The 341,151-nt window shown below is 40.8% G+C and carries 247 protein-coding genes, 2 tRNA genes and 2 pseudogenes (1 of these 251 cut by a window edge); 125 read left to right on the top strand and 126 right to left on the bottom strand.

What is annotated here, in order from left to right:
• The first annotated feature begins 567 nt into the window (after positions 1 to 567).
• Positions 568 to 924 carry a hypothetical protein gene (locus QZ574_RS01660; protein WP_297086096.1) on the top strand — a complete coding sequence of 119 codons (357 nt, stop codon included), beginning with the start codon at positions 568 to 570 and terminating at the stop codon, positions 922 to 924.
• Between the two features lie 502 nt (positions 925 to 1,426).
• Here QZ574_RS01660 and QZ574_RS01655 read toward each other — a convergent pair.
• The 4 genes from QZ574_RS01655 to QZ574_RS01640 form a co-directional block, all read right to left on the bottom strand.
• Entirely contained in the window at positions 1,427 to 2,389 is a 963-nt protein-coding gene (locus QZ574_RS01655) for an HNH endonuclease (protein WP_297086094.1), read from the bottom strand.
• 9 nt (positions 2,390 to 2,398) lie between these two features.
• The gene (locus QZ574_RS01650; RefSeq protein WP_297086093.1) at positions 2,399 to 5,539 is read right to left on the bottom strand and encodes a DEAD/DEAH box helicase; all 3,141 of its coding nucleotides are present in this window, start codon (positions 5,537 to 5,539) and stop codon (positions 2,399 to 2,401) included.
• Positions 5,540 to 5,604: 65 nt separating this feature from the next.
• Positions 5,605 to 5,898, bottom strand: a complete 294-nt coding sequence (locus QZ574_RS01645) for a hypothetical protein (RefSeq protein ID WP_297086092.1) — start codon at positions 5,896 to 5,898, stop codon at positions 5,605 to 5,607.
• A 457-nt stretch (positions 5,899 to 6,355) separates the two neighbouring features.
• Positions 6,356 to 7,090, bottom strand: coding sequence for an NAD(P)-binding oxidoreductase (locus QZ574_RS01640; RefSeq protein WP_297086090.1), 735 nt, complete (start codon positions 7,088 to 7,090; stop codon positions 6,356 to 6,358).
• 496 nt (positions 7,091 to 7,586) lie between these two features.
• On the opposite strand from QZ574_RS01640, the gene QZ574_RS01635 reads away from it, so the two are divergent.
• Complete coding sequence (locus tag QZ574_RS01635; protein ID WP_297086088.1) at positions 7,587 to 8,519, top strand: prenyltransferase; 933 nt, start codon at positions 7,587 to 7,589, stop codon at positions 8,517 to 8,519.
• A gap of 82 nt (positions 8,520 to 8,601) precedes the next feature.
• On the opposite strand, the gene QZ574_RS01630 is transcribed toward QZ574_RS01635, so the two are convergent.
• The 23 genes from QZ574_RS01630 to QZ574_RS01520 form a co-directional block, all read right to left on the bottom strand.
• Positions 8,602 to 9,969, bottom strand: a complete 1,368-nt coding sequence (locus tag QZ574_RS01630; RefSeq protein WP_297086087.1) for a DUF92 domain-containing protein — start codon at positions 9,967 to 9,969, stop codon at positions 8,602 to 8,604.
• Between the two features lie 47 nt (positions 9,970 to 10,016).
• The gene (locus QZ574_RS01625) at positions 10,017 to 10,991 is read right to left on the bottom strand and encodes a tocopherol cyclase family protein (RefSeq protein WP_297086084.1); all 975 of its coding nucleotides are present in this window, start codon (positions 10,989 to 10,991) and stop codon (positions 10,017 to 10,019) included.
• 151 nt (positions 10,992 to 11,142) lie between these two features.
• Positions 11,143 to 13,257 carry a tetratricopeptide repeat-containing sensor histidine kinase gene (locus QZ574_RS01620; RefSeq protein ID WP_297086078.1) on the bottom strand — a complete coding sequence of 705 codons (2,115 nt, stop codon included), beginning with the start codon at positions 13,255 to 13,257 and terminating at the stop codon, positions 11,143 to 11,145.
• A 482-nt stretch (positions 13,258 to 13,739) separates the two neighbouring features.
• Positions 13,740 to 14,495 (bottom strand): N-formylglutamate amidohydrolase, encoded by a 756-nt coding sequence (locus QZ574_RS01615; RefSeq protein WP_297086076.1) that lies wholly within the window; start codon positions 14,493 to 14,495, stop codon positions 13,740 to 13,742.
• A gap of 51 nt (positions 14,496 to 14,546) precedes the next feature.
• Positions 14,547 to 14,885: a hypothetical protein gene (locus QZ574_RS01610; RefSeq protein ID WP_297086072.1), complete on the bottom strand. Its 339-nt coding sequence runs from the start codon at positions 14,883 to 14,885 to the stop codon at positions 14,547 to 14,549.
• Positions 14,886 to 15,304: 419 nt separating this feature from the next.
• Complete coding sequence (locus tag QZ574_RS01605) at positions 15,305 to 16,594, bottom strand: PQQ-binding-like beta-propeller repeat protein (RefSeq protein WP_297086070.1); 1,290 nt, start codon at positions 16,592 to 16,594, stop codon at positions 15,305 to 15,307.
• A 134-nt stretch (positions 16,595 to 16,728) separates the two neighbouring features.
• Positions 16,729 to 17,841 (bottom strand): acyltransferase family protein, encoded by a 1,113-nt coding sequence (locus tag QZ574_RS01600; RefSeq protein ID WP_297086068.1) that lies wholly within the window; start codon positions 17,839 to 17,841, stop codon positions 16,729 to 16,731.
• Positions 17,842 to 18,054: 213 nt separating this feature from the next.
• Entirely contained in the window at positions 18,055 to 18,444 is a 390-nt protein-coding gene (locus tag QZ574_RS01595) for a YrdB family protein (protein WP_297086066.1), read from the bottom strand.
• 33 nt (positions 18,445 to 18,477) lie between these two features.
• Positions 18,478 to 19,665 carry a hypothetical protein gene (locus tag QZ574_RS01590; RefSeq protein WP_297086063.1) on the bottom strand — a complete coding sequence of 396 codons (1,188 nt, stop codon included), beginning with the start codon at positions 19,663 to 19,665 and terminating at the stop codon, positions 18,478 to 18,480.
• A gap of 63 nt (positions 19,666 to 19,728) precedes the next feature.
• Positions 19,729 to 20,514 (bottom strand): MBL fold metallo-hydrolase, encoded by a 786-nt coding sequence (locus QZ574_RS01585; RefSeq protein ID WP_297086061.1) that lies wholly within the window; start codon positions 20,512 to 20,514, stop codon positions 19,729 to 19,731.
• Between the two features lie 179 nt (positions 20,515 to 20,693).
• Positions 20,694 to 22,424: a hypothetical protein gene (locus tag QZ574_RS01580; protein ID WP_297086060.1), complete on the bottom strand. Its 1,731-nt coding sequence runs from the start codon at positions 22,422 to 22,424 to the stop codon at positions 20,694 to 20,696.
• A gap of 18 nt (positions 22,425 to 22,442) precedes the next feature.
• Positions 22,443 to 23,405: a hypothetical protein gene (locus QZ574_RS01575; RefSeq protein WP_297086059.1), complete on the bottom strand. Its 963-nt coding sequence runs from the start codon at positions 23,403 to 23,405 to the stop codon at positions 22,443 to 22,445.
• A gap of 248 nt (positions 23,406 to 23,653) precedes the next feature.
• The gene (locus QZ574_RS01570) at positions 23,654 to 24,181 is read right to left on the bottom strand and encodes a CIA30 family protein (RefSeq protein ID WP_297086056.1); all 528 of its coding nucleotides are present in this window, start codon (positions 24,179 to 24,181) and stop codon (positions 23,654 to 23,656) included.
• A 17-nt stretch (positions 24,182 to 24,198) separates the two neighbouring features.
• On the bottom strand, positions 24,199 to 24,660 hold the full coding sequence (locus QZ574_RS01565) for an SRPBCC family protein (RefSeq protein ID WP_297086054.1): 462 nt from the start codon (positions 24,658 to 24,660) through the stop codon (positions 24,199 to 24,201).
• Between the two features lie 57 nt (positions 24,661 to 24,717).
• Entirely contained in the window at positions 24,718 to 25,494 is a 777-nt protein-coding gene (locus tag QZ574_RS01560; protein WP_297086052.1) for a DUF1295 domain-containing protein, read from the bottom strand.
• A gap of 22 nt (positions 25,495 to 25,516) precedes the next feature.
• A complete protein-coding gene (locus QZ574_RS01555; protein ID WP_297086050.1) occupies positions 25,517 to 25,924 on the bottom strand; it encodes a DUF2177 family protein in 408 nt (135 codons plus the stop codon).
• Positions 25,921 to 26,496: a lipocalin family protein gene (locus QZ574_RS01550; RefSeq protein WP_297086048.1), complete on the bottom strand. Its 576-nt coding sequence runs from the start codon at positions 26,494 to 26,496 to the stop codon at positions 25,921 to 25,923. The genes QZ574_RS01555 and QZ574_RS01550 overlap by 4 nt, the downstream gene beginning before the upstream one ends.
• Positions 26,497 to 26,564: 68 nt before the next feature.
• Positions 26,565 to 27,578: an adenosine deaminase gene (locus QZ574_RS01545; RefSeq protein WP_297086046.1), complete on the bottom strand. Its 1,014-nt coding sequence runs from the start codon at positions 27,576 to 27,578 to the stop codon at positions 26,565 to 26,567.
• Positions 27,579 to 27,690: 112 nt separating this feature from the next.
• Complete coding sequence (locus QZ574_RS01540; RefSeq protein ID WP_297086044.1) at positions 27,691 to 29,004, bottom strand: Gfo/Idh/MocA family oxidoreductase; 1,314 nt, start codon at positions 29,002 to 29,004, stop codon at positions 27,691 to 27,693.
• Between the two features lie 132 nt (positions 29,005 to 29,136).
• Entirely contained in the window at positions 29,137 to 29,547 is a 411-nt protein-coding gene (locus QZ574_RS01535) for a hotdog fold thioesterase (protein WP_297086042.1), read from the bottom strand.
• A 60-nt stretch (positions 29,548 to 29,607) separates the two neighbouring features.
• The gene (locus tag QZ574_RS01530; RefSeq protein ID WP_297086040.1) at positions 29,608 to 30,603 is read right to left on the bottom strand and encodes a sugar phosphate isomerase/epimerase family protein; all 996 of its coding nucleotides are present in this window, start codon (positions 30,601 to 30,603) and stop codon (positions 29,608 to 29,610) included.
• 75 nt (positions 30,604 to 30,678) lie between these two features.
• Positions 30,679 to 31,851, bottom strand: a complete 1,173-nt coding sequence (locus QZ574_RS01525) for a Gfo/Idh/MocA family oxidoreductase (protein ID WP_297086039.1) — start codon at positions 31,849 to 31,851, stop codon at positions 30,679 to 30,681.
• A gap of 156 nt (positions 31,852 to 32,007) precedes the next feature.
• Positions 32,008 to 34,389, bottom strand: a complete 2,382-nt coding sequence (locus tag QZ574_RS01520; protein ID WP_297086037.1) for a TonB-dependent receptor — start codon at positions 34,387 to 34,389, stop codon at positions 32,008 to 32,010.
• 105 nt (positions 34,390 to 34,494) lie between these two features.
• Here QZ574_RS01520 and dtd point away from each other — a divergent pair, with 105 nt between their 5' ends.
• From dtd to QZ574_RS19405, 7 genes are all read left to right on the top strand, one after another.
• A complete protein-coding gene (gene dtd / locus QZ574_RS01515) occupies positions 34,495 to 34,950 on the top strand; it encodes a D-aminoacyl-tRNA deacylase (protein WP_297086035.1) in 456 nt (151 codons plus the stop codon).
• A 50-nt stretch (positions 34,951 to 35,000) separates the two neighbouring features.
• Positions 35,001 to 35,342, top strand: coding sequence for a nucleotide pyrophosphohydrolase (locus tag QZ574_RS01510; RefSeq protein WP_297086033.1), 342 nt, complete (start codon positions 35,001 to 35,003; stop codon positions 35,340 to 35,342).
• Between the two features lie 218 nt (positions 35,343 to 35,560).
• Positions 35,561 to 36,580: a branched-chain amino acid aminotransferase gene (locus tag QZ574_RS01505; RefSeq protein WP_297086031.1), complete on the top strand. Its 1,020-nt coding sequence runs from the start codon at positions 35,561 to 35,563 to the stop codon at positions 36,578 to 36,580.
• Positions 36,581 to 36,695: 115 nt separating this feature from the next.
• Positions 36,696 to 37,181 carry an RNA polymerase sigma factor gene (locus tag QZ574_RS01500; protein WP_297086029.1) on the top strand — a complete coding sequence of 162 codons (486 nt, stop codon included), beginning with the start codon at positions 36,696 to 36,698 and terminating at the stop codon, positions 37,179 to 37,181.
• A gap of 9 nt (positions 37,182 to 37,190) precedes the next feature.
• Positions 37,191 to 38,240, top strand: coding sequence for a hypothetical protein (locus QZ574_RS01495; RefSeq protein ID WP_297086027.1), 1,050 nt, complete (start codon positions 37,191 to 37,193; stop codon positions 38,238 to 38,240).
• A gap of 68 nt (positions 38,241 to 38,308) precedes the next feature.
• Positions 38,309 to 39,244, top strand: coding sequence for an outer membrane beta-barrel protein (locus QZ574_RS01490; protein WP_297086026.1), 936 nt, complete (start codon positions 38,309 to 38,311; stop codon positions 39,242 to 39,244).
• An 82-nt stretch (positions 39,245 to 39,326) separates the two neighbouring features.
• Positions 39,327 to 39,923, top strand: a complete 597-nt coding sequence (locus QZ574_RS19405) for a methyltransferase (protein WP_363313238.1) — start codon at positions 39,327 to 39,329, stop codon at positions 39,921 to 39,923.
• On the opposite strand, the gene QZ574_RS01485 is transcribed toward QZ574_RS19405, so the two are convergent.
• Both QZ574_RS01485 and QZ574_RS01480 read right to left on the bottom strand, forming a co-directional pair.
• Positions 39,920 to 41,029 carry an ATP-binding protein gene (locus QZ574_RS01485; protein WP_297086024.1) on the bottom strand — a complete coding sequence of 370 codons (1,110 nt, stop codon included), beginning with the start codon at positions 41,027 to 41,029 and terminating at the stop codon, positions 39,920 to 39,922. The two genes, QZ574_RS19405 and QZ574_RS01485, sit on opposite strands and share 4 nt — an antisense overlap.
• A gap of 651 nt (positions 41,030 to 41,680) precedes the next feature.
• On the bottom strand, positions 41,681 to 43,315 hold the full coding sequence (locus QZ574_RS01480; protein WP_297086022.1) for an amidohydrolase: 1,635 nt from the start codon (positions 43,313 to 43,315) through the stop codon (positions 41,681 to 41,683).
• A 122-nt stretch (positions 43,316 to 43,437) separates the two neighbouring features.
• On the opposite strand from QZ574_RS01480, the gene QZ574_RS01475 reads away from it, so the two are divergent.
• From QZ574_RS01475 to QZ574_RS01445, 7 genes are all read left to right on the top strand, one after another.
• On the top strand, positions 43,438 to 43,791 hold the full coding sequence (locus tag QZ574_RS01475; RefSeq protein WP_297086021.1) for a hypothetical protein: 354 nt from the start codon (positions 43,438 to 43,440) through the stop codon (positions 43,789 to 43,791).
• Between the two features lie 100 nt (positions 43,792 to 43,891).
• Complete coding sequence (locus QZ574_RS01470; protein ID WP_297086018.1) at positions 43,892 to 45,991, top strand: TonB-dependent receptor; 2,100 nt, start codon at positions 43,892 to 43,894, stop codon at positions 45,989 to 45,991.
• 57 nt (positions 45,992 to 46,048) lie between these two features.
• Complete coding sequence (locus QZ574_RS01465; RefSeq protein WP_297086017.1) at positions 46,049 to 47,287, top strand: MFS transporter; 1,239 nt, start codon at positions 46,049 to 46,051, stop codon at positions 47,285 to 47,287.
• Positions 47,288 to 47,292: 5 nt separating this feature from the next.
• A complete protein-coding gene (gene hemN, locus QZ574_RS01460; protein WP_297086015.1) occupies positions 47,293 to 48,669 on the top strand; it encodes an oxygen-independent coproporphyrinogen III oxidase in 1,377 nt (458 codons plus the stop codon).
• Positions 48,670 to 48,673: 4 nt separating this feature from the next.
• Positions 48,674 to 50,032 (top strand): protoporphyrinogen oxidase, encoded by a 1,359-nt coding sequence (gene hemG, locus QZ574_RS01455; protein WP_297086013.1) that lies wholly within the window; start codon positions 48,674 to 48,676, stop codon positions 50,030 to 50,032.
• The gene (hemH, locus tag QZ574_RS01450; RefSeq protein ID WP_297086011.1) at positions 50,029 to 51,045 is read left to right on the top strand and encodes a ferrochelatase; all 1,017 of its coding nucleotides are present in this window, start codon (positions 50,029 to 50,031) and stop codon (positions 51,043 to 51,045) included. The genes hemG and hemH overlap by 4 nt, the downstream gene beginning before the upstream one ends.
• Positions 51,046 to 51,051: 6 nt before the next feature.
• Positions 51,052 to 51,321: a hypothetical protein gene (locus tag QZ574_RS01445; RefSeq protein ID WP_297086010.1), complete on the top strand. Its 270-nt coding sequence runs from the start codon at positions 51,052 to 51,054 to the stop codon at positions 51,319 to 51,321.
• A gap of 3 nt (positions 51,322 to 51,324) precedes the next feature.
• Here the strand turns inward: QZ574_RS01445 and QZ574_RS01440 are convergent, their stop codons facing one another.
• Both QZ574_RS01440 and QZ574_RS01435 read right to left on the bottom strand, forming a co-directional pair.
• The gene (locus tag QZ574_RS01440) at positions 51,325 to 52,689 is read right to left on the bottom strand and encodes an NAD-dependent succinate-semialdehyde dehydrogenase (protein ID WP_297086008.1); all 1,365 of its coding nucleotides are present in this window, start codon (positions 52,687 to 52,689) and stop codon (positions 51,325 to 51,327) included.
• A gap of 410 nt (positions 52,690 to 53,099) precedes the next feature.
• Positions 53,100 to 53,516: an OsmC family protein gene (locus QZ574_RS01435; protein WP_297086006.1), complete on the bottom strand. Its 417-nt coding sequence runs from the start codon at positions 53,514 to 53,516 to the stop codon at positions 53,100 to 53,102.
• A 159-nt stretch (positions 53,517 to 53,675) separates the two neighbouring features.
• On the opposite strand from QZ574_RS01435, the gene QZ574_RS01430 reads away from it, so the two are divergent.
• From QZ574_RS01430 to QZ574_RS01420, 3 genes are all read left to right on the top strand, one after another.
• On the top strand, positions 53,676 to 54,377 hold the full coding sequence (locus tag QZ574_RS01430) for a Crp/Fnr family transcriptional regulator (RefSeq protein ID WP_297086003.1): 702 nt from the start codon (positions 53,676 to 53,678) through the stop codon (positions 54,375 to 54,377).
• An 89-nt stretch (positions 54,378 to 54,466) separates the two neighbouring features.
• Entirely contained in the window at positions 54,467 to 55,297 is an 831-nt protein-coding gene (locus QZ574_RS01425; RefSeq protein WP_297086001.1) for a GNAT family N-acetyltransferase, read from the top strand.
• A gap of 3 nt (positions 55,298 to 55,300) precedes the next feature.
• Positions 55,301 to 55,645, top strand: coding sequence for a hypothetical protein (locus QZ574_RS01420; protein WP_297085999.1), 345 nt, complete (start codon positions 55,301 to 55,303; stop codon positions 55,643 to 55,645).
• Between the two features lie 36 nt (positions 55,646 to 55,681).
• Here the strand turns inward: QZ574_RS01420 and QZ574_RS01415 are convergent, their stop codons facing one another.
• The 5 genes from QZ574_RS01415 to hemW form a co-directional block, all read right to left on the bottom strand.
• Positions 55,682 to 56,884: a peptidoglycan DD-metalloendopeptidase family protein gene (locus QZ574_RS01415; protein ID WP_297085997.1), complete on the bottom strand. Its 1,203-nt coding sequence runs from the start codon at positions 56,882 to 56,884 to the stop codon at positions 55,682 to 55,684.
• A 25-nt stretch (positions 56,885 to 56,909) separates the two neighbouring features.
• Entirely contained in the window at positions 56,910 to 57,785 is an 876-nt protein-coding gene (locus QZ574_RS01410; protein ID WP_297085995.1) for a DUF4292 domain-containing protein, read from the bottom strand.
• 2 nt (positions 57,786 to 57,787) lie between these two features.
• A complete protein-coding gene (locus QZ574_RS01405) occupies positions 57,788 to 59,551 on the bottom strand; it encodes a tetratricopeptide repeat protein (RefSeq protein ID WP_297085993.1) in 1,764 nt (587 codons plus the stop codon).
• Position 59,552: 1 nt separating this feature from the next.
• Positions 59,553 to 59,987: a dUTP diphosphatase gene (gene dut, locus QZ574_RS01400; protein ID WP_297085990.1), complete on the bottom strand. Its 435-nt coding sequence runs from the start codon at positions 59,985 to 59,987 to the stop codon at positions 59,553 to 59,555.
• A gap of 108 nt (positions 59,988 to 60,095) precedes the next feature.
• Positions 60,096 to 61,241 (bottom strand): radical SAM family heme chaperone HemW, encoded by a 1,146-nt coding sequence (hemW, locus tag QZ574_RS01395; RefSeq protein WP_297085989.1) that lies wholly within the window; start codon positions 61,239 to 61,241, stop codon positions 60,096 to 60,098.
• Positions 61,242 to 61,264: 23 nt separating this feature from the next.
• On the opposite strand from hemW, the gene QZ574_RS01390 reads away from it, so the two are divergent.
• A complete protein-coding gene (locus tag QZ574_RS01390; protein ID WP_297085988.1) occupies positions 61,265 to 61,642 on the top strand; it encodes a VanZ family protein in 378 nt (125 codons plus the stop codon).
• A gap of 20 nt (positions 61,643 to 61,662) precedes the next feature.
• Here the strand turns inward: QZ574_RS01390 and QZ574_RS01385 are convergent, their stop codons facing one another.
• The 4 genes from QZ574_RS01385 to QZ574_RS01370 form a co-directional block, all read right to left on the bottom strand.
• Complete coding sequence (locus tag QZ574_RS01385) at positions 61,663 to 62,106, bottom strand: Rrf2 family transcriptional regulator (protein ID WP_297085986.1); 444 nt, start codon at positions 62,104 to 62,106, stop codon at positions 61,663 to 61,665.
• 5 nt (positions 62,107 to 62,111) lie between these two features.
• Positions 62,112 to 63,479: an LUD domain-containing protein gene (locus tag QZ574_RS01380; protein WP_297085984.1), complete on the bottom strand. Its 1,368-nt coding sequence runs from the start codon at positions 63,477 to 63,479 to the stop codon at positions 62,112 to 62,114.
• Entirely contained in the window at positions 63,480 to 63,932 is a 453-nt protein-coding gene (rpiB, locus tag QZ574_RS01375) for a ribose 5-phosphate isomerase B (RefSeq protein WP_297085983.1), read from the bottom strand.
• A gap of 99 nt (positions 63,933 to 64,031) precedes the next feature.
• Positions 64,032 to 65,516 (bottom strand): polysaccharide biosynthesis C-terminal domain-containing protein, encoded by a 1,485-nt coding sequence (locus tag QZ574_RS01370; protein WP_297085981.1) that lies wholly within the window; start codon positions 65,514 to 65,516, stop codon positions 64,032 to 64,034.
• Between the two features lie 103 nt (positions 65,517 to 65,619).
• Between QZ574_RS01370 and QZ574_RS01365 the strand changes: the two genes are divergently transcribed.
• A complete protein-coding gene (locus tag QZ574_RS01365) occupies positions 65,620 to 66,696 on the top strand; it encodes a glutaminyl-peptide cyclotransferase (RefSeq protein ID WP_297085979.1) in 1,077 nt (358 codons plus the stop codon).
• Positions 66,697 to 66,747: 51 nt separating this feature from the next.
• Here the strand turns inward: QZ574_RS01365 and ruvB are convergent, their stop codons facing one another.
• Both ruvB and QZ574_RS01355 read right to left on the bottom strand, forming a co-directional pair.
• Positions 66,748 to 67,770 carry a Holliday junction branch migration DNA helicase RuvB gene (gene ruvB, locus QZ574_RS01360; RefSeq protein ID WP_297085975.1) on the bottom strand — a complete coding sequence of 341 codons (1,023 nt, stop codon included), beginning with the start codon at positions 67,768 to 67,770 and terminating at the stop codon, positions 66,748 to 66,750.
• Positions 67,771 to 67,779: 9 nt separating this feature from the next.
• The gene (locus QZ574_RS01355) at positions 67,780 to 68,154 is read right to left on the bottom strand and encodes a response regulator (RefSeq protein ID WP_297085971.1); all 375 of its coding nucleotides are present in this window, start codon (positions 68,152 to 68,154) and stop codon (positions 67,780 to 67,782) included.
• Between the two features lie 438 nt (positions 68,155 to 68,592).
• Here QZ574_RS01355 and QZ574_RS01350 point away from each other — a divergent pair, with 438 nt between their 5' ends.
• From QZ574_RS01350 to mnmA, 7 genes are read left to right on the top strand one after another with little or no spacing between them, the layout of a single operon-like run.
• A complete protein-coding gene (locus tag QZ574_RS01350) occupies positions 68,593 to 71,880 on the top strand; it encodes a DUF4175 family protein (RefSeq protein WP_297085969.1) in 3,288 nt (1,095 codons plus the stop codon).
• Positions 71,870 to 72,280 carry an ATP-binding protein gene (locus QZ574_RS01345; RefSeq protein WP_297085967.1) on the top strand — a complete coding sequence of 137 codons (411 nt, stop codon included), beginning with the start codon at positions 71,870 to 71,872 and terminating at the stop codon, positions 72,278 to 72,280. The genes QZ574_RS01350 and QZ574_RS01345 overlap by 11 nt, the downstream gene beginning before the upstream one ends.
• Positions 72,277 to 72,714 (top strand): rRNA maturation RNase YbeY, encoded by a 438-nt coding sequence (gene ybeY, locus QZ574_RS01340; RefSeq protein ID WP_297085965.1) that lies wholly within the window; start codon positions 72,277 to 72,279, stop codon positions 72,712 to 72,714. Before QZ574_RS01345 ends, ybeY begins: the two co-directional genes overlap by 4 nt.
• Complete coding sequence (mnmG, locus tag QZ574_RS01335; RefSeq protein WP_297085963.1) at positions 72,711 to 74,591, top strand: tRNA uridine-5-carboxymethylaminomethyl(34) synthesis enzyme MnmG; 1,881 nt, start codon at positions 72,711 to 72,713, stop codon at positions 74,589 to 74,591. The genes ybeY and mnmG overlap by 4 nt, the downstream gene beginning before the upstream one ends.
• A gap of 26 nt (positions 74,592 to 74,617) precedes the next feature.
• Positions 74,618 to 75,136, top strand: coding sequence for an adenine phosphoribosyltransferase (locus tag QZ574_RS01330; RefSeq protein ID WP_297085961.1), 519 nt, complete (start codon positions 74,618 to 74,620; stop codon positions 75,134 to 75,136).
• 3 nt (positions 75,137 to 75,139) lie between these two features.
• Positions 75,140 to 76,963 carry an excinuclease ABC subunit UvrC gene (gene uvrC / locus QZ574_RS01325; RefSeq protein WP_297085958.1) on the top strand — a complete coding sequence of 608 codons (1,824 nt, stop codon included), beginning with the start codon at positions 75,140 to 75,142 and terminating at the stop codon, positions 76,961 to 76,963.
• Positions 76,960 to 78,009, top strand: a complete 1,050-nt coding sequence (mnmA, locus tag QZ574_RS01320; protein ID WP_297085957.1) for a tRNA 2-thiouridine(34) synthase MnmA — start codon at positions 76,960 to 76,962, stop codon at positions 78,007 to 78,009. The genes uvrC and mnmA overlap by 4 nt, the downstream gene beginning before the upstream one ends.
• A 111-nt stretch (positions 78,010 to 78,120) precedes the next feature.
• On the opposite strand, the gene rsgA is transcribed toward mnmA, so the two are convergent.
• The 9 genes and pseudogenes from rsgA to QZ574_RS01280 form a co-directional block, all read right to left on the bottom strand.
• Positions 78,121 to 79,071 carry a ribosome small subunit-dependent GTPase A gene (rsgA, locus tag QZ574_RS01315; RefSeq protein WP_297085955.1) on the bottom strand — a complete coding sequence of 317 codons (951 nt, stop codon included), beginning with the start codon at positions 79,069 to 79,071 and terminating at the stop codon, positions 78,121 to 78,123.
• A gap of 155 nt (positions 79,072 to 79,226) precedes the next feature.
• The gene (gene tdh / locus QZ574_RS01310; protein ID WP_297085953.1) at positions 79,227 to 80,255 is read right to left on the bottom strand and encodes an L-threonine 3-dehydrogenase; all 1,029 of its coding nucleotides are present in this window, start codon (positions 80,253 to 80,255) and stop codon (positions 79,227 to 79,229) included.
• Between the two features lie 94 nt (positions 80,256 to 80,349).
• Complete coding sequence (locus QZ574_RS01305) at positions 80,350 to 81,498, bottom strand: FtsX-like permease family protein (protein ID WP_297085951.1); 1,149 nt, start codon at positions 81,496 to 81,498, stop codon at positions 80,350 to 80,352.
• A 122-nt stretch (positions 81,499 to 81,620) separates the two neighbouring features.
• Positions 81,621 to 81,965: a 30S ribosome-binding factor RbfA gene (gene rbfA / locus QZ574_RS01300; RefSeq protein WP_297085949.1), complete on the bottom strand. Its 345-nt coding sequence runs from the start codon at positions 81,963 to 81,965 to the stop codon at positions 81,621 to 81,623.
• A 953-nt stretch (positions 81,966 to 82,918) separates the two neighbouring features.
• Positions 82,919 to 83,017: a hypothetical protein gene (locus tag QZ574_RS19400; protein WP_363313255.1), complete on the bottom strand. Its 99-nt coding sequence runs from the start codon at positions 83,015 to 83,017 to the stop codon at positions 82,919 to 82,921.
• Positions 82,998 to 83,540: pseudogene (locus tag QZ574_RS19395) on the bottom strand (STN and carboxypeptidase regulatory-like domain-containing protein); the annotation flags it as partial. The pseudogene QZ574_RS19395 and the gene QZ574_RS19400, both read right to left, overlap by 20 nt.
• On the bottom strand, positions 83,540 to 85,108 hold the full coding sequence (locus QZ574_RS01290) for an aspartyl protease family protein (RefSeq protein ID WP_297085946.1): 1,569 nt from the start codon (positions 85,106 to 85,108) through the stop codon (positions 83,540 to 83,542). The pseudogene QZ574_RS19395 and the gene QZ574_RS01290, both read right to left, overlap by 1 nt.
• 12 nt (positions 85,109 to 85,120) lie before the next feature.
• Positions 85,121 to 86,164: a FecR domain-containing protein gene (locus QZ574_RS01285; protein WP_297085945.1), complete on the bottom strand. Its 1,044-nt coding sequence runs from the start codon at positions 86,162 to 86,164 to the stop codon at positions 85,121 to 85,123.
• A 43-nt stretch (positions 86,165 to 86,207) separates the two neighbouring features.
• On the bottom strand, positions 86,208 to 86,789 hold the full coding sequence (locus QZ574_RS01280; RefSeq protein ID WP_297085943.1) for an RNA polymerase sigma-70 factor: 582 nt from the start codon (positions 86,787 to 86,789) through the stop codon (positions 86,208 to 86,210).
• Between the two features lie 141 nt (positions 86,790 to 86,930).
• On the opposite strand from QZ574_RS01280, the gene QZ574_RS01275 reads away from it, so the two are divergent.
• From QZ574_RS01275 to QZ574_RS01245, 7 genes are all read left to right on the top strand, one after another.
• Positions 86,931 to 88,313 carry an MFS transporter gene (locus tag QZ574_RS01275; RefSeq protein ID WP_297085941.1) on the top strand — a complete coding sequence of 461 codons (1,383 nt, stop codon included), beginning with the start codon at positions 86,931 to 86,933 and terminating at the stop codon, positions 88,311 to 88,313.
• A gap of 147 nt (positions 88,314 to 88,460) precedes the next feature.
• Positions 88,461 to 88,544: transfer RNA gene (locus QZ574_RS01270), tRNA-Leu, on the top strand.
• A 731-nt stretch (positions 88,545 to 89,275) separates the two neighbouring features.
• Positions 89,276 to 90,580 (top strand): ATP-binding protein, encoded by a 1,305-nt coding sequence (locus QZ574_RS01265; protein WP_297085939.1) that lies wholly within the window; start codon positions 89,276 to 89,278, stop codon positions 90,578 to 90,580.
• A 475-nt stretch (positions 90,581 to 91,055) separates the two neighbouring features.
• Entirely contained in the window at positions 91,056 to 91,274 is a 219-nt protein-coding gene (locus QZ574_RS01260; RefSeq protein ID WP_297085937.1) for a hypothetical protein, read from the top strand.
• A gap of 203 nt (positions 91,275 to 91,477) precedes the next feature.
• Positions 91,478 to 92,629 (top strand): NEW3 domain-containing protein, encoded by a 1,152-nt coding sequence (locus QZ574_RS01255; protein WP_297085936.1) that lies wholly within the window; start codon positions 91,478 to 91,480, stop codon positions 92,627 to 92,629.
• 3 nt (positions 92,630 to 92,632) lie between these two features.
• A complete protein-coding gene (locus tag QZ574_RS01250; protein WP_297085934.1) occupies positions 92,633 to 93,607 on the top strand; it encodes an ABC transporter ATP-binding protein in 975 nt (324 codons plus the stop codon).
• Complete coding sequence (locus tag QZ574_RS01245; RefSeq protein ID WP_297085932.1) at positions 93,600 to 94,568, top strand: ABC transporter permease subunit; 969 nt, start codon at positions 93,600 to 93,602, stop codon at positions 94,566 to 94,568. Before QZ574_RS01250 ends, QZ574_RS01245 begins: the two co-directional genes overlap by 8 nt.
• A 125-nt stretch (positions 94,569 to 94,693) precedes the next feature.
• On the opposite strand, the gene QZ574_RS01240 is transcribed toward QZ574_RS01245, so the two are convergent.
• Complete coding sequence (locus QZ574_RS01240) at positions 94,694 to 96,307, bottom strand: glycoside hydrolase family 43 protein (protein ID WP_297085930.1); 1,614 nt, start codon at positions 96,305 to 96,307, stop codon at positions 94,694 to 94,696.
• A gap of 193 nt (positions 96,308 to 96,500) precedes the next feature.
• On the bottom strand, positions 96,501 to 98,039 hold the full coding sequence (locus QZ574_RS01235; RefSeq protein WP_297085928.1) for an alpha-L-arabinofuranosidase C-terminal domain-containing protein: 1,539 nt from the start codon (positions 98,037 to 98,039) through the stop codon (positions 96,501 to 96,503).
• 276 nt (positions 98,040 to 98,315) lie between these two features.
• Between QZ574_RS01235 and QZ574_RS01230 the strand changes: the two genes are divergently transcribed.
• Positions 98,316 to 98,741, top strand: coding sequence for a DoxX family protein (locus QZ574_RS01230; RefSeq protein WP_297085925.1), 426 nt, complete (start codon positions 98,316 to 98,318; stop codon positions 98,739 to 98,741).
• A gap of 17 nt (positions 98,742 to 98,758) precedes the next feature.
• Here the strand turns inward: QZ574_RS01230 and QZ574_RS01225 are convergent, their stop codons facing one another.
• Together QZ574_RS01225 and QZ574_RS01220 are read right to left on the bottom strand one after the other, a co-directional pair.
• Positions 98,759 to 100,111: an ATP-binding protein gene (locus QZ574_RS01225; RefSeq protein ID WP_297085923.1), complete on the bottom strand. Its 1,353-nt coding sequence runs from the start codon at positions 100,109 to 100,111 to the stop codon at positions 98,759 to 98,761.
• Positions 100,108 to 101,472 (bottom strand): sigma-54 dependent transcriptional regulator, encoded by a 1,365-nt coding sequence (locus QZ574_RS01220; protein ID WP_297085921.1) that lies wholly within the window; start codon positions 101,470 to 101,472, stop codon positions 100,108 to 100,110. Before QZ574_RS01220 ends, QZ574_RS01225 begins: the two co-directional genes overlap by 4 nt.
• Positions 101,473 to 101,867: 395 nt before the next feature.
• Here QZ574_RS01220 and QZ574_RS01215 point away from each other — a divergent pair, with 395 nt between their 5' ends.
• The 17 genes from QZ574_RS01215 (at position 101,868) to QZ574_RS01135 (ending at position 133,553) form a co-directional block, all read left to right on the top strand.
• Positions 101,868 to 103,223, top strand: a complete 1,356-nt coding sequence (locus QZ574_RS01215) for a TolC family protein (RefSeq protein ID WP_297085918.1) — start codon at positions 101,868 to 101,870, stop codon at positions 103,221 to 103,223.
• Positions 103,224 to 103,273: 50 nt separating this feature from the next.
• Positions 103,274 to 104,530, top strand: a complete 1,257-nt coding sequence (locus QZ574_RS01210; protein ID WP_297085916.1) for an efflux RND transporter periplasmic adaptor subunit — start codon at positions 103,274 to 103,276, stop codon at positions 104,528 to 104,530.
• Between the two features lie 87 nt (positions 104,531 to 104,617).
• Positions 104,618 to 105,001 (top strand): four helix bundle protein, encoded by a 384-nt coding sequence (locus tag QZ574_RS01205; protein ID WP_297085914.1) that lies wholly within the window; start codon positions 104,618 to 104,620, stop codon positions 104,999 to 105,001.
• A 114-nt stretch (positions 105,002 to 105,115) separates the two neighbouring features.
• Positions 105,116 to 105,814 (top strand): ABC transporter ATP-binding protein, encoded by a 699-nt coding sequence (locus QZ574_RS01200; protein WP_297085911.1) that lies wholly within the window; start codon positions 105,116 to 105,118, stop codon positions 105,812 to 105,814.
• Positions 105,815 to 105,899: 85 nt separating this feature from the next.
• Positions 105,900 to 108,248: an ABC transporter permease gene (locus QZ574_RS01195; RefSeq protein WP_297085909.1), complete on the top strand. Its 2,349-nt coding sequence runs from the start codon at positions 105,900 to 105,902 to the stop codon at positions 108,246 to 108,248.
• 86 nt (positions 108,249 to 108,334) lie between these two features.
• Positions 108,335 to 110,665 carry an ABC transporter permease gene (locus QZ574_RS01190; RefSeq protein WP_297085907.1) on the top strand — a complete coding sequence of 777 codons (2,331 nt, stop codon included), beginning with the start codon at positions 108,335 to 108,337 and terminating at the stop codon, positions 110,663 to 110,665.
• 148 nt (positions 110,666 to 110,813) lie between these two features.
• Complete coding sequence (locus QZ574_RS01185) at positions 110,814 to 113,108, top strand: ABC transporter permease (protein ID WP_297085904.1); 2,295 nt, start codon at positions 110,814 to 110,816, stop codon at positions 113,106 to 113,108.
• 228 nt (positions 113,109 to 113,336) lie between these two features.
• The gene (locus QZ574_RS01180) at positions 113,337 to 115,688 is read left to right on the top strand and encodes an ABC transporter permease (RefSeq protein WP_297085901.1); all 2,352 of its coding nucleotides are present in this window, start codon (positions 113,337 to 113,339) and stop codon (positions 115,686 to 115,688) included.
• A 70-nt stretch (positions 115,689 to 115,758) separates the two neighbouring features.
• Complete coding sequence (locus QZ574_RS01175; protein WP_297085894.1) at positions 115,759 to 118,155, top strand: ABC transporter permease; 2,397 nt, start codon at positions 115,759 to 115,761, stop codon at positions 118,153 to 118,155.
• 55 nt (positions 118,156 to 118,210) lie between these two features.
• The gene (locus QZ574_RS01170; protein WP_297085893.1) at positions 118,211 to 120,586 is read left to right on the top strand and encodes an ABC transporter permease; all 2,376 of its coding nucleotides are present in this window, start codon (positions 118,211 to 118,213) and stop codon (positions 120,584 to 120,586) included.
• Positions 120,587 to 120,632: 46 nt separating this feature from the next.
• The gene (locus tag QZ574_RS01165; RefSeq protein ID WP_297085890.1) at positions 120,633 to 121,451 is read left to right on the top strand and encodes an alpha/beta hydrolase; all 819 of its coding nucleotides are present in this window, start codon (positions 120,633 to 120,635) and stop codon (positions 121,449 to 121,451) included.
• A gap of 374 nt (positions 121,452 to 121,825) precedes the next feature.
• Positions 121,826 to 124,174 (top strand): ABC transporter permease, encoded by a 2,349-nt coding sequence (locus QZ574_RS01160; protein WP_297085888.1) that lies wholly within the window; start codon positions 121,826 to 121,828, stop codon positions 124,172 to 124,174.
• 155 nt (positions 124,175 to 124,329) lie between these two features.
• Positions 124,330 to 125,334, top strand: coding sequence for a DUF4097 family beta strand repeat-containing protein (locus QZ574_RS01155; RefSeq protein WP_297085887.1), 1,005 nt, complete (start codon positions 124,330 to 124,332; stop codon positions 125,332 to 125,334).
• 225 nt (positions 125,335 to 125,559) lie between these two features.
• Complete coding sequence (locus tag QZ574_RS01150; RefSeq protein ID WP_297085884.1) at positions 125,560 to 127,935, top strand: ABC transporter permease; 2,376 nt, start codon at positions 125,560 to 125,562, stop codon at positions 127,933 to 127,935.
• A 20-nt stretch (positions 127,936 to 127,955) separates the two neighbouring features.
• The gene (locus tag QZ574_RS01145; protein WP_297085882.1) at positions 127,956 to 130,298 is read left to right on the top strand and encodes an ABC transporter permease; all 2,343 of its coding nucleotides are present in this window, start codon (positions 127,956 to 127,958) and stop codon (positions 130,296 to 130,298) included.
• A gap of 91 nt (positions 130,299 to 130,389) precedes the next feature.
• Positions 130,390 to 131,055, top strand: coding sequence for an ABC transporter ATP-binding protein (locus QZ574_RS01140; RefSeq protein ID WP_297085879.1), 666 nt, complete (start codon positions 130,390 to 130,392; stop codon positions 131,053 to 131,055).
• Between the two features lie 86 nt (positions 131,056 to 131,141).
• Positions 131,142 to 133,553, top strand: coding sequence for an ABC transporter permease (locus tag QZ574_RS01135; protein ID WP_297085875.1), 2,412 nt, complete (start codon positions 131,142 to 131,144; stop codon positions 133,551 to 133,553).
• A 133-nt stretch (positions 133,554 to 133,686) separates the two neighbouring features.
• Here the strand turns inward: QZ574_RS01135 and QZ574_RS01130 are convergent, their stop codons facing one another.
• The 3 genes from QZ574_RS01130 to QZ574_RS01120 all read right to left on the bottom strand — a co-directional run bounded on the left by QZ574_RS01130 (position 133,687) and on the right by QZ574_RS01120 (position 136,963).
• Positions 133,687 to 134,583, bottom strand: coding sequence for a hypothetical protein (locus tag QZ574_RS01130; RefSeq protein WP_297085873.1), 897 nt, complete (start codon positions 134,581 to 134,583; stop codon positions 133,687 to 133,689).
• Between the two features lie 195 nt (positions 134,584 to 134,778).
• Entirely contained in the window at positions 134,779 to 136,257 is a 1,479-nt protein-coding gene (locus tag QZ574_RS01125) for a HAMP domain-containing sensor histidine kinase (RefSeq protein ID WP_297085871.1), read from the bottom strand.
• Between the two features lie 4 nt (positions 136,258 to 136,261).
• Complete coding sequence (locus QZ574_RS01120) at positions 136,262 to 136,963, bottom strand: response regulator transcription factor (RefSeq protein WP_297085869.1); 702 nt, start codon at positions 136,961 to 136,963, stop codon at positions 136,262 to 136,264.
• A 217-nt stretch (positions 136,964 to 137,180) separates the two neighbouring features.
• Between QZ574_RS01120 and QZ574_RS01115 the strand changes: the two genes are divergently transcribed.
• From QZ574_RS01115 to QZ574_RS01095, 5 genes are all read left to right on the top strand, one after another.
• On the top strand, positions 137,181 to 137,741 hold the full coding sequence (locus tag QZ574_RS01115) for a zinc ribbon domain-containing protein (RefSeq protein ID WP_297085867.1): 561 nt from the start codon (positions 137,181 to 137,183) through the stop codon (positions 137,739 to 137,741).
• Positions 137,742 to 137,770: 29 nt separating this feature from the next.
• Positions 137,771 to 140,428 carry a zinc ribbon domain-containing protein gene (locus QZ574_RS01110; RefSeq protein WP_297085865.1) on the top strand — a complete coding sequence of 886 codons (2,658 nt, stop codon included), beginning with the start codon at positions 137,771 to 137,773 and terminating at the stop codon, positions 140,426 to 140,428.
• Between the two features lie 17 nt (positions 140,429 to 140,445).
• Positions 140,446 to 141,237, top strand: a complete 792-nt coding sequence (locus QZ574_RS01105; protein ID WP_297085863.1) for an AIM24 family protein — start codon at positions 140,446 to 140,448, stop codon at positions 141,235 to 141,237.
• Positions 141,238 to 141,403: 166 nt separating this feature from the next.
• Positions 141,404 to 141,997, top strand: coding sequence for a zinc ribbon domain-containing protein (locus tag QZ574_RS01100; protein ID WP_297085861.1), 594 nt, complete (start codon positions 141,404 to 141,406; stop codon positions 141,995 to 141,997).
• A gap of 1 nt (position 141,998) precedes the next feature.
• Complete coding sequence (locus tag QZ574_RS01095) at positions 141,999 to 142,697, top strand: tetratricopeptide repeat protein (RefSeq protein WP_297085859.1); 699 nt, start codon at positions 141,999 to 142,001, stop codon at positions 142,695 to 142,697.
• A 149-nt stretch (positions 142,698 to 142,846) separates the two neighbouring features.
• Here QZ574_RS01095 and QZ574_RS01090 read toward each other — a convergent pair whose 3' ends face one another.
• The 8 genes from QZ574_RS01090 to QZ574_RS01055 all read right to left on the bottom strand — a co-directional run bounded on the left by QZ574_RS01090 (position 142,847) and on the right by QZ574_RS01055 (position 154,880).
• The gene (locus QZ574_RS01090) at positions 142,847 to 143,263 is read right to left on the bottom strand and encodes a hypothetical protein (protein WP_297085857.1); all 417 of its coding nucleotides are present in this window, start codon (positions 143,261 to 143,263) and stop codon (positions 142,847 to 142,849) included.
• Positions 143,264 to 143,325: 62 nt separating this feature from the next.
• Positions 143,326 to 144,480 carry a helix-turn-helix transcriptional regulator gene (locus QZ574_RS01085; RefSeq protein ID WP_297085855.1) on the bottom strand — a complete coding sequence of 385 codons (1,155 nt, stop codon included), beginning with the start codon at positions 144,478 to 144,480 and terminating at the stop codon, positions 143,326 to 143,328.
• Positions 144,481 to 144,743: 263 nt separating this feature from the next.
• Complete coding sequence (locus QZ574_RS01080) at positions 144,744 to 145,667, bottom strand: TIM barrel protein (RefSeq protein ID WP_297085853.1); 924 nt, start codon at positions 145,665 to 145,667, stop codon at positions 144,744 to 144,746.
• Positions 145,668 to 145,789: 122 nt separating this feature from the next.
• Positions 145,790 to 147,373 carry a sulfatase gene (locus QZ574_RS01075; RefSeq protein WP_297085851.1) on the bottom strand — a complete coding sequence of 528 codons (1,584 nt, stop codon included), beginning with the start codon at positions 147,371 to 147,373 and terminating at the stop codon, positions 145,790 to 145,792.
• Between the two features lie 17 nt (positions 147,374 to 147,390).
• Positions 147,391 to 148,509: a glycoside hydrolase family 88 protein gene (locus tag QZ574_RS01070; RefSeq protein WP_297085850.1), complete on the bottom strand. Its 1,119-nt coding sequence runs from the start codon at positions 148,507 to 148,509 to the stop codon at positions 147,391 to 147,393.
• A 152-nt stretch (positions 148,510 to 148,661) separates the two neighbouring features.
• Entirely contained in the window at positions 148,662 to 150,092 is a 1,431-nt protein-coding gene (locus tag QZ574_RS01065; protein ID WP_297085847.1) for an arylsulfatase, read from the bottom strand.
• Between the two features lie 73 nt (positions 150,093 to 150,165).
• Positions 150,166 to 152,598, bottom strand: a complete 2,433-nt coding sequence (gene galB, locus QZ574_RS01060; RefSeq protein ID WP_297085844.1) for a beta-galactosidase GalB — start codon at positions 152,596 to 152,598, stop codon at positions 150,166 to 150,168.
• 200 nt (positions 152,599 to 152,798) lie between these two features.
• Positions 152,799 to 154,880, bottom strand: coding sequence for an ATP-binding protein (locus tag QZ574_RS01055; protein ID WP_297085842.1), 2,082 nt, complete (start codon positions 154,878 to 154,880; stop codon positions 152,799 to 152,801).
• Between the two features lie 214 nt (positions 154,881 to 155,094).
• On the opposite strand from QZ574_RS01055, the gene QZ574_RS01050 reads away from it, so the two are divergent.
• Positions 155,095 to 156,531 carry a transporter substrate-binding domain-containing protein gene (locus QZ574_RS01050; protein ID WP_297085840.1) on the top strand — a complete coding sequence of 479 codons (1,437 nt, stop codon included), beginning with the start codon at positions 155,095 to 155,097 and terminating at the stop codon, positions 156,529 to 156,531.
• A 57-nt stretch (positions 156,532 to 156,588) separates the two neighbouring features.
• Here the strand turns inward: QZ574_RS01050 and fbaA are convergent, their stop codons facing one another.
• On the bottom strand, positions 156,589 to 157,665 hold the full coding sequence (gene fbaA / locus QZ574_RS01045) for a class II fructose-bisphosphate aldolase (protein ID WP_297085838.1): 1,077 nt from the start codon (positions 157,663 to 157,665) through the stop codon (positions 156,589 to 156,591).
• 248 nt (positions 157,666 to 157,913) lie between these two features.
• On the opposite strand from fbaA, the gene QZ574_RS01040 reads away from it, so the two are divergent.
• Positions 157,914 to 158,909 carry a class II fructose-bisphosphate aldolase gene (locus tag QZ574_RS01040; RefSeq protein WP_297085835.1) on the top strand — a complete coding sequence of 332 codons (996 nt, stop codon included), beginning with the start codon at positions 157,914 to 157,916 and terminating at the stop codon, positions 158,907 to 158,909.
• 287 nt (positions 158,910 to 159,196) lie between these two features.
• Here the strand turns inward: QZ574_RS01040 and QZ574_RS01035 are convergent, their stop codons facing one another.
• Positions 159,197 to 159,976: a hypothetical protein gene (locus QZ574_RS01035; RefSeq protein ID WP_297085833.1), complete on the bottom strand. Its 780-nt coding sequence runs from the start codon at positions 159,974 to 159,976 to the stop codon at positions 159,197 to 159,199.
• Between the two features lie 298 nt (positions 159,977 to 160,274).
• Between QZ574_RS01035 and QZ574_RS01030 the strand changes: the two genes are divergently transcribed.
• Positions 160,275 to 163,538 (top strand): sensor histidine kinase, encoded by a 3,264-nt coding sequence (locus QZ574_RS01030; RefSeq protein WP_297085831.1) that lies wholly within the window; start codon positions 160,275 to 160,277, stop codon positions 163,536 to 163,538.
• Between the two features lie 66 nt (positions 163,539 to 163,604).
• Here QZ574_RS01030 and hcp read toward each other — a convergent pair whose 3' ends face one another.
• Together hcp and QZ574_RS01020 are read right to left on the bottom strand one after the other, a co-directional pair.
• Complete coding sequence (hcp, locus tag QZ574_RS01025) at positions 163,605 to 165,251, bottom strand: hydroxylamine reductase (protein WP_297085830.1); 1,647 nt, start codon at positions 165,249 to 165,251, stop codon at positions 163,605 to 163,607.
• Between the two features lie 92 nt (positions 165,252 to 165,343).
• Positions 165,344 to 166,225 (bottom strand): 4Fe-4S binding protein, encoded by an 882-nt coding sequence (locus tag QZ574_RS01020; protein ID WP_297085828.1) that lies wholly within the window; start codon positions 166,223 to 166,225, stop codon positions 165,344 to 165,346.
• 78 nt (positions 166,226 to 166,303) lie between these two features.
• Between QZ574_RS01020 and QZ574_RS01015 the strand changes: the two genes are divergently transcribed.
• The 9 genes from QZ574_RS01015 (at position 166,304) to efp (ending at position 177,628) form a co-directional block, all read left to right on the top strand.
• The gene (locus tag QZ574_RS01015; RefSeq protein ID WP_297085826.1) at positions 166,304 to 166,981 is read left to right on the top strand and encodes a Crp/Fnr family transcriptional regulator; all 678 of its coding nucleotides are present in this window, start codon (positions 166,304 to 166,306) and stop codon (positions 166,979 to 166,981) included.
• On the top strand, positions 166,974 to 167,705 hold the full coding sequence (gene pgeF / locus QZ574_RS01010) for a peptidoglycan editing factor PgeF (RefSeq protein WP_297085825.1): 732 nt from the start codon (positions 166,974 to 166,976) through the stop codon (positions 167,703 to 167,705). Before QZ574_RS01015 ends, pgeF begins: the two co-directional genes overlap by 8 nt.
• Positions 167,706 to 168,355: 650 nt before the next feature.
• Positions 168,356 to 171,439, top strand: a complete 3,084-nt coding sequence (locus QZ574_RS01005; protein ID WP_297085824.1) for a DUF2723 domain-containing protein — start codon at positions 168,356 to 168,358, stop codon at positions 171,437 to 171,439.
• Between the two features lie 39 nt (positions 171,440 to 171,478).
• Positions 171,479 to 172,747, top strand: coding sequence for a phosphoribosylamine--glycine ligase (purD, locus tag QZ574_RS01000; RefSeq protein WP_297085821.1), 1,269 nt, complete (start codon positions 171,479 to 171,481; stop codon positions 172,745 to 172,747).
• Between the two features lie 98 nt (positions 172,748 to 172,845).
• Positions 172,846 to 173,847, top strand: a complete 1,002-nt coding sequence (locus QZ574_RS00995) for a DUF6427 family protein (protein WP_297085820.1) — start codon at positions 172,846 to 172,848, stop codon at positions 173,845 to 173,847.
• The gene (locus tag QZ574_RS00990) at positions 173,840 to 175,489 is read left to right on the top strand and encodes a carbamoyltransferase C-terminal domain-containing protein (protein WP_297085818.1); all 1,650 of its coding nucleotides are present in this window, start codon (positions 173,840 to 173,842) and stop codon (positions 175,487 to 175,489) included. The genes QZ574_RS00995 and QZ574_RS00990 overlap by 8 nt, the downstream gene beginning before the upstream one ends.
• Before the next feature lie 32 nt (positions 175,490 to 175,521).
• Entirely contained in the window at positions 175,522 to 176,235 is a 714-nt protein-coding gene (gene tsaB, locus QZ574_RS00985; RefSeq protein WP_297085815.1) for a tRNA (adenosine(37)-N6)-threonylcarbamoyltransferase complex dimerization subunit type 1 TsaB, read from the top strand.
• Entirely contained in the window at positions 176,232 to 176,966 is a 735-nt protein-coding gene (locus tag QZ574_RS00980) for a DUF3108 domain-containing protein (protein WP_297085813.1), read from the top strand. Before tsaB ends, QZ574_RS00980 begins: the two co-directional genes overlap by 4 nt.
• 92 nt (positions 176,967 to 177,058) lie before the next feature.
• On the top strand, positions 177,059 to 177,628 hold the full coding sequence (efp, locus tag QZ574_RS00975) for an elongation factor P (protein WP_297085811.1): 570 nt from the start codon (positions 177,059 to 177,061) through the stop codon (positions 177,626 to 177,628).
• A gap of 58 nt (positions 177,629 to 177,686) precedes the next feature.
• Here the strand turns inward: efp and QZ574_RS00970 are convergent, their stop codons facing one another.
• The 6 genes from QZ574_RS00970 to QZ574_RS00945 form a co-directional block, all read right to left on the bottom strand.
• The gene (locus tag QZ574_RS00970; RefSeq protein WP_297085809.1) at positions 177,687 to 178,343 is read right to left on the bottom strand and encodes a porin family protein; all 657 of its coding nucleotides are present in this window, start codon (positions 178,341 to 178,343) and stop codon (positions 177,687 to 177,689) included.
• A 350-nt stretch (positions 178,344 to 178,693) separates the two neighbouring features.
• A complete protein-coding gene (locus QZ574_RS00965) occupies positions 178,694 to 179,623 on the bottom strand; it encodes a hypothetical protein (RefSeq protein WP_297085807.1) in 930 nt (309 codons plus the stop codon).
• Between the two features lie 173 nt (positions 179,624 to 179,796).
• Complete coding sequence (locus QZ574_RS00960; protein ID WP_297085806.1) at positions 179,797 to 180,252, bottom strand: hypothetical protein; 456 nt, start codon at positions 180,250 to 180,252, stop codon at positions 179,797 to 179,799.
• Positions 180,253 to 180,410: 158 nt separating this feature from the next.
• Complete coding sequence (locus tag QZ574_RS00955) at positions 180,411 to 182,930, bottom strand: TonB-dependent receptor (RefSeq protein ID WP_297085804.1); 2,520 nt, start codon at positions 182,928 to 182,930, stop codon at positions 180,411 to 180,413.
• Positions 182,931 to 182,933: 3 nt separating this feature from the next.
• Positions 182,934 to 183,764, bottom strand: a complete 831-nt coding sequence (locus QZ574_RS00950; protein WP_297085802.1) for a FecR family protein — start codon at positions 183,762 to 183,764, stop codon at positions 182,934 to 182,936.
• Between the two features lie 17 nt (positions 183,765 to 183,781).
• Positions 183,782 to 184,279 (bottom strand): sigma-70 family RNA polymerase sigma factor, encoded by a 498-nt coding sequence (locus QZ574_RS00945; RefSeq protein ID WP_297085800.1) that lies wholly within the window; start codon positions 184,277 to 184,279, stop codon positions 183,782 to 183,784.
• A 467-nt stretch (positions 184,280 to 184,746) separates the two neighbouring features.
• Between QZ574_RS00945 and QZ574_RS00940 the strand changes: the two genes are divergently transcribed.
• Complete coding sequence (locus tag QZ574_RS00940) at positions 184,747 to 186,138, top strand: site-specific integrase (protein ID WP_297085798.1); 1,392 nt, start codon at positions 184,747 to 184,749, stop codon at positions 186,136 to 186,138.
• Positions 186,139 to 186,280: 142 nt separating this feature from the next.
• Here the strand turns inward: QZ574_RS00940 and QZ574_RS00935 are convergent, their stop codons facing one another.
• The 6 genes from QZ574_RS00935 to QZ574_RS00910 form a co-directional block, all read right to left on the bottom strand.
• Entirely contained in the window at positions 186,281 to 187,924 is a 1,644-nt protein-coding gene (locus QZ574_RS00935) for an ATP-binding protein (RefSeq protein WP_297085794.1), read from the bottom strand.
• A 184-nt stretch (positions 187,925 to 188,108) separates the two neighbouring features.
• Positions 188,109 to 190,061: a DUF262 domain-containing protein gene (locus QZ574_RS00930; RefSeq protein WP_297085792.1), complete on the bottom strand. Its 1,953-nt coding sequence runs from the start codon at positions 190,059 to 190,061 to the stop codon at positions 188,109 to 188,111.
• 17 nt (positions 190,062 to 190,078) lie between these two features.
• Positions 190,079 to 191,110 (bottom strand): PD-(D/E)XK nuclease family protein, encoded by a 1,032-nt coding sequence (locus tag QZ574_RS00925; RefSeq protein WP_297085789.1) that lies wholly within the window; start codon positions 191,108 to 191,110, stop codon positions 190,079 to 190,081.
• 20 nt (positions 191,111 to 191,130) lie between these two features.
• Entirely contained in the window at positions 191,131 to 192,021 is an 891-nt protein-coding gene (locus QZ574_RS00920; protein ID WP_297085787.1) for a hypothetical protein, read from the bottom strand.
• 32 nt (positions 192,022 to 192,053) lie between these two features.
• A complete protein-coding gene (locus tag QZ574_RS00915) occupies positions 192,054 to 195,566 on the bottom strand; it encodes an N-6 DNA methylase (protein ID WP_297085786.1) in 3,513 nt (1,170 codons plus the stop codon).
• Positions 195,563 to 198,835, bottom strand: coding sequence for a helicase-related protein (locus QZ574_RS00910; protein WP_297085784.1), 3,273 nt, complete (start codon positions 198,833 to 198,835; stop codon positions 195,563 to 195,565). The genes QZ574_RS00915 and QZ574_RS00910 overlap by 4 nt, the downstream gene beginning before the upstream one ends.
• 173 nt (positions 198,836 to 199,008) lie before the next feature.
• On the opposite strand from QZ574_RS00910, the gene QZ574_RS00905 reads away from it, so the two are divergent.
• Both QZ574_RS00905 and QZ574_RS00900 read left to right on the top strand, forming a co-directional pair.
• Entirely contained in the window at positions 199,009 to 199,293 is a 285-nt protein-coding gene (locus tag QZ574_RS00905; protein WP_297085782.1) for a helix-turn-helix domain-containing protein, read from the top strand.
• Positions 199,290 to 200,699: a hypothetical protein gene (locus QZ574_RS00900; protein WP_297085779.1), complete on the top strand. Its 1,410-nt coding sequence runs from the start codon at positions 199,290 to 199,292 to the stop codon at positions 200,697 to 200,699. The genes QZ574_RS00905 and QZ574_RS00900 overlap by 4 nt, the downstream gene beginning before the upstream one ends.
• A 55-nt stretch (positions 200,700 to 200,754) precedes the next feature.
• Here the strand turns inward: QZ574_RS00900 and QZ574_RS00895 are convergent, their stop codons facing one another.
• The 3 genes from QZ574_RS00895 to QZ574_RS00885 form a co-directional block, all read right to left on the bottom strand.
• A complete protein-coding gene (locus QZ574_RS00895; RefSeq protein WP_297085777.1) occupies positions 200,755 to 200,967 on the bottom strand; it encodes a hypothetical protein in 213 nt (70 codons plus the stop codon).
• A gap of 731 nt (positions 200,968 to 201,698) precedes the next feature.
• Positions 201,699 to 202,202: a hypothetical protein gene (locus QZ574_RS00890; protein ID WP_297085775.1), complete on the bottom strand. Its 504-nt coding sequence runs from the start codon at positions 202,200 to 202,202 to the stop codon at positions 201,699 to 201,701.
• A gap of 103 nt (positions 202,203 to 202,305) precedes the next feature.
• A complete protein-coding gene (locus QZ574_RS00885) occupies positions 202,306 to 202,461 on the bottom strand; it encodes a hypothetical protein (RefSeq protein ID WP_297085773.1) in 156 nt (51 codons plus the stop codon).
• A gap of 155 nt (positions 202,462 to 202,616) precedes the next feature.
• On the opposite strand from QZ574_RS00885, the gene QZ574_RS00880 reads away from it, so the two are divergent.
• On the top strand, positions 202,617 to 202,838 hold the full coding sequence (locus QZ574_RS00880) for a helix-turn-helix transcriptional regulator (RefSeq protein WP_297085771.1): 222 nt from the start codon (positions 202,617 to 202,619) through the stop codon (positions 202,836 to 202,838).
• Between the two features lie 95 nt (positions 202,839 to 202,933).
• Here the strand turns inward: QZ574_RS00880 and QZ574_RS00875 are convergent.
• The 4 genes from QZ574_RS00875 to gldA form a co-directional block, all read right to left on the bottom strand.
• Positions 202,934 to 203,006, bottom strand: a tRNA-Met gene (locus tag QZ574_RS00875).
• Between the two features lie 153 nt (positions 203,007 to 203,159).
• Complete coding sequence (metK, locus tag QZ574_RS00870; protein ID WP_297085770.1) at positions 203,160 to 204,413, bottom strand: methionine adenosyltransferase; 1,254 nt, start codon at positions 204,411 to 204,413, stop codon at positions 203,160 to 203,162.
• 246 nt (positions 204,414 to 204,659) lie between these two features.
• Positions 204,660 to 205,667, bottom strand: coding sequence for a glycosyltransferase family 2 protein (locus QZ574_RS00865; RefSeq protein ID WP_297085768.1), 1,008 nt, complete (start codon positions 205,665 to 205,667; stop codon positions 204,660 to 204,662).
• A gap of 11 nt (positions 205,668 to 205,678) precedes the next feature.
• Positions 205,679 to 206,593 (bottom strand): gliding motility-associated ABC transporter ATP-binding subunit GldA, encoded by a 915-nt coding sequence (gene gldA / locus QZ574_RS00860; protein WP_297085766.1) that lies wholly within the window; start codon positions 206,591 to 206,593, stop codon positions 205,679 to 205,681.
• 87 nt (positions 206,594 to 206,680) lie between these two features.
• Between gldA and ispG the strand changes: the two genes are divergently transcribed.
• The 4 genes from ispG (at position 206,681) to QZ574_RS00840 (ending at position 212,372) form a co-directional block, all read left to right on the top strand.
• Positions 206,681 to 208,540 (top strand): (E)-4-hydroxy-3-methylbut-2-enyl-diphosphate synthase, encoded by a 1,860-nt coding sequence (gene ispG / locus QZ574_RS00855; protein WP_297085764.1) that lies wholly within the window; start codon positions 206,681 to 206,683, stop codon positions 208,538 to 208,540.
• Positions 208,541 to 208,766: 226 nt separating this feature from the next.
• A complete protein-coding gene (locus QZ574_RS00850) occupies positions 208,767 to 209,348 on the top strand; it encodes a flavin reductase family protein (RefSeq protein WP_297085762.1) in 582 nt (193 codons plus the stop codon).
• A 215-nt stretch (positions 209,349 to 209,563) separates the two neighbouring features.
• Positions 209,564 to 211,678, top strand: coding sequence for a M3 family metallopeptidase (locus QZ574_RS00845; protein WP_297085759.1), 2,115 nt, complete (start codon positions 209,564 to 209,566; stop codon positions 211,676 to 211,678).
• Positions 211,679 to 211,847: 169 nt separating this feature from the next.
• Positions 211,848 to 212,372 carry a nitroreductase family protein gene (locus tag QZ574_RS00840; protein ID WP_297085756.1) on the top strand — a complete coding sequence of 175 codons (525 nt, stop codon included), beginning with the start codon at positions 211,848 to 211,850 and terminating at the stop codon, positions 212,370 to 212,372.
• A 62-nt stretch (positions 212,373 to 212,434) separates the two neighbouring features.
• Here the strand turns inward: QZ574_RS00840 and QZ574_RS00835 are convergent, their stop codons facing one another.
• On the bottom strand, positions 212,435 to 214,813 hold the full coding sequence (locus QZ574_RS00835; protein WP_297085754.1) for a transglycosylase domain-containing protein: 2,379 nt from the start codon (positions 214,811 to 214,813) through the stop codon (positions 212,435 to 212,437).
• Between the two features lie 215 nt (positions 214,814 to 215,028).
• On the opposite strand from QZ574_RS00835, the gene topA reads away from it, so the two are divergent.
• The 8 genes from topA (at position 215,029) to QZ574_RS00795 (ending at position 225,964) form a co-directional block, all read left to right on the top strand.
• Entirely contained in the window at positions 215,029 to 217,362 is a 2,334-nt protein-coding gene (gene topA / locus QZ574_RS00830) for a type I DNA topoisomerase (protein ID WP_297085752.1), read from the top strand.
• Between the two features lie 51 nt (positions 217,363 to 217,413).
• Positions 217,414 to 218,565, top strand: a complete 1,152-nt coding sequence (locus QZ574_RS00825) for an arginase family protein (RefSeq protein ID WP_297085750.1) — start codon at positions 217,414 to 217,416, stop codon at positions 218,563 to 218,565.
• A gap of 117 nt (positions 218,566 to 218,682) precedes the next feature.
• Positions 218,683 to 219,624, top strand: coding sequence for a type IX secretion system membrane protein PorP/SprF (locus tag QZ574_RS00820; RefSeq protein ID WP_297085746.1), 942 nt, complete (start codon positions 218,683 to 218,685; stop codon positions 219,622 to 219,624).
• Between the two features lie 110 nt (positions 219,625 to 219,734).
• Positions 219,735 to 221,081, top strand: a complete 1,347-nt coding sequence (locus QZ574_RS00815) for an SUMF1/EgtB/PvdO family nonheme iron enzyme (RefSeq protein WP_297085744.1) — start codon at positions 219,735 to 219,737, stop codon at positions 221,079 to 221,081.
• A 30-nt stretch (positions 221,082 to 221,111) separates the two neighbouring features.
• Complete coding sequence (gene gldL, locus QZ574_RS00810) at positions 221,112 to 222,017, top strand: gliding motility protein GldL (protein WP_297085741.1); 906 nt, start codon at positions 221,112 to 221,114, stop codon at positions 222,015 to 222,017.
• A gap of 12 nt (positions 222,018 to 222,029) precedes the next feature.
• On the top strand, positions 222,030 to 223,640 hold the full coding sequence (gldM, locus tag QZ574_RS00805; protein ID WP_297085739.1) for a gliding motility protein GldM: 1,611 nt from the start codon (positions 222,030 to 222,032) through the stop codon (positions 223,638 to 223,640).
• Positions 223,641 to 223,646: 6 nt separating this feature from the next.
• Positions 223,647 to 224,498: a gliding motility protein GldN gene (gldN, locus tag QZ574_RS00800; protein ID WP_297085737.1), complete on the top strand. Its 852-nt coding sequence runs from the start codon at positions 223,647 to 223,649 to the stop codon at positions 224,496 to 224,498.
• A gap of 107 nt (positions 224,499 to 224,605) precedes the next feature.
• On the top strand, positions 224,606 to 225,964 hold the full coding sequence (locus tag QZ574_RS00795) for an SUMF1/EgtB/PvdO family nonheme iron enzyme (protein ID WP_297085734.1): 1,359 nt from the start codon (positions 224,606 to 224,608) through the stop codon (positions 225,962 to 225,964).
• 17 nt (positions 225,965 to 225,981) lie between these two features.
• Here QZ574_RS00795 and QZ574_RS00790 read toward each other — a convergent pair whose 3' ends face one another.
• Entirely contained in the window at positions 225,982 to 227,820 is a 1,839-nt protein-coding gene (locus QZ574_RS00790) for a TonB-dependent receptor (protein WP_297085732.1), read from the bottom strand.
• Between the two features lie 59 nt (positions 227,821 to 227,879).
• On the bottom strand, positions 227,880 to 228,281 hold the full coding sequence (gene nikR / locus QZ574_RS00785) for a nickel-responsive transcriptional regulator NikR (protein ID WP_297085729.1): 402 nt from the start codon (positions 228,279 to 228,281) through the stop codon (positions 227,880 to 227,882).
• 161 nt (positions 228,282 to 228,442) lie between these two features.
• On the opposite strand from nikR, the gene QZ574_RS00780 reads away from it, so the two are divergent.
• The gene (locus QZ574_RS00780; RefSeq protein WP_297085727.1) at positions 228,443 to 228,847 is read left to right on the top strand and encodes an OsmC family protein; all 405 of its coding nucleotides are present in this window, start codon (positions 228,443 to 228,445) and stop codon (positions 228,845 to 228,847) included.
• A gap of 2 nt (positions 228,848 to 228,849) precedes the next feature.
• Here the strand turns inward: QZ574_RS00780 and QZ574_RS00775 are convergent, their stop codons facing one another.
• Positions 228,850 to 230,727: a M1 family aminopeptidase gene (locus QZ574_RS00775; protein WP_297085726.1), complete on the bottom strand. Its 1,878-nt coding sequence runs from the start codon at positions 230,725 to 230,727 to the stop codon at positions 228,850 to 228,852.
• A gap of 144 nt (positions 230,728 to 230,871) precedes the next feature.
• On the bottom strand, positions 230,872 to 231,849 hold the full coding sequence (locus QZ574_RS00770; protein ID WP_297085725.1) for an ROK family protein: 978 nt from the start codon (positions 231,847 to 231,849) through the stop codon (positions 230,872 to 230,874).
• A gap of 209 nt (positions 231,850 to 232,058) precedes the next feature.
• On the opposite strand from QZ574_RS00770, the gene yidD reads away from it, so the two are divergent.
• The 4 genes from yidD to QZ574_RS00750 all read left to right on the top strand — a co-directional run bounded on the left by yidD (position 232,059) and on the right by QZ574_RS00750 (position 234,835).
• Positions 232,059 to 232,328: a membrane protein insertion efficiency factor YidD gene (gene yidD, locus QZ574_RS00765; protein ID WP_297085723.1), complete on the top strand. Its 270-nt coding sequence runs from the start codon at positions 232,059 to 232,061 to the stop codon at positions 232,326 to 232,328.
• Between the two features lie 80 nt (positions 232,329 to 232,408).
• Positions 232,409 to 233,281 (top strand): zinc ABC transporter substrate-binding protein, encoded by an 873-nt coding sequence (locus QZ574_RS00760; protein WP_297085721.1) that lies wholly within the window; start codon positions 232,409 to 232,411, stop codon positions 233,279 to 233,281.
• Positions 233,281 to 234,024, top strand: coding sequence for a metal ABC transporter ATP-binding protein (locus tag QZ574_RS00755; protein ID WP_297085719.1), 744 nt, complete (start codon positions 233,281 to 233,283; stop codon positions 234,022 to 234,024). The genes QZ574_RS00760 and QZ574_RS00755 overlap by 1 nt, the downstream gene beginning before the upstream one ends.
• Position 234,025: 1 nt before the next feature.
• A complete protein-coding gene (locus QZ574_RS00750) occupies positions 234,026 to 234,835 on the top strand; it encodes a metal ABC transporter permease (protein ID WP_297085716.1) in 810 nt (269 codons plus the stop codon).
• A 378-nt stretch (positions 234,836 to 235,213) separates the two neighbouring features.
• Here QZ574_RS00750 and nagB read toward each other — a convergent pair whose 3' ends face one another.
• The 3 genes from nagB to QZ574_RS00735 all read right to left on the bottom strand — a co-directional run bounded on the left by nagB (position 235,214) and on the right by QZ574_RS00735 (position 239,686).
• Entirely contained in the window at positions 235,214 to 235,993 is a 780-nt protein-coding gene (gene nagB / locus QZ574_RS00745; RefSeq protein ID WP_297085714.1) for a glucosamine-6-phosphate deaminase, read from the bottom strand.
• 80 nt (positions 235,994 to 236,073) lie between these two features.
• The gene (locus QZ574_RS00740; RefSeq protein ID WP_297085712.1) at positions 236,074 to 238,380 is read right to left on the bottom strand and encodes a glucosamine-6-phosphate isomerase; all 2,307 of its coding nucleotides are present in this window, start codon (positions 238,378 to 238,380) and stop codon (positions 236,074 to 236,076) included.
• A gap of 85 nt (positions 238,381 to 238,465) precedes the next feature.
• Entirely contained in the window at positions 238,466 to 239,686 is a 1,221-nt protein-coding gene (locus QZ574_RS00735) for an ROK family protein (RefSeq protein WP_297085710.1), read from the bottom strand.
• A gap of 194 nt (positions 239,687 to 239,880) precedes the next feature.
• Here QZ574_RS00735 and QZ574_RS00730 point away from each other — a divergent pair, with 194 nt between their 5' ends.
• The 4 genes from QZ574_RS00730 to QZ574_RS00715 all read left to right on the top strand — a co-directional run bounded on the left by QZ574_RS00730 (position 239,881) and on the right by QZ574_RS00715 (position 243,196).
• Positions 239,881 to 240,981: an Sb-PDE family phosphodiesterase gene (locus QZ574_RS00730; protein WP_297085708.1), complete on the top strand. Its 1,101-nt coding sequence runs from the start codon at positions 239,881 to 239,883 to the stop codon at positions 240,979 to 240,981.
• A gap of 43 nt (positions 240,982 to 241,024) precedes the next feature.
• Positions 241,025 to 241,693: an FAD-dependent oxidoreductase gene (locus QZ574_RS00725; RefSeq protein ID WP_297085705.1), complete on the top strand. Its 669-nt coding sequence runs from the start codon at positions 241,025 to 241,027 to the stop codon at positions 241,691 to 241,693.
• An 82-nt stretch (positions 241,694 to 241,775) separates the two neighbouring features.
• Complete coding sequence (locus tag QZ574_RS00720; protein ID WP_297085703.1) at positions 241,776 to 242,486, top strand: hypothetical protein; 711 nt, start codon at positions 241,776 to 241,778, stop codon at positions 242,484 to 242,486.
• Between the two features lie 197 nt (positions 242,487 to 242,683).
• Positions 242,684 to 243,196: an OmpH family outer membrane protein gene (locus QZ574_RS00715; protein WP_297085702.1), complete on the top strand. Its 513-nt coding sequence runs from the start codon at positions 242,684 to 242,686 to the stop codon at positions 243,194 to 243,196.
• Positions 243,197 to 243,242: 46 nt separating this feature from the next.
• Here QZ574_RS00715 and QZ574_RS00710 read toward each other — a convergent pair whose 3' ends face one another.
• Both QZ574_RS00710 and QZ574_RS00705 read right to left on the bottom strand, forming a co-directional pair.
• Complete coding sequence (locus QZ574_RS00710; RefSeq protein WP_297085700.1) at positions 243,243 to 244,211, bottom strand: glycoside hydrolase family 130 protein; 969 nt, start codon at positions 244,209 to 244,211, stop codon at positions 243,243 to 243,245.
• Positions 244,212 to 244,222: 11 nt separating this feature from the next.
• Positions 244,223 to 245,509, bottom strand: coding sequence for an MFS transporter (locus tag QZ574_RS00705; protein ID WP_297085698.1), 1,287 nt, complete (start codon positions 245,507 to 245,509; stop codon positions 244,223 to 244,225).
• 154 nt (positions 245,510 to 245,663) lie between these two features.
• Between QZ574_RS00705 and QZ574_RS00700 the strand changes: the two genes are divergently transcribed.
• Positions 245,664 to 246,842, top strand: a complete 1,179-nt coding sequence (locus QZ574_RS00700) for a glycoside hydrolase family 18 protein (protein WP_297085696.1) — start codon at positions 245,664 to 245,666, stop codon at positions 246,840 to 246,842.
• A gap of 49 nt (positions 246,843 to 246,891) precedes the next feature.
• On the opposite strand, the gene QZ574_RS00695 is transcribed toward QZ574_RS00700, so the two are convergent.
• The gene (locus QZ574_RS00695) at positions 246,892 to 247,329 is read right to left on the bottom strand and encodes a DUF4395 domain-containing protein (RefSeq protein WP_297085693.1); all 438 of its coding nucleotides are present in this window, start codon (positions 247,327 to 247,329) and stop codon (positions 246,892 to 246,894) included.
• 228 nt (positions 247,330 to 247,557) lie between these two features.
• On the opposite strand from QZ574_RS00695, the gene QZ574_RS00690 reads away from it, so the two are divergent.
• A complete protein-coding gene (locus tag QZ574_RS00690) occupies positions 247,558 to 249,408 on the top strand; it encodes a Xaa-Pro dipeptidyl-peptidase (RefSeq protein ID WP_297085691.1) in 1,851 nt (616 codons plus the stop codon).
• A gap of 71 nt (positions 249,409 to 249,479) precedes the next feature.
• Here the strand turns inward: QZ574_RS00690 and QZ574_RS00685 are convergent, their stop codons facing one another.
• Both QZ574_RS00685 and QZ574_RS00680 read right to left on the bottom strand, forming a co-directional pair.
• Positions 249,480 to 250,100, bottom strand: coding sequence for a hypothetical protein (locus QZ574_RS00685; protein WP_297085689.1), 621 nt, complete (start codon positions 250,098 to 250,100; stop codon positions 249,480 to 249,482).
• Between the two features lie 51 nt (positions 250,101 to 250,151).
• Positions 250,152 to 252,395: a GH92 family glycosyl hydrolase gene (locus tag QZ574_RS00680; RefSeq protein ID WP_297085687.1), complete on the bottom strand. Its 2,244-nt coding sequence runs from the start codon at positions 252,393 to 252,395 to the stop codon at positions 250,152 to 250,154.
• Between the two features lie 187 nt (positions 252,396 to 252,582).
• Here QZ574_RS00680 and QZ574_RS00675 point away from each other — a divergent pair, with 187 nt between their 5' ends.
• From QZ574_RS00675 to pulA, 3 genes are all read left to right on the top strand, one after another.
• Positions 252,583 to 253,953 carry an aminopeptidase P family protein gene (locus QZ574_RS00675; RefSeq protein WP_297085685.1) on the top strand — a complete coding sequence of 457 codons (1,371 nt, stop codon included), beginning with the start codon at positions 252,583 to 252,585 and terminating at the stop codon, positions 253,951 to 253,953.
• A gap of 112 nt (positions 253,954 to 254,065) precedes the next feature.
• Complete coding sequence (locus tag QZ574_RS00670) at positions 254,066 to 254,617, top strand: hypothetical protein (RefSeq protein WP_297085683.1); 552 nt, start codon at positions 254,066 to 254,068, stop codon at positions 254,615 to 254,617.
• Complete coding sequence (gene pulA / locus QZ574_RS00665) at positions 254,617 to 256,563, top strand: type I pullulanase (protein ID WP_297085681.1); 1,947 nt, start codon at positions 254,617 to 254,619, stop codon at positions 256,561 to 256,563. The genes QZ574_RS00670 and pulA overlap by 1 nt, the downstream gene beginning before the upstream one ends.
• Here the strand turns inward: pulA and QZ574_RS00660 are convergent.
• From QZ574_RS00660 to tsaE, 4 genes are all read right to left on the bottom strand, one after another.
• Complete coding sequence (locus QZ574_RS00660) at positions 256,545 to 257,057, bottom strand: hypothetical protein (protein WP_297085679.1); 513 nt, start codon at positions 257,055 to 257,057, stop codon at positions 256,545 to 256,547. The two genes, pulA and QZ574_RS00660, sit on opposite strands and share 19 nt — an antisense overlap.
• A 280-nt stretch (positions 257,058 to 257,337) precedes the next feature.
• Positions 257,338 to 258,186: a LytTR family DNA-binding domain-containing protein gene (locus QZ574_RS00655; RefSeq protein WP_297085677.1), complete on the bottom strand. Its 849-nt coding sequence runs from the start codon at positions 258,184 to 258,186 to the stop codon at positions 257,338 to 257,340.
• 21 nt (positions 258,187 to 258,207) lie between these two features.
• Positions 258,208 to 259,419, bottom strand: coding sequence for an alanine dehydrogenase (locus tag QZ574_RS00650; RefSeq protein ID WP_297085675.1), 1,212 nt, complete (start codon positions 259,417 to 259,419; stop codon positions 258,208 to 258,210).
• 117 nt (positions 259,420 to 259,536) lie between these two features.
• The gene (gene tsaE, locus QZ574_RS00645) at positions 259,537 to 259,959 is read right to left on the bottom strand and encodes a tRNA (adenosine(37)-N6)-threonylcarbamoyltransferase complex ATPase subunit type 1 TsaE (protein ID WP_297085671.1); all 423 of its coding nucleotides are present in this window, start codon (positions 259,957 to 259,959) and stop codon (positions 259,537 to 259,539) included.
• Between the two features lie 245 nt (positions 259,960 to 260,204).
• On the opposite strand from tsaE, the gene gcvH reads away from it, so the two are divergent.
• Positions 260,205 to 260,585, top strand: a complete 381-nt coding sequence (gene gcvH / locus QZ574_RS00640) for a glycine cleavage system protein GcvH (protein ID WP_297085669.1) — start codon at positions 260,205 to 260,207, stop codon at positions 260,583 to 260,585.
• 224 nt (positions 260,586 to 260,809) lie between these two features.
• Positions 260,810 to 261,343: a LytTR family DNA-binding domain-containing protein gene (locus QZ574_RS00635; RefSeq protein ID WP_297085666.1), complete on the top strand. Its 534-nt coding sequence runs from the start codon at positions 260,810 to 260,812 to the stop codon at positions 261,341 to 261,343.
• 58 nt (positions 261,344 to 261,401) lie between these two features.
• Here the strand turns inward: QZ574_RS00635 and QZ574_RS00630 are convergent, their stop codons facing one another.
• The 6 genes from QZ574_RS00630 to QZ574_RS00605 all read right to left on the bottom strand — a co-directional run bounded on the left by QZ574_RS00630 (position 261,402) and on the right by QZ574_RS00605 (position 272,142).
• On the bottom strand, positions 261,402 to 263,954 hold the full coding sequence (locus QZ574_RS00630) for an adenosylcobalamin-dependent ribonucleoside-diphosphate reductase (RefSeq protein WP_297085663.1): 2,553 nt from the start codon (positions 263,952 to 263,954) through the stop codon (positions 261,402 to 261,404).
• A 317-nt stretch (positions 263,955 to 264,271) separates the two neighbouring features.
• A complete protein-coding gene (locus tag QZ574_RS00625; RefSeq protein WP_297085661.1) occupies positions 264,272 to 265,513 on the bottom strand; it encodes a glycosyltransferase N-terminal domain-containing protein in 1,242 nt (413 codons plus the stop codon).
• Between the two features lie 7 nt (positions 265,514 to 265,520).
• The gene (locus QZ574_RS00620; protein WP_297085659.1) at positions 265,521 to 266,210 is read right to left on the bottom strand and encodes a lycopene cyclase domain-containing protein; all 690 of its coding nucleotides are present in this window, start codon (positions 266,208 to 266,210) and stop codon (positions 265,521 to 265,523) included.
• Positions 266,211 to 266,274: 64 nt separating this feature from the next.
• The gene (locus QZ574_RS00615) at positions 266,275 to 267,300 is read right to left on the bottom strand and encodes a hypothetical protein (RefSeq protein WP_297085657.1); all 1,026 of its coding nucleotides are present in this window, start codon (positions 267,298 to 267,300) and stop codon (positions 266,275 to 266,277) included.
• Between the two features lie 168 nt (positions 267,301 to 267,468).
• Positions 267,469 to 270,666, bottom strand: coding sequence for a glycoside hydrolase family 2 TIM barrel-domain containing protein (locus QZ574_RS00610; RefSeq protein WP_297085654.1), 3,198 nt, complete (start codon positions 270,664 to 270,666; stop codon positions 267,469 to 267,471).
• Positions 270,667 to 270,849: 183 nt separating this feature from the next.
• On the bottom strand, positions 270,850 to 272,142 hold the full coding sequence (locus QZ574_RS00605) for a cysteate synthase (RefSeq protein WP_297085652.1): 1,293 nt from the start codon (positions 272,140 to 272,142) through the stop codon (positions 270,850 to 270,852).
• 235 nt (positions 272,143 to 272,377) lie between these two features.
• Here QZ574_RS00605 and QZ574_RS00600 point away from each other — a divergent pair, with 235 nt between their 5' ends.
• Positions 272,378 to 273,883, top strand: a complete 1,506-nt coding sequence (locus QZ574_RS00600; protein ID WP_297085650.1) for a DoxX family protein — start codon at positions 272,378 to 272,380, stop codon at positions 273,881 to 273,883.
• 7 nt (positions 273,884 to 273,890) lie between these two features.
• Here the strand turns inward: QZ574_RS00600 and QZ574_RS00595 are convergent, their stop codons facing one another.
• From QZ574_RS00595 to QZ574_RS00570, 6 genes are all read right to left on the bottom strand, one after another.
• The gene (locus QZ574_RS00595) at positions 273,891 to 276,260 is read right to left on the bottom strand and encodes a GAF domain-containing protein (protein WP_297085648.1); all 2,370 of its coding nucleotides are present in this window, start codon (positions 276,258 to 276,260) and stop codon (positions 273,891 to 273,893) included.
• Between the two features lie 207 nt (positions 276,261 to 276,467).
• The gene (locus tag QZ574_RS00590; protein ID WP_297085645.1) at positions 276,468 to 278,393 is read right to left on the bottom strand and encodes a peptide-N-glycosidase F-related protein; all 1,926 of its coding nucleotides are present in this window, start codon (positions 278,391 to 278,393) and stop codon (positions 276,468 to 276,470) included.
• Between the two features lie 7 nt (positions 278,394 to 278,400).
• Positions 278,401 to 279,684, bottom strand: a complete 1,284-nt coding sequence (locus QZ574_RS00585; RefSeq protein ID WP_297085643.1) for a transglutaminase-like domain-containing protein — start codon at positions 279,682 to 279,684, stop codon at positions 278,401 to 278,403.
• A 186-nt stretch (positions 279,685 to 279,870) separates the two neighbouring features.
• Entirely contained in the window at positions 279,871 to 280,539 is a 669-nt protein-coding gene (locus tag QZ574_RS00580; RefSeq protein ID WP_297085639.1) for an NAD-dependent epimerase/dehydratase family protein, read from the bottom strand.
• A complete protein-coding gene (locus QZ574_RS00575) occupies positions 280,536 to 281,648 on the bottom strand; it encodes a metallophosphoesterase (protein WP_297085637.1) in 1,113 nt (370 codons plus the stop codon). Before QZ574_RS00575 ends, QZ574_RS00580 begins: the two co-directional genes overlap by 4 nt.
• Positions 281,649 to 281,651: 3 nt before the next feature.
• Positions 281,652 to 282,431, bottom strand: a complete 780-nt coding sequence (locus tag QZ574_RS00570; protein WP_297085635.1) for an SDR family oxidoreductase — start codon at positions 282,429 to 282,431, stop codon at positions 281,652 to 281,654.
• 178 nt (positions 282,432 to 282,609) lie between these two features.
• Here QZ574_RS00570 and QZ574_RS00565 point away from each other — a divergent pair, with 178 nt between their 5' ends.
• Positions 282,610 to 284,016 (top strand): PQQ-dependent sugar dehydrogenase, encoded by a 1,407-nt coding sequence (locus QZ574_RS00565; RefSeq protein WP_297085632.1) that lies wholly within the window; start codon positions 282,610 to 282,612, stop codon positions 284,014 to 284,016.
• 15 nt (positions 284,017 to 284,031) lie between these two features.
• Here QZ574_RS00565 and QZ574_RS00560 read toward each other — a convergent pair whose 3' ends face one another.
• From QZ574_RS00560 to QZ574_RS00545, 4 genes are all read right to left on the bottom strand, one after another.
• Entirely contained in the window at positions 284,032 to 284,460 is a 429-nt protein-coding gene (locus QZ574_RS00560; RefSeq protein WP_297085629.1) for an Rrf2 family transcriptional regulator, read from the bottom strand.
• 12 nt (positions 284,461 to 284,472) lie between these two features.
• Entirely contained in the window at positions 284,473 to 285,054 is a 582-nt protein-coding gene (locus QZ574_RS00555) for a YceI family protein (protein ID WP_297085627.1), read from the bottom strand.
• Between the two features lie 63 nt (positions 285,055 to 285,117).
• The gene (locus QZ574_RS00550; protein WP_297085625.1) at positions 285,118 to 286,281 is read right to left on the bottom strand and encodes a hypothetical protein; all 1,164 of its coding nucleotides are present in this window, start codon (positions 286,279 to 286,281) and stop codon (positions 285,118 to 285,120) included.
• A 44-nt stretch (positions 286,282 to 286,325) separates the two neighbouring features.
• Entirely contained in the window at positions 286,326 to 286,919 is a 594-nt protein-coding gene (locus tag QZ574_RS00545) for a YceI family protein (protein WP_297085623.1), read from the bottom strand.
• Positions 286,920 to 287,139: 220 nt separating this feature from the next.
• On the opposite strand from QZ574_RS00545, the gene QZ574_RS00540 reads away from it, so the two are divergent.
• Genes QZ574_RS00540 through QZ574_RS00530 form a run of 3 tightly spaced genes read left to right on the top strand, consistent with a single transcriptional unit; the run spans position 287,140 to position 289,832 of the window.
• The gene (locus QZ574_RS00540) at positions 287,140 to 287,841 is read left to right on the top strand and encodes a protein-L-isoaspartate(D-aspartate) O-methyltransferase (RefSeq protein ID WP_297085621.1); all 702 of its coding nucleotides are present in this window, start codon (positions 287,140 to 287,142) and stop codon (positions 287,839 to 287,841) included.
• Positions 287,842 to 287,887: 46 nt separating this feature from the next.
• Positions 287,888 to 288,895, top strand: a complete 1,008-nt coding sequence (locus QZ574_RS00535; protein WP_297085618.1) for a hypothetical protein — start codon at positions 287,888 to 287,890, stop codon at positions 288,893 to 288,895.
• Between the two features lies 1 nt (position 288,896).
• Positions 288,897 to 289,832 carry a HEAT repeat domain-containing protein gene (locus tag QZ574_RS00530; RefSeq protein WP_297085615.1) on the top strand — a complete coding sequence of 312 codons (936 nt, stop codon included), beginning with the start codon at positions 288,897 to 288,899 and terminating at the stop codon, positions 289,830 to 289,832.
• On the opposite strand, the gene QZ574_RS00525 is transcribed toward QZ574_RS00530, so the two are convergent.
• Positions 289,812 to 290,993: a hypothetical protein gene (locus QZ574_RS00525; RefSeq protein WP_297085614.1), complete on the bottom strand. Its 1,182-nt coding sequence runs from the start codon at positions 290,991 to 290,993 to the stop codon at positions 289,812 to 289,814. The two genes, QZ574_RS00530 and QZ574_RS00525, sit on opposite strands and share 21 nt — an antisense overlap.
• Before the next feature lie 242 nt (positions 290,994 to 291,235).
• Between QZ574_RS00525 and QZ574_RS00520 the strand changes: the two genes are divergently transcribed.
• From QZ574_RS00520 to rlmN, 8 genes and pseudogenes are all read left to right on the top strand, one after another.
• A complete protein-coding gene (locus tag QZ574_RS00520; RefSeq protein ID WP_297085613.1) occupies positions 291,236 to 293,638 on the top strand; it encodes an efflux RND transporter permease subunit in 2,403 nt (800 codons plus the stop codon).
• Complete coding sequence (locus QZ574_RS00515; protein WP_297085609.1) at positions 293,638 to 294,621, top strand: polyprenyl synthetase family protein; 984 nt, start codon at positions 293,638 to 293,640, stop codon at positions 294,619 to 294,621. Before QZ574_RS00520 ends, QZ574_RS00515 begins: the two co-directional genes overlap by 1 nt.
• Positions 294,622 to 294,756: 135 nt before the next feature.
• On the top strand, positions 294,757 to 296,262 hold the full coding sequence (atpD, locus tag QZ574_RS00510; RefSeq protein ID WP_297085607.1) for a F0F1 ATP synthase subunit beta: 1,506 nt from the start codon (positions 294,757 to 294,759) through the stop codon (positions 296,260 to 296,262).
• A 16-nt stretch (positions 296,263 to 296,278) separates the two neighbouring features.
• The gene (gene atpC, locus QZ574_RS00505; RefSeq protein WP_297085605.1) at positions 296,279 to 296,521 is read left to right on the top strand and encodes an ATP synthase F1 subunit epsilon; all 243 of its coding nucleotides are present in this window, start codon (positions 296,279 to 296,281) and stop codon (positions 296,519 to 296,521) included.
• A gap of 102 nt (positions 296,522 to 296,623) precedes the next feature.
• Positions 296,624 to 297,607 carry a glycosyltransferase family 9 protein gene (locus tag QZ574_RS00500; protein ID WP_297085603.1) on the top strand — a complete coding sequence of 328 codons (984 nt, stop codon included), beginning with the start codon at positions 296,624 to 296,626 and terminating at the stop codon, positions 297,605 to 297,607.
• A gap of 85 nt (positions 297,608 to 297,692) precedes the next feature.
• A pseudogene (locus QZ574_RS19390) lies at positions 297,693 to 299,293 on the top strand (amidase).
• 70 nt (positions 299,294 to 299,363) lie between these two features.
• Positions 299,364 to 301,619: a fatty acid desaturase gene (locus tag QZ574_RS00485; RefSeq protein ID WP_297085598.1), complete on the top strand. Its 2,256-nt coding sequence runs from the start codon at positions 299,364 to 299,366 to the stop codon at positions 301,617 to 301,619.
• Positions 301,620 to 301,678: 59 nt separating this feature from the next.
• Positions 301,679 to 302,698, top strand: coding sequence for a 23S rRNA (adenine(2503)-C(2))-methyltransferase RlmN (rlmN, locus tag QZ574_RS00480; RefSeq protein ID WP_297085596.1), 1,020 nt, complete (start codon positions 301,679 to 301,681; stop codon positions 302,696 to 302,698).
• A gap of 425 nt (positions 302,699 to 303,123) precedes the next feature.
• Here the strand turns inward: rlmN and QZ574_RS00475 are convergent, their stop codons facing one another.
• The 3 genes from QZ574_RS00475 to QZ574_RS00465 all read right to left on the bottom strand — a co-directional run bounded on the left by QZ574_RS00475 (position 303,124) and on the right by QZ574_RS00465 (position 306,712).
• The gene (locus QZ574_RS00475) at positions 303,124 to 304,614 is read right to left on the bottom strand and encodes an ASKHA domain-containing protein (protein WP_297085594.1); all 1,491 of its coding nucleotides are present in this window, start codon (positions 304,612 to 304,614) and stop codon (positions 303,124 to 303,126) included.
• A 64-nt stretch (positions 304,615 to 304,678) separates the two neighbouring features.
• Entirely contained in the window at positions 304,679 to 305,515 is an 837-nt protein-coding gene (locus tag QZ574_RS00470; RefSeq protein ID WP_297085592.1) for an MBL fold metallo-hydrolase, read from the bottom strand.
• Between the two features lie 84 nt (positions 305,516 to 305,599).
• Positions 305,600 to 306,712: a DUF3810 domain-containing protein gene (locus QZ574_RS00465; RefSeq protein WP_297085590.1), complete on the bottom strand. Its 1,113-nt coding sequence runs from the start codon at positions 306,710 to 306,712 to the stop codon at positions 305,600 to 305,602.
• A 246-nt stretch (positions 306,713 to 306,958) separates the two neighbouring features.
• Between QZ574_RS00465 and QZ574_RS00460 the strand changes: the two genes are divergently transcribed.
• The 10 genes from QZ574_RS00460 to QZ574_RS00415 all read left to right on the top strand — a co-directional run.
• Positions 306,959 to 308,179, top strand: a complete 1,221-nt coding sequence (locus QZ574_RS00460) for a dipeptidase (RefSeq protein ID WP_297085588.1) — start codon at positions 306,959 to 306,961, stop codon at positions 308,177 to 308,179.
• Positions 308,180 to 308,439: 260 nt separating this feature from the next.
• Positions 308,440 to 309,417, top strand: coding sequence for a type IX secretion system membrane protein PorP/SprF (locus tag QZ574_RS00455; protein ID WP_363313253.1), 978 nt, complete (start codon positions 308,440 to 308,442; stop codon positions 309,415 to 309,417).
• A 103-nt stretch (positions 309,418 to 309,520) separates the two neighbouring features.
• The gene (locus QZ574_RS00450) at positions 309,521 to 324,286 is read left to right on the top strand and encodes an HYR domain-containing protein (RefSeq protein WP_297085586.1); all 14,766 of its coding nucleotides are present in this window, start codon (positions 309,521 to 309,523) and stop codon (positions 324,284 to 324,286) included.
• Between the two features lie 4 nt (positions 324,287 to 324,290).
• A complete protein-coding gene (locus QZ574_RS00445; RefSeq protein WP_297085583.1) occupies positions 324,291 to 325,274 on the top strand; it encodes a hypothetical protein in 984 nt (327 codons plus the stop codon).
• A 608-nt stretch (positions 325,275 to 325,882) separates the two neighbouring features.
• Positions 325,883 to 327,391: a hypothetical protein gene (locus tag QZ574_RS00440; RefSeq protein WP_297085582.1), complete on the top strand. Its 1,509-nt coding sequence runs from the start codon at positions 325,883 to 325,885 to the stop codon at positions 327,389 to 327,391.
• A gap of 298 nt (positions 327,392 to 327,689) precedes the next feature.
• Positions 327,690 to 328,124: a hypothetical protein gene (locus tag QZ574_RS00435; RefSeq protein WP_297085580.1), complete on the top strand. Its 435-nt coding sequence runs from the start codon at positions 327,690 to 327,692 to the stop codon at positions 328,122 to 328,124.
• 99 nt (positions 328,125 to 328,223) lie between these two features.
• Positions 328,224 to 329,111 carry a KilA-N domain-containing protein gene (locus QZ574_RS00430; protein WP_297085578.1) on the top strand — a complete coding sequence of 296 codons (888 nt, stop codon included), beginning with the start codon at positions 328,224 to 328,226 and terminating at the stop codon, positions 329,109 to 329,111.
• 332 nt (positions 329,112 to 329,443) lie between these two features.
• Complete coding sequence (locus tag QZ574_RS00425; RefSeq protein WP_297085576.1) at positions 329,444 to 330,154, top strand: hypothetical protein; 711 nt, start codon at positions 329,444 to 329,446, stop codon at positions 330,152 to 330,154.
• A gap of 219 nt (positions 330,155 to 330,373) precedes the next feature.
• Positions 330,374 to 330,568 carry a GxxExxY protein gene (locus QZ574_RS00420; RefSeq protein WP_297085574.1) on the top strand — a complete coding sequence of 65 codons (195 nt, stop codon included), beginning with the start codon at positions 330,374 to 330,376 and terminating at the stop codon, positions 330,566 to 330,568.
• Positions 330,569 to 330,776: 208 nt separating this feature from the next.
• Positions 330,777 to 341,151, top strand: partial view of an Ig-like domain-containing protein gene (locus tag QZ574_RS00415; RefSeq protein ID WP_297085572.1) — the 5' portion only. Its footprint extends 863 nt past the window's final position; the window shows 10,375 of its 11,238 coding nt (coding positions 1-10,375); it begins with the start codon at positions 330,777 to 330,779; its stop codon lies beyond the right edge, outside the window.

Raw genomic sequence — 341,151 nt, 5'->3', positions numbered from 1 at the left:
TGCCTTACCCTGACATTTCCCCCAAATGGGGGAAACAATATGGAATATCTGATTTTATGGAGGGGAAATGTTCGTGCTGCAGGCTTATCCTCACCTGCCCCTCGTTTGCAACGAGGGGCTAACTTTTTGTCGTTTGTAACGACGTCCTAAACAGTTGTTAACCGATAGTTACCATGATTTTTTATTTGTCGATACAATCGACTGAACGCCTGACCCCTCGTTGCAAACGAGGGGTAGAGTAAGGGGAAGAGTCAGGGAGCCTGTCCCGATGAAACAACCTGAAGTCGGGAGGGAGGTGGTCGTCCTTCCCTGCTACATAACATATTGATAACCAAATGTATTTTCCATAATTTTATAGTGGTTAAAAACCAAAAACACGGTTAACCCAGAACCCTCTGAATTTACCGTAACGTTTTAACATCGACCCTATTTGTTCACATGTGCCTGTTTGTGGTACATGTACACGCCCAGGTATAATGGCGTGCATACCAAAAAGGCCACCTGCGCCGGCAAGCAAACAGGTGGCCCGAATTAATAACTATTCCATAATTATTAAATCATTTAAATATGGCAAATTTAACTGAGAGTAAGAAGCGTGATTTTGTGCAGCAGTTAATTGTGATCCTGCAGCAGAATACAAGCCTTCTTTCCGACAAGGGTTTCGACCCTACAGCAAAGATCACACAGTTACAAACAGAATTAACGACTGCCGACGACGCGGAAGGTAAACAAATTGAAGCGGCAGCTGCAGCCAAAGATGCTACCAAACTGGCCAACGAAACGCTCGACACTGCGTATACCGATGGCTCAGCTACGGTAGACCTAATCTCCGGTCTGTTGGGAAAGAAACACAACCTGGTACTGGAGATAAAAAAACTCCGTAATACCGGGCGAACTACAAAAAAAGATCCGGAAAAGGATTAACCTCTTACGTGATAAAACCGGAGGAGCTTGCCGGCTCCGGTTTTTCACACTATTAAAATTGTTTGTTTTTAGCGGTATAGTGTGTAACTCGCATCTATTTTTATCATCTCCCTGGGTTTACATATTTTACATGCTCGTTTCTCGCCATCCCCTTTTCATTTCTCCTTACCTCTTGTATTTTTCAGTTTTTTACTTCGGATTTTTAACATTTACCCTTGGTAATAAGGCCGCTCCCCTTGGGTATAATAGTTTTTACCTAAGTAATTACTTCTATCCCACAGGGAATAGCTATTATCCTTTAGGGAATTATCGTTCTAGCCCAGGTAATAATGGTTTTACCCCTGGGTAGCATAGCTATTACCTAAGGAATTGCTCCTTTACCCAAGGGAATAGCTATTATACCCTTGGTAATTGTCCTTCTACCCTTGGGTAAAAGGCCTGTACCCAAAGCGTGAAAATCGCTGAAAGGCTTGTGGATAAAGGGATAGGAAATGTTTTTGCCTTAAAATCCAAATTTTAAACGGTGCTCCCGAAGGAGTTTTCCCGAAGGATGAAATTGGCTGTTGGTTGGGAGAAAGATATCTCTATTATTGAATTGTTTGATACCTGTTTCCGGGTTAAAATCTTTCATAGTAGGATGCACCAATATTTTGTACTTATCAGAAATTGCAATCAAACCGCGATCAAAAGCACGGTGAAAAGTTGGCGAAAGTACCAGTCCGTTTCGGATTGAATCGTTATAAGTTTCGGCAAATGGGGTAATGTGACAGGCATCAACCAATGAACGATTTTTAGCATCGGCAACTTTTAACCCGCTTATTGCACACTGATTATCGTAAACTTCCAAAATGGCTTTACGGAAAACAGCACTACGGGCAGCCACAAATTCATCACGAACTTCTTTAGGTTGTTGGTTTAGGGTTTGTTTTACTGTTCGGGCATAGTTTTTTTCAGGATCGTAAAGCATTTGTGCTTTCACTTTTGCCGAATAAACTTCTGCCGACGCATACTCCGAAACCTGCTTTATACCAAAGTATTTACTTAGCAATGTAGCCTTTATTTCCCTGCGTTTTATCGGATCAATGAATGCCAAATACAGTTCTTCTGAAAGCTGCGCTGCCAAAACTGTGGCATCAAGAGCCCTTAAACTTTTTATTGAATTGCTTCTTGTGGTTGGAATCTCTTTTCCGGGATAGGTAATAAGTTTCCAAAACTCACCTTTTTCGTTTTTAAGATGAAAAAAGGGCAAAGCAAAGGTGGGTGTATGGTGTGTTTTTACCACAACATTCCAAATATCAAGAAAGCGCTGCACCAAGGCATCGGTAATCTCAATCCAATTCTCCACAATCTCACCACTTTCAAAACTCTCTATCACCGCCAATAAAAGCACTGGCTTATGGGGAGCCTTGCCGTATTTGGTTACGCCTTGGTTTAGGTGGGTGATATGTTGGAGAATGTTGCTCATAATTGATAATTAACCTACCGCCATTTTTGCCGATTGTTTCCATAAATATGGAGGCATCGGTTCTTCTAATGCCCATTTTATGTTCATAGGTTTTGCCCCTGAATACTCAGTTATTTTTCCTTCACCTAAGAATACATATCCCATTGTATTTCCAAATTCATCGTTCTTTCTTTCCCTGACAAACAATAAAATTATTTTCCCAGTTTCAAGGTGACGAATATAGCCTAATCCTTTTCCCCTATCTGGTCTTGAAGCATTTTGAGACTGCCAATGAAAAAGTGTTTCACTAATGGCATAATCTTCATATAATGTCGATGGAGAAAAGTCTTTTTCTGACTTAATTAAGTCAATGAATAAAACATCAGTATTCAATTTCTTGTTATCAGCATTTCCCTCTCGATTAGTTGATTTTTTTTCAAATGTACTATGTCCGAACGCTGTCAGAATCTGTTCACGGGTATATCGGCTATGAAGTTTTAATGGTTGCGAATATGGAAGTTTGATATCACTTTCTAAGAAATCGATTTTGTCAATTAATAATTCTATAATCTCAATAATTTCTTCGACTAATACTTCATTCTTTCCTATTGCTCGGATGCTTTCCTCTAATGAAGAAAAACCACCAGCAGTCTGCCAAACATCATAATGCAACATCAAACACATCAACTTTTGTTCTTCATTAAGAGCATTCAAATCAACTTTGAATCCTTTTTTCGCCAAAGTCAAAATAAATTGAAAGTAAGAGTTTGAGTTACATGAAAGCCATTTTTTGTTAATTGCTCTACAAATTTCTTTTTCATTTTCATCAGAATAATTTTCGATCTGGCCTGCTTCTGCGCACAACCTTTTCCAATTGTCTCTTTTGTAGATTAATTGTAAGGGAATATGGTACAGGTTTGTAAAATTCTTAAGAGTTAATGGTAAAGAAGTTTGATGCTGATAATTACGGATTTTTGCAAGTAGCTTATTTCTATTAATTGAAGTCGCATTAATAATATTTTGGAGGATAAAGTCTTTCGCTTGTTTTTCCAAAACGATTGAGCAACCAAGAGGTAAATGAGGGAAATCGTCTCCAATTTCTTTTTTTATGGAAGTATTAGTTTTCCCTACCAAAGCTCTGAATTTTCCTTCATAATCATATTCTGGCCTCGAGTTGCCAACAAAATCAAGAACAGTTAAACAATCTTTATTATCAGCTAAGCGTAAACCTCTTCCTAACTGCTGAAGAAAAACAGTTAAGCTTTCTGTCGGGCGTAAAAATAACACAGTATCAATTTCCGGGATATCTACGCCTTCATTAAATATATCTACTACAAATAAATAATTGATTTTCTTTTCCAGTAATTTTATTCTTAATTCTTCCCGATCCGCATTTCTTGAACTAACTAAGTAATCGGCTTTCAGACCGGCTAAAGTAAATTTTTCGGCCATATACTGTGCATGTGCCTGAGTTACACAGAACCCAAGCGCCCTTACATCGTTTATATCAGTTATGTATTTTTCAAGATTTGAAAGTATTTCTCCAACTCGTTTATCATTTTGAGTATATAGCTTTGTTAATTCACTTGGCAAATATCTCCCATTTTGCCACGAAACATTTGACAAATCAATACTATCAGTAATTCCAAAATACTGAAAAGGGCAAAGTAATTTACGATTTAAAGCTTGTGGTAATCTAATTTCCGCAGCAATAACATCTGAAAAATCTTTTAAGATATCTTCATTGTCCATTCTTTCTGGAGTTGCTGTTAATCCTAAAAGAATTTTAGGATTGAAGTGTTTAAGAATAGAACGATAGCTGGATGCTGCGATATGATGAACTTCATCAATTATTATATAATCGTAATAATTTGATGAAAGTTGAAGGGAGTCCATTCTGTTATTCAATGTTTGGACGGAAGCAAATAGAAAATCATATTTTTCTGGTTCAAGGCCATCAACCCATAATTCCCCAAAATTATTATCTCTTAAAACTCCTTGAAATGTTGCTTGTGCTTGCTGAAGTATCTCTTTCCGGTGAGCTACAAATAATAATTTTGAATTTGAATTCTGTCGCTTAAATTTCTTGTAATCAAAAGCTGAAATAACTGTTTTACCAGTTCCGGTTGCTGCTACCACTAGGTTTTTAAAACGATTATGCACCAATCGTTCAGCTTCAAGCTTTTCTAAAATTTCTTCTTGATACGGGAATGGCTTTATATCAAAATGGGCAGAAATGCTATTATTCGTTCCTCTTCTTTCTCTTCTCAAAGCTACTCTTAACTTCTCTTTATGCCCAGAATTATCAAAAGATTCAAACTCTTTGTCTTGCCAGTAAGTGTCAAATGTCTTTTGGAATTTATCAATGATATGACCTACTTCTTTTGTGGTAACTTTCATGTTCCATTCTAACCCGTTTGTTAATGCAGAACGCGATATATTAGAAGAACCGATGTAACCTGTATGAAATCCTGTATTTCGATAAAACAAATATGCTTTTGCATGCAAACGCTCATTATCCGTATTATACGAAACCTTTATTTCTGTATTTTTTAATCCCGATAAAAACTCAACTGCTTTTAAGTCGGTAGCTCCCATGTACGAGGTCGTTATTATCTTTAATTCTCCGCCTCTTTCGGTAAATTCAAGGAGTTCTTTTTCAAATATCCTTATACCTGTCCACTTTATAAACGAAACAAGGAAACTTACTCTATCAGAAGAAAGTATTTCCTTCTTAATTTCACTTTCAAGTGAAACACCTGCATTATTTCCAGTAAATAATTCGCTTTGAGAAAGCCTAGTGTAAGGTGTAATTTCTTTTAGATATTTATCAAAGTTCGAGAAACGCGGATCAATTTTTGAGAAAATTGCCGTAAGAATTTTTGCTTCTGTTAAAATCAAATCATTATCAAATTCTTCATTATTAAGCTCTGTTCTTAGAAGCCTGATAATCTTATTTGAAATTTCAATTTGCTTCTCAATACTATCATCTCCTGAAATTAAACTCAAAGCAAACTGTATTCTTTCAATTAAATAATGTGATAAAACTTTGGATGCTTCACTCTTATCAACTTTTGTCTCTTTAATGTGAAATTCATTTTTATCAAGCTCATTCAATTTGGAATCAATCAGCTTGTTTATGAGTTGTTCGTAGAGGCCAAGACTAGTCATGGTGTTTTTTCAAATTAATTATCCAAATTTAATCGATTATGTTCAAATCAAAAATATTTTTAAAACTAATGAACCCTAGAATTTGAGCATCTAAAAATAAGTTCAGCCAGCATATCTGCCTCGATTTTACTTTTCACATCAGCCACACATTTTAAACCACCTTCAATTTGGTGCAAATAGACACCCCAAAAGGACTCTTTCTCTTCATAAATTATCTCGCAAACACCACTTTCAATTTCAACAATAGGATGAATTTCAATTTTGTCCCATGGCGTAAGAGCTTCGTTGAGATAAAATTCGGGTAAATCGAAACTTTCTATTTCCTCTTCTACGAATTCGATTGATACATAAATTTTCATAGAAGTAAAGATATCGGTGATTATCATTTAAGTCAACGGACTATGAGTAACAATGGCCACCTTGGGCCAGATATCCTCCCCCTTAATGCAACTCATATTATACGAGCGGGTTATTTTGTTGTGTACATCCATTTTAAAAGATTAAGGATGATCGATTAAGGATTAAAGTTAGGAAGAAAGCCGGAAGACAGATGCCTGCGGCATCAAATGTTTACAGAAATATCCCTTAAACAGAACTATCCGACTCTTCTCTGCCCCTTGTTTGTATGGAGGGGTGAACTTTTTGTCGTTTTTAACGCCGTCCTAAAGAGTTGGAAACAGTTATTTTCCATGATTCCTATTTGTCGATACACTCGACTGAACGCCTGCCCCCCTCGTTGCAAACGAGGGGTAGTAAGGTTAAACCACGCGAAAGGATTCGCGCGGTAGCGATGAAAAAGGCAAACGAAAAACCGGGCTACTTTTCTGCTGTTTCGCGGTTGTAGATAAGCGGCATTTGTCCTTTCCAGCGTTTCCAGGTGTCGTTGTTGCATATTAGTTCGGCCATAAAGCGGGCTACGTTTATGCGGCTTACTTTTCCGGGATTTAAAACAGCACTTCGTATGGGCGAAGGATGAATCTCGTAGGGGCTCACACTGTCCTCATCGATCAGGCTGTCGGGGCGTACTGCTGCCCATTCAATTAAGGAATGGTGCTGCCCGATTTGCGTGCGGAGGTATTCTGCTGCCTCTATATTATCGGTAAAAGGAGGCACCAGTATTTGTAGCAGAGCAATCGCGATTTTTTCAGCCGAAACAAGGGGCTCGTTCAGATCGCGGTTCTGGTTGCCGGAGGTATTCATCAATATAAACTTCACCGGTTTTTGTGGTTTATTCACCCCGATGGCTGCACACAACCGGCGAGTTGCATCTGTTACCAGGCGGCGCGGCTTTCCGTACATACCTTTAAAGCTCATGTTGTGCCCCAGACATGAAACTACAGCATCGCAGTCGCGAACCAATTCGGCCATTGTGTTATCGCTAAGCTCCAGCACCGGGGCTTCAACTACTTTAAGGTTCGTAGCGTGCAGTAGCGTGTTCAGTTTTTCTGTTGACCGCACAACGGCTGTTACTTTTTCTCCGCGATCCAATAAATCTTTTACCAGCAAGCGGCCTGTTGCTCCGCTTGCCCCAACTATTAAAATGTTCATCATTTCTTCTTTGCTTTGTAAGGTAGAACATTTTGAGTTGGATCGACAAATAAATACGACCTACACGAGCAGCTGATCGACGAAAGGGGGGTATGGGAAGGTTGCTTTGGTATTGCGGTACCCCCTCCTGGCCCCCTTTGTCGGCCAGCGCCAGTGCCTTACCCTGACATTTCCCCCTAATGGGGGAAACAATATGGAATATCTGATTTTATGGAGGGGAAATGTTCGTGCTGCAGGCTTCATTTGGTATCCCGGAAATTGAATTGGAATTCAAACATTTCTCCTCCTGCCAGGAGGAGTAACGCTGATGGAGTGCAACGCAATCAGTGGGGAGGTGGTGTAGCTATACCCCACCGCTCTGCCCCTTGTTGCAAACGAGGGGTAGTAAGAGAAATCCAGGTGGCTTGCAATGACAAGCATTGAATCTTCGGCATTTGCCAATTTTCTTTGTAATTTACAGCACATTGAACGTAACTTTAGCGAACCTAAAACAAAAAACATGAACGATAATCCCGGTATTTTAAAAATGATTCGTGCGCCATTTCTGAGTAGTATTATTGCCCCCATTGTAATTGGAACTTTGTGGAGTGCCGGCGTAAAAGAAAGTTTTGATGTGTTGAATTTTATTGTTGTATTGCTTATTGGGGTGGGTTTGCACGTGGCCACCAATGTGTATAACGATATTTACGATACGCTGCAGGGCACCGACAAAGTGAATGAACACCGCAACGAATCGAGTGGTGGTTCGGGCGTATTGCTCGACCATCCGGAGCTGATGGGGAAGATGTATTTTTTGGCACGCACCGGCCTGGTTGTTGCTTTTGGGGGAACCATTGCTCTCACTTTTCTGATCAATAAGGAATTGCGAGTACTGCTGTGGGTGCTGTTTCTTGTTTCGGCATTTTTTAGCAAATATTATACGGCACCGCCTGCCAAACTTGCTTACCGCGGCTGGGGTGAGGTGTCGGTGTGGCTGGCTTTTGGCCCCATGGCGATTCTTATAGCGGCAGTAAGTCAGAACATGGTCTTTCATTCGCAGCTGCCCTGGTTGCTGCCCACCACCGGTCTCAGCACTTCATCAATTTTACTGGTGGGACAAATGATTGACCTGGAGGCTGACCGGAAAGGAGGAAAACACGGTGTTGCCTCGCGCAGGGGAACTCGGTTTACATCGGTTTTGTATGTTGTGGTGCAGCTGGCGCTGGCTATAAATATCCTTTTGCTGTTTACGCAATATCCGGGCAATACATGGCCCCTGCTACTGTCGTTGCTTCCGTATATTTTGCTGTTTCCCAAAGCTGCGGGAATCATCTGGAAACACCACGCTGATCCGGATCAGCTAAAAGCCGGTGCCAAATTAACGGTGTTGATCCACCTTGTTTTTTCGGTGACAATGATTATTGGGTTTGTACTCTATAACTTTCTGAATTGATGCAGTACGGAATGGAAGGATAACAAAGTCTGTTTTTATCATACGTATACGGTAAAATGTTAAGCTGCTTCTTTTAACACATTTACGATACAAGAACATACAGCACAAGGTAAAACACCCAGGCTGTAAACGATCCGGCCAGGTTAACCAAATCGTTGGGCGCAAATGAATCCTGTTTTTGCTGCTTTCTGAAAAACGCGGATTGCCGGAGTTTCTCCTCAACAAAAGCCCCTAAAAAGGTATCGGCAATACAGGCCAGAAATGCCGCCAGGGTAAGTATTCCGATGTCTGTTGGGTTCCAGGTGTGAAAAAACAAATAATACGCTCCGGCGGAAACGAGGAAAGCCCCTGCCAGTGCTGCCAATGTTCCGCCAAAAGAAATACCGCCTGTTGTTCCTGCCCGGTACATTTTCCAGTCGGCTACCGAAAAACTTTGTTTATTAAAAAGCGGACCGGCCTCGCTTGCCCATGTGTCGGCTGTAACGGCTGCAACACTGGCAATAAAAAAGAAAATAAACCGCTCATTGGTTGTAGCAAGGAACAACATTGAACTCAGGAGTGCCCATAAAATATTGGCCAGTACCTGCCAACTATTTCGTCTGCCCGATGGTTTTTTCTTCATGCTGCGCATTGGATTTATTCGGGTAAACACCACCGAACTCACAAAGAAAAACACCACCGGCAACAACCAGTTCCATCCGGCAACAAGCGCTAAATAAAAGCCCAGTGCTCCGGCTGCCAGGCTTCCGCTGCGGGTGAGCAGTTTTAATTTATTCAGCAGGTAAGTACCTGCAATTACAACCATCAGTACCCCGCAAACAAATAGGAAATCGGGCTGCTGGGTGTGCTGAAAAATAAAGAAGAGCGCCAGTCCGACGGGAATCGACAAATTATCGGAACCGCGCCACGAAACAAGCTCAAAACAGGCCGCAAGCAACAATACAGCAAGCACAAAAAACACATCGGCAAACAGTGCCTGCGGCAGAAAAACCGCCAACACTATCAAATTAGAGAGGGAGTAAGCCATGAATCCGAAGAGGCTTTTTTTATCGCTTCCTGGTCGGAATGTGATGTTCCCGGTATTGATTTTTCCGCTTAGGTTGGCCAACGGATCGGAAAGCGTTAACACCATAAGTGCGGTTTGAAAATAATACAGGGGCAAATCAAGCAAAAGTAAAAACGAGAGGAGGATCCCCAGCGGATAAAACAGGGTACCGAGGCTCTTACTTTCGGTTTTATGAACAAGTTGCCAGCTTTTAAAACGAAAGGTGACAAACGCAATGATGGAACCGGCAATGATCAGTACCAGCAAAACATCGCGTTCAATAAAGTAGCTTAGAAGCAAAAGAAGCAGTCCGGTTACCAGGTGCACCAGTTTTCTGACCGTTAAAGCCAATGTCCTGTCTGAGGGATAGGTGGTGTTATTTATTTCATTTACTTCGGCTTCCAATGTTTTTGTTTTATGCTGTTGTTAGCGGTTTTACTTCATGTAGTTTTTTATCCTTCAAGCGTAATTTCTTCAATTTTCCCCGCCACTTCGAGGGCAGCATTACGGCCGGTGTCGCTAAAAAGGACGTTGCCGCTTTTTTTATCGCTGAGCGTAATTTCAATTGCTGAAGTCATGCTTTCGCTGATACGGCCGTCCATTATTCCGGAAAGCGGTGAGGCCAGTTCGGTAGCCTGATCGCGGTGTGCCACTACTTCGAGGCGGTATTTTTTGTTTTCCATCAGCAATTTCACCTGCTTTTTATCGGCCATTGACCGTAACAGTTGTGTGCCGTTGTAGGTGGTAAATTCGAATAAACTGCCCTTAACATACAATCCGGCAATAAAGCCCACAAACGAACTCCGCAGCCAGGGAATTTTGGCCACCGATACTTTAAAGGAAATGCCGGGGTGCGCAAAGTGGTTCGACTGCATCCAGAAATACGCCGATGGAAAAGAGTGCCCCCAGTCTTTTTCGATGTAACCGCGTCCGCCGCTAAAATCGATGGATCTGCCCCGAATTTTTAAGGTCCCTTCCAGCGCATGATCCATACTTACAATACCGTGGTAGCACTCCATAAAAGGAACAAAAGTATAAGGCCCCATAATTCCGGGCGAATACCACCTGTTGGGCCAGGGAACCGTATTTTTAAACTGCAGCGTTCCGGAATAATCGTTGAGGGCCAGCTTTATGCTGTTGCCCGTAAATTTGCTATCGCCAATACGGATTTGAAAAGAAGCGGATGCGGCAGAAAAAATATTGGCCGGAAAGGAAATGTATTCAGCTGTTTGCGCCTTTCCATCGAGCACCTGAATAAAAGCATGTTGTTCGCCCTGCTCATCCATAGCTATTCCGGGAATAAAAGCAAAAGCCTCCTTCCCGCCGGCCGAAACGGCTTTGTAGTACCAGCCTTCGAAATACCGTTTGCTGCGCCGCCAGCCGTGGTAACGCTCGGGACGAAATAATGCTTGTAATTGTTTTATCATGCGCATGCTGCTTAAAGGTAGCAAGAAAATCTTTTGATCGCGATTTGTAACTTATTTACTTCCGTAGCAACTTTCTATAAAGCTTCTTGCATACAGACAAAGCCCTTTGGACATGCTGAATCCCTCTTGTGCAAGGCTGAGGGGGAAGCGATTAATTTAGATTTTCGGCACCGGAGCAGGGCAGCGTAAACGAAAAAGTACTGCCTTTACCGGGCTGGCTTTCGAGGTGGAGCGTGCCGCCCTGTCTTTCAACAAACTCTTTACACAACTGCAGGCCCAGCCCTGTTCCTTTTTCGTTGCGGGTACCGGGCACCGATTTAACACCATCGGGTTTAAAAAGCTGTTTTTGGGCTTCAGGGCTTATCCCTATTCCCGTGTCCTGCACTGAAATACTCAGCAGCTCTTTTTCGGGCACCGGCTGCCAGCTTACCCAAATTTCACCCTGGTCGGGGGTAAATTTTATGGCATTCGATAACAGGTTGCGTAAAATAATTTTCAGCATTTCGCGGTCGGCAAGCACCTGGTAATCGGTATCCGACTGTTGGTGTACACTAATATTTTTATCTTTTGCTGCCAGCAATAGCAACGATATACTATCGTTTACCATACTTTTAACCGATAACAGCCCGGGCGAAAAACGAATACGCTGCGTTTGTGTTGCTGCCCAAATCAAGAGGTTATCGAGCATATTATAGGCATTTTCGGCGGCGTTAAGCAGGTTTTCGGTAATTTGTTTTTGCTCTTGCTTATCGGTCTTGTCCTCTTCTTCGTGCAACATTCTTGAAAGGCCCAGTATGGCATTAAAAGGGCTTCGCAGGTCGTGGCTGATAATGGAGAACAGCTTGTCTTTGGTGTTGATACTGGCTTTCAATTCCATTTCTGATTTTTCGAGCTCGTGCAAAGCCTGCTCTTTTTGTTTAACCTCGGCAACCATGTTACTGTTGCTTTGCCGGAGTTGTTCGTTTAGTTGCCGTGTTGAATACGACAGCCAGATAAATGCCAGCAACAGAAGCAGGACTAATACCAGAATAACCACATACGATTTATGCAGTTTTTTATCATTAAGCGCTGCCTGTTCCATTTCTTTAAGTGCCTGCAGCGTTTCAAAATGTTGATTTTCGTTGATAATGGTCTCTTTCTGCAGCTGATCGTACAGCTGATTGTAGCGCTCGAAAAGTTGGTTATAGGTGGCAGCCGAGTACTCGTTAAAACCAGTGGAGGCATATAATTCGGTATAGGCCTGTCCGATGTTGAAAATTTCTTTTGGCAGCTGTAGCCGGCCAGCCAGCTCAAGGGCCTTCTGCAATTCTATTTCGCCCAGTTGCGGGAAACCTGTTTTAGCATAAATCAGGGCTTTATTTGTGTACATCCCTATAAGCAGCAGGTTATCGTTTTCGGCCATAGCCAGCTCCATAGCCCGGTTTAATACGCTTAAAGCTTCGGTATAATTTTGTTGCTGGTAGTGCACTTCGCCCATGCCTTTTAAAGCTTGTGCAATGTATTTTTTATTTTTTTCTTTTTCTGAAATGGTTAATTGTTCGTGAAAATAGCTAAGCGCCGAATCGGGCTGTTGCTGAAGGATGTAATTTTCGCCCATACAATAGAGTATGGCTGCCGTGCCGGATTGGTTATTGTTTTTCAGGTGAATCGCCCTGGCGCGAAGAAAATAGTCCATGGCATCTTTATACTCTTTACGCGCCTGATGAACGAGGCCAAGATTGGTATAAATGTAGGCCAGCCCTTGTTCGTCGTTGAGGCGGGCAAACAATTCTTCGGCAATTTTTTCGTGGGTATAGGCATTGTTTTCGTCGCCGTGAATAAGGTAGAGGTAGCCCATATTGTCGTGCGCAAAACCCATTTGTATACTGTCTTGTGCTTTAATGCTGTGGTCAAGTGCATCGCGAAAATAATGCCAGGCCTGTTTGGTATCGTAGCGGAAATACAGCATATTAACACCCAGGTAGTTGCTAATGCGGGCTACCTGCGCCTGCATGTTCAGGCTGTCGGCCAGGTGCAGGGCGTATTGCCCGTAAAGTATGGCGTTTTCGTTTTCCTGACCGCGCAGGGTCCAGCATAAATTGGCCAGGTAATCAATTTTTTCGGTGTCGTTTAAGGTAGCGAGGTGTTTTACTGTTTGCGGGGGTAAATTCCGGGGTTTTCCTGCCAGCTGAAAAACAACTAACAAAAAGCTTACAAAAAACCATTTCTTCCCCAATATCTCACAACTTACCATAGGCTTATCACTTCTTAAAACAAGCGTATCCATTCGGAATACCTTTTAAAAATAGGTAAAAAATAATCGATTCCTAATCTTATTGTTAACAAGCAAACCTCAAGGAGAGCGGGACATAGCTCATCTGCCCCTGGTTTGCATGGTGGAGCTATAAAGATTACTTCGGTCACTGCACTCTCCCTCCGCCCCTCGTTGCAAACGTGGGACAGATAAGAGTTAATGATTTGAGGCAATTGTTCCAATTCACCACCCCACCGCTGTAAACGCGGTACCCCCCTCCTGCCCCCCTTTGTCGGCCAGCGCCAGTGCCTTACCCTGACATTTCCCCCAAATGGGGGAAACAATATGGAATATCTGATTTTATGGAGGGGAAATGTTCGTGCACTGGCTTATCTGTTATTATAATGGATAAAATTGGGATGTATTAATTTCTCCTCCTGCCAGGAGGAGTACCGCTGATGCAGTGCAACGGAATCAGTGGGGAGGTGGTGTAGCTATACCACCCCGTCAACGAATTATTCCTGGTAGCAGTTGCCATTTCTTAAATGGTCAAGAAATTGCTGCACCACCGCCTGCACCTTTTTATAATTACTGTTTCTTTTGTTCGTTCCGGATTGAAGGTAAAGACGGCGGTTTACTTCCAGCATTAGCGAGTACACACGTTTGTCGGCATGATACCATTGCAAGGGTACCAGTGTTCCGGCATACGGACGATTAATTTCAACGCTAAAACCCCGTTCCGTAAAAAACTGCCTGGCAAGGTGTGCAAGTTGGGATGGGGTATGAAATGAATCAGTGCCAAGGTTAAAATCGGGGCGCCGGGTATTTTGGTCAAGGTCGCGTTTAAGCGGAATATCAGGAAACGAATGGCAGTCGATAAGCAAAGCACTGTTGTATCTGGCCAGTTGCTTTTCAACAGTTTCAGTTAATCGTTGGTGGTGCAGGTTGTAATACTTTTCCACTACCTCGTAGCGTAAACCGGCACTCACCTGTCGCATTGGCTTTCCCTCATCGGTTTTTTCATACAATACTCCCATTCCGGATTTCGCCATGGGTTCAAGCAAATCATCGGTAAACCGTTCCACATCGCAAAACACCCGTGAGAATGGCGCTATCACCGCCTCATCCAGTTTGTTGCTAAACAGCTCGTCGGTGTACCAGTCGGTTAGTTTTTGAATTTCTGCCTGTAAAGCTTCACTATTTATTAAGTAGCCTGTGAAGTCGGGGATATAAGTGGAAGCGTGGGGAATATGGAGAATAAGTTGTTTCATTTTTGTTTTGTTATTGGATTGTAAGGGATTGATTTGTTCTTTTTAATTCCGCTAATTAGCTATCCAATGAATTCGTTTATCCCGCAGAGCATCTTTTTGATAAATAGCTAAGGCAATAACATTGCCACTCAGAAATTTTATCAAAACAGCAAAGTATTGTCCCTGTGCAAGCCTTATGTTTTTTGGAAAAGTATCGAACATGGTTTGAACGAACAATGGCAATCTGTTTTCTTCGCCAAGAAGAAATTCCTTTAAGCTAACGTTATCCACTTTTTCCCAGGTTCTGATATTAAGTGGATATGCTTCAGAATTCAAAAGTTTAAATCTCATCTTAAATAACTGGTCGTGTTTTTCAAGTTTGTTGATCCAGTTAGAATTACTCTCTTTCATAAGGCACAAATTTTATATAGTTAAACCTTGTGCATCATGTATTGTCGGAAAAATGTCTGAATGGCAATTGTTTTTGACAGACTGTCCGCATACTCGTGTGATTACATACCTGAAATGACGGTTAAGTTGAAGTAGTTTTGTTTTTTAACAAGGCAAAAATCAGCGCATAGCAGCGTTCTGCAAACGATTTTTTAACGATGATAAAAAGCAAAAGAACAGAACCTGGGCCGTCAAGAGCAGGTGTGTTATAACACTCAACCACCGTGGCTATGCTTGCTCGGTTGGTATCCCGATAAAATCGGGATTCATGATACATTGCAAATATGTTCAATAAAACTGGAAGCACCAAAACTTGCTGTCGGTGGCTGCAAACACGGGGGAATAGAGAAGATGCCGCTGGATTTTATTGTGGTTATAAACTAGCTTTCCTTCAACTCCACACAAACCAGTTTTTCGTTGTCGCGGGCCAGCAGTTTACCGTTGGCAAAAGCCATTGGTGACCAGGCCTGTGATTTTTCAGCGGTAAAAAACGAGGCTTTACCCACTTCTTTATAGCCTTCGGGTGTTGGCTCAATCAGGTGCAGGTCGCCGTTTTTACCATTTTGATTGATGAGCATTCCGTCAACCATAACAATAGAACCCAACTCGAAACCCGGTGTTGATTTTTCGGGCCAGCAGCGTTCGCCCTGCCAGTTTAAACACACCATTTCGTTTACCCGGCGGTTGTTATTCAGGTAGATATGCTGGCCAATCACTAAGGGAGGATGCATTTTGCAGCCCGCTTCTTCGTTGCGGAACAGCTCGTTAAAACGATAAATTTCACCATCGTTATTTACTTCCAGCAGAATGGTAACCGGGTCGTACCGATCTTTGTAGGCACAGGAGGTGAGCAGCAGGTGTTTATCGTCAACTGCTACCGGAGGAGCGATACAGGCAAAAGAGTCAAAACCTTTGTAGCTCCACAGTTCTTTTCCGGTTTTTACTTCAAAGGCCACCACTTCGTCGGTAGTAAAACCATCGCCTTTTACACACGAGCTGGTCATTATAACCTGCTCTACACCGCCGTAGTTGCCCAACACCGGCGACACATGAAAACGGTAACCGCTAAGGCGGCGACTTTCCCAAACTACTTCGCCACTGGTTTTGTTGTAGGCCACCACCCCGGCAGTTTCGCCCTGTGGCGATACAATTACCAGATTGCCGCTTACAATTGGCGATACGGAAAAGCCCCAGGTATTTAGTTCGCCTCCGTAATCGCTTAGTAGGTTTTGCATCCAAACGGCCTGCTGTGTTTTTTTATCGATACAGTGAAAATGACCATGCGGGCCAACACACCACACATAATTTTCGTCGACAACAGGTACGGCCCGCGAACCCGGATAAGGCAATTCGCCTTTGGCTTCGTAGCTGTAGTTCCATTTCTCGGCACCTGTTTCGAGATCGATGCAGCGTAACACATCGCTTTCGCCTTTAATACGGTCGAGAACAAACACTTCGCCGTCGAAAACAGCTGCTCCTCCATACCCCGGTCCGAGCGGAAATTCCCATACTTTTGCCGGGCCGCTTTCGGGCCATTGGCGCAAAATACCGGCATCGCTTATGGTGGCATTTCTGTCGGGGCCAAGGTATTGTGGCCAGTTATTTTCTTTTTGCTGCGAACAGCTGAATACAACAAGGGTAAGTAAGGCTAGAACCAGTCGATTTAACATGATGAGATTTTTTATGGTTTTTTTCAAAAATAGTAAAAAAGTAACGCTACAACACCCGAACAGAGGTTAATGCATTGTTAATCACACCACAGCAGTAATAGCAGTTCTCTTCCGTTTGTATGTATAATGCAATACTAAATTACTTTTTTTATACCCGGAATTTGTTTTATCAGCCACGCAAACACAAAACAAACCAACAGGGCAAGCGGAGCCACCACCATAAATTTCAGCAACTGATTTATGTTTTGCCAACTCACAAAAAGGGCGCTAACGCCTACAATTATCGGCGCATGAAAAATAAAAACACCATAGGCACTACCTGACAATTGCCGCGCTACATTCCCTTGTTTATTCCAGTAGCGTTTTGCCAATCCTAACAGCCCTATTATCATGGCAACGCCAACCAGCTGTTCCCAAATTGCCCAGGCAAAACTCTGCCAGCTGCCACTCCCCATAAATGTTTCAACACCTCCGTTTTTCCCTCCAACATATAGAATAACGGGCAATACCAGCCAAATCATTAACTGAGCAAAAACAAACCATCGCAATGCATTTTTAAAACTTATGGCATCCAGCCAATTGTTATTATAGGCCAGAACACCCGTAACCAGCATTACAATGTATTGCACAAAAAACGGAAACTGAAATCCGGTGTAAGGCATACTCCACCCAACAGGCAACCAAATGCGAATAAGGTATTGTGCCAGGCCCATTCCCAGGGCGGCCAAAACCAGTTTTCCCGTTCCGGGCCAGGCCATTTTAATTTTCCATTTCATCTTACTTATGGGCAAGTAGAGCATTGTAAACAGCAACAGTGTTTCAACAAACCACAGTGGGCCAAAACCGCGTGCACGCTGATTTCCTAAAAATTCGAGAAATGTTACCGCTTCGTGTTTGATAAGGTTGTAATGAATAAAATTGGTTAACGGATTCAGTAAAAAATAGAAGACGAGCAAGGGAATACCCAAACGAACCAGGCGGTCTTTTAAAAACCGGCCGCTTGTTTTACGTTGTATGGACGCAGCGGTAAAATAGGCCGAAATAAAAAAGAACAGGCCCATAAAAAAAGCCTGGTTGGTCATGTTAAACATGGTTTGTACAATTATTTCGGGAAAACCGGCTTCCGACTCGTTGTAGTACCAGTCGCCGGGGGCACCATAGGTAATATTCAGGTGAAGCAGCACCAACAGACTTATTAAAAAAATACGCAGGTTATCGATATAAAAAAGGCGCGATGTTGATGACATAGGACATGTTGTTTTTAGTTTTTATGGCTTATTGACTCAAAAAATGATTTTCAGTTTTTCTTTACAGTCAACAAAATTTACCCGGATCATTAAGAACACAAAATTATTTCGATAAGTAGTTGAAATAAAAGGACAAACAATAGACCAAGCAGAGATTAATCGGGTAAATACACCCTTGAAACAGCTGTGAATAGCGCGCAGCGGTTCCGCAAATCAACTCCTGTTTTGCCCGGCTTTTTGCCTGAGAAGCCAGCGCACACGCTGGTAAGAAAGCAGGTAATGTACCAGCGTGGCTATTGCCAGTATTGCTGCCGCCAAAATATATTCCATTTGAAACAGTACTGCACCTGCCAGGGCAAAAAACAGCAGCTCGATAAGCAAACGTACTGCCCCACTAACCGGCACTGGTGCTTTTCCCGAGCGGCTGGGATCGTTGGGTACTGCAAACACTCCCCAAATAAGAGCAGCCAACAACGGCACTGCCAACGCCAAGAGGTATTTGTGCCAGGTGTTGGTAAGCTGCCAGCCCCATTTTCCCATGGCAACAAGTGCTGCAATTTCAAGAAAAAAACGAAGTGCAAGATTTACCGGATGTTTATGCATAGGCTGTGAAAATTTTATGGCCTTTTCGCCCAGCTAATAGCTGAAATTAATACGCAGGCCCGCCAGGAAATGTTCACCCACTTCGGGCAGGTACGACTGCAACCACTGCGCGTTGGGTGTTACAAACACCCACTTGTTTAGCTGGGTGCTAAAGTAAAATTCGGCCAGTTTTTCAGGATTATCGGCTTGCCAGGCCCATGTTTCGGCATAGGCCAAACCAATTTTAAACTCGCGCTGCAGCACGGTTTTCTGAAAACCAATACCCCCACTCCATGCTTTTTTTATGCCCTGCCACCCGGCCAGTTCGTTGCTGTTTTCGCCATAACGGGCAAAAATGCTAAAGTTATTGGCAATCAGCTGATCAAACGACAAGCCATAGCCGCGGGTGTGATTGGCAAGTGGCTGCTCGTGCCCAAACACACGTAAATTCGCTTCCCAGCCCGACCCGCGAAAAACTTTTAGCCCTGTTTCCAAAAGCTTCAGGTGGTTTTTCATTATATCGGGCGAATCGGGATCGGCCATAAAATGCCCGTATTGAATGTAAAAACGTTTTAAAAAAGTGGTTCGAAAGTGTATGCCCGGACTGTTTAAACCCACTGGCAGAACCGGATTATTCACAAAAACCCCACTGATAAACTGCGAGGTTTCGTCGTTGGCATGCAGGTTATTATCGAAATAGTTGGTGGGATCTATTTTACCAAAAGTTACGGTAAATATTTCCTGAAACATTTTAAACTCGGTCCATGCTTCCAGTACGGTAAGGTTTTGCCCTTTGCCATCGCCTCCGCCGGCATCGGCATTCAGCCCTGAGATATTAGGGATTAGCGCATCAGGCCCCTGGCCTCCTCCGGCTTCCAAATCAAAAAACAACAAAGCGTTGGCACCAAAACTTACGTAGGCAAAAATATCAAACGAGCCCACGCCTTTCCAGGTAGGATCGTTTACCAGCGGCACCTGCAACGAAGTGGTGGCCACCCCGCTAAACTGTAATTTCCCGGGTTCTTCAAGAATGGCTTTTAACAGCTCATCAACCTGTTGTTTGCGCGAGCGTTTCATCTCGGGTATGTCGCCGGCGTCGGCTTCTTCAAACAAACCAAGAAACTTTTCAACCAGGCTGGTATCGGCTGCAATGGTATCAGTTTGTTGCGCCTGTACTACCTCGCTTTCAAAAAGCAGAAGTAAAAACAAGCTACAAAATCCATACAGAAAAATCTGCTTCATACTGGTACTATTTGTGCTTGTCAAATTAAGTAAATGGCAGCACAAATCAAAGTTGATTACTTTTTATTGCACGGCCCTGTTTGCAGATATATTGGCATTATGCTTTTTTTCTTCGCCAATGGTTGTCGACCGGCCATGTCCGGGATAAACGATGGTTTCGTCGGGCAAGAGGCTGTATAGTTTTCTTATGGATTTTACCTGTGTTTGAAAGGAAGCCACCGGCGAAGAGGTAGTGCCCCCCACGGCATGGTAGATAAGTTCGTCGCCCGAAAACAGAAAATTATCTACGTAATAAGAAACACTTCCGCGTGCATGTCCGGGTGTTTTTATGGCTGTAATTTCAGCTTTTCCCAGCGGAAGTTTTTGCTGATCTTCTACATAAATATCCGGTTTTCCGATGCGCTGGTAATCCATGGTAAAAAGTTTTAAAAATTCGGGGCTTTTCTGTATTTCTTCCGAAACGGCATCGGGATAGGCCTCTTTCCATTTGGCCACAATTTTAAACATGTCTTCACACTCTTCAACCGAATAAACCACTTTGGCTTGTGGGAATTTTTCGCGCAGGTTTATGGTTGAAAATCCAAAAATATGATCGGGGTGACAATGGGTAATCAGGATATAACGGAGTTGCAGCTTTTCCTTTTTTATATGTTGTAACAGGGCCGGAATGGTATCGCCCGGATCGATTAATGCCGCCTCTTTGCTGGCTTCGTCATACAAAAGGTAAGAATTGGTGGCAATAACCCCGGTTTTCTGACTTAGCACCTGAACAGGAGCGTTGTGTTTTGATCCGCAGGCCATTAAAAAAACAAGCAGAAAGCCTGCGAAGAAAGTGTTGATTTTTGACATGACAGTTTATTTAAATCGTTTAGCACCATAAAATTACAGATGTTTTTACGGGAAATCAAGTTAGAGGTTTGGGTTACAACAAAATAAGCAAGCTACAATAACTTTGTTAAGGCTGAAAGCAAAAAAAAATCCGGTTGCTTTCAGAACCGGATTTTTCAAACTATTTTTTTACTCCTGAATTATTCGAGCGGCAAACTAAAAATTTCAAGCGCCCATTTATTCATTTCCAGGGTGCGGTCTACATTTTTAAGTGCATACAACTCGGTGCCTGCTAAATTGGTGAAAAGGAAATGCACATCCATATCGGGGTTATTCTGGTTATTCAGGTAGCCGGGATAAGTGCTAACTTTAAACGATTTTACTGCTGAATAGCTTACGGCATCCACCTGGTAAATGGTTTCGGCAGCATCCGGTGCCCACCAATAATCTGAGCCCACCACAAAATAGGTTTCCAGCTTTTGGTTGTAATCCAGACTTTGAATGGAGTTGCGTGGAATTTCGATAGTTCCTAGGCGCGAAAGCTCCTGCCCGTGCACCGACTGGGTAGTATAAGCCGGTGTACGAAAGACGACTTTATTGGCGCCAATCAAAGCATTCAGGTCGGGCGTAAACCAAAAATCCTTGCCAATACTTTCGTGCCACGAAGGAATGGTATCGTTGGCCGCACCTTTTTCAATATTTGCAATTAACAGGCCTGTGGGCGACAATTGCGGACGTGTAATATAAATCAGTGGTTTACCCGGGATTTTTCGCAGCACCGATTTTTCGTAAAGCGCTACCGACGAGGTGGAGCGGAAAGTTACCCCAGTTTCCAGGTTCAGGCTGTAAAGATGCACATGCTGATCTTCGTCGGGTGCCAGGTAGCACCAACCGTTTTCTCCCAAGGCCACATCGTAGGGTACACAATCGGTTTCAATCAGCTTTTCGCGCTGTAGTGTTTCGGCATTCCACACATCAACATAAGCCTGGTTGTAGCCAATTACAAGCATTTTACCATCTTCGCTTACATCAATACAGTAAGGTACCCGTTCCAGATCGTAGGCATTAAATTCGGTACTGCCGGTAGTTTTTACCAATAGCTTATTGGGCGAGCGGGTTAAAAGGTAAAGCACATCGGTGGTTTTATGGTAATACGCGTCTTTCAATTCCCCATCAAACCAGGTTAACGATTTCGAGTTTACCGGATCATCGCTTGCGGCAACGGTCATGTTTATTCGGACACCGTGCGACAGTTGTGGGTTGTTGGATTCGATATTAATAATTTGCGAATAATCGCCCGGCGTCATTTCGCCACGATTTACGGTGCAGTAAATATCTTTTGTTTCGCCACCATACAATGTTCCGGATGCAGGAGACAGCTCGAGCCACTCCGGTATATTCTCAATATACCAGTATTTATCAACCGATCCGTAATTGGCAATAGAGAAGCTCCGGTTGTCTTCTGTTCCAAAGTCAATTTCGGCAGTGCTGCAATACAATGGTTCCTGACCTTCAACCGGCGGCTGTTCGGCAGTGGTTTTTCCGTAGCTTACTGTAATCCGGAATACCCCGGCATCGCCAAGTTTCACAAACAAATATCCCTCTGCTCTTCCGTCAACCATAAAGTCGTTTACGTTTTTAAAATCAAAAGGAATAGTACAGTTGCCATTAGATAAATTCCCTTCAAACGTTTTTATCCCGAGCCATTGCGGATACACCACTACACGAAATTTTCCATTATCCGACCCCGACAGGTTGAACTGAATAACTCCGCTTGTAGTTCCGGTGTCAAAATGGTTTTGCACATCGGTGGTAAAAACCTGTTCCTGGTTCTCTTCCGGAAAATTAAAATTACAAGCTACCAATACGTTTATTGCTAATAGCCAAACGATTGCTAAACAACTTTTATAAAATCCTGTATTTTTTTTCATGTTTTTTTGTTTAGGGTATTACCAATAAAAAACCAATCCTACTGAAAAATCAAGACGGCTCAGGTTTTCGTAATTGTCCTTGTCGAGCGCTACTTCCTGCGTACCGTTTAAGGTTTCGATGTTGAGCTTTTTTACATTAGCCAAAAATAATCCGGCTTCGCTTGTCAGGCTCAGCTTGGGTTTTATGTAATATTCAAAACCCAGCGTGGTGTGCATTCCAAAGGTGGTACTTTTTATCAGCACCTGCTCGTTAAGCATCTCGGCCTCATCGCGATAAAATGCCGGTCCGAGGGTAAGTGAAGAATTCAATCCGATTTTTTGCTGTTTTCCGTAACGTCCTTCCGAATAAAACGAAAGACCTGCAAAATTTACAAAATAGTGTTCGCTTAGTTCGCCATAATACATGTTTACCTCATCCATTTGCATTGAAGTGGTAACTGATGCCTGGCTGTAAAAACCATTGTAAACAGCTCCCAGCCAATAGTCTTTTAGCAGGTAAAAGTACAGGGAGGCTTTGAGTTGCATGCCCATTTTTAGCTGCTTATAGTAATCGTCGGCCAGCTGTTTGCTAACACCCATCGATTGTAAATTCTCTACGGCCGGTTTGGTATCGCCAAGCAAATACCCCATTCCGCCGGTAAACGATGCGCGCATTTTATTTATGGGGCCCGGTTTTATACTATCGTCTGCATATACTCCGGATTCTATTTCCGTATTGATAGCCGACAGCACCATATCGCCTTGCTCAGTACGGTTGTCGGGCTGAACGTACGACCACTCACGCACTTCCGCTTTTGGGATCTTTCCTTTGGTAAGCACTCCTTTCACATCTTGCTGAATAAAAAGGTAGTTTTTGGTTTCCTTACTGATGTTACATTTGATCGTATCGCCACTGTTTAATACGATTCGGTTTTGAGAAAAAGCGACATTACTGATAAGCATACTTAGGAGTAAGGTCGTGGCACAGATTAATCGGTTCATACGGTTAATAATCTTTATTAGTTATCAATAAATATTTGGGTTAGCCAGACCTGCTTTGAACGACAAATCTAAGAGATTATTTGAAATAAGAGCATTTGTAAGGCCTTCATTCGGTTATCATAAAATCAATTTTGACTGAATATAAATAACAAGAGATACCGATTAAAAAAAGGCAGCTACCTGCACTTGCCATGGGCAGCAAGTGGCAATAAAATTTATTGTAAACTACAATAACCGGATTGTATTTTCTAATCCAGCCAGGCCTTTTTTAATTCGAGCCGGAAAGATTCTGCCTTTTTGTTGGCAATTAAAAAGGTTATTTCCACCATCGAATCGCCCGAATAATTGGGAAGCGCTAATTTTCTCCCCCTGAAAGACGGAAACATGGTATTCAGGGGCACTTCAATTTTCTCCCAATCTCCTGTTGTTTGAAAGGTGCTGATATACGAAAAGTAGTCGCTTTCTTTCTCACGAATTCGCAGCTGGTATTTTTTGCCATCGCCCTTTAAATGCACTACAACTTTGCTGTAGCCCTGAGTGTTTACCGAATTTAAATTGTAGCGCAGTGAAGAAAATCCCCCATAATTTTCGAGCGAAACCCTGCCCTGAAAAACCGCGCTGCCTGCATCGGTTAAAAAAAACGAAGCTTCTGATTTTCCTCCCATAACATCATCGTTTACCACCTGCCAGCCGGTGGCATCGCTTGTTTCTGAAAAATTAAAAAGCATGGTTTGGTTTAGCGCTGAAAATAAAAGAAGTCCTATGATTGTTGCCATGTTTATACTTGATTAATTTATCCTGTAAAAATTTCATCAAAAGCTTTTGTGCGATAATCGAATATTTCGTTTAGTTTTTGGCGGATTACCAGGGTATTGGCTATGCGCCCCAACGCACCCACTGGCGGACTGTAACTTACAATGTCGGTCATAAGCACACCATCGTCTTTAGGTTTTATGTGGTGTTCGTGGTGCCATAGTTTGTAGGGGCCAACGCGTTGCTCGTCTACAAAATATTGTTGCGGAACCACGTGTGTTATTTCGGTTACCCAGGTGGTGGGTATACCGAAAAGCGGGCGCACGGTGTAGGCAATTATCATTCCCGGGTAAACGGCATCGGGCAAATCGGGTGTTTTAATATCAAAACCCATATAAGCGGGTGTAATACGTTTTAGGTTTTGTGGCATTGAAATAAAATCCCACACCCTACTGATGTTACTTTTTATGTGCTGTTCGCGTTTAAATTGATAGAATGCCATAATTTCATTTTTTTTCGTTTTAAAAAAGTTGTTTTAAAAAAAGCTCAGCCGGTAACTTTACTTTTTCGGAAACCAAGGTATAAAAGCACTGGTTTTTTCCATGTATTCGCGGTACCCGGGTTTGGTGCTAACCAGTGTTTTTTCGAGCAAAGCCACCCCCGAAATTTTTAGCAGCAGCCAGGTCATTATTACTGCTCCCACTATTGGCCAGTAGGCATCAGCCGCTAAGCTAAAAAAAGCAAAGCCCCACCAAACGGCAGCATCGCCAAAGTAATTCGGATGTCGGGTGTACCGCCAAAAGCCGGTAGTTAGCAGTTTTCCTTTGTTTTTCGGTTTTCTTTTAAACATTGCCAGTTGCAAATCGCCGCCACTTTCAAAAACAAAACCAAGCAACCAGAAAGCAATACCGAGGTAATCAAACCCATTTAATTGCGAATTTGCCGTATTGTATTGTGCCGCCAAAAGCGGTAAGGAAATAAGCATAACCAAGGCCCCCTGCAACAAAAAGGTTTGAAAAAAACTAATCCACCAATAGCGTTGTTCTCCATATTTTCTTCTGAATTCGCGGTAACGAAAGTCCTCGCCTTTTCCCCAGTTTCGCCAGGCAAGGTGCAGGCTTAGCCGAATGCCCCACAAGCTTACCAATACCAGCAAAACAATGTTACGCAGATGCCATTCGCTTAGCTGAAAAAAATAAGAGGAGTTGACCAGCACATAAGCAAAGCCCCAAAAAATATCGATAATACTAACATTTACCAGAAAGATGCTGATGAGCCACAACAGGCTAACAAAAGCCAGAATAATAAGCGCTGCATTTGCAAAAAAAGTCATCATGTTTATTCCTCCAGTTCGTTTATCAGCTAATCCACCGGCTTAAGTAATATCCGCAAAAAGCTACCGATGCCGAAAGCACAGTGCCCCAGGTAATATCAATAATAACAATAGGCAAAGGCCATCCTTTAAGGGTTGCCAGGTTGGTAAGATCGTAAGTGGCATAGGTAAAAAACCCAAACAGTGCCCCCATTATCAGGGCATGCTGAACAGATTGTTTGTTTAGTGCCGGAACCACCGCAAAAATGAGAATACCGGCTACAAAAAGCAGGTAAAAAATAATGGCAGCTGTCCAGTTTACCTGTTCGCTTAAAAAACTGCCAAGGTATTTGTGGTAAAGATTTTTGGCCACAATACCCAGCCACAGCAAATCGATGGCTAAAAATGCAACAAGGGTAAGCAAATAACTGAATAGTACTGTTTTTACATTCATGATGCTGTATTTTTTTGTTCCACTTCTATCAGTTTCGAAGTGTCGTATCCCCGCTGCTCAATCCGCTGAAGAAGTTCGTTGTAAACTGCTTCCTCAAGCTGAGGCGATCGACTTAATATCCAAAGGTATTTATCGGAACTACTGCCAATTACTGCCCATTCATAATCGTCATCCAGCTCCAGCACATAGTAATCGGCGTAAAATATCCAGAAAAAGGAGACCTTTAACTTAGCCGGTTCATTTGCCGGATCCGGAATTTTAGCTTTTCCTATGGCTTCTGTGTATTCACCATCAAGTGCCTGTTTATATCCGCTGTTTACCACCTTTATTTTTCCATCAGGACGTATGGCATAATTAGCAGTTACACCCACCAGGCCACGTTCAAAACGATGATCGAAACGGGCTATTTCGTACCAGGTACCCAGGTATTTAGCAAGGTCAAGCTTATCAACCACCGACTTATCAACTGTTTGCTTTTGCCCTGCACAACCCGAAAATAACCCGCTTGTTAGCAGGCTAATAAGAAAAGCAGAAAGCAGCCAGCGTTTTGAAATCAATTTTTGTTTAAACATTTCGTTTTGTTTAATTTAAACAACAAATTAGTTAAACAAAATGTTTTGGTGACTTCCTTATTATTGGTTTAGAATTTTAGATGAGATATTTTATTTAACCAAAGTTGTATTTTTTCTTCCGGAAGAAAACTTGCCTTAAACGAGTTGGCTGCCAGCGTAATAATGTCATCACAACTCAAGTTCAGGGCTGTGGTAACTGCCTGAAAGTTGGCATTTAAATACCCGCCAAAATAGGCCGGATCGTCGGAATTTACGGTAGCCACAATGTTGTTATCGAGCAGTTGTTTTAGCGGATGCTCGGCCATATCGTCTACCACTTTTAACTTCAGGTTGGATAGTGGGCAAACGGTAAGCGGCATTTTTTTCCTGGCCAGTTCTTCAAGCAATTTGGGGTCGTCAATCGAGCGTACCCCATGGTCGATACGCGAAACCTGTAATAACTGCATGGCATCCCACACATTTTGGGCCGGTCCTTCTTCTCCGGCATGAGCAACGGTTTTAAAGCCTTCGGCACGTACCATATCAAACACTTTTTTAAACTTTACAGGAGGGTGGCCCACCTCACTCGAGTCGAGTCCGAAAGCGGTAAAAAGCTCACCAAATTTTAATGCTTCATTAAAGGTTTTAATGGCTTCCTCTTCACTCAGGTGGCGTAAAAAATTTGGAATAAGTCGGTAGCTTATTCCCCACTGGTTACGTGCATCGATACAGGCCTGCAGTATACCGTTAACAATCAGCTCCAACGGAACACCGCGGTCGGTATGTGTTTGCGGGTCGAAAAAGATTTCGGTATGTACCACTTTTTCCTCGTGGCACTTTTTCAGGTAAGCCATGGTAAGGTCGTAAAAATCCTGCTCGTGTAAAAGCACAAATGCTCCGGCATAATAAATATCCAGAAATTCCTGCAGGTTATTAAAATTATAGGCTGCCCGCAGATCTTCAACCGAATTGTATTTTAAACGAATAGCATTTCTTTCGGCAATTGAAAACATCAGTTCTGGCTCAAAAGTCCCTTCAATGTGTACATGAAGCTCGGCCTTGGGAATGGTATTTATCAATTCAAATTGCTTGCTGAATTCCATTTTGTTCTGTTTTTTTCAAAGATAGGTATACCGCCAGTTACCATACAAATGATTGGGTAAAAAAAGCAGACCCGAAATGAGCCTGCTTCTTCAATTATATAAAGATGTCTATTTATACTTTTGGTAATTCCCAGGGTGCCCGGTAGGTAGGAACCAGTAAGGCGTTCGCTGCATCGTTATCAATAAAGCGGCTGTTTTCGGCATCCCAATACAAGCGTTGCCCGGTTTTTAATGCCATATTTCCCAGATGAGCTACTCTTGCCGTATTGGCTGCAATACCCACATTACAATTGGTATTCTGGTCGTCTTTTTTAATACACTTAATAAAATCGGCCATGTGGTTGTTTAATCCCTGTCCATCTCCTTTTTTCAACTCCACACGTTCCATTTTCGGATTTTTTCCACCTTCGGGTATTACTTCCCACCCCTGGCGGTCAACCACCAGCGTGCCGTTGTTGCCAACAAAACCCACGCCGTGACTGCGTCCGTAGTAACCGCCGTCAATTCCCAGACCATGATCCCAAAGCAAGGTATAATCGTCAAATTCGTACAAGGCCTGCATACTGTCGGGTGTTTCGCAGGCATCGTCGGGGTAGGCAAATTTACCACCCATTGCCATTACTGATTTTGGTGCTTTTGCTTTCATTCCATATAGACCATAATCGATAATGTGTACGCCCCAATCGGTCATTAAACCGCCGGCATAATCCCAAAACCACCTGAAGTTAAAATGGAAACGGTTAGGGTTGAAAGGCCTTGCTTTTGCCGGCCCCAGCCACATATCGTAATCCACTCCTTCGGGTACAGCAGAGTCGGGCATAACCGGAATCGATTTCATCCATCCCTGATACGACCAGCAACGAACGGTACGAATTTTTCCGAGAGCTCCGGAGTACACAAAGTCAACAGCATCTTTCCAGTGCTTATCGCTGCGCTGCCACTGCCCCACCTGTGCTATGGTACCGTAACGTTGCCAGGCACGCTCCATAATATTAATCTCTTCAATGTAGTTGGCCAGCGGTTTTTCGCAGTAAACATGCTTACCTTCCTGCGCCGCATAAACAAATGGTAAACAATGCCAATGGTCGGGGGTACCAATAATTATTACGTCAATACCGGGCTCTTCAAGCAGTTTCCTGAAATCTTTAAAACCCTTTGGTTTGGTTCCCTGAATTTTTTCTACGTCGGCAATACGTTTGTTTAAAATGTTTTCGTCCACATCGCAAATAGCTGCGCACTCGGTATTCTTCTGGTTTAAAAAAGCTTTTAAATCACTAAAGCCCATTCCTTTTGCTCCGATTACCCCACAAACCAGTTTGTCGTTTGCACCAGAGCATGATTCCATTGCTAATGGCATACTGGTTGCCAAACCTACACCGGCGGTTGCCATAGCTGATGTTTTAATGAAATTTCTTCTATTTGTCATTACAATTTAGTTGGTATAAGAAAATAATTTTAAGCTGATTGTTGCTTCGAAAAACTTCGTTAACAAAATCGACCTTAAAGTTGTAGAATAATTTTTAGTATTCCTTTTTAACCCTGGTTTTTCTTTTTCAGATTAACTCTCTTCAAATAAAACCTGGTCTTTTTTACGGTAAACCGTACCCTTAAAATGAGCAATGGGTTCCTTTGCCTCGTTAGTAATTTCAACCAAATAAGTTCCAAGTTTACCGTTTAGCGCTATTTCTGTGGCTGTGGCTGTTAATGTGCCTTTTGTGGTGGCTTTAAAAAACGATATCTCGGCATCAATTGCCAGGGCCACCCTTCCATGCGAATTAGAAGCAACAGCAAAGGCAAAATCGGCAAGGGTAAATAAGGCACCACCATGTACAATGCCCACCGAATTGTAATGGGTACTGCTAACTTCCATTTGTGCTTGAGCATAACCGGGAGCAGCTTCTACCAGCTCTATTCCGTTATTTTTTGCAAAAACATCCTGCTCAAACGTTTTTTTATAGTTTAATGCCATGGGTATAAAAAATACAAAGCCGGAAGTACTGTTAACTTCCGGCTTGTTATTGTGGTGTTGTTAATCTTTTTGCATTGCATCATCAAAAGCCACATTCGAAGGCGCAAAGTCAACCTTTTTTACAAAGGCACAGGCTTCAGTTGCACCGGCTTCCCGATCCATGCCACTGTCTTCCCATTCAACAGAAAGCGGTCCGTTATAGCCAATATCGTTTAGCGCACGAATAATGTTTTCGAAGTTAATTTTTCCACGACCCAGGCTCCGGAAATTCCAGTAACGACGGTTGTCACCAAAATCCATGTGTCCGCCAAAAACACCAACAGCTGTTGGTACATCGCTCCAATAAGCATCTTTCATGTGCACATGAAAAATACGATCGGCAAATTCATAAATAAACCGCACATAATCTACATGCTGGTAGCCAAAGTGACTGGGATCGTAATTAAACCCGAAAGCAGGATGGTTATCCAGGGCCTGCAGAGCTTTGTGTGCCGAATGAATATCAAAAGCAATCTCGGTTGGATGCACTTCAAGCGCAAATTTTACCCCCAAACTCTGATACTCATCTAAAATAGGTTTCCAGCGACGGGCAAAATCAGCATAACCTTCTTCAATCATTTCGGGTGGTACTGGTGGAAAAGAATACAGAAGATGCCAAATGGGGCTTCCTGTAAATCCGTTTACCACGCTTAAGCCTAAACGCTTGGCAGCTTCAGCGGTTTTTACCATCTCTTCAGCAGCGCGCTGGCGTACCCCTTCCGGATCGCCGTCGCCCCAGACATGAGGGCTGGCAATGCTTTTGTGTCGCTGATCGATAGGGTCGCAAACACACTGTCCGTCCAGGTGGGTAGAAATGGAAAACAATTGCAGCCCGTATTTATCGAGTAATGCTTTTCTGTCATCGCAGTAAGCCTGGTCGGCTTTTGCAATTTCCATGTGGTTGCCCCAGGTACAAAGCTCAACGCCATCGTAGCCAAAATCTTTTGCCTTTTGGCAGATGGTTTCAATGGGTAGGTCGGCCCATTGTCCGGTAAAAAGTGTTACTGGTCTAGCCATATTTAAAAGTTTTTGAATTTAAAGTTTATTGTTCAAAGCAGAGCCTTTTGCTTCGGGCTCGCCACTTCAAACTTTTTAATCGATCATCTCGCCAAATTTCACCCACTTTACCTCGTCGTTATAGCCGGCGCTAACTACAGTATCAATAAACTGCATACCGCGGATACCATCTTCAACACCCGGAAAATCGAGCATTTCGGCTGTAAGTTCATCACCATTTGCCTTGGCCCGAACGGTAAGTGCAAAATTCCGGTAAATATTGGCAAATGCCTCAAGGTAGCCCTCGGGGTGTCCACCCGGCGTACGCGTGTTGTGCGCAGCAATAGCTGTATCCATACTTGTTCCAACGCGCATAACCTGCATGGGTTGGTCTACCCATTTTAACAGTAAAGTGTTAGGCTCGTGTTGCAACCACTCAAAACCACCTTTTTCGCCATAGGCACGAATTTTCACTCCGTTTTCTTCGCCGGCAGCAATTTGGGTAGCCATTAAAACGCCCTGTGCTCCGTTATCAAAACGAAGGAAAGCCGCGCCATCGTCGTCAAGCAAACGGTTGGGAACAAACACATTTAAATCGGCACAAAGCTCGGTTACTTTTAGGCCGGTAATGTATTCGGCCAAATGATGGGCGTGTGTACCAATATCGCCCATACAGCCGGCTTTACCCGAACGTTTTGGATCGGTACGCCAGCTGGCCTGTGCATTACCGGTATCTTCCAGTTTTGATGACAGCCAGCCTTGCGGATATTCCACAAATATCTTTCTGATTTTTCCAAAACGGCCTTCGGTAACCATTTGTTTGGCTTGTTTAACCGCCGGATATCCTGAGTAAGTATGTGTTAAGGCAAAAGTTAAACCGGTTTCATCCAGCTTTTCTTTTAGCCGCAAAGCTTCATCGAGGGTAAAAGTAATGGGTTTGTCGAGCACTACATTAAACCCCTTGTCCAAAGCTTTCATAGCCGGATCGAAATGCACAAAATTTGGTGTAACGATCGATACAAAATCCATTCGTTCACCTTCCGGAAGTTGTGCTTCTTTTTCAAACATCTCGTCGTAGCTTTCGTAAACGCGGTTTTCAGGCAAAAAATATTGTTTACCCGATTCTTTTGAAATTTCGGGATTTACGCTGAAGCAGCCACAAACCAGTTCAATCTGGTTATCCATTAAAGCTGCCAGGCGGTGAATTGCTCCAATAAATGCATCGGTTCCTCCACCAACCATTCCCATTCGAAGTTTTCGATTCATCATGATTTATTACGTTTTAGTTGATTTAATCTAAAAATTTGTTGCCGTTAAAATTAGCAACTCTTTTTTTAGGAAGCAACAAAAACCTGTTTGGAGTTCTGATATGTTCTATTCTGTTTACACCGAGTTTACAAAGTGATAAAACGCAAAATTAAAAGCTTAGAATTCAATAATTATTCCGATGGTTGGCAATACTGTTCCTGATTTACTCTCGATTTGGTTAAGAACGTAGCGTGTTCCGTTATCAACGGTAATAAAATTTCCATTGGCGTCTTCAGCTCTCACAATAATATCGTTTTCCTGTGCCTGAAAATTGTACAGGTTTTGAATATCGAGATAAAACTTAGCGGTAATTTTGTTGAGGTAATACGATTTATCCACGCGTAAATCCAATTGATGAAAGGGATCAAACCTTTTGGCATTTAACTGGCTGTAATCATAATACGGGCCGCCTTGCAAGTCCCAGGCTTCAACCAAGGCCGATTTTTCCAGATCCCACGGCGTATATGGTAGTCCTCCCACAAATCGCCAGCGCGCTCCAATACGCCAGTTGCGCTTCAAATCTTTTGTGGTGGTTAAAGTAATCAGGTGTTCCGAGTCCCAGCTTGAAGGAATATAGGTATCGCTGGCATCTTTAAACTCACTACGCACCAGCGTATACGAGAGGTTAAAATTAAATCCTTTTGTAGCGTTTATTCGGGTTTGAAACTCGGCACCATAAGCCCTTCCTTCCGAAATTGAAAGCACTTCTTCATCGCCCACCACACCAAAATCAGCTCCTTTATTGGCTAAACTAATCTGATCGTTAACAGAAAACGGATAATCGGAATATCCCTTCCAAAAAGCCTCGGCCGAGAACAGTACAGCCGATTGAGGCCTGAATTCTATCCCACCAATTAAGTGGTTAACAGCGATGTATTTCAAATTATTTGATTTATTTACCAATTCGTCGTTTTCCTTGTATCCAAGCGAAGTGTAGGCCGGCAACTGGTAGTAGCGCCCGGTATTAAAATTAAGGCTCCACTTATCGGTAAGGCTGTAGGCGGCAGAAAATCGGGGCGAAAACTGGTCGAGCAAATTATTCATGCTTGATGAGTAGTTATTGGCATCGGCACGAACACCAATCGACAGCGCCAGACGCTCGTTAAAAACAGACCTGCTAAGTTGCGCAAACAGCCCGTATTTTACCAGGTTTAAATCGGTGTTGTAGCTGATATCCACCGGCTGACCGCCCAAAAAACGCCGTGTTTGCGTGTTGTTGGTATAAGTAACAAAATCGAGGTTGGCACCAAAATTAAGCTTAAAACCATCCATGCGCGAGGTATTTTCGAAACGCAATTTGTTTTCCACCTCTTCCGAATTGTAATCCAGAATTTTGTTCTCCTCCGAACTTTCGTCGTTTTCAAGGTATTTGTAGGCTCCATTGTTTAAATGGCTACGACTTACCACAAATGTTTGGTAGCTATTATCGCGGTAATGTTTATACACTGCTCCCAGGGTGTAAGTCCACTGTTCGTTTACCGGAATCTGGCTCAGAATGTATTTTTGCTCATCGTCCGGGTTCTCAATGTCTTCGTTGAGTTCAAACAAATCATTGGCCCCCAAACCAATAATGGTTAACTCATTTCTTTTATCAAAACGGGTACGCAACTTAAATTGCATATCGGTAAAGGTGGGTAAAAAGGGCAGCTCAAGTGCACTAAATAAAAATTGCAGGTAGGATTGCCGCACCGAAAAAACAAAATTTGTTTTTTCGCCAATTGGTCCGTCCAGTGTTGCAGCAATTTCAGAGGCACCCAGGGTTCCGCGAAAATTAATTTTGTCTTCGTTCCCATCAATCTGGTTAAACTCCATCACGCCACTCAAAGCGTTTCCGCGGTTGGCCGGAAAAGCACCGGAATAATAATTTACTTCGCGAATAAAATCGGCATTAAGTATACCCACCGGCCCTCCGGATGCCCCCTGGGTGGCAAAATGGTTGATGAAAGGAACTTCAACCCCATCAAGGTAAAACCGACTTTCCGACGGGCCACCACCACGGATAATAATGTCATTTCGATAGGCCGGAGTAGATTGTACACCGGGAAACGACTGAATAACTTTTGAGATATCACGATTAGCGCCGGGGCTTTTTTCAATTTCGCCAATGCCAATTGTTCGCAACGATACCGGACTTTCCACTGTTTTTCTGAAAGGCGAAGCTTTAACCGTTACCTCATCCAGCTCCGACACTGATTTATCCATTAAAATTTCGATAAAATGTGTACTGGCATTGTTTACCTCCACTTCGGCCGAAATGGCTTTTTTGTAGCCCACAAAACTGGCTTCAATACGAATAAATCCCGGGGTTAAATTCCGAAACTCAAAATGACCGTTCTCATCGCTTACCGTACCATTATTTGTGCCCGAAACCAAAATGTTTACAAAGGGCAAAGGTTCGTTGCTTACCGCGTCAACCACCTTACCGGTTAACGAGGCATTTTGTGCTACAAGAACCGATGACAGTTTTAATATTAGTAATAGTATTATTAATCTCTTCATTTCCTGTTCTGTTTAACTTTTGTTTTACAAAGCTAAACAATAACCGGCACTATATGTTGAAAATTATTTTCATTTTTTTATATTCGTCATAGAAAGTATCTAAGTATGCGCATAGTTATTCAAAAAGTTAAGGAAGCATCAGTTACGGTTGAAAAAGAAAAAATAGCTGCAATAAAATACGGCTTACTGATTTTGGTCGGAATTGAAAATGAAGATAATGCTGATGACATTGATTACCTGGTAAAAAAAGCCACCCAGCTACGCATTTTTGATGATGAAAACGGGGTAATGAACAGCTCGGTAAAAGATGTAAACGGCGAAGTAATTGTAGTTAGCCAGTTTACGCTTCAGGCCTCTACCAAAAAGGGAAACCGCCCTTCATACATTCGTGCTGCCAAACCTGATTTTTCAGTACCGATGTACGAAAAATTTGTTGCCGCAATTGAAAATGCGCTTGGTAAAAAAGTGGGCACCGGAAAATTTGGCGCAATGATGCAAGTAGCCTTAATAAACGATGGACCGGTTACCATTGTCATCGACTCGAAACAAAAAGAATTTTAAAAACCGGCACAACAAAGTTGCCGTAATAAAGTACAACCAATAAATACCAAATGACAAACGAGCTTAGCTTACCCGAAATACAGAAACAGGTTGATGAGTGGATAAAAACAATTGGTGTGCGCTATTTTAGCGAATTAACCAACATGGCTATTTTAACTGAAGAGGTTGGCGAACTGGCGCGGATAATGGCACGAAAATTTGGCGACCAGTCGTTTAAAAAATCAGACGAAGAATATCAGCTTGCTGATGAAATGGCCGATGTGCTATGGGTATTGGTTTGTTTAGCCAACCAAACCGGTGTTGACCTTAATGAGGCGTTTATAAAAAATATCGAAAAAAAAACGCACCGCGACCAGGATCGGCATAAAAACAACGAAAAACTTCAATCTTAAACTTTACGGCTTCTTTACTTAATAAACTCGTAAAAATCCAAAGCACTTCATTTCAAAATCTTACTATTCTCAAATATTAAGCAGTTATAAAACATTTAAGCATAGTGTTTTTCATTGACGAATATCGTGTTCCTAAACCAGAAAATTTCCTTATTTTGCTTTTTGAAAGGCAGACAGCAGCTTTTCGAGCTTTAAAAACCAAAATATAAAAGCAAGAAATGGAAAATCTCGATTGGAAAAACCTGGGGTTTGGATACCGCGACACAGACTATAACGTACGTTGCTATTACCGCAACGGCAAGTGGGGAGAACTGGAAGTAAGCTCATCGAATGTCATTAATATTCACATGTCGGCAACGGCATTACACTACGGACAAGAAGCTTTTGAAGGGCTAAAAGCATTTAAAGGTAAAGATGGCAAAGTAAGAGTATTTCGAATGGAAGATAATGCCAAACGTATGCAGGACTCTGCCGATGGTATTCTGATGCAGCAACCGCCGGTTGAAAAATTTCAGGAAGCGGTGCGCATGGCTGTTAAAATGAATGAACGTTTTATTCCGCCATACGAATCGGGAGCTGCGCTTTACATACGTCCGTTGTTAATTGGTACCGGGCCTCAAATTGGTGTTGCTCCTGCCGAAGAGTACCTGTTTATGGTATTTGTTATGCCCGTTGGCCCATATTTCCCGGAAGGTTTTAAACCAACCAACCTGGTTATTTACCGCGAGTTCGACCGCGCAGCACCACAAGGAACCGGAAAATACAAAGTGGGCGGAAATTACGCAGCCAGCATGAAAGAAGGAAAAAAAGCCAAGAAAAATGGTTTCTCTGCCGTTCTTTACCTCGATAGTAAAGAAAAAAAATACATTGACGAATGCGGACCGGCTAACTTTTTCGGCATAAAAAACAACACCTATATTACTCCGGAATCGGCCTCGATTTTACCATCGATTACCAATAAAAGCCTGATTGTTTTAGCCGAAGATATGGGTTTAAAAGTTGAACGTCGCAAAGTACCATACGAAGAACTGGCTGAATTTGAGGAAGTAGGCGCCTGCGGTACAGCTGCTGTAATTTCACCCATTAAGGGAGTGTATGATGCTGATAACGACAAATGGTTTAAATACGGCGACCAGCAGGAAGCCGGCCAGTGGTCGACAAAATTGTACAACAAGCTGCGAGCCATTCAGTACGGCGACGAACCCGATACTCATGGCTGGGTAGAGATTATTGAATAATCAAAATAATATTCAGATAAATGAAAGCTTCGAAAAAATTCGGAGCTTTTTTTATTTCTGCTGTAACTATCCCAAAACTTATCCGTCGTATCATACGAACGAGGTTCAGAAACAAATGACGATAAACGAATATAACCTTGCTGTAGATAATTACGCCGACCGATTGTATCGCTTTGTGCTAAAAAGCTGTAAAGATGTGCACATGGCAGAAGACATTGTTCAGGATAGTTATGAAAAACTGTGGAAAAACCACAAAAATGTAGATGGTGCCAAAGCAAAATCGTACCTGTTTACTACCGCTTACCACACCATGATTGACCGCATACGCAAGGAAAAACGATCGTCGTTGGCTGATGACATGAGTTTGCAGGAAGAAGGCTATGAAAACAATTATACCGATTTAAAAGAAATTTTAAACGAAGCACTAAACAAACTACCCGAAATACAACGGATGGTTGTGTTGCTGCGCGATTACGAGGGATACAATTACAAGGAAATTGGCGAGCTTACCAATTTGAGCGAATCGCAGGTGAAAGTATACATTTACAGGGCGCGTATTTTTCTGAAAAAATACATTGGTAGCATTGAAGCTGTAGCCTAAAGGAGGTGGATGATGAAGGAGATTAACAAAACAAATTACGAAGCTTATTTTATTGATTACCTGGAGGGCAATCTCGATAAAGGTATGATTGACAGCTTTCTTGAATTCCTAAAACAGCATCCGGAACTGAAAAAAGAACTGGAACTTTACGAGCCCATTTCAATTGCTACTGAAAACGTATCTTTTAAGCAGAAAACAGCACTTTATAAAAATAAATTTGATGCCGCAGAAACATTTGACAATGCTGCCATAGCTTTGCTGGAGAATGATATTTCAGAAAGCGAAAAGAAAGCCTTTGAAAACTATCTGGCCACTCATCCCGAGAAGAAACAGCAAGCCGCAGCCTTCCGAAAAACCAAGTTAATAGCTGATGATAGTGTTGTTTTTACTCCGAAAAAACGTTTGTATAAAAAAGCTCCGGGTAGGATAGTTTTACTATGGGCTGGCCGTGTTGCTGCCGTGCTTATTTTAGCACTGGCACTTTTTAACCTGCAAAAACGCAACGAAAAACCTGAAATTGTAGCAAAAAAACAAGTTGCAGTAATTGAAAAACAGCCCGTTGAAAAAGGAAATCACCCAACAGAAACAGCACCGGGTACTGAAAAGCAAAGTGCCATTGCGCACACTACTCAGACAATGGCAGCCAAACAAGTTGAAAAAATTGGCTACATAAAACCTGTGCAAAAACCAGTAATTGAAAGAAAAGAAACACAGGCAGGTGATTCAGAACTTCTGGCCATTCGGGCAACACTGTTTGTGCCCAACAAACTAAACACCATTAATGCTTCTGTTTCAACAAATAAACCCGAAGCCACGCTGGCAACCATGTACCTCTCCTACCCAACTGAAAACCCCAATGATGAATGGCTTCTGGCCGATCGGGTAAAAAATAAATTCAACTTAGGAAATATTTCAAAAGCAGGTCTTAATCTTATTTCAAGCATCTCTGACGACCGCTTTGAATACGAAACGAACGATAACGGAAAAGTTGTGAATTACACCTACGAATCGCGCCTGCTTGCCTTTTCAATTCCGAATAAAAAAGTAAATTCCCAATAATTTATTACCGCTGTAACTTTTTGCAAAGGCACACCGTCATAGCTGCAGAAACATTTAAACAAACAACAATGAAACATTTAGTAATTCTGATTTTATGCTGCGCACTCACCACAAATCTTATCGCGCAAACCGATACCACCGAAGTAAAAGTTCTGAAAAAAAACGTTGTAACAGTTATTGAAGACGACGATAAAGTACAGGTTGCCGTTGGCGAAGGCGTTGAAGTTATTACCGACGACTGGGGCGATACAACACATATTCGCGTAGGGCGACGAACCTTTAAAGTAATTGAGGGCAACACCGGAACCTATGTTAAGGTTGAAAAAGATGTCAATCGCCAGAAATGGTCAGGCCGGTTTAATCCGCACTGGGCCGGCCTGGAAGTAGGCGTAAACATTATGACAAAAACCGATTATTCAATTTATAACGGAGAATTTGATGATTACGGTGATTTTCTCGACCTGAACCCGGGTAAATCCTTAACCTGGAATTTAAATATTATGGAATATGCCTTTACCAACGAGCGCAAAACTTTTGGCGTGGTTACCGGGCTTGGCTTTAGCTTTAACGACTATGCCTTTAACGACCCCGTAACCGTTGAAAAACAGGATGGTTATGGCATTATGGTACCGCGTTACCTGCCTAACGACAGCGAAGGCCGTGGCATAAAAAAATCAAAACTTCATGTAAACTACATTACTGCCCCCTTAATGCTCGAGGTAAAAACCCCGCTTCGTATGGGCAGTTCGCGTTTATACCTTGCCGGTGGCGTAATTGGTAGTTTGTACCTGGGTTCGCACACCAAATATAAATACTACAAAGGGGGTAAAGAAAAATCGAAAAGCGGTAACCACATCAACCAATGGAAATACGAATTAACCGGACGAATTGGATTTGGCGATTTCTGTGTTTTTGCCAATTACAGCATGACACCGTTATTTAAAGACAGCAAAGGCCCCGAAGGCTATCCGCTAATGATAGGTATCTCTTTCCCGAATATTTAAAGACAAACAAAATAAATAGTTTCCCCGGTAAAAATACCGGGGATTTTTTTGCATTAATTGTAGCTTAAGGTATTTTTATTTTATGAAATTTTTTGGCGTTTTATGGTTCACCGGATTTCTCCTTTTTTGTTTACAACTAACCATTCGGATAGTTTGGTTGAAACGTAAAGGTGTAATCTTAAGTACAAAAAACAAAAGCCTGAAATCTGTTTTAACCACAGGTGCCATTGCCATTTTTTTTCTCTTGTATTTTTCGGAAGGACTTTTTCACGCTAGTTTACTATCCTTTTCTATTCTACCGGGTTTCATGCATCAGTTACTTGCAATACCTGCTGCTCTGCATTATTTTGGCGCAGTGTTCATTCTTGTTGCTAATGTTATTTTGTTCTTTAGTCTTCTCGCATTCAGGCATTCTTTGCGTTTTGGCCTTCAGCCTAATAATTTGGGGAAATTAGTTACCACCGGCATTTTTTCGAAATCACGCAATCCTTTCTTTCTTTCAATCAACCTACTGTTTATAGGAAATTGCCTGCTGTTTCCATCTGCATTTTTTATTGCAGTTGCCGTGCTAACGCTTGTTGTTGTGCACCTGTTTATATTAAAAGAAGAACGATTTATGCGGCAACACTATGGCCTGGAATACCAAAAATTTTGTAATCAGGTTAGACGATATTTTTAGCCTGCAAATTGATGAAACGGTATTACCTGAATGGTTTTATTGTCTCTGATAAAAGTATCAGTTTGATTAAGCGTAACCACCGTACCTTCCTGAAATTCAAAATAATCCATCGCTTCAGTCAATCCTTTTACTTCCTGCTCCAGCTTATCTTGTTCCAAATGGGCACAAACCTGTATAGCCTCCTGAGGTTTGTCCTTCCCAAAAGCAATAAAATCGCAAGTATTGCCCTCCTCTGCGAAATAATATACTTCGTTATTTTGTCGTTTTAAATGCAAATAAACCAGGTTTTCAAGTAATTGATCCAACTTATCTGCTACGGAAAAAATTGCTGCACTTACAAAACCGGTATCGGCAATGTATACTTTTCGTGGATTTATGGCCTGCTTCCGCAAGGAGTAGCTAAATTTTGGCACATAATGCATTAAAAATCCGGCCTCCAGGTAGTTTAAATAATCAACTACTGTTGTTGTGGTTTTAATACCCAGTTTACCTTTTAACTGGTTGGCGGTAATCAATTCGCCCACATTTCGCAGCAAATACAAACTTAGCCGTTTAAGCGACTTTAAATCTCGTACCCCTCTGTTTATGCCAATCTCGCGTACAACAATATCATCAAACAATTGGCTTAAATACTCATCATTCTGCTTGCATTTTTCCGGATAGCCGCCATCTTCAATGTATTTTACAGTGGTGTTTTCATTCTTTTCTTCAGTATAAAAATTGCAATATTCGGTAAAAGATAACGGCATTAGCTCCCGGCGAATGTATCGTCCGGTTAACCCGGCCCCTTCTTCTAAATTTAAAACTTGTGTATTTGATGTAGTTAGCACAATTTTAAAGCCTTCATCCATTTTTTGTTTGATGTAGAACGACCAACCTTTAATGGCAGTTATACAGTCAAAAAGTAGAATCTTCACATTTTTTTGCTCAATTATTTCATCAAGCTTAAAAAAATCATTTCGGTCGAACTCGTATAAGCCGGGGTGCTCAAAATTAAGGTACAATACATCATTTTCAAACTTGTTGGCATACTGAAAAAGCACGCTTGTTTTTCCTGTACGTTTTAATCCCGTAAGTAGAATTAACTCACTTTTTTCAGCCTGCAATTCCTCTACAAGTTCTCTTGAATTTATGAAACTATAAGCTTTTAAACGCTGATCAAAAGAATTAATTAATAGTTTAAGCTCTGATTTTAAAATTATTACATTTTTTAACTACAAATATATACTTTTATTTTTTCTTAATATATAAATATATTCATTATCAATATATATTATTAAAATGTACGATTTTATAATCCAGGCAACAATTAATGAGGTGTTGTTAATCAAAAAGCGGTTACTAAAAAAGTGTTAACAAAAAGAGAAACTTAACACAAAGGCAAAAACTCCAACTAAACCACTATGCACTGGAAGTACATAGGTTTAGGAATGAATGAAATTCAACCTAGTGAAGAGAAGAATATGAGTATAAAGCTGGGAGTAGAGAGAGAAGAAAAAACACGATAGGTTTTTTCAATACTCAAATCTTTGTACTCAAATCAACATTAACTAAAATAGAAATTTATAGAAACTAAAAGTAGCTGCAATGGAATTGCAGAGCCTGCTCCGAATACAATTCGGAGGTTTTAACCGTTAACTAGAAAACAAAGCGAACACCTTTGAAACGACAAATAATTTACCCGAAAAAGCCTGTTTATATTCAATAACAAGATTTAACAAAGGGCTTAACAGCTGCAAGGATATTTAGTAGAAAAACTATAAACCAAACACTTTTTCGCCGGCACTCCAGGTTCCAATTACTTTAGCGTTCAGTACTTCCTGTGAATTTGCTTTCATTAAATCGGTATCCAGCATAATAAAATCAGCGTATTTACCTGTTTCAATACTTCCTTTTTGTTGTTCTTCAAACGAGGATTTTGCAGCCCAGATAGTCATTGATTTTAACGCTTGTTCGCGTGTTAAGCCTTCATGTTTATGCCAACCGCCTTCCGGCCAGTTGTTGTGGTCGGTTCTAAAAACGGATGAGTAAAAAGTGTACAAGGGCTCAATATTTTCCACCGGAAAATCGGTTCCGTTGGGTAGCCACCCGTTTTGCTGCAACAGCGTTTGATAGGCGTAGGCTCCTTTAATCCGCTCGGGGCCGAGTCGATCTTCGGCCCAGGGCATATCGCTGGTGCAGTGTGTTGCCTGAATGCTTGGGACAATGGAGTATTTTCCAAACTTCTGAAAATCATCCGGATGAATAATCTGTGAATGCTCAATCCGCCAACGCCTGTCGTTTTTGCCTTTCAAAAAATTGCCGTAAGTATCTAACATTAAACGGTTGGCGCCATCGCCAATGGCGTGTGTGGCTACAACAAAATTATTTTCATAAGCCAATTGGCAAATCCGTTCGTAATATTCTTTTGTTTCAATTTGCAAGCCCTGGTTGCCTGGGTCGTCAGCATAATCGGCCATTAACAGTGCTCCCCTCGATCCCAGCGCCCCATCGGCATATACTTTTATGGTATTTACCAATAACCGTTCGGTTTTATAGGCTTTGCCTTTTTTTACAAAAAACTCAAAATTTTCGTCGCTGGGATTTAGCATGGCATTTACCCGCATTTTTAATGCCCCGGCCTGTTGCATTTCATCCATTAACAACACCGTATTTTTGCTTAAGCCACAATCGGTAACCGATGTTAGCCCAACAGCAAAGCAGTTTTTTTGTGCTTCAAGCAATCCTTTTTTCTGTTGCTCCACCGAAATTTCAGGAATATGTCTCATCACCAGGCTTTCGGCATTATCAATCAGCACCCCTGATGGTTCACCATCTTTAAGCAAAATTTCGCCCCCATTAACTTTGGTAGCAGGGGTAATTCCGGCAATTTCAAGTGCTTTTGAATTGCACCACCCTGCATGTCCGTCAACACGAATAAGGTAAACCGGAATGTCGGGAAAAAGCTCATCAAGTTTGGTTTTATCGGGAAACGCCTTGTTTTCCCAGTCGTTTTGGTCCCAGCTGCGCCCCAAAATCCAATCGCCACCGTATTTTTTATAATGCGTTTGTAAACGTTCATAAATTTCATCGGGGCTGGTGGTTCCTCTTAAATCAGCATATTGCATCAGGTTTACAGCATATCCGTTAAAATGGCAATGGGCATCGTTAAACCCGGGATAAATGTATTTTCCCCCGGCATCGGTTAAATTATCGGTTTCATAATTTTTCAAAATCTCTTCGGAGCTTCCTGTTGCAATAATTTTCCCGTTAGTAACAGCCATGGCTTCTACAACACTAAATTTCTCGTCTACGGTATAAACTGTTGCATTGCTAATAATCAGGTCTGCCTTTTGTTTTGGTACACATCCAGTCATCACAAAAAATAGTATTAATGCTTCAAACAATCTCATAGTTCAAATGTTGCTTAATCACAAATGTAGTTTTTTCGGGTATATTTTAAAACAGATTAACAGAGCGGCATGGCCTTAAATATATTTATATCTTTGCCGGTGTAAAAAAGTAATTAAAACAAATGTTTACATTCGGCATATTTACAACGCACCTACCCTACCTGGCTTTTATTGCGTTTTATGCCTATTTTTTGCTTTTTGGAATTGAACGAACACAGGAAGGCACACTTCAGGTATCCGAAAAATCAATTCAAATTGAATACCATGTTCAACAGTTTGAGGCCAATAGTGTTATTACATCGGCTTTTTACTGCTTTTCCGATATCGATTTGATGCATCTGAAAAAATTCAGCAATCTAACCATTAAGCAAAAGTGGAAAATCCATCAGTCGCCCCATCACTATGCCCAGGAATTTACACTTGAATCTCAGTTTTGCAGGCCGCCTCCTTCCCCTTCAGTATTTGCTAAAGCATAACTCATTCTCTATCGTAGAGAGGAGACCTGTTCAAATTCAAATATCGTTAACAAAATTGCTGTGTGCCTTTTGTTAACATCATTACATACTGTAAACAAAAATGAAGAGATTCTTTTACCTGCTTGTGTTACCAATCCTTTTCACAGGCATCGCAAACGCCCAGAATATCAGGGTAATAACCGACACCACCCAAACAAACGATGTGCTAATCGACGAGATTACTGTTAAATCTGTTAAAGAAGTTCCGAGAGTAAAAGATGTGCCGGCTTCTATTTCGCTGATATCAGCAAGAATGATTGAAAACGATGAAATTACCAGTATTGCTGATATTTCGTCGCGTGTGCCCAACTTTTTTATGATGGATTACGGGTCAAAATTACAATCACCTGTTTTTATCCGGGGCATTGGTTCGCGTCTGGGTACACCATCGGTTGGACTTTATGTTGACAATGTTCCCTTTTTTGAAAAAACAACCTTTGGTTTCGACTTTTTCGACATCGACCGGATTGAAGTACTGCGTGGCCCACAAGGAACGCTTTACGGAAGAAATACCATGGGGGGCATTATTAACGTGTACAGCAAATCGCCTTTATACACCGATGAAACCAGCATTAACCTTGCTGCCGGCAGCCACGGTTACTACAATGCAAATGTAAACCACTACAACAAACTCAACAACAAGCTTGGTTTTTCAATAAGCGCGAATTACATGGCACACGACGGCTATTTTACCAATGCCTATAACGGCGAACCGGCAGACGACCAGTACTCGGCAAGTGGCCGTGCTCGTTTTGTATGGCAAGCCACCGAAAAACTTACCCTTGAAAACATTACATCCTACGAAAAAAGCGAACAGTTTGGCTTTCCGTATGCGGTTTACAATAAGGAAACCAACACCAGTAACGATATTAGCATCAACGAAGAGAATGGTTACGAACGCGATTTGTTTTCCAATGGATTAGTGGCAAAATTCCGAAATGAGAAGTATGAAATACTGTCAACCACAAGCTATTCGTACTACGATGGTTTAATGGTTGCCGACCAGGATTATACTGCCGCAAAAATTTACTTGTTTAATACAGGCGACATTCAAAATATGCTTTCGCAGGAACTGGTATTTAAATCGCTTGGCGAAAAAAAATACAACTGGTTATTTGGGGCTTATGGTTTTTACCAAACCATGGATCAGCATACAACCGGCGACATTTTTACTGCCAACATGAAACAAGATATTCGCAGTAAATTCGACATTTCGGGCTATGCCCTTTTTCACCAGTCTACCTTTAACGATTTTCTGTTTGAGAACCTCACCTTAACAGCAGGTATCAGGCTTGATGTTGAAAAGGACGAACTGGATTACCTGTTTTTAATGTCGGTGAATGGATCGCCAATGAGCACAGTTTCGGAAGAAGATTACAGCGAAACATTTACTGAAGTATTACCAAAACTGGCATTGAAATACGAAATCAACAAATCATTAAACACCTATGCAACCGTATCAAAAGGCTATAAATCAGGTGGTTTCAATACCAACTCGGCAGTAGTGTTAGAAAACCGGTCGTATGATGCCGAGCAAAGCTGGAACTACGAACTTGGCTTTAAATCTTCTACTTTAAACCACCGCCTGTATTTTGATGCTGCCTTGTTTTACATCGATTGGCAGGAACAACAAATTGATGTGCCTGTGCCGGGAGGCCGTGGAAATATGAAAACAAACGCCGGCGAATCGGTAAGCAAGGGTGTTGAATTATTTGCCAGGGCTCGTTTGGTAAAAAATCTGGAAGCTTCGTTGGGATACGGTTACACACACGCTACTTTTTCTGATTATGTGGTGGACGAAGAAACAAACTACAACGAAAATTTTATTCCTTACGTTCCGCGCTCAACAATAAATGCCAGTTTGAACAAAACCGTTGAGCTCAAAAACAGCTTTCTGGATAAAATTGTAGCCAATCTTTCGTATCGGGGTGTTGGAAAACACTACTGGGATTTAAACAACTCGGTATACCAGGATTATTACGGTTTAATGGATGCCAAACTTTCATTTACATCGGGTAAATTCCAGTTCGATATTTGGGGCAAAAATATTTTTGATACCTCGTACAACTCGTATTATTTTGAAATTTCATCGTTGCAAAACTCTTACGCTCAAAAGGGAAGACCGGCAACGATGGGGGTAAACCTAAAAATTACCTTGTAACATAAACCAAAAAGCAGGACTTGTAACTATGAATCCTGCTTTTTACTTTCTTAAAAAATGAAACACCAGGAAATAAAAAAATATTACACGCTGCTGAGCCTTTACCTGGCACAATCTATTCCCATGAGTTTTTTCTCTACCGTAATTCCGGTAATCATGCGTATGGAAAACTACTCGCTCGAATCGATTGGTTACATTCAGCTCATTAAACTCCCCTGGATTTTAAAACTATTGTGGGCACCGTTGGTCGATCGTACCAGCAAAAACACAAGGCAGTACCGGCGTTGGATTATTTCGTCAGAGGTGTTTTATGCACTGATAATTATGTGTATCGGCTATTTAAACCTGCAAACCGATTTTACCACCATAATTATTCTGATGGTGATTGCTTTTACGGCTTCGGCAACACAGGATATTGCCACCGATGCTTTTGCCATTTTAATTCTAAACAAAAAAGAACGCAGCCTTGGCAACAGCATGCAATCGGCCGGTAGTTTTATCGGAACAATGATGGGTAGCGGCGTTTTGCTAATTATTTACCACTACTGGGGCTGGTTGTGGCTTTTACGCTCGCTGGGTTTATTTGTGCTTTTTGCGCTTATTCCGGTGGCCTTGTACAACGCCCGCAATGGCAAAGAGCCCGGTCATTCGTCAAAAAATGTATCGCCACTGGAATTTATTTACTTTTTCAGGCAGAAAAAAATTGGCGGCCACCTGTTGCTGCTATTCCTATTTTACTCCGGAATAATTGGTATTTTAACCATGATTAAACCGTACTTTGTTGACCTTGGCTACGACATCAAAGAAATTGGTGTCATTTCAGGTATTTTCGGTACAGCCTGCGGTGTGGCAATGACCATTCCTGCAGGAATGTTTTTACGCAAAAAGGGTATTTTAAAAGCCGTTTGGATATTTCCAGTAATAAATGTTTTGGTAGCCACATACTTTTTTGGTTTAACGTTTACCAACCATGCCGTTTACCTCGTATACATTGGGGTGGCCCTGCTTTGGGGCGCTTATGCCATGTCGTCGGTATTTGTGTATACCATGAGCATGCAGGTGGTTCGGAAAGGCCGCGAAGGAACCGACTTTACCATACAAATTGTACTTACCCACCTAAGCAGCCTGATTGTGGCAATACTTAGCGGAAAAGTAGCTGATTCCATTACCTATCGTGGACTGTTTGCCATCGAAATAGGATTGGGAATACTTATTCTTGCCCTACTGCCGTTTATTTTTAAAAAATCATTTTATCTGCGCTTTGAAACAGAAAACGAACAAGCTGCTGTAAATTAGTACCTATGAATATTCCACAAAACCTGATAGAAAAATACAACACCCCGGTTCCGCGGTATACAAGTTATCCTCCGGCCAACTTTTTTTCAGCTGATTTTAGCCCCGAAGAATATGTGAAAGTGCTGGAGGAGTCGAACCGGGAAAATCCGCAAAATATTTCCATTTATATCCATATTCCTTTTTGTCCGAAAATCTGTCATTTTTGTGGCTGTAACACGCACCTCACGCGCGATAAAAACAAAATGCAGGTTTATGTTGATGCGCTAAAAAAGGAAATTCGAATGGTGCGGGCTTTGCTCGATTCAAAGCGAAAAGTTTCGCAGGTGCACTGGGGAGGTGGCACGCCAAACTCCTTGCCTATTGCAATGATTGAGGATATTATGAACCTGATTCACGAGCTTTTCGAATATATTCCAAATCCGGAAATTGCCATGGAGTGCCACCCGGCCATGCTTAACCAGGATTACATCAACCGGCTGGTGGCCTTAAAATTCAACCGCTTTAGTCTGGGTATTCAGGATTTTAACCAGCAGGTTTTATACAATGTAAACCGCGATGCTTCGGTTATTCCCGAAGAAGAACTGGTAGCCTTGATACGCAGCCACAAAAATACCAGTGTAAACTTCGATTTTATTTATGGTCTTCCGTTCCAGGATGAAGACTCGTTTGCAGAAACCATTAAGAGGGCCATCAGCTTGTCGCCCGACCGCCTGGTTACTTTTTCGTATGCCCATGTTCCGTGGGTAAAAAAGGCACAAAAAATATTGGATGCCCGGGGTTTGCCATCGGCCACAAAAAAGCTGGCCATGTTTGAGGTTGGATATCGTTTACTGACTGAAAATGGTTACGATGCCATTGGTCTCGACCATTTTGCCCGCCCCGATGACGAACTTAACCTGGCCTTTAAAAACAAAACCTTACACCGTAATTTTCAGGGCTATTGTACCCGCGAAACCACCGGCCAGGTGTATGCCTTTGGAGCAACCGGAATTAGCCAGCTGGAAAGTGCCTATGCACAAAATGCCAAAGATACCAACGTGTATGTCGACCAGATTAACAAAGGAAAATTTACCATTGAAAAGGGTTATCGGCTTAATCCAGACGAAAAAATTATCAGGCATGTAATTAACGAGGTAATGTGTAACTATTACTTCTCGTGGCACGAAGCCGAACAAGTACTAAAAACAACTACTGAACACATCAAACAAAGTATTGCATACAACGAATCCCATCTCATGGATTTTGTAAACGAAGGACTGTTAAGCGTTACAAATGAATCCATTTCGGTGAGCGAAAAAGGCAGGTTCTTTGTTCGGAACATCGCTGCCAGCCTCGATCCGAATATGAGAAATGCTACGCAGAAATTTTCTAAAGCCTTGTAAAATCATGCAAAAAAAGGAACTAAATATTGCTGTTATTGGGGCAGGTTTAACCGGATTAACCACTGCTTACTATCTTCAAAAATTTGGTTTTCAGGTGCAGGTTTTCGAGAAAGACAACAGGGCCGGCGGTGTAATTAAAACCCACCAAAAAAATGGTTTTGTGTACGAATCGGGACCCAATACCGGCTCCATGTCGCAGGAGGAGGCGGCCGAACTGTTTGAAGACCTGGCTGCCGATTGTACCCTGGAATACGCCAACCAGGCTGCTAAAGCGCGTTGGATTTGGTTGGGCAACAAATGGCACGAAATGCACATGGGTGGCTTTAAAAGCCTAACAACACCGCTATTTAGCTGGCACGATAAATTAAGGATGCTGGGCGAACCCTGGCGAAAAAAAGGAAACAATCCGAACGAGACTGTTGCCGATATGGTTCGCCGGCGAATGGGTAAAACATTTCTGCGAAATGCTGTCGACCCTTTCCTGTCGGGGGTATATGCCGGAGACCCCGAGCAGCTGGTTACCCGCTTTGCTTTGCCTAAATTGTATGCACTTGAGCAAAACTATGGCAGCTTTATACGCGGAGGTATACAAAAACATCGCGAGCGAAAAAACGGCAAACCAACCAAAGCCAACCGACAGGTTTTTTCGGTTGAAAACGGACTGGAAAATTTAATAAACGCCCTGGTAAAAAATATTGGTAGCGAAAACATCAGGCTTGCATGTAAAAACCTGGAGGTAAAACAAAGCAACGAATTTCATTTTTCCGTTAATTCAGAATCATTTACACATGTTATTTCTACGGTGGGATCGCATGCATTACGCAGTTTATTTCCATTTTTACCCAAAGCAAAACTGGGAGCAATTGAAAAAATGAATTACGCCAAAATTACGCAGGTGATTCTTGGTTTTAACAACTGGGAAGGCATACCCATACAATCGTTTGGCGGGCTTGTACCTTCGGCTGAAAACCGCGATGTGCTGGGCATTTTACTGCCCGGCTCGTTTTTAAAAAACAGGGCACCAAAAAACGGGGCTTTGCTTTCAGTGTTTCTGGGAGGAGTAAAAAAGCCCGAATTTTTTGAGTACAGCAAGCAAGAAATTGAGCAAATTGTAAAAAAAGAAGTTGGCGAAATGATGGGACTTAAACAGTTTAAACCAGATTTATTGGAACTGTTCAGGTACAAATACGCCATACCTCAGTACAGTTTTGAAAGCGAACAAAAACTACAGGCTATTTCTGATTTAGAGACAGAATTTAAAGGACTTACGCTTGCCGGAAATATGCGCGACGGTATTGGAATGGCCGATAGAATTAAACAAGGAAGAATTATTGCTAACAACTTTTTTACCACTTACTCATGAATAAAAAAACAGCTGTTTTATTAATAAACGTTGGAAGCCCCGATTCGCCAACTGTTCCTGCCGTAAAAAAATACCTTACGCAATTTTTAAACGACAAACGGGTAATTGATATCCCGTGGCTGCTACGAAAAATTCTGGTAAACCTGATTATTATTCCGTTTCGTGTAAAAAAATCAACCAAACTTTACCTGCGCTTATGGACAAAAAAAGGTTCGCCGCTGATATATATTTCTGAAGAACTGACCCAAAAACTACAAAACGAACTGGGTACCGATTACGAAGTTTTTCTGGGAATGCGCTACGGAATTCCGGGCTATAAAGCTGCCCTTCAACAAATTAACAACAAAGGGTTTAGCAAAATTATTTTGCTTCCGTTGTTTCCACAACATGCTATGTCTACCACCGAAACAGCGCTTGTTGCTGCCAAAAACGAAATAAAAAAGCTGGGAATAAAAGCCCGAATATTTGAGGTAGACCAGTTTTATAACAAGCCACAATTTATTGATGCTTTTGTTGAGCGGATTCGGGAACACGACCTGAAGCAATTCGATCATATTATTTTTTCGTACCACGGATTACCCAACCGCCAGGTGGAAAAATGTCATCCGGGTATTCGGGTTGAAAACTGTTCGTGCACAAAAGCATTACCGGCACATGGAACATTTTGTTACCGGGCAACAGTATATGAAACAACCCGCTTAATTGCAAACAAATTACAACTAGCAGCCACTGATTATTCGCTGGGGTTTCAGTCGCGCCTGTCAAAAAACTGGCTTACACCATTTACCGATGAATTGTTGGCCGAAAAGCTCTCAGAAGGCAAAAAACGTATTTTGGTGGTTGCTCCCTCGTTTGTAACCGATTGCCTGGAAACAACGCTTGAAATTGCTTATGAATATGCCGAGGAATTTCTAGAAAAAGGTGGCGAAAAACTGCAATTGGTAGAAAGTTTAAACACCCATGAAAGCTGGGTAAAAACGCTTGTTCACCTCGTAAAGTCAGCAAACCAGTAAAACATCTTGTACAACCCGGATTGGAATATTATTTACACCTGCCTGGCCACTATTCTTGTTAATTTACCTTTTGGCTATTGGCGAAGTGCTTATCGCAAGTTTTCATTCTGGTGGTTTGTGGCCATTTATTTTCCCGTTCCGTTGGTGGTAATTATCCGGAAATCTTTCGATTTACAGCTAAGTTTTACCTTAGCTCCACTTTTATTTGGCAGCTTTTTTATTGGCCAGTTTGCGGGTAAAAAATTGTATGCGTTTGTACCCTGGAAAAAGCCTTAAACCTTACTTTATCACCACTGTTTTTACATTCATAAATTCTTTTATACCATGCACGGAAAGCTCGCGGCCAAAGCCACTGCTTTTTATGCCGCCAAAAGGCAGTCGCGGATCTGATTTTACAAAATCATTAACAAAACAGGCTCCGGCTTCCAGTTCAATTTCTGCCAGGTGCTCGCCTTTTTTAAGGTTGTTGGTAAACACTGCGGCACCCAGTCCAAATTCGGTATCGTTAGCTACGCGTATGGCTTCTTTTTCATCTTTAACTTTAATTACCGAAGCTACCGGTCCGAAAAGTTCTTCATGGTAAGCCGGCATTCCGGGTTTTACATTTTCAAGTATAGTAGGCGGATAAAAGGCTCCTTTCCGGTGTGGAATTTCGCCACCCAAAATTACCTCTGCCCCTTTGTTTACCGAAGCCACCACCTGCTGGTGCAGCTCATCGCGTAAATCTTCGCGTGCCATTGGCCCCATTGTACTTTCTTCATCAAATGGGTCGCCAAAGTGAGCTGCATTCATTTCGTGGGTAAACAGCTCCAGAAAATGCGCATATACTTCTTCTTCCACAATAAATCGTTTGGCGCCAATGCAACTTTGTCCGGCATTTAAAAGCCGGCCGGCAGCACATTGTTTGGCAGCTGTTTCGAGCCTGGCATCTTTTAAAATCAGATACGGATCGCTGCCACCAAGCTCCAAAACACATTTTTTTAGTTCGCTTCCGGCCAAAGCAGCAACGCTTCTTCCGGCTGCTTCGCTTCCGGTAAAACTCACACCTTTAACGGCCTTGTGTTTTATCACCTTTTCCACCAATGGACTTCCAATCAATAAGGTGCGAAATACATTTTCAGGGAAACCGGCTTCGCGAAAAATTTCTTCGATAGCCAAGGCGCAAGCCGGTACATTACTGGCATGTTTTAAAACCGCCGTATTGCCTGCCATTAAAGTTGGAGCTGCAAAACGAAATACCTGCCAAAACGGAAAATTCCAGGGCATAACAGCCAAAATAGTCCCAAGCGGTTGATACGTAACATACGATTTTGTTGCCTGTGTTGCAATGTTTTCATTCTCAAGAAAGCTTTCAGCATTGCCTGCATAATATTCACAAACCCAGGCACATTTTTCAATTTCGGCAATGCCTTCACTTTTTACCTTTCCCATTTCAATGGCCATCAGTAAAGCCAGCTCTTCTTTTCGGCTGCGCAAAATACTGGCTGCGTTTTGCATTAACTGCCCCCTGTGATGAAAGGAAGTACTTCGCCAGTGGTGCCAGACTTTATCTACTGAATTGATTATTTTTTCAACGCCTTCGTCAGAATGTTTTTGATACGTTTTTACTGTTTCGCCAGTAAGCGGATTTATTGATTTTAACATAGTGAGATTCTTTAATAACCAATAAAATTATAAAAGTTTCACTAGATAAATGTTTGCAGACATTTTTAATTTTAGGAAATTCAATAATACAGGTCAGGATCATTCAAGTAATAATTCTGTCTGTCAATGTGCTTTTATGACGATCCTACGAATTGGATAACCTCGACAACTTTTATCATAAATAATGTCTTTTATCGAAGTCGGATCTTAGGGCAAGCCTTGTGCGGGCTCGTCAAAAATCCGTCAGTCGGGCTAATCTGTCACATTGAAAAACGCAAAGGTTATTTTTTGATCCCGATAAATCGGGAGTTCCTTTTCATCGATTGGAAAAGGAACTGCCCGTCTGGCATAAAGACAAAAAGCAACCCTGTAAAAAGATTGCTTTCAGTATTTTTTCAGTGTACTTAAAATTATTCCACTACTCTGATCTCGGTTTTCATATCCATGGCTTCGCGATAAACAGCACTTACCCCGCAATATTTTTCTTCTGAGAGTTTTACAGCTTTTTCCAGCTTTGCCAGCGGCAAATCCTTGCCTTTAAACTGGTAAACAATAGTCATTTTATTGTAATATTTCGGATGTTCTTCCGTAAGTTCACCTTCAACAATTACGTTCAGGGCTTCAAAATCCACCTTCATTTTTTTTAAAATCATCACCACATCAATACCTGTACAACCGGCAAGAGCGGTAAGCATTAATTTTTTGGGGCGTGGTCCCAAATCGCTACCTCCAACTTCTTCCGAGGCATCAATAATTACTTCATGACCATCCATATCGGCTTTAAATGCGAGTTTGTCGGTCCAGGCCATATCTACAATATGCTTCATAACATCCTTGGTTTAAATTGCTTTAATTTTATTTGTAACACAAATATACAACCAACTATCTATATAAATAGTTTTTCGGATAAAGTAGATAATTGTATTTTTAAGGCAGAATTAAATAAAGCTTATTTCAATATTAATATCGAATAATCAGAACAGGAAATGAGAAGTGCAATAAAAAGGCCGTCGGAAGAAGAAGCAAATTTGAATGGTTTTCAGCTGTTTAAAAAGTTAACAGAAGATGAATTTACCCGCTTGAATTATGAAAAAACATGTTCGTTGTACAAAAAAGGCACCATTATTTATCGTGAAGGCAGCCGCTTAACAGGTTTTTTCTGTGTTACCAGGGGTATTGTAAAAATTTTTAAAACCGGTATTGACGGCAAAGAACAGATTATTCGATTTGCAAAAAAAGGAGAAATTATTGCCTATCGTTCGTTGCTTAGCCAGGAGCTGGCCTGCACCACAGCCAAAGTAATTGATGATGCTGCACTTTGCCATGTTCCGTACCAAACTTTACTGTTTCTTATTCAGAATAACTGGCAGTTTTCGCATCATATGCTACAGATTGTTTGTCGCGAATTACGCGAGGCCAACGATTACATTACCGATATTGCGCAAAAAACCGTGCGCGAACGACTGGCCGAAGTACTTTTACTGTTAAAAGAAAATTTTGAACTTGACAACCAGAATACGCTTCAAATATCGTTAACTCGCGAAGAACTGGCCAATATGGTGGGTACCGCTACCGAGTCGGTAATTCGTTTATTATCGGAATTTAAAAACGACAAATTAATTGAATTACAGGGCCGTAAGATTAAATTTTTAGATATCCCTACGCTTACCCGTGTTGCTAATTTATAATCAAACAGCATAACTATTTAAACCGGCTATTAGCCGGTTTTTTTATTTATACTTTATATTGTTTTCTACCGTTATAAAAACTAAAAAGAATGCAATTTCGCACACTTGAAAATCTGCTGCCTGAAACCTTAAGCAGCCTTTTTAATGCTGCGTTTGCCGATTATTTTGTAAGCATACAGCTCACACCTGAAGCCTTGCAACAAAAAATGTATTCAGAGGCTATTAGCCTGAAACATTCGGTTGGCGTTTTTGCCAATGATAAACCTGTTGGTTTTATTTTTCATGCTATTCGCGGTAACAAAACAAAAAGAGCCTACAACGCAGGAACCGGTGTTATACCCGAATTCAGAGGAAAACACGCCACTGCCCGCATGTATAAATTTATTCTTCCCCGTTTACAAAAAGCCGGGGTTGAAGAGCTGGAACTGGAGGTGATGAAACAGAACGAAGCTGCTATAAAATCATACACATCGGTGGGTTTTTGCATCGAAAACGAGTTGCATTGTTTTAAAGGTTTTCCAACTAATTCGGTTCAGAAAAACAACTTTTTGGTGGAAGAATACCAGGGAGCTTTTCAAACACCTGAAACATTTTGGGACTGGCAACCCACCTGGCAACATACAACGCAAACTATTGAAAAGCTCAGTACCTACAAAACATGGGTAATTCACCATCAAAATAAATTAGTCGGCTATCTTTCCGCCAATCCCGGAAGTGGCCGAATTGCCCAATTTTCGGTTGACAAGACCCATCGACGAAGTGGCATTGGAACAGCACTTTTTAGCCATTTTTCTGGTGTTTGTAAAAACGAACCTGCCGTTATAAACGTTGCCGATTCAAGCGGAGCCACCCAGCAATTTTTGCAAGCACTTGGCCTGCACCATTTTTTAACACAGTATAAAATGAAATTAAAACTTTAAAACATGAAAATATTTGGTATTCAGCTCAATAAACGCACTTTTATCCGATGGAAAATTTACATCGACCGTGCCCGAATGTACATTGGTTACATTAGTTTTGTTATGATTGCCTTTATGTTTTTAAACGATTTTAAAGACGAAACCATTCGTAGTTTTCTGGATGAAAACAAACTGATTACCTACCCGGTAATGATGGTTCTGTTTTTATTGTTTTCGCTAATTCTTGGGCGTTTAGATACCAAACTTGGCTTGCGAAAGGAGGAAATGCGCAACAGTGCCACCGAAAATCCGGTGACCATGGAAATTTTATCGGACCTGAAAGAAATTAAAAACAAGCTGGAATCGTAAAATCCGGAAAAGGGAATTTCAAATAGGGCGTTCAGCTTATCTGCCAATCCAGTCTTCCGGATTAAGCTTGGTACTTTCTTTCCAGATTTGAAATTTGAGTATGGATTTATTGTTGTCTTTGAAATCGGTAAATACGGTGCCAATGACTTGTTTGGTGCTCACTTTATCGCCTTTTTTAACTACTACCTCCCTGAGGTTTGAATAAACACTTAAATAAGCTCCGTGCCTGATAATAACGGCTGTGTTACCACCTGAAATAGCAAAAACCCGACTCACCTCTCCATTAAATACCGCACGTACTTTTGCTCCGGTTTCGGTGGCAATGTTTACGCCATTATTTTGCACCTGTACATTGCTTAAAACCGGGTGACGGTGTACGCCAAAATGCTCAACAATTACACCACGTTCAACCGGCCAGGGCAGGCGTTTTCTATTCTGTTCGAAGTTATTACCAATAAGTTTCTGCTCGGGTGTTAAGGCAAATGCTGCACCGCCTTCCGACTGATTTTTACGCGCTTCTTCCTCAATAATTCGCTGGATTTCGCGCTCTAACTCTTGTTCTATTTTTTGTTGCTGCCGCAATTTTCGCTGTAAGTTATTTCGCTGCAGTTTTAGCTGTTCAAGGGTGCTGTTTTGCTCTTGCTGTTCATTGTTTAATAATACTTTCTCCGATTCCGTTTTGGCTATTAACCGCAGTTTTTCGTTTTTTTGTTGCTCCATTTTCTGTCGGCTCACATCAAGTTCCTTTTGAACGGCATTAATGGTTGTGGCCTGGCTTTCGCGAAAGGTTTTATACCGCCTGAAATATAAAAAGCGACGATAAGCCTGATTTACATTTTCGGATGCCAATAAAAAAAGTAACTCATCATAGGCATTCAAATTTTTATAGGCCATTCTAATCATTTCAGCATATTCTTCTTTGAGCTGCTGAACATCGTTTTTAAGCAGTTCTATAGCCAAAGTATTGTTTGCAATACATTGGTCAAAAATTTCTATTTCGTGGCCAATATTCGAGATTAGCGTGTTTCTGGAGTTTATTTTAGAAGATATCAGTCGCAACTTGCTTAAGGATGATTTTTCGTTTTGCTGGGTTTCGTTTAACAAACGTGTGGTATATTCAATTTCTTTTTCGGCTTCGGCTTTTTTCTTTTGCAAATCTTCAACCGATTGCGCCCGCGCCAAAAAACCTGTGCATACCGCAAAAACAACAAGTAGCGTTATTTTTATTGGCAAAATCATGTTTGCGAATGTATTGATTTCGCTTTTAGTTTACACGAATCTCTTCGTATTTTTCAGGAATTTTTATATTGAATGAGCTAACTTTTTCCGTAGAAAAGCCACTCATTTTTATTTTCATATTTATTTCCTCTTCAGGCGAATAAAAATTCATTTCAATACTTCCGGGATATTCTTTGTTTTCAACTTTTGTAAAATCGTCAAAATCAAGTTTCATATTCCGGCTATTTGTTTTGTCGTTAATGGTTAGGCGGTTCAATGTAAAATTATCGGGCCTGAAAAACATTTTCTGAACAATAAGCGCCTGGTCATCAAGTCGTTTTAACCTTCGCTCTGCTTTGTTTTCTTTCTCTTCAAGTTTCGTAAGTTTTCGTGATTTTTCCGATTGAAGTACATACAAATTATCTTCTATAAACGAATCGAAAGTGCGGTAATCCCTGTTTTTCGAATCGTTTCGGTACGAAAAAGCATTGTTGGCAACAATGCTTTGTATGGTGGCAAAATCCAAATCGATGTGCAGAAAACTGCTGAGGTAGGTATAATCGTCAACAAAAAAGTTACGATCGATATAGTTCACATATTTCACGCTATCGGGGGTAAGTAAAACACGGCCTACCGGGATGTTTAATTTGCTGATTGACACCAGAATTTTTTCATCCCTTTTTGCTTTCAGATTAATTTTAAAGGTTGCTTTCGACTGGCTGCTGCTGTAATTGCAGTTAATACGTTTTATGCTCAGAAACTGGTAATCAAAAGCATTTTGTTCCACCTTTTTTAAGAGCTTATTGGTGCTTATCGGGCGCGCCTCTACACGGGGTAATTCTGATGGGGTTTTACACGAAGAAACAGCAAATAAAGTTACTGCTGCAAACAGAGAAACTCTAAAATATTTTCGAACGTTCATCGCTACTCTTCAATATATGTTTGATTCTCTATTTTGCGTTTTAACAATTCTGAATCACCACCATATTCAGCGGCTTTTTTCCAGTATTTTAACGCTTCTTCCTTTTTCCCCGACTTGTACAAAATATCGCCATAATGTTCCAGCAGGGTGTCATTATCTTCGCCGCCGTTTTTAATGGCCGAATCCATATAGAACTTCGCCAGTGTGTATTCGCCTTTCTTAAAAAGTACCCAGGCATGCGTATCCAAATAGGTTGAATTATCCGGGAATCGTTCAACCACTTTTCCACTCATTCGTTCCGCCTTATCCAAATCAATTCCATCAAGCGACAAGTAGTATGCGTAATTATTTAGCGTAAGGTAATTTTCAGGATCAATTTCAACAGCATTGTCAAATATTTTGTAGGCTTCTGTTTTGTTGCCATTTTTATAAACAGCTTCTCCTTTTAACATTAAAAAATTGGCTTCAAGCTGTGGGTTCTCCACCACGTAATCCAGTCCTTCTTCGCTTAATTCAATGGTTTCTTCAAATTTTTCGAGCTGCACACAGGCAATCGCTTTAAAAAAGTAACCTTGTGGCTGGTTAGGAAACAGCTCAATAATTTGTCCGGTATGTTCGTACAATTTATCCCATTGTTGTAAATCATTATCGATATACATTATTCGTTCCCAAACCATATAATCGTTAGGATTTATGGCAATCGCTTTCAGTAATGCTTCACGACCTTCTTCCAGTTTATTTTCTTTTAAGAGCGCTTCGGCATGAATGGTATGCACCAAAGATTCTTTGGGGTGGTTTTCAAGCAAAATTGCAATGAGCTCGTTTCGTTGAGTAGTGTTAAGTTGCGATTGCGCCGGGTTTGCCGTTAACATCATGTATAACTGCAATTTTGTTTGCATATCAACGGCACTACTGTTAAAACCTGCTTTTGTTTCCTCAAACGACTTTTCAGTTTCACCGTTTTCAAGGTAATAATTGGCCAACGAAAAATGAACAAACCCGTTTTCCGGGTCCATTTCCTGAATTTTTTTATAATTTTTCAGGGCATTTTCGGCATCCCCCTGGCTTTGGTACAAATCGGCCAGTAAACCGTAATATTTTGCTTCGCCCGGATTATTTTCAATCAGTATATTAATCTCCTCAAAAGCCTTGTCTATTTTTCCGGTTGAAACATATATTTGCTGCCTTGCCACCGAAATTTGCTCACTTATACCGGTCTTTTTTTCCATACGGTTATAAGCTGTAATCGCTTCATCAAAACGCTGGGCACTGGCCAGTAACGCGGCATTCATGTATAAGTACTCGAGATTCTCGGGTTCTTCTTTTAACAACACAGTGTAAATGTCAGCTGCTTCAGAAAACTTTCTTGTTTGCTGGTAAATCTGTGCCAGCAGCAACCTGTACCATTTATTTTCGGGGTTGATGCTGATAGCCTTTTCGAGCAAGAGCGATGCACTGGTAAAATCGTTGTTAGCTGCATGAATATTGGCCAATTCGAACATTGCTGCCGATGAATTAGGGTCAATTTCCAAACAACTTGACAATAACTGAACAGCTTTTTGCCCGTTGCCAAACATTTTTTGTTTTAATGCTTCAACAAAAAGGTATTCAAATTCTTTTTGCTTTTGCTCCACCAGCTCGGTGGTAGTTCCGCTAACTGCAGCCTGCGCAACTTCTTGTTCGGTGACCTTTTGGGGCCCCGAACAGGAAATAACAGCCACTGAAAAAACGGCTATACTTAATCCTGTTCTAAAAATTTTCTTCATCTTAATGTTTTCCGGTGTGGCCAAAGCCACCTGCTCCTCTTTCTGTTTCTTCCAACACCTCTACCAAATCCCATTCCACAGTTTCGTGGGCAGCTATTACCATTTGGCAAATACGTTCTCCGTTTTCAATAACAAAATCTTCTTGCGACAGGTTGATGAGAATTACCCCAATTTCGCCCCTGTAATCGGCATCAATGGTTCCGGGTGTATTTAATACGGTTATTCCCTTTTTTAAAGCCAGTCCGCTACGTGGTCGCACCTGGGCTTCGTAGCCCTGCGGCAGTTCAATAAACAAACCGGTGGGTATTAACTTTCGTTCAAGTGGTTTTAAAATTACGGGAGTATCAAGATTTGCACGTAAATCCATTCCGGCTGAAAATAGGGTGCTGTAAGCCGGTAATTCGTTCTTTGATTTATTTACAATTTTAACCTGCATCAATCTGTTTTTTTAAAAGAACCGCTAAGATAGACAAATAATGCATCTGTCGCGTAGGTTTAACAATATTTATAGCTGATTTGAAGAATTCAACTAATTGTATAACAATTAAATAATTATCAAGTCTGCCATTATTTCATCCGAGATAAAAAGCCCCTTTCGGGTAAGGGTAATTTTTTGCCTGTTTGCCTTAAAAACTTGGGCATGTTTATACTTTGCTATTTGTTGAGCAAAGTGCTGTGCTTTTTCAGCGCCAAATAATTGTTGAATTTCGGTTTGACTTATTCCCCATTTGGTGCGGATTCGTGTTAAAATATACTCGTTGTACTTATCGTTCTCGCTAAGTTTTTCTTCCTCAAAATAGTTTTCGTTATTTTTTAATGCCTTTATGTAGGTTTCAACATGCGAAACATTCCAGCGCCTCGAGGCGCCATTAAACGAATGGGCGGATGGCCCCAGTCCAAGATAACTGGTTCCCATCCAATAAGCTGTATTGTGCCTGGAGTATAATTTATCTTTTGCCAGGTTTGAAATTTCATAATGCTCGAAATTGTTGGCTATAGCCATGTCGAGCAGCAAATTAAACTGGGCCACACTATCGTTTTCCTTTAATTCTTTTAGGGTACCTTTTTTTAACCAGGTGTAAAAAGCAGTTCCTTCGTGATAGGTTAAATGATAAGCCGAAAGGTGTTTTACGGGCAGTTGAAAAACCTGTTTAAGGCTTTCTTTCCATTCTGTTTCCGATAAAGCGGGTAAACCATAAATTAAATCAGCACTCAGGTTACTTATTCCGGCGTTAAAAGCATTTATTATGGCGTCAACCGCCTGTCCGGCCGAATGGCGGCGATTCATTTGTTGAAGATGCCTGTTTTGAAAGGCCTGAATACCAATGCTTAATCGATTAAAACCAACTGATTTAAGGGCTGCAAGGTATGCCGGAGTAAGGTCGTCAGGATTGGCTTCAAGTGTAATTTCGGCTCCGGAGCTAACTTTAAATTCATGGTTTATTACCTGCAGAATATCCGCCAGTTCAGCGGCTGTAAGCACCGATGGTGTGCCACCTCCAAAATATATTGTTTCAACAGTTTCATTGTTCAGGTAGTTTTTGCGTATTTTAGCCTCGTTTTTTAAGGCTTCAATAAAATTTTGTTGCAGCGAAATATTTACCGTTTTATAAAAATCGCAGTAGTAACATTTCTGGCGACAAAATGGAATATGAATGTAAATACCTGCCATAACAGAAGCCGAAAACACAGTTCGGATTTAAAATTTATTTTATGAAAATAGCACCTTATTGGAGACTTGCAATTTGGTTAATTATAATGAGTTACCTGCTTTTTTTACCCGCCGGTCAACTGCCTTCAAAACCATTTATCCAGATTCCTCATTTTGATAAACTGGCACATTTTGGCATGTTCTTTATTTTATGCCTGCTTACTTTTAGGCCGGCAAAAGTATTTACCCCAAATTATTATTTCTGGACTCCCTTGCTTACGCTTGTAGCAGCTGTTTTTCTCGAATATATCCAACATAAAATTTCGCCCAGCCGCCATAGCGATATCTACGATTTATGGGCCAATGCCGCGGGATTATCAGCCGCTACAATGTTTTATGCCCTGTTTGTAAATAAAAAATGGCTTGAGAAAGTTTTTTAAATCCAAGGCATTTCAGGTCATCAGAGTTTTACCAAATCTTCGTATTTTTCAATGTCTTTCCCAACCGTTTCAAGCGAAGTTTGTTTGTAAAATGCACAAATATCCTGACGTAATTTTTCGTACTGTGCATGTACCGGACAAAGCGGTTTTGACGGATCGTGTGTTTTGCAAGGTTCCAAACTAATTAAACAATTGGTGAAAAATTCTTCGCCATCAACTTTTGTTACAATATCCCACAGCGAAATTTCGGCGGCATCGCGCGAAAGTGAAAAACCACCGTTAGGTCCTTTGGTTGATACCAACAACTTTTGCTTTACCAGATTTTGTAAAATCTTTCCTAAAAATGGCGATGATAATTTCAAATCTTCAGAGATTTGCTTTATACCTATTCGCTTGTCTTCTTTCGAGAATTTTCCGAGATAGATAAGAGCCCTAAGTGCGTATTTACAAGTATTTGATAACATGATAACTATTTTAAATTTAAAACTGTTTTACTGTATGATTGTTCTGCAAATGCAGGAAATTTCTTCTGTTTTCCCAAAACGCTTTTATTGCTTTTCACCAATCTGTTTTTGTTTTTTCCTTTTAGCAAATCAAGGTTTTTCCGCTTTTTAAAAGCCCATTCATAAGCTTTCATTCCCATATTCCAGGTAAATCCGCCCAGATTTTCGTCAATGGCAATTTTTCGGTTAAGCAACAACAAATCGTGTAAAGGAATTTTTACCGGACAAACATTGGTACAGGCCCCGCAAACTGTGCAGGCGAAACTCAGGTGATTGTATTTATCAAAACCTCTCATAAAAGGTGTTATAACCGAGCCGATGGGGCCGCTGTAGGTAGTATTGTAAGTGTAACCACCCACATTTTTATAAATAGGGCAGGTGTTTAAACAAGCTCCGCAACGTATACATTTTAAGGCATCGTTATGCTTTGGCTGGCTGGCTATTTTACTTCGTTCGTTATCCAATAAAACCACCACCATTTTTTCGGGTCCGTTGGTTTCATTTTTACGTTTCGGACCGCTTAGCAAGGAATTATAAACCGTAAGCTGCTGACCAGTTCCTAAGGCTGCAAGCAACGGAAACATCAGCGATAAATCGTTTACGGATGGTATAATTTTCTCAATTCCTGAAATAACAATATGAACTTTGGGAAAAGCCACCGACATAAAACCGTTTCCTTCGTTTTCGGTAAGCGCTACACCTCCAATATCGGCGACTAAAAAATTAGCTCCTGTTACACCTATTTCGGCACTGGTAAATTTTTTTCGCAAAACCTTTCTAACAAATTGGGTTAATTCGGTAGGTGAGGCATTTTCGGGTGTTTTAAATTTTTGGTGAAACAGCTCGGCAACATCTTCTTTTGATTTATGCATTGCCGGTGTTAAAATATGATAAGGTTTTTCGCCTGCTACCTGTACAATAAATTCTCCCAAATCGGTTTCAACAGGTTCAAATCCAGCTTTTTCAAGGTTTTCATTCAATTCTATTTCTTCCGAAATCATCGACTTGCTTTTAACCAACAGCCGGGTTTCATTTTCTTTTAAAATCCGAATGATTTCATCAACGGCTTCTTTACCATTTCTGGCCCAAAGCACATCTATACCATTTTGCCGGGCATTCTGTTCAAAAGTTTCGAGATAAAAAGGAAGGTTGGCCACCACCTTTTTTTTCAGATAGGAAGCACGATGCTTGGCTAAATCCATATTTCGGTAACGAAGTTTACCTTTTTTTACGGCTTCATCGTATTTTGAAATATTAAAATTCAGCGTTTTTCGATGTGCTTTATCAAACGCAATTTTGGAATCGTTCAGAAATATTTTTTTTGTATCCGTCATTTACTTCTCCACTGGTATCAGGTCTACCCGGCGAGCATGTCTTCCGCCTTCAAAATCGGCACTCAGAAATGCTTTTACAATAGCAACAGCTTCTTCATCCGAAACAAACCTACCAGGAACCGCACAAACATTGGCATTATTGTGCTGACGAGCCAATGCTGCAATTTCAGTATTCCAACAAACACCTGAACGTACCCCCTGGTGCTTATTTGCGGCAATACTAATTCCTTGTCCGCTACCGCAAAAGGTAATGCCTATTTCATATTTTCCACTTTCAATGGCATCACCCATTTTATGCGCATAAACCGGATAATCAACACTTTCATCGGTATAACATCCTAAATCTTCGAAAGCAATGCCATTATCACTTAAAAATTTTTTTATTACTTGCTTTTTTGCAAATCCTGCATGATCGCTGGCCAAGGCAATTACTTTTCCTTCTAAATTCTTCATATGTGCAAAATTAATACTTTTTGATATTTATTTCATCTATTCTTAAATTTTGTTTATCAATTCTTTTAACAAATGAATAAATAACTGTTATACATTTAGTTATGGTCTTTTTTTTCGTTTTATTAAAGTTCTTAATTCACTCTTTTCAAATTTAAATACCGTTAATAAAAACAAAATTACAAATACACAGTGCAGGAAGTATTTTAAAATTGGTATGTAATTTCGAGTAAAAAACGAAACACTAAAAAGAATTAAAGCTACTATAAAATAACTCACAATTCGTTTTGTATTGTAGGGTATGGGGTAATGTTTTTGCCCCAATAAATAAGAAATAACCAGCATTACCAAAAAACACACAAATACCGCAATTGCAGACCCCATATAGCCCATAAGCGGAAGAAGTAAAATATTTAACCCGAGTGTTATTGCAGCACCTGTTAGGGCCATGTAGGCGCCAAAACGTGTTTTATCGGTAAGTTTATACCACAACGAAAGGGTAAAGTACATGCCGTAAAAAAGATTAGCCATTAAAATTATCGGAACAACTTTTAAACCCTGATGATACTGACTGTCTACAATTACTTTTATGACATCAATAAACAAAGTCATTCCGAGAAAAATAAGTAAACCAAAAACTACAAAATATTTAAGTATTGCGGCATAAACTTTCGGGTCGTCTTTCGAGCCTTCACGTGCAAAGAAAAAGGGTTCAAAAGCATACCGAAAAGCCTGGATAAACATATTCATTAAAACGGCCAGTTTATAGTTTGCTCCATAAATTCCGAGCTGAAACATCGGATCCTGTTCAGCCGGCACAAGAAAAGGAATTAATACTTTATCAATGTTTTGGTTAACCATACCTGTAAGTCCTACAATTAGTATCGGAAAACCATAACTAAGCATTTGCTGCAACACTTTTTTATCAAAACTTAAACTGATTCTAAAAATTTCAGGTAGCAATAAAATCAATGTTACAAGCGAAGCTAACAAATTGGAAATAAAAACATAGCCAACGCCAATGTCAGGCGAATAAATTAAGGAGACCACCGATTCGGGATTCTGGCTTATAAGACGCGGACATAAGGAGATAAAAAACAAATTGAAACCGATATTAAAACCAATATTAACCAGCTTAATAACCGCAAATTTTACAGGCCTGTTGTTCAAACGAAGTCGCGCAAATGGTATGGCTGTAAATGCATCAATTCCTAAAATAATTGCAAACCACAAAATGTATTCAGGGTGATTGGGGTATTGAATAAGCCCGGCCAATTCACTCCGAAAGACAGCAGCCAACAATACAAACGAAAAGGTGGTAAAAAACAAGGATATCATCGATGTAGAATACACTTTTTCAGGCTGCTGGCTTTTTGAAGCAAAACGAAAATAGGAAGTTTCCATCCCATAGGTAAGCAGTACCAGTAAAAAAGCCACATAGGCATACATATTGGTTACCACGCCATACTCTTCGGGCAGAAACATAAACGAATAGTAAGGAACGAGCCACCAGTTTAAAAACCTGCCAACTATACTGCTTACACCGTAAATAGCTGTATCGCTTAATAATTTTTTAAACGGATTCAATTGTTGAAATTTTAGGCAAAGATAAAATCATTTGCTTTGATGCTTTTCGGTAAAACAATCTTTTACAATATGTTTTATCTTTGAGTGCTAAAATAACACGATAATGAAGCGAAACCTTTTTCCTGTTGTACTGATATTTTGTCTTTTGATAAGTTTTTTTTCGTGCTCGAATAAATCAAACAAACGTCCCCGTAAACCGGTAAGTACAATTACCGTTAAGCCGGGAAAAGAGAATTATACTTTTGGCGACCAGGTAACGGTAAACGTAAAAACACGTTTACGCGATGGCGAACTAAAATCAGTAAAAGTTTATTACCAAAACCAGTTATTACAAGAAAGTAAGCAAACTGAATTTACGATTGCCGATGTTGAACTTAACCACCTGGGAAATACAAGCTTTAGAGTGAATGCCGAAAAAACTGACGGCTTAAAAAATGTGCGTACCAAAGCGGTACATGTTTTATCTGATATTAGTCCGAAACAACTTACTTACCAGGTAATAAACAAATACCCGCACTTAAAAACATCGTACACTCAAGGACTGGAGTTTTACAAAGGACACCTGTACGAAGGAACCGGAGAAAATGGCCATTCAAAACTAATGAAAGTTGCCATTAATAGTGGAAAACCTCTACAAAGTTTTGATTTGGAGGACCAGTATTTTGGTGAAGGAATAAGTATCTTAAACAATAAAATTTACCAGCTAACTTACCGGGCTCAAAAAGGTTTTGTTTACGATCTGGAAACCTTGGCATTGGTGGATAGTTTCACCTATAAATCGGAGCAGGGTTGGGGTTTGACAAACGATGGTACTAACCTGATAATGAGCGATGGAACAAATGTATTAACCTGGATTAATCCAAGCGATTTTTCGGTGGTAAAAAAGCTTCAGGTTGCTAACAACCGCGGAAACATGAATGTTTTAAACGAACTGGAATATATTAACGGAATTATTTATGCCAACATTTACACCACCAATTACATTGTAAAAATAGATGTGCAAACCGGTAAAGTTTTGGAAGAAATTAACCTTGATGGTTTAATTGACATGTACCACCAATCCGGTGATCGTATAGATGTTTTAAACGGGATTGCCTACGATGCTAAAAACGACCGCATGTTTGTAACCGGAAAATTGTGGCCAATGTTGTTTGAAGTAAAGTTTATTGAAAAGAACTAGTAGTTAAACGCCAAAATAAGTTAAGTACTTATAATTTCAGTCTATCAGTTATTAAAAAAGGCTGGGGGAGTCGCCGTATTTAACCCGACCTAAATGTTTGTAAGCCAATTCTGTGGTTTCTCTGCCTCGAGGTGTGCGTTTTATAAAACCTTCTTTAATCAGAAAGGGCTCATACACTTCCTCAATAGTACCGGCATCTTCGCCAACAGCAGTTGCAATGGTTGTAATTCCAACGGGGCCACCTTTAAATTTATCTATTATAGCCGATAAAATTCGGTTATCCATTTCGTCCAAACCATATTTATCAATGTTTAAAGCTGCCAAGGCATGGCGGGTAATTTGCATATCAATGGTTCCATCTCCTTTTACCTGTGCAAAATCGCGAACACGACGTAAAAGCGAATTAACAATACGAGGAGTGCCACGGCTTCTGAAAGCTATCTCATAAGCCGCCTCGTCGCTTATCACCACATCCAGAATACCTGCCGACCTTTTTACAATTCGCGTTAAAATTTCGGCATCATAATACTCCAGGTGCGAATTTATTCCAAACCGAGCTCGTAAAGGTGAAGTTAGCAATCCGGATCGGGTAGTGGCTCCAATAAGTGTAAATGAATTGAGTTCGATTTGTACCGAACGGGCACTTGGCCCTTTATCAATCATTATATCAATGCGAAAATCCTCCATTGCTGAATACAGGTATTCTTCAACCACCGGCGATAAACGATGAATTTCATCAATAAAAAGCACATCATTCTCCTCCAGGTTGGTTAATAAACCGGCTAAATCTCCGGGTTTATCCAATACCGGACCCGAAGTAATTTTAATCCCTACACCCAATTCATTAGCAATTATATTCGACAGGGTTGTTTTTCCAAGTCCCGGCGGTCCGTGAAGCAATACATGATCCAGCGCTTCACCTCTCATTAAAGCTGCTTTTACAAATATTTCAAGGTTCTCAACAATTTGTTTTTGTCCGCTAAAATCATCAAACTGCAGGGGGCGTAATCGTTTATCCAGCTCCCGTTCTGTATCCGAATATGAGTTTCCTCTAATATCTAATCCCTCTTCCATTCGCTTTACTTATTCGGGAATAAAGATGCGTATTTTTTCAATAAGCTGGGCGGCAGTAAAGGGTTTTGATAAATATTCATTCATTCCAACTTTAAAACATTTTTCGCGGTCATTATCCAGTGTGTTGGCAGTTATAGCAATAATTGGTACCGGATTTTCTATACCATTTGCCTCTTCGTATTTACGAATAGCTTCGGTAATTTCGTAGCCATTCATTTCGGGTAGCATAATATCCATTAACACCAAATCAAAGGTTTGTTGCTTTATTTTTTCCAAAGCATCAGTTCCATTTGTTACGGCGATAACATTATAGCTGTATTTTTTTAAATTAAATACAACTACTTTTTGATTTAACAGGTTGTCTTCAACTAATAAGATGTCCAAACTTCTTTTATTATTATTTATAATTAAACAAATTTAAAAAATTAATACTATTAATTATATCCTGTTGATACTTGTTAATTTCTATTTTCAATTTTTTTTAAAGATGAAGTAAACAACTTTCTCAGTTACTTTTTAACAACTAATTACAAGGTTAATTTGTTCTGAAATAAGAAAATAACTTTTGTTTTTAACAGGTGTTAATAGCTCAGGTAAAACTACAAATTGCTTTTTTAACAAGTGAATTCGATGTGAATAAGATGCCATCAAAAAAGGCGTAAATAAACTGCAGTTTTTAAATTACCTGTTTATATGAAGAAAATTATGAAGAATACAAAAATTAGTATAAAAGATTACTTTTGTTTTTTTTACAGTTTTAAGCACAATTATTAACAACACGAGCCATAAACAATTAATTGAAATATAAGAACTTTGAAAATAATGACAGAAAATTTCAACATACTTGTTAATAAACTAAATGCATTCAGACTAAGATACAATTTATACCGCTTGTTACGAGGGTCAATAGTGGTATTGATTCTGTTAATTAGTTTATACACAGTGTTTTCGGTTGTTGAATACTATATTTATTTACCTGTACAGGTAAGAAAAATTGTATTTTTTGGTTACTTAATTTTTGCCTGTCTCTTAAGTATTCAGTTTATATTTTTACCTCTCTTTCGTTTAATACATATTTTTAAACCTATCGATCTTAAATCTTCAGGTGAATTAATACAACAGCATTTTGTAGAAATTAAAGACAAGCTTTTAAATATACTTGAGCTCTCTGATTTAAACGATAACCAGTATTCAAACGATTTATTACTGGCAAGTATTGATCAGAAAATTAGAGAATTAAAGGTTTTTAATTTTAACGAGGCGGTACAGTATAAAAATGCACGAAATATATTTATATACTTGATAATGAGTGTGTTGGTGGTTCTTTCGATACTTGCATTTAATAAGAATATATTAACTGAATCTACTGAAAGACTGGTACATTACAACCAGGAATTTGTTAAACCGGCCCCATTTACTTTTTCACTACTAAATACTTCGTTGCAGGTTAAAAAAGGAGATCCGTTTATTTTACAAATAAGCACTGAAGGAAAAGAAATTCCACAGATTGTTTATGTAAATATTGAGGGTAATAATTATCTGATGAAAACGCTGGATCCTGGAAAGTACGAGTTTGAAATGGCATCTGTTATTCATCCTGTACAATTTTATTTTACCGATTTGAATTATAAATCAGATAGTTATCACCTGCAAGTTTTGCCAAAACCCGGAATAAATTCGTTTACAGTAGAAGTTATACCACCAAAATATACATTAAATGAAAATTTAAGCCTCCAGAATATTGGAGATGTGCAGGTTCCATGTGGAACAATGGTTAAGTGGCAGTTTCAAGGTATTGATGTTGACTCGCTTAGCCTGGTATTAAACGATTCGGTTAATGTAGCAGCGATAAAAAGCGATACTGGTTTTGAACTCAGTAAAAGGTTTTATAAGTCAACAGATTATAACGTTTTTATACAAAATAAAATTACCGAACCCGAATTGGCTTTATCGTATCATATTGAGGTAATACTTGATATTTATCCGGATATAGAGGTGGTACGCCTCGAAGATTCAACACGCTTAACACGTTTCTTTTTTAAAGGCTTAATAGGCGACGATTATGGATTCTCTTCTTTAAACTTTCATTATAATGTTGATAACAGAGATACAGCAATTGCACTTCCGGTAAATAAAAATTTAAGCGATCAGGAATTTTATTATTCATTTGATTTTAATGAAATAAATAGCAAAGAACCGGTATCGTATTATTTTTCGGTTACCGATAACGATGCAGTAAACGGTTTTAAAACAACAACTTCCAACAGTTATTCCTTTATTTTTCCAGATAGGGATGAACTGTTCGCCAACGAAAAAGAGCAATTTAAAAATCTTGAACACATGCTTACTGAAAGTCAGCAACTTGCCAGAGATATTCAGAAAGATTTAAAAAATCTGCAAATAAAAAATATGGATACAAATGTATCTGAATGGGAAAAATCGCAAATGGTTAATGATATTGTTCAAAAACAAAATCAACTGGAAAAATTATACGATAAGATAAAGCAAGACAACGAAAAGCTAAATAATTACCTGAATTCTTTCAATAACAATTCAGAAGATATAATCGACAAGCAAAAGCAAATAGAACAATTGTTGGAAGAAGTATTTACAGACGAGTTACGCGAACTAATGGAAGAATTTAATAAGCTTGCTGAAGAGTTTGACAGCAAAAAGCTTAACCAGTTATCGCGTAATATGGATGTTACAATGGATGATCTTCAAAAGCAATTGGATCGAAATCTTGAAATGCTAAAGAAATTTAAGGTAGAGCAAAAGTTGCAGGAGTTGGTTGATGAAATGAATAAAATGGCCAGCGAAGAAGAAAATATGGCCAAAGAAATAGAGGAGAATAAAAATTTCGAAGAAATAAACGAAAGAGTAGGGGAGCATCAAAAAAATATTAACGAGCTCGAGAAACGTTTAAGCGAGACCCTGGAAATGAATAAGGAATTAGAAAAACCAGTAGGTTTTGATGATTTTAAAGAAGAGTTTGATGAGTTGGAAAAAAGCACAGAAGAAAGTAAAGAAAATCTGGGAAAAAAGAATCGCAAAAAGTCAGGTTCGAGTTTGCAAAAAACATCGGAGCAGATGAAAAATATGGCATTTGCCATGCAGCAAATGCTCGATATGAATAACATGCAACAGAACCAGGAGAACATTCAAAATCTCCGCCAAATTTTGAGCAATCTAATACTGTTATCGTTTAATCAGGAAGATGTTTTAAGCGGATTGGGTGGTATAAGTGCAAAAGATCCAAGGTTAAACGAACTTAATCAACAACAAAAACGAATTGCCGATCAAAGTAAAATTGTACGCGATTCGTTGTATGCACTGGCCATGCGAACCCCACAAATTACAAGTACAATCAATAACGAGCTGGTTACATTGGAAATAAATTTGACAAAAGCCGGCGATCAGTTGGAAGAGGCACTTTTTCCACAGGCCAGGAGCAGTCAACAATTTGTAATAACAGCAACCAATAACCTGGCACTTTTGCTAAACGAATCGTTAGAGCAATTAGAAAAACAGCAGGCCAACGCCAAACCAGGCGATCAGCAATGCGAAAATCCAGGACAAGGCGGCAACGGGATGAATAATCTTAAGGAGTCATCAGAAAGTATAAAACAACAGTTGCAAAAGATGATTGAGCAAATGAAAAATGGGAATTCGCAAGGCTTAAGCAAACAAATGGGGCAGAGTTTAATGCAGCACGAAATGATGCAACAAATGCTGCGGGAACTGATGAATAATGGCACTGTTGGCAGCGAAGCAAAAGAAACATTCAAAAAAATTGATGATTTGTTGGAGCAAAACAGAAAAGAAATTATGAATCGTTCAATAAATGCCCAAACTATTGCCCGTCAAAACCTCATTACAACTCGTTTACTTGAAGCCGAAAAGGCTGAAATGGAAAGAGAGTTTGAAGATAAAAGAGAATCGGAAAGTGCCGAGGATTTCTACAGTAACCCTGTGAAATTTTTTGAGTATAAAGAAAAGGAAAACTTTTCAATTGAATACTTGAATAAGAATTCGCATTCTTTAACAAATTTCTATAACAAGAAATACAAGAAATATATAAATAAAATACAAAATCAGAGTGAATTGTAATCCGCCTAACATATTAATAATAAGGTCGGTAAAAACTGAAATATATAAGGTCGAAAAATTCATTAAAGATATTTTCTCTTATCATAACTTTACCGATAAATGTTTTAATACTGTTTTCCTTTGTATCTCCGAAGCAACCACAAATTCAATCGTGCATGGTAATAAGGAAGATCATAAAAAAAAGGTTGAATTAAATGTAGATTGCAAACGAAACTTAATAAAAGTATGCATTACTGATGAAGGTGATGGTTTTGATACGGACAGTATTCCTGATCCTACAGAACAAAAAAATCTTTTGAAAGAAACCGGTCGTGGTATTCATATTATAAAAACCATCGCACAAAATGTTTGTTATAACGATAAAGGTAACAGTATTAGTTTCGAAATCTTCTGTAAATGAAATCAATAACTTTTTATTTTGAGGATATTAAACCTTTAGATTTGAAAGAAAAATCAATATTAAAAGGTTTGAAATTAATTATTGAGGATAAAAATTGTGAAGCAGGTGAAATAAGTGTGATTTTTTGTTCTGACGACTATTTACTTGAAATGAATAAGACCTATCTTAATCATGATTATTACACTGATATCATCACTTTTGATTATGTAGATAAAAATGTAATTTCGGGCGATTTATTTATAAGTACAGACAGGGTAAAGGAAAATGCTGAAGGAATTGGTTCAACTTTTACCAAGGAATTGTATCGTGTTGTTTTTCATGGTGTTTTACACCTTGTTGGATACAAAGATAAAACGGATGAAGAACAAAAGGAAATGACAAAAATGGAAGATTATTACCTGTCGAAAATAGATTTTAATGGTGTAGAGGTATGATGGAAAAATACGATGTTATAGTTGTTGGGGGAGGACACGCCGGATGCGAAGCAGCTACAGCTGCCGCTAATTTAGGATCGAAAACCTTGCTAATTACGATGGATATGACCAAATATGGTCAGATGTCATGTAATCCTGCCATGGGAGGTATTGCAAAGGGGCAGATTGTACGCGAAATTGATGCCTTAGGTGGCTTTTCCGGTATTATCGCTGATAAAACGACCATACAGTTCCGAATGCTTAATAAATCGAAAGGACCGGCAATGTGGAGTCCTCGTGCACAAAATGATCGGTTTCGTTTTGTTGAAGAATGGAGAAATATACTTGAAAATACTTCCAATCTCGATTTGTGGCAAGATGCTGTAGTACAGTTAATTATTGAAAAGGATAAAGTAACAGGTGTTAAAACAAAGATAGGAATTAGCTTTAGCTCGAAAACGGTAATTTTAACAAATGGGACCTTTTTAAACGGTTTAATGCATATTGGGCAAGAGAAACTAAAAGGTGGCCGTATAGGTGAAGCTGCTTCTTATAATATTTCAGAACAATTGCTGGAAGCTGGTTTTAAAACCGGTAGAATGAAAACGGGCACCCCTGTTAGAATAGACGGTAGAACGATTAATTTCGAAAAATTAACGGAGCAAAAAGGTGAAGAAGGGCATTACAAATTCTCTTATTTAACAGGAACTAAAAGCACCTTAAAACAACGATCATGTTGGATTACTCACACTAGTATGGATGTACATGATGAATTGTCAAAAGGGTTTGAAGATTCGCCAATGTTTGATGGTACCATTCAAAGCACCGGACCCAGGTATTGCCCGAGTATAGAATCAAAACTTGTCACCTTTGCTGAAAAAGAAAAACATCAGTTATTTTTAGAGCCGGAAGGTGAGAATACTATTGAATACTATTTGAATGGTTTTTCATCGTCTTTGCCGTGGCAGGTACAACTAACAGCACTGCACAAAATAGAAGGATTAGAAAATGCCAAAATTTTCCGGCCGGGTTATGCCATTGAGTACGATTATTTCGATCCTACCCAACTTAACCATACCCTGGAAACTAAAATACTTAAAAACCTTTATTTTGCTGGCCAAATAAACGGAACCACCGGTTATGAAGAAGCAGGAGCACAGGGTATTATGGCCGGAATTAATGCCCATTTAAATTGTGCAGGTAATAACGAGCCTTTTATTTTAAAACGTAACGAGGCTTATATTGGTGTTTTAATTGATGATTTGGTTACGAAAGGCGTAGATGAACCATATAGGATGTTTACGAGCCGGGCTGAATTTAGAATTCTGCTGCGTCAGGATAATGCTGATATTCGTTTAACTGAAAAAGCGTATAAATTAGGTCTTGCTACTCTGGATCGTTTAAATTTATTACAACAAAAAACTGCATTAATTAAGCAAATTATCGATTTCACAAAAGATTTTTCGGTTAAGCCAAGGTTTGTAAATCAGTTACTTACGCAAAAAGGAACCAGCGAATTGAAACAAGGCGTAAAATTATTCGACCTTGTTTTACGTCCTCAGATTTCAATATTTGATTTAATTGAAGTCATTACCCCGTTTCAACGATTTCTGGAGTGTATACCCGAGGAACGAAAGATTGAAATTATTGAAGGTGCTGAAATATCTATAAAATATGAAGGTTATATAAACCGCGAAAAGTTGTTTGCAGAAAAACTCAACAAATTTGAAGATATTAATATCGAAAATAAATTTAATTATAGTGAATTAAAATCAATATCAACAGAAGCCCGCCAAAAGTTGGAAAAAATAAATCCAAAAACTATTGGTCAGGCTAAACGCATTTCGGGGGTTTCTCCAGCCGATATAAATGTACTTCTGGTTTTATTGGGGCGTTAATGTTTCACGTGGAACAAATTAGTAAAATGGATTTAAAAAAAGAAATAAGAGAAATTCCTGATTATCCAAAAAAAGGAATAAGTTTTAAAGATGTAACAACCTTGTTTAAGAATAAAAATGCAATGCGGTATGTTACGGATGTAATTAGTGATAATTTTAAAACAAAAGGAATTACAAAAGTTGTTGGGCTCGAGGCACGGGGTTTTGTTTTTGGCGGAGCAATAGCCAATAGATTAGATGCCGGTTTTGTTCCGGTGCGTAAAAAAGGAAAGCTTCCGGGTGATGTTGTAAACGAATCATATGAGCTGGAGTATGGTGTTGATAGTGTTGAAATGCATGCCGATGCCCTTGACGGTAGTGATGTGGTTTTAATACATGATGACTTGTTGGCTACAGGGGGAACTGCCGTTGCAGCGCTGAATTTGGTCAAAAAATGTGGTGTGAAAAATGTGTATTTTAGTTTTATTTGCGACCTAGAATTTATCGAAACGCCCAATAAAATTTTATTAAAAGAATACGAAACCCAGGTATTGGTAAAATATTAGTACTTGAAATATAAAACGGTAAATAAAAATATTGATTATTTAAAATCGCTTATATCGGTTTTGCCGAATAGGCCTGGTATTTACCAGTATCTCGATCAGTCGAATACTATAATTTATATCGGTAAAGCAAAGGACCTGCGAAAGCGGGTTTCTTCGTATTTTACAAAAAATCATGAGCACCGAAAAACAGCACTGCTGGTGAGAAATATTACCGATATAAAACATATGGTGGTTCAGAGCGAACAAGATGCGCTGCTTCTGGAAAATAACTTGATTAAAAAGTATCAGCCACGCTACAATATTCGGCTGAAAGACGATAAAAGTTATCCTTGGATATGTATAAAAAACGAGGCATTCCCACGCGTTTTCAAAACAAGGAATCTTGTTCGCGACGGATCTAGGTATTTTGGTCCGTACACTTCAATTTATACGGTTAGAACCTTGCTCGAACTGTTTAAATCGGAGTATAAATTGCGTACCTGTAATTATAATTTATCGAAAGAAAATATCGAATCAGGAAAATATAAGGTTTGTTTAGAGTATCATATAGGTAATTGCAAGGGGCCGTGCGAAGGGCATATTTCTGAACAAGAATACCAGAAGGGGATAGAAGATATTACTGACATTTTAAAAGGAAATATATCAGGTGTAATTAAGCACCTGGAAGATATGATGGCAGAAATGTCGGCTAATCTGAATTTTGAGGAAGCTATGCTGCTCAAAGAAAAATATGATTCGCTAAAACGCTATCAAAGCCGATCTACAGTGGTGTCGCCGGTTATAACCGATGTGGATGTTTATTCTATTGAAGAGGATGAAAAATTTGCATTTATTAATTACCTGAAAATCATTAAAGGAGCTATTATTCAAACTTTTACATTGGAAATTAAGAAAGGTTTAGATGAAACAACTGAAGAATTATTGTTGGCAGGTATTATTGAAATCAGGCAAAAGATATTTAGTAATGCCCGTGAGATTTTGGTTCCGTTTAAGCTCGACAATGTAATAGAAAATGTAGTGTTCCGGGTACCAAAAAGAGGTGATAAAAAGGAATTACTGGATTTATCAAAACGAAATGCCAAGTATTTTCGACTTGAAAAAGATAAGCAGGCCGTGCTTAAAAATCCTAATATTCGAACTGATCGGATATTAAATACCATTAAAAAAGATTTACAGTTAAAAGAATTGCCTGAGCGTATTGAGTGTTTTGATAATAGTAATTTGCAGGGAACTAACCCTGTGGCTGCGTGTGTAGTTTTTAAAAATGCAAAACCTGCAAAAAAAGAATACCGGCATTTTAATATTAAAACTGTTGAAGGACCAAATGATTTTGCTTCGATGGAGGAAGTTGTTTTCCGACGTTACAAGCGATTAACGGAAGAAAATAAACCCTTACCACACCTGATAGTGGTTGATGGTGGTAAAGGTCAGTTATCAGCCACCATGAAAGCCATTGATAAACTTAATTTACGTGGTAAAATATCGGTTATTGGCATTGCAAAAAGGTTGGAAGAAATCTACTTTCCGGGTGATTCGGTGCCCATTTACATCAATAAAAATTCGGAAACTTTAAAAGTTATTCAACATTTAAGAGACGAGGCGCATCGCTTCGGTATAACTTTTCATCGCGATAAACGATCGAAAGCTTTCATTTCATCAGAGTTAAACAGTATTGATGGAGTAGGGGAGAAGACAACAGAAAAATTATTAAAGGATTTTAAATCGGTTAAGCAGGTAAAACAGCAAAAGTTAGAGGCACTTGAAAGCTCTATTGGAAAAGCAAAAGCCCGGAACGTTTTCGATTATTTTCAAAAAAGCCAAAAATGAATAAGCGAGTCTTGTTGGGTATGAGCGGTGGCATTGATAGTTCTGTTGCAGCAATGTTATTACAGGAGCAGGGTTATACCATAATTGGGATTACATTTATCTTTAGTGGTACCGATACGGATAATCACCATTTTTTAAATGATGCGCGAACGCTTGCAAAGCACCTTAACATTGAACATTTAACTATTGATTTAAGAGCAGAATTTGAAGAAATTGTTGTTCGGTATTTTATAAACGAGTATACCAGGGGAAATACACCTTTTCCGTGTGCCTATTGTAACCCTGTTTTAAAATTCCACTATTTAAATAAGTATGCAGTTGAGTATAAATGTAACTACATTGCAACCGGACATTACGTTCGAACTGGCTACTTCAACAAAAAAAAATATTTATACCAGGGGTCGGATCCGGATAAAGATCAGGCATTTTTTCTTTGGGGTTTAAAACGTGAAATTGTTGATAAACTTATTTTTCCTCTTGGCGAATTTAAAAAAACGCAAATCAGAACTATTGCAAAGGAAAAAAGCTTTTATGCTTTATCAGAAAAAAAGGATAGTCTTGGAATCTGTTTTATTGAAGGAAATGACTATCGAACATTTTTAGAAAAAAGAGGAGTAAAGTCAAAACCAGGAAATTTTGTCGACCCCGAAGGTAAGGTTTTGGGTAAACATCAGGGAATTTTTAACTACACCATTGGTCAACGGCGCGGTTTGGGTTTAAATTACAATTTTCCGCTTTTTGTGGCAGAAATTCGTCTAGATGACAATGAAATTGTGTTGGCAAAATACGAAGAATTATACCGAACAAAAATACTGATTGAAAACTATTATATAATTGATAAAGAGATAGTTAAACAAGGTGTCACCTTGCATGTAAAAGTACGTTATCGATTGCAGTTAACCGCCTGTAAATTGAATATTTTAAGCGATACTGAGGCTGAGGTCGAATTATTGGAGCCAGAAGCGATGATAGCACCAGGGCAAACAGCTGTTTTGTTCCACGACGAACGTTTAATAGGTGGTGGGTTTATAAAATCATCGAAATAGATATGAACTATTAAAAAGTAAAAATGTTAGATAGTATCAATTATAGACAATATCTAAAAAAATAGTAAAAATATAGAATTTGTAAATAATAGATTAAATCAATAAAAAAATTTAGAATGCGGGCCTGTGTTTATCATCCGGTTCCAATAAACCCAGATAGCTTCTGAAACGCGATGGTGCAATTCTATATTCTTCCACTGCCTTTTTTACTGCGCAGCCGGGTTCATGCGTATGCGAGCAATTATTATATTGGCAAAGCTCTGAAATTTTAAAAATTTCGATAAAATAGTGCGATATCTCCCAGGGTTCCATTTCCAAAACACCAAATGCCTTTATTCCGGGGGTATCAATGATGTAACCACCAAAATTCAGTTTAAACAGCTCGGAATAAGTGGTGGTGTGTTTACCTGTTTTGTGTGAATCAGAAATTTCTTTGGTTTTTAAATTCAGGCCAGGTTGTATTAGGTTAATCAGTGTGGATTTACCTACCCCGCTATGGCCGTTTATTACATTTGTTTTGCCTTTTAAAGCCGCTTTAAACTCATCAATACCCGCACCACTTGTAGCTGATGTTTTAAGGCATCTATAGCCAATATTGCCGTAGATTTGCATGAGTAAGTCCATTTCTTCCGTTTCATCCTCGTTATAACGGTCGGTTTTATTAAAAACAATAAGAACCGGAATACGATACGCCTCGGCTGAAGCCAGGTAACGGTCGATAAATGTAGTAGTGGTAACGGGGTACTGCATAGTTACCACTAGAATAGCCTGATCGATATTAGCCGCAATTATATGAGCTTGTTTTGAAAGGTTGATGGAACGGCGAATGATGTAATTTTTTCGTTCGTGTATTTTTGTTATTAGTCCTATTTGCGCGTCATTTTCGTTGGCAGAGACGTTCTGCAGCTTAAATTCAACACGATCTCCCACGGTAACAGGATTTGTATTCTTAATGCCCTTAATGCGAAATTTACCCTTTATTTTACATTCATAGGTATTCCCTTTTTCATCTTCAACGGTATACCAGCTACCGGTAGATTTTATAACTAAGCCTTCTTTCAATCTATATAATTTTTTGCAAAGGTAGTTTTTCTACTGTTTTTCAGGAAATTTACAGACTCACGAGTCATTTTTTCACGTGGAACAACACGAATAATTTAAAAAGCTACTGTTGTAATAGATATCAACAGTAGCTCTTTAAATAAAAACGATCTGGATTATTCCCAGTCCAGGATAATTTTTCCGCAGTTACCGGCTTCCATTATTTCAAATGCTTTTTGATAGTCGTCGGCTTTAAAACGGTGGGTAATTATTGGCGAAATATCAAGTCCTGTGGTCAGCATCATTTCCATGTGGTACCAGGTTTCGTACATTTCGCGGCCATAAATTCCTTTTAGCGTAAGGCCTTTAAAAATAAGTTTGCTCCAATTAATTTGGGTACTCTGTGGTAAAAGCCCCAGTAAACTTATTTTTCCACCGTTATACATGTGGTTAACCATGTCGTTAAAGGCCACGGGCGAACCTGAGCATTCCAATCCAATATCAAAACCACTTACCATATGATGCACTTGCATGGCCTCTTTTATGCTTTCTTTTGTAGGATCGATTACACGTGTTGCACCCATTTTTCGGGCTAAATCGCGCCGGTATTTGCTTAGGTCGGTGCCAATAATGTTGCGTGCGCCTGCAAATTTGCAGATTGCAGCGGCCATTGCTCCAATCGGTCCGCCAATGCCGGTAATCAATACATCTTCGCCTAAAAGAGGAAAAGATAAGGCAGTATGAGTTGCATTACCCAGTGGATCCATTATGGCCATCATTTCATCTGAAATGCGTTCATCAACGTGTAACACATTTTTTGCCGGAACAGAAATATATTCGGCAAAACCTCCGTTTCGGTTTACTCCAATGCCAATAGTATTGTCGCAAATGTGTTGCCGCCCACGCCTGCAGTTTCGGCAAAACCCGCACGAGATATGACCTTCAACAGTAACGCGTTCGCCAACTTTTACACGGTCAACTTCCGAGCCAACTTCAACAACCGTTCCCATGTATTCGTGGCCGATAGTAACCGGTGTTTTTATAGTTTGCTGCGCCCATTCGTCCCATTTGTAAATATGCAAATCGGTGCCACAAACTGCCGATTTTTTTACTTTAAGCAAAATATCGTTTGGTCCAACTTTGGGCATTGGCACATCTTCCATCCAAATGCCTTTTTCTGGTTTACTTTTTACAATTGCTTTCATTCAAAATTAGTTTGCAAGTTGTTTTCGAGTGCAAGTTAAAATAAAATGAGGGGCAAAAATCTAATGAAAATCAGTTTTTAAACAAGCGGTAGAATTAGTTGATATTTGCTGTTGAAAGCTGTTTTTGCGACATAAATTTAACCGGGTACCACGAGGCTAAAAAGCCAATAATAAAAACGGCAAAAAACGCCAGAACAATGTCGGAAAAAATAATGTGAACCGGGTACGCCGAGATAACAAACGAACCGCCTGCTCCCGGAAGTTTTACCAATTCAAAGGTAATTTGTAACCAGCATACCAACACGCCCAAAAGCGTACCGATTAGTCCGCCGGTAAGCGATATTAACCAGCCTTCGTATAGAAAAATACGATTGATTTGCTGAACGGGCAATCCCATACTTTTTAAAATCGATATGTCTTCTTTTTTATCAATGTAAAGCATGGTAAGGTTTCCAATCATGTTTCCGGAGGCCAGCAATAAAATAAAAACCAGGATAAAATAAACAGCCCATTTTTCTGATTTCATTGTTTTAAAAACCAAATCGTGCTGTTGTTGTTTGTTTTTCACGTGGAACCCTTTTCCGAGCAGTTCTTGAACTTTTCTCTGAATACTTTTAACATCAGCCTCAGGGCTTAATGCCAGTTCTATTGCTGAAATTGAATTTTTACTTTCAAAAATTTCAGCGGCAAATTGTTTGGATACCAAAATGTACTTCGCATCTACATCTTCGAGCACTGCAAAAACCGCTGATGGATAAAGGTAATTGTGGTTAAATGAGCGGGACGGATTTAACGAAACTTGTTTTCCTTTTTTGGGCACGTACACATGCAATGGGTCGAGAAAAGAAATACCTACACCCAGATTATTGGCTACTCCCCTGCCTACCACAGCATAGTTAATTCCATCTTTTTCCAGGTAATAATCGCCTTCAATCAGTAATTTATCAATATTAGTATAGCTGGTATAATTGTCGGGTACACCTTTAATGGTAGCCGGGTATTGCCTTTTACCGTAACGCAACATGGCAATTTCTTCAATAACACCGGCATACGAAATTACCCCCGGAATTGATTTAAGCTGTTCGGTATCAATAGTATTTGGGTCGAACATTTTGCCTTCAACCGAAGTAATTTTTATATCCGGATCAAAATCACTGTAAAACATACCTATCAAATCGGTAAACCCGTTTAATACCGAAACGATAATAATAATTGCCATGGTGCCTACCACGATTCCAGCCATAGAAATCCACGATATTATGTTAATAATATTTTGTTTTTTTTTCGAAAACAGGTATCGTTTTGCTATGAAAAATGGTAAGTTCAAACCTTGGTATTTTGTTTGAAAACGTAAAATTCGGAAAACTATTTTTTCAGCAGCTTATCTATATTGTCGATATAATCAAGGCTATCATCAATATAAAAATCGAGTTCAGGAATAACACGCAGGCTTTTTCCGGTTTTCCGGCCAAGTTCGCCACGTAATTGCTTGCTTGAAAGTTTTATTTCCTGCAAAATTTCGGCTGCAAATTCCGAAGGGAAAATACTCAGATGAATGCGTGCGATTCCAAGATCTTTTGTAATCCGTACATTTGTTACACTAATGAGTTTGCCCGCGAAGCGTTCTTTATTCACTTTTAAAAGAATATCAGCCATTTCACGCTGAATGAGCCTTGCTATTTTATTCTGTCTTGTGCTGTATTGTTCCATTATTGCTTGTTATTGGCTTCAAAATTACTAAAAACCTTGAAACAGAACCACAAATCAGTTAAACAGCGACATTTTAAATGCGTTTCGCAAACTTTCGTCGGGTTTTATAATGTTGTAATTTTCCCAGAATTTTTCGTCGTACTCGCCCAAAACCTCCACAAAAATGTCGTCACGGTTAAAGCGTTCGTCTTTGTTAAATCGTTTTAATTCAGTTGGCCGAATATTTGTAATTAGTAAATCCGACACACTATGAAATTCAGAATTAATCCGATCTCGCTTACTGCGCACTTTAAATTTAACTGATGCTTTTGCCGATGCCAGGTGCCATTTGCCCTGATATTGTTGATAGTTTATTTCATAATGAACATATGATGGTTTGGCTTTTACTTTTCGAGGTTTCTTCTTTATCATAATTTCCTCGGCTTCTTTTAGTCCAATTTTGCTGATGCGATATTTTGCATGAACCAATGCAAATGTTTCGCGATGTACATACATTTCGCCCTCAAAAGGAGGATAAAATCCACCGGTTTCCGGATGAAATTTTACCACATAAACCGGATGATTGTTAAATCGGATTACATCGGTAATTTGGTAGGAATAGTAGCCTTCGTACATGGCATTCAGAAAGGTTTCGTTGGTTTTTACCGCATCCAGTTCGGTGATGGTGAACGGGCCTCCCATTAATTTAAAATTCAGCCATTTAAATGGTTGAACATCACTACTTTTTCTACCTTTAATCAGGCGCACTAAATCGCCGCGGGTGGTTTTAATATATGGGGCTTTTAATATCTCGGTTACTGCTTCCGAAACACTTATATAATTTTTATCTTGTTTAACAGTTTCCCGATAAAAAGCTGTCATTAATTTGGTATGCGGGGTATAGTTTTTTTCGTAATTGGCGCGCATTTGTCGCAACAGGTTACCAGGCGTGGTTGAGGTAACTTTAATTTCTTTTATTCGTATGGAAACAGGTTCAAGTATAAACAAATCTTCATCGAGCAACTGAGATGCGGGCAGCAATTTTTGCCGGTAACCCATGCACGAAATAACAACAGTATCCTGAATGAGAGAGGGGTGAATTTTTAACAGAAACTCGCCATCGCTATTGCTTATGGTGCCAATGGGTTTATCGAGCATTGAAACGGAAGCAAAAGGAATGGCTCGTCCTTTACGGTTTTCGATTAGCCTTCCTGAAAGGAAAAAATATTTAACAGGAATGGTATCAACTACCGGAACCAAGTTCTTTTTTGGTGTCTTTCGGGTAATAATTATCTGGTTTTGTAATTCGTTAAACTCATAATGTGTTGTGTCGAGCAGGTTGTTGAGCACATTATACAGTGATTTGTCTTCAACCGAAAGGCTTACCTTTTTATTGGTATCAATTATTGTAGCATCGTACGAGAAAAAGACATTGGCTTGCCAGCTTATTTGTTCTAAAATAAAATCGAGCGACTGGTTGTTTTGGTAAAGGCTGATGCGTCGCTCGAAAATAGAGCCATCCTGTTGCTGGCCTTTCAAATTAAAGGAAAGCAACAGGATGGTAAATACTATGGCAGGCCGTAGGTATGATTTCATTAAAACATCTTTTTTAACTCAAAAGAAGTTTTAAATTCCTCTCCGTTTCGCAGCACTTTTAGTTTAATTTTTTTGTTTTCCTTGCTTTGAAGCAACAGGTTAATATCGTTTAACTCGAGCGTGCGATGACTACTGCTGTTAATCGACAAAATCTGATCGTTTTTTTGCAGACCGGCCAGGTGAGCCGGCGAGTTCTCGCGAATATCGGCAATGGTAAAAATTGGCAATCCAGGCATTGGGTTGGTCACCTCCATTCCGCTCATGTTGTAATTAAAGTCTTCTTTTATTTTATGGTTGGGTCGCAAAGTTAGCCGGCTGTTACGGTAATCAACAGTAACATAAAAGCGGCGTAAAATTTCGGCGCCTATTGTTCCGTTCCGGTCGTTTTGCGAGATTAAACTATCAATCAGATCGGAGTTGGGAAATGCTACAATTGGTTTGGTTAACAACAAGGGACCTACCCAAATGGCATCAATGCGGCCTTTTGTTCCGTAGAGGTCGCCACTTAATCCACGGCCTAAAAATGTTTCAACGTGTTTTGATGGTAAACCAATACGTTCGTCTGAACTTTCTGATAGCCAGAGAGCATCGCTGGCACCGGTGTCAACCAACAATTTTACCGGAACTTCTTTCATATCGTCGGTAACAATTGTAGTACGAACAAAAGGTTTATTGCCATCAAAATGCAGAGGCATGATAATGTCTTTCTTCCTGTCGCGATATTTATAATATTCTGGTTTAATAAGCGTCAATTTCTCGTTCAGGTAGTCAACTTTAACCACATAATCTTTAAACAGGTTAAAGCCAATTAAACCATGTACAGGAATCCCCAACATGTGTGAAATCTGGAAGTTTTCGTCGATTATCATCTGAACCTCCTGGTTTCGGGCGGTTAAGCCGTCAATTTGCATCATGTTATTACCCGAGCGATAAGCGGTAAGCGATTCGCCATCACCAAGACCCTTTACTTCAATCGGCATCATGTAGTTCAAATTCAATTTATTAATAAAGGGCAACTCTGTAATTATCGGGAACCTTACGCCTGTGTCAAGAATAAAATTCAGCGTATCAGAATTATTGATGGTAACCGGGATAATGATAAGGTTACTGGCCGATTTAAATTTAATGGTTATGTTTTTATCGCGGGGATCATCAAAGAGAAAACCACGATTATTGGATGCAAATTGTTGGGTGGTGTTTTCAAACTCCATACTTTTATCAATAGGCACATAATCGCGCACTACCAACAGGTTGTCTTCAATTTCAAACAGCAAATAAAAATCTTTCATCAATTTATCCAGCACATATTTAATGGGTTTATTAGATATGTTTAAACTGATTTTTTTGTCTTCAACAATGGCTGCGTTGTACGAGTAATCAAGGTTGAGGTACTTACAGATTTTTTCAATTACATCTGAAAGAGGTTCATCTTCAGCATATATACTGATGTTTTGATCGAGCGCCTGGCTCTTTTTATCCTGGGCAAAACTGGTGTTAGGTAGCACTAACAATGCCAGCAATGCCATTAGAACGATAACTTTTAATTTATTCCAATTTATTGGTTTCATGACTTTAAAGCTTTACTGATTGTTTGTACGGCTCGTTAAGGTATAATGTTTGCCTTCAACCGATAACTCAAGGTCAAATGTGAGCCGAATAACATTTAACACAAAATCAATCGGTTTCTGATCGAAATGACCTTCATACAAGAGGTCGTTTAGTTCTGGTTCCATCAAATTAATTTCAATGTGGTAAGCTTTTTCAAGGCATTCAACCACTTCATGTAACGGAACGGTGTTAAAAATAAGGTCGTGTGTTTTCCAGGCCAGAAAATTAGGATTGCTGTTTACTGTTTTCGTTAAATCATTGTTTGAAATAAGCAGCGTGCCCTTTTCTCCGGGTGTTAAAAACACTTCTTCTTTTGGTTTATCAGCATTAGTTGTTTTGCTAACAACCTGAACTTTACCTGTTTGTACAACTACCTCAACGGTTTCTGCCCCAGGGTATGCACTAACGTTAAAAGAGGTACCTAAAACTTTAACTTGTGCATTTCCGGCATTTATAACGAAAGGTTGATCAGGATTGCGCTGAACATCAAAAAATGCTTCACCAATAATGGTAACTTCGCGGGTGTTGCCTGTAAACTTTTTCGGAAACAGCAGTTTCGAATTGGTGTTTAAAGTAACCAGCGAACCATCGGGTAAAACATATTCGTTCAACACCTGATTTTCGGCCGAAATAACCTCGCCATAAATTGCCTTGTCCGGATTTCGGAAACCAAGGTAATATGCAACTGAACCCAATAAAAGTGCGACTACAACTATTGCAGCATATTTGTAAAACTGTGCAATAACCTCCTTTCGTGTTTTTTGTTGCTGAATAGGTCGAACTTTTTCAGGGGAAATTTGCGTACGTACTGCTTTCCAGGCTTGGTTTTCATCGAATTTTTTTGCCTGGTAAAAGGAATCTACTTTTTCGAGCATGGCTTTGTAATGCTCCAATTCTTCCCGGTTTTTATCGGATTGACTTAACCAGGTCTCCACCTCTTCTTTTTCTTGTAAACTGTTTTCGCCATTTAAATATTTGGCAAGCAGTTCACAATCAAAATTTCCTATGTTCTCCATTTTTTCCATCTCGTTTTAATGACAGTACACAACTAATTTACCCCTAAGCTTTTTTAATTTTTGCAAACAAAAAATAGAATAAGAAGGTGTTATATTTTTTTAATTTATCGCGTAATGATTTGATTGCCAGTCCCATTTGCGCTTCAACTGTTTTTACAGACAAGTTTAATTTTTCAGCAATTTCACGGTATTTTAGGCCCTCCTCGCGGCTGAGCCGGAAAATTTCGCGGCGTTTTTCGGGCAGCTCTTCAATACTTTTTGCAATATCATCAGCCAGATGTACTTCTACGTAGCTATTGTTAAAAGGCTGCATTTCAGTTTCAGCAAGTACAGTTTTGGCATGTTGTAATTTAATGTTGTTGTGTTTTATGTGGTTTAAACACAAATTTTTAACCGAACGAAACAAGTAGTTTTTCAACGAAGTTTCAATGCTTAAATCGCTTCGGCGCTCCCAAAATTTCACAAAAAATTCCTGTACAATTTCTTCTGCCGAATCGGGGTTGTTTAAAATTTTGGTAGCAAAACTACACAGGTAACCGTAATACGTTTTAAAGAGTTTTTCAAAAGCTTTTACGTCTCCCTGCTGTATGCTTACAAAAAGATTTTTTTCGTCAAATGTGTTCATCTACAAATTGTTCTATCGGTAGATGCTAAGGTATAAAAAAGAAATTCTTTGTAAAAGATTGAAATTATGTTTAAGAAATTTATATCATTTTGTGAAACCATTTAAGCTGTTATTTTTGTGGCCTTTAAATCGTTGAAAATTATGAGCAAAGAAAGAAAAGAAACCTGGAATTTTCCACGCGCATTTTGGGTTGCCAACACAGTGGAATTGTTTGAACGCGCAGCCTACTACGGAGTGTTTATTGTAATAACACTTTACCTGTCGCGAATTATCGGATTTGGCGATATCGAAGCTGCCTCTATTGCAGGTACTTTCTCTGCTATTTTATATTTACTGCCTACATTTGCCGGTGCTTATGCCGATAAAATAGGTTTTCGCAAATCGTTAATGCTGGCCTTTGGTTTGCTTACGCTAGGTTATGCCGGAATGGGTATTTTACCCACTATGTTTGAATCGGCCGGGTTGGTAGAGTATGGCGATAAAACAGTGTTTAACGGATTAGATACATCGTCAGCACGTTGGGCGGTTGTTCCGGCAATGGCACTGATAATTATTGGGGGCTCGTTTATAAAATCGGTAATAACAGGTACAGTTGCCAAAGAAACCACTGAAGCTAACCGGGCCCGGGGCTACAGTATTTTTTATGCCATGGTAAATATTGGTGCTTTCTCAGGTAAAACAGTTGTAAAACCACTGCGCGAAGCTATGGGTAACGAAGGTTTAATTTGGATTAGCTACTTCTCTGCAATTATGACTTTATTAGGGTTAGTTGTGGTTTTTTTACTGTATAAAAGTAAAGAGGAAGATGGCCAGGGAAAAAGCATCTCTGAACTATGGGACGGCTTTATTCGCGTACTCACCAATACCCGATTAATTGTGCTAATTCTTATAATTACCGGCTTTTGGATGGTACAGCACCAGATGTATGCCACCATGCCAAAATACGTATTACGTTTAGCCGGCGAGGGCGCATCACCATCGTGGTATGCCAACGTTAACCCCTTAATTGTATTTACCACTGTTGGCTTGGTAACGCATTTTATGCGCAAACGAACCGCGCTATTCAGTATGACAGTAGGTATGTTTATTATGCCCGTTTCGGCCTTGTTTATGGCTGCCGGAAACATGATGCCCGAAGGAAATATTTTAGGAATGCACCCCGTTGCGTTTATGATGGTGGTGGGTATTGCTTTTCAGGGGTTTGCTGAAACCTTTATTTCACCACGTTTTCTTGAATATTTTTCGTTGCAGGCTCCCAAAGGCGAAGAAGGCTTGTACCTTGGTTTTAGTCATTTACATTCGTTCCTGTCGTCTATTTTAGGTTTTGTTATGTCGGGGGTGTTGTTAGATAAATATTGCCCTGACCCGCGTTTGTTCGATACGCACGAAGAATGGGCTTCAGCAGCAAGCAATGCCCATTATATTTGGTTTTTCTTTGTAGGCATTGCAATGGTTTCGGCAGTGGCATTAATCATTTACGGGCAGGTGGTTCGTAAACTGGATAGAAACAAGAAACCAGCTTAAAAATGGTTGTTTATTAAAATAGAAAATACCTCTTTGTAGTCAGGCAAAGGGGTATTTTTTTGTTGAAACGAAATCTTTTTTGGCAGATCTTTGGGAATTCGCTTGAAATAGTTACTTTTGCGAACCAATTTTCCACAAAGGAAGTTTGCCCGGGTGGCGGAATTGGTAGACGCGCTGGATTCAAAATCCAGTTCTGGCAACGGAGTGCGGGTTCGATTCCCGCCCCGGGTACTTGGTGAAATGCCAAAAAACATTAAAAGCGCTTAAAATCAATGTTTTAAGCGCTTTTTTATTTAGCATAAATATCAAAAAAAGTGCTTTAAAAGCATCTAAAATGCGACAAAATCGAGACCTATGGTTAAATAGATCCGATAGGTCTCGCTAAACGCTATAACTCGCTGATTCATTTCATTTTAATTGGTTTAATTTGGTTCGTTTTACTGTTTTAAAAGTGGCATTTATAATGTATTTTTAGACAGTGAGCGAGACCTAAATTGTTAAAATTTATGGATTATGAGGATAAGTGGAAACGCCAGTCAGATTGACCACCCCTGGCCAATTTAAATTGACCATCGACGCCGGAGCAAATTGACAAGAGTTTTGGAATTGTTTGTATTCTTTGATGCCAATACACCTTTCTCATACTTCGAAAGGAGACTTGGCATCAAAGCATTGGAAAAACACTTGCCAATTTACTGTCCTCCAGCGCATTCTTTCAGCCCATTTATTCCGCCTTCTTTTGCCTAATGCCTGAATTGGAAAGGGCCGGTGTTTACGATTTGGGATTAAGGATAGCATTGGGAAATGGATGAAGATGGAAGTATTTTTCTTTTCATTGGTACAAAAGTCATTGGAAAAAGTGTGTTGACTCTCAAAAAGTCGTTCGAAAAAGTGTGGCGAATCGCAAAAAGTCGTTCGAAAAAGCGTATTTTTGTATTGAAGAAGATACAAAATAAATTACTATGGAAAGGACAGCAATAGCATATCTTTATGATTGGAAGAATAAAGAGAATAGAAAACCACTTATAATACGAGGTGCCCGTCAGGTGGGTAAAACCTGGCTTATGAAAGAATTTGGAAAGAAAGAATATGCTCAAACTGCTTATGTGAATTTTGAAAGTTCCAGAATTCTAAAGGATTTATTTTCTGAAGATTATAATATAACCCGAATAATTAATGCTATTCAGATCGAAACGGGAGTACAAATCAATACTAAAGATACCTTAATCATATTGGATGAAATTCAGGAAGCAGAGGGAGGAATAACTTCATTAAAATATTTTTATGAAAATACACCGGAGTATCATGTAATAGCTGCCGGATCTTTATTGGGAGTATCACTTCATCAACATACTTCTTTCCCTGTTGGAAAGGTCGATTTTCTGGATTTGTATCCGTTAAACTTTCCAGAATTCTTGATGGCACTAAATCAAGAGTCTTTATTAAAACTTATTGAGTCCAAAGACTGGAGCCTGATTCGTAATTTTAAACCAAAATTAATTGAGTATTTAAGGCAGTATTATTATACAGGAGGAATGCCGGAGGTGGTTTTATCTTTTATTCAGAACAATGATTATAGTGAAGTTCGACAAATTCAAAATAATATCCTGTTGGCCTATGAACAAGACTTTTCAAAACATGCTCCAGTAGAGATTGTTCCCCGGATAAGAATGCTTTGGAATTCTACCCTTGCACAATTAGCAAAAGAAAACAAAAAGTTCATTTACAGTGCTGTTAAAAAAGGAGCGAGAGCAAAAGATTTCGAACTTTCTTTATCCTGGTTAATTGATAGTGGCTTGATTTATAAAGTCAATAGAATAAATAAAGCTGGTATTCCACTGAAAGCTTATGAAGATATGGATGCTTTTAAACTGTTTATTGTTGATGTAGGTTTATTAGCTGCCATGGGCAATCTCGATGTAAAAACGTTACTTGACGGAAACACAATTTTTGAAGAGTTTAAAGGAGCGCTGACAGAGCAATATGCATTACAGCAATTAAAAACGATACCTGATATTCCTATTTATTATTGGTCAGCAGATAAAGCTAATGCTGAAATCGATTTCGTTATTCAACACCTGAGAAATGTTGTACCAATTGAAGTAAAAGCAGCTGAAAATTTACAAGCGAAAAGCTTAAAGTCGTTTAAAGGACGATATCCGGATTCAATTGCAGTTCGGACATCGATGTCAGATTACAGAGAAGAAGATTGGTTGCTTAATGTTCCTTTGTATGCAATAAATTATTTACCAGAAATAGTTGATTAGAAAAAATTCAGGTGTACTTGAAAAAAATCTATTTAGCAGCAAAATTTCAAATACGGTTGAAAAATGAATGGCATATATTCATATCCTGTTATAGGTTTGAATAAGAACACAAAATTTTGTATTTTTAAGCTATAAAATATTGAAAATGAACCAGTGAGAGACAAAAACGAGACCTCACCATTGGCATTAAAATAACACATTGATTATAAGCGTGTTACGGGCGTGGTTCAATTCCCGCCCCGATACTAAAACGCCTGATTATCAATCGATAATTAAGCGTTTTAGTTTTCTGGGATACAAATAGGATACAAAAAATCAAAAAATTACCTTTTTCTTGTTTATATAATTCACCAGGCATCATTTTTTAAAAAATGTAAAGCAGTTTTAAATTTTGTTAAATGGCAATTTTGTCGATTTTTTGAAAAAAAAGATTTTTTAAATTCGTTCCCCGAAAAAATCATATAGCGTATTAACTATGGATATCATTATTGATGGTGTAAAGCAAGATTATGACCGTCAGAATGCGGTCGGTAAGTTAAATTACTTGCACGAAACAAGTAAAAACCTGGGTTTTAACGATTTTCAATGTTCGAAGCCAAACCAAAATCGACATTCCGGTTCGTGGGCCCGGCATAACCTAAAACGTTGTTTATTTTCATCAGTTAAAAACCTGCGGTTTAATGTAAAAACCTAACGGCTGCCATACTATAGTCTGTAGTTTTCAGATGAATTTTTATCAAACCTTAGTTTCGAGATAAGCGGATGACACTACCCGCTGCTACTGAAAAGCTACAATTCAAACAATACTTTTTACCCCCTTTTATGACGTTGTAGAAGCAATAGAAAAATTGTTGAACTGTTAAATAAAAATTATTAGCTAAAAATGGAGGATCATTTATGAAAAGAGTGAACTTTTACTTCCGATTATTATTATCCATTGTTTGTGGGTTAATAATCCATGTTAACCTTTTTGCAAATAATACTGATAGCCTTGAGCTATATACTCCTTACACCAAAATATCGGTTTCACCCGGTAAATCAGTAAGTTATTCCATCGAAGTAATTAATAAGGGAACAACTACCCGAAATGAAGCTATTTCTGTTGCAGGCATGCCCTACAAATGGGATTACACTTTAACAGCAGGTGGGTACAATATCAGTAGGTTGGCGGTGTTGCCCGGCGAAAAGAAAAAAGTAGATTTAAAAATTGAGGTACCCTATCAGGTGCGAAAGGGAAACTATGCTTTTTCAGTAAAAACCGGCGAAAATGTAAGTTTGCCCTTAACCATCAGGGTTTCTTCGGCAGGCTCCAGCGAATCAGAGTTAAGTTGCGATCAGAAAAACATGGAAGGCACTACCAAATCAAATTTTTCGTTTAAGGCCGTATTAAAAAATAAAACGGCAAGCAAACAACAGTATGCTTTAATGGCACAAGCCCCACGTGGCTGGACAGTGGCTATAAAACCAAACTATAAACAGGCCACTTCAACCGAGGTTGAGGCCAATGGAACAAAAGACATTACTTACGAGATAAAACCATCGAAAACCGCTAAAGCCGGAAGCTATAAAATTCCTGTTAAAGCGGTTGCCGGCTCCACTTCGGCAGAGCTGGAACTGGAGGTTGTAATTACCGGAACTTACGAGCTGAATTTCAGCACGCCAACGGGGCTGTTAAGTGCTAAGGCGACGGCTGGCGAAGAAAAAAAAGTTGAATTGCTGGTCAATAATGCAGGCTCGTCAAATCTCGAAAATATTGTGCTATCAGCATCGAAACCAAGGAGTTGGGAAGCCACTTTTGAACCCGATACTATTTCATCGCTGGAGCCCGGGCAAACTAAAACAGTTTTTGCCACCATTAAAGCCGATAAAAAAGCAATACCCGGCGACTATGTTACAAAAATAACTGCACGCAACCCCGAGGTAAACGAAACTCTTTCTTTTCGGGTAATGGTAAAAACTCCCATGCTTATGGGGTGGATTGGGGTTTTTATTATTGTGGCAGCCATTGCAGTAGTAATTTATTTGTTTAAAAAGTACGGAAGGAGGTAAGCCGTGACAGATCCAATTATTCAACTTACCGGGGTAAGTAAAAAATACGGTGATTTTACGGCTGTTGATAATTTAAACCTTTCAGTTGCAAAAGGTGAAATATTTGGCTTGCTGGGCCCCAACGGAGCCGGAAAATCAACCAGTATTTTAATGATGCTTGGCCTTACCGAACCAAGTGCAGGCGAGGTAATGCTTGGAGGCATAAATGCAACAACAAACCCAATTGAGGTGAAAAAAAAGGTGGGCTACCTACCTGAAGATGTGGGGTTTTATACCGACCGAACAGGATTGGAGAATCTGGTGTTTACCGCGCGCTTAAACGGAATAAAAACGGATGAAGCCAGGGCTAAAGCCAAAAGCCTGATGGAAAGAGTAGGCCTGAGTGATGAAATGAACAAGAAAACAGGCAAATATTCAAAAGGGATGCGGCAACGTCTGGGATTGGCTGATGTACTGATTAAAAATCCCGAAGTTATTATTCTTGATGAACCAACTTCCGGTATCGATCCCAAAGGCGTTCAGGATTTTTTGAACCTGATTGTGGAATTACGCAACGAGCACCGGATAAGCGTATTGTTTTCGTCGCACAACCTGCACCAGGTACAACAGGTTTGCGACCGGGTGGGAATATTTGTTGACGGAAAGTTGCTGGCTGAAGGAAACATGGATGCACTCTCGAAAAAGCTATTTACCCACGGAATGTACCTTATTGAGCTGGGTATTGACAGGCAATCGGTTCCTGAAGAAACAGTTGCTGATGCAGCCTGGCTTTCTTCGGTGCTTAAACCGCTGAAAGGGGTACAAAACATCAGGCAGCAAAACGAGGTGTTTTTAATAGAGTGCGACAGCGACCTTTCGCCTGCAATTGCAAAAACAGTTGTGGCGAATAAGCTCGGATTAAATTTTCTGAACAGAAAAGAATATGGACTGGACGCTATTTATAACCGCTATTTTGAAGGAGGATTAAATAATGATTAGGACAACACATCGATCAGCAAATGCTTTTTGGGTACTGGTAAATAAAGAAATTGCCGACATTATCAGAAGTTGGAAATTTATAATTATGCTGGCGCTGGTGGTGTTAACCTGTATGGGCTCGTTGTATGCCGCATTAAGCGATTTTTCAGAAGTGGTAAAAGCCGGTAAAAGCGATGATGCTTTTTTCTTTCTGAAACTGTTTACTCACTCTGATGGCACCTTGCCCTCTTTTACGGTATTTGTGAGCTTTTTAGGCCCATTGTTAGGCATAAGTATGGGTTTCGACAGTATAAACCAGGAACAGAGCCGCGGAACGCTGAGCAGAATACTGGCACAACCTGTTTTTCGCGATTATGTTTTAAACGCCAAGTTTACAGCTGCATTGGTAGTATTAAGTATACTTTTTGCAGTACTTGGTTTACTGGTTCTTGGATTTGGACTTATTTTTATAGGTATCCCGCCAACTGCCGAAGAGTTTTTACGCATCGTGATTTTTTCCATGGTTACTACTTTGTATGTTGCTTTTTGGCTGAATCTGGCCATGCTATTTTCGGTAAAATTTAGCCAGGCAGCCACTTCGGCATTGGCGGGTATTTCCATCTGGTTATTTTTCACCATTTTTTACCCCATTGTAGTTAATCTTATTGCCAAAGGCATTTCGCCCGAACGTTTTATTAACGAGAGCCATGTGGTTTATTTTCAGCGAATTATTCAGAATATAATGCGTTTAAATCCGGGGCAGCTATTTAACGATGCCACCACATCGTTGTTAATGCCCAGCGTGCGAAGTCTTGGCCCGCTCACGATGGAGCAAATGAGTGGAGCCATTCCGGGGCCCTTGCCATTGGGGCAAAGCCTGCTGTTGGTTTGGCCCCAGGTAACAGCTTTAATTGCCGGAACGGTAACTTTTTTTGCCATAGCTTATACCTTGTTTATGCGGCGCGAAGTGCGCTCGAGATAATTAAATGAGTTAGACACTTAAAACAAATGGCATCCTGTTTATAAATAAAGGATGCCATTTTTATTTTTTTATTCAGACTTCAAGCGTATTGGGTTCGAAGTGCAACGATTTTGTTTTTCGCTTATTTAGTCCCCAATGTATTCTACCCAATCGTAATCGGCTTTTGCTGTTGCAACTTTACCGTTTCCTGTGGCATACAACCCGAAATAAACCCCGGTAAATCCGCCAACTGTTTCTGTACTCAGGTAGCGGCTGTCTACTTTTTCAATTTCCCGGTAATCGTTGTCACCCTGTGCATATAAAAAAGCATAAGTACTGGTTTCGCCTTTTATCCGAAGCTTTACAGGGCCGGGTTTTAGTGCCGTTTTTTCCGATTTATAGGTTATCGAGCCAAATTTTAATTGAACCTGCAGGTAACGTTGTTCGGCTTCTCCGCTTACCATAAGGTTGAAATGCGTACCATTGTTTAGCAGAACTATCCCTGCTTCTTCGTTGGTGGAATTGGGATTAAATTCAAGTTGTGTGCTTACCGTAAAATTTAAGTCGGTAAGCCTTTTCCCGATAAACGTTGAGGAGTGTTGCGTTGAAATTATTTGCGCATCGCCCTTTAAGCGCAAGTAACCCGGCCGTTCGGTAAGCGAGTAATTCGTTGAGTTTGGTAGCTGAATATAGTTCCACTCCAGGTCAAGTGTTTCGGTGTCAAAATTAATTTTTGAAGGCTTTTCGGCTTTTGTTTGCAGAGGCAGAGTGGGGCAGGTCATTTTTTCGGTAGCAGTGCCGTTGCCGTTAACCACAGGCCATCCGTTTTTTGGCCAGGTAACGGGAGCCAGACAGGTTTCGCGACCCAGTAAATGATGCACCGGATAAGAAATACTTCGGTATCCATGAAACAGAAGCCAAAACGATCCATCGTGTGCCTGCACCATATCGGCGTGGCCAACCCCCTGAATGGGATTGCCTTGTGCAGCAGCATTGGCATGTGCCAAAATAGGATTGGCAGGGTTAGTAATGTACGGGCCCCAAATGCTGTTGCTGCGAGCAATGGTAACGTGGTGCGCTTCTTCTGTTCCGCCTTCTGAAGCCATCAGGTAGTAATAGCCATCTTTTTTATAAATGTGCGGTCCTTCGGGGTAACGGCCACCGGTTCCGTGCCACACCTTTTTTCCTTCGTTTAGTATCTTGCCTGTTTTCAGGTCAATTTCATACAGTTTAAATTCACTTGAAATAATGTAGCTTCTCCCATCTTCATCCCAAAACAAATCGGGATCAATTCCGCCAACTTCAATAAACACCGGATCGCTCCAGGGGCCGGCCGGATTGGTTGCGGTTACATAAAAATTACCTCGTGGTTCGCCAAACGATGTGGTTATCATGTAAAAAGTTCCTTCGTGGTAACGAATGGTAGCTGCAAAAATATTCAGGCTTTTTTTCAGCTGCTCTTTGCGGTGAATACAGTGCCCGATTTGTTCCCAGTTTACCAAATCGTTGCTGTGAAATACGGGCACTCCCGGATAATACTCAAAAGTGCTGGTGATGAGGTAATAATCGTTGCCAACCCGGCAAACACTGGGGTCGGAGTAAAAGCCCGGAATAACAGGATTGTGATAGGTTACCCTTGCATCGGGTTCGTTTTGAGCCACAAAGGGGTTGGCTAAATCCTGGGCAAACAAAGGTAAACTATTCAATAGTACCGCAAGAAAAAATGAATGTTTTAACAGCTTAGTTGGTATCCATCTCATGAGTTAAAATTTTAGTTATTAAGTTGGTTAAATGTTACAAAATAAACGATCTGATTAATCCTGAATCAACCGTTCTGTTTTGTTCTGCAAATATAGTACAAATGACAATAAGCAACCTGAAAAACAACCACATCTTTTACCAACAAAAAAAGGAAGCATTGGCTTCCTCTTCGATTTTTATTCGGGTTATTGTTTATTGCAACTGCACTAAAACCACCGATTTAGAAGGTAGTTCGACAGAGAGTTTGCCGTTTTTGGGTTTGGCAACATTAAATTTTTTAATAGAAACCAGCTCGTCTTTGCCAAAATCATTATAATCTGATATGTTTTCAGCAGTAATTATTTGGGCACCGGCTAATTTTAAATCTGTATCTAAAACGCAATCTACTTTTAATGCTTTATTCGGATTTGCATTGGTTAATGTAATGCTTGTTATACCATCTTTTTTTGAAGCAGATGCTGTTAAGGCAGGAATTGCCTGACCGTTGAATTCATATTCTTCGCTCTCTATTTCAAGAGGAATAAGTGTGGCATCCTGATGCACATTGTACATTTTAAACACATGATAGGTAGGTGTTTTAACCATTTGAGCACCTTTGGTAAGTATAACCGATTGTAAAACATTCACAATCTGGGCAATGTTTGCCATGCTGATTCTGTCGGCATGATTGTTAAAAATATTCAGGTTTATGCCGGCAACCAAGGCATCGCGTAAGGTATTTTGCTGCTGCAGAAAACCATCTTTTGTGCCTGGTAGTTTATCGTACCAGGTTCCCCATTCATCAACGATTAGTTTCACTTTTCCTTCCGGATCGTATTGATCCATAATCTCCAGGTGGTCGTTAATATAGTCTTTAATAAACAGGGTGTTGTAAAGCGTTTTAAAATACATTTCTTCACCAAAATCAATGGAAGAACCTTTGCTGCCCGACCAACTTCCGGTGGGAAGGGTGTAGTAATGTAACGACACGCCCTGGGTTAAATGCATTTTTCCCTTTAATCCGGCCATGATTTTTTCAGTCCAGTTTTTATCCCCTCCCGATGGGCCACAGATTACGCGTTGTAAATCGTTTCCTTTAACGTAGCATGCAAAATTACGGTAAACATTGGCATAATATTCGGGGGTCATTTCGCCACCACAGCCCCAGTTTTCGTTTCCAATACCCCAAAATTTTACATCCCAGGGGTCTTCGCGGCCATTTTCTTTTCGTAATTCTGTCATGGGGCTTTCGTTGCTCGATGTAACGTATTCCACCCATTCGGCTGCTTCCTGCACGGTACCCGAGCCAACATTTATGCTTAGGTAGGGCTCGGTATCAATTAATTCACAAAAATCTAAAAATTCATGGGTGCCAAAGCTGTTGTCTTCAGTAACTCCACCCCAGTGAACATTAACAATCGAAGGACGCTCTTCCTTTGGCCCAATGCCGTCTTTCCAGTGGTAGGTGTCGGCAAAGCAACCCCCTGGCCAGCGCAAAACCGGAACTTTTAGTTCTTTAAATGCTTCTACTACGTCAATTCGGTAGCCATCAATATTTGGAATATCCGAATCTTCGCCAACATAAATTCCTTCGTAGATACAGGTACCCAGGTGCTCGGAGAAATGACCATAAATTTCTTTGTTGATTTTAGTTTTTGCCTGGCTGGAATGAAGAACCAGTGTGTTTTGTGCAAATGAAAATGATACAGTCAAAAGCAGAAAAGCAGAAAAAGTGATTTTAACTTTAAGCATGATTTAGTTGTTTTAGTTTGTATTTTTTATTCAGGTTTAGTGTTTAAACCTCTCACTGCTAAAGTAGTTTTTATGGTGAAAATACCCAAAAAAACAAGTGCGTAAATGCTTGCAGCGCAGCATTTAACTTGCTGCTGATAAAACAGGAGAAGCGGGATGTTTGAAAGCTAGTGCCATTGTTTTATAAACAGGTAAGTTGGCGTTAAAAGTTGTATCTTTTCTCCAAGCATTCAGATCAATTCATCTTTTTTGCTAACATTGTCTTATTAATGTTTTATGAAATTAACTGCCACGAAAAAATTGTTTCAAACAAAACTAAATAATACACGGGTAGATTTGTCGCTACTGATTTTGCGCCTGGCTTCCGGAGGCTTTATGCTTACCCATGGATGGCCAAAGTTGCAGCGCCTGTTAGCTGGCGAAATGAAATTTGGCGATCCGTTGGGATTAGGCCCCGAGTTATCGCTTATACTGGCTGTTTTTGCAGAGGTTTTTTGTGCCATTCTGGTAGTGCTGGGTTTGGGCACCCGCCTGGCAGTAATTCCTTTAATTGTAACCATGGCAGTTGCAGCGTTTATTACACATGGTGCCGATTCGTTTGCACGCAAAGAGCTGGCCTTGTTTTACCTGGTAAGCTATGTTATTTTACTGCTGATGGGTAGCGGAAAAATATCGGTCGACCGTTTGATTGCCAGGAGATAAGGCTAAAACCAATGAGTTTAAAAAACCAGAACAGCCGAAGTATATTTTCCTGAAACGGAATGCATTTTTAAGCTGCCACCATGCATTTGCATAATTTGTCGCGAAATGCTTAAGCCAATGCCCGAGCCATTTTCTTTTGTGGTAAAAAAGGGAACAAAAATTTTGTCCATCAGCTCATCCGAAATTCCCGGGCCATTGTCGGTAATGGTTATTGTTGGTCGTCCTTTTTCGTTAAGCTTTGTACTAATTTTTACTTTGGCGTCGCCATTGTTTTCGTTGGCCTGAAAAGCATTTTTTACCAGGTTAATCAGTACCTGCGAAATCTGTTTTTCATCGGCAAGAAGCTCCAGTTCGTCAGGAATAATTTCGCAAGACAAGCTAATGTGATCCGCATGATCAAAAGAGCCCGATAATACGCGCATATTTTCCATCAGGTTTTTTACCCGGAATACTTTCTTTTCGGGTGCCGGAATTCGTGTAATTTTTCGGTACGACTCCACAAAATTAATCAGCCCTTTGCCCTGTTCGCGTATAACTTCTAAACCGCGAATGGTGGTGTCAATCGTTTTCTGATCGATATTTTCGGGCGATTTTACGGCACCGTTATGGTAAAAATAGCCGGCCAAACTTTCTGATAATGAGGTAACCGGTGTTATCGAATTCATAATTTCATGCATCATTACCCGAATTAGTTTGCGCCACGACTCCAGTTCTTTTTCATCCAGCTGGTTTTTTATGTCATGCACCGAAATCAGCATTAGCTCATCGTTGCCCGAAATAAACGAATTGGATTTTATCAGCAATTGAATCGTACCGTTGGCCAGGTGCAGTGTAATGAGACGTTGCTCGGAGGGTTTTATGTCTTTAATGGTTTGAAAAAGTTTTTTGTCTATTCGCTTTAGTTGGTTAATGTGAGTAAGTACATCCACCTCGAAAAGTTGTTTGGCCAGGTTGTTCGAGTGCAGAATAAACCCTTTTTTATTAAAGGTAAACATGCCTGTTGCAGCATGCTCGAGCAAGGCTTGGAAATATTGTTCCTGGCGTTGGTTGTTTAGGTAAATCTGTTGAATTTGCTTGTTCACCTTATCAAGGCTTTGGTTGAGGTCGTTTAATATTTTGTTATGCGTATCATACGGAAAGCGTAAAGTAGAATCTTCGTTTTTTATGGCATCAAAAAAATAAAAAATACGGCGGTTTGTACGGTTCAGAAAATAAATAAGATTTAGGGTAGAACCAAGTAAAATTGCAAAAGCGATAACCGTTAAAACATTGATTTGACCTGCAAATACAGACCAGGCCAAAAGTAGAGCGGCGAGCAGTAAAATCAGTACCCTTAAGAGTATATTTATGTACAGGTTTTTACTTATCATAGCCCATATTTTTTAATTTTATTGTACAACGTTTGGCGTGTTATGCCAAGCTTTTCAGCGGCCAGGCTCATATTTCCGGCCGCGTTATCAATGGCTGATAAAATCATTCTTTTTTCCATCTCTTCAATGGTCAGGTCTTCATCGTCAAATTTAGATGACAAAACCTGTTTAAAGAAAAAATCTTCGGGTTTAAGCACCTGTGCATCGCTTAAAATTACTGCTTTCTCAATAGTGTGCTGTAGCTCGCGAATATTTCCGGGCCAGTTGTATTTTAACAGTTTTTCCTGTGCGGCCTGGTTTATTTTTAACCCGGGCTTTTCGTATTTTGCTGTAAATTTTTTCAGAAAAAAATCGGCTAAAATAATGACGTCATTCCCGCGGTTGCGAAGCGGAGGAACCTCAATCTGAATGGTATTTATTCGATAAAGTAAATCCTCGCGAAACAAGCCTTCGGTAACCATGTTTTCCAGGTTTTTGTTGGTGGCGCAAACCAGGCGGATATCAACCGGAATGGGTTTGTCTGATCCCAATCGCATAAACTCGCGGTTTTGAATTGCTGCCAGTAGTTTAGCCTGCAAATGAAACGACAGGTTACCAATTTCATCAAGAAAAAGTGTGCCTTTATGAGCGGTTTCAAATTTTCCGGCGCGGTTTTCGCGGGCATCGGTAAAAGCTCCTTTAACATGCCCAAACAGCTCGCTTTCAAAAAGCGTTTCGCTTATGGCGCCCATGTCAACGCTTACCATAACCTCGTGGCAGCGCTGCGAAAGGCGATGAATTTCGCGGGCAATCAGCTCTTTGCCCGTTCCGTTTTCTCCTGTTATCAGTATGTTTGCATTGGTTTTTGCTACTTTGCGCACCATGTTCATCACCTGCATAAGCAAAGGAGATGAACCAATAATATATTTCTTATCGCGGTTAAGCTCCTGCTTCAGTCCGGCTTGTTTTTGTTTAAGTTGGCCCACTTCGGTTTTGGAGTAATTGAGTTGTACAGCCGCCTTAACGGTAGCTAGCAGTTTACTGTTTTCCCAGGGTTTAGGAACAAAATCAGAAGCACCCTGCTTTAATGCTTTTACGGCCAGTTCCACCTCGCTGTACGCTGTAATTAGCACCACCGAGAGATCGGGATAGTCTTTTTTAATTTGGCTAAGCCAGTATAGTCCTTCGTTTCCGGTGTTAATCCCGGCCTGAAAATTCATATCCAGAATAACTACGTTGTAGCTGCCTGTGCGTAATTCTTCGGGTATGCGGTTGGGATTAGTGATTCCTTTTACGGCATCAAACTCGGGACCCAGCAATATCTCCAGCGTGCTGATAATGCTTTTATTGTCGTCTACAATTAAGATGTTTCCTTTTGGCATGTGTTTTTTAAATTGCCCTTTCAGGGCGCTGTTCGAATTATCGTATCATATTTCCCAACGCGTTGCATTGGGCTGAATTAAGTTGCCACTTTGTGGCGTTTTATCATCAAATGTTCTTCGGGCTGAAAGCCCAATTTAATTCAGCCCGGAGGCAACGCCTCGTGATGTTAATTTGCAGAACATAAAAGCGGACTGAAAGCCCAGCTTAATGCTTCTGTTTCTCCTATCCAAAATTAGATGAAGACCAAACCAATTCCAACCAGCTGTAAAAATATTTTACAATATTCTGTAAATAATTTTAACGCCAGGGATGGCGTGCTTGGTGTAAAAAACACAATATCAGGCACTTGGGTTTGTGGCATTATTGTGGCATATAAAGCTGCAAATAACTTGCAATGATGATAAAAACACATATAGTTCTTTTCGTATTTATTAGTTTGATTATGGGAAATGTGGTTCAGGCACAAAAGGATTGGAGCCTGAACCAATGCATTTCCTATGCCATTGAGAATAACATTAATTTGCGGGATTACGAGCTACAGGAGAAATTGTCGATCGAGAATGTGCAGCAATCAAAACGTAATATGTTGCCGGCAATTAACGCATCAACCAGTGTTGGATTAAATTTTGGGCGCTCGGTTGACCCCAATACAAATACCTACATCGATACGGAGTTTTTTAATAACTCCTACAATTTGTCCTCATCTATTGCCGTGTTTGACGGCTTTCGTTTGCAAAATCAAATTAAATACCAGCAATTCAGAAAACAAATGTCAGCATACAACCGAATAAATGCATCCGATGATTTGGCCTTTAGCGTAATGGTTGCATTTTTTGATGTTGTTTATTACAAAGGAATGCTCGAAATAGCCAACGAGCAGGTTGAAGCCTCGAAGCTAAGTTTGAAAACAACAGAAAAGAAGGTGGAAGTCGGCCTTCAAGCCAAAACCGACTTATTGGATATGCGCGCCAACCTGGAGCGCGAGGAGCTGAACAAAATTCAGATTGAAAATGCAGTTGAAACAGCAACATTAAAATTGAAACAGCTCATGAATTTTATTTCACCTGAAGAAATGATTTTGGTAGATGAATCGTCGATGGTTTTTAGTGAAAAAGTAGATCAGCCCGCTTTACTTTTTGAGCAATTTACTACTTGGTCGCCCTATTACCAAAGCATTGTGGCCAGTGTAAAAGCTACAGAGAAAGGCCTGGCATTAAGTCGCTCAGCATTATTCCCGTCAGTTTATGCAAGCGGATCAATAAGTACCGGATATTACGAAACAAATACCGATGACGATGGCAACACGGTAGCCTTTAACAACCAATGGAAGAACAATAAAAACCAATATGTTGGAGCCACGCTAAGAATTCCGGTTTTTAATAAATGGGCCAACCGCTCGGAGCTTACAAAAGCCAAACTGGAACTGGAACGCGCAAAGAATAGTCTTGATGATGAGAGTCAGAAATTGTTCTTTGAAATGGTAAATAACCTTACAGAACTTGAAGCATTGTACAAAGAATACAGTCAGTATGAAAAACGTACGGAGGTTGACGAGCTGGCTTTTCAGGCTGCTGAAAAGAAATTTGACCAGGGACTCATTGATATTAATGATTACTACATTGCTAAGAACCGATTGGCAAACACACAAAGCCAGGTGTTACGATCGCGTACGCAGTGGGAGATAAAAATGAAAGTTCTGCAGTTTTACAAAGGACAACGGTTTTGGGAAATGGACGAAAATGCTCAGTAATCAGTTGAGAAAGCAGAAAAATTAATTGAAAAAAGTAAAAGACCATAGACATGGGAATGGATAAAAAAATTGAAAAGAAAAAAGGCTTAAAAGCCAAACACATTATTTGGATTGTTGGCGGATTGGCGTTTGCCTTTTTGTTGTATAAGGTGGTATTGGGAAGTAGCGGCTCGGTATTTCGGGCCGAGAGAGATAAGCTAACAATTAGTTCGGTTACCGATGGCGAGTTTAACGACTACATCACGGTAATTGGCCAGGTAGAACCCATAACAACCATTTTTTTGGATGTGGAAGAAGGCGGGAAAGTAGAGGAGATTTACATTGAAGAAGGCGAAATGGTTAAAGAAGGTGATGTAATTCTGAAATTGAAAAACAACGACCTGAATACAACCATTATGAACAGTGAATCGAATATGGCTTACCACTCCAACGAACTTCGTAACACACAAATAATTATTGAACAGCAGCAAATTAGCAACCAACGTGCAAAGCTTGAAATAGACCTACAGGTAACGCAGGCCGAGCGCAAATTTAAACAATTCGAGGCCTTGTTTAACGACGATTTAATTGCCAGGGAAGAGTACCTGCAAGCCAAAGAAGACTACGAACTGGCCTTAAAAGAGAAAGAGCTGACTTATTTAAAATTTGAACAGGATTCGATTTTTCGTACCAATCAAAAACAAAATATGGATGAAAGTCTGGCCAACATGCGCGAAAACCTGAAAATGGCCCGTTTGCGCCTCGATAATCTGAATGTAAAAGCACCGGCTGATGGACAATTAGGACTTCTGAATGCTGAAATTGGCGAGTCAATCGCCCGTGGTCAGCGCATTGGGATGGTAAACATTCTTACCGATTTTAAAATAAATGCACTTATCGATGAGCATTACATCGACCGTGTACGTCGTGGATTGAATTCATCGTTTGAGCGTGGTGGCGAAAATTACGACCTTACCGTTAAAAAGGTCTACCCCGAAGTGCGTGAAGGGCAGTTTGAAATTGATATGATTTTTGAAGGGGCAAAGCCGGATAACATTCGTACCGGGCAAACTTACCATACAAAATTGCAGTTGGGACAGCCCGAAAAAGCGGTGCTCATTCCTAAAGGTGGTTTTTTTCAGAGCACCGGCGGCCAATGGGTGTATGTGCTTAATGATAATGAAACGGAAGCCGAAAAACGCAGCATCCGTATCGGGAAACAAAATCCGCAGTATTATGAAGTATTGGAAGGATTAACACCGGGAGAAAAGGTGATTACTTCCAGCTATGATTTGTTTGGCGACAATGATCGGATTGTGTTTAAGTAAGCGCAGAGGGCTGAGAGGAAAGCGCAAAGCGTTTTGGAGTATAATCAACTGAGGATATTCAATCGATTTAATAAAAACTATTTCTATATGGCACATTTTAGGTTTATGGATTTAGACATCTGGAAAGAAGCTATTGGTTTAAACGATGAGCTTTACGATTTGGCAGAAATTCTGGAGCAGGCAAAGCATTTTCGGGCTGCCGAACAATTAAGGGCAGCATCATTAAGTATTTCTAACAACATCGCTGAAGGTGCCGGTTCTTTTTCTGATAAGGATTTTGCTAATTTTCTGAAGTTTGCCAGACGTTCAGTTTTTGAAACAGTTAATATTGTTTACGTCACTTATCGCAGAAAATTTATTACCGAAGATGAACTCAATAAAAAGCTTGATGATATGGATAAACTAAGCAGAAAAATAACAAATTTCAGAAAGAAAATATTAGGCCCAGAGTGCAAAGTGCCCAGTGCATAGCAAAAGAAGCAAGATGGATTTAAGAGTGTCTTATAGTTACAGACTTTTTCTTTTTCGCCTTGCGCCATGCCCTCTGCACTTTGCAAATTGATTAAATAACAAAACAAAAATATCATGATAAAAACAACAGACTTAACAAAAGTATTCCGCACCGAAGAAATTGAAACCAGTGCGTTAAATGAAGTGAATTTACATGTTAAAAAAGGCGAATTTGTTGCCATTATGGGCCCTTCAGGATGCGGAAAATCTACCCTGCTAAATATTATTGGTTTGCTTGATAACCCAAGTGGCGGCCAATATTTTTTTGACGGGGAAGAAGTTGGCCAGCTGAAAGAACGTAACCGCACCATGTTACGAAAAGGAAACATTGGTTTTGTATTTCAGAGCTTTAACCTGATTGACGAACTAAATGTGTACGAAAACGTGGAGTTGCCATTAATTTATCTGAAGCTGAAAGCCCGCGAGCGCAAAGAGATGGTTGAGAAAGTATTGGAACGTATGAAAATTGCTCACCGGGCAAAACACTTCCCACAACAATTGTCGGGTGGTCAGCAGCAGCGTGTGGCTATTGCCCGTGCGGTAGTTGCCAATCCAAAACTAATTCTTGCTGATGAGCCTACCGGTAACCTCGATTCGAAAAACGGCCAGGAGGTAATGAACCTTCTAACCGAACTCAACCGCGAAGGCACCACCATTGTAATGGTAACGCACTCGCTACACGACTCGGAATTTGCCCATCGCGTAATTAACCTGTTTGATGGTATGATTATTACCGAGGAGGTGAAAAAGGAAATGGGGGAGATTCTGTTATAGAAAACAGCAGGGTGCAAAGGGCCTCGAGCAGGGGATGAGTTAACCCTAAGCGCTCTGCGTTGCACCTCTTTCAAAAAAGAAAGCCATGAAAGATTTACGATTTATATTCAGAATGTTTCGGCGAAATCCCTTGTTGGTTTTTGTTAACCTTCCCGGATTAGCTATTGGATTAAGTGCTGTTTTGCTCCTGTCGGTTTACCTGAAACACGAGCTAAGTTACGACCAGCATTTTCAAACGAAAAACAATGTTTTACGACTTTATAACGCAGTTAGCGAAGAGGGCAGCATTACAAATTATGGCATCTGTTTGCGAAGGGCATATACGGAAATTCCATCTCGAGTTCCGGAAATAAGATCAGCTACTCAAATTTACAGGGGGTGGGAGACAACCGTCAAATACGAGCAACAAAAATTTCCCAACTTGCAATTACTGTTTGCTGATGAGGATTTCTTCGATGTATTTGGATTGAAGTTAATTCTGGGAAACAGCAGCAATGCTTTGGTGGGTGAAAACAACGTGGTTATTACCCGGTCAACGGCACTAAAAGTATTTAATTCCGTGGATTGTGTTGGCAAGGTTCTAAATGTTTCTGAGGAGCCGGCTACAGTAACGGGTGTAATAAATGATTTACCCAATAACACACACTTCAATTTCGATTTGTTGGTGTCGATGCAGACGGTTCATCCCGAAAAATGGGGAGGATTGGAGCTATACACTTATTTTAGGATTGACGAAAATACCAATTTAGCTGAGGTTGGCGAAAAAATAGCCGCTGCAAATAACGAGATTATGAAACCATGGGGTGATCCGTTTAACGCGACTGTAGAAAGCGGGACTGAACTGCTGGCAGATTTACATTTACACACCGTTGTTGATTTCGATCTTTCGCCAAAAGCTAATTTAGCACACATTATTATTATTGCAGGCATTGCCTTTTTGGTATTGCTAATTGCATTGGTAAATTACATCAATTTGTATGTTTTACATGGTGAAAAGCGGATTGCCGAAGTTGCCTCACGAAAATCCTTGGGAGCAACCCAAAGCACCTTGTCGCGTTTGTTTTTCACCGAAACATCGGTCATCAGCCTTTTGTCGTTTGTGTTGGCTTTGGGACTAACAGCCCTTGTTCAACCTGCTTTTGCAAGGCTAATGAAAAGCCAGATCGAGCTTTCAGACATGTTTTCCTTTTCCGGCATTTTGCTGGTTTTGGCAATTCTTGCAGTTATAATATTGGTTTCGGGTGCATATCCAAGTTATTATTTGTCGAAATTAAACCTGGTAAATGCACTTAAAGGAAAGTCCTCCAGGGTAAAACGAAAAAGCACACTGTCGCGTATTGCAGTTATTTCGCAGTTTTCCATATCTGTTTTTCTTATTAGTGCGCTGGTAATTGTTTTTGCACAAGTGAACTATTTAAAAGAAGTGCCACTTGGTTTTAATCCCGAGAATGTAATTGGTATTACCAACCTAGATAACGAGGTGCGAAAAAGTGCGTTGTCTATTGCTGATGATTTAAAAAAACTGGCATTTGTTGAAGATGTAGCTTTTTCTGATCATGGGATGGGACGAGGCTCAAGCGGACAGGGAATAAAAAAATATGGCAATCCTGGAAATTTGAATAGTGTAAATGCATATCGGGTACATCCCGGATTTGCAAAAACCATGCAACTGGAGCTGGTCGATGGTCGGTATTTTAATCAATCGGAAACGGATAAAAATGCGGTAATTCTTAACGAAGCAGCTGCAAAAATGTTGGGTCCTGATGTAAAAGTTGGGAGCTTGGTACAAATGTTCAAAGATCCACTAACAGTAATCGCCATTGCAAAAGATTTTTACTATATCGATCATCCCGGAGCTCCTATCGAACCTCTGGTTATAACCAATAAACGCAACAATGTTAACAACATTTATGTGCGGACAAATACCGCAGCCACTTCCGCCCAGCAGGCACAAATTGATGAAGTGATTAAAAGTTATTCGCCCGAACTCATCATTAGCAAGTTTCAGTTAACCGATGTTTACGCTAATAAGTACACAAACGAAGAGCGTATGATTAAACTGGTTTCTACCGGCGCAGGACTGGCGATCATTATCAGCTTTATTGGGTTAATGGCCCTTTCGGTTATGAATGTAAACCGACGGAAAAAGGAGATTGGAATAAGAAAAGTAATTGGAAGCACCGAGACACAGGTTGTTCGTGATCTGTTAAAAGAAACATTTATCCTGGTTCTTATCGCTATTGCTATCGCCTTTGTTGGCAGCTATTTTACCATGCAACAGTGGCTGCAAAATTTTGTAAACCGCGTTTCCATCAGTCCTGTATATTTTTTGGTTAGCGCTGCTTTTGCACTGTTTGTTGCTTTTATGGCCGTTAGCTGGCAAAGTTGGCGGGCGGCTACGCGGAATCCGGTTGAGGCTCTTAGGTGCGAATGAGAATGTTTGCCGGGATTGGGAAATCAATGACGCAACGTGTTTATTCGTCTTCTATCAATGCTATTAAAACATGAAAAACAATTACGATGATACTGTTTAAACTAAAATTAGCTATTCGGAACCTATTAAAAGATAAGGTAAACAGTACACTTATTATTGGCGGATTTGCCATTGGTTTTACCGCCTTTATTCTTATTGGTCTGTTTTACGTGTCGGAGCACCGGGTGAATAAGGTGTTTACTAATTCTGAAAATATTTATCGTATTTACGATGCTAAACAAGAAACGGTTAACCTCGACTACGATTTGTTCCCAGCACTATTGGAGCAATATCCAGAAATTGTAAATGCCTGCCCGATGGAATATGCAGGTGGTTTTCCGCTTGTAATAAAAGACTCGGAGTTGGATGCAAATTTTAGGGTTAATCAAATGATGGCAACCACCGAAAACTTCTTTGATATTTTTGAAATTGAAATTGTTGAAAGTATTTCGGACAAAGCTTTTGCTTTCGATAAATCGATGGTAATTACCCAATCGGTTGCAAAACAAATGTATGGTTCTGTAAGCCCACTTGGGCGAACGTTAACTTCCGATTGGTTTGAGGGAACCATAACCGCTGTTATTAAAGATATTCCGCGAGCGGCGACATTCGATGCTGAACTGATTATTAATTCGGGGTCTGAAGATTTTCGCATGTCGCAATCGTGTAATGATGGAAGATGTTGGTTTACAACGCCGCATTTTGTCGTTTTCAACAATTCTGTTAATCCTGTACAGTTTGCCGAAAAAGTTAATCTTACAATAAAAGATGTAAGTGTAAATGTTGACAGTTTGGCTTTTCAAAATATTGAAGATATCTATTTGACAACCATGCAGGTAAAAGATTCTCAGAAAAGAGGGAATTCAAAAGTTCTCAGTATTTTCCTGGTTATAGGTATTCTAATTTTACTTTTATCGAGTATCAATTACATCAATTTTACGGTTTCGAAACAGTTTAGTAAGCAGAAAGAGTTTGGTATTAAAAAGACCAACGGAGCTAACCTTGCAAATCTGTTTACCGGCTCGTTGGTTGAAGTTTCGCTTGGAATTCTTCTTTCGGTTGGCTTGGCTTTGCTTATTACCTTGGCAGTGCTTCCGTATACCGAAATCATTTTTGGGAAACGTATATTATTTTTCGATGCAAATACCAGAGCGTCATTACTTGTTTTCTTTGGAATTGTTGTTTTTGTAATCTTGCTAAATAGCTTAGCCCCGGTTTATGTGCTTACCAAATTTAATATAACCGATTTTCTGGCCGGAAGCAGCAAACGCACCGGGAAACAGATCGGGCGACAGGCCATGTTAACCTTTCAATTAGTTGCTTCAATTGTTTTAATTGCTGCAGTGCTAACTATTTTTAAACAACTGCAGTATGTAAAACATTACGACCTTGGATTTAACGAGGAACATCTTGTCCGCTTCGAGCTCCCATACTTTTATGAAACACCGTCAACCCTAAAAGAAGAAATTGGTAAACTGCCCTTTGTTGCCGGAAGTACTTTGAGTGACGGTCATCCTGGTCATGTAAAATTAAGAATGGGGAGTGGTGATTCTGAAAATAATTTTACCGTTCACTGCATTACTATTTCCGACGATTACCTTGAAACCATGGGCATGAACCTGTTGGAGGGGCGAGAATTTCATTTGGGTGATGAGGGACGAACTTGTTTATTTAACGAAGAAGCCATAAAAAGATACGGCTGGGACAATATTAAAGATAAGACCTACAAACAAGGAGGAAAAGGCGGTTATAAAGTGTTGGGAGTTGTAGAAAATTTTAATACCACCTCGCTACATTCGGCAGTAGTTCCACTTGCTTTGTTGTACCGCCCGGAAGAAAAGTTTGGAGCCTTATCGGTTCGTTTAACACCCGGAAATATTTCACAACAATTAAACGATATTGAAAAAGTGTGGACAGGGATTTTACCCAACGAGCCCATGTATTTTACTTTCTACGACCAGCAATTTCAGGCTCTGTACGAAAAAGAAGTGCGCCTGGCCAAGTCTGTTTCTTTCTTTTCGTTAATAGCCATTGTGCTTACTTGTATGGGTATTTTGGGACAAATACTGCTAATAAGTTTTACCCGAACAAAAGAAATCAGCATCCGCAAAGTAAACGGCGCCAAAGTTTCAGAAATCCTATCAATGCTAAATAAAGACTTTATAAAATGGGTAGCCATAGCCTTTGTAATAGCCTGCCCAATTGCATACTATGCCATGAACAAATGGCTCGAAAACTTCGCCTACAAAACCACTTTAAGCTGGTGGATTTTTGCACTGGCCGGAGTACTGGCTTTGGGAATTGCGTTGTTAACGGTAAGCTGGCAGAGTTGGCGGGCGGCTACCCGGAATCCTGTCGAAGTACTTCGATACGAATAGTGAGAAGTGCGAAGATCCTTGATAGCGAAGCGTATCGGGATGGAGGCGCTGAGGTACGAATAGAGGCTATCCGAAATTCTCGATAGCAGAGCGTATCGGGATTGAAGTATTACGTTATGAATAATCAAGTAACAGAAAGATAATAGACATGTACACCTATTTAAAACAACAGTTTCGTTCAATCGTAAAACATCGGATAATCTCATTTATTTCAATTGGGGGATTCGCATTGGCAAGTGCAATTGTAATTTTGCTGGTGGCCTTTATTTCTTCCGAAAGAGCTTACGATAAAGACATTCCTGAAATTGAAAACATTTACAGGGTGTTGGCAAATGACGATATTTCTGATATTCCCGAAGAGGTTGCAGAAACTCTTGTGGAACAGTTTCCCGAGGTACAAGAGGCTTCAAACTACTATATCAATAGAAAACCTGTGACTTACCGAGATAAAAGTTATCCCTCGAAATTGGTTTGTACCGATGATGCATTGTTTCGAATATTTGAGACTGAGGTAATTGCCGGAACCCTCGATAGTTTTCATAAAATTGAAAATCAGGTTGTATTGACAAAATCATTTGCTAAAAAGATATTTAAGGATGAAAATCCAATTGGACAACTTGTAACCCTTTCGCATAAAAATGAAGTTGTAGTTGTCGCTGTTATCGAGGATTTTCCCGAAAAACGGTCGTTTAATGGTCAGGTATTTTGCAGTACAAAGTTAAAGGTTACCTATTCAAGCAGGGGATGGAACAATAAAAAAACCTATTTTGATAAACTATTAGTTAAACTCCATAAAAATGCCTCGGTAAAAGATGTAGAAAACCGCATTAAACCCATTGCCAACGCCCAGTATCATGGATATGCAGACAAAGATTACAGCTATGTTCTTTCTCCCTATAAACATGCGTATTTCAATGCGGTTAAATACGATGGATTAAAACACGCTAATGTTAAACTCATTAAGCTATTATCGTGGCTGGCCCTCTGTATTTTTGTCTTTGCCATAATTAATTATGTGAACTTCTCTGTTGCCAAAATCTCAACCGACTTAAAAAATGTTGGAATGCATCAGGTTTTGGGTGCGTCTAAATTGGGATTGTTTAAGCGCTTAATTTCCGAAGCTTTTTTTCAATTGGTAGTATCCGGTGTAATCTCTATTTTTTTAACATGGATGTTAAAGCCATTAGTTGAGGGAATTTTAGGACAGGAAATTCTTTTCGACACCTTACTAAGTAGTATTCCGTACCTGGTTTCTATGGGATTGGCCATCGTAATTATCGCTGTTCTTGCGGGTAGCTACCCGGCTTATGTTGCCATGAAAGCAAAGCCTGGCTTAATGCTAAAAAATAAAATTGCCGACCTGCAAAAACAAAGAGATATACGAATGCCGCTAAATATCATTCAGTTTGCAGCAAGTATTGTAGCCTTTGTTGCTTTAATAACTATACACGAGCAAATTGAATTTGCAAAAAATAAGGAACTGGGATTCGATACGGAGCAACTGGTTCGCATAAATGTGCATTATAAAATTAAAGACCGTGTGCCGGTTCTTATTGAAAAAATAGGAGGCTTGGCCGGGGTTAAGAACATTTGCCCAACACACGGAACTCCATGGGCAATATACAGTAATTCTTCAAACAACGAGTTTGGTAGATTTTCCCAAATTGCTTCAAATCATTTATTTCTAAAAACCTTTAATGTTGAATTACTTGACGGTCGTAACTTTTTCGATGGCGAAAAAAACGCAACTGCACTGATTAATAAAAAGGGCTTGGAGCAAGCTGGTTGGGAATCGTTTGAGGGGAAGAAAATATTCGGCACTGAAGTAGTTGGGGTTATTGACGATTTTCATTTCGAGAATTTACACAACGAGGTGGGGGCTTTGTTAATACGGAATGAAGACGGTTTGTCGCACCTAAATGTTAGGATGCATCCGGGAGATATTGCCGGAACGATGAAACTTGTAGAAGAAGAGTTTAACAAAATTGCCGGTGAATTTAATTTTGAGTATCAGTTTTACGACGAATGGATGGATACCATGTATCGAAAAGAAGAAAATCAGGCCAAGGCAATACAGTTAATTTCAATTCTTGCCATGTTGTTGGCTTCTTTAGGTATGCTTGGTTTAGCAATTTATTCAATGAAACGCCGCATAAAAGAAATTGGCATAAGAAAAGTAAACGGCGCCAAAGTAACAGAAATACTAACCCTGCTCAACCGCGACTTTATAAAATGGGTAGCTATAGCCTTTGTTATAGCCTGCCCAATTGCCTGGTACGCCATGAATAAATGGCTTGAAAACTTCGCCTACAAAACCAGTTTAAGTTGGTGGATTTTTGCCCTGGCCGGGGTGTTGGCATTGGGAATTGCTTTGTTAACGGTTAGTTGGCAAAGTTGGAAGGCGGCTACACGGAATCCTGTCGAAGCACTTCGATACGAATAGTGAGAAGTGCGAAGATCCTCGATAGCGAAGCGTATCGGGATGGAGGCGCTGAGGTACGAATAAGATTGATTTCACCCCAAACGCCTAAAGGGGTTTTAAGGCACGAGCCAAGAAGTAAGGTTAGAGAAGCAAATGAGGATAAAAACAAGATAAATAATAGGACAATCGAAGATAAGAACAAGTCCCCATTAGGGGATATAGGAGTAAATGAAACAAAAACATAGAACCATGTTTAAACACTATATCAAATACATAATCAGGTTGTTAATTCACAATAAACTATCAACAACAATTAACCTTGTGGGCATTGTTCTTGGTTTATTGGTAAGCATATTGTTACTTTTTTTGGTGAAGAGCCAATTTGAAACCGACCTCTTTCATAAAAATGCTGACCATATTTACAAGTTTGAAAACAGGGATGGAGAGCACATGTCGGTTCCTAAAATTAACCTCGTTAAGAAATATGTTCCCGAGGTAGAACATATCACTTACTTTCATCAAAGCTGGTCGAAGTCTGATTTTTTGAACTATAAAAACAACCGTTACCAGATTAATGATATGATTTGTGCAGACTCTGCCTTTTTTAATGTCTTCAATTTTGAGTCTGTCTTTGGAGATCTTAGCCAATGTCTCGCTCGACCCAACAGTTTGGTGCTAACCAGTTCAGAAGCTGAAAAGATTTTTGAAAATCAAAATCCCGTTGGAGAACTGGTTGAGGTATATTCTTCTGAATTTGAAAAGAAAATGTATACGGTTACTGCTGTTATTAAAGATATTCCACCCACTTCGTCAATGCAGTTTAAATCGGTTATTTCAATGGGATCGAGGATGGAAATAAAATGGTATCGCGAAAATGCCAACCATTGGGGAACACATAATTATTTGGCGTATGCCTTGCTTAACGAAAACTGCAACCCGAAGGAGGTTGGCAAACGGATTGACCAGCTAATAATTGAAAACGGGCCTGAGTGGACACGTAGTGCAACACCTGTTAAATTATTGCCGTTTAACGGATTGTATTTAGATAAAAATCCAGTTCAAAAATCAATGATTTTGGTATTGGGAAGCATTGGTATTCTTATTCTTATAATAGCATGTATTAATTATTTTAATCTTTCGGCAACCCAGTTAATGGGCAGTATTAAAAACGAAGGTATTATCCAAACACTGGGCGATTCCAGGCATGCTGTTATCACGCGATTTTTTATACAAACCTCTTTATTATTCTGCTTGGGAATAGCAATTGTTCTGTTTCTTTTAAAATTGGTATTGCCCTATTTCAATTCATTAAGCAATTCAAGTTTCCAGTATTCCGATTTATTCCGGGGCAGCAACAGTATTTTACTTTTAGGAGTTGTATTAGGAAGCATTGGCATATTCAGCATTTTCCCGCCTTTAATCATAAGCCGTTTCAAAACAATTCAATTACTATCGAAAAATATTTCGAATAAAAAGAGCAAATTGAGTTTTAATAAAGGCTTGCTTGTTTTTCAATTTCTAATTTCGATAATATTAATCACGTCTACATTTTTCATGTATAAGCAGAACCGTTTTATGCTGAATTCCGATTACGGTTTTACTACTGAAAACATTATGGCTATTCATATGAATCCTGAATCCTGGAACAATGAAGTTGCACTTAATCATCAATATAAAAGCCTTTCGGAAATCGATAAAATTGCCTATAGCAGCAACTTATTAACCGAGGTAAGTTCCGATTGGGGCCGAACCATGTTCCATAAAGATTCGTCGTTTCATGTAAGTTTTGTTAACCTTTTTGTAGATGAAAACTTTCTTGACCTTTTCGATATTCCTCTGGTTCGGGGAAATGGATTTAAAGAAAATCCAACCAAGCGTAATAACCTGATTGTAAACAAGCAGTTTATTGAACATTATGGAATAACCGATATAGCAAGTGCATCTTTAACCCGCGATAGAACAGAAGGAGTTTTACGAGGCGTTTGCGAAAATTTCAATTTTAAGACTTTTCATACTGTTATTCAGCCTTTTGGGTTGCTTCAGGCCAAGGAGGAATGCTCGGAAATGCTTGTTAAATTTAATTGTACCAACACGGCTGATATTAGCAATATGCTGAATGAAATGGAAACTATTTGGAACGCGCATAGCCCGAGCTATCCGTTTGAATATGTTTTTTACGACCAGCAACTTCAGTATGTGTATCAAGGCGAAATAAGGCTTTTTAAAACATTTATGATTGCGTCGGTTATTTCGCTATTGGTTGCCGGGCTGGGATTATTCGGAATTAGCTTGTACCTGATAAATAATAAAATTAAAGAAATTGGCATTCGAAAAGTTAACGGAGCTAAAGTAACAGAAATACTAACCCTGCTAAACCGCGACTTTATTAAATGGGTAGCTATTGCCTTTGTAATAGCCTGCCCAATTGCATACTATGCCATGGATAAGTGGTTGGAAAACTTCGCCTACAAAACCAATTTAAGCTGGTGGATTTTTGCTCTGGCCGGTGTGTTGGCTTTGGGCATTGCTTTGTTAACAGTTAGTTGGCAGAGCTGGAGAGCTGCAAGCAGAAACCCGGTAGAAGCATTAAGATATGAGTAGTGGGTCAGGCAAAACATTTGAAAGAGTATAAGTAGGATAGAACAGAGACATCAAACTAAAGAACAAAACCATGAATTTTCAGGATTTAAAAATTGCTTTTCGAAATGCAAAAAAACATTCGGTAATGACTTTTGCCAAACTATTTGGTCTTACATTATCGTTTGCTGTAATTGTTTTTGCGGCAGTTTATGCTTATTACGAAACCAGTTTCGATAACATGTATCCCGATAAGGACCGAATTTACCGCGTAATTATGTACGGTAAACTCGATGGTAGAGAAGCCGACATGGCAGTAACTACTGCCGCCATGGGAAAATCAATGGTAGATGCTTTTCCTGAGTTGGAAGACAGGAACCGGATAAGAATGCAGGGCAACGGTATTTTTGTTAAAGACGATCATTCTTTTCGCGGAGAAGGTTATTTTTTAGCCGACACCAATTTTTTTGCTTTTTGGGGAGTTCCTATCCTTACTAACCGCACAAATGCCTTAGGAGCACGTGAGAATGTAACCATTGCCCGAAGCCTTGCCGAACGACATTTTAATTCGGTAGAACAAGCCCTGGAGAAACCCATTAAATTCAACGGGAACGACTGTATAATTACCGGTGTTTTTGAGGACTTCCCTCCGAACAGTCATTTGCAGGGTGAGGTTATAAGAAGCATAAATGTAGCCAATCATCCCGAAGACGACTGGGGCTCGGAGAATTTGTATACTTATTTTAAAACGTACCAACCAATTGCCAACCTGGATGATTTTACGTTTAAAACCACACAAATGGTTTACCACCACCGACAAGCAACCTTCGATCCGGATGAAGCAACTACATTGGATGATTTGAAATACGGTGACGAAACCTATTTGTTTTATCGCCCTGAACCATTAAAGAAAATTCATTTTGGACAACACCGCTTCGACAATGCAAAAACATCGAACAAAATATATGTGTACGGTGCCATTGTACTGGCTTTACTGGTATTGGTTATCTCATCGGTGAATTACATCAATTTAAGTATTGCCAATATTGTAACACGCCACAAAGAAATTGCGGTTCGAAAAACAAATGGAGCCTTTCAAAACCAGTTAATCAAGCAGTTTATAACCGAAGCGCTTTTGTATTGGTTTGTAAGCTTGCTTATCGCTTTGATCCTGTATTTTCTATGTTCGCAATATTTGCTTTCTTATCTCGGGCTTCGTTTGGAGATAGAAGGTTGGGAAGCTATTCGTATTGTTGGAGTCATCATTTCCGGCTTGTTGGTTTTTAATTTGTTGATTAATATTTGGCCGGTTCTTTCCGCTTCGCGAACGGGGGCTGCCACCTTATTAGGCTCAGAGCAGGTAAGACGAAAAAAACTGGTTTTTAGCAATGTGTTTGTGATAGTTCAGTTTGCTATTTCCGCACTTATTATCATTAGTGCCATATTGGTGAACCGGCAGATTGATTTTATGGTGAACAAGGATAGAGGATATGATCCGGAGAATGTAATGATGATTACCCTTTGGGATTTGGAAAGAAGTAAACGCGAATCGTTGGTAGAGGAATTAAGAAATGATCCGAATATAAAAGCAGTAACCACATCCGATCTTTATTTTGGTGAAGATCCTTCCATGAATTCCTGTTTTTTTGATGTCGTAGAAGAGGAAAACTATTTCCACACCAGTCACATGATTACTGATCCTGATTTTATGAAAACATTTGACGTGGAAATGGTGGAAGGGCGGTTTTTCTCCAATGACCTATCCAATGAACTGGATAAAATAGTGGTTAATGAAACGGTTGCAGCCGAATATGGAAAAGACAAATCGATTCTGGGAAAAACCATAGTTTATGGTGGCGGTGATCCCTACGAAGTGATTGGAGTCATTAAAGATTTTAATTTTCGCTCCTTGCATCATAAATTGGCTCCTTTGGTAATTCGTCGTAGAGATTATATGGGGAATATTTTTATAAAAATCAATCAGGACAAAGCCAGTTATGCAGTTGATCTTTTAAAAGCAAAATGGAGCGAGTTTAATATTAGCCGAAACTTTTATTACACCTTTCACAACCAGGTTTTGGTAGCGCAATATGAAAAGGATCGTCAAGCCAGAAAAATGATGACCTTTCTTTCTATCATTTCCATTATTATAGCCTGTACCGGATTATATGCCATTAGCAACTATACCATTCAACAAAAAACAAAAGAAGTAGCTATTCGAAAAATAAATGGAGCAACCGTATTGTCCATTGCCAATAAAATGTCAAAACGTTTTCTCGCACTTGTGGTCTTATCTTTTGTTTTGGTGCTGCCTTTGAGTATTTATTTATCGCAAAAATGGTTGGAGAATTTTGCTTACCAAACCAGTATGAATGGCTGGATTTTTATGGCTTCACTGGGAATCTTGATTTTGGTATCACTGTTGGCCATTTCTATTCATGTAATAAGAGCAGCCACCCGAAATCCTGTTGAAGCTTTGCGATATGAATAAAATTTCAGTCTAAACATTTTGATGGAGCTAAATAAAATTCAAAAAACAATCTAAAATGAGTATGCTAAATAGTATAAATCAAAAAATAATTTTTAGAAACTTATTGCGAAATAAGCTGCATTCGAGCATTAATATTATGGGGTTTGCTGTAGGTATAGCTGTTTTTATGATGATTGTGAGGTACGTTAATCATCAGTTTAGTTACGACCGCTTTCATCAGCAACAAGAAAGTATTTACAAAATTCATTTGGGCGACAGCAAATCACTACCTCCTGCAATAGCTCCGTTTGTATGCGATAATATTTCGGCAATTGAAAATTTTGTGCGTATAGACGAATGGTACGCAGGAGGAAGCTTGGGCTACTTGAAAAGTAATAACGAAACTTTTAGAACATCCGATTTATTATTTGTTGACGATAGCTTTTTCGATTTTTTTGATTTTGAGTTGTTATATGGAGATGCTGAAAGTGCGCTAAGTTCTCCAAATTCCATTATTCTTTCTGAAAGTTTGGCAACAACGATTTTTGGCAACGAAAATCCAACCGGTAAACAAATTGAGTATCTCAGCGACTTCCCCAGCGCTACCTACAATTTTACGGTAGCGGGTGTTATAGCCAATGCGCCAACCAATTCGTCTATTCAATACAACGGTCTTATTTCAATGTCAACTATTCAGTACCACAAAATACGCAATGGAAATATTAACGAAGATTGGGGAAATTGGGGATTTGCCACGTATGTAAAAATTGCATCTCCCAAAGTTGCCGAACAAATTAATAGCTCAACACCCGAATTCTGGGACAATTTTGTTTCCGAAAGATGGCAGGCAGATAAAAACAGTCCTCGCGCTGAACGTTATAAATTAAATATGGTTCCGTTAAAAGAGGTTCATTTTGCAAGTGGACAGAAACGCTCTTCTGTATATCTCATTTTCTTTATAGGCTTGGTAATCTTGTTAATTGCCATATTTAATTATATCAACTTGTCGTTGGCAATTTCTACCACTCGTATTAAAGAAATAGGAATACGAAAAGTAATCGGCTCGGCTAAAAATGCGCTATTTGTACAGTTTATAAAAGAGTCGATAATGATAACTTTTATTGCGGCAGTTTTGGCAGGTGTTCTTATACTTTTGTTACATCCCTATTTAAAAGACTTTACAGGTTTTGATACCATTATTGCGCCCGGACATTTCATACAAACGCTACTGTTTTTTATTGCCGGAGTTATGGTAATCGGGCTTTTATCCGGATTATATCCGGCGTGGTTTCTCACCAAAATTGCTCCAATTCGTAGCCTTAAAAACGAAATTAATCGTGGTAAAAAGGGAAACAAAATTAAACAAGTGCTGCTTCTATCGCAATTTGTAGTTTCAATAATTTTATTGGTAGTTGTAATTTCAATAAGCAAACAGGTAAATTTTATTAGAAACAAAGAGCTTGGTTTCGATAAAGACCATATCATCTATCTTTCGGGTAGTTCTAATATCGATAAGTCTTACGATACCTTCCGCGAAACATTACTTCAAAATCCGGAAATTCAAAATGTGGCAAGGTCGAATGGCAGATTTGTTGCTGGTCTGAATCTTGGTTTGAAACACAAAGTTAATGGCGAATATAAAACATTCAGGGGCACAACCATCGATCCCGACTTTGTAGAAACTTTTGGCTTGGAAATTATAGAAGGTAGAAATTTCAGAAAAGGCGAAAACGATTTGTACAACACCGCTTTGGTAAACGAACAGTTTGTAAAAAAAATGGAATTGGAATCACCAATAGGTTCGGTCGTTTCTTCCCTAAACAACGATGTTACCATTATAGGAGTAGTAAAAGATTTTCATATCTATTCTTTACGTACTACGATTGATGCTTGTATGTTGTGTTACTATCCTTGGAATTCTTGCGTGAACATAAAGATTTCGGGGCACGATATTGAAAACAGCATTGCTATTGTAGAAAAAACATGGAATGAACTTATACCCGGTGTTCCATTCGAGTATCATTTTTTAGATGATGATTTTGAAAAACTGTACAAAACCGAAACTGAATTTAGCAGCATAATAAAATTATTTACGGCTTTGGCAGTTTTTATTGCCAGTTTAGGCTTGTTCGGGTTAATTTCATTTTCGGCTGTACAACGCAGAAAAGAGATTGGGATTCGGAAAATTAATGGAGCAAACATATATGAAATCCTAACCAAACTTAACGCAGAAGTTTTACTGTGGGTTGCCATAGCCTTTGTAATAGCCTGCCCAATTGCCTGGTATGCCATGAATAAATGGCTGGAAAACTTTGCCTACAAAACCGAACTAAGTTGGTGGATATTTGCGCTGGCCGGGGTGTTGGCATTGGGAATTGCTTTGTTAACGGTTAGTTGGCAAAGTTGGAAGGCGGCTACTCGTAATCCGGTTGAGGCCTTAAGGTATGAATAGAGCTAAACGACAATAAAAGAACAAACATTTTACAATACATATAACGATGAGAAATAAACAACTAATTTTTGCTTTTTTATTCTCTACTTTATCATTTGGAGTACAGGCACAACATGAAGTGATAAAAATTTGGCCAAAACTGGCACCGGGCTCTGAGAATATTGAGAACAAAGAACAATTGAAATCGAACAAATCAGTGACAAATGTTTATCAACCCGATCTAACTGTTTTTGTAACTAAACATCAATCTGAACTCACACCCGCAATAATAATCTGTCCTGGTGGAGGTTATAATCAGGTAGTAATGGCAAAGGAGGGCTATAAAATTGCAAAATGGTTTAATGAGAATGGCATTACTGCTTTTGTCTTGAAATATCGATTAAATCGTGAAACAGCTCTAAGAGATGCTCAAAGAGCGATGAGTCTGATTCGTTCAGATGCGGCAAAATATAACATCGATAAAAATAAAATTGGTGTTATCGGTTTTTCATCAGGTGCCCACCTGGCAGGTAATTTATCAAGTAATTACCTTCATAAAGATAATTACGATTCGATCGATAATGAATCATCAAGACCCGATTTTATGATAGGAATATATAGTAGCTATCAGGGAATTAAGGCTCACGAGAATTTCCCTCCAACATTTTTGGTTCATGCGATAAATGATCCAAAAGCTCCGGTGGAGGGATGTGTTGAACTATTTAAAAACCTGAATAAAAATATGGTTCCGGTAGAGATGCATATTTACGAACATGGAGGTCATGGTTTTGCTCTGGAAACAGATAAAGGAGAGGCTACAACAAGTACGGTCAAGGATTGGTCGAGTCGCTGTATTGAATGGATGAAATTGAAAGGCATTTTATAAATGCAAGCTAATTATAATATGTACTCGACATTTTGAATAATAATATCCGTTGGGTTCTTCGCAACATTGTAAAAAATATGCAGCACAAAAGTAATGGAAGCAATTCCAACGTTAAATCGTGACTTTGTAACGGTTAGCTGGCAAAGCTGGCGGGCGACAACTCGTAATCTAGTAGAAGCGTTGAGGTATGAATAAGAACCGCCCCTCGTTTGCAACGAGGGATAAGTTGTGTGTCGATTGTATCGACAGTTAATTGAGCAAATTAATGCATGAAAATAGAATTACAAATTTAAGAACCATTACACCCTCGCTGCAAATAAGGGAGTGAGGAGTGATTTCGCTTTTTGAAATGATAACAGAAAATCTAAAAATCGATGATTAAGCATTTTATTGACATAGCTCTGCGAAATATTAAAAGAAACGGACTTTTGTCGTTTATTCATATTGTTGGTTTATCACTGGGGATTACAGCATTTATTCTTATTGCTCTTTACACTCAATACGAAAAAAGCTGGGATACTTTCAATACCAATTACGATAGAATCTTCAGGGTGCAAGGCTATAAAAAAGGAGATAGGCAGGATGTTAAAATCCAAACATCGTTTCCGGTGGCCAATTATTTAAAAAATAACTTTCCCGAAGTACAAGATGCCATCTCAATTGATACCGAAAAAAACAGGATTTTCTCATCGACACCGGAATTAACCTTTGTCGAGAATTATGGAGCATTGGCACCGAGCGATATCTTCAATATTTTTTCTTTTAAACTACTTCAGGGAAACAAAGCCAATGTGCTTGATCAACCAAATTCCATTGTTTTATCGCAAACAATGGCTCAAAAATTCTTTCCCGGCAAAAATCCGCTTGGAGAAATAATTTACGACAAAGAAAAAAAAGAACTAATTGTAACCGGCGTAATGGAAGACATTCCTGCAAATTCTCATATTAGTGCCGCTTATATTCGATCCATAACAAATACAAGCAATAAACATTTTAACGAATGGGACAACGCGGCATGCATGACGTATGCTTTGCTGCAATCCGGCACCTCGGCTTCAACCCTTAACCACCAAATTAAAAATATTTACGATAAGCATCTTTCGTTAAACAAATCCTGCTTGTATCTCCATCCATTACAAAAGCTTCACCTTGATCCCGATGAATCAGGAAATTCACAAGGCATCGTATTTTTCTATTCAATGATTGGTATTCTGATATTGCTGTTGGCCAATGTTAATTTTATGAACCTTTCCACTTCCATGTCAACAAAACGTTCAAAAGAAATTGGCATTCGAAAAACAAATGGAAGCAGTAAAGGAAAAATTCGATGGCAATTTTTATCCGAATCGATTATTGTGGCAGTATTCGCATTTTTTACAGCCCTTGTGCTGTCGTTTATTTTCATGCCTTTGTTCAGAACTGTGGTAAATCGAGAAATTACACTCTCGTTTACCAATGACGCTGGATTGCTTCTTATTGTATTTATAATTGTTATTGCAACCGGTTTTTTAGCCGGAATTTACCCCGCTTATGTCGCCTCAGGTTACAAGCCCATACAAATACTAAAAGGGGAAACGCAGTTTGCCGGCATGAAAAGAAAGTCTTCGGCAATGATGGTTATGGTATATGTTCAGTTTATACTTTCAACCCTATTATTTGCCACGAGTATTTGGGCCTATAAACAAGTTAATTTCCTCGAAAATAAAGACCTTGGTTTTAATAAAGAATATCTTTTACACACCCGGATACCAGCCAACAGCAGTCATGTTTCTTACCATTTTTTTCGTAACCAATTCCTTAGCAATCCTGATATAAAAAATTTAAGCCTGTCGGGAAATACACCTTTGCATCATAATTGGAATACGAGTGTTTTTTACGAAGGAGGTTCCGCCGATGAGGCAACCCCTGTTCATTATAACAAAGCTTGCTACGATTTTATCAATACCTATAACTTTTCCATAATTGAAGGGCGCAATTTTTCGCGCCAATATGCAACTGATGTGAACAAATGTATGGTAAACGAAACAGCTGTTAAAAAATTTGGCTGGAAAAACGCTATTGGCAAATGGATAGAAGAAGGAGATAAAAAGTACGAAGTAATTGGTGTTTTAAAAGATTTTAACCAGGCTAATTTACATAATGCTATAGAGCCATACCTTTTAATATTGCATAACGGCAACCTTGAGGAAACTTGTTGTTTTACCTTTTTAGTGAACGCTGAAAAAATTGATCAATCAAAAATAGCTATCAAAAATGAGCTGGTTAGTATTTTTCCAAATTCGATTTTTACTATTTATGAATTTGATGAAGACAGGAACCGGAAAGTTCTTGACATTTGGGCCAATGTAAGAAACACATCCGGATTCTTCACATTTTTAGCTATCATAATAGCCTTGGTTGGCATATTTGGATTGGTGGTTTTTTCCACGCAGCAAAAGATAAAAGAAATAGGCATTCGGAAAGTGCATGGCGCAAAAACTACTCAAATGTTTTTCTTATCCATTAACAAGTTAATTGTTCTTCTTTTACTTGCGGTTGTAAACGTTGTGCCTGTTTTTCCGCTATTGCAAACCTATACTCCGGGGGCTTATAAATACCGGGCTACTGTTTGGGATGTTGTTATGGTAGCAGTAGTATCTATCCTTATTATTATTCTCTCAAGTGGATTCCAGGCTTTAAAAGCTGCCACGCGAAACCCTGTCGAAGCACTTCGATACGAGTAGTGAGAAGAGGGGAGATCCTCGATAGAGCATCTGTCTCGTACCTATTGGTCGGGGACGTATCGGGATAGAAGCATTGCGGTGCAGATAAAAAAAGTAACTATTCCAGAAAAAAGTCGTCATATAGGTAATTATCAGAAAAACAACTAAATAATCTTATGATGAAAACCCGGAAAAATTTAAAACTTTACGTAATGATGGCTATGCTAACGGCAGTGCTTTCATTAAACGGATGGGCAAAAGATGGCCAGCCCACTATTACCAAAACCTTTGATTTAAACGAGCCCGGAATGCTTAAAGCTGCTTCTTCAGGAGGAGGGGTAAGCGTAAAAACCCATAATCGGACACAGGTTGAAATACAGGCATTTGTGCGAAAAAACGGACGGCTTTTATCTCCTTCCGACAGGGATTTGGATGAAGTGCTGGAAGATTTTGATATCGATTTTTCGAAAAGCGGATCAACAATAACAGCAGTGGTTAAACGCAAATCGCGAATGAGTTTCTGGAGAAACAATGTAGGTATTTCTTTAACCATAATTGTGCCCGAAAAAATGTCGTGCGATGTGTCGTCGAGTGGTGGCGGTGTAAAAATATCAGGCGTACAGGGCACGCATAATTTCGCCAGTAGCGGAGGCAGTGTAAAACTCGAGAACACAAGCGGAACAACAAAGGCTAGCTCATCAGGCGGAGGGGTTAAAGCTACCAAACACATTGGCGATATTCGTTTGAGTTCAAGTGGCGGCGGCGTTACTGTTGAAGATGCCCGGGGAAGTGTTTATGCACGAAGCTCGGGTGGTGGTGTTAGCCTCGAAAATATTAAAGGTGATGCAGATGCATCAAGTAGTGGCGGTGGTGTGCGTGTTTCCGGCGAGCTTAGTGCTGTTAAAGCTACATCAAGCGGAGGTTCGGTTCGTGTAAACACCAGTAAGCTTACAGATAAACTACACCTGCAATCCAGTGGTGGCGGCGTTTCTGCAGTTATCCATGGGGGCAATAAACTTGGTCTTGATTTGGATTTGCGCGCAGGAAAAGTATCTGTCGAGCTAAACAATTTTAATGGAACATCAGAAAAAAACAGGGTTAAAGGTGCCATGAATGGTGGCGGAATTCCGGTATATGCTCATGCTTCAGGTGGTAATGTTACCATAAGCTGGGAAGACTAAAACAGAGAACTTAGTCGTCAAAAATAAAATGAGGATTTCGTATAAATCGAAGTCCTCATTTTTTTGTGGTAAAGAATTATACAGTTGTTGTAAAAAAAATTGACACATTTATTGGTTTGGGTTTTCATAAAGTGTTATATTTCAGGCGTTAACGATTGGGGCACGAGAGTTGGTTTAACCAAGAACAAACGATTAGGGCCAAAGGCCGAAGTAAAACGCAATTAAATGTACAACCTTAAAATATCCTTGCGCCGTTTGCTAAACGATAAAGTTTACACCGGTTTAAACCTGTTCGGACTGGTTATTGGAATTGCCTCTTTTCTGGTATTGTTTATTCACGTTTCAAACGAAAAAAGTTTTGATAAGCACATTGCAGGGCACGAAAATATTTACCGTGTAACTTCGGTTCCCGGAGGCCGGGCCAATGCCAATTGGGCACGCAGTTTGGGGATTGTTCATGCTGTTTCATCCGAAATTCCGGAGGTAGAACTGGCAACCCAATTTTCTAATTGCGACCTTGGTACCATAAAAGTTAGTGAAAATTCCATTCAGCAAAAAAATATAATGGCGGTTGACCAAGCTTTTTGCCAAATGTTTGAGGTAAAAGCAAAGCTCGGGAATTTATCTGAAATCAATGAGCCAAATACCGTTTTTGTGTCCGAGGATTTTGCACGTAAACACTTTGGCAGTTTAAATCCTATCGGGCAGCTCATTACAGTTGAAGCCCTTCAATATGTGCGTAATGTTGGCGATTACGAAATTCGGGGCGTTGTAAAAAACACGCATCCTAAAACACATTTTAAATACGAATTGCTTCTTTCGCAAAAAGGCGGTTTGCAAGAACGTTTTGAAAGCCTGCCAGACAGAAAAATACAATGGACCTATAATTATTACCAACTGCAGAATGGTGCGTCGCCCGAAATGGTTGCCGAGAAAATAAAGGCTTTTTGGGATAAAAGCGCCGCCAAACAAACACGCGGCCCTCAAGAATACGATTTTTCTTTGTTCCCCATGGATGATATTCACTTAAAATCGGATTACCGTTTTGAGTTGCGTGAAAGTTCAAGTAAAATAAATATCTCGCTGTTTGTGGTCGTGTCGGTTGTTATTCTTTTAGTTTCGTTGCTAAATTTTACCAATCTTGCTGTGGCTAAGCTCATTAAACGTTCAAAAGAGCTGGGGCTCAAAAAGTCCATCGGAGCCAACCAGTCGCAAATTATCCAGCAGGTTTTAGCCGAGGTGCTAATTATTTGCCTGCTTGCCATTGGTATTTCGTTGTTGTTTATTCAAAGTTCTGAAGCGCTTATTAACCGTTTGTTTGATATTGAATTTCAGCTCTTTTTTAACGAGCCCGTGCTTTACTGGAGTATTTTGGCGGTTATTGGGATATGCCTAAGTTTAACAGCACTGTTTGTGACTGTATTTTTGCTGGGGCGAAACACTACAATTGATATTCTTGCCGAGCGTAATAATTTTTCGGGGAGCTATGTGTTAAAATCTCTTTTGGTGGGGCAGGTGGCCATTGTTATTGTATTAATCACGGGTACTTTTTTGGTCAATAAACAAATCAGTTTTGTATTAAATAAGCCTCTTGGTTTCAATAAAGAAAATGTGGTGGTTTTATACCTGAAAGATCTTTCAAAAGATGCCGCAGTTTTTAATAACGAACTAAAAAAACAGAGTCAGGTGGTTTCGGTGGGAATGACAGCGCAGCACTTTGGTTACCCATCGCAGGGTTTGCCCCTTGATGGTTTTGGTATTGATGGAACTGCTGAGTTTGTGTTTGCCAATTACGACTACCTAAAAACTATGAATATTAAATTGATAGAAAACTGGATTGAACCTGATGCCGAAAAGGTAAGCGGAATGGTGATAAACAATCATTTATACAAACGTTTAATGGAAAAACACGGAAGTATGGATGCCCTGCGTGCCTATCTAGAGGCGCAACCGTTAGAGCCCGGTCAAACCCGAATAAACTATATTGGTGTTACCGAAGACTTTAACTACAGTTCGGCACACGAAAGTATTGGCGACTTTGCCTTTTGGCTTGATGAGGGCGGTAACCGTGCCCGTTTTACACACGTGCGTATAAATAATTTGCATGCCGGAATGGATGCCATAAAAAGGGTTTGGAGCGATTATTACCCCAACCAGGAGATAAATTACTTTTTTATGGATGAGAAAATAGCGCAGCAGTATAAATCAGAAACCATTTTAAGCCGCATACTTTTGGTATTTTCATGCATCGGATTTTTAATCAGTATTATCGGAATAAGTGCGCTGGCGCTGTTTATTTCGCAGCAGCGCACCAAAGAAATTGGTATTCGTAAGGTTAACGGAGCCAAGGTGAGTGAGATACTAACCCTGCTCAACCGCGACTTTATTAAATTGGTGGCAATTGCCTTTGTAATAGCTTGTCCGGCAGCTTGGTATGCCATGCACAAATGGCTCGAAAATTTTGCCTACAAAACCACCTTGAGCTGGTGGATATTTGCTTTGTCAGGCGCATTGGCCCTGACAATTGCCTTGTTAACAGTTTCGTGGCAATCGTGGAAAGCTGCTACACGAAACCCGGCCGAAAGTTTAAGGTACGAGTAGCAAACAGAAAACAAAAAACCATGATTAAACATTTTTTAATAATAGCCTGGCGAAATATTTTCAGAAGGAAAACCCTTTCTGCGATTCAAATTCTTTGCCTTTCGGTAGGCTTGGCAGCATTTACGCTGGTTGCCCGTTACATTCAATACGAAAAAGATTACGATAAATTCAACCAGAATTTCGAAAGGATATACCGACTTCATACCTACAAAATCAAAGATCGTACTGACGATAGCAATCAAACCGTTGTTCCGATGGCAAAATACCTACGCAACAATATTGCCGAGGTTGAAGACGCAATAATAATTAGCGAAGTGTGGGGAGAATACCTTTCGGCCGATGCCGAAAATGTTTTTAATGAAGAATTAGGGTTTGTGGCGCCCTCTGGGGTCTTCGAAATGTTTTCTTTCGAGCTGATACGAGGCGATAAAAATACGCTTTTAGACGACCCAAATGCCATTGTTTTGAGTGAAACACTGGCCGCAAAATATTTTCCCGGGCAAGACCCGATGGGGAAAATAATATTCGACGAAAAAAAGAGAGAATTGCGGGTAACCGGTGTTATGAAAGACATTCCGGAGCAGTCAACAATTCAGGCCAGCTATTTTAAGTCGAATACCGAGCTGTTAAAAAGTAGAGAACATAACTGGGATAATTCATCGTACCGGTGTATGGTTTTGTTAAAACCTAATGTAAACCCGGAGACTATAAACAGTAAAATTGTTAATGTAATTAACAAATTCGATGAAGACGCTAAGAATGTGGCCTATCTTCGTCCGCTGGCACTTTTACACCTAAACGAAGGCCCGCGCGACGACCGTGGCTCTGTTATTTTCTTCTTCTCGTTTATTGGTATTCTTACCTTGCTTTTGGCATGTGTAAGTTTTATGAATTTAACTACTTCGTTTTCTACCTTGCGTTCGGTGGAAATTGGAGTTCGAAAAGTTTCAGGAAGCAGTAGCAATTACATTCGTCTTCAGTTTTTGACCGAAGCCATTGTTTTAGCATTTGTCTCATTGGTTGGTGCTATTGCTCTTGCCTATCTTTTGCTTCCGCTTTTTAATGCAGTGGTAAACCGAAATATCGAAATTAATTTAATTCAGAACCCACAGTTCATACTGTTTCTTCTTATTTCGGTGCTGGTAACAGGTTTTGTTGGTGGAAGTTATCCGGCCCTGGTTACTTCGTCGTATAAACCGGTGGCTGTTTTAAAAAGTAAATTGCCCTTAAAAAAAGGACGAATAACAGGATTGCAGGCCATGGTTTACGTGCAATTTATTCTTTCGGTGGTGCTAATAACCTCGAGTATTTGGATGTACCGCCAGGTAAACTACATGAAAAATAAAGATTTGGGTTTCAATAAAGAAAACCTATTGTACTGCAAACTTCCATCAATGGATGCTGATATTACTTACCAACAATTCAGGCAACGAATATTGGAATATCCCGGGATTGAAGATTTGTCTTTTTCAATTAACTCACCACTTCATGATAACTGGGGAACCCGTGTTCGCTTCGAGGATGGATCTGTTGAAGATCACACCTTTGTACGCTGGAATCAGGCTTGCGAAAATTATTTGCCCACCATGAACATGACTTTGATTGAAGGCCGAAATTTCTCGAGTGAATTTTCTGCCGAAGCAAAATCCTGTCTTATCAACCAAACCGCAGTTAAAACATTTGGATGGACAAATCCCATCGGAAAATGGATTGATATTAAAGGAGACAGAAAACTGGTGGTTGGCGTAATTAAGGATTTTAACATTGAAGATGTTCACAATCCGATTTTACCGTATGTTTTATTGTATCGCGACTTTGCTTTTGGCTACTCAAACGACATTACCTTTAAAGTAAATCCGGAAACCACACAAGCGAGCCTGGCTCATATCAACAAGGTTTTACAAGACATTCTTCCGAACATTTTATTTGAAGTAAACGGGTATGATTTTGGATCCTATAGAATGGCTTTAAAAATATGGACAAATGTAAAAGATACTTTCGCGTTTTTTACAGTAATGGCCGTGGTAATTGCGGCGATGGGTTTGTTTGGCCTTGTGGTGTTTTCATCGCAACGCAGAGTAAAAGAAATTGGAATACGAAAAGTTCAGGGAGCCAAAACCGAGCAAATTATGCCGCTGATTACCAAACAATTTGTAATATTTGTTATTGCTGCCAATGTGGTTTCATACCCACTTGCCATTGGGCTTGAAAATGTAACACCGGGGCATTTTAAATACAGCTTTACTGTAATCGATGTGGTCATTGTTCTTGCCATTTCGTTGGTAGTTACTCTTATTGCAAGTGGTTTTCAGGCTTTTAAAGCTGCGCGCTTAAATCCTGTTGAAGCCCTCAGGTACGAATAGCAAATAGTTCAAGTAAATAATAGAATAAACGGAGTTTGCTTGTTTTTCAATTATTCAGCTTAACATAAAAATGACAGATAACAAAAATAAAATGATACAACTTAAAAACATCGACAAGTACTACGATGCAAAATTCCAACGAACTTTTGTGTTGAAAAGAGTGAATTTAACCATTAATCAAGGCGAGTTTGTTTCAATAATGGGGCCTAGTGGAGCCGGTAAATCAACCTTGTTAAACATTATCGGATTTCTTGATGAACCCAACGAAGGCGAATATTTGTTCCTCGATCAACCGGCCAACCAGCTAAAGGAAAAACAGAAGGTACAGTATCACCGCAGTCACATCGGTTTTATTTTCCAGGCTTTTCACCTCATCGAGGAGATGAATGTATACGAAAACATTGAAACGCCGCTGGTGTACCGCGGAATAAAAGGCAAAGAACGCAAAGCAATGGTGGCCGATATGCTCGATCGGTTTAATATTGTGGCTAAAAAAGATTTGTTTCCAAGCCAACTTTCGGGTGGGCAACAGCAATTGGTAGCCATTGCACGAGCCATTGTGGGCAGCCCAAAACTTTTACTGGCCGACGAACCCACCGGAAACCTGCACAGCGAACAGGGGAAAACGATTATGGATTTACTTAAACAACTGAACAACGAGGGAATGACCATTATTCAGGTTACCCATTCGGAGGAAAATGCAAAATACGGCAACCGGATTATTCGTTTAAAAGATGGCTACGTGAATGAAGATTAAATTTTTTAAACCTTCGTAATTTCTTTTTCAAGCTCCGGGTATTTACTGCAAAGACCCGGAGCTGCTTAAACCAAAAAATTGTTTTTATGAATTTGAAAGTGGTACTTAGAAACCTGCTTAAACGCCCCTTTTTAAACCTGGTAAAAATTATCGGGCTTAGTCTGGCTTTAATCGGTATAATTTTTATTTCACTATTTATAAAAAATGAACTGAGCTACGACAATAACCACCAACGAGCCGATAGAACCTACCGGTTTACAATTACAGATCCGGAGTTTTTGGGCGGAAAACATTTTGCAAGGGTGGTTAATCCGGGTTACTTGAAAGAGCTAAGCAGCCAGTTCCCAGAAATAGAAGAACTGGTTCGTTTACGTCCAGTAAGGGGTGGATTAATGAAATACGAACAGCGGTTTTACAACATTAACCAGGGATTTGAGTGCGATAGCACCTTTTTTAAGGTATTTGAGGCAGCGTTAATTGTTGGCGATAAAACTTCGGTTCTTGAACGTCCGGCATCAATGGTAATTAGCCAAAGTTTTGCCCAACGTATTTTCGGAAATAGAAATCCGGTAGGAGAAGTTTTAATTTTGCCTACCGGACAATTTTACGGTGCAGAACAACATTTTACCATAGCCGGCGTAATGAAAGATTTCCCTGCCAACAGCCATTTTCACCCCGATTTTATAACCACCCCGGTAAACGATAGGTTTGAATACGGTTGGGCATGGTCGTACTTGGTTTTGGCAGAAAATGCATTACCCGAAAATGTTGAGCAGGCCATAAGCAATTATATGCGCGAAAATATGGAAAGCGAACCCGAAAATTTTAATACAGAAGTTCATTTGCAAAGGCTTACCGATATTCATTTGCACTCGAATAAATTGCGCGAAATTGAAGCCAACGGAAATATGCGAAATATTTTTGTGCTGGCCATTGCTGCTCTAATTCTTTTGGTTATTTCGGTAAGTAACTACGCCAACCTCAACATTGGCATGGCGGGCTTTAGTGCCAAATACCTTTTTATCAATAAAATTCAGGGCGCATCCAAACGTTCGGTAGTGCAGTTCTTTTTTCTTGAAGGACTTGTTGTGCTGCTACTTACACTGGCATTAACCTTTTTGCTGGCCCTGCCCTTAAACGCTTTAATTTTGCGCAACTTTAGTTTAAATCTATTGCACGGAAATACGATTTTTCTGTTTGTATTACTACTTTGTTTTAGTGCTTTTAGCCTTGTGTTCGGACTGCTCCCGGCTGTAAAAACCATGTTTGGTTCTTTGCTTATCAATAAAAAAATAAATACTGCAGTTTTACCTGGTCGCGGGGGTATCAATCGCGGGCTGGTTGTTTTTCAGTATGCTTTTTCCATTGCATTGATAGTGGCCGTAATTGTTATTTCGCGTCAAACAAATTTTGCCCTGAAAAATGGCATGGGGGTGCAAGAAGCCAACATTGTTGTTTTTGAATCGGTGCATGCCAGCATTCAGCAAAAATTCGAAGTGTTTAAGCAAGAATTGCTGCAATACAACAGTATCCAGTCGGTTTCGGCAATGATGGAGCCTCCCGGTGGAGAAGCCAACGATATGTTTGAGTTTGAACTGGAGGATTATGTACCGGATGAAAGTGGTGAACAGTACGAGCGGATTGGCGTTTTCCCGTGCGATTATTCTTTTGCCTCCCTTTTTAATTTGCAGTTTTTGGCCGGAACCAATTTTTCTGAAAAGAATAAAGACAATGAAGGTGCTGCTGAATACATTATTAACCAGGCTGCTTTGAAGCGTTTGAACTATACTGCTGCTGATGCCATTATTGGAAAGGGTTTTAAGCTTAACTTTCAGGAACTCGAAGAAAATGGTATTGCACTTCCTCGTGGAAAAATTGTTGGGGTGGTAAAAGATTTTCATCTGTCGAGCCTGAAAAAAGAGGTCGAGCCTTTGGTGCTGTTTAAGCGCGAAGATTTATGGCTGATAAACTTTGCTGTCTCTTTTCAGCCCGGTATGCAGGAACAGGCTTTGGACGATATGGAAACCGTTTGGACTGCCTTATTTCCGGAATATCCGTTTAATTGCGAGCATGTGGGCAGTATGTACCAAAAAGTATATAAAGCAGAACTGCTTCAGGCCCGGCTGCTTTCGGTATTTACCATTATTGCCTTGTTTATTTGCTCGATGGGTTTGTTTGGTTTGGCCCTGATAACAACACAAAACCGTATAAAAGAAATTGGTGTGCGAAAGGTTAACGGGGCTTGTTCTTCCGAAATACTCAGCCTGTTAAACCGCGATTTTATAAAGTGGATTGTACTTGCCTTTGTGTTGGCTTGTCCGGTTGCCTGGTTGGCCATGAATAAATGGCTCGAGAATTTTGCCTACAAAACTACCCTAAGCTGGTGGATATTTGTTGCAGCTGGTGCACTGGCACTTGCCATTGCCTTGTTAACAGTTTCGTTTCAGAGCTGGAAAGCGGCAAGCCGAAATCCGGTGGAGGCACTAAGGTACGAGTAGGCTTTTTTCATCCGAGATTTAAGGTGAGGAATAAAAGTCGTTTGGCAATAATTATAAGCAAAAGGATACAATAGTTACACGTAAAAAGAGCGGAAAGAAATCCTTCCGCTCTGCATAAACTACCCTTCGTTGTTTATTTTTTTGCCATTCCGGTGGGGAATGAGGCCTGGTTTAATTCCATCATGTAAGTAAAGTGGTCCATTGCGTCTTCCGGAATCATTCCTGCCAGTGGTTTTAGTGCAAATGGCTCAGGGCCGTTGTCGGGGTATGGTTCAACTGATATTACGGCAATGCCGCCTGCCAGGTCTGTCGGGAATGATAATCCCGATGGCGCATTCATCAGGTAATCTTCTCCCGGAAACGGAGGTCCCGGATTCTCCTGGCTGCTAAACCCGTCGAAAAGATCAGTAACCCCAGCTGTTTGCATGAACTTGCCCGATGTAACAGGAACACCGTTAATTACTGTCCAGCCCTCGTAAATCCATCCGTCAGGCAAGCTTGGCAAGGTTAAACCTTCCATGGGGCTACCCGATTCGAGGCTTAAAAACCAAATTCCGCTGTTTTCGTAGGTGCCGGGGCCATTGGTTGGCGTGGCTAAAATGTATTTACCCATGGCTTCGCTAAAATCAGAGCCCAGTGCTGCCGGATGCGCAATGCTAAGTTCTGCCATTCCATTTGTGAATACACCACCTAAAATTTTGGTATCGCTTGGTGCGGGATCGTTGTCGGGTTGTGGTTCAATACTTAAAACAAACATTACTGCATTATCCACAACATCTTTTTTTACATTAAAAACCCTTGGCGACATCTGACCCGATGGTGTGATGTTAAATTTACCCGTGCTAACAGCAGTGCCGTCAACTATCAGCCAGCCTTCGTAGCGGTAATCGGGCCCCAGAGGCGATAAGCCCTCAAAGCTGAGGTCGAGCATTTTATTACCTGACTTTTCTTCAAAAACAGGTTCTTCTACTTCTTTTTCGCATGCCATAAAAGCAAATGCTGCCATTAAAACAAAAACTAATTTTTTCATAACCTTATACTTTAAGTTAATACTGTTTAAAAACTTGTTGTAAAGATTGGATTCAAGTCTCACGAAAGAATCACAAAAGTTTAAAGAAATTGTTCTAATAGGTTATAGTTCAGTAAAATAAAGTGGAGGAGATAAAAAATACCACCTACGCAATTTGTTTCGTAGATGGTATTTTTTATACTTTTTGAATGCCAATCAGGCGACCTGATAAAGCGGAAGCTTAAATTCGAAACGCGTTCCTTTGTTTAATTGGCTGTACACCTTAATGGAGGATTGGTGGAGGTCGAGAATTTTTTTAACGATAGCAAGACCCAAGCCGGTGCTGTTGGCGCCATTTGTTTTTTTGCCTTTGTAGTAGCGTGTAAAAATATTGGGTAATTCGTCCTCTGCAATTCCTTTTCCGGTGTCGGCAATTTTAACCAGTATGCCATCGGTTTGCAGCTCTAATTCAATGGTTACCACATCGTTGGCGTTGCAATATTTTATGGCGTTATCCAAAATATTCTGAAAAACCCGGTCGGTCATTTGTATATCGGCATACACCAGAGGCAAACTTTTCGAGTAAATCGTGTTAATACTTATGTTTTTTTCTTTGGCAATCAGTTGAAATTTATCGGCAACATCCTGCACCAGTTCAGCTACCTGTACCGGTTCGGGCTGAATGCTTTGTGCATTTGATTCGAGCTTCGACAGCTCAAACAAGTCGTTAACAAGCTTGCTAAGGTTTTCCGAGTTTTGAAGAATTATATTCAGGTATTTTGTACGCTCTTCATCCGTTATGTTGTCGTCTTTTAGCAGAATGGTTTCGGCAAAACCCTGTATGGAAGCGATAGGACTCCTTAAGTCGTGCGAAACATTGGCAATCAGCTCTTTCCGAAGAGTCTCAACACTCTTTAGCTGAATAATATTCTGTTCAATGGTTTGCGCCATGGTATTAAATGTTTCGGCCATATTGTCGAGTTCACCTTTATTGTTATGCTGAATGCGTACCGAGTGGTTCCCCTCTTTAAAGCTACGCACGGCATTTATTATTTTATTCAGATTTCGGGTAATAATCCATATGGCAAGCAAGCCTAAAAGCGACGTCAGCAGAAGTGCCACAAGCAAACTGCGAACCCCCAGCTTTAGAATGAAACTATTTTGCAACGAAGCCATTACAGAAGTGTACTGATTGCTGGCTAAAACAATATACATGTACCCTTTTAGCTGGTTTTCTTCGATAATTTCGGCTGCCGAGAATATCTTAGGAGATCCCGGATTTCGGGGGTCGTCACCTCTGATGATACGATCATTGCTACGATTCAGGAATTGTTTTATGGGGCCAAGGTCAACTTTTTCTGATTTAACATCTTTTGTTGGAACAACGTAAGTGATGATGTTTCCTTCCGTGTCAAGCAGATATACTTCGATGCTCGGGTGAACAGCCATGGCCGAATGCATTAACACATGAATGGCTTCCTTTTTAACCTTGCCATCCACAAAAATAGGTGTAACCTCGTTAATGGCACCAATGGCAATTTCGCCATTTATTTTTTGCTGAGCTTCTTCGTTGTAATCGGCCGAAAATTTCACCGAAATCAATATAAAAATCAAGGTAAGCAATACCGTAAAGGCTAAGAATATGCCGGAAACTTTCCAGTAAAGGCTGTTAAATATTTTGTTTCGTTTTGTCATAACACTACAGTTCGTCGTTAAATTTATAGCCAACTCCCCAGCTGGTTAAAATGTATTTTGGGTGGTTTATATCGGGTTCAATTTTTGCCCGTAAGCGATTGATGTGCGAATTTACTGTATGCTCGTAGCCATTAAAATTATATCCCCAAACCTGGTCAAGAAGGTCGTTGCGGCTAAAAACTTTCCCTGGTTTTTGGGCCATTAAAACAAGCAGTTCAAATTCTTTTGGTGTGAGCTCAAGTTTGTTATTGTCAAGCGTTACCTTTCTTTTTCCCAGATCAATATGCAGACTGTTAATGCTTAGCGTTTCGGTTTCATTGCCGGAGGTTTCGCTGCTTAAAGAATTAATACGGCGTAAAATGGCTTTAACACGGGCAATAAATTCGCGAATGCTGAAAGGTTTGGTCAGGTAATCGTCAGCGCCGGTTTCAAGCCCCAAAACTTTATCAATTTCTTCGCTTTTAGCAGTTAGCATCAGTATGTGGGTATTTACTTTATCGGCGCGTAACTGGCGGCACACCTCCAGCCCATCCATTCCCGGAAGCATCAGGTCTAAAACAATAAGACAGTATTCGCCTGATGCGGCTTTTTCATATCCCTGGCGGCCGTCGGTTGCGATATCAACCTCGCAGTTTAAATCTCTGAGGTGAATGCTAACCAGCTCACCAATATGTGCATCATCTTCAATTAATAATACCTTACTCATTGCTTCTTTTCTTTAAATTGCAACAATAACAAACAAGTATCACAAAAAGGTCACAAAGACCTTGAGTTTTCTTAACAGGAAGCAAATTAGCAGCTTAATTCTTTTGGAACAGATCCGATGTTTGCACTACTTTTTTTAATAATTCTAATTATGAAATCGGTATTTCTATTTAACTCAATAGTTTATATATTTAAGGTGTCAACTGATCTTTAAAAACATGAACCTAACAAAATGCCCGAAATGTCACAATGTGGTAACACCTGACGACAAATTCTGTCCAGGTTGTGGTGCAAATCTCGAAGAATTTTTATCAACTCAATCCTCCGTATTTTGTTCGAGATGCGGCCACCGGAATCCACAAAGTGCTTCGTTTTGCGAAAAATGTGGGAATACGCTTACCGAACCGCCAGTAGTTTCTAACAAAGACCCAAAAGAAAAAGAGGGTCCCCAAAAGATTGTTTCAAAGGGAAGCTATTCGGGAAAAATGAACACCGGAAAATCGAAGCTCCTCAAACGCCTGATTATTGCGGCAGTTATAATTGTACTGCTTTGCGCAGTAGCCATTATAATTTGGTTTCAGGTTGACGATAATGCGGAAGAAAAACTAAAAGAAGCACTCCGGATTCCGGGTGCAGTTGTTATTATCGGCTTTGCTGTTTATGTCGCCATTTTCGGAAAATCAAAAAAAGGAAGAAGAGGAGGAGGAAACTACGATGACGATGATTGGGACGATGATGACGACGGCGACTGGGGTGACGACGGTGGAGATGACGATTAACTAAATTAAAAAAACCAAAACTCAATAACATGCCATTTTGTACAAACTGTGGTAAAGAAATCTCTGAAGGAGCCAAATTTTGTGGCTCGTGCGGCAGCCCCCAGGAATCGAATCCAAATTCGTGTAAAAAATGCGGAAAAGTTTTAGAGGAAAACGAAAAGTTTTGCTCAGCTTGTGGAACGCCTGTTACCACAACATCAAAAGCTGCCCCGGATTCACAAAAACAACCGGAACCAAAGCCAGAACCACCGAAACAAAAACTTACCAAAGAAGGCCGGAAAATAATTTCAGGCGGCCCAAAGCCGGAACAAAATATGAAGGGTAATCCAACACCGCCTCCTCCAATTAATACACCACCCCCAAAAAAGAAAAAAGGATGTAGAGGCTGCGCGATTACAGCTATTTTTATTTTGGCAGTACTTATTGTTCTTACTATGTTGATGTACAATAAGGTTTCTAATTGGTGGCAAAATTTAGACACAGAACAGACCAGTGAAAACATTCTGGATACCGAAGGTGTTGACGGGATTGTAGATATTGAACCAGAAAAAACTAGATCCAAACAATCAAAATCCTCCACTGAAGTTGGAATTAAGATTCCTGTAAATATCAAAGGAAAACCAATTACAAAAGAATCACTTAAAGTCTCGGCAGAAAATACAGTTGCTAAGTTTAAAAAGGTAAAAGTCGATTTTGGACAATTTGTTCTGGACAAAGAAACATCGGTAATTGTTGAAGAATACAAGCAACAGGTGATTGATGGTGAATGCTCGGTTGTTGCCTACGACATTGAACTTAAAGGAAAAAGCAAGTTCGACGATTTTATAACCATATCGCTGCCCTACAACCAATCGTTTATTAAGAACGGAAAAGCTGAAGAGTGTGTAGCTGCGCAATATTACAATCCTAAAACAAAAAAATGGGAACCCGTTTTGTATGATTTAGATACTAAAAACAAAGTTGTACATATCCGGACCAATCATCTTAGCCGCTATGGAGTTTTTACGGTAAAAAATGCGACCAAAAGACATGCATACATTTCAAATGTATATATCCCCAATAGTTATTTAAAAGGTGATAGAAAAGACATGCATATTGAAGTTTTGGAAAGTTATTACGAAAACGACCGTCAATTAGGCAAAGAAGCTTTAAATCAGGGCTTATCGTTTTGGAGCAAGTTTTCCGGAAATTCAGGGGTAGCAATTAACACTCTAACTGCTGGTGGAAGCTATTCTACAGATTTTACAAACAAACTAAATAATGGCTTCAAAAACCTTGGTTACGCAGCCAGTATAGTACAACTGGGTTACGATTTATGTTATAGCGACAACAAAACAACGGCTATCAACCTCACCAAAAACATAATGAACCAGTTGGTTGCCGAGTTTGGTACTCCGGTAATTAACATCGCATTTATTGGTGTTTATTTTATCGATATTGCCTTAACAGAATTTGGTAACGCAATGCTCGCTCAAAAATACAAAGAGCTTTGGGAGGTATACGATTTTTACAATAAAACCTATAACGAACGTTCGTTAAAAGAGTGGCGCAGGTTAATGATTGATATACATAAGGATAATGCCGATAATCCTGCAGAGGCATACAAGGAAATAATGGAAGAAATTGAAGATTATGCCTGGAAATTTATGAAAACTACGAAAGTAGGTACAGATAATGAAAACACAGCAGAGCTAAATTCATTAGCAGCAGAAGCAGGTTTAAAACGAATGACCTGGCCCAGTCAAAAAGATATTGAAGGAGTATATGGTGAGGGCAAACAACGAATTATCGATCAATTATACCCAGTGTTTACATCAGTAAATAACTGGCGTTTTTATAACCTTAAATTAGAGCTAACAAAAGAGGCGGCGTTGATGGCAAAAATGCTAAACGAGAAGGTGAATTTAACCATTACTGAAAACCTTGCTAAAGGCGAAAAAGCAAAATATGGGGGGTACAAAGTGGCCATAAGACCACTTGATAAAGGTGTGGATAAAAAGAACTGGACGGGAACCTTAAAAGAATCGGGCATAACCAAAACGAACTTTACTTTCATTGGTCATTATACTGCCGGAAAACCAAACCGTGTAGAAATATATAAACCCAGTGACCGTGTCGATATTGAAAAGCCAACAATAGTAAAAGATTTTATTGTTGATGGAGAAAATGAAATTGTTATTGAATTGGGTAATATGGCAAAAAGTAAATGGGTTTTATTTAATACCGAATTTGAGGATAATTCAATGGATATTATGGTAAAACACAATACTAGCATAAATAACGGAAGTCTATCTTCCTCTTGTATTCCTTCTAATCCATCAAGCTCAAGTTTTTCAAACTATACAACTACGGCTAAGTGGACGGCATTTAAAAATACATACATACCTGATGAACCTGTAACAACAAAAGCTTTCGTCAATTTTAAAGGGAATAATGCTACAAATATGAAACTTTCAATAAAATTTTATAGTACATTACGACATTCAGAAAAAATGGATTTTAGAGGCAGGTCTTCTCACGGAGGAGTGGATGGCATGTTAGTTTATTCTGATGGTCAGGAAACAGACAAAGGTGAATTTTCAACAGTAGCCCCTAAGCCATTAAACAGCTCTGATGTATGGATAATAACTGTTCACGGAGAAGGAGGAAAATTTAAGATGTATTATAAACCACAACCAATTAAATAAAGTTAAAAATTACTATTATGCCATTCTGTTCAAACTGTGGAAATGAAATAAAAGCCGGTGCTGCATTTTGTGGCAGCTGTGGCAACAAAGTGGGGCAAGCGCAACAGTCAGCAACCCCGCCACCTGTCGGAAAAGTAACCTTCGATGTGGTAACACGCGAACGTTTAAATATGGTAAAAGTAGAACTCGATAATGCTGCTTTCAGGTACGAAGCAGGCGCCATGCACTATATGCAGGGAAACCTGGAATTACAATCGGATTTACCCGGGGTTGGCAGCATTTTTAAATCGATGATTACCAAAGAAAAAGTTGTAAAGCCTGTAATTAGCGGAACCGGCACGGTTCATTTAACGCCATCGTTTGGCGAATTTACCATTCTGGAATTGGATAACGACGAATGGATACTTGACCGCGGAGCCTATTATGCATCAGAGCTAAATATCGAACTGGGTGCCTTTACCAATCGTGCTATCAGCGCTATGTTTTCGGGCGAAAAATGGTTTCAAACCGTTGTGGCTGGTACGGGCAAAGTAATTATTAACTCGGCCGGACCGCTGGAAGAGGTGGAACTTACAAATGGCAAATTGGTAGTGGATGGAAGTTTTGCAGTTGCCCGCACCTCGGGTATCGAGCTGAAAGTTGCAAAAGCCACACGCGGTATTTTTTCAACCGTAATTTCGGGCGAAGGATTGGTAAACACTTTTACCGGCACCGGAAAAGTATTGATTGCCCCGGTTGATAATTACTTTAATACCCTGATTCACACCGTTAGAGCCATCAATAGTAATGTTTTAAGACTACAGAAATGACGAGGTGAATGGACATGGGCTACTCTCGGCAAATTAAAAATCAGGCTTTTGACAAATACCATTATTTTTTGCAACGCCTGTGCTTTTTTGCACAATATTGAGGAAAACATTTGCCGGAATTGCGGATGCCCTTTGTTAAAATAGAACCTTAATAACTTTAGAAAAAATGAAATACAAATGCAAGGCATGTGGAAAAACAATTCAACAGGACGATAAATTCTGTCAGAATTGCGGTGCTCCGCAAAAAGGCACTACTTCTGCCAATACAGCAAAGCCTAAGGCCATGCCTAAAAATTTATCAACGGCACCCATAGTAAAATGCTTAGCTTTAGCCATTGCAACCGGGTTGGTGTTTGGGTGGATTCGTTACTGGATTGGTTATTATATACTTATACAGGGTGTGATTGCCGGTGTAACAATTTCGTGGATGGTTAAACAAACTGCAGGAGAATACATTGAAGCACTTGCAAACATTCGGTTTAAAATGGTGGTACTTCTTTTTTTTATGTTTATGATTGGACAAGCATTTGGATTTGGACTGGCGCAACCTGTTTTCGATCCTTTTAATTGGTTGGCCAGAGTTTGGAATGCCGATACCACCGAATCGGTGTTTGGTATTTTTTCTACTGCAGGTGTTGTAAGCCGTACCTTTTCCGAAGGTTTAAATGGGGGATTCTGGGTTATTTTATCGCTTATCGATTTATTCTTTATGCTGTTTTTAATGCTGGTTACTATGCCATTACCGACTAAAAAAAATTAACATGATAAAATTTGTACGAATAGTATCTTTTTTAATCGCAGTGCTGGTTACTGTTGTAAGCATTTTTTTTATTGATGCCGAGCAAGAATTGTCCGAAGCTCAAGCGGCTTACAGGAGTGGAGATATTGACCAGGCAATTCGAAAAGCACGAAGAGCAAACCATGCGTTTTCGGATAACAACAAAAAGACGAGTGCCTATTATGTTCAGGCAAAGGCAGCGGCACAAATGAACTGGACAAATAAATCGGCGGATTATTTGGATGACCTATTACGATTAAACCCGGAACATGTTAGCGGATTGTTGTTACGTGGTGAAATTCGTATACAACAGGGCGATAACTCCGGTGCTTTGGAGGATATAAATAAGGGACTTGAATTGGCGTCGGAGAATATTTCCGGGAATCGGCTGGCTTATGCATTGTCGAAAAGAGGATTGGCTTTTTTAGCTCTAAACCAGGTTGATAATGCAGAAAATGATGCCAGGAAAGCAATTCAGCTCTCCGCTAAATTGCCAGAAGCTTACGATTTGATGAGCCGGGTGATGGAGCAAAAGGGCGATTTTGAAAGAGCGGTTGCCGCTTGCGATAAAGCCTACAAATTATTACTTGAAAAAGATAGATTTGCCATGATTACGCCTGAAGGGCAACAACTTTCCGAGCGGCTGGTACACTTGAAAGTAAAGTATTTACAATCAAAATAGCGGGTGTTGAGTAGTTTGGTTTTCATTCTCGTAATTTCCTGCAGTTATTGTAACCACACGAATTTGCACAGTATCCTATTCAAAGAAAAAGTAATCAATTAATTTTGAAATACTTGAGGAAAGAGCATTTAATTGCATTCTCGGCAGTGTTACATTCGTTTTATAAAATAGCCTAAAACAAAGGCCACCCCAAAATAAATAAGAATTTTATACCAGGGCTTAAAATCGTCGGCAGGTGCATTAAGCACCGGGCAGCATTTTAAATAGTGGACGGTAATAAAAGTGTTACCCTGGTTTTTTAGAAAGACAGGACTTTGCACTTTTTTTGAATGCCCGGAATAGTTTTTACCCGAAATCGTAAACTGGTAATCGTACGAATAAGTATACTGATTGCGAATGGTTTCGTTACGCTCACCCATTTCACGTCGAAAATTGTTCACCTTTGCAGGGGTTGTAGACCCACCCAGCCACAGCACACCTAAAAAACAGCCATAGCCCAAAAAAATTAGAGCAATTGTACCAATCAGGATTTTGCCAACAACTGAATTTTTTTTCTTTTTTTTCATTGAAGAGCTGGTTTTAGCCTCTATTATAATTTTACTGGCAGTAGTATAAAAGCCAATACTCGCTAGTCTTTGTTGTGCATGAGCCGGTATTTGCCAGGTGTAACACCTTCAATTTCTTTAAACACACGCGAAAATGAAGCAACCGATCCAAAACCGGCCTGTTCGGCAATATATTCCATGGTGTATTTGGTACTCGCTGGTGTGCGAAGCAGTTCTTTTGCTTCCTTAATACGGTATTGGTTTACAAACTCGTTAAAGTTCATTTGAAACTCTTCGTTTATCAAACGCGAAATATAGGTGCGGTTGGTATGCAACGATTCAGAAATAGTATGGATACGCAAATCGTTCAAACGGTAAATTTTATTCTCTTCAAAAAGAACCAATAGTCTTTCTTTTAGGTTGTTTTCTTCCGGCGGGGCATCTTCCTGGTAGCTTAATGCTTCGTCGTTTTCATACAAACGTTCGTAAATGGGTTGCTGTAAATTGCCTTTATAGCCTAAAATAAAGAAGAAAACTGTAAAAAAGGCAGAAGGCAACAGAAGTAATAAATCGTGTTGTACAAAATAGCTGCGGCCAAGCAAGGCAAAACTAATGGCAGCAAGTGAAACACCTAAGACCAGAATACTAATATCCCTTACCCAGTTCATTCGTTTGCCCTCAGTTTCTGAAAAAAAGTTGTTAATGGTTTTGTTGTGCTGGTTTGCAATACGAATTCCGAAAATGAGATAGATAACTGTTTGAAGAATGAAAATGATTCTACTAATCAAAAAAACCAATGCTTTAACTCCTGTAAGGGTAGTGGTATCAATGTTTTTAAGATTCTCGTTTATCAGTATGTGCTTAACGTAGTAAATTCGTTGGTCGGGAGTTAGCAAGGAGGTTAATATTAAGGCAACAACCCCAAACAGAATGCCCGGAAGAAAATGGAGTAAATGCCGCCTGGTGTTAAACCGAATAGTACTCAATAATAAGATGTAGGTATAAAATAACGGATACACCGATAGGCCTGCGTACAAATAAATGCTTTCGAAGAAAGAGTAAGTATGGTAGAATTCCAGAAAAAATACAGTATGTGAAACGTAAAGCATACAGGCAAAGAGCATAAAAATACCCAATACAAAACGACTTTGATTGGCAGGTCGCCTTTGAATCAAAAGGGTAACACCCCAAAACAAGGTTGCATAGACGGGAGAAAGCAGAGCAATTGTTTTTATCATTGACAGAATAGAGTTATGGAGTAAAGGTACAAAAAATGTTATTTGAAGTTGTTTTTTACGATATGCAACTCTGTTTTACGATTTGAATCTGTTTTGTTCGGGTATATGTCGAAATTAGCGGAGCGTTTTGAAGAAACAGAATTTTCAATAAAAATATTTGGTAGTTCTTTAGTAGTATATTTCGCTGCTGTAAACTGCCAACCCTCCTCCTTAGATGAAACTAAAAGAAAAGGTGGCCTACTAGCTAGCCACCTTTTTTATTGTTAAAAATTATCTACTGTCCGATAGGCTTCGATAAAGGCTTTTTCTCCTTTTTTGCCTGATATGCTTTTACCATGTTCGCAGCACAGTACTCCGTTATATCCTTTATCGTAGATGTGTTTAAAAATGTTCAGGTAATTTATTTCACCAGTTCCGGGTTCTTTGCGCCCGGGATTATCGCCAATGTGAAAAGCGCCAATGTGATCCCAGCATTTATCGATGTTGGGGATAATATTTCCTTCGGTAATTTGCTGGTGGTACATGTCGTTAACAATTTTACAACTGGGGTGGTTAACGGCTACACAAAGCATATAGGCCTCGGGCATTTTGGTTAAAATTAATCCCGGGTGGTTGGTCCAGGCGTTTAATGGTTCCATAACCAGCTCCAGGCCTGTGGGGCCAACAATGTCACAACACATGCGCAGGTTGTCAATAATATTGGCCATTTGATAGCCATGCTCCAGGCCTTCATCAAATCTTCCGGGCACAATCAATGCTGTTTTTACCCCTGTTCTTTTCTGAACTTCCAGCCCCTTGTGCATGGTGTCTTTTAGCATTTGTTTGATATCTTCGTTTTGGGTAACAAACGATTTTGTTTTAAAATCAGCATATAATACAAAGGGCCCCAAATCCATGTTGTTGCGTGCCAGTTCGTTGGCTATTTTTTCCTGTAATGCCGGTTCTTTTTTCATCAGGCTGTTGTCGAAAACTGCCCGAAATCCCTGGTCGGCCATAAATTTTATATTGTCAATCGGATCTTCTCCTGCATGTTCGTTAAATGTGCCCAGGCTTGGGGCATACTTCAGGTTAAATTTTGCTTTGTTCGATTTTTTCTTTTCGCCCCCCGATGCCTGTAAAGCTCCGGTTAGCCCCGTGAGGGCAATGCCACTTGCTGCCGTGTTTTTTATGAAGTTTCTACGTTTCATGTTACTGTGGTTTAAATAATTTTATAGTGGTGTTAGTTTATTCTGTAATAAAAAATGTCCTGTAGGTTCTGTCTTCTTGTTTTAAACGCTACAAATTGAATAGTGAAGATTCGTTACGAAATTTAGTCATTTACAACCATGCTGCCCCACCAGTTGTTTCCCGGATCAAAATCTTCAGATAGAAACTGCTTGCGTTGTTTCTCCAATGCCGGCCAGCGCTTTTCAACAATATTTTTTAGGTGGGCAGCTTCGCGCTCGGCTGTCCAGCTTGGGTCACGTTCAGGAAAACGGGCTCCCATTTCTTCCAACATAGCGAAGAGGGTTGCACTTAGTTCTTTTACTTTTTCCTGGTTATCGGCAGCTAAATTAGTTGTTTCCGACAAATCGTTTTCCAGATTGTATAATTCTTCACGGCTATCTTCGTAATAATGAATCAATTTCCAATCGCCCTGCCGAATGATTGATGAAGGCTCTCCCCCCTGGTTTCCATAATGCGGGTAATGCCAAACCAATGGTCGTTCGGCCATAGTTTCTCCTTTTAAAAGCGGAACAAGACTTTTGCCGTCAATGTGTTCTTTAGGTTTTAATTCTACTCCACATAGCTCCAAAATCGTCGGATAAAAGTCGGTTCCTGTAACCGGTGTCGAACATTTTTGTCCGTTTCCCATTCCCGGAACTTTAATAAAATAGGGTTCGCGAATTCCGCCTTCAAATTGGTAGCCTTTTCCGGCGCGAAGGGGTTTGTTTGATGTAGCAAAAGCATCGCCGGCAGCCACCCCCCCGTTATCACCTGTAAAACAAATAATGGTATTTTCATTCAGTCCCATTTCTTCCAGTGCATCTAAAACAAGGCCAACGGCGTCGTCCATTGCTTCAACCAAACCGGCATAAACCGGGTTGTCCTGTACCTGGCGAATGGGCAGGAAACGCCCCATCTCGAAGCCGTTTTCGGCAATACCCATTTGTTCGGCTTTTTGGCGGTACCTGGCCCATTTTTGCTGGGTAGTTTGAATTGGACCGTGAACTGCATAAAACGAAAGATAGGCGAAAAAAGCAGTGTCTTTATTCGCTTCAATAAACTTAACCGTTTCTTTGGCCAAACGCATCGACAGGTTTTCGCCATCAGGTCCGCTTGGTAAAGTTGGATTTTCCCAGGGGGCGAAATAACCACCTTTGGGACTACCAACATCCCAACCACCTTTGTTAATGTCAAAACCATGATCATCGGGCCACGATCCTTTTCCGCCCACATGCCACTTCCCAGTAAAGAAAGTTTTATAACCGGCTTCTTTCATCGCTTCAGGTAAGGTAATGTAGTCGTGCGCTAAAGCATGTTTGTACTCTGGAGGAAGCAATTGGGTTGCACGGCCAACTTTACTCCATTCTTCTCCGGTTTTTGCTCCAATCCAGTCGGTAATGCCATGGCGGGCCGGAAATTTGCCACTTATAATACTTGCCCGCGAAGGGCTGCACACCTGGCAGGTTGCATAGCCATCGGTAAAAATCATTCCCTCGCGGGCTATGCGGTCAACGTTGGGCGTTTCGTAGTATTTACTTCCCATAATACCGCAATCGGTGTAGCCGTAATCGTCGACTAAAATGAAAAGTACATTGGGTTTCTTTACGGATTCTTGCGGAGTTTGGGGTTGACATGCGCAGCAAGCAAAAAGTGCGCAAAAAATAGTTACCCACGAAAAGCCTTTCATAACGGTTTAATTTTGGTTTATTCTCCTCCGGTTAGTTTATAAATCTCTGAACCTGCGCTTAAAAATGCGCCAGTTCCGTATACTTCTGTTTTGTCGGGCCATGCTTTTCCGGGTGCAGCACCAATGGGTTGTACGTATCCCAACATGCCATCGTCGGTAACATGGCTAACCATGGCATTCCATCCTTTTTTTGCGGCCGGCTCATAAGTGGCTTTATCTAAAATACCCTGGTTTATGCCCCAGGCAAGCCCAAATACAAAAAACGATGAGCCACTGGTTTCAGGAGTAGGATAGAATTTCTGTCCCAGTAAGCTCATGGCCCAATGCCCTTCAGGTGTTTGAATCTCCAAAAGTTTTTTGGCCATTTTCTTGTAAATTTTTAAGAAATATTTGTACTCTTTACTCTCCGGGTTTAGCTCATTCAAAATGTTTACAAGTCCGGCAAATACCCAGCCGTTACCGCGTGACCAGAATACTTTTGTTCCATTGTCGCGCTCTGTTATGTAACGTTCGTCGCGGTAATACAAATGTTCTTTTTTATCAAACAGAAAGTCGGTTGTTGCCTTGTACTCTTCAAACATAAAGTCGAGGTATTTTTTTTCGCTGGTAACTTTATACAGCTTTGCCCAAACCGGTGGCGACATAAAAAGTGCGTCGCACCAGTTCCAACGGTCCTGGTGAAATGGTGTTTTCCAGTTTAAAACCGATTGAGAAGGGTGGTACATAATAAAATCAAACTGTTTTTGGGTTGGTTCGATCATTTTTTTATCCCTGTACTTGCGGTATAATTCAATGTACATTTGTCCTACGGTATGGTCGTCAGCATGGTATTGGCGTTTGTATAGCAACCATTCATTTTCTTCACCGATATTTTTCAACCATTCCCAATATTTTTCATCGTTGGCCATTTTTGCCCACTTTACCATTCCAACGTAAAGTGCTCCGTTGGTCCAATCCAGTGGATGGTGAGGTTTTTGTCTGCCGCTGTAACATTCGTTAAAATGTTCAATTTGCCAGTCGGCAACTTTTTTCATAACTGTTTTTACTTCGGCGGGCTTAATTTCCTGTGCCGATGAATAATTTGCAAAGATTAAGAAGGTTGCAAATAGAAGTAGAAGGGAAAATAACTTGTTCATAATGATTGGTTTAAATTATTGGTATACAAAGTAAATGTAATCTGTCAATTCTCGTGAGAAAATTTGTACAAAAAAGGGAAGGATTGTGTATGTTATAGTTAAATTTATTGCTTTAAGAATGGCAATTTATTTTCTTATCTCATAATAGTTTTTTATTCAAAAGTAAACACTTCCGATTTGGTTCGGGCGTCTTTCATAAGTTTCAACAGTTCTTTTACAAGCTCCGGTTGTTGTTCTGCCTGATTGTTTTCTTCGCCAATATCGGTAGAAATGTCGTACAATTCAGTGGTTGTTATTTCCGGAGAAAGCACATCGTACCGAACCAGTTTCCAGTTGTCTTTTCGCAATGCTATACGTCCGTTTTTCTCATGAAATTCCCAGTACAAATAATCGTGCTGAGCTTGCTTTCCGGTATTAAGTAATGTCGGCAGGTACGAGATTCCGTCGATATTTTCTGGCTGTTGGGCACCGGTTAATTCGGCAACGGTTGGCAAAAAGTCCCAAAAAGCCGAGAGGTGATTTGTTTTGCTACCGGCTTTAATTTTTCCGGGCCAGTAGGCAATCATCGGCATTCGGATTCCGCCTTCGTATAAATCGCGTTTATAACCTTTAAAAGGGCCATTGCTGTTAAAATAATCAGGATCGGCACCTCCCTCTAAATGTGGGCCATTATCCGATGAAAATATGATCAGCGTATTTTTTTCGATTCCGAGTTCCTCTAGTTTTGCAACAATTTCACCCACCTGATCATCCAGTAGGTTTATCATTGCAGCAAATGCGGCATGGCTTTCGGGTTGCGAGCCGTAACCTCCTGCTTTAAACCGGGGGTGTCCTTCGTCTGATCCAATATACTTCTTTTCGGGCAGTAGTTTTCCCCTGTACTTTTCCATATATTCTTCGGGCGCAAATAGCTCGGCGTGTGGAATAATGGAGGGATAATACATAAAAAACGGTTTGTTCTTATTGTTTTCGATAAACTTAATGGCCTGTTGGTGAATGGGTATAGGTGCATATATTCCTTGGGCGGTTCCTTCATTTTCTTCCAGCCATATCGTGTCTTGGTTATGGTTTAAAAAATAGGGGTAATAATTGTGTGCCAGGGTTTGGTGGTTATAGCCAAAAAACTCGTCGAAGCCTTGTTCGTTTGGGGCGCCGGTTGAGCCGGTATAGCCAAGTCCCCATTTGCCAAAAGCACCTGTGGTGTAGCCTTTCTCTTTTAGCATTTTTGCTACTGTTTTGGTATTTGCGGGTAGGGGCCAGTTGCCAAATTCGTCGCGTTTATTTCCTCTAATTGGTGTGTGACCGGTATGTTGACCGGTTAATAAAACCGAACGTGAAGGCGAACAAACCGTTGAGCCGGAGTAGTGTTGCGTGAAGGTTATGCCACCAGCAGCCATTGCATCAATATTTGGTGTTTTAAATTTGGTTTGCCCCTGGCAGCTTATGTCTCCATAGCCCAGGTCGTCGGCCAATATAAAGATGATGTTGGGACTTTGTATTATTTTGTCTTTCCGGCTTTGTTTTGTTTGGCATGCTGATAGCAAAATGAAAACTAGAAATAAAAGGCTAAGTAGTTTTTTCATTGATGTTATTTGTTAATGTACGACTATTATTACAGAATATATACGCATAACGTTTTTGTATTATCCCAAAAATTTATTTAGCGTTAATGACTATTTTTTTGCTTTGAAGATTTTCTCCTGAAACCTCGAGTTCTATTTCTCCCGGATTTTTTGCTGCTTGAACAGTAACCACCAACAGCCCACAAAAAGCTTTCATTGTTGGCAAGTGAAATAGTTCGAGGGAGGTGGCATCGCCATTACAAACAGCTTTAAATTTTCCGGCTCCGCTAACACTGAAACTTAACTGATTGTTTGCTGTTGGACAAAGGTTGCCATCTTTATCCACTACCGAAACAGTTATGTAACTCAGGTCGTTTCCATCAGCAGAAATGTTGGTGCGATCAGCCATCAGTTCAACATGGTGCGGTGCACCGGCGGTATGCATTTCTTTTTCAGCAACAGCATTTCCATCATCATCAAAAGCCACTACTTTTACCGTTCCGGGTTCGTATTTTACATCCATCCACATCAGGCGGTTTCGCGTAAGCAGTGTTTCTTTACTTTTGGTTCTTATTCCCTGACTTTTGCCGTTTACAAATAGTTCGGCACTGTTGTAATTGGTGTATACAAAAACCGGCGTGCTTTCTCCCTCGCGCCCCTGCCAGTTCCAGTGGGGTAGCAGGTGTAAGGTTTCATCGGTGGTATTCCAGCGGCTGCGGTACAGGTAAAAACGGTCTTTGGGCAGACCGGCCAAATCGCAAATGCCAAAATATGAACTGCGCGAGGGCCATGCCTCGTTGTAGGGTGTTGGCTCGCCCAGGTAATCAAAACCTGTCCATACGAACTCTCCAATTACCCAATCAAAATTGTCTTGCCAGTAAAAATCTTCATCCGGAATATTCGACCATGAACAAGCCTCAAGATCGTAAGAGGAGCTTTGAAAATCATCGTATCTTTTCATTTTTGCCTGCTCAACCGGAAATTTATACACCCCGCGAGAACTCACTGTTGATGCCGTTTCGGAACCCAGAATAAATCCTTGAGGGAACCGTTCGTAAGCTTCATTGTACAGAGGTAGCCGGTAATTCAAGCCCGGAATATCCATAATTGCCCCAAAACCATTTTTAAGCGTATTACCCACCTGGTCCATACCAACAGTTACGGGGCGTGTAGGGTCTTCTCGATGAAAAATATCCTGGAGCCATTTTGCCAATTTTACCCCTTCATTTCCCCATTGATCGGGAACCTCGTTGCCCGAACTCCACATTACAATACACGGATGATTTCGGGTGGCCCGCACCAGGTTTACCACGTCTTTTTCTGCCCATTCGTTGAAAAATCGATTGTAGCCGTTTTTTACTTTTGGTTTGGCCCATTCATCAAAACTTTCGGCCAGAAAAAGGAAACCCATTTCATCGCAAAGTTCCAGCTGTTCTATTGAGGGCATGTTGTGCGATGAGCGGATGGCATTACAGCCCATATCTTTTAAAATGGTGAGCTGGCGTTTTAAGGCAGCTTTGTTTACCGCAGCTCCGAGTGGACCCAGGTCGTGGTGTAAACATACCCCTTTAAATTTGGTAACATTGCCGTTCAGTACCAATCCAAATCCTCTTTTGAATTCAACACTTCGAATTCCAAAGCGAATGTTTTGTTCGTCTTTTAAGGTGTTGCCCTGGTAGAGTTTCATTGTTGCGGTGTACAGATAGGGTGTTTCAATATCCCAAAGTTTTGGATTGGGTACAGCAATGTTTTGTTCTGTTTTATTTCCAAAAATTTCATTGCTTGTATTGCTGGCAACCAGTTTCCCATCGGCATCTTTAATTTCAGTGAGTACTTTTACATCTTCACCGTTAATTTCGGCTTTTATGTTCACCTGGACCATTTCTTCCGAAACAAAAGGAGTGCTTATAAATGTACCCCATTGTTTAAAGTTTACCTGGTTTTTAACTATCAGCTGCACTTTTCGGTAGATTCCTGCACCCGGATACCAGCGCGAAGAGGACTCTTTGTTTTCGAGCCGAACTGCTAACAGGTTTTCCTGCCCGGGTTTAATATGCTCGCTTATATCAAAATAAAAATAAGCATAACCGTAGGGGTGGTTTCCAACTTTGGTGCCATTAATCCATACATGGGCATCACTCATGGCGCCATCAAAAACCAACAGCACTTTTTGGCCGCTCGTTAAAGCTGGCACTTTAAACGTTTTTCGATACCAGCCTACGCCAATGTGAGGTAAGGCACCTGTTCTACCTGTTCTCAGTCGTGCTGTTTTTTCCATGTCTTGCGTAACCTGTACTTTTTGGGCATCAATTTCCTTGTTGAATGGACCTTTAATAGCCCAGTCGTGCGGAATGTCAACGGTTTCCCAATGGCTAACGTCGGTTTCGGGAAGTTGGGCGTGAGTAATATCTTCGTTAATAAATTTCCATTCGTTGGTAAGGGACTGAGTGGTTCTTGTTGTTGTTTCAGTTTTTGCGCAGGAGGCGAAAAGAATTACCAGGAAAAGAAAAGAATAAATAGGTTTCATAGCTTTTGTTTAAAGTCTTTATAAAAGTAAAGACGTTATTGCCCGGAAATTTACGCACAGCAGGTAGTAATTTTTTTCCAAAGACCAATGTGAATTGAACTTCGGGCAGGCATGGTTTTACTACAAATATGCAAAGAAATCTGATATTTTTGTGGGATGCCAGGTACTAATCAGCCCTGAAGCCGACAGATTACAACGAATTACAGTGAGAGAGGCAGGCTGAAATGGAAACTGCTTCCCTGGTCAACCTCGCTTTCAACCCAAATATTGCCCCCATTTATTTTAACAAACTCGTGACACATAATAAGTCCAAGTCCGGTTCCCTTTTCATGGGCTGTTCCATCGCGCTGTACCTGTTTTTCAATTTTAAACAGGTTCTGTATCAGTTGCTCTGGCATGCCAATGCCATTGTCTTTAACCGTAACAATTAGCATGTTCTCCTTTTTACTTGCAAGCAAAGCTATTTTGCCTTTTTTTCTCGAGAATTTGATGGCATTATTCAGCAGGTTTCGAACCACAAAATTTACCATGTCTAAATCGGCATACACCATCACTTTTATTGTTGAAAGATCGATGGTTAATTCTTTTGATTTTGCCACTTCAAGAAAAAGATCTTTGTTGGCTTCAAAAACTTTATGAATAAAGAATGGCTGAGGTTCGAATTTTATTGCTCCGGTTTGTGTTCTCGACCATTCCAAAAGATTTTCGAGCAACTGGTAACCACTTGTTGCCGCCTGGTACATGCCATCAATAAGCACATCAAAATCTTCGGTGTTTTTGGCCTCTTTTTCATTCCGAAGCATATCGGAAATGCCAATTAAAACATTAAACGGGTTTTTTAAATCATGTGCAATTATCGAAAAGAATTTGTCTTTGGTGGCGTTCAATTTTTTTAGGTTCTTTTCATCTTCGGCTAGTTTTACCAGGTTGTTTTCGAGCATTAATTTTTGCCGGTTAATGGTGTTGTAGTTGGCTTTTAGCTCATCGGTATGTTTTTTTCGAAGAATAAGATAAAAGCTAAGTACCAGAAGAATAATTAAAAGAACAATAATGGCAAAAGCTGCTTTCACACGAAACCTGAATTGATCGCTTTGCGTTTTGGCCGATTCCAATTCTTGCTCCAAAACCAGTTTCTTTCTTTCGGCACGAACAATTTCATCACGCTCAAAGTTACTAAGTGCTTCTGCAATTTCATCCGGACTTAACATTTCGTAAGCTTCTTTTGCTTTCGAAATCATTTCGTAAGCTTTGTTGTATTGTTGCAGCCCGGCGTATGCTGCTCCTTTTTCAGTGTAATAATCAGAGATGTAGTCGTATTTTTCAAGTTCCCTGCTTTGCTCAATCGCCTTATCAAATAAACGTATGGCAGCATGGAAGTTCTTTCTTTTAAGCTGATACTTGCCTTCAACAGAATAGATTTCAACGGCCAGTTTTGTAAATTGTTGCTCGTTGGCCAATTGCCTAATTTTGTTGATGTAGGTTTGTGCTGAGGACAGGTCGTTTATTTCGAGGTAATAAATTATAAACCCCAGTATTACCTCAATTTCCCGCTGTTTGTCGGCAACTTGGGGCAAGAGTTCAAGTGCATGGTTTAAATGGTTTAAAGCTTCATCAGGCCGGTTTAATTTTAACAGTGAATAGGCAATTGAATTATGCGAAAGACATTGGTTGTCGATGTTTCCGGTTACCATGTCAACATCCAGCGCTTTTTCATAAAAAAGCAGCGCGCTCCGATATTCTTTTAAATACTCGTAATACCACCCAATGTTACTGTATGCCTCTGATAATACGTGAGTTTCATTGTTCTCTTCGCAAAGTACTTTAGCGTTAATCAGGTATTGAAGTGCTTTAACCTGGTCTTTACCGTAAGAGTAGAGTACGCCAAGGTTATGAAAACACGAAATCAATGATAAGGTATCTTTTGTTTCGGTAAAGATATTTATTGCTTGCTCCAGGTTGGCAATTGCGGGCAACCAATCGCCTGATTGGTCGTAGTTGTAACTAATAAGAAACAGCGCCGTTCCTTCTCCGAATTTGTAATTAATTTTTTGCGAAAGGTTGAGCGCCTTTTGGGCAAACGCTAAAGAACTATCCGAATTAAAATAGCTGTATTGATCGGAAAGGGTGATGTAGGTATCAACCATGTTTTGGGCATTGGTTTCGTTTGTAAGGCTGGCTTTTAACGAATCTATTTCCGGCGATTCAAAACCAAAAACGGGCGGAAAATAACCAAATGTTATCCAAATAAAAAGTAGTGCGGTATGTATTTTAAAAATTGTCATAGGTTTGTACAGAATGTGCAAATATAATACAATCAGCAACATACGATACTGTTGAATAATAAAATGACTGATTTTTAATTGTAACAACCTTTGTTATTCTACTTAAATTCAGGCTAATGTTAACCACATCGTTTGCCAAACATGATAAATTTCATAATTCTATTTCTTTTTTTACCTTGTGGTAGTAAGATTGAGAATGTAAACCGTGAAATGTATGCTGAAACAATACTTAGGTATAGCAAGTATCGCCCTGCTTTTTATGATAGCTTCATGCTCCTCAAACAAACAGCAAAATAAAAAAAGTAAAAAAGATCTTGCGGTTGTTGACCGCGATTTGGAGGAAATTAAGAAAGAAGGGGTGTTAAACGTGGTAACTACGTACAGCAGTACCAGCTATTTTTTGTACCGCGGGCAACCTATGGGGTACGAATATGATTTGCTGAAACGATTTGCCAAACACATAGGCGTTGATTTTAAAGTGGAGGTGTCGAATAACTTAGATGTGATGTATGAGAAATTGCACCAGGGCGATGTTGACCTGATTGCACACGGACTTACCATTACCGGTAAACGAAAAGAGTTTATACGGTTTACCGATTATTTATATTTGACCCACCAGGTTTTGGTACAAAAAAAACCCGATAATTGGCGAAAAATGAGGTGGAGCGAGCTTCAGAGTTCCTTGATTCACGACGCTATTGAACTCATAGGTGATACTGTTTCGGTGCGGGCCAATTCATCGTATCTAAACCGTATTGATAATCTTAAGGATGAGATGGGTGGCGAAATTTATGTTGATACACTTTCGGGCGATCTTTCAACTGATAAAATTATTGAAATGGTGGCTAAGGGCGAAATAAAATACACCTTTGCCGATAACAACATCGCCAGTATAAATGCCTCTTATTATCCCAATCTTGATATTCGTGTTCCGGTAAGTTTCTCGCAACGAATGGCATGGGCTGTGCGGCCTAATTCAGAGAGCCTATTAACAGAGCTGGATAACTGGATTGATTCGATGAAAAATGGTGTAGAATATTACGTGATTTATAATAAGTACTTTAAAAACGAACGTGATTTCAGGCGTCGTGAAAACAGCGAGTTGTACAGCATTAATCATAACCGGATAAGTGAATATGACGATTTAATACAAATATACGCTGATTCGTTGGGTTGGGATTGGCGTTTGTATGCTGCCATGATTTTCCAGGAATCGAAGTTTAATCCTACTTCCGAATCGTGGGCCGGAGCAAAAGGCCTGATGCAAATGATGCCACAAACAGCCGAAAAATATGGAGTAACAGACCGAACCGATCCGGAAATGAGTATGGAAGGCGGAACCAAAGTTTTGCAGGTGTTATGGGATCGGTTTATTGATATTCCCGATTCTGTTCAGCGAATTAAATTTACGATGGCTGCTTATAATTGCGGCTACAGCCATGTAATTGATGCCCGCGTACTGGCCGAAGAAGAAGGTATAGACAGTTACCGTTGGGACGAATGTGTAGAAGAATCGATGTTAAAGCTCAGTTACCCCGAGAATTACAATAAACCGTTTATCAAGTATGGCTATGTGCGGGGAATTGAGCCGGTTAGTTACGTGAAGCAAATATTTAGCCGTTACGAACATTACTGCCAACTGGTGGAATAAGGCATAAAAAAACCGCTCCTAATAAAGAGCGGTTTTTATGTCTTGTTAAACAAGTTTCTATTGTACGTCAATAGCATTTAAATCTTCAAATGCCTTTTTCAAACGGGCAATCATTGCTTCTTCTCCTTTACGTACCCAAACACGTGGATCGTAAAATTTCTTGTTTGGCTTATCATCCCCGTCAGGGTTACCAATCTGGCCTTGCAGATAATCGCGGTTGGCTGCCTCAAAAGCACGAACACCATCCCAGTACGCCCATTGTGTATCAGTGTCGATATTCATTTTGATTACACCGTAATCGATTGCTTCGCGAATTTCTTCAAGAGATGAACCAGAACCACCGTGGAATACAAAATTTACTGGTTTCTCACCGGTGCTTAATTTTTCCTGAATGTACTTTTGCGAGTTGTCAAGGATTTTTGGAGTAAGTTTTACGTTACCTGGCTTGTATACACCATGCACATTACCAAACGAAGCCGCAATGGTAAAGTTAGGCGATACTTTGCTCAGCTCTTCGTAAGCATAACATACTTCTTCTGGCTGAGTATAAAGTTTAGATGCATCTACATCGCTGTTGTCAACTCCATCTTCTTCTCCTCCGGTAATACCTAATTCAATTTCCAGTGTCATACCCATTTTAGCCATGCGCTCCAGGTATTTTTTACTGATTTCAATATTTTCTTCAAGAGGCTCTTCGCTTAAATCAAGCATGTGCGAGCTAAACAAAGGTTTACCTGTTTCGGCAAAATGTTTTTCGCTGGCATCAAGTAAGCCATCAATCCATGGTAATAGTTTTTTAGCTGCGTGGTCGGTATGTAAAATTACTCTAACACCATAAGCTTCAGCAAGTGTGTGAATGTGTTTTGCTCCGGCAACAGCTCCTAATACCTGTGCTTCTTGTCCGTCGAGTTTTAAACCTTTACCTGCATTAAAAGCAGCACCACCATTCGAAAACTGAATAATAACCGGTGCGTTCACCAGCTTGGCAGCTTCCATAATGGCATTAACAGAAGAAGAACCTACAACATTTACTGCCGGCAAGGCAAATTTTTGGGCTTTAGCTTCTTCAAAAATAAATTGTACGTCAGCACCGGTTACAACTCCCGGCTTAACGTTTTCGGATATTTTTCCCATAATTAATCGTTTTACTTTTAGTTTCAAATAGAATACGGATGCAAAATTACAATTTGAGTTTAGGTTAACCAATTATTCGTTGTTAATGATGATTAAAACAAGACATAATTATCTGTAATTTAACCCTGCGAGAATTTATTGTTTAACGTTAAATATAGAAACCGGCTGCAAGCCAAACCCATTCATTTCCTGATTTTTATTTATTTTCACAACGCAAAAAAACAAAAATCACTGATTAAACTAATAAGATGGCAGTAAGTTACAAAGACTTAGGATTGGTGAACAGTAAGGAGCTGTTTGCTAAAGCAGTTGAAGGCGGATATGCTATTCCTGCTTATAACTTTAATAACCTGGAACAATTGCAGGCAATACTTCAGGCTTGCGTTGAAACAAAATCTCCGGTAATTCTTCAGGTATCTTCCGGCGCTCGTAAATATGCCAACGCTACTTTATTGCGTAACATGGCACGCGGAGCTGTTGAATATGTAAAAGAACTGGGTTGCGAAATTCCAATTGTTCTTCACCTCGACCATGGCGATACTTTTGAACTGTGTAAAGATTGTATCGACAGCGGATTCTCTTCAGTAATGATTGACGGTTCGCACCATCCGTATGAAGAAAACGTAGCTTTAACCAAAAAAGTGGTGGAGTATGCGCATGCAAACGGTGTAACTGTTGAAGGCGAGCTGGGTGTTTTAGCCGGGGTTGAAGATGATGTTGTGGCCGAAGAGTCGACTTATACCCGTCCGGAAGAAGTGGAGGATTTTGTTAAACGTACTGGCGTTGATTCATTAGCTATTTCAATAGGAACATCGCACGGAGCACATAAGTTTACGCCCGAGCAGTGTACCTTAAATGAAGAAGGCGTACTTGTTCCTCCCCCATTAAAATTTGAGATTCTTGAGGAAATTGAAAGACGTATTCCCGGATTCCCTATCGTGTTGCATGGCTCTTCTTCTGTTCCGATGGAACAGGTAAATATTATTAACGAAAACGGTGGCGACTTAAAAGCGGCAGTTGGTATTCCTGAGGAGCAGTTGCGTAAAGCTGCAGCATCAGCCGTATGTAAAATAAATATCGATTCAGATGGTCGTTTGGCTATGACAGCTGCCATTCGAAAAACGATGAAGGAAAATCCGGCAGAGTTTGATCCAAGAAAATACTTAGGACCAGCGCGCGATTCGTTAAAAGAATTGTACAAACACAAAAACGAAAACGTGTTGGGTTCGGCAGGAAAAGCTTAAAAAGCAATACACTTAGCATAAAAAAAGACATGTATTTGCATGTCTTTTTTTATGAAAGTCTCTTGAAAAATAATGGTAATAGCTGGTTCACAACATATTGACTCGCCCTGATTGTGCCTTCGACCCAATCATCCTCTCTTTACAAAGAGAGAGCTTGTGCCGATTTTATCAGGAGAAGGAGGGAGAGTTAGCTGAATATTTGTACTACTTTCATTCCTGTTGGTGATTCCCGGGAATCGTGAATGTTTTTTATGCTTAAGTTCGTTATTTTATCAACTCTCATTAAGTTATCTAATGTTTTTCAATTTCTCCTCAACAGCTTCAATTTCTTTTTCTTTTTTCCTAATTTCTTTACTTAATTTTTTTTGTTTGGCAGAATTGTTATCTATCTTTTTTGCGTATTTTTTTTGAGCCTTCCTTTCCTTTTCAATTTCTTTCAATTCTTCTAATGTAGTTGCACCCGTTTGGTTTTTTTCTGTGTTGGTCATCAACTCCAGGGTACTTTCCGAGTCGTCTGTTTTTCGCTTAAGCTTGCGGTTATCCTTGCTGTATGCATCATAGCTGTTGTTCATTTTTTTAAGCTCCTTCTCCAACTGGTCTAACTCCTCGGCAACCGCATCTTTATACACTTCAATGGCGTGGCTTCTCAGAAATTTTCTTGTTCGTTCAGTTAAGTCGTTGTTTGTGTTTGCACTGCCAATAAAACCGCTGGGTGTTTTATATAAAGTGGCAAAAACTATTTTGCCTTTCAGGGGTGTTATTCGGGTAGTAATACTTAAAGAATCGGCGCAAATTTCTTCAATAACAATTCCATCGATTTGCCAGGTGTCTTTGTTGGTTTTCTCCATTCGGGGTACCTTTTTAAAGGTACTTAGCAGATTTTTAGGTACCAGTCTGTCCTCCCAAATTTTAATGGCTTTTTTAGCTGATGCTTCCGGGATTTCAACCACAAATGCACTTTGCATGGAGGAGTCGATGGCCAGATCAATCATTTTTACACTGATGTTTTCCTGCGCCCAAAGGCCTGTTGTGCCTGTTATAAAGAGGATTAATGCGATAAGTCTCATAGCAGTATGAATAATTGTTTGTGTTAAAATTACACGAAAAAATGGATTAATTAATGCGAAAGAGACTAAAGTATTACCAGGGAACATTTTTGTAGTTTTAGCCTTTAACTCCTAGTTCTTAATTTAATAGCAAAAAAAAGTGTTGAAACTCAATTGGCGGTTTCGTTTTTATTTTTTAAGTTTACACGTGTTTAACCGACACAAACACGCAAAACAAGATGATTCCATCTTTGATTTGCTTTAGTCCTTGTTTGAGTATTAGAATTGTAGCGTATTTTGAGAACATCAAAATGTATAAATGATAGTAAAACGGGGGAAAATAAGCATTTCTGGTCTGCTTGTGTTAATTCTTTTATCGGTTAATACTATTTCTGCTCAGCCCAGGTATTTGCAACTCAAACAATTTACTTCTGAAGATGGTTTGTCGTCTTCAACTATTACGTGTATTAGCCAGGATTTTAAGGGCTTTATCTGGATTGGCACCCGAAACGGATTAAACCGGTTCGACGGTAACACATTTAAAATTTATAAAGCAGATAACGAGGCTAATGCAGTAAACACTTTGCCTGATAATCTGGTGCTTGATATTTGTTTCGACGTGGACAATCGTTTGTATGTGGGCACCATGAAAGGCTTATCTTTGTACCAGCCTCAATTCGATAATTTTCATAATTACCAGTCAGATTCAAACTCGTGTTTGTACAATGTTAATTTTCAGGCCCGTTCTGTGACGGCTGCTAAAGATGGTACGCTTTACATTGCCTCTACCATTGGAGTTATTTGTTTTAATCCAAAACAGAATACTTATTCTTGTTATAATGAGGAGAATGGTTTATGTAATTCTGTAATTGATAAGGTTTTTTTGGCCAACGATAATCGCCTCTGGATTGGAACGACAAGTGGGTTGGATGTTTTGAATATCAAAACCGGCGAATTAAAACATATAGGCAAAGGCCTGGATGGGACAGATTATTCTTCCGGTAGATTTCATGATATTATTGCCGATCAGAAAGGAGTTATTTGGGCAAGCAGTTATACAAAAGGCCTGTTTCGGGTAGCTTTAAACGACGAAGGGGAAGAATGCCTGCAAAATTTTAAACATGAGCCGGGCAATTCGAACTCCATTTCTGCTAACCGACTGATGTGCATAGAGGTGGACAAAAGCAATAATATTTGGGTTGGAGCAGAAAACGACGGAGTTTATTGTTTAAATCCAAACAGAAACCGCTTTAAGCATTACCTGTCTGCTAAAGCCGATCCGTTTCTCACAAAAACATATTCAGGAGAGTGCCTGTTTTTCGACCGTTCGGATAATTTATGGGTAGGAACTTTTGCCAACGGCCTTAATTTGGCACCCAAGAATAGTGGATCAATTGTGGCATTTAACAAATTTAAAGGTGGCGATTTAAGCAATACCAATAATATGGTAAATGCATTTTACCAACAAAACGACAGCTTAATTTGGGTGGCAACCGATGGTGGTGGAATAAATATTCTAAATAAAAATACAGGCTATTTTCGTTGCATAAGTACCGAAAACTCAGATTTGCCAACCAATTATATTCTATCCATCGACGAAGGCAAAAATGGAGAAATATGGATGTCAACCTGGGGGTCAGGATTGGTTTGCTATCGTCCTGAAGACAACAGTTATACCGTTTATGATAAAACAAATTCTTCCATTCCCGACAATAATCTGTTTGATGTTTGTGTAACCGATAACGGAGCCTTGCTTATTGCAACATTTAGTTCGGGGCTTGCTTATTTCGAGCCCTACAAAAATATATGGAAAGTGTATGATCCCGGCAACAGCAAGTTGGCAGTGCGTTACATCAATGCAGTCAAAAAACTCGATAACCAAACGTTTGTTATTGGTACAAATTCCGGTGTGTTTCTTTTTAATTCTAAAAGCGAAACAATAACTGAACTGGCAGAAAAAGAACAATTTAGCGGCATTGAAAAGGCTCATGTTTACGATGTGTTTGTTGAAAGCAAAACATCGGTATGGGCGGCAACGCTTTCCGGCTTAGTTCATTTTAACCCGAAAACAGGCGATAACAAAACATTTACCGTAAAAAACGGCTTGCCCAATAATTCGATAAACGGAGTTTTAAAAGATGAAAATGGTTTGTTGTGGTTTTCAACCTTAGGTGGTATTTGTTCTTATAACTTAAGTACCGAAACCATTGAAATTTACAACAAGCACGATGGATTGCAAAGCAACGAATTTCGGCCGCGTAGTTTGTTAAGCGATAGCAACGGACATTTATACTTTGGCGGAATCAATGGTTTCAGTATTGTTTATCCTGAAAAACTTAAAAAGAACAGTCAGGCACCGGTTGTAAGTTTCACCGGTTTTGAAATTTTTAATAAACCTGTTTTACCCAATACGCTCCATTCTCCTTTACAGCGAATAATTTCGGAAGAAGACGAGCTAAGGATTCCGGCCAGTAAATCGGTGCTTACTTTTCATTTTGGCGTATTAGACTATGCCGGTATAGGAAAAACCCAGCACGCCTATAAGCTCGAGAATTTTGATAAAGATTGGACCTATTGTGGAACGCGCAGGCAGGTAACTTACACCAATCTCGATCCCGGGAAATATGTGTTAAGGGTAAAAGGTGCCAACAGCGATGGAGTTTGGAATGAAGAAGGAGTGGCATTGACTATTACAATTATTCCGCCCTGGTGGAAAACATTATGGTTTATGTTTCTCATTTTAATTTTGTTTATCGGTATTTTTCTCTTTGTTAATCATTTAAGAATCGCATCGCTCGAGCAACAAAAGCAAAAACTGGAAATAGCCGTAAAACAACGTACCAAAGAATTGGCAGAAATTAATACAACAAAAGATAAATTGTTTGCTGTAATTGCACATGATCTTCGCAATCCGTTTAATGTAATTCTTGGTTATACCGATGTGTTAATTGAAGGGTATAAGAAGTTCGACCAGCGGATGATGGATCAGATTCTTGATAATCTGAAAACTGCCGGAGACAGTGCTTTTGCCCTACTCGAAAACCTGATGAATTGGTCAAGATCGCAACGTGGAGTTATTGAGTTTTTGCCTAAACAGGCATTGTTGTGCGATTTTATTGAAACAGCATTATTGGAAATTGAAGCATTAGCTATAAAGAAAAATATTGCCCTTATCAATTGCATTGAGTCTAAAAATGCCAACTTGTATATCGATTTTAATATGATGTTGTTGGTTTTTCGGAATTTGCTTACCAATGCGGTGAAATTCAGTAATCAAGGAGGAAAGATTTATTTGGTAGAAGGGGCTGTAAGTAATAACTATATTACCCTGGGAATAAAGGACGAAGGCATTGGTATTGATCCGGAAAGGATGGAATTTATTTTTCAACCGGGGAAACAGGAAACTACTCCCGGAACTAAAGGCGAAAAAGGCAGCGGTTTGGGCCTTATGCTTTGCAAAGAGTTTGTTGAAAAGCATAGTGGTGAGATATGGGTGGAAAGTACACCCGGCGAGGGAGCTGTTTTTTGGCTTACCCTGCCTTTGTATGAAGATTATATTGAAAAAAAAGAGACACCTGCCTAAAACAGGTGCCTCTATAAACCATTGATCAAGCTTTAACCATGGTTTTCTGTCCCCGGTCTTTATTTTTTATACACTCATAAACATTTCCAGGTCTTTTTCTACTTCAGTAATGCCTCCAATTCCAAAATTCTCAACCAAAACATTTGCAACGTTTGGCGAAAGGAATGCCGGTAGTGTAGGGCCAAGATGAATATTTTTTACACCAAGGTGCAACAGGGCAAGTAGTACAATTACTGCTTTTTGCTCGTACCAGGCAATGTTATAAGCTATTGGCAATTCATTAATGTCGTTTAATTCGAATACTTCTTTTAGTTTTAGTGCAATTACAGCCAGCGAGTAAGAGTCGTTACATTGTCCGGCATCAATAACACGCGGAATACCGCCGATATCGCCCAAAGGCAGTTTGTTGTAACGGTATTTTGCACAACCGGCTGTAAGAATTACAGTGTCTTGTGGTAACTGCTCGGCAAATTGAGTGTAGTAATCGCGGCTTTTCATTCGTCCGTCGCAACCGGCCATTACAAAGAACTTTTTGATAGCACCCGATTTTACGGCATCAACAATTTTGTCGGCCAACGCAAAAACCTGAGCGTGAGCAAAACCTCCAATAATCTCTCCGGTTTCAATTTCTTGTGGTGGCGCGCATTTTTTGGCATGCTCAATAATTGCACTAAAGTCTTTCATTTTACCGTTTTCGCGATCCGGAATGTGGATGGCTCCGTCAAGACCTGATGCGCCGGTTGTGTAAATCCGGTCGGTGTAAGTTGCCGATGCTTTTGGCGGAACGATACAGTTTGTTGTAAAAAGTATTGGTCCGTTAAAACTTTCAAATTCCGTATTTTGTTTCCACCAGGCATTTCCGTAGTTACCAACCAGGTGATCGTATTTTTTGAAAGCAGGATAATAGTGAGCCGGCAACATTTCGCTGTGGGTATACACATCAACGCCGGTACCTTCGGTTTGTTTCAGTAACTCTTCCATGTCTTTCATGTCGTGGCCTGAAATAAGAATTGCCGGATTGTTGCGTACGCCGATATTCACTTTTGTAGCTTCCGGATTTCCGTAAGAGCCCGTGTTGGCAGCATCCAATAATGCCATAACATCAACTCCGAATTTTCCGGTTTCAAGGGTAAGTGCTACCAGTTGGTCAACACTCAAATCTTCAGTTGTGGCAACCAGTGCACGTTGCATAAAAGCAAAAACCTCATCTTTTTGGCTTCCCAGGTTGTAAGCGTGTTCAGCATAAGCTGCCAGTCCTTTTACACCATAAATAATTAACTCGCGCAACGAGCGGATGTCTTCGTTTTCAGTACTCAAAACGCCAACTTCTTCAGCTTTTGCTTCAAACTCTTCAGTAGTGTTGCCTGTCCATGTTGCAATGGCTGGTAATTCTTCTGGCAAAGCCACTCCTGCTTCTTTGCTCAATACGTGCAACTCGTTTCTCAGCTGAAGTGCTTTAATGATACGTTTGGTAAATACAGCAGCATCAAAATTGGCATTGGTAATGGTGCTGAATAAACCATCAAAAACAATTTTGTCTACCTTTTTAGGGTTAGCTCCAACGTTTCGTAACTTTTCGTTGTACCAGCAAACACCTTTCAAAACATACAACAAGGTATCTTGTAAATTGGCTACATCGCTGGTTTTTCCGCAAACGCCTGCTATAGTGCAGCCGGTTCCTTTGGCTGCTTCCTGACATTGAAAACAAAACATACTCATACTATTTCCTCCTATTGATTATTATTACTTTTTTATTGAACTGGGGCCTTGGTTTTATTATAACTTAATTTATTGCAGGGGTGGTTTTACAACCACTCTTCGCTAATCACATCGCCCTTAATTCCAATTACCACTTCTTTTACGGGCACCTTGCGTGAGGCCATTTGGGTAGCCCGCGATACCATGTGCGATAGGCCGCCACAACACGGAACTTCCATAATTACTACAGTAATGGTGTTTACTTTGGCTTCTTCAATCAGCTGTAAAAGTTTATAAATGTAGGTATCGGTGCTGTTGTCGAGTTTTGGGCAGGCAATAACCATTTTACGTCCCTTTATAAAATCGTTATGAAAATTTCCGTGAGCAAAACCTGCACAATCGGCAGCAACCAACAGATCGGCGCCCTGGAAATAACTTGCTGCCGGGTTAATCAGGTGCATTTGTACCGGCCATTGGGTAAGAGCCGTTGGTGTTTCGGCTGCGGGCGCTGCCATTTTTAATCCGCCGGCATCAAAACTCATTGGTGCCGATCCCGGGCAACCACCACCGGTGCCACACGCCTGCTTTTCGCCGGCTTCGTTTGTGCCGTTTAACAAAGCATGAACTTCGCTAATCTCAAAAGGCATGGCATCGGCGTTTGCTTTAATAAATCCAAGTGCCTGTTTTAAATAGCCGCTTTCGTTATGGTCTTGCAAATGCTTTAAATGCGCAAACATGGTGGCTTTGCCTTGTTTTACCATTTGTGAAATGGTGGCAATTTCGTCGTAGGCATCTGCTTCGCGTTCTTCAATGGTAATAGCGCCTTCGGGGCAATGGCCAATGCAGGCTCCCAGCCCGTCGCACATTAATTCGCTTACCAGCCGTGCTTTGCCGTCGATAATCTGAAGTGCTCCTTCATGGCAGTTGGGTACACAAACTCCGCAGCCGTTGCATAATTCTTCGTCTATTTTTATAATCTCACGTATCATCTTTCTGTTCTTTTTCTTTAAGTTTACGCAACAAAAGTAGGGCAGTAGTGTTTTTCAAAATGTACCAATTGTTACAATATGACAGATTATTCTCAGATTATTAAAAGTCCCTTGTTTCAAGGTATTCCGGAAGAAGAATGCCGGATGTTGTTTTCAAAAATTCATTACCAGTTGCGTAAATTTGAAAAAAATGAGTTGGTGGTGCAGGGAGGTGAAGAGGTGCGAAATTTGCTGGTAGTACTTTCAGGAAGTGTGCGTGGCGAAATGATTGATTACTCGGGAAAAACTGTAAAAATTGAGGATATTGAAGCTCCGCGGCCCTTGGCTTCTGCCTTTTTATTTGGGAAAGAAAATAAGTTTCCGGTAACTGTAACGGCTAACCAAAAGGCAGAGTTACTGGCTATTCCAGTTGCCGAATTTTTAAAACTGTTGCAATTAAATACGCGCCTGCTGCGCAATTACCTCAACAGCATTTCAACGCGTGCTCAATTTCTTTCGCAAAAGCTGCATTTTTTAAGTTTTAAAACCATAAAAGAAAAGGTGGCTCACTTTCTACTGCAGCAGGCCGGCGAAAAGTTTCATTCGTTTGAGCTTAAAAATACACAGCAGCAGCTTGCCGAATTGTTTGGGGTTACCCGGCCCTCGTTAGCACGCGTACTGGGCGAAATGCAGAACGATGAACTGATTAAAATTGAGAAAAAGACCGTTACCCTGTTGGATAAAAAAGGCTTAAATAAATTATTGTTGAATGGATAAGTTTGTTCGTTACCAGCTCTTCAAGCCATATCAACAGCTAATGGCTTTTACCACAACAAAACATACTTTACCGGTAAAAAATATAAGGTATAGCCACAATCCCCAAAACAAAGAAAAACTGGCTCTTGCGCTGCAGCTGCAAACAAAACAGCTGGTTTTTCCCGATCAGACTCACAGCTCTTGTGTTGCTGAAATAAACACCGCTCCATCAACAAAAATAGCCGAAACTGATGCATTGGTTAGCAATAAACCGGGTTTGTGTTTGTGCGTGCAAACGGCCGACTGTGTTCCGCTGTTGCTTTTTGATCCTGAAGCAATGGTTATTGCAGCAGTGCATGCCGGATGGCGCGGCACTGTTGGCCGAATTGTTGAAAAGGCACTCGAAAGCATGGTGGCAAATTTTGGTGCTTCTGCCAAAAATACCATTGTGGTAATAGGCCCGTCAGTTGGTCCTGCCGCTTACGAAGTTGGCAGCGAGGTGGTAGCTGCTGCACATATAAATATTCCCCAGGCCGAAAAGACGCTGCATAAAAACGGGTCGGGCAAATTTCATTTTAACCTTTGGGAAGCCAATCGGCAATTACTCTTGAAAAACGGGGTGCAGGAGCATAATATTGAAGTGCTTAAAACCTGTTCTTTTTCCGAATCAGAAAAGTATTTCTCGGCACGCCGCGATGGAGTAGAAACCGGGCGGATGGTTTCGGGAATAATGCTGAAAGCATAAACACAACGGCAGTTCTGTTTTTCTGTTTTGCGAAAGTGGTTTTACCTTTTTCGCCCAAAAAACACTTGTTTCCCTGTCTTTTTACTCCGTGCCACCGGGGCAAGTTCAATATATACCGGGGCAGGTGTTTCAACCTGATTCCGGATTGCATTGAGCTATTCTTTTTTTGATTACGACCAGCTAAATAAAATTCTATTCATTCACGCTGAGGTATAAATTAAATTAGCAAAGCCAAATCGGTGATGGAAATAATGTAAAACCCGGTAAAAGTTCGAGATGTAAATTTCTATGCTCTTGCAGTTATAAATAGGCATTTTGTTACCAAATCTTATTCTTCTGTAGTTAGAAGCGGGCATATTGTCCGGAATATCTATTCTTCCACATGCGGAAGCCTCCTCGTTTTTAAAGAAATGACCTCTTCCGCATGCAGGAGACCCTATTTTTTTAAAAAAATGCTCGCTGATAATTGCAGAAGGCAGTATTTGTTTTCAGAAATGGCCTCTTTCGCACTAAAAAATGGGAATTTTGCATCCATTTCTTGTTAAGAAGGTTTAATTATAATGTGCTGTTTTCTGAGTTTTCAGCAAAAGCCTTATCTTCGCAAGGATTAAAAATTTCATAACGAATACGCTTTCAGAAAACACTTGAAAATGAAGCAATACAAATTGTTTAATAACGTATTTGGCTGGGTTAGTTTTTTAATTGCAGCCATTGTTTATTTAATGACTATTGAGCCGACCGTAAGTTTTTGGGATTGTGGCGAATTTATAACAACTGCTTTTAAGTTTGAAGTGGGTCACCCACCGGGAGCGCCGATATTTATGATTGTTGGCCGCTTTTTTACCCTGTTTGCAGGCCCCGAAGGAGCAGCAAAAATGGTAAATGTGCTATCTGCTTTGGCTAGTGCCGGTACCATTTTGTTTTTGTTCTGGACAATTACCCACCTGGCCCGAAAAGTAATGGTTAAATCCGAAGAAGTTTCAGTGGGACAAACGGTATCCATTGTAGCTGCCGGGTTGGTTGGTGCCCTGGCTTATACTTTTTCCGATACTTTCTGGTTCTCGGCGGTTGAGGGCGAAGTTTACGCCAGTTCATCCTTGTTAACAGCTTTGGTTTTCTGGGCCATTTTAAAATGGGAAGACGTGGCCGATGAGCCTTTTGCCAATCGCTGGCTAATATTTATCGCATACGTTATTGGCCTGTCAATTGGGGTACACTTGTTAAACCTGTTGGCTATTCCGGCAATTGTATTTGTGTACTATTTCAGAAAATATGAAGTTAACCGGAAAGGGATTATCTGGGCCTTGGTGGCGTCGGTAATTTTGCTGGGTGCTGTTATGTACGGCATAATTCCGGGTTTTGTAAAAATAGCTTCGGTATTCGAGCTGATGTTGGTTAATGGTTTGGGGCTGCCCTATCATTCAGGGGTAATATTTTACTGTGTGCTAGTGGTTGCAGCACAGGTCTTTGGTATTTATTATACCCACAAAAAACATAAAGTGGTTTGGAATACCATTCTGTTGGGTATCACCGTAATTCTTATTGGTTATTCGTCGTTTACCGTAATTATCATTCGGTCGTCGGCGCAACCACCCATGGATCAAAACAGCCCTAATAATATATTCTCGTTGTTAAGTTACCTGAACCGGGAACAATATGGTTCGCGCCCATTATTTAGCGGGCATTACTACAACTCGCCGTATAAAGTGGGCGATCGTTTTTCGGAAGGTAGTCCGGTATATTCGCAAATCGATGGAAAATACGTAATTACCTATAGCCGCTTTAATCCGAACTACGACGAAAAATTCACAACAGTTTTTCCACGTATGTGGAGCTCAATGGATCCGCAACATGAACAGGATTACCAGCAGTGGGGAAGAGTTAAAGGGAATCGTATTCAGCACCGTAACGAACGCGGCGAAATGGAAACTATTGTTAAACCAACGATGGGAGAAAATCTGCGCTTTTTCTTTAATTACCAGGTAAATCACATGTATTGGCGCTATTTTATGTGGAACTTTGTTGGGCGCCAAAACGATATTCAGGGTCATGGCAATATTTTTCATGGCAATTGGCTAAGCGGTATTAAGTTTCTTGATGAAGCTCGTTTGGGCGACCAGGACACTTTACCTGCTAAACTGGCCAATAACAAAGCCCGCAATACCTATTACTTTTTGCCCCTTCTTCTCGGAATACTGGGAATTATTTTTCAATATAAGCGCGGAAAAGAAGGCCGCAAAGGATTATGGGTAGTGTTCTTGCTATTTGTGTTAACCGGTTTAGCCATTGTGGTTTACCTAAACCAGTATCCGCACCAACCGCGCGAACGCGATTATGCGTACGCCGGTTCGTTTTATGCCTTTGCTATTTGGATTGGACTGGGGGTACTCACCATTTCCGAAACCTTAAAAAAATACCTTCCGGAAACGGTTGCCGGTGGCATTGCCGGGGTGCTAACATTAGTACTGGTTCCCGGAATTATGGCAGCCCAAAACTGGGACGACCACGACCGGTCTGGAAGATACACAGCCCGCGATTTTGGTGCCAATTACCTGAAAACCTGCCAGCCCAATGCCGTAATTTTTACCAACGGCGATAACGATACTTTCCCCTTGTGGTACAACCAGGAGGTGGAAGGCGTGCGTACCGATGTACGCGTTTGTAACCTCAGCTATTTGCAAACCGATTGGTACATCAATCAAATGCGCCGCAAAGCGTACGAATCGGAACCAATTGCTTATACTTTAAAACCCGATCAGTACCGACTGGGCACTCGCGATGCAGTTTACCTGCTCGATGACTCAAGGATAAAACGCGATTATGTGGGCTTAAAAGAAGCTGTTGATTTTATTGCAAACGACAACCCGGCCACCAAATTGCAGCAAGCCGATAACGCTGCTTATTTACCCAAAAAGAAAATACATTTTAAGGTAGATAAAGAGGCTGTTATCAGAAATAATGTGGTAGCACCTGAGGATTACGATAAAATTGTGGACGAAATTGTTATTGATCTTTCGGATAAAAATATGTTATCGAAAGATGAAATGATGATACTGGATATGCTGGCCACCAACGATTGGAGCCGACCGGTATACTGGTCGATTACAGTTGGACGAAGCAAATATATGAACCTAAGTGATTATTTCCAGGTAGAAGGTTTTGCTTTCCGTTTGGTACCTATAAAAACGGCAAGTAACCCGCAGCAGCTTAAGTTTGGTAGGGTAAATACAAAAATAATGTACAACAACCTGATGAATAATTTTAGCTGGGGAAATATGAATGACCCGGAAATATACCTGGATGAAACCAATACGCGAATGATGACCAATATTCGAAATAGTTTTAATCGTCTGGCGTCGGCTTTGGTTGAAGAAGGCAAAAAGGATTCGGCTATTGCAGTAATCGACCGCTGTAACGAGCTGCTTCCAAGCACAATCGTTCCTTACGAATATTTCGCTATGGAACTGGCTGAAAGTTATATTGGGGCAGGTGCCAATGATAAAGGCCTGGAAATGATTGAAACCGCTTACAATGCATTTAACGATGAGCTGAATTATTATTTCTCGTTAGAGCCGAAGTTGTTGGGAACCATGGGTATTGGAGAAGAAATTCAGCGAAATATGTTTTACCTGCAAAAAATGGAGCGTGCCGCCCGAAGAGCAGGTGATAATGAGTTGTCGGAACAAATTGGTGCCAGCCTGAAGAGCTATTTCGAACGTTATGGCAATATGTAGCACCGGTAGATTAATTAAAAAACAAAAAACAGTATAGGAATGAATATTTTAATAGTAGGCTCGGGAGGCAGAGAACATGCTTTGGGGTGGAAAATAAAACAGAGCAACAAAGTTGAGAAACTATTTTTTGCACCGGGAAATGCCGGTACCGCAGAGCTTGGAACCAATATTGATGCGGATGTTTCGGATTTTGAAACATTAAAAGCTGAAGTATTAAAGAACAACATCGACCTGATGTTGGTAGGACCGGAAGTGCCTTTGGTTGAAGGATTGCACGATTTCTTTGCAGCCGATGCTGAATTAGCTTCGGTAAAAGTGGTTGGCCCTAAAAAAGCAGGTGCCGAACTGGAAGGAAGCAAGGATTTTGCAAAAGCCTTTATGGCTCGTCACAACATTCCTACTGCAAAATATTGCACGGTTGCTGCAGCAAATCTCGATGAGGGAATCGAATTCTTAACCACCATGACAGCCCCCTATGTGCTAAAAGCCGATGGCTTGGCGGCCGGAAAAGGGGTGTTGATAATCGATTCGTTAGAAGAAGCTCAAAACTCTTTAAAAGAAATGCTCGACGGCCAGTTTGGTGCGGCCAGCAGCAAAGTAGTTATCGAAGAGTTTTTAAGTGGTGTTGAAGTTTCGGTATTTGTACTAACCGATGGGAAAAACTATAAAACTCTGCCCGAAGCAAAAGATTATAAACGAATTGGTGAAGGCGACACCGGTTTAAACACCGGAGGAATGGGCGCCATAACACCGGTACCTTTTGCCGATGCTCAATTTATGGAGAAAGTGGAAAAGCAGATTATTGCACCAACGGTTTCAGGTTTGGCAAAAGATGGTATTGATTACTGTGGTTTTATCTTTTTTGGTTTAATTAATGTAAACAATAATCCTTACGTTATTGAATACAACGTTAGAATGGGCGACCCGGAAACAGAAGCCGTTATGTTACGCGTAAAATCAGATTTTGTTGATTTGCTTGAAGGTGCCGCAACAGGTACTTTAAACGAAAAAGAAATAGAATTTGATGATCGTACGGCAGTTACCGTGATGTTGGTATCAGGAGGTTATCCCGGAAGTTATGAAAAAGGAAAAGTAATTACCGGAACCGAAAAGGTTTCTGACAGTATTGTTTTTCATGCAGGGACAAAAGCCAATGAATCGGATGTTGTTACCGCAGGAGGTCGCGTAATTTCAGTTAGTTCTTATGGAACTGATATGAACGATGCCTTGGCAACCTCGTATAAAAATGCCGAAAAAATCAGTTTTGAAGGAAAATACTACCGTAAGGACCTGGGATTTGACTTGTAGACTATAGTTTTAAACGGATAAAACGATTGCAGTTGGCGATGCTTTCATTTAAATCGCACGACTTTTGGTGTTGTTAGTTTCTTGAAAAGCAAAGGAGCATGATATTAAAAAGGCTGAAGTCAAACAGTTCTGTAAGCTTAATTCTGGTGCCAATAGTTTCATTGGCACTGTGGGTAAAAAGCATTCAGCAACCTTTGGCATACGACTTTTATCCTGGCGAACAGGAAAATGTACTTTTTGCTTTGTTTTTTCAGCTGGTTAAAAATAGTGATTTAGCACAGGTAGTTAGCGGGATACTGCTGGCAGTTGCACTTGCCTACCTAATGCAATTGGTAAACGACCGGTATATGTTTATTCGGATTAAGAGTAAACTGCCGGCTTTATTGTTTGCTATTGTTATTGGTGGTATTGTGCCAATGCATACCTTGCATCCGGTTTATTTTGGGGCTGTATTTGTGCTACTGGCCGTTTACAGGTTGTTTTCTGCTTTTGAAATTAAAAGGCCCTATTCATTGGTGTTTGATGTTGGCTTTTTACTGGGGATTGGGGCTTTGTTCTATCTAAATCTTCTGGTGCTTTTGCCTGCGTTTATGATTGGCATTGTTATATTGGGGCGCGAAGCCGGTTGGCGCGAATTTGTAATTATGCCGATGGGATTTTTCCTGCCTTTTATATTTGCCTTATCCTTTATGGCACTTAAAAATCAGTTTCTTGAAACCATTGCTATTTTTCAGGAAAACATAATAACACCTGTTAATCATTTTCAATCCAACATTCCTTTACAGGTTTATGTTGTTACACTCGTACTCTTAACAATCGCCGGAAGTGTAGGTATGTTTAAGCAGTACGATACAAAGAAAATCAGCTCCAGAAAATATTTTACAGTCTTTTTCTGGATATTTATTTTTTCCCTGGCCAGTTTTGTGTTTATGCCGGTAACATCACATGAAATGCTTGTGATTACAGCCATTCCGGTAACCTATTTAATAGCCAATTTTTTTGTGTTTATGAAAAGTCGCTTTTGGAGCGAATTGCTTTTTATTTTACTCTTGGTAATTGTTGTTTCAATGCAGTTTTCATTCAACATTTTTAATGGATAAAAACAAACCTACATTAGCCATTTACGGTATTCAGGATCGATTTGATTATGAACACCCGTTTTATGTACACGATCATAACATGGCTTTTATGCGCAAGGGGAAAGTTGAATGGTTTGTGCAACAGGAGCGAATTTCGAGACGAAAACGCGATAACACCCTTCATAAAAATTTAAAAAGCATTTTAAAAGAGAAAAAACTTGTTGGACAGGACTATGACCTTGTTTTTGTTGACAATGTGGTGGGGCGCTCCTTTCTTCTTCAAAATGGAGAGGTTCGTTTTGAAGCTCCACTCACAAATGAGTTGGCAACCGAACCCGAGCAAGGTAGATGTTGGTGGTTTGGACAGGAAAAAGAAGCATGGGCTTTAAACCACGAAATGGCCCATATGTTTTCATGTCTTCCTTTCTTTGGTAATTTCAGGGAAAACAGTTTACTGGTGCATTTTGATGGCGGCGCCAGCTTATCCAATTTTTCGGCTGCGGTATACCAAAATGGCCAAATAAAGTGGTTGGAATACCATTGGGAATTAAAGCCTTACTCCACCCTGTTTAATGCCAATGCCCTGGTTTTTGCAATAATTGGAGCCAGGCTTGCCGAACAGAATGCTGTACCTGGTAAATTTATGGGCTATGCCGGTTTGGGAAGCTATAAACCAGAATTGAAAATCTGGTTGCAAGAAAACAACTTTTTTCAGGATATCTGGGGAAAGACATCGCTGTTTTTAGTTGCAGCAAAAAAGGATTGGGGAGTGGAGTTAAAGTCTTTTAATCAAAAAGATCCTTTCCTGCAAGATGTTGCTGCCACACTTCAAGAACTTTTTACCCTGGAGCTGCTCAAGAGTTTAAAGCGCTTGAAAGAAAACTCAGGGGCAGATTTTCTTTACTATACCGGAGGTTCGGCATTAAACATCGTGGCCAACACACGCATAATTGACAGTGGTATGTTTAAGCAGGTTTTTATTCCGCCCTGCACCGAAGACTCGGGGTTGGCTCTGGGAGCTGCCGCCTGTGTCGAGTGGAAAAAGCATGGAAAGGTTGAACCCGGAACAGCCTACTTAAACAATTGGGGTATTGAAAACTATGAAGCTACCATTAGCGAGGAAGAAATAAAGTTGCTGGCCAAAAAGCTGGTCGATAAAAAGCTTATTGGCATTTGTAATGGTTTTGGCGAAACCGGACCCCGCGCACTTGGTAATAGAAGTATTCTGTCCTTTGCGGGCTCAAAAGCTCTGGCAAAAAAATTAAGTACCGAGAAAAAAGGGCGCGAATGGTATCGTCCGTTGGCCCCGGTGGCATTAGAAAAAAATGTAAAATATTTTACCGGGCAGAAAACAATCGATGCCTTATCGGAGCATATGCTTCTTGATTTTGCCGTTTTGCCCCAGAAACAAAATGAAATAGCCGGAGCTATTCACGCCGACGGAACAGCCCGCTTTCAAACCCTCTTTAAACGGGAAAAAAACCCTTTTCTTTTTGATTTGCTCACACATTTGGATAAGACATACGGAATAAAAGCACTAATTAATACTTCGTTTAATGCAGGAGGAGAGCCAATTGTACATACCGAAGAAGATGCTTTGAAAGCAGCAAAAAAAATGCAGCTTGATGGCATAATTTTAAACGGAAAGTTTACGCAGCTTTAACTATTTTTGCGAAAGTTTGTTAAAAGAATCAAATGGCAATACTATTAAATATCGAAACATCAACCGATGTTTGTTCGGTTTCGCTGGCCGAGAATGGCAAAACAATGTTTTTAAAAGAAAGTGCAGATGGTTTAAAGCATTCGGAGTTGCTTACTGTTTTTATTGAAGAACTCTTTGAAGAGAACCACTTTGACATTCAGAACATAGATGCGGTTGCGGTTAGCAAAGGCCCCGGATCGTACACCGGACTCCGAATCGGTGTGTCGGTAGCAAAAGGCTTGTGTTATGCACTTGATAAACCACTTATCGGTATTGGGTCTATAGAGGCAATGGGACATTTTGTGGCTGAAAATGTAGCAGGTTTTTATACCTCAACGGATAACGAAGAGCTACTTTTTTGCCCAATGATTGATGCACGCCGCATGGAAGTGTACACGGCACTTTACGATAAAACAGGAAAAGCACTTACAAAAGTTAGTGCTGAAATTATTGACGACAATTCTTTTGCTGAACAGCTTAAGCAGAAAAAAATATTGTTTTTTGGAAATGGTGCCCAAAAATGCGACGGTAAAATAAAACACGAAAATGCGTTGTTTACTGGTCCGGAAAAAACATCGGCACGATTTATGCAAAATCTGGCAGAAATTAAGTACAACAAAAAGGAATTTGAAAACGTTGCTTATTTCGAACCTTTTTATTTAAAGGATTTTGTAGCAACTATTCCGAAAAACAAAATTTTAAAATGAAGAAAGTAATTGTAATACTGACTGTTTTTGTTTTTGCCACACACTTGCTTTATGCCAATGAAATCTCGATAAAATTTCATTTAAAGTTTGGTTTTGTAAAAGGCGGCGAGGCAGAAATGACTATCTACGATACAATATTTAACGGGCAACCGGCCATTCATTACCACGTAATGGGAAAAACTACCGGCCTTGCCAATAAATTATATGGTGTTTACGACATATACGAAACCACTGTTGATGCCGAAACAAGGTTGCCAGTAAAAACCATTAGAAATGTAAAAGAAGGCAGTTACCGGCGCTATAACGAAACACTGTTTTACCATGATGTTGATTCGATTTACAGCCAGCGTAGCGGTTGGCGTGCTGTTCCGGAAGATTTACTCGACCTGATTTCGGTTTTTTTCTATTTCGTTCATAAAAATCCATTTGAAAATCTTCAACCCGGTGATGCCGTAATTTATCCAACCATAAATGCCGATAAAATATCAGATGTTTCCATTCGGTATTTGCGCGATGAGAAAATTAAAACCGATGTGGGAGAAATTGATTGCCACGTATTAACACCAACCGTGCGGAAAGGCCGGGTGTTGGAGAAATCAGACGGCGTACGGTTTTACCTGGCAAAAAAAGATAAAGTGCCTGTTTACATTGAATTCGATATGCGTGTTGGTGCCTTAAAAGGAGTAATAAAACATTACAAAACCAACGGCGTTGAGCGCGTATTGCAATAGATTTTTTGAAAAAGAGCAAAAGCAGCTAGAAATGCTTGATATTTAATGGATTTAATTATTTTTGCAGCGGTTTAAAAAGAAAAAAATTTATCATGGCTTCTACAGCAGATTTTAAAAATGGAATGTGCTTTATGTTTAAAGGTGACATTTACACCATTGTATCATTCCTGCACGTAAAACCGGGAAAAGGCCCCGCTTTTGTACGTACAAAACTTAAAAATGTAAAAACCGGTAGGGTAATTGAAAATACTTTTAACTCAGGTGTTAAAGTTGATGATGTTCGTGTTGAGCGCCGTCCTTACCAGTTCCTGTATCGCGATGATATGGGGTTAAATGTAATGAATACCGAAACTTACGAGCAGATTTCAATACCCGAATCGATGGTTGAAAATAACGACCTGATGAAAGAAGGACAGGTAATTGAAATTCAGTTTCATGCAGAAGAAGAGCTTCCGTTAACAGCTGAAATGCCCGACAAAGTGGAGTTAACAATTACAGCAACTATTGAGGGTGAAAAAGGAAACACCGCCAGTTCAACAGCATTAAAACCTGCAACCGTTGAAACCGGAGCAGAGGTTATGGTGCCCATGTTTATAAACGAAGGCGATGTTATTCGCGTTAGTACAGCCGACCGTTCTTACAGCGAGCGCGTAAAGCAGTAAATACATTTTTAATACATACAAGAAGCCGGTATTTTTTTAATGCCGGCTTTTCTTTTGCTTATTTTTTAGAAAAGGTATAACGGAATACACCAAATACGGTTACGTTATGGTCGTTATCCTCACTTGAATACATCTCGGTTCCTTCCGTGTTTATATTAGATAACCCATAAACAGCACGAACTCCCAGGCTTAAGTTGTCATTTAGTTGATATCCCAAACCCACGGGAATTCCAATATCTACAGTTTTTATATAGTCTTTAAAATCATAGCTTGCACCTTCATCAGGTTTATCTTTAGCACTTAATAAAAACGAGGGTTGCAGACCGCCTTCTGCATAAAATCCACTATTCGATTGGTAATGGTACAATAAGGGAATATTCAGGTACGATAGGTTTACTTTGCCTGAAAAGGTATTTTCTTCCAATTGTACACTTTTGAGTGAATAGGTATCGTAAGAAATTGTTTCCTCGTAGCTTGCTCCCTGAAATGAAATATTTACACCGGTTTTGAAGGATGATTTTTCATCGCGTCTGAGTACGGTTGTTTCAGCTCCAATAGCTCCTCCAAATGCAGGGTTGTAACTTTCTCCACCGTTAACATGTGTCATCCCGGCATTGGCAATAAGGGCAATATCCTCACTTACGGCTAGTCGCCATTGGCAATCGCAAGCACAAAGCATAGTTGTAACAAATACAAAAAAGATAATTTTTTTCATAATAACTGATTTTTGGTTAAACAATCCGGAGATGTGATTATCAATCAGTTAATGAGATGAAAAGCGACAAGAAAAAAACTTCTGAGACCGGCCTGATTTACTATACGGTTTTTATTGGGAAAAGATGCGGCGTTTAAAATAAGAGGATAAGCTTTGAATGCACAATTTTCTAGTGCCCATAGTTACTGTGAATGCTTGCTGAGCAGCTAACTTTGAATGTAGAGCGGTTTGTGCCTGAAAACGATTAATTTAATTCCGGATGTTTTTGAGTATCCAGCGATGAAAAGCTAATAGCTCTTGTGTCAAAAGTTAACTATCCTTCAGCGATAATTAAATAACGAATCAGATGCTTATTTGCCTAAGCTAAAAAAGTAGCCCATCGAGAACTGAAATGCTGAAACGTTGGGGTGTTCAATATCATCGACAAAATTTTGGGGCATATTGTACTGGTACGAAAGCTGAAAGTCGAAGTTTTTGTAGCTGACATAAAGAGGCAGGGTAAATTGAATGTTCATCAGTCCGAATTTGTCGTCGTAGTACGAGTTGTATTCAATACCGGTTTGCGGATCGATAAAACTCTCGGGCAGAATAAATTCCTGGTAGTCGATGCCATAGGTTACCGAAGCTTCAGGGCGAAGTTTTATCTTTTTGCGTGGGCCGTTTTTATACAGTACGATGTTGCCAAAAACATCGGCCGATAGGCTTCTTCCACTATCGTAATTTCCTAAATTTAGGGCTCCGTCAACGCTCAAGCCAACTTTTTTATTACTCAAAGTAAATCCCGAGCTTACGCTTTGGGTGTATAGCGGTTCGTAGGCAGGGTCGTTTATATGCGAAATATAGCGCAGGTACGATAGCCTCACCCGAAGCGCATCTATTTTAAATAAATTGTTGCTGTAACCTCCCATTAACACCGTTGTTCGGTAGCCCGGGTCGAGTTGATTATACCAAACTCCGGAAATACCGGCGTAAAAGCCAGAGCCATTTAAATAAAAGAACTGGTTGCCAATGTTCATCTGGTTGTTGCCAATTTCGCGACCAGAGAAGATGGTTTTGGTGCTGTATGAATTTCGGTAGTAAAAATAATGGGTTTTAAACGGGCTGCCACCACCAAGCAAACTCTGTAATTCAGCATCGTTAGCGAACAGGTCGTTAATTAACGAATCAAGTCTTGCTTCTTTTTGGGTATCTAAAACAGTAGAAATTACCTTGTCGTTTTGAGCATGCAATAAAACCGGTAAACAAGCCAGAAGAATAATGATGTAAGTAAATGATTTCATGGTGTGGTAATTTAAACTTCGTGAATGATTTTAAATGCTTTGCTTTTACAAGATTGAAAGCGTAAAATGCCTGAAAACAGCCTCGGCAAGAAGAATAAAAAATTATTTTTTGTTGGAAACAGCAGAACAAAAAGGCACTTTTAAGTGCCTTTTTGTAGTTCTTAAGCTCTTAATTATTTGCCTCCTTTTCCTTTTTGCAGGCCATTTTTTACGGCTTGCTCCATTTGGCTTTTGTTTAATGCATTGCTACCCCGTGCTGCTTGTCTTTCTGCAACCTCTGCCATGTGGCCATCATACATTTCACGTTGAGCTTCGCTGAAAGTAGCCTGAAGAGCTTCTCTTTTTTCTTCGCGGGTTAATTCCAGGTTTTCAATAATTGCCAATTGTTCTTCGGTTAATGTGGCTTTAAATGTAGCCTGAAATTCACCTCCATTTTCTTTTATCTGTGTCATTACTCCATTGCCGTTACCATTACCGGCTCCACGCACGCCTTCTCCAGTTCCTTCGTTTAATTGTTGTGGTACTCCGGTTCCATCGCAAACTGCTCCTTCTTCGGTTTGAGCGAATGATGTGTTGGCTACAAATGCAATAAAGAAAAATGCTGCTAAAAATTTTACTAATGTTTTCATGATATACAATTTTTTAATTTATTAAATAATGTTTACATCTTCACACCGTTTGAAGTGGTTTTTCCCCTACCTGCGGAACGAAAAAAAATGAAAAAATATTGAGGTTATTTATGTAAACAGCAGTAAAACAGTGTGTTTTAGGTGGTAGAAAATTGTAATTAAAAAGTAAGGTTTAAATAAATTGTAGGGGTAAAAGGAAGCGCTTCAGCATGTAAGGTTACATCTCCTTCGTCGCTTTCGAGGCGGTAAAAATTGTCGTATTTAATATTCTTATGGTTGAGCAGGTTTAAAATGGAGATTCCGGTATTGATGTTTAGTTTCCTGAGATTAAAGGTTTTGTTAATGGCCATATCCAGGCGTTGGTAATTATCAAGTACGGTATTGCTAAGTAAATCGGGAAAACCAGAGCCCAAAACATAGTTAGCCGAAAAATGCCATTTGTTAAAACGGTAAATGGCTGCACCTTTTAGTTCGTGGCGCTGGTCGTGCAGTGCACGCGCAAAATTATCAGTCTCAAAATAATCAAAATGTTCTTCGGTTTTACTGTAGGTGTAAGCTATCCAAAAGTTCAAATTTCGGTAGGTTTGGCTAAAAAGAAAATCAAAACCAGACGAGCGACTTTTTCCGCTATAAACAGCCGAGTTGTACTCGTAATTAATAAAACGTGTTAAGCCCTTGGTGTTTCGCTGAAATACATTCAAGTCGAATTTTAAGCCTCCAGTCTTATAGTTAAAACCCAATACTTTGTGTGTGCCTTCTTGTACGGCAATCTGGTCAAAATCGCTGGTCATCCAAAAGTACCTGATGTGGTTAAAATCATCTATTTGTGGCAATTGAGTAACGTGCTGTGTGTATTTGCCGTACGATAAACTAATGTCTAAATTTTTGTCTACCAGGTACCTGAGGCTAAGCCTTGGCTGCCAGTAATTTTTGTTGTGTTGTAAAATGTGTTCGTAAATAAGGCCTGCATTTATATCCAGTTTTTTGCCAATTGTTAGGTGGTTGTTTATGCCAAGGTTTAGGCGGTTTAGCTTATTGTCCAACCGATGAATGTTAACATTAAGCGAATCTTCTTTGTATTTTGTTTCATGATGATTCCAGGCAGCAAATCCTTTTATTTGGTAGTTTTCTGCCTGCGGAATATGTGTTTCAATTTTTATATTTTGTTCATGAATGTGGTTCTCGATCTTGTCGTTTAACAAGGTTTGATAAATAGCACTTCCTGATGGAATGCTGGAGTCCGAATTTCCTCCTCCACTGCCATTTCCGCCACCGGTACCACCTCCGGCCTGCTGTTCGTTTGTAATGTTCCGTGTTAATGAAGAACCGGAAGCCGAAATCCGGGAAGTTATTCCATTGTTCCAAATATGATTGATTTGTGCCGACCAGCCGCTTTGCCTGTTTTTTTCCGAGTCGTTGTAGATAAAATTCGACTGTTTCCCCTCGAGGTTCAGAGCGTATTCAAATCTGTCTTTACCGTGTAAATAGTTAATCCGGTAGCTTGTTTTGTCGTTAAAATCACCTGATAGTTTGAGGTTGTAATCTCTGAAATTGTAATCGGGGTGTAAAATTCGTTCTGTGGCAGCATTTTCACCTTTGCCTGAATTTAAGGTAAGCCTGCTTTGGTCGTACAGCTCGTAGTAGGTTTGTCTGACGGCCATTAGCAAAGAGGCTTTCTTGCTGAACAAGGGAACGGAAGCCAGTCCGTTTACGGTTTGGTTGTTTACATTAAGGCTCGAGCTGAATTTCTGCCTGTTTCCGTCCTTTGCCGACACATCAACAATGCCTCCAACCCTGCCTTCGTAATCGATCCCGTAAGCTCCTTTAAATACACTTAAATCTTTTACAATTAAAGGATTTATTGTGCTAATGTTGTCGTTGTAATTTTTCATACTGAAAAGCGTAATACCATCCAGTATCAGTTTGCTTTGCCCCTCGTAGCTGCCCCAAATCAGCAGATCAGACGATTGCTCTCCGGCGGCCAGTATTCCAGGCTGTAACCTCAGCAGATTAAATACCGATTGATCGCCGTTACCCGGTAAATAATTACTTACAAAACTGTTCAGCCTAATTGCTCCCGGCTTGCTCACCTCTCCGGTTTTATGGATCGAATGAAGGGCATTTATGTTAATTTCTTCAATTTCATAAGAAATAGCTTTTAATTCCAGTTGGTGTTGTGTTGAGGCGGTTAGCACGGTATCGCAGAGGTAAAAACCCAGGTAGCTTACTTTTACCCTAAAAACTGAATCGGTTTTACATTTAACCGAAAAACTGCCGTTCTGGTTGGTGGTAAGTGGCCGTTCATTCACCAAAATGTGTGCATAGGGCAAGCGTTCGCGCGTGTTTTTGTCGATTATATTTGCGGCCAGTAAAAAAGTCTTGCTCTCCTTTTCTGTGCCTTGTTTTATAAGGTAAACATCTCCGAACTGCTCAACTACCAACGGGGTTTTTATAAGCAGAAATTCCAACGCATCGTGTACGTTGGAAAAATCATTATTAACAGTGCAAGTATATTTTGAAAGCTGGTTATTGCTAAACGAAAGATTGACGGAGTATTTTGCCTGAAGATCAATTAATATTTTATCAAGCGACTGATTGTTGTATCGCAAATGAACAGTTTGAGCATTTAGGGTTAGTGTCCATAGAAACAGTGTTGATAATAATAATACGTACCTCAAAAATCAATTCTTTTTTATTACATAATCGCCTGATTGTTGTTTTACAAATGTAAGATTTAAAGGCACACATACTATACTTAAAACATCTTCAATGTTGTCTGACTGTTTAAAGCTGCCGGTGTAAATATCTTCTGTTTGTACATCAATATTTATGTTGTAAGCAATTGCAATATCGTTAAATACCCTTTGTAAAGGTTCTGATGTAAAGAAAAATGTATTGTTTCTCCAATCAGTAGCGTGTGTAACGTTAGTTTCGGCAACCTCAATGCTGTTATTTTTTAAAATGGCTTGCTGATTAGGATAAATAATTTGCTTTATTCCACTTCCAACTTCTACCTCAACTTTACCAGTTAAACAGCTTACCTCGTAATGGTTATTGCGGGCATATATATTAAAACTTGTGCCTAATACCGTTGTTCTACCATTGTTGCTCACCACCGAAAAACGTTTTCCTTTTTCCACTTCAAAATAGGCCTCACCTTTAAGTTTAACGGTTCGTTTTACTTTCCACCAGTAAGGATTTACCTGCAAGCTTGACTGTCCGTTTAAATCAACCACTGAACCATCGGGCAGTTGGGCAGTGAGGTGTTCGCCAGCGGTGGCGGTATAATCTATCTGGTAAAAACGCATAAAAGAGCCAATACCCAGTAAAATAGCAACAGACGCGGCAATAGCCAAGTGCTGAAAATTCAATTTTCGCACTTTTGTTTCTTTTGTGGCAGGCCTTGTAAGTTGCTCTTCCATTAAATTCCATATGCTTTCTTTTGATTGCGGATAGTCTACTTCCACCATCTCGGTTAAGCTGTTTATTTTTTCCGTATTATCTTTTTTCATCACTTCAAATTTTTCTGTTAACCATTGTAATTCAATTTTACGCGTAGCAGACTTAAGGCATTTTTCATTCGTTTTTCAACGGCTTTAATACTTATGCCTAGTTGTTCGGCAATTTCGGTTTGTTTAAACCCCTCGTGTTTATTGAGTAAAAATACCGTTCGTTGTTTTTCGCTCATTTCAGCAAGTGCTTTTTCGTAGTCTTCTTTAAGTTGTTCGTATTCCATCATTTCGTCGGGCTTAATAGCATCGTCGTTTAACTTAAATTGTACATAGCTTTTATAATTGTCGGCAATTTTATTGCGCCTGTATCTCGAAATAAAAAGTTCGGTAGCCAGCTTGTACAGCAATCCTACATTTTTTTGCGGATGGAATTCAAAATCTTTCTCCCATAATTTCATAAATGCCTCCTGCGCAATATCAGTAGCCAGTTCTTTGTCGCCCGACCGGTAATAGATGTAGTTTCTTATCCGATCAAACTGTTCGTCAAATAATCCTTTAAACTCTTCCTTGGTCAATTTTCTTTGTTTTATCGGGTTTATATCAACTTAGTGCACCTTACAAGCTTTAGTTGTTTGCTTCTTTTTGCCTGCATAAAAAAGATGGTTTTTCCCAACTTTCATAAACATACCGAACTCAAACAATTTACCCCTACCTTTTATATAAATTTTTTTTGAATAGATAAGGATATAATAATCGGAATTAAAAGTAGTAAAGATATAGGTGTTTAACGGGTGCGATAATACGAAAAAAGCCAGAAGAAAATGTCTTCTGGCTTTTAAAAGTAGCGGGAGCCGCGCTACAAAATTATTTTTTCTTAATTTTTATTTTAATCGGCCAGTTAAATAAAAGTCTCTATATATAGTGCTTTTAGGAATATTTCTTTATTTTTGGATTCGATGAAATATTGAATGATTAAGACATTGTGTCCCAAATGTGTCCCAAATGTGTCCCAAAATTAATTATTCTAAAAACCTTGAATAGCATGGCAAACATCAATTTTGTACTACGAGAGAAATTTAAAAAAGGTAGCTCAGATAAAGTAAAAGAGCAGAAGCAAAAAAACGGTAGGCTTGATAAGTACTTCAATCCTATTGAAACACCGATCTTAATGGTATTTGGTTTTGATAGGAAAAACAGGTTTAAATGTAAGACAGACCTCAATATTCGCGCGAAAGATTGGGACTTCAGCAAACAACGAATGAAGACGAATCTAACGGGGAGTTCTGAATTCAATAAAAGAATCACTACACTATACAAAAATGTAACGGACTTCTATAACGGTTTGGTAAACGAGAATGCAGACATTACATTCAATCAGGTAAAGGAGAAAATCGTAGAGTTCGTAAAGTCAGAGCAGAATCCTGACTTTGAAGATGGAACGGGCTTCTTTGATGTATTACAGGACTATATAGATAAGAATAAAACGAATGTGTCACCAAGGACTATTCAGAAGTATAAGACGCTGAAAAAGTCATTGGAAGGATTTTGCGCGGACAAAAGAAAGTACCAGAACCTCACCTTCTCACAGATTGATATGAATTTCTATGATGATTACAGGAACTACCTTTTGACAGAAGTAGAAAATCCAAAGAGAAAGGACAAGGAAGGTAATAACGAAAAAGGATTGTTGAATGACACCGTGTCAAAATATCTTGAAAACTTAAAACACTTTCTTAAGTGGTCCCTTGAACGCGGACATCACAAGAATCGTGAGTTTCAGCGTACCGACTTTTCTTCGCGAAGGAAACCTAAACAAGATATTGTTACACTCTCAATGGATGAGTTAAAGAAATTCTATGAACATGATTTTTCTGCGGATAAACGCTTGGAACAAGTGCGTGACTTATTCTGTTTTGCCGCGTTTACCGGACAGCGATGGGGAGATATTGCAAACTTTAATAAGGCAGATATTGTAGGTGACTCCTGGATTTTTAAGGCTGAGAAAACAGGTAAGAAGACTATTGTTCCTTTTATCGGTTACATTGCACCAGCACTCCAAGTCTTGAAAAAGTACAACTTTAAACTGCCTGAGATCAGTAACCAAAAGTTTAACGATTACGTGAAGGAAGCAGCTGAGGAGGCTGAACTTGATAGGATGGTCTCAACTGAACGTATGAGAGGTCGCGATAAATTGGTTAGGACAGAACCCCTTCATAAGCACATAACAATGCACACGGGGCGTAGAACATGTGTTTCCTTGCTTCTAAATGTGGCGAAGATGCCAATTCCTCAAGTCATGGATATAACTCAGCACACAGACTTTAAAACACTTCGTAAGTATATTAACGAAGATCCGGATGCGTTGCGAAAGAATTTAGAGAATACATTCAGTGTTGTTGATATGAAAATGAGGGTTCTTAAAAAGGCAAATTAGCAGACTGGCTTAGTGTAAAATGAATCAGTAAATCAGTGATATAGATGTGCATTTCTGTTCTTAATGGGAATCAATCATAGCATCATGTATTAATTTCTATTAACAGATTCTATCAACAATCTATCAACAATTGTTAATTATTTCATGCCTTTTTGTTGATAGAATATCGGCGCCATCTCTTTTCTCCATCCCAAACGATTTCATCTTTTTCTTTCATTTGATCTAATTGAAATTTTATTCGACGCTTCGAGATTTCCTTTCCAATTCTATTATGAATATCACCTATTGCGCTTTTGGGATAAGTAATTAGGTCTTGATATATCAATTCTCGGAGCCTGTGATCTTCAATCTTTTTAAGAGTAGTTTTGCCTTTAAATTTGGTTTTTCTTAATAATTCCGGGTTCACGAAGTACTCGGTTCCTTTGGTTTTGCCTTTTGTTCTGATAACTCCGAGGTCAATTAATCTTCCTAACCAGTCTTTTATGGCATTTTGTCCTGGCAGATTTAGAAGTGATGAAAATTCGATTGCGGATAGGGTTGTATGCTGCGCGACCAAGCCTAAGCATATAAGTTCTTTTTGTCGTAACTGATATTCATTATTTACTCGATTAATGAAGGACACAATCTCATTTTTTGTAATACGTTTTTTTACAGTAACCCAAACACTGTCATCTCCTTCATTTGGAATAGGAATTTCTTTGCCATTACCTAACAGAATCTCATACATCTTGTCATAACCAGATCCTTCGCGTTCCATCAGTTTTAAATCGTAAAAGACTTTTGCAAGGTGTTCATTTCTTCGTATGGTTTTATGAAGAATGTTTTCTGTGGTAACTCCGAGCGGGAAAAGACCCGGGTTACGAATTTCTAATCGGTCTGGATATAGGTTAATGAAAATATCGCCACGCGTTGTATATGGTCTGTGGACAAGGGCATTTACCAAGAGTTCTCGTACAACTTCTTCTTCGTAATTAGGGATAAATTTTCGGAACATGCCATCTGATACTTCTATTCCTTCTTTCCAGTCGGGAATCTGTGTCCAAACAGCTTCTATTAACTCCTTAGGGTTCAACCAAAAGTCGTCCCAAACCATTTTATTAACACGCTGTCCATGCTCGTCATACTTAAGGAATTGAACAACCGGTGCATAGAGAAGTTTAGCACGATCGTTTCTTTTGCCAAGCCAAAGCACGCCCAGGTTCGTTAAATGTTGGCCTTCTGCCATTAAGTAGTATTCCAGTAGTTCGTCTTTGCCTTTATCTCTTACAAATTTGCTAATACGGTCAGATGCTTGAATATTTAGAATGAAACTTTGAAGTTTGGCTTCATCAATTTCGGTTTTCGGTACATTGCGAACGACTTTAGTCTCCCAAATGTATGATGGTTTATCGGTAAGCAACCGCATAAGCTCGTCAGGAGGTAGTGGGAGGCAATTATCTGAGACTCGATAGTAGTACTTTCCATCGGTAGTGCTGGCAATTGTTGAAATGCTTGGTAATACCTTTAAATCGACATACTCACCACCATTTTTACTGGTAATAATTGTAGCCGTTGTTCCGACGTTAATTGTGAGTTCTGAAACTCTTTTTATAATTTTCTGAGGTAAATCCGGATTTATTTTTTGATTAACTGCAGGTTCATTTTCTTCATCTTCAATTCCAATGAGTATGCTGCCGCCTCTTGAATTTGCAAAACTTACACAATCCTTGGCTATTTCATTCCAGTCGGCAGTTTTTCCGGTAACCAGTTTTAATGATTTTCTGTCGAAGAATATGTTTTCTTCCATTAATGCAATCGTTTAAGCTTTTTTATCAAAGTTATAAAAATCTATATCAAACATTCAACTCTGCCAGCTTCTTATAATCCTCACGCAAAATAATACCGGAGAACTCTTGGGCGACAATTAAGGCCTCTTTATTGCTAATCTCATTGAGCCTGTTGATTTGAGTTAGGTTAGAGTTTTGACAGGGTTAGTAGAGCATAAGCTGTTTGTCTTTTCTCAATATTTCTTTTTCAATATATCGTTTAAAATCATCTACTGATGTATAACATCTAAATCCAGCATTATTAGCTATGGCAAGAGTTTCTGCTCCTTCGTTAAGCAGAACAGCCACCGGTTCACTTAATTCTTCCTGAATGCCATTTGGCCATGCTAAGTCAAATATGGCTTCTTGCTGGCCTGTTTCAGGATTGGAATAATCATATGCTATCTCACCGGGTGTCAGGTTTTGTTCTTCTACCCACGATGCAAGTTCTTCCAGTTCTTTTTCTTCATCGTCAGAAGAAATTCCTCCATATATTTTTTGCGGTGGTTGAACAGTCGAACCAGACAACCATTTTGTGTCGCCATGTAGCAATTCTTCCATTTTCTTATTCGTTTCTTCAGCTAAAAGTTTTTGTCTCTCCTGAAGGAACAATCGGTAGTTTTCAATTTTCCATAAATCCTCATTCATTGGAATCCATTGAGAAGATAGTGCGCCAGGATGACTGCTTTCCACTTCTTCAAAATATATTTCCGGCAACCTGTCACTAATTTTTAGATTTGTATCCTTAGTAAGGAAACAGAAGTTTGCAAGTGCATTAACTTCTGCCCTTGAATAACCGTACTTATAAAGTTGTGCCTTTGGAAATATGTGGTGTACCTCAAGTTTATTCATTTTACCCAGCAAGCTGGCTTTTAATGGAATTCCAGTACCCCAATCTTTGGCCTCTCCCATACGGGTTAGCATATACAAAACCGGATAAAACCTGGCACCAAGACTCCAGCCGGAAAAGTGCCCTGGTTCCACTTTTAATCCTCCATGCCATAGTCTTAGTTGCTCTATAAGATTATCAATTCCATTCTCCTTACCTTCTATCACTGATAAATCCTTATCGATATAAGATTCTGTTGAACCGGAAAATCGTCCCCACATACCAGCCTGAGCGTACCAAAATAAGAGTTTGTCTCTTGTTGTCTCGTCTAATCCTCCATTTAAGTTATCTAACAATCGAACCATGACTGGTATGGCGAAACGGCCAAATAATACTCGGTCATGATCTAATCCTAATCTGCCTGAAATTAGATTAAGTACATTATCAATATGTTTTGTTGCCTTTTTAAACGCATTCTCAATGTCCACAGCTTTCTGATTATGTAGATATTGAAATTTTGCTTCACCTGTTAAGATGGTATTTACAGACCTTAATAACCAATCCAGGTTGAAATGATATTCCGAATGTTTCCAATCATCAATCTGCCCTCTCATTAAATCCCGGGCATCCGGCCATTCTGCACAAATTTTAGCTAAGGCAAGGTCTCCTTTTGATAGTTTGGTTCCGCCGCTGTTAACTTTGTTGAAAATATCAACTACAACATCAATAGTTTTATCTTCTCCTGTAACATCTTCAATGTTGAACGAGACATCTTTAATCCCAAGTAATTTAGCCAGTTTACCAACATATCTCGATTGTCCTGTTAATTCCGGTTTACTATATAGCCTGGCAGTTAATTCATCAATCCCATCGTGTCCTTTTTTCATCAGTTCGGTAACATTAATCCATAGCGGATCTTCGTCCATTTTCATTGGCGAGTAAAACATGAACTGTTCCGTCGCCAGGTTAAAGTAAAGCCCTGTAAATGCCTTCTCATTGCCTTCGAAAAACTTCGGAGCTTTACCTCGTATTACCCCGTATAGCGTTGTCATTCTTTGTTGGCCATCAAGTATTAGTTTTACAATTCCGGGTGCTAACTGTCCATCACCACGATGCACTGCATTGGTTGATTGCGTTGCCCAGACAAGTAAACTTCCAACAGGATGCCTCTTGTATAATGAATCAAAAAAACTACGTACCTGATCTCTGTTCCAAACATAGCCTCGTTGAAACTCAGGTAAAGCCATATGGCCGTTGTCAATGTGTGATAAAAGTGTTGATATTTCCATCTTATTAGTTTTTAGTTCTATCTTGTTTTACGGATCGCTATTGAATTTCTGTCTATCGTAAATAAGCTCACACCCGAACTTGGGTGTGATTCGTGTGCTGCTCTTATTCCCAGGTTTCCTTTCCCTTCTATCCAAAGGTATTTATAAGAATGGATCAAGTCAAAGAAGGATATAAAGAAATCTCCATGTGAGCTGTTTTCGTAGCTGAGGATTAATGCCTTCTCGACTCTATCCTGTCTTTTAACGGTTTTTTTAAGATTATCAGATTCAATAAGGATGCTAAACAATGAAAGTAGATTTCCTATTGCTGTTGTATTATTGGGAATGGGGAAAGTTATATTGCTCTCATTCTCCTGGTATGTTATATTACTATCCATAATTTTTTCTAAAAAAGTTTCAACACATTCTTCTCCAAAGAAATCAGCAAGACCTCTGTTTCTTTCCAAGTTTGATAATCTGCTAATTAACTTGGCGGTATTTGTTACTCTTTTTTGAATGAAATCATGGTGTGATTCAAAAATGCTTCCTGCATAATTATCGAGATCTTGATACAAGCTAATCACCTGATCCCAATTTAGATGCACTGAGTTAGTGTGGTTACTGGCATAGTAAGAAAATTCCTTAATGGCTTTAATGTTAGAGGGATTAATTTCTTCTGGCAAGTTATCAATGTTATATGGGGTGAGAAAGACAAAAATAATTCTCTTGCCAGGGTATTTGTTCGTGAGTTTGGCGTAATACTCGTTTAGCTGATTGTCTCGTACACTCGAATCAGTTGTTTTAACCTCAATACCTACAATATCTTTGGAAGCAGGGGAGAGAATAACAATATCTATTCTTTTATTATCGTCAAAGGAATCTTCGCTGATGACTTCAAATTGGTTGGCATTGATGAGGTCGGAAAGGTTAATTCTGGTTTGGTTTTGTATTAAATGCAGCAGGCCAACTAATAATGAGCTATTTTTACGTAATGCATCTGCCAAAAACTCAGAATGGAATGGCTCTATTCTACTTGTAACCTTTTCTATTATTTTGAAAATATTTGGCATTATACACAAGTTTATTATTGTTAGTAAAAAAATCCAGACCGGTCACAAACCCAACCCTCTGCCAAGTCTCCATTTAAATCATTTGCGTATAAAATCTTCAACCACTTTTCAGAGCCAACTGTTTTTTCTTCCTGTATAACAACTAAATCGCCCTTGTTTAAGTATTGACCGGAAATAGTATTATTGGATAAAATGTGGTTGTTTCGGATATTTAAATTGTCTACAGCAGTAACTTTGTAATTAGGTAATGAAGTTGACAGATCTAAAGTTTGATAAAGTGTAATCGAATCAAGTTTTTCGTTGATGCTGTCAATATGACTTGTAATAGCTTTAATATCGTTTGATTCTAATTTGACGAACGATTCATTTTTTTTAGAGCAAGGCAGATTTGTAATAACTAAAGTGATAAACGCAATTAAAATCGCAATCCAGGTAGCTCTGTGTGATTTATTGAATCGCCTTTTTTCTTCTGTTTTAAAATTGTTTTTAATATAGTCGAGGAGTCCTTTTGTTAAATAAATTTCATAGTCAAAAAGGTCAACAAATCTATCATGAAGATTCCTGTTAATATCCGTATAATCCTTTTTTTCTCCATTAATTGGATTATAAGTGCCACTTTCAAATCCATGCAAATTTCGAGGAACCATGAATATCCAGTGCTCATTACGAAGCTGGTCGATGAGGTTAATAAAAGTTGCCAGGGTGTTTTTGTAAAGATTATAATCAGCTTCATTTTTTGCCCTATAACGCACGATTTTTGTTGGAGGGTCTGCAATTAACTCGAACTCTACTTTTTTAAAGGTCTCGAACGATTCTATAATGGTTTCAATTTTTATCGACACGGTTTTATTTCCGCACAATTCCTTTAAAGTGCACAAAAGGCGTTTTTCTGTTTTGTCAAGTTGCCTCATACCATGTGTTTAAAGTTAAGTTCTGTTCTTTTTTACACTTCCCACTCCGCCAACTCCTCAATACCAGCCTGCTCATAATCCTCACGCGAAATAATGCCGGGCAACTCCGGGTCAACAATTAAGGCTTCTTCGTAGCTTAGTTCGTAGAGCTTGTAGACCATGAGGTCCAGGATCGCAGGAGGAGACTTTAAACACTTGACGATGGCTATATAATTGCTGAATACTTCTGCACAATCTAACGGCAACTTGATAATCTTTAGTTGTTTGATTTTTGATGTACTGAGCTGGTTGAAGTTTCCTTCTTTGATATGTTTCTTTGTTAATTTGCTGTTAAGTATAATTGAAATTAATTTTGTAAATTCTTTACTTGTGGTAAGCTTTAGCACTTCGAGGAGATAGTTCGATTTCTGTTTAGGTTTAAGATAGATGTAGTTTTGACCACCCAATCCTCCACCGGAAGCATAAACTGGCTTGCCTGAATAAGAGAACAAATCCATTTTCTTTGTATTAACTACTATCTTTGCATTGTCAAATGGCACACTCAATCTTTCATATAATGGTTTGTACCAGTGCTTGCGTTTCATTACTTTCTGTACTGCTCCAGCTGAACTATAAACTTTTTTAATGTCTCTTTCTGTATATTTATCAAAAGTATTCGTGGTAATGTTATAATCAACGGTTGTCGAACGATTTATTAATACTGTCTTAAACTGAAATAAGTAATCGTAGATGTTGTCTGAAGGCTCTTGGTTACCCACATAAATGATAAGCTCATCTGTTTTTTTTACTTTATATCTTTTTAAATGGGTACTATTAATAAATGGCTTTAAATAGTTCTCATCCTTTCTCTTTAATTTTACCCAGGCTTCTTCTATTTTAAGATATATTCTGTCATTATGGTATTTGTAATCAATATCTTCTCGCAAAACGAAAATTCCTCTACCTATTAGACTTTTTTCTATTAATCCTTGTTCTGCATGCCTGGATGTAACCCTGTCGCATCCTGTCACAATACCTTGCGAAACTTCACATATTTCTCCTAATTCTATTTCTTCAATTCTTTTATTTTCTGATTCAAAGAAATGCCAAATATTAGTACCTGACTCGTCGAAATTATCCTGGTTGATAATCGCTTCTTTATCCAAACAGGTTTTTAAGTTCAATTCCTTCGAAAATTCATCGATTAAAAATAGCTTTCCATTTTTTCTCTTTTGATTTTTTATTAGCAGCAATACAGCACTTGACGTGCCTGCATCTTCAAATACATCACTGTTTTCAAAGAGTAGAAGTTGTGATAGGTTCGTGTTTTTTAAGATGTATTTTCTAACACGATTAGCCCAATCAGCTGTCATAAATTCATTTGGGACGATGTAACTCAGAACACCATTCTTTGCATTCAAGAAGATGCCGTAAATTATGAAAAAGTAGTATAGATTTGAGCGCCTTCTGTAAAATGGTTTCCAAAAAATATGATTTTTTATTGGAGCAAAAAGATTAGTAAATTTCTTTTCTCCGATGTATGGTGGATTACCAATAGCAATGTCAAATCCATCCCGCTCCCCAAACATCCATTTTGGATCAAACCATTTAGTTGAATCGTTACTAAACGGATTCCAGGTGGCTAACATCTGGGTCTGAGTTTGCGGTACAGTGTTGTGGCTGCCGGGTTCACGGCTCAATAAGTCAATACTGGTATTAAACATTTGGGCTTGTACCTTACGGAACTCATTTTTAATGTTCTGTTTTTCTTCACCATAGCTAATAAAATATTGGTCACGTAACTCTTCCAGCTTATTAATAGAATCAACGTTTTCAAATAGTTGACGGTCGGGAGGCAAAGGGATAAGCGTATTCGCGCAAACGAATTTAAATTCGAGGTTGGGCAGTGGTTCAATCCCACGGTTGGGTAAATCGTCTTGAATTACCTCATCTACTATTATTGACAAGAAAAAACGGAGTTTAGCAATATCAACTGCAACAGGTTGAATGTCTACACCATAAATTGAACGCCGGATAATGTTGAGTTTTCTGGCATAATCGTCCAGATCATCATCATCGTAAACCTGTGCAGCTTTTAGTTTCGACTCTATCAATTTCCGGTAAACCGGATCTTTAATATCAGCAAGTATTTGTTCTATTGAGTTTTCAGCATTGTGGTCAACCTTTTGCAGGATGAGGAGCATCTTTTGCAAAATACCCATAGGAAATGCCCCGGAACCACAGGCAGGGTCAAGTACTTTTATTTTGCTCAGTGCTTCGTTTACTGTATCTTCTTCATTAGCATCTAATCCAGATTCTTCGCGGCTGTAATCGAGCAATAAATCCAGTTTTTCTTCATCTATGCTTGTTTGTGTTACAAGGTATTGTTTCAGGCTTTCATCAACCATGTATTCCACAATGGGGCGCGGTGTATAATAACTTCCGGTCGATTTCCGGGCACTCTCTCCGGTTTCAGGATTAATCTCAGCCAGCAGGTTTTCAAAAATACGGCCTAACATTTCGGGGTCAACCGATAAATCAATATCAATACTGGTATTTTCATCAATGGTGAAATTGTAAGTTTCCAGTATATCAATAAAATCACGCCACCATTGGTCAGGTATTTTTAAAGCGTAGTTGGGTTTATTGTTTGGGTAAAAATCATCGGGTTGTGGTTCAAATAATCCACCGTTTAAAAAAGGGATTTGATTATAGGGTTTTTCTTTAAACTCTTTAGAACGTTCATTAACCGGTGTGTTTAATACATTAAAAAACAATGGTTCTACTCTGCCATGATAATAGTTCGGATTAAATGAAATGGCAAAAGTTGATAGTACATCTTCAGGAATTAAAGGAATACCATCGGCCGATTTTTTCTTTTTCAAGAACCAGCAGAACACTGTTCTACCAATTAAGCGTACCGCAAATTCTTTATATTTCTGTTCGTTGTGTTCATAAGGTGTTGAGGGTAGTTCCAATTCGTGGTCGTAATTTTTGGTACGTGAGCCTTGTTTGCGCTTACCGCCCACCAAGCGCGAGAACATAACTGCAATCTGGTTGTAAAACTCCTTGTTAACAACTTCAACCGAGAAGCGTTTCTGCAGATCCTCGAAACTTGTTACTCGTCCTTGGGTAACTAAAAATTTCTGTGGAGTATGAACGGCTCTTACTCCAAGAATAAACGAGTAACGCTTGGGATTGGAATAATCGCGTTGGATTTTGTTTTTTTCGTCAATTTTTAGGTCGATGGTTACAAGCGAGAAGCGGTAACTATCGCCGGTTTTTGGAATAAGAACTACCAATGCTCTGCGTTTGCCAAATGCAGCCATTAAACGAAACATTTCGCGTGTTAAACTTACCCGGGCATCGTTTTCGGAGCTGTGTTTAACTTTATATACAGCAAGGTTAAGGCTGTTACTTTCGCCCCAAAATGTTACTTTATTCGTGTATTTCGATTTAAAAGGAATCTCAAGTTCTTCATTATGCTCCTTATAATCTTCGGGTAAAAATGATTCGAGAAAGTTTAAAAAATCCTTTTTCTTGTAGGGTAGGCTAAAATCAATCATGCTTCAGTTTTAATGTTTGTTTTTGGGTGAATAAATTCTTCCGACAATATCAATAACTCTTCTCCTTCATCGACACTTCGTGCTGTTTTAAGGATGGTTGAGATATAGTGTGGATTTATTTTTTCAGGTATAGTTTCTGCTTCGTTTGGTTTTATCTTATTCAGGAATTTTAGGAAATGTCGTGGTAACCCGTCCAGGTTAATTACGGCAACTAAATCAGATAAGTAGTCTTTAATACTTCCATTACTGTTTTGTGTGATCACTTCCAGTCGGTCGAGTACCTCTCGTTTTAATTTTTCGTTGGGCACCTGGGTATTGCGTTTGAATAAATCGTCTTTTACCTTTTCGTAGAGTGTTTCAAATTGTTCCGAAGTTTTAAATGCCTTTTCTGTTGCAGTAGCCTCAAATAGTTTTAAGGCTTCTTCCGGTGGTAGTGGTTCTGTTTTATCTTGCGATCTGGCCATACGAAACACAAAGTCGTTTGCCTTTTTACCAAATACCAGTACCCCTTCCTGTTCTTCGTTAGCGCGTGCGATTCTTGTTCGTTTAGGAATTTCCAGGGCCAATTTTAACAATTCTGAGTTGGTGTCGGAAAGGTTCAGGTAATAGTCTTTGTATCTGGTGTCCCACGAACGTTCTTCACTCTTTTCCAGTTCAACGGCATATCGTTCTTTAAAGAAGGATTGTAGTTGTTCCTCATCAGTTAATACTTTCGTATCGTCACCCAACAGGGCTTGTATCATGGCAATTTTAAGTGTCGATATTTGTTTAGTGCGTGTTTCATCCTCTCCAACCGATGAGGGGAAATAGTTATAAATAAACAGGGTGTCGAACACTTTCTTATTAATGCGGTTTATCCTTCCAATCCGTTGTATAACGCGTGTAGGATTATACGGAATATCATAGTTGATAATCATTCCTGCCCGGTGCAGGTTATAACCCTCTGAAATGGCATCGGTGGCTAATAGTATTTTGAACTTGTTCTCCTGTTTTTCTTTGTCTAATCCGGCGTTAAAATTGGTATCAATGGTTTGTTTGTTCTTAACTGATGAATCGTTGGAGGTGTATTTAAACACAGGCAGATCATTCTTTAAATTCTCGTAGAGGTAGTCCACCGTATCGGCATACTCCGAAAAGACAATGATTTTACGCTTCGGCTCCAGTTTCATGTGTTTCTTTAGAAGTACTGCAATCTGACTCAGTTTTGGATCGTCCTTAATGCCATCTTCAAACCATAATTCATGCAAGGCTTTCAATATGGCTATGTCTGATTTAAGATCGTTTATAAATCCAACCTTTATATCTTCAATCGGGATCTCAAACAAGCCACGTTTTTTTAGCTTCGCCAACTCATCATCCAGGTTCATGCCTTCAATTTCTCTTAGTACGTCATCCGAATTGATTTCGTAATAGCTATCAATGTCAGGTAAATTTCCTTTTTTGAAAATGGGGACGGTTTTACGAACTTCAATCCATTGCTCAATGTTTTCTGATGAACGAATCATGTAGTTCAATGTTGATTCAAAGGCTGCTATTGAACTCTCAAATCGGCGAACTAATAACCTGCGCATGAATTTTGAAATCTGGTTCTGCGCGTTTCTAAATAAGTTGAAGTTACCAAACTCTTCCTCGATGGTTTTCTTATATTTTTTAAAGTCTTTAAGGTAAGTGATAGGCCGGTAGCGCGCTCCCTTAAAACAATTCTTACCATCTTCAGATGCAATACGTTCAAGAGTATAAATGTACTGGTCTTGAATACTGCCTAAGTCGTATGTTAGTTGTTCGGGTGGATTAACCTTGGGGAAATCAATTCCCTGTGTCTTAATATCGTCACTATAGGCTGAAATCTCGTCCAGGTCGAGACGTGAACGACGGATAACCAGTGGCGATATGATTAGTCGTATCTGCCGGGCAATATCATCTACCTTTAGTTTAATTGCCTCTGGTGTTTCCGACTGATCCTTTTGTGTCTTTTCCAGTCTCTTATACTCTGCAATGAGTCTAAAAAACTCTTCTGCAAGGTTGCCAACTGTTTTTAGAGTTGATTTTGCCGGAACCTGGAATAGCTTAATCATGGAGAAAACATCTTGCGGCCGGTTGTTAAATGGCGTTGCTGTTAACAACACAACTTTATTCCCCTGGCAAAGGTTATGCAGCATTCCGTAATCTGTAGTTTCTTCGTTACGGTATTTGTGTGCCTCATCAATTATTATTAATCTTTCCTCACCATCAGAGTTGTTGTTCATGTATTCTAATGCAGCAGCAATTTTGCCACTACTAAATACTTTGGCATTAAAATCGAAATAATCACGGTATTCGTCGTCCCATTGTTTAACAAGATGGGGAGGAGCAATGATAATCGTCTTTAGGTTAAGATTATGTGCTACCGATGAGGCAATAATACTTTTTCCAAGTCCAACTACGTCAGCGATAATAACTCCGTTGTGTTTTTCAACGGTGCTTAACGCCAGTTGAATAGCATCCATCTGATATCGTAGATTAAAGAAACGTTCTTTCGTAATCTCATGTGGATATTTTACCTTTTGATCCAGGTCAATACTAAAGTACTCATGCAATACTCTAATGTAAAGTAGAATTGGTTTATATACCTTGTCGAACCATATCTTTTCAATTACATCATCTTCAAATATCTTGATGTTATCCTTATCGGCAATGATTACTGCCTGGCCCCAAAGTGTATCGAAAATTTCTTTACCGGTCTCAAAGTCGGAATTATCTTTAAGTACAACATTCAGTTCATACTGCGCCCTTAATCCCGATCGAGTGAGGTTAGATGAACCGGTAACAACACGTCCCAGTTCCTCCCCATGGTGAGAGTGATCTTCATCAAACTCGAATAGATACATTTTCGAGTGGTTCGGGTCTTTCGTTTTGCGTATTTCAAGCGTACCCCCTTTTATCTTCTCATAGAATAGTTTGAAGGCTTCTATGTTCTTCCGACTGTCGAAAAAGTTCGTGTTGTTGAATAAATCAACAAGGCTATTGTTGAAATTTTCTCTTGTTTCTTGTCTCGAAAGATTCCGGTCAACCAATGTTTCAACTTCTTTCACCTGGTTCATTATCCCTCTTTCGATCTCGAGGCCAACAAGTACTTTGAGTTTTTTGTCATTGATGTTGTTGAATATCTCTTCAAATCCAGAGAAATAAAAGAACCCTACTAAGAAATAGAGGTTTTCAGAATCCTTGATGTAATTGTTTACAACATTCGTGAGTAGTTTCTCTTGGTTGGTGATGAACTCTTTGGTCATTAATAACGTCTATGGGTTGATTGTGAAAACCCGAATTTACTAATATTTGAATTAAAGCCAATATGTGTGCATATAAAATAAAAATCAGAATAATAAAAATCAGGATAGTTTCGTCCTGATTTTCTCAAATTCTTTATCTCTCACCATTTACTTTTACTCTCAAATAAATCAATATGAAAGGAATTATAATACCACTTACAGAAGAGGAATTTGAAGCGCATCTGGAAGCTGCATTCCAAAAAGTTTTAGATAACTATGATCCTCCAAAGGATGATGTCGAGTATTTAACCCGTAAGGAAGTAGCAAAAAAACTTAGAATTTCGTTACCGACTTTGCACACAAATGTACGAAAACGCATACTGAATCCTCATCGTATTAGTGGTCGAGTGTTATTTCGGAAGGATGAAATTGATGCATTGTTAGCTTCTGGACAATCAATAAAATATCGTCGTAAGTGATAGATGGTATCAAAGCCATATTGTCCGAAAACCTTGATGCGGTAAGAGCTAATCAATTAATAGATTTTGAGTTGCCTGCAAAGGTGAGTGTTTGTTCAGGTGAAGTTAAAACACAGAAGTTTCCGATTGCCAGATACAAAGGGCTTACTCTTACTGATAAAGGAAGTATCATTGAGGTAAAAGGAAGCATTCACAAGATGTTCAATCAAGGTATTCACAACTATGATAGTTTCGGGCTTTCAAGTATTCACTTGGCCCTTTATGAATTGGCAGATAAGTTGTCAATATTAACACAGCACGCAAAACTTAAAAACATAGAATTTGGGGTAAATCTAAAAATAGGAATTGGTTCAGGGAGCATTCTCAATTCAATTATATTCCATAAAAGTAAAAAGTTCACCTATAGGGAAGAACGAAACATGAAATATATGGAATGTTGTCATGGTCAATACTATATAAAAGTTTACGATAAAGGATTACAACATGGTCTTGACTATCAGGTGTTACGATTTGAAGTGAAGTATATTAAAATGGAAAAGATAAATGCAATGGGCATCAAATATCTTTCAGATATACTAAATCCGAAAAAACTCGAAAGACTACAAGAAGAATTGTTCCGTGTCTTTGATGAGATATTGATGGGCGATATTAGTTCAAAACCAGAGGGATTGACAGTTAAGGAGCAGTTGCTGTTCGCTAATGGGCATAACAGCAGCTATTGGGATGCTCATTTACCCAGGACTTCTGATTTTGAAGGTGGCGCAAGCGATAAACGATATAGAGCTGAAAAGACAAGTTATTATCGGAGAATGAGGAAGTTTAAAAATTTATTAGCAAAAACGGGAGCTGATAAGAAACAAAAACTGGTAAGACAGCAAATTGAAATTGAGAGCAACACACTATTGGTTAATGCAAAGAATAAATCTCACAATATTGAAAAGTGTGTCAAATTGACCAAAACAAACTCTTATAAAGAAAATCTCACTTTGTGTCAAATTGACCAGAATGACAACCATCCAGAAAAGTCTCAAATTGACCCCTTGTTATATAGTGACAATAATGTACAACAAGATAATCCTCAAATTAAGAAATGTGTAGTAACAGGATTAGATATTTCTATGCAAAAAGACGATAGTAAATTTCTTTGTACTACAGGTATAAATTACTATATGGATAATGCCCCGAATGTATACCGCGAATTAATGCGACGTTTATCGGATAAATGGAAAGATGCCCCCCATGAAAAACAGATCCAAGAAATTCATCACTCAATACGGAATGAATACTTTAACAAAATTCACAACACAAGGAGAATGATTCACAAACTTAACAGTCAGCCTTCTTTATTCAACCAAAACGAACTTATCAGTAAAGAAAAATTTGCTATTGCAGGAATTACTGGTTAGAAACCAGGAACATCCTTTTTAAATGGGGAGGCTGTAACACAAAATCAACCACATTCTATGTTTTCTTATCATTACCACCCATTAGCTGCCAGGTATGAAGATCGTTTGAACCGTAAATATAAAACCCTGCATAACAACCGGCAGTTGTTTCAATAACGCACCTTTGAACATCGCGATGGATCAAAACGAAATCAACATTATCGTTCACTTTACATGGGCGAGTGGTAACAAGTGCTGATATGTTGTTGTTAAGCTGTTCGTTACCCATGCTGAAACCCCTGTCAATACAGGTGTCTGGGTTGTAAACTATGCAAAATAAGAAGGCATTAACTAATAGCTTACACAAACTCACCACCACTACCACAACACACTGATATAATGACCCTTACACACGCTCTATCTACTAATTATTAGTACAACCCAATTGCCTATATTTATGGTTTTAACCTATTTTAGCATCAGTTGTATACAATTTTGCATCAACTGTAGATAAACTGGTAACTAACTGTACAAGCTGAATATGATTTACTCTTAACTGATAGTCTGCATTTGCCTGTAAATCAAGGCTTGGTGTGCCGTATAGCTTTTCTGACAGGTCTGTTACATTACTGCACACAGCAATGTACAATCCGGTAGCAGTTGTGTACACTACTCACCGGCAACGGACGTTATGTATTTTGCATTTTCAGGTAAGTCAATGTTATACCCACCTGCAAGTTTGTACACTTTAATCATGATGCCACTAAACGATTTTATTAGGAAAAAATTTCGTGCATCATCAATTTAAAGAAAAGGGGCCTAAACTGCACCAACAATAAAGAAGCTGCGTTTTGCCATTGTAAGCAAATTGACTTTCCAAGATGATTATTGAACCATCTTCGTACTCAATAACTCCACTTCCATCCCTAAAGTCTGTCCTTTTGGGGTACCAATCCCTGCCATTCCAATAAAAATTAAACTCCATAAGTATCTTTCAAAGAATTAAAGTATGGTTAATTTTCAGATCATTATTGACTGAGGAGGCCAATCTTCAATATTATTCACCATAGCATGATATAACAGATCCCCAATAAGTACTAACCTTAATTCATCTTCGTTCTTTGCTGTTAATACCTCTGAGGCTACCCTTTCTTTTTCTTCCATCATTTCTTCCATTTCAAGACCTTGGTTGCTGGGAAACAGGAATTGATTAGTTACCCCTGCCGAGTTCTCAGACAGGTGAAGAACCATTTTTTCCATATCATCCTGTTCAGTCATACGAAAACCCAGACTTTCCGATGTTTCTTGGTTATAAATGAGAAGCATGAGATAGCCAAGTGGATTTAATACTTCTTTGCCCCACATTCTTAGTTTTTGAAGCCAGTAAACGGAAGCCAATTGAACTGGATTTTCCTCTATTGATTCATCTATTACATTTACGCAGATTTCATACGCTCTATCACCATAAATTATTGGGTCCGGTTTAAGTATTAAATGATCCAATTCTCGAACTTTGTACATCATAGTTCATTTTTCCTCCGATTCAACTTCTCAAGATCCTTTTTTCTTGATACTCGTCTAAAAATCCTTAATACGACAAAAGATACTAAAAGTTCAGCGACAATAACTACAGGTACAATCCAAAGAATATGGTACCTTGAAAGTTCAGGTCTTTTAAAAAGATAGAAGAAAACAAGCCATAATAGTAGTATCGGAACGAACATCGTTTTATGCCCAATACCATTATGTCGACTAAAAATCCACTGTAAGGTCCAGATGCCATTTCCAACAGCTAAAAGCCAAAAAATTATATTTGCCATAAAAATGAATTTGGTGATACTTTTGTGGTTTACCTATTCAAATATAAAAAATTCAGACTATAGTCCGTGGATTGAGGTTTGAATTTGTTGGACTTTTACGCTGACTAAAGTCAGCAGCATGGTCGTAGAAGCATTTGCCAAGGTATTAAGAGCTGAGCGGGAGAAGAAGAAGCTATCGCAAGAGAAGCTTGCAGAGCTATGCGACCTGGACCGAACTTACATTTCTCTACTTGAAAGAGGTTTAAGACAACCAACCCTCACTACTATATTTCGTATAAGCAAATCATTGGGCATTGTGCCTTCGAAGCTGATTGAGCAGGTGGAGAAGGAAATGAAATAATTAATGTAATTGGACAGCGTGTCTCAAATGTGTCCCAAGATAAAACAAAAAAGCCTTTAAGTCATTGACCTAAAGGCTTTTATCGTTTTTAAAAGTAGCGGGAGCCGGACTTGAACCGACGACCTTTGGGTTATGAGCCCAACGAGCTACCAACTGCTCCATCCCGCAATATATCTTTATTTCTGTTGAAATGTCTTTGTGAACGCGGGTGCAAATATAATACCTTTTTTTTAAACTGCAACTTCTCTTCATTAAATCGCATAAAAAAAGGACGGCAAGTATTGCCGTCCTTTTGGCGTATATTAATACAACCCCTCGGAATTACAGTCCGAAAGACGTTTTAATCTCATCAACAAAATCGAGTTTTTCCCAGGTAAAAAGTTCCAGTTCTTTGGTCACTTTCCCATTATAAGGCGATTCAAAAGTACGTGTTACAGTTTTTGGTTCGCGGCCCATGTGTCCGTAAGCAGCCGAATCAAGGTAAATCGGGTTGCGTAATTTTAAACGCTCTTCAATTGCTGCCGGACGAAGGTTGAAGATTGCTTTAACTTTCTGAGCGATTTCGCCATCTGTTAAATCAACGTTTGCACGGTTGTAGGTATTCACAAAAACACCAACCGGTTCGGCAACACCAATGGCATAAGCCAGTTGAACCAAAATTTCGTCGGCAACACCGGCAGCTACCAAATTTTTGGCAATATGGCGCGATGCATACGCTGCCGAGCGGTCAACTTTTGAGGGGTCTTTACCCGAAAAAGCTCCACCGCCGTGTGCGCCGCGGCCACCATAGGTGTCTACAATAATTTTACGGCCGGTTAAGCCGGTATCGCCATGTGGGCCACCTATAACAAATTTTCCTGTTGGATTAACGTGGTAAATAATATCGTTACCAAACAAAGCCTGAACATTTGCTGATAGCTTTGCTTTTACACGCGGAATCAGAATATTGATTACATCCTCCTTAATTTTTGCCAACATAGGTTCGTCAGCATCAAACTCGTCGTGTTGGGTTGAAACAACAATGGTGTGCACTTTTACGGGTTCGTTAGCAGCGTTGTATTCAACAGTAACCTGCGATTTTGAATCAGGACGTAAGTACGTCATTTCTTTTCCTTCACGTCGAATGTCGGCCAGTTCCTGCAATATTTTATGCGATAAATCGAGTGTTAACGGCATAAAATTCTCGGTATCTTTACAGGCATATCCAAACATCATTCCCTGGTCGCCGGCGCCTTGCTCGGTTTTTTCCTCGCGGTCAACTCCACGGTTAATATCGTCGCTTTGTTCGTGTATGGCGGTTAATACCCCGCACGAATCGCCGTCAAAACGATAAGCAGCTTTGGTATAGCCAATTTTATTAATAACGTTTCTGGTTATTTCCTGCACATCAACATAAGCCTGCGATTTTACTTCTCCTGCAACAACTACCTGCCCGGTGGTAACCAGGGTTTCAATAGCCACTTTCGAGTTGGCGTCAAAAGCCAGTATCTGATCCAGCAGGGCATCCGAAATCTGGTCGGCTACCTTATCGGGGTGGCCTTCTGAAACCGATTCACTTGTAAATAAATAATTCATCCCATTAAAATTTTTAGCTGAACAATGTATTTGCCCGGCAAATAAATTGCTCTAAATCAATATTAAATTTTTAGCTGCGGGATATGGATTGAATAGAAAAAAAAGCACGATTGCTTTAGCATTTTTTTCATGTGGTTGCAATCAATCTCAAATCTTTCCACGTAGCGCCGGCAAATGTAATAGGTTTATTTTGAATAAAAAAGAACTTGTTTAAAATTGTTCTTAATAAGAAGGCGGTAGTTGATCTTAGCCCATTAAAATAAAGTCTTTTCCTTCGCGGTAGTTTTGATGCAGAAGAAACTCTTTGATTTTTTCGCCGGCTCCTGTATTACTTACCATCGATACAATAAAAAACTTACCGGGTTGAGGGAGGTCTTTGTAGAAAATGGCATCGGGTTTTGTTTTTTTTATATCGATATAACCCGCAATATTAAGCCCGTGTTTTACAAGGTTAGCACTTCGCTGGCGGGTTTTTCGCCCGGCTCCCCAAACCCATATGTTGGGGTGAAAGCGATTGTGTTGCTCTGACCATTTTTTAAAATAGAAGGCTTTGGTTTGAAAAAAAGCTTCGGTGGAATAACGCTTATCGGTGCGGGTAAGCCGGGTGGAGTAGTCGTGCCACTCCAGCTGTTTTTCGGTGAGTTTTGCCATTTTGATACCCTTGCTTAGGTAGCGCAGTTGCATTTCATAATCTTCCGGGAAATTGCCATCGCGGCAGCCCCCATATTTTTCAAATAATTCGCGTCGAAAAAAGATGGTCGGGTTAATTACCGGAATCTCAATAAACTGTTTCAACGCAATTTCTTCAGACGTGTGAAACGAGTTTGCCCAATCTACAAATCGCCGGAAGCCTTTATTTTCTGATATGTATGGAACATATTCAACTTCGCTGCCGATAAAATCGATAGTAGGATTTGCTTTAAGGTAATTATATTGTTTTTCCAGTTTTTTTGGGTAAGCCACATCGTCGGCATCCATGCGGGCAATGAATGGGGCACGGGCATTTTTTAGTCCGCAGTTCATGGCATTGGCTACACCAGCTTTACTTTCGTTTAAAATATGAATGCGCCGATCGGCTTTGGAGAGTGTTTGGGCAATTTGCAGACTTTCATCGGTGGAGTTATTATTGATCAGCAGTAATTCAAAATCCCAAAAAGTTTGATCCAAAATGCTCTTTGTCGCTGCTTTTAATGTTTTTTCAGCATTAAAAAAGGGGAGTACAACTGAAAGCGCAGGTTTTGTCTCACTACTCATTACTAAAATTCTCAGGTCTGATTACGGGTAAGTTGGTGGAAAACGCTCTCGAGGTTTTGCTGTTTTTCAAAAAGGGTAAGTAGCGTGAGTTTGTTTTCAACGGCAAAATGAAATATGGCTTGTCGGATATCTGCATCATTCTCCGCTTCAATTTCCCAACCAGCATCAATCGGGGTTACCCTGTTTGTTCCATTAATTGATAAAAGTTGGTCTTTAGAAACTGTTTCTTTAAAACCGGCAATAACTACCTGGTTTTGCAACATGTTTCCGGCTTTTATCTCCGGGATGTCGCCATCGGCAACAATTTTGCCTTTGTTAATTATTATTACACGGTTGCAAACTGCCTCCACCTCCTGCATAATATGCGACGAAAGAATGACCGTTTTTTGCTTGCTGATTTCTCGTATTAGTGTACGTATTTCTTCCAGCTGGTTCGGGTCGAGGCCAGTTGTGGGTTCATCTAAAATTAAAATCGAAGGATCGTGAAGCAGGGCCTGAGCCAGGCCAACCCTTTGCCGGTAACCTTTTGATAGTGCCCGTATTTTTTTATGCTGTTCAATGCCAAGTCCGGTTAACTCAATCATCTCGGCAATACGCTGCCTGGTATTGTTTAGGCGGTAAAATCCGGCTGTAATTTCCAGAAACTCTTTTACGTAAAGATCAGTGTATAAAGGATTGTGCTCGGGCAGGTAGCCAATCTGACGTTTATAGTCGAGGCTTTGGGCCGATACTGTTTCTCCGTTAATTAAAATATTGCCGTGGTCTTGCGGCAAATATCCGGTTATAATTTTCATAGTGGTAGATTTTCCGGCACCATTTGGCCCTAAAAAACCCACCAGTTCACCTTTGTTTACAGTAAAGCTTATCGAGTCGAGTGCTTTCTGCTTTCCAAACAATTTAGTTATATTCCGTGTTTCAACAATCATAGTAAAGAATGCAAAACAAAAATAGACTATTCTTTTTATTTTAGCGGCATTACTTTAAATTTGCATTTCAGCTTAACAGATTATTTGATGAAGGATCGTAATTTCAATTATATTAAAGATTTAACCCGCTACCAACGACAAGAAACCACCGAGGTGAACATAGGAGGTGTTCCGGTTGGCAGTAAGCATCCAATCCGAATTCAAACGATGACCGATACCAACTCAACGGATACAGAGGCTACCGTAGAGCAGGTGATCCGCGTGGTAAAGGCTGGTGCCGACTACGTTAGGGTTACGGTAAAAGGTATGTCAGATGCAGAAAATCTGAAAAATATTAAAAAGGAATTGGTTGAGCGCGGATACAATACACCGCTGATTGCCGATATTCATTTTAATCCAAAATTGGCAGAAGTTGCTGCTCAGTATGTTTCAAAGGTGCGGATTAATCCAGGTAACTTTTACGACAAACGTGCGCAGTTTAAAAACAAAATATACACCGACGAAGAATACAAGCGTGAACTGGTAGTTATTGAAAAACAGTTTGTTCCGTTTGTGAAAATGCTGAAAGAAACAAAAACAGCCCTTCGTATCGGCGCCAATCATGGTTCCCTTTCTGATAGGGTAATGAGCCGCTATGGCGATACGCCGGCAGGAATAGCCGAATCGGTGATGGAATTTTTGCGAATTTGCAAAAAAGAAGATTTTAACAATGTGGTTGTTTCTATAAAGTCGAGCAACACACGGGTAATGGTATACACCGTTCGTTTGTTAAACTTTAAAATGCGTCTTGAAGACATGAAATTCCCGGTTCATTTAGGTGTTACCGAAGCCGGAGAAGGCGAAGACGGACGTATTAAATCGGCTGTTGGAGTGGGAGCCTTGCTTGGTGATGGTATTGGCGATACAATTCGTATTTCGTTAACCGAGCGCCCAATAAATGAAATTCCCGTAGCGTTAAAATTGGTAAATCATTTTAAAGGGTACCAAAATCACGAGCCCATTTCGGCTCCTATGATTGCCCAAACCAATCCGTTTGAATACGAACGGCGCGATACACGCCCGGTGCTAAACATGGGAGGTAAGCAATTACCTGTGGTTATTGCCGACCTGGGCGACAGAAGCCTGCGTGAAATGATACCAATTCGAGGGAAATTAATTCCTGACTACTTCCTCTCGGGAAATAAAATTTTGGATATAGAAGGGGAGGAATACCCCGTAATTACTCTTGAAGAATACCTTTTTGAAAGTACCCGTTGGGGCCGAATGAAGTTTATCCGTACAAACAAAGCAGAGTTTGACCGCTTTATGGATATGCACCCCGAGATTATAATGAAACTGAAACAGACACGAAAAACCGTACTGATTCTGGAGAGTTATAATGCCAACCCAATGGCAGAATTGCGTGCTTTCTTTATGTCGCTTGAAACACATATCTGGAAAGTACCGGTTATTCTTTACCGCCGTTACGATAAAAGTCGACTCGAGGATCTGCAGATTGCTGCCAGTGCCGATCTTGGCGGCTTGCTGATTGACGGTTATGGCGACGGAGTATGCTTATCAAACGACAATGAAAACATTACGTTTACCGAATTAAAAGACCTTAGTTTTGCCGTTCTTCAGGCTAGCAGGATGCGCGTTACCAAAACCGAATTTATTTCGTGCCCGGGTTGTGGACGAACACTTTTTGATTTGCACGAAACCACGCGCGCCGTTAAAGCACACTTCAAACACCTCGACCATTTAAAAATTGGAATTATGGGCTGCGTAGTAAATGGCCCGGGCGAAATGGGCGACGTTGACTATGGTTTTGTTGGTGCCGGCAATAACAAAGTAAACCTTTACAAAGGATTAAAACCCGTTAAACGTCATATTTCCTACGAAAATGCCGTGGAAGAACTTGAGCAGCTTATTCGTGAAAACGGCGACTGGAAAGACCCGGAAGATTAATTCAAGTAAAATAAATACGATAGAAAATCCGACCAGTCTTAAGGTCGGATTTTTTTATGCTTGGTAAAAACACGGTTCAGAGTAACGATTGATGTAACGATTTGTATATTCCCGCTCAATAGCAATTGGCTGTTGTGCGCGATAGCAGATTGGCGATAATGATTATTGGCTTTGGAATCATTCGGTATTTTTTATCTTTGAAAATGAACTCGAAAAATTAAATGAAATGGCAAGAACGTACTGGAAACCCGGAACAATAATTTATCCTTTACCAGCAGTAATGGTAAGCTGTGGTGAAAATCCTGAAGAATATAATATTATAACCATAGCCTGGACAGGTACGATAAACAGCGATCCTCCAATGTGTTACATATCGGTTAGGCCGGGACGACATTCGTACGACATAATAAAGCGAACCGGAGAATATGTGATTAACCTTACTACCGAAAAGTTAGCCAGGGCAACCGATTGGTGTGGCTGTCGGTCGGGACGAAAATACAACAAGTGGAAGGAAATGAACCTTACTCCGGCACCGGCAAAACTGGTAAAAGCACCAATAATCGAGGAGTCGCCCGTAAATATTGAGTGCCGGGTTAAAGATATTGTTGAGCTCGGTACGCATCACATGTTTGTGTCAGATGTGGTAAGTGTTTCGGTTGATGATAATTATATGAATGAAGAACAGGCTTTTAGTTTTTCAAAGGCTAACCCGTTGGTTTACAGTCATGGCCATTATTTTGGCATGGGCAAAAAAGTAGGCAAGTTTGGCTGGTCGGTCGAAAAAAAGAAAAAATCAGGGAAAAAATAAGAAGGCTTTACTGATTTTTCAAGAAGTATTGTTGTTTGCGATTAATCCACTTGAAATCTTTATGGTTTAGAAAATGTGGAAGACTAAGGTTTTCCAGCTGTTTTCATGCAGTTTGCTTATGAAATAAATCATTCTTTTTAAACAATAAGCACTCTTCTTTTGTAATCTTTTTGATTTTCTGAAGACTATTCAGAGTAATATAAAATTGTGATAAAATGAAGAGTATTTACTTTGTAGCATTAATCTTATTTATGAGTGTAGGAATGGCAGTAGCACAAACAAATCCGCTTTTGGGCGAATTTAATACGCCGCACAATGCGGCACCTTTCGATAAAATTGAAAACGATCATTTTTTGCCGGCTTTTGAAGAAGGCATTAAACAAGGAAAAGCTGATGTTGAAAAGATAAAAAACAACACCGATGCACCAACATTTGAAAATACCGTTGTTGCTTTAGATCAGGTTGCTCGTTTACTGGGGCGCACATCGGGTATCTTTTTTAACCTTTTAAGTTCTGAAACCAACGACGAATTGCAGGAAATTGCGCAAAGGGTGTCGCCAATGCTTACTGCTTTTCAAAACGATATTTCTTTAGATCCGGTTCTTTTTGAACGCGTAAAAGCGGTTTACGATAAAAAGGCGGAACTGAACTTAACACCCGAGCAGGAAACCTTGCTCGAAAACAGCTACATAGGTTTTGTTCGCCGGGGGGCCAACTTATCGGATAGCGATAAAGAAAAATTTCGTGCCTTCAGCACCGAGCTATCAAAACTAAGTCTGGATTTTGGCGAGAATGTATTAAAAGAAACCAATGGCTACGAATTGTATATTGCCGATAAAAGTAAGCTCGCCGGATTGCCCGAAGGAGCGCTGGAAGCTGCAGCCGGAAAGGCAAAAGCCAAAGAATTGGAGGGCTGGGTTTTTGACATCTCGATGCCAAGCTACCTGCCTTTTATGAAATATGCTGATAATCGTGATTTGAGGAAAGAACTTTACCTGGCCTACGGATCGAAATCGTTTAAAAATAACGAGCTCGACAACCAGGAAAAAGTAAAACGAATTGTGGAACTGCGACTCGAAACAGCAAAATTACTGGGCTATAAAAACTATGCCGACTATGTGTTGGAACGCCGAATGGCAACCAATGCCGACGGAGTTTATGGTTTGCTTAACGATTTGTACGAGGCATCGCATAAAGTGGCACTAAAAGAGAAAGCAGAGATTTTGGAGTATGCCCGGAAAAACGGATTTGAGGATGATTTGATGCCTTGGGACTGGAGCTATTACAGCGAAAAACTAAAGGTTGAAAAATTTGATTTAAACGACGAGATGCTTAAGCCTTATTTTGAATTAAGCCATGTTGTTGATGGTGTTTTTGGACTGGCAACCGATTTGTTTGGCATTACTTTTAAAGAAAACAAAAATATCCCGGTATACAACGACGAGGTTACAGCCTATGAAGTTTTTGATGCCGATGGTACTTTCCTTTCGGTATTTTACACCGATTTTCATCCACGCGCAGGCAAACGAGGTGGTGCCTGGATGAATGATTTTAAAGGACAATGGATGGAAAATGGTGTTGATTCGCGTCCGCACGTAACCATTGTAATGAATTTTACCCGCCCAACAGAAACCAAACCAGCCTTGCTTACCTTTAACGAGGTAGAGACTTTTATGCACGAGTTTGGCCATGCGCTGCACGGAATGCTGGCAAAGTCAACCTATTCAAGTTTGTCGGGTACCAATGTGTACCGCGATTTTGTTGAGCTGCCTTCGCAAATAATGGAAAACTGGGCGGTGGAAAAAGAATTTCTGGATCGTTTTGCCAAACATTACGAAACCGGTGAGCCAATTCCGGCCGAATTGGTTCAGAAAATTATTGCTTCCCAAAACTACCTGGCCGGTTACCTATCAGTTCGCCAGTTGAGCTTTGGTTATTTGGATATGGCCTGGCATACACTCGAATCGGCTTACGAAGGGAAAGTGAAAGATTTTGAAGAAAACGCATGGAAGAAAACTCAGATCTTCCCGGCAATCGACGGTGTTTGTATGAGTACTCAATTCGGGCACTTGTTTGCCGGTGGTTATGCTGCAGGGTATTACGGTTACAAGTGGGCCGAGGTACTTGATGCCGATGCATTTAGCGTGTTTAAAGAAAAAGGATTGTTTAATAAAGAAGTGGCTGCTTCTTTCCGTAAAAATATCCTTGAAAAAGGAGGCACTGAGCACCCAATGATTTTGTACAAACGTTTCCGCGGACAAGAACCATCTGTTGATGCCTTGTTAAAACGAAGCGGTTTGGTTAATGGAGATGAGACAGCAGACTTATAAAGATTGAAGAAAATACTATTGAAAATGGCATCTCGATTTGAGGTGTCATTTTTTTTTGGAAATATTTTGAGCCACTATTAAGGGCACTGGTGTTCAAGAGCAGCCGATTGTTGGTATTATGAAGGTCTGAAATTTATATCTTTAAGCATATCATTAACCAATACAAATAATGATCGACATATTAAGAAACCGACGCAGCATCAGAAAATACATGCATCAAAAAGTAGAACCCGAAAAAATAGAATTACTTAAGGAAGCTGCCTTGCGTTCGCCGTCATCAAAAAATATTAATCCCTGGGAGTTTGTTTTTGTTGACGATAAAAAACTGATTGAGCAGCTGAAAAATTGTAAGCCTCATGGTGTTGCACCGCTTTTAACTGCACCGCTCGCCATTGTAGTTTGCGCCAACGAAACCCTTAATGATGTGTGGGTGGAAGATTGTTCTATCGCCTCTATTCTGTTACAGTTAACAGCACAGTCGCTGGGTTTGGGAAGCTGCTGGATACAAATTCGAAAACGTATGCATGATGAAACGGTCTCGTCAGAAAAATACATTCAGGATTTGCTGAATATTCCGGAGAATATAAAAGTACTAAGCATAGTAACTGTTGGTTACCCTGAAAAGCTGCGCGATGGCAAACCATTTGAGGAGCTGCAGTTGGAAAAAATCAGGTTGAATAATTTTGAGAGGTAAGCAAAAAGTGCCGATCCTTGTTTGAAAAAGAATCGGCACTTTCCATTGTGTTTAACTAGGCCCTAGAAAAAATCGTTGAAATCTTCAGGCGAATTATTTTTTTGCTCCAGCTCGTCGCAATCAAGGTTGATGTTAAAATCAAGTGGCTTTTTGAATTCCATTTCCTCTTCAACATACCCAATAGTTTTGTCGGCCAGCACTTGTTTGTAAAAATAGCCCCAAATGGGCAGTGCCATATTTGCTCCCTGGCCCGATGAAATGGTTTTAAAATGGATGCTTCGCAGGTCGGCACCGGTCCATACTCCGGCAGTAAGCCTTGGAGTTGTGCCAATAAACCAGCCGTCCGAGTGGTTCTGGGTGGTTCCTGTTTTTCCGGCAATGGGCATGGTAAAGTTTCCGTATTCTTTGGTAACGCGTTCTCTGCTCAAATTTGAAAAGCGTAAACGAATTCCTGTGCCTTCATCAATAACACCCTGCAACAAATTAAGCATAAGGTAGGCAGTTTGCTCGTCAATGGCCTCATGGCGCTCGGGTACAAACCGGGCAATTACATTGCCGTGCCGGTCTTCAATTCGGCTAACAAAATAGGGTTTAATAAATACACCGAGGTTGGCAAAAGTGTTAAACGCGCCAACCATTTCGTACAAGGTAACATCCGACACGCCGAGGAACATTGAGTTTACCGGGTCAACAGGGCTGTAAATTCCAAGGTGTTTCATTATATCGACCACAGCCTGTGGGTTGTACTGCTTTAACACCCAGGCAGATATGCGGTTTTTCGAATTGGCCAATCCCCATTTTAGCGTAACCATTTTACCATCCATTTCCGGGTCAACATCCGAATCTTTGGGTTCGTAAATAGTACCGTCCCACTGAATAAACTGCTGGCTTACGTATGGAACTTTGGTGCAGGGAGTCAGTCCGTTTTGCATGGCCAGCGTGTACAAAAATGGTTTTACTGTTGAACCAACCTGGCGTTTCCCTCCTTTAACCATGTCGTACATAAAGTGCTTGTAATTGGGGCCGCCAACGTACGCTTTTACTTTCCCCGACTCGGTATCCATTGCCATAAACGACGAGCGGAAAAAACGCAGGTAATACTTTACTGAGTCCATGGGTGTCATCAGTGTATCCACTTCGCCACCCCACTTAAAAACAGTCATTTCAACCGGCTGGCTAAATGCTTTTTTTATGTCGTTAAAATTTTTACCCGCCAGGTGCATCACACGGTAACGTTCGCTTTTTCTGATTTCCCGGTTAAGCAGGTCATCCACCTCTTCTTCGCTCATATTATCGGCAAAAGGTGGATTTTTCAGATCTTTCATGCTGCCATCAAACAGGGGCTGCAAGTCGTTTCGAAGGTGTTCTTCAACCGCTGCAACTGCATATTTTTGCATGCGCGAATCAAGGGTGGTGTATATTTTTAATCCGTCGGTGTAAATATTATAAGGTTCGCCATTGGGTTTGGTGTTTTTATTGCACCAGCCAAACAAAGGGTTGTTTTCCCATTCATCCAAATCTTCAATGTATTTTTGTTCCTGCCACGAGGCATAGTTTCCGCGCTCAGGTTTTTTAGCCGTAAGTGTTAAACGCATGTATTCGCGGAGATAGGGAGCAGGGCCAAGTTTGTAATCCACCTTTTGGTATTCCAGGTCAAGCGGCAGTTGTTTAACCGAGTCGGCAACCTCGTCGGTAATATAACCGTATTTTTCCATCTGGTTCAACACTACGTTCCGCCGTTGTAAAACCATCTCGGGGCGGCGAACCGGATTGAAAAGCGAGGAGTTTTTGGCCATTCCCACCAACATGGCAGCCTGGTGCAGTTGTAGCGAATCGGGTTGAATATTAAAATAAACATCGGCTGCCGAACGTATGCCAACAGCATTATTTAAGTAATCGTACTTGTTTAGGTACATCAAAATAATTTCTTCCTTGGTGTAACTGCGTTCCAGCTTAACCGCAATAACCCACTCTTTAAATTTGCGTAATACCAGCTCTGTTTTACTCGAGAACCGATCGCGCGGAAAAAGCATTTTTGCCAGCTGCTGACTCAAGGTACTTCCTCCTCCCGAACTCGTATCTCCGGTAACAATTCCTTTAACCACCCTAATCAGTCCACGAAAATCAATACCCGAATGGTCGTAAAAACGAACATCTTCGGTAGCAATTAAAGCATCAATTAAATGTGGGGGCAGGTTCTCGTAATTTACATAGGTGCGATTTTCCTGGTTAAAGTATTTGTCCAGGGTGGGGCCATCTTCAAAAAATATCTCTGAGGCCAGAATATTTTGTGGGTTTTCAAGGTCCTCAAAGCTGGGCATAAAACCCAGTTTGCCATTGGCAATCAGAAAGAAAAGCAGAAATACAGAAAGTAAGCCTGCAACAACAACCGACCAAAAAACAAAGATGTATTTTTTAAAATTTCTTTTTGTTTCGCTCATGAATTTCGCGGATTTTAATGTGGCAACAAATATATACCATTCTGCCATGGCAGCAACTTAAATAACGGCCCGAAAATGGATAATATTTTACTTTTTTAAAAATAAAATCATCATTTTCAATCATATAGAATTTGAAAAAATAGCGCTTTAAATTTTGAACTTAGCTTATCATTTTCTTTAATTTGCAGAAATTTTAGCAACGGATTAGAAAATTTATGCACAAAAACCTGGTAATAGTCGAGTCACCGGCAAAGGCAAAAACGATTGAGAAATTTCTTGGAGAAGGATTCACCGTAACCTCAAGCATGGGTCATGTCAGAGACCTGGAAAAGAAAGACTTTGGTATCGATATTCAAAATAATTATCAACCCAAATACATCGTTTCATCTGACAAGAAAAAGATAGTTTCAGAATTAAAAAAGTTAGCAAAAGGAGCCGAAATGGTTTGGCTCGCTTCCGATGAGGACCGCGAGGGAGAGGCTATTGCCTGGCACCTTAAAGAAGTGTTAAAGCTGAAAGACGACCGTATAAAACGAATTGTTTTTCATGAAATAACAAAGGATGCGATTACACGTGCAGTAGAAAAACCGCGAGAAATTGATGAGCACCTGGTAAATGCGCAGCAGGCTCGAAGAGTGCTTGATCGTATTGTTGGTTTCGAGGTATCGCCTGTTTTGTGGAAAAAAGTAAAACCGTCGTTAAGTGCAGGGCGTGTTCAGTCGGTTGCCGTAAGGTTGATTGTTGAGCGCGAGCGCGAAATTCGTAATTTTAAATCGGAGACCTGGTTTAGGGTAAATGGTTACTTTTTAGTACCCGACGAAAATGAAAATACAACGGAGTTAAAAGCCGAATTATCCAAACGTTTTAAAACACGCGAGCAGGCTAATGCTTTTCTCGAAAAATGTAAAACAGCCGAGTTTACGGTTAGCGATGTGGTAAAAAAACCGGGAAAACGTTCGCCGGCACAACCTTTTACAACATCTACCTTGCAACAAGAGGCGAGTCGCAAGCTGGGTTTCTCGGTATCGCAAACTATGGCCGTGGCGCAACGCCTTTACGAAAGTGGTAAAATAACCTACATGCGTACCGACTCGGTAAACCTTTCGAGCCTTGCAATAAATACGTCAAAACAAAAAATTACTGAATTGCATGGCGAGAACTATGTAAAAATAAGAAAGTTTAAAACCAAAGCTAAAGGGGCTCAGGAGGCACACGAAGCCATTCGTCCAACCTACATGGAAAACCAAACCGTTGATGGTTCGTCTCAGGAACAGCGCTTGTACGAACTAATCTGGAAACGTACCATTGCTTCGCAAATGGCTGATGCCATTTTGGAACGTACCAATGTAACTATTGACGTATCGAACGCTACCGAAAAATTCCAGGCCACAGGTGAGGTAATAGTTTTTGATGGTTTTCTGAGAGTGTATATCGAATCGACGGATGATGAAAATAGTAACGGAAATGGACAAACACTTATTCCGCCGGTACATGTAAACGACCAGTTGCGCATGAGTTCAGTGGTATCTACCCAGCGTTTTTCGCAACGTCCGCCACGTTTTACTGAAGCTTCGCTGGTAAAACGATTAGAAGAACTGGGTATAGGCCGTCCGTCAACCTATGCGCCAACCATTACCACGGTTCAAAACAGAAACTATGTGGTAAAAGAAGAACGTCCGGGGGTTGAAAGAAGCTACTGTGTGCTTACCTTAAAAGACGGGGTGATAAATGAGGAAGAAAAAACAGAAATTACAGGAGCTGAAAAAAATAAACTCTTTCCAACCGATATCGGTATTGTTGTAAATGATTTTCTGATGGAAAATTTCGACCAGATAATGGATTACAATTTTACTGCAAACGTGGAAAAGGAATTTGATGATATTGCCGACGGAAAAAAGGTTTGGAACGAGATGATCGACAAATTCTATCAGCCGTTTCATGGTAAAGTGGAAGATGCACTGGAGAATGCAGAGCGATCAAAAGGCGAGCGTATTTTAGGTACCGACCCGAAAACCGGCAAACAGGTGTCGGTAAAAATTGGTCGTTTCGGACCATTGGCTCAGCTGGGAGAAGCCTCGCAGGAAGAGGGAGCAGAAAAACCGCAGTTCTCAAGCTTAAGATCGGGGCAGCATATTGAAACAATTTCGCTTGAAGAAGCACTTGATTTGTTTAAACTGCCACGAGAACTTGGCGAATATGAAAATAAAAAAGTAACAGTTGCCATTGGCCGTTTTGGCCCTTATGTGCGTCACGATAATAAGTTTGTATCGCTTGGAAAAGAAGACGACCCGTACTCGGTTAAGTTAGACAGGGCTATTGAACTAATTGAGGCCAAGCGCGAAAAAGACCGGAAGGCGGTGGTAAAACTTTTTGAAGAGGATGCCGAGCTGCAGGTGCTTAACGGAAGATGGGGTCCCTATATAAAATTCAAAAAGAAAAATTATAAAATACCAAAAACAGTGAAAGCCGAGGAGTTGAATTACGAAGATTGTATGAAGCTTATTGAAGCAGCTCCTGAGCCAAAAACCAAACGAGGTAGAAAAAAATAACAGATAAAGGCAGATGATTTACTCATTTGCCTTTATTTTTAAACAAAAAAAATGAACTTGTTTCCTTATTTCGATCCCGTGGATTTTTCGCAGTACACAGATGTGGTGCCCTTTGCCTGGAAATATTCGATGGGCGCAAGTATTGAAAAAAACACACTTAAACTGCAGGAAAGTCGGTTAAAGAATATCGAACTGGCTATTGTTGGTGTGCCCTTTAACAGCGAAAAGGACGACTTTAAGCTAACCCCAAATCCCGACAAAGTACGACAGGCATTTTACAGCCTTGCCGGTGTTGGGAAACTAAATATTATCGACTTTGGAAATTTAAAATCGTCGAGTAGCCATAAAGGAAACTACCTGGCACTTCGTGATGTGGTAGATTACCTGAATGAATTGGATATAGTTACTATTGTTATTGGTGGTAGTCAGGATTATTCTTACGGTGTCTGCCAGGCTTTTATGTCCGATCCGTTTTTCTCATTTAGCACTATCGATGCCTTTTTAGATGTAAAAAAAGGAGTGGAATCACTGCATCAAAGTAACTATTTGTCGCAGGTGTTTAAAACGCTGCCCGATTTGTTCCAGTTTAGTTTAATTGGCTACCAAAGTCACTATGTTCCTGAAAGTTATTTTAAAAAGACTAAAGGAATGGGGTTGCACTTGCGATTAGGAAAACTGCGTGACAATTTTAATGCAGCAGAACCCATTCTCCGAAACAGCCATTTTCTCAGTTTCGATATGTGTGCGCTAAAACACTCGGAAGCACCGGGTCGTTTTATGCTGCCCAATGGCTTGTATGCCGACGAAGCCTGCCAGTTGCTCAAGTATGCCGGATCCGGCACTCGTTTAAAAGTATTTGGCTTGTTTGGGCTTAGCGGAAAAGAAGAAGCCGACCCGCTTGCCGTAAACCTGGCAGCCCAACTGGTGTGGTATTTTGTTCAGGGCTATCTTTTACGCGACAAAAGTAATCCCGGCACTGGTGCCGGCTACTTAAATTACCGTGTGGAAATTCCTGAACTCGCTTCGCCACTAATTTTTTATAAGAATGAAAATACCGAACAATGGTGGATTCAGGTGCAGGCTGTTAACGGAGAAATAAAATATTTTGCCTGCTCGGAAAAAGATTACGAAATGGCCTGCAACAACGAAATTCCTGAAAATTGGTTGAAATATGTGCAAAAAACCGATGATAAATTAAAATAATACCCCCAGAACAACGTTCTTTGCATACCTTGTTAACAGTTGATTGTTACAAACAACATTATTTTGTTTCTTTGCCGCAGCAGAGAAAAGGCTAAATTGCCCTATGAAAAGAGAAGTATGAAAAAAGTTATATCTTTTTTTATTTTAATGGTAACAACTTATGTATCATTTGGACAGATAGATCCGCAATACACCAATAACATGTTTTATAAGTTAAGTGTAAATCCCGGGTACGCTGGAGCAGAAGATGCCATAAGTGGCACCCTTTTAAATCGTTATCAGTGGTCGGGGTTTGAAGGCGCACCAAAAACGCTGGTTTTTAGTGTTGATGCTGCCATTGATGCTTTTGGAGCCCCCGGAGGAATAGGTGTTAATGTGATTAGCGATGAATTTGGTTTTTATAAGAATACCTGGGTGAATTTTAACTATTCATACAAAGTAACAACCGCATTAGGAACATTGGGACTGGGCGTTTCACCCGGAATTTATAATTTTAATATTAATCCGGAATGGAGTGTGCCCGAAGGAGAAATGTACACCCAGGCTGAATCAGACCCTGCAGTGCCCAATGCCGAGTCGAGCCAAATAACCTTTGACGCAGGTTTTGGAGCATACCTTTATACCAACAAGTATTATGCTGGTTTTTCTATAACACATTTAAATCAGGGCGAAGTTAAGTTCGATGAAACGTCCACTGCGTTTCTTACCCGAACCTACTATTTATCTGGCGGATACAATATTAAGCTATCCGATCCGTTATTTGAGGTGCGGCCATCGTTCTTTTTTAAGTCGGATATAGCAACCTGGCAACTCGATTTAAATGCAAATGTTGTTTATAACGATAAATTTTGGGGTGGCATCTCCTACCGTGTTCAGGACGCTATAGCCTTGTTGATGGGGATGGAACTGTTTAACGGAATGCGAATTGGTTACTCGTTTGATTTGGTAACATCGGCGCTAAAAAGTGGCGGTTTTGCCTCAAACGAATTTTTTGTGAGCTATTCCATTGATTTGGAGCGAAATCGTAACCAAAAGTATAAGAGTATTAGGTTTTTGTAAATTATATATTGATTGAATAAAAAAAGGAACAGAAATTAATATTTTATTATTTCATTGTTTCTACTTATTTTTAACGACTAATCAGAGCTCGAAAAAGTAAAATACACATTATGAAAAAACTACTTTCTATTGCAACTGTATTCTTCATTGCACTCAGTTTTGTCGGATGCCTTGGTGGTGGTTCGGGAGGAAACGGAGAATTAACAGGAGTACAAAGAAGGCAGCGATTTAAAGAAACGCAACCCCTTGGGATGGTTTACATTCGCCGGGGAAGTTTCAATATTGGGCCTAGCGATCAGGATGCAAGTATGTCTGGTGTGCCAACCAAAACCGTTTCGCAAGATCCGTTCTGGATGGATGATACTGAGATTACCAATAACGAATATCGTCAGTTTGTTGAATATGTAAAAGAATCGATGGCACGTCGGATGTTAGGCGATCAGTATCCAGAATTCCTGATTACCGAAGACCGTGACGGGAACATTATCGATCCTCCTGAAATTAACTGGAGAGAAAAAATCGATTGGAGTGACCCCGATATGCAAATGGCGATGGAAGATATGTATCTTCCGGAAAATGAGCGGTTCTTTGGTAGAAAAGAATTTGATACCCGAAAATTTGTATACGAATATTGGTGGATTGATTTACACCAGGCAGCAAAAAGGCAAAACAGCTTTAATTACGAAACACAACGTTACGAAGGTAATGTGTACAATACCGAAGGTGATTTAGTACCCATCGAAAACCGTTCATCGTTTATGATGCGCGACCAGGTACACGTTTATCCCGATACGCTTTGCTGGATCAGAGATTTTACTTACTCCTACAACGAGCCGCTTGCTACGCGTTATTTCTGGCATCCGGGTTTTGATGATTATCCGGTGGTTGGTTTAACCTGGAAACAGGTGAATGCATTTTGTAACTGGAGAACAAAAATTCAGTCAGACTTTTTGGAAGACAGAGGTGAGCCAACTTTAATGGCTTACCGTTTACCTACCGAAGTAGAATGGGAATATGCTGCACGCGGAGGAAAAGAATTTTCGATGTACCCATGGGGTGGTTACTATACCCGCGACGACAAAGGCGTTTTTCTGGCCAACTTTAAACCCTTACGCGGTAATTATGTTGAAGATGGCTCAATTGCAACGATAAAGGTTGGTAGTTACGATCCGAATGAATACGGATTGTACGACATGGCCGGTAATGTTGCCGAGTGGACAAGCACTGCTTACGATGAAGCTGGCTATAACTATTTTAGCGATTTAAACCCAACATTTACATACAATGCACGTAAGGATGACCCTCCTGTGATGAAGCGAAAAGTAATCAGAGGTGGATCCTGGAAAGATATTTCGCAGTTTGTGCAGGTTTCTACGCGAAACTTTGAATATCAGGATACCACGAAATCTTACGTAGGTTTCCGCTGTGTTCGCTCAACTTTTGGAGAAGAATTTTAGTCCTATTATTAAACAATTATACCAAACAATATGAATCTGGGAGAACTTTTTAAGACTAAGCGCTGGAAAACATTCATGGGGTTCGTTTATGGATGGGGTGCTGCTGTTGTTATGGTTGGTGCCTTATTTAAGCTAGAACACTGGCAAGGCTCCAGCGAGTTATTAACTGTAGGATTGCTAACGGAGGCATTCATTTTCTTCCTTTCGGCTTTCGAACCTCCTATGGAAATTCCTGAATGGGAAAAAGTGTATCCGGAATTGAGTGAAGATTACGAGCTCGAAGAAATGAAAGAGCTAAAAGCCACAAATAACGGAGGACTTGAAGCACTGTTTGGCAATTCTGAACTTACTCCGGAGTTAATGGATAATGTGAGTAAAGGACTGGCAGAGCTGAGTAATACAGCAAAAGGTATTAGCGATATTTCTTCTGCTACTCTAGCTACTGATATGTATGTAAAGAACCTGGGGTCAGCATCAGAATCGATGAACTCGTTCGCTCAAATTAATAACAAGGCTAACGAATCAATTGATAAATCGGTTAGTACACTAGTTAACTCATATTCGGTTGCAGCAAGCCAGCTGACTGAAACGGGTAAAAATCTTTCGGCAGTATACCAAAAGTCATCAGACCTTATTTCAGGAGAATTGGATAACATTGGAAACAGTTCAAAACAGTATTCCGGAAACCTGGATCGACTGAACAAGAACCTGGATAGCCTTAACAGCAGTTTTGAAAACCAATTGAAAGATACTCAGGATCAGTTTAAAGCCAACCAGAAATTTAATCAGGACCTGGCACAAATGAACAGTATCCTGACATCATCGGTTGATGAACTGAAAAAATATAAAGAGAATGCGGAAACACTCAACAAGAACCTGGAAGCCTTAAATACCATTTATGGCAACATGTTGGGTGCAATGAGCTATAAAAAGTAAAGTCCGAAGCGTATGGGTGCAAAGAATTGTCCGGAAACACCGAGGCAAAAAATGATAAACATGATGTACATTGTACTCACGGCAATGTTAGCGCTTAACGTTGCTGCTGAGGTACTTGAGGCATTTCGTGTGGTAGACAGTAGTTTGCTGCAAACCCTTGAGGCAGTGGACATGCAGAACGCTCAGATTTATTCATCGTTTGAACAGGCTTATGTTGAAAATCCAACGAAAGTTCGCGAATGGAAAGAGAAGGCCGATCATCTGCGGGAAAAATCGGAAGGTCTGATTAATTACGTTTCGGAACTAAAGGATGAAGTTGTAATTTACTCTGGCGTAAAGCCAGTTGATGAAGATAATCCGGTGGATGACGACGGGTATTTTCATACAAAAGTAGACGGTACCATTGTTGAAATTGCAAAAGAAGATGACCTAAATGGACCGTCGGAACTGATGATTACGCAGAAAAGGGCTAACGATTTGAAATTAAGGGTGGAAGAATACCGCTCCTTTTTAACCTCCTTAATCAGTGAAGAAGACAGTGAACTTCGTCACACCATTCTTAGCGAACTAAAAACCGCCGATCCGGATAGTAAAGATGGAGGTGAAGGAAATTACAAAACCTGGGAAGCGGAGCACTTTGAAGATAAACCATTGATTGCAGTGTTAACCTTGCTCTCCAAAATTCAAATCGATGTAAAAAACTCTGAAGCCTACGTTGCAAAATATTTGTATGCCGAAATTGATGAGGGCTCTTTTAAATTTAACCGTTTGGGAGCACGAGTAATTGCCAATTCAAACATCGTTTTATTAGGCGATGAGTATAAGGCAGAGGTATTCCTTGCAGCAGAAGATACCACTCAGCAACCTGATATTTTTATTAATAACCGTCAGGTTGAGGTAAAAGACGGGAAAGCCATTTATGTGGGTAATACGAGCGAGGCCGGTAAATTTAAATGGAGTGGCTTAATCAAGTATAAAACACCCGGAGGAATCATAAAAAGCTATCCTTTCGAGCAGGAATACCAGGTGGCCGTGCCAAACGTAACCATGTCGGCCACTAAAATGAACGTGTTTTACAAAGGCCTAAAAAACCCGTTTGAAGTTGGTGGTGGATCAATTCCCAGTGAAAATCTTGATGTTCAGATGACCAACGGTAAGATTACAAAAGAAGGAATAAACTATGTAATCGAACCTGCAGAACTGGATGAAATGGGGCGGAAAACCAAGGTTAGCGTTTACGCAACAATTAACGGAAATCGCCGTTTGATTGGTACTACCGATTGGCGAGTAAAACGCGTACCCGATCCGGTAGCAAAAATTAATGGTCAGTCGGGAGGTGAAATTAGAAAAGAAGTACTAAGAATTCAGGATGGAGTGATGGCTGTATTGGAAGATTTCGATTTTGAATTCAGATATACAGTTACCCAGTTTACGTTGGAAACTACCGGACAAGGAGGATATACCAATCGTTATCCATCAAGTTCAAACCGTTTTACAGCAGAGCAAAAAAGCGCTTTAAGCAGGGTTAATATTAACAGTATTGTTTATATAGGTGATATTAAGGCCGTTGGCGATGATGGGACAACACGCGAACTCGACCCAATATCATTTAAAATAAAATAAGAAATTATGAAGAAGTTTGTGGTTTATATCGGAATGCTGGTTTTTGCATTAGGTGCGGTACCTAAAAGTACTGATGCCCAAATTGTAAACGGAGCATATAAACAAAACGATATTTACGAAAAGAAACCGATGCCATTGGTAACGGTTCGTGAGGCGGATGTATTTTGGTCGAAAACGCTTTGGCGGGTGATTGATTTACGTGAAAAAATGAATATTCCGTTGTATTATCCTACCATTGAAATTGCCGATCGTACCAACTTAATTTCGTTGCTGTTAAAAGGAATTGAGAACGGACAGCTAACACCCTACGATGCGCAAGCCGATGATGATTTTAAAATTCCGATGAGCTACGCCCAGGTTAAAGCAAGGTTTGGTGCCGAGGCTACAACCGAAGAAAAAATTGATTTTGATACGGGCGAACGCACTACAGTGCAGGTTCAGGGCGAAATCCGGCCAAACGAGATAAAACAATACATGATTAAAGAACAGTGGTATTTCGATAAACAAACATCTACTCTGAATGTCCGGATTCTTGGTATTTGCCCAATTCGCGAATACATGCGCGAAGGCGATAACTCGGGACTGGTACAACGTCAGAAAGTTTTCTGGATTTATTATCCGGAGGCACGCCCGTTGTTGGCTACCAACCTGGTGATGAATCCATACAACGAAGCCCGTCAGCATTCGTTCGATGATTTGTTTATTAAGCGCATGTTTAACAGTTACATTGTTAAAGAATCGAACATGTACAATAATCGCGACATTAGTGCCTACCTAATTGGTAAAGAAGCCATGTTGGAATCAAAAAGAATTGAAGATAAGATATTCAACTACGAACAAGATCTTTGGGAATACTAATAGTAGAATTAGCATAATTTGAAGCCTTATGTTGCCATAAGGCTTTTTTTTGAAACAATTTAAACGCTAAGCCGGCGTTAAGATAGAGAAGGCTTAAAACCCGTTTAATGAGGAAAACCATTACATATATATTTGTTTTTGCCATGTTACTGGTTTCGTGTAGCAACGAAACCAACAAATACATTACACTTGGCAAAGGAACAAGTTCAAAATGGTTTGAGCCAACACCATTTGGGATGGTATATATCGAGCGCGGTTCATATAACCTTGGATCCAACGACGATGAGCTTTATGAATTAACACCCGCAAGAACTGTTTCAACTGAAGCTTTTTGGATTGACGATACAGAGATTACCAATAACGAATACCGGCAATTTGTACATTGGGTACGTGATAAAAAAGCACGCGAATTGCTTGCCCAAACTTATACCGATTTTCTGATTACCGAAGATCAGTATGGAGCACCGCTTGAAGAGCCCGAAATTAACTGGGAAGAACGGATTGAATGGAATGATCCGGAGTACCAGATGGCAATGGAAGAGTTATATATTCCGGAACAGGAACGATTTGCCTATAAACGTGAAATTGACGCACGCAAACTGGTGTATGAATATTACTGGGTAGATTATAATCAGGCTGCTAAACGAAGCAACGCCTTTAATTACGAAACCCAAAAATATGAAGGTTCGGTGGTAAATTCAGATGGCGAGTTAGTGCCTATTGAAAACCGGAGTTCGTTTTTAATGCGGGAATCGGTACCGGTTTACCCTGATACACTTTGCTGGATAAGGGATTTTGCCTATACCTACAACGAACCGTTTACCATGAAATATTTTGCTCACGTGGGATTCGACGATTACCCTGTGGTTGGCGTTACCTGGGACCAGGCAAGGGCGTTTTGCAACTGGCGAACCAACCTCAGAGGGATTGTGCAAAAAAGATTTAAAGAAACACCTGCACACGATTATCGTTTGCCAACTGAAAGCGAATGGGAGATTGCAGCACGGGGTGGAATGCACAACAATATGTACCCGTGGGGTAGTTACTACACCCGCAATGTGGATGGGTGCTTTGTAGCCAATTTTAAGCCTCTTCGCGGAAACTATGTGGCCGATAGTCCCACCAGTACAAATACCATGGAAGTTGGTCAGTTTGATCCCAACCCTTACGGTGTGTACGATATGGCCGGTAATGTTGCAGAGTGGACTTCAACAGCTTTTTTTGAGGGCGGGTATAACACCATTCACGACCTTAATCCGGAAATTCAGTACAATGCGCGTCCCGATGATCCTCCGGTAATGAAGCGCAAAGTGGTACGCGGAGGTTCGTGGAAAGATATTGCCTATTATATTCAATCGGCCACACGTACTTTCGAGTACCAGGATACAGCGAAGTCATACATTGGATTTCGTTGTGTGCGCACCTCTTTTCGCGATGACCTGGGCGGACGGGTTGGTTTAAAATAACACTACCGGTCTTCTGTTTAAAATAAAAAGTTTATTCCTCCAAACACTGTTATTTCAGGCATTGTATAATAGCGGTTAACCTCATAGCTGGTGCTTAACAAATTGTCGCCGCTTAAATATAATTTTATATTTCTTGACAAATTGTAGCTTACTTTTGCATTTAGCAGCGCATAGTTTTCAGTGTTTGAAACTGCTGTTGGGTCGTTGTCTAATCCCGAAACATATTGAATATTAGCGTTAAATAGTAACTTTTTTAACCGGTAGTTTGCATTTAAAAACAAATGGTGTTCAGGTGTGGCATACACCGGTTTTTTCATATTCGTGTAGGTGTATGTAGCATTTATGGCAAGATCGTTAACCGGTTTAACATCTATGGAAAGTTCCAAACCTTTATTTGATACTTCTCCGGTGTTTTGATACCCATTCGGCAGGCCTGTATTAACAATCAGGTTGTCGCCCTTAACAAAGAATGCCGTAAGTTCAACATGCATGGCATTGTTAGCGAAGGTATGCATCACACCTGTCTCGTAATTCCAAACAATTTCAGGATCGAGGTTGGGGTTTGGTCCCCACATAAACAGTTCGCGCATTGTAGGGCTTCTAAAGCCCTTTGAGATGGTTCCTTTCCATGTTGTCAGGGGCGAAAAAGAATTGGCAAAACCTACTGAAGGAATCCAAACCGAACCGTATTCGCTGTGGTGGTGGAATCGTAAACCCGCATTAATAATCAGGTTCGATCCAAATTTTTGTTGTGAAAACAAATAGGTTCCAATTTCCGTAATTGAGGTATCGGCAAAAGTCAATCCCTGGCCGCCTATTGCAAATATATTTTTGGCTTTACCTCCGTAATTCATCAGGTCGATTCCTGCGGTAAGATTATTTCCTTCAATCAATTGAAACGATTCGTAAAGGTTAATGCCAAAGTTGTGGTCGTTTGAATGAAAGCCATCGGTTATTTCATGCTCACCAAAATTGTAAAAGAATTTCAGTGCTCCTGATGCTTTATCAAATGAATTTTGTAACGAAAACGCGCCGTAGCCACGCATTATATCAATGGTTTCACCGGGCGAAGCGTTCAGTGTGTCGGGCCCCGGGTCAGATGCGTCAAAAGCAGCCACGCTAAAATCAGCTTCGGCTTCAAAATGATCGCTGATTTGGTAGCCTAATTTCAGATAGCCATTGGTAATTTTAAAATCAGAATGAGATCGGTGACCATCAGTTTGGTCGTGATTACCGGAAATAAAAACACTGAACTTATCTTTTTTATATCCTACCGATCCCATATATTTCTGGGTATTGTACGATCCGTAGGTCAGGCGGGCATTGCCTTTAAAACCTTCTGTCGCCTGCTTTTTTGTAATGATGTTAATAACCCCTCCCATGGCATTGGAACCATATAAAATGGAAGCCGGCCCTCTAATTACTTCTACACGCTCCACATCGCTGGCAACGTATGAATCAGGCAGCGGATGTCCCATTATTCCCATAAACTGCGGATGTCCGTCAATAAGCATTAAAACACCCGTGGTTGGGCTCCCTCCAATACCTCTGATTGAAATCTGCCCAGCAGAACCGGCAGCAACGCCAAAACCGGTTACGCCTCGTTCGGTTACAAACAATCCCGGTACCCGGCCATTTAATATTGGCAGCAGTGCCGACTCATCACTTTCTTCAATTTGTTGACGGTTTACAACCGTTACAGCCATTGGTACACTATTTCGGTTTACCTGTACCTGGGTGCCCGTAACCACTACCTCGTTTATTTGAATGGTGTCGTTGGTGGCATAGTGCATTTGTGTGTTGCCTATAGCTGGAAATAGAAATATTAGAATGGAAAGAACGATAAAATTCCGCATTATCAATAGTTTAATGTGTTACTAAATTATTTAAACGTGTTACTGTATGGTCAAAAAAATTATTCTGCTTTGCTCATTACCAATTTGCCGTGTTGTATTCCTTTAATACTGATTAGCTGATCGGAAATTTCAGTGAGTATGCGCGAAGGCCCTTTTACTGCAATAATTTCCATTAAATTAATTTCGTTTAAAAAGAAACTTTGCGACGAAAGAATGTGCGTTTTGTGTGCGTACTGAATGGCTGCCGATTTTTTTATGATTTCTTTTTTTGAATGATTGAAAACCAATACAACTGCCCCGGCAACAATGTTATCGCATTTCCACTTTTCTTCCACCATGTTTTTTTCGATAAGGTGACGAATAGCCTGCGAACGGTTGGAAAAGGCATTTTCAGATACATAATTGTCAAGTGCTTTTAATAAGTCTTCATCCAGTGAAACTCCAAACCTTGAAACAGCCATGGTGATACTATTTTTGTAATTCGTAACACGAAAATAGAAAAAAGATTTGGTATCCGGAGTTCTTTGTTTGTTTATCACCCCATATTTTATTTTACGAACATTCTTGATTACCGGTGGTTGTTTAAAATGCTTTATCTTTAAATAAACGAAAATTGTAATTTATGGAAACAATAAAAACATTTTACCTGGGCGAGTTAAGAACAGAAAATGAACACCTGCAATCGGGAAATAAAGTTATTACCGATGCCCCAACCGACAACCAGGGGAAAGGAGAATATTTTTCGCCAACCGATTTGCTGGCCACCGCGTTAGGCAGTTGCATAATGACGATTATGGGCATAAAAGCACGCGACAATGGAATTGATATTGAAGGGACACAGGTTGATGTGACGAAAATAATGGCATCTGATCCGCGCAGGGTGGCCGAAGTAATTGTTGAATTTTCATTTCCGGATAAGAACTATACCGAAGAAGAAAAGCGTTTGGTTGAAAGTGTTGCCGGAATCAGTCCGGTACCATTAAGTCTTCACCCCGATCTTATTCAAACGATAAGCTTTAACTGGTAAGGCTATTGTTTTATAAAAGTGCTGTGAAATATTCCGGATGCGTGTTTAGCCTGAAGCACGTAAATTCCTGAGGGCAAAGTGGCAACATTCAACTTTGAGGCGTTTCCATGAAAGGTTTTTATAACAGCTCCATTTACAGTGGTTATACGAATTTCGTGAATATTGATAGCGGGAGGTTTTGATAAATAAATGTTGCTTTCAACAGGATTGGGGTAGATGGTAAAGCCTGACGCATTTTTTTGGAAAGGAATGCCAACGATTTGTTCAGTTTCGGAAATTAGCCAAAGCTCTGGATCGATAATCATTGAAGCCACGGTGAAAGGGCTTTCAATGATAAATTCTTGCTGATTGACGCTGTGCTGAAGCACAAGATCCAACGAATCGCTCTGGTCGTGATTATAAAAGCGCACGGGCACCGGCATCTCAAAAAAATCAACGGATTCGTGGGTCGTTTGCTGGCTAAGGGTGACGAGGGTGTTTTGCTGATCGATTGCAATGAAATTTGCAGTGTACAGTGGGTAGCCTTCGCCATAAAGCCAATCGTTAAAAAATTCAGTCAGGCTGGTGTCGGCTTCCAGTTCAAAATGTTTTATTACATCGGCCGAGCGGGCAAAACCATTGGCAATTTCCGGATCGGAGAAATAATTTTTAAGCCCCTGAAAAAAGGCAGCGTCGCCAATAACCCAACGCAACATATGCAGCAAGTAGGCTCCTTTAGCATAAGATAGTCTGCTGCTAAAAATTCGCGATACAGAAGTGGTATCGGTAACAAAAACCGAACCGTCCGGCTCTTGCTTTATCTCATCTGAATATACCTGTTTCCAAACCGGCCACCATTCCGTTTCAATATTTTCGTAACTCAGTCCGGTTAGGTAGGTGGCAAAACCTTCGTTCAGCCAAATGTCTTGCCACGAGCCCAAAGTAATAAAGTTTCCAAACCATTGGTGAGCCAGCTCGTGGGCAATTAAACCATAGCTAAACTTGCCCATAAAACTCATTGTTTGGTGTTCCATTCCACCGCCCCAGCCAAACTGCGCATGGCCGTATTTCTCGCTGGCAAAGGGGTAGGGGCCAATTATATTTTCAAACAGTTGGATTAAATCGGCGGTAACCGGTGTTTCCGTTTTTGCTTTTTCCAGATTCTCCGGATATACGTAGTTTAGAATTTCTATTGTGTCGCCGGTGGCAGAAAGCAGGTAATCGGAGTACCTTTTGTAATCGGTTACAGCAATAGCAACCAGATAGGTGGCAATCGGGAAACGGTGTTTCCAGTGCATAATGCGGTTCGTCTCGTTTTCCTTCTCAGAGACCAGTATTCCGTTGCTTGCGGCATAGTATTGTTTGGGCGAAGTTACCAGCACATCAATCGAATCGATTTTATCGGCCAGCGATTGTTTACACGGCCACCAATCCATGGCTCCATATGGTTCTGAAAGTGTCCATAAAACCGGAGTAAAGGCTGATCCATGTGTGCTTGTTGCAAACGAAATAAAACCGGTTGATGGAGGTACCCCGTGATAAAAGACAGTTACCGAATCGGTTTGATTTGTAGCAACGGGCTCAGGTAAATTTATGCTTAGTTTGTTGTTTTCGTGTGTAAAAGACCATTGTTTGCCCCGGATTAGAATAGAATCGGTACTGAGTTCACTGCTGAGGTCGAATTCTAACAGTTGAAGTGAATCGGTTTTACTTATAAAATGTGTGGTTATTTTTCCGGAAATGAAGCGAATTGCCGGATCAACCTGCCACTCCATTCGCTGGTAAATAAAGTCTGTTAGGCTGTTGCTCTGGCTTTCAACAAAATTCGACTTTTGTTGAAAACTCCTGCTTTCCTGCAATGCTATTTTATCGGAAATGAATAGTTCATTCTCCTGAGCCATGGTATTGACGCAAATGAAAATGAAAAAAAGGAAGTTGGCAAAACGTATCATTGCTTAAAGATACAATACCGGATGGAGATTTAAAGTAAAAAAAGAGACCGTCCCTTTAGAGACAGCCTCATTTTTAAAATATTTTGGTAAGTATTATTTATCAATTTCTTTCCAAACCAAAGCGCTTGCACCCACAATGGCTGCATCGCCTGGTTTAAGTTCCGACGGTAGGATTTTAATTTTGTCCTTAAAAATCGGAAGCAGGTGTTTTTCCATATATTTTTTTGTTGGCTTAAATATGTAATCGCCGGCAGCTGTAGGTCCACCAAAAAGAAAAACAGCCTCGGGGCTCAGGTGGTGTATGGTGTCGGCCAAACCTTGTCCGAGCCATTCTCCGGTTTTTTCAAATACCTCAAGTGCAATTTTATCGCCTTTTTCTGCAGCATCAAAAATCATTTTCGAGTCGAGCTCGTTAAACGATTTATCAGCAAGCAAACTATCAGTAGCATTGTAATGCGCCATTAATTCAAAAGCAGTTCGTTTCATTCCGGGAGCCGAGCAGTAAGCTTCCAGGTGGCCCAATGCTGTGCATCCACACAAACGTCCACCAGGAATCAGGGTGGTGTGTCCACATTCTCCGGCAAATCCATCATGTCCGTACACCAGGTCGCCATTAACAACAATTCCGCTGCCAACACCGGTTCCCAAGGTATACATCACAAAGTTTTTCATTCCTTTGGCACCTCCATAAATCATTTCGCCAATAGCAGCAGCATTGGCATCGTTTGTTAATGCCAGCGCCTGCATCGATGGGAAATGTGCACGCAGCAATTCAACTAAACGAACTACGCCTTTAAACGAAAGGTTTGGAGCATATTCGATGGTGCCGCTGTAATAATTTCCGTTTGGAGCTCCGATACCAATACCAAGTACCTCAAGATTTTCATTCAGTAATTTTACCGATTTAATTAATTCATTGATGGCTGCTGCCAAATCTGAAATGTACTGGTCGATATCGCCATGCGATGGTGTTGAAATATTATCTTTTACCATCACATTTCCTTCAGCGTCAACAACACCAATGGCTGTATTTGTTCCGCCTATATCAACTCCAATTGCAACTTTCTTCATTATCTTATGTTTATTTAATTAAGATTGTAATACTCTATTATTGTGTGTAAGCAAAATTAAAAATATTATGCAATTGATACAGACGCTTGCAAAGGTTTATGGGTATTTATTTTTATTTCAGATAAGCTTTAACGTTTTTTAAGATGAAACTCATTTTTTGGCTTTCGAAATAGCGTTCAATTTTAATTTTACCTTTGTTAGTGTAATTAATGAAAACAGTAGGAAAAGCCATATTAAAATTTTTAGGGTGGGTACTTTTACTTCCAATTTATATTTATAAATACGCCATTTCGCCACTCACACCTGCTTCGTGCCGGCATGTGCCTACGTGTTCTGAATACGCCGTTCAGGCAATAAAATTGCATGGTCCGTTTAAAGGTTTTGTACTTACAGTGCATCGCTTATCAAAATGTCATCCATGGGGTACGCATGGCTATGATCCGGTGCCACCCAAAAGTCCCGATTCAAAAAAGTTTTAATTAAATTCGGTACTGTTTATTCAAAAACATAAAACTAAATTTGTAGAACTTTGTTAAGTGGGAACACTAAAAAAATTGAAATGAATAGATTGCTCGTTTTATTCGCACTTGTTGCACTGCTTGCTTCGTGCGGGAATAGTAAGAAAGAAAACAAAAAGATAGCCGATGTTATAACGGTTAGCATTTTACCGCAAAAAACATTTGTAGAAAAAATTGCAGGAAATGATTTTGAAATAAATGTATTGATTCCGCCCGGATCGAGCCCCGCAGCTTATACTTTGTTGCCATCGCAGTTAAAAGATATTAGCCGTTCGGCCATTTGGTTTCGGATTGGATATATTGGGTTTGAGCACTCGTGGAAAGAGAAAATCGCCCAGGCCAATGCCGAAATGAAAGTGGTAAATATTTCGGAGGGGCTGGATTTAATTGCTGACAAATTCGATCAACATGGCGATCATGTTCATATCGATGGTGTTGATCCGCATGTGTGGTTGTCGCCGGTTTTGGTAAAACAAATGGCAAAAGTTATTCTTGATGAACTTACTGCTTTAAAACCAGAAAAAACTGCTGAGTACAAAGCAAACTACATGCGCTTTGTAAAAGAATGCGATGTGCTACATGTTGAACTGAAAAATCAACTGAAGGACTATGCCGGCAAGAAATTTATAGTTTTCCATCCCAGCTTATCGTACTATGCCCGGGAGTACGGGCTCAATCAGTATTCGCTCGAATCGGGCGGGAAAGAGCCAACGCCTCAGCATTTAAAACAAGTAGTTGACATGGCCAAGGCTGAAGGAATAAAAATTATATACATTCAAAGTGAATTTGACCGGGAACATGCGCGCGTATTTGCCCAGGAAATAGGAGGTGAAATCATTCAGGTGTGGCCACTGGATCCGGCCTGGGAAGAAAACCTGAAAAAAATGACCCAAATTCTGATTGACAACTTTTAATGGATGCATTAATAAAAATAGAAAACTTAACGGTTGCCTACGATAAAGTACCGGTGTTGGAAAAGGTAAACCTGGAAGTGCGTGAGAAAGATTTTCTGGGGGTAATAGGGCCAAACGGAGGCGGTAAAACAACTTTATTAAAAGCTATACTCGGCTTGTTAAAACCGGAATCGGGGAAGATTACATTTTCACCAAAAATGGGAGGACGCAAAAAACCTATCGGGTATTTGCCACAGGTAAAACATATCGACAGGAAGTTTCCCATCACGGTTTTCGATGTTGTTTTGTCGGGGGCAATCATGCAAAATCCGAACAAAGCCGGTAGCCAGGTAAAAAACCGGGCCGAATTATTGCTTGAGGAAATGGGTATTACAGGCATACGAAATAAAGCTATTGGCGAGCTGTCGGGCGGGCAAATGCAACGGGTTTTTCTGTGTCGTGCATTGTTAAGTCAGCCTAAATTACTTATTCTCGACGAACCCGATACTTTTGTTGATAACCGATTTGAGGGTGAATTGTATGAAAAGCTTCGTAAACTGAATGAAGAAATTGCCATTGTTTTGGTTTCGCACGATGTAGGTACCATTACCAGTTATGTAAAAACAATTGCCTGCGTTAATAAATTGCTTCACTATCACCCAAGCAATGTAATTTCGCAACAGCAGTTGGCTAATTATAACTGCCCGATACAAATTATATCACATGGCGAAGTTCCTCACACTGTACTAAAGCACCACCATTAATATGAGCGCGATTATTGAATTGTTTTCTTACGATTTTTTTCAGAAAGCCTTTTGGGCTGCTGTTTTTGCCAGTATTTCGTGCGGAATTATTGGTGCTTACATTGTTTCTCGCCGCATTGTATTTATTAGTGGCGGAATAACGCATGCATCGTTTGGCGGAATAGGACTTGCTTTTTTTCTGGGCTTCAATCCTTTGTTAGGTGCTGTTTTGTTTGCTGTTTTATCGGCACTGGGCATACAGTTTTTTACCAGGGTGGCCGAAATTCGTGAAGATTCTTCTATTGCCATCTGGTGGTCGCTGGGAATGGCCCTCGGTATTATTTTTGTTTTTCTAACTCCGGGCTATACGCCAAATTTAATGAGCTACCTTTTTGGTAATATACTTACCGTTACGGTTTCGGAGCTTTGGTGGATGTTTACCCTCAACGTGGTTATAGTAAGCTTTTTTGCTGTTTTCCTCCGAAAAATACTTTACATTGCTTTTGATGAGGAATTTGCACGCGCAGCCGGACTTCCGGTAGCTTTGTTTAACTACCTGATTATTGTACTCATTGCTTTAACGGTGGTGCTCAATATCAGGGTGGTTGGTATAATTCTTATTTTGTCGTTACTTACTATTCCTCAGGCTACAGCAAATATGTTTACAAAAGATTTTAAAAGTTTACTGGTGCTATCATCGGTTTTTGCTTTTGTAGGAACGATAGCCGGACTGTTTATTTCGTATTTTCTGAATATTCCATCGGGGGCTGCAATAATTTTTACCCTGGTACTTATATTTGGAGTACTTCGGTTGGTAAAATCATTTATTTAATGCTTGGTAAGAAAAAGGAAAAGTTATATACGTGCAAGAACTGTAATTTCCGGTTTTCAAACCTTGATGTTATGCGCACCTGCAGTAATTGTTTTGCCTGCACCGGTTGCGAAATATACACTTGCCCTGCCTGTCATAACGAGGTAATTGTAAAAGAAATGAAAAAAACGCAATAAAAAGAGAATAAAAACATTAGCGATTAAGGACTTGCAAAATATGTTTAAAAACTCCAGTATTCCTTGTTATCTGGTTTGGTTCAAAACAAAAGAAAATGTATTTTCGGTCTGCAATAATCGCTAATCAATTCGGGATTATTTAGCACAACTGCCCGCTCTGGTTCACCAGGCGGGCAGTTTTATTTTGTATATTTTAGTTGGTTTAAACTGATTCTTTAAAATACTTAACCGTTCCTACTTTTAACTCCATGGTTGCTTCTTCATCGCAAACAATAATTCCGTTCGGATGCATTTGCAAAGCAGAAAGAGTCCACATGTGATTTACCCCATTCTCTACTACATTTTGCAAGGCACGTGCTTTTTTGTAGCCATTCACCAAAATCAGTACTTCTTTAGCATCGAGAACAGTTTGTACGCCAACAGTTAAAGCTTGTTTTGGCACCTGGTTTAAATCATTATCAAAAAAGCGCGAGTTGGCCACAATGGTGTCGTAATTTAAATCTACCAGGCGTGTGCGCGATTGAATTGATGAGCCGGGAATATTAAAAGCCAGATGGCCATCGGCTCCCATACCTCCCAAAAATAACTCAATACCTCCGTATGATTGTATTTTCTTTTCGTAGGCTTTACACTCCGCACCAAGGTCGGTAGCATTGCCATCTAAAATGTTGATGTTCTCCTTCTGAATATCAATGTGTTTAAAAAAGTTCTCAAACATAAAACTGTGGTAGCTTTCCGGATGATTTTCGTCAATTCCAACATATTCATCCATGTTAAAAGTAACTACATGTTTGAATGAAACTTTTTCTTGTTTATACAAATCAATTAAAACTTTGTAAGTGCCCAGTGGGGTTGAGCCTGTTGGCAGTCCCAAAACAAAAGGTTTTTCGGCCGTAGCTTTAAAATCATTAATTTTTTCGGCAATATGGTTTGCGGCCCAAAGGCTTAATTCGTTGTAGTTGTTATGAATAACTAATTTCATTGTGAATGTATTTTTATTACGACTTTTATTTTGCGCTTAGTCGCTGTTTCGATTAGCAAAAGTTGATTTATAATTTTCGTTTACAGTATGTTTTCCATCGCTTTTCCCAGGTTCGATGCTTCTTCCAGAAACTGCTGAACATTTAGTTCGCGGTGGTAAATAACGCCGTGTGTAGCTCTAAGCAACGGAGAATCGTTTTGGTAGAAGAAATTTTTTCCGAGCAGCAACTGAATTTGCTTGTGTTGTTCAAACCATACCCGCTGTGTGAGGTCGCTGAATTTTCCATCGAGCTGGTAGCTCGGAAACGAGGCATTTACCTGGGTAATGTAACATTCGGTAAACGATTTGTCGAGTGTAGCCAGCGAGTTTAACGAAACGGGAACAATTACTTCAACATCCCAGGGGTTGTATTTAAACCAAACATTCCGGTAGCCAACAATACGCAGCTTGCTCAGGTCTTCTTCTTTGCTCCAGTCTTCAACTGCCCGAGCAATGGCCTGCAACACTTTGTAGTGTGTGTCGGGGCCGCTTCCCTGCGGGTCCATGGCCAGGCTAATAACTGTTGGTTTGTATCTTCTGAAATCTTCAAGAATTGGAAGAATGTCTTTTTCGTAATTTGATTCGCCCGAGTAAAAGCCTAAACGCAGGTGGTGCACATTTTTTACCATAATACCGTAGTGGGCCCATACCAGCTCTTCTTCAAACTCCCTGATCATACCTTTTAGCTTTTGCACTTTTGGCGGATTTTTCCCGCCATCGTAACTTTTGCGTAAAATGGTAAGTACTTCAAAAATAGTTTCTCTTAATTCTTCTTCGTCTTTAATATTCCAGATAGAAACTAAAGCACGAACCACCCTGTGACAAACGCCACGGCGTTTCTCTTCTTCATCTTGCGCTGCAATGTTATCAAGGTAGTGGTAAATATCTTTGTCCCATTTATATTTGTAACCGTCTTTAAAAAAGTCGGGGAAGTTGATCATTTCAATTGTTCCCTGGTTTATCAGGTCTTTTGTATCAATCAGTAACTGGTACAAAAAGCTGTTGGTAACCGCAGTAAAGCCCGAGGTAAGCACCGAAAAATGAAGCTCGTTGCTGGCATCGCGGGATTGACGGTTGGTAGATGGCATAATCCCCAGCATAATATCATCGTGGTGGGGCCCGGTATGGTAATACACCTGGTTAACCTCTTTTTTCATCCCTTTGTGCAGCTTGGCTAAAATTGAATCGATTACCGATTGCACTGTATTTTCATTCAGGTCGGGAATCATGCTGCAGTACTTGTCTGCCTTTAGGTCGTCAAGCTCCAGTTTTGTACCAAATTTATTTATCTTCTTGCAAAGTTCGATAACAGCCCGTTCCGTTTTCTGATGGTTCCACGGAGTGCAGGTGTAGTAACAATCAATACTGTCTTCAAGCGAAACAGCTGCTCCTTCAGTAAGATAAAAGCGGGCATTTTCCAGCTTCTGAAGTGCTGTTGCGGGGTAGGTAACAGTAGGTTCACTTTCTAACGACGCCTTTATGGTATCGGCAATGGCTTCACCTGCGGCGTAAATAATGGCCTTGTTTTGCGGGTTGAACGACAAGGTGCCTAATCCGATAGTAATAACCAAACGATTTTTCGACACCTCTATTCCTCCCAAATCGGCAGCAGTTATAGCTTGCGTTTCGAAATTGGTTTGAGTGAGACGGGTTGATGAAAAATGATCGGAACCGCGGGTGTTGAAAGCGATTAAACCATCGGGGCCAATCCCGCCAAGGAAAAAGCCAATTCCACCTTTTTCGCGAATTTTATTTTCGTAGGCTGTACACCAGTTATCAATTTTAAAAATCGATTCCTGTTGCAATTGCTCCTGGTGTGTTTTTGCTTCGCGATAACGCAACGAAAGATCGATTTTATAATCAGGAAAGATTTCTGAAAAATGTTTTCCTTCCGCCAGCTCAACTTCTTCAGAGTTTATAAGCAGGGCCTTTTCTTTATTAAATCCAAAAGCCTCGATGTATTGTTTTTGCGCATAATTATGAAGGCTGTTGTGCTGTTTTGGGTCGATGGGAAAGAATTCGCCCATTTGTACAAAAGACAACTCGCTTAAGTCGGGTTTTTTTACATCGGCCAATCCGTATTTTTCTAAAAAGTCTTTTCCTTTTTTGTTGGTCCAGTTTTCAAGTATAAGATGCGTAAAATCCAGAAAGTATTGTGCTGTTTTACCCGTTGGTAAACTAACAACACCATTGGGGTTTTTACTTGCCCACTCCAAAAAACTTAAGGCCGAAAGCAAACCCAGTTTCGGAAAACTTTCGGTAGTGATATACGGAACTTTGGTTGTAATTGTTTGCGACTTTGCTTCTGCAAAAAATGCCTCTTCAACCTTTGTAAAATTGATTTTCATGCGATTAAAATTTTTTCGAGACCCTTTGCTTACAGAGATATGATGTTTCTTGTTTTCTGTTTTTATCTCAGTTCCGGATCTGCTATTATCGTTGTTTTGAAATACGTTCCAAAGCATACGCAGCAGCCCCGATGGTACCGGCTTTTGTTCCAAGTTCAGAAAACTGAATTTCAGTTTCGTTACTAATATCGCGGTTGCTAAAGGTATGGATAGCCTGTTGTATTGGAGCCAGAATAAATTGGCTGGCAACAGCAACCTGGCCTCCAATAATAATAAGTTCAGGATTAAAAATCTGAATCAGGTAGGCCATTCCTCTGCCCAGCCATTTGCCAACTTCTGAAAATAAAGATATGGCAAACTGGTCGCCGGAGTTGGCAGCTTGTATAACTGTTGAAATATCTATTTTGCTTAAATCTTCTTTTACCAGATCTTTTATCAGCGAAGAATTACCTTGAAGAATTCCTTCGCGTGCCTGGCGCGCAATTGCATTGGCCGAAACAATAGTTTCCAAACATCCCTGTTTGCCGCACACACAAAGCACACCGTTATCGGCAAGCGGTAAATGTCCAAACTCGCCCGAATAACCCGATTTGCCGGTATACAATTTCCCATTTACAATTATTCCCAATCCTAAACCCCAGTCAGCCTGAAGCATCAACACGTTTTTCTTGCCCTTTGCAAGGCCAAAGTGTTGTTCGGCAAAGGTGCGTACTTTCGCGTCATGGTTGATATAAACCGGAATGCCAAATATTTTTTGTAATCTATCAAACAGGTTTTTCTCTTTGGGGAAATAGGTTTGGTTTATTCCCTCTTTCTGATTGATTAAACCTGGCAGTTCTATTCCGGCAACCAACACTTTATCCTGGTCAATTTTGCTGGCTTTTATTACCTCCTCCAGCTTTTCATTTACCTGGATAAAAATGTTAATGTCCGACGACATTTTAATAGGAAAGTAATGAGGTCCGCTAACTTCATTGTTGCAGCTGTTAAAAATTGAAATAATGGTGCGGGTTACATTTATGGTAATGCCAACCACATAAAAGCCATTTTCAACCAGTCCGTAAATATTCGGACGGCGTCCGCCACTCGAGTCGCCACGGCCCAATTCGTTTACCAGCTCGTCTTCAATGAGTTCCAGTAAAAGGCTGTTGATTTTTGGCGTACTTAATTTAATCTGTTTGGCCAAATCCGAATTAGAAAGCGGGCCATTAAAATAGATTGAGCGAAGAATTTGTTTCTTCTGGGCAATTTTTTTGAGCTCAACTGCCTGGCTTTGATTTCCTGTGGTTTTAAAAAGTTTTTCCATAACTGTGTGTGCAAAAATCAGAATATTTTATGTATCAAACAAGAGTCTTTTTAAAATAATTAAAAAGAAGACTATAATTCACCTAAATTTAACCATTCATTTACAATTCATAAAAAATTAATATGAAAATATTTTATTCTTGGTTATTTTCGAAGATCTTTAAAAACGGTTTTGTATTTCTAAATAATTCTACCATGATGAAAATATTTGGTTTATTGCTTGTTATATTGTTGGTATTTAGCGAGTTAGTTAACGCTCAGCCGCGTCGAATAATTCATATTCCCAATATTGAAAGTTACAAAACCTTAAAGTGTGATTTTCATATGCACACGGTATTTTCTGATGGAACGGTGTGGCCAACTGTGCGCATTGAAGAAGCCTGGAATGAGGGACTTGATGCCATTTCAATTACCGATCATATCGAATATCGCCCGCATTCTATTGATGTGGTTGCCGATCATAACCGGTCGTTTGAATTGGCCGAGCCATTGGCTAAACAATCTGATATTCTTTTAATAAAAGGTGCTGAAATTACACGTAGTATGCCTCCGGGACATTTAAATGTTCTGTTTATAAAAAATGCGAACTTGCTTGAACTCGAGGATGTTACAGCAGCCATAAAAGAAGCACGCGATCAGGGAGCGTTTATAATGTGGAATCACCCTTGTTGGGACGCTCAACAGCCTGATACCGTGCGGTGGTGGGATGAACACACCGACTTATTCAAAAATGATATGTTACATGGAATTGAAGTGTACAATTGGGAATTTTGCCCGGAGGCAATGCGTTGGGCCAACGATAAGAATTTAACAATGCTGGGTAATTCTGATGTGCATGGGCCTATGGATGTGAATGATGGCCATCGCCCCTTAACACTGGTGTTTGCAAAAAGCCGAACAATAGGGGGGATAAAAGAGGCACTGTTCGACGGGCGCACGGCGGTGTACTACGACAATACTTTGGCCGGAAAATCAGACTTTCTTGAACCACTATTTTTTGCTTCATTAAAATACAATGAAGCACCCTTAAAGCTTAAAAACAAAGAGTCGAAAGTGATAAAAATTACCAATAACTCGGATGTGGATTACGAGCTGGAACTCGTTCAACCGGGCGTTGGTTTTGACGCACCGGAGCTTATTACCTTAAAAGCACACCACGTTTCGGCCTTAAACATTAGCGGAAATTCAGACGAGGTGGCCAACGCTGCAACACTTAACGTATATTACCGGGTGAAGAATTTGCTTATTGATGCTGATGAAAGCCTGGTTGTTACTTTTTCCTTCAGAAACAATTAGTGTGATTCATTGTTAAATTGCTGAAGTTTTATTCACAAGAGCCATGTCAGGATCAACAAAAAAAGAACCTCCGTTACTACGGCAAATAATTACCAATAATGTCGAAATATCGCCGGGAGTGCATGTCATTTCCTTTCGGCGGGATTTTGAATTCTTACCCGGGCAGGTGGTAAAAATTGGGATTGACACCGACCACCCACCTCGTATTTACAGTATTTGTAGTGGCAACCAGGAGGATGAGGTGCGGATTCTATTTAATATAAAAGACGATGGCTTTTTAACCCCTAAAATGGCAGCAATGATTCCGGGCGATCAGCTTTTTGTTTCGGAACCTTACGGTAGTTTTTTAGATCACAAAGAACCGGCCTGGTGGATTGCAACAGGTACGGGTATTGCTCCCTTCTATTCCATGTTCCGATCGGGACTTAACGAAGGGAAAAAACTTATACATGGTGTACGGCAGCTTAACCAGTTTTACTTTGAAGATGAACTGGATTGGGCAATGGGCAACAATTATGTTCGGTGCTGCTCGGGCGAACAATCGTGTGATGTTTTTCCGGGACGGGTAAGCAAATACCTGACAGAAATAAACCAGTTGCCCGATGTAAATTATTTTATATGCGGGAAAGCCTTAATGGTAGTGGAAGTGCGCGACCTGCTTATTGAAAAAGGAGTAAATTACGAAAATATAATTGCAGAAATCTATTTCTAAGAATCGTGTTTGATTGAAACTGTAATTGTTGTACTTTTATTGGTACAAATGCTGTGTACTTAATTTAAAAAACATAATCATAATGAAACGTACTTTTTTATTAACCGCCGTAATGCTTTTTGCATTAATCAGCACACAAGCCCAATCGCTTGAATCAGTTTTAGATAATTACTATAAGGCCAGTGGCCTTGAAAAACTTGCCGATGTAAAAACCTTCGATATCAAGGCAAAAATGAGTATGATGGGAATGGATATGCCCATGACCATAAAAATTAAAAAGCCTAATAAATTTAGGGTAGACGTAGAAATGATGGGCCAAAAAACAACCAGCGCTTTTGATGGTGAAAAAGGATGGATGGTTAATCCAATGATGGGATCGGGCGTGCAGGATTTGGAAGGAGCTCAATTAAAACAGGCTATGAGTCAAGCAGATATGGAAGGAGAACTTTTTAACTACGCAGCAAAAGGACATAGCATTGAAATGCAGGGAAAAGTGGACGTGGATGGTACTGATGCTTATAAACTAAAACTTACCGACAAAGATGGTATGGTAAAAACCTATTTTATTGATGCCGATACTTATATGGTGAATAGAGTAGAAGCTCGGGTAGAAGCAATGGGGCAGAGCATGGATATTGTTACCAAAATGCTGGAATACAAGGATGTAAAAGGAGTAAAAGTTGCCAATAGAATTGAAGTAGAAATGCCCATGGGAAAACAATCAATGATAATGGAAGAAATTAAAGTTGATGAAAATATTGATGACGCCGTTTTCTCTCGTCCTGCAAATTAAAAATCAAATGTTTAAAAATATTAAGGGTGGGGAACCACCCTTTTTTTATGCCCGATTTTTGGAAAACGAAACATAATTTAGCAAATTAAACTACTCCTTTACTATTGTTAACGAATAAGCTGGTTAAGTTTAACGTCTTTTACGAGAATCGCCACAATATTTGAAACACCTTTGATTAAAATCTAAAAAATAGCACAATGAAAATAAAATTACTTTTCTCGGCATTTATAATTCTTGCCGCTGTATCCGTTTCAAAAGCACAACAATCCTTAAAAATTGGCCACGTTAACATTCAGGAACTGGTTCAAAAACATCCTGCAATGGACAGTTTGCGGGCCATCGTAGAGCAAGAGTCAAAAGATATGGAAGAAATTTACCAGGAAATGCTGGAAGAGCACGAAGCTGCCATTCAAAAATTTGAACAGGAGAATGAGGGATATTCTGAGTTTGTAAGGGAAACCAAGCAAAACGAGATTTTAGAGCAATCGCAAAAAATACAGAATTACAATCAAACAGCACAACAGCAACTGCAGCGCCGAAATATGGACTTGATACAACCCGTTTATAAACAAATAAACCAGGAAATCAGCAACATTGCCGGTGCTCAAAAGTTTACCTATGTACTCGATATAAGTGCCGGAAATGTAGCCTATGTTTCGCCCGAAAGCGAGGATTTAACACCTTTGGTTTTAGAGGCGATTACTGAGTAAAAGCAACAGGTCTCAAAAAAAATGTTGAGACCTGCTGAAGTATTTTTTAAACTGAATTTTTCTTAATAAACTCAATCAGTTCTTTCTGGTAAGCAAAGGCCATTCCCACTACCGTGTCAGCTGCACCGTAATAAACGGCAATTTTTTCTCCATCGCTAAGTGCAGCGCATGGGAAAACAACATTGGGTACATCGCCGGCCAGTTCGTATGGGGCAGCAGGAGCCAGTAAATAAGGCTGTGTGCGGTACAATACTTTCGATGGGTCTTCGAGGTCGAGCAATGCAGCACCCATTGAATAACGGAAACCGTTGCAGGTGTTTATTACTCCGTGGTAAAATTCCAGCCACCCTTCTTCTGTTTTAATTGGTACCGATCCGGCGCCAATCTTGGTACACTGCCAGGCACTCCGTTCAAAAGGGGTAACTTTCATTACGCAACGGTGCTCACCCCAGTATTTCATGTCTGGGCTGTAGCTAATGTAAATATCGCCAAAAGGTGTATGGCCATTATCGCTCGGACGGCTTAGCATGGCATATTTCCCGTTAATTTTCTCGGGGAAAAGAACACCATTACGGTTAAAGGGCAAAAAGGCATTTTCGCATTGGTGAAAGGTTCTAAAATCAAAGGTGTAAGCAATCCCGATTGTTGGGCCATGGTAGCCATTGCACCAGGTAACCCAGTAGCGGTCTTCAATCCAGGTAACGCGCGGATCATATTTGTAGTCCGACTCGATCATTTCGGTGTTTCCGGCAACCATCTCAATCGGTTCGTGATTGATTTCCCAGTTGATACCATCTTTACTAAAACCGGCAAAAATATTCATCTGTACCGCTTTGTTATCGCAGCGAAAAACGCCTGCAAAACCATCTTCAAACGGAACAACAGCACTGTTGAAAATACTGTTTGATGTAGGAATGGCATAACGGCCAATAACCGGATTTTCGGAATAACGCCACATTACATCTGAGCAACCTTCAGGCCGGTCTTGAAAAGGTATATTAACTTTTTTTGTCATTACAGTAAGTATTATTTTGTTTCTTCTTCATCTTTTTCAGGGTGTCCGAACGGAACAAGGCGTGCAGCAATAAATGCCGGAATGGTTGCTACCAGCACCCATGCAAAAAACAGTTTGTAGCCCAGCCAGTCGCTAAAATAACCACTCAGCATCGAGGGAATCATAAAGCCAAGGTTCATTATTCCCGTTGCAAAAGCATAATGTGCCATTTTGTATTTTCCGGGTGCTACTTGTTGCATCATAAAAAGCATAAGCCCAACAAAACCAAAGCCATAGCCAAAGTATTCGAAAACCACTGCGGCTCCAACAAGATACAGGCTCGAGGGTTGAAAATGGGCAAGTAGGGCATAAACCAAAAACGGTACGTTAAAGGTGGCAACTAAAAACATTAAAGCCCTTTTTAGTCCTCTCTGAGCGATAAAATAACCGGCTAAGAGCGAGCCTCCAACAAATGCCGCGGTGCCAAATGTTCCATAAACCACACCAATTTCGGTAGTTGATAAGCCAAGTCCGCCATCGGCAACGGCTGCCTTAAAAAACAGCGGGGCAATTTTTATGGCAAAACCTTCGGCAAAGCGGTACAGTACAATAAAAGCAATGTACCAGTAAATGTATTTTTTCTGAAAAAAGGTCTTTAATACATCCCAAAGCGTGGCAAATCCTTCTTTTAACGATTGTACTTCGGTGCTTGATACCTCGCCAACAGGCAACATGCGCGAGTGGTACAAACCCACCAGGGCCATAACGGCAGCAATTCCCAACATAACAGCCACCCAGGCATTTACAACGCCCATTTGTTTTTCCAATACGCCGGCAATGGTTACAAAACCTCCGTAGGCCAAAAATTTTCCAACATTGTAACTTGCCCCTTGCCAGCCAATGTAGCGGGCTTGTTGTTTTGATGATAATACACTAAGGTAAACTCCATCGGTGGCAATGTCGTTGGTGGCTCCGCTAAATCCCACAACACCAAGCAAGGCTATAGAGTAGGCAAAAAAATGGGGTAGCGGCAACGAAAAAGCAATAAGCGCAAAAGTAACAGCAGTAATAAACTGGCAGGTAACAACAAAAAACTTTTTCGATTTAAACATTTCTAAAACCGGACTCCAGAGTGGCTTTAAAGTCCATGGCAGCATAATTAACGAGGTCCAGAATGCAATTTTACTATCGGAAATCCCCATGTTTTTATACATAATTGCAGTTGATTGTGCCAATACCATAAAAGGTAAGCCCATGGCAAAATAAGCAGTCGGAACCCAAAGTGCCGGGTTGGTTATGTTATTCTTTTTCTCTACCATCAGTAGTTTTTGTTGTTAAAGATTGAATGCCGAAAGTAATTTAAATTTATATTTTTAAAAAATATAGCAGCAATTTTAAATAATATTAAAAAGTTTTTAGTTTTCTTTTTAGATAAACCATACATTTAGAGCCTAAAATTTAAATGAAATTAATATGAGATCAGGCATTTTATTAGCAGTAATTATTAGTTCGTTTCTTTTATTTCAGGCATGTAGTTCAAAACCATCCGAAAAAAAACAAAGTAAATCGTCAACAGAAAACAGTGGCTACAAGTTGGTTGCGTACGTTGCTGGTTATCGCGATTATGATTTCACACAAATTGATGCTGACGGAATTACGCATATTAATTATGCTTTTGGCAATATTCGTAACGGACAAGCTGTATTTGATACCACCAAAATTGACGGGAAAAACTTAACCCCTGTTGATTTGGAAAAATTAGTTGCCTTAAAAACGAAAAATCCCAATTTAAAAATATTGATCTCTATTGGTGGTTGGAGCTGGTCCGGAGGATTTTCGGATGCAGCTTTAACAGAACAATCGCGCGCAGTATTTGCAAAAAGTTGTGCAACAATGGTGAATGACTATCGCCTGGACGGTATCGATTTAGACTGGGAGTATCCGAATCAGCCAGGGGCAGGAAATACATACCGCCCTGAAGACGTACAAAACTTTACGCTGATGTTGCAGAAAGTACGCGAGTCACTTGATGAAATGGCTCGGGCTGAGGGAAAAGAAAAACACTATTTGCTTACCATTGCCACTGGTGCTGATATGGTTTATGTTGATAATACTAACCTGGGCGAAGTACAGAAGTACCTCGATTTTATAAACATTATGACCTACGATTTTTACAATGGTTGGCACAATACCAACGGGCATCACAGTAATCTAAGCGCCTCGGCAAACCCCGATAAGGATATGAACAGTGTACTTAATGCTGTAAGCATGCACCTCAAAGCAGGCGTTCCGGCCAAAAAACTGAACCTCGGAATTCCGTTTTATGGCAGAATATGGAAAGGGGTTGATGCAAGTGACGATGAAATTCTGTTTAATAAGGCCGAAACTGTTGGGATGGGTATTGATTATGTTGATTTTTGTGAGAATATTAATGCGAATGGTTTTACACGCTTCTGGGACGAAAATGCACAGGCGCCATACCTGTGGAACCCGGTGGAGAAGACCTTTATTTCGTATGAAGATGAACAATCCATAGCCTTAAAAATAAACTACCTTAAAGAACAAGGCCTTGGTGGTGTAATGTTTTGGGAGTATGCAGCCGATAAGGACAAAAAGTTATTAAATGCCGTTCGTCAGGGATTAAAAAAATAAGGCCTCCGCAGAATAACGGAAGTCTTTGAAAAATTGTATTCAAGTATAATTATTTAAAAAAAGGTAGTACGGCATATGTGTAAATAATACATCCCATGCAAACAGCCAGTGCAAATTCAAGCGAAGCGAAAAATACCAATACTCCGGCAACAATTATTGCAGCAGTAGTAAGATTTGCAATGTATAAACCCGAAATAACCAGCATCATTAAAAAGCCAAGCCTGGCTGCAAACACCTTTGGTGCTTTTGCAATCGATTTCCCCTTTAAGTTAAGGGCATTTGTAAGGCCATGGCTAATGTAGCTTATGGGGCTGTGTTTTAGTGGGGTAAACGCACGAATAAAAAAGTCGGCCATAAGTACAAACAAAAATACCGGCGAATCCATAACAAAACCTGCAATTAGAAGCAAAATTCCTATTAGTGCATTCAGGCGGGTTATTTTTTCATCGATCTTTTCGTTCGATATTGGGCAAACTAATTGTCTCATAACTGTCGTGTTAATAGTTATTGCAAATAAATACAAAAAACTCTTAATATCGGATAAGTGATAAGTGAAAGCTATATTTCTTACAAATATTTAACAAAGACTGTTATTCGTCACCAAAAAAGCCTGTCAGATGCTTATATTTATCAGGGAAAAAGTAACCGCCATGCAATTGATTTACGGTAAGGTTAAAATGGACCATTAGGAGATGAAACGAATAATTCAATGGAAATGAAAAAAAGAGAAAGCCGGTTTTTTAGCAATGTCTTTTTGCTGATGGTAAGTATAGTTGCTTTGGAAATACAAGCTCAGGAAAGCGAGCCTGTGCAGCCAATTTTTGAAAACGGAGAAGCACAAATAGTAAAAGCTTTTGAAGATCCGGATTATTGGATTCGCGAAGATCTTTGGGTAGAAACTGAATTTGATTCGGATGGCGATGGCCGGCCCGATCGTATGCATGTGGATGTAACGCGGCCTCGGCAAACGGAAACCGAAGGATTAAAACTGCCGGTTGTGTACAATACCAGTCCTTATTTTGCAGGAACGGCAGGTAATAATCCTGAATACTTCTGGGATGTGCATCATGAATTGGGCGAGAAACCAACGCAATACACTCATCCGCCCGAGGTTAAACGACGGGGAATGCGGCCAATTATCTCGAAAGGTCATGTTAAAACCTGGGTTCCTCGCGGTTATGTGGTAGTGCATTCCTCATCGCCGGGAACCGGTTTGTCTGATGGTTCGCCAACGGTTGGAGGCGATAACGAATCGTTGGCACCCAAAGCAGTAATTGATTGGCTATGTGGCCGTGCAAAAGGTTTTAAAACCCGAACCGGAGATGAAGAAGTGTTGGCCTACTGGTGCACCGGAAAAGTGGGAATGACAGGAACTTCGTACAATGGAACCTTGCCCCTGGCAGCGGCCACTACCGGAGTTGAAGGACTGGAAGCCATCATCCCCATCGCACCAAATACTTCGTATTATCATTATTACCGGTCAAACGGTTTGGTGCGTTCGCCGGGAGGTTACCTGGGCGAAGACATTGATGTGCTTTTCGATTTTATTCATAGTGGCGATATCGATAGAAGAGCATATGCGCGCCAACATATCAGAGACACGGAGATGCGAAACGGAATGGATCGGATAACCGGTGATTATAACGACTTTTGGGCCGGAAGAGATTACCTTAATGACATGGGGCCGATGAAAGCTGCTTTACTCATGTCGCATGGTTTTAACGATTGGAATGTAATGCCCGAACATAGCTTTCGTATTTATGAGGCTGCCAAGGCAAAGGGAATTCCATGCCAGATTTATTATCACCAGAATGGGCACGGCGGACCACCGCCCATTAGCATGATGAACCGCTGGTTTACCCGTTATCTTTTTGGAGTAGAAAATGATGTGGAGAACGATGCAAAAGCCTGGATAGTGCGCGAAGAGGATGAGCGCGAAAATCCAACACCTTACAAGGATTATCCTAATCCTGATGCAAGCCTTGTAAAATTATTCCTGAAAGCCGGGGCCCCCGGAAAAGGAGAATTGTTGCCTGTTCAACCTTCAAAACAAGACCCGGAGACTTTGATTGATAACTACTCGTTTTCTGCAGAAGAACTGGCTAAAGCCGAAGAAACCACTCACCGCCTGATTTATGTAAGCCCAAGCCTTAAAGAAGACTTGCACATTTCAGGCAAACCCAAAATAAGTATAAAAGCAGCCAGCAGTAAGGCAGCCGTTAACCTTTCGGTGTACCTGGTTTCGTTGCCATGGGATGAAGGCCGTAGGGTAAAAATCACCGACAATATTATTACACGTGGCTGGGCCGATTTACAAAACCATAAATCGTTGTGGGAAAGTGAACCGCTTGAACCAGGTCGGTTTTACGAAATGGCTTTTGAATTACAACCCGACGACCAGGTGATTCGTGCCGGTCAGCAAATTGGCTTGATGATTTTTTCCAGCGACCGTGATTTTACACTTCGGCCAGCGCCTGGAACAGCATTAACCATTGACCTGGAGGAGACAAGTATCGAGATTCCGGTAGTTGGCGGAGAGGCGGCATTTTTAAAAGCTGTGCAATAAGCTCGCATAAAAACAAAAGAGCTTTATTCAATTCAAAGCGTATTGGTAAAGCTCTTTTTATATTCAAATGGTTAGGAAACTGCAACAGATTGTTCGCCATCTAAAAATACATCGAGCAATTCGCCCGATTGATTAAATACGGCAATTCGTTGGGTGTCAATCCACATGCCACAAAGTGACCCGCAATAGTTCGTCCACTTTAAATCCAGAGTTATCACATAAACCGATTCATAACTTTTGGTTTCAACAGGGCTGCCAACCGAATTGATTGCAGGCGAAGTATATGTTTCGTAAAAATCAACATCGGCGGTATAACTGAATTCGGCAGTTATAAAAAATACATCTTCCTTGTTGGCATTGTACTGGTCAATTAAATCAGCGTAGTAGTCAATGGCTTCCGTGGTTATGCAATAAGGAATTAGCACGCCATCAAAATGATTGTAATACCACCAGTTGGTTTCCGGCACCTCCATCCCCGACCATTGGGCGGCTTCAACCACTGCTTCGCGTGGCGGGTAATGGGCTTCTGCTTTGCTGATAAGCTCTGCTTCAAAAGAGTTTTCTGAGAGACGTTCAATAAGCTTGGTATAATTACGTTCGGGAAGCTCAAAATGATCGTCGTCGCTGTCATTGCTGCACGAAACCAGCGCTATGATTGCAATGCCAATTAGTAAAAAGAATTTGGTTCTCATCTTAATATGTTTGGTTAATAAGATGGAGTTCCATGGGCAAAGGTTGCGTGCTTAGGGTCTGGCTGTCATAAAAAATTCCAGTTTACCCCCTTTCATTAAGTCGTTGTGCGAAAAGAAAGGAGTATCCAGCGTTTTCCCATTCAGAACAACTTTTTCCACGAATTTATTTTCTTTTGAATTGTTGTGGGCAATAATCTCGAAAGTGCCCGTAGGAACTTTAACCAAAGCTTTGTCGACAACAGGCCGCCCGATGGTGTATGTTGGATTGCCGGGGCAAACTTGGTAAAATCCAATGGCGTTAAGTACATACCACGCCGACATTTGTCCACAGTCTTCATTTCCAATGATTCCTGCCGGCTCCGGAAGGTAAAAATCGTAAAGTATGTGGTCAAGGTATTTCTGAGTTTTCCAGCTTGCATTGGTGTAATTGTAAAGATAGGCCATATGGTGGCTGGGTTCGTTACCGTGTGCATACTGGCCAATAAGCCCGGTAATGTCGGCCGAGGCATTTTCTCCTAAAATCTCGGAGCTAGTGGTAAACAAGCTGTCAAGGCTGTTTTCAAATGCTGCTTTGCCCCCAAAAAGTTCAATTAACCCATCCATGTCGTGTGGTGCAAAGTAGCTCCACTGGTACGCATTTCCTTCGGTATAGTCGGCATGTTCGTGGTCAGAGTATTTTGGATTAAAAGGCGTACGCCAGCTGCCATCTGCATTTTTTCCGCGCATAAAACCCGTTGAGGTATCAAAATAATGTCGGTAATTTTTGGCTTTCTCGTAAAACTCGTTGGCTGTTTTTGTATCGCCGGAGGCTTTCGCTATTTCTGCCACACACCAATCGTAATAGGCCATTTCAACACCATACGATACCGAGGCGCTGATTGAATCCGAGGGGACAAAACCGTACTTTTCTTTAAAATATATGTGTTTCGGCATAACTTCGGCTGCGCGTTTGCCTTTGTGTTTCTCTAGCCATTCGGCCTGCCATGTGGCCGATGTAACCGCAGCTTCTTTCCAGTGGTTTAAATTGGCATTTGGCACAAGACCTTTTGCCAGGGCATCGGCCATAACCGAGGTGGCCGGGTAACCCACCATGGTACCGGTATAGTTTGAAGCCAGTGGCCATTTAGGCAACAAGCCACCTTCGCGGTATTTCTGAACCAGTGCCTCTGCCCATTCGCCAGCCTTTTGCGGGCGAATAATGGTAATTAGCGGATGAAAAGCTCTGAAGGTATCCCACAATGAAAATACGGTATAGTTGGTAAATCCTTTCGGTGCCTGATGAATGGTTTTATCCATTCCACGGTAGCGGCCATCAACATCTTGTGCGGTAAATGGCGATAGCATGCTGTGGTATAGTGACGTGTAAAAGTTGGTTTTTACGGTTTCGTCGCTGGTCGAAATCGTGATTCCCTGCAGTGCTTCACGCCATTCGTTTTGTGCTTTTTCTATACTTTGCTCAAAGTTCCATCCCGGAAGTTCGGCCTGCATATTTTTATTGGCACCTTCCTCGTCAACTACTGAAAGGGCAACTTTTACCAATAGTGGTTCATCGTTTTCTGGAAAGCTGAAATGTATTTTTATGTCTTTTCCGGTGAAGGAGGAGCCTTTTGTTTCTTTATCCTCAACAAAGGTCTTAAACTGACCAACTTCTTCCGAAAGATCGATGCGGTAAGCCACCAAATGATCTTCGGCCCAACCCTTTGTTTTCTGCACTCCTTCAATGGTTTTGTTATCCACAATTTTTACCTTGTTTTCCATTGTACGGTGGCCCCAGTTCGGTTGCAAAATATGTCCCAGGTCGAGCAAAATATTTCTGTCGCTATTATTTTTAAAAGAATACCGATGAAAACCAACACGTTTGCTGGTGGTTAGTTCGGCCGTAACATCCAGATTTTTAAGATGTACTTTATAATAACCCGGCTCGGCCAACTCTGATGTTTTATCGAAAGTTGCAACCGGTTTTAACGCTGTTGAGTTTGAGTAGGGTAGTAATAAAACATCGCCCAAATCGCCAATGCCTGTGCCGCTTAAATGAGTGTGGCTAAAACCATAAATTGTTGAATCTTCGTAATGATAACCACTGCTGGCATCCCAGCCCATGATGTGGGTATCGGGGCTTAGCTGAACCATGCCAAACGGAAGCGTTGCTCCCGGAAAAGTATGCCCATGAAAACCAGTGCCGATAAACGGATCGACATAGTCAAATGGGTCGGTGGAGTTTTGGGTGGTTGTGGTGTTTGTACATGCAAATAAAAACAGGGCGAGCACAAAATAATAATATCTGGCCATTATCATAAATTAATTATTTTAGGGTGACAAAGGTAGCTTTTTAATTATTTTAAAAAGAATGTTTTTGACATTGATCCTTGAAAAGTACTGCAAAAAAATTCATTGCCATTTTTTGCGATATGCTTTCATAGCTTTTATCAGCGCATTAGAATAGAATTTCTTACATTCACTAGCTCATATAAAAATTGCAATCATGTTTCAAAAAGATACCTATGTTGAGCGACGGAAAATTCTAAAAAACAAGGTCGGGGCAGGCATAATTCTTTTGTTTGGCAACGATGAGTCGCCAATGAATTATACCGACAATACCTATCATTTCCGGCAAGACAGCACTTTTATGTATTATTTCGGAATCAACCATCCGGGATTGGCTGCGGTAATTGATATTGATAACAACAAGGAGATTATTTTTGGTGATGACTACACAATAGACGACATTGTTTGGATGGGGCCACAAGCTTCTATTGCTGATAAAGCTGCATTGTGTGGCGTTAAAAAGGTAATGCCGGCAAAAGCACTTGGTTCTGCCCTGGATAAGCATAAAAAAGTTCATTTTCTTCCACTGTATCGTCCCGAAAATAAAATTAAGCTTTTTGAATTGCTAAATGTGCGACCGGCAGCGGTTTTAAGCAGCTATTCGCTTGATTTGGTTCAGGCCGTTGTAAGTCAGCGCGAAATTAAAAGCTATGAAGAAATTGAACAGCTGCACCAGGCAGTGAACGTGTCGGTTGATATGCATGTGGCTGCAATGAAATACATTCGTCCGGGAATGACAGAAGCCGAAGTTGCTGCTGAAATTCATAAAGTTGCTTTGGCTGCAGGTGGCAATATCTCGTTCCCCATCATCGCTACCATTAACGGTCAAACGTTGCATAATCACTACCACGGAAATACCATAAAAGACGGCGATTTGTTTTTGGTGGATGCCGGTTACGAAAATCAAATGTGTTATGCAGGAGATTTGTCGAGTACCATTCCGGTTAGCAAAAAGTTTAGTCCTGAACAAAAAGAGATCTATCAAATAACCCTTTCTGCTCATCAGGCAGCTATTGATGCGCTGGAGTTGGGCCAGCCATTTAAAAATGCACACATGGCTGCATGTACAGCTATTTTTGATGGCTTAAAGGCTATGGGTTTTACAAAAGGCAGTACTTCTGATGCACTGGAAACTGGTGCACATGCCTTGTTTTTTCCGTGTGGTACAGGCCACATGATGGGACTTGATGTACACGATATGGAAGACCTGGGCGAGGTTTGGGTGGGGTACAATGGGCAGCCAAAAAGTACCCAGTTTGGATTAAAATCGTTGCGGCTGGCAAAACCGCTTTGCGCCGGCCATGTATTTACCATCGAGCCCGGAATTTATTTCATTCCTGAATTAATTGATTTGTGGATGGGGCAAGGTAAATTTAGGGAGTTTATTAACTGGGACAAGGTGAACAGTTACCGTAACTTTGGCGGTATACGAAACGAAGAAGATTTTGTAATGACAGATAAAGGAGCCTGTTTGCTGGGTAAGCCAAAACCAAAATCTATTGATGAGGTGGAGGCGCTAAGAGGATAAAATATTGAAGCATAGGTGTTTCGTGTTAAGGATGTTGTGGCAAAGCATGAAACCGGGTTACTGAAGATTGCACAATCAATAAAAACTTTACTTTTGCCTCAAATTAGAACTGATGAAGAAGGGGATTATTCTTGCTTTTTTATGCTTTAACACCACGGTGTTGCTGGCTCAAAATGAAATAGGCCCCGAGGGGCACAAGTTGCTTTGGGTATTCTTATTTCTTGTGGCAGTGGTGGCAGTATTATTTTTCACCGGTCGTTCGGCATGGGCAAAGGGCAAAAAGAAAAAACGCAGGTCTTTTTTTTCCAACGAAAAAATAACTATTCAATTGGAGGCGGATGCTCGTTTTTATCCCGACAACCTGGTTTTAAAAATAAAAAATATTGGCACGGAGGCCATTGATATTGACCGGCCAATGCTGGTATTCGATAACTTTTGGGTAAAAAGAAAATTCAAAATAAAAGGCAAAGACAATTACAGTTTTTATCCCCTTTTTTTAGAGAGTGGTAACACTCATGAGCTAAACATCGATTTATACCGTTTTTATTCGCATGATAAATCGTTAAAAAAATTCCCGAAAGTAAAAATCTATATCAAAAATGTAAACGGGAAGAAGCTGGGCAGCAAAGCTGTTTTTTTACGAAAAACTCTTGTTAAATTTTAATGCGTAACTGGAAATTCAACCATATCGATTTTTCTACTTATCCCGGATATAAAGGAAAAGACCTGGGTGTATTTTGGTCGCCTGAAAAGACCACGGTAAAAATTTGGGCACCCACCGCTAATATTGTAGAGCTGCGCCTATATAAAGATGGTGTGCGTGGAGATGCCTACTATAAAACCAACCTTCAAAAAAAGGAAGATGGGATATGGGCAACAGTGCTTACCGGGGATTACGACGGAAAATTTTATACGTTTCGGGTGAACGACGGCGAGTGGCTGGATGAGGTGCCCGGTATTTATGCCCGTTGTGTGGGTGCCAATGGTTTACGCGGAATGATTTATAATCCCAATTCTACAAATCCTGAAAACTGGGTGTACGACAATGGGCCGAGGTTTAAAAGCTTTACCGATGCTGTAATTTACGAAACTCATGTGCGCGATTTTTCTATCGCCGAAAATTCGGGTATTACCTATAAAGGCAAATTCTTAGGATTTACTGAAGAAGGAACAAAGTCGCCTGAGGGATTAAAAACAGGTCTCGACCATCTAAAAGAGCTGGGAATAACCCACGTGCATTTGTTACCGGTTAACGATTTTGTTACTGTTGATGAAGAAAAACCACTGGAGAAATACAACTGGGGATATGATCCGATGCATTACAGCGCTTTAGAGGGATCGTATGCTACTGATGCCTATGACGGACGTAAACGGATATTGGAATTTAAACAGTTGGTTAAAGCTTTGCACAGAAATGGAATTGGCGTTATTCTGGATGTGGTTTTTAACCATACCTACTATGCCAAAGAATCGGTTTTTAACCAGGTTGTTCCGGGCTATTTTTACCGGCAAAAAGATGACGGGTCTTTTGCCAATGCTTCAGGCTGTGGTAACGAACTGGCCTCGGAACGAGAGATGGTTCGTAAATACATTATCGATACATTGAGGTATTGGGTAGAGGAATTTCATGTTGATGGTTTCCGTTTCGACCTGATGGGAATTCATGATATAAAAACCATGCAAGACATACGGGTGGCCTTGAATGAAATTGATAAGGGCCTGTTTGTTTATGGCGAAGGTTGGGCAGCCGACCAGAGTCCAATGCCCGAAGAGTTACGGGCAGTAAAACGAAATACGTCCGAATTAAAAGGTATTGCAAGCTTTAACGATGATTTCAGAGATGCATTAAAAGGAAACCATGGTGATAAAAAATCGAAAGGTTTTGTAAGCGGATTGGGCTTGCGCGAGGAAGGGGTTAAATTTGGAATAACAGCGGCCGTTCATCATCCCGACGTGAATTACGGGTACATTGATTCGGTGCATTCGGCATGGGCTGTCGAACCAGACCAATGTATAAACTATGTGTCGTGCCACGATAATTATACGCTTTGGGATAAATTAAAACAAAGCTTGCCCAAAGCCGGCAACGAGGAACTGCGTAAACGTGTAAAACTGGCAGCAGCGCTGGTTTTAACCTCTCAGGGTGTGCCGCTTTTACATGCAGGTGTAGATTTTTGCCGAACAAAAGGAGGGAATGGAAATTCGTATAAATCACCCGACTCGGTAAACCAGATAGACTGGAGCCGAAAGAATGAGTTTATCGACGTTTTTGAATATTTTCAAAAGCTTATTCAGCTAAGGAAAAATCATCCGGCTTTTCGCTTACCTCAGGCCGAGTTAATTCGCAGAGACCTGCGCTTTTGTGCCGAGTATAAAATTGGAGTTGTATCGTATTGCCTTGATGGCAGCGCAGTAAACGACAGCTGGAAAAAAATGTTTTTGCTTTTTAATGGAAACACCGAAACCGCAGAGCTTCCATTGCCTGAAGGCCAGTTTAAGGTGGTGGTTAATGCCAACACGATTGACGAAGATGGTTTGGAGGTGGTTGAAGCGTTTGTTTCTGTTGATCCTATTTCTTTTAAAATGCTTGTTCAGGCAGAAAAGGGATGAATATTTCGTGAAAAATAAGCGGAAAAGCCTAAAAGCGAATAGGCTGATTTACGGAAAGGTTCTTTTGAAAACAAACTATCGTAGATACGTTTGGGCTGGCTTTCTTCAACATCCCGAACAAAAGGCTCAAATGTTGCCTCATTCAGAATCAGGTGGTCTACCTGCTCAAAATCATTGGGTTGCATCGAGAACAACTCGCCAACTGCAATAATTTTTTTACCTGCTAACTTGCATTTTTCAATCAGTTGTTTTGTCGATCTAAGTTGATTCAAATCTGCTCTAATCAATACATAATCTGCCCAGTCAATAGATTTTACATCCATTTTCTGATGATTTAAATCAAGTAGCTTTCTTTCCCAGGTAATCGGAAGCTGAATTGAAATTTCAATCAGTGCTTTCGTGTCTTCGTGCTTAGGGCGCAACTTTTTCTGAAAAAGTGCACTTAAGCCTTTTGGTTTTTCGTCCTTTTTCGGATAAATTAATAAAATATTCATGGCAATAAAACTTTAGTATTTTCTCTGTTTTCAAATAAACGAGCAATTTGTTCGAAAAAAAAGTTTTTGGGATTTTTTGGATAAGAAAGTGATTATTAACGGCAATTTGGGATTAATGCCATTTGTTAGGGGTAAATGTCATTTTTCCCAAAACCTCATTAATCTATGCATTGGTTTGCTTTTTTTTTGATTATCAATGCTTTTATTATATTTCTTGCTACCGATTTAACGCAGAGTCATTCAACAACCGTTTAGGGGGAAAATGCAGAACTTTGGTTAATTAGTTTGATTTTAACGCTTCTTTAAGTTTAATTACATACTGACGCGAGACCGGAATTTCTTGTGGATAATCAAAAAGGCTCAGGTTTAGCCCGTCGGTACCCCGCGAAACTTTTTTAATGTAGTTTTTATTTACCATGCACGACCGATGGCAACGAATAATTTCGGGATAGTTTTTTAGCAGGCTTTCGGTTGATTTCATGGTGTTGCGAATTAGTTTCTTTTTCACTTCTTCGTTTTGTTTGTAAATCACCTCAATGTAATTATTGGCTGATTTTATGAGTATTACCTGTTCGAGAAAAAGGGTAAAATATTCAGTTTTATTTTCCGATTCGAATTCAATTTCAGCGGGTACTTCAACCGGTTCTGTTGCGTTGGACTCGTTATTGGCGGTTTCCAATTGCTGTACCTTCTTTTTCAACAGGTAAAACTGGTTAGTAAGCACAACAACTGCGGCTGCTGTAATTGAAATAATTACAATGTTTATCACAATCGGAAAGGTCATTGGTATTCGTCCAACGTAGCGGGCAAAAAACGAAAACGCAACCGAGTTAAAAATTACAAATATCAAATCGATAATAATTTCTTTTTTAATGGTCCAGCGCTCTTCAGAAAAAGCACGGGTAAAAATCGATGGAATTACTAAACGAAAGATACAAAGCAGCACCAGTGTAATGGCACCAAAAGTGGCTAAAATTATAAGTCGGTTATTAAAATCCGGATTTTGTACTTCGAAGGGCTGAAAGAACAATAAAAAAAGAAATATTCCCAGGCTAACAGACGAAATGGAGCGTGTGTTAACTTTAAGATTATCGTTAAACGAATATTTCTTGTTTAGCGAGTTGAGCATAACTGTTGTTTGCTTAATGGTTTAAAAAACAGCGAGCAACAAATCAATGTCTTTAGCCGGAATATTAAACATGCGCCCCACATCGGGGTTGGTAAGTATACCATGGTAAAGGTAAACCCCTTTTCTGAATCCTTTTGATCTTTTAATGTAGTTGTCAACACCTCCATTATCGCCAATGGCCAAAAGTATGGGAATAAGAATATTGCTTAAAGAAATGGAGGCAGTGCGTGCTACCATTGCCGGAGTGTTGGGAACACAGTAATGTACCACTCCGTGTTTGGTATATGATGGATTGTTAAAATCGGTGCATTTCGATGTTTCGAAACAACCGCCCTGGCTAATATTTAAATCAATAATTACCGAACCTTCTTTCATTTGTTTCACCAAATCTTCTGAAACTTTAAACTTTGGAGGCGTGTTAAACGAGGTGGCTCCAATTACCGCATCGGCAGATATAAGCGCTTTGCGCAGTACTTTGGGGTAAAATACCGAAGTAAAAATGCGTCGGCCAAGTTTCTCTTCCAGCTTGCTAAGCTCGTAAACTGATGTATCAAAAACTTTCACAAAAATACCTAAGCCGAGGGCGGCCCGGGCAGCATATTCTGCAGCGGTACTGGTGCCGATAATAACCAGCTCGGCCGGAGTAACGCCGGTAACCTCTCCAAAAAGTACGCCTTTACCATTACGAGAATTGCTCAGGTATTCGCTGGCGATTGTAATTGAGGTAACCCCTGCAATTTGGCTCATCTGGTGCACAAACGGCAAAAATCCATCTTCGTTTTCAAGGTATTCAAATGCAATTGTGGTTACCTTTTTTTGCATCATTTTCTGAATCGATTCATTGCAATGTGCCTGAATCTGCATGTTTGATATGATAACCTGATTACCGCGCAAGGCATCAATTTCGTCGCAACTAAAAGGGGCAACGCGCAAAATAATGTCGCACTGAAAAGTCTCTTCCTTGGTTTCAACAATAGTGGCACCTGCCTTTTGGTAGTCTTCGTTAGAGTAACTGGCTGATTTTCCGGCATCGCGCTCAATCAGAATCTCGTGCCCATACGAAACCAGTAAATCAACAGCTTGTGGTGTTAAGGGTACACGGTATTCAACTTTGGAGTAGTCTGATGGGATACCAATTTTTATTTTTTGCCCTTTCTTCTTCACCTCCAGCATTTCTTCTTTTGGCAGAAGCATGGTTTTTGGTACCGATAACTTTTCTTTTGCTTTTTCCATAGTTGAAAATAATGAATTATTCTGATGAATTCAACAGTAGCAATTTACAAGCAAAAGGGGAGTTTTCAAAGAAAATTAATTTGTAAGTAGGCAATTGCAGCGTGTGCGTTTGTAAAATTATATTTCGCGGGCTGTAATTGTACGTGTTTCGTCGTCGTGAACCTCGATTTTTACCTCAACCATTTTTTCCGGAAGAAGCGATTCAATCATTTCGGGCCACTCAATAAGGCAGTAACTTCCGCTGTAAATATAGTCTTCGTAGCCCAGGTCGAAAGCTTCTTCGATATCTTTAATCCGATAAAAATCAAAATGAAAAATAGATTCGAATTCAGCAGTGTTGTACTCATTAATTAAGGCAAAGGTGGGGCTGGTAACATTATCGGTGGAGCCCAGTGCACGGCAAATAGATTGAATAAAGGTGGTTTTGCCTGCACCCATTTTACCATAAAATGCAAAAATCCTGTCGTTTTTAAATGTTGCAATCAGCTCTTCGGCAGCAACATGGAGATCGGCAAGCGAATTAATTATTTTTGAATACATATAAAGCTACAATTTTTGCAATTATACAAAAAGCGCTACATATTTTGAGGTGTTGAGTGTAAAATGCGATAAAAATCAGGGAAATGCATGCCCTTAACAGGATTGTTTCTCAGCAAAATGTTTTAATTTTGGCAAAAATCGTAATTTAATTCGAATTTGAAACAAGCTTTGCTCTGGTATACTTTGAAATAACAACGCAAGGCTGTTTGCATTAAACATCAGTTAAATAATTTAAAACAAATAATATGAATATTCCTGCTGATTTGAAATATACGCAAGACCATGAATGGGTGCGCGTAGAAGGCGACATGGCTATTGTAGGTGTTACTGATTTTGCACAAGGAGAGTTGGGCGATGTTGTGTTTGTTGAAATTGAAACTGAAGGAGAAACTTTAGACAAAGGTGAAACCTTCGGAACGGTTGAGGCTGTAAAAACGGTTTCTGACTTGTTTATGCCTGTTGGAGGAGAAGTGGCTGAGTTTAATGAAGCTTTAGCCGATGATCCTGAATTGGTTAACAAAGATCCTTATGGCGAAGGATGGATGGTGAAAGTTAAAATGAGCGATACAGCAGAGCTGAATGATTTGATGGATGCAGATGCTTATAAGGCAATGATTGAAGCGTAAAGTAGTATTGAAAAGTATATGGAAGGCATTCGGAATTTCGGATGCCTTTTTTTGTAGCTGAAATTTCGGCTTTTTATGAAATTGCAGGGGCGTCTTACAAAAACCTTAAGGCGCCCTACCTTGCTTTCAGGTGTTGTTGCCTTATAGTTAAGGCAAGTAGCGCATTTAAATTTTTAATTTAATAAAGTATTTGTTTAGTTTGAAGAAAACTAAAATTATTACCTATGAATACTTTGTTACTTGGATTTATCGGACCGCAAGAAATAATCGTTTTCCTTTTTATTATTTTAATTCCGGGTGCACTGTTTGGTGTGCTGGTAATTGTTCTGATCAGGTACCTGATACGAAAACGTAAGGCAACTCAAAACGCGGTACACCCAACAGCAAATAATCAGCAGGAGTCTATAATTCTTACAGAAAACATAAAGGAGTATTATCCGGTGAAAGAAGGGAATAGAATTACGCTTATTCGTTTTGATGAAATTGTGGATTTGTCGGCAGGAAATAATTATGTTTTTCTTACTGATCTTAGTGGAAGAGAATATGTGCTTGACAGTACTTTGTCTGAATTGGAGCAAAAATTTCCGAAAGAATTTATTCGTATCCATAAATCAACAGTGGTAAATAAACTATTAATTCATGAGGTTAAGAAACTGGGAAACGGCAGGTTTGATTTGGTAATGAAGTGTGAAAAGGAAAGAATCGTGTCGTGCAGTAAAAGTTACAATGATAAAATCCGGGATTTAATTCACTTTTAAACAGATACAAAAAAACCGGAAAATTAATTTTCCGGTTTTTTTGTATCTGTATGGTTGGTTACCCACATTTCGAGCAGCCACAAGAAAGACAAGTTAAACATCCTTCCTGGTAAACTACTTCGTCTGAGCCGCATTCGCCGCATTTGGCATCTTCAGCAATTGTTCCGTCAGGAATAAATTTCTTTAATGCACGTGCCACACCCGCTTTCCACGAGTTAATGGTTTCGTTATCCAATTGCAGGCTGGTAACCAGTTCAACAATTTTATGAATTGGCATACCGTGGCGCAATGTTCCTGAAATTAGTTTTGCATAGTTCCAGAACACCGGGTTAAACTTGTGCGAAAGCCCTTCGATGGTTGTTTTATACCCACGTTTGTTAATGTATTGGAAATCGTAGCGCGAGTCGTCACCTTCCCAGCTTTTAATAATGTATCCTTTTGTTACCGAGCGTGGCAGCAAAATACCATCTTCATCATCGTGTAACCCTGTAAAAATTTCATAAGGTTTCCCGTCCATCAAACCAATAAAGGCAATCCATTTTTCCTTGTTATTCTGAAAACGAACAACATCGGCTTCCAGCATTTCCGGACGTTTTGTAGGGAAAGCTCCCTTATCTTCTTTTTTCTTATTGTCATCGTTCGAGATTAACACACCGGAGCGCGATCCGTCGCGATAAACGGTAACACCTTTACATCCGCTTTTCCAGGCTTCGAAATACAGTTTGCCCACCAGTTCTTCTTTTACATCGGCCGGAAGGTTTATGGTCACAGAGATGGAGTGGTCTACCCATTTCTGAATTCTTCCCTGCATGCGTACTTTATTCAACCAGTCAACATCGTTTGATGTAGCTTTGTAGTATGGCGATTTTTCCACCATTTTGTCCAGCTCTTCCTGCGAGTAATCACGACTTGTGTCGTAGCCGTTGGCCTTCATCCAGGTTTTAAAATGATGGTGGAATACAGTGTATTCTTCCCAATGGTCGCCAATCTCATCAATAAAATCAACACGAACGTCTTTATCGTTAGGATTCACTTTCCGACGACGTTTATAAACCGGCAGGAATACTGGCTCAATACCGGATGTTGTTTGTGTCATCAGGCTGGTGGTGCCTGTTGGAGCAATGGTTAAAAGAGCAATATTGCGGCGGCCGTATTTCACCATTTTTTCGTACAAAGCCGAATCGGCTTGTTTAATACGATTTACCAGCGGGTTGTTTTTTTCGCGTTCGGCATCGTAAATAGTAAAGGCGCCACGGTCTTTGGCCAGGTGTACCGACGAGCGGTAGGCTTCAATGGCAATAGTTTTGTGTATCTCTTCCGAAAAATCAGTGGCATTATCGCTTCCGTAGCGTAAGCCCAATGCAGCCAGCATATCTCCTTCGGCAGTAATACCAATACCTGTACGGCGGCCTTCTTTTGCTTTGCGGCGGATGTTTCTCCAAAGGTTAAGCTCGGTAAATTTAATTTCTTCTCCTTCGGGGTCTTCCTCAACTTTTTCCAGAATGGCATCAATTTTTTCCAGTTCAAGATCGATAATGTCGTCCATAATGCGCTGTGCATAATGAATGTGTTCTTTAAACAATTCGAAATTAAATTTGGCTTCTTTTGTAAATGGATTTTCTACGTATGAGTACAGGTTGATGGCTAATAAACGGCAGCTGTCGTATGGGCATAAAGGAATTTCGCCGCAAGGATTGGTTGAAACAGTGCGGTAACCAAGATCGGCATAGCAATCCGGAACAGATTCGTTAATTATGGTGTCCCAGAACAGAATTCCTGGCTCGGCTGATTTCCAAGCATTTTTTACAATCTTTTTCCAAAGTTTGGTAGCATCGGTTTCTTTAGTGTACTGTGCTTTTCCTTTTATGGGGTATTGCTGTACATAGCTTGTTTCGGTTTCAACCGCTTTCATAAAGTCGTCTTGAATTTTTACCGAAACATTTGCGCCTGTAACTTTACCCTGCTCCATTTTTGCATCGATAAAACTTTCCGAGTCGGGGTGTTTTATTGATACAGAAAGCATCAACGCTCCGCGACGCCCGTCTTGAGCAACTTCGCGTGTTGAATTGGAATAGCGTTCCATAAAAGGTACGATGCCAGTTGATGTAAGCGCCGAGTTTTTTACCGGCGAGCCTTTTGGGCGAATGTGTGAAAGGTCGTGCCCCACGCCTCCGCGTCGTTTCATCAATTGAACCTGTTCCTGGTCAATTTTCATAATTCCTCCGTACGAATCTGAATCGCCGTCGTTACCAACAACAAAACAATTCGATAGCGAAGCGATTTGGTAGTCGTTTCCAATACCGGTCATTGGTCCGCCTTGCGGAACAATGTATTTGAAATCTTTTAAAACGCTGTAGATTTCTTCCTCGGTTAACGGATTTGCGTAGCGTTCTTCAATACGTGCGATTTCTTTAGCAAGTCGTTTATGCATATCGTCGGGCGTTAACTCAAAAATATTTCCGAACGAATCTTTTAGGGCATATTTGTTTACCCATACTCTTGCTGCCAAATCGTCTCCTTTGAAGTAATCGAGCGAGGCATTTACTGCTTCATCCTGAGCGTAAATTTTTTTGCCCGCAGGGGCTTTTACAGATACTTCGTTTACTGCCATTTTTTTCCTGTAAGTGTATTAAAAGTTATAAGAATGTAAACTTGATTTTTCTAGGTTACCAGCACAACCAAATTGTGTAACGCAAGATAAAACAGAATTCAAATATTTGGAAAATTTTGATGAACAAATTAAATAAAAGTTATCAACTTTGCTTTGTTACATTATTGATAATGAGTGCAATAGATATTTGATAGTTAAAAAAAGTTTACCAAAACTGCAAATATTTGTTATGTGATTAAGTTTTTTGTTAACTGAATATTAGTTGGAAAAATTCAATTTTTTGATGATTTTTTTGCTAACAAAAAGCGTGCTAATTATCAGTTTTTGTTAAAAACTTTATTTATGATAAGTTTTGTAGAACCCACATTTTTTTCTACGTAATTTTTGCAAATTTCAGAAGCTTTTTGCAGGTTCTCATTTTCGTTTAAAAGCTTGGTGAGTGCAGCTTTCAGTTCGCTATAATTGTTTACGGGGAAAGCACCTTTTTTATCTACCAGATCAACAGCTTCTTTAAATTTTAGGTAGTTTGGGCCGAATAAAACAGGTAGTTTAAAAGTGGCTGCTTCTAGTATATTGTGAATACCTACACCAAAGCCACCCCCTATGTATGCTACGTTTCCATACTGGTAGAGCGATGATAATTTCCCGATAGAATCAATTATTAACACATCGTATGCGTTTATGTCGGAAATTATGGCCTGGCTAAAACAAATGGCCGGTTTTTTTAACAATTGTTGAATTCTGTTAATATTAGCCGAAGTTACCTCGTGTGGCGCTATTATAAACTTAATGTTGTTGCTGTTGTTAATAAACGCTGCAAGCAGCTCCTCATCGGGCTTCCAGGTACTTCCGGCAATCAGGGTTACAGTTTCGCCCTTAAATTTTTCCACAATTTCGAACTTTTTTGCACCCTTTGCAATTTGTGCAACACGATCAAAACGGGTATCGCCGGAAATGGTAAAATGATTTATTCCGGCATTTTGTAAAAGTTGGGCCGATGATTCATTCTGGATAAAAATATGTTGAAAGTTGTTTAGCATTTTTTTGTACCACTTGCCCCAGGGCGTGGGTTTAAAAAAATGCTGATTTTCTCTGAAAATAGCTGAGATAATGTAGAGTGGAACTTGTTGTGCTTTTAGTTGCGAGATATAATTGTACCAAAATTCATATTTTACAAAGAATGCCTTTTCGGGTTGTGTAAGCCTGATAAATTCTTTTGCATTTTTTGGGGAATCCATGGGCAGGTATAAAATTATATCTGCTGCTTCATAGTTTTTTCTGATTTCATATCCTGATGGAGAGAAGAAAGTAAGAATGATTTTGTATTTCGGGTATTGATTTTTTATTGCTTCAAGAACCGGTCGTCCTTGTTCAAATTCGCCCAACGATGCACAATGAAACCAAACGTATGAAGCTTCTCTGTCAATTGCTTTTTTCAGTTTTTTCTTCCAGTTTTTTCGGCCTTTCACAAAAAGCCCGGCCTTTTGGTTAAACAGTGCTGCAACGCGTATAGCTGCCCCGTAGAAAAATATGCCCAGATTGTAAAGAATACTCATCATGTAATTATCAGTAATGCCTGCGATTATTCAGGTACTCGTATATGGTTACGTTTATTAATAACAATAAAAATAAATAGCCAATTCGTTCAACCGGTACCCCAAAAATACCTATCCCAATTACATGTGCTGCATTGTAAATAATAGTGGGGAACGAATTTAAAATGGCTGAAACGATTAGAAAAGGAATTAAAGAAATGGCCAGGGTAAGATAAAATTTGGTATAGTATTTTTTAAAACGGTTGCGAAATATGGTGTAAGCCAGGTAAATAGCCGATAGAAAAAATGTGAAAAAAGTAAACATACGCGTACGAAATACGTAGGCACAAATTCCTGTTGCAATTAGTAGTGCAAGGCTAATAATCACGCCGGTATTGGGTTTTTCAAAGTCTTCAAAGCGTACCTTTAGCCATTCGTAGATATACACCGATGAAAGGGGAATAATAAAAAATGAAAGCCATTCTTCAAGCGGTAATTTAAGGAGTTCGAGACCTGTCAGGTAGTCGGGATTAAAGCTCCAGATTTCCATTTGAGCGAACCTGATGTCCCACATGATGAAAATGGCACCGGCAAAAATTGATGCAGGAACAAGGTATTTTAATCTGAGTACAAACCGTACTTTTTTTTGAAAGCCAAGCCCTATGGGAATAACAAGGTAGCTGAGCAATAACAACAGGTACGACAGGTTTTTTATTTCCATCAATAAAAATTTTGCACAAAGGTATTTTATTTGATGAATATGCTGGCGTGGCCCTTCTTAATTTTTATTGTTTCCAATGCTGTTCAAGCCACTTCACAGCTTCTGCTCGTTTGTCAGAAAAGGTTTCAGCATTTATTTTGTGCAACTTCCACTGCAAGTCAAATTCGATTGATTCGCCAACTTTCAGCTTTTTTTCAGGGCTCAGGCATTCCAGTTCGGTGAAATCGGTGCAGGTGAAAATGGTTGCGCTGGTGCCACCATCGGGATAGCTTTCTCTGGGGTTAAAACTGAAGAACTGGCCAAAAACCAAATCATTATATAAACCGGCTACCCAGCCTTTCGAGTCGGTTCCCATTTTCTGAAATAAACCGCTTGCCGGAATCAATTGCCCAACATTGTCGTGTTGCGAGTAGTTTTCAGGAGCTGAGTTTATATTGTCGGGCCAACGCTGAAATTCGATGCTGTTTTTAAAAATGCTGTTCTTGCTCAAGGGCAAAAGCCCGGCTAAAGGATTTTTTATTTTGCTTAAATTCCAGATTGTAACCGGTATTGGCTCAAGGCTTTTTTGATTCCCCGCTTTCATTTTAATCATGCTTTGTTTAATATTCGCGGTGGCTTCAGTTTCTTCCAGCGTAATGGTTCGGGTAACTTTAGTGCCAATATAATCACTAACCCTGCTTGTAATTTGCACACCGTTTTTAAGCAGTTCGTATTCCCATGGCGAGCCATCAATCCATGGGTCGGAGAGGCTCCGGTTGCCATTAAGCGTAACAAAGGCATCCTGAGCAGTTGGCCATATTCGGTCTCCTCCAAAATTGGCATGCGCCAGCTCTCCGTCTACTTTATATGGATGTTCGGCACTAAAAACCCTGCCTTGCATTGCGGTGTTCTCATAAAGTAAATTTTCTTTGCCCAGGTAGCTAAAATGCATAATTCTACCAATTTGGGGAACTACTACCACTCTTATTTGTTTGTTGGTGAGTTCGATGGCATTTTCCCAGCCTTTGTAGTTTATTGGCCGGGTGGTAACCTGTGCCTGTGCAGCAATAGTAATTTGAGCCATGAGTATGAGTAAGATGAATTGTTTCATTTGTTATTTGCCTGATAGGTTTGGTTAAGTTCTAATTTATTTAGCTACAAAGATGCAAATAAGATGAAATTTTTAACGGGTAGTTTTTTTGCTGATTGCAATGGTGTTTTTTCAAAAAAAAGCGCAGCAATTATTTTATTGCCGCGCTTTTTTTAACCGGTTTTACTGTTAGTAAACAATCCTGGCCTGTTTGGCAGGGTCAGTTCCGCTGGTAATTACACCCATTTTAAATGCGTAACTGTATTCTTTTTCAGTTAAGCGATATTGGTCGTGGGTTAAGGCGCCCCAGCTATTGTCGCCACCAACACCCATTTGTTTAAAGTCGATGTTTACTGATGTCAGGTCGCGTGGTTTAACATCGGTGGTATGCCGGTTTACCACTTTTACGCCTTCGCGCTGGCGGCCATCGGTACGTTCCAAACTTTCAAAATCTTCCATAATGTTATGGTGGGCGCTAACCTCTAACAAAGGTATACCTGAAAACAATAGTCCGTTGCCTGCATTATCGGTAATACTCATCCAGCGTACATCAGTTTTGTTTCCGTTTTCCTGTGGGCGCAGGTAGGCCCAATACTGGTCGGCAACACTTCCTCCGTACAAGCCAACAAAAGCAGCAGTTTTTCTGTCGCAATACGATTCCTGAGGGCCACGTCCGAACCAGTTCATCTGGTCAAAACTGCGTGGCATCTGCAGGTTCATTCCCATCCGAACAATTTCAGGCAGGTCTTCGGCGGTCATTTTAAAATGGTTGCGAACCACTATTTCGCCGGTGCCATAAACCGTGTAGTTGGTTTCGTATTTGGCAATGGTGTTTCCTTCCTCATCGGGGATATCAAATTTAAAGGTAACTTCTTTCCATTTTTTTCCTTTTTCGCCAACCGAGGCGTAAGTCAGCTTTCTGTTTTGGCCCGCTTTTCGCCATACTCGGCTACGTTTGTGCAGGTTGTTGCCAAAGTCGTTATCAATGGGTGCACGCCAGAAATTGGGAACAGGGCCGGCCAGCAACAATTCAGTTTCGCCTTGTTTAAAGCTTGAAATTACTCCGGCTTTTTTGTCGAAAGTTACCGAAAAACCTTCTCCCGAAATAGTAGCCAGTGCTTCGCTTTCTTCCATTGTAACATCGGGCATTTGCACTTCTTTGTATTCCAAAGTTACCGGAACGGCAAAAGGAATTCTAAACTGTTCTTCGGCCAAAATCCAACCGGCTTCTACAAGGCTCCGGTCTTTTTTTAGTTTTGCCCGAACGTTCAGAAAATATTCAACATGAGCTTCAGGCGTAACATCAAAAGCAATGTTAAGGGTTTTACTTGCTCCCGGTGCCAGGTCGATATCATCAATATTTCCACTGTCAACAATTTTCCCGTCGGCTGTTACTTCCCACACAAAGTCGAACTCCGAGAGGTTCATAAAAACGTATTTGTTGCTGATTTTTACGCTTCCTTTTGTTAGGTTAACAGCATCGAAACCAATGTGCTGATACACTTTTTTTACTTCAAGCAGGTGTGGTTTAACGGCACGGTCAGGGTTAACCAATCCGTTGTTGCAGAAGTTGCCATCAGATGGAACAGTGTCGGGGCCAAAGTCGCCACCGTAGGCCCAAAATTCTTCGCCATCATCGTTAGTGGTTAATAAGCCCTGGTCTACCCAGTCCCAAATAAATCCGCCTTGTAAAACTTCGTATTTTTCAATCAGGTCCCAATAGTCTTGTAAATTACCCACGCTGTTACCCATAGCATGAGCATATTCACACTGAATAAGCGGTTTGTCGGCTTTTTCTTTGGCAAAGCGTTCCATGCCTTCAATGCGCATGTACATGGGGCAGTTTATGTCTGTGTTTTCGCCTCCGTGCGCCTGCTCGTACTGCACAGGGCGGGTGTTGTCAACCGATTTCAGGTAATTGTAAGTAGCCATAAAGTTTACGCCGTTTCCGGCCTCGTTGCCAAGCGACCAGATAATTACACAAGGTTGATTTTTGTCGCGCTCAAACATGATTTTTGTGCGGTAGAGGTGTGCTTCTTTCCAATCTTCGTTTTTTGCAAGCGATTCAGGACCGTAACCCATTCCGTGCGATTCGATGTTGGCTTCGTTAACAATGTACAAGCCGTATTTATTGCACAGCTCGTACCAAAGTTCAGGCTGTGGGTAATGCGATGTACGTACCGCATTCAGGTTATTTTCTTTCATGGTTTTTATATCGAGCAACATGGTTTCCTTGTCCTGAACATGGCCGGTTTTATCGTTGTGCTCGTGTAGGTTGGCTCCTTTTAGGTAAACATACCGGCCATTTACCCGTAGCGTGGCATCAATTATCTCAATACGGCGGAAACCCACATCCTGGCGGATAACTTCAACAACTTCTTCACCGTTTTTCAGGGTGATTACCAATTCGTACAGATTCGGGATTTCGGCTGACCATTGTTTTACATTCGGGATTTCGGCTTTAAAGTTTACTGAGGTTCCTTCAGTTGTTTCAGAAAATTCTTTTACAACAGTGCCGTTATCAGAAAGAGTTGCTTCAACAGTTAAGACGCTTTTGTTGGCCAGTTCAACATCAAGCGAAAATAAACCGCTTGTATAAGTGTCGTCGAGGCTTGAACCCACCCGGTAATCTTTTATGGCTTGTGGCCCGCGTGCCATCAGGTACACATCGCGGGTAATACCACTTAAGCGCCAAAAATCCTGATCTTCGAGGTAAGAGGCATCACACCAGCGAAAAATTTCAACAGCCATTGTGTTTTCTCCGGGAACAAGGTGGTTGGTAATGTTAAATTCGGCAGGAGTTTTACTGTCTTCGCTGTAGCCTACAAATTGCTCGTTCACCCAAAGGTTCATGCACGACGAGGCGGCGCCAAAATGTACGATAATTTCCTTTTCGTTCCAGCTTTCGGGTAGTTCAAAAGTACGTTTGTACGAGCCAACCGGATTGTAGTGCTCCTGAATTAGGGGAGGTGTTTTGGCATGTGGATATTTTACGTTAGTATAAATGGGGTAATCAAAACCTTCCACTTCCCAATTTGATGGCACTTTAATTTCATCCCAGTTGCGGGTGTCAAAATCGTTTTTGAAAAACCAAAACGGGCGTTCAGAAGGGTTTTGTGCCAAATGAAATTGCCACGTACCGTTTAAGGATTTTACAAACGGCGACTGCCATTTGTCTTCGGTTCGGGCTTGTTCTGCCGACGAAAATGGGATAAAATACGCATGTGGTGCTTCTTTGTTTACCTGGCAAATTGTTGGATCTTCCCAGGGTTTAGGGTTGGGTTCTTCGTAGGATACATTTGAATAATCGGTGTAAGTTGTGCACGAAACGAAAGTGCTAAGTACAATGGTTAAAATGGTTAGCATGTAATTGCTTTGTTTAAACATATTAGTATAGTTTTAGTAAATGATATTCTTTCTTTTTAAGACGATAAAAATAGGCGAAAGACCTACATACGCTGAAGTTTTTCACTAAAATAGTGTTTTTCTGATAAAAAAATGGTTTGAAAGTTTTATCGCTTTCAAACCATTTTTGCAGGTGGGTTACAGGAAAAGAAACAGCAATTGTTTTTAAAACAATTTTGCCACTTTTTCTTTCACCTCGTTTTCATCCGGATTAATGTCAAAAATAATCTCCGGTTTCAAATAGAATAATTCATTTTCGGCTTTAAATTTTTCTTCGCCGCCTCCTGTAATGTTCAGCATAATCAGGTCGTCTTTTTTTACGGTGCCATTTTTTGCAGCTTCAATTAAGGTTGCTGTGGCAATAGCCGATGCCGGGTGGATGTCGTTGCCTTCGGTTTCGAGGAACAATTTTCCAGCTTCTGCGGCTTCGTCGTTGTTGGCCAGCAATACTGATCCGCCGGCATCTTTCATGGCATCGTATAAACCGCCGGCAATTGGGTACGGAGGTTTGCGGTTCGATAAAACTTTGGCAACAATCTCTTCTACCTGTTCGCGGGCCAGGTCGTCATCTAATGGAAGCATGGCACGCGAATCGGCTATCCAGGCGTCGTGAATGGGTGTGAATGGCGCATTCTGCGAAACCATAAGTTTCATTTTTTTGTTTCCAAAACGCCCATCTTCAATCAAACGTAAATTAGCTTCCCAGGCAGCAATAGCGCCGGTACCACTACCAATGGCCTGGAAATAATAATCGGGAATTTCGCCGATTGTGGTGGTTGCCGAGAGCATGGTTGTTGCCATTCCGTCGCGGCGTGCTACATTTTTGGCACCTCCTTCAGCCACAAATCCATCCATTCCGGCAACAATGTTCGACAGGTGAATGGCATCAAAATAGTCGCTTCCGGTTTTGCTGCATATCAATTTTACACAGTCGTTTATCGGGGCATCAAACCACAAGGCGTTGATGTTGTCTTCAGGCACACAAATAAGCAATGGAATGTTATTTTCGGAGCACACCCGCGCAAAAGCACGCGAGGTATTTCCGGCAGAAGCCACAACCAAAACCTGGTTCATGTCTGCTGTCATTCGGCCACATACCGAGTAGGCTTCCGTTTCTTTAAAAGAAGCTGTTTTCATGCTGGTGCCTTTTTCGGGCCAGTAGCCGCTAAAGGTAATCCACAGGTTATCGAGCCCAAGTTTTTTTGCCAGTCCTTCGCTTTTGTAAGTAACTGGTGCCGAAGAGCCTTCAAGCATGCGGCCAATGGGTAACCAGTCGGCAAATTTGTACAAACCCCACGAGTCGTCCTTTACATCAATTTGTTTTTTATCGTAAATGGCTCTTATAAGTGTGGGGTCAGCCTCGCCCGGAGCATCAAGCATCCAGCCTTTATCTTCAAATTGTTTTCCTGTTTTAAACGATTTCAGGATGTATTTTGTGGGCGAAAATTCCTTGCTCATTTTACGTCTGTTTTTTTTATTGAAGGACAAATGTAGAAAATGAGACGGGAATACAAATGAGAACGGCCAAAAAACAAAAGCTGGTTTTTGAATAATTTACACTGCATTTAATGAAATAGCTACCACGCAAAGCTTGTGAGCTTTTATTTGGATTGATTTTGAATTGAAGGGTATGCTTTTATAAATGAGCCAGATGCATTTACTTTAATAGCCGAAAAAATCTAAACCAAAACAAATGAACTGGAAAAAATTTTTCATCACGGTTTTTAGAATAGTTATTGGCTGGCACTTTTTATACGAAGGTTTGGCAAAATTGCTTGCCGGTAACTGGAGTGCTGCCAGCTACCTGTCTGATGCAACCGGTCCTTTCTCGGGCTTTTATCAATGGATGGCCAGCTCCGATTGGGCGTTGGCTGTTATTGATCCCATAAATATTGCAGCGCTTATTTTAATTGGAGTAGGGCTTTTTTTGGGACTTGCCATTCGCTTGTCGGCTCTTTCGGGAGTGGTTTTGCTGCTTTTGTACTACTTTGCCTATCCGCCCTTCGGAAGTACGCTGCCATTAATGGCTGATGGAAACTTGTTTATTGTTAACCGAAACCTTATTGAAGCACTGGCCTTGCTTGTTTTATTTGCATTAAACGAAAAGGGTTGGGGAATTTATGCTCTGCCGGTTTTTGCCAAAAAGAGGGCCGAGGTGGTGGATGAAAAGCCGGCTGCAGTTAAGTCGCGGCGCGAGGCTTTAAAAAATCTGGCCACTATACCTGCACTGGGGGTGTTGGGCGTTGGAGCATTTAAGCAATCGCAGAGATTTGGGGTGGATACGCTTTCAGGTGCAACCATAAAAATAGGTGGTACCGATATAAAAGAGCTAAAGGGCGAGCTGCCTAAAGGAAAAATAGGGTCGCACGAAATTAGCCGTTTGGTGGCCGGCGGTAATCTTATTGGCGGTTGGGCACACTCGCGCGATTTGCATTATGTGCCCTCGCTATTCAGAGCTTACAATACCGAGCGAAAAATTTTTGAAACGCTTATGCTGGCTGAAGAAGCCGGGATAAATACCATAAACATTGGATTTCCGACCAATGCTACCATGCAAAAATACAAACAACTTACCGGAAGTAAAATTAAGGTGATTACCCAGGTGGCTCCCGATGTAAAAAACAACGACTACCTGGTGAATATTAATAAAGCCATTGATTTTGGTGTCGACATTATTCAAATTCAGGGAAACCATTGCGACTGGATGGTGCGCGACAATAAACTGGATAAGATTGATTTAATGCTGGAACATACCCGTAAACAAGGTTATACCGCCGGGCTGGCCTCGCACACTGTTGATGCACTGATTGCTTGCGAAGAACAGGGCATTATTCCGGATTACTACATGAAAACCATGCACCACGACAACTATTGGTCGGCACATCCGCGCGAAAACCGTGTACCTTACGAAGTGGATGGAAAACGCAGCGTGGATCATAACCAGTTTCACGATAATTGTTTTTGTTTGTTCCCCGACAGAACCATTGAATTTGTAGAGCGGGCAACCGTTCCGGTGATGGGTTTTAAAGTGCTGGCTGCCGGTGCCATTAAGCCCGAAGATGGTTTTAACTGGGCTTTTAAAAATGGTGCCGATTTTATTTGCGTTGGAATGTTCGATTTTCAGGTGGTAAATGATGTGAACATCACCATTGATACCTTAAATAACTTGAAGGGACGAACGCGCAAATGGTACGGATAGTTTGTTTTTAATTATTGGTAACAATCCGGGCAATTTCCTCCGGATTGATTTCGTTGGGTGCCAGGTTATCGAAATTTACTTCAACACGTAAGGCTCGCAACCCCGATGCGCCCTTCAGGTCTTCCAGTTCCAGTTCTTCAATTGTTGGGGCAAGGTAGCCTTGTGCTATCAGGTAATCAATGTATTTTTTATATTCCTGAATTTCGTCGGCATGCGAATAAATAATGGCAATTTTTCCAACCTGTGTAATTCGTTCGTTGCTGCCGTTAATGCGCGCTTTGTCAATTCTTTTTTTGGTTATCTCGTACCGAATGTTGTAGGCACCGGCCACATCAAACTTTTTCTCATCTTGCCTGAACTCAATACTTAATGGGTTGGAATGCACCAGGATAAGCTGGGTAATATCGAGCTTGGTAGTCAGTTGTGGTTGAAGTAGTTTTATGCTGCGTGCCACTTTTACCTTAACCAGTAGTTGCCACAGCCTGATATTTTTTAGATAAATTGTGTTGTAGTTCAGGTTTTTCACCAACGATTGCCCAATGTAGGCATTGTATTCAACACCATCGGTTTGGTATTTCTCGAAATAGTGCGGAAAAACAGCCTGCGCTTTATGTTGCTCAATGTCGATAATTTCGCTAACGGTATTGCTTATTTTTGTTAAGCTGTTTTCAAAATCCCTGCGTTTTTTATACACTACTTTCAGCTCCGGATCAAGCGATGAAAAATACACATCAACAGGCTCGCTTAAATCGGCGTAGCGCTCTTTTAGCAGGTTTAAAACCGGGTTAACTTCTTTTTTCAGAAACTCAAGAATAACCACTTCGTCGCCAGCTTTTAAGCCGCTTTTAACTGTGTTAATGTTTTGCTGAATGTTAAAGCAAATGTCGTCGAGCAGCGGCATATCTTTTAGCTGTATGGCATAGTTTAAAATGTCGCGGGCGTGTTCCAGCTGCTCTGTTAAATCCTCTTGAATGGCCATGTTGCGCTCCAGCGATGAGCCTCGAATATCGGCAGCCCCATAAATAGGCACCACATCGGGGAACACTATTTTCTCCATTGGTACCTGATTGCTTTTGTTGGTATGGCTTAAAAAGCGCCCTACGGCCTCCCGGAATCGCCATTCTATTGTTGGGTGAATGGCTGTAAATTCATCCTGAATAACTGCTCTTATTTTATCATTCCATTCTTCTTTTGAGCGTTTCAAAGCCAGCGCAAAAGTAGGAAATACGTCGTGTAGTCTTTTTATTTGAAACATGCTGATGTTATCGGGTGCTGCACAGGCAAATTCCAACATTCCAACAGGTTGCTCATCAATAAAAAGCGGAACAATAGCCAGACTTCTGATGCCTGCATTTAATAGGTTCTGTACCACCAGGTCGTTGGGTTGCTCACCCAGATCGGAAATATTTATGATGCGGTTTTCAGTAAAAGCTTTTTCGTAAACCGAACCAATGTAGTCGCTGCATTGAAGCTCCGATCGCGGAATTATGGTGTTCCAAATCAGGTTAATGTTCAGGTTGGCATCGGCATCGGGGGCAACCGCCATACCAAATTTTAGTTGTGGATTTTCAAACAGTGCACACATACGCTTCTGCAGTACCTCAAAACCTTCATTGGTTTCAATGGTTTTTTTATCCAGCAAATCGGTTTTAAGCTGCGAGATCACAAAATCCTGTGTAATATCGGTAAGGCTAAAATGCATAAATCCTGAGAATTCGAAATTTTCAAGCGGGATTTTCGAGTTCCAGAGATTCAGGTCTTCGGTATTGTCAAAAAGTTCGGCAATTTCTTTTGATGATAGTTTTGGGTGTTTTTTAATTTCGTTTATTTCCAGGTATTCGGCGTGAATGCGCTTTCTTAAGTATTTAACCGAACCGTTGTTGGTATTGGTAACCCGGTAGGTAAACGGAATGTCTACATCAATACTGTAATTGTAAAATTTTTCGAGAATGATAAGATAGGCCTGGTAAAGCTTGGCGATGAGGCTAAGGTCCTGATCTCCATCCATGGCAATTTCAAAATGCTGGGATTTACATCCGGCAGCCTTGTTGTACAACTCGCTTGCAAAAAAGGGCTCCGAGGCAAACGGAAGAGAGCAGGCTTCCATATCGCTGTTGTGGCGCAAGGGGCTTATTACAAAAGCCATAAGTTGCTTCACCAGTTGCGGGTGGTTGTTTAAGGCTTCATCTGCGCAAATTGGGGCATTCAGTTCGGGTGCTTTGTTTACGGCAGCCAATGTGGCTTTTGCCATTTTTTGCATGGGGTGGTCGGTTGTGGAGCTGATTTGTTTAATCTGTGCGATTAGCGTTTTAAAGCTAAGTACCGAGTTAAATGGCAACTGGGTTAGCGAGCAGTTAATATGTTTTCCTGTTTTCATATTGTTTAGCCTGTTGTTAAGTGAGCACTTTCCACTAAAAAGTATAACGCATCGCTTGCCCTTAAAGTTTTGTAAGCTATGCGTTAACTACCTACTTATCTGCTGTCAAAGATATTGTTTTGGATAGAAAGTGGGGCTAAAAAAAAGTTCGGACTGCCCGAAAGACAGTCCGAAATGATATTTATGCTTGCTAAAAAAACTGTGTTTTTAGTATCGAAATCCGCTTTGCGGAATTTTGTTAAAACGGCGGTTCATCTTGTGTTCGCCGTCAACAAAAATTTCCATTACATAGCGTCCTTCCTCCAAATGCCGGAGATCGAGGCCGGTTTGTGCATCTTTAATGTTGGTATACTCATGTGTTTCAATGTATTCGCCATCTTTAGTAATGCGCACTTTTAAAGTTGATTTTTTGTTGGTAGTGGTGTAAATGGTAGCGTAGTCTTTTACCATGCGCGGATAAATATTTACCGAAAGATGGGAGACGGTGGTGTCTACTTTAAAATCGTCATCGGTTCTGAATGCAAAGAACTGACCGTTGCCGCAATCGCTTTCAAACAAATGAATAAGGTTGCCTGCCGTGTCTTTTAAGCGGAGGCGGCCATAACCGGCATCGGCCAAAAACCAGAATTCCAGTCCTTCGCCTGCGGTATCAACCAGGTTTAGAAAATAATTCCCTTCCGCTAATTCAAGTGTATCAACATATGTAGTGGCCGAATCCAACATTTCCGGAGTTTTGGAATAAAGCGTGTCGTAGCTGCTGCTCACAATGTGTAACCAGTTGTCTTCCGGTTTGTTGTTGGTCATAAATTCAACTACAAATTTCGATGGAATTGTTGCGATGCTTTCAAATTCAACTTCCATGTTGTTGTCAGCGTCCCACTCGTCTTCTTTGCCGTTGGGTTCTTCCAAAATTACCGCAAATGAATTTATGCCCTCGTTCATGTCAATTTCACCCGGAAGCGTAATGATGGCTGCCTCGTAAAATCCCAGTTTGCCTTTCCAGTTATAGGTTTTTTCGCTGAATCCTTTGGTTTTATAAATGATCTTCAGTTTGTTCAAATCGCTTTTTCCGAGGTTTCTGATTTTGATGATTGGACTGAATGCGCGGGGATTAAAGCGATTGTAATTATCCTTTAAATTAGGGGCAATAATTTCTTCAATAGCAACGTCGTTTTCGCGATTGGGTGCTTCAAACTGAAAGAAATAGGAGGTAATTTGTTCGCGTGGCTGGTCTTTGTTGGTGGCCGTAAAGGGTTCCATATCCAAATCGAGCTGATGCCTGTTTTTGGTAAGCGGAATGTCAACAACATCAGGGACCTGTAAATCGCCGGGGCACCAGTAAGCGCGGTCGAAAATCCAGGTACCGCCCTGTGGGTAAAGCGGATTGTTGCCGCAGTCTTTCCACATGTCGCGATGATCCACCACTGTTCCGTCGAATTTCAGTTCGCGCCAGCGACTGCAAAACTCGCTGCATCCGCTTGGTCGATCCATGCCATGGCCGGTATGCTGAATTCGAAAGCGGCCAAAAGCTGCATCTTCGGCTCGGGTTATTATTTGTGCTCCCAGTTGTTTCTCTATGGGATCTTCCGGGTCGCCGTAGCGGTAGTTACCGTCCCACATTTTTTCTACTGAAATAAAATCAGCCACTTGTGGTCCGAAAGTTATGTCAAAATCAAGGCTTAAATCCCAGCCCAAATCCGGCGATTCGTAGCCCGAATGGATGTATTCAATCTCTACACTGTCGCGCAAAAATGCCTGAAAATCCGTAACATCAATGCTCCAGGTGTAGTTCCAGCCTTCTTTAAAATTGCTGCCGTAAGGGGTTAGCATACGGCCAATTTCGTAATTGAGCAATTCGCCGTTTACGCCACCTTTTCGAAGTATTTTTACACGGTCCATGTAATCCCAGTGGGCAATGGCCCTGTCTTGCGGGTAGGCTAAGGTAAGGTTAAGTACCACTTTGCGTATTTCCTTATCGGGTGTAGGAAAAACACCCCACTGTACAAAACTTTTTACGCCTTTTGAGGGGTCGGTGTTTATCAGCACCTTATCGTGTGTTTTAACATTTATGGTTTGAGCCAGGGCTGTATGCAATGCTGCAAAAAAGACCAAAAACAGTGTAAAATATTTCATGCTTAATTTATTGATTTAACACAAGTTGAATATCCTGAGAATTCTGGTTCTTGGTAGCTATTGAAAATTCCTCATTTATTTTTTCTTCAGGATGGGTGACAACAAAACGGTAGGCCGTATTTTTTTTAAGTTTAAACTGAAGAAAGCGATTCATGTCGTCGGTTGTTGCAGGAGAATAGCCAAAATCACTTCTTTTGTCATCAGTAAAAACATCCACCCGGCAGCTTAACCGTGCCTCGCTGTTCTGGGTATCGGCATTGGCAAATACCACCACATTGGCCAGTAGTTCGTTAGGTTTAAGTTGGCTGTTCTTTAAAGAGTTCTGATAAATATTGATGTAACGTTGCGTAACATTATGTCCCCAGATGTAGGGTTTGTTATCTGTAGCTCTAGCCTTCATTTTTTCAAAACGCGGACGCACCTCTTCAGGCAATTTGTTTAATTCTGTAACCTGCATGGCATGCGGAGCGTCAACGGCTGCATAGTAAGGCAGTTGTGTTGGTTTAAACGAAGCAGCATAAATCCAGTGCAACATGTGATCGGGGTCGGCTTTTCCGGCATCGGCTACAAACCACGACTGGTCTAAGGAATCGGGGTAATATTCGATAAAATGCCATTGTCCGTTAATCCACACTTCGCTCCAGGTGTGATTTCCCTTGTAGTTGGTCCACATGGCGGTTCCTGCCAGGCGCGAAGGAATGCCAACCGAGCGGTAAGCATTGGTTAATAAAATGGAAAGCCCGGTGCAGGTTGCCATGTGTTCTTTCATGGCCTGAAATGGGCTGATATCGACCCGTGAACGTTTGGTGTTGTATTCTACGTTTACCTCATCTTTAATATTTCGGGCGATGGCCATAATGGCATCCGTACTATTGTTTTTATCGTCGGCATATTTCGAGAATCGTTCGTAAAAATCGGGGCGCCAGTTATCCCGGTCTTCCGAAACGTTGGCGTATGGCAACACTTCGTTTAAAAAAATAGAATCAGGAAGTGCGGCACACCAGGCATATTTCTCCCGGGCTTTGTAGGCATAGCTCACATTTTCGAGCAAAAACGAGGCGCTTAGCGAAGTAAGGTCACGCTCCGGCATATAGCTGATAAGAAAGGCCATTCCTTCTTTCTGTGCTTTGGGCGCTTCTAAAAGTGCCCGTTCGAGTTCTTCCGCATTCTCGCCGGCTTTTGTAAGAGCGGTGTCTAAAAGTGCATGGTAAAACGCAGGAACCCCTTGGTAATTAGATTGACAACTGCAAAGAAAATAAAACAACAGAATAAATAGGAAAGGTTTTTTCATAGCTCGAGTTATTAAAATAATTTAATAATAACGCAAAACTAATAAAATAATTTATTATAAACGATAGGCTGCAGCGTCCTTTTATTGAGAAGGTGCTTAAATGTTAGTTAAAGCAGGGAGGTTAAGGTACAACCCAAGCAGGAGGGCGTTAAAGTAGTTGATAAACAGCCTGTTTTATGTTTGGCATTATTTTTCAGCCAGTTGAATAATGTCACGTGGTTTTAGCACCATTGCCGGGTAGCCGTAAAGTGCCGAATTTATCATGGCAAGGCCCATTTGGGTAGTATTAACCACCGCGTTTGGAGCCAGCGCTTTAATAAGTTTTACCAGCCACATAAAATAGTCGTAAATAAACTGGTAGGCTTTTGTGCGCGATTTTATGCCCCGAAGCGGGATAATTGCCCCGGGCCGAAACATGTATGCTTGCTTAAATCCTAGTTTTAGTAAATCGTTTTCGGTTTTTCCTTTTACTCTGGCCCACATTACGCGGCCTTTTTCGCTCGAGTCGGTGCCTTCACCCGACACATAGTTAAATGTCATTTCAGGATTTACCTTGACCAATTCAAGCGCCAGCGCCAGTGTAAAATTGTAGGTAAGGTGCTTAAAATTGGGTTCTTTTAGGCCAACTGAGCTAACGCCCATGCAAAAAAAGCAGGCATCAAAACCACTAATTTGGCTTTTTAGCTCCGAAAAATCGGAAAAATCAGCATGAATTATTTCGCTAAGTTTTGGGTGTTGCATGGCTACCGAATTACGGCCAATTACTACCACCTCCTGTACTTTTTTATGATCAAGGCACTCGAGCAGAACACCTTTGCCAACCATACCTGTCGCACCTGTTATTATTACTTTCATTTTGCTGATGGTTTAAGTTTGAGAATTACAATTTCGCTTTTCGTGCCCACGCGCATGGGCGGCCCAAAGGTGCCAACTCCCTGCGAGGTATAGATGGAGGTTTCCTTAAATTTCTTTAGCCCTTTGTTGTACTGATAAACCCCGCGTACCACAAAATTAAACGGAAATAATTGTCCGTTGTGGGTGTGCCCGGCCAGGTACAGGTTTACACCGTATTTATTGGCAAGTTCTATTCCGTCGGGGCTATGGTGCAGTAAAACCGTGGGTTTGTCAGGGAAAATATTCAGCTGGCTAAGTACTGATTGCATACTTGGTTTGGCAGCGGTGCCATGCATTCCGGGGTCGTTGTTGGTAGCACGCATGTGGTTGAGCCCGATAATTTGCAGTTGATTAAAATGGGTAACTTCATTCTCCAGAACTTCAACCCCAATATGGCGTAGCTTTTGTTTTATTTCTTTGGCACCAGAGTAGCCGTCGTGGTTGCCTTCAACAAAATAAACCGGAGCATTTAAATGGGTCAGGGGTTCAAGGCTTTTGCTGGTTAGCCGAATTTTTCCGTCAAACAAATCGCCGGTAATAAAAACTACATCAGGTTGTTGGGCATTGGTTTTATCAACAATTTTTTGGAGGGTTTTTGGCCCCCAGAAATGCCCGATGTGAATGTCGGAAAGATGGGCAATGGTAATGTTGCTGTGCAGGCCTGGTATAGCTATTTCTTCTTTACTTATTCTTTTATACTGCGCATTTAAAATGCCGCCGCCGGTAATGGCCACTGCCAGGGCAACGGAGGCTAATCCTTGCATTTTTGCATTTGTTTTTACAAGCAGGTTTAGTAAATCAACCGCTGCTACAGCGAGTAAAAGGTAAAGCAAAAAGCCCATAATTATTGATGCCGCAATATAAACGCTGTTGGCAAAAGTACCCTGGGCATTGGTAAATCCAATTATTCCGGCCAGCATAAAAATGGTAAGTCCGGCAAATGTAGCCAGCATAAAACGCGGGTTTCGCAAATCGAAATAGAACGAAAAACGTTTTGCCAGGTAAAAATTAGCACCGGCCAAAAGGACAAAAAACAGGGCAAAAAACAAAAGCGGAAATAGTTGTCTCATTGTTTACTTGGTTTCCTGCATTTTTTTAACCGTTTTTAGCATCATTTTTTTAGGCATAAAAGGAATCGCCGAAATCATAATTTTCTGGGCAAAAGTTAAGCCCGATATTACATCCATTTTTCCTTTTAACATGGCTTTGTAACCATCTTCGGCCACACTGCGGGCGGTAGCTGTTTTTTTAAACATAGCTGTTTTGTCCATTCCCGAGGTAGCACCAAATTCGGTTTCGGTGGCACCCGGCATCAGGTTGGTTACCGTTATGTTGGTATGCGAAAGCTCTTCTGAAAGTGCGTTGCTAAGCGATCGAACATAAGCTTTTGTGGCAAAATATACTGCCTGAAGCGGGCCTGGCATAAAACTGGCAGTTGACGAATTGTTTAATATTTTACCGGAGTTGCGTTGAATAAAATCGGGTAAAAACAAACGGGTCATGGCTGTTAACGAGGTAACATTCAGGTTGATCATTGCAACCTGCCGGTCGTAATCCAATTCATGAAATTTACCTACACCCCCAAAACCGGCGTTGTTTATCAGAATGTCAATTTCTATTCCTGCTTTTTTTAGTTCGTCGTAAATCGCTTGTGGTGATTCGGGCTTTCCCAAATCTTTGGCTATTACCCAAACTTTCACACCGTATTGTTTTTCCAGTTCGCTTTTTAATTCTTCCAGCTTGTCTTTGCTGCGGGCAACAATTACAAGGTCGCCTCCTGTTTGGGCATGAATGTGCGACAACTCTTTGCCAATACCGGTTGAGGCGCCGCTTATAAGTGCTACATTTTTCATTTCAACATATTTTTTATTCATTACAAAATTACATGCTTGTGTGTTCAACTTCGTATACTTTTTACTGTTGGTTGAATATATTTTACCGAAAAAAAGATTGAAGAATTGTTTTGGCTGAACAAATTTCGTCAAATTTTCTTATTTTATGGCGAATGAAAGTTAATCTAAATCAACGGTTATGAAATCAACAGCCATTATTCTTTTAAGTTTCTTTTTCATTTATGCTTTTAATCATCAGTTGGCAGCCCAAAACGGAGCACAGCTGTACGGGCAACATTGTGCCTCGTGCCACGGTGCAAACCTCAACGGAGGAAATGCCGCCAGCTTAATTGATGGAGTCTGGCAGTTTGGCGCAGAGGATAATTATGTGTTTAGAAATATAAAGTTTGGTATTGCACATCTGGGTATGCCATCATACGAGGCCACGCTAAACGATGGCGAAATTCGTGCGCTAATGGCGTATCTTCGTGAATCGGAACAAAAGGCAGGAGCCGAAAAACCACCTATCGCCAAAGAACTTGAAACACTGGATTATTTAATTGATGTTGAAGTGTTTGCTGAAGGACTTGAAATTCCGTGGGCGATTGATTTTTTAGATGAAAATACAGCCCTGGTTACAGAGCGCCCCGGGCGGCTTCGTGTGGTAAAAAACGGAAAATTGTTGGACGCTGCAGTAAAAAATACGCCGGAAGTGCTGCATGCCGGGCAGGGCGGTTTAATGGATGTGGCTATCGACCCGGATTACCAACACAACGGATGGGTTTATCTGGCCTATAGTCATGTTTTGGCTGAAGAAGATGGAGGACAACGACCGCCGGCCATGACGCGCATTGTACGTGGAAAAATTGAAAATAATATATGGACCAGCCAGGAGGTTTTATTTGAAGCGCCGCACGAGACTTACCGTACCACCCGCCACCATTATGGTTGCCGGATTGTTTTTGATCCGTGGGGGTATTTGTATTTTGCTATTGGCGACCGTGGAGCAGGCTACCAGGCACAGGATTTTACACTACCAAACGGTAAGGTGCATCGCATTTACAAAGATGGCAGCATTCCGGCAGATAACCCCTGGGTGGTTGAAGAAGGTGCCATCCCATCGTTGTATTCGCTGGGTAACCGCAATATTCAGGGCATGGCCATACATCCGCAAACCGGCGAGTTGTGGACAACTGAACACGGGCCAATGGGTGGCGACGAACTGAACCGCATAGAATGGGGAAAAAACTATGGTTGGGAAACCATTACCTATGGAAAAAACTATAACGGAACAATTATTACCGAAGAAACCCATAAGCCCGGAATGGAGCAGCCCAATTTGTACTGGCGGCCATCTATTGCGGTTTGTGGCCTCGATTTTTACAGCGGCGATTTGTTTAAGAAATGGAAAAACAAATTGTTGGTAGGCGCCTTAAAATACGAAGAAGTGCGTTTGCTGCAAATTGAAGGTGAACGGGTTGTGCACGAGGAAGTGATTGTAAAAAACCAGGGACGTGTGCGCGATGTGTCGACCGGGCCTGATGGGGCAATTTACGTGGTGTTAAATAAACCGGGAACGGTGATTCGTTTAACACCAAAAGAATAATCGGAAAATGTAGTTTTAGTTTACAATGTCATCCAGTTCTATCTGGTTTTCAATTAAATCGGCAATGGAGGTTGCTTTCAGGTATTGAATAATTTGGTTGTTAAGTTGGCCCCAGAAGCCTTTTGAAGCGCATACTCCTTCGCGTTTGCACGAAAAGTTATGCGACAGGCAATCTACCACACAAACTCCGGGTTCAAAAGCATTGTGCACATCGTAAACCGTAATTTCTGACGGAGTTTTGGTAAGCACATAACCGCTACGTCTGCCACCTGCCTTGCTCACTAAGCCTGCCACTTTTAATGCCGTAATTATGTGGTCAAGGTATTTGTACGAAATATCCTGGTTGGCAGCAATATCTTTCTGATAGATTCCGTCTTCCGAATCATTCATCGCTATTTCAAGAATAGCTCTCACTCCATATCTTGTTTTGGTACTAAATTTCAAAAGCTTTGATTTTTAGTTTACGAACTCATGTTTAAAAGCAAAAGTAATAAAAACTTCATCATTCACTTTTACTACGCCAAGTACTTTTTTGGGCGGATCGATGTTAAAATCGGTGAGTTTTATTTGCAAAGCACCTTCAATCATTACTTCCGATGAATCACACGAACTTATTTTGCAGGGCACAAGGTAATTGTGCTGATTTCCGGCAAGGCTTATATGGGCGTTCATGGCGGTAAGTTCACCGGGCTTAATCTTGTCAGCTTTTTCTTCGGGTTCAATTTTAATTTTAATCTCGGGGTATTTAGCGGCTTTTAGCAGCTTTAAAAAGTCGTTGCGCATGTGCTGATTACTGCCTGTAAATTCTTTTACCGGAACCGTTACCTGGTGGCTCCACGTGCTTTTATCAGATTGTACCAGCCTTGGCGCTGCATGTATAAACTCAAAACTATTGATGTTTGATGAGCCTTCAATCAGAACATAGTTTGTGCAGTTTTTGGGCCTGTTGTGGTGCGGGTGGGCAAAGGATTTGACCGGCGGGCTGCAAATGCAGGCCAGCAGCAAAAGTGTGTAATATGTGTGCACCAATCCTTTCATAAAAAAACAATTAGGAATACCCGGATAATTCCGGGCTATTCCTATTATTACTAACTGTCCGTGTTAGAATGAAATGGCTGCTTCCAGTACCACTCCGTTAAATTTGCCCCCATTAATTTCACCATGAGCAGGGCCTTCATATTTTTGATTTACATAGTCGAGTTTTACCACAACATTGTCGGTCATAAACCATCCGCCACCAATGTTGGTACGATTAACTTCCGAGTCCAAACCATCTGAAACGTGGTTGTAGCGTGTGCCAAAATAGAAACTTCCTACGCGGTATAAAGCCTGAATTGCAGCCTGCGAGAAATCCTGGTCGGCACCTCTTTTTACACCACTCATGGTTTCGTACACACCAAAAATCTCGAGTCCTTTAAACTGGAAGAAAACGTTGGCCATGTAAGAATTCAGTTTCGACTGTCCGCTACCGGGGCTCCATCTTCCCGAACGGAAATTATCGCCTTCGGCAGCAGCTGTTTGCATTACATTGTAATAGCGTGCACCGGCGCGGTCGCCATCCCAAAGGTAAACACCGCTGTGCCCGTCGGGAGCATGAAAGCCTGACAATGATGCACGTACGCGCAGGTCGTCGTTAATGTTTTTGTCGTATGCCAGTTTCCAGTTAAAAGTAAGGTCTTCGCCAATGTCATTTCCGCGTCCGTAGTTTACACGTCCGTTGCTAAGGCCGGCTACAGCAATAATTCCGTTGTTACGAAACATAAATTCAATAGCCGGGTTAGTGGTAAAAGCATCCATTACCCAGTTGCCCACAAAGGGGTTGTTAATTACGTTACCATTGTTGCTGCGGAAATAGTGAGCATCGCCGTAGTCAGGCGTCATAACACCTGCTTTAATGGTCATGTATTTCATTAGTTTTTCACTTCCTTTCAGGAAAGGCATGTGATCGATAATCAGATAGCCACCTTCTACCCATGCCTCGTTGTGGTGACGCGACGACATGTAGTTATTAATGTAAAGCTGAATACCCGGAGCCAAATCGGCTGTAACGCTCAGGTTGGCAGTTGGTAAGTTGAAGTTATTTTTCAGGTCAATCAACTCCACATCGGCTTCGTGGTCGAGTGCCTGTAGCTGAATAGCAAAATCACCTCCAACTTTAACTTTCATTTTTTCAAAAGTTGTCGGGTCAAGTTTGGCTTTTTCAAATTGGCCGTAAGCAACTGATCCGATTAGGAAAACGGTTAATAATAATGCTAACTTTTTCATTGTAGTAAATTTTAAGTGTTTATGTTTCAGTAATTTATTTGGTGTTATTCATTTATTTTGCTGGTTTGCATCTGCTGTAAAACCACATCGAAGAGGATAGTCACTTCATTTCCGGTTTTTAGGGTTCCCATCATCGCAGTTGGTGGTTCAATCCCAAAATCGCTCATTTTTATAGGAATTTTACCCGATACTTTAAATCGGTCGTCCTCAATTGAGGGCACCAGAAATTCAAGTTCAACTTCCTTTTGTACACCTGCAATCTTTAATTTTCCTTTGCTTGTACTTTTCGAGTTTTGATTGATGGAAATGCCTTCGTCTGATGTGAAGCTGATTTTCGGATGCTCATCGGCATTAAGCGCTTTATGCGTTTTGTTATCCATTATTTTTTTATCGCTTTTTATGTCTGTTGCTAAACACGAAAAATCGATAGATTCAATGGAGAAACTCTCGTTGTTTAGAGCCGAAATCGCAGTGACACACGAAAATTTTTCTACTACCATTTCCCAATCGTGGATGGATGATGTTCCGGTTATTAACAATTTACTTTGTTCAGTATTGAGCTGGTAGCTCACCTGAGCAAAACATAAGCTGCTTGTTAGTAATAAAGCAAGCATGCTTATAATCAGTCGTTTATTCATTACATATTTTTTCATAACTATTAAAACTATAAAGCCTATCAAATAAGTAGGACAAATATAATTAAAGAAAAATATCTCTAATCATGATCGAAGTCATATTTTGCTGCTATCTGCTGTAAAACATGATTTTGTTGATTGTATAGGATAATGCAGAATGTAAGGCCTGATTATAACCTTGAAGCAGACAATCGCGTTAAAAAATATTGTTAGTAACAGAAAAATGAAGGCGGCAATTTTCTTTTTGGGATGGCTTGTGGTGACAAATTGTTATGCACAAAATAATTTGTTTAATCATGAGCGGTATTTAATGGTTGAGCAGCAGCTAAAACAGCGCGGGATAAAGGATAAACGCGTATTGGCTGCTTTTTCCAAGGTGCCTCGGCACCTTTTTGTGCTACCCGAATACCAGAAGCAGGCCTATGCCGATTCTCCCTTGCCTATTAATGAGGGCCAAACCATATCGCAACCCTATGTGGTGGCTGTTATGACTGAGATTTTAGAATTGCAGTGTTCTGACCGGGTGCTGGAAATTGGAACCGGATCTGGTTACCAGGCTGCAATTTTAGCACAGCTTTGCGATTCGGTATTTACTGTCGAGCTTTTTCAGGAACTCAGTAAAAAGGCCGGGCAGGTTTTTACGCAATTAAATTATACCAATATTTATTATAAGGTGGGCGATGGTTATAAGGGTTGGCCCGAAAAAGCGCCTTTTGATGCAATAATCGTAACCTGTTCGCCAACACATGTTCCGCAAGCATTAAAAGAACAACTGGCGGAAGGTGGCCGCTTAATTATTCCGGTTGGCGACCGAGGGATTCAGCAATTGGTATTACTGCGGAAAAAGAAAGGAAAAGTAAGCGAAAAACGTATTCTACCTGTTCGTTTTGTGCCTATGCTAAACAAAAAAGGAGGCAGTTATTAAAACAGTTTATCTGTTTCTGATAAGTAACGATTAAAAAGCTTCGCCAATGTGTAAAACAATTCTTCTGAGTGGTATGCTCTTTCTGTTCTGTGTATTTAGTCATCATAATAAGTACAAAAATGTGCTTCCGCATACAAGTGCCGGTAATCTGAAAATCGCTCCTCAGCTTAGTGTGGAAAGGCCCGATTATCCATCGCCGGTAATTTCAACCAACAATAGAGAATATGTGCTGGTAAAAACAAAAGATGAAAGGTATACCTGGTTTGATGCCACGGTTGAAAATGGTGCTTCTTTTAACTATAAAAAAGGACTTTATGGTAAGGGGAACCAATTGCTGGCCGATGAAAATGATTTTCCGCACTTTGCAAAATATGGAATACATGCTGTAAAGGAATTAAGAAATACTAAAATTATAACAGGATTATCGGTAGCTAAAATTACCGTTGATGCCCGGCCATTGGGGGCGTCGGGTGTTGGCTTTGTTGCTCCCGACGAAACTATTCTGTCAGTAATTTACGGCGATAATGAGACGGTAAATAATATGCAGCTAAGTCATTGTGATATGGCCCGCCCTCTTTTTCATTTTTGGAATATTATGCACGACTTTGATAAACTCTTTAACGCGGATGAAAGCCCAGCAAAACCAGAGCCTGTAGCCTTAATCTACAACGGATTAAAAATTGAATTTAAAGTGCATGGAAGCAGAGGTTGGCAGGAATCGGTATTTAACGACGAGATTCTGGGTACCGGACATCTTGAGTTGTGGCGGGAAACTACTTCTGAAGAAAAGGAGTTTCTGAAAAAGCATTATGCGAATCTTAATCAAGAAGAATTGAACGTGCTTGAACAAAAGCTAAAGTATTTGCATACCGGCGAAATGGTATTTTTTTACATTAACCGCTATGGTTTTTACGAAGGGCATACCGAGTACCGCGTTGATCCGGTAACGGTTGCATTTTTGTTTGGGTTAAAATCTATTGAGGAATTGCACCGGTTGGCAAACGGTGATCTCTATGCTTATTTCACGACCCATTTTATTGAAAATCCTGAATAAGATGAAAACCTGGTTGAAATATTTACTGGTAATAATTCTTTCGTATTTGGTAATTCCGGCCTTTTGTCAAAACCGAGAGGCGGAAATTGATTCGCTGGTTGAAAAAATGCGTACCGTACATAAAGACTGGAGCTCCTACTCCGAAGCACTGGTTCGTATCGGAGAGCCGGCTGTTCCGGCATTAATCGAGAATGCCTTAAACAAAGATTTAAAACCGTGGAACCGACGAATTTCAATGGTTACATTAAATAATATTCATTCGGCCTTGTGGGTTGAGCCGGCACTTCAGATTTTGTTTGACGAAGAAGAACCTGAAGAAAACCGAAATCGTGTTACGGCCGGATTGGTTGGTTTCGACCTATCAGAAGTAAAACAAAAGTTGTGGGCGAGGTTTGTTGAAACGGAAAATCAGTTTTATAAATCGAATATGGCTAATTTGTTGATGACAGCAGATACAGCTTTGGCCTACCGTGCATTTTTTGAACTTTACCATACTCAGGATGGCCATATCAGACGAAATGCTTTGCAAAAACTGGTACAGCTGCGGCAGAATGAGGCAACAAATTGGTATGTAAAGGCACTGGTGGGAACCGATTGGATGACGGCAAATTTGGCCATGGATAGTTTGATAAATGCTGCAAAACCTGATGATAGACAATTGATGGCCGCATTTTACGCCACCGAAACGAATGAGGAAGTAAAGTGGCGAATTGTTTACGTTTTTGGGGAACGAAAAAATATTGCCTACATTCCTTTTTTATGCCAGGCATTAAAACACAACAGCTGGTTGGTTCGCACCGAAGCTGCTGTAGGCTTATTGCATTTTGAAAAAGATTTGGTAATTGATGAAATAAATTCGTTACAAACCGACTCGTTGCCGGGCGTTCGGGAAAATGCCAATTGGGTTCTCTCGCGTTTAAAGGCCTCCAAATTTTAATATCCATCCATCACTACGGCTGTTGGTTTCTTCTTGTATTCCCGGACCAACTACCACAAATCCGCCATCAGCGGTGTTGATTATTCGCGAAGCATGGTCGTTATTAAAACGCAGCCGTAGCAGGCTTTCGCTAATTTCGTTGCCGTTGGTGTCGATATTTAACAGCCAGGGGCCAATTTTCCCCAAAAAAGAAGTGGCTTTTATTCCGGCCACAATAAAGGTTCCGTCGGGTCGAATGGTTAGTGCATTTCCGCCTTCCGATCCTTCGCGGTCGATGCTTTTGGTCCATAAAATTTCACCCGAGCAGCTAATTTTATTTAATACCAGGTCGAAATCAAATATGGGGTCGGCAGCATGAATGTCTCCCAGGCATTTCCCATTCCAGCCAACAATCATAAAACAGCTGTCGGGGGCGCAACAAATACATTCGGGCCATACTTTTTGGTCGGGTGTTTTTATCCACGAATACCATTTGGCTTTTCCCTGGCAACTGATGCGAATGGCAAGAATATCGCAGTTGTTTTTTCCGGGTTGGCTTACCTGGGCTGCCATTACAAAATCGCCATCAGGCAGTTTTTTTATCGAGCGGGCACATCCCGACATATCGGTCATAAATGAACTCTCCAAAGTTATTTCGCCTTGCTCATTCAGGGTGGCCATCCAAATATGCGGATGTGCCGAATCCTGACTTTTAGACCCCACGATGGCAAAGCTTCTCTCTTGTAACGAAATTATATCTTCAACGGCCAGGTAGTTGTTGCCGAGTTTCTTTCTCCAAAGCTCTTCGCCCTTTTCGTCTAATCGAATCAACAGGCAAACAGGCGTATTCTCTTCGTGCGAAGTGCCAATTAATACATAGCTTTTGTCGGAAAGTTGAGTAAGTCTTTTCGGAATTTCCTTATTTTCTGTTCCAATGGTTTTCGTCCAAAGTACATCGCCGTTTTCTGCAAAACGGATAAGCTGAAAATCGAGCGATTGCCCGGCAATATGCAAAGCCCCGCATACCGTGTAACCACCGTTGGCATCTTCAATAACATCGGTATAAAAATCGCAACCGCCTGCTCCTGATTGCTTATTCCATTGCGGATCTGGTATTTGTGCGCTTAGGTATAAAGCAATAAGAAGGTGCGTAGTAACAGCAATAATACTCTTGCAATTCATAATTAGCTTGTTGTTTACTCTTGTTTTTCAGCCTGTTTTACGTGGGTAAAAAGTTTTTCGTTTCAACAAATCAGTCAATAAGCGTAGTTGCTCTTTGTTTTTGGATTTAAAGGCTGTACATTTTGGTGAGTACCCGGATTGGAATTGTGAAAGTCCTTTAAATTCGCTTAACGAATGGCCGTTCCATTTTTTTAAACTCGGGAATTTGTAGTACTTTCGTCGAGTTATTTAGAAATGTAAACATGTGGATTAAACTATCCAGACTAATCCTAAAAAATAGAATCCTCCTTCTTTCAGTTCTTGCGGTCATTACCGTGTTCCTGGGTTATCATGCCCGGAAGGTTGAAATGTCATACGAGTATGCTTCTTTATTGCCTAAAAAAGACCAGGCTTATAAAGACTACCAGCACTTTGTTGAGGTTTTTGGACAGGAAGGTAATCTGATTATTGTTGGAGTTCAGGATTCTAACTTTTTTCAACTCGATCATTTTCAGGCCTGGAAAGGCTTGTGTGCAGATTTAAAACAGGTTGACGGAGTTGAGAACCTGCTATCGGTATCCAACACCTATAACCTGCGAAAAAACAAGCAGGAAAAGCAATTTGAAGTTGAGATGTTGTTTCCTGATACGATTGCTACCCAGCAAGAGTTGGATGAATATGTTGTACAATTCAAACGACTGCCTTTTTATCGCGAACTGGTTTACAACGATAAAACCGATACCTATTTACTGGCCATAACCGTAAATAAAGATAAAATGGCCAGCAAAGAGCGTGAGGCACTGGTGGCCGGTATTCAGAATGTTTGCCAACAATTTGAGGAAGCTGAAAATGTAAAGCTTCATTATTCCGGGGTGCCTTATATCCGGGTAGTAAATTCGGTAAAAATTAAACGCGAATTGTACATGTTCAGTGTATTGGCACTGGTAATTTGTATAATTGTGCTGTTTTTGTTTTTCCGTTCGTTTAAAGCGGTATTCGTTCCTGTTTTAATTGTTATTGTAGGTGTTATCTGGGCCATGGGAATGTTGTCGTTGTTTGGTTATAAAATTACCCTCCTGTCAGGAATGATTCCGCCCTTGCTCATTGTTATTGGTATTCCCAACAGTATTTACATGCTCAACAAATTTCATCATGAGTATGTGAGCCACGGGAACAAAATAAAAGCTTTGCAACGGGTAATTATAAAAATTGGTAACGCAACTTTTTTAACCAATTTGACCACTGCCTCGGGTTTTGCCACTTTTGTCATTGTAAAAAGCGATATTTTAAGGCAGTTTGGAATAATTGCCTCGCTAAATATTCTGGGTTTGTTTCTGCTTTCGTTATTGCTAATTCCTATTATTTTTAGTTTTATTGGTGCACCATCATCGCGCCATGTGGGGCACCTCGATAATAAAATGGTGACCAACATTATCAGGCAGTTAATGCACATCACCCAAAATTACAGGCAATTGGTATACTTTGTTGCCATAGGTGTAATTGCAGTAAGTATTTACGGCATATCATTAATGCGCAGTTCGGGGTACATGCTTGACGATATACCCGAAACCGACCCGGTTTATGTGGATTTAAAATTTTTTGAAAGCAACTTTAACGGCCTGATGCCCCTGGAGATTATGGTGGACACTAAAAAACCACAGGGGGTGATGCAGCTAACTACTTTCCGAAAAATAGAACAGCTCGAGAATCGCCTGGCCGAATATCCCGAGTTATCGGCATCTACCTCTTTGCTCAATCTGTTAAAATTTGCCAAGCAGGCATTTTACAATGGGCACGAGCGGTATTACAGCCTGCCCAATAATCGCGAAAAGAATTTTATCCTGCAATACGCATCAACCGGCGAAGCGAATGCCAACCTACTGCATTCGTTTATGGACAGCACCCGACAAAATACCCGAATTAGCATACGGGTGAAAGATGTGGGCACGAAGCGAATGGAGGAACTTTATACCCAGTTTAATAATGATATTGATTCGATTTTTACTTCAGATAACTATGATGTAACGGTAACCGGCTCGAGTATTGTTTCGTTTAAGGGCAACCAGTATTTGCTGAAGAACCTGTTTTCCAGTCTGGGTTTGGCTATTTTGCTAATTTCGTCGTTTATGGCCATCATGTTTTCTTCGTGGAGAATGGTTATTTTATCGCTAACGCCTAATATTATTCCGCTGATTTTTACGGCTGCGATTATGGGCTTTACCAGCATACCTATAAAGGCATCAACTATTTTGGTTTTTAGTATTGCCTTTGGAATTTCGGTTGATAATACCATTCATTTTCTGGCCAAATACAGGCAAGAGTTAAACATGACCAACTGGGATATTCGTAAGTCGGTAGTGTTGGCATTAAAAGAAACCGGGGTGAGTATGTTGTACACATCAGTGGTCTTGTTTTTTGGCTTTGGCATTTTTACCATTTCAAATTTTGGGGGCACACAGGCCATGGGAATTCTGGTTTCGTTAACACTTTTAGTGGCAGTTACCTCTAATTTGGTGTTGCTGCCGTCTTTGTTGTCGGGACTTGAACGGATTACCACCACCGAGGCCTTTAAAGAACCACTGTTGCATATTTACGACGAAGAAGAAGATATTGAACTGGAAGACCTGGAAATTGTTCCTGATGAAGAATTAAACCTGGGAAATTAATGTACACAATAGAAGAACTTCAAAAAATAATTAGCGACGAAATAAAGACGCGATCAACAGAACTGTTAAAACAGCAGCCGGTAGAATTATATGACCCCATTAGCTATTCGCTTGACATGGGAGGAAAACGACTAAGGCCTGTACTGGTTTTGCTGGCCTGTAATATGTTTTCCGATGATATTCAAAAAGCAATTCCTGCTGCCGTTGGAATTGAGGTTTTTCATAATTTTACACTTTTGCACGACGATATTATGGACAAGGCTGATGTGCGCAGAAACAGGCCTACCGTTCATAAAAAATTCAGCGAAAATGCAGCCATCCTGTCTGGCGATGCAATGGCATTTCAGTCGTATCGCTATTTTCTCGAAAATAAATCGGATACTCTGCCTGAAGTTTTGGAGGTGTTTAGCCAAACAGCTATCGAAGTGTGTGAGGGGCAGCAATACGACATGGATTTTGAGCAACGGCTAGATGTTAGCGAACAGGAATACCTGGAAATGATTCGCTTAAAAACAGCTGTACTGTTGGCCTGTAGCTTAAAAGTTGGAGCTTTGCTGGGCGGTGCTTCAGAAAAAATTGCCAGGCAGCTGTACAGTTTTGGAATTAACCTGGGCCTGGCATTTCAATTGCAAGACGACCTGTTGGATACTTTTGGCAACCAGGCAGTATTTGGAAAGCAGATTGGAGGCGATATCTTAGCCAATAAAAAAACCTTTTTGCTGATTAATGCCCTCGATAAAGCCAATGATGCACAACGCCCGGAGTTATTGGGCTGGATTGAAAAAGATACCTTCAATCCCAAAGAAAAAATTGAAGCAGTAACTGCCTTGTACCGGCAAACAGGAATCCGGAAAATAACCGAAGATAAAGTGAATGACTTTTTTAATACCGCGATTCGGATTTTAGCTGAAATGGAATTGCAGGATGTTGTAAAACAACCACTTCGGGATCTTGCTGCTCAAATGCTTAAACGCAGGCAGTAATAGGTTTTCAGGAAATTAAATATCTTTCGAAAAGCCCACAGCAAACTTGTATAAAAACAAAACAATGCTAAATTTGTTGAGTGTATAAATTTTAAACAACAGTCGGTATCAACCAGACTTAAATCTGAATCCAATATGGCTCAAAACATAGGTAAAATATTACAGGTAATCGGACCTGTAGTTGATGTTAGTTTTGATAGTGAAGGAACTGAACTTCCCGCAATTTATGATGCACTGGAAATTGTTCGCGAAGGCAAAGACAGTTTAATTATCGAGTGCCAGCAGCACATCGGAGAAAATACCGTACGTTGTGTAGCCATGGACTCTACCGATGGACTTCAACGGGGCTCGGCAGTAAAATCGTTGGGAAGCCCTATAACCATGCCAAAAGGAGAGGTGGCTCTTGGGCGTTTGCTTAATGTGGTAGGCGACTCGGTGGATGGCCTCGAACAATTACCAAAAGAAGGATTAAATATACACAACGAACCTCCAAAATACGAGGAACTTACTACTGAAACAGAAGTGTTGTATACCGGAATTAAAGTTATCGACCTGATTGAACCCTATGCCAAAGGGGGTAAAATTGGTTTGTTTGGTGGTGCCGGTGTAGGTAAAACGGTTTTAATTCAGGAATTGATTAACAATATTGCTCTGGCACACTCGGGGCTGTCGGTTTTCGCCGGTGTTGGTGAACGAACCCGCGAAGGAAACGACCTGTTGCGCGAGATGATTGAAGCCAACATTGTTGATTATGGCGAAGAATTTAAAAAATCGATGGAGGAAGGCAGTTGGGACCTTTCGAAAGTTGATCAGGAGAAATTGAAAAAATCGAAACTGGCCATGGTTTTCGGGCAGATGAATGAGCCACCGGGTGCCCGCGCCCGTGTTGCCTTATCGGGGCTTACTATTGCTGAAAGCTTGCGCGATGGCGATGGAACCGCTGGAGGAGGACGCGATATCCTGTTTTTTGTAGACAACATTTTCCGGTTTACACAAGCCGGTTCCGAGGTTTCTGCACTGCTCGGACGTATGCCATCGGCAGTAGGTTACCAGCCAACACTGGCAACTGAAATGGGTATTATGCAGGAACGTATTACCTCAACCAAAAACGGTTCAATTACCTCGGTGCAGGCAGTTTATGTACCGGCCGACGACTTAACCGACCCGGCTCCGGCAACTACTTTTGCCCACCTCGACGCTACCACCGTATTAAGCCGGAAAATTGCAGAGTTGGGTATTTATCCTGCTGTTGATCCATTAGACTCAACATCGCGGATTCTGACTCCCGATATTGTGGGCGAAGAACACTACAGTTGCGCGCAGGACGTGATTATGCTCCTGCAGCGTTACACCGAGTTACAGGATATTATTGCCATTCTTGGTATGGATGAACTTTCGGAAGAGGATAAACTGGTTGTGCACCGTGCACGTCGTGTGCAGCGTTTCCTTTCGCAGCCGTTCTTTGTTGCATCGGCATTTACCGGTCTTGAAGGTAAACTGGTTTCCATCGAAGATACCATTAAAGGCTTCCGCATGATTATGAATGGCGATGTGGATCGATATCCCGAGGCCGCATTTAACCTTGTTGGAACCATTGAGGAGGCCATTGAGAAAGGCGAAAAAATGTTAGCCGATAACTAATTCAGAAAGTAAAGTTATGCACCTGGAGATTATTACACCGGACAAAAAAATATTTGAGGGAGAGGTAACACTTATTCAGCTGCCCGGCTCTAAAGGTGGTTTTGAAATTCTGAAGAACCACGCACCCATTATTTCAACCCTGGAAAAAGGTGTTTTAAAAATACAGGAGAAAAACGGGAAAGAACAACAATTTGAAGTTGACGGCGGAGTAGTTGAAAATAAAGCAAATAAAATTATTGTGCTGGTTGAATCGGCATAATAACAAGAATATAAAACAATGTCCCCGTTGATGATTCTGCGGGGATTTTTGTTTTTAAGCGGTAGTTCACCAAAAAATGAATATCTTCGGCATTGCTGAAAAATGAAAGTCAAATTTCTGGTAATACGGTTTAGTTCCATCGGCGATATTGTGCTTACCACGCCGGTTGTTAGAGGTTTAAAACAACAGGTTGAAAACGCCGAGGTGCATTTTGCCACAAAAAGCAAATATGCCTGTTTGGTTAAGGCCAATCCGTATATCGATAAAGTTCATTTTCTGGAAGAAAATATTGGGGTTTTAATCCAGGAATTGGCGAAAGAAAATTTCGATTATATTATTGACTTGCATAACAACTTCCGAAGCAATAAAATCAAACGTCGTTTAAAAACACAAACTTTTGCCGTAAATAAACTCAACTGGGAAAAATTTCTAATGGTACAGTTTAAGGTAAACCGTTTACCCAGGCTGCATATTGTTGATCGTTACCTTGAAACCGTTTCGGTGTTTGATGTTGAGGATGACCGCCAGGGTCTGGATTACTTTTTGGATGAAAAAACTGTTTTTAAAACCGATGATTTACCTGCAACCTTTCAGCAGGGTTACGTGGCATTTGTAATTGCCGGAACTTATTCTACCAAAAAGCTCCCACCGTCGCAGGTTTCTCAAATTTGTCAGAATATCTCTTATCCGGTAATTCTTTTGGGGGGTAAAAACGAATACGACGAGGGCGAAGAAGTGTTATCGCTTTCCAAAGGTAATGTGTTGAATTATGCCGGAAAAATATCCCTTAATCAATCGGCCTCACTTGTTCGCGATGCCAAACTGGTGTTAACCAACGATACCGGCTTAATGCATATTGCCGCGGCATTTAAAAAGAAAATTCTTTCGTTTTGGGGAAATACCATACCCGAATTTGGGATGGTGCCGTACCGGCCCGATGAGGCATCTGAAATTGTGCAGGTGAGCGATATGAAATGCCGCCCCTGCTCCAAACTTGGCCATAAAAAATGTCCGAAAAAGCATTTTAAATGTATGAAGGATATTGATGTGAACAAGGCAATTGAATGGATCAACCGAAATTATTAGAAAGTATTTCGGCTGCTTGTAAGTGGATGTAAATGCCGCCGGAAATGGCGATAGAAATGCGCAAATATTATCAAAATTCCATAAAATGAAACGTCGTTCTTTTTTTAAAACAACTGCACTCGGCAGCTCGGTAATAGCTGTTAGCGGATTGTCAGCCTGTCAAACCAGTGACATTCCACAAGAGGAAATTAACCTGACTGACTTTGATCTGAATGAAACATCGGTTTTGGAGTTGCAGCAAAAAATGGAAGCCGGAGAACTCTCGGCTGAAACGATTTGTAAAAAATACCTCGACCGCATTAAGCTGGTTGACTCCCATTTAAAAGCTGTAATTGAATTGAATCCGGATGCTCTGGATATTGCAAAAAAGCTGGATGAGGAACGGAAAAGTGGAAAAATACGTGGTCCTTTGCACGGCATTCCTGTAATGATTAAAGATAATATCGACACCGGCGATAAAATGCAAACCACGGCCGGGTCGCTGGCACTGGAAGGAAATGTGGCAGAAAAGGATGCATTTATTATTAAAAAACTACGCGATGCCGGAGCTGTTTTACTCGGAAAAACCAATCTGAGCGAATGGGCCAATTTCCGCTCAACCAATTCGTCGAGCGGGTGGAGCGGACGAGGCGGTCAGGTACGCAACCCGTATTGCCTCGATAGAAGCCCCTGTGGATCAAGCTCGGGAACCGGAGCAGCCGTTGCTGCCAACCTCTGCACCATTGGCATTGGCACCGAAACCAATGGCTCCATTGTTTGTCCTTCAGGAATTAACGGAGTTGTAGGCATAAAACCAACATTGGGCATGTGGAGCCGACAAGGAATTATACCCATTGCGCACAGCCAGGATACTGCCGGGCCAATGGCTCGCAATGTTTCTGATGCCGCGCTTTTATTGGGCGCTTTGGCCGAATTCGATTCAAACGATGCAGAAACTCACCTCGTACAAGGAAAGATTTACAAGGATTACACTCCCTTTCTTGTGGCCGATGGCTTAAACGGCAAACGCATAGGCATTGCTTCGCAATTAATTCCTTCGCACCCGTCAGTAAAAAGTTTGTTTATCGCAGCAGTGCAAACCATGCAAAAAATGGAATTGAATTGGTAGAAGATATCGAATTTCAACATAACCGTAGCTGGGGGCAACCGTCGTACGAAGTGTTGCTATACGAATTTAAGGCCGATTTAAACAATTACTTGCAACAGCATACTTCTGCACCAAAAAAATCGCTCGAAGAACTGATTGAGTTTAATAAAGCCAATGCCGACAAGGAAATGCCGTGGTTTGGACAAGAGATTTTTGAAGCGGCACAGGCCAAAGGCGATTTAAGTAGTGCGGACTACCAAAAAGCCCTGGAAGAGTCGAAACGTTTTGCCGGAAGTGAAGGCATTGATGCCCTGATGGATGAACACCGACTGGATGCCCTGATTGCGCCTACCAACGGCCCAAGCTGGGTGATCGACTGGGTAAACGGAGACAGTTTTACCGGTGGAAGCTCGTCGCCGGCAGCCATTTCTGGTTACCCGAATATTACCGTTCCTATGGGTTTTGTTGAAGGTTTACCCATTGGCATCTCGTTTTTTGGAAGGGCCTGGAGCGAACCGGTTTTGCTCGAAATTGCTTACGCCTTCGAACAACTGACAAAACACCGCAAAGCGCCCGATTTTAAAAAGTCGTTTTTGTAGAAAATTATGCCGCTTTTGTGTTCAACTTAAGCTTCAGCTTCTTGTTTTTCTTGTAGTTAAACGTAAACAAATGAACAAGAACGAGAGCTTAAGAGACTACAGTTTGGTAGGAAAAGAAACCCCCATTGCCATAAAAAACGGATTGGCTGACGCCAAATGGTATCAATCACCGGTACCTAAGGCAAAAATGAAAGAATTGTTGGTGCGTAAAAACGGACCGGCGCTTCGCGATACTTTTCTGTGGTTTGCACTCATCATCGGCTCGGGTATTCTGGTGTACTTGTGGTGGGGCAGTTGGTTGGTCATTTTTCCCTATGTTGTTTACAGTGTTTTATATGCTTCAACCTCCGATTCAAGGTGGCACGAATCCAGCCACGGCACTGCTTTTAAAAGCGATTGGATGAATACGGTTTTGTACGAAATTTCGTCGTTTATGGTATTCCGGCAATCGAATGTATGGCGTTGGAGCCATGCACGTCATCACAGCGATACCATTATTCGTGGTCGAGATCCGGAGATTGCAGTAAAACGTCCACCCAAAACCATTCAGTTTATTAAAACCTTTTTGGGAGTAGGTGCGGCAATCCCCGAATTTAAGCGCATGTTGTTTCATGCCTCGGGGCGTATTGATCCGGAAGTGGCCAGCTATGTGCCCGAGTCGGAGCACAAGGCGGTAATTCGCGTTTCACGTGTTTACCTGTTTATTTTTGCTGTTGTAATACTTCTGAGCTTGATAACACAAAGTATTTTGCCACTAATGTACGTGGGCTTGCCAACGTTTTTTGGGACCTGGCTGATGCCGGTTTACGGATTAACCCAACATGCCGGTTTGCAGGAAAACGTGTTGGATCACCGGTTAAATTGCCGTACCGTTTACATGAATCGCATCCATCGTTTTTTGTATTGGAACATGAACTATCATGTAGAGCACCACATGTTTCCGCTGGTGCCTTACCATGCTTTACCCGAGTTGCATAAAACAATAAAAGACGATTGCCCACCGCCGTATAAAAGCATTTATGATGCTTTTAAAGAAATTATTCCGGCTGTTCGCAAGCAAATGAAAGACACCGGTTATTATGTTGAGCGCATACTGCCGGAAGGGGCAGGAACACTGGAAAGCACAGCTAAAGTGGCTGAAAAGACAATTAAAGCCCGTTTAGAAAATGGCAAAGTTTTGGTATGCAAAAGCGGGGAGTTACAAAAAGGTGAAACGTTGCGCTTTGATTACAACCAACATACTTTTGCTTTGTACCGCACCAATTTCGATAACTTTTATGCTACCGAAGGTATTTGCTCGCATGGCAATGCCCACCTTGCCGAGGGGATGGTAATTGGTGAGCAAATTGAATGTGCAAAACACAACGGACGCTTTAACCTCAGCGACGGGTCGCCGGGAAGAATGCCGGTTTGCGAGGGTATAAAAACCTTTAAAGTTGAGCAGGTAAACGGTTTTCTGGCGCTGGATAATGAAGAAATTGCCGACAAGTTAGATCAAGAGCAGCTTTTGCGTTGTAAAGTAGTTCAAAATAAAAATGTTACTCCTTTCATAAAAGAGCTGGAATTGCAACCTTTTGATAAGAACTTTAGCTTTTTGCCGGGGCAATACATGCAATTAAAGGTGCCGCCTCACCAAACTTCTTTCTCACAGTTCCACATTCAGGAACCCCATTTGCACATCTGGCAGAATCAGCAACTTTCTGATGGCTGGAGTACAAATGAACACTATACCACGCGAAACTATTCCCTGGCCAATAAACCATCGGCTACCGAAAATTTAAAATTTAATGTGCGGCTGGCCGTATCACCAAAACCAAAGGAAATTAGTGCCGGAGCCGGTTCGTCGTATGTGTTTGCCTTGCAAGCTGGCGATGAAGTGGAACTGGCCGGAGCGTTTGGATCGTTCCTGATTAAAAACACCGAAAAAGAAATGGTGTACATTGGTGGCGGTGCAGGAATGGCACCCATTCGATCGCACATTGCGCATTTGTTTGAAACGCTTAAAACCAAACGAAAAGTAAGCTTTTGGTATGGGGCACGAAGCGAAAGCGATTTGTTTTACACCAACTATTTTGAAGAGCTTGAAAACAGGCACTCCAATTTTTCGTTCTGTGCAGCTTTGTCCGATCCCGGAACAGCAAGCAAGTGGCAGGGAGAACGAGGGTTAATTCATGATGTGGCTTTCCGCCAGCGCTTAAAAAAACATTCGGATTTGTTGGCCGTTGAATTTTACCTTTGCGGGCCACCCCCTATGGTAGCCGCAGCAAAAAATATGCTGCTGGGCCTTGGAGTTGACAGTGCCAACATTGCTTCTGATGAATTCTAAAACCTGCTTTTTACCGGCTGAATAAATTGAAGTATCTTTGGGGCATTGAAAAAGAGACTATGAAGCAGCATTTATTCGGAAAAACATTAACAGAATTACAGGAGATTGTAGTGGAGCTGGGTTTGCCCAAATTTACGGCCAAACAAATTACCGACTGGCTGTACAAAAAGCAAATCTCATCCGTAAACGAAATGACCAACTTATCGCTAAAAGCGCGCGATTTGCTTAACGAACACTTTGAGCTGGGCCTCACCGCCTACACAAAAGTACAGGTGAGCGTTGATGGAACACGAAAGTACCTGTTTCCAACCATACAAAATAAATTTATTGAAACCGCCATGATTCCGGAGCGCGAGCGAAAAACCGTTTGTGTAAGTTCGCAGGTGGGTTGCAAAATGGGTTGCCTGTTTTGTTTTACGGCCAAGCAGGGTTTTCAGGGGCAGCTTTCGGCCGGAGAAATTCTGAACCAGCTGAAAAGTATTGATGAGGTAAACGAGGTTACCAACATTGTGTACATGGGCATGGGGGAGCCTTTTGATAACCTTGATGAGGTGCTGAAAAGCCTCGAGATTCTTAGCGCCGAATGGGGATTTGCCATGAGTCCGCGCCGAATTACAGTTTCAACCATTGGCATAATTCCCGGTATGCTAACCTTTCTGGAAAAAAGTGAAGCCCACCTGGCTGTAAGTTTGCACACGCCCTTTAACGAAGAGCGCCGTAAAATTATGCCGGTACAGGTGGCTTATCCGATTGATGAAGTGGTGGAAGAAATTAAAAGCTGGGATTTTGGCCGCCAGCGCCGCGTGTCGTTCGAGTACATTTTGTTTGAAGGGTTAAACGATAGCCCTGCGCATGTTAACGAACTGGCCCGACTGTTGCGCGGCTTAAAATGCAGGATAAATCTCATTCGCTTTCACCCTGTTCCGGGAACCCCCTTAAAAAGCCCGGGAGAAAAAACCATTCAGCAGTTTAAAGATGCGCTGAACAATAAGGGAATTTTAACCACCGTACGTGCCTCGCGTGGCGAAGATATTTATGCGGCCTGTGGCCTGCTGTCAACCAAAGAGCTGGTGAAATAGGGAATGTGGATTCAGCTTAAAATAGTCGAAGAAATTGTCTTTTGAAATTACCTGGAATTTTGCTTTCGGATAATTTTTTGACCATGCTTTGGGTATTTTAATTTTACGTGTTGAGAATTTGATCGGTTAAAAGTTTTAGTTCGAGGCCAATTGATGGTATACGCCGGGCTTCATCAATGTAAATAAGGTCGTATGTGCTAAAATAGGTTTTTAGCTGGCTGAGTTTCTGAGAAGAAAGTCATCAAAGATAATTTTTAATAACAGTGATTTTTGAATTACTCATTTTAACTAAAAAACACAAATTGGGGAAGTTTAGTTGCCTAATTTAGCTAATTTAGGGAAGTTTGATTGCTGTATTTAGTTAAATTAAGGAAGTTACAAAAAGTGTGCAATGCAAAAGAAGCAGGGAAAATAGACAGTTTAATTTACAGCAACATCATTTTTTCAATGTAAATATCCTGAAAAGTGCCATCGCCTTCCAGGTTAATATGGCTTGTTTTTGACAGGATTTCCTGCGTATAATTTTCATCTTGGAATAGAAACATTTTGGCTCCGATTAATGCCGTGTTCCCCAGTTTTGTAATTTTCGCTTCTTCGCATTCGAGCAAGCCGGTCCGGATCACATTTTTAAGATTCAGGAAATTGCCAAACCCTCCAGCAATAAACACTTTTTCCACATCGCTCTTGCTAATATTTAAGGTGTTTAACAATATTTGCACACCGGCGGCAATGGCGGCTTTTGCCAACTGAAATTCGCGAATATCGGATTGCTGAAGCTGAACTCCCGGAGTAAGCTCAATGGCTTCTTCGCCCGAGTTAATTTCGCCAAACAAACCAATTTTTTGCTCCTCAAGTAAAATCGCCATTGCATCAATTAATCCACTGCCACAAATTCCTTTGGCTTCCACATTGCCAATCACATGAGCCTCGATTTTTCCGTCTTTAAACTTAAGCGACGAAACAGCCCCTGTGGTTGCCCGCATGCCCTGGTTAATTTTTGCCCCCTCAAAAGCCGGTCCGGCTGCGGTTGATGCACAAATTATCTGCTTTTTGTTGCCCAACACAATTTCGCCGTTGGTGCCCAGGTCGATAAGCAGGGAGTAGGCTTCTTTTTCTGCCATTTTTGTGGCGGCAATTCCGGCCAGAATATCGCTGCCTACAAAGCTTCCGATAGAGGCATGAAAGCGGATTTCCGGGCTACCGGGAAGTTGCCAGTCCAGGTCTTCTGCTGTAAAAGTCTGAACACCGAGCACCGGCGATTCAAAAGGGTAAAAAGAAAGCGGTTGCACATCCAGTCCGCAGAAAATATGGTGCATGGCCGTATTTCCAACCAACTCAATTTTTGCAAATTCTACCGGATGGTTTTTTTCCAGCTGGGCAATCATTTTCGCAATTTTTACCCGTATCAGCTTTTGCATTTCTTGCTGTTTCCCATCAAGGCAGGCCTGGATACGGGCAATTAAATCTCCACCGTATTTTACCTGCGGATTTACGTCAGAAACTGAATCGATAATGTGCCCGTTGCTTAAGTCTACCAGCTGGGCTACCAGTGTGGTGGTGCCCAAATCAACAGCAATTCCATAACCTTCTTCCGGGCTAAACTCAAAGGCGCTGTTGTCGGCCAGAATAATATTTTCAAACTGGGTAATTTCCAGGGTAAGGTTGGTATTGGCACTGCAAAAACAAGCCAGCCGCCATTCGGGGCCAAGTTTCAATTTTTGCAGCCGCTCTTTTTCAACCCGATCAATAGCTAAATCACCTTTAAGAATTTTTATTTTACAGGCGCCACAGGTTCCTTTGCCTCCGCACGGAAACTCAACGCCAAACTCATGAAGGACATCAATTAGCGGTGTGTCTTTTATTACTTCAATTGTTTTGCCAAGTGGTTGCAGCGAAATACTTACCTTTTTGTTCATTATTTGGTTTTAGCCTGAAATCTTCAAATGTAATAAAATATGCTGTGCCTGTTTTGGAGCGTCCTTAAATTAAGGCAGCCAGTTCCAGTTTTTCTTTTAGCAGCACTCCTTTTTCGGTTTTCTGAACTGTCGCACATTCGGTGTAATAATCGTGTTCAAAAAGAAGCACATAATTTTTTTCTGCAGCTTCTTGTAAAAACCGGCCTTTTTCTTCCATTACCTTCACGGGGTCTAAATCGTAGGCCGAAATCCAAAGTTGCGGAACATTGGCAGCTGTTGTAATCAGGTCGGAAGTGTAAACGAAGCTGTGTTTTTCGGTGTGTAAAAGTGGCAGCATTTGCCCGGGAGTATGGCCGTCAAACATTCTTATTTCAAAACCCGGAGCAAACTCTCCTTCCGTGTCAATTAACTGCAGTTTCCCCGTGTCCATCATAAAATCGAGCACCTCGCGATGGTAGGCAGCTTTTTCGCGTGGATTTGAAATTTTGGCGTGTTCCCATTGTTTTTTGCTGCTCCAGAGTGTGGCTTTGGGAAATACCAATTCCAGTTTTTTACCGGTGTTTTTAACAGCTCCGGTGCAATGGTCCCAGTGCAGGTGGGTAAAAAATACATCCGTAATATCCTCGGGTAAAAAGCCTTTTTCCTGTAGTGATTTTTCCAGTGCCGTTACCGAAGTTACTCCATTGTTTTTAAGGTGTTTTTCCGGGTAATGATTGCCAATTCCTGCTTCAATCAGAATTTTTTTGTCGTCCAGCTCAACCAGCAAGCAGCGCAGGGTTAATTGGGTAAAATTATCGTTGTTGCACGGGTATGCTTTATTCCATAATACTTTCGGAATGGCTCCAAACAAAGCTCCTCCATCGCAATGAAAATGACCGGCAGATATGGGTGTGAGTTTCATAAAAATGATTTGAAGTTGGAACAGGAAACGGCATATTCTTCCGACAGCCTTTCCAACAAAGTTAAGGCCTAAAAATAGCTGAAATTATTTGGGAGCAAGCCCGCAACGCTGCTGAAAAGCTGAATCTAACGAAAAGTTCATAACATGATCTACCACGCCGGTATAATCTTTTATCCCCGATTTTATATTGTTGCTTTTCAGGTAGGCATCATTCAGTCTCGATGCTGCTTTGTCCAGCCTTTCGTTACGTAAGGCAGCGTGGTGTTCCCGAATAGCTTTAATGTCGGCCCTAACTTCGGGCGAAATGGTTTCAATTAATTGCTCGTAGGCTTCCAAACCATATGCCTGTCGCAACAAATGAAACAGAATAAATAATTTGCCGGAATATTGAAGCTGAGAAGAAGAACTTTGCGTACACACCAGCCAGGCATAAAAATTGGCTTCAGCCTCGCTGGTAACACCCAGCTGGTGGGCTTTTTCGTGCGCCAAAACATAGGGGTATTCAACAAGTAAAACCAATTTGTTTACATGAACTTCATTAAAGAAAGGGCCAAAATAGCCGGTTATTCCCGATTTTGCATAAAAGCGGCTAAAGCTTATTTTTTTATCCGGGCGTTTCCCCATGGGGTACTTAAAGTTGAAAATTGTTGCCAGGTTTTGGTACGACTCCTCAATCATTTTATCGCTTTCTTCTTTGCCAAAATTCTCAAAACTACAGTGCAAGTTGTTTAATTCGATGATGTAGTTGTGAATGAAAGCTACAAATTCTTCGCTCTTGGGGGCACGGTCAATAACACCAAGCCGTTGTTGCAATGGCACCCTGAAATAGTTAAAACCCCACAACAGGTAAAACAGGATGTAGCTTATTGAAAACAGTTTTACCATGGCTTTTCCAGTTTGCTTCCATTTTTGTTTTTTCAGTAGCGCCAAAACCAGCAAAACAACAGGAAATAAAAGCAGAAAAAGGTAAAGCAGATCGGCAAGCGAGAAAGGGAAAAGCGAAGAGAATTGAGAAAGAACAAGGGCAAGCACGGGGTAAATGCCATTGCTATAATACTTTTCGATAAATATGGGCTGTTGCCGGAGGATTTGTGTAAGCAGAAAAAATCCCAGGGCGATGCCCGGTAAAATAAGCCAACGGTAACGATTTGTTTTTCCTGCCATTGCTGCAAAGATAGTTTTCAGTTTGTATTTCATGTCAGCGAAACCTTAAAAGCACAAAAGGTTTCCAACGAAGTTCCTCAGTAAAGTCCTGAAATTTTAGCGCTTTGTCCCGGGTTTAGGATTGAAAATCAATTTCACCTTATTTATTCCGTAGTGTATTAAATATTTGGCTTGATTTAAGTTTTGCCCTCTTTGCCTCACTTTTTGCTTTTTTCGGATAAATAAAAAAATACATTTGTTAATATTGTTTGTTGTTTAATAGCAAAATAAAAACATATTATGATTAAGGCATTTACTGTTTTGTTAGCAGTTGGGGGACTGTTGGCAGGATTTAAAGGATTTGGAGAAGGACAGGATGGAAAAGCTGAAGCCATTCACCGGCGGGCGATAACCGTTGATACACATTGCGATACACCTATGGCCCTGGTACGGGGAAACCTGGATGTGGGAAAAAAGAATGAGGCACCTGGCAGTCGTGTTGATTTTCCTCGAATGAAAGAGGGAGGACTGGATGCCATTTTTTTTGCGGCATTTACAGGTCAGCGTCCCAGAACAGCCGAAAACACACAGGAGGCCTATACTCTGGCCAATAAGATGATTGAAAAAACCTACGAAGTTTGTGCCCAATACAGCGAGCTGGCCGAGGTGGCAACGGCTCCTGAAGACGTGTTTCGGCTGGAGAAAGAAGGCAAACGGGCCATTTATATCGGCATGGAAAATGGTTTCCCGATTGGCACCGAATTAGAGCGGGTAGAAGAGTTTTACAATAAGGGTGTTCGGTATATCACGCTTTGTCATTCGTCGAATAACGATATCTGCGACTCGTCAACCGATAGAAAAGGGCCTGAACATGACGGATTAAGTACTTTTGGTAAACAGGTAGTAAAAGAAATGAATCGCCTGGGCATGCTCGTTGATGTGTCGCATATTTCGGATAAAGCATTTTTTGATGTTGTTGAACTCAGCGAAGTTCCGGTTTTTGCCTCACATTCCAGTGTACGTGCTATTGCACATCACAACCGTAACATGACCGACGAAATGATTAAGGCCCTGGCAAAAAATGGCGGCGTAATTCAAATTTGTTTGTTGGATGATTACGTAAAAGACCCGGATACCACTACAGTACGCTACCAAAAAGAACAGGAGCTGCGCGAAATATTTTCAAGCCAATGGAGTAGCATGTCGGAAGATGAAAAGGAAGTAGTACGAAAAAAATGGAGAGGACTGGATGATTTATACCCCAAACAACTGCCTGCTGTTGCCGATTATGTCGACCATATTGATTACGTTAAAAAACTTGTGGGTGTTGATTATGTGGGCATTGGCTCCGATTTTGATGGTGGCGGCGGATTGGCCGATTGTGCCGATGTAAGTGAAATGCCTAATATTACCGCCGAAATGGTAAAACGTGGCTATACTGAAGAAGAGATAGCTAAAGTTTGGGGAGGAAACTTCTTTCGGGTATTTACCGAAGCCGTTAAAGCAACGGCAAACAACTAATTTCCGAACTGAATTTATTGTTTTTGAATGAAAATCCGGGCTCTTATCCCGAAGAAGGTTATACGTCGCAAGGCGAAATAAATACCTATAACTCTTAAATACAGCGCCTTTTGGTCAGCAAAAACAGCTTTATTGTGCCAATTAGAGTTATTAACAATTCCCATTGTGGGACAATTAACAAGGAAAATCCTGAAAGTCCCGAAAAAATTAGGGTTTTGTGAATATCTTTTTAGGTGGTCTGGGGTTGCATTTGTTAATAAATTGTCGTAGTTTGCCCTAGTTGTAAAGAGAAAATTTGTATCGTCATTAGAAGAATTGTTGTACTAGGGATATTTGTCTTGCTAATATCGCTTAAGTGTGGTGCACAACAAGACCCTATTTTCACCTCATATATGTATAACGGCCAGATCATCAATCCGGCGTATGCAGGTATTTGGGAAAAGATCGGGTTCACCACGTTAGTAAGAAAACAGTGGGCTGGGATTAACCGCTCTCCTCTGACTGAATACATTTCATTTCATTCTCCCATGCGAAACGAAGCCGTTGGTGTTGGTCTCAACATTATGAACGACAAGTTTGGTTTGGAACAACGCCTTACCGTTTTAGGCGATTATGCCTACGAAGTTTACCTCTCGCGCCGAACACGTATGCGAATGGGTGTAAAATTTGGCTTTACCAACTACAAAAATCCGCTTACCGAATACCAGCTGTACCCCGACGATAAGTACGACAGAGCTTTTGATGAAGATGTAGATTTAAAATTTCTGCCCAATTTTGGCTTTGGCATTTTTATTTACCAGGATCATTTTTATGCCGGATTTTCCATTCCTAAGATTGTGGAGAACGACCTGAAAGAGAATTTTCACAACTACTCCACCAGTGCCGAAGTGCGCACTATTTATTTAAACGGCGGCTATGTGCTTCCGCTCGATCCCTTTAATTATTTTGTTTTTAAACCCACTCTGCTGGTTCGTGCAACCTGGGGAACACCCTTGCAGCTCGATGCGGCAGCCAATTTTATGATTCGCGAAAAATTGTGGCTGGGCGTAATGTTGCGCACCGGAGGTGCCGTGTGTTTTACCGGCAACTGGATGTTTAGCAATAAATTCAGGGTGGGCTTTGCTATGGATGTAACTTACAACGATATATACCCTTATCAGAACGGTACTTTTGAATTTACCTTTGGTTTTGATATGGACTTTTTTGGCCGTAGTTACCTGCGGGCCAGGTACTTTTAATGACGATGGACGAATAGACAAACCCGAAGAAATGATGGTTTAACATTAAATGAAATTGAATATGTAAAAATTTTACGACGCCTCGTAAACAAAGAATTGTTAAGTGACCAAATCAAAACATAACCAGACTTTAAAAACAGCACTCCTGTTCTTAGCTGTTTTTCTTGGTTTTGCGGAATTAAACGCTGTAGAAGACAAGACTTATGCCTTGCTTCCTGCTGCAACCCTTTCTGTTGATGGTCATTCTTTGTCTCCAATTTCAGCAATTTTACCGGCAAAAACACCCGAAAACTATGTGGCTATCGACGATACAACCGGCATCGCTTGTCCGGAAAATATAACCACTTACACCGACCTCAACTCCTGCGTTGCGGTAATTAGCAATGGCCTCGATTTGTACGATCCGCAAAGACAAATAGCCCGACTGAGCTGGCAAATGACTGGCGCCACCGAGGCAACTTCAACCAGTACAGGCATAAATCAAATTGGCAGTTACAGCTTTAACGAAGGTACAACGCTAATTACCTACAGCGGTACAACTCTTTACAACAATCCAATCCACTGCATTTTTACCGTTACCGTTTCTGATAACCAGGTGCCGCGTTTGGAGAACCCACAACAGGATATAACGGTTAGGGCTGATGCCGGAGATTGTTATGCCTTTGTAACCTGGGGCGTTCCCGTGGTCAGCGATAACTGTGCCAGCCCCGGTGAAATTCTTGTTGCGTTAAGCCATGAACCGGGTACTTCATTCCCGGTGGGTACTACAGTGGTTTCCTACTCTATTAACGACGGTATTGAATACAACATTGTAGAACATAGTTTTACCATTACCATTGTTGATGAGGAAGCCCCGGAAATTTATGCACCTCATGCCATTGAAGTGAGTTGTGGCGATGCTGTACCCGATGCCTATACGAGCTGGCAGCAATTTACTGCTGCCGGAGGAATGGCCTTTGATAATTGTAACATTGATTTTGGCAGCTTCACGTACGAAAATCAGCAAAGTTCAGGAATTAACTGCCCCTACACCATTACCCGTACCTACAGCATTGCCGATGCCGATGGAAATGTGGCCCAGGTGGAGCATGTGATTGTTGTGGGTGAAGAAGCAGAAGAGGAAGCGCCTGTTGTTCTGAAATCGGGAATGGCTGATTGCACAGCTAGCTCAGGTAATTGGAGCGATGCTTCCATATGGAGTTGTGGCAATGTGCCCACTTCAGCAGATAATGTTATTATTCCAAGCGGAGTAACTGTTACTATAGATGCCGCCGCAGTATGTAATAATATAACCATTCAAACGGGAGGGCAATTGAACCATGGAGCCAACCTTGCTACTACCTTGCAGGTATATGGTAACTGGACCAACAATGCTACCTATAATGGCGGAACTAATGGCGTTATTGAATTTACCGGACCCGGCAATGCTGTTATTAGCGGCACAACCAATTTTGAAGGTTTGATTATTAATAAAGATGATGGACTTTCTTCTACTTTAACAATTAATGGTATTGTTAGTGTGTTAAGTAGTGGCCAACTAACAATGACCAGCGGATTGGTAACAATACCGGCATCGTACAGTTTTTCTGTTAATCCATCAAATGGTCTTGATATTAAGTCGGATGCAGGCTTTGATGTGACAGGGGGAGATCTTTTAACTGGTAATTTCTCAATATCCAATGAGGGACTTGTCAGAGTGGCGCCGGGAAGCACGGTAAGTTTTGGAACAAACTCAGGCAACGAAGTTCATACCCAGACTGATGGAGCCTTTATTGTTACAGGTGGGGATGTTGCTATTGCAGGTAGACTTTATAATTCGGCAGCAGGAACATTGAGCCCACCCGGAGTTACATCAGGAATAAGTATAAGTGGAGGAACTGTTACGCTTTGTACAGCAGGCAACGGATTAAGTAATGTCGGATCGTTGCAGGTAACTTCTGCCGGTAACTTTATTTTTACCGGAGGAACCATTGTGTTCCAGAATCCAAGTACGGCAACTACCGAGCTTGATCTCGGTTTATTAAGTGGTACCGGAACCAAAAATACAAGCGGTGGAACTTTCCAGTTTGGAAATGCATCCACTCCTGCCGGTACAGATTTTAATATTTCCAGTGAAATACCGCTTGATCGAATTACATCCTCAGCCAATGCAGATATAGTGCTGGAGAGCGATTTGCTGGTGAATGATCTCGCATTGAATGGTGCTACAACCATCGATTTAAATGGCAATGCACTGCAACAGGAAGTTACAGGAACAGGTACATACAGTTTCCCGCTTGACGATGGTGCCGGGAATGATGTATCGGTGGATATTGTAATAAGTTCCGTAAGCTCCTATGGGGCAAATCCATACATAGAAATTACAACTACCGATGAAAAATATACAAATAATGCCAGTAGTTCGCATTACCTGACACGGTACTGGACCATTACTTTAAATGATATAAACAGTCCTACCTACTCGGCAACAGCAAGCTACCCCAATGCAGACATTACCGGAACAGAAGCTGAAATTGCAGCAGGTGTCTGGACTGGAAGTCTGCCATGGATTAAAGACAATAATTCGGCTAGTGGCAACACAATCTCAATAAGTGGAATTACTGATAATGGGCCAATAATATTTACTGGCATAACACTTGCTCCCCCAACGGTTACTGCCGGAGCGAATACCCCACTTTGTGTAGGTGAAAATCTGAATTTAACGGCCACAGGTTCAGGAGACGCTCCCTTAATCTACACCTGGTCAGGTCCGAGTAGTTATTCTTCCTCCAGTCAAAATCCAACTATTAGCAATGCACAAACTACACACTCAGGAACATATACGGTTACTGTGACCGATGGCAATGGATTTACCGCTAATGATGCAATTAATGTGGTTGTTAATCCGATACCCGACGTTACAGCAACTCCGGCGTCGCAAACTATTTGTTCTGGTAGTGCAACAGGCATTGCTTTGTCGGGTACCGTGTCGGGAACAAGCTTTAGCTGGAATGTAAGCCAGTCCGGAGTATCAGGAGCTTCAGCAGGAAGCGGAACAAACATCGCCCAAAACTTAACAGCTACCGGAGCTTCTCCCGGAACAGCCAGTTATACCATAACGCCAACAGCCAATGGCTGTACAGGTGCTTCGGTAGTGGTTGTTGTAACCGTTAATCCAATTCCATCGGTTAATAATCCGGGAAATCAGGTGCTTTGTAATAACGAGAATACCACAGCTATAAACTTTACCGGTTCGGTGGCAGGCACAGTTTATAACTGGACAAATGACAATGCTTCCATAAACCTTTCAGCCACTGGCACAGGAAATATTACGTCATTTACAGCTACCAATACTGGTACAACTGTTCAGGTGGCCAACATTACGGTTACGCCGGTTTACACCAATAGCGGAGAGAGCTGTACCGGCTCATCAGAAACCTTTACCATTACAGTTAATCCAACGCCAACAGTGAATGCGGTTGGAAACCAGGAACTTTGTGAAGGTGAAGCCACAACAGCCATCAACTTTTCGGGAAATGCAACAAGTTACCAGTGGACAAATGACGAGCCGACCATTGGACTGGGAGCAAACGGTACCGGAAATATTCCTGCCTTTACAGCCATTAATACCGGAAATACGCCTGTGATAGCAACAATAAATGTTACACCTGTCTATTCAAACGGAGGGGTGAATTGTTATGGTACTCCCGAAACCTTTACCATTACTGTTAATCCAATTATTCATCCGGCGGTTCAAATAACCATTGTTGGAAGCGCCACTATTTGCGAAGGCGAAACCGTTGAATTTACTTCCAATGTAACTGGAACCAGTATTTACACGCCAACCTACCAGTGGCAGATTGATGGTGTAGATGTACCCGGAGCAAATGGGACAACCTTTACTTACGATAATTTTGATAATGGAGAGAAAGTTACTTTAGATGTTTGGACTGATTCCCCCTGCTCGCAAACGGGCACCAGCTTTGGCTATACCATGACGGTTAATCCTACGGTTATCCCGTCGGTAACTATTTTGGAATCGAGCGATGATCTGTGCGAGGGAGAATTACTGCAAATTCAGGCTACCGTTACCAATCCGGGGCCAAATCCAACTTACCAGTGGCAAATAAGTAGCGACAATACAAACTGGACTAACTTAAGTGATTCGGAAGCCAATAAACAAACTTATTCAACCAGTTCGTTAACTCCGGCTTTGTATTATTATCGTGTAATTATTACTTCCGATGCCAACTGTGCCAATCCAACCACTGCAACAAGTGCATCGGCTGCTATTACCGTGAATCCGATTTTGGTGCCTGCCGTAACAATTACGGCTGATAACACTTCAATTTGTCCGGGCGAAACCGTTAAATTTGATGTAGATACCGAGACTCATCCGGGTACCAATCCATCGTACCAGTGGAAAGTAAATGGGATTAATGTTGGTTCTGATTTGCCAACTTATTCAAGCGCTTCATTAAGCGATGGCGACACGGTAACCGTTGAAATGACATCCAATGCGCGCTGTGCTTCACCTGCAACGGTGCAAAGTAGCAGAATAGATATCGAGGTACGTCCGGGTACGCCTGCAATTCCGGGAGCTATAAGCGGAACTGCGGCAGTTTGTCCGGCAACTACCGAAACATACACCATCGCAAGCGTAACTAATGCCACAACCTACACCTGGTCGGTACCGGCAGGCTGGAACATCGATTCAGGACAAAATAGCGAAACCATTACTGTTACCACCGGAGCAGCTGGCACCAGTGGTAATATAACCGTCACTGCCGGAAACTCATGCGGAACAAGTGCGGCACGAACATTGGCAGTAAGTGTCGGCACTTTGTCGTCGCCGGCTACAGCCATTGCCAATCCCAACAACAATACCTGCGAGGGAACAAGTAAAACATTAACCCTGAGCGGAGGATCGCTCGGAACAGGCGCACAATGGGTGTGGTATAGCGGATCGTGCGGCGGTACACAGATTGGAACGGGAACCAGCATTACGGTAAATCCTTCGCCTGGTGATTATACCTATTGGGTGCGTGCTGAGGGAACCTGCAATACAACATCCTGCTATTCGGTTGATGTTACGGTTAGCCCCGGAGCGCCTGCACAACCAACAGCCATTTTCGGAAACACCCCGCTTTGCCCGGAAACTACAGGAACTTTCTACATCGAAAGTGTTACCGATGCCACGGCGTATAACTGGAGTGTACCGGGAGGATGGAGCTATACAACTGTTGACGATACAACCATTCAGGTTACTGCAGGAACTTACGGACAAAATGGAAATATTTCGGTTACGGCCACCAACTCATGCGGAACCAGTTTGGCCCGAACACTTGCTGTTGAGGTAGCACCAGGCACACCGGCTGTTCCGGGAGCTATTAACGGAGATACTGCCGTTTGTGCCACCGATTTGTATACTTATTCGGTAAGTGCTGTTCCTAATGCAACTCGCTACAACTGGAGCTTTCCTTCAGGGTGGACGTATTCTGTTGACGACACTACAAATACCATTACTGTAACGGCTGCTTCTACCAGTGGAACAATTACCGTAACCGCTGAAAACGAATGTGGTGAGAGTTTGGCAAGTTCGATTAGTGTAACCGGCTACAGCACTGCACCATCAGCGCCAATTGCAATTACAGGAGTTTCGGCAATTTGCCCGGCTATATCAACATTTTATACTATCGATCCCGTAACGAATGCTTCCGGGTATACCTGGACGGTACCATCCGGCTGGATTATTGACTCCGGTCAGGGAACAACCACGATTTCTGTAACTGTACCAAGCGGGGCGTCTACCGGAGATGTTACGGTTACTGCAGACAATGCATGCGGAAGCAGCACAGCTACAACTTATGAGGTAACGGTATCGGCCACAGGTACGGTTTATGCCGGACCTGACCAGGTGGTGTGCAGTGGTACCCGTTTTATTAATATGGAAGGAGAAATTAGTGGAGCTATTGATAGAAAAACAGAATGGGACTGGGAATCTATAGACTATCCGGAAAATCATCCGCAAACTGTATATTTTGACGATCCGGATGAGTTGACTACCTTATTTAATTTCCCGGATGCCTTTACTTCCGGAACATTAAGAATCCGGATTTTTACCACAAGCAGTGTGTCTGGATGTGGGTACTTATCCGATACCATGACAGTTACAATTTTGCCCTTACCAACAGCTGTAATTACTGCGGTTGATACGGTTTGTTCGGGTAGTGCAGCAACGGTAACTGTTACCGGAACACCCAACTCTACGCTTACCTACAGGGTGAATCTTGATGTGGCAGAAACCACAGTAATTGATGATAGTGGGGAAGTAACTATTACCACCGATCCGTTGACAGCCAATGCTACCTTCCGTTTGTTGCGGGTGGTTTATAATGATTATAACACCTGCCAAAGAGTACTGGATACTACCGCTACAATATTAGTTAATCCATTGGCAACAGTTGATGCCGGAGCCGATCAAACCCTTTGTTCTTCAAGCCCTGAGGTTAGTTTAGCGGGAACAGTAGGTGGAGGAGCTTCTTCGGTAACCTGGTCGGGAGGGGCAGGAACATTCTCTGACGCTACCGATGTAAATGCTACTTATACGCCAACTACTGGTGAGGTAAATGCCGGAACACTAACCTTAACGTTAACAAGCGACGATCCGGCCGGGCCATGCGGAACAGTGTCGGATCAAATGACGATCACCTGGAATCTGGCAGCAACGGTTGATGCTGGTCCTCGCCTGGAGCTATGTTCCGACGGAACGGTGACTTTAGCCGGATCCTATGGAGGAGCAGCCACTTCGGCAACGTGGACAGGTGCCGGAAGCTTTGCACCAAACGCCACAACCATGGATGCTGTTTATACACCTTCGGCAGCCCAAGCAGTTTCCGATAGTTTCCAACTTGTACTGACAAGCAACGTTCCTGCGGGTGTTTGCGATGCTGTGTCCGATACGGTTTGGGTGATTGTTTATCCGGGTGCAACGGTAAATGCCGGAAACGATACCAGTATTTGTGCCTTGTCATTTGCTCAGCTTAACGCTTCGTTTGGGGGTGGAGCCACTGCGGTAACCTGGAGTGGTGGAAATGGAATCTTTTCGCCCGATAATACGACACCGAATGCAAGCTACACGCCAAGTGCCGATGAAATAACTGATGGTTCGGTTACCTTAACGCTAACAAGCAACGATCCAACCGGACCTTGTAACCCGGTAAGCGACCAGGTGCTTATTACCATCGATGAGGCACCAACAGTAAATGCAGGTATCGACGACCGGGTGTGCGAGGGATCAACCATAATTCTGAATGGAGCTATTGGTGGATCAGCCATTTCGGCTACCTGGAGTACTTTGTCCGGACTGGGCTCCTTCTCCAATCCAACTGTTTTGAATGCGGTTTACACCCACGAACCGGGCTTTGCCGGAAAAGATACTTTGATTCTGACCACCAACGACCCATCAGGAAATAATTGTGGAGCGATTGCAGATACCATGATTTTAACCGTAGATACTACCATTGGGGTTTCGGTAGGCAACGACACCATGATATGCTCGGATGCCACTATAATGCTGGATGGTTGGGTGGAATCGGGAATCGGTACCTGGAGTACCAACGGAACAGGTTCGTTTAGCAATTTGAACGATGCCAATGCAGTTTATACTCCAAGCAACGGCGATATTTTTAACGAAACAGTTGTGCTAACCTTTACTACAGCTGATCCAACGGGTGATTGTGGCCCCGCTTCAGCATCAATGACGCTTACCATCAAAGAGGTGATAACCATAACAACACAACCCGTAAATACCGGAGTTTGTGCAACCGATACAGCCGAACTTTTTGTTCAGGCAGCAGGCGATAACCTAAGCTACCAGTGGTATTTTATCGATGGAACTGCGGTAAGCAACTCGGCAACTGTTAACGGTGCGCAATCAGCCACCTTGCAATTTACCAATGCCACATCGGCAAACATGAACGACTATTATGTGGTAATTACCAGCCCTACAGCCTGCGACACTTCCGTTTCCGATACCGTGTCGCTCAATGTTGACGAAGAAATTCAAGTGACTAACTCCTTTGTTTCCGATAGTATTTGCGCCGGTGAAAACCTGACCTTCTGGATTGAGGCTATCCCGGGTGGATCATTAGCTTATCAGTGGCGGAAAGATGGTGTAAACCTTGTTAATGGCGGAAATATTAGTGGTGTAAATTCCGATACCTTAACTATAAGTAATATTACCCTGGCCGATGCTGGTAATTATTCGGTTTATCTGTCGGGCCTCGCCGGATATACCTGCGACGATGCACAGTCGGCACCCGGTACCCTTGTTGTTATTGAAGATGCCGAATTGCTTCCGGCCAATCAAACAGAAACGTTCTGTCTGAATGTTCCGATTGATACTTTAGTTTATACGGTGAACGATGGCGTTTATGATGTGTCGGTAACTTCGGGCAGTTTACCCATTGGTTTAAGCGAATCTTTTGATGCAAGCAACAGACGTTACCTGATTTACGGAACACCAACGGTTGCCAATACCTATAATTTTACCTTAACAACCACCGGTTTCTGCGATCCGGCCAGTGCCACCGGAACCATTGTTATCAACGAAGAATTACTGGCACCACTTATTTCTGCCAGTCAGAATATTTGCTACAACGACTTCCCTGCTGCGCTTACCTTCTCAAGTTTGCCAAGTGGCGGAACAGGGCCTTACAATTACCAGTGGCAAGACAGTACCGATGGTGGTAACTGGGCAACGATAGCCGGCGCTACTGCCAATAACTACAGTCCGCCTCGTTTAACCGAAACAACCTATTACCGGGTGCTTACCTACGATATGGGCTTCCCTTCATGCGACAGTGTGATTAGTGCAGCCATTACTATAATTCCGGAAGATAATGTTGCGCCTACCTTTACGCCTCCAGCCGATTTTACTCAAACTGCCGATGCGGCCTGTAATGGAGCAACCGGTCCGGGTGTTGCCGGATACCCGCCAAGTGGTTTGTACAACGATAACTGTGCACCCGATACTTTCCTGATTAATCATACCACTTACTACGACCATGATACCCTGCCCGGTTTATGTGGAAGTAGCTATAGCTTTACCCGTACATGGGTAGTTACCGATGAGGCCGGCAATTTTACAGAAGACGATCAGTTGATTTACGTTGAAGACCTAAGTGCACCGGTATTTACCTGGTTACCTAACGACACAGCACTTAGCTGTGTGAGCGATACCACACCTGCCGCTTTGGGAGGTATGGCCACCGCAAACGATAATTGCGACAACAACGTTGCAATTAGTTATTACGATGTGGTTACCCAGGGGTCTTGCCCGGGAAGTTATACCGTTAACCGTTATTGGGTAGCTACCGATGCCTGTGCCAATGCCGACACCGTAATGAGAAGAATTACCGTGGTAGATAATGTAGACCCGGTGATTGTAAATAACGGCGATACAACAGTACTCTGTGTGGCAGATATACCGGCAGCAAGTACAGCCGGAATGGATTATTACGACGAGTGCAGCTCAACAACCATAGAGCTGGTTGACGAGATTGCCCACGATCTGGATAACGAAGCCGGTTATTGTCCGTTCCAGGTAGTGCGCACCTGGCGTGTGACTGATGAGTGTAACAACTTTATTGAATTTGAGCAAACCATTTATATTGTGCAGGATGCATCGTGTGGAGCCTGTTCGGAGTGTTTATACAACAACACCCTGCATGTTGCCGATTTCTTAAATAAACCCTACAAGGATACCACTTTTTACGATGTGGTAAAAAACGACAAGTGTTGTGGAGCCGAAAACGAACCGGGTGCACAAAACCTGTTCTGTGCGTCGTTTAAAGTGCGACTGGATGATGGGGCAATTGGTGTAGAAATTTTAATCGACCATGTAACACCTCCGGGACAGGACTGGCAGCTCGACTGTTCGGAAATTGATGGTGGCGATGTGGTTTGTTTGCCTTCCGGACGTTTCCACTTGTTTACTTTCTGTAAACATGCGCAGGCAAATCAGCCTCAGGATAATGATTACACATTTAGGCAGGTATACGGAGTTATTGCCAGTGGCGATATTGAAACCCGTGAGGAATGTGACGAAATTTTGAGTGTAACAGGTGATTTCTCTAACCCGCGTTGGACAAGTATTTATCCCGGTAACGTAGGCGATTACGACCACCTGTTGAGCAGTACAACCGATACCATTGTTCGTTTTAATGCTCCGCTTGATTTGGATACCGATCATATTCAGTACAAAGTTTGTGGCGATATTAGTGCAACACTTTGCGACAATTTATACGGCGGGGAGCTTTGCGATACTGTTGATGTTTTTATCCGCGAAGCCATTAATGTAGAACTAAATATTAATCCCGACCTTATTTGCGAAGATTATATTCCAACGGTATCACCAACCATTTACCCGGCCGGAGTTTACGATTTGGAATGGTATATCGGAGCCAATCCTTCGGGCACGCCGGTATCTACAGCTCCTTCGTATACACCGCTTACCGGTGGCTGGTATTCCATTGTGGTTATCGATAATACAACCGGATTGGGTTGTAACCGCGATACCTTTAGTTTCGAAATGATTTACGACCTTACCGGACCAACCATCAGGGATATTCCACCACCATTGGTGTTAGAATGTAATGCCACTGATTATGCCCAGCAAATTTCCGACTGGCTGAATATTCCAACCGCAGAATATGTAAACGAAGTAGGTGATACCATTGAGTTTACACCGGGTAACGATTATTACGATGGCCCCGGGGTTACCATGATTTGTGGCGATACCGTAATGGTAACCTTTAATGCTCAGGATCAGTGTTCGAATGATACCCTGGCCTATGGCTATATTTATGTAACCGATACCACGATGCCCGAAATTACTCCGGCAATCGATTCAACCATTCAATGTTCTACTACTGAACCCGATCAGGAACCGGGATATCTCTCGTGGCTGGCAAATCACGGAGGAGCTACCGCTACCGACCTTTGCGATCCTGATCTCGACTGGACAGCAGATACGGCTTCAACAACATGGGTAGGAACTGCGGCCAGCCTATCGCGAACAGTAACATTTACAGCTACCGATGACTGTGGAAACTCAGCATCAACTACTGCAACATTTACAGTTATCGACGACTTGCCTCCAACAATTGTTTGTCCGCCAAATGTACAGGATATCGCCGCTGCTAATTCTTGTTCAAAAGTACCTGGTTTGCTTGAAGATCCTACCTATGCCGATGATTGTTCTGTTCCGGTATTAACGTGGTCGTCAACCGGTGCTTTAGATAGTATTGGTGGAACAGGAACCGTTGCAAGTGTTGCATTTCCTGTGGGAACAACAATTGTAACCTACAGAGCAACTGATGATGCCGGCTTATTTGCCGAATGTTCATTTACCGTTACTATTGTGGATACCATACCTCCTGCAATCGATATTGATGATTGTTTTGATGTAATTGAAGCTGCCGCTCCAAATCTTTGTTCAAAAGTACCGGATAATCTGGTAGATCCGGATATCTCAGATAATTGTTGGCCTGTTGATTCACTCGATTTAACCTATGTAATTACCGGGGCTTTAGATTCTATTGGGGAAGGTGTTGTTACAAATATTGATTTCCCTGTTGGAACATCATATGTTACTTATAGGGTAACCGACCCGGATGGCTATTGGGATGAGTGTAACTTCTTTGTTCAGATTGTAGATACCATTCCGCCTAATATTGAGTGTGATGATGTTGACGATGTTGCCGAGACCCTGGCACTGGATAGCTGTTCAAAAACGCCAACGGCCTTGCCTGAACCAGGATATTTTGACAACTGTTGGGATTTCGATTCATTGACATTAACTTATACAATAACCGGAGCGACAACAGGTTCTGGTAATGGTTATGTTCCTGCCAATACTGTATTTGCAACCGGCGTTTCAACTGTGACCTACGTGGTTACAGACCCTGATAACAATAGTGATACCTGTTCGTTTACCGTAACCATCGAGAGTGTTACACCACCGGAATTGGATTGCGATGGGGTTTATGATGTTGCAGAGACCTTGTCGGCAGACAGTTGTTCGAAAATCACTGTTCTGCCACCGGCCCCCACCATTACTTTTACCTGTTGGGACGAGGATTCCCTGACCCTCTCTTATACCATAAGCGGGGCAACAACAGCTTCCGGCACGGGTTATGTACCGGTGGATTTCGAATTTAATCCCGGTGTTTCAACCGTAACCTACATCATTACCGACCCTGATGGCAACAGTGCCAGCTGTTCATTTACCGTAACCATCGAGAGTGTTACACCACCGGCATTGGATTGCGATGGTGTTTACGATGTAGCGGAGACCTTATCGGCAGACAGTTGTTCGAAAACTACTGTTCTGCCACCGGTTCCAACCATTACTTTTACCTGTTGGGACTTAGATTCGTTAACCCTGTCGTATACCATTACCGGGGCAACAACCGCTTCCGATACGGGTTACGTACCGACAGATTTCGAATTTAATCCCGGTGTTTCAACCGTAAACTACATTATTAGCGACCCTGATGGCAACAGTGCCAACTGTTCGTTTACGGTAACTATCGAAGAAGTTAAGCCTCCGGAAATAGATTGCGATGGTGTTTACGATGTAGCAGAGACTTTATCGGCAGATAGTTGTACGAAAACCACTGTTCTGCCACCGGCTCCTACCATTACCTATACTTGTTGGGACTTAGATTCGTTAACCCTGTCGTATGCCATTACCGGGGCAACAACCGCTTCCGATACGGGTTACATACCGGCAGATTTCGAATTTAATCCCGGCGTTTCAACCGTAACCTACATCATTAGCGACCCTGATGGCAACAGTGCCAACTGTTCGTTTACGGTAACTATCGAAGAAGTTAAGCCTCCGGAAATAAATTGTGATGGCGTTTACGATGTAGCGGAGACCTTATCGGCAGACAGTTGTTCGAAAACCACTGTTATGCCACCGGTTCCTACTATTACCTATACTTGTTGGGACTTAGATTCGTTAATCCTGTCGTATACCATAAGCGGGGCAACAACAGCATCCGATACGGGTTATGTACCGACAGATTTCGAATTTAATCCCGGCGTTTCAACCGTAACTTACATCATTAGCGACCCTGATGGCAATAGTGCCAACTGTTCGTTTACGGTAACCATCGAAAGTGTTAATCCTCCGGAGATAAATTGTAGTGGTGTTTTTGATGTAACCGAAACCTTATCAACCGACAGGTGTTCAAAAACCGCAGTTCTGCCACCGGTTCCCACTATAACGTTTACCTGTTGGGACGCAGATTCGTTAACCTTAAGCTATCTGATTGAATCGGAATTTGGCGACTGGGATACAACAGGAGTTGATATTATTCCGGCCGATATGGAGTTTCCGGTTGGAGTGAATACGGTTACGTATACCATTAGCGACCCTGATGGCCATTCGGTGAGTTGTTCATTTACTGTTACTATTTTACATGTTGACATACCATGGCAAGTGTACACCTGTCCGGTTAATCCTGCCAATGCTACTGTCGATTCCTTCTCGTGCGATGCCTGGATAGATATTCTTCCGCCAACCATTAACGATCACTGTTTAACGGCCAGTTATTCCATCAACCACGATAGTCCGTATGCTGCAACAACCGACTCAACCAATGCCAGCGGGAATTATCCAATTGGTGTGCATACTGTAACCTGGACCATCAGCGACAATTCAGGCAACGATACTACTTGTGTGCAAACCTTCGAAGTGTTCGATTTGGAACCTGAACTCGTATGTCCCGATGACACCGTTATTCAGGCAGACTTTGATAAGCCTTATGCTTCTGACATTGATATACCGCTTCCGTACTTCTGGGATAACTGCGACTCTACACTTACCTGGACCGTAAGTGGGGTAACTACACTGGCAGAACTTGAAAATGAGGAACTGGAACCCGGTATTAATGTGGTGCAATATCCCGACACCTTTAACCTGGGAACAACTACAATTTATTACACTTTTGAAGATGGGCACGGACACATTGTGGAATGTAGCCATGACATCACTGTACTTGGTGCTCCTGATATTGAATGTCCGCCGGATACGACTATTTATCTTGATGGCACCGAAAACAATTGTGAAGCGACTTTTGATCCCGGAGTTCCGGAATTAATTGAAGGTGTTCCTCCTATAACCTGGACGTTCACGATTGATTGGGCGGATGGAAGACCGGATTCTACAGGTAATTATATAAGCCCGTCACCAGGTGATGCGTTTCCAATGGGCGATATTAATTTCCCATTGGGAGTAACAACCATTTACTGGCGGGCCGAGAATCTTTCGGGTTACGATACCTGTTCGCACTGGATAGAGGTAATCGATACCATTCCGCCAACATTTACTGTTGAACCGTATGAAAACTGTGTAGATCCGTTGCATTGGGCTACATACAACGAATCGAATCCAAATCCGGTATTCAATCATGTTAATCCGAATATGGAAAAATACCCGGTAGACTATCGTACCATGTTTGCAGGAGATACTTTCCTTGATTTAACCTCGCTTGAAGATAATTGCTGCGATTCCATAGACATGGTTGACCGAATACATTGGTGTATTGCTTTTAGCGATACGCCTGATCCTGATAATGGAACTCCTGTTTCGCACGATACCATTTGTGGAACAGGACAACCTTCAATGTATACTGACCCGGTAACGGGCAACCCGGCGGATATTTATTTATGGGGCGATGGAGTTACTTTCCAGGAAGTTACCCATACCATTACTTACTGGGTTGAAGATTGCCAGAATCCGTCGAACCATACGGAAGAATATACTACAACAATTGTAATCACGCCAAGGCCGCAGGTAATTAAAGAAGATTATTAAAAAAATGAGTAGGATAAATAATATACAAATAATGCATCACTTGTCATCCCGGCGAGGAAACGTGGAGCGAGCTTTAACAGCAGAGCAGAGCAGCGCCAGCTTCTTTACTTCGTTTGGAATGAGAACAGGAATTCGGGGGAGCTTAACCCCCCGTTTCAACCGCACTCCGCTCAGCGGAGTTAGCGGCCTCAACTGTCCCCCTACGGGTAGGGGGACGAATGGAGCCGGAGACTTCGAAGAAGGCCTGGCGGAATTCGGGGGGTACAAAAATTCTGCATTTATTGAATATACTTTCACTGCTACCGGATTGTATCGCGTGGAAACTGAGGAAGAAAACCGAAATAGCTTGACCCCCCGTTTCAACCGCATTCCGCTCAGCGGAGTTAGCGGCCTCAACTGTCCCCCTACGGATAGGGGGACGAATGGAGCCGGAGACTTCGAAGAAGGCCTGGCGGAATTCGGGGGTACAGGATATAACTTTTCTATAATGGAAGCTGAATTGGAATACGGACATTTCTCCTCCTCTGAGGAGGAGTACGCAGCGAAGCTGTGGGAGGTGGTTGTAAGTGCGTCCAGTATACCACCCCACCGCTGTAAACGCGGTACCCCCCTGTTAAACCCCCTTTGTCAGCCAGTGCTCAATCCTTACGCCGACATTTCCCCCAAATGGGGGAAACAAAGCGGAAGAATTAATTTTATGGAGGGGAAATTTGCGCCGGTGGGTACAGGACATACCGCTTCTTTATTAACAATAAAAATGGATAACTCGCTCCGCTACAGGGGCCAAACAACAAATAAAAACGCCCATCTTTCTTGGTTAATAGAAATGGGCACAGGAGATTATAAATTATTCCCGTTCTTCCTGATTTCAAAACACGCATTGAAATGCGAAAAGTTCTCCCCCCTGGGGGAGATGTCCCGATTTATCGGGGCAGGGGGCAATGGGTTAGTAGCTAACATCAATAAAACGAGTGCCTATGAAACATGACTAAGGAGTTGAAATCTTTCTGCTGAATGGAGTAGGTGGAAAGTATGGTTCTGTAGGGCGACTGGTTTCCCGCCTATAGCGACGAGCAGTTGCCTGCGGCTAAAGAGAAAAGTGGTGTTTATTTTCTCTACAACAACAAGTATTTTTGACGATACAACAAATAAGCGCCACGTTCTCTTAGCCAACCATCTGTATGTAGGAAATCAGGGGAAGTGCCACCTGTGGCATGCCCCCTTGATTTAGCGAACCGAACCTTTTGGTTGTATGATGTTAATGAGCCCCTAACGATTTGACATTTTGAGAAGTTTCTTTTTTGCTGAAAGCCCTGCTTGGCAGGGAAACGAAGTAAAAGAGAGCGAAAACAACTAAGTAAAACCGAATGGACTGAAAAAGAAAAAACAGTCGATTCAAAAAAAAGTGAATTACGTTCTGAAGTTTATTGACAGGAGAATTGCCGGGAGCCTGAGAACCACCGGCCACAATTCTCCCCCTCGTGAGGGGGAGTACGCCGACCGAGCTATGCGAGCGTCGGTGGGAGGGGGTATACATGGCACACCACAATTCACCTGATATAAACCAAAGAACACTAAACATTAAAATTTTTAATTATGAAAAAGCAAATTTTATTTCTAACGTTTTTTGTCGCAGCTTTATTAGCTGGGACATCAGTTGCGTTTGGACAGGCTACAAATCCAAACGTAGATGCAAATGGCGACTACATTGATTTTCCAGAGAATCCTACTTGCATATCTGCAAAAACGTTGAGCTGTCTAAATGCAACTGGGGAATTAAATCCCTTACCAGGTGAGACTTATACTTATACTGTAAGAACAACTTCTGACGATGATGATGTTCGTTGGTATGTTATGAACAATTATTTCCTTGAACAGGCTGGACCTCCAATTGATAGTATTATTGAGTATAATGGGAATGTAATGGATCTAACTGAGGCGACATATCCGGCGACTCCAATTGCTGCTGGAGGACCATATGTTGATCCAGGAGATGGAACAGGACCTTATATTCTTAGAGTCGGACAAGTTGGAGGTGGCGGTAATACGGATTATAATGTAGCCCCAACCTCTGGAGATAATTCAGGTGTTAGTTTTGTAACAGGAAGCACAACTCAAGAACATTCAATCGATATCGCATGGAAATCATTTGATGGTTACCAACCACAAGAAGTTTTACTTGTTGCGATTGTAAATGATAATGCGGGATGTACCAATAATATTGAGGTTTATCGAATTGTTCCAGAGTTTCTTTTTACACTTGATTTAGCAGCGCTAAGTTCTTCTGGAGATAGTATTGGATCTCCAACAGATGGAAGCACTGCTGCAACAGAGTGTGTTTCTCCTATTGAGAGTGCCGAATATACATCAGCAGATAATACTCCTGGTAACGGAACTTTAACTGTTGATTATGGTGAAAACTGGGTGTTCTTTGTTGTAAACGCTGCAAACTTTGTTGATTCTTGGTTGCCAAGATTTCAAATCTCTCATGACTATGGTGGTACAGCAGGGTCTGTGTCCTATATTGATGAGGTTTCGTGGGCATATCAGAATGATGATTTTGCTTATACTGCTAATGCTATGACTGGTTCACAAACATGGCATAATGTAAGTTTTGGTTCTGGTGTTGATTGGACAAGTGATGATCCAGTTATCGCAGGAGGAGTTGATGGTACAGGAGCCCTCGTAAATGCGGTTGGTGATGGTATAGCATCAGGAGCCGGTGGAGAATGCATTATTGTTAGAGTAAAATTGGATTGGGGAACACAGGTTGAGAATGCTGAAGCGGATGTAACTCTGTCGTTTGCTGTTGATGGTGTTATGTTTGATCCAAATGAGACTGCTGCATCTCCACAAACTGATCAGTTTGATTTTGCTAATCAAACTCTTGCAGATCTTGGAGAGGATAATGATAACTTACCTGCTGGAGATCCAGATTGTGATCCAGACTTATTTGCGAACGATGTAATGGATTATACAGTAACACCAAGACCTCAAGTAATATCAAGTACAGGAACTACTCCTGAACCATTTGAAATGAACACTGGTGATAACCCTGATGGAGTTAGTGCTCCAACCAATCCTAACATTGGTGATAATAACTAACAGTTATGAATTTTGCTTTTTCATAACCTAAAGATACTGGCTTGTCGCGTTTCGCAGCTGCTTACGGGTGGCTGCGGAGCGGGCGGCTTTAGTAAGGACTAAAGGTTATGAGGAAGATTGGAAGCTTAGAATATTAGAATTAGAGCAAAAAAAGCTCAGTGGTCCTCTGTGCAGACCTCAGTGATCTCTCCCGAAGAATCGGGACAAGTTGTGTTTAAAAAGAATTAAACTACAGCGAACACAAAGAAGGCACAGATTTAGTGAAACTCGAATTTCGGGAGTGTTAACGAACCGGAAATTGTTAGTTGAACTAATCCCGATCGAGGCATCGGGAGTCGCAAAGAAGAAATTTAAAATAAACAACAATGTGAACGAATATTTACAAATAGGAAAAAGCAATGCACCGCCTGTGGCGAAGCACTTGCTAAAAATGCGCGACGGGCCTCGTGGCCGTGCACCGGCAACTCGGTTTGCTATGGGCTACGGGCTTGTCACGCTTAATCAAAAAACCTCTGTGCCCCTCTGTGGATTCTCAGTGAACTCCGTGGTTAAAGAAATATTAAACCACAGAGAACGTGGAGAAGACACAGAGAACGCAGCGGTTAATGCACCAAATCCAACAAAGACATTCCGCACGAACTGCATCCCGAAGGATCGGGACAAACTCGAAAATGGACGCTTGCAGGAGGAAAAGTCAGGATTGGAAGGGAGCAATGCTTTAATGCGTGAATGATTAAATGCTTAAATGGAGAAGAAACTTAGTGTCTTCGAGTCTTCGTGTTTAAAAAAGTTATACCAAAACGAAGCATGATTTAAGATTAATAATTACAGAATGGAAAAATCGAAACTGAGTGTAAACGAATTAGAAATTGTCCTTTATAAACAAAATGAGGAAGAATATATTTCGTTGACGGATATGGCAAAATATCGCGACTCAGAAAGAAGTGATTACATTATTCAAAACTGGATGCGAACCAGGAGTACTGTGGAGTTTTTGGGTTTATGGGAAGGCCTGAATAACCCGGAGTTTAATTCCATCGAATTCGATGGGTTTAGAATAGAGTCTGGTTCAAATAGTTTTGCGTTAACACCAAAAAAATGGATTTTGGCCACTAACGCCGTTGGAATTGTTTCAAAGTCGGGAAGATACGGAGGTACGTATGCACACAAGGATATTGCTTTTGAATTTGCATCATGGTTGAGTCCAACCTTTAAGTTGTATTTGATTACTGAATACCAGCGTTTAAAAGAAATTGAAACAAATCAATACAATTTGGAATGGAATGTAAAACGAATATTGAGTAAAACAAACTATCATATTCATACGGATGCTGTAAAGAACTATATTCTGCCGGAAAGAAATTACGAGAAAGATAAACAGTGGATACTTTATGCCGAAGAAGCTGATTTATTGAATGTGGCACTGTTTAATTGTACCGCAAAAGATTGGCGTATTGCGAATCCTGAATTGGCTAAAAAATCAATGAATATTCGAGACATCGCCAGTATCAATGAATTGGCGATACTGTCGAATCTGGAGACATTGAATGCGCAAATGATAAAAGAAAATATTGCTAAACAGAAAAGGTTTGAGAAATTGGCTGAAATAGCGAAATATCAATTGACAATACTGAATGATAAGGATTTTATGAAAGCTTTAAAAAAAATGAATGATAGAGTTTTTGTTGAAGAACAGAAAAGATTAAAGAATAATGATTAACGATTGATGATTGCAGAAGGATGAAGCGCAGACTTTCCCCTGTAGGAGTTAGGGGTAGCGCGTGGAGGAATGAATGTGAATGCTAAAATGCTGAAAAGAAGAAGAAAACTTAGCGTCTCAGCGGTGAAAAAAAGAAGTTCGTGAATGCGTGAATGATACAATGCTGAAATGCGTTAATGATTAAATGCTTAAATGGAGAAGAAACTTAGCGTCTCAGCGGTGAAAAAAAGACAATTTATCAATTTGACAATTTAACAGTTTAACAATTACCAAAAAAAGACAAACAAATAAAAGAATAAAGTTTACGGCCTGAGGATTTCAGCCAAATAACAATGGTACAACTGAAAAAACATATCATCCACTTTACCCTGGCAATAGTGCTGGCGGTGCTTGCTGTGGCCAATGCGGCTGCACAAATCACCATCGAGGAGTGCGATACTATGGAATTCAGTGTGGTCAGCCGTCCGGAAATTCCGGAAACACATTTTGTGTGGGGCATTTACAACAGTTCGCCAACGCCAACAGATGTGCTCGATCCGACAACGACACTCGATCCGGCTCTGTATTTCGTCGACGGACAATATGCCGGAAGTACAGTAAAAGTTACCGGTTTGGCTCCGGGTGTTTATTACGTTCGCATACATGTGTGGGACGAAGTTACCTGTACCGATAATATTGAAATGTATGTGCTGGAGGTATTGGAGAAACAGCTCGACTTTGAGCTGGTGGCCGATTCGGTGTGTATTGGTGAACCCACAACCGTACGAATTATTTTCTCGGGTGTTGGTCCGTATACCATACATTACACCATTGGCGATGCCGTTACGCCAAGTACCTATAACCTGAACGGCGATGTGATTGGCCCGGAAATAAGCATCCCGATTACCGATCCGTTACCGGTGGGCGAAACAACCTTCTGGGTACTGAAAATTGATGATGGTGTTTGTAAGTCGTACGAATATGCAATAGATGAACGACCGAGTACGGGTATTTTAATTTACCCAAAACCAGACCAGTCGCGGATTTACCTAAAAGACAATTAGCGATTGGAGGAAGAAAGAAGTAATTTAGAAACAAATAAACGCCGTGGACTCTGTGTTTAAAAAGAAAATAAACCACAGAGATACACAAAGAAGGCACGGAGAACCACAGATAAGAAATTAGAAAAATGAAACGAGCATATAAAAAGATTACACCCAGGAGTATAAATAAAATACAGCGAGTTCCATACTATACCTTTGAAAACAAACAATTTTAATAGTATGAAAGAGAACGACATATCGGGAAAAATAATAGGCTGTGCCATTGAGGTGCACAAGGCACTTGGTCCGGGGTTACTGGAAAGTGCTTACGAGGAATGTCTGTTCTATGAATTAAAGGAAGCCGGAATAAGGGTGGAGCGTCAGAAACCTTTGCCGGTGGTTTATAAAGAAGTGAAACTTGAAACCGGATATTAAAACTCCGTGGCTCTCTGTGAGAACTCCGTGGACTCTGTGTTTAAAAAATAATAAACCACAAAGTTTCACAAAGCCACAAAGTAGAAAAAGGAATGAATAGGCAATACGCAAATAGCAATAGACAAAAGCTTAGCGTCTCAGCGGTGAAAAAAGGAAATTAACCGCAAAGTCGCAATAGAACAATAGCAAAACATAAATGAAAAAACTGATGTACATAGTAATCTTCCTGCTGATGGCGGCCAACGTGCTTGCCCAGGAGACCTATGTCATCGACTCGGTATGTGTTGGAGCCACCCGTACCTATCGCATCGACGGGGAAGAAGGCGATACCTACGAGTGGAACATTTACCGTTTGCCCGACTCCAGCTTGTATGCCAGCGAAGTACCTTACCTCGACTTTATGGACCTCGACCGCCCTGCTGTTGGCGATACCACCTACGGAAGCGAGATCGATCAGCTTTGGGACGATGAAGGCGAATTTGATGTTTGGGTATTGCACTGGTCGGTACACGGTTGCGATACCTTTGAAGTTGGTCGGGTAAAAGTATTTCCTACACCGGGCGCCATGGCCGGCCCCGATCAGGTGGTTTGTTCAATGGAAGATATTGTGCTGACGGCTGATACAGCCTGGAACCACAGCTCCTTGTTCTGGACCAGCACCGGCGACGGTACCTTTAGCGATTCAACAGCTTTGCATCCCACCTACTACCTTGGCCCAACTGACTCCCTGGCGGGTAGTGTACAACTTATTATCACGGCGTATGGTTTGGCCGATAACATCACCTGCGAACCTGCTATCGATACGGTAGAATACTTATTCAGTAATCCGGATATTGCCTTTGTAGTTACCGACCTCTTGTGTTATGGCGACAGCTCGGCTGCTATTAAAGCAAACATTACCGATGGTATTGCACCTTATAATTTTAGCTGGACAGGCCCCAATGGCTTAAGCGCAACAAGCGACAGCATTGGCGACCTGGGGGCAGGCATGTACTACCTGACCGTTACCGATGCCAATGGCTGTACCGATTTTGATTCGGTAGAGATTATTTCTCCTCCTGAAATACTGGTAGCCATCGACAGTACCAAAGACATCAGTTGTTACGGTGGCAGCGATGGTTTTATCTGGGCACACGGCAGCGGTGGAACCGGGGCACTTACTTTTGAATGGCTAGGGTACTCGGGCTATACAGCAACCGGCGATACCGTATACAACCTGCCTGCTGATACCTTCCTGTTAACCGTTACCGACGAGAATTTGTGTACGGTATTCGATACCGTTATTCTGACCGAACCGGAACCCATGCTGGCTGAAATCGACAGCGTAATCGGTATTTTGTGTTATGGCGATGAATCGGGAGCAGCGCATGTGGAAGTAAGCGGCGGAACACCTCCTTACGCTATCGTATGGAATACCACACCGGTACAGGATTCGGTATGGGCAAACAACCTGGGGCCGGGCGAATACATTGTTACCGTTACCGATGCCAATAACTGTAGCGCTGCCGATACCGTAATTATTGATGAACCGCTCGAGTTGCTGGTGAATATCGACAGTATAAAACATGTTAGTTGCTACGGTGGTTCCGACGGATTAATTTTTGCTTCGGCTAGCGGTGGCACCGATACCCTTACTTTCGAGTGGACCGGGTTCTCGGGCTATACAGCTACCGGCGATTCGGTGTTTAATTTACCTGCCGATACCTTCCTGCTTACCGTTACCGATGTAAACGGTTGTGTGGTTAACGATACGGTAGTGATTACCGAACCGGATCCGCTGATTGCCGATATCGACAGCATTATTGATATTCTTTGTTATGGCGATAGCTCGGGAGCAGCCCATGTAGCTGTAATTGGCGGAACAGCACCTTACCTTATCGAATGGAATACCATTCCGGTGCAGGATTCAGCGTGGGTACGAAATTTAGGCCCGGGAGAATATGTGGTTACCGTAACCGACGCTAATAATTGTACAGCCAGCGATACAGTTATCATTAACGAACCACTGGAATTGCTGGTTGATATCGATAGTGTTCACCACATCAGCTGTTATGGCGGAACTGATGGCTTTATATTATCGTCGGCCACCGGCGGAACAGGAGCCTTGTCATTTGAATGGGCCGGTTACAACACCGGAACCTACTCGGGCGACTCAGTGTATAATCTTCCTGCCGATACTTTCCTGCTAACCGTTACCGATGCCAATGGCTGTTTTGTTAACGATACGGTAATTATTGTAGAACCCGAACCACTTTATACGCTTATCGACAGCATAATAGATGTACAGTGTTACGAATATGATAATGGCGCAGCCCATGTGGCTGTATTTGGCGGAACAGCACCGTTTACCTACGAGTGGGATAACAACCCGGCAATGGATTCTGCCTGGGCGGTTAACCTGGCGCCCGGCCAGCACACGGTTATTATTACCGATGCCAATAATTGTTTAGCCTACGACACAGTAGACATTACCGAACCATTACCCATTGTATTGTCGGCCGACAGTATTGATGTGCGCTGTGGCGGCAAAAAACCGGGAGAGATTGATTTGCACGTTTCCGGAGGTACACCATTTGCCAATGCACCTTACTATTTATTTGAGTGGACCGACAGCACCGGAAATGTATTTGCCACTACCGAGGATGTGGATTCGCTGGCAGGCGACCAGCTGTATACCGTTTGGGTAACCGACTCGCTGGGCTGTACGGCCTTCCATCAGGTATATATCAATGAAATTAAAAATATCAGACTATCAGCAGTAGTGGATACTGCACAATGTTACGGCGATACCTGGAGTATTTATCTGACAGTGGAACGGGGGCGTAAACCTTATTCCTACCTCTGGACAGATACGCTCGGAAATGTTCTTTCTACTGATGAAGACCTGCCTAATGTAGGGCCCGGTATTTATTGGGTAACCGTAAACGATAAAGACTCTTGTGACGAATCGCTCCAGTTTGTGTTTGAGCCATTGGAAGAGTTGCTCGCAGACATTACGGCTGATGATTCCATTGCCTGTGAAAATGATGTGATTTTGCTGGCCGGTAATCCAAGCGGAGGAACAGGAGAACTGACTCACTTATGGACAGGTGCGGGAGCCGTTTATCTCGACAGAACAGATTCTTCCGATGTTATCTTTAGTGGAGCAGCAGCCGGAAATTATCAGTTGATTTATACGGTTATCGATGCCAATGCCTGTACCACAAGCGACTCCATAGAGCTGCGCATTGAGCCACCTATTCAGGATACCATATACGTAAGCCTGTGTGCCAACGAATTGCCATTCAACTGGCTGGGTAACTTCTACGATGCCGCCGGTCAATACATTGATACCATCCCGGGAGAAATTGGCGTAGGCTGTGATACCATTCGGATGCTCGACCTGTTTATCGAGCCAATGGAAGAAGATACCATTTACGTAAGCTTATGTGCCAACGAATTACCATTCACCTGGAACGGCAACTTCTACGATGCCGCCGGTCAATATATCGATACCATCCCAGGCGAAATCGGCGTAGGCTGTGATACCATCCGCATGCTCGACCTGTTTATCGAGCCAATGGAAGAAGATACCATTTACGTAAGCTTATGTGCCAACGAACTTCCATTCAACTGGCTGGGTAACTTCTACGATGCCGCCGGTCAATATATCGATACCATCCCGGGAGAGATTGGTGTAGGCTGTGATACCATCCGGATGCTCGACCTGTTTATTGAGCCAATGGAAGAAGATACCATTTACGTAAGCCTGTGTGCCAACGAGCTACCATTCACCTGGAACGGCAACTTCTACGATGCCGCCGGTCAATATATCGACACCATCCCGGGCGAAATCGGCGTAGGCTGTGATACCATAAGAATGTTGGATCTGTACATCGAGCCAATGGAAGAAGACACAATCTACGCCAGCATCTGTGCCAACGAACTACCTTTCGACTGGAACGGCAATTTCTATGATGCAGGAGGTCAGTATGTAGATACAGTTCCAGGAGAAATCGGTGTGGGTTGTGATACTATTCGGGTTCTTGACTTGTTTATCGAGCCATTGGAAGAAGATACGATGTACCTGAGTTTGTGTACAGATGAACTACCATATAACTGGATTGGAAATACGGTTACAGCTGCCGGTGAATATCAGGATACCATCCCCGGTATTATCGGTTTAGGATGTGATACCCTGTTAACCTTGTATGTTGAAGTACACGAACCCGATACCGTTGTTCTGGATACTGTTTTATGTCAGGGAGCACCAACATATCCGTGGAATGGACATACTGTACTAACCGATCAGGATAGCAGCTACGAAGCTGTTTTGGTCAATCGTTTTGGTTGTGATTCACTACTGACACTGAATGTTATTATTATTCCTCCAAGTTATACTACCGAAACCATGACGCTTTGTCTGGGTGATCCGGCAGTGCCATGGAATGGATTTGACCTGGTTAGTACCAACGACAGCACTTACACGGCTACCCTAAAAACCAGCGAAGGTTGTGATTCCGTTGTTACCATGGAAGTAAGTATTCTTTATCCGACCTATAGCGACGAGCTTACTGAGGTATGCGAGAATGAGCCAGCTTTCGACTGGAATGGAAATACGATTTTAACCGACCGCGATGGCGTATACAATGCAACGCTTGTTAATGCTGTTGGTTGTGACTCGATATTGACCTTAACCGTGCAGTCGAATCCGGTTAGTACATTTGAAATGGATACCGTTTTATGTGTTGGAGCACCTTCATTTATCTGGAACGGACAAACCATTACTTCAGCCCGCGACGACAGCTACCAGGTAACGCTCCAGAATCAATTCAATTGTGATTCGCTGGTTACGCTGAATGTATTTGTAATTCCACCCGACACCACTTATCTGGATACAACGCTCTGCGAAGGCGATGCACCATTTGCCTGGTATAGTAATACCATTCAAACCAACTTTAGCGATCAATACGAAACACGTCTGAATAACCGATATAATTGCGATTCGCTACTCATATTTAATGTTGAAATTCTGCCAATTACCGATACGATAATTGATACCATGCTGTGTTACGAAACGCCTGCTTTTGCATGGAATAATCTGATGGTATATGCATTAAATGACAGTACCTATCGGGATACCCTGGTTGGAGCCAATCAGTTTGGATGTGACTCGGTGCTGACATTAAATGTAAGTATTGTGTATCCGGATACGGTAACCATTGATACTACCATTTGTGAAGGAGAGCCAGACTTTGCCTGGGGTGTAAATACCATTAACCAGGTAGATGCGTATACCGACAGTATTTACACCGATGTACTTACCAATCAGTATGGCTGCGATTCGATAGTGTATCTTGATGTAGAAATACTTCGTCCAACTTATATTCTGGATACCATTGAGATTTGTGAGAACGAACCGGCCTTCACCTGGCATTCGATTAATATCCTGACTGACCGTGACAGTATTTATACCGATACGCTCTACTATCAGCAGGGTTGCGACTCCTTACGACTGGAGTTAACACTTATTTCGCATCCGCTTACCGATACTTTGCTGGACACCATATTGTGCGAAGGTAGTCCGGAATTTGCCTGGAACAATGTATGGATACAAACCGATTTCAGCCAGGTTTATTTTGATACACTGCCTGGTGCTAACCAATATGGTTGTGATTCGCTGTTAACCTACGATGTTACCATTCTGCCGGCCATGAAAGATACCCTTACCAATTCAATCTGTTATGGCGATCCGGTGGCCGACTGGTATGGAATAAGTATATCGAATGAAACGGATAGTGTTTATATCTACAATGCACCTGGTCCGTCGGGTTGTGATACTTTAATCTATTACGAAGTGACTGTATTGCCGGTAACTGATTCGGTGCTGTACTTAACGCTTTGTTACGGAGCACCTGACACTACCATAAATAATGTAACGATTACATCTGACCAATCGTGGATTTATTTTGATACCATTCCGAATTTCTACAATTGCGATAGTTTGTTGACCTATAATGTCACCATTTTGCCACCGGATACAGTACGTATGGATACGGTTCTTTGTGTTGGAGATCCGGAATATGACTGGAATGGATACACTGTTTCTACCACAGTAGAAAATGTATACGAGGCTACATTAAAAACCGATTTGGGATGCGATTCCATTGTTATTCTTACCACCACATTAATTGATGGAGGTGTTACTTACGATACGGTTTATGCTTGTGTAGAATATACCTGGACAGATGGAACCGGCTTAACCTATACCGAAACAGGTGACGACTTCCGTGTTCTAGGTACTGGCTCTGCATGTCCGGATACGGCCTGGTTACATGTGGTAATCAGCGATCCGGTAATTATGGCTGATTCGGTTAATGTGCTTTGTTATGGCGATAGCACAGGCTCAATCGATATCGAAGTTTCAGGTGGTATTGAACCTTATACTTACAGCTGGAGCAATGGAGAAATCACGGAGGATTTAACTAACCTGCCGGCTGGTGTTTATACGGTCACAGTTACCGATGCACTTTCCGATACACTTGGCTGTTCAGCCACTTTAACTGTTACCATAGAGCAACCGGAAGAGCTCGAGATTATCCTTGTATCCGTTACCGATGTGCTGGTAATGGGCGATTCAACCGGAAGTATCGATGTTTCGGTTATCGGAGGAACACCAACTTATGATTACGCCTGGACAAACGAAGCAGGAGACACCATTGGAATAAACGAAGATTTATTTAATCAGGCTGCAGGCGACTATACCTTAGCAGTTACCGATGCAAACGAATGTGTTGCAAGCATAACAGTAAGCATAACCGAACCTGTTCCGCTTGATAAGTATATGTCGCCGGTTGTAACAGAAATTTGTTACGAGGAGCGGTTTAGCTATCCATTGCTGGATTCCTTACTGGCCTATCTTGCGCTGCATCCTGATGTGGAGGTATTCTCAAATGCCGGAATTGATACCAGTACCTTCACAGTTGATACTGTAGTTTATGTTGGAGTCAACTACTGTTACGAAGAAATTCGCACCTACCGCGTATTGGATTTCGATGGCGATACATTAAGTGCAACACATCAGATAATTGTTGACGATCAGATAGATCCGGTATTAAATTGTCCTCCTGATTTAACTGTTGGCTATGGTTTTGCTCCTGATCCGGCTGCCGATACATCAGAATTCCTGGCAATGGGAGGTAGTTTCAGCGATAATTGTGCGGTGGTTAGTTTCCGTCACGTTAGCGATGTATCGGATGGAGGTACTGATCCGGAAACAATTACCAGAACATATGAAGTAGGAGATTTCTGCGGTAATACTACGCAGTGTACACAAATTATATATGTATACCAGGCTGCTGAATTTGTGTTGGAATGTCCGAATCTGTCAGGCTATACTTTCGAATGTGAACCTGAAGTTCCACGCTATACTTCATTGGCAGCCTTTGAAGCTGCCGGAGGTGTGGCCTACAGTAATCCGGTTGCCTTAGATCCGTCATCGTTCCGCTCCACTATCAGCAGCAGTGGTAGCTGTCCGAAAACTATTACCATTACTTACTTTATACGCAATGTAAATGGCGAAGAAACCAGCTGTATACAGGTGTTTAAAGTGGATGATACCATTCGACCAGATCTCGAATTTAAAGAAATTACCCTGGGATGTAACGATCCGCTGCCAAGGGTTTACGAAGATATTTACGAAGTGCGGGCTGCCGGAGATATAGCCGATGATAACTGTCAGGACCGATTCCTTACACTTACTTTAATGGTTACTGACCAGTTTGGCACCTGTCCGACCACATATACCCGAACCTATCGATTAACTGATGGGTGTGGTAACTACAGACAGGCAACTCAGTATATTTATAAAAACGATACCATTCCTCCGGTGGTACTTGCTACACCAAACGACCTGAATGCCGATTGTTACATGCCGGGGCCTTATGCCGATTATGCCGAATTCAGGGCAGATGGTGGTTTGGTTGACGACGATTGCGGTGACTTTGTAATGACTTATGAAGGTGATTCGGCAGCTAGTCCGGGTATTGTTTTCCGTACCTATCGTTTTACTGATGAGTGTGATAATTACACCGATTATATTCAGCAAATAACAGTAATCGATTCTATACCGCCGTTGATTGGTATACCGGATACTACACTGGTGTGCGATCCGGTTGAAATTACAACCATTGAGGTATTCTTAAGCTTCCGCGGTTGGTTCAGCGACAATTGTGAGATTGACAGCAGCAGCTTTAAACTAATCTCGTCGATTACCTACGATAGCGTTTGCCCGAGAAGATATATCAATACCTACGAAATCTACGATATGAGTGGCAACCGTGGCGAAACCACACATACCATCACTGTGGTTGACGATGAAAAGCCCTTGTTGTTCTGTCCGCCTGATGATACCATCGATGCAACCGCAGCTTACCCTGATCCGTACGTGGTATTAAGTGAATTTATTAGTGGAGGTGGTTCTGCCAGCGACAATTGCGAAATCGATTCTTCATCATTTACATTGGTAAGTCTCGATTCGCTGGTGTCAGATTGCGAAGGCCAGATGACCTATACCTACATTGTTGCAGATGAGTGCGGTAACTGGTCGGAAACCTGTTCATACACCATTTTCAAACGCGACGAGTCGAATCCGGTGCTAACCTGTCCGGCAGATATATCAGTTGAGTGTTTCGATGATGTAAACGCCCGGATATTTACCAGTCTTGCCGATTTTGTAGCGGCAGGTGGAACAGCAACAGATAATTACGAGTTGCTTGAAAGTTCGTTCCGTCATGTGGGAGATAGCTTAAATGGCACTACCTGTCCGTTAATTATTGTAAGAACCTACAGTATTGAAGATATTTGTGGAAATATTGCGCAATGTTCATACAGCATTACCATAAACGATATTACTCCACCTGTAATAATTTGCCCGTCTGATACCGCTATTGAGTGTCTGTCAGAAGTGCTGCATGATATTACGACTATTGAAGCGTTTGAGGCGGCCGGAGGAGTACTAACAGATAATTGTGAAATAGATCCGAATTCATTCACTTTCCGTAGTGAAAAACAATATGCTTTAGGTAGTACAACAATTACCAACTACTATAGCATTGCCGACCTTTGTGGAAATGTTGATTCTTGTCAGCAGGTAATTACCCTTACCGATACAATTCCTCCTGTTCCGGTGTGTAATTCCATAACCGTTTATCTCGATGACGAAGGCAATTACATTATGACAGAAATTGACATTGCAACTATTGCCAACGGATCATCAGATAATTGTACTGCAGCTGAAGATCTGATAATTGATGTGGACATAAGCGATTTCACCTGTTTGGATGTGGAAGAAGGCCGGCAGGTTAATGTGGTTGTAACAGATGAAGCCGGAAATTCAGGCGTTTGTGTGGCCGATATAATTATTGGAGATAACATTCCACCAACAGCCATTTGTCAAAATATTACGGTTTACCTTGATGATACAGGTATAGCTACCATAACCCCTGATATGATTGATAACGGCTCGTTTGACAACTGCGGAATTGAAACCTATCAGATAACGCCGGATGAGTTCGACTGTTTTGATGTTGGAGATAACCTGGTAACACTAATTGTAACCGATTATTATGGTTTACGCGATACCTGCGAAGCTATTGTTACCGTTATCGATCCGGTTGATCCGTTTATTGAGTGTCGTCCGTTACAAACCATTCAGTTGGATGAGTACGGAAAATATGAATTGAGCTGGGATATGGTTACCGACACGGTATCTGATGAGTGTGGTATTGACACTGTATTACTCGACGATTATGAACTGGATTGCGACAATATTGGTATTACCACCATAACGGTAACTGCCTACGATGTGAATGGCAATTCAAGTACTTGCGAGGCAACATTCGAGGTATTTGGCAACCTGCCGCCAAACGTGGTGAACGACTCGGCTGTTACCGCAGTTAATGTTCCGGTTGAAATTCCGGTGACCAATAACGACTACGATCTGAAAACCAATATCAACCTTGAATCGCTTGGTGTGGTTATTGCGCCAAGTCATGGTTCGGTGGTTGTTGATAATAACACCGGTATGGTAACCTATACACCTGACCTCGATTATGAAGGACCGGATATTTTCCGTTACCAGATTTGTGACGATGGTATACCGTGTGAGCCCGAATGTGGACAGGCCATTGTATTTATTATGGTTCGTCCGGCCAATAATCCGCCAATTGCGGTTGATGATTATTACGAAGTACCTTGTGGCGACTTATTTGGAAATGTTATTCTAAATGATTCCGATCCGGATGGAGATGACATAAGCGTTAATCCGGTGCCGGTAACACCACCTGACAGTGGCGCCCTTACCCTTTATTCCAACGGAAACTTCGAATACATCCCATTTGAAGGATTCTTCGGAATTGACAGCTTCCAGTATGTGATTTGCGACAACGGTATTCCGTCGTTGTGCGATACAGCCTGGGTTTACATTACACGCGTACCGGATAACGACTGTGATGGAATTCCGGATACCGACGATATTGACGACGATAACGATGGTATTATTGATATTGTTGAGGGCGACCGCGCTATCGACTCCGACCACGATG

The organism is uncultured Draconibacterium sp. (genome assembly GCF_913063105.1).
Lineage (GTDB): Bacteria > Bacteroidota > Bacteroidia > Bacteroidales > Prolixibacteraceae > Draconibacterium.
Note: the sequence above shows the minus strand (reverse complement) of the source record. Positions and strands in the feature narration are given on the sequence as shown.

What these genes read in the sequence shown, in the direction of transcription:
- QZ574_RS01135 (WP_297085875.1), top strand. Translation starts at nt 131,142, where the DNA reads ATGAATTTGAAAGTGGTACTTAGAAACCTGCTTAAACGCCCCTTTTTA.
- QZ574_RS00620 (WP_297085659.1), bottom strand. Translation starts at nt 266,210, where the DNA reads ATGGAAATAAAAAACCTGTCGTACCTGTTGTTATTGCTCAGCTACCTT.
- QZ574_RS00565 (WP_297085632.1), top strand. Translation starts at nt 282,610, where the DNA reads ATGAAATCAACAGCCATTATTCTTTTAAGTTTCTTTTTCATTTATGCT.
- QZ574_RS01280 (WP_297085943.1), bottom strand. Translation starts at nt 86,789, where the DNA reads ATGAACACATTTGACGAAAAAAATCTTTTTGTAAGCATACAGCAGGGA.
- QZ574_RS01555 (WP_297086050.1), bottom strand. Translation starts at nt 25,924, where the DNA reads ATGAATGTAAAAACAGTACTATTCAGTTATTTGCTTACCCTTGTTGCA.
- QZ574_RS00500 (WP_297085603.1), top strand. Translation starts at nt 296,624, where the DNA reads ATGAAAGTCAAATTTCTGGTAATACGGTTTAGTTCCATCGGCGATATT.
- QZ574_RS00755 (WP_297085719.1), top strand. Translation starts at nt 233,281, where the DNA reads ATGGATGCATTAATAAAAATAGAAAACTTAACGGTTGCCTACGATAAA.
- QZ574_RS00950 (WP_297085802.1), bottom strand. Translation starts at nt 183,764, where the DNA reads ATGAAAAAAGATAATACGGAAAAAATAAACAGCTTAACCGAGATGGTG.
- QZ574_RS01525 (WP_297086039.1), bottom strand. Translation starts at nt 31,851, where the DNA reads ATGATGAATCGAAAACTTCGAATGGGAATGGTTGGTGGAGGAACCGAT.
- QZ574_RS00660 (WP_297085679.1), bottom strand. Translation starts at nt 257,057, where the DNA reads ATGAATATTTTATTAATTTATCCGAAAAAGGACGAAAAACCAAAAGGC.
- QZ574_RS00590 (WP_297085645.1), bottom strand. Translation starts at nt 278,393, where the DNA reads ATGAAATATTTTACACTGTTTTTGGTCTTTTTTGCAGCATTGCATACA.
- QZ574_RS01605 (WP_297086070.1), bottom strand. Translation starts at nt 16,594, where the DNA reads ATGTTAAATCGACTGGTTCTAGCCTTACTTACCCTTGTTGTATTCAGC.
- QZ574_RS01255 (WP_297085936.1), top strand. Translation starts at nt 91,478, where the DNA reads ATGAAAAGAGTGAACTTTTACTTCCGATTATTATTATCCATTGTTTGT.
- QZ574_RS01080 (WP_297085853.1), bottom strand. Translation starts at nt 145,667, where the DNA reads ATGAAACGTAGAAACTTCATAAAAAACACGGCAGCAAGTGGCATTGCC.
- hemN (WP_297086015.1), top strand. Translation starts at nt 47,293, where the DNA reads ATGAATATTCCACAAAACCTGATAGAAAAATACAACACCCCGGTTCCG.
- QZ574_RS00550 (WP_297085625.1), bottom strand. Translation starts at nt 286,281, where the DNA reads ATGAAAAAGTTAGCATTATTATTAACCGTTTTCCTAATCGGATCAGTT.
- QZ574_RS01115 (WP_297085867.1), top strand. Translation starts at nt 137,181, where the DNA reads ATGAACCTAACAAAATGCCCGAAATGTCACAATGTGGTAACACCTGAC.
- QZ574_RS01175 (WP_297085894.1), top strand. Translation starts at nt 115,759, where the DNA reads ATGAATTTTCAGGATTTAAAAATTGCTTTTCGAAATGCAAAAAAACAT.
- QZ574_RS00960 (WP_297085806.1), bottom strand. Translation starts at nt 180,252, where the DNA reads ATGAAAACATTAGTAAAATTTTTAGCAGCATTTTTCTTTATTGCATTT.
- QZ574_RS01495 (WP_297086027.1), top strand. Translation starts at nt 37,191, where the DNA reads ATGATGAAGGAGATTAACAAAACAAATTACGAAGCTTATTTTATTGAT.
- QZ574_RS01095 (WP_297085859.1), top strand. Translation starts at nt 141,999, where the DNA reads ATGATAAAATTTGTACGAATAGTATCTTTTTTAATCGCAGTGCTGGTT.
- QZ574_RS01550 (WP_297086048.1), bottom strand. Translation starts at nt 26,496, where the DNA reads ATGTTTAAACAAAAATTGATTTCAAAACGCTGGCTGCTTTCTGCTTTT.
- QZ574_RS00680 (WP_297085687.1), bottom strand. Translation starts at nt 252,395, where the DNA reads ATGATAATGGCCAGATATTATTATTTTGTGCTCGCCCTGTTTTTATTT.
- QZ574_RS01220 (WP_297085921.1), bottom strand. Translation starts at nt 101,472, where the DNA reads ATGCCAAAAGGAAACATCTTAATTGTAGACGACAATAAAAGCATTATC.
- QZ574_RS00440 (WP_297085582.1), top strand. Translation starts at nt 325,883, where the DNA reads ATGAAAAAGCAAATTTTATTTCTAACGTTTTTTGTCGCAGCTTTATTA.
- QZ574_RS00795 (WP_297085734.1), top strand. Translation starts at nt 224,606, where the DNA reads ATGAGGAAAACCATTACATATATATTTGTTTTTGCCATGTTACTGGTT.
- hemG (WP_297086013.1), top strand. Translation starts at nt 48,674, where the DNA reads ATGCAAAAAAAGGAACTAAATATTGCTGTTATTGGGGCAGGTTTAACC.
- ispG (WP_297085764.1), top strand. Translation starts at nt 206,681, where the DNA reads ATGAAGGATCGTAATTTCAATTATATTAAAGATTTAACCCGCTACCAA.
- QZ574_RS01140 (WP_297085879.1), top strand. Translation starts at nt 130,390, where the DNA reads ATGATACAACTTAAAAACATCGACAAGTACTACGATGCAAAATTCCAA.
- QZ574_RS01505 (WP_297086031.1), top strand. Translation starts at nt 35,561, where the DNA reads ATGGAAAATCTCGATTGGAAAAACCTGGGGTTTGGATACCGCGACACA.
- pulA (WP_297085681.1), top strand. Translation starts at nt 254,617, where the DNA reads ATGCGTAACTGGAAATTCAACCATATCGATTTTTCTACTTATCCCGGA.
- QZ574_RS00545 (WP_297085623.1), bottom strand. Translation starts at nt 286,919, where the DNA reads ATGAATAAACGACTGATTATAAGCATGCTTGCTTTATTACTAACAAGC.
- QZ574_RS00990 (WP_297085818.1), top strand. Translation starts at nt 173,840, where the DNA reads ATGGATAAAAACAAACCTACATTAGCCATTTACGGTATTCAGGATCGA.
- QZ574_RS00730 (WP_297085708.1), top strand. Translation starts at nt 239,881, where the DNA reads ATGATGAAAATATTTGGTTTATTGCTTGTTATATTGTTGGTATTTAGC.
- QZ574_RS01560 (WP_297086052.1), bottom strand. Translation starts at nt 25,494, where the DNA reads ATGATGACTTTTTTTGCAAATGCAGCGCTTATTATTCTGGCTTTTGTT.
- QZ574_RS01430 (WP_297086003.1), top strand. Translation starts at nt 53,676, where the DNA reads ATGAGAAGTGCAATAAAAAGGCCGTCGGAAGAAGAAGCAAATTTGAAT.
- QZ574_RS00935 (WP_297085794.1), bottom strand. Translation starts at nt 187,924, where the DNA reads ATGGAAGAAAACATATTCTTCGACAGAAAATCATTAAAACTGGTTACC.
- QZ574_RS00780 (WP_297085727.1), top strand. Translation starts at nt 228,443, where the DNA reads ATGGAAACAATAAAAACATTTTACCTGGGCGAGTTAAGAACAGAAAAT.
- QZ574_RS00905 (WP_297085782.1), top strand. Translation starts at nt 199,009, where the DNA reads ATGAAAGGAATTATAATACCACTTACAGAAGAGGAATTTGAAGCGCAT.
- topA (WP_297085752.1), top strand. Translation starts at nt 215,029, where the DNA reads ATGCACAAAAACCTGGTAATAGTCGAGTCACCGGCAAAGGCAAAAACG.
- mnmA (WP_297085957.1), top strand. Translation starts at nt 76,960, where the DNA reads ATGAATAAGCGAGTCTTGTTGGGTATGAGCGGTGGCATTGATAGTTCT.
- QZ574_RS00570 (WP_297085635.1), bottom strand. Translation starts at nt 282,431, where the DNA reads ATGAAAAATGTAGCACTTATAAGCGGCGCCTCAACCGGTATTGGCAAA.
- QZ574_RS01195 (WP_297085909.1), top strand. Translation starts at nt 105,900, where the DNA reads ATGAAAGATTTACGATTTATATTCAGAATGTTTCGGCGAAATCCCTTG.
- QZ574_RS00790 (WP_297085732.1), bottom strand. Translation starts at nt 227,820, where the DNA reads ATGCGGAATTTTATCGTTCTTTCCATTCTAATATTTCTATTTCCAGCT.
- QZ574_RS00465 (WP_297085590.1), bottom strand. Translation starts at nt 306,712, where the DNA reads ATGAAATACAAACTGAAAACTATCTTTGCAGCAATGGCAGGAAAAACA.
- QZ574_RS00675 (WP_297085685.1), top strand. Translation starts at nt 252,583, where the DNA reads ATGTTTCAAAAAGATACCTATGTTGAGCGACGGAAAATTCTAAAAAAC.
- QZ574_RS01285 (WP_297085945.1), bottom strand. Translation starts at nt 86,164, where the DNA reads ATGGAGAACATAGGAAATTTTGATTGTGAACTGCTTGCCAAATATTTA.
- QZ574_RS00580 (WP_297085639.1), bottom strand. Translation starts at nt 280,539, where the DNA reads ATGAAAGTAATAATAACAGGTGCGACAGGTATGGTTGGCAAAGGTGTT.
- QZ574_RS00970 (WP_297085809.1), bottom strand. Translation starts at nt 178,343, where the DNA reads ATGAAAAAAATTATCTTTTTTGTATTTGTTACAACTATGCTTTGTGCT.
- QZ574_RS01330 (WP_297085961.1), top strand. Translation starts at nt 74,618, where the DNA reads ATGGATTTAAAAAAAGAAATAAGAGAAATTCCTGATTATCCAAAAAAA.
- QZ574_RS01420 (WP_297085999.1), top strand. Translation starts at nt 55,301, where the DNA reads ATGAAAATATTTGGTATTCAGCTCAATAAACGCACTTTTATCCGATGG.
- gldM (WP_297085739.1), top strand. Translation starts at nt 222,030, where the DNA reads ATGGGTGCAAAGAATTGTCCGGAAACACCGAGGCAAAAAATGATAAAC.
- QZ574_RS00540 (WP_297085621.1), top strand. Translation starts at nt 287,140, where the DNA reads ATGAAGGCGGCAATTTTCTTTTTGGGATGGCTTGTGGTGACAAATTGT.
- mnmG (WP_297085963.1), top strand. Translation starts at nt 72,711, where the DNA reads ATGATGGAAAAATACGATGTTATAGTTGTTGGGGGAGGACACGCCGGA.
- QZ574_RS00750 (WP_297085716.1), top strand. Translation starts at nt 234,026, where the DNA reads ATGAGCGCGATTATTGAATTGTTTTCTTACGATTTTTTTCAGAAAGCC.
- QZ574_RS01385 (WP_297085986.1), bottom strand. Translation starts at nt 62,106, where the DNA reads ATGTTATCAAATACTTGTAAATACGCACTTAGGGCTCTTATCTATCTC.
- QZ574_RS01105 (WP_297085863.1), top strand. Translation starts at nt 140,446, where the DNA reads ATGCCATTCTGTTCAAACTGTGGAAATGAAATAAAAGCCGGTGCTGCA.
- QZ574_RS01185 (WP_297085904.1), top strand. Translation starts at nt 110,814, where the DNA reads ATGTACACCTATTTAAAACAACAGTTTCGTTCAATCGTAAAACATCGG.
- QZ574_RS01155 (WP_297085887.1), top strand. Translation starts at nt 124,330, where the DNA reads ATGATGAAAACCCGGAAAAATTTAAAACTTTACGTAATGATGGCTATG.
- QZ574_RS01425 (WP_297086001.1), top strand. Translation starts at nt 54,467, where the DNA reads ATGCAATTTCGCACACTTGAAAATCTGCTGCCTGAAACCTTAAGCAGC.
- QZ574_RS01245 (WP_297085932.1), top strand. Translation starts at nt 93,600, where the DNA reads ATGATTAGGACAACACATCGATCAGCAAATGCTTTTTGGGTACTGGTA.
- QZ574_RS01030 (WP_297085831.1), top strand. Translation starts at nt 160,275, where the DNA reads ATGATAGTAAAACGGGGGAAAATAAGCATTTCTGGTCTGCTTGTGTTA.
- QZ574_RS00915 (WP_297085786.1), bottom strand. Translation starts at nt 195,566, where the DNA reads ATGATTGATTTTAGCCTACCCTACAAGAAAAAGGATTTTTTAAACTTT.
- ruvB (WP_297085975.1), bottom strand. Translation starts at nt 67,770, where the DNA reads ATGGAAGAGGGATTAGATATTAGAGGAAACTCATATTCGGATACAGAA.
- purD (WP_297085821.1), top strand. Translation starts at nt 171,479, where the DNA reads ATGAATATTTTAATAGTAGGCTCGGGAGGCAGAGAACATGCTTTGGGG.
- QZ574_RS00760 (WP_297085721.1), top strand. Translation starts at nt 232,409, where the DNA reads ATGAATAGATTGCTCGTTTTATTCGCACTTGTTGCACTGCTTGCTTCG.
- QZ574_RS01065 (WP_297085847.1), bottom strand. Translation starts at nt 150,092, where the DNA reads ATGAAAAAACTACTTAGCCTTTTATTTCTAGTTTTCATTTTGCTATCA.
- QZ574_RS01650 (WP_297086093.1), bottom strand. Translation starts at nt 5,539, where the DNA reads ATGACTAGTCTTGGCCTCTACGAACAACTCATAAACAAGCTGATTGAT.
- QZ574_RS01410 (WP_297085995.1), bottom strand. Translation starts at nt 57,785, where the DNA reads ATGAACGTTCGAAAATATTTTAGAGTTTCTCTGTTTGCAGCAGTAACT.
- QZ574_RS00470 (WP_297085592.1), bottom strand. Translation starts at nt 305,515, where the DNA reads ATGAAACTCACACCCATATCTGCCGGTCATTTTCATTGCGATGGAGGA.
- QZ574_RS01365 (WP_297085979.1), top strand. Translation starts at nt 65,620, where the DNA reads ATGAAGCGAAACCTTTTTCCTGTTGTACTGATATTTTGTCTTTTGATA.
- QZ574_RS00585 (WP_297085643.1), bottom strand. Translation starts at nt 279,684, where the DNA reads ATGAAAAAACCTTTCCTATTTATTCTGTTGTTTTATTTTCTTTGCAGT.
- nikR (WP_297085729.1), bottom strand. Translation starts at nt 228,281, where the DNA reads ATGGCTGTTTCAAGGTTTGGAGTTTCACTGGATGAAGACTTATTAAAA.
- QZ574_RS00520 (WP_297085613.1), top strand. Translation starts at nt 291,236, where the DNA reads ATGTGGATTAAACTATCCAGACTAATCCTAAAAAATAGAATCCTCCTT.
- rlmN (WP_297085596.1), top strand. Translation starts at nt 301,679, where the DNA reads ATGAAGCAGCATTTATTCGGAAAAACATTAACAGAATTACAGGAGATT.
- QZ574_RS01035 (WP_297085833.1), bottom strand. Translation starts at nt 159,976, where the DNA reads ATGAGACTTATCGCATTAATCCTCTTTATAACAGGCACAACAGGCCTT.
- QZ574_RS01595 (WP_297086066.1), bottom strand. Translation starts at nt 18,444, where the DNA reads ATGCATAAACATCCGGTAAATCTTGCACTTCGTTTTTTTCTTGAAATT.
- rpiB (WP_297085983.1), bottom strand. Translation starts at nt 63,932, where the DNA reads ATGAAGAATTTAGAAGGAAAAGTAATTGCCTTGGCCAGCGATCATGCA.
- QZ574_RS00530 (WP_297085615.1), top strand. Translation starts at nt 288,897, where the DNA reads ATGAAAACCTGGTTGAAATATTTACTGGTAATAATTCTTTCGTATTTG.
- QZ574_RS00815 (WP_297085744.1), top strand. Translation starts at nt 219,735, where the DNA reads ATGAAAAAACTACTTTCTATTGCAACTGTATTCTTCATTGCACTCAGT.
- QZ574_RS00715 (WP_297085702.1), top strand. Translation starts at nt 242,684, where the DNA reads ATGAAAATAAAATTACTTTTCTCGGCATTTATAATTCTTGCCGCTGTA.
- QZ574_RS01085 (WP_297085855.1), bottom strand. Translation starts at nt 144,480, where the DNA reads ATGATAAAAACAATTGCTCTGCTTTCTCCCGTCTATGCAACCTTGTTT.
- hemH (WP_297086011.1), top strand. Translation starts at nt 50,029, where the DNA reads ATGAATAAAAAAACAGCTGTTTTATTAATAAACGTTGGAAGCCCCGAT.
- QZ574_RS00940 (WP_297085798.1), top strand. Translation starts at nt 184,747, where the DNA reads ATGGCAAACATCAATTTTGTACTACGAGAGAAATTTAAAAAAGGTAGC.
- atpC (WP_297085605.1), top strand. Translation starts at nt 296,279, where the DNA reads ATGCACCTGGAGATTATTACACCGGACAAAAAAATATTTGAGGGAGAG.
- dut (WP_297085990.1), bottom strand. Translation starts at nt 59,987, where the DNA reads ATGCAGGTTAAAATTGTAAATAAATCAAAGAACGAATTACCGGCTTAC.
- QZ574_RS01660 (WP_297086096.1), top strand. Translation starts at nt 568, where the DNA reads ATGGCAAATTTAACTGAGAGTAAGAAGCGTGATTTTGTGCAGCAGTTA.
- galB (WP_297085844.1), bottom strand. Translation starts at nt 152,598, where the DNA reads ATGAAACCTATTTATTCTTTTCTTTTCCTGGTAATTCTTTTCGCCTCC.
- QZ574_RS01585 (WP_297086061.1), bottom strand. Translation starts at nt 20,514, where the DNA reads ATGTCAAAAATCAACACTTTCTTCGCAGGCTTTCTGCTTGTTTTTTTA.
- QZ574_RS01305 (WP_297085951.1), bottom strand. Translation starts at nt 81,498, where the DNA reads ATGGCTGGAATCGTGGTAGGCACCATGGCAATTATTATTATCGTTTCG.
- QZ574_RS00965 (WP_297085807.1), bottom strand. Translation starts at nt 179,623, where the DNA reads ATGAAATCATTTACTTACATCATTATTCTTCTGGCTTGTTTACCGGTT.
- QZ574_RS01530 (WP_297086040.1), bottom strand. Translation starts at nt 30,603, where the DNA reads ATGGCTAGACCAGTAACACTTTTTACCGGACAATGGGCCGACCTACCC.
- QZ574_RS00425 (WP_297085576.1), top strand. Translation starts at nt 329,444, where the DNA reads ATGGTACAACTGAAAAAACATATCATCCACTTTACCCTGGCAATAGTG.
- QZ574_RS01440 (WP_297086008.1), bottom strand. Translation starts at nt 52,689, where the DNA reads ATGTTAAAATCAATAAATCCGCTTACTGGCGAAACAGTAAAAACGTAT.
- metK (WP_297085770.1), bottom strand. Translation starts at nt 204,413, where the DNA reads ATGAATTATTTATTTACAAGTGAATCGGTTTCAGAAGGCCACCCCGAT.
- QZ574_RS00740 (WP_297085712.1), bottom strand. Translation starts at nt 238,380, where the DNA reads ATGAAAATCAATTTTACAAAGGTTGAAGAGGCATTTTTTGCAGAAGCA.
- QZ574_RS00845 (WP_297085759.1), top strand. Translation starts at nt 209,564, where the DNA reads ATGAAGAGTATTTACTTTGTAGCATTAATCTTATTTATGAGTGTAGGA.
- QZ574_RS01590 (WP_297086063.1), bottom strand. Translation starts at nt 19,665, where the DNA reads ATGAAGCAGATTTTTCTGTATGGATTTTGTAGCTTGTTTTTACTTCTG.
- QZ574_RS01100 (WP_297085861.1), top strand. Translation starts at nt 141,404, where the DNA reads ATGAAATACAAATGCAAGGCATGTGGAAAAACAATTCAACAGGACGAT.
- QZ574_RS01290 (WP_297085946.1), bottom strand. Translation starts at nt 85,108, where the DNA reads ATGAAACCAATAAATTGGAATAAATTAAAAGTTATCGTTCTAATGGCA.
- QZ574_RS00525 (WP_297085614.1), bottom strand. Translation starts at nt 290,993, where the DNA reads ATGAATTGCAAGAGTATTATTGCTGTTACTACGCACCTTCTTATTGCT.
- QZ574_RS00475 (WP_297085594.1), bottom strand. Translation starts at nt 304,614, where the DNA reads ATGAACAAAAAGGTAAGTATTTCGCTGCAACCACTTGGCAAAACAATT.
- QZ574_RS01150 (WP_297085884.1), top strand. Translation starts at nt 125,560, where the DNA reads ATGTACAACCTTAAAATATCCTTGCGCCGTTTGCTAAACGATAAAGTT.
- QZ574_RS00485 (WP_297085598.1), top strand. Translation starts at nt 299,364, where the DNA reads ATGAACAAGAACGAGAGCTTAAGAGACTACAGTTTGGTAGGAAAAGAA.
- efp (WP_297085811.1), top strand. Translation starts at nt 177,059, where the DNA reads ATGGCTTCTACAGCAGATTTTAAAAATGGAATGTGCTTTATGTTTAAA.
- QZ574_RS01435 (WP_297086006.1), bottom strand. Translation starts at nt 53,516, where the DNA reads ATGAAGCATATTGTAGATATGGCCTGGACCGACAAACTCGCATTTAAA.
- QZ574_RS01475 (WP_297086021.1), top strand. Translation starts at nt 43,438, where the DNA reads ATGTTTACATTCGGCATATTTACAACGCACCTACCCTACCTGGCTTTT.
- QZ574_RS01390 (WP_297085988.1), top strand. Translation starts at nt 61,265, where the DNA reads ATGAAAATAGCACCTTATTGGAGACTTGCAATTTGGTTAATTATAATG.
- QZ574_RS00610 (WP_297085654.1), bottom strand. Translation starts at nt 270,666, where the DNA reads ATGTTTAAACAAAGCAATTACATGCTAACCATTTTAACCATTGTACTT.
- QZ574_RS19405 (WP_363313238.1), top strand. Translation starts at nt 39,327, where the DNA reads ATGAAATTTTTTGGCGTTTTATGGTTCACCGGATTTCTCCTTTTTTGT.
- QZ574_RS01005 (WP_297085824.1), top strand. Translation starts at nt 168,356, where the DNA reads ATGAAGCAATACAAATTGTTTAATAACGTATTTGGCTGGGTTAGTTTT.
- QZ574_RS00600 (WP_297085650.1), top strand. Translation starts at nt 272,378, where the DNA reads ATGAACTGGAAAAAATTTTTCATCACGGTTTTTAGAATAGTTATTGGC.
- rbfA (WP_297085949.1), bottom strand. Translation starts at nt 81,965, where the DNA reads ATGGAACAATACAGCACAAGACAGAATAAAATAGCAAGGCTCATTCAG.
- QZ574_RS00685 (WP_297085689.1), bottom strand. Translation starts at nt 250,100, where the DNA reads ATGAGAACCAAATTCTTTTTACTAATTGGCATTGCAATCATAGCGCTG.
- QZ574_RS01490 (WP_297086026.1), top strand. Translation starts at nt 38,309, where the DNA reads ATGAAACATTTAGTAATTCTGATTTTATGCTGCGCACTCACCACAAAT.
- QZ574_RS01620 (WP_297086078.1), bottom strand. Translation starts at nt 13,257, where the DNA reads ATGGATACGCTTGTTTTAAGAAGTGATAAGCCTATGGTAAGTTGTGAG.
- QZ574_RS00720 (WP_297085703.1), top strand. Translation starts at nt 241,776, where the DNA reads ATGAAACGTACTTTTTTATTAACCGCCGTAATGCTTTTTGCATTAATC.
- QZ574_RS00895 (WP_297085777.1), bottom strand. Translation starts at nt 200,967, where the DNA reads ATGGGTAACGAACAGCTTAACAACAACATATCAGCACTTGTTACCACT.
- QZ574_RS01275 (WP_297085941.1), top strand. Translation starts at nt 86,931, where the DNA reads ATGAGCAAAGAAAGAAAAGAAACCTGGAATTTTCCACGCGCATTTTGG.
- QZ574_RS01350 (WP_297085969.1), top strand. Translation starts at nt 68,593, where the DNA reads ATGACAGAAAATTTCAACATACTTGTTAATAAACTAAATGCATTCAGA.
- QZ574_RS00515 (WP_297085609.1), top strand. Translation starts at nt 293,638, where the DNA reads ATGTACACAATAGAAGAACTTCAAAAAATAATTAGCGACGAAATAAAG.
- QZ574_RS00575 (WP_297085637.1), bottom strand. Translation starts at nt 281,648, where the DNA reads ATGAGACAACTATTTCCGCTTTTGTTTTTTGCCCTGTTTTTTGTCCTT.
- QZ574_RS00770 (WP_297085725.1), bottom strand. Translation starts at nt 231,849, where the DNA reads ATGAAGAAAGTTGCAATTGGAGTTGATATAGGCGGAACAAATACAGCC.
- QZ574_RS01120 (WP_297085869.1), bottom strand. Translation starts at nt 136,963, where the DNA reads ATGAGTAAGGTATTATTAATTGAAGATGATGCACATATTGGTGAGCTG.
- QZ574_RS01205 (WP_297085914.1), top strand. Translation starts at nt 104,618, where the DNA reads ATGGCACATTTTAGGTTTATGGATTTAGACATCTGGAAAGAAGCTATT.
- QZ574_RS00700 (WP_297085696.1), top strand. Translation starts at nt 245,664, where the DNA reads ATGAGATCAGGCATTTTATTAGCAGTAATTATTAGTTCGTTTCTTTTA.
- pgeF (WP_297085825.1), top strand. Translation starts at nt 166,974, where the DNA reads ATGGATAAGTTTGTTCGTTACCAGCTCTTCAAGCCATATCAACAGCTA.
- QZ574_RS01050 (WP_297085840.1), top strand. Translation starts at nt 155,095, where the DNA reads ATGCTGAAACAATACTTAGGTATAGCAAGTATCGCCCTGCTTTTTATG.
- QZ574_RS01415 (WP_297085997.1), bottom strand. Translation starts at nt 56,884, where the DNA reads ATGATTTTGCCAATAAAAATAACGCTACTTGTTGTTTTTGCGGTATGC.
- QZ574_RS01180 (WP_297085901.1), top strand. Translation starts at nt 113,337, where the DNA reads ATGTTTAAACACTATATCAAATACATAATCAGGTTGTTAATTCACAAT.
- QZ574_RS01655 (WP_297086094.1), bottom strand. Translation starts at nt 2,389, where the DNA reads ATGAGCAACATTCTCCAACATATCACCCACCTAAACCAAGGCGTAACC.
- QZ574_RS00445 (WP_297085583.1), top strand. Translation starts at nt 324,291, where the DNA reads ATGAGTAGGATAAATAATATACAAATAATGCATCACTTGTCATCCCGG.
- QZ574_RS01565 (WP_297086054.1), bottom strand. Translation starts at nt 24,660, where the DNA reads ATGGCATTCTATCAATTTAAACGCGAACAGCACATAAAAAGTAACATC.
- QZ574_RS00705 (WP_297085698.1), bottom strand. Translation starts at nt 245,509, where the DNA reads ATGGTAGAGAAAAAGAATAACATAACCAACCCGGCACTTTGGGTTCCG.
- QZ574_RS01610 (WP_297086072.1), bottom strand. Translation starts at nt 14,885, where the DNA reads ATGAAAGAGAGTAATTCTAACTGGATCAACAAACTTGAAAAACACGAC.
- QZ574_RS00670 (WP_297085683.1), top strand. Translation starts at nt 254,066, where the DNA reads ATGAAGAAGGGGATTATTCTTGCTTTTTTATGCTTTAACACCACGGTG.
- QZ574_RS00655 (WP_297085677.1), bottom strand. Translation starts at nt 258,186, where the DNA reads ATGCTCAACTCGCTAAACAAGAAATATTCGTTTAACGATAATCTTAAA.
- QZ574_RS00890 (WP_297085775.1), bottom strand. Translation starts at nt 202,202, where the DNA reads ATGATGTACAAAGTTCGAGAATTGGATCATTTAATACTTAAACCGGAC.
- hcp (WP_297085830.1), bottom strand. Translation starts at nt 165,251, where the DNA reads ATGTTTTGTTTTCAATGTCAGGAAGCAGCCAAAGGAACCGGCTGCACT.
- QZ574_RS01260 (WP_297085937.1), top strand. Translation starts at nt 91,056, where the DNA reads ATGGATATCATTATTGATGGTGTAAAGCAAGATTATGACCGTCAGAAT.
- gldL (WP_297085741.1), top strand. Translation starts at nt 221,112, where the DNA reads ATGAATCTGGGAGAACTTTTTAAGACTAAGCGCTGGAAAACATTCATG.
- QZ574_RS01110 (WP_297085865.1), top strand. Translation starts at nt 137,771, where the DNA reads ATGCCATTTTGTACAAACTGTGGTAAAGAAATCTCTGAAGGAGCCAAA.
- QZ574_RS00630 (WP_297085663.1), bottom strand. Translation starts at nt 263,954, where the DNA reads ATGGCAGTAAACGAAGTATCTGTAAAAGCCCCTGCGGGCAAAAAAATT.
- QZ574_RS01210 (WP_297085916.1), top strand. Translation starts at nt 103,274, where the DNA reads ATGGGAATGGATAAAAAAATTGAAAAGAAAAAAGGCTTAAAAGCCAAA.
- fbaA (WP_297085838.1), bottom strand. Translation starts at nt 157,665, where the DNA reads ATGGGAAAAATATCCGAAAACGTTAAGCCGGGAGTTGTAACCGGTGCT.
- gldA (WP_297085766.1), bottom strand. Translation starts at nt 206,593, where the DNA reads ATGATTGTTGAAACACGGAATATAACTAAATTGTTTGGAAAGCAGAAA.
- QZ574_RS00775 (WP_297085726.1), bottom strand. Translation starts at nt 230,727, where the DNA reads ATGGCTCAGGAGAATGAACTATTCATTTCCGATAAAATAGCATTGCAG.
- QZ574_RS00910 (WP_297085784.1), bottom strand. Translation starts at nt 198,835, where the DNA reads ATGACCAAAGAGTTCATCACCAACCAAGAGAAACTACTCACGAATGTT.
- QZ574_RS01125 (WP_297085871.1), bottom strand. Translation starts at nt 136,257, where the DNA reads ATGACAAAACGAAACAAAATATTTAACAGCCTTTACTGGAAAGTTTCC.
- QZ574_RS01200 (WP_297085911.1), top strand. Translation starts at nt 105,116, where the DNA reads ATGATAAAAACAACAGACTTAACAAAAGTATTCCGCACCGAAGAAATT.
- QZ574_RS01165 (WP_297085890.1), top strand. Translation starts at nt 120,633, where the DNA reads ATGAGAAATAAACAACTAATTTTTGCTTTTTTATTCTCTACTTTATCA.
- QZ574_RS00930 (WP_297085792.1), bottom strand. Translation starts at nt 190,061, where the DNA reads ATGGAAATATCAACACTTTTATCACACATTGACAACGGCCATATGGCT.
- ybeY (WP_297085965.1), top strand. Translation starts at nt 72,277, where the DNA reads ATGAAATCAATAACTTTTTATTTTGAGGATATTAAACCTTTAGATTTG.
- QZ574_RS01615 (WP_297086076.1), bottom strand. Translation starts at nt 14,495, where the DNA reads ATGAAACAACTTATTCTCCATATTCCCCACGCTTCCACTTATATCCCC.
- QZ574_RS01015 (WP_297085826.1), top strand. Translation starts at nt 166,304, where the DNA reads ATGACAGATTATTCTCAGATTATTAAAAGTCCCTTGTTTCAAGGTATT.
- QZ574_RS01075 (WP_297085851.1), bottom strand. Translation starts at nt 147,373, where the DNA reads ATGAAAGGCTTTTCGTGGGTAACTATTTTTTGCGCACTTTTTGCTTGC.
- QZ574_RS01535 (WP_297086042.1), bottom strand. Translation starts at nt 29,547, where the DNA reads ATGGCATTAAACTATAAAAAAACGTTTGAGCAGGATGTTTTTGCAAAA.
- QZ574_RS00865 (WP_297085768.1), bottom strand. Translation starts at nt 205,667, where the DNA reads ATGAGTAGTGAGACAAAACCTGCGCTTTCAGTTGTACTCCCCTTTTTT.
- QZ574_RS00635 (WP_297085666.1), top strand. Translation starts at nt 260,810, where the DNA reads ATGAATACTTTGTTACTTGGATTTATCGGACCGCAAGAAATAATCGTT.
- QZ574_RS01645 (WP_297086092.1), bottom strand. Translation starts at nt 5,898, where the DNA reads ATGAAAATTTATGTATCAATCGAATTCGTAGAAGAGGAAATAGAAAGT.
- QZ574_RS00615 (WP_297085657.1), bottom strand. Translation starts at nt 267,300, where the DNA reads ATGAAACAATTCATCTTACTCATACTCATGGCTCAAATTACTATTGCT.
- tdh (WP_297085953.1), bottom strand. Translation starts at nt 80,255, where the DNA reads ATGAAAGCAATTGTAAAAAGTAAACCAGAAAAAGGCATTTGGATGGAA.
- QZ574_RS00710 (WP_297085700.1), bottom strand. Translation starts at nt 244,211, where the DNA reads ATGACAAAAAAAGTTAATATACCTTTTCAAGACCGGCCTGAAGGTTGC.
- QZ574_RS01635 (WP_297086088.1), top strand. Translation starts at nt 7,587, where the DNA reads ATGAACGATAATCCCGGTATTTTAAAAATGATTCGTGCGCCATTTCTG.
- QZ574_RS00825 (WP_297085750.1), top strand. Translation starts at nt 217,414, where the DNA reads ATGAACTTGTTTCCTTATTTCGATCCCGTGGATTTTTCGCAGTACACA.
- QZ574_RS01480 (WP_297086022.1), bottom strand. Translation starts at nt 43,315, where the DNA reads ATGAGATTGTTTGAAGCATTAATACTATTTTTTGTGATGACTGGATGT.
- QZ574_RS01230 (WP_297085925.1), top strand. Translation starts at nt 98,316, where the DNA reads ATGAAATTAACTGCCACGAAAAAATTGTTTCAAACAAAACTAAATAAT.
- yidD (WP_297085723.1), top strand. Translation starts at nt 232,059, where the DNA reads ATGAAAACAGTAGGAAAAGCCATATTAAAATTTTTAGGGTGGGTACTT.
- QZ574_RS00885 (WP_297085773.1), bottom strand. Translation starts at nt 202,461, where the DNA reads ATGGCATCTGGACCTTACAGTGGATTTTTAGTCGACATAATGGTATTG.
- QZ574_RS01570 (WP_297086056.1), bottom strand. Translation starts at nt 24,181, where the DNA reads ATGGCAACAATCATAGGACTTCTTTTATTTTCAGCGCTAAACCAAACC.
- QZ574_RS01070 (WP_297085850.1), bottom strand. Translation starts at nt 148,509, where the DNA reads ATGAACAAGTTATTTTCCCTTCTACTTCTATTTGCAACCTTCTTAATC.
- QZ574_RS01405 (WP_297085993.1), bottom strand. Translation starts at nt 59,551, where the DNA reads ATGAAGAAAATTTTTAGAACAGGATTAAGTATAGCCGTTTTTTCAGTG.
- QZ574_RS01265 (WP_297085939.1), top strand. Translation starts at nt 89,276, where the DNA reads ATGGAAAGGACAGCAATAGCATATCTTTATGATTGGAAGAATAAAGAG.
- QZ574_RS00625 (WP_297085661.1), bottom strand. Translation starts at nt 265,513, where the DNA reads ATGATGAGTATTCTTTACAATCTGGGCATATTTTTCTACGGGGCAGCT.
- gldN (WP_297085737.1), top strand. Translation starts at nt 223,647, where the DNA reads ATGAAGAAGTTTGTGGTTTATATCGGAATGCTGGTTTTTGCATTAGGT.
- gcvH (WP_297085669.1), top strand. Translation starts at nt 260,205, where the DNA reads ATGAATATTCCTGCTGATTTGAAATATACGCAAGACCATGAATGGGTG.
- QZ574_RS00605 (WP_297085652.1), bottom strand. Translation starts at nt 272,142, where the DNA reads ATGAGCAAGGAATTTTCGCCCACAAAATACATCCTGAAATCGTTTAAA.
- QZ574_RS01055 (WP_297085842.1), bottom strand. Translation starts at nt 154,880, where the DNA reads ATGACAATTTTTAAAATACATACCGCACTACTTTTTATTTGGATAACA.
- QZ574_RS01640 (WP_297086090.1), bottom strand. Translation starts at nt 7,090, where the DNA reads ATGATGAACATTTTAATAGTTGGGGCAAGCGGAGCAACAGGCCGCTTG.
- QZ574_RS00820 (WP_297085746.1), top strand. Translation starts at nt 218,683, where the DNA reads ATGAAAAAAGTTATATCTTTTTTTATTTTAATGGTAACAACTTATGTA.
- QZ574_RS00725 (WP_297085705.1), top strand. Translation starts at nt 241,025, where the DNA reads ATGTCAGGATCAACAAAAAAAGAACCTCCGTTACTACGGCAAATAATT.
- QZ574_RS00920 (WP_297085787.1), bottom strand. Translation starts at nt 192,021, where the DNA reads ATGAGGCAACTTGACAAAACAGAAAAACGCCTTTTGTGCACTTTAAAG.
- QZ574_RS01380 (WP_297085984.1), bottom strand. Translation starts at nt 63,479, where the DNA reads ATGACGGATACAAAAAAAATATTTCTGAACGATTCCAAAATTGCGTTT.
- QZ574_RS00595 (WP_297085648.1), bottom strand. Translation starts at nt 276,260, where the DNA reads ATGAAAACAGGAAAACATATTAACTGCTCGCTAACCCAGTTGCCATTT.
- QZ574_RS00420 (WP_297085574.1), top strand. Translation starts at nt 330,374, where the DNA reads ATGAAAGAGAACGACATATCGGGAAAAATAATAGGCTGTGCCATTGAG.
- tsaE (WP_297085671.1), bottom strand. Translation starts at nt 259,959, where the DNA reads ATGTATTCAAAAATAATTAATTCGCTTGCCGATCTCCATGTTGCTGCC.
- QZ574_RS01240 (WP_297085930.1), bottom strand. Translation starts at nt 96,307, where the DNA reads ATGAGATGGATACCAACTAAGCTGTTAAAACATTCATTTTTTCTTGCG.
- QZ574_RS00980 (WP_297085813.1), top strand. Translation starts at nt 176,232, where the DNA reads ATGAAGAAAGTAATTGTAATACTGACTGTTTTTGTTTTTGCCACACAC.
- QZ574_RS00535 (WP_297085618.1), top strand. Translation starts at nt 287,888, where the DNA reads ATGTGTAAAACAATTCTTCTGAGTGGTATGCTCTTTCTGTTCTGTGTA.
- QZ574_RS01090 (WP_297085857.1), bottom strand. Translation starts at nt 143,263, where the DNA reads ATGAAAAAAAAGAAAAAAAATTCAGTTGTTGGCAAAATCCTGATTGGT.
- QZ574_RS01600 (WP_297086068.1), bottom strand. Translation starts at nt 17,841, where the DNA reads ATGTCATCAACATCGCGCCTTTTTTATATCGATAACCTGCGTATTTTT.
- QZ574_RS01545 (WP_297086046.1), bottom strand. Translation starts at nt 27,578, where the DNA reads ATGGAATTCAGCAAGCAATTTGAATTGATAAATACCATTCCCAAGGCC.
- QZ574_RS00735 (WP_297085710.1), bottom strand. Translation starts at nt 239,686, where the DNA reads ATGGAAAAACTTTTTAAAACCACAGGAAATCAAAGCCAGGCAGTTGAG.
- nagB (WP_297085714.1), bottom strand. Translation starts at nt 235,993, where the DNA reads ATGAAATTAGTTATTCATAACAACTACAACGAATTAAGCCTTTGGGCC.
- QZ574_RS01520 (WP_297086037.1), bottom strand. Translation starts at nt 34,389, where the DNA reads ATGAAGAGATTAATAATACTATTACTAATATTAAAACTGTCATCGGTT.
- QZ574_RS01575 (WP_297086059.1), bottom strand. Translation starts at nt 23,405, where the DNA reads ATGAACCGATTAATCTGTGCCACGACCTTACTCCTAAGTATGCTTATC.
- QZ574_RS01190 (WP_297085907.1), top strand. Translation starts at nt 108,335, where the DNA reads ATGATACTGTTTAAACTAAAATTAGCTATTCGGAACCTATTAAAAGAT.
- QZ574_RS01130 (WP_297085873.1), bottom strand. Translation starts at nt 134,583, where the DNA reads ATGAAAAAATTAGTTTTTGTTTTAATGGCAGCATTTGCTTTTATGGCA.
- QZ574_RS01225 (WP_297085923.1), bottom strand. Translation starts at nt 100,111, where the DNA reads ATGATAAGTAAAAACCTGTACATAAATATACTCTTAAGGGTACTGATT.
- QZ574_RS00880 (WP_297085771.1), top strand. Translation starts at nt 202,617, where the DNA reads ATGGTCGTAGAAGCATTTGCCAAGGTATTAAGAGCTGAGCGGGAGAAG.
- QZ574_RS00690 (WP_297085691.1), top strand. Translation starts at nt 247,558, where the DNA reads ATGAAAAAAAGAGAAAGCCGGTTTTTTAGCAATGTCTTTTTGCTGATG.
- QZ574_RS01235 (WP_297085928.1), bottom strand. Translation starts at nt 98,039, where the DNA reads ATGCTTAAAGTTAAAATCACTTTTTCTGCTTTTCTGCTTTTGACTGTA.
- QZ574_RS00850 (WP_297085762.1), top strand. Translation starts at nt 208,767, where the DNA reads ATGGCAAGAACGTACTGGAAACCCGGAACAATAATTTATCCTTTACCA.
- QZ574_RS01040 (WP_297085835.1), top strand. Translation starts at nt 157,914, where the DNA reads ATGGCAGTAAGTTACAAAGACTTAGGATTGGTGAACAGTAAGGAGCTG.
- tsaB (WP_297085815.1), top strand. Translation starts at nt 175,522, where the DNA reads ATGGCAATACTATTAAATATCGAAACATCAACCGATGTTTGTTCGGTT.
- QZ574_RS00650 (WP_297085675.1), bottom strand. Translation starts at nt 259,419, where the DNA reads ATGGAAAAAGCAAAAGAAAAGTTATCGGTACCAAAAACCATGCTTCTG.
- QZ574_RS00835 (WP_297085754.1), bottom strand. Translation starts at nt 214,813, where the DNA reads ATGAGCGAAACAAAAAGAAATTTTAAAAAATACATCTTTGTTTTTTGG.
- QZ574_RS00460 (WP_297085588.1), top strand. Translation starts at nt 306,959, where the DNA reads ATGATTAAGGCATTTACTGTTTTGTTAGCAGTTGGGGGACTGTTGGCA.
- QZ574_RS01580 (WP_297086060.1), bottom strand. Translation starts at nt 22,424, where the DNA reads ATGAAAAAAAATACAGGATTTTATAAAAGTTGTTTAGCAATCGTTTGG.
- QZ574_RS01170 (WP_297085893.1), top strand. Translation starts at nt 118,211, where the DNA reads ATGAGTATGCTAAATAGTATAAATCAAAAAATAATTTTTAGAAACTTA.
- QZ574_RS01215 (WP_297085918.1), top strand. Translation starts at nt 101,868, where the DNA reads ATGATGATAAAAACACATATAGTTCTTTTCGTATTTATTAGTTTGATT.
- QZ574_RS00555 (WP_297085627.1), bottom strand. Translation starts at nt 285,054, where the DNA reads ATGAAAGGATTGGTGCACACATATTACACACTTTTGCTGCTGGCCTGC.
- QZ574_RS01540 (WP_297086044.1), bottom strand. Translation starts at nt 29,004, where the DNA reads ATGACAAATAGAAGAAATTTCATTAAAACATCAGCTATGGCAACCGCC.
- QZ574_RS00925 (WP_297085789.1), bottom strand. Translation starts at nt 191,110, where the DNA reads ATGCCAAATATTTTCAAAATAATAGAAAAGGTTACAAGTAGAATAGAG.
- QZ574_RS01500 (WP_297086029.1), top strand. Translation starts at nt 36,696, where the DNA reads ATGACGATAAACGAATATAACCTTGCTGTAGATAATTACGCCGACCGA.
- atpD (WP_297085607.1), top strand. Translation starts at nt 294,757, where the DNA reads ATGGCTCAAAACATAGGTAAAATATTACAGGTAATCGGACCTGTAGTT.
- QZ574_RS01625 (WP_297086084.1), bottom strand. Translation starts at nt 10,991, where the DNA reads ATGATAAAACAATTACAAGCATTATTTCGTCCCGAGCGTTACCACGGC.
- QZ574_RS01470 (WP_297086018.1), top strand. Translation starts at nt 43,892, where the DNA reads ATGAAGAGATTCTTTTACCTGCTTGTGTTACCAATCCTTTTCACAGGC.
- QZ574_RS00430 (WP_297085578.1), top strand. Translation starts at nt 328,224, where the DNA reads ATGGAAAAATCGAAACTGAGTGTAAACGAATTAGAAATTGTCCTTTAT.
- QZ574_RS00995 (WP_297085820.1), top strand. Translation starts at nt 172,846, where the DNA reads ATGATATTAAAAAGGCTGAAGTCAAACAGTTCTGTAAGCTTAATTCTG.
- QZ574_RS00695 (WP_297085693.1), bottom strand. Translation starts at nt 247,329, where the DNA reads ATGAGACAATTAGTTTGCCCAATATCGAACGAAAAGATCGATGAAAAA.
- QZ574_RS01145 (WP_297085882.1), top strand. Translation starts at nt 127,956, where the DNA reads ATGATTAAACATTTTTTAATAATAGCCTGGCGAAATATTTTCAGAAGG.
- QZ574_RS01465 (WP_297086017.1), top strand. Translation starts at nt 46,049, where the DNA reads ATGAAACACCAGGAAATAAAAAAATATTACACGCTGCTGAGCCTTTAC.
- dtd (WP_297086035.1), top strand. Translation starts at nt 34,495, where the DNA reads ATGCGCATAGTTATTCAAAAAGTTAAGGAAGCATCAGTTACGGTTGAA.
- QZ574_RS01510 (WP_297086033.1), top strand. Translation starts at nt 35,001, where the DNA reads ATGACAAACGAGCTTAGCTTACCCGAAATACAGAAACAGGTTGATGAG.
- QZ574_RS00840 (WP_297085756.1), top strand. Translation starts at nt 211,848, where the DNA reads ATGATCGACATATTAAGAAACCGACGCAGCATCAGAAAATACATGCAT.
- QZ574_RS01160 (WP_297085888.1), top strand. Translation starts at nt 121,826, where the DNA reads ATGATTAAGCATTTTATTGACATAGCTCTGCGAAATATTAAAAGAAAC.
- QZ574_RS01020 (WP_297085828.1), bottom strand. Translation starts at nt 166,225, where the DNA reads ATGATACGTGAGATTATAAAAATAGACGAAGAATTATGCAACGGCTGC.